The organism is Nocardia sp. NBC_01377, from assembly GCF_045040005.1.
GTDB lineage: Bacteria > Actinomycetota > Actinomycetes > Mycobacteriales > Mycobacteriaceae > Nocardia > Nocardia noduli.
In genome coordinates this window covers 2,588,591-3,049,963 of record NZ_CP109566.1, presented here as the reverse complement: position 1 = coordinate 3,049,963, position 461,373 = coordinate 2,588,591, and the positions used below count along the sequence as shown (strand labels likewise).

Here is a 461,373-nt window from a genome sequence, read left to right as displayed (position 1 = left end):
GGCGACGTCACGGTCCCGGTGCACGTCGTGGTGGCGCTCGATTCGTGCGTGGACGATTCCGCGCGACTGGTACCACCGACGATGTCGCGTGTCTGGACCGATGCCCGCAATGTGGGTGCGGCGCGTGCGGCGGGTTTCGCCTTCGCGGCCTCGGCATTCGGCCACGGCGGGCTCGAGCGGCTCTGGTACGCGACCACCGACGCCGACTCGGCGGTTCCCTCGGACTGGCTGACCGCCCAGTTGTCGCATACCGACGAAGCCGACGTCACGGTCGGCACCGTCGCGGTGCGGTGGCGCGAACGTGACGAGCACGTACGCGCGGAGTACGAGCGCCGCTACCGCCGCCGCGCCGCGGGCGGTCACGGACACGTCCACGGCGCGAATCTCGGATTCCGCGCCGACTGGTACCACCGCGTCGGCGGTTTCCGGCCGATGAGCGACGGGGAAGACGTCGACCTCGTCGCCCGACTGGCGGCGGCGGGCGCGCGGATCGCCCGACCCGAGCAACCCGCCGTCCTGACCTCGGATCGTCTCGGCAACCGCGTTCGTGACGGATTCGCCGGATACCTGAGCGGCCTGACGAGCGCGCCGCCCGACTGCGCGTGAGGAGAACGGTGACCGAAACACCTGTGCACCACGATATTCCCGCCGACGAGGTGTCGCGGTTGCCGCTGCCCGGTTCGGGACGTACCGAAGCACGGTGGCAGGGCTTGATCGACCTCGCCCGGGCCGACGTGGTCAGCGGCCGCTTGGCCGAAGCACATGCCGACGCGTGCGCGATCACCCACGAACTGCATGCCGACCCGCCGCGACCGGGACAGGTGTGGGGCGTGTGGGCGGCTCAACCGCCCACACCGGTACTGCGGGCGACTCCACGTGCCGACATCGCCGTGCTGTCGGGGCGCAAGATGTGGTGCTCGGGGGCCGGGATCTGCACACACGCGCTGGTGACCGCCGATACGGACGCGGGCGCGGCGCTGTTCGCGGTCGATCTGTCCGAACCCGGTGTCACCGTCGTCCCCGGCACCTGGCACGGCGTCGGCATGAGCGGTTCGGCGACGTTCACCGTCGACTTCGACCGGGTCGCCGCGACGCCGGTCGCCGCGCCCGGCGACTACGTGGCCAGACCCGGGTTCTGGCACGGCGCGATCGGTGTCGCCGCCTGCTGGTTCGGCGCGGCCGAAGCGGTCGCCGACAAACTCATGAACGCCCCCGGCGAGGATCCCCTGCGCGAAGCGCACCGCGGTGCCGTCGACGCCGCCCTGTACGCGGCGCGCTGCGCACTGGGCTGTTCGGCCGCGGAGATCGATGCCGCCCCGGATGACATGCGCGCGGCCAGGATTCGCGCCAGGCGCGTGCGCGCGGTCGTCGAGGACGCGGCGACACTGACCATCGACCGGGTCGGACGCGCGCTCGGCGCGGCACCGCTGGGACAGGACCCCGTCCACGCGCGACGGGTCGCCGACCTCACCGTCTATCTCCGGCAGAGCCACGCCGAATACGATCTCGCCGACCTCGGATCCCTGGTCGGTCCTCGATGAGCGGGCGACGCTTCGCCGAATGCGAGATCTCCGATCCGGGCACACCGCTGGACGTGTGGCAGCCGTGGATCCGGCGTCTGCCCACTGTCGACCCCGCCGAATTCGCCACGGCGCCTTTGCAGATCATCGCGCCGCATCCCGACGACGAAGTCCTCGGCGTCGGCGCGCTCGCCGCGTACCTCACCGACGCCGACGTCTCGGTATCGATCATCGCCGTCACCGACGGCGAGGCCTCCCACCCCGGCTCTCCCACCCGCACACCGGCCGATCTGGCCGCGGTGCGCCGACAGGAATCCGAGCGGGCCGCCCGGGTGCTCGGCATCGATGACATCACCTACCTGGGGCTACCGGACGGGCGGGTCGGCGAGAACGAGGACCGGCTCGTCGCCCTGCTGAGCGAGCGGATCACGGTCGGCGCGACCGTGGCCGCACCGCTACGCGACGACGGACATCCCGACCACGAAGCGACCGCGCGCGCGGCCATCACGGCCGCACGCCGGCGTGGCGCCCGCGTCATCGAATATCCGATCTGGATGTGGCACTGGTCATTTCCCGCCGACCCCGCCATCGACTGGCCGCGCGCACGACGACTGGAACTACCGCCGACCACCGCCGCGCGCAAACGCGAAGCCGCCGACCACTTCCGGACCCAGACCGAGCCGCTGTCACCCGATCCGGCCGACCGTGCCGTCCTCCCACCCCATGTACTCGAACGCCTCCTCGGCTTGGACGAGGTCGTACTGCTATGAGTCCCCGCAGCGATCCGGAATTCTTCGACGCCAGATACCGGGCAGATCCCGACCCCTGGAATTTCGACACCGACTGGTACGAGATCCGCAAACGCACCCTCCTGCTGGCGATGCTGCCGCACCCCCACTATCGGGCCGCGCTCGAACCCGGCTGCGCCAACGGACACATCACCACCGAACTCGCCCGACGATGCGACCACGTGACAGCGACCGACATCGCACCGCGCGCCGTGGAATTGACCCGCGCCCGCTGCCGTGAACAACCCAACGTCGACGTCCAGAACTGGGGCCTGGGCCGAATATGGCACTGGGAGAACATCTTCGACCTCGTACTCCTCAGCGAAGTCACCTACTACCTCCCCGCCGACGCGCTCACCCTCGCGATCGAGGACATGGCCGCACACCTCCGACCTCAGACCACCGTCGTCCTGTCCCACTGGCGTCACACCGAGAAGGACCACCATCTCGACGGCGACGAAGCGACCAGGATCGCGCTCGCCGCCTTGCCGCACCGATCCGCGGCGCGATATGTCGATGACGATGTCCGCATCGAAGTGGTCACCACGGTCCCGTGAATCCGCCACGTGAACACCCACGGTGGGCATATCACCGAACAGCCGACCAGACAGGGTGATAGAACCATCTGCGGCAGGTGGGGAGTTCTCGATCCCGATAGCGAACGGTAGGAACCGCGTGGACGATCATGATCTGGCAGCAGCGCTCGCCGGTGAGGCCGGGACATTGCTGTGCGATATTCGCGCGGAAGGTGGCGAGGTCGGCGACCGGCGCGCCAACGCGTTGCTGCTGGAACGGCTGGCTGTGGAGCGCCCCGACGACGCGGTGCTGTCGGAGGAAGCGCCCGACGATCCGATTCGCCTCACCCGGTCGCGGGTGTGGATCGTCGATCCACTCGACGGGACCCGCGAATACGGCGAGCCGCCGAGGCAGGACTGGGCCGTGCACGTCGCCCTCTCGGTCGACGGAGTGGCGGTCGTAGGCGCAGTCGCGCTGCCCGCGGTCGGGCTGGTGTTGCATACCGGCTCGGCTCCCGTGCTTCCGGTGGCCGGGCCGGGACCGATCAGGGTCGCGGTCTCGCGGAGCAGGCAGTCCGAGCAGGTGAAACACCTGGTCGACGCGCTGGGTGCGATCACGGTGCCGATGGGGTCGGCGGGGGCGAAGGCCATGGCCGTCGTGCGTGGTGACGCCGACGTGTACGCCCATTCCGGTGGCCAGTACGAATGGGATTCCTGCGCACCGGTCGCGGTCGCGGCGGCCGCGGGACTGCACGTCTCGCGTCTGGACGGGTCGCCGCTGCGCTACAACCGCCCCGACCCCTACCTGCCGGACCTGCTCATCTGCCGACCCGAGCTGGCCGACGACGTCCTGGCGCACGTGCGGGGCCACTGATCCACGGCGACAAGCCCGCGCGATGTCCGCTCGGACCAGGCCACCGTTGATCCGAATATTCTGGCCGTTGACCCAGTGCCCGGCCGGACCGGCCAGGAACGCGACGACTTCGGCGATATCGGCCGGGGTGCCGAGCCGCTCGAGCGGGACCGCGGCGGCAAGTTGTGCCACGGTCTGCTCATCCTTCCCGTCCAGGAACAGTTCCGTGGCGGTAGGGCCGGGAGCGACGGCGTTGACCGTCACGTCACGGCCGCGCTATTCGCGGGCCAGGATCATGGTGATCGCCTCCACCGCACCCTTGCTGGCGGCGTAGGCGCTGTATTCCGGGAACGAGGTGCCGACGACCGAGGTCGAGAAGTTGATGATCGCCCCGCCCGGGCGCACCCGGCGGGCGGCCTGCTGATCGACGACGAAGGTGCCGCGGATATTGGTGCGATGCAGGTCGTCGAGTGCGGCCAGATGGCCGGTTCCTCGGTAGCGCGGCGTTGCAGGTCGGCGCGTTCGACCTCGCCGCCCGTTTCGCGGCCGCGGCCGCACCCGGACTGCGCGCCGGGGGCCGACTCGGGGCGCTGCCGCGCGCGCTCACCGTGCTGGCGTGGAGTGCGGTGCGCCTCGGCGATCTCGCCGCCGCGGCGCCCGTCGCGGCGGGAGGCCGAGGCACTCGCCCGCGAGACCGGCCAACCGTTCATGCACGGGCTCGCTGTCGCGGTGCGGGCCGAGATCACCGCGCTGCACGGCGCCTACGCGCGGTCGGCGACCCTCGCCGCGGACGCCGAACGAATCGGACTCGCGGCGGGCGCGCGGCCGGTGCCGGCCACCGCCGCTCTGGCGCGTGGACTGGCGGCGCTGGGTGAGGGCCGGTTCGACGACGCCTTCGCCGAATTGCGCCGGATGCACGACCCGGCCGATCCCGCCTACACACCCGCGCTGCGCTCGTACTTCCTCGCCGAACTGACCGAAGCCGCGGTGCGCGGGGGGCAGTCCGACTCCGCGCGGGAGCTGTTGGCCGAGCTGGAACCGACCACGAGGACGACGCCGTCGCCCGCGTTGCACATCGGATTCCGCTACGCGCGTGCCCTGCTCGCCACCGAGGACGCCGAGGGATTGTTCACCGCGGCACTGGCCGCCGACCTCACCGGCTGGCCCGCCGAACGCGCCCGGCTACAGCTGGCCTACGGCGAATGGCTGCGCAGGGTGGTCGAATCCCGCGCCCGGCTGCGCGCCGCCAGGCAGACGTTCGACGCACTCGGCTTCGCCGCCTGGAGCGAACGAGCCCGGCTCGAATTGCGCGGCGCGGGCGAGTCCAGCCCGGACCGAAGCCCCGACGCGGGCGAACGGCTGACTCCGCACGAATTGAGCATCGCGCGACTGGCGGCCCAGTGCCTGACGAACCGGGAGATCGGACAGCGACTGTTCCTGTCGCACCGCACCGTCAGCACCCACCTGCACCGGATCTTCCCCAAACTCGGAGTCACCTCACCGACCGATCTGGCCGCGCTCCTCCCCGACCCGCCGGGCACGCCGCAACGACCTCTCGCGGGCGATGACGGACGGTGACGTCCGCGGGTGACTACGTCATCCGGCGTCACCGCGCGCCCACCGGTGTCGTCGGCCGGTTCGACCCCTGTCCGGCACATCTTCGGCGGGCTGATCCGGCACGATGCCCGATCCGGCACTCGACCTCGACACGCCGGACATGACCGAGCCGTTCATCCGATCGGCCGCGACAGGCGGCGAAGATACGTCATCGCGGCGTCATCCGACGGATTCGTCGGGGTGTCCGCAACAGCGATGCTCGACAGGCATCCGGACCCACCGCCCGGAACCGCAGACGACATCAACCCGGTCCGACGACACGGCCGCGACCACCATTTCCGAGGAGCACGCAATGACCACCGTCCGTTTCCACCTCGTGTCGCCCCTGTCCCCGGCCGAGGTCGTCGAGGTGCTCACCGACTTCGGACCCACCCGCGCCGACACGTGGCCGACGATCGACGCCGACCATTTCGTCGTTCACGACCGCGGCGAGACCTGGGCCGAGGTCACCGAGGGCACCGAGGGCACCGCGGCCGCCTGGGAACGCGCCCGCTACGAATGGGATCCGGCCCGGGGCATCGTCACCGTCACGACCCTGGATTCCAAACTCTTCGGCGCGGGCGGCGGCTGGGTCTTCCTGGCACGCGGCGAATCGGCGGGCACCCGCGTCGACGTCGAACCGACACGCACGCCACGCGCCGTCAAAGGCAAGGTGCTGGCTGCGCTGCTGCCCCTGGCGGGTCCGTCCACCCTGCGTAAATCCTTCGCGGGTCCGCTGCGCGCGGCCTGACACCCGATCGGAACACCCGGACAAGCCACCACCGGTTGGTGGCCCGACGAAACGGAGAAAGCTGTGGCGAAAACGTGGCTCGTCACCGGAACCTCACGAGGGTTCGGCCGTGAGCTCGCCCGAGCCGTCCTCGCGCGCGGTGACAACCTCGTCGCGACCGCGCGGCGACCGAAGGAACTGACCTTCGTCGGTGACAACGTTCGCACGTTCGAACTCGATGTCACCGACGCGAACGCGGCACGCGCCGCCGTCGACTTCACCCTTGCCGAATTCGGCGCCCTCGACGTGGTGGTCAACAACGCTGGGTACGCGAACAGCGCGCCCATCGAGGAGATGGACGACACCGACTTCCGGAATCAGATCGAAACGAATTTCTTCGGCGTGGTCAACCTCACCCGCGCCGCACTGCCCGTGCTGCGACGACAGCGCTCGGGGTGGTTCGTGCAGTTCTCCTCCGTCGGCGGACGTGTCGGCGGCACACCGGGCATGGGCGCCTACCAATCCGCGAAATTCGCCGTGGAGGGCTTCTCGGAGGTGCTGGCCAACGAGGTACGGCCCTTCGGCGTGCGGGTCCTGATCGTCGAGCCTGGAGCCTTTCGCACCGACTGGCAGGGTTCGTCGATGCGGTTACCCGCCGTGGGAGCCGACTACGTGTCCACCGTGGGCGAGATCAACCGCTACCGGCGCGACAACGACGGCACGCAGCCGGGCGATCCCGCTCGCGCGGCGGAGGTGATCATCGATGTCGTCGAATCCGACGATCCCCCACGACGACTTCTCCTCGGCGCCGGCGCCGTCGAGATGGCCCGCGAATCGTCCGTCGAACGCGCGGCGGAGGCCGAGAGGTGGGCGGCCATGAGCCGATCCGCGGACTTTCCCGCCGAACGGTAGCGATCGGTGCCGAACTCGATCTCGCCGTCCGCGGGGCGGCGGCACCCGGTCCGCGCCGGAGCCGAGTTCTGTGGGTCGATGACCTCACGATGTGCAGGAGGTGGTAGACCATTGTTCCCCGAGGACTGGCTCCCGGCCGAAGGCGATGTGCACCTGCGTATCTGGCTGGACGAGATGTGCGCCGACTACACGGCCAGCGTCGAGGCGGCACGACATCTGATCCGCGACTGGTGGCGAAGGCATTGGTGCACAATCGAATTGGTTCGGCCGACCGGCGGCGGCCGTCATCCGTTCCCACGCCTGCCGTACGAGCGACTGTTCCTCGAACCATGAGCGCGTCGCGGACGGTCGCGCGGTGAACACGGTGGCGACGCCCGGGGTGGCTCTCGTGGTCCTGTGCGCGGTCATGGTCGCGGCGACCGCCGTGGTGTACCGGGTGGCTCGACTGGGATCGGTCACGGTGGCCCCCGGCGCCGCGCTGCGCGGGACCGCCCAACTCACCGCGGTGGCGTTGATCCTGGCGGCGGCACTGGCGCATCTGTGGTCCTCGATCGCGGTGCTGGTGGTGATGTTCGGCGCCGCGGTGGCGACCTCGGCGCGCAGGGCGGATGCGGGATGGTCGGCGATATGGCTGACCCTCGCGCTGGGCGCCGGACTCACGGCCGTGCTTCCGGCCATGCTGCTCAGCGGGGTGGTCCCGCTCGAGGGCGTCGCGCTGGTCCCGATCGGAGGAATCGTGCTCGGCGGCACCATGAGCGCGACATCGCTGGCGGCACGAAAGGCACTGGACACGATCGAACAGCGTTGGGGCGAGGTGGAGGCCGCGCTGAGCCTCGGCCTGTCCGAACGCGACGCACGACTGGAGGTCGTCCGCGCCACCGCCGCCGACGCGCTGCTGCCCGGCGTCGATCAGATGCGCACGGTCGGATTGGTCACGTTACCGGGCGCTTTCGTCGGCGTACTCGTCGCGAGCGGTTCCGCCACGCAGGCGGGAGCCGTGCAGATCCTGGTACTCGTGGGCCTGCTGCTCGCCCAGTCCTGCGCTGTCGCCGTCACAATCGAGCTGATCGCCCGCGTCAAGGTACACCGCTCCGCGGCGCATCCCGGCCTCTGACCACGAGCAGCCTCGAGGTAACCGCCGCCCACGCCCGTGTTTGGGGCGCTCGTGCCCGGGTATCGCAGCGCGACACAGTCGAGCCGATCGGGATGAGCATGGCGAACAGGGAACTCGGGGTCACGGTGACCATGGACGAACACGACTGGCTTCTGCTCGAGCAAGCGGCCGACTGCGCCGGAATGACGGTACCGGCCTATATCAGTTGGAACGCCCGCCTCCTGGCCCAACAGGCACGGCCCGGCGCGGGCGCTGCGCGGCGACGCCTGCCCGCACGCGCACGGCGCGCTCGTACGGTGGCCGACGAGACCGAGGAACAAGCATGGGCGCAATCGTTCTCCGAGCGTTTGACCCGCCGCGCGGACCTCTACCGCGGCGAACCGTACCGCTGATTCCGGCTCGAATATCAGCGCCACGTACGCACCAGGTATTGCGCGTGTCACTCCGAAGTTGCCGTCGACGGCACCGTAATGATCTTCACCGAGGCCCGAACCGCTCCGGCCGAAGTCGCCCACACGGTGTCGAACCGCGCCGCCCGGTCCGATCCGTCGGCCGCGCCCCACCCGGCTCCCGACGCGAAACCAATTGCCCCCACGGCACGTCGACCGGTCGGGTGGGCTCCCGAACACGCGAATATCGCGAATGCGCCGCGATTCGGGTATCAGTTACGATGATGCATCATGATTCACAGTCGTACAGCTGGCATTTCAGTTGCCAGGTGTTTACGGTGAATGGTGTTGGTATTCCAGCATTGCTCGATCTCTGGAAAGGAGGGCTTCATGGTCTTCACCCTTCGTGTACCGAGTGCCATTGCCCAAAGGCCCACCTGGTCACGTGTCGTCTCGATCCTCGGAAGCGCGTCCGCGCCGCGGACTCCGTCGACGGCGAACGAATCCGCCCACGTCACGGTCGGTATTCGCGAGACCGCCGCCCACTGAGGTAGCACCGAGGGCAGCGCACGCGATTCGTCCGTGTACCAGCCGAACTCGGGAATTCCGCAGCGCAGACGCCGGGCGAGCCCCGCGACGGTGCGATCACCATCATGTCGACACCGCGCGACCTCATCCCGCCTATCACGACCCCGCTCGAAATATTCGAGCGGGGTTCGCGCATTCCACCAACCCTCGAACCGGGTTCCGCGCGGTCGGCAGCTCCGCGTCGAGACCGATGCCCGCACGGGCAGCATGGGCCCGGCGCGACAATACGGTCGTACTAGGCGAACTCAGCCCACACGTCCGGATCACCCTGCCCACAGAGCCGTCTCGACATCTTCCGGCACATCGTTGCATTCGACGCATCCACGCGTGCCATGCCGATATCGACCGCGACAACGGTGCACCGAATGTCGAAACGATACCGGGACGTCACGATTCGGCATCGATGTCGTTGGCGCACCGCGAGATCGATCCGCGCACGACCGGTTCTCGCTCGCACACTTGCCGGCCACTCGACGTCGACATGCTCGCGTCCGCGGGATCTGTTGCCACATGAAGATTCGCCGCGGTCAGCCCGGTTGTACGAGTCTGGTTTCATAGGCGTAGATCGCCGCCTGTGTGCGATCACGCAGGCGCAATTTGTCCAGGACGCGCCCGACGTGGGTTTTCACGGTCTGCTCGGATATGACCAGTTCCGCGGCGATTTCGGCATTGGAAAGACCGCGGGCGATCAGGGTCAGCACGGTGGTCTCGCGCGCGGTCAGTCGCGCAGGCGGCGCGACCTCCGGTCTGTGGCCGGGCGGGCGACGGGCGATCTCGGCCAAAAGCCTGCGGGTGACCGAGGGCGCGAGCATGGCCTCACCCGGGTCACGACGCGGATCGCTTCGGCCAGAGCGGACGCGGAAGCATCCTCGAGCAGAAATCCACTGGCACCGGCCCGCAACGCCGCATAGACGTATTCGTCGAGATCGAAGGTGGTGAGCATGATGATCTTCGCGGAATTGCCCGAAACGGTCAGCCGCTCGGCCGCCGCCACGCCGTCCAGGACCGGCATGCGCACGTCCATGAGGACGATGTCGGGTCGCAATTCTTCGGCGGCATCGACAGCCGCGGCGCCGTAGACGGCCTGACCGACCACCTCGATTCCCGGTTGGGCGTCGACCAGTACCGCGAGTCCTTCCCGCACCAAACGCTGATCGTCGGCGATCAGCACGCGGATCGTGGTCATCGCGGGTCCGTGACCGGCAGTGTCGCGGCCACCCGGAACTGTCCGCTGGGCGTCGGGCCGTCGGTCATGGTGCCGCCGTGCAACGAAACACGTTCACGCATACCGATCAGTCCCTGACCCGCGCCGGAGTCGATGACCGGCACGCCGTCGTTGTCGACTTCGATGCGCACCTCGTCGTCGGACACCACGACACACACCCGGATCGCGGCGCCGGGAGCGTGCCGGACCGCATTGCTCATCGCCTCCTGCACGATTCGATACGCCGACAGTTCGACACCGGGGGTCAGCGACGCATACCTTCCGCTGACTTCCATGTCGACGCTGGTTCCGGTAGCGCGCACGGAGTCGGCCAATCGGTCCACCTCCGCCAGGGTCGGTTGCGGCAGGACCCCCGTGTCCTCGGAACGCAGTACGCCCAGTATCCGCCTCATCTCACCCAACGCGGTGACGGCGCTTTCGCGAATGGCCACCAGTGTCTGCGGTGTCGTCGCCGGATCACGGAACCGCGCCGCCTCGGCCTGGATCGCGATCACCGACATATGGTGTGCCACCACGTCGTGGAGTTCGCGGGCGATTTTCGCCCGTTCGGCCAGCACTGCCGAATGTGCGCGTTCGTGGCGCAGACTGCGCCGCGGTCAGCCCGTGCACCGCGGCCCCGGCGACCATGACGAGGCCCGCCAGCACACCCAGTTCCAGCACACCCGAAATTCCGTCGGGTGGCCGCATTCCGACCGCCAGCGCCCCGCCTGCGGCGACCGTCGCGGCCCAACATCCCGCCGCGCCCCGCACACCGACCCGCAGCGACACCACACCGAGGACGATCAGGTAGCTGTTGAACATCGCGTCGACCCACAGGCTCCCACTCACCCACACCGAGGACGACACGACGGCGGCTGTCGACGTCGCCCACGCGGCGGGCGACACCCGCAATGCGAGCACCACCGACAATGCCTGTACCAGCGCGGCGCCGAGCGCTTGCCGGTCCGACAGGGCGGTGTCGGAGTCCAAGGTGTGCAACACGATCGCGAAGACCCCCACCGCCGCCGCCAGGGTGGCAGCGACGAGCGCCGCACCGGGTGCCGACGCTGCCACGGCGTAACGTTTCATACGTCCCTGGCCTTCGAACAGCCGGACCGCGCCCACGAATCCGATCACGACGAATCCGCACAGCGCCACGAGGGCACCCCACCCGCCGAGCCACCCGGCCGCGACGGCGGGCGCGTCCGAACCGCTCGCCAATTCGGCGACGACGGCCGCCGGGCCGGAACCCGAAATCCAGCGCCCCGACTCTCCGAACAGCGGACCGATCAGATCCGGCAGGATCGGCACGGCGAGCATGATCGCCACCGCCGCGGCTGAGCTGCGCACGAGCGCGGCGACCGCCACGCCGAGGCAGGCCGACGCGGTGTAGCAGAACGCGATACCGAACAGTGCGGGAAAGACCGCGCCGGTCGGATATCTCGTCGAGTCGAGCAGCGCCCTCCCGAGCAGCACCGCCGCACCGGTGGCCGCGCAACCGACGATCGTGGCGACCGACGCCGCCGCTTTCGCGCCGAGCACAACGAAACGAGCACAACGAAACGACGCGGGGTCGCCGCCAGCACCGCGCGTATCGTTCCCGCCGAATACTCCGTGGTCACCAGCAGTGCGCCCCACCCGCCGATCAGAGCGACGCCCAGCACGGCACCGCTCGACGCACCGCCGAAAACGGTGTCGTCGGGCGGCAGACTCTCGGTCAGCCCGACCAGGACAGCGACCGCGGGAGCGACACAGAACGCGATCACCGGCAGCACGGCCAGCGAACGGACCGAGACCATCTTGGCCACCTCGGACCGGATCTGCGCCCACGACATCACGCCACCTCCCATGTCGGTACTGCCCGTGCGGTGCGACCATCTCGGTGTAGACGTCTTCGAGCGTCGCCCGGACCGTTGCTAATTCGGTGACGACGATGCCGAGTTCGACGGCCCTGGCACCGATAGTCGCCACCGGCAACCCGTGCACCAGCAGTCCGTCGCCGTCACGTTCGACAGTCGCGCCGTCGACGATCAGCGCCGCCGTCAGGCGATCGTCCGCGAGACTGCGAACGCGGACGGTGTGCGGCGAATGCCTGGCGAGGAAATCCGCCATCGGTTCGTCGGCCAGTATTCTGCCCGCCCCGATGACCAGTAGACGATCGGCGCTCGATTGCATTTCGCTCATGACATGACCGGCGACCAATACCGTGCGGCCCTGCGCCGCCATCTCGTGTAGCAACGTGCGCAGCCATCGGATGCCTTCGGTGTCGAGCCCGTTCATCGGCTCGTCCAGGATCAGTATCTCCGGATCCCCCAGCAGCGCCGCCGCGATACCGAGTCGCTGCCGCATACCGAGCGAGAATCCGCCGACCCGACGCCGTGCGACCGATGTCAATCCCACGAGTTCGAGCACTTCGTCGACACGCCGGGCACGGATCGCGTTGCTGTGCGCGAGTATCACCAGGTGCGCCCGCGCGGTGCGCCCGCCGTGCACCGCGCCCGCGTCGAGCAGCGCGCCGACGGTGCGCAGCGGGTGACGCAATTCGCGACAGTGCCGCCCGCCGACGCGTACCGTGCCCGCAGTCGGACGGTCGAGGTCCAGCATCATTCGCATGGTCGTCGATTTGCCGGACCCGTTCGGACCGACAAATCCGGTCACCGTGCCCGGTCCGACCCGGAACGGCACACCGGACACCGCCGGTGTGCCGCCGAAGACTTTCGTGAGATTCGTTGCCTCGATCACCCGGTCAACGCTAGAAAACCGGGAACGCGAGCACATCCCGCGCGGGAGCGGTTTCCTGATGTCCCTCTCAGGTATCACCCGCGCCTGGCGCTCCGGTTGGCTCAGTTCTTCCGGAAATGGGTCAGGAGGTATTCGGCGACCGTTCCCGGACGTTCGGCCTGGAGAAAATGGCCGCACCGGGGTATGAGCACCGATTCCGCGCCGACGCTGTCGGACAGCGCCCGCTGCAAGCCGGGATGCACGCATCCGTCGTCGGCGCCCGCGAGAGCCAGGGTGGGCAGGGCGGCGGGTGGGGCGGTGAGTACCCGGTAGAAATCGCGGGTTTCGGGGCGGTGCGCGCGAAACAGCGCGCGGTAGTACCTGGTGGTGGCCCAGCCGAGGCGACGGTCGGTGAAGACGGCGCGGACCGGGGCGAATTGGGTTTCGGTGAACGCCCATCCCGGCGACCAACGCGACCAGAGCGCGCGCACGAGCGCCGCGTCCGAACGCGCGAGCAGGCGCGGCGACAGCCCGGACTGCGTCAGACCGATATAGGACGACATCACCGCCTGTTTCGGCAGATACGGCAGCGTCGACAGCGCGCCCGCCGTGCCGCCGAACGGCGGAACGGCGAGCAGACTCAGCGAACGCCACTGCGCCGTCCTGGTCTTCGCGAGGTGGATGGCCGCGAACGCGCCCCAGTCGTGGCCGACCAGATGCGCGGGCGCGCCACCGAGGCAACGGTGCCAGATCGCGATGTCCTCGGCCGCGGCGGGTATGTCGTAGCGCGCGCCGCGGTCGTAGCCGCCGAGGGTGTAGCCGCGCAGCCACGGTGCGAGAACCTGGTAGCCGGCCGCCACCAACGGCGGGACGACCTCGTCCCAGCCGTGCGGGGTATCGGGAAATCCGTGCAGCAGGACGACCGGCGTCGCGTCCGGATCGCCGAATCGACGCGCCGTCAGGGTGAGTCCGTCCCGCGACCGCGTCGTTTCGGTGCGCTCGGATGTCATCGGAATCCTCATCGTCACGCACCGTAACGCCCGGCGGCATGTCACGACGGGGGTTTCACGCCTGGCCGGGTGACGCACCGGCAGATCATCGGCCGAAACCGGACCCGGGGACCTCGGTGCGCGCGGTAGCCTGTCTGCAAGCGACTCCAGAAGAAGAGGCACTAACTTATGGGCGCCACAACGATTGCGCGACAATGCACTCTGTGTGAAGCACACTGCGGAATTCTGGTCAGCGTCGAAGACGATCGGGTCACGTGGATCGAAGGTAATCCCGACGATGTGCTGTCCAAGGGCTACATCTGCCCGAAGGCGACGGCGATGGGCGGACTGCACCACGATCCCGATCGATTGCGCACGCCGGTGCGCCGGGTCGGTGACGGATTCGAACCGATCGGGTGGGACGAGGCGTTCCGGGAGATCGGCAAACGTCTGCGCGGCGTGCGCGCCGAACACGGAAACAGCGCCATCGGCATGTACCTCGGCAATCCCGCCGCGCACAGTTCGTCGGTGATCTACGGCGGCCTGCTGCGCATGGTGCTGCTGACCAAGAATTTCTACACCGCCTCCTCCATCGACCAGTTCCCGCAGGAATTCGTGGCGTGGCGGATGTTCGGATCGAATGTGCTGATGCCGGTCACCGATATCGACCGCACCCACCGCCTGGTGGTACTCGGCGCGAATCCCGCGGTGTCGAACGGGTCGATCACGACCATGCCCGGCGCGAAACAGCGCATCAAGGATGTCCGGGGTCGGGGCGGGACCGTGGTGGTCATCGATCCCCGGCGTACCGAGACCGCGCGCCTTGCCGACGAACACGTCGCGGTCACGCCGGGCGGTGACCCCTACCTGCTGCTCGCGATGCTGCACGTGCTCGTCACCGAGAAATTGTGCGACGAGCGCGGGATCGCCGCCATGTGCTCGGGCTGGGGCGATATCAGGGCCCTGGTCGCGGGTTTCACACCGGACCAGGCAGCCCCGCACGCGGGCGTCGACGCCGACACGATCCGACGACTGGCGCGCGACCACGCGGCCGCGCCGTCCGCGGTCATGTACGGCCGGATCGGGGTCTGCCAGACGGTGACCGGCACGCTCACCCACTGGCTCATCAACACCATCAACGCCGTCACCGGAAATCTCGACCGGCCGGGCGGGCAGATGTTCACCACGCCGCCGGTGGACGCGACGCGCTTCGGCAAATACCTGCCGGTCGCGCACGGGGCCTGGACCGATGATTCGGGCACCTTCAAATCGTTCCGGTCGGAGCTGCCGGTGGGGGCGCTCGCCGATCAGATCCTCGGCGACGGCGACACCAAGATCCGCGCGATGATCACCTACGCGGGCAATCCCGTGCTGTCGACACCTCAGCGCGGGCGACTCGCCTCGGCGCTGGACACGCTCGATTTCTATGTGGCCGTCGATATGTATGTCACCGAGACCAGCAGGCACGCCCATATCATCCTGCCGCCGATCTCACCCCTGGAACGCGAAGACCTCGACATCCTGATGCCGGTGTTCAGCGTGCGCAACAATCTGCGCTACAACCGACGGGTCTTCGAACCGCCCGCCGACGGCCTGGAGGACTGGGAGATCATGGCGCGGCTGGTGAGCGAGCTGCTGCCGCTGCCGGCCCGCGCGCTGACCACCCGGTTCGTGAACTCGCTGTTCGACAAGGTGAGTCCGCTGCGCCTGTCGGCGCTGGGGATCGCGGCCGGTCCGTACGGGGTACTGCGACGTGGGCGGTCCGGGCTCACGGTCGCCAAGGTGCGCGAGAGCGCGGGCGGCATCGATCTCGGACCGCTGCTGCCGAGGCTGCGCACGCTCATCGGCACCCGCGATCGCAAGGTGCGCTTGGCACCCGAGGATTTCGTGACCGCCGCGGCGGCGCTCATCGAGGCTGCCGGCGACGAACCGGGCGCGGCCCACATCGCGGACGGATTCGACCTGAGACTGATCGGCCGCCGCCACCTGCGCAGCAACAATTCGTGGCTGCACAACCTTCCGTCCATGATGAAGGGCCGCCCACGCTGCACCGCGCTGATGCATTCCGGCGACGCCGCCGATCGCGGACTCGATGACGGCGCACCGGTGACCGTCACCTCGAAACACGGCGCGATCGTGGTGCCGCTGGAGATCAGCGACGACATCCGGCGCGGCACGGTGGCGATACCGCACGGATGGGGTCACGCCGAACCCGGTGTCGGCTGGTCGGTGGCGGCGGCGCAGCCGGGCGCGAACGTCAATCTGTTGCACGATCCCGCGGCCGTGGACACTTTCTCCGGAAACGCGGCGGTCAACAGCACGTGGGTGGCGGTGAACGCCGCGCCGTCGCAGACCGCCTCCACGGCCGTGACCGCGGTGTCGACGGTCGGGTGATCGTCACACCGTAGCCACGGTCACCCGGTAGCCGACACGGATCTCACGTCCGATATGCGCGCCGCCGAACAGATTCAGCCATCTGCTCGTGCCGCCGCGCGGATCGGGCAGGTAGGCGGCGCGTACCCACTCGACACCGAACGGGTACGCCCCGGATGCGGCGGTGGCGGTGCCCGTCATCAATGACGCCTCGGCCCAGACGCGCGGCTCGTCGGCGTCACCGATGAGCGGTGGCGCGTCGGGCAGGGCGAAACCGAACGAGTCGGCGGGCGCACCCGAGGACTGGAACATGATGCCGGTCACGAACATGCGCACGGTTCCGCTGTACACCAGACAGTCCGGCGTCAACTGGAGAGGCAGGGCGGGCTGCAGTTCGAAACGGAACGCCATGTGCCGACTGTACGACGACCGGCGGCGATTGTCCGGACAAACAGCCCGGACCGATTCCGAATATCGCACGGGGGCAAGGTAACTCGCGATTCACCCCGGCGGGATAGGCGCTCGCGCGTCGGCGCGGAATCGAACTCGTCCGCGCCGCGCGTTCACCGCACCCGTGTTCCGTGGAACTCCAGGATCGCCTGCAACGTCTGCTCCGCGGCCTCCAGCTGGGGGTAGTGCCCGACCTTCGGCAGTTCGACCACGTCCGGGTCCGGGATCAGTTCGCGATACCGCTCGACCATGTGCGCGCCGGACACCGGATCGAGCGATCCGTCGATCAGGCGTAGCGGCACGGTCGTCTCACGCAGCGCGCCCACCCATCGCTCACGAAACTTCCTGCGTTCGGCCATGTACCGGATCAACTTGTGCCCGTTACGTTTTCCGTGCTTGCTGCACCAGAGAATCCAGAACTGGGCGAGTGCCTCGGCGTCGGGTTTGGTCTCCGGACCGAAAACCCCGGCCAGGCTGCGCGCGAAGGTGCGTTCGGAGCCGAGCACACCCACCAGCGGACCGGCCGGGCCCGCGAGCAGTCGTTGCACCGGGCGTGGACGATGTGTCTCCGGGAAGAGTCCGCCGTTGAGCAGGCAGACCGATTCGACGACGAGGGAATCGTCACCGTGGCCGCGGCGGTCGTCGGCGCGAGCGAGCAGTTCCTGCGCCACGGTGTCGCCGTAATCGTGCGCCAGGATGTGGTAGCGACCGATCCCGTGTTCGCGGAGCAACTGTTCGTGCAGGTCGGCCTGATCGGCGATGGTGTAGTCGTAGTTGCGGGGTTTGGCCGACCAGCCGAAGCCGATCATGTCGGCGGCGATCACCCGGGCGAATCGGGTGCACAGGCCCGGCCAGATCGCGTGCCAATCCCAGGACGCGGTCGGGAAACCGTGGATACACAGTAGGACCTCACCGTCGGTTCCGGTGCCGCCGTCACGCCAGAAGATCTGATGGCCGCGATGGGTGAATCGGCGTCCGGTAGCCCGCCAGGATGCGAATTCCTCCATTCTTGCCTCCTTGTATGTACCGACTTCGACTTGGTGTACCGATAAGCATCGCGCGCGCATCCCCGCCGCCACAGCGGTTCGGGCGGACGCGGCGGATGTCGTTCAGTGGATCGAATTCGCCGACGACGCACCCGCCGTTTGCCAGGCGCTGCCGGTCGCCGACTCGCGAAGATCATCGGCTCTGGAAGAATGCGACCGGTGCATGTCGCGATCGAGCTGGTTGCCCTCGTTGCCACGGCGACGGCCCTGGCAGCGCTCGCGCGGCGGTTCGGGATATCCGAACCGCTCGTGCTGACGCTCGCCGGGGTTGCCGCGTCGTATCTGCCGTTCGTCCCCGAGGTTCATCTCGATCCGGAGATAGTACTGCTCGGACTGCTGCCGCCGTTGCTTTATACGGCGGCGATCCGAACCTCGCTCGTCGATTTCCGTGCCGATATGCGCAATATCGCGCTGCTGTCGGTCGGATTGGTGTTGTTCAGCGCCTTCGCGGTCGGCGTCGTCGTGTGGTGGTTGCTTCCGGTGCCGTTCGCGGTCGCCGTCGCACTCGGCGCGGTGGTGGCCCCGCCCGACGCGGTCGCCGCGACGGCGGTGGCGCGACGGATCGGGATGCCGCGGCGGATCGTCACCCTGCTCGAGGGCGAATCGCTGTTCAACGACGCGACGGCGCTGGTGACGCTGCGTACCGCCATCGCGGCCGCGGCGGGCACCTACGAGATGTGGCGCGCCGGGCTCGACTTCCTGGTGGCCGCGGGTGGTGGCGCGGCTGTCGGTGTCGCGGTGGCCTATCTGCTCGCGCTGTTGCGGCGGCGGATCTCCGATCCGGTACTCGACACCACGCTGTCGTTCCTCGCGCCGTTCCTGGCCTATCTGCCCGCCGAGGAGTTGGGCGCGTCCGGTGTCATCGCGGTGGTCGTCTGCGGCATCATCCTCGGGCACAATGCCCCGGTCTGGCAGAGCGCGGCCTCGCGTATCGCCGAACGCACCAACTGGAACACCATCCAGTTCATCCTGGAGAGTTCGGTCTTCCTCATCATCGGCCTACAGGTGCGGGCGATCCTGGAGGGTGCGTGGTCCAGCGGGCTCGATCGCGGCACACTCGTCGTCACGGCGGTCGCGGTGCTGGCGACGGTCGTACTCGCCCGTCCGCTCTGGATATTCCCGTGGGCGCTGCTGTGGCGGGTGACCGGCAGCGACGACACACCGATGACCTATCCGGCGGTGGTGTCGTGGGCCGGGATGCGCGGCGTGGTCACGCTGGCGGCGGTCCTGCTGCTGCCCGAGGACACCCCCCAGCTTCCCGTCCTGAAGATGCTCGCCCTGGTCGTGGTCGCGGGAACGCTACTGCTACAGGGGACTTCGCTGCCGTGGCTGGTGCGATTGCTGAAATTGCGCGGTCCGAGCCGGGCCGAGGACGCGCTACAGAAGGCGAGTCTGCTCCAGCAGGCGGTGTCGGCGGGGCTGGCGGAACTGGATCGGCGGATCACCCCGGAGACACCGGAGGCGGTCGTCCTGTCGTTGCGCGAGCGTGTCACCTGGCAGACCAACGCCGCCTGGGAGCGGCTGGGCCGGTCCGAATCCGAACAGGTGACGCCGACCGCCGAATACCGTCGCCTGCGGTTGGCGATGTTGCGCGTCGAGCGGGAAACCGTACTGCGGGTGCGTGATTCGGGCACCCTCGACTACGAGATCCTGCAACATGTGCTGGCCAGGCTCGATCTGGAGGAATCCATGATCGACCGGTTCGACGAGGCCGAGGAGGAAAACGCCGAGTCGCTCAGCGGGCCGGGCACGACGGAGAACTGCGAGCACCTGCTCGCCGCGCCGATGTTCCTGCGCCAGGACGGACCGGACGAATGCGCCGAATGTCTGGCCGAGGGTCTGGTCTGGGTGCATCTGCGCATGTGCCTGACGTGCGGGCATATAGCCTGCTGCGATTCCTCGCCGGGAAATCACGCGACCGTGCATTACGGCTCCACCGCGCATCCGGTGATGCGCAGCGTGGAGCCCGGCGAAGCATGGCGGTGGTGCTACGTGGACGAACTATTGGGCTGAACGGTTCGTAACCTGTTGTACCGCTTCGGTCGTCGTCCGGTCAGCGGCGCGCGTAGGAATAGATGAGCCTGGCGTATTGCGCGAGGAGTTGCTCCAACGACACGTCCTCGCCGCGCGCGGCGAGTTGCTGGTGGCCGACCAGCATCGCCATGCCCAGCGAGGTAACGACGGCGGTGGTCTCGTCGTCGCCGACGACGCCCTTGATCGCCTTGTGCACGGTGCGGCGACGGGATTCGTCGACTCGCTTGAGCGCCAGACCGACCGACTCGTCGTTGCCCGCCCACGCCCTGATGGCGGCCTCGGCCGCGTGGTGCAGGCCCGAGGCCAGATCCGACATCGCGCGGATATCGTCGTCGGGGTTGCCCTGGTTGAACCGCAGCGTGCGCAGGATCAGCACCTGACGGTTCTCCCAGTGCTCGAGCAGTGCGTCGACGAAACCCTGCCAGCTACCGAAATGGTGGTAGAACGACCCGCTGGTGACGCCGAGTCTGCGGCACAGCACCCCGATATTGAGGCCCTTGAAGCCGAGTTCGGCCAGCACCGCCAGTGCGGTGTCGAAGTACTGCTCCTTGGTGACCACTCGTGACATTCGGGTGCCGTTCTGTGCGTGCGGACGGGGGGCAGAGGCCCGAACAGTACCCCATCGTACTGTCCGCGTATTCACACATAACGAAATCGATGGTGCGCCTCTTCGAGCCGCCGAGTTAGCTGTTACCGAATGAAATACCCAGCGCCAGTGGACAAGAGGAGTCGGTTTGTATAACAGAGCAACTGCTCTGTTATAGTCGTGCCATGCCCCGCCCCCGGATCCACGACCCCGGCGCCGTCCTCGACGCCGCGGAGTCGATCGCCGCGCGATCCGGACCCGCCGCCGTCACGATTCGCGCCGTCGCCCAGGCCACCGGCATGTCCAACGGCGCGCTCTACCACAACTTCGGATCACGGGCGGAAGTGCTGGGCCACACCTGGTTACGCGCCGCGCGACGCTTCCTCGACGTGCAGACGGAACTGGTCGAGCCGGACGATGCCGCCGCGCCTTCCGAGCGGCGACACCCCGCCGATTCGCCCGACGCCGCCGTCGAGGCGATCGTCGCCGCGGCGCTGGCACCGGCGGTGTTCACCGAGCGATTCCCGGATTCGTCCCGCTTGCTGCTCACGGTGTCGCGGGAACAGTTGCTCGACGAGGAACTACCCGAGGCGCTCGCCGCCGAACTCGCCGACGCCGACAAGGCGCTGGTGCGACTACTGGTCCGATTGGCGCGCCGACTGTGGGGGCGCGGTGACCGGCGCGCCGTCGCGGTCGTCACCACCTGCGTGGTCGACCTGCCCACCGCGATCCTGCTGCGTCGCGAACGCCTGGCCGACCCGTTCGCCCTCGAACAGCTCGGCGCCGCCGTGCGTGCCGTACTCGCCGTCGGACCTCCGCCCCGATCCTGAACGACCAGTCCCCCATCGACTTTCGCCCACGACACACAGGAGTGCACATGACCGGCCTCGATTACCACGACAAGATCGCCGTCCTCGACCTCGGCGCCGACGAGAACCGTTTCTCGCCGGATTTCCTCGACGAGGTGAACGCACATCTCGACACCGTCCTCGCCGACGGAGCCACGGGCCTGGTGACGACCGCGAGCGGCAAATTCTACTCGAACGGACTCGACCTGGACTGGCTCGGCGCCAACGCGGACCGCACCGCCTGGTACGTGGGCCGGGTGCAAGCGCTGTTCGCCCGCGTTCTCACCCTGCCGATCCCGACCGCGGCCGCGTTGCCCGGCCACGCGTTCGGCGCGGGCGCGATGCTGGCCATCGCCCACGACAACCGGGTGATGCGCGCCGACCGCGGCTACTTCTGCTTCCCCGAGGTCGACATCCACATCCCGTTCACCCCGGGAATGGCCGCGCTCGTGCAGGCCAAGCTGTCACCGAAGACGGCCGTCGCGTCCATGACGACCGGCCGCCGCTTCGGTGGCGCCGACGCCTCCGCGGTCGACATCGTCGACGCCACGGCCGGTGAGGGCGAGGTCACCACCGCGGCCATCGCGATGCTCGCGCCGTTGGGCGCGAAGGACCAGGCCACACTCGGCGCGATCAAGAACACGATGTTCGCGTCGGCGGTGGCGGCATTGACCGCCGATTCCTAGCCGCGCGAACAACTGCTCGGGCGCGTCATGTCATTCCGGGGAATCTCCCGGTGTCGAGGTGAGGTGGGTGTCGAAGAAGTCGAAGATGCGACGCCAAGCGTCCCTGGTCGCGTCCTCGTCGTGGCCGATTCCCACCACCCGCAGCAGGCGATCACCGGGAAAGACGTTCGCGAATCCGTGCGTCACGCCGGGATAGGTCTTGATGTCGTGGGCGACGCCCTGCGCGGTGAGCACCGCATCGAGGCGGTCCGCTGCCCCGATCAACGACGGATCGAGCGCGGCGTAACTGGCCACCACCGGGCAGGAGCCCTCCAGTAGCTCGCGGTAGTCGCCGTAGAGACCGGGATAGAACGGGGCCGAGACGTCGAAACCGCGCGGCGCGGTCAGCAGCGCGAATCCACCGCCGAGGCAGAAACCGATGACGGCGGTGCGTCCGGTGCACTGCGGATCGGCGACGAGATGGTCGCGGGCGCGCAGGATATCGCGGACCGGTGCGCCGGAGCCGGTGAACATCAGGGCGCGCACGATGGCGCGGATACAGCGAACATGTCCGCGCGAGAACAGATTCGGCGCCACCACGAGATAGCCGTAGTCGGCGAGCATCTCGACGGTGCCGCGGACATCCGCGTTCGGCCCCAGGGCGTCGTGCAGCACGACCACGCCGGGCCAGGGACCGTCACCGGTCGGGCGCGCCACGATCGCTTCGATGGGTCCGTCGGGCGCGTCGAGCACGATGGTGTTCATATCCCCCGAACCTATTGGACTGTCTCAGACGTGTACAGCGCGACATACCGGATTCGGCGCGGCGGAAAATGCTTTGTCCCGGGGCCGGACCGGCCGTAACGTCCTTGGGGTTTGTCCACCGACCGAAAGGATCGATACAGCATGGAACCCGTCACCGAACGCGACATCAGGTCGTCGTTCGTCAACTGCTCGAAGGGGGACGCGAAGCGACTACCGGTGCCGAGGGATCTCGACGATCGTCCCTGGGACGACCTCGATTTCCTCGGCTGGAGCGATCCCTCGCTACCCGGCCGCTGCTATCTGGTCACCCCGAACGACGAGGGACTCGTCGGCGTCGCGTTGCGCTACGAAACAGGCGGCTCGGGCCGCACCCAGATGTGCGCGATCTGCCTGACCAGCCACACCGGCGGCGGTGTGTCGCTGCTCACCGCGGCCAAGGCGGGCGAATCCGGGCGGCGCGGCAATTCGATCGGCACCTACATGTGTACCGATCTGGCCTGTTCGCTCTACGCCCGCGGGATCAAGAAGCCCGCGCTGGGCAACCGCTATCGCGAGGATCTGACGCCGGAGGCCAAGATCGATCGCGTCGTCGTGAATCTGAACGCCTTCCTCACGCGCCTCTACGCCTGAGCCACCCCGCGGCCACGCCGCCCACCCGAACGGAGGTAGATGCCATGTGCCGACACTCAGCGACGGGGCAGAGCCCGCACCCCGGGCCACGAAATTCCCGGGGTGCCACCGGCTCCTCGTCGGTCGAGAAGGCCCGGTCGTACCGGACCCTCTCGTGCGCCGAGGATCACCCGAACGGACTTTCCGCGTACACAAGAGCAATGCGCACCGGTGCCCGGCGACTGCCCGTGCGGGCTCACAAGTGGTCCGCATCGATGATCGCCGGGGCGAACGGGCGTGGGGCCTCCTACGGGACGTTGTGCCCGATGCCGTCCAGGACGCGGTGTTCGTATTCTCCGGTGACCTTGTCACGGTAGGTCTTGCCGTCTCGGGCGGCGCCGTCGAAGTCGCTGGCCAGGGTGATCGCCGGAACGGAGACGGCGGGTCCCGTCGCGAGCAGGCGCTCATAGGCGTCGTATCGAGGTTCACCCGGTGCGAGGGTCAAGCGCCATCGGTAGTTGGAGATGACGACGTCGACGTGGTCCGGATTGTCGAAGGCCGCGGCACCGCGGTCATAGGTGGCATCGTCGAAATTCCACCGAGGCGAGGCACGGTTCCAGATGAGCCTGTTGAAGTCGTGCCGGTTGCGGATGCAGCCGAGGCGGCCCCGTTCGGTGGCGAAATAGTACTGATACCACCAGCCGAGTTCGGCTTCCGGCGACAGTGGTTGCCGCTGCGCCGCCTGCTCGGTGACGATATATCCGCTCACCGCGACGATCGCCTTGCGGCGCTGCGGCCACAATGCCGCGATGATGTCGACAGCTCTTGCGCCCCAATCGAATCCACCGGGCACGGCGCTGTCGATGTGCAATGCGTCCATGAAGTCGACGATGTCGCGGGCGATCGCCGACTGCTGACCGTTGCGGACGGCCAGCGGCGACAGAAAAGTGGTCGGGCCGTAGCCGCGCAGGAACGGGACGAGCACCCTGTAGCCGGCGTCTGCCAGCAGCGGGCCCACCTCGGCGTAGCTGTCCGGGTCGTAGGGCCAGCCGTGCAGCAGGATGACAGGCCGCCCGGTGGCGGGACCGAATTCGGCGTAACCGACGTCGAGCACACCCGCCTCGATCTGCTTGATCGGACCGAGTTGTGCGAAGGGTGGTTGTCATCGTCATCGTGGGTATCCTCGGAAGCTGAGTGTTCGGTGCCCGAGCAGGGTCGGGTCAGCAACTAGGACAAGTCATCGCGACGAAATGTGACATCGCCCCGCGTGGTCTCCTCGGACAGGCGAGGCACGCGGCGGAGGTCGCCGAGCGCGACATCGGCCGCCGCGCTGTCCTCGGTGTCGTGACCGGCCCGGTCGAAGGTGGCGGTGCCACTGCGCAGCCGGTCGGCCCGATCGAGTAGGTAGCGCTGTTCGGGCAGGCTCGTGGTCCGTCGCGCGGCGGCGAGGTAGGTGTCGTAGGCGCCGGTGTTGTCGCCGCTCAACTCCAGTAGGTGCGCGCGGACCGCGTACAGGCGATGATGTCCGGCCATCCGGGCGTCGGCGTCCAAACCGTCCAGCAGTTCCAGACCGGCGTGCGGGCCGTCCGTCATCGCGACGGCCACGGCGTGGTTGAGCGTCACCATCGGGTTCGGCGCGATGCGGCCGAGGATTCCGTAGAGCGTGCGGATCTGCTTCCAGTCGGTGTCCTCGGCGCGCGGCGCCTCGACGTGCAGCGCCGCGATCGCGGCCTGAAGTTGGTAGGGCCCGAGCTCCGAGCGCCGCATGGCGTCGGTAACCAGGTCCACGCCTTCCTCGATCGCCTCGGTGTCCCAGTGGGAGCGATCCTGTTCGGCGAGCGGGATCAGACCGCCGTCGCCGTCGACGCGTGCCTGTCGGCGTGCGTCGGTCATCAGCATCAACGCGAGCAGGCCCGCCACCTCGCCGTCGTCGGGGAGTGCGTGGTGCACCGCGCGGGTGAGCCGAATCGCTTCGGAGGTCAGGTCGTCACGCCGCAGATCGGGGCCGGAACTCGCGGTGTAGCCCTCGTTGAATATCAGGTACAGCACGTGTAGGACGGCGCCCAGCCGTTCGGCGTATTCCTCACCCTCTGGCATCCGGAAGCTCGACCCCGCGGCCCGAATCCGCTGTTTGGCGCGACTGATCCGCGGTCCCATCGTCGCCTCCGGTACGAGGAAGGCCCGCGCTATCTCGGCGGTTCCGAGTCCACCGACCGCGCGCAGGGTGAGCGCGATCCGCGACGCTTCGGTCAACGTCGGATGGCAACACAGGAACAGCAGGGTCAGTGTGTCGTCGCGGTCGCCGGGACCGGTTTCATCGGGCGGTGGGGCGAGAAGCGCATCCGGGCCGTCGCGGACGGCGGCCATCTCCTCGCGTCGGCGACGCGCTTGTTCACTGCGGACGTGATCGACCACTCGGCGGGAGGCGACCGTGACCAGCCAGGCCCGTGGGTCCTCGGGCGTCCCGTCGATCGGCCACTGCTTCACGGCCGCCACCAGCGCTTCCTGGACGGCGTCCTCGCAGGTGTCGAACGTGTCGTAACGACGCAGCAGCACCCCGAGGACCCGCGGTGCCAGCTCGCGCAGCAGGATTCCCAGATCCTCGGGGGCCACCGTCACATCTCCCAGCCCGCGGTGCTCATCAGCGGTCGTATCTCCACCGCGTGCAGTCGCGTCGCCGGATGCGAGGCGGCCAGTTCCACCGCACGCGCGAGGTTCTCGCAGTCGAGCACGTAGCAGCTCGTCGCGTAGGTCGCCCCGACGTACGGTCCGTCGGAGACGAGCACAGCATCGTCGCGGTATCGGACGACCGTGTTCGTCGACGGGTCGGCGAACACGTGTGCGTCGACCAGTTCGCCCGACCTCGCCACCGTGGCGGCGAACTCCTCGTCTTCGGCGGTACGGACGCGGTGCGGCACGGCCTGTGCGTCCGGGTCCGCCGCGCCGACGTAGACGTTCAGCAAGAACTTCACGGCGTGTCCAGATCGGCCCGATCACTGGAGAAGACCACCTGGCGCACCTCTATGCCGAGTCCTTCCACCGCGGCGTCCGGGATCATCCCGGCCAGTTCCAGGGCCCGCTCCCGGCTCTCGCACTCGACCAGGTAATAGCCGCCCAGATACTCCTTGGCCTCCAGGTAGGGGCCGTCGGTCACCGTCCGCGCACCGTTCCTGACGCCGACCACGACGCTGTCGGAGATATCGGCCAACGCGGCGCTGCCGAGCATCTCCCCGGACGCCTTGATCGTGTCCATGAAGGCGCCGTGCCCGCTCATCACCTCTTGGCGCTCGGCGTCTGTGAGCGCGTCCCAGATCAGCGGGTTCATATGCATGATCAGCATGAACTTCATCGTGTCTCTTCCCTTGCCGATGCGGCGCCCCGACGGCCCGCTCACCGATGAGTCGTAGCGGCCGCATCGATCTTGACATCTGCCTCGAATTCGATCGGCGCAAGTTTCGCGGGTTCGTTCCGACCTCGATAGGGGCGACGCTCAGGACGCCCGCATCCCACCGAAGCGGAGAATCACGATGAACGTTCCGAGAATTGGTGTCGGCCTGCCGACTTTCGGCCCGCACGCCGGTCCCGACGCGATCACCCTGGTGGCCCGCGCGGCAGAGCGCTTCGGCTATCACGCCGTGTCGGTCAGCGAACGGCTTCTCATGCCTGTGTCGCCGACCACGGCACTGAAGGATGGTCTGCCCGAATCGCACGTGTGGGATCCGTTGGAGGCCCTGACGTGGGCCGCCGCGCACACCGACCGGATCCGCGTGATGTCTGGAGTCGTGAACTCGATCTTCCAGCCACCGATCGTGCTCGCGCGCAGACTCGCCACCCTCGATCGTCTCTCCCGAGGTCGACTCGACGCCGGTATCGGACAGGGCGGCGGAGGCACGGCCGACTCGTCCTGGATGATCCCGGAGGAATTCGAGGCGGCGGGTGTTCCGCTCGATCGCCGCGGTGCCGGGTTCGTCGAGCACGTCGCGGCGATGCGCGCCTGCTGGCGCAGCGACCCGGTGGAGTTCGACGGCGCGTACTACCGCATTCCGAAGGCCGCGGTCGGCCCCAAACCGTGGGCGGACACGATCCCGCTGTATTTCGGCGCGATGGTCCGCTCGACGATCGAACGGGCGGCGTCCCTCGCGGACGGATTCGTCACCGTCGCGCTGGACTGGGACGAGACCCGCACCAGAGTCGGCTGGTATCGGGATGCGGGAGGTAGCGGAACCGTCGTCGTCAACACCTTCCAGCTCTACCCCGGCGGTGAACCCGACAGCCCGACCATGTTCACCGACGCCGTACTCGCGGACCTCGACCGCGCCGCGAAGATCGGGGCCGACGACATGCACATCACGCTCAACCTGGCCTCCGTTCATCCGGAACGCCAGGTGGAACTGCTGGGTGCACTCGCGGACACGCTCGGTCGGGGAACACAGTGGCCGCCGTCGGACTCCACGCCTGTGACGCGCGCCGGAAAGCCCGCAGGCTGAGGGAGACCTTCGTCGAGCGAACTCCGATGCTATACGGGCCATTTCACGTCGTCGGGGGTCTTGTCGATCCGTATCCCGCGCCAGCTCGGGTGACGGAGGCCGTCGCGGCTCGCTTCCCGGTACTCGATATCGGCGACGATACTCGGGGTCACCCAATGCGCGACGCGGGCAACGGGTTTCGGTGGATCGATATCGAAGGGACTGTCGGATCGAGCGAGCCGGTCCAGGCGCGCTTGCAGGGTGCGGCGATCCGACATCGTCCAACCGGTGCCGACATTGCCGATATGCACGAGTCGCCCGGCATCGTCGTGGGCGCCGAGGACAACCGAGCCGAAGGTCGTCGATAACCGTCCGGAACCGGGCAGCCAGCCCGCCACGATGGCCTCCGTCGTGCGCCGCAGGGCGGTCTTTATCCACGCGGGCGATCGAGTGCCGGGACGGTATACGGAGGTGACGAGTTTGCTGACGATACCTTCCAGGCCGTGTTCACCCGCCGTGGCGAGCATGGTCGCGGCGTCGACATCCGACCAGAACGGCGGGGTACGCACCCGGGGACCGGACAGTCCGAGGGTGTCGAGGTGTTCGCGACGTGCCAGATACGACGATCCCATCACCGGATCTCCGTCGATCTCGAGCACATCGAAGGCCAGGTATTCCACGGGAAACTCGCGCAGCAGATCGGGTTTCGGATCAGCGACGTGCATCCGCCGCTGCAATCGCGCGAACGACGGCGCGCCGGTGCTGCGGTCGGGTGCGACGATCTCGCCGTCGGCCAGCACATCGCGTCCGTCGAGTACCGATCCCAGCGCCGCGACCAGTTCCGGGAAGGATCCGCTGATGTCGCGCCCGTTCCTGCTGTAGAACCGACAGTCTCCCCCGGCGGATCGCATGATCGCCCTGATGCCGTCCCATTTCAGTTCGATCGCCCATCGACCGGGGTCGTCGGGCGGCCGCCCAGCGGTCGCCAGCATCGGAGCCGGCACAGACACCACACTCTCGAGCGTATCTACAGCAAACTTTACTGTCCACATTTTCCGGCTTTGCCACATTCTGCCGCGCTGAATGCAGGGAGAACACATCAGGCCATTTCACACCCGATTATCTGCTCGTATCCGGCGCGCTCGGATACCGGAACATCGAAGGAAGACGGGATCGAATCCCGCAACAGAGGGGGTACTCCGCACTCATATGGTTACCGGTATTGCCTGTGCGGCCCGGCCGAACGCACCCCGGAACGCGATTTCCCGCCCGGGGCGTCTCACATAGGCTGGCCGGGCCATGCTCACTCTTCTCCTGGCCCTCGCGGGCTTCGCCTTCCTCGACTCCCTCGATGTGCTGTTGGTAGGAGTGACGACCGCGGTCGTGGCCGACAGCAGACTGGCGAGACGGTCACCGATACCGGGCGGAGCCAGTTTCCTCGGCGGGGTGTTCGCGGTCACCACGTCCTTCGGGCTGTGCACGGTACTCGGCATCACCTTCCTCACCGATCTCGTGGATTTCGAACTCACACCGACACTGCGGTACTGGGGTGAACTGGTCATCGGCCTGACCCTGATCGGGCTCGCGTGTGTGCGCGTCACGGCGAACGCCGAACCGCCCGCCTGGGCCAAGGAAGTACGGCGACGGCCGTGGGTGCTCGGATTGATGGGCGTGGCGATCGGGCTGGCGCAGGCTCCGACCGCGGTCCCCTACCTGGCCGCACTCGCGATGATCTCGGCCAGACATCCCCCGCTGTGGCCTCTGATCATCGTCGTCTACTGCGCGCTGGCCCTGGTACCGCCGCTGCTGGTACTGCTGCTGTCGGTGCGCCGGTCACCGCGCGCGCGGCGCGTCTATCGCGGCGTCGTCCGGTTCTTCAGTCGTTTCGGTCCGCTGTCGGTCCGCATCCTGTTCGCGCTCTTGGGACTGGGGCTGATCATCGATGTCATTCGGCATGCCGGTCGGCTGTGGTGACGGGACGGTCGCCGCGCGCGTTCGGGAGGCGAAGCCGCCGCAGTGACACGGCGTTGAGGGCGACGATCACGCTCGACCCCGACATCGCCATGGCCGCGATCTCCGGGCGCAAGGCGAGTCCGAACACCGGGTAGAAGACGCCGGCGGCGATCGGCAACGCGAGGGCGTCGCAGCCCGCCGCCCACGCCAGATTCTGGCGCATCTTGCGCACCGTGCCACGCCCGATCCGCAGCGCGGTCGGGACATCGAGCGGATCCGAGCGCATCAGGACCAGATCCGCGGTCTCGATCGCCACATCGGTACCCGCGCCGATGGCGATACCGAGATCCGCCTGCGCGAGCGCGGGCGCGTCGTTGACGCCGTCGCCGACCATGGCGACTTTGCGGCCACGGCGGTCGTATTCGGCGGTGAGCGCCGTGACGTCGATGCCCTCCCGATCGAGCAGACGCCGGTTGCCGACCGCGACGCGGCGACTGTCGACCGTGGCGATCGCACCGTGGCCGGGCACATTCTCGAATGCCGTCGCGGAATACTCCCCCGCGCCGGAACTCTCGGCGTGCCGCACGATGGCCGACGCCGGCGGATGTTCCGATTCGCGTTCCACCGCGGCGACCAGACCCAGCAGATCCGGGATCTCCGCGACGGTCACCACGTCGGTGACATCGGGTTCGCCCTTGGTCAGCGTTCCGGTCTTGTCCAGGACGACGACCTCGATCTTCGCCGACGCCTCCAGGGCGAGCGCGTTCTTGAACAGCACGCCGCGTTTCGCCCCGAGTCCGGTGCCGACCATGATCGCGGTGGGCGTGGCCAGGCCGAGCGCGTCGGGGCAGGTGATCACGACGACGGTGATCGCGAACAGCATGGCCTGGCTGAACGAGGCGCCTGCCAGCAGCCAGACGACCAGCGTCAGTCCGCCGCCGATCAAGGCGACCAGCACCAGCCAGAATGCCGCCCGGTCGACCGTATCGTTGACGGTGGCCCGAAGGCCCCGACGCTCGATCCTATACCCCCAGTGGGTACCGAGTTCGGATGGTGACCGGTAGCGCTCCCCGGACCGTCACGGCGGTCCGGGTCGGCGTGTTCGGAGTCAGAGGCGGATGCCCAAGAGCGCGTCCACCGCGGTGGCGATCGCGCGGGGGGCGTCGTTATCGGGGCCGCCGTATTCGAGCGCCTGCTGGGCCCAGTTGTCCACGGCGGCAAGCGCCTTGGGGGTGTCCAGATCGTCGGCGAGGTGTTGGCGCAGCCGGGCGACGGTGTCGGCGGCCGCGGGCCCGCTGGGTAACGTCGAAGCGCGACACCAGAGGTCGAGGCGGCGCTCGGCGTCGGCGAGCACCTCGTCGGTCCACATCCGGTCCTGCCGGTAGTGGCCCGCGAACAGTCCCAGGCGGATCGCGTCGGGGTCGGTGCCCGCGCGGCGCAGCTTGGAGACGAACACCAGATTGCCCTTGGATTTGGACATCTTCTCGCCGTCGAGCCCGATGAGCCCGGCGTGCACGTAGTGGCGTGCGAAGCGGCGTCCGGTCTCCAGCGCTTCGGCGTGCGCGGCCGAGTATTCGTGATGCGGGTAGATCAGATCGCTGCCGCCGCCCTGGATGTCGAATCCGGTGGAGATCCGGTTCAGGGCGATCGCCGCGCATTCGATATGCCAGCCGGGCCTGCCCGCGCCGAAGGGGGCGGGCCACGACGGCTCGTCCGGGCGGGCCGCGCGCCACAGCAGGGCGTCGATGGTGTCGTGTTTGCCGGGGCGGTCGGGGTCGCCGCCGCGCTCGGCGAACAGTCGTTCCATGGTGGCCCGGTCGTAACCGGACTCGTAGCCGAACTGCTCGTTGGCATCGACGCGGAAGTAGATATCCGGGTATTCGGTGTCGTCGACGATGTACGCGGCGCCCGAGGCGAGCAATTTCTCGACCAGTTCGACGACCTCGTCCACCGATTCGACCGCGCCGATGTACTCGCGCGGCGGGATGACCCGCAGTGCCGACATGTCCTCACGGAACAGATCGATCTCGCGGGCGCCCAGGTCGCGCCAGTCGATGCCGTCGCGGGCGGCGCGTTCGAACAGCGGATCGTCCACGTCGGTCACGTTCTGCACGTAGTGCACATCGTGGCCCGCGTCGCGCCAGAGGCGGTTGACCAGATCGAAGGCGAGGTAGGTGGCCGCGTGCCCGAGGTGCGTGGCGTCGTACGGGGTGATCCCGCAGACGTACATCGTGGCCGTCGGGCCGGGGGTGACCGGGCGAACCTGCCGGTCGGCGGTGTCGTACAACCGCAAGGGCGGACCTGTTCCGGGAACGGACGGGAGGGCGGTATCGGACCAGGACTGCATGATTCGAGGGTAAAGGTGTGGTCGCGGTCATCACCTGCCGCCCCGGCCCGAACGTGCCGACGCACCTGCGGAACGTCGGCGCGGACCTGCGTGAATGCGCCATGTTTCCGGGATGTCAACTGTTGAGGTCCCGAGGAGCCGAAAATTGCGGGACCTGCGGAAATTGTCGACCGACCGGTCCTAAATCTACCCGGCACGACGCGAAACGGATGCCATCAAATTGCCGCAGACCCGGGCCGCTCGCAACCCCTTCGGAGGGTGACCCGCGCCATGCGAAAGTATCGGGTCGGCGGCCGCGCCGATACGCCGGGGTCGCGGCAGCGGACTCCGATACGGATCCGGTCGGCCTCCTGCGCTTCGCGAGCGAACGGGTGCGCCCACTGCTGGACTGAACGGCAGTCCGCGCATGTGTGCACCGACTGCCGCGATTCAGAAAGCGGGCCAGGGTATCGGGCGGGCGCTGTGCGGCAACGGCATCGTGCGGTGTTCGAGCAGATCCTCGGTGCGCGCGACGAGGGCGTCGATCTCGGCGTCGGTGATATGCGGTGCCAGCGCGTCCGCGACCGGGCCGGGCAGGATCTCGGCGAAGGTCTCGATGTCGGCGAGCAATACGCCCGGCACCGTGGCGCCCGCCCATCCCCACAGCACCGTGCGCAGTTTGTCCTCGGCGTGCAGGCAGATACCGTGGTCGACCCCGTAGACTTGGCCGTCGCGTCCCTCGAGCGCGTGACCGCCCTTGCGGTCGGCGTTGTTGATCAGGACGTCGAGCACCGCCATCCGCTGTAGTCGCGGGTCGTCGGCGTGGATGAGCGAGACCTCCTCGCCCGCGCCGTCCAGTGCACGCAGCACTTCGGTGAAACCCTCGGGGACCGAGCCGGGAGCAACCAGGTCGACCAGGTCGAACCGGTCGCCGCGGCCGGTGTGATTGTCCACCGATTCGATCCAGCGCTGCACCATGCCCGGCCCGTACGGGCCGTCACGCAGGATCGTCTCCGGGATGACGTCCCAGCCCAGCGCGTCGGAGACCAGGTAGGAGCCCACCTCGCGACCCGCGAGCGTGCCGTCGGGGAAATCCCACAGCGGGCGCTCGCCGCGCACCGGTTTGTACACCACGCGCAGCGGCCCGGAATCCGCGCCGTCGTCGATATCGCAGACCAGCGTGACGTTACTGGCGACGTTGACCCGTCCGATCACCGTCATCTCCCCGGTACGCAGCCGCGCCCCGTCGACGGCGCCAGCCCGGTCGCTTCGCTCCTGCTCGACGGCCACGCACTACTCCTCTAGCTCGGCCGTGCCGAAGATCTCGCCGCGCTTGTACCCGTTGGTGCGCACACACATGTGTCCCCGCGACGACAGCGGTTCACCGCACAGCGGGCACGGCGGACGTCCGGCCGCGATCACGCGGGTCGAGCGCAGCGCGAATTCCCGTGCCTGGATGGGGGTCAGGAAGACCCGCACCGCGTCCGGTCCTTCTTCGGTGTCGTCGAGCACGACCGATTCGTCGACCTCGGTCTCGGTGATGGCGAGCAGTTCCACCACCACCGCGCCCGCGTCGGCGTCCCAGCCCAGGCCCATGGTGCCGACCCGGAATTCGGCGTCGATCGGCGTGACCAACGGATCGACGTCGCTGACGTCCTCCGCCTGCGGCGGCACGGTAGCGCCGAAACGGCGCGCGACCTCGTCCAGGAGCAGACCCATCCGGTCGGCGAGTACCTTCACCTGCTGCTTCTCCAGCAGCACGCTCACCACCCTCGGCTCCTGCACGGCTTGGAGATAGAACGCGCGATCGCCCGGCTCACCGACGGTCCCGGCGACGAAACGATCGGGGGTGCGAAATACATGGATTTCTCGTGCCATCTGCACCTCCTGATACGTGACCCTGATCGACTACCCACGGCGCCCGGTGTTCCCACACGCCACTCATACGTTGAGAAGCAATCTCATTGCTTCGCATTCCCATTATCCGCACCGGAGTCGCCGCTTATCTCCCCGCCGGGAACCGGGCCGCTCGTCGCGGCCGGTGCCGAACCGCCGTGGCGTTCCGGTGGAGCCAGCGCGCTCAGATCCGACCCGGTGTCGTTGAGCCGCCACACATAGGGGGCGGTCGGCGTGTAGCGGATCACACTGATCGACGCGGGTTCGACCACGATGCGCTGGAATCCGTCGAGATGGATCCCGAAGGCGTCGGCGAGCACGGACTTGATCACGTCACCGTGCGTGCAGGCCACCCACAGCACGTCACGGCCGTGTTTCTCGGCGTAGGCGCGCTCACGTTCGCGGATCGCGGCCACCGCGCGGGACTGCACCTGCGCCAAACCCTCTCCGTTGGGGAACACCGCGCCGGAGGCGTGTTGCTGCACGACCTTCCACAGCGGTTCGGTGAGCAGACCCGCGATCGGCTTGCCGGTCCAGTCGCCATAGTCGACTTCGATGATGCGGTCGTCGTACTCCGGTTCCAGCCCGAACTTCTCGGCGAGCGGTCCGACTGTTCGCTGACAGCGCAACAGCGGTGAGTGCACGATGTACTCGATCGGCAGCCCCGCGAGACGTTCGGCGACAGCCCGTGCCTGCTCGCTGCCTCGCTCGGTCAGTTCGACCCCGGCGCTGCGACCTGCGAGAGTGCGGGCGGTGTTCGATGTGGACACGCCGTGCCGCAGCAGGATCACCGTCATCGGTACAGCCTAATCGGCGCGGCGGGGTGCGGTCGGACCGCCGTGGCGGTACTCACGTCGCCGACACCACCCCGCCCGCGAGCAGACCCATGATGATCAAGCCGAGCACGATTCGGTAAGCGCCGAACCAGTTCAGCGAATACCGCGCTACGAACTTCAGCAGCCATGCCACCGACGCGTAGCCGACCGCGAAGGCCACCAGCGTCGCGACCAGCAACTGCGCGCCACTGGCGTTGAGTCCCTCCCCGGCGGGTTCGAAGGCGTCGGGCAGACTGAACAGACCCGAAGCCGTCACCGCCGGGATCGCGAGCAGGAACGAGAACCGCACCGCCGCTTCGCGTTCGAGCCCGAGGAAGAGGCCCGCCGAGGAGGTCGCGCCGGAGCGGGATACACCCGGTATGAGTGCCAGGCACTGGGCCAGACCCATGACGAGGCCGTCGCGGGTGGTCAACTGCTCGATCGGGCGGTTCTTGCGGCCGTAGTACTCGGCGGCCGCGATCACCAGCGCGAAGGCGATGAGCATGAACGACACCAGCCACAGATTGCGCGCGCCGGTGCGGATCTGATCCTTGAACACGAATCCGATGACGCCGATCGGAATGGTCGCGATGATCACGTACCAGCCGATGCGGTAGTCGAGTTCGCGCTGCGAATCCTCGTCGTTGCGGAAGTCGGCCGCGTAATCGCCGGTGATGACAGGCAATTTCCGCGTCGGCTGCTCCGACAGCGGCACGGTCTGCCCCGACCGTTCCCGCAGCCGCTTGGCGATGGTGCTGAACCAGGCGCGCACGATCCGCGCGATGTCCTTGGCGAAGTACACCAGGACCGCCGCTTCGGTGCCGAGCTGGGTGACGGCGGTGAAGGACGCGCCCGCGTCGTCGCCGAAGAACACCGCCGACACGATGCGCAGATGCGCGGAGGAGGACACCGGGAGAAATTCGGTGAGGCCCTGGACCAGGCCAAGTATCAGCGCCTGTACCCAGGTCATCGACTCGCCCACTGGTCTCCTCCGTTCCGCGCGGTACTCGGCCGCCCTCGCGGCCCGCCTCGCACCTGTTCTACCCGGTGTCCGAAATATCTGTTCCGAGTAAGCAATTGGTCAACCATGTGATCGAGCCGGTGTGAGCACCGGCGCAATCCCGCAGCGACAGTACATGCCGGAGCGCCCTATCCGCCGCCCGGGCGTGTCCTCGGATCCGGCGGCGGCGAATACCCCGCGAATATCGGTCGACGGCCGCGCGACCGTCATCGACGCGCGCACCACCCGATATGGGCCCGTCGCGACGCGCCCACCGTCACCGCGGGCGGTGCCGACTCGGTAAAACCGCTGCTCACACTGTGGCTCGCCGCCGAACCCTGCCGAGAGTCCCGGTTTCCTCGGCCCGCCGCGCGACAGGAGACGGACTTCGGGGTGCGCCGCGCATTACTCTTGGCGCCGTGACGAATGCGCGGACACGGTGATGGAACAGCGGACGGTCGGTTGCAGCGGCCTTCGGGTGTCCCGGATCGGACTGGCGACCCACACCTGGGGTTCGCAGACGGATTCCGACGACGCCGCCGGACAATTGGTCGCGTTCGCGGAAGCGGGCGGCACCCTGGTCGAGACCTCACCCGCCTACTCCGGCGGTATCGCGCAACGAATACTCGCCGATCTGTTCGGCGATGTGATCGGCCGCGACGAATTCGTCCTCAGCGGCAGCGCCGGAGTGGTCGCGCAGATCGACGCGCCCCTGGCGGAGCTGGAGTCGGGGGTGCCGACCCCCGAGACCACGCGACCGACGATCGACGCCTCGCGTCGGACCCTGCTGCGTCAATTGGACCGGACCCTGCTCGAACTCGGCACCGACCACCTCGACATCTGGACCGTCGCCGCCTGGGATCCGCGCACCCCGCTCGACGAGATCGCCGCGACCCTCGACTACGCCGTGCGGTCCGGGCGGGTGCGCTACGCGGGCGTCAGCGGATTCGGCGCGTGGCAGTTGGCGAGCCTGGCGGCGATCGCGCCGGTCGTCGTCGCGCAGACCGCGTACTCGCTGCTGGCCAGGGAGGCGGAGGACGATTTCGTTCCGGCCGCGCGCCACCACGGTGTCGGCGTGATCGCGACCGCGCCGCTGTCGGGCGGCATCCTGACCGGCAAATACCGCAATGGCGTTCCCGCCGATTCGCGCGGCGCGGACGAGGCGACCGCCGCCGAGATCCGGCTCCGGCTCGACGATCGCGCGACCCGGGTGGTCGACGCGCTGGTCACCGCGGCCGACGGTCTCGGCACGTCCCCGCTCGCGGTGGCACTCGCCTGGATCCGGGACCGGGTCGGCATCGCGAGCATGTTCGTCGGCGCCCGCGATATCGGGCAGCTGACCGGGGTGATGGCCGCCGAGACCCTGGAGCTGCCAAGGGCCATCGCGGCGGCACTGGACGACGTGAGCGCACGCGCGGAATGACGCGGATTAGGCTTGCCTACATGAGTGCGAGTCCAGGAGTTCCGTTCGTCCCGGCGCAGGCACCCCGCAGCGCCCGATCCGGCCTGCCGAGGTCGGTCGTCGCGGTACTCGCACTGGTCCTGCTCATCGGTTCCGCGGCCTGTGGCACCGACAGTTCGGCGACTGGTTCCGGGCAGGCCGGTCCGACCACCGCCGTGATCCAGAATCAGGATCCGGTGCCGATCGGACCGGAGCCGACGCCGACCCTGCCCGCGACGGTGCGTTCCTTCGACGGTGGGGAAGTCACCGTCACCTCCTCCGATCGCATCATCGCGGCAGACCGCTACGGCACCCTCGCGCAGACGGTGTGGGCGTTGGGCCTCGGTCCGAAACTCGTCGGCCGTAGCACCGCTGCCGCCTTCCCCGCCGTGGCGCAGGTGCCCAATGTCACCGGCGGCAACGGCTCGCTGAATGTGGAATCCGTGCTGGCGCTGCGGCCGACGGTATTCCTCACCGACACCACCAGTGCGGCGCCCGCTGTCCGCGAACAGTTGAAGACCGCCGGTGTGACGGTGGTCTACTTCGATCCGCAGCGGACCATGGAGGGTGTCGTCCCGCAGATCCAGGCCGTGGCGGGCGCCCTCGGTGTGCCCGCGGCCGGACAGGCGCTGGCTCGGCGCACGACCGACGAGATCGCGGCGGCGAGCGCGGCGGTGCCCGAACAGGACACACCCCCCAACATCGCCTTCCTCTACCTGCGCAGTACCGCCATCACGATGATCGCCGGACCGGGTTCGGGCGCCGATGCCCTGATCGCCGCACTCGGGGCGAACGACGCGGGCACCGCCGCCGGACTGAAGGAGCCGTTCACCGCGATCACCTCCGAGGCGATGATCAGCGCCGCGCCCGACGTCCTGCTCGTCATGTCCGACGGACTCACCTCGGTCGGCGGCATCGACGGACTCGAGAAGGTCCCCGGGATCGCGCAGACCCCGGCCGGCCGCAACAAGAGGGTCATCGATATGGCCGACTCGGTCCTGCTCAGCTTCGGTCCGAATACCGGCCGCGTCGTCGCCGCGCTCAGCGACGCCGTGTACGGCGCCCGCCCCGCATGATCGAAGCCGCTTCAGCGGGACCCGATCGCGGTAGCCGGGTCGGCGAGACCCCGCGGCCCGACGCCGCAGCGGTGTCCACGACCGACCGCGATCCCGAACCCGCGGCAACTCCCCCGAAATCCCGGGGTCGGTCCCGCGTCACGATCGTCTTCGCGGTATCGGTGACCACCCTGGTGCTGCTGGCGCTGGCCTCGGCCGCGATCGGTCAGGTGCCGACGACACCGTTCGAGGTCGCCGGCAGCGTGCTGCACCGTATCGGGCTGGACTGGGGTCCGATGCCCGCCCATCCCGCGGGCGAGGTGACGCTCTGGCAGGTCAGGTTCCCGCGTGTCGTGCTCGCGATGCTGGTCGGCGCGGCCCTGGCCACCGCGGGCGCGCTGCTCCAGGGCGTCTTCGCGAATCCGCTGGCCGAACCGGGAGTGATCGGCGTCTCGGCCGGAGCCGCGGTCGGCGCGGGCACGGTCATCGTGGTCGGCGGCGCGTTCGTCGCGGCCTGGTCGGTGGCGGCGGCGGCCTTCGTCGCCGGATTGATCACCACCGCGCTGGTCTACGCGCTGTCACGCTCGGGCGGACGGACCGAAGTCGTGACCCTGGTCCTCACCGGTGTCGCGATCAACGCGTTCGCGGGCGGGCTGATCGCGTTCCTGTTGTTCGTCGCCACCCCCGCGGCACGCGATCAGATCGTGTTCTGGCAGCTGGGCAGTCTCAACGGCGCCACCTGGCAGGCGGTGGGCGTGGTCACGCCGCTGGCCTTCGCCGGGGTGGCCGCCGCGATCCTCGTCGCACCCAGGCTCGACCTGCTCGCCCTCGGCGAATCGGCCGCCCGTCATCTCGGCGTCGACGTGGAACGGCTGCGCCGCAATGTGATCGTCATCGTCGCGGTGCTGACCACGGCGGGCGTCGCGTTCACCGGGATCATCCTGTTCGTCGGGCTGATCGTGCCGCACGTGGTACGGATGCTCGTCGGACCGGCACATCGGGTGCTCATCCCACTCAGCGCGATACTGGGCGCGGTCGTGCTGCTCGCCGCCGATGTGGCCGCCCGATCCCTGGTCGACAACGCGGATCTGCCGCTGGGCATGCTGACCTCCCTGATCGGCGGTCCGTTCTTCTTCTGGCTGCTGCGCCGGACCAGGGCACGCGCGGGAGGCTGGGCGTGAGCGTGCTCAAAGGGAGCCTCGGCGTATTCGGCCGGGTGCACGAGTTGCCGACGGCACCGGCACCGGGCACGGTGACACTGCGGTCGGCCGGGGTCAGCGTCGATCGGCGCGCGGAATCGCGGACGCGGCGGGTACTCGACACCGTGGATTTCGAGGTGGTCGCCGGGCAGGTGGTGGCGCTCGTCGGGCCCAACGGCGCGGGCAAATCGACGCTACTGGCCGCGCTCGCCGGTGAACTCGCACCCACCGAGGGTGTCGTGGAACTCGACGGGCGAGGGCTCGATCGGTGGACGCCGCTGGATATGGCGCGCCGACGCGCGGTGCTGCCGCAGAGTCACACCGTCGGATTCCCTTTCACCGCCCGCGAAGTCGTCGCGATGGGCCGGGCACCGTGGGCACGCACCGAACGCGACGCGCACGACGACGAACAGATTAGCGCCGCGCTGGCCGCCGCCGATGTCGAACATCTCGCGGCGCGGGCGTTTCCGACGCTGTCCGGTGGTGAGCGGGCCCGTGTCGCGTTGGCGCGCGTACTCGCCCAGGACACCGCGACACTGCTGCTCGACGAACCGACCGCCGCGCTCGATCTCGGCCACCAGGAGTCGGTGCTGCGCCTGGCGTCGGCCAGGGCCGCGGCGGGTGCCGCGGTCGTCGTGGTGTTGCACGATCTCGGTATCGCGGCCGCCTACGCCGACCGCGTCGCCGTCCTCGAATCGGGCCGCGTCGCGGCCGACGGTCCGCCGCGCGAGGTGCTCACCACCGAACTGCTCACCCGCGTCTATCAGCATCCGGTCGAAGTCATCGACCACCCGGTGACGGGCGCTCAGCTCGTCCTTCCGGTACGGCGCTGAGGAATTCCGGGCATCGCCCGGATCACAGCACCTCGGCCGGTCGGCGTGCGCCGGTCTCGACGATCAGACTTCCCTCCAGCGCGTATCGCGCGACCGCGTCGGCGGCCCACAGCGCGAAGAACACCAGCCCGGCCACGGTGGAGACAGCGACGGCCCAGGTGACGGCTCCGCCGCCGAACCAGATGATCTCCAACGCGATTCGCCACGGCCCGCGCAGCCGGAAGCGTGCGTCGCGGGCCGCTCCGAACAGCGCCCACATCATGATGAACAGCAGTGGCGCGACCACTCCGGCGACGATCCGCAGCACCGGCGCGCCGTCCAGGGTGAAACCCCAGACCGCCGCGCCCGCGATCACCCCCAGTTCCAGCAGGAACATCAGGAACAGGGCTGCGCCCTTGGCGATTCGCACGGCAGATCTCCTCAGCGCCAGATCAGTTTGAGCACCGCCGGTGTCAGCAGCATGCGGATCACCGTGGCGTCGAGGATCAGCGCGGCGATCATGCCATAGGCGATGTACTTCATCAGCACGAGGTCGGAGAACCCGAACGCGCCGGTGACCACGATGAGAATCGCTGCGGCAGAAGTGATCACGCCGCCGGTGTGGGCGATGCCGTAGCGGATCGACTCGGGCGGATCGGCCCCGCCCGCTCTGGCCTCCGCGACCCGGGACAGCAGGAACACCTCGTAGTCGGTGGACAGACCGAACACCACGGTGACGATCAGGGCCAGCACCGCGAACATCAGCGGACCCGGCGTGAAGTGGAAGAGTTCCGATCCGTGCCCCTCCACGAAGATCCAGGTGAGCACGCCCAGCGTCGCGACGAGACTCAACGCGCTCATCGCCACGGCCTTGAGCGCCAGGATGATCGACCGGAACGCCGCGTACATCAGCAGCAACGCGGCCAGTGCCAGCAGTGCCACCAGCAACGGCAGCCCCTCGAGCAGTCCGTTGATGCTGTCACGTTCCAACGCGGGCACCCCGGCGACCATCACCTCGACACCGGGTGGTTCCGGTATCGCGCGCAACGCGTCGATCACGCGGTCGGCGTCGCGTTTGTCGCCGAGCCCGGCGTTGAGGACGTTCACGCCGTCCTTGGTCGTGGCACTGGGTTCGAAACGCCCGGTGAGTCCGGGCACCTGGTTGGCCTCGTAGCGGATATCGCTGAGCTGCTGCGGATTCGCGCCGACGATCACCAGCTTCAGCGGTTCGGTGCGGAAACTCGGAAACAGTTCGTCGAATCGTTCCTGGGCGATCCTGGCCGGGTTCTCGGAGGCCAGGTACTTCTCGCTGATACCGCCGAATTCGATATGCCGGAACGGGATCGCGAGCGCGAGCAGCGCCAGCACGATCGGAATCGTCACCGCCCACGGCCGCCGCATCGCCCAGCGAGCGAGCCGGGAGAAGAATCCGGCGTCGATCTGCTCCTCGGTCTTGGTCCGCGAGAATCGCTTCCAGCCGAGGAAATCGATACGGCGGCCGGCGATACCGAGCGCCGCGGGCAGCGCCGTCACCGAGAGCAACGCGGCCAGCAGCACCGAACTGATACCGCCGTAGGGCACCGATCTGAGTACACCGTTGGGGAAGATGAACAGCGCGGCGAGACTGATGGCGATGATCCCGGCGGAGAACATCACGGTGCGTCCCGCTGTCGCCACGGTGCGCGCGGTCGCTTCCTCCACGGTGCGGCCCGCGGCGATCTCCTCGCGGAATCTGGTCACCGTGAACAATCCGTAGTCGATCGCCAGACCGAGACTGACCAGGGTCATGACGGTACTGGCGAAGACGTTCACGTCGATGATCCCGGTCAGCACCCGCATGATGCCCGCGGTGCCGAGGATGGTCATCCCGCCGATCAGCACCGGCAGCAGCGCGCCGACTATGCCGCCGAAGACGAAATACAACAGGATCGCCACCAGTGGCAACGCGATGAGTTCGGCCCGGTGGATATCGTTCTGCATCCCGGTGTTCAGACCGGCCAGGATCGGCTGTAATCCGGCCGTCTGCACGGTGGTGCCGCCCGGGCCCGTGCCGGGACCGCCCGCGCCCAGATCGTCCTTGATCGCCGCGTAGTTCTCGACGGTGGCGGTACCTTCGCCGCGCAGTCCCACGCTCGCGAAGGCGTGCTTGCGCGTGCCGTCGGTGGCATTGGCGGCGAACGGGCTGTCCCAATAGCTGTCGATCTTCAGGATTCGATCCGGATACTCGGCGAGCAATCCGGCCAGCGCGCCGGTGACCGCCGCGCGGACCTCGGGATCGTCGACCGTCGCGCCCTCGGGCGCGGTGTAGAGCAGGATCAGGTCGCTGTCGGTATCGCGGCCGAAGGTGTCGTCGGCGATCTTCGACGCGGCCACCGATTCGCTGCTCTCGTCGAACCAGCCCTCCTGTGTCAACCGTCCGGCCAGGTCACGTCCGTACCAGCCCGACAGCAGCACCGTGAGCACGAAGACGGCCAGCACCAGGTAGCGGTTGCGGTAGACGAAATACCCCCAGCGCAGGGATTTCGAATCCGGTCCCGCCGACGACGAGGACTCCGAACGCGACCGAACCCGCAGATTCACCATCGCTGGGCTATCCGCAGGCCGGGGTGCGGTAGTCGGCCGAGCGCAGGATGCCGCACAGATCGGTCCTCGAGATCTTCCATTTGCCGTCGATCAGCACGAAGTGCACGACGGTGGTGCGGATGACGGTGCCGCTGCCGTCCTTGTCCAAACGCATGGTCGCGGTCAGCGTGCCGTCGCGATTGTCGAACACCGGATCGGTCACGCCGTAGATGGCGCGCGGATTGTCCTGCAACGCCTTGTACATATCGGGGATGGCGTCCTTGAAGACGTTGCCGTCCTCGATCAGATCGGTGCGTTCGCTGTCGGGCAGCGCCGGATCCAGCGCCCGCTTGATCTGCGCGTCGAGTTGCGCCGCCGACGGCAACGGCGGGTGCGCCGCGCTCGACGACGCCGCCACCGACGAGGACAGCGATTGGTTGGCGCGCGAACGCGCGGCGTCGACGGACGCCTCGTCCGAACTGGAGTCGCAGGCCGAGACCACGGCCAGGACACCGGCCACGGCGAGGACGATTCGGGCGAGTCGTGTGGGTCGCATCACTTCCTAGATACCATCTATGACGGATCCGATCCGCCCCAGCAGGGCACGCACGGTCGTGACGTCCCGGTCCGCGACGGATTCGACCGGCGCGGCGTCGGGGATCATATCCCGGACCAGTGCCACGACACTGCGTTCGTCGTCGAGATCGACATCGGTGACCCGCACCGTGGCCACCGCGACCACGTCCTCGGGCCCCGGCACATCGGTGGTGAGATCGGCCCGGTAGATCTCGAGTGTGAGCGTCGACCTGACCGTGCGGAACGCGTAGGGCCTGCCGTCGGCCGTCGTACCGAATCCGTGCGCGTACCGGCCGACGGTGATGTCGTCGACGGCGAATTCCGGATGGTGGTCGGATTTCAACCGTGGCTCCCTCTCGGTGGCGTCGCGTGACGGTGGCTGGTGCTCGGTTCGGACCGGTGGTGGGTCGTTCGGGTGTTCCAACTTTAAGGTAACGCGGGTCACCGACAATCCGTGACCGCCCCGACCCCCGGTCCGCCACGGTGTCGCCCCGACATGGTCAGATGGTGTCGGTTCGGGATGTCACCTCGGTAGTTAGGAGTCGATGGATGCGCCGTCGCTCGGTTCCCTGTGCGCTGGTGGGCGCGGCGGTACTGGCTTTGCTGGCCGGATGCTCCTCCGACGGGGACACACCCGACCTGCCCACCCGCGATCCCGCCGTCGCCGCGGTCGCCCCCGCGACGACGGCGAAACCGGCGGGCCAGGTGGCGGCCCGCACTGGTCCGGTCGGCGCGCTGCTGACCGAATCGGGTACCGGGCAACTCGTCGCACTCGATGCGAACACGCTCTTCGTGCTCGATCCGGCGAATTTCCAGGGTGGCGCCCAGGCGGGCAGACCGCTCGCGCTCCCCGCCCCGGGCACGGCACTGGCGCAGGGTAAACCGGGCGAAGTCCTGATTCCCGCCCGTGACCGCGTCCTGCGCGTGGACCTCGCGACCGGGGTGAGCACCCAGATCACCGTCGACGGCGACGTCAGGTCGGTGGCGTACCGGCCCGACGGCACCCTGGTCGTCGGCACCGCCGACGGGAAGGTCCGCACCCTCGCCGCCACCGGGGAGGTGCTGGGGACCGTGTCGGGTCTGGCCTCGGCCGACGTCCTCGCCCAGACCCCCGACCACCTCACGGTTCTCGACCGACGCCAGACCTCGATCACCGAGATCGACCCGGGCAAGGATCGGCTCGGACTGGCCCTGCGCGCGGGCGACGGCGCCACCGACATGATCGCCGACCACTTCGGCCGGATCATCGTGACCGATACCGCGGGCGGCGAACTCCTGGTCTACACGACCGGACCTCTCGTACTGCGCCAGCGTTTCCCGGTAGGATCGTCGCCTTACGCACTCGCCTACGATCGACGGTCCGAGACCGTGTGGGTGACGTGCACGCAGAGCAACGAAGTCGTCGGATTCGATCTGTCGACGGGTATACCGAAGGAAGTGGGCCGCTTTCCGACCGTGCGCCAACCCGATTCGGTGACCGTCGACGAACGCACCGGTGATCTGTTCGTCGGATCCGCGACCGGTGACGGTCTGCAGCGGATTCCCGCGGACGAGCGGAAGAGAGGGCAGTAGATGGCGCCGAACACCTCCCGCGGGGCACTACCGGCGAGCTGGGAGACCACCAGCGACGATTACGAGTATGTGCCGCTGCGACTACCCAAGGACGTGAACCGGGTCACCGCGTCGATGCGCCTGGCGATCCAGGCCGAATTCGGCGGCTGGGAGCTCTCACGGGTGCGCGCGTACACCGACGGGAGTCGTCGGGTGTTGTTGCGCCGCCGAAAATCGGCGACGCAACCCCAGTCAGAGCCGGGGATGTGACGCGGCCGATGTACACACTGGTGCTTCGCTTGATGTTCCTGGTTCCGCCGGAGCGGATCCATCATCTCGTCTTCGCCGCGATGCGCCTGGCAGCGCGTTTCGCACCCGCACGCTGGGTATTGAACCGGCTGCTGGTGTCCGACGACCCGATCCTGCGCAACACCGCGTTCGGTGTCGACTTCCCCGCACCGCTCGGTCTGGCCGCCGGTTTCGACAAGAACGCCGACGGCGTCGATGTGTGGGGTCCGCTCGGCTGGGGTTTCGCCGAGGTCGGCACCGTCACGGCGCAGGCGCAACCGGGTAATCCGGCGCCTCGGCTGTTCCGGCTGCCCGCCGATCACGCGCTCATCAACCGGATGGGGTTCAACAATCACGGTGCGGCGCGCGCCGCCGGACAACTGCGGGCGCGGACCAGCACGGTGCCGATCGGCGCCAATATCGGCAAGACCAAGATCGTCGAACCCGCCGACGCGGCCGCCGACTACGCGACGAGCGCGGCACTGCTCGGACCGCTCGCCGATTTCGTCGTCGTGAACGTCAGCTCGCCCAATACGCCGGGCCTGCGCGACCTACAGGCCGTCGAATCCCTGCGGCCGGTGCTGCAGGCGGTACTCGACGAGGTCCGGGTTCCCGTCCTGGTCAAGATCGCCCCCGATCTGTCCGACGACGATATCGACGCCGTGGCCGACCTCGCGGTCGAACTCGGGCTCGCGGGCATCGTGGCCACCAACACCACCATCCGTCGCGACGGCCTGCGCACCGACGCCGCCGAGGTCGCCGCGATGGGCGCGGGCGGTCTGTCGGGCGCGCCGGTGGCCGACCGTTCCCTCGAGGTACTGCGCCGTCTCTACCGCCGGGTCGGTGACCGCGTCGTCCTGGTCTCGGTGGGCGGCATCGAAACCCCCGACCAGGCCTTCGAGCGCATCCTCGCCGGGGCCACCCTGTTGCAGGGGTACACCGGTTTCATCTACGGCGGACTCTTCTGGACCCGCAAGGTCCACCGCGGGATCGCCGACCGCCTGCGCGAGCGTGGTTTCTCCTCGATCGCGGAGGCGGTCGGCGCCGAGCACGTGACGCAGGCCTGACTCCCCTACCCGCGCACTCGCGGTGGTTCGATCACCCGTCGCCCGAACCCGGGGCCGCCCGCGCGCCGACGGGGTGACTGCTCGTCCCTCTCGTCGTTCATCCGGCCCAGGATCTGTGTCGCCAGCAGGATCAGCGCCTGTTCCACGGTCAGACCGAGCGCGGCGGCACGAATCTCGGCGGCGGCGTGCAGGGCCGGATCGTGCACCCTGGCCAGATCGCTGAGCATTTCGTCGAGTTCCATGCCTGCCAGCGCCTGGTCCCGGGTGAGCTCACGGTCCGGCAGCCAGCTCAGCCGCCAGACCTCCTCGTCCGATCTTGTTGTCCGGCGCGCCGATTCGGGTGTCACGCCGCTGATCATCATTCGTGTGGTGATGTGTAACTTCATCACTGCCTTCGGGTCTCACAGCAGAGCAGGAACTGCTCGAGGGAATTCGTGGTCGTCCGGCACTGCCCGGTGACCGCGCGAAGGTCATCGGTGCGTGTCGGAATGCCTGGGTGCTGACGGTTTCGCGGAACCGTCCCCGCGGGTGCTCGAGTGCTGTCGCCGGTGGCATACCCACCGGTCACTTCGGCGGCCACGAATGTCCTCGTCGATCCTGATCCCGTGGCACCGGCCCGCCCGCGTCGACGTGCTCGGTGCACCGTGGATCACGGCCCTGTGGATCACGGTGATCACCAGATCCTCCCTGACTGGTGGACGACGTAATCGCCTGACTCCCAGTGTGTCCGGTGCTGCGGCGAGATGCCACCGATTTCCGGGCAGTTGCCGAGGACGTTCAGGGCAATTGCCCCCGCCACGTGGGTGTTTGCCGGAAAAGGTGTGGCCTAGCCCCCTTACGCGGAATATCGTTGGGGCAGGCGCATATCGGCCGAACGCCAGAAAGGCGGATCGCGCGCATGACATCGCAGGACGCCCGAACGGTGATGATTCGCGACATCCTCACGCGCCTGTGCACCTACTACGGCCTCAAACCGGAACGCCTCGGCAGCACCGAGATCGACGTCGGGCCGCTGCTGGAACTGGCCGTGGTCCGCGAGCACGCGCGCAGGACCGGGACATCGCCGGGCGCCTCCATGCTGCCGGTGGTGCGCGACACGGCCAGGATGCTGCCGCCGACCGATCTGCTGATCGCCGACGCCACGCTCTCACTGGGCCATTTCCGCGGGAACCCGCCCGATGGCATCGATCTGGACCAGCTCTACGCCGACCGTCTCGGCACCCGCCGGGAATATCTCGTCCAACAGTGGCGGCCCCTGCACGAGGCATTGCACGCCGAAACCATCCCGGCGACACCGACGGTCAAACGACTGCGGACCACGACCGAGAGCGACACGTTCACCGCACTGGCGACACTGCTGGCGACCGGCTCCGGTCACGTCCCCGGCACCGCCGCGAGCGGTAAAATCCTGGTGTCCCTACCGGATTCGATGCCGCGCGCGGGACAGGTGACCGTGATCGGCGATACCGTCATCGACGACATCTACCGCGTGGACCGCTTTCCCTCGGTCGAGACACCCGCCGAGGCCGACTACATCGGTCATCCCGGCGGCAAGGGACTCAATCGCGCGGTGGCCGCCGCACGGCTCGGACTCGACGTGCACCTGCTCTCGGTACTCGGCGACGACGACAGCGGCCGCGATATCCTCGACTACCTGGCGCGCGAGGGCGTGCGCCGGGATCTGATCAAGATCGCGCGTGGCGGAGCGACGGCAAGGACGGCCGTGATCATGAACGCCAGCGGCGACACCCTGCTCATCGGCTCCCGCGACGAACGCAGCACCCTGGAGTTCTCCGACGTCGACACCGCGGCAACCGTCGCCGTGATGGAAAGTTCCGATGTCGTCCTGCTGACCTTCGAACATCCCAGGGGCATCACCGAACGTGTACTCGCGATGTTGCGCCGGATGCACCCCGCACCGCAGGTGATCCTGTGCCCCACGCCGAGTGTGGCGGTGCCGCAGGATCTCTACCGTTACTTCGACGCCGTCGACTACATCGTCGCGACCCCGACCGAACTCGCCAGGATGCTGCCCGACCAGCCCGCGGCGAGCAGCGCCGACAGCGCGCGCAGACTGCGCGGCCTCGGCGTGCGAGTGGTCTGCGCCATCGAGGAATTCCGGTGCGCGGTCTGGTCGGAAGAGGTCACCCTCGACATCGCGCATTTCCAGGGCGCGCTGAAACAGGCTCCGGGCGCCACCGCGGCCTTCGCCGCGGCCCTGGCCTATCGCATCGCAGTCTCGGACGGTCCGCTCGGGCGCGACGACATCGTCTGGGCGACCGCGGCGATGATCCCGACCCAGAAACTGGGCCCTGCGGCGGCGACCATGCCGGAGAAGAGTCAGGTCGACGCGATCGTCGCACTGGCGGGAGATCGCGGCTGACACCCGCCACCTCCGTGTTCGGGCGGGTCGCGCGACGGGCTCGCCCGAAGGCGACAGCGCCGGAATACCTGGCAGCTAAGCGACTTCCGCCGCGCGAAGCCGGGCGACCATCCGCTCGGTCAACAGCAGCAGCGCGTCCTGCCAGCCGATCTCGAGTACATCCGCGCGATCGGCGATCGCCGCGTGCGCGATCGAATCGTGGACCAGACCGGGGTCGCTGAGGAATTCGTCGAGTTCCATCCCCGCCAGTGCTTCCTCGCGGAGCAGCAGGCGGCCGGGCAGCCAGCTCAGGCACCAGGGACGACGAGCCCGGAGGGGCTGACGGTAGGCGTATTCGGGGGAAAGATCGCTGGTCATCTTCCAGTCGGTCGCGTGCACGGTCATTACTGCTCCGGTATCAGGTCCAGCTGCTCGAGTGGGATTCCGAGTTGTCCGGCGGTGTGGACGGCCCGTAGGAACGTGCCGTTGTCGTACCGGAACGATCGGGTGCTGACGATCTCCGCGAGATCCATCCCCGCGAGGGCCTGCTCACGGGTGAGCAGGCGATCCGGCAGCCAGCTCAGCCGCCACGATTTGAGCCACTTGTCGGCGACGCGATGCGCCCCGTGCTCGGTGATATCGCTGGTCATCGACCAGTCGGTGACGAATATGGTCACGAATTGCTCCTATCGAGCATCCGCAGGTAAGCGATCATTGTCCGAATATCCACGCCGACAGGACTTTCCGGCGGGAGAGCGTTCGAGTTGCCGCGGCCGGGAATCCGGCCGGACGTTCCGCGTCGACGGCACCGGCGAGCGATCGGCTCAGCCTGGGAAGTTCGACTCCGCTTCGCTGCCGGGGCGGTGCTGTCCACGCCGCCGATTACGTCGCTTCACGAGATTCATTCTGATCACCAGACCCTCCCGAGCTGCTGGTGGGCGATGTTCCGCTGATACCAGTGTGGCTGGTTCCGCGGACAATCGCTACTACCTATTTGCCAATTGACATCTCAACTATGTCAATTGGCATGTCAGACTTATGGTGTTCACCGTCAATAGTCTGGATAAACCAGCAAATGCCGCCTATGGTGGGCGCGGACGATGAATGAACGCTTCGCCACGGGGAGGAGTCGATCGACCGATGGCGGCCCAGGACTCGGCGACCGTCGCCGTGCGCAACGTCCTCGCCCGGCTCGGCAAGCACCGAGGTCTCGCGGAGGGCGCCGACCGGCTCCGCACCACGCAGGTCGACATCGCCCCCCTCTTGGAACTACCGGTCGTCGAGGACCGCGCGCGGCGTGACGACCTGCCTCCGAACGAAGTCGTGCTGTCGGTTGTGCGAGAATTCGCCCGGCGACTGGCACCCACCGACCGCCTCATCGCCGACGCGGCGCTGGCCTTGGGCCTGCTTCGTGAAAACCCCCCGGTCGGTATAGATTTCGATCTCCTCTACGCCGCCGATCTCGGCGCACGCCGGGAGTATCTGACGCGACAGTGGCTTCCACTCCACGAAAGTCTGGGCGCCACAGCGATTCCGACCCGGCCGACCGTCCGAACCCTGCGCGCGACACCGGAGCGACGAGCGTTCACCGCCCTGGCCGCATTGCTGGCAGCCGGAATCGAGGTCGAGCCCGAAGATCTTGCTCCGCGCGCCGATTCGGCGTCGACGACCTTGGGAACGGTCACGGTGATCGGCGCCGCCGTGATCGACCACACCTACCGCACCGATCACATTCCCACCGCCGACGGCAGGCCCGCGCTCGGACGGTTCAAGGAACAGATCGGCGGGAAAGGTCTCAACCGGGCCGTCGCCGTGGCGCGTCTGGGTTTCCAGGTCAGGCTGATCGCGGCCGTCGGCGACGATCCCGCGGGCAGGCGTATCCTGCGCTACCTCCGCAAGGAGGGCGTCGATACCGAACTGGTCAAGATCGTGCCCGGTGAATCGACCCCGGTGGCCGCGGTCATCATGGCGGGCAATGGGACCAGCGCCGTCATCGGCAACGTGGACGACGCCGTCCGGATCGATCGGGAAGATCTGAACGCGCCCGCGGCACACCGTGCGATCACCGAGGCCGACGCGGTGCTGATGACCTTCGAACAGCCGATGACGATCATCGAACACACGCTGGAGATCCTGCGTTCGGTCCCGGACGGACCGTGGCTGCTGGTGCAGCCGACACCGTCGATCCCGTTTCCGCAATACCTGTACGAATTCTTCGATCGCATCGACTACCTGATCGGCAGCGAGCAGGAGTTGCGCGGACTGCTGTCGAAATCCCGTACCAAATCCGATGATTCGGGTAACCCACCGGATATTCCCGAGCAGCTGCTCACCCTCGGCGTCGAAACGGTCTGCACCGTACAGGGATTCGAGTGCACGGTGCATTCCACCGACAAGAACGTCATCGACATCCGACGCTTCGCCGCCGCCCAGCTCGACGAATCACTGGGCGCGCGAGCCGCGTTCATGGCGGCCCTCGTGCACCGACTGGTCACCCGGGACCGGCGCGCCGATCGCGAAGCCTTCCGGTGGGCGACCGCCGCCATGGTCGCGACCCAGTCGTTCGGCGACATTCCGGGCGCGATGCCCGACACCGGGCGGATCGATCGCATCGCGCGATCACCGATGGACGACGGCGGCGGCTGAGAGAACCCGGCGACGCGCCGCGCGAATCGGAAACCTCCACCTGCTCAGTCGGTCACAATGTCGTCACAATCTGGCAATATCGTCTCGCCCAACCCATCCGGGAGAAGTCCCGTTCACGATTCGGAGGAGCATTGACCATATCCGGGTGCAGTCTCGAAGATACCGAACACCGGTTGACGCGCAAGGGGCGCGAGCTGGTGATTCGGGTCGCGGAACTGCCCGACCCTCACGACGGCGGGCATATTCTCGTGATCGGCGATATCGCCGACAATTGCCTGGTACGGATACATTCTCGATGCCTCTACGGAGACGCGCTACAGTCCGACGACTGCGACTGCGGGCCCGAACTGGACCTGGCCATGGACCTCATCCAGAACGAGGGTTCCGGCGTGCTCATCTACCTCGAACAGGAAGGTCGCGGCGCCGGGCTGATTCGCAAGGCGATGGGGCTGCACACCAGCGAACAGGCGGGACTCGACACCTACGAGAGCTACGCGCGGCTCGGCATTCCGTTGGATTCCCGACGCTACGACGCCGCCGCCAAGCAACTGTTCGATCTGGGCCTGAGCCAGATCCGTTTGCTCACCAACAATCCCGCCAAGGTGGACGCTCTGCGGGCCTCGGGTGTGCGAGTGTCGGTGGTGCCGTTGGTGACCGAACCCAAGAGCGAACGGGCACGCCGATACCTGCGGGCCAAACGCGACTTCGGGATGCACTGGTTGCCGTGAGGATCTCCGGTCGCTCTACGTACTTCCGCCGCCCGATTCGCGAATAACGGACACCATTTGTCCCATTCTCTGGCTACGATAAGTGAGCCGCGCCACTCGATGACGCGCCGACCCGCGAGACGATGACAAACGCACCGCCACATTCTGTCGTGGTTGCGGGTCCAGCCGGCACACTGCGGGCGCATCGAGATCGGCTCACGACAGAGTTACCGGGACAGGGAAGATGAGCACAACAGAAATCGGTTTCGCACACGAGTCCGGCAAGACGGTGTACACCGTGCCCGAGGCATTCCAGGAGACAGCGAGATTGCGGCCGGATCAGGTCGCGTTGCGCACGGTCGGCGGCACCCTGGAGATCACCTGGAAGCAGTACGCGGAGCGGGTCGAGGCGCTCGCCACGGGGCTCGCCGCCCTCGGCGTCGGGCCCGGTGACACAGTCGGCATCATGCTCACCAACCGGCCCGAATTCAACCTGATCGACACCGCCGCGCTGCACGTGGGCGCGACGCCGTTCTCGATCTACAACACCAGCTCCCCCGAGCAGATCACCCATTTGTTCACCAACGCGGAGAACAAGGTCGTCGTCACCGAGAACGCCTTCCTCGACGTGATCAAGGCCGCCGGGGTGCCCCTCGAGCACATCGTGCTGGTGGACGGGCAGGCCGAGGGGACGGTGTCGCTGGCCGATCTGGAATCGACCCCGGCCCCCGACTTCGACTTCGCCGCGGCCTGGCAGGCGGTGAAGCCGGAGGATCTGGCGACCCTGATCTACACCTCGGGCACCACCGGCCCGTCGAAGGGTGTCGAGATCACCCACCGCAATGTGCTCGCCCAGATCATCGCGCTCGTCAAGGGACCGCTTCCGGTCGGGCCGGACGACCGCGCGATCTCCTATCTGCCCGCGGCCCATGTCGCCGATCGCATCTCCGGGCATTCGATCAGCCTGCTGACCGGCATCCTGATCACCACGGTGCCCGATCCTCGCGAGATCGCCGTCGCGCTGCCCGACGCCCGCCCCACCGTGTTCTTCGGTGTTCCGCGCGTGTGGCAGAAGATCAAGGCCGGTATCGACGGCAAGCTGGCCACCGAGGCGAGCCCGGTCAAGAAGGCGCTCGCGCAATGGGCGGTCGAGACCGGCGTCGCCGCCGCGCGGGCCGACCTGTCGGGCAAGGGCCGCGGCCTCGTGCTGGGAGTGCAGTACAAGATCGCCGACGCGCTGGTGCTGTCCAAGCTGCGGCACGCGCTCGGCCTGCAGAACCTCAAGGTGGCGGCCTCGGGTGCGGCGGCGATCCCGCCGGAGACGCTCGAATACTTCCTCGGACTCGGACTCGCCGTGAGCGAGGTCTGGGGTATGTCGGAGACGACCGGCGTCGGCACCTTCACCGAATTGGACAAGCCGCGCCCGGGTTCGGTCGGCCGCGCGGTCGACGGGCTGGAGATCCGACTCGGCGAGGACGGTGAACTGCTGGTACGCGGCGCGATCGTCACCCCGGGCTACCGCAAGCAGCCGGACAAGACCAAGGAGGCGCTCGACTCCGACGGCTGGCTCGCGACCGGGGACGTGGCGACCATCGACGCGGACGGCTACGTGCGCATCGTCGACCGCAAGAAGGAACTGATCATCAACGAGGCCGGGAAGAACATCTCCCCGACCAATATCGAGAACGCGGTCAAAGCGGGATCGTCGCTGGTCGGCCAAGTGGTCGCGATCGGCGAGGCCAAGCCCTACATCTCGGCGCTCATCGTGCTCGACCCGGATACCGCGGCCATCCGCGCCAAGGAATTCGACGCCCCCGCCGACGATCTGATCGCGCTGGCGAACCGCAAGGAGATCATCGACGAGATCCTCGCGGCGGTCGTCGCCGGGAACAAGAAGTTGTCGCGGGTGGAGCAGATCAAGCGCTTCACGGTGGTCGGCACGCCGTGGGAGCCGGGCGGGGACGAGTTGACCCCGACCATGAAGCTCAAGCGCAATCCGATCGCCGCGAAATACGCCGAGGAGATCGTCTCCCTCTACGCCGATCCGTTGCCCGAGACCGTGATCAACGTCTGAACCGACGACGAGAGCGGTGGCACCGAGCACTCGGTGCCACCGCCCTTCGGTCTACTACTTCTGTTCGTAGGTGGCGACCAGAACCGCGCGCGCCAGGGTGTGGGAGAACAGATTGAAGCCGAGGAATGCGGGCGTGGCCGTCGCCTCGATACCCAGGCTCTCCACGTCGACCGCGTGGACGACGATGAAATACCGGTGCGGGCCGTGTCCGGGCGGCGGGGCGGCGCCGACGTAACCGGCGAAGCCGCCGTCGTTGTTCAGGGTGATCGCCCCGGTCGGCAGCGTGCCGCCCTCCGAACCCGACCCCGCGGCCAGCGAGGTGACATCGACCGGAATGTCGGCGACGGCCCAGTGCCAGAAACCCGAGGCGGTCGGCGCGTCCGGATCGTAGACGGTGACCGCGAAACTCTTGGTCCCCTCGGGGAATCCGGACCAGGACAGCTGCGGCGTGATGTCCTTGCCGCCCGCGCCGAACACTCCGCTGACCTGGTCGTTGCTCAGCGCGCCTCCGTCGGTCACGTTCTCGGAGGTCAAGGTGAAACTCGGGACCTGCGGGAGTGCGTCGTATGGATTGTGGCGGTTGTCGGTCATCTTCTCTCTTCCGGGTTGTCGGTCAGCGGTGATGGTCGGGAGGATTCAGCTGTTGAGCAGGAAAAGTTCGAGGACGCGGGTGCCGAACTCGAGCGCGTCGACCGGGACGCGTTCGTCGACGCCGTGGAACAGCGCGCTGAAATCCAGATCGGGCGGCAGCTGCAACGGCGCGAACCCGAAGCATCGAATTCCCAAGCGGGCGAACGCTTTCGCGTCGGTACCACCGGACAGCATATAGGGCACGGTGCGGCCCTGGGGATCGTTGGCGAGGATCGCGGCGTTCATCGCGTCGACCAGGTGACCGTCGAAAGTCGTTTCGTAGGAATCGAGTTCGGTGATCCACTCGCGTTCGACATCGGGGCCGATCAGTTCGTCCACCTCGCGTTCGAACGCCTCCTGCCGTCCCGGCACCACCCGGCAGTCGACGACCGCCTCCGCGGTCTGCGGGATGACATTGGCCTTGTAACCGGCTTGGAGCATGGTCGGATTCGCGGTATCGCGCAGGGTCGCGCCGATGATGCGTGAGATGGTGCCCAGTTTCGCCAGCTGGCCCTCGATATCGGGGCTGTGCGGATCGAAATCCAGTCCGGTCTCCTCGGCCACCGCGGCCAGGAATTCGGCCACCGAATCCGAAAGCACCAGCGGGAAGGTGTGTTTGCCCAGGCGCGCCACCGCGGCGGCGAGGATGGTCACGGCGTTGTCCTCGTGCAGGAACGAGCCGTGACCGGCACGGGCCTTGGCCCGCAGGCGCATCCAACCCAGCCCCTTCTCGGCGGTTTCCACCAGGTAGAGCCTGCGTTCGGTGCCGTCGGGGCGCGGCACCGTCAACGAGAAACCGCCGACCTCACCGACCGCCTCGGTGATGCCGTCGAACAGATCGGGGCGATTGTCGACCAGCCACTGCGAACCCCATTTGCCGCCGTTCTCCTCGTCGGCGAGGAAGGCGAAGACGATATCGCGCGGCGGCACCGTCCCCTCGATCTTGAACTGACGCGCGATGGCCAGCGTCATGCCGACCATATCCTTCATATCGATCGCGCCGCGTCCCCACACATAACCGTCGCGCACCGCTCCCGAGAACGGATGCACACTCCAGTCCGACGCCTCGGCGGGCACCACATCGAGGTGACCGTGCATCAGCAACGCGCCCCGCTCGGAATCGGCTCCCTTCAGTCGCGCGAACACATTTCCGCGCCCGGGGGCACCCGATTCCACGTATTCGGTGGTGTAGCCGACCTCTTGTAACTGCTCGGCGACCCACTCAGCGCATTCGCGTTCCCCTTTGGTCGTCGCGAGCTCGCCGGTGTTGGAGGTGTCGAATCTGATCAGCGTGCTGACCAACTCGACGACCTCGTCCACCGCGCGCGACCTGCTGCTGATCTGACCTGATCCTTCGCCAGTAACGGACACGCTCCCTTTCCTACCACTGCGGGCGCTCGGACGGCACCACCCCACCCGGCGCAGGCGCGCGCGAGCGGCGCTGGCGTGGCAGTTCTCGCGACCGCGCCTCAACATCACACTGATCGCAAAGCCACGACGGCACGGGTTGCCGAAATCCTCCGATCGGCGCATGGTCGGAGCTATCCGATCGGCGCGAGGAGGTGCCATGCGGCTCGACCAGAACCGGGCGCGCGATCGTTTCGCGGGCGAATCCGTCGCCAGGCTGGCGACGGTCTCACCCGACCTGACACCGCGTATCGTGCCCATCGTCTTCGCGGTGTCCGACGACGTCGTCTACACCGCCGTCGACGCCAAACCCAAGACCACCACGGCATTGCGCCGACTCGCCAATATCGCCGCCAATCCCTCGGTGGCCGTCCTCGCCGACCGCTACGCCGACGACTGGAACCACCTGTGGTGGGTCCGCGCCGACGGTCGCGCGCACCTCGCGGACGAGGCCGAGGCCGAGCGCGCGCTCGTGCTGCTGACCGCCAGGTACCGCCAGTACGTCAGCCGGCCTCCGCCCGGGCCCGTGCTCGCCATCCGGGTCACCCGGTGGACCGGCTGGTCCGCCGTCTGACAGCCGAGGGTGTACCGGCGTAGCTCCTCCGACCAGGTGGCAGCCGACGAATGCCGGGCGATCAAATTCGTTCCTCACCGTCGCGCGCCCCTGAGCTCGGCCACCCGGCACCGCCCCGACCTGCGTCGGGCGATCCGTGCGTCCTGGGCCGTCCTTACCCCACGGATGGCCCGCGCACGGAATCGGCGACGCAGGCTTCGGCGATGGCGGCCACGTGGCGGTGGTCGGTGCCGCAACATCCGCCGACCACCACGAGGTTCGGGTATTCCCGGCGCAGCGCCGCGTACCGCGCGCCGAGTTCGGCCGGATCGCCGGCGTCGAGTTCGGTGGCGTTGTCGAGTTCCTCGTGGCTCTGCCGAGACGCGTTCGCGCGCAGCAGTCCGATCCGGTTCGCCCAGTGTTCCTGTCGCAGAACGGGTTCGAAGTGGTCGGGGTGGGCGCAGTTGATGCCGTAGTGCAGGGGGTAACCGTCTGTGGCCCGCTCGACCGCTTCGATGGCATCGGCCAGCGATTGCCCGGACGGAAGTGTTCCGTCCGTCTCGACGGTGAACCCGACCGCGACGGGTATCGACTCGGCCCGCGCGGCCGACGCCACGCCGATCGCCTCGTCGGAGTAGGTCATGGTGAGCACGGTGACCAGGTCGGCGCCCGCGGCGGCCAGCGCGGCGATCTGTGGACGGTGATAGTCGCGCGCTTGCTCGATCGACATCCGGGCGCCGACGTCGTAGCCGTCGCCGCGCGGCCCCACATTGCCCGATATGACGACCGCGGTCTCCGGTGCGTATTCCGCCCTGATCCCCCGCAGCAGTTCGACCGCGTCGGTGTTGGCCGCCCGCAGCCGGTCGCCGTCGTAGCCGAGCCGTGCGCCCCAATCCGCGGACGCGCGCCAGGTGGGGGTGTCGAGCACGATGCCGATTTCGTTGCGGTGGGCGATCTCGGCGTAGCGGCGGTAGTAGCCGCGCAGGAGGTCGCGGCCGGATTCGGCCGCCAGTAGCGGGAACGCCGCGAAATCGGGCAGATCGATGCCGTCGTGGAAGACGAGTGTCGTCTCCAGGCCACCGTCGGTGAGCAGCAGTCGGCCTGCGGGCAACGGCGAAGTCGAGCGGGAGGCGTTCATCACGGATCCTTGTCCAGGGGTCGTCGGGTGGACGGTCTTGGATGAAACGGGGAACTCGGTACTTCGGTTCGAATCCGCGCGAACGGCCCCCTGTACGATTCCGGGGCGAACGCGCGATCGAGGAGCGAGCATGCTGAGGCAGTTGTACTCGACCGAAGGCCTGCTCGAGGCGCCGGTGGTGGAATCCGATGGCAGCGTGGTCTTCTCGAATGTGACCGCGGGCGGGGTGTATCGGCACCGGGACGGCGACACCGGGGGCGTGATCGAACGCCGACGCGGTATCGGTGGACTGGCCGCCCACGCCGACGGCGGTTTCGTGATGACCGGACGCGATCTCCGCTTCGCCGACGGCGACCGGCAGCACACGCTTCTGTCGATCGACGGGGCCTCGGGATTCAACGACCTGACCGTCGGGGTCGACGGTTCCGTCTACGTGGGCGTTCTGCGCCATCATCCCCAGAGTGGGGAACCCGCTGTGCCGAGTGAGGTCGTGCGGATCGATCCCGCCGGTGTCGTGACCGTGGCGGCGACCGATATCAGGTGGCCCAACGGACTCGGCTTCGCACCGGACGACCGCACCCTCTATGTCAGCGAATACGCCGAGGGCCGGGTGATCGCGGTGCGCGAGGGCCGCACACGGGTCTTCGCCACGGCTCCGCGCGGTGAGTGCGACGGCCTCGCCGTCGACGTGGAGGGCGGGGTGTGGGTGGCGCTGGGTAGTGGCAGCGCTGTCGCGCGCTTCACCGCAGACGGCGCACTCGACACGGCGATCGATGTTCCCGGTGGGTTCGTCTCCTCGGTGGCCTTCGACGGTGACGTCCTCTACATCACGACGGCGGGGAGCCTGTGGAGCACACGGGTGGGTGTTCGGGGACGCCCGATTCCGGCCGCCCGGGTTCCCTTGCCGTAGCCCGCGACCTCGGTCGAAAGTATTGGGCGCGAACGGGAGACGCCGCGAATTCGACAGTCGGACGGGTGTCGATCGGCCCTCGCGACCGCGGTCCCTCGGGTACCGGCGGCCGAATGTGGGTAATGCCGTGGAGTGAGCGATGAGGAGAACACCGTCGACCCGACCGCGCCCACGCCCGAGCACGACCGTTCGCGGGCCGTCGTCGAACAGGTGAAAGGTGTGGTGATGCTGGTGTACGGAATCACCGCCGAGCAGGCCGCCGACCTGCTCGGCACCTGCTCGCAGGACAGCAATATCAGCACCGCGCAGCTGGCCGAACGGATCGCGACCTGCTTGCCGACCCTGTCCGATTCGTCCGCCCTGTGGGACACGCGGGTGCAATTGAACCGGATTCTGCTGGTCCCGAACGCGCACGGGGCGGGCCGCGCGCGCTGAACCCGCGACGCCGCCGCGCTACCGCAGCCGGGGCATCGACGTCCCTACCATGGGACAGATGGACAACGACAGCTCGGAAATCAGCGGTAAGGATCCCGATGGTGCGCCGGAATGCGGTCCGGCGTGCTGCGACCCGGCCGAGACCTCGACTGTTCGCGACGTGGCGCGCTGGATCCTCGCCTCGGCGATGATCTTCGCGGGCCTGAGCCATCTGTTCTGGGCCAGGAAGGATTTTCAGGCCCAGGTACCCGATTGGGTGCCGCTGGACAAGGACGGTGTCGTCATGGCTTCCGGGGGTGTGGAGATCGCGCTCGGCGCGAATCTGGCGCTCGCCGATCGGGACCGTGCCAGGACCGGACAGGTGCTCGCCCTGTTCTTCCTCGCCGTCTTCCCCGGCAATCTCGCGCAATACCTCGGACGACGCGACGCCTTCGGCCTCGACACCGACCGCAAACGCTTGATCCGACTGTTCTTCCAGCCGGTCCTGATCGGATGGGCGCTGTGGTCGACCCGCCCGCCGCGCTCAGGTCGATGACAGGCCGGAACCCACCCCGCGCGACACGGCGGTACCCGACCGTCCGGGCCACCTGACCTCGTCGACGATCGCCGCCGACGCCGCCCGGCCTTCCGGCGCCGCCACCAGCGGGTACACGTGGATCGCCCCTTCGCACACGGTGACCCTGATGTCGGTGCCCGCCTCGGCGGCGCGGCGACGCAGGCGCAGCACATCGGGGTAGAGCAGATCCCTGGTCCCGATATAGACGTGGGTCGGCGGCAGGTCGGCGAGCGGGCCGTTGAGCGGGCTCAGCAACGGCTCGCCGAGGTCGGTGCCGTGCGCCCACGCCCGGCCCGCCTCGATGAGCCCGGTCCGGCTCAGCCACGGATCGTAGATATCGCTCTGCTCGGACATGGTCAGGTCAAGCCACGGCGAGAGGAGTATCAGCCGGTCCGGCCGATGGGATACCGGCAGCGTCTGGACGAAGCCGAGCGCCAGCCCGCCACCGGCCAAATCGCCGATGATCGTCACCGTCGCGTCGGGGTGTTCGGACAGCGCCTGCTCGTAGGCGGCGGCCAGCATCGGATAGGCGTCGCGATAGGAGTACCGGGGCGAGAGACCGTAGATCGGCACCTCCACGGCGACACCCGCGTCGGCCAGACGCGAGATCAGCGTCCAATGCGGGCGCGCGATCTGCCGGTAATAGCCACCGCCGTGGACGTACAGCACCAGCCGCGCCGCCGGGCCCGCCGCGGGCAACACGCTGTAGCAGGCGAATTCACCGACCTGCCGAGCGCGGATCGCGTGGCGGGCGCGGACCTTTCGCGGCGGCATCCCCGATTCCTTCGGCGCCGTGATCTGCGCCCACGCTCGCGGCACGGTCGCCATCTGCGGTTTGGCCACCCGCTGCATGTACAGGCTCGCCATCCTCATCGCGAAACTCATCGGTCGAACCCTTCGTCGTGGCGCGGGTCGCGGGCTCGGGAACCTCGGCGACCGCCCCGGCCGCCGCGACGGCGACAGCCGTGAACCGCGACGCAACCGCGATACCCGGGTATCGATGGATCACACCTCGCGGCCAGGACGAGAGTGAAGCCGAGCTGTATCGGCCGTGTAGGCAATCTTGCCGATCCGAAGGGCAGGATCGCCGAGCCGCCACACATAGCCTGCTCCTGTTCCCGGTTGCACCGTCGAGAGGATCCAGCCCATGTTCCGTCCCCGGCTGTTGCTCAACGCGTTCACCATGAACACCGTCACCCACGTTTCCTACGGAACGTGGTAGTTTCAGCGATTTCGCCGACCACGTGGTGCCCGAACTGCGCGCCCGCGGCCTCGTCCCGCACGAACCGGTTCCGGAGACACTGCGCGACAGACTCACCGGCAAGGGCGATCAACTTCCCGACAGCCATCCGGCACGTCGGTGGCGCGGCGCGTTCCCCCCGACAGCCACGAAGACCGGATGAACGTTCCGCACCTCGGCTCTGCGCCCGCCGGGTGCGGACCGAGCCCGGTTAGACTCCCGGCGTGACCGATCTCGCGGATTTCACCCGGCTGACAGCAGGCGACCACGGGCTGTGTGTGGTCTCGACGTTGCGCGCGGACAACACGATTCAGTCGTCACTGGTCAACGCGGGAGTGCTGTCGCATCCCGACACCTGCGCCGAGGTGATCGGCATGGTCGTGCGTGGCGGCACCCGCAAACTGGACAATCTCCGTCTCCGGCCGCGTATGACGCTCGTGGTCCGGGTGGGGTGGGAATGGGCGGCTGCCGAAGGGCCGGTCTTGATCGTGGGGCCCGATGATTCCGTGCCCGGATTCGACGCCGAGCGGCTGCGGATACTGCTCCGTGACGTGTTCAGCGCGGCGGGCGGCACGCACGAGGATTGGGACGAGTACGACAGGGTGATGGCGGCCGAACGGCGCGCGGTGGTGCTGGTGGTTCCCGACCGCGTCTACGGCAACGGCTGACGGCGGGGCCCGGACTTCGAATCATCGCGAGCAGGACCGGTAGTCCCCGACCCCGACGGTATTAACGTCGGGGCAATGGATCTGCAACTGAACGGCAAGCGAGCCATCGTGACCGGCGGAAGCCGCGGTATCGGCTACGCCATCGCCAGAGCGCTGGCGTCCGAGGGTGTCGATGTGGTGATCGCGGCCCGCGATGCCGAAACCGCGGAGGCCGCCGCCCGCACGCTCTCCGAGGAGACCGGACGGCGTGTGCTCGCCGTCCCCACCGACACCGGCGACGACGACCGCGTCCGGGAACTGGTCGCGCGTACCGTCGCCGAACTCGGCGGAGTCGACATCCTGGTCAACTCGGCCGCCACCCCGTGGAGCGCCGGTGCGCCCACCGACCTGGCGGCGACCAGTGACGAGATCGTCCGTCGCGAGGTCGAGATCAAGGTTCTCGGCTATCTGCGCACCGCCCGCGCCGTCGCTCCCCATCTCGTCGAGCAGGGCTGGGGCCGGATCATCAATATCAGCGGACTCGGTGCGCGCCAAGCCAATTCGATCGCCCAGACCATCCGCAACATCAGCGTTTCCGCGCTGACGAAGAATCTGGCCGACGAACTGGGCCCCTCCGGCGTCAACGTCACCGTCGTCCACCCCGGCGTGACCAGAACCGAACGTCTCACCGCCCGACTGACCACCGAGGCCGCGAACTCCGGCCGCACGGTCAGCGACCTCGAGTCCGACCTCGCGCGCAATACGCTGCGGCGGGTCATCGATGCCGACGAGGTCGCCGACGTGGTCACCTTCCTCGCCTCTCCGCGCAGTATCGCGATCACCGGGGACGCCATCGCGGCGGGTGGGGGTGTGCCCGGGTCTGTGTACTACTGACCGACCTTCGGCAGTCGCATCGACGCCCGAGACAGGACCGGTCGCCGATGCCTGCGGACGACTACTCGACGGCGGTTCCCGCGCCGCGGGTGCCGCCGAGTCGCGTTCCGAGGACGATCCCGTGCCGCTGCCCCGGCGAGTACAGCCGGGTCAGCTCGCGTGGTCGCCGCCTTCTCGCTCGGCCCAATCGTTACTCCAGTCCGCCACCGCGGCGAGCACCGGCGCCAGCCGCATCCCGACCGGCGTCAGGGCGTAGGTGATCTGGACGGGTCGCTGGTCGACCACCACCCTGACCGCGACCCCGGCGTCTTCGAGTTCCCGAAGTCGCTGCGACAGCATCGCATCGGTCAGTCGCGGCACACCCCGTCGGATCTCGGAGAATCGCAGCGGTCCGGCCAACAGCCGCTGAATGATCACGCCGTTCCACCGGCGCCCCAGCAGTTCTATGGCGGCGTGGAACCGAGGGCAGTGTCCGAGATCGCCATCCGGCTCGTCCCGATCCTCACGCGTCACCTCGCTTGTCACACCGCCAGCATAGCTACTACTGTTTTCATAGTGACTATTCATTGCATAGCTGTGTGCGCGGGCGACCGTCCGACCGGAGTCTGACGATGGACATCGGCATCGCAACTCTCGGCGACATCCCCCAGACACCCGAAATCACCCACCCGACCGACGTGCGTCGGGCGACCGAACGCAGGCTGGCGCTCATAGTGCGAGAAGCCGAGACAGCCGAAGCCGCCGACCTGCAACACTTCAGCGTCGGCGAACACCACACTCCGGACTTCGCGGTGTCCTCGCCGGCCGTCGTGCTCTCGGCCATCGCGGCACGTACCCAACACATTCGCCTGACCAGCGGGGTCACCGTGCTCAGCGTCCACGACCCGGTGAGGGTGCTACAGGACTTCGCCACCGTGGACCTGATCAGCGGCGGCCGGGCCGAGATCACCGTCGGACGCAGCGCCTACACCGAGCCCTTCGATCTGTTCGGCTACGATCTGAGCCTCTACGACCAGTTGTTCCGTGAACGGCTCGACCTCCTGTTGCGACTGCGTGACGAACCGGCCCCGCGGTGGCACGGCCGATACCGTGCCCCGCTCTCGGGAATGCTGGTCCCCCCGCTCCCCTATCAGACACGCCTCCCGATCTGGCTCGGTGCCGGATCACCCTCCAGCGCTCATCGGGCAGGCGACCTCGGCCTGCCCATGATCGTCGGATATCTCATCGGCCCGCCCCACCAGCCCGCCGCTCTGGCCGAGATCTACCGAAAGGCCATCGCCCGCGCCGATACCGCCGACCCGCTCGTCGGGATCGCGCTGCACCTGTTGATCACCGACACCGACGACCAGGCGCGTGCGGCCTATCCCCACTATCGAGAATTCCTGCGCCCCAAACGTCCGGGAGGGTCCGGCTACCACGTCACCCCTCAGGCCTACGCCGAAGGACTCGGACCCGACGGAGCCCTCATGATCGGCACCGTCGACACGGTGACACACAAGCTGCGACGACTACACGACGCCACCGGATTCGATCGCCTCCAAGTCCTCACCGACTGGGGTGGACTGCCGGAACAACTCGTCCTCGATTCGATCACCCGCCTCGGCAAGGAAGTCGCACCTCGACTTCGAGCACGACACTGAGACATCGAAGCTGCGACAGGCTCGCGGTCAGGGTATGCGGCACCCGACGTTCGCCGTAATGGTCACCGTGCCGGGGACGGCGGTGATGTGCACCCTGGTCTGGTTGTGCCAGGAGCGGCCTTCGGATCCTTCGAAGCCCACGTAGTAATCCGGCGGTTCGCGGAACCCGCGCTGCACGGTGCGCGCTCCGACCTCGGCGGCGAGTTCACGGGCGGTCTGTTGGAATGCGGGCCATTCGGCGTCGGGCAGGGTGCCTTCGGCCCGGTGTTCGGGCAGTTGGACGAGGACACCGCCCGCTTGCTCGTAGGGCCCGGAACAGGGCCCTTGGCTGCGGTCGCCGTGTCGGCTCCATCGCAGTTCCGGCGCGACGGCAGAGGCCGCTGCGGCGATTCGGTCGACCACGACCTGCAACGCTTGCTCGGACACGGCCAGCCTGGGCAGCGTCGCCAGCTCGGCGGCGGCGGATTCGATCTGCTCCGGGGACGGTGGATCCTCGAAGCCGAGCAGAGTCGCGCACGCGCTCGAGACCGACGCCACCACCGCCACAGCGATCACGCGCCGGGACCGGTACGACATATTCCTCCCACCTCGCGAAGTAGCCCTCGTCGGTCCCCGGTCCTGCCACGTGCACACGCAGACCTCGTTGCCCTCGGCGTCGGCGAGCACCCAGAACGCTCGCGCGGCAGCGTCGCTGATCACCGTGCCACCCGCTTCGAGCGCGTCACGGATCCGGCGATCTGCCTCGTCGTGCGGGACGGAGATGTCGAGGTGGATCCGATTACGCTGCGGCCGTGGCTCATCCATGTGCTGGAACCACACTGCCGGTCCCTGGCCGACCGGATCGATGATGGCGTTCGGGTCCCCGCTTCCCGGATCGTCGACATAGGCCAGTACGGCCTTCCAGAACGGTCGGATGACAGTGACGTCCTCGGTATCGATCGCGATCTCCATGGTCTGCACCACCCGGCCCGCTCCCCCGCGCCGCGCCGCGGCGAGGCGAGGCGAGGCGATGTCGAAGCCGAGGGCGGACACCGATTCTGAGATCCGATGCGCGAGAACGACATCGCGATCGAGGACCCGGCCCGTCGTCCTCGGCCGCAACACCAATTCGACGCGGTCACCGCGCACATCGATACGCAAATGCTCGTCCGCGTCGTCGGCGCAGGCTCGCGCGGCAGCGTCCGCGACGTCGAGCCCGCACCGCAGCGACGGAACGGCGACGATCGCGGCGAGACTTCCCAGCAGGAAACGCCAGCCGAGGGACTCCACGGCGCCGGAAGCGCGGGAACCGGAAAGGTGTTCGTCGACCACGAACACAATCCTGCCGTGTTCCGGCGCACCGCGTCGCGACTCCGAGGCAGACGCATCCTGAAATCCGCCAGGCACACCTGCCGCAGACCTCACCGCTGCCGTGTGAGTAACCGACTCAGTTCAGCGATCCGTCGGCGACCAGGGCTCGCAATCCGCGGCGATCGAGTTTGCCGCTGGGCAAGGTCGGGACGTGATCACCGCTGGTGACGATCCAGCGGGTCGGGACCTTGTAGCCGGACAGCTCCCGTCGGGTGTGCGCGGCGATGCCGTCGAGATCGAGCGAACCGACGACGTCGGGTGAGGGCACGATGACCGCGCATACCTGTTCGTCGCGTTCGGGATGATCGATACCGACGACGAGGCATTGCTGTACGCCGTCGCATTCCTCGACCACGGCCTCCACCTCGCGCGGGGAGACATTGGCCCCGGCGACCTTGATCAGTTCGCTGGTCCGGCCGACATAGAACAGGCGCGGGTCGTCGGGGAGCCGATAGACCCGGTCGCCGGTGTGGTACCAGCCGTCGGCATCGAAGACGTCGTGACGTTCGCGTTTGTTGTAACCGCTCATCACTCCGATCCCGCGAATGAGGAGTTCGCCGGTGGTCCGGTCCGGCACCGGAACACCCTCGGCGTCCACGATCCGGATATCGGTGTGGGCGAAACTACCCGCGGTCTCGGACAGACTGCGATGGACCGGGAACTCGTCGGGCACGTTGTACATGGCGATATCCAGCGGACCGTCGCGCAACAGCGGCGCGGCGCTCAGATCGCGATCGGCGAAACTCGGATGCTCGCGCATGCGCCGGGTGAACGCGGGCCATCCGACGATGCCCTCGCCGCCCTCGCGCTCGATGAGATCCAGTGCCGCACCGGGTTCCGGCCGCGGCATCACCAGCAGCGTCACCGGTTCGTGCAGGGCGCCGGTCGCGGCGAGGACCCCGCCGATCCAGAAGAACGGCATCGAGGACAGGATGCGTGGCGCTGCCGATCCACCGCACAGCCCTCGGATCGCCGCGGGCCAGCCCGCCGTCTGGCGAACCAGGGTGCCGTGGGTGTGCAGCACGCCTTTCGGGTCGGCGGTCGATCCGGAGGTGTGGATCATGATGGCGAGATCGGCCGGGCCGACCTCGTTTTCGACGGCGGCGAGGATCTCCGGTCCCAGCGCGGCGTCTTCGTCGGGCGTCGTGGTGTCGGCCCAGGCGCGGTCGGTATCGCCGAGAAGCGCGATGCGGCGCAGGTAGGGCGCGGCGGACAGCGACAGCGTCGAGGTCGGCGCGGTGGCGAGTCCCGGCAGTGCCGTCTCCAACCGCTCGGCGGTGTCGTTGCCGAGGATCTGTGCGGGGGCGACGAGGAGGCCGATATCGGACAGCCGGATCACCTTGCCGAGTTCTGCCGGGGTGTACAACGTGCTCAGCGGTACCGCCACGGCGCCGATCCGGGAAACGGCGAGCCACCAGACGATCCAGTCGACGTCGTTGGGGAACAGCAGCCCGACCCGGGCCCCTTTACCGATCCCGTCCCGCAACAACTGTCGCGCGGCGAGCCCGGAGCGGTGTCGCGCCTCGGTGTAGGTCAGCCGGTCGGTCGGAGACACCAGATAGGTGTGATCGCCGTGTTCGTCGACCGCACGGGCGAGTAGATGCCCGACGGTCGGTCCGGTGGTCGAGGGCTGCATATCTCCAACTCCGTTCTGCCCGGCCGGTCCGACATTCCGGCATGCGCGCCGAACTGCCCCGTCGTCCACTCACCCGGCAGCGCATACCACCGCGGAGCCGACGACCGACCTTGCACCGACGGTCATCGTAGAGCGCGTCCCACCGACCACGGCACGCGCCTCGGCGGCCCGACTTCGTCCGGTGTCCGCCCGCCGACCCCGATCCACGCCCAGGCCCTTCGAAACGGCCCGGTCGATTCGATCCCGGTTCGCGTCGGGAATGCTTCGCGCCCGCCGCGCTCAGCGGCGACGTAGCCGGCGGAGCTGTCCACGGATATCGAAGCGGCGCGGCGGCGCGGGAGTTTCGTCATCGACGATCTCCAGCACCGACTGTGCCCGCGCCAACCGCTCGTGTAGTTGGTCACGAACCTGCTCGGGCGTGTACGCGCGGCGTCGCCGTTCGGCCTGCACCACGACCACTCCGGTCGCCACTACACCGGCCGCACCCGCCAATCCCACTGCCTTCCACCACCTCATACCGCATAGGCTACGGCCATGACGGGTAAGAGCATCAGTCTCGACCGAGCGCTCGAGGTCACCAGGACCGGCGACATCTGGCTGTTCCGTGGACGTTCGACCGCTGACCGGGTGATTCGCATGACGACGAACAGTCCGGTCAACCACGTCGGCATGTCCGTGGTGATCGATGACCTACCGGCGCTGATCTGGCACGCGGAACTCGGGCGGTCGCTGCCGGATATGTGGTCGGGAACCGAACACCGCGGGGTTCAGTTACACAATCTGCGCGACGCGGTGCTGGTGTGGGCGCAGCGCTACGGTCAGCAGGCCTGGTTGCGTCAATTGAACCAACCCGCGACGCGGGAGATGGAAGACGGTTTGCTGCGCGCCATCGCCCGACTCGACGGCACCCCGTTCCCGTCGACGGCGAGTCTGGCCGGACGCTGGCTGCGCGGCCGCGCGGCACGGCTGCCGCGCCGCCGATCGAACGAGAAGGCCGCGCGCGAACTGGAGAGCGCCTACTGCGCCGAGATCGTCGCCGCCACCTACCAGTCGATGGGACTGCTGCCGGAGAAGCGCAGCCCGAACTGGTATGACCCGGGCCGATTCTGGAGCGGGGACGGACTCGAACTGGCCGAGGGTTACGAACTGGGCGGCGAGATCGCGGTCCGGACTCCGCCCGCGGATCCTTCGAACTGACCGGTGCCGGAAAGGATCGTCGCGAGAACCCGGACGAGTTCGGCTTGCCGATGCGTGCCCGTCTTCTCGAACGCGCGCTGTAGATGCGTGCGGACGGTGTTCACCGAGATCGCCAGTTCGTCGGCGATGGAGCGCAATCCCGCACCGCGCAGCGCCGCGGCCGCCACCCGTGCCTCGGCCGCCGTGAGGCCGTACAACTGCCGCAGTTCGTCCACGCCGCCCGGGATCGGCTCGTCCGGGTCGACGATGACGACCAACGCGGACCGCGCGACCTCGGCCCGAAGCTCTGCGCGGCCGTCGATATCCGCGTCCAGCGGCGATACCAGGAGCGCGTAGGCCCCGGTCCCGCTGCGCCGAGGCACGAGTGTGCGCCCGCCCACGCGTGCACCGCCCTCCCTGATCGCGGCCTCGATCAGGGGACGCAAGCCGACCGCGGTGCCCGACGCTTCGAGATGGCCGCGGCGGCCGATCGCCAGACCGTCGCCCGATTCGAGGATGGACCGGGCCGCCGGATTCGCGTAGCAGATCACCCCCTGCCCGGAAACGATCACCAGGCCGTGCAGATACGCGTGCAGTACGGCCACCGCCCGGTCACGCTCGGTCGCCGCGTTCCCCAGACGGGACTGCACGGTCAGCGCGTGACGCAGATGCGGAAGCAGCAAGCGCATCGTCGCTCTCACGTGCGCGAGGTCCAGATCCCCTCCGCCGTCCGGGTATACCCCCAACCACGAGGTCTCGGACCCGCAGTCGAGCAGGGCGAGCACCCCGTTACCGAGCCGATTCGGTGCCATCCAGTCGCTGAAGAACCTGTGCCGCCGCAGGTATTCGGGGCCGAGCAGGTCCTCACACGTGGTGATCACCCCGGCCGGTTCATGTTCGAGCGCGCCCGCGATCGGATCGATCCGCCAGAACCGGGAGTTGTAGCTGCGGCGCAGTTCGTCCGCGCCGGGCGAGCACACGGTCATCCTTCGGCTACCCGCGCCGGACACGACCACGCCGCCGTGGTAACCACCCAGCACCGTGACGATTTCGTGCATCGCCTGCGGCCAGTCGGCCGGATACAGCGCCGCGCGGTTGATACGCGCGACGATCGCGGAAAACCTCTCGATTGTCATAGTCATAGGAGATGTCCTGCGGCACAGTAGCTCTGGTTGTCGAGCGGGCAGACCGTAGATGCTCGAGAAGTTCCACACACGAGTAGCGCGGTACTCGATCGTACTCTGCCACATGCCATCAACGGATTCGGTGTCCTCATCGATTCGGATGAGGACCCGTGACCGGATGCCTGCTCTACTCGAGAGAGCAACCCACTCGCTACAGCACGACGAAAGGTGCCGGTCGCCGCATCCCCTCCCCCGGTCCGTGATTCCTCGATCGCACTGCGAGACAAGGAGAGAACACCGTGAACGCCCCCGCATACACCGAACTCGACAGGATGGGTAACTCACGCTCGGAGCGGTGGGGAGCCCGTATCACGAACTTCCTGATCCACACCCAGGAAGGCAACGGCACGGCCGAATCGCTGGCCGCCTACCTGAACAATCCCGCCAACGGCGTCTCGTACCACTACACGCTCCGCGGTGGCGTCGTGTGCGATGTCGTCGACACCGATTACGCGTCGTGGTCGGTCCTCGACGCCAACAGTCATACGATCAACCTCTGTTTCGCGGGCAGTCGCGCGTCCTGGTCGCGCAACCAGTGGCTCGCGATCGAGGCGGACCTGCGGATCGCGGCCTGGCTGGCCGTACAGGACGCCGGGAAGTATGGTTTCGCCAGTGATGTGATCGCGCCACCGTATTCGCGCGGGGACGGCATCTCCGACCACAGGTACGTCACCGAATGCCTCGGCATCGGAACCCATACCGATGTCGGGTGGAACTTCCCGTGGGCGGTCTTCGAGAGCCATGTCCGCGAGTTCGCGGGTGGTGTGCCGGTGGCGGGTGATATCGATATCAAGGCCGCGTCCTCACCGTGGCTGGGCAAGCGCCTCGGCACCGGGGAGGAGATGCGGACAGCCGACGGCGTCGGGCGGTTCGTGCAGTTCGAACACGGATACATCTATTGGCATCCGTCGACCGGCGCGCATCCGATCCCGGCATCACTGTTCGACAAGTACGCCGAAACCGGCTGGGAGGCCGGACCGCTGGGCTATCCGATCACAGACCACACCGTGCTCCGCGACACGGCGAACCTCGAATGGGGAGAAGTGCAGGGGTTCCAGAACGGCGCTCTCTACCGACGCAACGGCAAACCGGCCTACCGGGTGCACGGCGAGATCCGTGAACGGTGGAACCGCACCGGATTCGAGAACGGGGCGCTCGGCTGGCCGATCTCCGACGAGATCGCCTACGACACCGCGACTTACCAGGAATTCGACAACGGCCGCATCTACTGGACCCCGAAACCGACACTCGCCCTGCGAACCACCTCGGGTCGCGACGAACCGCTGCGTGACAGCGCCTGAATCCCGGCTACGGCAGTCCGACCTGGACCACGGGGACGCCGAGGATATCGGTGACGATCCCCTCCAACGCGCCGACCACATCGGTGGTCTGTTCGGCGGGAGTACCGAGGGTTTGCGCGGCCACCGAGAATCCGGGTCCGAACGAGGCGGAGGCGACCTCCTGCGGCGGCAGATCGGACCAACCCCATTTGCTGCCCTGAACGCCGGGCAGTTCGGAAGTGCCCCAGTCCTGTACGGTGCCGTCGGCGGCGACCGGCGACGCGGTGGCCATCCAGTCGAGTATCGGCGAATCCGGATCCGCGGTCTGCTTGGCGCGGAGGAAATCGGCGATATCGGCGGTGCTGGTGGTCGAGGTACCCCAGTCGGCGGACTGTTGCGTGTCCTGTAGGCCGTATTCCGCGGCGGTCGCGCCGATGGCCTGCGGATACTTCGTCGCGATGGCATCCGCGGCGGAATCGTCGGAGAAGCGGATCATGCGTTCGGTGTAGGCGCGGTCCTCGGCGGACCCGTCACCGTGGCGCAGGGCGTAATCGGCCAGATAGAGCTTGGCCATCGACAGCGCGCTGCGCGATTCGTGTTCGTTGGCGGTCCCCCATTCCATCCCCATGGGGGTGCGCAGCGATATCGCGCTGCGCGGTGGAACGGATCCCGGTGCCGTACCCGGCTCCGGAGCCGGTTGCGCGGACGCCAGAACCGGCGCCGCGCCGAAAGAAGCGGAAGCGATCAGGATCGCCATCGCCACCGTCCGGTAGCCCATGGTCTTCTCCCTCGATCATGTGTATGTCCAGCGCCGGAACGGTGCTCCGTGGAGCATTCGCGCGGCGGCGCATACATTCGAGGCTACTTCACAGCTAACAGTCGTGTACTCGGAAAAGCTCGACCGCACGGACTACCGGCAACATCCGACCCCGTACGGTGCGGTCCTCACGACGTGGTCGCCGTCGTGAGGACCGTACCCGACTCAGCCCTTGACCAGCTGCGGGGCCGTCGCTTCGGACTCGTCGACCGGTTCGGGCGCTGCGGCGCGGTTCGGGAGCAGCACCGCCGTGACGATCACGACGAGTGCCATTGCGGCGCAGACCAGGAAGGCGAGGCGCATACCGTCGAGGTGCGCGCCGACGGCGTCGACACCGTCCGCGACCAGCGCGGTGCTGCGCGCCGACATCACCGTCACGACCAGGGCCGTACCGAAGGCGGCGGCGACCTGTTGCAGGGTGCCCAGCATCGAACTGCCGTGCGCGTACAGATGCTGCGGGAGCGCACCGAGGCCGAGGGTGAAGACCGGGGTGAAGGTCGCGGCCATCGACACCATCATGACGACGTGCAGGATCAGCAACTGCCAGTACGGCATGGTCATCGAGATCTGGGTGAACCCGGCCAGTGACAGGGCGATTCCGATCGAGCCGGGAATCACCAGCGGACGTCCGCCGAACCGATCGAACAGCCTGCCGACCGACGGTCCGAGCAGGCCCATCACCAAGCCGCCCGGCATGACGAGCAGGCCGGTCTCCAGCGCGCTCAGGCCGCGCAGATTCTGTAGGTACAGCGGCAGCAGGATCATCGATCCGAGCATCGCCATGAACGCGACAGACATCAGGATCAGAGCCTTGGTGTAGGTGCCCGCCAGCAGTACGCGAAGGTCCAGCAGTGGCGTACCCGTGCGCTGCAGGCGCAGCTGCCGGAACACGAACGCGATGATGAGCGCCGCGCCACCGGCGGCGATCAGCACCGGACCGGTGACGTTGCCGGTCTCGAATTTGCTGAGGCCGAACACCAGGCCGCCGAAACCGAACGCCGCCAGGACCACGCTGGCCCAGTCGATGGCTCCCGCCTGCGGTTCACCGACGTTCTCGAGCTGACGCAGACCCGACCAGGTGATGATTCCCGCGATCGGCAGGACGAGGACGAACAGCCAACGCCACGAGCCGACCTGCAGCACCAGGCCCGAGACCACCGGCCCCATCGCGGGCGCCACCGAGATGGCGAGGGTGACGTTGCCCATCACCCGGCCGCGATCCTGTTCGGGCACCACCGTCATCAGGGTGGTCATCAGCAGCGGCATCATCACCGCGGTGCCGCCCGCTTGGATGATCCGCCCGACGAGCAGTACCGCGAACGACGGCGCGACGGCGGACAGCGCGGTCCCCGCCATGAACACCCCCATCGCCACCGCGTACGCCCGTCTGGTGGTGACGCGCTGGAGGAACCAGCCGGTGGTCGGGATGACCGCGGCCATCGTCAGCATGAAGGCGGTGGACACCCACTGCGCCGCGCGCTCGGTGACCTCGAGATCCGCCATCAACCGCGGGATCGCGTTGATCATGATGGTCTCGTTCAGGATCACCACGAACGTCGCGAGCACCAGGATCCGGATGACGGTCGGTGTCCGCCCTCCCGATACGGGAGCGGATGGTTCGGCGGACATCGAATACCTCCGGGTTGGCACATTGACAGAAGGGACGTGGCACCGGGTCCACGGATCGTGTTCCGGCGCCACAGCGATGAAGACGGACCGAGCTACTCGAACTCATCGGGCACGGGTCAGTGTTCCGGGTGGCACCGACAGGAATCACGCGATTTTCCACCTACCGACGGGGCGTGCTACCGGTTCCTTCCTGGTAGTCAGCGGTTTTTGGCGTAAATCGGCATCGGATAGTGACTCTGGTCACGGGCAAGATCTATAATTTAGTGCGCATATGAACGTATCGGCATAGGTTAGCTGAGCGGGATCGACAGCGCGGCGGTGATCACCGCGCGCACCGGGCTGTTGCCCGATCGGCTCAGCAGCACCTCGCGGACCGCTCGGCCGAAGATCAGCGGTTGCCCCGCACCCCACAGCAATCCGCGGAGGGGACGCACCGTTCGCAACTGCCCGCTGCTACCGACCTCCCGCACCATCACTGCCGTTGATCGCGAACTTCGGCGGGCGCCCGGTCATGCGCCCGCCGAAGTTCCCGTCCGCACCGACCGGTATTCGACTACACCGGTCGGTCGATCACGACGACACGCGACGTCCGACCACTCCCCTACCGCCGCACCAAGGCCCGAGCTCGTCTGCTGCGCCACCCCGGGGCCGGCCTCCCCTGCGGCATCCGGGGCCGATCTCCCCTACCGTGGCGGCTACCGCCGGACATGATCATGGTCCTGCCCGCGAGCGGTCTGTGGTCGTCCGGCATCGTCCGGGGCTCCCCCCTGTGCGTCCCGGACCGGCCGACCATTGGGGGCGGCGGGCCGTGACCGGGAACTACTCGACGTGCTCGCTCGACCGACAGGTCATTACCACAAGCTTTCCAGTGCACCTTACAGTAAGTCGCCGCACCACATTGGGCACACCATGTCCGACTTGCCCGCGACCGGGCGTGTCGGGCATGATCTGGGCAGTCGGCAATCGAGTATCGGCGGCCGACCGCGCAGCAGCGAACAAGGACCATGTATCACGCTGCGAGACTGGGCATTTCGAGCGGATCGAGTCGTCCCGACCGCCGCTCGGCGATCACACCCGCTCCGAAACTCCCGCACTGCCGTCGCGGCGCCGGTGGATCACGTCGCGAAGGCATTTCGACGATTTTCGTGGAAAGGCCCGCTGTCGATGATGCCCTACGCACCCGAGCGCCGCGCTTTCGTTCACGCGAACAGCAGACTGGCCGAACATCTGTGCGGCCTGCACGTCACCGACCTCACCGTCGCGCGCGCACGGCGATTACAGAAGATCCACGGCGAACACCATCCCGACGACTGTCTTATCCACCTGGCGGCCGCCGCGATGCTGCTCGAGTACCGCTCCCGTTGACGCAGCGCGCGGTGGCCGGGGACCGCACCGTCCCCGGCAACCGCACGGCGTGCCCACCGATCACCGGTTGGTCTGCGGGATTTCGATACTGATCGTCGGCTGGAGTTCGTTCAGGTAGAACAGCGCGAACCGCCGCAGGAACTCGTCGAACAGCCAGTAGGTCTCCTTCGCCAGCGGAACGATGGGCAGCGCACCCTCGCGCACCGCGATGAACGGTCCCCAGGCCACCTGGAGCAGCGGACTCCACACCGGCTCCCTCGCGATATAGAGCGAGTCGGCGATCTTGTCGCCCAACAGGAACCGCGTGAACGCGCCGAGTACGCCCCTGCTCAGGATGGTGAGGTCGATATTCGCGCCGAGATCGAGCAGGATGTCGGCGAGTTTGATGCCTTCCGGCGTCGCGGCGATGATCGGGTCGAGCACCTGGGTGGCCTGGGAGTTCGCCTCGCCCCACGAGTTCGGGATGTACTCGTCGCGGACGCCGAGCATATGCGCGGCCACCTGCCACGAGTGCAGGAAGCCCTCCGACTCGTTGGCGGGAATCGGCACCTTCCACGCGGTGAGGTGCCGCATGACCGTGGTCGGCAGACTGTGCCAGGTGACCATGATGTCGTTCTGACTGATCGGGATGCCCTCCTCGGCGACCCGGGTCCAGTGCGGCGACTGCGGCAGCAGGTGACGCACGGCCGCGTGCACCAGCCTGGTCTTGACACAGGTGACGACCATTTCCCCGTCGGGCCCATAGGCATTGGCCGTGCCGATGTCGTAGCCGAGTTTGGCGGTCTTGGAGATGCGGTCCTTCATGTCCGCGCCGCCCTTGGAGTAGTAGACCGCGCGCGCCTCCTTGGGGATGACGGTACTCATCATTCCGCTGGCGAGGCCGTACAGCACACCGAGGTAGAGGCCGCGTTTCTCGTTGAACGCGATGGCGGAGCCCAGTTTGCCCTGGTCGGTCCACGACGGTAGTTGGCGGGCGTATTCCATGAAATCCCGCAACTCGGTGGGCAATCCGGCGGGCAGCGGCTGGCCGTTACGGGTCCAGGTCCGCAGGAGATTGTTGATATCGGCGACATTGTGATTGTCGAGCAGGTTGGCGACGACGGGGTCGGCCTCCTCGTCCCACACTCCCATCGGGTCGGCGCCCTGCCCCGCGCCCGCGATCGACCCCTGCGGTGACCACGTCCACGGCTCCGCTCGGGCGGGCGTGACGAGGGCCAGCGCGCCCATCGCGCCGAGCGCGGCCCCGCCGATCTTGAAGGCATTGCGCCTGTTCAATTCGTCCATCGTTCGAACACTCCTCATTGAGCAACATCTCTTCGCACGACAGGGCCCTGACACTCCGCCGTATCACGAGAATTATCAGTAACTTAACAGAGCCTCTGGGACAGCGCGCGGTATCCGAGAAATTTTTCCCGCTCCGTCGTCGAGACGACCGCGCGGCGGCGAAAGGTTGCTGTCGGCGAGATCGAATTGCCTGTTGATCAGCTGTTTCGATCCACAGGCCCGGATGCCCGCGGCAGCGCCAACGATGCCCGAACGCGGCGCATCTCCCGCGTCGCAGCTATCGCACCATTGGAGAATCAGTGATCGCTTATAAGCTCGGACGGTGTCGGCGTACCGGACAGTTGCGCCATCTCACGTTCGATCGCCGCGGCGGGCTCGGACAGTCCCGCCCCGCGAAGGTCCGCGACGCGCCGGATCACCGCGGCGGCACCGTATTCGCGAACGATGTCCGCGAGGCCGATCCGATGTGGCCCGCGACGGGCCGTCGACGTTCCCATCGAACCTCCTGACGCCGTACGCGGTCGCTCACGTGGCCGAGTCCGCACACAGGGGTGACATCCACGCGGCTCACCCTTTTCGCCGGTCGGCTCGAAGTATCGAGCCGGACCCGGTAGCTATATGTTACTCAGAATTCCAGCAATGGAAACGGGTTGCTGGAAACATTCCACCGAGGTCACGCGGTCGGCAACAGGCCGAAAGGAGGGCATAAGCACGGTGCGATGTCTCCGGGATGGACGACGTCACCGAAAGTCGATCCGAGTTCCCCTTCGTCCGGTAAGTTATCAGCTGTTCCAGGCTTGTTCGGGCATAATATCCGCCTGCTCCGCCCGAGTTCGCGGTCCTCGGGCCCGGCACCAGTACGCGAAACGGCACCCCCATGAGCATCGAAGAAGCCCGCCGAATCACGACGGGCACCCAGGTCCACGAGATCATCAACTACTTCGGCAAATGCCTACACTGCGGATATCCCGCCACCGCGTCGATCCACGTCACCACCTACGGCGACGGCACCGAATCGACGCGGGCACTGGCGACATGCGCGTCGCCCTGCGGCTGGACCGGCCCCGCGTCCCCGACCACCATGAGCGGACAGCCCCCGGTGACCAGGAGGCGACGCGATACCGCGTGACCTCGCCTCAACCCAGGGCGCTCCCCGCCGGACACCTCGGTGTGACAGGCAGGCGCATCACGCCCGCCGATGACGGACAGTGTCGGCGGGTGGGAGAATCGCGGCGATTCAGTCCCTACGACACGCGCGGCGCATACCGTGGCAGGCGTGTGCGGCAGTGGTGAGGCGAGATGAGTCGCCCCCGCGTGGTGATCGCCGGACTCGGCGACACCGGGGTCCTGACCGCGATCCGAGCGGCGGCCCATGCCGACGTCGTGGGTATCTCGGACAAACCCGTGCTCGTCAGCGGTCAGGAATTGGGTGTGCGGCTCAGCAGGCCCGAGGACTGGGCCCGCGAATACTGGATTCCGTTCGACAGGTTCCGCGGTCTCGATCGCGTGCACACGATCCACGGCACCCTCACCGGAGTCGACCTCGCCGCGCGAAAGGTGTTCCTGCGCGGTGACGCGGCGGACACGATCGCGCAGCCCTACGACGCGCTGGTCATCGCGACCGGTGTCTCCAACGGGTTCTGGCGCAGGCCGGGTGTGCGGACCGCCGAGCAGATCGGCGCCGAACTCCGGGGCGCCAACGACCGACTACGCGGCGCGTCGTCGGTCCTGGTGATCGGCGGCGGTGCCGCGGCGGTGAGCAGTGCGGCCAACCTGGCGCGCGCCTGGCCGGACAAGCGGGTCGACCTGTACTTTCCGGGCGAGCGGGCGCTGCTCGGGCATCACCCCCGGATCTGGAGCCGGATCCGGCGACGTCTCGATGAATTCGGCGTCGGCGTCCATCCGGGACACCGTGCGCTGATCCCCGACGGTTTCGCCTGCGACGAGATCACCGCCGAACCTGTCGAATGGTCGACCGGCCAACCGGCCACGACCGCCGACGCCGTCGTGTGGGCGACAGGCCGCGTGCGCCCCAACACGAACTGGCTGCCCGCCGAACTGCTCGACGACCACGGTTTCGTCCGCGTCACCCCCGAACTGCGCGTCCCCGACCATCCCGAGGTCTTCGCGATCGGCGACGTCGCCGCCACCGACCCGCTGCGGACCTCCGCGCGCAACAGGGCCGACACCCTGCTCGCGCACAATCTCCGTGCACTCTTCGAGGACCGCGCGCCGCGCGGATATCGCCCGCCGCAACGGAAGTGGGGCTCGGTCCTCGGCCCGCAACCGGACGGACTGGAAGTCTTCACACCCGGCGGCCGGGCCTTCCGATTCCCCGCGTGGTCGATCGACCGGGTGCTGATGCCGTGGATCGTGCGCCGCGGCATCTATCGGGGCGTCCGCCGCAACGACCCGTTCGGCTGACCGGCGGGACACGATTGCGGTCACCGACAGATCTTGTCGGTCCCGCCTGTCATCCTGGGGTCGAGCGGTCGACGACACGGGAGGCGACGGTGGGCGAGGACGCATTCGACACGGGCGAATTCATGCCGGTGTGGATCGCGGCGTCCCCGATCCTGACGGGATTCACCGCCTCTCTCGCCGGCCGAGACGACCTCGGTCGCGAGGACCGCGGAACGTACGGCGACCGCGCCGGGCACTACCTCGCCTGGTTACGCGACACCGGCGGCTACGACGACGCGCTGCACTCCCCGCTCGGGCGGGACCGCGCCGTCGACGCCTACCTCACCACCGCCGTACACGATCACGGAATCGCCGCCCGCACCGTCACCACCGCGTTCACCGTCCTGACCGCGTTCTACCGGTGGCTCGGCCTCGGCACACCCGCGACGCCGCGCGCGATACTCGACCCACTCGCCCCGAACACCCTGTCCCCTATCAACCAGCGGGCGGTGCTGCGGGTCGCCGCCGCGCGCGGGCCGAGAACCTTCGCCATGATCGTCCTCGGACTCGACGTCGGACCACGCAAGACCGAACTCGCCGCCCTCGATCTGACCGGGCTGGATCTGGCCCGCTGGCCCGGCTCCGTGATCCTCACCGATGCCACCGGCGCGACCAGGCGGATGCCGATCCAACCCGGCACCCGCGCCGCGTTGACGGCGTGGCTCAGCGAACGTCGCCGCCTGCTTCACGGCCATCCCGAACAGCGTGCGGTATTCCTCGCCGAACATGCACCCCACCACCGATTGGCCATCCGCACCGTCGATGACGCGATCCGCGCCGTCGGCGTCGACGCCGGGATCGACATCTCGTCCGCCACGCTGCGCGCGACCGCGGAACAACGACTGCGCGGGCAGGGGCTGCCGCTGTCCGTCATCGCCACGCGCCTGGGCCATCACAGGTCCGAGCCGTGGCGCGACCACCCCGCCCCGAGGCCGCGCATCCGGACACAACTCCCCGATCACGAACAACTCGATCTCTTCGGCGATCCCGATCCGTGACCGGTCGGCCGCCGCGGTCAGGACAGGGTGATCGAGTCGCGCAGGATCGCCGGGTCGACGAACGAGTGATCGCGGGGGATCACCGTGTGGTACGGCGCATTTCCGTCGTGATCTTCCGCTGCCTCGGCGAGCCGATCGACCAGTTCGAAGAACAGCGCCTCGACGGGACGGAGACCGTCGATCGTCGCGGTCAGATCGGCGTCGGCGGTGAAACGTGCGCCCTCAGGCCCGATCGTCAGCACCGAGAGCCACCCCTCGCCTCGCGCATCGGGCAGCGTGGCACCGGTTTCCGCCCAGAACACCGCCGTGTCCGGCGCCGGATCGGATTTGAACCGCGCGGTGGCCGCGAGCATGCGCAGTGCCGTGAGCACGAAGGATTCGACGAGCCCGAGGCACATCGAATAGATCTCCAGCGCATCGTCGCGATGGACGACGACACACGTCGTCACACCGCCGTCGCATGCGTCCTCGACGTGATCGGCGAGTCCGTCGCGACAACCTCTGCCGCGATGCCGGAAATACTAGGACTGTCGCAGGGACCGCGCTCGAGAGTCCGGGCTCGGATCCTTCGAGTTCTCGGGCGCGGATGCCGCTGTGCGCGGAATGCACCGAGGCACACCGCGCACCGCGACATCGGATCCGACGGCACCGCTCGACATCCGATACGCCGAAATCCCCGTCGCGCCGGAGCGTGACACCGAGGCGGTCAACCTACCCGTGCCGCCTCGCGAGCCAGGATCCGAGCCCGCTGCTCCTCGAACTTGGCCACATCGCGGGTCAGTTTCTCGACGTACTCGCCGAGTTCGTCGCGGGCGCGTTCGCCGCGCGCGGTGAAGTCGGTGCGTTTGAAGACATTCCAGATCCGCAGTACCGGCAGCAGGACCTCGTCGAGATGCTGACGCAGATCGTAGATTCCGTGTTTGACCATCAGCACACCGTTACGACGCCAGTTGGGCATACCCGTGCCGGGCATGGCGAAGGTCTTCGCGATCCTGGTCACCGATTCCATCGCTTGATCGGGTGCGATGTCGAACGCCGCGCCGGCGACGTTGCGGTAGAACATCATGTGCAGGTTCTCGTCGGCCGCGATGCGCTGCAACATACGCTCCGCGATCGGATCGTCACAGACGGTTCCGGTGCTGCGATGGCTGACCCTGGTCGCCAATTCCTGGAAGGTCACGTAGGCGACCTGGTCGAGCACACCGCCGAAACCGGCGGGCGCGTGTACACCGCGTGTCATGTGCACCATCCGGTCGGTCTCCAACGCGACGGGATCGACCGCGCGGGTGCACACCAGATAGTCGCGCATGGCGATGGCGTGCCGGTTCTCCTCGGCGGTCCAGCGCCCGACCCAGGTGCCCCATGCCCCGTCTCGGGAGAAGTTCTCGGCGATCACCCGGTGATAGGACGGCAGATTGTCCTCGGTGAGCAGATTCGTGATCATCGCGACCTTGGCGACCTCCGACAGTCGCGACTGGTCGGGATCCCAATCCCGCCCACCCATCGCCGCGAAATTCCGGCCTTCGTCCCAGGGGACGTAGTCGTGCGGACACCAGTCCTTCGCCGTGGCCAGATGTCGGTCGATATTCTCCGCGACAACCGGCTCCAATTCCGCGAGGAGGTCGAGTTGCGTCAAGTCCTTTGTCATGCAGCGCCTTTCGATTCGGTGGAGAAAACCACGGAACGTACCGCTGTTCACGCATAACTGACTGTGCGGCCTCGCCGCCCCCACACCATAGACGAACCGCATGGGTTCGGCGCGTACCGTCGACCTGCTGCTTTGTGCCGAGAACCGACCGATCCCGCGATCGACGGACGACAGCTATTCCGAGTGAACAGGCGAGGGCTGTACGAGGACACCGCCGCTGCCACGCGAGGTTTCGGCGGCGATGTTCCGGCGGTGATGGATTCGATTCAGACGCGCACGAGCGCCATATCCCACTGGCCGTGGGGATCTTCCCAGACGGTGACGACCTCGCCGTACTTGATCGGGTTGCTGCCGGGGGCGTCGTCGCGGTCCAGGTCGGCGTCCTCCTCGAGGCGTGCGGCCACCCCCAAGGCGTCATCGAGGGTGCCGTCGGTAGCGATCTTGAGGTAACCGACCCGCCAGTCCCGCGGCGGGGTGCCCAGGTCCCGGCCGAGGACGTACTCGTCGTTCTCGACGATGTAGAAGGAATGACTCCCGTCGATGCTGAGTTCGCTCTCGTACATCGTCAGATCCCGGTGCCGAACCGGGCGCTCGCCACTGAGGACGTCGGAATCCAGCCATTCGTCGAGCTGATCGAGACCGACTTCCCGAACGAAATTGCCCCACGCGTAGAGGGCATATCTGTCTGCTTGGGTCACGACGGAGATAGTACGGTCACCCTGCGACACCCCGGCGGCGGGATCGAGGCACAATGCCACCGTCCCAAGGTGTTTCGCGCATCATCGACATACCCGCGAGACTCCGAAAGCGGCGGACCGGAGATTATCCCGCGACTGACCGCAGGACGCGTCGAGACCCCGCCACTCTCGCCCCAATGGTTCGGGCACTGCGGCCCGGTGACATCTCCGCCGCGGACTCTAAGCATAACCGCACCGTCGCAACATGTTTCACCATGGGTCGGGGCGTATCGAACTCGCGGGCGACGATCACCCGGTCGTGGCAGGCACCTGCACGTGTGGGACCGCCGCCCGGGGGTCGAAGCCTCGGAACGCGAGGCCGATGACGAAACCCGCCGCCTCCTCGAGTTGCCTCGCCCGGTCGAGCCCGCCCAGTACGGCGGGTACGGCGCCCGCATCGCGGATCAGCGTCTCGGTGACGCGCAGCGCGGCCGGATCATCGCCGCAGATCGGCACGATGGCGCGGTCGGCGGTCGGCTCACTCCAGTGCGCGGCGGGGAACAGGTGGAACGCCTTGACGACATGGGCGCCGGGGGCCAGTCCCGCGATGTGCCGTGCGGCCGACGTACCGGTCGGCAGCCGGTGCAGACCGACACCGTGCTCGACCGCGTTGGTCGGGTCGATCACCGTCGTACCGGCCAGTGTCCCAGCGGATTCCGCGTCGCGCAGTACGTCGTCGACGCCGTCGAATGCCACCGCGAGCAGTACCGCGTCCACACCGGCGACAGCGTCGCGCACCGTGGTCGCTCGTACGCCACGACCCAGCTCGGCGGCCAGCGCGCGAGCCTTGTCCGGCGACCGCCCCGCCACCGCGATGTCGTGACCGGCCGCGGCCCAACGCCCGCCCAGCGCCACCGCCATCATTCCCGTTCCCAGAATCCCGATTCGCATCGTGGTCCTCCTGTCGTGTGTCCCGGACCGGGTTTACGGTAGGCGGACCGATTCGCACCGATCGGTGCGAAACAGACGGGTGATCATGGGGCGATGAGCGGATTCGGAAGCGGTGACGACGTGGGCGATCACCGGCAGGAACTGGTCGCCGACTGCCGGTTGCGCGCGGCCACGGACCTGTTCGCGCACACCTGGGATCCGGTGGTGCTCGCCGCGTTGCAGGAGGGCCCACGCCGTCGGGGCGACCTGCGCGCCGGCATCGGCGGAATCAGCGACAAGGCGTTGAGCGAGGCCCTTCGCCGCCTGCTCGGCCACGGCCTGATCGAGCGCCTGGGCTACCGGCAGGCGCCGCCACGTGTCGAATACGCGCTCACCGAACTGGGGGCGAGCCTGGTCGACGGGCCGATGAGGGCGCTGGGCGCGTGGATCGATGACCACGGCGACGCACTCCTCGCCGCCCAGGACGACGCTCCCCGACGATTGCGCGAGTCGGGCAGCAGGGCGTCGGCGTGACATCGCCTCGCCCACTACCCACCGGAGGCTGTGAATTCGCCGGTGTGCCTGAACATTTCGTCACGAGTCTTGCATCGCCACCGGCGCGCCCAGCACCGCGCGTGACCGTCTCAGGGGCGGCGGGCCGGTTCCGACAGTCGTGATCGTCGTCGATTCCCGGACGGTGATAGCCTCGACCGCACCGGTCCCCCGATGTCCATAACTCGCCGATACCGACGCGGGGACGCAGGTAGAGGGTAAAAATTGGCCTGACCCAAACCCTCTGGGAGCCATCGGGAATATGTCAGAGTTGCCCGATTATGACCGATGCGTTCCGTTCGGCTGCAGCTGGGGCCGATTCTCTGATCTCCACCACTACCGGTCGTCGCGGCTTCCTGGCACTCGCCGGAGCCGTCGGCGGCTTGCTGCTCGTTGGCTGCAGCGCCGACGGCAACTCCGCCGTGAACACGACCAGCGGGGGCACCCCCGTCCGGGGCGGCACCCTGAAGTTCGCCTGGCTCGGCGCGCCCGAGTCCATCGACCCCCAGGTCAACAGCAGCTTCGCCGGTGCCAACTTCTCCAACAACATCGTGGACCGACTCCTGTTCCAGGACCGCGACACCGGTGCGCTGAGCCCGTGGCTGGCCACGAAGTGGGAGTACAACGACACCATCACCGAATACACCTTCACCCTGCGTGAGGATGTGACCTTCAGCGACGGAACGAAATTCGACGCGACGTCGGTCAAGAACAATCTCGACCAGTTCTACTTCGGCGACGAGGCGCTGAGTATCAAACCCAACGGCAAGAGCTACCTGGGCCCATACAAGGAAACCCAGGTCGTCAGCGACTACGTCGTCAAGGTGTTGTTCAACGCGCCCAACGCGAGTTTCCTCCAGCTCACCGCCCACAGCGGAACGGGCAATATCAGCTTCCTGGCGGACCGGACCCTGAAATCCTCGGCCAAGGATCGGCTGAATCCGGCCAATGTGATCGGCACCGGGCCCTTCGTCGTCACCGAATACGTACCGAAGGAACGCACCGTCATCGTTCGGCGCGAGGACTACAGGTGGTCCCCGCCCGCACTGAAGCACGACGGACCGGCCTACCTGGACAAGATCGAGTTCATCACGATCCCCGAGGCGAGTGTGCGCGTGGGCGCGCTCCAGTCCGGGGATGTCCCCGCCTCGTTCGACATCCTGCCCACCGACGAGAAGGTTGTCACCGCACAGGGTTTCGAACTCACCTCGCGAACGGTCCCCGGCTTCACGCTGGGCTGGCAGTTCAACCTCAGCCTGGCGCCGACCGACGATATCAATGTCCGGCGGGCGATCGTGGCGGCCACCAATCGGGCCGGATACAAGAAGTCACTGCTCTCGCCGTCGGAGGGCGAAGCCCATTCGGTCCTCACCGATAAAGTCCCCGGCTTCGTCGACTACAGCCAGGGTGCGCTGAAATACGACCCGGAGCGGGCCAAGAAGCTGTTGGAAGACGCGGGGTGGAAACCGGGCGCCGACGGAATCCGCGAGAAGAACGGCGTCAAACTGAAACTCAAAGGCACCGGCAATATCCTGGTGCCCGATGCCCGGGTGACCTACGAGGCGACCCAGGCCGCGTTGAAGGCCATCGGCATCGATGTCGAGATCGTCTTCGACTCGCAGAACATTCCCGCCAAGCAGATCACCGCCGAATTCCACCTGGCGAATATCAATCGGGCCCGCAACGACGTGGCGGTGCTCAACACCCAGTTGAATCCCGATCGGGGCAACGGCTCGGTCATCCCGGAGAACCATCCGGATCGCGCGCGGATCGTGAAGACCTTCAACGCGCTCGACACCGCCATCGGCGCGGCGCAGATCCCGCTGGCCAAGGCCGTGCAGGATCTCATCCACGAAGAGTTCGTACTGGTCAACCCGCAGTTCCAGACCTCGCAGGTCGCCGCGACCAAGGGTGTGGGAAATATCTATCTCGACGGTTCGGGCCGACTGCTGTTCGTCGACTCCTGGGTGAGCGGAAAGTGACGTGCTGCGCTACGTCTCGCTGAAACTCGGCCGCGCGCTGATCGTGGTGTGGGGGGCCTTCACGGCCTCCTTCATCCTGCTCTATCTCCTGCCGACGAGCCCGATCGAATTGCTGTTCCCGCCGGATGAGCGCGCCACCATCGATCCGCAGGCGTTCGCGCAGATGGAGCGCGCCTACGGATTCGACGAGCCGGAGTGGCGGCAGTATCTCGACCGCCTGCTCGCGGCGCTGCGCGGCGATTTCGGGACATCGGTGAGCACCGACCAACCGGTCGTCGACGCGATCGGCGACGCACTGCCCAAAACCGTCGTCCTCGCGGCGGCCGCGCTGGTGGTGGCGGTGTTGTTCGCACTCGCCGTCGCCTGGGTCGCCACCTATCTCAGGTCGGCGTGGCTGCGGAATCTGATCGCGAGCGTCCCGCCACTGCTCGTGTCGTTCCCCAGCTTCCTGCTCGGGCTGATCATCATCAAGATCTTCTCGTTCCAGCTCGGCTGGTTCCCGCCCATCAGCAGTCAGGGCTGGAAGGGTCTGGTACTTCCCGCTGTGGCTCTGGCGATTCCGGTCTCCGGACCGATCGCCCAGCTGCTGCTGCGCAACTTCCACACCGAATACGCGTCGCCCTATGTCCTGACCGCCTACAGCAAGGGCCTGCGCAAAGGCGCCGTGATCAACACCGAGGTGCTGCGCAACGCGAGCCTGCCCGCACTGACCCAGGGCGGCATCATCGTCGGCGAACTGCTCGCGGGCGCGGTGATCACCGAGACGATCTTCTCCCGTGCGGGCATCGGCAGGCTGACCGAACAAGCCGTTCGGGCACAGGACGTTCCGATCGTCCAGGGCATCGTCATGTTCGTCGCGCTCTGCTTCGTGACGGTGAATTTCCTCGTCGACATCTCCTATCCGCTGATCGACCCGCGGCTGCGAGCGGTGCCCGAGAGGGGCGTGACCACGTGACCATCAGTCTCGAGAAACCTACGCGGGCCGACCGGCAACCGGCCGACATCGACGGCGGACCCACCGTCGATGTCTCCGCGCCGGCCCAGCCGCCGCGGCGTCGGTTCGGGGTCCTGCACCCCGTGCTTGCCCAGCCCGGTCTGACGCTGGCCGTCGTCGTGGTGCTCGCCGCCCTGGCCTTCTGTGTCGTACCCGGGGTTCTCACCTGGAACGATCCCTATCTTCCCGACACCGACGTCATCCTCGTCGGGCCCAGTGCCGAGCACCCGTTCGGCACCGACCGGCTCGGTCGTGACATCTACACGCGCACGGTGTACGGGACCGTCATCACGATGTCGGCCACACTGCTCGCGGTGTCCATCGCGTTCTTCATCGGGACGGCGCTCGGGCTGGTCGCGGGCTACGTGCGCGGGATCGTCGATCCGATCGTGATGCGCGTGGTCGACGTGCTGCTCTCGGTGCCGGGCCTGCTGCTGACGATGGTCGTGGTGGCCGCGCTCGGCTACGGCACCACCAATGTCGCTGTCGCGGTCGGCATCTCGTCGGTGGCGAATTTCGCCCGGGTGATGCGGGCCGAAGTCCTCAAGGTGACGCAGGCGGATTTCGTCGAGGCCGCGGCCAGTATCGGCACGCCCCGACTCGCCATTCTGCTGCGTCATGTCCTGCCGAATTCGCTGAGTTCGGTGGTCTCGTTGATCCCCCTGCAATTCGGTTCGGCGATTCTCGCGATCGCGGCACTGGGCTTCCTCGGCTTCGGCGCGCCGCCACCGCAACCCGAATGGGGTCTGCTCGTCGCCGAGGGACGTGACCTGCTTGCCGTCGCGCCGTGGATCTCGCTGTTCCCCGGCGCCGTCATCCTGCTCGCGGTGCTCGCCAGCAACCGGATCAGCCGTGCCTTGCAGCCGGACAGGGAGTCCTGATGTCGCTACTGTCCTTCACCGATGTGGAGATCTGGTACAAACGCCGCGGTGAGCAACCCCACCGCGCGGTCGCGGGTATCTCGCTGACCGTCGAGCCGGGCGAGCTGGTCACCATCGTCGGCGAATCCGGTTCGGGCAAGTCGACATTGATCCGTTCGGCGATCGGCCTGCTGCCCGCCACCTGCCGCATCAGCGGACAGATCCGTCTCGCGAGCGCCGATGTCGCGGGCTGGTCGCACAACAGGTTCGCGCGTTACCGGGGCAGCTACGTCGGCTACATCCCGCAGGATCCCGGTGTCTCGTTGAATCCGGTCAAACCCGTCGGCCGCCAGATCGAGGACGCGCTGCGCAACCGGCTGCGCGGACGCCGGTTGCTGCCCTTCGGCAACGGAGCCCACAATCAGCGCATCCGCTCCGAGGCCTTCCGGTTCCTCGAGTTGGCAGGGCTCGCGGCGCCCGAGGAGATCTACGCCAAGTATCCGCACGAACTCTCGGGTGGGATGAAGCAGCGGGTGCTGATCGCGATCGCGCTGTCCGGTGAGCCGAAACTACTCCTCGCCGACGAGCCGACGAGCGCGCTCGACGTCACGGTGCAGAAGCAGATCCTCGACCACCTGGATTTCCTGCGCGCGGAACTCGGTATCGGAATCCTGCTGGTGACCCACGACCTCGGGGTCGCGCTCGACCGCGCCGATCGCATCGTCGTGATGCGCGACGGGGCCACCGTGGAGGAGGGCACCGGCGGTGAGATCCTGCGCGACGCGCGCCACGACTACACCCGTCGGCTGCTGGACGCGGCCCCCGGACTGCACACCGGACGGCTGACACCGCGCCCGATCGATCTCGACACGGTGCGGCTCGCACGGGCCGCGACCGGTGATCACGTGCGCGGCACCGCCGAGTACGCCATCGAGGTCACCGATATCTCGAAGAGTTTCACCACTTACCGCGGTGGCGTGGAACGGTCGGTCCGGGCCGCCGACGGGGTGTCCTTCCGCGTCGCTTCCGGCACCACCCACGCATTGGTCGGTGAGTCCGGTGCGGGGAAGTCGACCATCGCCCGGATCGTCGGCGGACTGGCCTCGGCCGACAGCGGACAGGTGCGACTGCTCGGGCAGACCGAGCAGTGGAGCCGCAAACGGCTGAGCCGCAGCCTGCAATTCGTCTACCAGAATCCGTATACGTCGTTGAACCCGCGCTTCGACGTGGCCGATCTGGTGACCGAGCCGATCCGGGTGCACCGCAAGGATATCGGGCGGCGTGAGCGGCGCGAAATCGCGCTGCAACTGCTCGACGGAGTGCGGCTGCCGCGCGAACACGCCGAGCGCAAGGCCGGTGAACTCTCCGGCGGGCAGGCCCAGCGGGTCGCGATCGCGCGGGCGCTGTCACTCGAGCCGGAGATCGTCATCCTGGACGAGGCGGTGTCGGCCCTCGACGTCTCCGTCCAAGCCGAGATCCTGCAATTGCTCGCCGACCTCCAGGCGGCCTATTCGCTGACCTACCTGTTCATCACCCACGACCTCGGCGTCGTGAAACTGTTCGCCGACACGGTGTCTGTGCTCAGGGGCGGGCAGGTGGTGGAGTCGGGGACCGCCGAGCAGGTCCTCGGTGATCCGCGGGTGGATTACACCAGGCGCCTGATCGAATCGGTCCCCGGCTCACACCTGACGGTCTGAGCCCGGACGATCACCCTCACGATACGGAGTAGTCGCTGTGACCACACATCTGAACCATCCCGTGACCGCGACGCGCACCGATCGTGTGCCGCCCGCGCTCGATTCCGACGAGCTCGCGGCGGTGATCGAGGAGATCGCCGTCGACGCCGCGCGCAGGCGCGCCGAGGGTGGCGGTCGCCCGGAGCGGGCGCTCGCGCTGGCCAGGGAACATCTGCTCGGCGCGGTGCGCGTACCGAAGGAGGCGGGCGGAGCCGGATACAGCCTGCGCGATTTCTTCGTGCTCGCCATCCGCCTGGCCGAAGCCGATCCCGATGTGCCCCATATCCTTCGCGGACACTGGGGTACGACCGAGGAGGCCTTGCGGACACGCGACACCGACCGCGGCGCCGGGCTGCTGCGATCGATTCTCGACGGCAAGATCTTCGCGGGCGCGCAATCTGAGCTCTCGGGTCAGCCCGGTGTCTACACCTACGACACCACGCTCACCGCCGACGGCGCGAATTTCCGGCTCAACGGCCGGAAGTTCTACAGCACCGGCAGCTCCTACGCCGACTACCTGCGGATTTCGGCGAACAACGAAGCGGGCCAGCAGATCAGCGCGACGGTACCGGCCGATCGCGACGGTGTGATCCACGTCGACGACTGGGACGGCGTCGGTCAGCGCGAGACCGGCAGCGGCACCACGATATTGGACAATGTGGTCGTCCTTCCCGAGGAGATCGGTGAATTCCGCCGCACACCGGTGTCGGGCAAGCCGAGGGCGCCGCAGGCGCATCTGCTGATGCACGCGATCGGCGCGGGCGTGCTGCGCGCGCTGACGGCCGAGACCGCGACGCTGCTGCGCACCCGCACACGGTCGTATTCGTGGGGCAATACCGAACTGGCGCGCGAGGATCCGCAATTGCTCGCCGTCGTCGGGTCGCTGTCGAGCACCACCTTCGTGGTCGAGGCCGCCGTACTCGCGGCCGCCGACGCGCTCGACACGGCGACACTCCATCTCTGGGAGCACGGGGTGGCCGACGACGCACTGGAATTCGCGGCATCGTTCCAGACCTCGCAGGTCAAGGTGGCCGTCGAACAGATCGCGCTGCGGGCTGCCTCGGAGGCGTTCGACGCGGGCGGCGCGTCGTGGACGCGCCAGTCGGTGCATCTGGACCGGCACTGGCGCAATCTGCGGACGCTGTTCTCCCACAATCCCACGGTCTACAAGGCCCGTGTCGTCGGTGATGTCGTCGTCAACGACGCGGATCTCCCGAGCGTCGGATTCTTCTGACGCCCGGGGAATCTCGCCCCCGCGAGGGGTGCCGTCAGCCTCGGACGTACGGCACCCCGAACCGCTCGCGCAGCGTGTTCTCGCCGTATTCGCGACGGAAGATCCCTTTCTTCTGCAACAGCGGGACCACGTGCTCGATGAACAGTTCGAGACCGCCCGGCAGCGTGTCGAATTGGATGACGAAGCCATCGGCCGCGCCGGTCCGGAACCATTCCTCGAGGTCGTCGGCGACCTGTTCGGCGCTGCCGACGAGATTGCGATGGCCTTGGCGGCCGTCGGCGGCGAGTTCGCGGACGGTGCGGTGCCGGTTGCGTTCCAGGTACAGCCTGGCGGCGGTGTCGAAGCCGACCGAACTGTAGGTCCCGCCGGTCGGTTCGAGCAGTTCCAGCGGGAAGGGCCGATCCGGGTCGAGCGCGGCGGGGTCGACACCGACCCATTTGGCGAACTTCTCCAACTGTCCGCCGACCGGTCCGACGATCTCGTCGTGTTCGGCGATGCGGCGGCGCGCTTCTTGCTCGGTCGAGCCGATGACGGGGTTGATCCCCGGCATGATGGCGATGCTGTCGGGTGAGCGACCGTAGCGGGCGACGGCGGCCATGAGTTTCGCGTAGTACTCGCGGGCGGGCTCGATGTAGAGCGCGGAGGTGAACACCGCGTCGGCGAACCGCGCTGCCAGGTCGAGGCCGCCTTCCGAGCCGCCGGCCTGGGTGATCAGCGGACGCCCCTGCGGCGACGGCGGGAGTTGCAGTGGTCCGGCGACCGAGAAGTGTTCTCCCACATAATCGATCGGCTTGATCAGGCTGCGGTCTACCGCGATTCCGGTCGTCGGATCGAGGACGAGCGCGCCCGGCTGCCAGCTGTCCCAGAGCGCGGTCACGACCTCGACCGCTTCCAGCGCGCGCCCGTACCGTGTGTCGCGGTCGGGCAGGTCGCTGAAGCCGTAGTTCAGACCTTCCGGCTTGTTGCGGCTGGTCACGACATTCCAGCCGATCCGTCCGGCGGAGAGGTGATCGAGCGAGGCGAAGGTCCGCGCGATGCCGTACGGGTGGTGGAAGGTGGTCGAGTACGAGCCGACGAGTCCGATCCGGGAGGTCGCCGCGGCCATCGCCGACAGCGTCACGATCGGGTCGAGACCGGAATTCGGGTAGCCGTCCGGATGGAGGAACGAGTTGTCGGCCATGAACGCGGTGTCGAAGAGTCCCGCCTCGGCGATCCTGGCGATGTTCGCGTAGTGGGCCGGATCGAAGAAGGCACGCCGATTGGCCTCGGGTAGCCGCCATGCGGCCGGATGCGCGCCGGAGGCGATCACATTGACATTGAGATGCAGGGTTCGTTCGGACATGGTGATCGACCTCAGTTGACGTATTGCTCGAAGCGGGCGGCACGGACCCGCGGGGATAGCCCGCGGACCTGGAGGAACAGCGCGGCGCGGGCACGCACCTGCGCGATGTTGTCGGTCAGCAGCCCCTGACCTCCGCTGGCGACCAGACCGGCGGCGGTCGCGCGCACCGCGAGCGCGTCCAGTTGGGCGCGCCACTGCGGTTCGGGTCGAGGGGTGATGGCGGCGTGCTCGAGTTCTTCGCGCAGCCGGATGAGCGACGGGTCGCCGGGATGCGCGGTGAGCGCGTCGACCAGGGCGGCCCGTGCCAGTCCGATCGCGCCGATCGACGGCAGCCGCGGTTCCTTGTCGTCCGCGGGCTTGCCGCGATCGTTGGGGTGTACGGAGCCGTCGAGTGCGTTCCACGCCTCGATGTCGACCACCTCGGTGACGTATTCGTCCGGGAGGAGGTAGTCGCGCAGTGTCAGGGTGACGGTGCGTGACCCCTGAACCGCGGCCAAACGCAATGGCACGGCCTCGACTCCGGGTGCGGTCAGGTCTCCGACGCCGAAGACATAGGTGGAGTTCTGTTCGTCGACCGCGCCCAGCCAGGCGGTGTCGACGAAACCCCAGCCCGACAGCCAGCGCACGACACCGTCGATGCGGTACCCGCCGGGCACCTTCCTCGCGATCGTGCTCGGCCGGTGCGGCCACTGGCGGATCTGAGCGAATCCGGCGCCGCCGATCCGTTCGCCCGCGGCGAGTTTCGGCAACAGCGCCAGCGCCTGCGGGGATTTCGATTTCAGTATCTGGCCGACCGGTCCGCCGTGCTGGGTCAGCGCGAGCGCCGTCGACGGATCGGCGCCGAACAACAGGTCGTCGGCGGCGTTCTTCACGGCGGCGGGAATCCGTGTTCCGCCGTGCTCCTGCGGCACCGACCAGGCGAAATAGCCGATCTCGCGCAGCGCGTCGAGATGGGAACGCGGGACTTCGGTGGCGTCGACCTCCACCGCGCGCGGCGCGATGACCGCGCCGACGAGTTCGGCGAAGTCCCGGTAGGCGGGGTGTTCGGTCGGCGCCGTGACCTGATCGACGCTCATGGCGTCTCCTCTCGGAGATCGGTCACGGCGCGGCCGGACCCGATCGTGCTCGTACCGGCCGACGGGTCGCGGCGGCAATCGTACGGGGGCGCGGGACGAACGAGGTCGCGCGCCGTCGGAAACGCGCCGCCTCGGGGTTTTGTCCCGCGTCGAGGTTCAGCCCGGCTGCTCACCCGTCGCCACCGGCCGTTCGGGGTCCGAACTCCACGCCGAGAACGAGCCGGGATAGAGCGCGGCGGTGACCCCTATCCGGGCGAGTGCGAGCACGTCGAGTGTGGCCGCCGTGCCGCCGCCGCAGTAGGCGCCCCAGCGCGCGTGGTCGTCGAGTCCCACCGCCCGGTAGACGGCGCGCAGGTGCTCCGCGCTCGCCAGCAGTCCGTCGGCGTCGAGATTGCGCGCGGCGGGAAGGCTCAGCGCGCCCGGGATGTGGCCGCCGGAGGGATCTCCGGAATAGCTCGCGCCGTCACGGGCGTCGAGCAGGACGCCGGAGCGGGCCAGTTCACCGGCGGCGTCGGTGTCGAGTACCGGCAGTCCGCCGAGTACCACGGTAAAAGAACCCTCGCGCACGGCGGGTGGCGCGGTGCTCAGTTCACCGCCCGCGGCGGTCCAGGCGGCGAGTCCACCGTCGAGGTAGCGCACGTCGGGGACACCCGCCCAGCGCAGTGTCCACCAGGCCCGCGACGCCAGCGCGGGAGCCTCGCGGCTGTAGACCACGACGAGGCTGTCGTGATCGATGCCCCAACGGCGCACCGCGTCCTGGATCTGTTCCTCGGTGGGCAGCGGGAAATTGCCCGTTCCTTCCGAAGGCGGGCCGACGAGTTCGGTGGTGAGGGTTACCGAATGGGCTCCGGGGAGTCCGCCTTTCGATACTTGTTCCCCGGTAGCCGGTTCCCGGCGAATTTCCAGAATCACCACGGGGCGTTCGGAATCCAGACTGCCGCGCAATTGCTCGGCGCTGATGACGACATCGGCGGTGTGCACGGTGTCGGGACTGGTCGGCATGGCTCCCCTTTCGAGTGAACGAGCGCCTCCGGCCCCGACATGTCGTCGGTGCGAGCGCTGCGAGGGATCGAACGCGACGGCAGCACCGAACGGCCGCCGATATCGCGCCTGCAAATGTAGAGCGGCGCGGGCGTTCCGGCACGGTTTATTCTCTCCGCAAATTTAAAGCTCATCGGATCCACGTCATCGACTTACGATCGGAGAAACTGCTCGAAGTTTGGTTGGAGTCATGGTCGATATCATCGAATTGGGCCCGGTGTATGCCGAGGCGACCAGTACCGAGTTCCATCTGGTGAATCGCGCGGGCGGCTGGGGCGCCCGCGACATCGCCGAACGGCTCGCGCACGAGCGCGGACACCGTTACCGCCGCCCGGCCGACGGCGGTGTCACCGAGGCCGAACTGGATCGGCTCGTGGCCGACGCGGACGCGGTGATCCTGTCACCGTCGCTCAACGGTGGTGCGGGCGTGATGCGCCAGCCCACCGACGGGCCGACGGCCGGTCGCACGATCGGCCACCGGATCCTGGACCGGCTCAGCGCGGATCGGCCCGACGTCCACGTGGTGCTGCTGTCGCATTTCCTCACCGGACACGGTGTGAACCACCGAAATCGCCGGATCCACGCACTCGCGTTGCGTGCGTTGGAGGCCCACCTGCGTGCCGGACGCAACCCGTGGACCGTGCTGCGGGCCACCTGGCTCTCCGCCACCCACGACCCGTCCTATCAGATCCGTTTGACCCAGGACCAGTACGCCGACGGTCTGGTCAGCACCGAATCGCTCGCGCGGGCGGTACTGGCGGCCATCGAGAATCCCGAGGTGTCGGCCGGGCGCACCGCCGCGGTGTTCAATCTCAGCATCCCCGGTGCCGCCCCCGCCGACCTCGCGGGCCAATTCGCCGATCTCGTACCCGATTTCGAGGCCCGGTTCGTGCGAGAGCCCGTGGCGGGATGAGCGCCCTACCCGCGGGGCAGCACGAGTGGGAGGCGACATTCGGACGGGACGAGATCGGCCGTCCGGTGCCGCCGCGCTACCACCACCTGATCCTGGTCGACCTGGTCGAGAATCCCGACGCGGACGCCGCGCGACTGCTGGAATCGCGGCTGGCCGAACTGGAGCGGCGTCACACCTACGGTCCGGGCGGTCTGCTGACCACGCTGGGCTGGGGCCCCACCTGGTGGGATCAGTACACCGAGCACACCGCTCTGATCGGCGTCCCGTCGAAGATGTCGCGGTGGGAGGATCCCGTTCTGGAGACGCCACACGCGATCTTCCACCTCGCCACCGACCACCCCGAGATCCTCGAGTCCGCCGGTGATGTTCTGTTCGGCGAGGACGGTGTCGGTCAGCACCTGAAGGTCCGCGAGATCCGCACCGGTTTCGTCGGCGCGGGGCTGGCCAGCGACGCGCTGCCCCATCTCGACATTCCGAGGTCGTCACCCCTGCTGTTCGGTTTCCATTCCGTGCTTCGTGGCAACCAGGCCCCCGAGGAATCGCTCAGGATCCCGTCGGGGCCGCTGGCGGGCGGCACCACCCAGCACGTCAGCCGGATCGAACTCGACGTGGACCGGTGGCACGCCAGGAATCGCGACGAACAGGCCGCGTTGCTCTACGCGCCCACGGTGAGCGCGGCCGAGGCGGAGACGCTCGACGACGACGCGCCCAGTGACTACGCGTCCTACGAACAGACCGTGCGCGAACACGGCATCGTCGGCCACGCGCAGGCGGCGGCCCGCGCGCGGGTCGACAATGTGCCGGTGATCAATCGTCGTGACTTCGCCACCGTCGACGACGGCAAACCGGGGACGCATTTCATCTCGTTGCAGCGTGAGCTGCGCGATTTCAACAACACGCGCGCGATCATGAACGCCGCGGACGGCACCGGATACCACCGCTCGGTCGGCGCGAGGCGACGCAACGGCATCAACGCGTTCTTCGATGTCACGCGCCGGGCGACATTCGGGATTCCGCCGCGCGAATCCCGCGCCTACCCGCACCTTCGGAGCTGAACCCATGACCGGAACCACCGACCTCGCGAGCGCGACGACCCTCCACGAGGACTCGATCGTGGCCTTGCGCGAAATCCTCGACGATCCGTCGCTGCCCGTCGGCACCACCGTCGAAGGCCCCGACGGGCAACGGATCTCGCGACTTCGGGAAGCACTCGACCACCTGGTGACGGTGCGCGCCGGTGCCGCCGTGATCGAATCGGCCGAAGCGGGCGCACATCTGTTGAGGGCGCTGTCCGTCCTGGACACCGATCTCGCCGACGTGCTCGACCGACATGTCGGCGCGGTGCGCGCGTTGTCGGGCGTGGAGGCGGGCCGTGCGCGTAACGCCGTGCTCGGCGATGTGGGACGCGGCGATCTGATCGCCTTCGCCTCCACTGTGCGACAGTGGAATTGGGACGAGGTCGCACCGGATTCGGTCCGGCCGTTGCGGCGTGCGCACGGCGAGATCGTCGTCGACGATTTCCCCGGTCTCTACGACACGGTGCTCGCGTGGCATCCCGGCATCGGCGGGCTGGTCGCGATCTCGACCCATCGCCAGGGGCTGAGCTGGGAACCCGCCGACGGCGATGCCGAATCCGCCCACACCTGGGTTCTCACCCTGGACGCGGTGACCTTCCACGCCGACGATGTGATCCCGCTCGACCACGATCCGCGTCGAGCGTACTGACGCGCGGAATCCGTTTCGACGCAATACCTTCCCGGCGCGACGATCGCGCCGGGAAGGCCCGTGTACGCCCTGGATCGGTGACCGACGACGGTCGCCGGAGACGGAGGATCTGTGAACGTACCGAGTGACGCGCACACGCTGCGCCCCCTGTGGGAGGGCGGACCGCCGGTCACCTTCCTCGGTTACGGCGCGATGGAGTTGCGCGGTGGCGCCGATGTGCACCGTCGTCCCCGGCCGTTGGCCAGGGCTGTCGCCCACGAGGCGCTCACCACCGTGCTCGACGAGGGCATCACCTTCATCGACACCTCGATCGACTACGGGCTCTCCGAGGAGATCATCGGCGAGGCCATCTCCGGCAGACGCGACGAGTACATCCTGGCGACGAAGGCGGGATGCCCGCTGGAGCACCGTCCCGACGCGCCGCCGGGACTGCTCCCCCACGATTACAGCGACGAACATATCCGCCGTGGCGTCGAGCAGAGTCTGACGCGGTTGCGCACCGACCATGTCGATCTGCTCCAGATCCACGGCAGCCCGTCGCCGGAGGTCCTCGAATCGCACGGGACGCTGGAGACGTTGATCCGGTTGCGGGACGAGGGCAAGGTCAGGGCCATCGGCATCTCGTCGGCGCTCCCGCACCTGTCCGCCCACCTGGCGATCAAGGAACTCCAGACCTACCAGCTTCCGTACTCGCCGTTCGAGCGGGCACTGGAATCGTTCCTCGACGTCGCCGGGGAGCGTTCGGCGGGCGTGATCGTCCGCGGCGGGGTCGCGCAGGGGTTGAGCAGGCCCAAGCCGACCGCCTCCGGTTCGGATGTCGAGCCGTCGTCGGTCTCGCTCGAGGATCTCACCGACGGCGATTCCGTTCCGGGCTTGCTGCTGCGCCTGCAACTGAGCAATCCGAATATCAGCACCGTGATCGCCGGCTCGGCGAACCCGGACCATATCCGCGCGAACGCGCGCGCGGTACGCCGTGGGCCGCTGTCGGAGGATGTGCAGGCCGAAGCCTGGCGGCGGATCGCCGCGGCGGGATTCACACCGGATCACTAGGCGTCGGTCCAAGCCTTCGGTCGGGGCGTGAATTACGCTCCGACCGAAAGCAACTCGGCCCGACACCGCGCTCACGTGTGTGCGGGCACGACCGCGCGTGCGTGTACCGGACCGATTCCGAATCGTTCCCGAAATAGTCACCGCAGACCACCGCGTCCTTGGGCAGCCCGGACAGTTGCCAGGCGACCGGGCTGATGCCCAGGTCGAGGACGTTCACATTGAGGATGACGTGCTTGCCGCTCATGACATTCCCTCACGATCCCGCGAAGACCGGCCGGTGACGGCTCAGGTCGGGTTCGACGCGCCGTGGCGTCCTGAGATATTCGCGCAGCGTCGGACGCGCGCCGGGTCTCGTTGTACCCGAATGGATTCCACCATGATCGGCCCGGAGGCGGACGATACCGGATCGCGCGAGCGTGGTCAGCGGGCCCGCGAGAAAGCCACGCAGGTCGAACAGATCCGCCCGGACGAGCACGCCGTGCACCCGGGGATTCGCGGCCGATTCGGTGATCCGCGAACGCAATCCGGGATCGGACCGGTCCAGCCGCACGTGCACGCGTACCGATTCCGGTAGTTCGGCCACCGCCGCCAAATGCTCGGGGGCGACGATCACGATATCGGCGGACGCGACGTCACGCGGGTCGTCGCCGGGTTCGTAGCGCCACCACACCACGGGTTCACCCTGCGGTGTCGTCGGCACGTTGAGCGGACCCGTGGTGGAGAAGAAGCCGGTGTGGTCGGCGTAACGCACCGGGGTCGTGTCGGGGACGCCGGTGCCGCCGGTGCGCAGCGATTCGATCGGCCAGGTCCGCCACAGGGCGCGAGCCGCCGTGACCGCGTCGGCCAGCCGTGGCGCGTCCGACGGCCCCGGCGCCCAGCCGCCGCGGCCGTCCAGGCCGAGCGCGGCGGCGCGATCCTGGCGCAGGGCCAGCCATCCGGCTCTGCCGTGGGTCAGGTGATCGAGCGAGGCGAGCCGCCGGGCGACATTGAAGGGATGATCACGTTGCGGGGACGCCGCGGCGACGATCCCGAGTCCGGTGGTGCGGCGACCGAAGACGGTGGCCACGATCGTCGGGCTCAGCGAAGCGCCCGGTATCCCGTCGGCCCGGTCCGCACCGAGCACGACATAGCCGGCCCCCGCCGCGTCGATCGCTTCCGGCACCCTGTCGAATCCGGCGGCCGCCAACTGTGCCAGCTGCCCGTCCGGGATTTCCACGCCGATGACAACGGCCATTCGTGCCCTCCAGATTCCAGACATTCGGTCGCCGAACGACAGTCGGATAGCGACGATGTGCGGAAGACTCCCGAATACGATCCATTCGCCGTACGAGCGTGTTCGTCGAATCGTACGGGCCGAGGTCGGGCGCACAGGAATGTTTTCCTCTTCACGAATCGAACGAAAACGGTGAGAAAACCTGGACGTTCGCCTCTCGAGCGGGTCGATGGGCGCCGTCCTGGCCGCGTGGCCGAGAGGTTGCCCGACCTGCGAACGGGACAGCGCGCATTTAAGTTCAGCGGTCGACGCAACCCTGGTGAGGCACCTCGGGCTGCGGCATGATCCAGCCATGGGCGCTTCCGCGTACTCCGGATCGGCTGCGGGAATGCCGATCACGGCTCGTCGCACGACCTTCGACGGGGTGACGGTCGCCCCCACCGGTAGGACTTCTGATTCCGACGGCGGCACCAGTCCGCCGCCGGTGACGGAGAAGAACTCCCCGCGGTGCCGGATCGGTCGGACGCCGACGGCCGCGGCGTAGCGTCCGTCGCGTTTGTCGGCCACGATCGCCTCCGGCGACCAGATGTGCCACAGATCCTGCACCACGTCGAGGAATTCCCGTGCCCTGGCATACCTTTCGGTCTTGGGCGGCAGCACGTCGAGTCCGTAGTTCGGCGAGACCAGCGGGTTGTAGCTGGTCACCACATTCCATCCGGCCCGCCCGCGTGAGATCCGATCCAGCGTGGCGATCGAACGCGCCAGGTCGTACGGGTGGTGCCACGTCGAGGAGACCGTGGCCACCACGCCCACATATTCCGTCTCGTGGGCGGCGAGGGTCAGCGCCAGTGCCGGATCGAGCGTGGCACGCTGGGGTTCGGTCTCCCAGCTCGGCGTCAGCGCGGGAACGTCGGCGGTGAAGAGCGCGTCGAAGAGTCCGCGCTCGGCCGTTCGGGCCACGCGCACATAGAAATCCGGATTGGCGGTGCCGAGCGGATCGATGCCGTCACGACGCCAGGTGTTGCGATAGGACCCGAGTCCCGGGCAGTTGACACCCAGATGCAGCGGCGGTTGTCCCGACATGACCTCACCTCACCCCGACAGCAAGTTCCAGACGGCCGCGAGGGCGGCCGTCGCGCGGACCGGATGGTGGCGTCGCCGCGACGCGGGCTCGTTCTTGAGCCACGGAGGCAGCCAGCCCTCGTCCGCGCGATTGAGAGTCACACCGGGCGGGACGATCGCGTCGATCGCGTCGATCGCGGACTCGTCGAGCACGATGTCGGGAACCCCGAGCAGGCTCTCCAGGTGGTCGAAGGTGCGCGGACCGACGATCACGCTGTCCATATCCGGATGATTCAGCACGAACGCGACGGCGAGTTCGGGCAGGCTCAGCCCGGCCTGTCGGGCCAGCTCACCGAGGCGGATCGCGATATCGCGCTTGGTCCGATTGATCGGCAGGTCGGGATCGTGACGGTCGGGCTGGCGGACGGCACGCGCCGACGGCCCGGCCTCGCTCCCCTCGACATGTCTGCCCGACAGCCAGCCGCCCGCGAGGGGACTCCAGGTCAGCACACCGAGCCCGTACTTGCCCGCGATCGGCAGGGTCGCGCGCTCGACACCCCCTGGCGAGAATGGAATACGGGGCCTGCTCGGTCGCGGGGCGGCTGCGTCCGTCCCGGGTCGCCGCCCACTGCGCCTCGACGAGCAGATGCGGTTCGTTGGTCGTGGTCCCGTAGTAGCGGATCTTGCCCTGGCGTACCAGGTCGTCGAGCGCGCCGACGGTCTCGGCGATATCGACCTCGGTGTCGGGTTTGTGCTGCTGATACAGATCGATGTAGTCGATATCGAGTCGGCGCAGCGAGTTCTCGATTTCCTGGAAGATCCATCGGCGCGAGCTGCCGCGGGTATTGACCCTGTCGCCCCACTGGCTGTGGAATTTCGTCGCGACGACGATATTGTCGCGATGACCCTTCAATGCCTTGCCGACAATCGTTTCACTCTCCCCCTGTGAATACGAGTCGGCCTTGTCGACGATATTGATGCCCGCCTCGAATGCCCGGCGGATGATCCGGATCGCTTCGTCGTGATCGCCGGTGGCACGCGAACCGAAGTTCATCGCGCCCAGGGTCAGCGGGCTGACCTTGACTCCGGTCCTGCCGAGCGTGCGGTAACTCAATGCTCCATCCCATCCTTCGTCGGTGCGAGCGCGTCCGGGACTCCGGCACATTCGTGAGAGACGTGCCGCGGCGGACTACCCGAAGCAGGCGGTCAGCGCGGGCCGTCGCGCCGCAGCGACGCCAGGAGGTCGAGTGTGCGGCGCTGCTCTTCGTCGCCGCCACGCACGCTGAGAACGAGATCGGTGGTGCCGACGGCGGCGAACGCGCGGATTCCCTCGGCCACCACCTCTTCCGATCCGAGCAGTGCGGTCTCGTGGACTCCGCTCAGGCCCTGGCGGTCCAGGAGTTCTCGATAGCTCGGCAGGTCGGACACCCCCGCGGTCTGCCGCGCCAACTCCCGGCGGAACGCGTCCGGGTCGGCGGTGACGGCCGTCGACACGACCGCCGCGATCCGCGGCACCCGCCGTCCCGCCGCGGCGGCGGCCGAGAGCCGGGGCGCGATATGGTCGGCGATGATATGCGTTGTGGCCCAGGTGGTTACGGTACCGTCGGCCAGTTCGCCCGCGATACGCAACATGGTCGGCCCCAATGCCGACAGCAGCACCGGCGGCGCGACCGCGCCGGGGACCTCGACCGTGCCCGCGGCCCGCAACGTCTCGCCCCGGTAGTCGACGGTCTCCCCGCGCAGCAGCGGCACGAGCGCCGAGAGGTATTCGCGGATGTGGCGAGCGGGACGTTCGTAGCTCAGCCCGAACATGTTCTCGACGACGTGCGGATGACTCGGGCCGATCCCCAGCGTGAAGCGGCCCGGTCCGAGCGCGGTGACGGTGAGCGCCTGCGAGGCCAGCGCGAGGGGATGTCGCGGAAATGTGTGCGCGACCGCCGTTCCCAGCTCGATATCGGGCACCTCGCGCACCGCGAGCGCCGCGACGGTGATCGCGTCCCAGCCGAAGACCTGGTTCAGGAAAACGCTGTCCAATCCGGCCCGCGCCGCCGCCCGGATCCGGTCGAGTACGTGGTCGATCGGTGGCGTGCCGCCGATGTAGAGACCGATGCGCACCGCAGCCCCCTAAAGGTGAATCTCACATTCACATTCCGATGTCGAGGCTACCAGTAAGGTGAATCGAGGGTTCACGATGTCGAGCGGAAGGGAAGCGGGATGAGGGCTGACGCGCAACGCAACCGAGCGTCGATCACCGATGCCGCGCTCCTCGTCTTCGCCGAGCACGGCGGCGCCGCGTCCATGGAGACCATCGCCCACCGCGCAGGCCTCAGCGTCGGCGCGCTCTACCGCCATTTCCCCGATCGCCGGACCCTGGTAGAACATATCGCCGTCGACGCGTTGCGTGATCTGCTCGCGTTCGCACAGCGCGCCCGCGACGACCCGGACACGACCCGATGGGAGGCCTTGCGCGCGGTAGTCGTGCACTGCGTCGGTCTGCCACTGGCCATGACACGGACCCTGCGCGAGACTCCCGAAGCCGGTCCCGTTGTCGCGGAACTCATCACGCGGACCAACGCGATACTCGAACGGTTGACGCTCGACGCTCAGCGCGAGGGCAGCGTGCGCGGAGATCTCACCGCGGCCGATATCGTGCGGGTACTCGAATTCGCCGTCTGCCGACCGGGCGCGCGGGCCGAGGATCCACTGCTCACCGTGGTGCTGGACGGACTGCGATCCTGAACGGTGACGTCGCGGCGGGATTCCCCCTCACCGCTCGGCGAACCAGCCACCGACGGCCGGTGCGGTGTTGTGCCAGATGTGTTTGGTCTCGCGATATTCGGCCAATCCACTCGGCCCCAACTCACGGCCGTTGCCCGAGCGTCCGAAACCGCCCCATTCCGCACCGGGCGTGTACACCCCGAAGTCGTTGAGCCACACCGTTCCGTGCCGCAGCGCACGCACGGTGTCCTGCCGGCAGTCCGGCGAGACGAACCAGCAGCGCGGCCCGCTCTTCGGTGGTGGTGGCGGCCCAGCGCCCCTCGTCGAACGCCACGCGGGCCGCCGCGACCGCCCGCACCGCGTCCGCGCGATCAGCCTCGCCGACGACGGCGATCACCGTGCCGTCGGCTGGATCGTAGATCTGTCTGGTGCCGCCACCGGCGGGGTGCACCCAGTTTCCGTCTATGTAGAGGCCCGGTGAGCCGAGCGAGGGCTCGTCGTGGAGGAGCATCGCGACCTTCTCTCGTTCGCCGACGGTGCCGAGTTTCGATCAGCCCGACTGTAATACTGGCCGCGCCCGTGGCCCGACGGCTATTTCTGATGTCTGTCCGGTTCGAGCGAGAGGCCGAATGTGTTTCGCGTCAGCGATGGCGGGAAAGCTGGACAAGATCGGCGATTCGCACCCCCGCGCGCCGTACGGAGTGGACACGTGGATTCGATTAGTCTTCGACGGCTGCGCGTCCGGTGAACCTCGGCAAGGAAATCTCGACCGGTATTCGGCTGACGATGGGAATCCCGTGAATCTATGGAACTACATCCGAGGGCGGGGGGAGTTTCTGACGTTCCTGACGTATCAGCACGCGTCCCTGGCGTTCCAGACGGTGCTGGTCGGCACCCTCGTCGCGGTACTCGTCGCGGTCGCGGTGTATCGACTCCCGCTCGTGTCGGCCCTCACACTGACCTCGAGCCGGGTCGCCCTGACGATTCCGTCGCTGGCCCTGCTCGCGTTACTGCTCGTCCCGTTCGGACTCGGCGTCGTTCCGTCGTTCATCATGCTGACGTTCTTCGCCGCGCTGCCCGTCATCGGTAACGCGATCGTCGGATTGCGCTCGGTACCGGAATCGGTCATCGAATCCGCGCGCGGCATCGGGCTCTCGCGTCGGCGCATCCTGCTGACCGTCGAACTGCCGATCGCCTGGCCGGTGATCCTCACCGGCATCAGGGTGTCGACCCAGATGATCGTCGGTGTCGCCGCCATCGTGGCCTATGTGCTCGGCCCAGGTCTCGGCTCGCTGATCTTCAACGGCCTGTCCCGGCTCGGCGGCGCGAACGCGCTGGAGATGGCACTGACGGGCACCATCCTCATCGTCGTCATCGCGTTGGTGTTCGACGCCCTGCTCGTCCTGCTCGGACGCTTCACCATCGCAAAGGGACTGTCATGACCGATGCTGTGACCAGCAGACCCGCCCCGACCGCCCCCGAGCGGAACGTGACGGGCGCTTCCATCCGGCTCGACTCGGTGGTCAAGCGCTACAAGGGTCAGGAAATACCGGCGGTGCGGCGCCTGGACCTCGAGATCGACGCGGGCGAGATCGTCGCGTTCGTCGGTCCGTCCGGTTGCGGCAAGACCACCACCCTCAAGATGATCAACCGGCTGATCGAGCCGACCGAGGGCCGGATCTTCATCGGCGATCGTGACGTCACCAAGGAAGATCCCGACAGACTGCGGCAGTCGATCGGCTACGTCATCCAGTCCGGTGGCCTGTTCCCGCACTGGACGGTCGCCAAGAACGTCGGCGCGATCCCCCGCGTGCTCGGCTGGGACAAGAAGCGGATCGCCGAACGAACCGAATACCTGCTCGATCTCGTCGGTCTCGACCCGGCGATCTTCGCCGACCGACTGCCCAAGGATATGTCCGGCGGACAGCAGCAGCGGGTCGGCGTGGCACGCGCGCTCGCCGCGGACCCGCCCGTGCTGCTCATGGACGAGCCGTTCGGCGCGGTCGATCCGATCACCCGGGTTCGCTTGCAGGACAGTCTGATCGCGATCCAGCACGAACTCGGCAAGACCATCGTGATCGTCACCCACGATTTCGAAGAGGCCACCAAACTCGGCGACAAGGTGCTCATCCTGTCCGAGGGCGGCCACGTCGAGCAGTACGCGCGACCCGAGGAGATTCTGGCCAGCCCGGCCACCCCGTTCGTCGAGGAGTTCGTCGGCTCCGGCGCGAAACTGGCGTACCTGACCGTGTCGAGAGTCCGTGATGTGCCCTTCGACGAGGTGATCACCGCGCGGGTCGGCGAATCCTCCGGGGCGGTGATCGCCCGTGCGAAGGCCGCGGGACAGAGCTGGGTGGTCGTCGTGGACGGGGCCGAGCGGCCGCGGTCGTGGCCGACGCTCGCCGAACTGGCCAGCAAGGCGGAGGTCTCGGATTTCCTCGATCGGCGACTGCCCGTCGTCGCCCAGTCCTCGACCCTCAACGACGCGCTCGACGCCATGCTGGCGACCAGCCAGGGCGCGACCCTGGTCACCGACGGCCGCGGTGCGGTCCTCGGCTCGCTCGGCATCGGCTCGGTGACCGAGGTGATCCGCGACAAACTCGCCGAAGGACACTCCGACGGTGAGGACCCGTCCTACGAGACCTACGTCGACGGCAGCGATCCCACACCGACACCGGTGATCGCCGCCGACGAGGGCCCCGGATCGGCCGGACAGTCATGAACCGGTTGCGCCGCGTCCCGATCGACGTGTGGTTCGAGCCGATCATCATTCTCGTCGTCGGCATCGGCTACATCTTCTGGTACCGATCCCAAGAATTCACCGCGACCGAGCAGGCGTCGCTGGGCTGGGACAACCTCCGCACCACCATCCTCGAACACGTCAGACTGACCGTGGTCGCGACCGTGATCGTGGTCGTCGTCGCGATTCCGCTCGGTATCGCACTCACCCGGCCCGCGTTGAAGCGGTTCGAACCGATCGCCGTCAATATCGCCAATATCGGCCAGGCCGCGCCCGCCGTCGGCCTGCTGGTGCTGTTCACCTTCTGGCTCGGCACCGGTTTCCGCACGGCGATCGTCGGCCTGGTCGTCTACGCGATCCTGCCCATCCTGCAGAACACCATCGTCGGGCTCAGGCAGGTGGACCAGCGCACGATCGAGGCCTCGCGCGGCATCGGCTACTCGGGCGCCAGGACGTTGTTCCAGGTCGAGCTGCCGCTCGCGGTGCCGGTGATCCTCAACGGTGTGCGCACGGCGCTGGTCATCCTGGTCGGCACCGCGACACTGAGCACCTTCATCGGCGCGACGAGCATGGGCACCCTGATCACGACCGGCGTCACGCTCTTCCTGCCGAAACTGCTCATCTCCGGCGCCATCCTCGTCGGACTGCTCGCGCTGATCATCGATTGGCTCGGTCGACTCGTCGAACTGGCCGCGACACCGCGAGGAGTCTCATGAGATCGCGACGAGCCCGAGTTGTCACACTGCTCTGTGCGTTGACCGCGGCGATATCGCTGGCCGGATGCGGACTGGTGAGCTCCTCGGGAACATTCCACGACGCGAGCCTGCCCGGCGGTGACAGACCGCTCGACGGCGCGAAGCTGACCGTCACCTCGAAGAGTTTCACCGAAGGCGTGCTGCTGGGCAAGATCACCGCGACCTACCTGGCCGCGGCCGGGGCCGACATCACCGACCTGACCGGTGCGCCGGGATCGGCTTCGTCCCGGCAGGCCCAGCTCAACGGCGACGCCGACGTGCTGTGGGAATACACCGGCACCGGCTGGGTCAACTACCACAACGAGACCGAGATCATCTCGGACCCGGGCGAACTCTGGCAGCGGGTGCACGACGTCGAGAAACGCGATCACAACCTCGAGTGGCTCCCGCCCGCCAACTTCAACGACACCTACGCCTTCGGCACGTCCACCCCGACCGCCGACCGCCTGAAGGTGAAATCCCTCTCCGATGTCGCCGCGCTCCCCGTCCCGGACCGGACCTTCTGCGTCGACGACGAATTCTTCAGCCGCTCCGACGGTTTCATCCCGATGCTGGAAAAGTACGGCATCCCCTACAACACTGCGAACGGAGTTCCGTCCGGCAACGTGACGCGCATGGACGCGGGCGTCGTCTACACCGCGACCGCCAAGAGCTCCCCGTGCAATTTCGGCATGGTCTACACCACCGACGGCCGGGTCAAGAATCTGAACCTGGTGGTCCTCGACGACGACAAGAAATTCTTCCTGCCCTACAGCGGGACGGCGGTCGTGCGCGGCGAGATCATCGACCGATACCCGCAACTGCGGACCCTGCTCGGGACGATCTCCGAACGTCTCACCGATCAGCTGATGCAGGAACTCAACGGTCGCGTCGACATCGACGGCGAGGATCCCGCGGACGTGGCCTACAACTGGCTGAAGAGCGAAGGACTCATCGAGTAGGACCGCCGGAATCCACGTCCAGCTAACAGTAGGAAATCCGACGATGGAGCCGTTCGACCGGACTCGCCGACCCGAACAGGGCCGACAACGCACCGACAGTGGAAATGTTCCTGTTTCAACCCGCTCGATTGTTCGCCTGCTGGTAACCATGTTACCTTGGTCCGATCCCGTTCCCGGGGACTGCCAGTCATCTCGAAGTGGAGGCGTGTTGCTCACACTCTCGCCGACCATCCGATCGGTTCGAATCATCGGATGCCACACGTCATCGGCCTCGACCGAGCAAACGATCTCCCACGAGAACAATCGGTAGCGGTCATGGAGCGTCACGTATCGGTCGAGTTCGGCATCGAGGGCATGCCCGTGCTGCACTATCGCGCGGAGGAGTCCGCCGCGACGGAATTCGCCGCCGAGATGCGCAGGCTCCGCCCGACCGGCACGGTCAGCGTCGACGATTGCGTGACCGGGGAGATGGAACCCCTGCCCTGTCAGCGGCTCTACCGCCGGTCCTGAATCGGTCGACCGGCCTCGCCGCGAGGTGCCAGGCCGCCGCGTAGAGCGCCACCGCGACCACGCAGCCTCGAACCGCGCCGATCATGCAGGCCCGGACAACGTCGTACCCGCTGTCGTGACCACCGCCGACCGCCGCCACACCGCAGATGATCGCGAACACCACGATCATGAGCAGTGCGAGAGTCCGCCACGTGGGGGTCGGATCGACAGCCTGGATCGCGCGAGCACGCCGGTACCAGCGCACGGCCACCACACCCACGAGCACCATCCCGCCGATCGATGACAGGTATCCGATCACGTTGTAGAGCTTGTGCGGCTCGACGACGCCGACCCGCAACCACGCCCATTGCCGCACCGCAGCGCCATCGGTCTGGGTGAACGCGTCCCATGCCAGATGCGTCGCCGCGCCGACGACGATCGCGACAGCCGCCGTCACCCATTCCACGACCGAGCGAAACCCGCTGTCGAACGCGGGGATTCGTCGACGAAGCCCGGGCGGGGCGAGGGCGAGCAGCGGATTCGCGGTCAGGCGGAAGATCGCGAGCAGGGCGAATCCGAACAGCAGATCCCACCCCGGCAGCGCCGCCGTCGCATGCGTCCGCACGGGCAGCGACAACGGCAGGTAGTAGAGCACGTCCGGTGCCATCGTGCCCGCCACGAGAGCCGGGAAAGGCAGGTGGCGACGGAGCAGGAGCGCGGCCGCCGGGTGGGCGAGGGTGAACGGCACCGGACCGAGACTATCCGGCGGAGAAATCCTCGGTAGGACATCGCCGTGCGGGGCACGACCCCGCCGGCTCCGCCGTCAGACCGACGAGAAATGGGCTTCCGCCACGTCGAGGAAGCGTCGACCTATCGCCGAGTTATCCGATTCGGCCCAGGCCACGGCCATCGGCACAGCGGGCGCACCCGCCACCTCGCGGAACACGACGCCGGGACGAGTCGCCGCCGCCACCCCGCGGGTCACGAATCCGATCCCCGCGCCCGCGGCGACCAGGCCCGCCAGTGTCGTCACCGGCGTGGCTTCCTGCACGATCCTCGGTTCGACACCGGCGGAGCGCAGACACGAGGTCATGGCATCGAACAGGACGGGCCCGACGCTGCGCGGGGCGGCGAGCATCGGCTCTCCCGCCAGATCGGCGAAGCCGATACTCGACAGCCCGGCCAGACGATGTCCCGCCGGAATCGCCAGGACGAACGGTTCGTCGGGCAGTGCGCGAGTTCGCAGATGGGAACGTTCCAGAGGCGGGTGCAGTACACCGAGGTCGATCTCGCCGCGATCCAACGCCGCTTCCACAGCGGGGGAATTGATTTCGAGCAGGTCGAGGGTCACCTGCGGGCAGGTGCGGCGAAATGCCTGGATCGCCCCCGGCAATGCCGTGTAGGACGCGATCACGGTGAACCCGAGCCGCAGTCGCCCGTGCAACCCCCGCTCGGCCCGACGCGCGGCATCGGCAGCTCGCTCCCCCTGTGCGACAGCCGCTTTCGCGGGCTCGATGAACGCCCGTCCGGCCTCGGTCAGCCGGACACCGCGCCGATCGCGATCGAGCAGAACAGCGCCGACATCACGTTCGAGAATTCGGATCCGTTGACTCAGCGCGGGCTGGCTCAGATGCAACTCCAAGGCCGCCCGCCCGAAATGCAGGGTCTGCGCCACCCGGAGGAAGCATTCGATCGACCGAAGATCCACGCTGTGATCGTATTTCACTATCACAGCCTCCGATATACCGATTGAAATGCGATCACAGTCACGCCGACACTGGGCCTATGACCGGAATGAAAGCCCTCAGCCTCTGTCTGGCCGCAGGCGTCGTCGCCGCCTGCGGATCCGGCGATCCCACGACCGGCATCACCCTCGAACGCGTCGTCGCGATCTCCGACGGCGACTACCTCGCGAGCACCTACGCCGACGGAGTCCTCCCGCCCGCCGACGCCGGTCACCGCGACCTGTTGACCGCGACCAGCATTATCGACGGCACGCATATCGCCACGGTCAACATGCGCGGCAGCGCATTTCCGCCCGGCTCCCCCGACTACGACGAATACGCGTCGGTGACGCTATTACGCATGGACCAGGCCACCGGAGCCGTGACCAAGATCGGCGACTACCCACTGCGCGGCGTCCTGCCCGAAGGCGGCGCCTTCGACCCCACAGGCGAATACTTCCTCGCCACCATGTTCCAGGGCCGCGTGCCGCAGGACCCGGGGCCGGGAATCGAGATATTCCGCGTCGGGTCCGACGAGGAGCCGGGTTTGACTCCCGTGCAACGGATCCCGCTGCCCCACGGTGTCCACCACGTCGCCGTCGGCTGACCGACGGGCGCTGTCCGGTGTCGCGTCAGCCGGTCAGCACTCGCGGCAGCCTAATACAGCGAGGACAGGTGCTCCGCGCTGTACGGCAGCACATCCGCCGACCGCCCGCTCAGCGTCTTGCGCGCCCACTCGGCATCGGCGATCAGGGCTCGGCCGACCGCGACCAGATCGAATTCGTCGCGCTCGGCCCGGTCGAGCAATTCCTCGATACCGGTCACTGCGCTTTCCGACGCCCTACCCGCGGGGCCGACGAATTCCTTGTCCAAACCGACGGAACCGACGGTGATCGAGGGCTTTCCGGTCAGCTTCTTGGTCCAGCCCGCCAGATTCAGCTCGCTGCCGTCGAATTCCGGGAGCCAGTAGCGACGAGTCGACGCGTGGAACACGTCCACGCCCGCCTCGGCCAAGGGAGCGAGGATGCGCTCGAGTTCGGCCGGGTTCTCCGCGATCCTGGCGTCGTAGTTCTCGGATTTCCACTGCGAGAGGCGGAAGAAGATCGGGAACTCCGGTGTCACCGTGGCACGCACGGCGGTGACGATTTCCTCGGCGAAGCGGATGCGCGACTCCAGGTCTCCCCCGTATCCGTCGGCGCGCCTGTTGGTGCGCTCCCAGAGGAACTGGTCGATGAGATAGCCGTGCGCACCGTGCAATTCGAGACCATCGAAGCCGAGGCGTTGCGCGGCGGCCGCGGCGTCGACGAAGGCCGCGACGATATCGTCGATATCCTTCGCGCTCAACGCCTCCCCCTTGGGCGCGCCGTCCAGTCCGATACCGGAGGGCCCCACCGGCGGTGCGTCGGCGACCGGCCCCGGGCCCGCTTCCCTGGTCACCCCGACGTGCCACAATTGCGGAATGATCTTCCCGCCCGCCTCGTGCACGCCCGCGACCACACGGGCCCAGCCCGCGAGCGCGTCCTCACCCCAGAAACGCGGGATGCGGTCACTCATCCCGGCCGAAGGATGGCCGACGAAGGTGCCCTCGGTGATGATCAGCCCCACGTCCTCCGCGGCCCGCCGAGCGTAGTACCGCACGACATCGTCGTCGGATACACCACCGGGCGAGAATTTGCGCGTCATCGGCGCCATGACGATCCGGTTGGGCAGTGCGAGATCACCGATACGGAACGGCCTGCCGAGAATCTGCCCGGCCCTGGCGGTATCGATGGTTCTTGTCACGAGTGCCTCCCGGCCCGATAAGTGCGCGACACTCGACCCGGGTCTTGCGCCGTCACGACTGAAGCTGCTCCGAAATGCGACGATGCCGTTGGCACGATCGACGCAGTGGCATCAACCTTCGGATCCCCGCGTTCATTCCCAGAACGGCTGTGGATTCGGCCAGGTGACCGGCGCGGTTCCCTCGAGTATCAGTGATACCTCAGCGGCGGGTCAGTCGGCGGATCGGCCCGAGTCCGAGCGCCGACAAGATCACGGTGGTGACCGGCTTCTTCCGCACCTGCATATGCATCCGCACCTGCTGCGCCACACCTTCGTCACAACCCTGCTCGATGCTGGTGTCGAGCTGCGCGATGTTCAGATTGCGGCTCGCCATGCCGACCCGCGGACGACGGGCTGATGGCGGCCGAGGCGGGCAGTCCCACCGAAGAACGGATGCGTGCGCTCGAGCGTCGCTCGGCGGACTTCGCGATGTGACCTCGCCGGGATGATCGCGTCCTGGGGTTATGGGGTGCCGGATTCGGGCGAGGGCGCGGTGTCCTTGCTGGGGTCCGGCTCGTCCGCTTCCGGTGGCGGGCCGCTGACCGCGTCGATCTGCTCACCGATGTAGCGGATCACCACCGCGATCATCGCGACCACCGGCACCGCCAGGAACGCGCCGGTGATGCCGTAGAGCGAACCGCCCGCGGTCACCGCGAGCAACACGATCACCGCGTGCAGTTCCATGCTGCGGCTTTGCAGGACCGGTTGCAGCACATTGCCTTCCAGCTGCTGCACCGCGATGACGATGCCGAGCACGATCAACGCGGTCGTCAACCCGTTGCCGACCAGGGCGACGAGTACGGCCAGGGCGCCGGCGACGAAAGCGCCGACCATGGGGACGAATCCGCCGATGAAGGTGATCACCGACAGCACCATCGCCAAGGGGACGTCGAGTATGAACAGGCCCGCGCCGATGAACACCGCATCGACCAAGCTGACGACGGCTTGTGTCCGGATGAATCCACCCAGGGTCGCCCAGACCCGTTCGAGCACCGCTTCGACGTGGCGCCCGCTGCGGTTGCCGAGCACCGAAAGCGTCCAGGGCAGCAGCCGTGGACCGTCCTTGAGAAAGAAGAACACCAGCACAAGGACCAGGAAGACGGTGATCAGGACCGAGGTCGCGGTGGTCACACCGGTGAATACCCCGTTGGCGATCTGCGCGCCGCTGGACTGGAGTCGTTGCACGATCGCGTCGACGGCGGAGTCGAGTTGCTCGTCGCGGATGTTCAGCGGTGGTCCCTGGACCCAGTCGCGTACCTGGTTGACGCCGGCGGTGGACTTGTCGGCGAGTTCGGGCGCTTGATCGGCGACCGAGGGCACGATCAGCGCGATCACACCGGACAGCAGCGCGAGGAATCCCAGCAGCGCGAGCGAGGCCGCCGCCGCTGGTGGCAACCCGTGCCTGGTCATCCAGCGGGTAGGCGGCCACAGGATCGTGGTCACCACGATCGCCAGCGCGACGGGCAGGATCACCACCCACAGCCGGGCGGCGACCGAACCCAGTACCCATGCCCCGGCCGCGATCGCCACGATGCACAGCGACCATTTGGCCAACCACAGCAGGCCGCCACCGATCACGTCTCCGCGATCACGCCACGACTTTCCATTCTGTTGCGTCCCAGCGCATTTCTTCACGGTCCCACTCACGCCGTCAGTCTCGCACGCCCCACGGTGAGGAGCGCGCCCTCCATTATCTGCACGATCTCCCATCGAGAAGGGGTCCTTTCCGGTCGGCGGGGCGGTGCCCGCCTGTCTCCAAAGGCCGAAGGGGTAGCGGGCCGGACGAAACATCGACCCGCGGTAGCGAAAGCGGTCCGAAGCCTTCTCGGCTTTCGGACCGCTTCGATGGATAGTTCCCGGTGAGGGCCGTCGGCTGGTCGCTCTCGGCCGGAACAACCGACCGCACCCCGGCGTCACTGCACCTTCGGTGTGATTACCGCAGGGCGCGATTGCGGCCGGTGGCGAGTCGGACCAGGAACAGCAGGATGACCGCGCCGCCCAGGCAGGTGAAGAAGCTGAACCACAGCCCGCCGCCCTCGACGTCGGTGCCGAGCAGTTTCAGCAGGAATCCGCCGAGCAGACCGCCGATGATGCCGACGACGATATTGAGCAGGATGCCCTGCTGGGCATCGGTTTTCATGATCTTGCTGGCGATCCAGCCCGCCAGTCCACCGATGATGATCCACCCGAGAATTCCCAGACCCAGCATTGCCATCTCCTCTGTTCACGAACCGCCGACGCTCACCGTCCGAGCGTGCTTCGCTGCCCGACATACCCCGAATCTCGGGAACAAACCTCCATCGACGAGCAAACCGATCTCCCTGCCGAGCAACGGCGTTCGCCCTGTCGGTCAAGGTCCGATCTCGACACAGGTGGGGCGGTGCCATGTCGTGACGATTGATATCGGGTAGTGCGGGTACTCCATGTCCATTCCACGGGTCCGGAGGGCGGGGCGGATGGATTGCCGAGGATCCAACTGCGAGGGGCGTCTGTGATGACGAAGAAGTATTCGAATGCCCACATTCGTGGTGCCGTGGTGTGGCCGGACCCGAGTCCGTTGAGTCAGTGGTGGGATCAGGTCATGGGGCTGCCGACCCGCGTGGACGAAAGCGGTGAGAATACCGAAGCGGCAGAAGGTCCGCCTTTGGCGGCATGACGGCTGAGGGACTCCCGTCGGGTCTGCCCTGCGATCACCATTCGGCAGGACAGACCCGCGGGGTGCACGAAGCGAGCCGCACGGGCCCGAAGGTCGGCGTAGTCGTATCGTGGCCTGGATGCGACCCGAGTCGAGGTGGTCGCACCCTGAAGTGCCGCATACCCGCACCGCCGCTGTTGTCACATCGAGACCCGAGGGCTGTTCGCCATCGACGCCGAGGCCGAACCCGGCGTGGTCGACTCGCCACTCTTGCGGTCACGACCATCGACGGGGTACCGGCTCCGGCGACGACGAACTCCGCGAAGCCAGGGCCATCGCCCTCTACGACACCCCCGCAGCACTCGTGCGGGCACTGGCGGACACTACCCTCGCCTGATTTTCGCTGCCGCCGGATCCTCCGCCCGGATTCGGCAGCGATTGCGGGCCGTTGTGGTCGGCGGTTTGTCGGCGCTGCGTCGGGGTACGGCCATGGTGGTACCGCGAGCGTGGATCGAACCGATATGCGGCACGAGTATCCGACGAAGAGGACTGGGTGGTTCTCGCCGACGCGTGGGGCAGGCGCATCGCCTTCCAGACCTCGCCGGACTATCAGCCGCCGAAGTTTCCGGATACCACGGGTTCTCAGCAAATCCATTTCGATGTGCGCGTCGACGACATAGAGGTCGCTCAACCCCGCGCCCTCGCGCTGGGAGCCAGCCTGGTCCAAGCCGAGACCGACGGTGCGTTCCGCGTCTACCGCGACCCCGTCGGCCACACGTTCTGTCTGGTCTGGCTCCCCGAATCGTGAGCGGTACCGAGCGCACAGGAGTCGCAGCGAACCGACCGACCGCCGTGCCGCGTCCAGTGTCCGCGTCCATCGCTTACATGGGCCGTCACCGCCCGTGGAAACGGTCTGTGTGCGAGCCTGGCCGCACACGGCCGTAGCACGGGCGTAACCGTGAGAGAGGCTGGGGTCGTTAGGCTTCCGATTGCCCGGCAAGGCGTACCGGGTCTCGCGGATCGCGTGGGCGCCCACTCGATCCGCGCAGCGGCACGGAACGAGCGAGCCGACCGTGCCCCGGGGCGTATCCATCGGCGGACACCGTCCGTTCGATCGCGCGAGACCACGATTCGGTATTCGGCGTCCGGGGGTCTACGATCGTTGTGGTCATCGGGGAAACCGATGCCCGAAACCGCGTGAACGGCGTCGTGGATGCCGCCCACGCCTGCTGTGAAAAACGGTGGGGCCGCCTTTCGGGGGTCGGCCCCATTGTCCAGCATCGAACCGGGTGATACCGGGCAAATCAGAAGCCGATCCGTGCGCGGGGCGCGGGTACCGACCGTCACGAACCGATGACGTCGCGGGCTCGGCCGATGATGAGCGGATCCGCGGCGGTGAAGATCTCGCGGTCCTTGTTCTCGTAGTCGAACAGGCCGAGCACGTGGCGCATGGCATTGAGGCGCGCACGTTTCTTGTCATTGCTCCTGACCACGATCCAGGGGGCGTAGTCGGTATCGGTGTGTTCGAAGTTCTCTTCCTTCGCCGCGGTGTAGTCGTCCCATTTGTCCAGCGAGGCCAGATCCATCGGCGACAGTTTCCACTGCCGGACCGGGTCGACCTGGCGGATCGCGAAGCGGGTGCGCTGTTCCAGCGGCGATACCGAGAACCAGAATTTCACCAGGTCGATGCCGTCCTCGACCAGCATCCGTTCGAACAGCGGCACCTGGGCCAGGAAACGCCGATGCTGTTCGGGAGTGCAGAAACCCATCACCCGCTCCACCCCGGCCCGGTTGTACCAGGACCGATCGAACAGCACGATCTCCCCGGCCGCGGGTAGGTGCTCGACATAGCGCTGGAAATACCACTGCGTCTGCTCACGAGTGGTCGGCTTCTCCAGCGCCACCACCCTGGCACCGCGCGGATTGAGATGTTCGGTGAACCGCTTGATCGTGCCACCTTTGCCCGCGGCGTCGCGACCCTCGAACACCACGACCAAGCGCCGCCCGGTGGCCTTGACCCAGTTCTGCAACTTGAGCAACTCGATCTGCAACAACCGCTTGTCGGCCTCGTAGACGGAGCGTTCCAGGCGCCGGTCGTACGGGTAGCCCTCGCGCCAGGTGTCGACGACGAACTCACCGTCGGCGGTCAGCAGCAGCGGGTCGTCGTCATCGATGTCATCGACGGCGAAGCCGGTGGTATCGGTCAGATCGATCGCCGATTCCAGATCGGCGATCTCACTCAGATCACGCAACACACGCGGGGAGGCAGCGAAGTGGGTCATTCCGCGACGTTAACGACGCAAATCGACCAGCCGGTGAACACCGGGCGCACCCACGTCGACTTGGACGGCCGGCAGCCGAACTCCTCCTGGTCGACCACGGATTCAGAAGCCTCGAAACACTCCGTCGCCGTCGACAGCATCGGCGAATTCGCTGAAGAACATGTTCACGATCGAAATGTTGTTCTCGATCGAATGCAACTCCGCGGCGATGACCCGGATAGCGCGCCGATCATCGTCGTCCAGATCAACGCACAGCAGCGGCAATTCGGCCGAGGCCAAACAGGTCGCATCGGCGACGATGAGCATTCGGTGCGCGAAACCTGCGGGGACCAGATCGAGGACTTGTTCGAGCGTCAGGTCCCGGTAGGCCTGATCCTCGAGGAATTCCACGTAGGCGGCGAAGTCGTCCTCGTTCGGTGTCGTCACCATTCGACACAGTTCATTCCACGCCGCGGGATTCGAATAGTCGGTTCGGACGACCGGAGTGTCGTCGGTCGTGCCCAGCATGTGCAGGTCGCTCACCGGATCGAACTACCCGACGCCCGATCTGCCTGCCTCGTACGGCGACTCGAGTCGATCGACAGGAGCCCCGGAGGTCCCGGCGAACAGTTGAACTGAACCCATGAGTTCAATATACTGATCTCGAACAGACTCTATGTGCCGGCCAACGCAATTGAAATCGTCGGCCGAGAGTCGAGTCCCGGATGTGCCCGGACCTCGGAGGTGGGAAGCGGATGACGATACCGGCCGGTGCGACCTCCTCGCGGGGGCGGATCGACAAGCGGCAGGCGATTCTCGACGCGGCGTTCGTCGTGTTCGCCCGGCGCGGCTACGCACTCGCGGGGGTTCAGGAGATCGCGGAGGAGGCCGGGGTCGCCAAGCCGACCATCTACAACCACCTCAACGACAAGGAAACCCTGTTCCGGCACGCGCTGACGGCCGTCGCCGATTCGGTGTTGGCCGAGAATCTGACGGTGGTGGAGCGGCTGCGGAATCCGGGGCCGGATCTCGATGCGGCACTGCGCGATCTGGCGCTGCGACTGATCCGGGTCTGCTGCGCCGAACGGTCGCGATCGTTGCGGTGGCTCACCTATGCCCAGGTCGCCCAATTCCCCGACCTGATCGATATCGTCGTCGGCCGCACTTCGGACCGCCTCGGCGAGGCGCTGGCCGACCGGCTGGCACGACTGTCACTGTCCGGGCGGCTGCGCCCGTGCGATCCCGCGGTCGCCGCCGAACAATTCCTCGTATTGATCACCGGACCGATGGAAGGACGTTCACGGCTGGGCACCCGCAAGGTCGCCGTCGCCGAGATGCGCGCCGTCGCGGACAGGGCGGTCGATACGTTCCTGCGCGCCTACGGCCCGGCGGAAACCTGAACTTCCCCTGCGTATTACGTCGAACCTCGACGCCGAGAAAAGGATGAACGTGACCGGTCGGACCGACAATCTGCTCGCGACCATCGAAGCCGAACGGGCGATTTTTCGAACATTCCACCATTTCTTCCGCATCGCGGACACCCAGGACAGCGAGCGGTTCAGCGAATGTTTCACTCCCGACGCGCTGATCGAGTATCGAATCATGCCCGGCCCGGTGCAGCGTTTCCACGGACGCGACGAAGAGTCCGATGATCGCCGCGGAGGCGACCGTCGCACCCGCGATGCCGCCGAGTACGCAGCCGACCGCCCCGCCCGTGAGCCCACCTGCCAGCGTCCCGATGGCGGCACCTGCGCCGATCGTGCTGGTGAGCCTGTTCCAGGCGGCCAGTTCCCGGTCGTAGGGGGTCTTCCACGGCGCGCCCTCCTCGAAGGGCAGCGCCACCGGGCGGTAGGAAGCGTGCTCGAGGTCGAACCGCGGCGTGAGCACGGCATTGTTCCCGGCTATCTCCGCGGCGATCGGAAAGACGAAATCATCGACACGGAAAGATAATTCGGCACCCGCGAGCACACTGCCGTCGGCCGACCGGATCGTGAACCTGTCCCCGTCGCTCGCCAGTTTCCCCGAATCGGTTTCGATGTGCACCGATTCCGGGGTGGTGGTGGCCTTGTAGTTCACCGGCGCGACGTCGCCGGTGACGTCCGCGTGGCTGATTCCCGGCAAGGCGCTCAGGCCCGCGGCCAGGAGCGCCACGGCGCCCATTCGTTTGTTCATGGATATCCGGTTTTCTTTCTCTCGTTGGACGAAATGCGTTCGAGTCAGTGCGCGAATTCGGGCGCGATCTTGTCCGCGACGAAGTCGAGGGTTCGTTTGGCGACCTCGATCGGGAGATTGCCCGAGTGGATGGTGAGGCTGACGGTGATGTCGGTGCCGTATGCCGCACCGAGTCGGGACAGTTGCGCGCGGACGTCCTCCACGGTGCCCGCCAGAATGTGGTCGTCGCCGAGTCGTTTGTCGAAATGCAGGAGGGCGCCGACGTTCGCGAGATTCTCGTAGCCGGGGTAGTCGGCGCTGCGCTCGGTCGACCACGCGCGGGTGGCCTCGGCGATCTTGTCGGAGTAGAGCTGCTCGTCGCGCCTGCCGAGGGTCAGTGCCTCGTCCCGGTCGTCGGCGATGAACGCGCCCAGGCTGATCTGCACGTCCTCGGTGCCCTGCGGTCGTCCGCCCGCGACCCAGCCCCTGCGGTAGGCGGCAAGGATCTCGGCGAAACCGTCGGGGCCCGCGATGGCGGGAACCGCCTGGAGGCCGCGGCCGAGGAAACCGGCCGCTTCGGCCGAGGCGGAGCTGGTGGCCGTGGCCACGTACACCCGAGGTCCCGGCCGTTGGAAGGGACGCGGGAGCAGGGTGACCGGCCCGAACCGGTGGAAGGCCCCGTCGACGACGACGTTCTCCTCCGCCCACAGCCGCTCGACGGTTCGCACCCCTTCGTCGAATCGGGCGCGGCTCTCGTCGAGACTCACCCCGAACGCGGCGAATTCACCGGGCAGGAAGGCGCGTCCGAAGCCGACATCGAGCCGCCCGTGGCTGAGGTTGTCGAGCACGGCCAGGCGACCGGCCAGCTGGATCGGATGGGAGAACGCCGGGATGACGGCACCGGTCGCGATCCGGATGGATCGGGTCCGCGCGGCGACCGCGGAGAGGAACGGCACCGGATCCGGGCTGTAACCGCCGTAGGGGAAGAAATAGTGTTCGACGGTCCCCCGAAGAGTTCCTTCGTCCAGGCGACCTCGACCACCGCGCTCGCGCCGATATCGGCGGCCGCGTGGAGTCTCGGACCGTTGGAGAACCGCACGGACACCGTGTCGGGACTCTTCACCACCGATTCCACATAACCCGCGAGCAGGCTGTTCGCCGTCGCCGCCTGCGCGCCGAGTCCGACGATCCCGTCCCAGGTGGTCTTGACCGCCGCGGCGTCGAAAGGTGTTCCGTCACTGAATGTCACGTCGGTGCGCAGCACGAAGGTGAATTCGGTCGCGGTGTCGTTACCGGACCAGGAGCGGGCCAGCCAGGGATGCAGCGATCCGTCGGCGGGATTCTGGTAGACCAGCGAGTCGACCAGGGGGCGAACGAACGGACTCGCGTTCGCGGTGAGATTCTGCGCGGGATCGATGCAGTCGGCGGTATTGGCCGTCGCGATGGTGAGCGTGTCCTTGCCCGACGCGGAATCCGTGCCCGCACAACCCGCGGCGAGGGTGCACAGCAGTGTCGCGGCGAGCATCGCCCGCGCGGCTTCGGTGGATCTCATCGGCGCGCGGACCGCCGGATCGCGGGATCGAGATCGTCGCGGATCACCTGGCAGTCGGCCACCGACAGCGTGCCGTCGGCATTGCGGCGCAGTTCGTCCTCGACCAGGACGCTCGGCAGGAAACGCACCGCCCCTTCGCGATCCACGAGCGAGGTCAACGCGTAGTAACTGACGAGCACGACGTCCTCGGAAGGACCCGGCTCGACCACGAACTGGTCGAACCAGTGCCGATGGGTCGCCTCGGCGTGCGCGGACGCGGTCGCCCTGGTGGCCTCGGCGATGGCCTCGCGTCCTCGCAGCGCGTCCTGGCGCGAGGCGTGCCGCAGCACTCCGTCCTCGGTGAACGTCGCCGCGAAACCCTCCGCGTCGACATCGTCGAGCAATCGGGCCTGCCCGGCCAGGAAACTCTGCACCTGCACATAGGTCTGGACGTCTCGCCCGAGGATGCTCGGGTCATTGGTGATGGTCACTGTGGTCCTCCATGAGATGTGTTCGGCTGCCGCCGGTTTTACGCGAGCGAGCGCTCGGCTTCGGTGAATGCCCGCGCGGCTTCCAATGTCGCGACGCTGTTTCCGCCCAGGGCCGCGCGCACCCGCCGTTCGACGTCCTCGCGATCGGTCGCGCCCAGTCGCGCGCGCAGCCGTTCCAGGTCGAGCTGGACGTGGTGGTGCGAGGTGGCCACCGTCGTGTCACCGTTCTCCTCCAACGTCCACTTCCCGTGGTGGGCGAGGAATCCGTCCGGGACGACGGTCTGTTTGTAGGCCAGTTCGAAGCGATCGGTCACCACGCGGTAGGAGCGGGTGGTGTGCGCCTCGCCCGCGCTGTTCACGGTGTCCATCTCCAGGATCTGCGCGTCGTCGACCGAGGACAGCGCCACGCGCGACACATGTGGCAGCCGCTCGGGCCACAAGTCGGCCCGGTACAGGAAATCGAAGACCGGTTGCGCGGGCGAGGCGATGGCGACGCTGTCGGAGAACGCGAGGGAGACAATGGAACCGTCGCTCCTGCCGACCGCCGTCGCCGCGACCGCCGCGAGTTCGGCGTCGCTGTTCGCGTCGAGGGCGCGCTGTATCCAGGCCACCGAGTCGGGATCGTCACCGACCGCGCTGAACCGGTGGTCGAGGGTCAGCGTCGATGTGCCGTCCCCGGTGGAGTCGACCCGCCACGTCCCCGACATCGAGGCGACGGGCGCGGCCGAGACGAGTTGCCGGAAGGTCACCGTGCGATTCCCGGCGTCGAGCTCACGCCGCGACCGCCACGTCTTGACCGTGTCCTGCGCCGTGGCCCAGATGTCGAGCGATTCGGCGCTGTCCGGTCCTGGTTCGCGCCGCACGTGGATCGTGGGCGGGAAGATGAGCGGCCAACTCTGCGCGTCGGCGATCACCTCGTAGATCTGATCGGCCGACGCCGCGACCTCGACGCTGTGCCGTGTCGTGTATTCGGCGGGGCCGGAACCTGATTCGGACATGACTTCTCCTGGAGCTGGTGATTTCGAGAGTGCGCGTCAGCGCAGGTGCACGCCGCCGTCGACCAGGAGCACGGTCCCCGTCGAGTATCCGGCCCCGGCCAGGCCGAGTACCGCTTCGGCGACATCGCCCGGCAGGCCGATCCGGCGCAGCGGGGCGATGGCGCTCACTTGTTCGCGCGGGCCGGTGAGGGCGGTGGTGAATTCGGTGTCGATGAGTCCGGGAGCCACCGCGTTGACGCGGATGTCGGGTCCGAGCGTTGCGGCGAGCAGCCGGGTGAGATGTTCGATCGCGGCCTTGCTCACCGCGTACGGGATCGAGCTGCCCGCGGGCCTGCTCCCGGCGATGGAGGAGATGTTGACGATCTGTCCGTGCGGCGATTTACGCAGGTGCTCCACGGCGGCCACGGTCAGCCGCCAGGTGCCGAAGACGTTGACCTCGAAGATATCCCGCCAGACTTCCACCGAGGCGGCGGCGAGATCGTCGTGTGGGATCTGCCTGGTCACGCCCGCGTTGTTCACCAGGACGTCGAGTCCACCGAATTCCGCGACGACCCGGTTGATCAGATCGCCCGCTTCGGTCTCGTCGCTGATATCGGCCCGGAAGTAGAGCGCGCCGGGAATATCGGAGGCGACCTTCTCCCCCGCGTCCACCGAATTGGCGGAATTCACCGCGACCCGGTAACCGGCCTGCCCGAATCGTCTGGCGATCTCGGCGCCGATTCCCGACGACGACCCGGTGACCAGGACGACGGGCTGGTCCGCGTGTTCTGCCCTACTGCTCATTTTCCATTCCTTTCACCCGTGGTCGCGAATTCGATCGCGGCCACCGGGCACGAATCACGCACCTCGACCAGGCGGGCGCGCACTGCCGGATCAGCCGAATTCACCTCGGCGTCGACCACGACGACGGTGCCGCTGTCCTCGTCCTGCGCGAAATGCCGCGGCAGCAGCCGGGCACACTGGCCCGAACCGATGCACAGTCCCGGGTCGGCGTCGATGTACACGGCATCGCCTCACCACGTCACCCGCAGGCTGTGCAGCCCGTAGACGGATTTCTCCGGCCCGAAAGTCTGGTCGCCGGTGAGTCGCAACGTCGGGATCCGGTCGAAGAGCCTCGTCAGCGCGATCTCGAGTTCCTTACGCGCCAGTGGCTGCCCCAGGCACTGGTGGATGCCGAAGCCGAACGCGAGATGACGGTTGGGCTCCCTGCGGATATCGAACCGTTGCGGCTCGGCGAAGGTCGAACCGTCCCAATTGGCCGCGGTCACCGAGGCGATGACACCCTCGCCGCGCCGGATCAGCGTGTCGCCGATCCGCACATCCTCCAGTGCCACCCGGGGCACACCGGTGTGCACGATCGACAGGAACCGCAGGAGTTCCTCCACGACCTTTCCGATCAGTTCCGGATCCGAGCGCAGCAGCGCGTGCTGATCAGGATGGCGCGGCAGCGTATAGACACCGAGGCCGATCATGTTCGCGGTCGTCTCGTGCCCGGCGATCAGCAGCAGCAGGGCCGAACTCTTCAGATCCTCTCGGTGCAGTTCACCGGAGGACTCGCGTTCGAGCACCAATCGGGAGAGCACATCGTCGCCGGGATGCGCCAGTTTGCGGTCGGCCAGTTCGCCGAGATATTCGCGCAACTCCACGACCGCGCGCGCACTCTCCTCCAGGGTGAATTCCGAACTGAGCATGCGGCGACCCCGCTCCTGGAAGTACTCGTGGTCGCTGTAGGGCACGCCCAGCAGTTCGGCGATCACCGCGGAAGGAATCGGCAGCGCGAAATTCGAGATGAGATCGGCCGGTTCTCCCGCGGCCAGCAACTGCTCGATGAAACGGTCGACGATCGATTCGATGGCGGGGCGCAGCCCGTCGATCCGTTTGACGATGAATTCCCGGCTCAGCATCCGGCGTAGTCGGTCGTGCTCGGGCGGATCGAGCCGAAGGAACGGAATATGTTTCTGTCCCACGCTGGCGCGCAGCGCGGCGGAGACGAAAGGGAATCCGGGATTGCGGGCGGCGGCGCTGAACCGGTGATCCGACAGCGTCGCCTTCACGTCCTCGTACCGGGTGAGCAACCATGCCTCGGCGCCGTTGTAGAGCGTGACGCGGGCGGCGGGCGCGTTGCCGCGCAGCAGTTCGTATTCCCGCGGTGGCGCGAGGTCGTCGGTGCGGTCGAACGGGAACGCGGGTATCTGGGTCTGCGTGTCTACTGGCACGGCTCGAACCTTCCTTCGTTGAGCGAGGTGGTGGTCACGATGTGCCGAGCCGATCCCACGACAGCGCGGGATCGTGTGACCGCAAACTGTTCTCGGCGAAGGATTTCGCGGCGTCGAGGGTGTCGAGACTGTGCTTTCCCAGGGCGGAGCGGACCAGGCGGGTGGCCGCCTCGATGGTCGCGTCGGCGCCGAGTACCTGCCGCACCCCGGCCGGGTCGAGCGCGATGGTGTGCCGTCCGGTGATCGTGACCGAATCGGCGTGCTGTTCGACCGACCACTGTCCGAGGTGCGCGCGGGCGATCGGCGGCACCGTCAACGGCTTGTACACCACCCGCGCCTGCCTGAGGCAGATGCGGATCGACGGGATCCGGTGCCGGGTTCCGTCGTCACCGAGCACCGTCGTCGACACGGTCTGCACGCCGTCGTCGTCTTCGTCGTAGTCGACTTCGTGGACGTGGGCGATGCCGCCGGGCCACAACTCCAGCCTGCGCAGGAATTCGAAGACGTCGCCGACCGATCCGTGCGTGCGCACCACGTCCTCGAAGGTGTACACCCACGCGCCGGGCCCGCCGGGCAGCGCGGCGGACTCGGCCAGTTCGGTCAGGATCCGGCGCACCACGATTTCGAGGGAAGCTGTTGCGCCCGTGTCGGTTCCGGCCGGTGCTGTGGTCTCGATATCGACCGCGCCCGCGAGATCGTCGCGGTAGCGCACGACGGTGGCCGGACCGTCCGCGCGGAACACCAGGGCCGTGGGCACTTCCGACGTCCGGCGTTCCAGGACGACCGACCGGACGGATCGATCCTGTTCCAGCCACAGTTCGAAGGTCTCGACATCGTCGGTGGCGGCGAGCGCCCTGGTGTGGATCACCGGACCGGCGAACAACGGCCAGGAATGCACATCGGCCAGGATCCGATCCACGGGCCGTGCGACCGATCTCGCGCTCGCGGCGGGGTGGGAGGGCAGTGCGGTCATCGTCGACTCTCTTCTCCTTGTGGACGATTCGTCGTTGTGCGCTGTCCCCCGGCTCGTCCGGGCAGCAGGGTCGCGCTGATCACGGCGCCGACCAGGATCACCGCCGCGACGCCGAACGCGGTGGCGTATCCCTCGGTCACCTCGGCCCCGGTCGGCACACCCGCGTCGTCGGTGCGCGCGGCGGCGACGATGGTCAGGACGGCCAGTCCCACCGAGCCGCCCAATTGCCTGGTGGCGTTGGCGAGGCCCGACACCACCCCGGCGTCCTGCGGGGCGACCCCACCGATCGCCGTGGCCGCGGTCGGTGCGAGTGCGAGACCGATGCCGAGGAACACCACGACTCCCGGCGCGATCACCGCCCAGCCGATGGAGGAATCCGATCCGAGCAGCGTCAACGCGGCGAACGCGGCGGCCGAGAGCCCCGCTCCACCGATGATCACCGGCCGCGCGGGTATGCCCCGCTTCAACAGTTTGGCCGCGGACTGGGCCCCGATCACGGTGGTCACCGCGAACGGGACGAAGACCAGCCCCGCCTCCAGCGCCGAAAGTCCGCGCACCCCTTGCAGATACAGCGAGACGAAATACAGCACCGAGAAGAATCCCGCGCCGAGCAGGAACATGGTGAGATTGGCGACCGCGACGGCACGCTGCCGCACGATCCGCAACGGAAGCAGCGGATGCTCGGCGATCCGCGCCTCGACCACCACGAATGCGAGCAGCAGCACGATGCCGATCACCGCCGCGATCGCCGCGATCGCGTCGAAGCTCGCCGCCTTGCCGAATTCGACCAGGCCGTAGACCAGCGCGATGAAACCCGCCGTCACGGTGAGGCTGCCGAGTATGTCCAGCCCGCCCCGCGGCCGGGTGTCGTCCTTGCGCAGATAGATCAGCGCGAGCACCGCGAGCACCAGCCCCACGGGCACGTTGACCAGCAGAACCCAACGCCAGGACAGGAATTCGGTCAGCAGGCCGCCGAGCACCGCGCCGATCGCGCCACCGACCGCGCCCATCATCGTCCAGGTCGCGATGGCCTGGGTGCGCTTGGGGCCTTCCTCGAAGGTGGCGGTCAGGATGGCCAGGGTCGACGGCGCCAGTACCGCGCCACCGATGCCCTGCACCGTCCGGGCCACCACCAGCCAGACCGCGTTGGTCGCGAGCCCGCCCGCCAGGCTCGCGAGGGTGAAGGCGGCCAGACTGAGAACGAAAACCCTTCTCCGCCCGAACAGATCCGACGCGCGCCCCCCGATCAGCATGAATCCGGCGAAGGTCAGCGTGTAGGCGGTGACCACCCACTGCAGATCCTGTTCGCCGAATCCGAGCGAGGTTCTGATGCCGGGCAGCGCGACGTTGACGATGGACACGTCGAGCACGACGATCAATTGTCCCGTGCAGGCGAGCGCGACCAGGATCCATTCCCTGGTGCGTGCCACGGCGGCCGCGGGTGGTGACACACCGGCGGATTCGGCGGTCGCTTTGTCGATTCTGTTCGTCATATCCGTTTCCCGATCGTGTCGTGGCGCTGCGCCGCGGCGTTCAGGCTCCGGTAGCGGCGCTCAGCCCGTTCTGAAGGTGGGTGAGTAGTTGACGTGGGGTGGTGATGTTCTCGAGTTCGTCGTCGGACAACTTGACGCCGTACCGGCGCGAGATGACCGCGGCGGCCTCGAGCAGGGCGAGCGAGTCGTAGCCCAGGTCGGCGAAATCGGCATCGAGCACGTCGCCCTCCAGATCCACCGACTCGTCCTCACCCGCGGCTTCTCGCAGGATGTCCTTCAATTCCGTGACGCCGACCTGCACGCTCATGATTGGCTCCTCCGCTTGTTCTCCGATCCGGTGATCGGAACAAGCCGAGCCTGACATCAGTCGCTGGACGTTCCCTGGAATCGCGCTGTAGCCGGACGCGCGGGCGAGCGGCGACAGCGGCCGAGGTATCCCGGAACCGGTCGCAGGGCGGCGCGGATACGGTCGGCTGGGCTATCCATACGACCAATGATGGGTGAGAAGCAGTGGATTGGTAAGATGCCACTTTGAAGTGGGTTGCTAACCAGAAGAAAGTTTGCAGTATGTCGACCGAATCTCAGGCCCTGCTCCGTCGCGACTGCCCCGGTCGCGTACTCCTCGATCACATCACCGGCAAATGGGGAATCCTGGTGCTGACCTCACTGACCGAGGGCCCGTTGCGCTTTCATCAACTGCGCGCGGGCATCGAAGGCGTCAGCGACAAGATGCTGACCCAGACCTTGCGCACCTTCGCGAGCGACGGACTCGTCGAGCGCACCGTCCTGCCGACCGCGCCCCCGTCGGTCGTGTACGAACTGACCGAACTCGGCGCCGAGGCCGCCCGGGAACTCGAACCGTTCCTGCGCTGGGTCCGCGCCACCGCGAGTGCGGGCGTCCCCGTCCGGGCGTAGCCCGAAGACCCCCGGCACTCTTCGCTATCCGAGCAGCCCGAGCGGCCGAATCACTGCAAGACCGACACCGAGACCGGCGATGACCACAGGCCCGATGAGGTACACGACCGTGGCCCCCAGCCGGACCAGGATCGACACGAACCCTGGCCGCGATGTTGCGCTGTGCCGTGCCCTGCCCGGACGGGCACGATGCGTCGTCTTCACCGTCATGCGTTTCGCTTACCCGGCGAACGGTCGGTCAACCGCACCCGCTCCCGTTGTCCGGGAATCGTCATCCACCCGACCACGTGCGCCACGCGGAGCACCACTCACAGCAGTCCACGCCGGTGGGCGTAGATCGCGGCCTGGGTGCGGTCGCGGACGCCGAGGCGGTTGAGAATGCTGGAGACGTGGTTCTTCACGGTGCCTTCGCTCAGGTAGAGGGAGCGCGCGATTTCCCGATTGGCCGCACCGGCTGCGACCAGGCGCAGGACATCGGTTTCCCGGTCGGTCAGTTCGATCGGGGGTGCGGTGGTGCGCAGACGGACCAGTGCCGCGAGGCGGGCGGCGACGGTGGCGGAGTACTGGTCGACGCCCGCGTGGGCGAGATGGATGGCCCTGGCGAGTTCGGGCGCGGGCAGATCCTTGAGCAGATAGCCGGACGCTCCCGCGTGCAGGGCTCGGACCAGGTATTCCTCGTCGTCGAAGGTCGTCAGCATCAGCACGGTCGTCTCGTCACTCAGCACGGCGGCGGCTTCGACACCGTCGATACCCGGCATGCGGATATCCATCAGCACCACATCGGGCGCGAGTTCACGCGCGAGTTCTATTGCGGTGGCGCCGTTCTCGGCGGTGGCGACGACCTCGATCCCCGACTGTAGGGCCAGCAGCGCGGCGATTCCTTCTCGGACGAGGCGTTCGTCGTCGGCGATGAGGACGCGCAGGATGGCGGTCACGGTGCCGACACCGTGGCCAGCAGGCGTGTTCCGGTGGACCCGGTGGTGATGCTCAATCGGCCGCCGACCAGATCGAGTCGTTCGCGCATGCCGCGCAGACCGTGTCCCTCGACGGCGTCGGGCCGCAGACCTCGCCCGTTGTCGCTGATGTCGAGGGTGCGTGCGGTCAGGTCGACGTCGACGGTGACCGTGTCCGCGCCGGAGTGGCGGCGCGCGTTGGTCAATGCCTCCTGCGTGACGAGATACAGCGCCAGGCGCACGGATTCGCCGACCCGGTGCTCGTCGCCGGAGAGTCGCAGTGTCACGGTGAAATCGGTGTCGCGCAGTCGGGCGATCAAGGCTCGCAGGGCCGTGGCCAGGGTGAATCCGTCGGTGTCGTCGTGCAGTGCGCCCACCGCGCGGCGCACCTGTTCCAGCGCCTGCCTGGCCGAATCGCGGCCGTCGGTGAGTGCCCGGTCGGCGGTGTCGGGCTCGAGGGTGCGGTAGGCGGCGGCCTTCTCCAATTGGATCGCGGTGACCACGAGATGGTGGCCGACGGTGTCGTGGATATCGCGGGCGAGGCGGGTGCGTTCGGCGACCGTCGCCAACGTGACGGCCTGATCGGCGTATTCCGCCAACCGGGCGTTGGCGTCGGACAATTCGACGAGCAGCGATTCGGCCCGGCGTCGGCCCGCTTCCTCGCGGCCCGCGATCACGGCGAGGGTGAGCGCGAAACCGATACCGACGGCGAACATCAGCAGATCGGGAACGGCTTCGGGATCGCCGCCGAACCCCGGACCCACCGCGACCAGCACAGTGGCGAGAACCACCTCGGCCGCGCCGAGCCCGTAGGCGATGCGATGCCCGAGGGTGAAATACGCGGTCAGCGGGATCAGGACGAACAACAGTTTCGCGTTACCCGCGCAATCGAGCGCGGTGACGAACGCGAACAGCGCCGCGCGGACGGTCAGTGCCGCCACCGCATAACTGGGCGTGACCGGTATGCGCGATTCCACCGATTCGAGTGCGCCCGCCACCGCAAGTCCACAGGTGAAACCCCACAGACCGAGCGCGTCGCACTCTCCCGACGCGGCGACGACGAGCCCGGCGACCAGTACGGACAGGTAGAGGAACCACGCGACCCACGTCAGTGCTCGGGGACGGATCATCCCCCGAGCGTAGAGCCGTATGCGGGCGCGAGGGTATCGCCGAAACGAAGTTCGGCCGAAAGTCATGGGTCGCGCGACACTTCACCACGTGACCAGCGGATTCCTAGCCTCGGGCCTACCTCGAGAAGGGAATCGGCATGGATACCTCACTACTGCGGCTCAGCGCGGCGGCAGGCATCGTCTGCGGCGCGGCCATCGCACTGGCGGGAGCATTGGAATCGGCGATCGGCCACAAGGTCACGCTGACGCAGATACTCAACGGCGGCTCGGTGCCGCTCGGCATCGGCCTGCTCATCGGGCTGTACCTGTGGCAGCGCCACCGACTCGGACGATTCGGCACGGCGGCGTTCGTGGTGCAATTCCTCGGCTTCGGCTATTTCGCCGGTATCGCCTACGCGCGCAATTTCGTGCTGGTCTACCTCGACCGTTCCGTCGTCGACGAACTACTCGAGGGACCGGCGCGGTACGCGTTTCTGGCGACCGCGATTCTGGCGCTGACCGGCACCTGGTTGTTCGGCGCCGCACTGCTGCGTTCGGGCTCGGTGCCGAAAGTGGCTGTCGCACTGTATGTGGTCGGGCTGTCGGCCTTGTGCCTGACGTTCCTGCTGCCCACACCGGTGGTCCGGCTGGGCCATGTGCTCGGCGGCGCGGGGCTGGTGTGGCTCGCCGTCGCGCAATGGCGGCACGCCACCGTGAGCGAGTCCTCCCCCGAACTCCGTCCCGCGTACGGGTGATTGTTCGTCAGGCGTCGCGGGTGCGCTGCCACCACGGATAGGCGATCCAGACGCAAGCGAACAGCACCGCGGACCCGATTCCCGCGATCAGCGCCGGAATCGGGCCCGCGACGAGGTCGAAGATCAAGACCGCGACACCGGTGACCGCGCACCCCAACAGCAGCAATCCCAGCAGGGCGCAGCGGTGCGCGATACGAACGACCTGATCGATCCGGCGCGGGCGGAACAGAATTCGGTGCGCCGGGATCAGGCGTCCGGACGCGGGATATCTCCGCGCCACGCGCCGGTCTCGTTGTGCTGGTCCTCGATGAAGTCCTTGAATCGCTTCATGTCACCGTTCACTCGGTGCTTCAGCACGCCGAGTTTGTCGGCGGCATTCTCCACGAAACCTTCCGGATCGACCTCCATCTGCGCGGTGATCCGGGTGTGGGTGTCATCGAGACGATGGAAGGTGATCACACCCGCGTGGTTCGGGCCGCTGTCGGATTTCCAGGCCACCCGTTCGTCCGGGTGCTGCTCGGTGATCGTCGCGTCGAAAAAATTCTCGGCGGCAACGGTTTCGATGGCATGCTCCTGCCACCGACCGAGGATCAGGCTCGAAGGAATGCGAGCAGATCGGCGTTGATGGTGTCGGCGTGCGTGGTAGGCATACCGTGCGGGAACCCCTGATAGGTCTTCAGCGTCCCGTTCTTCAACAGCGCCGCCGATTTGGGACCGGACGCCACGTAGGGCACGATCTGATCGTCCTCGCTGTGCATCACGAGAACCGGAATCCCGATCTGTTTGAGATCCTCGGTGAAATCGGTCTGCGAGAACGCCACGACTCCGTCGTAGTGCGCCTTCGCGCCGCCCATCATGCCTTGACGCCACCAGTTCGCGATGACGGCCTCCGACGACTCCACGCCCGGCTGGTCGTAGTTGTAGAACGGACCCGACGGCAGCGCCCGGTAGAACTCCGAGCGATTGGCCGCCAACTGGGCCTGGATGTCGTCGAAGACGGATTTCGGTAGACCTTCGGGATTGGCCTCGGTCCGCACCATCAGCGGGGGCACGGCACTGATCAGCGCGGCCTTGGACGCTCTGGTCTCGCCGTGCCGAGCGAGGTAGTGCGCGACTTCACCGCCACCGGTCGAGTGGCCGACGTGCACGGCGTCGCGCAGGTCCAGGTGCTCGACCACGGCGGCGAGGTCGTCGGCGTAGTGGTCCATGTCGTGGCCGTCGGCCGTCTGCGAGGAGCGGCCGTGGCCGCGTCGATCGTGGGCGACGACCCGGTAGCCGTGCGCGAGGAAGAACAACATCTGGTTGTCCCAGTCGTCGGCGGACAGCGGCCAGCCGTGGCTGAAGACGATGGGCTGTCCCTGGCCCCAGTCCTTGTAGAAGATCTCGGTCCCATCCGCGGTCGTGACTGTGCCCATGGTTACCTCTCTTCGACGTGGACCTCACCGATATCGGGAGGTCGGGTGGTCGCTCGGGATACCGGAGGCCGACTACGCCCGGAGCCGCTCGACTCGATCGGTCGCCGTGATCGGACTCCCGGTGTCGGTATGCGTCGTCGCCGGCACGCGCCCACCACCGCAGTCAGCATACTTTCAGCTAATAACGCGTGGATGCTTTCCCCGTACGGAGTCGGCCTTCAGAGGCATTCGATGGGGCGACACCGCGATCCTGCGGTTCCGGAGCGTACAGAAACACCCGAGGCCGTCGGACGCCGTGCGAGAACACGACGGCGGAGACAGATGTGTCAGCGGAAGAAGCCGAGCGCCGCGGCCAGGGCGAAGGCCATGCCGAAGGCGATGAGGACCGCGGCGGCCACGGAGGCCGACATGATGACGACGCCGGTGCTCAGGGTCGTGACGATCAGGCCCGACAGCCAGGCCGTACCCGGTTCGAAGTTAGGAGTTCTGCCAGAAGGGGTTCGTTTCACAGCCATATCGGGAGGACTCCCCGTGCGATTGATTGCGGAGCCGCCACGCTGGGTGGCAGCTATCCGGTTGCTGAACAGTGATGGCCGGCTTTCCGGCGCGGCACCGGCTAGCGGAGGCTGTCTTCTTCAACCGTTCCACTCGGCGATACCGCCGTCTTGCAGGGCGACCCAGTGCTGACTGAACAGCTTCGCGACGATCCCTAGTTGATATTTTTACCAGCATACAAGCTTGGTAGTAGCCATTTCGTGATAGTTAACCAGAACGTTGCTAGAATTGCGCGGGTATCGTGACCGGTCTCATAGGCATCCGATGCCGGACCGTCACCGAGCCCCTCGCCGACGAGTTCCCGTACACCCCGCACCCGACAACGGGCGACGATCGCGGTGATACCCGCGCGTAGACCGGCACCGATGTACGAAGATCACCGGGTACCGCGTCGACGCGGCCGCACCGCAACCGCTCCCAACGAGCGAACTCGTTGCCGGTCGGTCCGCGCGCGCCGCCGCACCCGCACCGACGACCGCCCGGTCATCCTGAAGGAGTTCGCACGTGACGATCCCCGGTCACCCCATCGACATCCTGCTCGTCGAGGACGATCCGGGCGACGAATTGATGACCCGAGAAGCGTTCGAGGACAACAAGATCGGAAATACCCTCCATGTCGTCCGCGACGGACAGGAAGCTCTGGACTACCTGTTCCGCGAAGGTGAGTACGCCGACGCGTCCCGGCCGGATCTGATTCTGCTCGATCTCAACCTGCCCAAATACGACGGCCGCCAAGTCCTGGAGAAAATCCGCGCCGACGACGAGTTGACCGCCATCCCCGTGGTTATCCTGACCACGTCGGCGGCCGAGGAGGACATTCTGCGCAGCTATCGGTTACACGCCAACGCCTACGCCACCAAACCGGTCGACCTCGAACAATTCGTCGCCGCCATCAAGCAGATCGACGACTTCTTCGTCCACGTCGTGCGACTGCCCCGCCGCGGCTGAATCCCGTCAGTCCCGCACTCCCGAGACGGCCTTGGCATTGGCGGCGAAATCGGCGAAGGTGGTGCCGGACTTCTCGCGGTGACTGAGGGCCCGAATGGATACGTCGTGGCCTTCCGCCGCCTTGCGCAACGCCCCGACGGTGGCCTGTTCCCGGGGGATGTGCTGGAACGGGTCGAACGAATACCAGCGCATCGCGTTCTGATGGGTGATCTTGTCGATCTCGTCGTCGGGCACGTCGTAGGTGGCGAACACGCGCTCGAGTTCTTCCGGAGCGCCAGGCCACATCGAATCGCTGTGCGGATAGTCCATCTCCCAGCACATATTGTCCACGCCGATCTCGTGGCGATTCTTGACTCCGATCGGATCGGAGATGAAACAGGTCAGGAAGTGCTCGCGGAACACCTCCGACGGGCGCTTACCCCCGAAATCCTGATGTGTCCAGGTGGAATGCATCTCGAATGTGCGGTCCACACGGTCGAGGAAATATGGAATCCAGCCCGTGCCGCCCTCCGAGAGCGCGATCTTCAAGTCCGGGTAGTCCTTGATCGGTTTGGACCACAGCAGGTCCGCCGCGGCCTGCACGATATTCATCGGCTGCAATGTGATCATCACATCCATCGGTGAATCGGGTGCGGGTATCGACAGTCGCCCCGACGATCCGATATGGACGCTCATCACCGTGTCGGTCTCGACCAGCGCCCGCCACAGCGGCGCCCAGTAGTCATCGTGGAACGACGGATAGCCCAGCGCGGCAGGGTTTTCGGTGAAGGTCAGCGAATGCACACCCTTCTCCGACACGCGCCGCACCTCCGCCGCGCACAGCTCGGCGTCCCAGATCACCGGCAACGCCATCGGAATGAACCGGCCCGGATGCGAACCGCACCACTCGTCGATATGCCAATCGTTGTAGGCGCGCACCAGCGCCAGCGAGAAATCCGAGTCGTCGGTGGCGAACAACCTCGCGGCGAAACCCGGGAAGGACGGGAAGTTCATGGTGGCCAGTACGCCACCGGCGTTCATATCCTTGACCCGCTCGTCGGGATCGAAGCAGCCGGGACGGATCTCGTCGAGTCCCTGCGGCTCGAGCCCGTACTCCTCCTTCGGCCGTCCGGCGACCGCGTTCAGAGCGACATTCGGAATTACCGTATCGCGGAACCGCCAGGTGTCCGACCCGTCGGGATTGTGCACCAACCGGGGAGCCTCGTCGATATATCGCTTCGGCAGGTGATTCAGGAACATGTCGGGCGGCTCGATGATGTGGTCATCGACACTGATCAGAATCATGTCGTTTTTGTCCACAGTGGTTCCTTCCATTGTCACCACGAGGTTGCTATACGCGCGTACAGGTTATCGCAGCGCAGGAAGGGATTATGGCGAATTCGCGGGACCGGTCCGAGAAGATTCCGCCGGCACGACACAGCCCGGCGCCGTGGTCATTCCCAGGGGGTCAGCACCACTTTTCCCCGCGAATGCCCCGACTCGCTGAGCGTGTGCGCGAGTGCGACGTCGTTCAACGGCAACACGCGGTCGAGATGGATGCGCAGGTCCCCGGCGGCGGCGAGTTCCCCGATCCCCACCAGTTCCGCGGGCCGTGGACGCGCGGTGATCTTGCGACAGCGCGGATCGGCGACGGCATCGGATTCCTGGGCCGTGATGTAGCGGCCGTCGGCACGCAGCACTTGAAGCGAACGCTGCCCGTACGCGCCCCCGACGAGATCGAACACGACGTCGACGCCATCGAGCGCGGTCGTGAAATCGGTAGCGGTGTAGTCGATCAACTCGTCGACGCCGAGCCCGCGGAGGAATTCGTGATTGACCGCTCGCGCCGTGCCGATGACGTACGCGCCGCGTTGTCGGGCGAACTGGACGGCGAAATGGCCGACGCCACCCGCGGCGGCATGGACGAGGACGCGCTCGCCCGCTCGAAGGTTCGCGGCTGCCAACCCCTGCCACGCGGTCGACGCGGCCGTGGGGAGGGCCGCGGCACGAATATCGTCCAAGCCGGGCGGGCGCAGGCCGAGACTGTCGGCCCGCGCCACGACGTACTCGCTGTAGGTGCCGGTGCGACTGTGCACCATGCCGAAAACAGCGTCCCCCGTCGCGAATTCGTTCACGCCGAGTCCGACTTTCACCACCGCGCCGGAGAGATCGAACCCGACGGTGAAGGGCGGCGGACCGAGGAAAGTCACACGCCCCGACCGCAATTTGCAGTCGACGGTGTTCACCGACGTCGCGCCCATTCGGACCAGCACCTCGCCCCGGCCGGGTTCCGGGGTCGGGACTTCGATGGTTTCGAGAACGTCCGGACCGCCGAGCCCGCGCTGACCGATCGCCTTCACCGGTCGCCGGTCGCCGGTCGCCGATCCGCGCCCGGGCCGCATCACGTCCGCCGCGAGGTGGGCCGACCATCCGGCGGGGCGGATCCAGCGGGATTCAAGTATCGCTCGAACGCGTCCACCAGTTCCTGGTGCGCGGTCGTGACCCCTATCCCCTGTTCCAGGTTGAGAAATTTCGGCATTCCGGTGAGCAGAAGCAACAGCGCGCCGGGAGCGAGATCGCCGCCGAGCGGACCGAAACCTCGATAATTCGTGGTGAGCGCCTCCAATTGGAGTGTGCGCACCCGCTCGGTCACGGCGGCGATCTCCGCGCGCACCGATTTCCTGTGATTGCCAAGGGCCATGAACTCGGTGGTCAGCGCGCTGGTCGCCTCGTCCCGGCTGTAATTCCAGAGCACTCGCGGCAATTGGTCGGCCGGCACCTCGAGCACCCGCGTCAGATGCGCGATATTGCGCTCGGAGTAGCGGCGGATCGCCGCGAGGAAGATTCCGTCCAGGGTGCGGAAGTAGTACTGCACCAGACTCGGCGTCACGTCGGCCTTCGCCGCCACCGCGCGAAACGTGACCGCGGCATATCCTTCGTCGAGCATCAACCGCTCGACACAGTCGAGCAGGATCTCCCGCGTCTTCGATGTCTCCGCACCGAACCGGCGAGGTGTCACCGTCATACCCACCTCCCGATCGCGCGTCATGAACTGCCGACGGAATACTATGCTATACGACCGCATAGCATCGCGGATCAGGCGATTCACCGGTCGGAGTCGTGGCCCCTCGCGATTCCCGACACCGCAACGGGACAGCGCCGAAGGCATTGCGCACCTTGCTATTCGGCTCGAACGAGGTCTACATGAACCTCGCGTCAACGATTCCCGAATCGGTTGTGTTGCCAAGAGTTTGCGAGTAGGTTTGCACGGGTTCCAGTTTTCAGAGTGGGGTCGAGCCCGGATGGGCGTCGCGCCTCCGCCACGGCTGGGCCGTCGGCGGGTGGTTCGTCGCCTGTCTCGATGACGTGGCCGGCCGGCACCCCGGACTCGACGACCCCGGCGAGCTGGGCGCCGTGCTGGCCACCGTGACCCGGCCCGCGGAAACTCTCACTCCCTGCCCGCTTCCCGACGTTCCCACATTTCTCGACGACTACGGTCCCGCCCTGCGAATGTGGGCCGATTTCGCCGAGAACGGCCCACCGCCGGGCGCGAACAGCGCCTCGGGTTTGGTCTCCTGGAAGTAGCCGGTGCCGATCTGACGACTGGGAATGTGGGAGGCCAGAGCCAGTACCGGCGCGCCGGAACGATGCGCGTCCATCACCCCCTGGATCAGGTGGGTGTTGCCGGGTCCTCAGCTGCCGGCGCAGACCGTGAGGTGACCGGTCAGCTGGGCCTCGGCCGAGGCGGCGAACGCCGCTGCCTCCTCGTGATGGACGTGCACCCACTCGACCCTGCCGTCCCGGCGCACCGCGTCGCTGAACGCGTTGAGACCGTCCCCGACCAAGCCGTACACCCGGCGCACCCCGGCCTGGACGAGTACCTCGAGCAATTCGTCGGCCACCGTACGACTCATCGAATTCCACTCCTTCGACATCCGGTTCCCGCGAGCATCGGACAAGCCGATGCGACGGTGCTGAACGTGCGGTTTCGAGCGGTGCGCGCGAGCGTCGAAGACGAGCGTGCCGATCGGCACACTACGAGTTGTTCACGGGGTCCGGTCGACGGACACACAGGAGGGTGACCAGGCCGTTGTATTCCCGCCGGTGTCAGCGGTCGGCGTCGGTGAACCGGATGACGCCGCGGATATTGCGCCCTTCCAGCATGTCCCGATAGCCGTCGTTGACCTCTTCCAGGCGGTACCGGCGGGTGACCATGTCGTCGAGATTCAATTTGCCCGCCCGATACAGCGCCAGCAGATTCGGGATGTCGTGCTGTGGATTGCCCGCACCGAAAATGGTGCCCTGCAAATTCTTTTGGAACAGGGTCAGCATCGACAGATTCAGCGTGACCTCGGTGTCGAGTATCCCGCCCATCGCGGTGACGACACAGGTGCCTGCCTTCGCCGTCAGCGCCAGGTACAGGTCGATATCGCGTCCCTCCGCCCGGCCGACCGTCACGATGACCTTCTGGGCCATCGCGCCCGCCGTCAGCTCCGGCACCTGCGCGAACGCGGCATCGATATCGGGATAGACGTGGGTGGCGCCGAAATGCCGCGCTTGCTCACGTTTCCACTCGACGGGGTCGATGGCGAAGATGTACCGGGCTCCCGCCAGCACCGCGCCCTGCAACGCCGCCACCCCGACGCCGCCGATTCCGATGATCGCCACATCCTCGCCCGGACGCACGTCGGCCGACCGCGTCGCCGATCCGAATCCGGTCGTGACACCGCAGCTGAGCAGACACGCCACCTCGAACGGGATCTCCGGATCGATCTTGGCCACCGAACTGCGGTGCACCACCAGATACGACGCGAAGGTGCCGAGCAACGACAGTCGACCCCGTCTCCGATCTCGCTGACGACGCCCGCGCCCTGGTGTCCCCCGAGGATCGGGAACGACGCCATCGGAATATCGCCGGTGGCAAGGTGGTGATCGGAATGGCACAGCCCCGCCGCTTCCATCCGGATCTTCACCTCACCGCGACGTGGATCACCGATCTCGATGTCCTCGATCGACCACGGCTGATGGAAATCCCAGATCGCCTCCCGTGCGATCACCGGCGTCGGCGTCGCGCTGGTCATGCCGTCCACCCCGTCCCTGCTGACCGCGGGGTTCCCCGAACCGCGACGCGGATTCGCCGTCGGGGTGTGGGCCGCCGCGGTCGCCAGCGGCGGAGTAGTCGGCATCCTCGGCACGGGACCACTGCTCGCGCACTGGTCGTGGCTCTCGATCCCGGTTGCCATGACCATCGCGGGCGCGGTACTGGCCGTCGCGGGGTGCAACGGTGGCGGAATCGGCGGACGAGTCCAGGCCCGCCATCGACCTGTTGGGCACCCTCTTCGCCGCCACCGCGGTCGGACTGATCGTCGTCGCAGCGACCGAAGTGCCCGAACACGGCTGGCTCGATCCGCGCGTACTCGGCCTGACGGGTGCGGGCATCGGCGCCTGCGCCGGTGTCACGGTCGCGGGGATCGGCATGTTCGGACTCGGGATGCTCACCGTCGACAGCACCTATATCGATCTGTTCCGGCCGCTGATGGTGATCGGACTCGGACTCGCCCTGTCGGCCACACCCGCCACCGCCGCCATCGTCGCCGGTATTCCGGCGCACAAACACGGCGTCGCGGCGGCCGTGAACGACGCCACGCGCGAAGTGGGCGCCGCAGTCGGCATCGCGATCGTCGGCATTGTGCTCGCGGCCGGTTACAGCGACCGCATCGCCGCGCTCACCCCGATGCTTCCCGAAGAGATCCGCGGACCCGTCTCGGATTCGCTGGCCGCCGCACTTCGGGTCACCGACGCCATCGGCCCTTCGGAGGATCCGATCGCCGACCAGGCCAAAGCCGCGTTCGCGCACGGGTCGTAGCAGGCGGCGATCGCGCTCGGGGTGGTCGCGCTGATCACCGCTGCCGTCACCGCCGTATGGACGCCGGGTCGCCGACGGCGCGATACGCCGACGCCACCGCCACCTCCCGAGATATCCGGAGACAGAGGCGAACTCGAATCCAGGATGTAGGCGGAGCCCATCCCGAACACGCTCGACGCTCGGGACGACCGTGCCCGAATCCGATGAGCGGATGACCAAACCGGGGGCGGGGGCAGTGCGAATCCCGAGGGATGCCGGTTCCACCGAGGCATCACGGAGCGAATTCGGACTACCCGAGAGGATCCTCGACAGTGAGCAAACGGCGATCGGCACGGACGGCAACGTTGCACTGGGTGCTGGCGGGAGCACTCGCCGCCGCGGGCCTGGTCTGCGCCCCCGGTATCGCTCACGCGCAGCCGGGGGCGGCCCATGTGGTCTCCGCGGAGAATGTGAACGACAGGCAGCAGAACGTCATGGTCTTCTCGCCTGCCATGAACCGGCCGATCATGGTGCAGGTCATCCGGGCCGCGGATAGGTCGAGACCGCGGCCGACGATGTACCTGCTCAACGGATCCGGGGGCGGCCCGAATCAGAGCGGCTGGGACGCGCAGACCGACGCGGTGAGTTTCCTGCGCGACAAGGACCTCAATGTCGTCACCCCCTACGGCGGCAGCAATTCCTATTACACCGACTGGGTGCGCGAGGACGCCGTCCTCGGCTACAACAAATGGCAGACGTTCATCAACGAGGAATTGCCGCCCGCCATCGAGGAATTCCTCGGCGCGAACAACGACCGGGCGCTGGTCGGCGTCTCGATGAGCGGCACCTCGGTGCTGAATCTGGCGATCGCCAAGCCCGGATTCTGGCGCAGTGTCACCTCCTACAGCGGCTGCGCGCAGACCTCGGATCCCGTCGGCCAGGAGTTCGTCCGCATCACGGTGGAGAACTGGGGCGGTGGGCAGAGTGTCGAGAACATGTGGGGCCCGCGCAACGGGCCGCTGTGGCGCGCGAACGATCCGCTGGTCAACGCGGAACGGTTGCGCGGCACCGAGATCTACCTGAGCACGGGCAGCGGGATCCCCGCCGCTCCGCACGACACTCCCACCGATCCGCGGGTCCAGGACGGTCGGATTCCGCTGCCGGTCCAGATCGCGTTCGGCGGACCGATCGAGGCGGCCATCCGCTACTGCACACTGAACCTGGCCAACCGGCTCGATGAGCTGAACATTCCCGTGACGGTGGACGACAGGCCGGTCGGCACCCATTCCTGGGGTTACTGGGAGGACGACCTGCGACGTTCCTGGCCGTTCCTCGCCCGGTCGGTCCGCAGCCGGGAGAACTGAAGTATCACCGCGTAGGTCGCGGGGCCGAATCGAACGCCGGGTCAGCGGGCACGGGCGATGACGCCGCGTGTTCGACTCCCGTTCGGCAACTCCCACGCGATCGATACCTCGCCGGGTGCGGGCGCCCCGTTCGACGGAATCGGCACCCGCACCACGTCGACGTCGGTTACCTCCGGCACCACGCCGACCAGCACGGTGAGATCGGCGGTGTCGCTGGCGTGCTGGGCCTGCGCTCCGACACCGCCGTGGACCAGCGCCCGCGACTGCGTCCGGAAAACCGGGTCCGCAGGCGCGTCGTAGACGAACCGCGTGCCGAGCACCCCGTGCTCGGTGGTTCCGACGAGCGCGTCCGCGCACCCAGGCATGGCGGCGGCCCGGTAGGTCATCGGCACGATGTAACCGACCGGCTCCGCACCGGCCTCGTCGGTCACGACCATCACTTCGATTCCCACTTCGCCAACCGGGTCGTCGAGTCGGAATCCGCCCGAACGGACGAGCCGCGGACGGTCCCCGCCCAGGTACCACGGCTGCCGCGGCAGCCAGACGGTCAGCAATTCCAGCTTCGACGGGACAAGGGTGGTCTTGTGGACGATCGCCATGTGCCGAAGCGTTCCACATCCACATAGGCCGTCGGCACCCGACCACAGCTGGCCCCGTGACGTCGGGTGATGTCCGAGACGGGAGCACCGAGGCTAGGCTCGAAGGCGACCGCTGTGTCGAACGGTGTGGGAAGGGGAACCCGTGGCCAAGGTGTTTTCGTCCATCGATGATTCGCTACGTGAGTTCATCGCGAAGCAGGCGATGTTCTTCGTAGCGACCGCCCCCTCTGAGGGGGGCCGGGTGAATCTGTCTCCCAAGGGATACCGCGATACCTTCGCCGTTCTCGACGATCATACCGTCGCCTACCTCGATCTGTTCGGCAGCGGCGTGGAAACCATCGCGCACCTGCGCGACAACGGCCGCATCACCATCATGTTCTGTTCGTTCACCCGCAACTCCCGAATCCTGCGCCTGTTCGGCACGGGCCGCGTCGTCCGCCCCGACGACGCGGAGTTCGACACCCTCCGAACCCATTTCGGGACGGAGCACCCCGGCGTTCGGATGGCCATCGTCGTCACGCTGGATCGGATCGCGGACTCGTGCGGATACGCGGTCCCCTACTACGACCTCGTGGGTGAGCGCCCCGTTCTGGATGCTCATCTCGCCGCGGTGCCCGAGGAGAAGCTCGCCGGACGGATCGTCGGCGACAACGGCCACAGCATCGACGGCCTGCCCGCCCTCGACCCCGAACATCCTCTTCCCCTGCGGTGATCATCGCCGTCCAAGGGCGCGAGGCCACGTCGTATCGGCCCCTCTGCGCAAGGCGACCGAGGCTTGTGACTCTCGGGTCATGACAGCGGAGCGAGCACCCGTCGGACGAAATCGCTCGGCCACGTACCTGTTCCGTCGGCTGTCATGTCCCGCAGAACATCTCCGATCTTCGGATCGGCGAACCTCAGGATTCCGACGAGGCCCAGTTCGGCGCACTGGCGCACCAGGGGACGCAGGATCCGTTCGGCTTCGTCTCGTTCCCCCGCGGCGGCCAGGCACGCGATCAAGAGCAGTCGAGCGCGCAGCAGTGCGCGGGGGCGCGTCATTCGCGCGATCCTGTCCACGAGGCGGCGTGCCCGTTCGCACGCCAGCGCGGAGGCCGTGACCGAGTGTCGAGCGAGTAGTCGTCGGATCGCGGAATCCTCGCGGAATTCCGCGGTGATCAGCGCGATGCCGTCGGTGTCGCTCGGCGGCATCGGGTCGGGTACGGGTTCGGTGTCCGCGAGCCCCGCCAGTAGACCGTCGTTGTCGACGCGGGCCCGCAGGCGTGGCAGCGATTGCTCGTCGGCGATCCGTCGGCCCTCGTCCAGATATCGTCGGGCCGTGTCGAGATCCCTGCGCAGCGCCTTGATGCGCGCCCCGGTTCCGTAGCTGGCCGCGATCGCGTCGACCATGGCGCCCTCGGTGCCGAGTACCGCGTACCCCTCGTCGAGCAATTGCTCCGCCGCGTCGATCTCGCCGACGTCGAACAGCAACTCACCCAGCAGCGCGCCCGCTGTTCGCGCGCTGTGCGACCGCGTGCCTCCGGAATTCCTCGCTACCTGGATGGCCTTGCGAAAACTGTTCTGGGCCATGCGGATATCGAGCTCTTTGTTCGCGGCGATCCCGTCGAAGCAGTGCCCGTACATGGCGCTGAACGGGCCGCGGTTGCGACGGTGATACGCCTCGGCCCACTGCTGCAACCGGTGCGCTTCGGGATAGTCGAAACGGTAGATGGCGACGAATGTCGCCATATCGGCCGCGGTGTTGACCACCCACGGATCGAACAGCTCCGGGCGCGCCAGACATTCCGACAGTCGTTCGCTCACACCGTCGACGCGATCACCCGCGACGCGGACGGCGGCGTCGAGTACCGCGGCCTCGACTTCCACCGCGTCGGCATCGTCGACGCCCTGCGCGAGCAGCGCTCGCACCTGCGCCAGCGCGGTATTGACCCCCACTGGATTTCGCAGCAGCAGACCGGCCCATGCGGTGGTCAACTGCAATCGCGGACTCGCGCGGACGGCGGCGGGCGGAAGTTTCGCGATGAGCCCGGGCACTATCGCGAAACGCCCCTGTTCCATCAGCCGGGTCCCGTCGTCTTCGACCAGCTCGACCGCGCGGGCCTCGTCTCCCGCGGCCAGCGCGTGATCGACCGCCTCGCGCAGGTACTGGTGCTCGGCGAACCATCGGGAGGCGGTGCGGTGCAGGTCGGCGACCCATTCGGGGTGTTCGCGGGCCAGGCGCTGACGCAGGAAGTCGGCGAACATGTGGTGGTAGCGCAACCACCCCGGGTCCGAATCCACCCGGCTCAGGAACAGGTCGCGCGCCTCCACCTCGGCGAGCAACGCGGGCCCGTCCGGTGTTTCCGACAGTTCCGCGGCCAGGCCGGGCGACAGCCGCCGGGTCACCGAAGTACGCAGGACGAAGGTCCGCAACCGCGGTTCCAGGCCGTCGAGCACGTTCTCGGCCAGGAAATCACCGATGGTGTTGCTACTGCCGGAGATACTGCCGATCAGCTCGCCCGGATCGTCACAGTCGCGCAGCGACAGCGACGCCAATTGCATTGCCGCGACCCACCCTTCGGTCGATTCGGTCAGGTGGGTGATATCGGTGGAATCCAGTGCGAGCCCGCCCGCGCCCTCGAAGAACAACCGAGCCTCGGCGAGCGTGAAACGCAAGGTGTCGGCGCCGATCTCGACCAATTCGTCGTGGACGCGCATCTTGCTCATCGGCAATCCGGCACGGTTGCGGCTGGTCACGATGAACTGCAGGTGGTGGCAGCCGTGTTCGAGCAGGTAGCCGAGCACCGCGACCGCGGCCGGATCGACCACCCGGTGCCAGTCGTCGATGACGAACGCGACCTGCCTACCCTCGGAATGGACTTCGTTGATCAGCGTGGTCAGCACGTAGGGTTCGGCGTCCTCGCCGTGTATCTCCATCAGGCGAGTCAGTTCGTCGGCGAGGGCGGGCAGCGCCTGCCGCAATGCCTCGACCAGATGGGCGAGCAGCCACGCGGCGTTGTTGTCGTCGCGGTCGATGCTCAACCAGGCGACCGCGACTCCCTGCTCGACCAGTCTGGCGCGCCACTGCGCGGTCAGCGTGCTCTTGCCGAAACCCGCGGGCGCGTGGATCACGATCAGCCTGCGTCGATGTCCGTCATCGAGCATGCCGAACAGCCTGTCGCGCGACACCAGCGGACGGCTCGGCGTCGGCGGACGGAACTTCGTCACCACCGTCGGGCGCGGACGCGGAGTGCTCGGCACCGACGCCTGCCGGGTTTCCACGATCGATGCCACGGTGCGCGGCGGTTCGGAGATCTCGTCCACCGCTCGCGATCGCGAGGGAAGTGCCATCTGATCCACCGCGAGACCGTAGACTTGCTGGATCTCGGCCAGGTGGGTGCCCAGAGCGGCGGCGGACGGGAATCGATCGGCGGGTTCCTCGGACATGGCGCGCTCGATCGCGCGGCATGCCTCGTCGGGTATGTCGTGCTCGCGCAGGTCGGGGATCGGTTCGGAGGTGATGCGCAGGAATTGCGTGACGACCTTCTCCCCCACCCGCCGCTCGAAGGCCGCGTGCCCGGTCATCAGGCAGAACAGGGTGGCGCCGAGACTGTAGACGTCGGAGAGCGCGGTCGGCGCGTGCCCTTTGAGTACTTCGGGCGCGGTGAAGGCGGGCGAACCGGTGATCACGCCGGTACTCGTCACGAAACTGCCGGAGATATGGGCGATTCCGAAATCGGTCAGTTCCGGCTCACCGTATTCGGTGGTCAGGATATTGCCCGGTTTCACGTCACGGTGCAGTACTCCGGCGCGGTGCGCGGCCTCGAGCGCGCCCGCCACCTTCACACCGATCCGCACCGCTTCGCCCCACGGCAACGGTCCGTCGCGTTCGATGCTGTCCTGCAACGACTTCCGCGGATGAAAGGGCATCACGATATAGGGCCTGCCCGCCGTCAGGACACCGCTGAACAGGATGCTGACGATATTCGGGTGCCCGGACAGTTTCCCCATCGCACGCTGTTCACGCAGGAAACGTTCCAGATGCTCGGCCTCCAGATCCGCCGTCAACACCTTGACGGCGACGGTTCGGTCCAGCGCGGGCTGCTCGCAGCGGAACACCACGCCGAACCCGCCGCGCCCGATCTCGGCGGCGTCGTCGAAACCCGCCGCCTTCAGATCGGTGGCTATCCTTGCGGCGAAATCACCTTCGGTGCGTAACTGGCCGTCATCGACCATCGGCGGACCCTAACTCCCGACCCGTAGCCCCGCTCCGGAAGCACGATATCCGGGACGGACGACCGACCCACCTAGCAGCATATTGCCAGCATACGCGGCGAGCACCACCATATCGGCTGATCGGAGCCGAAGTTCGGTCCGGATCCGCGGTCCCGGCAAACCCGCCGCCGCGAGCCTATTTCGCCAGTGACGTCAGCAGGGCACGGGTCTGCGCGCCCTCGTCACCACCGGCGAACACCGCGCCGACGAACTCGGTGGCACCGGCCTCGAAAATCGCCTCGATTCGGGCCGTCACCTCTTTCTCCGAGCCGACGATCGCCAGGTCACCGGGGCCGGATACGCCTTCGCGGTCCATCATCGCCCGGTACGAGGGCAGCGAGCCGTAGGCGGCGAAATTCTCGGCGGCCGTCGCGCGCGCGGTGTCGGCGTCGTCGGTGACCAGGACCGGCAGCGCGCAGACGACGCGGGGCGCGGGGCGCTCGGCCTCCGCCGCCGCGGCGGTGATGGTCGGCGCGATGTGCTCGCGGATGGTGGCCGCGCCGGTCATCCACAGGACGGTGCCGTCGGTCCGACGTCCCGCCAGCCGCAGCATCGCGCTACCGAGCGCCGCGAGCAGTACCGGCACCCGGCCCTCGTTGGCCACCGACAGTTGCAGATTCGCCGTGTAGGTCTCGCCCGTATAGGACACCGGGCGATTCTCCAGCAGCGGGACCAGGATCGACAGGTAGTCCTTCATGTGCCAGGCGGGCCGGTCGAAGTCGTAGCCGAACATGTTCTCGATGACGACCTTGTGGGACAGACCGATCCCCAGATTCAACCGGTTCGGGCCGACCGCGAGCGCCGTGGTCCGCGCCTGTTGGGCCAGTGCTCCGGGATGACGCGGATAGGTGGGTACCACAGCGGTGCCGATCTCGATATCGGGCACCTGACTGCCCGCGACGGCGAGCGCGGTGAGCGCGTCGATGCCGAAGATGTGCGACAGCCACGCGGAATCGAACCCCTCCTCGGCGCCGCGTCGCAGTTGCTCGGTCAAGCGGACCAGGCCGTCGGGCACGGAAGGTGCGTCGAGCATGATTCCGATCCGCACTGCGAACCTCCTCGTATCGGGGCAGTGGACGTGGCGACACGATCTCGCCGACTGTCGAGCCTACGTCGCCGTGCGCACGCGACGGAATGCCCCGGCATCGCGCGGCCGCGACGGTGGCGCGCCTCGAAATTCGGTGGGCACGCGGCGATCCGGGTGGTAGGAATCGGCGTTATGTCATCAGAAACGGGTTTGTTCGCCGGGACCGAACTTGTGTCGCGGATCGAGGCGGCCGAACGAACTCTCATCGAAGAGGGGGCGCGGGCCGCGGCCGCGCGCGAACCTCGCGAGCGGGTCGTCACGCTGCCGATCGGTGGTGGTAGCGCGGTGTGGGCGGGCCCGGGTTCGCCGTTGGACAAGGTGGTCGGTGTCGGTATGGACGGCGACCTCGACGAGCGCGATCTCGTCGCGGTGGAACAGGCATTCGCCGAACGGCGTTCGCCGGTGCAGTTCGAGGTCTCGACGGTGGCCGATCCGGCTGTCGTGACACAACTGACCCGGCGCGGGTATGTGCTGTCGGGGTTCGAGAACGTCCTCGGTCTTCGTCTGGTCCCCGGGCGGACCGCCCACGCTGTGGCCGGAATCGGCATCGAGGCGGTCCCGCCCGCGGATCTCGATACCTGGATGACGGTGGTGGTCGACGGCTTCGCGACCCCCGATACCCAGGGTGTCGCCTCCCACGAGGAATTTCCGCGCGAGGCCATCGAGAGCGCCGAACGCGATATGGCCGCGACCAGCGGTTTCCTCGCCTCGATCGCGAGGATCGACGGTTCGCCCGCCGGTGGCGCCGGACTACGTCTGAGCGACGGTATCGCGCAACTCTGCGGTGCGGCGACCCTGCCCCGATTCCGACGACGCGGCGTGCAGGGCGCGCTGCTCTCCGCACGCCTGGCCCTGGCGAGCGAGGCGGGCTGCGATCTCGCGGTCGTCACCACACAGCCCGGCTCCACCTCGCAGCACAACGCGCAGCGAACCGGTTTCCAACTGCTCTACGCCCGCGCGATCCTCGTCCGCCCCGTGCCCGACTGACCTCGACCGGGACGCCTCGAGGTCGTATCACCCCCGACCAGGTGATGCCCGGTGACCGCGATCGTCGGACGCTGGGACGGTTCCGGCCGAGAGCACCGTCATCCGGTTCCCGACCCGGGTCGCCTCGATCCTCGGTCGGTGGGCGTGTTCCGGTGCCGACGACCTTCCCGCGGTGCACGCTTTACAGGACGCCACGACGCTGACGCCACTCGACAGCGCGGCACAGCCGTCGGGACTGCCTTCCCCGGACCCGACGGTCGGTGCGAACCTGCGGTTCTTCGAGAAGCTCCGGGTGTGGTCGCAGGCGTTCCCGCCCGCATCGCGCGACCGCGAGTTGCAGGACTCGTTCGCGTCGATCGGTCTCGGCGACGTCGGCACGTCCCCCTACGTGTCACCCGACGCCGAGACCGCGTCCGCCCTGTACACGGGTCTCGCCGCCGGGAAGAAGGAACTGGATTCGGTTCTGCTGCACGGAGCGAGCCTGGAGTCGAACGGCTGGAAACTGACCTTCCACGCGTTCGACTACAACCTCGATTTCTTCGAGGTCGGAACCCTCGACGACCCGCGATTCAAGATCGCGGACCCGAACGTGCGGATCCTCGAAAGGGCGGGAGCGGCCAAAGGCGGACTCTGGGGCAATCACGCCTGGCTTCCCGCGCCCGCGGGCGATTTCCGGCCGGTACTGCGCATGTACGAGCCCGCGCCGTCGGTGCTCGATGGAACCTATGTGGTCCCGGCGATCATCAGGAGCTGACCGCGCACCGCGGCCCCACGTCGACCTCCGATTTCGATCCCGATGCTTGACTGGTTCCAGAAAGCGGACGAGACTTCGGGACGTGCCGACCGGCTCGGAGTTCCAGCAGTTGCTGCGAGGAGTTTCGTTACGCGTGACCCGTCCGCGGGTCGCGGTACTGAGCGCGGTGCACGACCACCCGCACGCGGACACGGATTCGATCATCCGTGCCGTTCGGTCCGAACTGCCCGAGGTGTCGCACCAGACGGTCTACGACTCGCTCAGCACCCTCTCCGCCGCCGGACTGGTCCGGCGGATCCAGCCGTCGGGATCGGTGGCCCGCTACGAGTCGCGGGTCGGCGACAATCACCACCACGTCGTCTGCCGAACGTGCGGGGTGATCGCCGATGTCGACTGCGCCCTCGGCGCGGCACCGTGTCTGACCGCTTCCGATGATCACGGTTTCGCGATCAATGAGGCCGAGGTCGTCTACTGGGGTCTGTGTCCGGACTGTGCGCAATCACAGATTTCTCGATCAACCCGGTGATCGCAGCCCCGATCACCCCCTCACGGAAGGAATGTTGTGGCATCAGATAGCCGCCCGACCGAGACTCGCGACGCGAGCGAGAGCGAGAACCCGGCGATCCCGTCCCCGACGTTGAAAACCGACCAGCGCCCGCACACCAACAGCGACTGGTGGCCGGAGCAAATCGATGTCTCGGTGCTGCACGCCCACTCGTCCAAGGCCAACCCGCTCGGCGCGGATTTCGACTACCCGACCGAATTCGCGAAACTCGACGTCGATGAGCTCAAGGCCGATGTCACGGCGGTTCTCACCGATTCGCAGGACTGGTGGCCCGCCGACTACGGCCACTACGGCGGGCTCTTCATCAGAATGAGCTGGCACGCGGCAGGCACCTATCGCATCGCCGACGGCCGTGGCGGCGGCGGACAGGGCGCCCAGCGTTTCGCGCCGCTGAACAGCTGGCCCGATAACGCCAATCTCGACAAGGCCCGCCGACTGCTGTGGCCGGTCAAGCAGAAGCACGGCAACGCGATCTCGTGGGCCGACCTGCTGGTGTTCGCGGGCAATGTGGCACTGGAATCGATGGGGTTCCAGACCTTCGGTTTCGGCTTCGGCCGTGCCGATATCTGGGAGCCGGAAGAAGTCTTCTGGGGGACGGAGGACACCTGGCTCGGCGACGAGCGCTACAGCGGCGACCGGGAACTGTCGGGGCCGCTCGGCGCCGTTCAGATGGGTCTGATCTACGTCAATCCCGAAGGGCCCAACGGCAGGCCGGATCCGGTGGCGGCGGCACGCGATATCCGCGAGACGTTCGGCCGCATGGCGATGAACGACGAGGAGACCGCGGCACTGATCGTCGGCGGTCACAGCTTCGGCAAGACCCACGGCGCGGGTGACGCCGACCTGGTCGGCGCGGAACCGGAGGCCGCCCCGATCGAACAGCAGGGCCTCGGCTGGAAGAGCGCGTTCGGCACCGGTAAGGGCAAGGACGCCATCACCAGCGGACTCGAGGTGGTCTGGACCGCGACGCCGACCAAGTGGGGCAACGGCTTCCTGCAGAACCTCTACGGCTACGAATGGGAGCTGACCGAGAGTCCGGCGGGCGCGGCGCAGTGGAAGCCGAAGGACGGCGCGGGCGCGGGCACCATTCCGGATCCGTTCGACGGTCCCGCGCGGACGCCGACGATGCTGACCACCGATCTCGCGTTGCGCGAGGACCCGATCTACCGCGAGATCACCCGCCGCTGGCTGGACCATCCCGAGGAACTGTCCGAGGCTTTCGCCAAGGCATGGTACAAACTGCTGCACCGCGATCTCGGGCCCGTCAGCCGCTACCTCGGACCGTGGATTCCCGAACCGCAACTGTGGCAGGATCCCGTCCCCGCCGTGGACCACGCGCTGATCGACGAGCGGGATATCGCGGCGCTGAAGGACAAGATCCTCGACTCCGGCCTCTCGGTGACCCAGTTGGTGAAGACCGCGTGGGCGTCGGCGGCGAGTTTCCGCAGCACCGACAAGCGCGGCGGAGCCAACGGCGCGCGGATTCGCCTCGAGCCGCAGCGCAACTGGGAGATCAACGAGCCGGATCGGCTGGCCGAGGTCCTGTCCGTGCTCGAGCGAATCCGGACGGAATTCAACGATTCGGCGTCCGGGGGCAAGAAGGTGTCACTCGCCGACGTGATCGTTCTCGCCGGGTCCGCCGCGGTCGAGAAGGCGGCGAAGGACGCCGGACACGACGTGACGGTGCCGTTCTCGCCCGGACGCACCGATGCCACCCAGGCCGACACCGATGTGGAGTCGTTCGCCGTGCTCGAACCGCGCGCCGACGGGTTCCGCAACTACGTGCGGGTGGGCGAGAAGGCTCCGCTCGAGCGTTTGCTGCTGGATCGGGCGTACATGCTCGATCTGACCGCCCCCGAGTTGACCGTGTTGATCGGTGGTCTGCGCGCCCTCGGGGCCAATTACGGTGGCACCACGCACGGTGTGTTCACCGACCGGACCGGCGTGTTGAGCAACGACTTCTTCGTGAATCTGCTCGATCAGAGCACGCGCTGGAAGGCGTCGGAGTCCGCGGAGAACGTGTACGAGGGTTTCGACGGCTCCTCCGACAAGGTCAAGTGGACGGCTACGGCCAACGACCTGGTCTTCGGATCGCATTCGGTACTGCGCGCGGTGGCCGAGGTGTACGCCCAGCGCGACGGCGCGGCGAAATTCGTGAACGATTTCGTCGCCGCCTGGGTCAAGGTGGTCGACAACGATCGGTTCGATCTCGCCTGATCGGTGTGACGACTCCGGGCCCGTCCCCCGTGGGGGGCGGGCCCGGATCGTTCGCGCCGGGGCGCGGCGTCCAACTTCAGGATCCGTGGAAGAGCCGTTCACACGGCAGGCGCGGCAGCAGGCGCACGTCCCCATCGGACGGGAACCATCCTTCAGCGGTCATGGCATGCCTTCTCTTCGGACCCGAGACACAACTTTCGCGTCGGCTATCCACCGCCGTGAGCACATCGCGCGGGAGTGCCGGTGTTGCTCCCACCACGTTCGACGCGACACTCCCGACCCTGTCGCTCGGCGCTACCGAACGCCCCTCATATGTTAACGCATATTCTGATCGATACAATACATCTACCAAGGCTCATCGCCATTTATGTGACCGACTGATTAACAAATATTTTGCACTGTGCCGCCCGGCGCCCAGGCGACCTCCACCCGCGAATCGGGTAACTGCCGCGAATCGGATCGATTCGAGAGTCCGGGCGGGGTGCGGCAGGATGGGTTCACCATGAACGACAAGGACGATTCCGCCCCGGGCGGCAGGTGGCGGCATATCGCGCGGCTCGCCGCGTGCGTGATCTTCCTGCTCGGAATGTTCTATCTCGTCGCCGTCGCCCGGGTGATCGATATCGATGGCGTGCGGTCCATGGTCGCGGCGACGGGGCCCGCGGCGCCGTTCGTCTACGTACCGGTATCCGCCGTCCTCGGCGCGATCCTGATTCCGGGCCCCATTCTGGCCGCCGGGAGCGGCCTGCTGTTCGGTCCGCTGGTCGGCACATTCGTGACACTGGGCGCGACCGTGGGCACGGCGACTATCTCCAGTTTCCTCGGGCAGCGCGCGGGCCGCGACAGTGCCCGCGCGCTACTGGGCGCCGCGCGTTCCGATCGCGTCGACGCGCAGGTCGAGCGTCACGGCCTGTGGGCCGTCGTCGGGCAGCGTTTCGTCCCCGGCATCCCGGACGCGATGGCCTCCTATGTGTTCGGCGCGTTCGGGATTCCGTTGTGGCAGATGGCGGTGGGCTCGTTCATCGGGTCGGCGCCGCGCGCCTTCGTCTACACCGCGCTCGGCGCATCGATCGGCGACCTGTCCACACCGCTGGCCTACACCGCGATCGCCGTGTGGTGCGCCACCGCGATCATCGGCACCTTCGCCGCACACCGTGGGATCGAGCACTGGCGTCGCCGCGAGGGACACCGGGAATCCGACATCGAGTCGACGCCGGAAGAGACGTCCCGTCCGCTGGTGTGCAGCGAGGGAACCGAGTAGCCGAGGGGAACCACCATGGAAGCCGATCTCGATTCCGATGGCACAGTGGCGACGCAGGACGACCGTCGGACATCTCCACCCACGCCGACGACGCGGCACAGATCCTGCGAACCCTCTCCGATACGCCCGCCGCCGTCTTCGGCTCCAGCATCGGCGCGGTCATCGCCCTGGAACTGCTCACCAGGCACCCGGATCTGGTGCGGCTCGCCGTGGTGCACGAACCTCCCGCCGCGGCACTGCTCTCCGAGCCCGAACGTTCCGAACTCGCGACGGCGCAGTACGAGATCGAACAGGCGCACGCCGCGGACGGTGTGCCCGCCGCCATGGCGCTGTTCGCGCGGCTGGCCGGTCTCGCGGTGGTCGATCGCGAACCCGAGGTCGACCTGCCCGGCCCCAGCCCCTACCGGGCGGCGAATCTCGAGTACTTCCTGACCCACGACGCTCCGGCCCTGCGCATGTATCGTCCCGACACGGCTGCTTTGCGCGCCCGTTCCTCGTCGATCATCCCCGCGGCCGGTGCGACGACGACCGGCGTGATCGCGCTGACCGCACCCGCGCTCGCCGGTCTGTTGGAGGTGAGCATCGCGCGGTTCCCCGGAGGACATACCGGTCCGCGCATGTCCCCCCGCGCGTACGCGGAAGGACTACGCGAACTGTTCCAGGCCTGAACGAATTCGTCGGCGACGCTTCACGACAACGAAGACCCCTGTCCCGCGACGCCTGTCACGTCGTCGCCTTCAACATCTGCTCCGAATCCGCCGGTCGCAAACCATCCGCGCGGTCCGCGAAGTAGCGGCGGGTCTGGTCGTCGGCCGAAATGATCTCAGCGGTGGCGAAACCCGACTCCCCCGCCAGACGCAACATCTCGTCCGGGCCGAAGAAGCTCAGGAACGGGGTCCCCGACGCGCGGGCATTGCGCTCGATGACCTGTCGTATCGCCTGCTCGTCCGGCCCGACCAGTTCGAGCGGTTGCAGGTAGGTCATGTTCACGGTCGATCCGGTGGCGAGTCTCGAAAGCTCGTTCAGGGTAGCGATATTCGCCTCGCGGGTCAGATACATGGCGACCCCGGTGGAGCTCACCACCGCGGGGCGACCCGGATCGAATCCGGCGGCGATCGACCGGTCCCACCACGAGTCGGTCTCGAAATCGACCGGCACCAGCCGCAACCATTCCGGCACGCCGAATCCGAGGTCGGTGAGACGTCGACGTTTCCACGCCTGTGGCTGCGGCCGGTCGATCTCGAAGATCGTCAGCCTGGTCGCGAGATCGGGCCTGCGCTGGGCGAAGGTGTCCAGACCGGCACCGAGCAGAATGTATTGGTCGACGCCGTGTTCGACCTGTTCGGTGAGCAGATCCTCCACGAAACGCGCGCGGGCGACGATTCCCGCGCGGGACGAACTCGTCGCCTTCGGGTCCATATCGGGACGATTTCGCCAGTCGTCGTCGACGTCGGCGAGCCGCAGTCCGATCTCGTCGGAGATCACGTGCGGCTCGGAATCCTCCACCACGTGCAGTGCCCGCCACAGCGCGACTCGGACCGCGGTGCTGTCCGGCTCGGCGGTCGCCATCGTCACCGCTTCCCCGGGGCTTGCAGGGCCCAGAGGCGGCCGTCCGGATCACGGACGGTCATTTCCCTTGTGCCGTAGTGAGTTTCCTCGAAGCCGGTGACCACGTCGACGTCACCGTCGAGGTGGACCTGCTCGGGATCGGTCACTTTCAGCATCAGTTGGGTCCGGGGTTGCTCGGTCCGGGGGATCTCGGCGACGAAGACGTACGGTCGCCCTTCACCGTTGCGGAACTGGCCGGAGTTGTGGCCGGTGTCGAATTCCATCTCGAAGCCGAGCGCTCGGAGAAATCCGGCCGTACGGCCCCAATTATGCGTTTCGAGGAATACCGCCTCGATGCCTTCGGTGGTCATGTCATTCCCTTCCCGGAGTCTGCTGATCGGTGTCGTCGAGGTAGGCACGCAATGCCTGCGCGACCAGTGCCGACAGGGATGAACCTGTCTCGATCGCGCGGAACTTGACCTCTTTGATCAGTCCGATCGGCAGGTACACGTTGAACTGCTTCACATCCTCGTCGCCCACCCACCGATGCTAGCATCCTAGCAAGCTAGTGAGTAGGGCGTTCCCGAACCGGTTCGAGCGCCGACCGGATGTGCGAGGGTGGAGGGCATGACGGTAGAACGGTTCGAGGTCCAGCGGCAGATCGCCGCGTCACCCGCGGAGATCTTCACGCTGCTGTGCTCCCCCGAGGGGCACGTCACGATCGACAGTTCCGGCATGCTGCAATCGGCGGAGGGGAAGCCGGTCAACGGTGTCGGCGAGGAGTTCGTCGTGCACATGGATCGTGAGTCGCTCAACGACTTCCCGATGGGCAAATACGACGTGACGGTCATCATCACCGAATTCGAGCAGGACGCGCATCTGGAATGGACGATCTCCGGCGCGATCCAGCCGCCGATCGAACACCTCTACGGCTACCGGCTCGAGCCCAGCGAGATCGGCACACTGGTCACCTCGTACTACGACTGGAGCAAGATCGCGCCGCGCTACCGGGAAGCGGGCATCTTCCCGATCATTCCGGAATCGGCACTACGCGCGACGCTGGGCATCCTCGCCCGCACAGTCCAGAAATAGGCACTCGGATATCGGAGACTTCGCCCGCGCGACAGGGGATCACCCACCGTCGCGCGGGCGACTGATGTCCATGACGGTCCGGACGGTTCGGTGAACGAGATCACCGCGACGCTGACGCGTCTGCTGCCCATCGCCGCGCTGGTGGTCTCGGGATGGTGGCTGGCACGGCGGAAGATCATCGCGAGCGAGATCTCGAAACCGCTGTGCGACTTGGCGTTCCTGCTGTTGATTCCTGCGTATCTGTTTCCGAAACTCTACGGCAGCGATCTCGGGCAGCTGTTCGACCTCACGGCGATCGGCGCGTACGCCGCCGTGGCGATCACCGGCATGGTGATCGTCGCGGCGCTCTGCCTGCGCCGGACCGAACTCGGCCCCGCCGACACCGCGCTGCGGATGATGGCCGCCTGCCAGGTCAATACCGCCTACTTCGCCATCCCGGTGTTCGCGCAGCTATTCGGTGACGCCACACCGATTTTCCCGATCCTGATCCTGCAGGTGTGCCTGCTGACCGTCGTCGTGCTGACGATTCTCGAATTCGCCCGAACCGACCACGAGACCCATCGGCGTCCGGCGGTGACCGTCACGCGATCCGTCGGTGCGGCGTTGGCCACGCCCGTGGTCGTCGCGTGCGTCGCCGCGATCGTCGCCAATCTCGCCTCGTGGCCGGTGCCCGAATCGGTCCTGTCGGGTCTGTCCTTCGCCGGAGACGCGGCGTCACCGGTCGCGTTGATCGCGCTCGGCCTGCATCTGGGCGGTTCCACGCTGCGCCTGCGGGGCGCGACCCCGGACGAGAACGCCGTCATCGTGTTCAAATGCGCGATTCTGCCGTTGATAGTCTACGGAGTCACCGAATATGTTGTCCACGTCGATGATCCGTGGCCCGCGTACCTCACGGTGCTCGCGGCCATGCCGACACCGCAGAACGTCTTCGTGCTCGCCGGACGATACAACGTGGGCCTCGATTTCGCCGGATCGGTGGTGGTCAAGACCACGGTCGTGGCTTTGGCGCTGCTCCCGGTCTGGACGTTGCTCGTGACGTAGGCCGGTCGTATCGGGGCCGTACCCGATGCCACGTTCCCCTCGAATGACTGCCCGGACTCGCTCGGCGGCACCCGGGTGGTCTGCCCCGCCGATTGCGCCGAACCGTTCGCTCGCCTGGGTTCTCGGGGGAGATTCAGCCGAGGGACGTCAGGACGAAACGTTTTCCCGGGTCGACCATCTTGCGCACCGTCGATCCCTTGGCGTACTCGCCGAGCGCCGTCATATTCCAGCCCTGTGCGCCACGAGTCAGCATGCACATGAACGCACCGGTCATCCGCTCCCCCTCGGACAATTCGAAACGCACCAGTTCCGCGCCGGAATTGTCGTCCACCAAGCGGCAATGGGCGCGGCCGACCTGGTCGAAGGTATGTCCCGCGAACGAGTTGACGGTGAACACCAGGGCGTAGACCTCGGGGCCCAACGCGGTCAGATCGACCGAGATCACCTCGTCGTCACCCTCGCCACGGCCGGTCAGGTTATCGCCGGAATGCCGGATGACGCCGTTGAACGCCTCCTGCCTCATGAACCAGACATTGACCAGCTTCTTGGCCCGGTTGTCGTAGGCGATGACCGAGGCGTCCAGATCGATATTGCGTCCACTGACAGCGGGGTCCCATCCCAACCCCATCCGCACGCGACTCAGCGGCGGCGCACCCTGCTTGGTGAGCGAGACGGTCTCGTTCTTACGCAACGAGACTCGGCCCTTGTCCAGGCTGACCGTCGGCTGACCGAATCGCGGCGCGGTCTCGGGTGATATCCCATCGAACGGCGGGGCTGCGGGCGGTGCACCGAACGCGGGCGGGTGTTGGGGATAGGCGTGACCCGGCGGTTGTCCGGATTGCGACGCCGGATACGGCTGCGCGCCGTACGGCTGAGGCGCGGCGTCCGCATGGGGCGGTTGCGCGGGATACCGCGGCGGCTGCGACGCGGTATACGGCTGCGGCGGCGCGGCGTACGGCTGTTGGCCGGGGAACGGCTGCTGGGGCGGCGCGGCGAAAGGCTGCTCGGGCTGGGGCGTGCCGTACGGCTCGGGCGCAGGGTACGGCTGCGGCGCGGCGCCGACCGGCGCAACGAGCGGCCGGGATCGATCCTGCGCCTGCTGAGCCGGCGGAGCGAACGCCGACGCCTGCCCGGTGGTCACCGCCTGCGGTTCGTCGTCATCGACACTGATACCGAAATCGGTGGCGATACCGGCCAGCCCGTTCGCGTACCCCTGACCGACCGCGCGCACCTTCCACGCGCCCTGACGCCGGTAGATCTCGCAGGTGATCAGCGCGGTCTCGCGGCCCAGATCGGTCGGCGCGAACGTCGCAAGCACCGTCCCGGTCGCCGTATCGGTGACCGTCACCCGCAGCGGGCCCGCCTGACCCCAGTCGGCCGGTCCGGAACCGTCGAGACTCGCGGTCACCACGATCTTGTCGATATCGCCGGGAACCGAGCCCGGCACGACGCGGACGGCGTCGGGCGGCCGCACGGTGACCCCGGGCGCGGTCGGCTGGTTGTAGAAGACGAAGTCGGCGTCCGAGCGCACCTTGCCCGCGGGCGTGAGCAACAGCGCCGCGACATCGACCGGTACCGCCGCGACCACGGCGACCAGGACCTCCGAGGCGGTGATCGGCGCGTTCGCGCCCTTGACCAGCTCCATGACTCCCCTTCCCTCGACACCGTCCACCTTAGGGGTGGCACGCGTCCCGTGATCGCCCGTCGGCATCGCCACAGCGAACATGATGCGCGACCGCGGGCCCACGCGGTGCGGAACGACTCGGAGATCGCATCCTGACAATCCTTGACGGTATTGCACAGCGCGCGGGCGACAGGAGGTAGCGTCGAGTCGCCATACACGCCGGGACCGGCCGGCGAGAAAGAGGATTGAAAATGGTCAAATTCGATCTGGAGCAGGCAGCCTCGGCGATCGCCATCCAGCAGCTCGTTCACGAATGGGCCCATGAGCTCGACGTGAACAACGGGCTCGTCGGGATGGGTGAACTGTTGGTCGAGGATGTCCGCTACAACGTCGGCGGCACAGTTCGACAGAACCGCGACGAGGTGCTGCAGTTCTACAAGGACCGTCACGCCCGGCTCGAGGCCACCGAGGAAGGTGTGCCGTTCCATCGCCACACCCTGCACAACCTGCGGGTCGACTTCGGCGGTGCGGACTCGGCCACGATCGATTTCGGTCTCGCGTACTTCACCACCGCGGGCGTCGCCGCCAAGCAGGAGCAGACCGATACGGCGCTCGTCGCCGACGTGCACATGGAAGCCCGCCGCGACGAAGCGGGTGAATGGCGTATCTCGCTGTTCGACAGCGCCCCCACCTTCCGGCGCGTGTAGATACCCGAATATCTTCGGGTCTCATCGCTCATGATCCTCGACCGAGTAATCCGGTCGAGGATCATCGCGACTCAGCGGATGGTTCCCTTTCCCGGGATCAACGGCAGATCCAGCGCGGTCACCCAGCCAGGCGGCAGATCGTCGACGGCGGGTACCGCGTTGAGGGCGCGCATTCCGGTGGCGAGGCAGCCCGCGACGGCGGGGGTGCGGCCGGAGCCGTCGGTGAATCGGAACGAGGTCTCCTGGGAGATCGACGGGGAGCCGGTATTTCCCGACGTCGGTTCCGAGCAGGTCGCCCCCGATCTGACCTCCGAGATCAGCAAGGTGATCCGGGGGACCATCCAACTGTTCGGCTCGGCCGAGACCCGCGCCGCCATGCCCGGCCTGATGGCCGAGATGCGCGAGGACGCGGGCCTGTACCAGAAACTCTCGGCCCGGCTCGATACCCCGACCCGAGACGAACTGGCCGAGCATCTCTCCGAGAATCGGACAGCGGGCAGACCGGGCCTCGATCCCGACACGGTGCTCGACACCATCGCAGGCGCGGCGCTGTTCGCGCTGTGCGTGCGCGGCATCGATGATCTCGACGGATTCTCGACGTCGCTGGAAGATCTCCTGCTCCACGGCATTCTCGGGATGCGCGCGCGGGCCGAGGATGCCCGGGTCGAGCCCTCCTGATCGGTCTCAGCGGGGTATCGCGGGGGCCAGTCGCGGCACCGGAGGGAGGGGTGAGGCGTCCGGTGCGGCGCGCAGGGCCTGGATCGCGAGCGCCGCGAAACGTCGGGAGGCCGCCACGCGCTCCGGCGGTGCCTCCGCGTCGATGCCCGCGTTGGCCATGAGAACGAGGATCAGGTCGTCGATGACGAAATCCGGACGGAGTCGGCCGGTCGCCTTGGCGCGGCGGGCCGCCTCGGCGACCGCGGCCAGCGCGGCTCTGCGATCCGCGCCGAAGTCGATGGCGTCGGGGTACGCGGACATGAAGGCGGCGGTGAAACCTCCGTTGCGCGCGTGCAGCACGCACAACTCCTCGATCACGAAACAGAAGCCGCGCCACGCGTCCGGGTCTGCGAGTCCCTCGTGGACGATCGCGCGGCAGGTCCGCATCTGGTCCCGGAAAGCCGCCGTGATCAGCGATTCCTTCGTCGGGAAGTGGCGGTACAGGGTCGCGGGGCCGACTCCGGCGCGGCGGGCGACCTCGCGCATGGGCGCGCTCAGCCCGTCGGCGGCGAACACCTCGCGGGCCGCGTCGAGGATGCGTTCACGGTTGACCAGGGCGTCACTGCGGGGGGTGTGAGTCAAATGGTCGGTCATCACTCTCACTTCCGGTAAACGGACGGAAGCGTCCGTTAGCGTCGGTCGACGGTACCGAAACAAGGGAGACGACGGTGCAGGCAGTTGCGATCCGAACATTCGGCGATCCCACCGGGCTCGAGGTCGTGGACCTCCCCGACCCGAGCTCCGAGCGGGGTCAGGCGCTGATCGTCACCGAGGCGATCGGCGTCGGCGGCGTCGACTCGGTGATCCGACGCGGCACCCTCCCCGAATACGGATTTCGGGAGGGACACATCCTCGGCGGCGAGGTGGCGGGCACGGTCGCCGCGGTCGGCACGGACGTCGACACCGCGTGGGTCGGTCAGCGGGTCTGGGGTTTCGCCGGACTCGGCGGCGGTTACGCCGAGCAGGTGGTCGTTCCAGCCGAATCGCTGGTGCCGCTGCCCGCGAACATGTCGGCCGTCGACGCGGTGACGGTCGGAAGTTCTTCGGTCGTGGCCCATTTCGGTCTGCGTCACGCGCGATTCGCCCCCGGCGAGTCGGTGCTGGTGCGCGGCGCGGCGGGCGGGATCGGCATCATGGCGGTCCAGTTCGCGGCGCGCGGTGGCGCGGGCGCGGTGGCAGTCACCACATCCTCGCCCGAACGCGGGGATCGACTGCGCGCGTTGGGCGCGACCGGTGTGCTCGACCGTTCCGGCGATGGCGCCGACGGGGCGGCCGAAGGCTACGACGTCATCATCGATGTCGTGTCGGGCGCCGATCTGCCCTCGTTCTTCGACCGGTTGCGCCCGAACGGCCGCATGATCGCCGTCGGGGTCGTCGCGGGCAACCCGCCCGCCGACTTCGGGATGCGGATGTTCGCGGCATTCCAGCGATCACTGTCCTTCGCGACGTTCAGCGCGAATACGGTGACCGATTCCGACCGCCGCGCCGTGACGGCCGAATCGCTGGCCGCCGCGAGTCGCGGCGACCTGGAATCCGTGGTTCACGAGGTATTACCGCTCGAACAGGCCGCGCTCGCGCACCGGAAGATGGATGCCGGTGAGGTGTTCGGCAGGCTCGTGCTGACGCCATCGGGCCTGGCATCGAAGTGAACGCACCGCTTCGTCTCTTCCAGCACATCGATTCCGTCACGCGCGATACGATCGCCGATCGCTTGCTCGGACATTCGACTACATTGACGACCGACCCACCTTCAGCAGTAAGAGGACCCACGGTGCGCGTATCGCTCGATGTGGTGCACAACGATCTCGACGACTTCCACAACGAGAAAGTCCCGAATCGCTTCCTGCGACTGCGCTCGGACAACAGCACCGTCCACCGAACGGGTTCCGGCACGGCGGGCACCTTCGCGCAGATCATCGAGGCGCTACCCGAATGCAGCCCGTGCTGGGTTCTGTGTCATTTCAGCTATTTCGACACCTCCGGCGATCCCTGTCTGGAACCGCTCATCCTGTCGTGGGCCCCACCCGCCCTCCGAGGCAGGACCGGCGCGCGCCTGGTGCTGGGCGCACAGCGAATCGGCGACTACTTCTCCCCCTCGTTGCCCCAGATCCTGCTGTATCGACGCATGTCGCACGAGGAGGTCGCCCACTTCCTGCGCTCACTGGCGCGGGTCTGACGGGAAGTGGGCCGTTCGGTCGGGAGCGTCGACTACCCCGGATCACATGTTCGGAGACCGCTGCAACGCCCCCGTGCCGACCGGCGCCGGGACGCTGTCGCGATTGGGCGTCATGACCTGCGGTGACCGCACCGGCGCGGCCTCGGCCAGATTTTCGGCCAAGGAGATCGGTGTGGGCACCGACGTCGCCGGAAGGTGGGCGTCGACATATTTCACCAGCTGGCGAATGGTGAACGGTTTGAGCAGGTAATCGTCGGCGCCCGCCGCCATCACCGCCGCGATCATCTCGGGATCACGGCTCGCCGACACGACGACGATGGGCGTCGGCGCGAGCGCCCGTATCGCCTTGCACACGGCAACGCCATCGATATCGGGAAGCACGAGATCGAGCAGCACCAGCCGTGGACGCGACCGCATGAATTCGGTGATGGCCCGTTCACCGGAGCCCGTCACACACGGCCGCAGACTCTGGCCCGCCAGCACGATGCCGATCATTTCCGCGATCGCCCGATCGTCCTCGACGACCAGTACCTCCGCGGGCACCGCCCAATAATCACGCAGGCACACAGGTCTGTGTTGCTTGCGAGCGGCGGAACGCCGCGACCCCGGTGGGTACTGACTCATGCGTAGGTCCTCCCAGACACCAGTCGAAACGCTCCGTCGGATCGCTCCGAACCGCGCTTCCCTCGACCGCGGCGCAGTGTGCAACCGCTATCGAATGAGATCTCGACGCTATGTGTGAACAAACCGGTTCGCAATACCGGTCGGTCTTTTTGTGGAGGTTGATACCGGTCGGTATCGGCCCGCTACCCTCTCGTTACCAATCCGACGCCCAATTCCGGGGTGCGTAACCAAAATGTTGCCAACTAGGTTTCAGTCTTGAATTGTTCCAGGTAAGCGCGATATCGAATGGTTCTCCAGACGATACTTCTCGCGTACCCCACATCAAGAAGCGACCGACATCGTGACGCGCGGCGATGCGCAACGGCTTTCTCCCGGTTGCGACGGCCACCGCAGATCACGGCCGCGCAGCGTTCGCGTCGACCTCCGCGACCGATCCGCGCGACTTCGCACCGATAGATGGCGGCCTTCTCGCGCCGTCGGGTGGCGTGACGTCGCCGCGACGTCATCTTCTAGAGTTACGTGCGCGACTGGCGTCACGTGGAGCTGACCACGAGGAAGCGCAAGACCGGAGTGTCGTCCGCCTGGGTGCTCCCGAATTCGACTTCGGGAAGTGGTGCACGACTATGGCTTTGCGGGACGGCATGAATCCGAATCAGCAGGCGCGCGTCATCGACGGCAGCGGCGATCACCTCAGGGTGTTGGCTGGTTCCGCGTCGATGATCAACTACCTGGATGCGCTCAATGCCTGGCAACTCGTTTCCGATGCGCGACGGGCGGCCGGTAGGGCGGCGGCTGCCTCGTTCAAACATGTTTCCCCTGCGGGCGCGGCGTTGGACGGTCCACTCGACGACACCATGCGCGAGAGCTGGGGGCTGGGCGCCGCGCGGCTGGGATCCCTTGCCGCAGCGTATGTCCGGGCACTTGACGCCGATCCCCGGTCGTCGTACGGGACATGGTCGCGGTATCCGAGGCACGAACCTGGTGGACACGCCGCCATCACAGCATCCGGAGCTTGCCCCTACCGGCGAACCTGCCGCGGCAGCAGCGACTGAACTGGCAGATCGCCCTCGCCGCAGGCACTCTCACCGCGACACAGCACGACGAACTCGCACACCTTCTGCTCGGGTCCGGCGTCGCGATCGAAGCCATCGAAGCCGCAACTCGGAGCCGACGACTCAGCGGCCTCACCATGGCTTCCGACGGCTACCTGCCGTTTCGCGACAGCGTCGACGTCGCGGCCGAACACGGAGTCGCGGTCATCGTCGAACCGGCGGGAGCACTCCACGGCGACACGATCGTCCGCGCATGCCGCGAACACGACATCGCACTCGTCCGCCCAAACCGCCGAATGTTCCATCACTGACCGGAGCCGACGACAGCCGGGTTCCACCACCGCCGAAGCCCCCGCCGCGATCGACCCGTTCAGAAAAGTGGCAACCACCGGACTCACACGCCTCGCCCGGCGTTCACGGCCCGGCATGATCGCGCCGATAGCGTCGGGTCCGTCGATGCACGACGAGATCCACGTCAGGGGTCGCGATGGGCCACCACGAGCCGTCCCGCAGAACCGTCCTCACCGCACTGGCCGCGGCCGCCGCACTCCCGGTCGTCGGACTCCCGCTAGCAGCACCGCCCGCGATGACGGCACGGGATCTGGAGTTGGTCACGGTCGGGGACCGATCGGCGGCGATCACATGGACGACCGGTGCGCCCGACCTGATCGGGCGCAGGCAACCCATCCGAGCCGATACCGAACTCGCCCTCGGGCCCGCCGACTCACGCAGGCCGCTGCCCGTCGTCTACTCCGACCCGACACCCACCGCGTTCCACTACGTCGACATCACCGGGCTCGAACCCGGCAGGCCATATCGACTCGAGGCCCGCTCGCGAGGTGTGCGGGCCACCCCGGGGGCGACACCTCGCTGGTCGTCCGACGAGCAGAAACACGAATTCCGCACCCTCACGTCTCCGCCGGGACGACTCCTGCGGACCATCGCGCTGGCCAACGACCTGCACTTCGGCGAGGAGGTGAGCGGTCAGATCGTCCCCGCGTTACCGACCGGGGTGCGGCAGGAGCCCGGCCTCGCCCCCTATCCGGAGGTGATGCTGGACGCGCTGCTGACCGATGTCCGCGCGCCGGACCGCGACGTCGACCACCTCGTGCTCGCGGGCGACCTGACCAATGACGGCACCCCCAACCAATCCCGCGAGCTCAGGCGCAGGCTCGATGATTGGGGCGAATTCGGCCGAGATCTGTTGGTGTGCCGAGGAAATCACGACCGGCCTCGAATCGGCGCCCAGTGGCAGACCGGCCCACGGCTGCGGGCAACCGGGCATCACGACTGCTGGGGCGCGCATTTCCTCCCTCGACAGCGAATGGTCGAATACGACGTGGGCGGGCTGCGAGTGATCGGGCTCGACACGACCGAACTCGACGGTTCCGGCGGGAAAGTGGACGCCGAGCAGATGGCCGCGCTGCGCTCGGTACTGAGCGCCGAACCGGACCGGCCGACAATGGTTTTCGGTCATCACCCGGTGACGCGAGCCTCGGGCAGGACCAATCCCGGTGGCCCCGGTTTCATCCTCGATCGGGACGACGCGGCCACCCTGCACCGACTCTACGAGCGCGCACCGGGGGTATTCCTGCACCACAGCGGACACACCCATCGCAACAGACGGACGCGCCCGGACTCCCCCGTCCCGGTGGAATTCCTGGAAGTGGCCTCGATCAAGGAATACCCCGCCGGTTACTCGCTGCTACGACTGTACGAGGGCGGCTACATGGTCACTTTCCAGACCACCCGAGCCGAAGCCGCCCGGCGCTGGACTGCCCGTTCCCGCACCCAACTGTTCGGGTTGCAGTCACGCTACAGCCTGGGTTCACTGTCCGACCGGAACCACGTGGTGCACCGGGACCTGTCCGGGATCGAGCCCGCCCGGGTCACGGTAAGCGGCAGCCCGCGACGGAGGTGATGGTCACCACCGAACCGGGATTCGAGAAAACCGACACCTCGGTCCGCTCCCATTCCGAACCTTCGGAACCGTTCCGCGGCGGGCTGCCGCGATCTGACTCGGGGAGGGCGGATCCGCCGGATATCCCAGCGGTGTCGCGCGGCCGCTCGCGGTTCACCCGACGAATACGGCGCCGATCCCCCGGACCGATACTTCACGAAATCTGAACGATTCCCGAAGTCCAAGTTTTTGTTCGGCCCGTCGGCGTTGGGCACACTGCACTGGGATCGCGGGTGCGATTCCAGACAGGGTCGAGCGGGGAGGGAGCGGCGTATGTGTTGTCATCGTCGGCTCCGCGACCGCTCGACGGGCACTCCTCGGACCATGTTCTGTCCGAGTTGCTGTCGTCGCTGAGTCCCTCCCCGTCGCGCCGCTGACGCGCGCTGCCGTTGAACGACAACTCTTTCCGCGCGATTCCCTGCGATCACGTCGTGGTGATGGAGCGGGGCCACATCCATCGCCTCCCACGAAGGAGCACTTCTATGACCTCCACGATCGATTCGGGATTCCAGACCTCCGACCTCCTCTCGACGCTCGGCGCGCGCGAATCGGCTCTGGGCGGTTTCGGTCCGGCGGCCACCGGACTCGCCGCCGACGCGATCCGCCTGCTCGGCGGGGTGCCCGCGACCGAGGCGCTGCCGGTGGCGCAACTCGGGCGCGCCTTCGCCGAGACGCTGGCGGATCCGGCCGAATCGGCGGTGGCGCTTCAGTATTCTGTGGTGCACGGGAAGGTGCCGTTGCGCGCGTGGGTCGCCGAGCACGAGGGCACCACCGCCGACCGCGTCCTGATCACCAACGGCGCGTTGCACGGGCTGAGCCTGTTGTTCGCCGCGCTGCTCGATCCCGGCGATATCGTCGCGGTGGAGAGCCCGTCCTTCCCGCTGGCCTTGCGTCTGCTCGGGCACTACGACGCGTGGGTTGTTCCCGTCCCGGTCTCGGCCGAGGGGCTGGATCTGGATTCGCTCGAGCAGCGACTGCTCGACGGCCTGCGCCTCAAACTGCTGTATCTGATCCCGGATTTCCAGAACCCCACCCGGACGACGTTGTCGGCGGCCGATCGTGCCCGCGCGGTCGGCCTCGCCGAGCAGTACGGATTCGTCGTCATCTCCGACAATCCCTACCGGGACCTGCGATTGTCCCGACAACCAAGGAAACCCCTCCCGAGCTCCGTGGAACCCGGCAGTCAGCCCGCTGCACGGGCTGCCTGCCGCACCCACGACCGGGAAACTACGATCGAAACACCAATCCGAAGCCGCTCAGGCCAGCACTTCACCCCCACGAAAGATTGAGACTAACCTCGAGTTTCGCACCGGGCGGAGAGCCGAACCCGCAGACAGATCGAGTCGACGTCCACCGAGTTCGATGCCCGCGCGCCCGATCGCGACCGCAGGACCCACAATGCGGATTCGCGGCCGCGTGTTCGAGCGACATTTCGCTACCGAACTCGACTCAGCGAAGCTCGCGAAGACCTACGGGGCTCGAAAGTCGTCATCGATGCTTCGTCGTCTGGTGATCGGTTGAGCGGAACCGGAGTTGTCGATAGGGTTGGCACGTCCTTGCCTTGTTCCGTTCTCGATAGCGGACATCATGTTGCGAGCTTCGTCAGCAGAGCGTTGTCGCGGCGCCGACTCGGCGGGCCGAGGCACGTCGATCGACTTCGCAGCTTGGTCGAAAGCCGTTCGCTGTCGCTGCGGAAGTCCCGGTTTGTCAGCGTTGTCCGACGATGAACGGGGCTCCAAGCCTGCGGCCGGGGCCGTCTCGGGCATCGAAGCAGTCATCGGCGGAACGAATTCAGGTCGCTCATGATTGTTGCCCGGAGAGAAGCCCTCGCCTTGGACAGCGATCACTTTTGCCGGGATAAGGACTACGGCTCGAACACCACCGTAGTCGGATTCGCTCAGCCGTACCGAAATATTGTGGCGAGCAGCCAGTTTGGCGACGACGAACAGTCCCAGGCGCGCATCGCTGGACAGTGTGCCGAGACCGAAGCCAGGCGGGTCGGCCAGCAGCCGGTTGCGATCGATGACGTCATCGGCAGTCATACCGATCCCCTGATCGGAGATCTCTATTGCCACTCCCTTGCCGACCAGGGCACCAGAAACCTCGACTCGCGAGTCTGGAGGTGAAAAGGAGGTCGCATTGTCGGTCAGTTCGGCGAGCAAATGGATGAGGTCCGCGACGCTGACGCCGATCATCTGTATCTCCGGCAAACGAAGGACCTGTATGCGGGCGTAGTCGAGGCTTTCCGCGACAGCCCCGCGCACGACATCCATCAGCGGCACCGGATTTCGCCATCGCCTCCCTGGCTGCTCGCCCCCCAGGATGATCAGATTCTCAGCATTACGCCGGGCTCGAGTGGCCAGATGATCCAACTGGAAGAGGATGCCGAGTTTGGCGGGATTCTCCTCTTCCCGCTCGGCCTCGTCGAGAAGCGTCAATTGGCGATGCACCATGACCTGACTACGACGCGCGATATTGATGAAGACCGCGTTCACACCCGCGCGCGTCCTGGCTTCGGCGACCGCGGCATCGATGGCAGCGCTATGGGCGCGATTGAAAGCATCGGCCACCTGACCGATCTCGTCATTTCCGAAGTCGAGCGCGGACACTTCGATATCCTGGTCGATCGCATGTCCGTCGCTCAGATTGCGAATGGTCTCGGGCAGGCCTTCATCGGCAAGTTGAAGAGTTTGTTTGCGCAGCTGATGCATCCGTCCGATCAGCCGGTTGGCCAACAGGAGTGCGACCAAGAACGTGATCAGTGTCAGCACGCCGATCCCGATACCGCCACGCAAAGACTTCGACGCTCGGTCGGCGCCGGCGACCTCGGCCTCGAGGTGGGCATCCAAGATCTGACCACCGGAGACCTTCAACAACAGCGAACGTACCTGACCTGCGACACTGTCCCACTGCGTGGCGCTGAGTGGCAGGGAAGGCGCGGGCGCCTGACTGCGACGGCCGCTGGAGGCCGCAGCGGGAGCCGATCCGCTATCAGCGACACCGGCCTCTTCGGCAGAAACTACGCCGCGCCGGATGACGGCATCCTCCATCGCGACAAGCTCGCGCCATTCCTTACTGTCGGTGACTGCCTTCAACTCCGCTTGGCGCTGCGCATTCAATACTGTTGCCGCGTAGGTGATCTCGCCGCGAGCATCACCGATATATCGGGTGAGCTCGGCCAGTTGGGCGGCAGAAAGCTGTTTGGTCAGCAACGCCGTCGCACCGATGCTCGCCGACCGCGAGATAGCTTCGGCCGCGCGCAGCGGATGCAAACCTCGGTAGATATCGACCGCGATCTTGGAGTCGGGCGCGACCGACGCCACAGCCAAACTACCGAGCACAAAAGTATCGATGACAGTGTTGTACGCCTCGAACGCCTGCTCGGACGTCACCGCGCGCGATTCGATTCCTTGGCGCAACACCGGAAGTTTGCTGTACAACGTGTCGATTCCGGACAGATCGCCTTGAATGTCGGAGCGAACGTCGATCGCGGAGGTCTCGTCCCGTAAGGGTGCCAGCGCACTGTCGGAGTTCTTCCACGTCAAGGGCAAATTATTGGCCGCCACATCGTCACCGGCGAGATACATCATCGACGCACTGCGTTCCAATTGGAACGCCTCCATCAACACGGCCGCGGGCGCGAGCACCGATGAAGAGTACTCTGCCCAGTCTTTATCCTTCTGGCCATCGTCCACCAGGTAGACGGTGGCAACTCCACCGATGCTCAGCAGGGCGATGCTCGGAATGAGAGCGACTGCCAGCAACCTCGCCCGCACTCCGAAGTATCGGCGTCGTGGTCCGGACGCGGACGCGCCAGTCGAAAAATTGCGAATGTTGCTGCTACCAACCACCGACGATCGAGCCTACCTCTGGGCGATTAGGCCCGGTCAGAAACGTTCTGACGAACCGGCAAACGATCCGTCAGCGATAATTGTGAGACAGAATACGTTTTCCTACGTGGACATGACAACTTACTAGAAAGTAGCTACAGAATAATGAACGGTGACTCACAACATTCGTGCGGCGGGTTCGATCCACGTATCCGACGGCGGCAACCAACCAGCCTGAGACCACTTCCCCATCGGCGCGCGGTGTGTCTCCGGCTGCCCGTAGTACACCGCCGCGTCGGTCACCTACATACTCCAAGCTGCGACCGACGCGTATCGAGCTGTTGCACAAGCAAATTCCAGACGCAGGCGTCGCCATGAGATCGGGTACCACGAAATCGTCGCCGTACCGAACTCGGAATCAGTGGGATCGCGAGATTCGCGTACAGACACTCGGCGGGAAGAGGGCAGCCGCGATGGATAGCGCCGCCGTCACCGGAGTTTCCCGCTACGTCGATAAAGGGGATATCGCTGTCGAACCGGCTCAACTCCTGGCCGTCCGAAGTCCGGACCGCCACCATCTCGCCATCGAGCGAACCCGCGAGCAAGATGTCGTTGGTTACCGACACCGCTGCGGAGTAGACCGAGATGTCCAGGCAGAACACGACCCCGCCTTTGTCACCGGCCAGCACCACCTGCGAGCCGTCGGGCAGGGTAGTGAGGATCGGTGGCGCACCGAAGTCGAGGTCGTGTCCGATCGGATCGGCGCATTTGATGTCGCTGAGCCCGGGGATCTCGCACGCAGCGTTCCAGACGTCGTCGGCGCGGGCTCGGAACACCCAACGCCGGCTTCCGGTGTCCATGTCCAGAGCGATGATCGCGGCGGAGGTTTCGGTCACCGCGGGCGAATAGTTCTGCCCGGTGCCGACGAGCACTCTCGACATCATCGGTGACCAGCACGGGCGGCACACAGACTATCCGCGGCGCCGGGCGTTCCGCGGCGGCCGTGATCGCGGGCGCGATATGTTCGCGAATGGATGTTGCCCCGGTCATCCACAACACGGTGCCGTCGGCCAGACGCAACATATGGGTGCCCAGTGCCGCCAGCAGCAGCGAAACTCGGCCCTCATCGGGGATAGACAACCCCAGATTCGCGTTGTAGAGCTCGCCGGAGTACGAGACAGCGCCGCCCTCCAGCAGCGGTACCAGCACCGACAGATATTCCTTCATATGCCGTGCGGGCCGGTCGAAGTCGTATCCGAACATGTTCTCGATGACGATCTTGTGAGACAAGCCGATGCCCAGCGTCATACGGTCTGCCCCGGCCGCTAAGGCCGTCGTCCTGGCCTGCTGAGCCAGCGCTCCGGGATGGCGTGGATACGTCGGCACCACGGCCGTGCCGATCGCGATATCGGGTACCTGACTGCTCGCCACGGCCAGAGCGGTGAGCGCGTCGGCTCCGAACGTGTGCAGCAGCCACGCCGAATCGAAACCCTCTTCGGCGCTCTGTCGTAGTTGATCGGTCAGTTCACATAGACCATCGGGCCCGGAAGGCTCGTCGAGCAGGGTACCGATCCGCACAGCGGACATCCTCATATCGGTATGTTGTCTTCGCCCGCGGGGAATTCCGCGTGGCTGGAGAATTTCTGACCGGCATGCCGCCCAGGCGACGGTCAGCTGTGCGGCGGTCGAGGGCTTTCTCGATTCGCTGCCCCGTGCTTCATCGTCGCGACGGCCAACTGCCCCGGGCCGAACAGTGCCGGAGCGTGGCGGGAGAAGACGGCCCATCCCTCGCCGGACGGCGACATTCCCAGGTACGCGTTTGCCTCGTTGTGGTCTTCACCTATTCGCACCGACGGCTCCCCCTCGGAATCGAGGTTCACAGAGGTGAAATGCGGTGTGGGATTCGAGGCGTCGAAGGACTCGATCAGGTACGAGGAATAGTCGCTGAAATTCGACTGGATGGCCCGCCGGGTATCGACCGGGTCCGCCGTCATGAGCGCGGCGATCAGAACGTGCCCCGGTTCGGCCGCCACGATATTGGCGTGGGTATGGGAGAACGTAGCCCCGACCGGCATGATGTTCGTCGGTGCCGACCACTGGCGCCCGCGATCCCGAGATATCGACAGGTAGAGTTGCCCGTCGATATCGTCGACCCACAATGCGTAGACGGTGCCGACTCGGTCTACGGCTACGCGCTGCTGACCGTACAGCGAATAGCATGTCCGCGATCCCGGTATCGGTTCCTGACGCCAATTCTCGCCGAAATCGTCACTGACCGCGACCATCTGGCGGCACAGATTCGCCGGGTCGAAAGGATAGGTCGGATCGACGAGCCTCGCGGGATCGAATCCGATGAATTCGGGATAGTCGAAGTACACGGTCCCGTCGGGAGCGCTCGCGCCCACTCCGGCCTCGGTCGTGACCGCGGCCGGATTCTCCATTCGTTGCCAGGTCGCGCCGCCGTCGAGCGATCGGTAGACGTAGCGCTGACCACCCACCGGGCGCAGACCGACGCCGAAGAAGTAGGCCGCACTCGGATAGGGGTTTCCGGCGGGCGCCGGACCGGTGACGATCTTGCCCCAGTCGAAGGTGTCACACGCGACGGTCGTTCCGGCCCACGTCGACCCCAGATCGTCGGACCACGAAACCATGCCACCGGAGAGTCCTCCGCACGAGGGCACCAGCATGCTCGTGACGTAGTAGACCCGATCGGTACGGGGATCGACGTGTACGTACCCGTGCGTCCCGGTCGAATTGCCGCCACCGGCAATCGAATTCGGAATCATCAGCGCTGTCCAGCGCTCGCCGTGATCGGTCGAGCGAAGCACACCTCCGACACTGCGGGCGATGAACAGCGACCCGTCACTGGTGACCTGGATCGAGGGCGACATGTCGTCGAAGCCGGTCGCGTACACGCATCCGGCGTCCCAGGACGGTTCGATCGGCGGTTGTCGATCAGCGCCGTTCGTCGTCGCCGACACGCATCGCGAAGTACCGGCTCCTTCTTGTGCCAGCGCCCCCGAGGCGGATAGCGCGGTCAGGCAGACCGCCGATGCCAGCGCGGTGACTCCCGCTCCGATCGTGCGGACCATCCTGGACATCGAGACGGTCCGGCTCGGATTCTCCGTCGCGAGGCGAGCACTCCGATCTCTCACCGGCCTTCTCGCGTCCGCGAACTCCATCCCTGTCCCGTCTTCCTCATCGATGGTTGCGGCGGTGACCGTCATCGGCGGCCATCTCGCGGTACCAGGCGCCCCACCAGCCCCTGGAAGTCACCGGCTGGTCGCGAGCCCGCGAAGGCGGCCCACAGCGAACCGTCCGGCGCCCATCGCGGCATGGTGTATTCCTGCAAGCCGTTGGCCCAGCAACACGGCTCCGGCATCAGCGGTCGGTCCGCAGGCGTGACGGTCGCCGTCTGGAATATCGGTACGGGTGCGACGGCGTCGTCGGTGATCGCGAGGTAGCCGGTCCAGGTTCGTTTGTCGGTCGACCCGTAATAGGACAGGCCGACTCGTCCGCCCCGGGTGACGGTCACGCCGGGCAGCGTCGCCTGAACCACGCCCTCCGGAACGACGGACTCGACGACAGACCAGGATGTTCCGCCGTCGGAAGAGGCCGCCAGTCGCGGAAGATAGGTCTCCGCGTCGACCCACACCACATAGAGACGCCCCAGCGCATCCATCGCGATGGAGTCGCTGTATATCCCGGCGGACAACTCGGGTCCCACCGGATTCAACCTGCCACCGAGATTCTGCTCCCGCCATGCCGGTGAATCGATCGTGTCGAGGAGGGCGGTGAAACCCGTCAGTCGAACCCCGGGAATCGGACGCCGAGTCCATGACGCACCCTCGTCGGTCGACACCGCGACGTCGAGCCGCCCGCAGACGCTGATCGTGAGATAGATGGTTCCGTTGCGCGGATCGACTATACCCCGGCCGTGCACGGTACCGGGTGTGTAGAGCGGGTCGGCGCACACCTCCGGCCCGATGTCGGGGCCGGAGGGGGTGAAATGCCCGCCACCATCGGTCGAGGTATAGCACCGGAAGCCGGAAGTCACCCCGATGGGGACGGTCCAGTTGCAGTAGTAGGTATTGGTGGGATAACCGTTGTCGCGCAATGTGACCGGACGTCCCGAGAACACCCGCGGCCAATCTCCCGGCAGGGGGAGTCCGGGCTCCAGGGTTCCCGCCGTCCACGTACTCCCTCTGTCATCGGTGCTGTAGACCGGGCCTGATCCGAAGCCGGTGTAGAAGTACCGGTCGGTCACCGGATCCAGATACCCGTCGGCCAGCATCGTGGTCGCCCCGGGCGGGAGTTCGCGTCGAGCCCATGACACGCCGTCATCGGTGGACACCGCGAGCCCGGGCGGGCCGGTGGCAACAGAGCGAAAAAGGGCGCCGGCTGAATCAATGGCGAGCCCGGACTCACCGGTCGTCATTCCCGTATCGATGAGACACGGCACGAACGTGCCGTCCATCTCGAGCGGGTCACTCCCGCGGTGGACGACCGTCGCACGAGTGCGATCGCAACCATCCGGCCCCGGCTCGTCGCCGTGGGCAGGCACGACAGACAAGGCGCTGAGCGCCAGCGTCCCCAGAATCAGCGCGCTTCGCCGCAGAACCATGACCGCACCGGTTCGAAAGCGGAGACACGCCATTGTCCATCGGCCTTCGTGAGTGTGACCCGAACGCCGCTCGCGGTCCGCGCCTGGTCGTACTCGTCCGGGATCATGGCGCTCCGGTCGGTGGGGAGTGGGCGAACCGCACTGTGTCGGCCGACATGGTGAACACTCGGCTTCCGTCGGCAACGGTGTCGCGGCGCGAGCCATCCGCGACATTCGTCCCGAAGTTTGTCGTGTCATCAGAACCAGATCTCCAGATCGACCATGACCGGGTAGATCGACATCGCCGAACCCGGGTTGAGCAGCAGTTGTCTGCCGTCTCGATGGTTCCAGATGCAGCCGACTGCCAATGGGATTCGCATGGAATTATGTACGGTATCGGGTACCGTATCTGATGTCGCATAGATCATCAATACTCTGTTCCTGCGAGGTGCCCGGGACGAATCGAGAGCCGCAATGTCGCGAAACAGCCGCTGTCCGGATCCCTGGCGCACCGAATCCCGCCGGGACATCGGGCCCTCACCGCACCGATGATGCTCGCGGCAACGGCGCTTCGGGCCATGCGTCGAGCACAGAGGTTGGTGACTCGACTACGCGTACTCGACGCGACGACTACAGAGTTCACCCCGACTCCGGTCATAACCATTGGTTGTCGCACTGGTTGTTGGACTAACCGTGGCGGGAGTTACAGAGTGCAGGTGTCGACCCGAGCCGGGTCGGCCGGATCAGACCCGCGAACGGCGATCACTCGATGCGTCGCGGCCGATACCGGCAACTGCCGCCGAATCCGTACCTCCACTGACAATCTACTTCGGTAAAGGACTATCGGGCAATGACATTCGGCACAATCGCGAACAGCGCCGACGGGCACGACCCGGTGCCGTCCTCGCGGAGCATGGCAAGGCAGTCCGGCACATCGCTGGAGCCGACTCGTCCGCGGTCGGCGGCGTCGGCCGAACGCTACCGCCGCGAGGGATACTGGCTCCCGCCCCAGCCCCTCCGTGCCCCTTACCGGGAGCTCCAGGCGGGCGGGGACCGGACCGCGTTGATCGACAACAGCAGCGCCTGGTCCTATCGGCAACTGGCCGAAATTGTCACATCGATCAGCGCGCGCCTGAGCATCATCGGGCTGCGACCGGGCGACCCCGTCCTGATCATCGCCCCTCTCACCAACGCCGCGGTAGCGGCCTATCTCGGGGTGCTCTACAGCGGACACGTCGCGGTCCTGCTCGACCGGCGCTGCGGCGTCTCCGACGTCCGCCATGCCCATACCGCGGCGCGACCACCGCTCACCCTGGCAGGCGCCGCCGACGCCGAGCGACTGGCCCTGCGCGATCACGGAACCGTCCTCACCTTCGATGATCTCTCGGCCACCGCGCTCACGACGGCCACCAGCGAACCCGACGACGCGGCACTGCTCGATTTCGACGCGGCGGCCGTGGTGCTGTTCACCTCCGGCACGACCGGAACCCCGAAAGGTGTTGTACACAGCCGCAATACCCTGCGCAGCGGCGCGGCCAACATGGCGAAGGCGCTCGATTTCACCTCCTCCGATATTCCATTCCTGTCCAGCCCACTCGCGGGAATCACCGGTGTGATCCAGTTGGAGATGGCACTACACGCGCACGCGACACTCGTCCTGGAAGACGTGTTCGAACCGGCCGCGTCACTGACACACATTCTCGACCACGACGCGACCATCATCGGCGGAGCGCCGGTCATCATCGAGCAGCTGTTCAAGGAATGCGACAACCGTCAGCTCGATACGCTGCCGCTGCGCTCGATCGCGCTGGGCGGCACCGCGATTCCGCGTCGCCTCACCGACGCCGCGGTGGCGCGCGGCATCGCCCCGATTCGCGTCTACGGCTCCTCGGAGGTGCCGTTCTCGACCTGTAGCCCCGTCCGGCGAGATGCCCCCGCGTCAGGCTCCGACGAAGGCTTTCCGCTCCCCGGAGTCGACATCGCCGTGCGCGACGACAAAGACTACGAACTCCTGGTATCCGGGCCGCACCGATTCCTCGGCTACCTCGACCCCGCACACAACACCGACGCCTTCGACGACGAATGGGTGCGCACCGGCGATCAAGCCGACATCATCGAGGGACGACTCACCATCAAAGGCCGCCTCAAGGAAATCGTGGCCCGTAAAGGCATGAAGATCTCACTGGCGGAGATCGATGAAGCCGCGAACGTCCTGAACGATCTCGGAGAATCCGTCGCCTACGGCGTCCCGGATCCCGAAACCGGTGAGCGGCTCGTCCTCGCCCTACGCTGCGTCTCACCACCTGGACTCGAATTCTCCGAGATCATCGGCCGATTGCTCGATGCCGGGCTCGCGAAGTGGAAACTACCCGAGCAGATCGTCCTCTGGCACGAACCCTTCCCCCGCACCGAATCCGGCAAGATCCAGCGCCGCGAAGTCGCGGCCCGGGCCGCGGACAAAGCCAGCCTGCTGGCACCGCGGCTGGAAGCGCCTAGCAGCCGGTGACCCACCGGCCACGGTCCGCGAGGAAACTGTATTCAAATATCATGCGGAGGCAAGGATGCTCGAGGAAACTGCCGACGGCGCGGTGATCGACCGACTCTTCACCGCCCTGGGCAACGGCGACGTCGACGCGGCGATCGCCTGCCTGAGCACCGACGCGAAAGTGTGGCACGCTTTCGACCGCGTCGCGCACGACCTCGGCACCGTCCGCGCCGGCTGGGAGAAACTCATCGCCGGGACTTCGGAGCGTTCGGTCACCGACGTGCGACGCGCTCCGACACCGACCGGCTTTGTTCAGCAGCACCTGATGACGATGCGAACCCTCGCGGGCACTCGCCTGGCGTGGCCGGTGTGCATCGTCGTCCGCGTCGATGACGGTTTGATCTCGCGCCTCGACGAGTACATCGACCGCGCCGGTCATTTCACGCCGGTGGACGATGAACCGACCACCACTCCCGGCCTCGACCCCGGACCCGAACTGTCGCGGGCATTCGATCGGTGATGTATGACTGCCACGGCTTGACTACCACGTCAGACCTCGGCATTGCCGCGCCGTGGCCTGGTCGAACGCATCAGGGAACCCGACGCCGGGATCGCCCGCACATTTCGCATCACCTCGCACGGCACGCACCTCCTCGATCATGAACGTCGACAACGGATATCGGCCCTGCGCGATGCCCTGCCGGGCTGGGAAGACGACGATCTGGCCCGCTTCGCCACATACCTTCAGCGTTTCAATTCCGGTATCGAGCAACACCGCCGCGCGGACCGTGTGAGCCGAACTCGGAAGTAGGGCGTACCGCCGGCGTCGGAGGTGGTGGGGTCGACCCACCACCTCCGACGCCGTGGTGTCACAGCACGATTACGCCGCTAGCCGACCCGAGTGCCGCATCCCGGCGCCCAATTGGGCACGGGAACGAATCCGTCGCCCTTCAAATCGACCAGGAACACGCAATCCTGGTCCGACGACAGCTGCACGAAGTCGGCCTTGCCTGCGAGCAGACCGCCCCCGTCCCAACTGTGGTCATCGCGCAGAGTCGAGAGGAAACTCGCCTGCGACGCGTCGCACCCGGCCGCCTCGAGCCCATGGATGAACAGGTCGGCAGACAACCACCCGTAGGTCTCGGAGAAGGTGGGCACCCCCGACGGCGACCCGGCGAACTGCTTCAGCGCATTCGAGAGCTTCTGCGTCGCGGGCGTATTCGATTCGACGGGCAGTACCTGACTGACGAAGGTCATACCCTGCGCTGCCTGTACCGCGGGCGGTGACGCCAGCAGATCCGCACCGTATCCGGTCGCCGAGATGATGCTCTTCAGATTGACACCAGCCTGCCTGAGGCCGCCGACGATCGCCAGCGAAGTGTCCGGAGTGATCGGCAGATAGAGTGCGTCTGCTCCGGAGTTCTTGATGCCGAGCACGATCGCCCCGATGTCGGCCGAACCGAACGCCAGCGTGTCGTTCACGTACGCCCGAGGCAGGCCGGCGGCGTCGCTGGACCGCAGAACCTGGTTCATACCGTCCTGCGACGCCTTGTTGTCATAGGCGACCGAGGCGACCTTGGTGACGCCGAGGCGCTTCCAGTATTCACCGGTCGTGGTGTAGGTCTTGCTGAAATCGGGCACCTTCGCCAACGCGGCGAAGAGGTTGTTGTCGCTATCCAGCCACTGAGGCGCGGAATCGAACGCGCCGCCGATCGTCGGAGTGCCCTTCGCCGACGTCGTCACGTACTTCGCCGCGCCGAAGAAGTATGAACTGACCTCGAGCAGGCCGTATACCTTGTCCTGCTGCACCAGCTTCTGAGCACCGGCCAACGCCCCTTGCGGACTCGACTGGTCGTCGGCGGTGACGAGCTCGAACTGCCGATCGGAGCATTTGCCGCCCTCGGCCTTGTACGCCTGCAAGCGGGCGTTGACGCCCGGTTCAGCACCGACGAAACCGGCACTGGCCGGACCGCTCAGGGTCGTCAGCAATCCGACCTTGATCGGACCGCCTCCTCCGCCGGAGCCGCCCGTCGCGGAATCGCCGCCGCCGCATGCTGCGACAGCGAGCATGACGGCGCACAACGTGCCCGCCATCCGAACCGCGTTCTTTCGCAATCCCCTCACCAACCTTCGTTCTCCAATGTGGCTTGAACCACTGGGGGGCCGTATGCCGCATGTCACACTGCCTTAAAACTTCGAAAGTGTCACTAGTATCGAAATATTTCCTCGAGATTCGCCGGTCGACAGCAGCAGATTGCGCCGTCACGCCGCCGAGACTTGACAACCCCAGTGGTTTAGGTCACATTAGCTGTGTCTGTTCGGCGTTCAAGAAATTACTTCGAGGTTCATCACAGTATCTGCTGCCGACTTGGCGGCAGCTGTGGCACGCGGTGGGAACCGTTCTGTGTCAAGACAATTCCTCGGAGCTTTGGAGGTTTGGTGCTCTCGTACGTCCTGGCCGGTCTCGCGCTCGGCTCCATCTACGCGATAGCCGCCGGTTCCCTGGTCATCACTTTCGTCGCCTCAGGAATCTTCAACCTGGCCTTCGCGGCGATGGCCTTCGCGGTAGCGCGCTGTTTCTACTTCCTCGATACCGAGCAAGGCTGGCCGCTACTCCCGGCGGCGCTTGTCTCGCTCGGAGTGTTCGCGCCGGCTCTCGGCGTTATACTCTACGGACTTCTGTTTCGCCACTTGCGACTTCGGTCGACGCTGATCAAGTTGGTCGCGACGATCGGCCTCTCGGTGGCCCTCCCCCCGCTGATCAATCTGATCTTCGGGCAACTCGTGAACGTCACCGCTCCGGGTCTCGCACCACGGCCGCTGCACGTCTTCCACGTCTTCGGCGCCGTGGTCAACGCCGATCAACTCGTCGCCTACCTCGGGCTCGTTCTCGTCCTCGTCGTGGGGGTGGGAGTGCTCCGATTCACCGATGTCGGCCTGAAGGTCCGCGCGCTCGTCGATTCGGAGGCCATGACGTCGCTGAGCGGAATCAGCCCCGGGCGCGTGTCCGTCGGTGTCTGGGCCGCGAGCGGTGTGCTGGCCGGACTGGCGGGAATCCTCGTCGCGCCGACCGCTGGACTGTCGGCGGAATCCATGACCGGTGTCATGGCGACCGCCTTCGCCGCGGTCGTGGCAGCGCGCTTGCGCAGTCTGCCGGTCGCCGTGCTCGTCGCGATCGCCATGGGCGTGGCGACGGGAGTCGTGCAGAAGTTCATCGATCCCGAAAGCTCCTTCGCCGCGAAGGCCATTCCCAGCGTCCCCTTCGCGTTGATGCTGCTGTTCTTGCTCTACCACGCATTCCGTGGCCAGGCGGGCGACGTCCTCGCGGGCGGCGGACTCGATCGCTCGATCGGCACTCAGAGCAACGCCCCCGCGTCCGTGTCGACCAGCGGAAACCGTATTCGTCGGCTCCGCCCCGGGGTCGTCGCGGCCGGCGCCACAATCGTTGTGGTGGCGGCTCTCCCGTTGCTCATGAACGACTACTGGACCGGCTTGGTGACCGCGGGCATCTGCTGCGGCATCGCGCTGTTGTCCTACACCCTCGTCGTCGGTGAGGGTGGGATGGTGTGGCTGTCCCAAATCAGCTTCGCGGGTCTGGGAGCGGTACTCACCGCCGAGTTGGCGACGAACCGCGGGTGGTCTCCCCTGCTCGCCGTTGCCGCCGCCGCACTCATCGTGACCCCGCTCGGAATCCTGATCGGAGTCCTCACGATCCGGCTCGGCGAACTGTACGTCGCACTGGTGACGCTGAGCTTCGGCCTACTCGTCACGACACTGGTCTTCACCCAGGACGACATCTACGCCTACGGCATCGGTATGGATATCGAACGTCCCGAATTCGCGACCGATCCCGACACCTTCGCCTACCTCGCGCTCGGCACGTTCCTGGTCATCGGACTGCTCATCGTCAATCTCCGCCGATCGACCACTGGACTGGCGGTCGGCGCCGTGCGATGGAGCGAGAACGGGGCCAGGACCATCGGTCTCAGCGTGGTACAGACCAAGGTCGTCCTGACCGCGCTCGCCACCTTCGTGGCCGCCGTCGGTGGTGGCTTCCTCGCGATGAACTTCCAGTCGACACTGCCCGACAGCTTCAATCCGTTCCTCGGGCTGGTGTGGCTGGCCGTGCTGGTGAGCATCGGCTCTCGTTCGATCGTCGCCGCTCTGGTCGCGGGCCTGATGTTCTACCTCATGCCCGGTATCTTCGCGACATACCTGCCGTCGGATTTCGCACGCGTTCCCGTCATCCTCTTCGGTCTCGGCGCGATCGCCGTCGCGAAGAATCCGGAAGGGGCGATCGCCCAGATCGGCCACGACCTCGGCGGCCTGATATCGAGACTACGAGCAGGCAACGGCACCGCCGACGCATCGTCGGCACCCGAGACAGATCCGCCACGTGCCAACGAGGTTTCACAGCGGTCTCGGTCCGAGGAGATCAAGGTCGGAGGAGGGGCATGAGCGCCGATTCGAATGTATCGATACCCGCTTTCCAGGGTGAAACGCCTCGTATCGAAGCCCGAGGCATCACAATGCGTTTCGGCGGGCTCGTCGCCTTGGACGATGTGTGTCTGAAGGTCCCGTCGCAATCGATCGTCGGGCTGGTCGGCCCGAACGGGGCGGGCAAGAGCACGCTGTTCGGAGTGCTCTCGGGGTTGTTGCCCCCGACGGCGGGCACCGTGCTGATGGACGGTGTCGAGGTGACGCGAAAGTCGGCGCAGGCACGCGCGGCCCGCGGTATGGCGCGGACCTTCCAGCACCCGGAACTCTTTCTGTCACTGACAGTTCGCGAGCACATAGTGCTGGCGGACCGGGTGCGGCACGCGAAACGCAGGGTCTGGAGCGATCTGTTGACCGGGCGCGGCTTCGGCAGGCCGGACACGGCCGAGAACGACCGAGTCGATGCCCTGGTCGACACACTTGGCCTCGGTCCTATCCAGCATCGGTCCGTGGGTGATCTGCCCCTGGGATCCTGCCGATTGGTCGAGGTCGCCCGAGCACTCGCGGTCGAACCGTCGGTGCTGTTGCTCGACGAGCCCTCCTCCGGTCTCGATATCCGCGAGACCGCCGAACTCGCCGAGGTGATGCAACAGGTCGTCGCCGATCACGGCGTCTCGCTACTGTTCGTCGAGCATGATGTCGAACTCGTCCTGCGGATCTGCGATTCGGTGCACGTCCTGGATTTCGGGGTGAAGATCGCCGAGGGAACACCGGCCGAGATCCGTTCGAACCCCGCGGTCCGAGCGGCCTATCTGGGCGAGGAGATCGAAGAGTCCGCGACATCGCACACGGCGGGAATCGCACAGGAGCAGGGAGCAGTCCATTGAGTACGACTTCACCGCTGTTGCGGGTACGCGACCTCACCGTCCGGTACGGATCGGCGCACGCCCTGTTCGGCCTCTCGTTCGACGTGCCTGCCAACAGCGCGGTCGCCGTGCTCGGCCCGAACGGAGCGGGCAAGAGCACGCTCGCGCGCTCCCTGTCCGGACTCATCCCGATCGCGGACGGCACGGTCGAATTCGACGGCGCCGACATCACCAAATCATCGGCGACCAAGATCCGGCGGGCCGGGATGATTCACCTGCCGGAAGGACGAGGGGTTTTCCCACGGCTGACGGTACAGGAGAATCTGCGGCTGGCTCTGGCCATCGACAAGTCGGATCGGGCCGCGGCCATCGAGCGCGCGTACACCTTCTTCCCCGTCCTGGAAAAACGTCGCAAGCAGGTCGCGGGCACGCTGTCGGGCGGCGAACAGCAGATGCTGTCGCTGGCCCGAGCGCTGATGGTGAATCCGAAAGTCGTGATCGCTGACGAGATGTCGCTGGGACTCGCACCGAAACTCGTCGATACCGTCTTCGACGGACTCGCCGCCGCCCGCGAAGCCGGAGTGGCGGTGATCATGATCGAACAGTTCGCAGGGCGGGCCATCGCCTTCGCCGATCAATGCCTCATCCTGCAGCGAGGCGGCCTGGCCTGGTCCGGCCCTGCCGATCAGGCCGGGGACGAACTCCTGCACCGGTACCTGGGTACGGCGACGGCCGCATAGGAGACCCGTGGAGGGACGGCCATCGTGCCACCGCTCCCCCCTTCCGCGGGGAGCGGTGGCGCTGCGCTGGTCCGCCGATACTCGCGCTCAGTGACCGCGAAAACGCGGCAATCTGTTCTCACGGAACGCCAATATCCCCTCGTGGATATCCGCCGTTGTCATAGTGACCGGCTGCGCCAGGGCTTCCCACTGCAGAGCGTGCTCCAGACCTGTGAACGATTGCGCGAGACCCGCCTTGGTCAGGCGCAGCGCGATCGGCCCGGCCTGGGCGATCTCGGCGGCGACCGTCAGCGTGCGGGTCAGTACGTCCTCGGCCAGCTCGGTGACCAGGCCCCACTCTAGAGCGATATCCGGTCCCACCTCTCTACCTGTGTAGAGCAGGTCGCGTGCGCGGCTCACACCGATCGCCTCGGGAAGCAGCCAGGTCGCCCCCATGCCGCTGTGCGTGCCACGATGAGCGAACGGTGTACTGAATCGTGCGGCGGGCCCGGCGAAGCGGACATCACAGGCCAGGGCCAGACATACGCCTGCCCCGATCGCCGGGCCGTTGACCGCGGCAAGAGTGGGAATCGAGAGGTCACGAGGTCGTAGCCAACTCCGGTAGAACGGCAGCATCCGCCCGCGCAGGCGGTCGATCGTGAGGTCCTCCGGCGACCCTTGGTCGAGCCACGACAGATCCGCACCCGAACAGAACGCACTTCCCTCGCCGGTCACGACGAGTACGCGGACCTCGCCGTCCGCTGCGATATCATCGAGCGCGGCGTCCCAGGCTTCGGTGAGTTCTGTGGTCATCACGTTCCTGACCCCGGGGCGATTCAGCGTCAGTAGGCACACACCGGGTGCCGGTCGCGTGAGGACCACCGGGTCGCGCGACTTCGCCGACATCTCCATCCCTTCCTGGTCGTGAGCAGCAGCGACGTTCAGCGATGCATTCGGAGATGGGACACTTCTACCACGTCAGGAGCTCGGTCACGGAGGCGATGTCCTCACGGTCGGCCGAATCGGCAACGGCGGTCTCGGAGGAAGCGTCCACCAATCGCAGCTCCGGCACCAAAGCCGCGAGACCGGCCAGGATTTCTGCCAATACGTCGCCACGAAGCGAATAGGAGTGGTTGCGCCCCTGCTTGTGTACATCGATGAGACCCGCCTGCGTCAGTATCTTGACGTGGTAGGAAATTGTCGGCTTGGCAACCGGGAGAAGATCTTCGAGCGTGCTGGCCGCGACCTCGATCCCACCGACCATCTGCTGGACGATGTCCCATCGGATCGGATCTCCCAACGCCTTGAAGGCGTCGGCGACCATGGTCACGTCGCGAACCATACCCATCCTCCTCCGCTCCACCGCCGCCTACTCGCCCCTCCGCGGTTCCGGACGGCAACGAAGTGAATCGCTTGCCGCCGTTCACCCGGCGCGAGGACCCTCAGTGACTGTGGATCGCAGTTGAATGTACAGCCCGCTCCCGATTTATTTCGATATATTGGCAAATATGCATGATTTTGTGGTTCGTGCGACACCCACGGTGGGTGTCGCACGAACGCTGGCGCGGCCGCTGTCGTGCGGCGGAACGCTGATCGTCAGGTGATCCGCTCGAAGATCGCCGTCAGCCCCTGACCGCCGCCGATGCACATCGTCTCCAGCGCGTAGCGCTGCTGGCGCCGTTCCAGCTCGCGAAGAACTGTGGCCAGGATGCGGACGCCGGTCGCGCCGACAGGATGACCCAGCGAGATTCCCGAGCCGTTGACGTTGACCCGGTCGAAATCGCTGTCGGCGAGCTTCCATGCCGCGGTGCACGCGAGGACCTGAGCCGCGAAGGCCTCGTTGAGTTCGATCAAGTCGATGTCCTCGAGCCGCAGATCCGCACGCGCCAGGGCCGCCGCGGTGGCGGGCACCGGGCCGATGCCCATGCGCGACGGCTCGACACCGGCGACAGCCCAGGTCACCAGGCGAGCGAGCGGCCGAAGTCCGAGTTGCTCCGCCTTGTCACGCGTGGTGACGATACACGCGGCGGCACCGTCGTTCTGACCACTCGAATTGCCCGCGGTGACCGTGGATTCCGCGTCCGCCTTCAGCAGCACCGGTTTCAGCGCGGCCAAGGATTCGACCGAGACATCGGGGCGCGGATGCTCGTCCCGATCCAGCACGACCTCGCCTTTACGGGTCGACACCGTGATCGGCACGATCTCACCGGCGAATCGACCGGACTCCTGAGCGGCGATCGCACGTCGGTGCGAGATCACCGCGAGCTCGTCCTGCGCTTGCCGACTCACCGAGTACTCCCTGCGCAGGTTCTCCGCGGTCTCGAGCATTCCACCGGGCACAGGGTAATATTTGCCGCCCGCGGTGACTCTGCCGCGACCGATCCGATCGGCGAGCTGGGTCGAATTCCCGCGTAGGCCGAAGCGCAGCCCCAGCGCGTAGTGCTCGGCCTGGCTCATACTCTCCGCGCCGCCCGCGACGACCAGATCACAGATGCCGGTCTGGATTCTCATAGCGGCGTCGATAACCGCTTGGAGGCCCGAACCACATCGGCGATCGAGTTGCAGACCGGGAACCGTCACCGGCAACCCCGCGTCGAGTGCGGCGACCCGCCCGATACCGGGCGCCTCACCGTTCGGATAGCATTGGCCGAACAGGACATCGTCGACATCGGCCCCGTCGATCCCGGTGCGGCGCACCAGTTCGCGCAGCACCGAGCTGGCGAGGTCCGCGGCGGGCACGTCCTTGAACATGCCACCGTAGCGGCCCACCGGGGTCCGCAGTGGCTCACAGATCACCGCATCACGCATGTGTTCACTTCTTTCGTCGGGTCATGGCTCGGTGGCCAGGATCCCCTCGCCATTCATGAATCGGCATTCCATCCGTCGTATCACCCAGTTCCCGTCGCCGGATCGGGCGACGCGAACGTCGTAGACCGCGAGCCGGCGGGGAGCCGAGTCGGCGGGGAAGAAGACCAACTGCATCCGCGCGTCGGCACCGTCGGCACTCGGCGTCACCGTCGATCTCCCGGCCAGGTGCAATCCCTTGGGCGCCGAGGCGAACATCCGCAGAATTCGAGCGCGACCGGCGAACACATGGCCGTAGGTCTCGAATTCGCCGTCCTCGGCGAACAGCGCCGAGGCGCCATCGATATCGTCGACGTCGAGCCGCAGAGCGTACGCCGACAGCAGGTCATCGATAGCTCGACGGTCCTCGGCCGTGAGCGCGGCCTCAGCCACGGCCACGGCTCATCATGCCTGCGAGATTGGCCCGGAACGCGGGCTCGTCGAAGGATCGGGTCTCGGCGGCGAGAATGTCGTCCAGGGCCGTCTCGATCCGCGCGATCAGCGGCTGATTGAGCACCCTGCGGGTCTCCCGCACGGCCTGCGGGGGCAGCGCGATCAGTTTCCTCGCCAGATTGCGCGCCTCGTCGACAGCTTCGCCGGGGCCGACGACACGGTTCGCCAGACCGTAGGACAACGCCTGTTCCGCCGACATCCGACCGCCGAGCAGCAGCCATTCCTTGGCACGTTGCAGGCCCATGTTCAGCGGCCACGTCAGCGCACCGCCGTCACCGGCCACGAGTCCGAGCATCACGTGCGGGTCCGCGAAGTACGCATCCTGCTCCATGACGACCAGATCGGACAGCGAGGCGAGGCTGCAACCGAGTCCGACAGCGGGTCCGTTGACGGCCGAAACGACCGGTACCGGAAAGCTCGTCAGATCGCGCACGAGAGTCGCGGCTTCGGACATGATCCGCGCGCGCAGTTCGAGGTCGCGGGTCATCCGGTCGAGCAGGGGCAGATCCCCACCGGCGGAGAACGCCTTGCCCGCCCCGGTGAGGACGACCGCGCGCAGACCGGGCCGGGCGGCGAGTTCACCCCACACCGCGGAAACCGCGACGTGCAACTCTTCGTTCGCCGCGTTCAACGCGTCGGGCCGGTTCAGGGTGACAAGCGCGACACCATCGTCGTCTTGTTCGATGAGCAGGACATCACCTGCGGGCATGGGCACCTCCTCGTACCGTTGTCAGACTGCCAGAAAATATTGGTCGACGTCAATTACAAAAATTTACTCGGCGTGCGGACGATCGGACCGTGGATCGCCCGAGTCGATACCGAGGGAGTTGGCCCAGAGCAATGTCAATTGCTCGACGGCCTCGTCGAGGTCGTATGAAGCACCGCCGACGAACATCGTTTCGGCGAACCGGGCGACCATCCCACCGAGGGCCATCGCCGCGTAACGTTTGTCGATCCGCGGATCCGCGGATCCGTCCGCTTGCAGGCGAGCGATCGCCGATTCGAGGCGGAGCCCCAGGTAGTCGTCGCGTTTGGTCCGCACCGCTCGCACGTCTCGGTCGTAGCGGCTGACCTCTTCGATCACCCGCATGATCTTGGCCTCTCGACGGTAGGCCAGCAGATACGAGCGGTTCGCCGCGCGGATCCGCTCGACGGCACCGCCCTTGTGATCGCTCTCGTGGGTGATGTCGTCCATCGACACGAGGCGAACCTCGACCTCCTCGGCGATCTGACGGAACAGCGATTCCTTGGAGTCGAAGTAGTGGTAGAACGCACCGTGCGATACCTCGGCCTCGTTCGCGATATCGGTGATCCGGGCTTGCAGGAACCCGTCTCGCTCGAACACGCCTTTACCCGCCTCCAGCAAGCGAGCACGAGTACGACGGCCCTTCGCCGAACGCGGCACGGCATCCATCGAAACTTCTCCTCTCCGGCGTGCGCTCATCCAGAGACCGCCGAACCGCAGCGTAGCGACTGCGCCGCATATCGCCACAACCCGCGACATGTGTCTTCCCGGCGTCGATCACATTCGCGATGCGAGGCGCGGATCGGCGTCGATGAAGGCGGACGCCGAGGACTCACATGAAGCGGCCACCGGTGACCTCGAGCACGGTCCCGGTCATGTACGACGACAGATCGGAGGCCAGGAACAGTGCCACAGACGCGATTTCAGCGGGTTCGCCCGCGCGCTGCATCGGAATACCGGCCAACTTCTCTTCCCAGATCCGCTCCGGCATCGCCTCGGTCATCGCAGTCCGGATCAGCCCGGGTTGAATCGCGTTGACCCGAACGCCGTGGTGGGCCATCTCCTTGGCCGCTGCCTTGGTCATCCCGACGATGCCCGCCTTCGCGGCGGAGTAGTTGGTCTGTCCGGCCATCCCCACCTTGCCCGAGATCGATGACACGTTCACGATCGAGCCGGACTTGGCCTCGCGCATGATCGCCGCGGCCTTGCGGGTTCCGTTCCAGGTTCCCTTCAAATGCACGGAGATCACCTGGTCGAAGTGCTCCTCGGTCATCGTGCGCATCGTCGCGTCTCGCGTGATGCCCGCGTTGTTGATCACGACATCGAGAGACCCGAACGTATCGACGGCCGCCGACAGAAGCGCGTCGACGTCCGCGGACTCGGTGACGTTACAGGCCACGCCGAGTGCTGTTGCAGCGCCGCCGAGCTTCTCGGCGGCGACGGCGGCGAGGTCGCCGTCCAGATCACCGAGGACGACGCGCGCGCCCTCGCTTACGAACAGTTCGGCTATCGCGTAGCCGATTCCCTGCGCCGCACCGGTGATCACCACGGTGCGGTCGGCCAGCAGTGGTCGGGTCATGTCGAACTCCATTCAGAGGAATAACTGTCACTTGGATTTCTGTTCGGCTCGCACGAGTCCACCGCCGATGATCAGCCGTTGAATCTCGCTCGTGCCCTCGTACAGCCGCAGCAGGCGTACCTCGCGGTAGATTCGCTCGACCGGCACGTCACGCATATAGCCGGTACCGCCGTGGATCTGGACCGCGAGATCGGCGACGTTGCCGACCATTTCGGTGCAGAAGAGCTTCGCCACGGACGGGGCGATCCGACGGTCACTGCCGCTGACATATCGGGCGGCGGCATCACGGACGAGAGCGCGCCCCGCCATGACGCCGGTCTGCTGGTCGGCGATCATCGCCTGCACCAACTGGAAGTCGCCGATCGGCGTCCCACCCTGTTCGGCCGACGCCGCGTAGGCGACGGATTCGTCGAGCGCGCGTTGCGCCGATCCGACCGCGAGCGCGGCGATGTGCACCCGTCCGCGCGCGAGTGAGCTCATCGCCGCGCGGTAGCCGACATCTTCGCTTCCTCCGACAAGTGCGGCCGCGGGCATCCGAACCCCGTTGAAGGTGACATCCGCGGTCCAGGCTCCCTCCTGCCCCATCTTCTTGTCCTTCGGGCCGACCTTGAGGCCCGCGCTCTCGGCGGGCACCAGGAATACCGCGATGCCGGGGCCGGAATCATCGGCCGGCCGTGTACGCGCGAACACGACGAACAGGTCGGCCCACGGGGCGTTGGTGATGAACCGCTTCTGACCGTCGATCACCCAGTCGGAACCGTCGCGCACCGCCCTGGTGCGCAGTCCCGCCGGATTCGAGCCCGCGCCCGGTTCGGTCAGCGCGAACGACGCGACCACATCGCCCGAGGCGATCGACTCCAACCATCGTTGCTTCTGCTCGTCGGTACCGTAGTTGACCAGAACCTGGCCCGCGATTCCGTTGTTGGTGCCGAACATCGACCGCAACGCGAGCGAGGTGTAGCCGAATTCCATGGCGAGTTCGACGTCCTGCGTCAGATCGAGGCCGAGCCCACCCCATTCCTGTGGGATCGCGTAGCCGAACAAACCCATCTCGGCGACTTGCTTGCGAATATCGGCAGGCACCGCGTCGGTGTCGAGGATTTCCTGTTCACGAGGAACGACCCGGGTCCGGACGAACTGACGCACCTGCGCCAGGATCGGGGCGAAGTCTTCGGAGCTCACTTCCGACATGGGAATGCCGTCACTTTCTTTGTACGGAGGACGATCTGCGGCCCGGATTCACGGCTCGGGCGAACACGGGTTTCCTTATTGCTCAGCCGGGAAGCGCGTAGTCCTCGAGAAGACGCCGACCCACGATCATGCGTTGTATGTCGGCAGTGCCTTCACCGATGAGCAGCATCGGCGCTTCACGATACAAGCGCTCGATCTCGAACTCTTTGGCGAATCCGTATCCCCCGTGGATACGGAACGAATCTTCGACCACATCGCGGCAGTACTCGGAAGCGAGGTACTTCGCCATGCCGGCCTCGAGATCGTTGCGATTGCCCGAGTCCTTGATACGGGCGGCGCGCACGACCATTTGATGCGCGGCCTCGACCTTCGTACCCATCTCGGCGAGGCGGAACAGAATCGCCTGATGTTCGGCGATCTTCTTTCCGAAGGTCCGACGCTGCTGAGCGTAGGAGATTCCGAGTTCGAAAGCACGCGTGGCGACACCGACCGCGCGGGCGGCGACATTCACCCGCCCGACTTCGACTCCGTCCATCATCTGGTAAAAGCCCTGTCCCGGCACACCCCCGAGAATCTGTTCGGCGCTGATGCGGTGGTCGTCGAACAAGAGCTCCGTGGTGTCGACGCCCTTATAGCCCATTTTCTCGATCTTGCCGGGAACGGTGACGCCCTGCGCGGTCTCTCCGAAACCCGATTCCTTCTCGACCAGAAATGTCGTCAGGTTGCGGTGTGGCTTGTCGTTGCCCTCGGGGGTCCGCACCAGTACGGCGACCAAATTGGCCGAACCGCCGTTGGTCACCCACATCTTCTGCCCGCTGATGCTGTAGCCACCGTCTCGCGGCGTCGCAGTGGTTTTGATGGCACTCACATCGGAACCGAGCTCCGGCTCGGACATCGAGAACGCGCCTCGAACCTCACCGGTCGCCATCCGCGGCAGATAGTGCCGTTTCTGTTCTTCGGTGCCATGCTGCAGCAACAGATACGCGACGATGAAATGGGTATTGATGATGCCGCTCACGCTCATCCAGCCACGCGATATTTCCTCGACCACAAGCGCGTAGGTGAGCAGCGATTCCCCGAGGCCACCGAACTCCTCCGGAATGGTGAGTCCGAATATTCCCAGCTTCTTCATCTGTTCGACGATCTCGGTCGGGTATTCGTCCGCGTGTTCGAGTTCGGTGGCGACCGGCAGGATCTGCTCACCGACGAAGGTCCGCACCGCTTTCAGGATGTCCTGCTGGACATCGGTCAGTCCCTCTGTCGCACAGAGTTTGGGCATTTTTTTCCTCCAGTGCAGCCCGGGTGGCGCTCTACGCGTCCACGGGCGAAACGTTGGCGGCTCCGGCGGACGAACTCTCGTCGCTCAGCCCGCATTCGGCCAGAATTGCCGCGGTGTGCTCGCCCAGGGCGGGTACCGGGTTCAACAGGTCGGGCCATCCGGCTCCGACGAAGGCGGGCAGCAGCGATCGCAGCGGTCCCACCGGTGAGTCGACCTCGCGCCACCGTCCGCGCTCGACGAGCTGCGGATGGTCGACGACGTCGCTGACCCGCTGGAATTCCGAGTTGCCGATGCCCGCGGCGTCGGCACGTGCGCAGATCTCGTCGAGATCCAGTGTCCGGGTCCAGGCGGTGATCGCCGCGTCGAGTTCCGCGCGATGCTCGCACCGCTGGGGGTTGGAGGCGAACTCGGGGGCGGCGGCCAGGTCGGGTCGATCGAGCAGGGCCGAGAGTCGTTGCCATTCAGAATCATTGGTGGTTCCAAGGACTACGGTTCGCCCGTCACGAGTCGGGTAGGCTCCGTAGGGGGATACGACCGGCGAACTCAAGCCGTTGGGCGGGCGTTCGGTGCCGGTGTAGGCCGCGTGCAGTAGCCCGAATCCCAGGAGGTCGGTCACCGAATCGAACAGGCTCACCTGGATCGCGGTACCTCTGCCCGACCTGTTCCGCGCGTTGAGTGCCGCGAGAATCGCCACCGCCGCCTGTAGGCCCGCTCCCACGTCCGCGATCGGAATCCCGGGTTTCGCAGGTGCGTCAGCGGTTCCCGTCATGGCACACGAACCGGCCTCGGCCTGGACCAGCAGGTCGTAGGCCCGCCGATTGTCGAGCGGTCCGCCGGTGCCGTATCCCGAGATGTCGACCGCGACGACCGAGGGCCGCGCGGCCACCACGGTCCCCGCGTCGATGCCGAGACCTCGTGCCACACCGGGTGCGAGATTCTGCACCACGACATCGGCGCGGTCCAGCAGCGCCTCGAGCACGACCTTCTCCCGCGCCGCCTTGAAGTCGACCACGATCGACTCCTTGTTGCGATTCAGCCAGACGAAATGCGTTGCCATCCCGTTCGCCTCGCTGTCGTAGTCACGAGCGAAGTCGCCGGTACGAGGGCGCTCGACCTTGATGACTCGCGCGCCCAGGTCAGCGAGAAGCCGGGTGCAATAGGGAGCCGCGACAGCTTGCTCGAACGAGACGACGACAGTACCGGCCAACGGCGCCGCAGCGCGAGGATCGTCCCCGCTGTCCGCACCCGTGCGCATACAACCTCCCGTGTCCATTCGGCATTGACCACCATGGTGGCAAACTATAATCTCGACGTCAATGTCAAAACTTGGAGGCGGCGGTGACAGATAGCACAGGTGAGGTGCCGGAGTCGGCACCACTACTCGAATCGATGGATTCCGGTGTCCTGACGCTCACCTTGAATCGGCCCGCCCAGCGCAACGCGCTGTCACTCGAGATGCTGGACATGCTCGCGGAAGCCTTGGACAGGGCCGCCGAGAACGACCGCGTCCACGTCGTGGTGCTGACCGGTTCCGGCCGAGGATTCTGCGCGGGCGGCGACATCAAGACATTGGCGCGCGGGGAGAGCATATTCGGCCCCGTCGATGATCGTGACGGCCGAATCGCACGGCAGATCTCGAGCCAACGCACCACCTCGGTGCGCCTGTGGGACTTTCCCAAACCGACAGTCGCGGCACTAAACGGACATGCCGTCGGAGCGGGTATGGCACTCGCCCTCGCCTGCGACCTGCGGTATTCCACCGAATCCGCTGAACTCCGTCCGGGATTTTCGGCGGTGGGACTGGCCGGAGATTTCGGCGCGACCTGGCTGCTGAACAGACTCGTCGGTCGATCGCGCGCCCAGGAGTTGCTGTACTTCGCCGAGCCGATCTCCTCGCGGCGGGGGTTCGATCTCGGCCTGGTGAACGCCGTGTTCGCCGACGGCGACTTCACCACGGGTGTGCGGAAGCGAGTCGAGGCGCTCACCGAACGCTCGCGGCCGGCGCTGGAGGCGATCAAGAGCAACATCGCGGTGGCGAACCGCGCCGATCTCGCCACCGCCGCGGACGCCGAAGTGCACTGGCATGTCCGGCTACTGGAAACCCCGCAACATCGCGCCGCCATCGATCAGATTCTGTCCGGGCGCGGCTGATATCCACGCGATCAGCTGTCCGGCCGCTGTCGTATCGACAGGGAGCGGATCGCACCGAGGAGGTGCCCGGCCGATTCGCTGCCGGGCGCCGGTTTCACGATTCCGCTCGGTGATCGACTAGCAATCGTCGAGGATCTCGCGGAAGAGTCGGATATCGCGCACGGGGTCGTCGCCCACCGGCTGCACCTGGATGACAGTCACCCCGTGCTCTCGGTAGGCGGCGAGCCGATCTTTCAGATAACTCTTGTCACCGATCAACGATGTTCCCTCCAGCAGCGCATCGGGCAACTTCGCCGCCGCTTCTTCACGATGACCGGCCAGGTACAGGTCCTGAACCTCACGCGCTTCCGCTTCGAAACCGTATTTGCGGACAACGGTGTTGTAGAAGTTCTTGTCCCGGGCGCCCATTCCCCCGACGTAGAGCGCCAGGTGATCTCGATCGAGTTCGCGCTTGTGGACGACGTCGGACCCGACGGCCATCGGACCACCCGCAACGATCTCGAGCCGACCGAGTTCAGTCGAGCGTTTTGCCGCTCCTCGTGCCATCGGCTCACCCCATACGGCGTCGGCGCGCTCCGGGATGTACAGGAACGGCACCCAGCCCTCGGCCAACTCCGCTGCCAGCTCGGTGTTGGCCGGGCCGAGCGCGGCCACATACAGCGGGATCCGGGAACGCAGGGGCGCGTCGACGATCTTGAGGGGCTTCCCGAGTCCGGTGCCGCCCTGCAGTGGGATGCGGTAGCGGGCCCCGTCGTGTTGCAGACGTTCCCGGCGCCAGACCTTGCGGCAGATCTCGATCACGTCGCGGGTCCGACCGAGCGGCGCGTCGTAGACGACCCCGTGCCAGCCTTCGACGACCTGGGGGCCGCTGACACCGAGCCCGAGAGAGAATCGACCCTTGGACACCCGATCGAGCCCCGCCGCTGTCATCGCGGTCAGGGCGGGGGTGCGCGAGAAGATGGGCAGAACCTGTGCCATCAACTCGACCCGATCGGTGATCGCGGCGAGGTAGCCTAGCCAACTGATCGCGTCGACTCCGTACGCCTCGGGGACGGCGAGGATATCCACTCCCGCGTCCTCATAAGTGCGTGCGAGCTGCGCTGCCTCGTCGACATCGGTACTCGACGGGAGCATGACTGCCAATCGGAGTGCGGGCACGATGATTTCACCTCGGTTCGAAGTCGCCGCGAACCGGCCTCGGGCCTGCGGCGTGGGAAATTGGACGCCCGCACGATCGGGCGGATGTTCTCTCGGTGCATCAGCGGGCGCTCGGCAGCCGCAGCCGCCGCTTGCCGATGATGTTGCGCATCACTTCCGAACTGCCGCCCGAGATCGTCAACGCACGCGACCACAGCCACGCGTCCTGGAGCCGTTGGGCCGCGCCCGCGGCAGTGGCGGGCAGCGGTTGATGGGCGGTGGCTATCTCGACGCCGAATCGCGCGATGCGGTTGTATGTCTCGCTGTACAAGATTTTCGCGATCGGAGCCTCGGCTTCACCCTCGACGCCCGCGAGCGCCCGGGTTATATGCGAATCCAGGAAGCATTTCGCGGCGGCGAACTGAGATATCAGATCGGTGATCCGCGCTGCGATGTCGGCGCGATCGATCAGTCTGTCCCCGTCCGCACCGACGTTCTCGGCGACCGTGCGGACATCGGTCAGCAGGAGTTCGAGCAGTACGACATTGGCGCCGACCGTGAAACGCTCGAGGTCGAGACCGGACATCGCCACCGACCAGCCCCGCCCGACCTCGCCGACGACCTGCTCCGGCGCGAGTACCACTCCGTCGAGGAAGACGTCGTTGAATTCGTAGGCGCCCCCGATCGTCGGTTTGGGCCGGACCTCGAGGCCCGGCGAGTCCATCGGCACGATGAAGGCGGTGATCCCGGCGTGCCGTTTCGTCTCCGTCGACGTCCGTAGCAGCGCGAGACCGAATTGCGCCCAGTGGCCGTCGGTGGTCCAGGTCTTCTGGCCGGCGAGTACCCAACTGCCGTCTTCGCGCCGGGTGGCACGGGCTGTGATTCCCGCCAGATCACTTCCCGCGCCGGGCTCGCTGAACAATTGGCACCAGATATCTCGCCCCTCGCGAATGAGGGGAAGGTGTTTGCGCTTCTGCTCGTCGGTCCCGAATTCCAGCAGCACGTGGCTCGCCAGTCCGACCTGATCGATCGGCCGCGGCGCACGCGCGCGGATCAATTCCTCGGTCAGCACGAGATCCTGGCGAGGTTCCCAATCCTCGCGACCACCCCACACCGATGGCCAACTGGCGCCGAGCAACCCCTCGTCGTACAGGGTTCTGTACCAATCGCGCAGTGCGCGTTCCTGTTCCGGCGATTCCGGAGCGCGGTGTCCTTCGCGGGCCTCGTGTGGGCGGTGCCGGGCGATCACTTCGCGAACCCGGTGACGGAAGTCGGCCGGATCGCTGCCGTCATCGGTCCGTGCGGTCAGCGCACCGAGGAGGGCGACGACGTCGGTATTCGTGGGATGTTGCGCCGCGTTGACGAGAACCCTGCGCATCGCGTGATGCAGACGCCATTCCCAAGTGAATCCGATGCCGCCCGCGAGTTGGATGCAGTCGTCGAGCGCGGCGGCGCACCGGCGCGCGAGATAACCGTGCGCGAGTTCGACCAGCTGCTCGGCGTGCGGCTCCCCCGCGGCGAGGGATGCCGCCGCACTGCTGGTCAAGGCGTCGGCGGCTTCGATGAGCACCGCGAGATCGGCGAGCCGATGGGCGATCACCTGGAAGGAAGCCAACGGCTGGCCGAAGGCGTCGCGGCCGGTCAGATGTTCGGTGAGCAGTTCGACGCTGCCGGAGAGCGCACCGACACTGTCGGCGCACAGCAGCAGGACCAGAGCGGCGCGCAATCTGCGCGTGTCCTCGGGGGTGAGAGTTTCACCTGCCGCGCCGTCGAGGGTGATGAAGGCCAGTTCTCTCGTGGTGTCGAGCCCGTCCGCCACCTCCTCGACCGTGAGGGTCGAAGCGTTCGGCACCACGAAGAGATCGGACGTGCCCGAGATCAGCAGAACCTCGGGACGGGCGGCCCCGACGACAGAGACCCGGCCCGAGATCGCGTTCGCGCGGGCCAGCGCGGCGGCACTGGTCCCGGCGAGTAACTCACGAACCGGCGCGACATCGTCCGATACCGCGGCGACAGCGGCGGCGGCCACCGCTGTCACGGCCCACGGTGTCCGGCTCAGCGCGCGGCCGCACTCCTTGGCGACCACCGACGCCTCCACTACCCGCCACCCGTCGCCATCACTCGACTCGGGAGTCAACAGGCCGGTGAACCCGAGTTCTCCGAGTTCCTCGAGCCCGGCATTGGATTCGAAGACCTTCCTCGCCGTGGTCTCCAATAGCCGGAGTTCTTCGCGATCGAGAGCTTGCGCGCTACCGCTCATGGGTTTCCGTGGTCCTTCTGTCTGACTTCTGGCTGGTTGACTATCGGCTCAGGACCGACACCGCGGCGACACCGGGTGCCCCGTAGAGCTGGGCCACCCCCACCGAGGGGGTTCCCTCGACCTGTCGCTCCCCGGCGCGGCCCCGCATCTGGGTGACCAGTTCGTAGACCTGCCGCAGGCCCGACGCGCCGACCGGCTCGCCGTTGGCGATCAGACCACCATCGGTATTCACCGGCAATGATCCCCGCAACGAGGTCACTCCCCGCGCGATGAGATCGTTCTGTTCCCCGTCGGCGCACAGGCCGACCTCGGCCATATGGATGACCTCGGCGCCCGCGTCGGTGTCCTGCAACTGGGCGATCCGCACGTCTTCGGGTCCGATACCGGCGATCTCGTAGGCCGCACGCGCCGCGTCGACGGTCGGGGCCGGGATGTTGTCTGTGGACGTCGCCGGAGTGTGTACCTCGTAGGCGCCGAAACGGCGGGTCCGGGTCACCACGCTGCGGAGATAGATCGGAGTGTCGGTGTACTTGTGCGCGATCGACGCGTCGCAGACGACCGCCGCGGCGGCACCTTCGTCCGGGCTGCAGAACATGTACTGGGTGAGCGGATGATTGATCATCCGCGATCCCAGTATCTCCTCGACGCTCAACGGCTTACGCCGGTGCGCGTTGGGATTGAGCACCCCGTTCTGGTAGTTCTTCGCCGCTACCGTGGCGAGTGTCTCGGGAGTGATGCCGTGATCGTGCATGTACCGATTGATCTTCATTCCGAAGAATTTCGTGGTGAGGAACAATCCGAGCTCGCCGTACCAGGCTGGACAGCCGTAGTCGGTGGGGTCGGAGGTGAAGGCGCCGCCCTCGTGCTTGTCGAGGCCGACCACGAGCCCGAGACCGTGCTCACCGAGTTTGATCGTCTGACTGGCGACCGCCAGTGCGCTGCCCGCGGTGGCACAGCCGTTGTAGACATTCGTGAAGGGAATCCCGGTCACGCCGAGCTGGGCGACCACGGCATCGGGCTGGTCGACCTCGAAGCTGCCGCCGACGGCGAATTGGATATCCGGCCAGGTGACCCCCGCGTCGGCGAGGGCCATACGCGCGGCGTACGCGCCCATCTCCAGTGCCGGTTTACCGGGGAAGCGGCCGAAGGGATGCAGGCCGACCCCGATGATCGCGACGTCAGGCATTGGTGACCTCCGTGGTTTCCGCGGCGTCGCCCGCGGGCTCGAATGCGAAAGTGACGACCGTGTCGCCCGATTCCTCCTCGCGGAAGGGAATCACGGTCAGACGTAGGGGCATCCCGATCTCGAGATCCTGCTCGGTGACATTGCTCAGCAGGCTCTCGACCCTGATCTTGCCGCCGATCTCGACCAATCCGACGTACCAGGTGTCGGTGCCGCCGCCGAGCAGATTGCCGGAGAAGGGCGCCTTGGGCCGGAAACCCTGAGACGTCCAGGACCAGAGGATGCCTTCACGTTCCAGCAGTTCTTTTCCGATCGCGGTCCGGCCGCACCGCGGGCAGCTGTCCCGGAATGGGAACGCCACGGTATCGCAATCCGAGCAACGCCCGGCGATGAGCGAAGGGCTCTCGGCAGGCCAGGTGAACAGATCCTCGGCAATGGGTTTCCGGCTCTCCATGAGCGCGCCTTTCTCACCGGTGTGCGCCGTGCGCTCATCCGGGAACTGTCGTCGGAACTGGCGGCGAAGTCCGTGTTCTCGTTCGCCTTGTGCAAGCAGTTATCCAAATTCTACACTGACGTCGAAATCAATGAAAGTGGCACACGAACAGTGGAGGATTCTTGGGTACCGACGGCGTCTACGCCCGCGTGCACGAATCGAGTCTCCGCGACTTCGTCGACCGGTTCCGCGACTGGATGGCGGCAAGCGAATCCGATCTCGCTCCCCTGCTGCCCGCCTGCGCGGACTACGACGCGCGCGTCGAGAAGGCACGGCGACTTCGCGAACTTCTCTACGAGGCGGGTTGGGGTCGCATCGGATGGCCGGAGGAGGCCGGGGGTCACGGTGGCACGATCCTGCACCGCGCCGCGATGTACGACGAACTCTTCCGCGCCGGGTGGGGTGGCCCGACCGTGTTCGAACATCTCGAGATCGTCGCGCCGACCTTGGTCCGCTACGCCGACCCCGAATTCACGCGCGCGGTCCTGCCCACCTTCCTGGACGGCAGCGAGTCGTGGGCGCAAGGGTTTTCGGAGCCGGAAGCGGGGTCGGACCTCGCTTCACTGCGGACACGCGCCGAATTCGACGGTACCGATTGGATAGTGAACGGCGCCAAGATCTGGACCAGCTGGGTGAAGTACGCGCGGTGGTGTCTGGCGCTGGTACGTACCGGCACTCCCGAGGAGCGTCATCGCGGATTGACCATGATGGCGATCGACCTGCGCGCACCCGGCGTCACCGCGCGCCCGATCCGCCAGGCCAACGGCAACGACGAACTGGGCGAGGTGACCTTCGACGGAGTCCGCGTTCCACCGCATCAGATAGTCGGCGAGGTCGGCGGAGGCTGGCGCGCGTCGATGTATCTGCTGGCCCATGAACGAGGCACGCTGTCGTGGGTGCGGCATCTCGGTTTCCGCGAGAACCTGAAGTCCTCGTCGAAATCGATGAGCGAGAACTCTGATCGGCAGGTCGGTGAGGCCGCGCTGCAGTTGCTCGGGGTGCGTTCCACGGCGATCAACCTGCTCGCGCGCGAGGCGAGCGAGCAGGAACTCGGCCCGGATTCGGCGTTCAACAAGCTGCTCACCACACGCACCGAGCAGACCGTATACAACGCCCTGCGCGATATCGACAGCGCACGCGTGGCATTCCCGCACGATTCCGACGAAGACTCGATTCTCCAGCAGGAGTACCTGTTCTCACGGATCGTCACGATCTACGGAGGATCTCAACAAATGCAGTTGATGACCATCGCGCGTCATATCTTGGGACTCGGAAATGCTTGAGACACTCCGGCCACACGAGTACGTCGCCTTTCGGGAAGCGGCGCTGCCGATTTTCGGTCGCCTCGACGACGACGCTGCGGTCGAGGCGTTCGGACTGGACGAATTGCTCGTGCCACATTCCGGCCAGGACGATCCGCGGCCCGTCCTGGCCTTTCTCGAGGCCCAGGGCTATCACGGCGGCCGGACCGATGTCCTCGGCCGGTTCGCGCTGACAGGCCCGCGACCGGCGTGGGGCGGAGTTTCCGACGAACGTCGCGTTGTCGCCGGATTCTCTTTGAGCACAACACGATTCGTTGTTCCTGGAGCAACCGCGCGAACCGATGCGGTCGCCGATATCCCCGGCACCGGACTCGTCCTTGTCACGGATCCGTTCGGCGCGGGCCATCCCGCGGACGAGGCCGATGACTATCTGACGATCATCGATCTCACGACCAACCCCGGCACCGTCCTCGCGCCCGAACCTCTCGCGTCCGAGTTCCGCGCCGATCTCGTGGCGCGCGCCCGGCTCGGCGCGGCCGCCGAGATCCTCGGCGTGTGCGACCGCCTACTCGACGACGCGGTCGCCTACGTGCAAACCCGCCGACAGTTCGGGCAATCCATCGGAAGCTACCAGGCGATCCAGCACATCCTCGCCTGGGCGGCCGCCGACCGTTACCAATTGGCGTGTTTGTTCGATCAGGCGGTGCAGCGCGCCGTCGACGGCGAACTCGATGCCGCACTGGCGCGAGCGGTGAAGGCGATGGCCGGACGCGTCGGGCACACCGTGGTCCAGGCGGTTACCCAGGTGACCGGCGCGATCAGCTTCACGTGGGAATACTCGGTGAACCAACTGCACCGCAGAGTTCTCACCCTCGACTCCGTCGCGGGATCGTCAGCCGATCTGGTCGCGGCCATCGGGCGTGAGCTCCGCACCGGAAACGACAGCACCGAACTGCTCGAACTCATGGATCTGGTGTGAAGGCGTCTCGCTCACGAACGGCGCTGTAGCAGCACCGCCTGCTGGATACCGGCTACGGGGCCGTGCTGGTCGAACAGTGTGCCGATCGTCGCGCCGACCCCGTCGGGTCCGTAGCCCACATCGGCACGGATCCCGATCCACTCCCCCTCCGGTACCCGGTAGAGGTGGATGGTGATGTCGGTATTGAGGAAGGTCCACCGACGGATGTCGGCTTTCGAGCCGACTCCGTTGGCATTGTCGGCCACCGCGAACAGCTTCTGCAGCGGTGACATCTTCTCTCCGTGGACGAGATCGACCGTCGATCGAAGCCAGGACTCGCCCGCGCCCTCGCTGTCGTTGGGCTTCGTCAGCCATCGCCAGTCGAGAGTGCTGACATAGCCGGTGGTGAAGCGCTGGGTCCCGGCCCACGTCGCCGCTTCGACCACGGGACGCAACGGCTCATCGAAGGACCGCTGGATCTCGGTGGTGTCGGTCCGGCGCATACGCCAGGCGGATGCGCGCGCCACCGGACGCAACTCGCCCGTGCGGTCCACCGAACTCATCACCGCCGCAAGCAATTCGATTTTCGACCCGGGACGTTCCACTCGCGCGGAGACCCACACCGGAGCCACTGGAACCGGACCGAGCAATTCGACGACGATCCGGCTCAGGCGCGCATCCGGGCGAGGTTCGCAGTTCTCCAGCGCGCGTACGAGCAGGGCGCAGGGTGGAGCACCGTGCTGCATATCACCCCAGGTACCTCGGGTCAGATCAGCCGATGAAAGATGTTCACCGTGCTCGCCTGTTTCCAGCAGTTCATAGTACGCATCGCCCATCAGTGATACCTCTCGGAATGTAGATCGTTCTGCACCAAGGCATCTCACGTACACCCGGTGGCGGCATCGCCCGATCCGAAGCTAGGACTCTCGCCGGATACTATCAAGAACTCGATTCTAGTTTTCGGTCCCGCCGTCGGCGCTCGTCACTATCAACGTCGCGAAGACCTCGGCCACTCTTCTTGCCTCCGGAAAGGTCCTGTTATAGGAGACGACACCCGTGGTGAGCGAACCGAGCAGCGACCACAGCATCGTCGCGGCATCGGCCGGATTCGGCACACCGAGCGCGGACAGGTCGCGAATGAACATCGCTCGCGCAGAGGCGATCACCTCTCCCAGGACCGGCTGGACGAGTTCGTCGCCGATCGAGTGGAGCAACACGTTGACCCTGAAGAATTCCGGATCGGCTTCGAAGGCGTCGAGAGCCACCCGGATTCGCACCCCCACTCGCGACTCGGCCGGCAGATCGTCCAACGAGGACGAGAATCCACTGCTGGAGAACCAGTCACGGATCACTTCGGCGTAGAGAGCTTCCTTCGACGGAAAGTACCGATACAGGGTTCCCAGTGCGACATCCGCGTCCTGGGCCACGTTCGATACATGGATCTTCTCGTAGGGATTCGCACGCAGAGACTCCTTCGCGCAGTCCACGATCTGCTGTCTACGTCGCCTCTTGAACGCGGGCATCTCGGCGGACATCGCCACGCGCGCGTCAGTGTTGACTACGTGATCGCCCGCAGTGGGCGAGACCGGAGAACCGACGACGAGCCGGACGACCTGGTCCACGAGGTGGTGGGCATCGGCGAATGCGGCGCCGTGGTAGACGGCGGCCATCACGGCCGAGTGCACTATCGCTTGCATGATGATCGCGGCGTCGTGAGGTGTCACCCGGGTCAGATCAGCGAAATCGTCATGAAAATAGTGGTACGTACGTGCACCGACACTCGAGAGTTCGGCCTTCACCACGGCATCGGAACTCGAGAAGAGCGCGACGGCAAGACGAAAGAACTGCTGACTGTCGGCGAAGGCGTCGATCATGGAGTGCGCGCGCATCCTGGCCCGCTCGGGACCGGCGGCCGAGGTCGTCCTCAGGTCGTGCGCGTCCGACCACTCGCGGAGCACGATCGAGTACAGCGCCTCCTTGGACGCGAAGTAGCGATACAGCGTCGCCTTCGCCAGACCTGCCGCACGCGCCACATCATCGATCTTGATCCGGTCGAACTCTCCGACGGCCAGGCATTCGAACGCGGCGTCTACGATCTGCTGACGGCGACCGCGCCGATGGACCAACTCGCCATCGAAACGAGGAACCGCGGTCTTGTCCGGACGCCCCGCACGCACCGAAGCCATCTTCACACCCTCCGTCTCGCAGCCCGGCGATTTGCTCGATGACCGCCCTCGGGCGAACCGAGGAATCCTCGACTTGGACACATGATATCCCTTCGCTCCACCGAACAGGCCAGTCAGGCCTTTCCCAGGTCCACCAGAGGGGCGACACGGCGCTCGGAGAATAAGTGGGGGCGCGCGTAACCGCGCGACGTATGCCCATTACAGTTAGCAATCAGCGACGTATTGAAATGAGAACCTAAGTCTTGTTAGTCTCTGTGAGCGGTATCACCGATTCACTCACTCGCCGGCCGGGCTCACGTCATTGCCCCGCTGCGCGGTCGCGCGATCAAGGAGAACCCCATTGCCCTCCCTCGGAATGCTCATCGATGGCGAGATAGTCAGCGGCAAGGCCACTTTCGCCGTCGACGATCCTTCGACCGGTGAGCCGTTCGCAGAAGCGCCCGAGTGCACGGTCGAACTACTCGATCGCGCGATGCACGCCGCCCAGCAGTCGCTGACCTCGTGGCGGCTCGACGACGATTATCGCCGATCCGCTCTGCGGGCCGCCGCCCGGGCCGTCCAAGCCGACTCCGAGCGCATCGCCGCCCTGCTGACCGCCGAGCAGGGCAAACCACTGGCCGGGGCGCGGCTCGAGTTGCGCGGCGCGGCGTCGTGGTTCAACTATTTCGCGGACCTCGAGGTTCCCCGACAGGTCGTACAGGACGATGCCCGCGGTCACGCCGAGGTCATCCGCAGACCGCTGGGCGTCGTCGCGGCGATCACACCGTGGAATTTCCCCATCGCACTCGCCTCCTGGAAGCTCGCGCCGGCCTTGCGAGCGGGCAACACGGTCGTACTCAAGCCCTCTCCGTACACTCCGCTGTCCACGCTCGCATTCGCCGAGGCGCTCGCGCGGGCACTGCCCCCCGGCGTGCTCAATGTCGTCACGGGCAGCGACCCGCTGGGAGCGATGATGGTCGCGCATCCGGTGCCCCGCAAGATCAGCTTCACCGGGTCGACGCCGACAGGAAAAGCGATCGCGGCGAGCGCGGCGACCGACCTGAAGCGGGTCACGCTCGAGTTGGGAGGGAACGACCCGGCGATTCTGCTCGATGACGTCGACCTCGTGACGGCCGCACCGCGCCTGTTCTGGGGGGCGTTCGACAACAACGGTCAAGTCTGTCTGGCCATCAAGCGTGTCTACGCACCGGAACGGATATACGACGATGTCGTCGATGCCCTCGCCGAATACGCCCGTGGTGTCCGCGTCGGCTCGGGAACAACGCCCGATGTGCAACTCGGCCCGATCTGCAATCTTCCCCAATACGAACGGGTTTCCGCACTGGTCGAGGACGCCCTGAAATACAGTGCGCGGGCCGCGGCTGGAGGCGCGCCGATCGATCGGCCCGGGTACTTCTACGAGCCGACCATCCTGGCCGACATCGAGGACGGCGTCCGAGTCGTCGACGAAGAGCAGTTCGGCCCCGCGCTGCCGATCGTCGCCTATCGGGACATAGACACCGCCATCGCGCGAGCGAACAACTCCCCGTACGGGCTCACAGCGTCGGTATGGTCCGCGGACACCGAGCATGCGCTGCGAGTCGCCGGACAACTCGACTGCGGCCAGGTGTCGATCAACGCACACGGCAGCGGCGTGCGACCCGACATGCCGTTCGGCGGCACCAAGTCGAGCGGGATCGGCGTCGAGAACGGCCCATGGGGACTCGACGAATTCACCCAGTTCCAGGCGGTCACGGTCTCGGCCCGACCGGGCTGAGCACCACGGAGCCGCATCCACGTAACCACGACACCGCAGCCTGAAAAGAAAGATGATCATGGAGTTGTTCCGTACCAGCCATCCGTTCACGACCGATATCGACATCTCGTCGACCGCGTTCTGGGCTCAGCCGTTCGCCGAACGCGAGAAGTCCTTCGCCAGGCTGCGCGCCGAGGCGCCGGTCAGCTGGCATCCGCCCGCCGACTACCACTCACCGCACGACCAGCAGGGTTTCTGGGCGGTGACGAGCGCGGCCGACGTGACCACCGTCAGCACGAACAGCGAAGTGTTCCAATCGAAGTACGGCACCACCATGGACCCCGCGGATCCCGCCGGTGCGGCCGCCAGCTTCTTCCTCGGCATGGACCCGCCGGAACACACCCTCTACCGCGGGCTCGTGAACGCGGCCTTCACCCCGAAGCAGATCAAGGGCATCGAGGCGAGTATCATCTCGAACTCCGAGGCCATCGTCGACGACCTGATCGGCGCGGGCGATATCGATTTCGTGGAGCGCTGCTCGTCGCGCCTGCCGATGGAGACCATCTCCGACATGGTCGGCGTCCCGAAATCCGAACGCAAGCGGGTGGCCCGCGCGGCGGAGAACCTCGTCGGCGGACTCGACGTCGCCGGACTGGAGGGTGAAGCGAAGCTCCTCAAACTCATGGAGGAGGCGGGTTATCTCTTCACCATCGCCAAGGATCTCGCGGTTTTCCGGCGCAAGAACCCCGGCGACGATCTGATGACGAATCTGGTCGAGGCCCGCATCGATGGGCAAGGTCTGACCGACGATCACATCGGCGCCTTCATGCTGCTGATGAGCGTGGCGGGTAACGACACCACCAAGCAGACCACGACCAGGACCATGCTGTCGCTGAGCGAGAATCCCACTCAGCGCGACTGGCTGATCGACAATCTGGACGGTGCGATCGGCCAGGCGGTCGAGGAATTCGTCCGGCACGCGACCCCGGTCCTGCAGTTCGCGCGCACGGCGGCGGTGGACGTCGAACTCGGCGGACAGCAGATCGCCGCGGGCGACAAGGTCGTCATGTTCTACTGCTCCGGCAATCGTGACGAGACAGTCTTCCCCGATCCCAACGTGTTCGACGTGACCAGACCGCGCACCCGCCACGTCGGATTCGGCGGCGGCGGCGTGCACTACTGCCTCGGCCACAACGTCGCCAAGGTCCAGCTGCGCTCGATCATCGGCGAACTGCTCCGCCGTGTCCCGAAGATCGAGTTCGGCGAACCCGTCCAGTTGGTCAGTAACTTCATCAACGGCATCGAATCCCTTCCCGCGCGCATCAGCTGAACCTGTCCCGGCTCTCGCACACCGAATACCAAAGGAACGCCAGTGACCACGTCGCTCTCCGCCGTACTCCGCGACCCCGCGGCACCGTTCTCGATCGAGTCGATCCACCTCGACGACCCCGGTCCACTGGAAGCGCTGGTCCGCATCGTGGCCACCGGCTTCTGCCACACCGACCTGATCGGGCGCAGCGGACTGCTCGGCGAGCAGTTCCTGCCCGTGGTCCTGGGCCATGAAGGCGCGGGCATCGTCGAGAAGGTCGGGCCCGGCGTCACCTCCGTCGAGCCGGGTGACCACGTGGTGCTCAGCTTCGATTCGTGCGGCAATTGCACGGCCTGCCGCGGCGGACGCCCCACGGACTGTGAGGCATTCGAGGCACGCAACCTCGTCGGCCTGACGCCGGATGGCCGTCGCACAGCACACGACGCCGCGGGCGAACCGGTCACCAACCGGTGGTTCGGGCAGTCTTCGTTCGGGCAATACGCGCTGGCGACCGAACGTAATCTGGTGAAGGTTCGCCGCGACGTCCCACTCGAGAAGCTCGGCCCGCTCGGATGCGGCGTACAGACCGGCGCGGGGTCGGTACTGAACGTGATGCGCCTGAGCGCGGGGCAGTCTCTGGCTGTTTTCGGTGCTGGGGCCGTGGGACTCTCGGCGATCATGGCGGCCAAACTCTCCGGCGCGGGCGAAATCGTGGCGGTCGATCTCAACCCGGAACGGCGGGCTCTCGCCCTGGAATTCGGCGCGACGCGTGCGGTGGACGGCGCGACAGACGATGTCGTGACGGCCGTTCGCGGCGATACGAGTGGATTCGACTTCAGTTTCGACACCACGGGCGTCGCCACGGTGATGGCCAACGCCGTCCGGGTCCTGCGCCGCCCCGGCACGTGTGTCCTCGTCGGATCCGGCATGGAAATGCTGACGCTGCACCCCTCCGAACTGACCGGCAAGTCGGTGACTTTCAACTACGAGGGCGGTGCCGTGCCGCAGAACTTCATCCCCCGCCTGATCGAGTTGTGGCAGCAAGGCGTTTTCCCGTTCGATCGGATGATCACCACCTACGATCTGTCCGACATCTCACGTGCCGAGGCCGACGCGGTCGCGGGAGCCGCGGTCAAACCGATCATCGTCATGCCCTGATCGAGTACCGCCCCAACTATGCCTGCCGTGCGAGCGACTGTTCCTGGGGCCGTGACGACGGTTTCGTGGTCCGGCGGCACGGAATGATCGGCGCCCGCACTTCCTGCGACGATACCGATATCCGGACCGCGAACCCTTTCACATAGTGCAACGTCCCCGGCTCTCCTCGGAGAGCCGGGGACGTTGTCGGGTGTAAGGTCCCAGCGACGTCAGGACACCGAGTCGGCCGAGTCGGCCGACTCCGCGCGAGCGTTCACCAGGGCGTCCCTAACCTGGTTGCGACGCATCTTCCCGGTAGCCGTACGCGGCAGAGTTGATTCGAAAACGATCGCGCGCGGCACCTTGGGACCCGCGAGTCCTTCCTTGCAGAAGGCGCGGATCTCCTCGGCGAGCGAATCACTCGCCGTGAAACCGGGATCGAGCTGAACAGCGGCCACGACATTCTGGCCCCACTCCTCGTCGGGCACCCCGACCACCGCGACGTCGGCGACGGCCGGATGCTCCGCGAGCAACTGTTCGACCTCGGCCGGATAGACATTGACGCCGCCGGTGATGATCAGGTCCACCCGCCGATCCTGGATGTAGAGGTAACCGTCCTCGTCCAGATAGCCCAGATCCCCGCAATTGATGAAACCGTCCGAGCTCACACTCTTCGCGGTCTTCTCCGTGTCGTTGTGATAGTCGAATGTGCCACCGAGAGACTTGAAGTGGATCGCCCCGCTGTCGCCGACCGCGGCGACTTCGCCGTTCTCGGCGAGGATGCGGATCGATTCCGGATCCGGCCGACCCACCGTTCCCGGACGTTCGAGCGCTTCCTGCGGACTCACACAACACACGAAACCTTCGGTGGCAGCGAAGGACTCCCACACCACAGGGCCGAAGTACTCGATCGCCCGCGCCTTGAGCGGCGGCGCGAACTTCGCACCCGCGACCAGGATCTGGCGCAGGCTGGACAGATCCAGTCCGGCGCGGAGATCCTCCGGCAGTGCCAGCATGCGATGGATATGCGTCGGCACCGCGTTGATCAGCGTCACCCCGTACTTCGGAATCGAACGCAAGACGTGTTCGGCGTCGAATTTATCGAGGACTACGACCGTGAAACCTCTGTTGAGCGCGTTCCACGTGTTCGCGCCGGGCGCGGCGTGGTAGCCCGGTGAAAACAGCATCGCGACACCGGGATCGCCCTCGACCCCGAATTTGGCGAGGAAGAACGCCGCGCCCGTCGCCAGAACCTCCGGTGAGATTCGCAGCAGTGCACGCCGGACACCCTTGGGCCGCCCCGTCGTGCCCGAGGTGTAATACATGAACGAACCGGCCATGCGCTCGTCAGGCGCATCGACGGCCCCGGAATCACGCAACTCCGGGTACGGCCGCCAACCGTCCACAGCGTCGCCCTCGACAAAACGCCTATCGGCCGATATCGCACCGGTCGATTCGATGTTCCCTGCCAGATCGTCGGAGGCGACCAGCAGCTTCGCACCGGAGTCCTGCAAGATGTATTCGGCTTCCGCGCCGGTCAGATGAGTGCTGATCGGAACCACGAGCACGCCGAGTTGCAGTGCACCCGCGAAGAACTCCCATTGCGCGATGCCGTTGTTCTGCCAGCTGGCGACGGTGTCGCCCTGGCCGATCCCCATCGAGCGCAACTGGTTGGCGATGCTGTTCGCACGCCGCAGCAACTGCCCGAACGACACTGTCTCACCGGTGGTGTCGCTGATCAGCGCCGTCCGCTCGGGGTGATGCCTACCCCAGGCGTAGACACCGTTGTCGCGAAGACTCGGATCATCGTAAATGGGTTCCACCTGTGTCATTTCGCCTGTCCCCGCGCTCCGGATACGGCCTCTCCGGAATCGGGACCCGACACTTCGCCCGTGGCCCCGGGTGATACGACAGCGTTCGCGCCGTAGAACGACTGACCGTTCTCCGCCATCCGACGCAACAGATCAGGTACGGCGAACTTCTCACCGTGGGCACCACGCAGTCGATCCAGTTCGGCGACGACCTCGGCGATGCCGATCTGATCCATGGCGACGAACGGACCTCCGAGATGTGCGGGGAATCCGACGCCGAGGGTAGCCCCCAGATCACCGTCGGCGGGACCGAGAAGCACACCCTCGGCAAACGCACGCGCGCCCTCAGCGAGCTGGGCGTACAGGATGCGGGACTTGACCTCGCCGATGGACGGCTGCTCGGCGAGCGGCGGGATCGCTTCGGACAGACCGGCCCACAGCCGCTTGGACCCGTCGGCTCGGTAGTCGTAGAAGCCCTTGCCGTTCTTCCTGCCCAGGCGGTCGTACTTGCCGACCATATAGGCACCGAGTTCGTAGTCGGTGGCCGCCGCGTTCTCGTCGGCACGGACCTTCGCGATCAGCGGTGCTCGCCCCACGTCGAGTCCGACGGCATCGGCGACGGTCAAGGCTCCCTGAGGCATCCCGAGCATGCGTGCGCCGTTCTCCACGAGCGCGGGAAGCACGCCCTCCTGCACCATGCGCATGCTCTCGGTCAGGAACGACCCGATGAAGCGGCTGGTGAAGAACCCCCAACTGTCGTTGACGACGATCGGGGTCTTGCGCAGGATCTGCGCGAGATCCAGCGCGTGCGCCAAGGTCTCGTCGGAGGTCCCTCGGCCACGGATGATCTCGACCAGCGGCATCCGCTCGGCCGGGGAGAAGAAATGGGTGCCGACGAATTTCTCTGCCCTGCCGGTGAGATCGGCGAGACCCGTGATCGGCAGCGCCGAGGTGTTCGAGGCGAGAACCACCCCCCGCGGCAGATGCTTCTCGATCTCGGCGTACACCTCACGTTTGACGCTCTCGGACTCGAACACCGCCTCGACGACGAAGTCCACGTCACCGAAACCGCTGAAATCGGCGGTCGCCTCGATACGGCCGAGGATCGCATCGCGCTTCTCGGGGGTCGAGCGTCCCTTCTCGACATCGCGATTCAGCCGCTTCTCGGCATAGCTCTTGCCCGCCAGTGCCTTTTCCTCGGTGGAATCCAGCAGCACGACCTGCAAGCCTGCCTTGGCCGCCGCGAGCGCGATACCCGCGCCCATGGTTCCGGCGCCCGCGATTCCGAGCCGCTTGATATCCGCCTTGGGTATCCCCGCCGGACGAGCACTGAGTTTGTCCGCGGACTTCTTGCTCACGAACATCGTCCGGATGATCGCCTTGGATGTGGGGTCCTCGAAAATGCGCTGGAAGTACTTGCCTTCCAACCGCACCGCGGTGTCGAACGGCAGCCTGATACCTTCCCACACCGCCGCGAGAATGGCGGTCTGCGCCGGTGAGTTCCCGAAAGTCTTGGCCCTGGTCACGGTGTTGCCGAGAAAGAAGACGCGGCCGACGTTCGGCGACGTGGTGGGAAGGCCGCCGGGGACCGCGAACCCCTTCTTGTCCCACGGCTGAACCGGATCGCCGTCCTCGAGGAGCCACCGCCGAGCCTCGGCGCGCGCCTCGGCGCGCGGCAGCACCGCGTGAACGATCCCGAGCTCCTTCGCCTTGGCGGCCGGGACGAGAGTTCCCTGAAGCATCAGGGGCACGGCCTTCTCTACGCCGATGAGCCTCGGCAGGCGCTGCGTGCCACCACTGCCGGGGATCAGCCCCACCTGGGACTCCGGCAGTCCGAGCAACACGCCGCGGTCATCGATGGCGACACGATAGTGGCAGGCCAGCGCCAGTTCCAGGCCCGCGCCCGCGGCGACACCGTTGATGACGACGGCGACGGGTTTTCCGAGGGTTTCCAACGTGCGCAGCGCGTTCGACAACGACTGCTGCAGATCCAGTCGTTGCGCGGGGGTCAACGTCGTCGACAGCCGAGCCTTGCCGTTGTCCATTTCCTTGAGATCGCCTCCGGCGACGAACCCGTCCTTGCCGGAGACCAGAAGGATTCCCTTGGCGGTGTCGTCCGCCACCACCCGGGCGATCGCGGCGGCGAGGTCCGCCATGAACCGGCCGCCGACAGCGTTGACGGTCGCACCCTGGTCATCCATCGTCAAAGTGCAGACACCGACCTCGTCGACGTCGTATCCGATGCTATTGGTCATAGTCGTCATTTCTGTGTGCCGTCCTGGTCAGACTCGTTCGATGACTGTCGCGATGCCCATGCCGCCCGCCGCGCACAACGACGCCACACCCGTGGACAGCTCCCGGCGCTCGAGTTCGTCGAGCAGGGTGCCGAGGATCATCGCCCCCGAGGCTCCCAGCGGATGGCCGAGCGCTATCGCTCCACCGTTGACATTGAGGCGATCGTGCTCGACGCCCATTTCGTCCATGAAGACGAGCGGGACGACGGCGAAAGCCTCGTTCAATTCCCACAGGTCGATGTCGGCGACTCCCATGCCCGCCCGCTTCAACGCCCGACGGCAGGTCTCGGGCGGCGCGTCGAGGAACAGCAGCGGATCCGACGCGTAGGTCACCGACGATTTGATCACCGCGCGCGGGCGCAGGCCATTGCGGACGCCGAACTCGTGATTGCCGATCAGCACACCCGCGGCGCCATCGACGACACCGGAACTCGAACCAGCGGTGTGGACATGGTTTATCTCGGTGAGGTGCGGATATCTCTGAATAGCGACGTCGTCGAATCCGAGCTTCTGCCCTTCGAGTGCGAATGCCGCGGGTAGCGCGGCCAACCCCTCCGAAGTCGCGTCGGGACGTAGGTGCTCGTCGCGGTCCAGCACGACCGTGCCGAGGATGTCGGTGATCGGCACGAGCGCGTTGTCGAAGAATCCGCCCGCCTGAGCCTTGGCGGCGCGTTCCTGACTGGCGAGACTGTAGGCGTCGAGGTCGGCTCGGCCGACTCCGCGCAATGTCGCCAGCAGGTCGGCCGCGACACCCTGCATCATGAACGGGTGCGCTGCCGAGAACGCGGGATCGACGCCCCACGCACCGCCGCCACCGGTACCCGGTGGCACCCGGGACATGCTTTCGTAGCCGCCGCCGATGGCGCCGTCCGCCCACCCGGCACGAATCTTGGCAGCCGATACGATGACGGCCTCCATGCCCGAGGCACACGCCCGATTGAGGTGGAGCCCGCCGACCGAGTCCGCGAAACCCGCTGCGATCGGCGCCATTCGCACCGTGGTCGCGCCGGCCTCGGCCGCCGGACTGACCACACCGAGCACCACGTCGTCTATGGCGTCGGCGGCCAGCAGATTCCGCTCCTTCAGTGTCGCGAGAACCTGGGTGATGAGGCTGATCGAGGTGATCTCGTGCAGAGACCCGGTCGATTTGCCCCGTCCGCGGGGCGACCTGGCGTGGTCGTAGATGAAGACTTCGTCCATGAATCTCTCCGTTGTTGTCAGGAATCGGCGCGGACGGAGTAGGGAACGCACACGCGGACCGCTGTGCGACCGGCTCGGCCGACACCTGCCTGAGCGGTCCATCCACTGAGTAGAATTAGACTCTAACTTCAGATATTGAGTAAGTCCACCGTTCACATCGACTCGACCACCACTATCGTGACTACAACGAACCGTCCACACCGGATGGCAATCGAAACGGGGAGCCCATGGCCGGCCGCAATGCGTCGAAGACACCGCCGGAAGCGGCGGCTCTACCCGACTGGCAACTGGCCCGCCGTGGACAAATCGTCACCGCCGCGATCGAACTACTCGTCGAACGGAGCTACGAGCAGATCCACATTCGCGATGTCGCCCAGCGCGCCCAGGTCGCCCTCGGAACGCTGTACCGCTACTTCGAGTCGAAGGAACACGTCTACGCGGTGGCCCTGATCGAATGGGTGCGGCCGATGCGCGAACCGTCACCGCATCCGGGCAAGGACGCGGTGACGCGGCTGCGTTCGAAACTGCATCTGCTGGTCGCGGCGAACAAGAGATATCCACATTTTCTCGCCATGCAGCACTCACTGCACGCGAGTAGCAACCCGCTCGTCCATCAGTTGATCACCGACTATCAGCAGACCGGCTTCGATTGGCTGGTCAGCGAACTCGACATCCTCGACGAGGAACGCGCGCGGGATATCGGGCTGATGCTGTCGTCGATCAACAGCACACTGTTCGGCCGGGTACGACTCGCCTCCGGATCTTACGAGGACATCCGACGGATCGGCGACAAGTTCATCGACCTGATCGCCCCGGAGCTCCACGCCGCCGAGTCGAAACTGTCCACGACGCAGGCCGGGCGACGCCGAGTCAGGAGCCTAGATGCCCAGCTTTTTCGCGATCCCCCCGGAGCGGTAGATGTCACCCGGTGACCGGTTTCCACCGGTGACTGCGGACGACCTCGACCGCTCATTGGACGCGCTGGACGAACTCGTCGAGTCCGGCGCCGAGCTGGCCGCACTGATCGATCGGTGCGCCGAGATCTTCGGGTGCCGCATCGGGGTGTGGCGTGCGTGTGGGCGAGACCGAGTTCGATGTCATCGTCTTCGCCACCGGCTACGACGCCATGACCGGACCACTCAACGCCATCGATATCCGCGGCGACGACGCAGAACTGTTGCGCGACAAGTGGGCTGCCGGACCACGAACCTACCTCGGCATCGCGACAGCGGGTTTCCCGAATCTGTTCCTGCTCACCGGGCCGGGTAGCCCGTCGGTACTGGTCAACATGATCATTTCGATCGAGCAGCACGTCGACTGGGTGACCGACCTCATCGCCCATCTCCGCGACAACGACTACACCCGCGTCGAAGCGGTTGTCGACGCGGAGGACAAATGGGTCGAGCATGTCAACGAGGCGGCGCCGGACGATACCGCGCGATCTGCGACGAGGTCGCCGCGGACGACTATCGGGGCTTCACACTCGCGACCGCGACCGCCGAGGCCGACCCCCGGTCGGCCGTCGATGCCGTCTCGGTTCCCAACTGGAGACAGGAATCGATGATGAACTCCGCTTCTCCGTCCAGCCGTCGTCTACTCGACCCGGAGATCGCGCCCGCGATCGAGGCGTTCCCCCCGTTCGAGCTGAGCCCGCAGACCATCGCCGCCGTGCGGGAACGGCTGCGCACGCGGATGGCCGCGGCACCCGATGGCGCGCAACTCTTTCCGACCATCATCCGAACCGAGCGTCACGTGCTCGGCCTCGACGGCGAACCCGCCGTACGCGTCCTGTACTACGAACCACAAGGGCGCACGAAGCGTCCTCCGGCCCTGGTCTGGCACCACGGCGGCGGTTACGTGATGGGGACCGCGGACGACGACGACCTGACCTGTCGGCGGATCGCCGCCGAGACCGGTGCGATCGTCGTGTCGGTCGACTACCGGCTGGCGCCGGAAACCGCCGCGCCGGGGCCGCTCAACGACAGCTACGCCGTGCTGAAGTGGTTGCACAGCAACGCCGACGAACTCGGAGCAGACCCGACACGCATCGCGGTCGGCGGGCAGAGCGCGGGCGGCGGACTGGCTGCCGCGCCGGCGATCCGCGCGCGCGACGAGGGCGAGTTCCCGTCTCGTTCCAGCTGCTGATCTATCCGATGCTCGATGACCGTACGCCGCTCCCGCGCGAGTCGAGGACGTCACCGGTCTGCCACAGGATTTCATCTGTGTCGGCGCACTCGACCTGTTCGCGGGCGAAACCATCGCCTACGCGAAACGGTTGCTGGAGAATGGTATTCCGACCGAACTGCATGTACACCCCGGTGGACCACACGGCTACAACATGGTCCCCGAAACTCGGCTGACCGTGGCCCACGCACGTGATTTCATCGACGCCCTCGACCGCCACTACCGCGCGACCGCACCGGCCACCGTCTGAAACGAGCGCCGACGGCGCTCGCGCGCTCGTCGCGACCGCGATCGACACTTTCGGCCGTCTGGACATCGTTGTCAACAGCGCGGGAATCTTCACCAACGACGCGTTTCCGGAGATGGACGCCGAGTGGCTGCGTCGGCGATTCGCGGTCCATATCGAGGGCTCGTTCAATATGACCCAGGCCGCGTGGCCGCACATGACCCGGGCCGGGTACGGCCGCGTAGTCCTGACGACGTCGACCAGAGCGCTCGGAGCCTACAACACCATCGCCTACGGCACCGCGAAGGCCGCGGTGCTCGGACTGGGGCGCGGCCTGGCCCAGGTGGGCAGAAAAGCCGGGATCAAGGTGAATATGGTGGCGCCGATGGCGTTCACCCGCATGATGGTCGCCGGAATGATCGATGCCGGGATCGACGTGCCCGATGACATCATCGACCGGGGCCCGACCTGGCGGCACCGCTGGTCGCCCTGCTCTGTCACGAAACCTGCCCGGTCAGCGGCGAGGCGTTCGTCAGCGGATTGCGGCGGGTGTCACGCCTGTTCATCGGCGAAACAGTCGGATACACCCACCCCGGAACAGATCTCACTCCGGAGGTCGTCGGGGTCGAGTGGGACTCGATCGTCGACACCGACGAGTTCCGTCTACTGACCGACACCATGCGGTGGACCGTCATCAACGAGAAAGTACTCGCCGACAATCCGTTGTTCGCGCCGCGCGGTTAGGTGTCGGCCCGCCCGATTCGCACGTCCGTGCGAATCGGGCGGGCCTCACGGCTGTCTCCCAGCCGACACGATGCGACGGGGTTTCTACCGATCCGCGCCACCAGCGATGCGCCATGCACGAGGCGGCCGAACTGATCGCACTGCCCAGCCGCCACATTTCAGAAGACCGTCGCTCCGCCGTCTATCGAGATTCGCGAGGCGGTGATGAACGTGGACTCGTCCGAGGCCAGGAACGCGACGACATTCGAGACTTCCTCCGGTTCGGCCACGAACTGGTTGAGGAAGGTCATCCCCATCCCCGCCAGCCGGGGATTCGCCGCGAAGGTCTCCTCGAGACGTTGCTGCATACTGCCCGATCCCATCGGCGTGTTCACTCCGCCCGGGTGAATGGTGTTGACCCGGATGTTGTGGTTGCCCAATTCGGCCGCGAACGCGCGCGCCATGCCGACGAGCGCGTGCTTGCTGGTGGTGTAGTGCACCATGAATGGCTGCATCTTCACCCCCGCCGCCGAACTGGTCAGGATGACCGACCCGCCGCCGCGCGCGATCAGGTGGTCCGCACCCGCCATCACCGTATTCCACACACCGGTCACATTGATGTCGAGGACATCGGCGAAGCTCTTCGGGGTGATCTCGTTCCAAGTCTCCGGGACACAGATCCCGGCGTTGGCCACGATCACGTCGAGACCACCGAACTGTGAAACACCCTCCTCGACAACCGATTTCAATGCGTCGAGATCACGCACGTCGCCCTGGGCGAGGTGCGCCTTTCCACCTTCGGCTTCCACCAGACGACGTGTCTGCTCGAGGTCGCCCGGTGTGGCCGAGTCGTAGGGCACCGCGCCGGGCAACGGACCCGCCAGGTCGATTCCGATGATCCGAGCGCCTTCGCGCGCCAACCGGACCGCGTGTGTGCGTCCCTGTCCGCGTGCCACGCCGGTGATGAACGCGACCTTGTCGTCGAGTCGTCCCATTCCTATTCTTCGCCTTCTCTTCGTTCGATATCGGTCTTTCGGTCCGGTCGGCCGAGATTGCGCGCGAGCAACTGCGCCAGATGGATCCCGTCCTTCGACGCGAGATCCACAGCCTGTGTGCGACAGGAGAATCCGTCGGCGAGAAACACGTCGTCGGGTTCCGCCGAATTCAACGCGGGCAGCAGTTGGTGGGCTGCCACAGCCGTCGAGACCTCGTAGTGTCCGATCTCGACCCCGAAGTTGCCTGCCAGGCCGCAGCAGCCGCCCAGTCGCACCAGTTCCGCGCCCGCGTCGGTGAGTAACCGTTCGTCCGCCTCCCAGCCCATCACCGCGTGGTGATGGCAGTGCGGTTGCGCGATCACCCGGATACCTTCGAGCGACGGCGTTTTCCACGACGCGTCGCGTGCCAGCAGTTCCGCGAGGGTATAGGTCGAGGAAGCGAGCTTTCGGCTCTCGTCGGTGTCGAGGATTTCGACGACGTCGCTACGCAGCACACCGGTACACGAGGGTTCGAGTCCGACGACGGGAATCCCCTCGGTCAGGGCAGGCCCGAGTTGCTCCACCGTTCGCCCGAGGATCCGGCGCGCGGCGTCGAGTTGACCGGTGGTGATCCAGGTGAGTCCGCAACAGGTCTCGCGTTCGGTGATCCGCGGCCGATATCCGGCCGCTTCGAGCACACGGACCGCGTCGATCGCCACCTGCGGCGCGAAATGGTTGGTGAAACTGTCCACGAACAGTACGACCGGTCGCCCTTCGGTGCGGCGCTCACCCGCGGTCGCGGCGAACCATCGCCGGAATGTCTGATCGGCGAAGGTCGGCAGCGACCGGCGAGGATCGACTCCCGCGAGGCGCAGTCCCAGACCGCGCAGCGCCGGAACTCCCATCGCCCAGTTGACGAGTCGCGGTGTTCTGGAGGCGAGTCGGGACCAGCGGGGAAGCCACCCCAACGCGTAATGGGACCGTGGACGTAGCCGCCGACGATACGATTGATGCAGGACCTCGGATTTGTAGGCGGCCATGTCGACGCCGGTCGGGCAGTCCGAGGCGCATCCCTTGCACGACAGGCACAGATCGAGCGCGTCGTGCACCGCCTCGGACCGCCAACCATCGGCCAGCTCGCCGTCGATCATCTCCTGCAGCACTCGGGCGCGCCCGCGCGTGGAATCCTTCTCGTTGCGCGTAGCCAGGTACGACGGACACATGACACCACCCGACGCGGTCGAATCCGCCCTGCACTTCCCGACTCCGGTACACCGGTGCACCGCCTGGCCGAAGTCACCGTCGTCACCGTGATAGGCCAGCGCGAGTGGTTGGCGTATCGCACGGGCGGTCACGACGCGGATACCGGCATCCAGCGGATCCGGATCGACCAGGACACCGGGATTCAACAGACCGTCCGGGTCGAATGCGGCCTTCACGGCGGCGAACAGGCCGATCGCCTCGGGCGAGTACATCCGCGGCAGCAGTTCGCTTCGCGCACGCCCGTCACCATGTTCGCCGGACAGGGAGCCCCCGTAGCTCACCACGAGATCAGCGGCGGCGGTGAGGAATTCGCGGAACCGTCGGGTTCCGTCGGTGGCGGTGAGGGGGAAGTCGAGCCGTACATGCACGCAGCCGTCGCCGAGGTGGCCGTAGGGCATCGCGGTAAGACCGTGTTCATCGACCAGTTCGTCGAAGGACCGAAGGTAGTCTCCGATGCGTGCCGGTGGCACGGCGGCATCCTCCCAGCCCGCGTGCGCCGGGAGACCCGACGGAGCCCGGCCTGCCAAGCCAGCCCCGTCCTCGCGAATCCGCCACAGCGACGCGGCCAGCCGCGGGTCCTCGACCACCCTCGTGTCGATCGCCTCGCATTTCGCGACCAGCCCCGCGGCGCGATCGTGGACGGATTCCCTGGTCTCGCCGGATAATTCGACGAACAGCCAGGCACGACCACCGGGTAGCGGCGGCACCGATCCCGGGCCCCGCTTACTGGTGACGATATCGACGATCCTGGCGTCGATGCCCTCGCACGCGGTAGGAGTGAAGGCCAGAATCGCCGGAACAGCGTCACCGGCGGCGCCGAAGTCTTCGTATCCGAGTACGACGAGCAGACGATAGTCCGGTTCGGCGACAAGTCGCACGGTCGCCTCGGTCACGATCGCCAGCGTCCCCTCGCTGCCGACGAGAAGTCCTCCGACGTCGAAACCTCGCTCGGGCAGCAGATTGTCGACCGCGTATCCCGACACCTGCCGCCCGAATGTCGCGAACTCCGTCCGCGCCACGGCGAGATGCGCGCCGATCACCCGTTGCAGTTCGTCTGTCACCCGAGGGGCTCCGGTGACCTTCGGCTTGCCGACGACCCGGGTGGTCGCGGTGATCTGTTCCCCGCGCATCGTCAGTGCGCTCAGCTTCTCGATATTGTCCACCGTGCGGCCGTATCCGAGGGTGCGCGAGCCGCAGGCGTTGTTGCCGATCATGCCGCCGATCGTGCACCTGGTGTGGGTCGACGGATCGGGGCCGAAACGGAGTCCCGCACCCTGTGCCACCGCCTGTAGCGTCGCGTGCACTGTGCCGGGTTGCACTGTCGCACTGCGTGTTTCGCCATCGAGATGGAGCACCCTGTTCATATGCCTGCTGAAGTCGATGATCACCCCCGGACCGACCGCGTTTCCCGCAACCGACGTCCCGGCTCCCCGTGCCGTGACCGGAACCGCGAGCGTTCGGCAGACCTCCAGAGTCGCCGCGACCTCCTCGGCATCATGTGGGCGCACGATCGCCCGCGGAGCGACGCGGTACAGCGAGGCGTCGCTGCTGTACGCCGAGCGGTCGGCCGAGGAAGTGAGGACGTCGCGAACCCCGGCACGGGCCAGACCTCTCGCCAGGTCCATTGTTCCGACCGCGTCGCGCGAGGCCGACGCCGCGCCGACGTGGGCTGTGGTCTCGGCGAGCTCCGGGGTCACCATATGCTCGCCGCCCGCGTGTCGGCTCGCCCGTCGACTCGCCGGATCATGCCATATCGATCGAGATCTTGAACTGTCCGGCCTGTGGCGCGACGGCCGCACGGAACGCAGCCTCGACATCGCCGACGGGGAACACATGGCTCACGTACACATCACGGAGTTCGGGATTCTTCGCGAGATAGATACCCGCGTCCTCGAGCACACGCTGACGCTCGATCGTCGCTCCCGAGCGCAACGTGAGATTCTTGCGCAACAGCGTCATCATCTCGATGGGATACACCTGATCGTCGGGGATACCGAAGTAGTAGATCTCACCGCCGAACGCGACCGCGTCCAGGCAGTTCTTCATGGTGGTCACCTGGTGACCGACCGCCTCCACGACCACCTCGGGACGGTCACCAGCGCCCAGCGACGCCGCCCACAGGTTCGCGCTAGCGGTAACCACCTCGTCGACGCCGAAGATCGTGCCCACGTCGCCGCGATCGACGCGGTCCACGCCGACCACATGCCTGGCGCCGCGGCTCTTGAGCACATGGCTGAACAACAGGCCGATGGGCCCCTGACCGACCACGGCGACCGTCTTGCCGGTCACGTCATCGAGCTGATCCACGGCATACAGCACGCACGCGAGCGGCTGTAGCATCACCGCGGTGGAAGGCGCGAGTTCGGTATCGAATCCGGCGAGCCCGGCGCCGTCGCTCACGATGACTTCGGCGATGGCATCGAACCCCGATGCCCAGCCGACGACGAGATCACCTTTCGTGTGCTCGGCATGGTTCGAGGCGATGACCTCACCGACCACCTCGTGCATGGGAAACCCCGGAGCGCTGGTGACCCATTTGCCCTGGTTCTTGGGATGGGGGAAGGGCGCGCCCTTGAAGTTGGGCAGGTCGCTTCCGCAAATGGCCCCCGCCTTCGTCGCGAGCAGCACCTGCCCCGGCGCGAGATCGGCAGCGTCCGGAGCCGGAACCTCGATGGTTTCGAATCTACCTGGCGCGCTGAGCATCTGAGCCCACATAACTATCCTCTCTCACACTGTAGTGACGCCGGGCGGGCCGCTCCCCGGCTGGACGGCACACCGCGCGATCAACTCATCACCGGCCCGGTGAGCTCGGCCTTCGCCAGCGCGTCGGTCCACAACACCGGTTGGGCAAGCATGCGGCGATACCGCGTGACCAACTTCGCCTGGTTGAAGCCGACCGCGGCGACAAGGTGCTCACCACGCCGGTACAGCGCGACGAAGCGTTGCTCCTCCGCGGAACCGTGCGCGATCACGGCTTCCTCGAACCCGAAGGTCGAGCCGACCACCTGAAGTTTGTTCTCGTACTGATCCGACCAGACCCACGGCACCGTGGAGAACGGCTCGGCCGTCCCGTGCCCGTGCTCGGCCAACAGACGCAAGGCGGCGTGTCGGCCCTGTCGAATCGCGTTGTCCCAGTGCTCGACCCGCCGAAACTCACCGAACCGGTGATTGGGCCACCGGGCCACGTCACCGGCGGCGACCACCCGAGGTCCGGCCAGCAGCGTCGCATCGCATTCCACACCGTCTCCCACGGTGACTCCGCTGCCCTCCAACCATTCGACGCACGGAGTCACGCCGAGTCCGAGCACGACCACATCCGCGGGAAGTACTGTGCCGTCGGCGAGTTCGACGCGCTCGACGCGATCCGAACCACGCACGGCCGCCACGGCCGTTCCGGTCCGAACATCGACGCCTCGACGTCGATGTTCGGCGATGACGGCCTCGCCCACTTCGGCGCCGAGTACTCGCTCGAAGGGCGCCTCCTGGGTTTCCAGCAGAGTCACCCGCAGCCCACGTTCCACGCACGCCGCGGCTACCTCGGCCCCGATGAATCCGCCGCCCACGATCACCACGTGCGAGGGGCGGCGGTCGAGATCCGTGCGCAGCCCCACCGCGTCGTCGAGTGACCGGACCATGTGCACACCGGTCAGTTCCGCACCGGCCAGCGTCCTCGGCGCGGCGCCCGTCGCGATGACGACGCCGCCGGGAAAGTCATGGACGGCGCCATCACGCAGGCGAAGCCGAGGCCCCGACGGATCCGACGTGTCCAGGCCGACGACCTCGGTGCCCACATTCCAGGTGACCCGATCGTCGTCGACGAGTTCCAGGTCGCATCGCTGCACCTCCCAGACGCCTTTGAGCACCTCTTTGGACAGCGGCGGCCGATCGTAGGGCAGGTGTGGTTCGGCCCCGAACACCGTGACGCGGGTGACCGCACCGGACTCCACCAGAGTCTGTACGGCGGTCAGCCCGGCCAGCGACGCTCCGACGACCGCGATGGCCGCCACGGTGTCAGCGGTCTCGGCGGGGGCGGTCACCGACGGATGCTGTCGAACAGCGACGCGGGCGCGGACACCATCATCGTGTCGATCTGCGCGTCGGCGACGCCGCGCGCGCGCAGTCCGGGCACGACGACGTCGGAGATGTGCGTGGGCACCCAGGTCGGGAATCGTTTGAGCGCCGCGCCGGGCGGGCTCCAATCGGAGTACAGCACCGCGTCGTGGGACAGACCGATACGGTCGGCGTATCCCTCGCCGCACAGAGTCGCCACGGTGTCCAGGCGCTCCTCCAGCGTGGCGGTCCCGGGCATGTACAGTCCGAATCGATCGAATCCGGCCATCGAGCCCGCGTCCATCAAACCGCGGAGGTAGTCGAGGTCGGACGTGTCACCGCTGTGGCCGATCACGACCTTGGTCAGATCCGCACCGTACTCGGACAAGATCTTCTGGATGCTCGGCCCCAGCTGATCCGCGGGATGGGTGTGCACGGTGATCGGCGCGCCGGTCTGCGCCGAAGCGGAGGCCGCGGCACGCAGTATCCGCTCGTTGTTGGGGGTGATGCCCGCGAGATCGGTGGCCACCTTGATCGACTGGGCCTTGACTCCGGAGTCACCGACCCCGACCGTGATGTCACGGACGAACATCCGCGTCAGCATGTCCTTCTCCACCGGATCCGACGGGCGGTGCGACACGTTGTACGGCAGGAAATCGAAGGTGTAGATCCCCGACGACACGATGATGTTCATGTCGACGCGGTCGTTGACCTCCTTCACGAATTCCATGTCGCGGCCGTGGAAGAACGCGGTGCAGTCGAGGATCGTGGTGATCCCACGCTCACGCACTTCCTGGAGTGCGGCGGCGACCTTGTCCACGACCTCTTCTCGCGGAAGGCTCCACGCCAGTTCGGGATAGAACTTCTCGAACTCCGCGGAGATCATGATGAGGTGTTCGTGGATCAGAGTGGGCCCCAACTGATCCAGTGGTACCGGACCGCGAACGGTGTCAACGGTGGACATCTTCTTCCTTTCGCCACGGCGTGCCGATACGTGTCATGGCTGGTGTCGGATTCGGTAGGTGGTTTGCGGATCAGGACTCGAGCCGCAGCGCCCGTTTGGGGCACACGCGAATCGCCGAGTCGACCGCGCCGCGTTCGACGTCGCTGATCTCGTCTTTGAGCAACTGCAATTCGTCGTCGTCATCGATCTCGAAGACGGTCGGAGCCTCGATCGCGCAGACGCCGTTGCCGTCGCAGAGACCCCAGTCGACAATCACCTTCATGGAATTTTCCTCGTCATTTCGCTTGATGGGGGGATGTGGCGTCGCCGCTCGCTGCCGCGGTGGCCGTGCGGAACTGCTCGTTCCACCGTTCGATACGACGTCCGTCCGCGGCGAGACCCGCACGCAGGTAACCGCCATCGCTGCCGAGCGTGACCAGCCGCGCGCCGGCTTTCAGCAGTGCCTCCGCGTGATCGGGCCCCATACCGGCGACTCCGACGAAGATTCCGTTCGCCTCTGCGGCCGCGACGACCTTGGCGATGGCTTCGGAAACGATCTCGTTCGCCGGATCAGTGCCGTTGAGGCCGACACCGAGCGCGAGCCCGAGATCCATCGGTCCGACGAACAGTCCGTCGACCCCGGGTGTCGCGGCGATCTCCGCCACGTTCTCCAGCCCCTCCGCGGTCTCGATCATAACCAGGCATGTCACCGACGCGGCGGCCGCCTCGACTCCGTAGAAGTTGCGAATGGGACCGAACGAGCGGGTTCCGTGCGGTGGATACCGGACCGCCGCGGCGGCGGACCGCGCCTGCTGCGCGGTGGAGACCATCGGCACAACCACACCGATCGCGCCCAGATCCAGGGCGCGGGTGATCAAACTCGACTCGTTCGTCGCCACTCGCACCAGCGACGCGCCACCGCCCAGCTCCACCGCTTGGATCATCGGAAGCAGGTTGCTCGCGTCGATGCCACCGTGCTGCATATCCAGCAACACCCAATCGAGCGGTCCGCGACCCAGCGCTTCGGCCGCGAGCTGCGACGGCCCAGCGACCCAGATGCCGTAGGACGGGCGACCTTCCGAGAAAGCGCGCTGGATGACATTCACTGGCATGACCCCGATCTGGGTTCTCGATGAAACCGTCATTTGCTGGCACGACCACACCCGATCGCGATCCGACGTGCTTCCCAGTGTGTGACCGCAACCACGGAGAACGCCAATACCTCTAGCCATGCCAATCGGTTATCAGCACTGTGCCCTTCGCTCGCCGGGCGATCACGCACCACCGGCCGCCCATAACCGACAGTTATGAGCCCGGTTCTTGGACAGATTTGTCGTATACGCCACATAGTGAGCGGTACGCCGACGTACCCGCGGCGGATGTCTGACGGTAGGAGCCACAGATGAATATCGATGAAGCGATGCGGGCCGACGGTATATCCTCCGAGACGACATTTCCCGGAACCGTATTCGCGATTCGCTGCCTGTGCGGCTTGGAAATCGCCGCGGCGAATAGCCGGATCCTCGTCCATGATGTGAATCGGCACCTCGATACGGAACATCCACGGGTGGCCGGGCACTACGACGACGACGACATCCTGGCTCTCGCCTACCTGCGACCGGCAATCGCGACCAAAGACGATGACAAGGAGCGGCGAGTTGAACACAGCCGTCGATGAGTTCGTGTACGACCCGTTCTCGCCGGAGGTGATGAGTAATCCCCTCCCCTATTATGAGGTCCTGCGCGAACACTTTCCCGTGTACTACGCGGAACGGTATGACACGTTCTTCCTGTCGCGGTTCCAGGACGCGCTGGACTTCCTTTCCCAGCCCACCAACGTGTTCGTGACCAACGAGGGTTCGGTATTCAACAAGTCTGTCCTTCTACAGCACAACAGCGGTCCGACCTTCGATCCCCCCCATGATCCGATAATGGGATCGCATCTGAACTACGGCGCCCCGACCTACGAGTTCATCCGGCAGGCGCACGGCAAGCAACTCCGCCCGGGCCACGTCAAGAAGCTCGAACCATTCATTCGCACGCTGGTGCGCGAAAAACTCGACGAACTCGTTCCGCGCGGGCGTTTCGACCTCGTACACGAGTTCGGCGGCGTGATCTCGGCTTCGACGATATGCCATCTGTTCCATATCCCGGTCGAGAACGCCTCCGAGGTCTTGGACAATATCAATGCCATGACGCGCACCGATAGCGACGGATTCGTCGAGGCGCGCGAATTCCAGATGCGGCAACTGGAATTCGTGCGTCCCCTGGTCGCCGCGCGCCGGGCCGAGGGGGCGGACGGCAGCTGGCCGCTCGTCGACGGGATGATCGATCTTCGTGTGGCGGGCCGGGAACTCACCGACATGGAGATCGCCATCAATCTGATGTGCGTCATGGTCGGAGGAACCGAGACACTGCCCAAGGTCGCTGCGCATGGACTGCTCGAGCTGGCGCGCCATCCCGATCAGCTCGCCGAGGTCCGGTCCGATCTCGCGAACAACTGCGCGGTCGCCGCAGAGGAGATGAATCGGTTCTGCGGTCCCGCCCAATGGTTCGGGCGCACCGCTCGTGAAGAGACGACAGTCGCGGGTCAGATCGTCAAACCCGGTCAGCGCGTCGTCTACCTGACTCAGTCCGCCAACCGCGATCCTCGCGAATTCGATAATCCCGACGACTTCCGATGGAATCGGCATATCCCACGGACTCTGGCATTCGGATATGGCCAGCACTTCTGCGTCGGTGTGCACCTGGCCCGCCTCGAGGAGAGAATCATCCTCCAGGAATTCCTCTCACGGGTCGATGACTACGAGATCGACGTCACGGAAGCCACCCGCGCACCCGCGACCTTCCAATGGGGATACAGCCATATGCCGGTCGTCGTGAAGAGCAGTTCTTGATCAGAGGACCGTCGGCCCTCACATCACCGCCATCCGCACCAGAGGAGTAGCCAGCGTGGGCATCGTCCAGGTCAGTTCCGAAACAGCCTTTCAGAACGACGCCGAAGAGATCTACGATTTCGTAACCGATCCACGAAACTGGGTCAAGGTCTATCCCGGCACCGAGATCATCGAAGGTGTCGACGAACTGCCCCTGAAAGTGGGCGATATCTGGCACGAGGCCGGTAACAGTCCGCAACGCTACTCCTGGCGGCTCATCACCGCGGAGCGGCCGTGGCGCTGGGTCTTTCAGTCCCACGGACCACTCGCGCACAATCGAGAGGACGGCAGCGGGGGCTACGCCGGCATCATGACCATCTCGTATTCGTTTCTGTCTCCCGGTGTGGGCATCACACTGTTCCACCGAAGCATGACTGTCGAAGTCCCCAAAGGCGCCGAATTGCCACCCGGTTTGATCCGCAACTTCGAACCGAAGTACATCGACCAATACCATGCGGCGGTCGGGAAGGCGCTCAACAGCTGACCTCCAGCACCACCGCAGGTCTCGACAATATTGATCCGGTGGGCTCGGCACGATGGAAAACAGCATCGGCCGCGCCCACATCCCACTCCCCGCCCGGTGCGCGTCACCCCTCGACCGCGACACCGGTCAGGAGCCGAACGGTGAGGAACGAAGGCGAGATGTCTGTAGCCTCGACCACAACTCCCCCACAGCAACGTCGCCGTATCGTACGGCTGCATCCGGACGCGCGAAGGAAGCAGATCGTCCGCGAAGCCACGCGGCTGATCAGCGAAGCGGGGTTCAACGGGGTCTCGCTCGCGCATGTCGCACAGGCCTGCGGTATCCGCAAACCATCGGTTTTGTACTACTTTCCATCGATGTTCCACCTGCTGGAGGCCGTACTCCAGCAGGTGGAGGTCACCGACTTCATCGACGTGCGCGACACGACCACTCCCGCCGACCCGACTACCGCTCGGGAGTACTTCACCCGACTACTCGACCATCACATGAGCCGACGCGAGATCACCGGGCTGTATGTGATCGTGGGTGCCGAGGCGATCTCGGCGCGCCATCCAGCACACGGCTATTTCACCGAACGCACCCGCAGGGTCAGAGATGAGTTGCGCCGCCTCCTTTTGTGGAAGCAGGACCCCGACGCTGCCGCGGTCGAGCTTCTCGCGTTCTGGCAAGGGCTCGAGATCGAGTCGCTCCGCACGCCCGAACTCGACGTCCTAGCCGTGCGGAACCAGTTCTGTGACCGGTTCTTCGCATGATCGCGAATGTTCGTTCAGCGCGAGCGGGCTCACGTCGCCGCGTTCGTCACCGCGAGCGAACTCCACGCGTTGACCGTCGCACGGACGAGATCCCGGATCTCGGGACGCGACTCGTCCTCCGCGCGCCAGACAACGCAGTACTCGGCGGGCGCGTCGCCTTCGAACGGGACGAAGGTGACCCCCGGATGGGGATACCAGCGGGCCACCGACTCGGTGAACGGACACACCCCGAAGCCACTGGCGACACCGACCAGTGTCTCATCGATAGTGGTGACGATCCGAGCCGGAGCGCGTGGCTTTTCCGCACCGGCGATGCTGAAGCTCGTGCCGGCGTTGGGAACCGTGAACGAGATCTCGCCGACCAGGTCCTGCGGATACAGGATTTCCCGCGACGCGAGCCGATGGCCCGTGGGCAAGGCGATCACGGTGGATTCCAGGCCGAGCCTGTGGAATTTCAGCCGCCGGAGCCGCTTTCCCAGCGGCAGCCAGATGAGACCGATATCGGACTCACCGCTCTCGACGCCGGCCCCCTTCTTCGACCAATCGGCACGACGCAATTCGAGATGGATCTCCGGATACAGCGTCGAGAAAGATTCGATGATCATTCTCAGCATCTCCTGCCCGGGGGCAAGCCAGAACCCCAATGTCAGGGTGCGCGCGGAGCTGGTCGCGCGCCGTACCGCGTGACGGGCTTCCTGATCGAGCTCGATGATCTGCTGGGCGAAGTCCACCAGTGCCTCACCCGCCGCGGTCAAGGCGACGCCGTCACGGCGGCGGACGAAAAGCTGGGCGTCCAATTCGCGTTCCAGACTCGCTATCTGTTTACTGAGCGCGGGCTGGGTGATGAACAAGCTCTCCGCCGCACGGGTGAAGTGCAACTCGCGGGCCGCGACGACGAAATAGCGCAAATCCCTGGAGTTCACCGGGGGACCTCCTGGATCTGTTATGCGAGCAGAGCTCGACGTGGCACCGCCTGGAGAGTGGCTATCGAATGCCTCGAAGACTCCGGGCCCCAAGCGGATGCCTGCGGCCCGGAGCTACACACGATCGCTGGAAAACGATTCTACTCAACCGCGCGGTGACGCTGCCTCTGGATCACCGGTCAGAAGCCTGGTCAGCGTCGATCCGCTGATCCGCCATTCGCCCGCTTCCTTCCGGTACTGCTCGTGGTAGTGGCCGTACCCGTGGATATCGGATCCGCCGGACAGACGCAGGATGTCCGCCATGGCCCACACCCCCGTCGCGGTGGTCGCTGTTGTCAGGGTGATCTCCGGCGTATGACACTGGTGCACCGTCTGGATATCACCGAGCTGGGCGAGGAGGAACTCCATGAACGCGTCCGCCCCCGTCACCACCGGCCCACCCGATCCGGTGGTGTCCACCACGACATCGTCGGTGAAGACCTGACGCATACCCGCCCAGTCTTTGGTATCCATGGTCCGGCAATACCGGGCTTTGAGCTGCTTGATCGCTTCGACGTCGTCCATCAGATGCCCATGCCGACGAGTTCGGTGTCGTGATCCATGCCTGCCTCCGTCACGGTGATTCCTGTCCGGCCGACGGAGCGGCCGCACAGTGCGATGATTTCGCCGGAGTCGGTCGTCGGACCTGAACGGGTACACCGGATACCCTGTCCCGGTCCGACGACCGACATCGGACTCCGACGCTTCAGATCTGCGCTGCGGCCTTGTGCTTGGTGACCGGCTCGGCCAATCGCTGCTCATCGACGATCTGCTGCATACGGGCGATGGTCGCGTCCAGACCTTCACCCGACCGCTGGCCCGGCGTGAAGGTCGCCGGCAGCTTCTGCATGCCGTTGATGATGCCCACCGACGGGTAGTGGATGGCGCCCTCTTCTCGGCAGACGAAGTCGGGCATGCGGTCGAGCACTTGGATCAGCATCCGCTTGAACAGATTTCGTGCCACATTCGAACCGATGCATCGGTGCACGCCGAGTCCGAAACTCGCGTGACGGTTGCCGCTCCGATTCAGATCGATCTCGTTCGGGTTGGGGAAGATGTCCGGATTCCGGTTCGCCATGGCCCAGGACAGCCAGAGCCGCTCACCTTCCTTCAACTCGACCCCGTCGATCTCGGCATCCTTCGCGACAGTCCGCCCGTTCCCCTGTGCGGGGGTATAGAAACGCAGGAACTCCTCGGTGGCCGAGTCCAGCATGGTGTCCAGATTCTCGTGCAGCCGCTTTCGTTCGTCGGGATGCTGTGACAGCCACTCCCAGGCATGCGCCGACAGGGCCGTCGTCGTATCGAATCCGCCGCCGATGAGCAACTGGCACGACCCGTAGACGTCGATATGCGGAACCGGCTCACCGTCTATCGACAGGGTATTGAGCGCGTGGATGAGTCCCGGTCGCGGTTCTTCGCGGATCTTCACGATCCATTCGGCCAGATGAGCGTCGGCCTCCTGCATCCGCCTGACCACATCCATCATCTCGGGGGAGGTCGGATCGGTATAGACAGACGCGTGCACCGGCTCGCAGAAGATCTTCCAGTCCGCCAACGGCATGCCGAGCAGGCCCATCGTCACCACCGCGGGCACGATGTTCGCCAGATCATCGACGAAGTCGATTCGACCCGTCTCGATCACCTCGTCGAGGCAGGCGCGGGTGAGCTCATCGATCACCGGCACCCATCGAGCGACTGCCGCCGGCGACAGGTAGGCGTTGATCTGTTTGCGGAAATCCTGTTGCTCAGGCGGATCCATCTCGATGAATCCGCTGCGGTTCCGCTGCATGCTGTAGTTGGGGATCAGGATGCCTTGATAGCCCTTCCGCTCCGACTTTCCGTCGAAATCACTCGACAGGAGTTCCGGATTGCGGGCGACGGCGAAGACCTGCGGCATATCGTTGGCCACCCAGTAGCCCCCGTAGGAGTCCGACCACGCGATCGGGCACTTACCGTGCAACTCCTCTGTGCGTTCGACGAAAGAGTCACGAAAATCTGTGGTGTGACGCTCGAAATCGATAGGGCAGCCCTTGGTGCCCGGTGCGCTGTCTGTGGTCATACTTTGGTTCCTCAGCCGATCACAGTTCGGATATCGCGCGCTCGGGGCACGACCTGATCGCGTCGCGGACACGGTCGACCTCATCCGAGGGGATTTCCCCTTCGATCGCGGTGGCGTGGCCGTCGACCTCATCGAGGATGAAAACGTCGGGCGCGGTCATCCAGCACAGCGTGTGTCCCTGACACAGGTCGGGATCCACTCGAACCTTCATATTGTCCGTCTTTCTTGACTCGAACTGTGGGACTGGCTTACGGGTGGTAGGCGTGTGACTTGAGATACGAGCCACCATCGACACGCAACTGCAAACCGGTCACATAACGAGACTCGTCCGACGCCAGATACACCACGGCATTACTGATATCGACCGCATCCACCCACGGAATCGGCATCGCCTGCTGCACCGGGAAAGCCACCACCGCGTCCTCCCGGGTCGGATTCTCCAGATCCGGACGGAACGAACGATACATCGCATCCGACTGCAACATCGCGGTATCCACATTGGTCGGATGCACCACATTGGCCCGAATCGACTTCGGCGACAACGCCCGCGCCAACTCGTGCATATACGCCGAAAGCCCCTGCTTGGCAACAATATAACCCGAACCACCCGGATCCGAACCAGGATTGGCGACCTGCTCGTTGGGCATGAACGCCGCCGCCGAACCCGTCGCGATCACCGACCCACCCTCCTTCAGATAAGGCAGAGCCGCATGCACCGCGTTCAACACACCGATCAAATTCACATCCACCACATCGATCCACGCCTGAACATGATCCGGCGAAAGCATCGGCGCGATACCCGCCTGCGCCACCACCACATCCAAACGACCCCCCAACTCGGCCACCCCCGACTTCAACGCCTCCTTCAACTCCGAACCCTGACGCACATCCGCCTGAAAAGTCACGATCCGCCGACCGGTCTTCTCCACCAAACGCGCCGTCTCCTCCAGATCCTCCGGACGCGACAACGCATACGTATTGGACTCGATATCACGACACAGATCGACCGCGATAATATCGGCGCCCTCCTCCGCCAACCGCACCGCATGACTACGACCCTGCCCACGAGCCGCACCCGTAATGAAGGCAACCTTGCCCTCAACTCTTCCCTGACCCATTACGAAATCCTTCCGATCGATACTGTCAACCCACGACATGCGGGTAAGCGATGGTCTTCAACTCCAAGAACTCCTCGAGCCCTTCGGTCCCCCACTCACGGCCCAGCCCACTCTGCTTGTAGCCGCCGAACGGCGCGGAGACGTGGAACGACCGACCACCGTTAACATCGACGGTGCCGCTACGCAAACGCCGCGCGATCCTCATCGCACGCTCATGATCCGGACTGAATACCCCCGCGGCCAGCCCGTAGATCGTGGAGTCGGCGATTCGGACGGCGTCGTCCTCGTCCTTGTAGGACAAAATCGTGAGCAGTGGCCCGAACACTTCTTCCTGTGCCACCGGAGACATCGGGTCCACGTCGGTGACCAGGGTGGGCTCCACCCAGTAGCCCTTCTCGTACTTGTCCCCGGCCTTGCCGCCCAGCACCACGCGCCCGGTCTGCTTCGCGATGTCGTAATAGCGCAGGACCGATTCGTGCTGGCGCTTGTTGATCAGCGGCCCCATGATGTTGCCCGGATCGGTCGGATCGCCCCAGGGGATGTGCTTCATCGCCTCGGTCATGATGTCGACCAGTTCGGTGTGACGCGTCTCCGGCACGAGAAGCCGGGTGTAGGTAGTGCAGCCCTGCCCGGCATGGAATCCGATCATCATCGCGAAAAGCTGTGCGAGAGAACCGAAGTCCGCGTCATCGAGCAGGATCGCGGGAGCCTTGCCGCCCAGTTCCAGCGTCACGCGTTTCACCGTCGAGGCCGCCGCGGCCATCACCTTCTGGCCGGTGGCGGTGGAACCCGTCAGAGTGATCGCGTCCACCGCGGGATGGGAGGTGAGCAATCCGGCCACCTCGTTGTCGGAGGTCGACACGACGTTCAAGACACCGGCCGGGATATCGGTGTGATTTGCCACGATCTCGCCCAGGACCAGCGCGCTGTACGGCGTGTCCGGCGCGGGCTTCAGCACGACCGTGCATCCGGCGGCCAGCGCCGCGGCGACCTTACAGATATTCAGGTAGAGCGGCGCGTTCCACGGGGTGATGACACCGACGACACCCGCCGCCTCGCGGCGGACGATGCGCTGGGAGGGCGGCTGCTCGCCCGGGAAAAGCGGCACCTCGCGTTCCCACTCGAAGGTCTCGAGCAGGTCGATGTAGTGACTGATGAATTCGACGCATTCGTTGAGCTGAATGCTGTAGGTCGTCAGAACGGGCGCGCCGACCTCCGCCACGATCATCGGCCGCAGTGATTCGGCCGACTTGCGCAGACCCTCCTGGAACTGGATCAGGCACTGACGACGGAAAGCGTGGTCTTGCGACCAGGATGTCGTGTCGAACGCGCGACGCGCGGCCAGGATGGCCTGCTCCATCTGGTCCGCGCCCGCGTCCGGCACGGTGCCGATGATCTCTTCGTTCGCGGGGTTGATGTTCTCGAATACCCGGTTGCCCGTGGCGGTCGTGAAATTCCCGTCGATGAACAAGAGATGTTTCGGTTCTGTCATTGATGTCCCTGATCTGTGAAGGTGCCGAGTGGGTCTGCCGACGCGGGTGTCGAAGGCGAAATACCGAGTGCCGCTACAGGTCTCTCATCGAACCCGAACGGCGTCCGCGGGTGGACGCGACCCGGAGGTGAGCAGCGGTCGAATCGCACCGAGGTCGGCGCCGACGGAGTCCGCGACCTCGCGGACCACCGCGGCGTCCTTGTCCAAGAACTCGCGGACGCTGTGCAGGAAACCTTCCGGCGATCCCGCGCGCGCGATCCCCTCGAGCGCGGCGCTGTGGGCGCTCCCCTGTCGCAGACAGGTCAGCATGGTCTCGATATCGAGACCGCCGACCGCTCCGAAACGTGTCGCCGAGACGATGACCTCGATGTTGGAGAGGAATATCGAGTTGTTGACGAGTTTCATCAGCTGACCACTGCCCAGCGGCCCCACGTGGATCAGTGGTTCGCCGTAGGCGCCGAGGAATCGACGAGCCGCGGACACCGCGGCGTCGTCCCCGCCGAGGAAGATCGTGACCGCACCGCGGGCGATGTCATCGGGTCCGCCGCTGACCGGCGCGTCGACGACCCGGACCCCCCGGCGCTCGGCGACCCGCGCCAAATCCTTTGCCGTGTCGGGACTTCCGGTGGTGTGCACGATGAGCACGGAGCCATCGGGCATGCCGTCGACGAGCCCGGCGTCGAGGCATATCTCCCGCACTTCCGAATCCTTGTGCACGCAGACGATCACCGCCTCGACGCCGTCGACGGCCTCGGTCACCGTCGACACCGCGACCGCGCGGGCGATACCGCCCACCGCCTCTCGGGTCGAGTCGGACCTGGCGAGGACGCGCACCGACTCGCCCGCGGCACTGAGTCGGCGGACCATGGGCAAGCCCATCCGGCCTGCCCCGACGAATGCGACGGACACGGCGTGCTCCTCTCTGAGTGGGTGTCGGAACCGGGGTCTATCCGGGCGGTATCAGCTCAGCTGACGCGCGGGAAGTTGAAGATCCGGCGGGCGTTGCCCTCCACGATCAGCCGCGCCTCGTCGTCGGGGACCTCCGCGAGGGACTCCTCGAGCATCTTGCGGGTGTGCGGCCAGTTGCAGTCCGAATGCGGGTAATCGCTCTCGAAGAGGATCTGCTCGACACCGATGCGATCACGCGCTTCGAGACCGGTGTCGTCGGAGACGAAGCAGCCGAAGATGTGATCCTTGAAGAGCTCGGAGGGCACCTGTTCCTTGTCGACGTCGCACCAGAACTTGTGGCGTGACCACGAGTAGTCGGTGCGTTCGAGCAGATACGGGATCCACCCGATGCCGCCCTCGGAGAGCACGAACTTCGCGTTCGGGAACTTGTAGAACACCTTGGACATGAGCAGATCGACGGTTGCCATCATCGAATTCAGGCCGAACAGCGCGATCTGGATGAACATGTCGCCGTCCGGCGCCAGGCCCAGCGGACTGCCACCGGATCCGAAATGCACCGAGAGCGGCATGTCCGCTTCCGACGCTGCCGCGATCACCGGATCCCAGTGATCGGTGTGGTACGAAGGCAGCCCGAGCTTGTGCGGTGCCTCGAGGAAGGTCACCGACCGCGCGCCCTTGGCTGCCGTGCGTTCGATCTCCTTGACCGATGCCGCGACATCCCAGAACGGGACCATCACCAACGGGATCTGGCGCTCGGGGTTGTAGGCGCACCATTCGTCCAGGATGAAGTCGTTGTAGGCGGTGATGGAGGCCGCGGCGAGGTCCTTGTCCTTGCCCTGCCAGAAGGTGCTGCCCGCGAAGCCGCCCATGTTCGGGAAGCACATCTGCGCCCAGACGCCTTCTTCGTCCATGTCCTTGATGCGTTCGGCGATGTCGTGGCAGCCGGGCCGCATGTCGTTGTAGCTGCGCGGATCCAGACCGAACTCACGCGGATGCTTGCCCGCCACGGCGTTGAGCGCGAAATTTCCCGCGGGTTCGCCCTCGTATATCCAGGTGTCGTTGCCATCGGGCATAGTTTCGATCCGCGGCGCGACATCCTTGTACTTGGCGGGCATCCGATCGAGCCACACTCGAGGATGCTCGATGACATGGTCGTCTACGGAGATGATTTGGGCGTCTTTCGGTAACACGGTGTTCGTCCTTCCCAGCGATCGGATCAGTCGGAGTTGGTTGTCGGCGGACGGTGGCGGTGTGAACGCGTCAGGTGACCGCGCCGGCGACTTTGAGGTCGATGATCTTCTCGTCGCCGAGACCGAGCTGCTTCAAGATCTCGTCGGTGTGCTCGGCGAACTGCGGGGCGCGTCCCGGTGTGGCGGGGGTCTCGTCGAACTGCACCGGCGAGGTCACCAGTTCACGGCTCTGCCCGTCCACGTCCAGAACCGTCGCCACGTACCCGTTGGCACGCAACATGACGTCGTTACCGACCTCGAGCGCGTTCTGAACCGCCCCCCACTGGCCTTCCAGAGTCTCGAATCGCTTGGTCCAGAACGCGAGAGTCTGCTGCCCCAGTGCCTGCGCCACCGCCTCCGACGCACTCTCCCAGTTGGTCATCAGCGCCTCCGCGTCCGCGAAACGCGGATCGGCGATCAGATCCTCACGATCGATATGCCTGCAGAAATCCGGCCAATACCGTCCGGGCTGCAACATGCACAGATTGACATGACGACCGTCGGAGGTCTCGTAGAGCCCGACCAGCGGATTACCCGGAATCGCGGGGCCGTTCACCGGATCCGCGCCCTCGGCGATGGGGCCACCGTTGAGGGCGATGTCGACCGACAACGCGTTCGCCCACGCGCCACTGGCCAACAGCGAGACATCGACAATGGAGGGCTCACCGGTCTGGGCCCGCGCGAACAGCGCCGCGGCGATACCACCGGCGATATTCATGCCCCCCAGAGTGTCGCCCCACGCGGGCCCCGGCTGCGCGACGACGCCACCCAGACTCGCCGGGGTCGCGCCCACGGCACTACCGCCACGGGACCAGAAGGTCGGCGAGTCGTAACCGCCCTTGTCGGCCTCGGGACCACGCACACCCAGAGCGGTACCCCTGACATAGATGATGTCGGGGTTGATCGCCCGAATGTCATCGACATCGATACCGAGTCTCTTACGCGCGTCGGCCAGGAAGTTGGTCACGAACACATCGCTCCTGCGAACGATCTCGTAGAGAACCTCACGCGCCTCGGGCTTCTCCAACGCCAAACCGATACCACGCTTGCTCCGGTTGGGGTGCTCCATGAGCGGTGCGAACCCACCGATCGCGTCCGTACCGCCGAGATTGCGCAGACCGCGCTGGGCGTCACCGTGTACGGCGTGCTCCACCTTGATCACATCGGCACCCCAGTCGGCCAGTACCGCCCCCGCCACGGGCACATAGGTGAACTGGGCGACCTCGACCACCCGCACCCCACTCATCGGCCTCGATGGCATCTTCGAACTCCCTCACTCACACGACTCTGTTCAGACACTGAGACCTGAATCACTTGTACGGTACCTATATTCGATCGGTTACACAAGGAAATCAAGAAAATGAACCGCTATTCACCTCTTGCGGTGTCGGCTTTCGTCGCCGACCCGCCGCGCGGTGAGCCCATGCGGCGCAGCGCCTCGTCGGCCGCGTCCCACACGGCTCCACGGGAGACCGCAAGGCCGTCCACCAGTTCCGCCAAGATTCCGACGTCTTTGCGAAGCAGGGGCCCGGCCGTGGCCGCCATCTCGCCCCATTCCCCCCCGCGCGGCCCGAGCAGGGACATCGCGAAACTCGCCCCGGTGCCACGCGCGATGACTTCACCGAGCCGCCGCGGATCCACGCCCATCGACACCGCGATATCGAGAATCCCCGCCGAGGCTTCCAATTGCGCGGCGAGCAACACGTTGTTGAGGAGTTTGGCGACCTCACCCGAGCCCACCTCACCCATATGCACGACAGGGTCACCGTAGGCCCGGAACACCGGTTCACAGCGCTCGACGGCCAGCCGGTCGCCGCCGACCATCACCAGGAGAGTCCCGGCCTCGGCCGCCGGCGCGCCGCCGCTGACCGGAGCGTCGATCACGGCGATCCCGCTCTCGGCAGCGATTCGACTCATCTTCGTACAGGTATCCGGATGTACCGTGCTGTGGATGGCGACAACACCTCCCGGCGCCATTCCGGCGAACACTCCGTCCGTCCCGGTCAGCACCGACTCGACGCCCGCATCGTCCACGACACATACGCACACGAGGTCGCTCGCTCGCGCCAATTCCGCGGGGGTGGCCGCGAGGACGGCGGTCGTATCCACGTAGGGCTCCAGACTCTGCTGCCGCCGGGCCCAGAGGGTGGTCGGATATCCGGCGTCGATGATTCGCCGGGCCATCGGGGCACCCTGACTGCCCAGGCCGATGAAGCCCACCCGAAGCGCCCGGACCTTTGCTGCGCCAGGCGCAAATTCGCCCGCTGAAGCCGCGGCCATGAATCTCCTCTCGCGGGCCGACCAGTCATCGTCGACCTGTGTCCCTGTTCACAATACATATGACTGAATCAGCAGACAAATAGATCTGACATATCTATATCAGATTGAATGACAGTTCAGCGTTATGAATTTGCGTGGGCTGAGGAGTGAACTCTCGTGGCCGAGGACTTACCTCATTCGGACACGACAGGAACGGAAGAGGCGGAACCACGCCGTGGTTCCGCCTCTTCCGTTCGGTTCTACGAGGGCGACGCTGCGGCCTCGCCGAATCGAATATCAGCCTCCGTTGACGTGCCGCGGGCGCGCGCTGAAGGTGTCGAACACGAATTCGAGGAATTCCTCGGTATCCGTCGGCCAACCGTCCTCGTCGGTGGTGGTCTTGGCGACGGTGGTCACGAGAATGAAAGAGGTCACCACGGCGAAATACAAGCGCCCCAACGCGATCGGCGATCCCGGCCGCAGCGTGCCGTCCGCCTGGCCCGTCTCGATCACTTCCGAGATGTATTCCAGAACTCGCTGCTGGTAGTGATTCCACGCCGCGGGAATGTCGGTGCCACGCGATCGGGCCATCCGTGAGATCTCCGCTGACAACGCTCCCCACGCAGGATGGTTCAGCGCGTGCTCAATCTGGATCTGAGCGAGGCCGACAAGTCGCTCATCGGCGGGAGCATCCTCGGGAACCAGCTTCTGGATCGACTCGATCGCAATACTTCTGCGCATCAGAACCTGCTCGTACAGGTCGTCTTTGCTGTCGAAGAACGTGTAGATCGACCCCACCGAGAATTCGCACTGGGAGGCGACGTCTTTCAGACCGGTGTTGTGGTAGCCATGCTCGGCGAAGAGTTCCTCCGCCGTATCGAGGATCTGCTCGCGCGACATCTCGATGCGCTGTTGCCGACGTATCTCGCGCGGGCTCGCGGCGGTCGACGGCGACCGGCCATTGCTGTTTCGCTCACCTTCGATCCGATTGTCCGCTCTGGACGCGACCTCATCATGTTCGGTGATCGTCTGGTGCTCGCCGGTGTCGGCTTTCGCCTTCGCCATCATCGTTCCAGCCTCCTCTCTACCGCCAAAGCATCTGCTCGCTCAATCGAGCGAATCACTGCAAACTGATCTGAACGGCCGCTGAACATGATGAACACAGCATACGTTCTACCAACCTTCTCATAGCCATACCAGCTGACGCCTCGTATCGCACGCCGACACCGGCGCTCCCGCGGCGGATGCCGCCGGTCATCGGTCGGCCCTCAGGAGCATCACACCGCTCGGGGTGAGTCCACCGCTGCTGACAACGCCAACCCGGGCGTCGCTGACCTGACGGTCTCCCGCCTCGCCCCGCAACTGGGCGACCGCCTCGTGGATCAGGCCCATGCCGTGTGTGCGCCCGTGTGAGAGCTGTCCACCATGGGTGTTGAGTGGGAGAAGGCCGTCACGGGCGATATTGTGGCCGCCGTCGAGGAAATCCTTTGCCTCGCCGATTCCGCAGAACCCTAGCGCTTCGATCCAGGACACACAGTTGAAGGTGAACCCGTCGTACAACTGCGCGATGTCGACGTCGGAAGGGCGCAGGTCCGTGCGGGTCCACAGATGCGCTGCGGGCCCGAGCACCTGTGGTTCGTGAGTGGATGTGCTCTGGTCCCAGTCGATCTTCTCCAGCAGCTGCGTACCCACCGCCTCGACTCGAACCGGAGGCTTCGCCAGGTCCCCCGCAGTGTCCGCCGCCGAAACCACCACCGCGATCGAGGCGTCGCACGGAACGTCACAGTCGTAGAGGCCGAACGGCGTCGTGATGGTACGAGCCGAGAGGTAGTCCTCCATCGTCATCGGCTTGCGGTACACGGCGGTGGGATTGAGTGCCGCGTTGGCGCGCTGATTGAGCGCGATCCAGCCGAGCGTCTCACGAGTGGTGCCGTATTTGTGGAAGTGACGATGCGCGGTCTGGGCCAGCGTATGCGCCGCGGACACCGCGCCGAACGGCAGCGACCATCCCATGAGTCCAGCGACCCGGCCGCCGCTCGGGACCGGCAACCGTCCCTGGCGCTGAAGTTCCTCGTGTGTCGACTGCCATACCGTGCGGAAGCAGAGGACGTGTCGGGCCAATCCGGTCGCGACCGCCATCATCGCCGCGATCACCGAACCACCGGGGCCGAAGGTCTCGCCTCCGCCGTTGTACCAGGTGGGGCGGATTCGCAATGCCGACTCGAGTGCGGTGACACCGCCCTCGCTGTGACCGGTCTCCACACCGCCGGCGGGGTAGGTCGACAGCCCGTCGATGTCGTCGAAGGTCAGACCGGCGTCCGCGACCGCGCGCTCACAGGCCTCGATGGTGAGCGCGAGCGGATCGCGCATCAACCGGCGACCGATCTCCGAGGCACCGATACCGCTGATGACCGCCTTGTCCTCGAATTTGTCCGTGGTGACCATCGGACGGACATGCCTGGCGTATTCGGCGGGAGCGATCTCGTCGTCGGGCAGATCACGCCGTTCGGTATCGGACTCACTCGGCCGGAACAGCGGCAGCCAGACGTCCTCGTGTCGCTCGAAGAGCACTTCGACCGGCATTCCGAGTTCGATAGCCCCACGGTCACAGTCGACCAGCAGCGTGGTGAGCCGCACCCGCGGATCCTCGTCCAGCGCGACCTCGGCGACGACGTAGGGAGGACGCAGCCCGGGAAGTTCGAACCGCTCGTTCACGGTGTACCCGAACAGGATTCCCTTGCCCGAGACGACGCGCCGATCGGTCCGCGCAGAACGACATGCCGGACAAATCGGTTTCGGCGGGTGGATCAGCGAGTCGCAGGACAAGCACGACTGGACACGCAGCTGACCGTCTTCGCCCGATGTCCAATAGAACTCGGTCTCGGGTAGCACCAAGGGCAGCACCCGGCCAGGAGTCTCTGTCATCGCCCGCTCCTCCCCCCGTCGTTTCCGGCGGTCACAGTAGCCTCCGTACCAGTTTTCCGGTATCGGTCCGTGGCAGTTCGGCGCTGAAGACGACTTCGTCGGGTGTCTTCGATGACCGCAGCCGTGACCGCACCCAGTCGGTGACCTCGTGATCGTTCAGCTGTTCCCCCGGACGCAGCACGACATGAGCGACGATGCGCTGCCCCCACTCGTCGTCCGGCGCGCCGACGACACCCGCGTCCAGCACCGCGGGATGCGCGACGATGGCTTCCTCGATCTCGGCGGGCGCGATGTTCTCACCACCCCGGATGATCGTGTCGTCCATGCGGCCTTCGATGAAGACATAGCCACCGTCATCGATGTACGCCTGGTCCCGCGTGTGGAACCATCCGTCACCGGAGGAGATGTCGGCCTTGCCGTAGTACTCACCCGAGACCTGCGGCCCCTTGACGCACAGTTCCCCACGCACATTGGGCGGGCACTCGTTTCCCGCCTCGTCGAGGACCGCGATGCTCACGCCGGGAACCGGCCTGCCCACCGATCCGAGCCGGGCACGGATCTCGGGGAGATCGGATTCGATGGCTGCCCGGTGGTCGTCCGGTCCGAGCAGCGCGATGGTCGACGCTGTTTCGGTAAGACCGTAGGCGTTGACGAATCCGGTGTCGGGGAATGCTTCCAGCGCCCGGGTCATCACGCTCATCGGCATGCGGGCACCGCCGTAGGAGATGGACAGCAGCGGCGGCGCTTTCTGGTCGTGCTCGCGTAAGTAGTCGCAGATGCGCGCCAGCATGGTCGGCACGACCATCGCGTGGGTGACGTCTTCCGCATCGGCCATATCCAGCCACGCCTCGGCGTCGAACCGGTCGAGATAGACCAGTCGACGCCCGGCGTACAGATTCGACAGCAGATTCGCGACGGCGGCGATGTGGTAGGGGGGAACGCTGACGAGGCCGGCTTGTTCCACGCCACCCGAACCGAATTCGACCGTCTCGAGGATGTAGGAAACCAGGTGGCGATGGCGCAGCACCGCGGCCTTGGGTTCGGAGGTGGTGCCGCTGGTGTACAGCAGGACGGCGATCCGCTCGGGATCGACCGGGTTCTCCTCGAGCGGAGTGACGTCGGCCGCGATGTCCAGCCATTCGCCCGCGCTGAGCACTCGCCCCCGCGTGTGGATACGCTCGGGAGTGTCGGTCACCACCAGGGGGTTGTCGAAGCGATCGATCAACGCGCCCAGTTTGTCGTCGGACAATCGGTAGTTCAGCGGGACGAAGGGAATGCCCGCCCGCGCCGCGGCGAAGAGCGCGACCGGAAACGCGACACCGTTCACTCCGACGAAGAGGATCGCGTCACTGCCCGCGTCGACGGCCACCTGCGCGCCGCCAGCCGACATCGTCGCGATTTCCTGATAGGTGGCACGACGGATCCGGGTGGAGCTTTCCACGATCGCGGTCTCGTCAGGCCACGTCGACGCGGCCATGGCCAACAGCATTTCGAGATTCACTTCAACGACCTTCGTGATATCGGTAGGGGGCGAGCCGGTAGCGGCGGTCAGTCCGACGCCGGTAGCGGCTTGGGGTTCTTGAGCTGCAGCAACGCGCCGTTCACCGCGAGCGGGCCGTCACCGGCGCTGACGCACAGGACCTCCACCGACGCCGCCTCGTCCTCGTAGCGCTTGCCCATCACCACCGGCGATCCGCTCACAGGGGAGTCGATCTCCGGGAGAGTCTCGCCTTCCCGCGCCATCGGCTCCCCGCCGCAGGTGATCTCGACATCGACGTCGCTCACCCGGATGACGAGAACATGCACACCGGATACGCGACTGCGTAGCCGTTCTCCGACCTTGTATTCGGCCATTCGACTTACACCACTCTTTCGTCCTGCGCGGCACGTCCTCGTGTCGGCATGCGTTCTTCGATGAACCACGTGTCGGGTAGGCGCGGTGCCCCGAGAGCGCTACCGCACGGCGTCGCGGACCTCGGCGTCCGCTTACCGCCCGGTTCCGACCGACGAGGAGAGGCATTTCGCGTTCACTCCCCGGACAGACGGTTCAACCTGGCATTACAATGATATGAGCGCCTGTTCAATTTTTTAAACTCTAACACGCCACCACTTGGTCTCGGCGACGAACCGGAGATCGGATCGGTGACACCCACCGCTGAAGCGCCCACGAGGAGCTGGTCCGATACCGGGCGGGGCTCAGCCGACTTTGGGTGGGCGCGGCAACTTCAGGTTCTGCTGCGCGACGATGTTGCGGGCGATGTCGGTGGTTCCGCCGTAGATCGCGGTGCCCTGCGCGTAGCGGTGCCCCCACTCGAAGATCCCGTCTTCGACGCAGCCCCGCGCGCCGCGGGGCAGAACGGCTTCGGGGCCGATCGCATCGAGCAACTCGGCGCTACGCTGGATGAGCCGCTCGGAGGCGATGATTCGGCCCATCGATCCGGGTGCGCCGCGCATGAGTTCGAGATCGATCGCTATCTCCGAGAGCAGGGCGCGGACGAGGGGATCGTCGAACGGCCTGTTTCCGTCCGGCCCGGATGTCTCGGCCCACTTCGTGGCATGCCAGAGCAGGGTCCGCAACGTCTTTGCGTACACCATCCCATTGCTCAATTCGTCGAGCCCGTCGACCTCGTCGTCTCCGTGCTCGGTCTGCAATGCCGATGCGATGACCTGCCAGCCCTTGTTCTCCGGACCGAGTCGGTAGTCGTCGTCGACGAACACATCGTCGTAGAAGACCGCATTGGTTCGTTCACCGCCCACGGTATGGATGGCCCGAATCTCCACGCCGGGCCGGTCGAGGGGCACGAGGAAGACGGTGATGCCGCGGTGCTTGGGGGCGTCGGGATCGGTCCTGGTCACCAGGATGGTGTACTGACAGTTGTGGGCGCCGGTCGTGAACATCTTGGCGCCGTTGATGATCCAACCGGATTCCGAGCGCGTGGCGCGGGTGCGGACACCGGCCAGGTCCGAGCCGCCGTCGGGCTCGGTATAACCCAAGCACATGCGGATGTCGCCCGAGGCGACCCCGGGTAGCACTTTGCTCTTCAACGATTCCGATCCGGCCGCCTCCACGACGGCGAGCACGAGGTGCGTGGTGCCGAGGGTGATGTCGGGGACGCCTCGCCGGTCCATCTCGAGTTGCAGGATTCGATTCGATACGACGTCCAGTCCCGCACCGCCGCGTTCGCGGCTCCACGTGGGCATTATCCACCCGCGCTCGCCGAGGGCCTTGTGCAAGGTGTCGCTGTACCCCGATCCGGTCCGGCGCTCTTCCTCGTAGACCGCCTCGGTGGCGTGAGAGTCGAAGAACTCATCGAGCGAGTCCCAGAATGCGAGTTGTTCGCGCGTGAGATCGAGCTTGCCGAAATCCATCGTCCTTCTTCCTGAGTTCCTGAGGTTCCCTACAGCGCCCGCGCGAGGGGAAGCGCGTCGCCGACCGCGCGCACATCGTCGGCGAGACGCCCCGCGACCAGCGGCCAGCCCTTGGCACGGCGGAAATGCAGTGTCATATCGGATTCGGTGGTGAAGCCGAATCCGCCCTGAACGTGGATGCCGACCGTCGACGCCTCGACCGCGGCGCGCACAGAGGACACGTACGCGGCGGGGAGCAACTCCGGCGCGGCCTCGGGCTCGTACTCGGCGAACCACGCGGCCTTGCGATTGATGTTCCGGCTCGACTCGATGAGGATCGCCGCGTCGACGAGCGAATGCGAGATCGCCTGGAAGGTTCCGATCAACTGCCCGAAAGCTTTGCGCGAGTTCGCGAAGTCCACCGCGAGACGGATGGCCGCATCACCCGAGCCGACCAGCGCGGCGCCGGTGAGAAGTTTCCACAGTCCGACCGCCCTGCGGTACGCGAGCACCGCTCCGTGGCCGGAGGCGAGCACCTGCCGATCCGACCGCGCTGCCAGATCCCACCACGCGAGCGGGGACTCGCCGATATTCGGCTCGGGACGCACGTGTTCCGGCGCGGGTATCAGGACCAACTCGTCACCCTCCAGCACCAGCGCGATATCCGCGACAGCACCGGCAGGCACGAGCTGGCTCCCGGCCTCGTGAGCGGGCCGAAGTGCGATCGTCGCGATTCGAGTGCCGTCGATGATCGACCGCAGCGGATTGTCCGGCCCGTCCGCGACCGACTCGGCGATCAACCGCGCGGCGGCGATCGATTCGACGAGAGGAATCGGGGCCAGGTGCGCGCCGTACTGTTCGGCCACCAGGACCAGATCGATCGCCGTGGCGCCGTCACCACCGTGAGACTCGGCAACGGCCATCGAGACCACTCCGATTTCCAACGCCCGGTTCCATACCACGCGGTCGAATCCAACCTCGGCGGCCCGAACGACCTCACTGGGCGACACCGCGCCGAAGAAGTCGGCGAACGCCTCACTCACAGCCCTCTGCCCGTCGTCCAACGTGTAATCGTTGCGACGTAGCGTGTGTTCGAGGCCGTCCGCCATGACGAGTCACCCATTTCAGCATCGTTACGAAATAATGAACCATCATTCAAGCAGATGGTTTTGCGATTTAAAAGGATGAACGTGAAACCGTCTCCAGATGCCGAGCACGGATCGACATCACGCTCAGTCTCTCATTGTATTGTTCATCATACTGAACTATCGTTCACTCATACCTGATGGGCAAGGACGCACTCAGCGAATCGAGGAACTATGAACGAGGCAGTCATCGTCAGCGCAGTCCGCACTCCCATCGCGACAGCGCGAAAAGGAACGCTGAAGGACACCCCCGCCGAGGTACTCGCGACTCACATCCTGTCCGAGGCGATCCGCCGCGCCGGCATCCCCGGGGAAGCCGTCGACGACGTCATATTCGCTGAATCACTGTATGGCGGAGGCGATCTGGCCCGATACGCGGCAGTCTCGCTCGGTCTCACACGGGTACCGGGCCAGGCCGTGAACCGCCATTGCGCAGGCAGCTTGACCGCGGTCGCCAACGCCGCGGGCTCCCTCCGATCCGGCATGGATCGCGTCGTCGTCGCCGGAGGCGTCCACTCCTTCTCGACCAGCCCCGCGCTGACGTGGCGCGTTCCCGGCACCGACGAGACCGAGAAGCGGATTCCGCCGACTTTCCCGTACACGGCCGACGCGACCGACGACACCAGTCTCTCGGTCGGTTGGAATCTCGCGGTCAAGTACGGGCTGAGTCGCGAGCAGCTCGACGAGTGGGCGGTTCGCTCGCACGCCCGGGCGATCTCTGCGATCGACGCCGGTGTCTTCGATGACGAGATCGCCCCGTTGAAGGTCGCCCGACCCGACGGCACCGTCGTCGAATTCGCCGTCGACGAACACCCGCGTCGCGACACCACCCTCGAGAGGGTTGCCGGCCTGAAGCCCGTCCACCCCGAGATCGAGGGCTTCTCGATCACCGCGGCCAACGCGAGCGGCATGAACGACGCGTCCGCCGCTCTCACGCTGACCTCCTCGGACTACGCCCGCGACAACGACCTCACCGTCCTCGGCACCATCCGCTCCTGGGCCTCGATCGGCGTCGATCCGAAGTACACCGGCGACGGCGGTCTCGCGGCCATCGCCCCGGCACTGGACCGCGCCGGTCTCTCGCTCGCGGATGTCACCCTGTGGGAGATCAACGAGGCGTTCGCTTCGGTTCCCGTCGCGGCGTGCCAGGAGCTCGGGATCGATGAGCAGATCGTCAACATCTACGGCAGCGGGTGCAGTCTCGGACACCCGATCGCGGCCAGCGGCGCACGCATGCTGACCACGCTGGCGCACGAATTGCGCCGCCGCGGCGGCGGCATCGGAGTGGCGACGATGTGCGCGGGCGGCGGACAGGGCGGCGCGGTCGTCATCGAGGTCTGATCCGACGCGCCCGACGACCACCGACTATCGAAAGAGTACTGATGGAACTGAAGAACACCTCCGCCCTCGTCTGCGGCGGAGCGGGCGGCTTCGGCGAGGCGACGGTTCGCCGGCTCGTCGCGGCCGGCGCGCATGTCGTCATCGCCGACCTCGCGGAGGAGAAGGGCAAAGCGCTCGAGTCCGAATTGGGCAGTCGCGCACGCTTTCTGGCTACCGACGTGACCAGCGAGAGCAGTGTCCAGGCCGCGGTGGACGCCGCGGTCGAGACCGCGCCGCTGCGATCCTGCGTCATCGTGCACGGCGGCCCGGCGGCCGCCAAGCGAATCGTCAACCGCAAGGGCGAGCCGTACTCGCTGGAGACCTTCCGTCGCACCGTCGATGTGTTCCTCTCCGGAACGTTCAATGTGCTCAGCAAGGCCGCGGCGGCGATGAGCACGAGCGAACCCACGAACGACGACCAGCGGGGCGTCATCGTCTCGACGGCCAGCATCGCGGGCTTCGAGGGTCAGGTCGGTCAAAGTGATTACTCGGCCGCGAAGGGCGGTGTCATCGGCCTCACCCTGACCGCAGCGCGCGATCTGGCCCCGGTCGGGGTCCGCGTGATGTGCATCGCTCCGGGTACCTTCTACACCCCGGCGTACCAGATGGACGAGGAAGAAGCTCAGAAGCGCTGGGGTCCGACAGTTCCCAATCCGAAGCGAATGGGCCACGCCGACGAGTACGCCGCGCTCGCTCAGCACGTCATCGAGAACGACTATCTGAACGGCACGGTTATCCGCATCGACGGCGCGCTGCGCTTCAACATCTGATCCACACACCACAGGAACGAGCTCCGCACTCATGGGTCTGCCCATCACACGAACCGACCGGCGATACGGCACGGTAGGTGCCCTCATTCTGCGCTCGGGCATCGGCGCGACGATGATCGCACACGGCGTCAAGCACGGCCGCAGCATCGACGGCACCGCCGGATGGTTCGGGTCGATCGGTTTCCGGCATCCACGAGTACAGGCGCAGGCGAGTGCCGTGGTCGAGGTCGGAGCCGGTGCGGCGCTGATCCTCGGAGCCGGTACATCGCTGGCCGCCGCCGCCGTCGTCGCGACGATGGCGGTCGCGGCGCGTTCGGTCCACCTGGCGAACGGATTCTTCATCACCGCGGAGGGTTACGAGTACGTCGGGAATCTGGCCGCCGCCGCCACTGTCCTGGCCGAACTCGGTCCGGGCCGGTGGAGCATCGACCACAAGCTCGGAATCGACCGTGCCCTGGCGGGCAGAACCGGCGTCGCCATCGCGGTCGGCGTGGGTCTTGCCGCCGCTACGGCGCAGCTGGCCGCCTTCTACCGCCCCGGCATTCCCGACGAAACGCCGCTCGTCGCGGTGAACGGAGTCGGCGACGACCGTGGGTGACACACTCCGCGATCGACTACTCACCGAATTGGAGGGATTGCAAAGGGGTTCCAATCCCTTTGTCCCGCAGCGTCTTTCAGGCGGCGCGAAATTCCGGTCCACCCAGGAGCGAGGCGCGAGTTACCGCAGGTACGGGCAACTGTTCGCACGGGTGCAGCAGGCCGACCCGGACGACCCGCTCATCGAGGAGATCGCGGACGAGGTGCTACCGGGGTGGCGCCGAGCCGAACAGTCGGCGAGCGATGATCCGGGCGGCAGGCCACAGGATCTATCGACCGAATGAGGCGGGCTGTTGCGCGCCCGAGCGATAGAACAACACCTACCGCGATCACTCGGGTGCGCAACAGTCCGTCCTGACCTCTCCGATGATGCGGTCACGGCACGTGCGGATTCGATGATTCGGCGATCGACGTCGGCATCACGGGGGCAACCCCGACCGCACAGGCGCGGAGCTCAGCTGCGCGCACGGGACAAATGAATCAAAATGTAGACAATTGAATGATCGTTCGGATACGTTCATGTTGCTATCCGGCGGCAGATCCAGACCTGCCGCCCGCGTGGAACAACGGAGTCGATACCTTCTGAACTCACGTCGGACCGTGCGGAATCACCAACGAATCAGGAGTCGAACCATGACCGCGGCGGCCTCATCTACCCAACGACCTGTTTCGGTGGCCGACGAGGTGCGGGCCGCGCGACGGGTTTTCGATTCGGGAAAGACCCGCGCGCTGTCCTGGCGCGTCGAACAACTGCGCGCTCTGGAAACAATGCTCACCGAGCGTTCGGGAGAACTCGAACAGGCGCTGCTCCATGATCTCGGCCGTAAACCCATCGATGGCTACATAGCCGATATCTACTCGGTCCGGACCGAATCCGCGTACGTCCGAAAGAACCTCGGGAAATGGACCCGGGATCGCCGGGTACGGACGCCGTTGTCGATGGGCCCCGGGCGCGCTCGGGTACATCGCCAGCCGCTCGGGACAGTGTTGATCATCGCGCCCTGGAACTATCCTCTGCACTTGGCCCTCATGCCGTTGATCGGCGCCCTCGCGGCGGGCAACACGGTGGTGTTGAAACCCAGCGAATTGACACCTCGATGCTCCGCGGCGCTGGCGGACCTGCTGCCCCGCTATCTCGACGCCGACGCCGTGCGAGTCGTGGAGGGCGGTGTCGAGGAGACGACCGCGTTGCTGAACGAGAAATTCGACCACATCTTCTTCACGGGCAACGAGACCGTCGGCAAAATCGTCATGGCGGCCGCGGCGAAGACGCTCACTCCGGTCACCTTGGAACTGGGCGGCAAGTCACCGGTGTGGGTCGATGACACCTTCCCCATCGAGAAGGCCGCCGACTGGATCGCCTGGGGAAAGTGCACGAACAACGGCCAGACCTGTGTCGCACCGGACTACGTCCTCACCACACCCGACGTCGCGCCCCGGCTCGTCGACGCGTTGCGCGACTCGATCCGTCGCCTCTACGGCGACGACCCGAAATCGAATCCCGACTACAGCAGAATCGTCAACGAACGCCACACCGCGCGCCTGATCGGACTTCTCGAATCGGGGACCGTGGCGCTGGGCGGCGCGCATGATCTCGGTGACAAATACATCGAGCCGACCGTCCTCGTGGATGTCGCCGCCGACTCACCGGTCATGCGCGAGGAGATCTTCGGACCGATACTCCCGATCGTCACGGTCGAGAATCTCGACGAAGCGGTGGCGACCATCCGCGCCGGTAGCCATCCCTTGGCGGCCTACGCGTTCACCACCTCGGAGGCGGTGCAGGCCACACTGGTCCGAGAGACATCGTCCGGTTCGCTGACGATCAACGCGCTCATGCTCCAACTGGGCATACCCGACCTCCCCTTCGGCGGGGTCGGCGCCAGCGGAATGGGCTCATATCACGGCGAACACAGCGTTCGCGTATTCAGTCACGAGCGTTCGATCTTTCGACGCGGCAACTTCTCCGACTTCCTGCTGCGCATCGCGCGACCGCCTTTCACCGAACGCAGCGAGAAGCAGCTGCGGCGTTAGGGGCGCGAAGCGGTCTCCAGTCGGCGAAGCACGAGACGAACGGCGAGCGACGCCCGGTCGCCCTCGCTCCGGAAGGCATGTGGAATGAATGAAATCTTCGTGGGCGGACCCTATTTCGATGATCTCGAGCACGGCGCGATCTTCGATTCGGCACCGGCGGTAACCCTCACCAGCGGCCTGGCCGCGATACACCAGGCGATTGTCGGCGACCGTCTGCGTCTGCCCCTGGACGCACCGACCTCCGAGAAGGTCACCGGCGTGTCCACCTCGGTCGCGCACCCCGGCCTGGTGTGGGATATCGCGATCGGCCAGTCGACGGCGGCGACCCACCACGTGAAGGCGAACCTCTTCTATCGCGGCCTGCGATTTCACCGATTTCCCGTGCTCGGGGACACGCTGACTACGCGGACCGAGGTGGTAGGGCTGCGGGACAACAGTCGACGGCCCGGGCGTGCGCCGACAGGTCTCGCCGCGCTGCGCGTCACCTCCGTCGACCAGCACGATCGCACCGTCCTGGACTTCCACCGATGCGCCATGCTGCCGGTGAACCCCGAGGCGGCACTGGACCGACCGGTGCACTCCGACGATCTGTCCACGATCGGGACGACCGCGACCGCGCCACCGACGCCGACGGCAGACTGGAAACTCGACGCGTTCCGTACGCGGCTGCCCGGCCCGCACTTCACACCGGGGTTGGTCGGCTCGATCTTCCACAGCAGCGGCGACGTCGTCTCCAACGCACCGGAACTCGCACGGCTCACACTCAATCTCGCCGCCGTACACCACGACGAACGCGTAGGCGCCGAGGGCAGATTGGTCTACGGTGGCCACACCATCGGCATCGCACTGGGCCAGGCGACACGCGCACTGCCGAATCTGGTGACGGTGCTGAGCTGGGAATCCTGCGACCACACGGGCCCCGTCCACGAGGGCGACACTCTGACCAGCGCAGTCGAGGTGGAAGGCGCCGAGCCGCACGGATCGGGCACCGCGCTGCGGTTGCGTTCGATCGTGCGCGCCCACAACGCGACCGCGGCGGACCGCCCGGTTCTGGACTGGCGATTCACAGGATTGATGGCATGACACACGACAAGTCGAACCGCCCCCTGGCCGGTCTGAGAATCATCGAGGTATCGAGTTTCGTCGCCTCGCCGCTGTGCGGGCTCACGCTGTCGCAACTCGGCGCCGACGTCATTCGCGTCGATCCGATCGGTGGCGGCGCGGACAAGAACCGATGGCCGGTGACCGACTCCGGGGACAGTATCTACTGGACCGGTCTCAATCGCGGCAAACGTTCGATCACCTGCGATATGCGACACCCCGAAGGGCAGAAGCTGGTACAACGGCTGATCACCGAATCCGGTACGGGCGGGGGCATTCTCGTGACCAATATGGGTGGTCGCGACTGGCTGAGCCACCCGGTGCTGAGCGAACTGCGCTCCGATGTCATCACCCTCGAGATCACCGGCACCCGCGACGGACGAGCAGCGGTGGACTACACGGTCAACGCCGCGACCGGGTTCCCCTCGATCACCGGTCCGGTCCGGGATACCGACCCCGTCAACCATGTCCTGCCCGCATGGGACGTGTCCTGCGGCTTGTACGCCGCGCTGGCGATCGTCGCCGCGGTCCGGCACCGTGACACGACCGGGCTCGGAACCGAGATCACGCTACCGTTGGCCGATGTGGCGCTGGCGATCTCAGGGTCTCTCGGGTATCTCACCGAGGTCCAGGTCAACGGATCAGGACGCGAATCCACCGGCAACGCCGTGTATGGAACCTATGGCTGCGATTTCGTCACCGAGGACTCGCAACGGTTCATGGTCGTCGCGCTGACCCCCCGCCATATGCGTGATCTGGTGCGACTGACCGGACAGGGTGCGGTGGTGGACGCACTCGAAGCCGGTCTGGGTGCCGACTTCTCGAAAGACGCGGACCGCTATCGCCACCGCGCCGTCCTGAACGCGCTATTCGGCAGCTGGTTCGCCGAACGCACCGGCGCCGAAGTCGCCGCCGCGTTGGAGAACAGTTCGGTGCTGTTCGAACGGTATCGGACCTTCGAAGAAGTCGTCGGCAGCGGAGAACTCGAGGCCAACCCACTGTTCGCTCCCCTCGAACAGCCCGGCATCGGCACGTACCGTGCCGCCGGACTTCCCGCCAGGTTCGACGGAAGCCATCTGTCTGCCGACGCGGCGCCCGCGCTGGGAGCCGACGGCGCGGAAGTCGTCCGGAGCCTGCTCGGGTACTCACAGCACGATATCGATGAGCTGATCGAAAGCGGTTGTCTGGGAACGTCGGAGGACGAGCGGCTGTCCCGCTCCCCCGCGGGCCATCCGTAGCCGGTTCACCTCGGCCCCGTTCATCCACGCACACCGAACAGGAGTAACGATGCCTTCCGCACTCGTCATCGACGAACTCGTCGCATTCTTCGCAGGGGTGGTCTCGTGACCGGCGTTTTCGGCTCGCTCGACGAGCTTCGCGCCGCGCTCGGTACGAAAATCGGCCCCAGCCCGTGGCTTTCGGTGAGCCAGCGACGCATCAACGAATTCGCCGATGTGACCGAAGACCACCAGTGGCCGCATGTCGACATCGAACGCGCGGCCGCGAGCCATTTCGGCGGCACCATCGCGCACGGATTCCTCACCTTGTCGCTGATCCCACGATTCAACGCACAGCTGTGCCGCACCGATTTCGGAAGCGCACGCGTCAACTACGGACTGAACAAAGTGCGATTCCCCACCACGGTTCCAGCCGAGGGCAGACTCCGCGCGTACGCCGAATTCCTCTCGCTGGAGCCGAGCTCCACGGGGCACCTGCTCACAACCCGCTTCTCTGTCGAATTGGAGAACGCGTCGAAGCCCGCGTGTGTCGCCGAGATGCTCACCCTGCTGGTGCCGTGATTCCCCGCTGACCGAAAAGACAGTAGAACGATTCGGCGATGCGGTCGGTGATATGCCGACCGCATCGCCGATATGCTACGACTGTGCCCGGGGGCTCACTGTCCGTTCAATCGCGTCAATTCCGCGCCGATTCGCGTGTTGCCGCTGGCGCTGATTCCGAACAGCGTCCTGGTCTCGCTCGACATCGCTTCGATGGTCTTCGGCGGCAGGGTCATCGACCAATTCATCTGCTGTCGCAGAAAGTCCACCGAGTAGTAGGCGAACAGCATCGCGCGCTGCTCGTCGGCGGTGACATTCGACCCGGAGGTATGCCACACCCGGCCGTCCATCGCGATCATCGAACCGGCCGCCGCCGAGTATGCCTGCATCCTGTCCGCCGCGTCGGCGGGCAGGTCGGCCTTTCGACTGAAGTGATGACTGCCGGGCAGAAAGCGAGTGGCGCCGTTCGCTTCGTGTACGTCGTCGAGGCACCAGATGATGTTGATCGCCCAGGGCTGCACCCACGGCTCGGGGACCACCAGAGCCTGATCGGAATGTATGCGCATCGCCCCGGATCCGGGCAGGGCGATGTTCGCCGTGAAGTTGGAAACCAGCTCGGGGGTATCGAGGACACTTCGAACGAGCGCCAAGGCCGCCGGGTGTTCGAGGAGATCGATGAAGTACCGATCGACAGCGGGCAGGTTGTACACCCGAACATTTCGATCATTGGGGTCGAGATGCGAGGCCGACACACCCGCCGCGGCCTGCGCCTCGGCCGCCTTCCAGAGCAAGTCCTTGCCCAGAGCGACCTGATCGGCCGTCAGCACATCGGGCACCACACACCAACCGTGTTCCCGCAGTGATGTCTCGGCTTCGGCCAGCGCGTCGGCTGCCTGTGTCTGCGGGCCGACTGTCGTCTCTCCCATGAAATTGTTCTCCCTCTGAAGTGTTTGCTACGGGGACGGTGTACGTGCCGAAAGTCAGCCGCCCGGCTCGGAATTCCGCCCGACCGGGGACCTGGATGCGGCGACACCGCACCTCGGCGAAGTCACGAACGTGAGAGCAGTGACATTCGCACCCGTTCCTCTGCCGTTCGAATGCCGCGGGCGTCGGGCACGACAGGACGCCCCTTCATTCTGTGTCGGAAGCCACATCGGCTCCAATACCCTTTGTCATCCCGATCGGTTATGGACGCGAAGGCGACCGCGACACCCCGCACGACACCCGCCCTGGTTCGGCACGTCCACGCAACTCGACCGAGCGCCGGGTTGCGCCCCCAGGCGGACTCCCTCAGAGACGACCGGGCACCTTCGTCGGTGCAGACCGACCCTTATACACCGAGACCCGCCGCGCCCCCGGGACGTCGGATTCCGACCGCACCGGCAAGAACACGATGCTGCGACGAACAAAAAGCATGTCACCACCTGATTCCGCCGGCGGCAGGATCTCGTCGTGGTAGAAGCCCGTACGAATTTCCTGCTGCCCCCGGGCGACGAAAATCCACGACGAGGATGCCAGCACCCGATCCGCCCCACGGCTCAGATCCGGGATACCGGTGAGATGCGTCCCCTCCGGCGAATTCGCGGCGAATTCGGTCAGGGCGGCGCGACCCTCGACGAGGTCCCGCTCCGGGATCTCGAGACAGCCGTCCGCGACGAACAGTTCGCTCCACTCCTCGGCGCGGCGCTGGTCGATCAAACGCCCGTAGCGTGCCAGCAATCCGTGCACAGCGACCGAGTCGATCTCCATGCGATCCTCCCTCCGACCCAGCCCGCGATGAGGCAGGCCCGATCAATAGTCATCCTGTACGTTCATTTCCCGGTGAGGTCGCTGCCTTGTCGGCGGCACCGTGCAGCAGGTCCAGTGGCGCGTGGTTGGCCCAGCCGTAGTCGGGCCAGTTGAACCAGCCGGCCGATGCTTTGGTGCCGCCGTCGGGATGCAGCGTCGACCCGGTGATGTAGGACGAGAGCGCCGAAGCCAGGAACACCACGCTGTTCGAGATATCGGTGACGTCGCCGACCCTGCCCATCGGGACCGCGACCCGCACCCCGACGGGGTCTTCGAACGCGTTGTCGGGGTGGCTGATGCGTTCCAGGTTGGGCGTGGGCACGTAGTCGGGTGCGATGTTGTTGACCCGGATCCGGTCGGGAGCGAGTTCCACCGCCATGGTGCGGGCGAATTGCTCCACCGCGGCCTTGGCCGCGGTGTACACCGCGAAACCGGGTGCGGCCCGGTGCGCTTCGATGGTGGTGAGGTTGATGATGCTGCCGCCGCGTCCGCCCGCGCGCATGCGCGGTATCGCCAGTGAACAGGTGTGCAGCACATGGGTGAGGTTGGTGCGTATCACCGCGTCCCAGCCCTTGGCGTTGGTCTCGCTGAAGGGCGCGCGGAAGGTGCCGCCGACCACGTTGACCACGATGTCCAGGCGTCCCCATCGAGTGTCGGTGGCGTCGAAGAGCGCGGCGAGGACATCGGGATTCCTCGCGTCACCGACTCGTGTGAGGATGTCGAGGCCGCGTTCGGTCGCGACCCGGACCAGCGCCTCGGTGGCGTCGGGGTCGGTGTCGAGTACCGCGACTCGCACACCGTTGGCGGCGAGGTCGGTGACAATCGCCCGACCGAGCCCGCCCGCGCCACCGGTCACGACAGCGACCGTGCCGTCCAGTCCCGCGCGCTGTTCGAACCAGCCGTTCACGTGACCGACGCGAGATAGGTGGTGCCGAAGCCCTCGATGAAATCCAATGTCTCCCGGTACTCGCGGGTCCGGTTCGAGATCACGATCCAGTCCACTCCGGCTTCGCCCAGTTCGGCCAATGCCGCGGTATGGCGCTCCACGTCGACCGTCGGTTCGGTGATGGACTCGTCGCTGTAGGAATAGACCACATCGATATGGTCGGTCCGCCCGGCCTCTTGCGCATGGGCTCTGATCTCGGTGATCTTGCGCGCCAACTCCGGCACCGACCCCAGCGACGGCGTGCGCGCGGTGGTGGCCAACTCGGCGCCGCCGCTCATCGGGATCCAGCCCTGTGCCCGCTCGGCCACCCGGCGACGACTCAGCGCGGAATTGCCGCCGATCCACAACGGAATCGGCTGCTGGGGTGGTCGCGGTCGCGCGATGACGTCGCGCGCGCTGAAGTGACGGCCGGTATAGCTGAACGGCTCACCGCTCCAATGCCGCGGCAGCACATCCAGGGCCTCGTCGAACAAGATGTTGCGTTCCTCGAAATCGACGCCGAGGGCATGGAACTCGCTCTTCTGATAACCCGTACCCAACCCGACGGTTACCCGCCCACCTGACAGGATGTCCAGCGAGGCGGCGGTTTTCGCCAGCAGCATCGGATTGCGATACGGCGCCACCGTCAGATACGTGATCAACCGCAACCGCTCGGTCGCCGCCGCTACGAACGCCAACCCGATGAATGGATCCAGCGTCTGATGACCCCCCGCGGCCAGCCAGCGGGCGCCCGGCGCCGGATGCTCGCTCAACGAGAAGCCGTCGAACCCGTTCCGCTCGGTCGCCGCGGCGATCTCCGGCAACGGACCCGCGTCGAGCAGATCGCCCTCGTACCCGGCCGTCTCCGGATAGTGATATATGAATCGCATCGACTCCCTAACGTCCCGTCCGGCTCACCGCGATGCGCTGATCACTGTGCCGCAATCGACTTCTTCATGCCTTCGAGACCTACCAGAACCGGGAATCCGGCTTCTGTGATGGCGTGGCCGTGGCCCAATGAATGGATATCGAAGACGGACTGCACCGCCGTCGTGAACCCCTGGACGTCGAGCGTCTGATTCACCGCCCGTTTCGCCATTCTCAACGCGAACGGATGTTTGCTCGCGATCTCGCTCGCGAGCTGCCGCGTCGCCGCGTCCAACTCCGCGAGCGGAACAACCCGATTGACCATGCCGACCCGCAATGCCTCCTCCGCGGTCACCGGTCGGCCGGTGAACAGGATCTCTTTGGCCAGGCGTGCGCCGAGTTCCCAGGTATGTCCGTGGTATTCGACGCCGCCGATACCCATGGCGACGACCGGGTCCGAGAACTTGGCGTTGTCCGCGGCAACGATCAGATCACACGGCCATGCCAGCAGCAGACCGCCCGCGATACAGGCTCCCTGCACCGCCGCGATCGAGGGTTTCGGAATGTTGCGCCACTTCAGGGAGTAACCGACGTATCGGCGAGCCTCGAACTCATACACTTCGGCGACGGTCCACTTGTCCGACCGAGCGCGTCCGGAAGAGGCGGCGAGGTCGTGACCGGAGGAGAAGTGCTTGCCATTGGCCCGCAACACGATCACCCGCACGTCCGGATCGTCGGCCGCCGCGGTCCAGAGACTGTCGAGCCGATCCAACAACTCGGGGTTCTGGGCGTTGGCGACGTCCGGACGATCGAGGCTGATCGTGGCGATTCCCTCTGACACCTCATAGGTGACCAGTTGGTCGGACATCGTTCTCCAATCTATCGAGAAGACGCGGATTCGAACGTCTTCAGGGAAAGCGCCGGACCCGGCACCGTCGGGCGAGCCCACGTCAGCCGCCTCCGGCCCGGGTCATCGCTCTCGTTCATTCCGTGGGCCATCACGATCTGCTCCGGACTCAGTGGTCCTCCGACTCGACCCCGCGGCGGGTTCGCGCGGCCTACTCGATCGATTTCTCGCGCTCGCGCCTATGGACTTGCGAGAAAATAGCTGTACCTTAAGTACGGTACCGCCAACAGTATCAGCTCTCATTTCTGATCCGATAACTTGTCCCCATATGTTGAACATCTCATCCCAGGAGGTAGCCATGCCCTCGCGCGAGCTTTCTTTCCCGGTGTTCGATGCCGACAGTCACTCCCGCGAGCTCGGGAGGCGTTGACCGAGTCTCCGTCCGTTCACCGCGAGGGCGTCGCCGGTTACGGCCGAGTCAGCAACCGTACCGAGATCGCGATTCGGAATGAATCGATACTCGAAGCGGCTTGATTCCACCCGCGGGCTCACCACGGATTCCGCACCGCACGGACAGTCGGCACGGCCGACCAGCGACCGCTCCACGAACACGTTCACCTGAGCGGCTCTCGCGACAAAAGACCTACCCAGCGCTGTTGCAACGCTTTTCGCGACGACAGCCACCCTATGAGGAAAGCGACGATGACGTCCACCACCACATCCCCGACCATCCCCTCGCCAGCGCCCGGACCGGCGGCGGCCCCGTGGTACACCCGGCTCTGGGCGCGCCAACTCGACCGATATCCGGACAACCGGGAACGACGGACGTATCTGGGGATCGTCCTGCTCATCACCATCATGCTGTATTACCTGACCTACGTGCAGGGCACCGTCGCGGCTCAGATCATGCGCGAGTTCGGATTGACTTTCACCCAGTACGTCTATGTGGGAGTGGTCGGCGCACTGGTCGGCGCGGTCGCCGCGTTCGGAACGGGGCTCGCCGATCGGTGGGGACGGTCGAACGTCGTCCTGGGTTCGATGCTGATCACCGTTCTCCTGATCGCCTTCGGCCTGCCGAACGCGGGCAGCAAGACCGGCTACTACGTCATATTCGCGCTGGTGAGCGTGGCCGAAGGCGTCGCGCTCGTGGCGAGCCCGGCACTGGTCCGCGACTTCTCGCCACAACTCGGGCGTGCGAAGGCCATGGGTTTCTGGGTTTTGGGACCCGTACTGGGCAGCATCGCCGCGACACAGGTATCCAGCCGCACCCTGGGTAGCCACCCGGAATGGCGCTGGCAGTTCTACGTCGCGGGCGCCGCGGGCCTCGTCGTGTGGGCGGTGGCGGTGATCGGGCTTCGTGAACTGTCCCCGAGGCTGCGTGACCAGCTCATGGTTACCGTGAAGGACCGTACGCTCATCGAAGCCAAGGCCGCGGGGATCGACCCCGAGGAAGCGGTGCACGGGCATTGGCGTCAGATGCTGCGCCCGGACATCGTCTTGTCTTCGGTCGCAGTCGGCCTGTACCTGCTGTTCTATGCCGTGGCCGCCGGATTCCTCGTGGTGTACCTGGTTACCGTGTTCGGGCAGACAGAAGCCCAGGCGAACGCGGTGGTGAACTGGTACTGGATCCCGATGGCCATCGCGCTCATCGTCTCGGGGGTCCTGTCGGACCGGATCCGGGTACGCAAACCCTTCATCGTCTTCGGCACGCTCGTGAGTGTGGTCGGCCTGTTCTTCTTCGCGCAGGCCGCCACAGATCCCGAAGCAACGATCGGTTCGATAAAGTTGTATCTGGCGATCGCCGGCCTCGGTCAGGGTCTGATGAACGCGACCTGGATGGCGGGGTTCACCGAAACCGTCGAAAAGCGCAATCCCGCTGCCACCGCGACCGGTCTGGCGGTCTGGGGATCTACGACCCGCCTCATCTTCACTGCCGCTCTGGCCATCTTCCCGTTCGCCGTGTCCGCCACCACGACTCTGGTCGAGGACGGACCGCGAATGCAGGAGATCTCGACAACGTACGCCGGCCAGCTCGCGGTGCTTCAGACCGTGGATCCCGCGACATTGGCGGCAATGGGCGCCAATCCGAACGATGTCGGAGCGCAGGCGAAGGCACTCGCCGCTCTGAGCGGTAAATCGGAGGCCGACATCACCAAGGTGATCACCCTCAACGCCACCTACTCCGAGCAGCTCATCACCGCCTCGGCCATCGACCAGGCCGTTCTCACCAAGATGTTCATCGATCCCACGAACTCGCAGGCGGCTGCCGAAGCCGTCCAGCAGCTCGCCGGCAAACTCGGCATCACGCCAGACCAAGCCGGGGCGCGACTGCAGGCGTTGGCCTCTGTGCCCGTGCCCGACCTCGTCTTCCTCCAGGCCAACGGCCCGGTCGTCCAGCAGGCCGGAGCGCGGCTCCAGTCGATATCGCAGATCCCCGCGGCCGACCTGGCCTTCATGACCGACCGCGGCGCCGCGGTACAACAAGCCAGCGTCGACAACCCGAAACAGTGGCGGAACTGGTGGTGGACCTGCCTCATCGGGCAACTCCTGTTCTTGCCGAGTCTGTTTCTGCTGACAGGGCGCTGGAGCCCGAAGCGAGCTCGTGAGGACCAGCTCGAACACGACCGCTTGGTGCAGTCGGAACTCTCGCGACTGCACGCTCGCGCGTAGCAACCACTCGACATCGCGAAGGCCGAAGGTCGGGATCAGCGGGATCGCTCCCGATGATCCCGGCGGTGTCGGCCATCACGTGTCGTCTCCGCAGCCACAGCGCGGACACTTGCGAACCCATCCCCCGAACCGACCGGGTCGAACACGCACTGCCCCTTGGCCTCGCGAAGACGTGGGCACGTAAGGCCAACTACAGTATTATTTACGGCCGAACAACGAGATCCGAGTTCGAGGGATGCGATTTGGCGGATCGACTCGCGCAGTAGGGTGCGCGAGCAGCCACAGCCCCGGGCCGACGAACGTTCCGATCACCCGGTCGAATATCCACCAATGCCAACCGAAGGGATTTCAGTGGCTAGCGACAGTGTCGCAACCGACACACCGAAGCGTCCGCGTCGCCGACGAGGGTCGATCAATGCGGACGACATACTCGATGCGGCATTCTCGCTCGCGGCCGAAACGTCGCTGGACAGCCTGACGATGCCATCGCTGGCGGCGCACCTGAAAGTCGGAGTGACCAGTATCTACTGGTACTTCCGCAGCAAGGAATATCTGCTGGACGCGATGACCGATCGCGCCCTGGAACGGTACAGCATCGGAATCCCCTTCATCTCCGCTGCGAGCTGGGACCGGTCGCTACGCGAGCATGCACGCACGATGAGGCGGCTCTTTCGCGAAGATCCCGTGTTGTGCGACTTGGTCATCATGCGCACCACCACCTACGGTGCGAGTAGCAACCAGGTGGTGATGGAGCGATTCGAAGCGGTCCTGACGACACTGATCGAAGTCGGATTTCGGCCGAAGGACGCGCTCGACATCTACTTCTCACTCGCTATGCACACCCGCGGACTCGCGATGCTGGAACGTCGACAGGACATGGACCGGGAAGCCGGTATCCAGACTCCCGAGATGGTCGACAGGGACAAACTACCGACACTGACCAAGCTTATGAAACAGGGTCATACGATTGGCTTCGTCGAAGAGGATACCTTCGAATACGGCTTGGACTGCTTCATCGAACATGCGCAGAAGACTCTGCAAAAAACGCAGCAGGCAGCGATCACGCGCCGCGAACGGCGAAAAAAGTAGCTTTCGCGTCCACGGGAATCCATGCCGCGTCGAGCAATTGATGATCGGCGTTACCGTAGCGGCGGCCGAGATCTCGACTCGGCCGAGCTGAGTGGAACCGCGTCTCGCACTCGGTTTGCGTTGTCCGGCAAGGGCTTCCGATCCGAGCGTAGAGTCCGCTCGGCTGTCGCGCTCACGACCGGCGATACGACAGCATATGCCAGGTATTTGCCAAAATGCCGCGAGGAGCCTCGGTGGCGGCCGAGTTCGATGACAGCTTCGTGATGGCCGAGTCCATGCCGAGCACCTTCCCCGCATCGCAATCGCGGAATCCCGCTTCACTGCAATAAAAGTGGGGGTCTCCGCCACATCGGCGCTTCGGTCGACACGGAGATCGTCGCTCCTGGTCAAGAAGATACTGTAAATATTATCGTATCATGATCTACAATAGCTGAGCTTCGGTACCTGTACTGCACGGTTCGAGATACCCGACCGCAGCGCTACCGGGCAACCCGGCGCCGACCTCGCACCGACAAGCGCGCCCGGATGAGCGATCCTCGCTCGATGACCGATAGGTCGAATCGTCCTCGAAGAAGAATTCCTCTGCGCTACAGAGGAATTGACCGATTAGAAGGCATACATGAGTAGCAATCCGCCGATCCCCACGAAGCCCGACGACGTGACCGCGAGTTGGTTGTCAGCTGTCCTCACCGACACCGCAGCCGATGTGATCGTCGACGAGGTTCAGGTCACCGCGGTCGGCACCGGTCAGACGGGCGCCACATATCGCGTGCAGGCACGCTATGGGAACCAGCAGCCGGGATTGCCTGACAGCTTCATCATCAAATTGCCCCACCAGGATCTGTCCGTCCGCGAGCGGGTGTCACCGAGCTACAGATCCGAGCATTCGTTCTACACCGATGTCGCCGACACGGTACGCGCGCCGGTACCGCAGTGCTACCACTGTGAGATCGACGAGACCGGCGCGGACTTCGTCCTCCTGCTCGAAGATCTCGCCCCCGCGGTGCAAGGTGACCAACTGGCGGGCTGCGACCTCGCGCAGGCCAATTTGGCGGTCGAGGCGCTCGCCGGACTCCACGGTCCGCGCTGGTGCGATCCGACATGGCTACAGTTTTCCGGCGCCACCATGCCGAAGCCGGATGCGGCATTCGCCAAAGGTATGGGCGACATCGCGAAAATGGCCGCGGACACGACTCTGGAAAAACTAGGTTCCGCAATGACCGTCGACGCCAGGGAGACGCTTCGCGAGACCAGCACTCTGGTGGCCGACTGGCTGATGCTCGAACCGGACCGGTACTGCCTTCTGCACGGTGACTATCGACTCGACAATCTGTTGTTCGATCCCGAGAACACCAGGGTCACCGTCGTCGACTGGCAAACCCTCACGGTAGGCCTACCGGCCCGCGACCTGGCCTATTTCATCGCCACCGGGCTTCACCCACAAACCCGGGCCGAAACAGAACAAGACCTCGTCCGTCGCTACCATCGCACGCTGGTCACCTATGGCATCGATGACTACAGCGAATCCGACTGTTGGCGCGACTATCGGCTCGGCCTTCCGCAAATTCCCTTGATCGCCAGTTTCGGCACCGCATTCTCCGCGTCGACCGACCGAGGCGACGGGATGATGGTCGCCATGCTCGAACGAGGCTGCCAGGCGATTCGCGAGTTGGGAACCTTGGAGCTGATACGAGAGCTCTCGTGACAGACGAACTCTCCCGCGACTGACAACCCATGTCGCGGACGGGTCTACCTGACAGACTTCCCATCAGCTCATCGGTGTGATCACTGCGGCGTTGTCTTGAACTATCAGATACTTAATTGAATAGATAGTCAGAATGTTGAACGTTCGCTCACGCAGTCGCCGGACGACCGGTACCGTGGGCCGCGAACCGCCAATGACGGCACATCGCGGTTCACGAACCCAGGCTCACATCCGCTGTATGGCACACCCCGACCTCGCATCCCGACGCGGACGTGGCCCTATCGATACGGGTGGGGCCTCCCACAGATAGTCGATACGGGTGGGGCCTCCCACAGATAGTCAGTCAGTGACAGAACATCGATTGTTTGGAAGTGGTTTCGAATATGAGTGAACACGTCGCGGTGGTTGTCGGAGGAGCATCGGGGCTGGGCCGAGCCACCGCTCGGGCGATGCATGCGCAGGGTTACCGCGTGACGGTGGCCGACCGCGATATCGAGGGCGCGACTGCCGTCGCAGCGGAATTCGGCGGAACCGCCACGGCAGTCGACGTGACCGACGAAGCACAGGTCGAAGCCTTGTTCTCCGACGTTCTGGCGCGCCACGGCGCCCTGCACGCGGTGGTCAATACAGCGGGCACGAGCGGACTGTCTCCGATCGTCGAGCACGACGTCGCCCACTGGCGCAAGATCGTCGATATCAACCTGGTCGGTGCTTTCATCGTGCTGAAACACGCCGGACGAGCGCTCGCCGACGGGGGCGTCCTGGTATCGATCACCTCGCTGAATGCCCGACAGGCGGGTGCCGGACTGTCCGCGTACTGCTCCGCCAAGGCAGGGCTGTCGATGCTCACGCAGGTCGCCGCCCTCGAGCTGGCTCCGAGGCGAATCCGGGTGAACGCGATAGCCCCGGGTCTGGTCATCACCCCGCTGAACGAAGCCATCGGGAAGATTCCGGGAATCACCGAGGACTACGTGGAGAATACGCCGCTCGGCCGTCCGGGTACGCCAGAGGAGATTGCCGCGGCAGCGATGTATCTGTGTTCCGAGCAGGCCGCCTGGATTACCGGCGAAGTTCTCGACATCAACGGTGGCGCACACCTGCAGCGCCACCCGAACCTGCAGAAGCATCTGTCAGCGCGCTGATGCGGGGCCGCGACTATCCGCGAAAGCCGTGAGAGCCGAATCGACGGCACCGAATGCCGCTGCTCTACCGCCGTCGCGCCCGAAAACCTGCCGCCGACACGGCGGCCCTGCGCCGGACCTACGGCTGAACGGACTACGACGACAGCGCCTGCGACGCGACGAGGTCGCGACGATCTGGGCGGAGGCGCTCGAAATCTTCGACCGATGCGATCGCTCGCAACCTGACATACGCGCCGATCCAGAATACTTTACAATGTTCAAATATATCGCGAGATGCGTCGCGCAGTGGTACCGAATGCGAAATCCACTGCTGCGCGACGTGGTCGGCGCGGAAGGCGCATTCGAACGAGGCGGCGCGGCCGTCCTGAGCCGATCGTCACGGATGCGTTCGACGCCGGACCCGCGGATGTGCGGCGGCTAGCACGCTATAGCCTTAGAAGTTCAATGTCCGGGGCCTGCCACGCGGCCACGAGACCCGACTGCTGGAGGCTGCTGACGGATGGGACGTCCGAAGGTTCCCCTGGTAGATCGCGATGAAGTGATCACCACGGCGTTGGGCATCATCGACGACGAGGGACTCGCAGCGCTCAGTCTTCGCAGGCTGGGCACCGAACTGGGAGTAACCGGCGCGGCGTTGTACCACCATTTCGCCGACAAGGAGGAGATCCTGCGCGGCGTGGCCGAACTCGTGCTGTCGCGAGAGGTCATCCCGAAGATCAGCGGTGCTACCTGGGAGGAGTACGTACTCCAGTCGGTGACGCGCTACCGCACAGCTCTGCTCGCCCACCCCAATGCGGCACCGCTCATGCAACCGCACGGGCAACAGGCGTTCGACAACCTCCCCCGCGAATACATCGTGACCCTGATGCTCGAAGCCGGGGTGCCCAGGCAGTTGTGCTATCCGATCATCGACAGCATGGAGATGATGGCCTTCGGCTCGGCGATGATGAACCCACGTCGCATGCCGTTACGCGAACGTCTCGCATTGCACGGCCGAAGCGAGCAACCCAACCTGCTGAAAGTCGTCAGGGCCACTCCGAAAGCGGCCGAGCGGCTGTTCCAACTCGAACTCGAGGCGCTCATGCTCGGATGGAAGACCCTGATCGCGAACAGTTGACGATCAGAGTCCAGCGACTCCACGACCGGCTTCCCGCACCGGGGGGCACTTCCGCCGCCACCCGAAACCAGCCGTCGACCGGCCGACCGGCATCGTCGACGTAGCCGCCGCACGGCGTCTTCGATGACCACGGACTCCGACCGATCGATATCGGAGGCCGAACTCCGCCCTCTCTGCGCGCCCGCTTACCGCCCGTCCTGTCCTCAGCCCGCACGCACCACACCTCCTAGGTCAGATCGACGGTTCGGCGGTGCCGGGTGGCACGAGTCGTCGGCTCGGTGCCGCCGAGCACTGTCCCGCTCCCGACACCCAGAGGTCCCCGGTACCGCACCGGGCAGAGCGACTAGACCGTCATCTCGACCATGATCATCACCAAAACATAAGGCCGCCAACAGATCCCGAGACGTTGCACGAATAAACTAGACAACGTTTAATTTAATCCCTATCGTGGGTCGTACTAACCATTTCGAGTTTCCGGAGGTACCGTTCATGTCGAGGAAGTTGGACTTCCCGGTCTTCGATGCCGACAATCACATGTACGAGACGACCGACGCGTTCACCAAGTACCTGCCGGACAGCCATGCCGGACTGGTGAAGTACGTCCAGGTCGCGGGCCGCACGAAGATCGCCCTGCGCAACACCATCAGCGAGTACATCCCCAACCCGACCTTCAACAAGGTCGCTCCGCCCGGAGCGCAGGAGGTCGAATTCAAGCTCAAGAATCCGTCCTCGCGCACCAAGGCGCCGAAAGAGGGCGACAAGGTCCTCACCGATCCGCCGCGTTACATCGACGCGCCGCCCGCCTTCTTCAATCCGCTGGACCGGCTCGAGTTGATGAACGAACTCAGCATCGACCGCGCGATCATGTGGCCGACGTTGGCGAGCCTGCTCGAAGAACGTCTGGCCGATGACCCCGAGGCGACGCACGTCGTCGTCACCGCGCTCAACGAGTGGATGCACGAGCACTGGTCCTACAACGTCGATGACCGCATCTTCGCCACCCCGGTGATCACCCTGCCGATCGTCGACGAGGCGATCCGCGAACTCGATCGCGTCGTGGAACGCGGCGCGCGGGTCATCCTCATCCGTCCCGCGCCGGTACCGGATCTCAAAGGCGGGCGTCGATCCTTCGCGCTGCCGGAATACGACCCGTTCTGGAAGCGCGTCGAGGAATCCGGCGTCCTCGTCGGAATGCACGCCTCCGACGACGGTTTCCAGCGCTACATCAACGATTGGGAAGGCAACAAGGGCGAATACCTGCCCTTCGGCGGCCACAACTCCGGTTTCTACGAAACCCTGCATGCCGAGTCCCGCACCATCAAGGATGTCGTGGCCTCGATCGTGGGTCACGGTCTGGCGACGCGGTTCCCGAAGCTGCGTTTCGTGCCGGTGGAGAACGGTAGCTCGTGGGTTCGCCCGCTGGTCGAGACCCTGGAGAAGGTCTACGACCGGGCGCCGCAGGCCTTCGACGAGGACCCCGTCGTCGCGCTCAAGCGGTCGATCTTCATCCACCCGTTCCACGAGGAAGACCCGGTCGGCCTCGTCGATATCGTCGGTGCCGACAATGTCGTCTTCGGCTCGGACTACCCGCACCCCGAGGGCATGTTCGACCCGGTGACCTGGGTCGACGAACTCGAGGATCTGGATCTCGAGGACCGCAAGAAGATCATGGGCGGCACTCTGTCCAAGCTGATCGGCATCGATCCGAACGTAGGCGCCCTGCCGGACACGAGTGGAGTCGCCGCCCGCGGTTGATCCGCGGCGACCTCTGCCACTTCCTGCCATCGGCCGTGCGTTCTGCCCGATTTCGGGCCGAACGCACGGCCGAGCGCTTTCAGTGACTACTCCGCATTCCTGGACCGCGCGCATTCCTTTCGCGAAACCGGCGACACGCGGGATGGAGGTCTGAAGGCCGCGGTAGTCATCGGCGGGCGTGCCGGTAACATCGAAGCAACGCGTTGGTAGAACTGTCTTGCGCCAGGCCGACTTCCGAAGGGTGTCGCTCGGCCGGTTGCCCGGAAGGCTCCGATGGGCCCGCAACTCCAGATGACGGGTGCGGTGGCTTGCTCCTACGGACCCGGTCGAATCCGACCCGCCCGACCAGCGTGGGGATATTCCATACAGACGGACGAGCGCGCCAGAATTCCCCGGCGTGACAGCACCACGGGTAATCCGTGACGCCGAGCTATCGTGTCGGCCGTCGCGCGGGCGGCCACCGGGGCGTAGTGCCACCTCCATCCGCAGCGGTAGTCGGCCAGCGCCGCCGCCGCCTGCAGGAAATCCGGCTGTTCCAATTGCCTGACATCGTAGGTAACGCCGTGCATCGCAAGCGAACTCGCGATGTGGGAGTAGCGACTCGCGTCGCAGACGACGTGGACCAGCCCCTGCGGGCCGACATAGCGGCCCGCCCATTCCAAAATGGAACGACGCTCCGTCGCTACTCCGCGCACGAGTGCGACCAGTTCCGCCATCGCAGTTGATCCAATCCGTCGAAACGCCGACATCGCTTGCCGCCGTCCGGGGCAGCACGAGCCGAGTTGCCGATCGGTGCTGCTCGTCGACCGACATCCACGACTTCGAGGTCCACCGGCTGTCCGACACCATCCGGAAGGGCCGGATGTACCCCGACCGCACGGGTTCGTGATCGAACCACTCCAGAACTAAGATACCGTATCAACAACGGTATCTGCCACCATCAAGTGGCGCGAAACGAGCAGGAGATGACCGAGGATGACAACCGAATCCGACACGATGCAGTGGTCCGTGGCCGAGATGCTGACACTGTTCGACGTCTCCCGGACCGATGGGCACGGATTCGTCGGGGCGACCGGCCTCGTGGGTGACGACGACCGCCAAGTGGTCGAGGGAACCCAGGTGCTGGCGCAGGCGATCGTGGCCGCCGCCAAGCGGTTCGAGGGCAAATCCGTGCGTTCGGCGCACGCGGTGTTCGTCCGCGCGGTGATGGTCGGCGCACCCGTCGAATTCGACCTCGATGTCGTACACGAAGGCCGATCGACGGCCACCGTGATAGTCACCGCGAAGCAGGGTGGCAAACGCTGCGTGACAGTGACCATCCTCGCCGATGTCCCCTCCGACGACGTGATCCGCCACCACGCGCCACGCCCCGACGTGGGCTCGCCCGCCGACGCGAACGTCGCATCGATGCCGATGACCGGACGTGAGCTACGACTGGTCGGCGTGCAGGATGTCGACAGTCCCGACGAGGTCGGACCGCCGGAGCTGCATGCCTGGCTGCATTACGACCCGATTCCCACGCGTGACGATCTCGCCAAGGCGCTTCTGGCTCATTTCACCGGGCACCTGGCGATTTCGACGACCATGCGCGCCCACGCGGGCATCGGCACCTCACAGGCCCATCACACCGTTTCCACCGCGCCGATGACGGTGACCGTGAGCTTCCACGAGCCCGTCACCTGGGATGGTTGGCTGCTCTACACGCACGAGAGCACCCAGGTCGGCGCGGGCATGTCCTATGTCCGCGGCACCGTACACACCGAAAAAGGCGAACTCATCGCGTCGTTCACCCAGGAAGGGCTCATTCGCCCGCTGCGCCGAACCGACGCCACCATCGAAGTTCGTTCGCGCTTGTAGTCTCGGCGATGAAGCGCTCACGAAAGGCGTGCCGGATGATCATCTTCCGCGATAGGTCGGCGCATTCCTCACGGACTTCGCGATGACCCTGTTCGCCGCGCGTGGACCGCTCGGCCCGGAGCCAGCGGGCCGACTCTCCGTCGATATACCCGACGATGTCGTGTTGATCGAGCCCCATCCTCGTCGAGTTCAGGCGATCCACCAAGGGCGCAAGGTAATCGACACCGAGCGGGTGTTGCTGGTGCATCGCAGGAACCGGCCGCTCACCTACGCGTTTCCCGCCGACGAGGTAGCCGGCATCGCCGGTGAGCCCCTTCCCGAAGCTCCGGATCATCTGGTCGTGCCGTGGGACGCGGTGGACACGTGGCTCGAGGAAGGCCGCCGACTCGTCCACTACCCGCCCAACCCCTATCACCGCGTCGACTGCCGGCCGACGACGCGACACCTGCGCGTCGAGATCGCGGGCAGCCGACTCGTAGATACCAGAGAGACGATCATCCTCTTCGAGACGGCTCTCGAACCCCGCCTCTACGTCGCACCGCACCTTGTCCGGACCGACCTGTTGCGCCGGACAGAGACGACGAGCTATTGCAGTTACAAGGGCGTGGCCACCTACTGGGCGGCGATCATCGATGACACCACGGTGGAGGACGTGGCCTGGAGCTATGACGATCCACCGCCGGAGAGTTCCCCGATCGAGGGGTACTTCAGCTTCGACCCGTCCAGGGTCGATATGCACGCCGAACTGCCTTCCTCTACCGGTGATCGGAGTACTCGCCACCGAGTACCGCCGTCGAGTTCATGAAATAGACGTCCGCGAAGATCTCCCGTACCTTGCGGCGCTGCAATTTACCGGTATCGGTGCGAGGGAAATCGGGCAGGAATCCGAAACGGTCCGGCCGTTTTGTCGCAGCGAGGACATCGTCGCAGTACTTCGCCGTCGTCGTCGTCGACCACGAGGACGGAACTGCCCGGCAGCGACTTTCCCATGGTTCCGGGCCTTTCGATCCATTCCTGGGGTCCGACCCGGGATACCCACCCTTCGTTGCAACCGAAGTACTCCCAGATGATCGGCCCGAGCCAGTCGAGCATCTTCTGTTTGATGAGGATCGGACAGGGCGCTCCGCCGTGGATCAGCAGTCCCGAACTGGAGAGGTCGTACGCCGCGCAGACATCGTCGGGCAGGCGCAGAAGACGGTGGAAATGTGTCGGAACCATATGAATGCTCGTCACACGGTAACGATCCACATCGCCGAGAAAGCGCTCCGCATCGAAACTGGACTCGATGACCAGTGTGTGCCCGAAGTGCAGGAAGCCCTGTCGCGAAAGCGCCCGGGGCAGCGTGATGGAGAGGCGAGCATACGAGGTGCACTCCCCTGCCCACCTCCACACCGTATGCGCGGAAGGCAGGCATCAGGTACCGCGTGATGACCTTCTCCGGCCGCATCGGCGGGAGGTACCACCTGACGCCTTTCGGTCATCCGGTGATCCCGGAGGTATACCCGATGAGGCTGCCCGCCGTTCGATTGTCCGGGGGCGACATCGGCTGGTCCGCCCAGACCGTCGTAGGATTGCCAGCCTCGGACCGCACCGCCGCACACGAAGCGTGATGTTCTCACCGCCGCGGATGATGAAGTCCGCCTTGCGATCGGTGATGGTCAGGTAGCCGTCGTCATCGAGTACGCCGACATCCCCCGTGTGGTACCAACCCTCGTCGTCGAAGACCGATTCCGTCAGCGCGGCATCGGTATAGCCGAGAAAGAGATCGGGGCCCCGGCTGAGGATCTCACCGTCTTCGGCCAGCTCGATCTCTGTTCCAGGCAGTGGCGCGCCATCGGTGTAGAGCCGCTTCGACTCCGGCGCGGTGGACAGCGACGAGGTGATCGAAGGATGTTCGGTACTGCCGTACGCGCGATACACCGTGATGCCGAGCCCAGCCAATCGATCGGCGACGGCCACCGGGACCGCCGCGCCGCCCAACGGCGCGTATTTCAGGTGGCGCAGATGATCCTCGGTGAAGTCGGGATGCTCGAGCAGACTCGTCAGGTAGTACGGCACACCGCCGCCGACGGCGAGCCCGCCATCGATGATCAACGCCAGGACCCGGCCCGGATTCCAGGCGTCGAGCAGATTGATGGGCAACCCGCGTAGTACCGGATTCAGCAGGGCGCTCAGCATTCCGATGAAATGGCCCACTGGCGCGGCGATGATCTGCGCTCCGATGTCGAGCGGATAGGTCGCGGCGAGCTGTCGCGTCTCGAAACCGAGCGTATGGTGGCTGTGCACAACACCTTTGGGGTTCCGCGTGGTACCGGAGGTGAAGGCGATCAATGCGGGTTCTCGGGGGCGACTGCGACGATGCCCGCCAGCGGGTCATCGGCGAGCAGGTCCTCGAAATCGCGGCCGACCACACCCACGATCGGAATTCCGGCGCACAGGTCGGCGTGGTATTCCAGATTCCCGAACCCCTCGGCGGTGATGAAGACCTTCGGCTCGACCGTGCCGAGAATGTAGCCCAGCTCTTTCCGTCCGTAGATGTGCACGACAGGAACAACTGTCGCACCCAGGATGGCGGTCGCCCAGAATACCGCGGCCGCTTCCATCCAATTGGGCAACTGAAAGGCCACGACATCGCCGGGACCGACTTTCCTGGCACGCAATCCGGCGGCGAGCCGACGCGCGACATTCTCGACGTCACCGTAGGTTCCCGACCACGGCCGCACGGTCGAATGAACCCGGAATTCGGCATCGGGGTTGGCTGCCAGTCCACGAACCAGCATGTCGCCGAGGGTGTCAGGAGTCCGCCAGCCCTCCGCCTCGTAGTATTCGGTCAGCTCGCGTGAAATCTCTCGCATCGTCGGTGCTCCTGTTGCGGATAGATCTGGGCGAAATCGAACGCCCGCGGTGCTACCGAATATGTGGTGGTCGAATCCCCGGAGATGGGCTGTCCGCGGACCGCTCGTCGGGTACCGGCAACGGCCTCGACCGCGTCTCGGACGAGGCCGTCACGGATGGACGCTTCGGCGGTATATGGACTCCTACCGTTCGAAGAATCCCCTGACCCGGGGTACGACGCTGCGTGCGCACGCGATCCGCCACCCGAATGCCGACACCGCGATACCGTATCAGCTACGGTATCGACAAATAGTAGCCGTGGCGAGGAGCCTCGCTCTTCCGGATGACATTCGATCCGCCCACCCGACGGTGCCGATGAGCGGGCCGCACGACCAGGAGACCGATCCTATGACTGTCGACGTACTGATCAAGGGCGGAACAATCATCGATGGTTCCGGCACGAATCCCGGCTACACCGGCGATGTCGCTGTTTCGGAAGGGCGAATCATCGAGATCGGCGGGCGGATCAGCTCCGCCGCGACGCACGTCATCGACGCCGACGGCGCTCTCGTGGTCCCGGGTTTCATAGATTTCCACACCCATTACGACGGCCAGTTCATCTGGGATGACCAGCTCGACCCGTCTTTCTCCCACGGCGTCACAACGGTGGTCGCGGGAAACTGCGGAGTCGGGTTCGCCCCCGCGGACGAAAAGCACCGCGGCCGCCTGATCGAACTGATGGAGGGCGTCGAGGACATTCCCGGCATCGTGCTCGACGAGGGTTTGGATTGGAGTTGGCGAAGCTTTCCCGAGTACCTGGATCGCATCGATGGCAAGGCATTCACAATGGACGTGGGAGTCCAACTCGCGCACGCGCCTCTGCGAGTGTTCGTCATGGGTGAGCGCGGATTGCACCACGAAAACGCGACGGCCGAGGATATCTCGGAGATGGCAAGCCTGGTCGAGCAAGCGATGCTCGCCGGAGCTCTCGGCGTATCGGCCGGGCGAGTGCTAGAGCACAAATCGGTGGCCGGGGCCCACGTTCCCGGAACGTTCGCCGAGCAGGAAGAACTCGTCGCCATCGCCGCGGCCATGGGACGCCACGGCACCGGAACCTTCCAGATCATTCCGCTCGGCGCTGTCGGTTCGGCACAGGATCGCGGGGCGTCGGTGCGGTCACGTCGTGAGGAGCACCGGCGGATAGAAGACCTGGCTCGCGCCTCGGGACGGCCGGTCACCTACCTGCTCCAACAGTTTCCCAGTGACCCGACCGACTGGAAAGCCATGCTGTCCTACACGGCCGAATCGACCGCGGCCGGGTTGCGGATCCGGCCGCAGACCTCTGCTCGCGGAATTGGAATGCTGTCGATGCTCGACGGCCACCATATCTTCCGATTCCGGCCCTCCTATCTGGAAATCGCTCATCTGCCGCGTGCACAGCGCGCTGCCGCGATGCGTGAGACCGACCGCAGGGCCGCCATCCTCGCCGAGGAGGACAGTGCGGCGGCGATGGCGAAGGACCCGACAGGAAGCGAACTCGTCCGCACCACGCGCGGTCGGGTCGGCTCCACTTTCAGGCTCGATATGCCGCTGGACTACGAGCCAGGACCAGACAAGCGTCTGGACGCGATCGCTCGCGCCCAGGGCGTCACGCCGCAAGAAGTTCTCTACGACCATCTCTCGGCCGCGCAGGGCGAGGGCATCACGGCCAGCTTTTTCCTCAACTATGGCGACAACAGCCTGGACGCGGTCTACGAGATGATGCGAAACCCGCTGGTCGCCAACGGCCTCGGCGACGGTGGAGCACATATGCGAATGATGTGCGACGCATCGATGCCCACCTTCACGTTGTCGTTCTGGGGTCGTGACCGCAGCCGTGGACCGCGCATCCCCTTGGAGTCGCTCGTGCACAAACTCACTCGCGACGGCGCACGACTCTACGGACTCACCGACCGCGGCCTGGTCGCCGAGGGGATGCGCGCGGACCTGAATGTGATCGACTTCCAGAGTCTCGGCTTGGAGACCCCGGTGATGACGCACGACCTGCCGAGCGGCGGTGGTCGGATTCTGCAGGGCGCGCGAGGCTATCTCGCTACCCTCGTCGATGGTGTCGTCACCCGCCGTCATGACGCCGCGACCGGCGCGAAGCCCGGTCGCTTGATTCGCGCGACAGCGGTGCGCGGATGACACCGGTGATCGAATACGTTCCAGGTAGTTCCGCGGGTCCCGGAATTCGGGTCATAACCATCGGTTGTCGCGGTGGTTGTTGGACTAACCGTGGCAGGGGTCACACAGTGAAGTGACCGGCTCGCTGCCGGGGCCGGTCGACGTGGGCCGGACGTGAGGTGCGAGCCGCAGTCTCCCTCACCGAACGCGGGGCCGACGCGCGAGGCGGAACAAGTCGGGCTCAACTTTGCGCAGGAGAGGAACAACCACCGTGAACTTGGCGGTCGACGATTTCGTCTATGACCCGTTCGGCAAGGAGGAGATGCGTAATCCCTTGCCGTTCTACGAGATCCTGCGCGAGCACCACCCCGTCTACTACATCGAGGCCTACGACACGTTCGTGCTGTCGCGGTTTCAGGACGTGTGGGACTTTCTGACCGTCGGCGACAACGCCTTCGTCACGAACGAAGGCAGCGTCATCAACCGCGCCGATCTACTGAAGCACAACGACGGCGCGACTTCCGACCCTCCCACCGCTCCGTTTCTGGGCACGCACCTGGCGTTCGGCGCCCCCGTGTACGAGCAGGTCCGGCAGGCGCACACCAGGCAATTGCGGCCCGGATCTGTGCGCAAACTCGAGCCGTTCGTCCGCAGCCTGGTGCGCGGGCGGCTGGACCAGCTTCTGCCCAAGGGCAGATTCGACCTGGTCCACGAATTCGGCGGCATCATCTCCGTCTCGACCATCTGTCACTTGTTCCACATCCCCGCCGACCAGGCAGGTGAGCTCCTCGACACCATCAACGCGGTCACCGCGACCGACGAGGAAGGTCATGGCTTCGCCAGGGACCCCCGGTTACAGAAAAAGATGCTGGAGTTCATCCGTCCCCTCGTCACCGCGCGTCGAGAGGACGGGCCCGACGGAAGCTGGAATCTGGTCGACGGCATGATCGATCTTCGCGTCGAGGGCCGTGAACTGTCCGATCTCGAGATCGCCGCAAACCTGACCTGTGTGCTCGTCGGAGGCACGGAGACCTTGCCCAAGGTGATCGGCCACGGACTGTGGGAACTCGCGCGCGACCCCGAGCAGCTCGCGGAAGTTCGTGACAACCTCGAGGTCAACGCGGCCGCGGCGGTGGAGGAGATGTTGCGCTACTGCGGCCCGGCCCAGTGGTTCGGGCGCACCGCCCGGGTCGAGGTCGAAGTCGCGGGCCGAGTGGTCGAGCCGGGACAGCGCGTGATCTATCTGGCGCAGGCGGCGAACCGGGATCCCCGCGAGTTCCACGATGCCGATCGGTTCATCTGGAATCGCGAGATCCCGCGGACCCTCGCATTCGGTCGCGGCCAGCACTTCTGTGTCGGTGTGCACCTGGCTCGCCTGGAAGCGCGGGTGATCGTCGAGGAGTTCCTGTCCGCGGTCGCCGAGTACGAAGTCGACGCCACCGAGGCCGTCCGTAGTCCGTCCAGTTTTCAGTGGGGCTACAGCCATCTACCCGTCGTGATCAATGGAGTCGCAGAGTGACCGCACAGTTCGATTACACGGGTAAGCGTGTCGTGGTCACCGGCAGTTCGTCGGGCATCGGCGCCGCGACAGCCCGAGCGCTGGCAACGGCCGGAGCGGAAGTGCACGGCGCTTCACGAACGGGCGACGCGACGGGCCTGGCCTCGTTCACTCCACTCGATCTCGCCGACCCCGCGTCCATCGAGGCGGCAGCCTCGGCGATCGGCGACCCGGTGCACGCGTTGTTCAACTGCGCCGGTGCGACACCGATGGTCGCCCCGCTGGACATCTTGAAGGTCAACTTCCTCGGCACCCGGCTGCTCACCGAACACATTCTCGCGCAGATGCCGCACGGCGGCGCAGTCGTCAACGTGTCCTCCGATGGCGGATACGCTTGGCGCAAGCGACAAAGCATCATCGTCGAGTTTCTCGCGGCGCGCACCTTCGACGCCGGCCTCGCGTGGTACGAGGCGCACAAGGACGAATCGGGGCACCCCTACGGCTTCGCCAAAGAGGCATTGAACGTGTGGACGATGCAGCAGTCGGCCACCCTGATCGGTCGAGGCATCCGGATCAATGTGTGCAGTCCGGGAGCCGTTCAGACGCCGATGCTCGAAGCCATCGAGGCCGTCTTCCCCTCCGAGATGATCGACGCCGTCACCGTACCGATCGGGCGGCGGTCCACCCCGGAAGAGCAGGCCGGTCCCCTGCTGTTCCTGAACAGTCCGGCGGCCTCGTACGTCAACGGAATCGACCTGCAAGTCGACGGCGGCTTCTGGGCCGGCCGGACCTTGGCGGGCGCGTTCCATTGACGCCCAGCTGGGCCGCACCTCACGGCGCGATCCACTCGGCCGGAACAAGAACACCCGCGCTCATCCAACCGGTAGGCACAAAGGAGTCGAAAGTATGAAGACCAACGGCGGCGTCATTCTCGCCAGGTCATTGCACGCGCTGGGAGTCTCCGAGGCGTTCGTCCTGCACGGAGGCCACCTGGACTCGTTCCTGATCGCGTGCAAAGACGTGTCGATCCGTCTGACCGACACCCGGCACGAAGCCACCGCCGGCCATGCCGCGGCCGCCTACGCTCGGGCGACCGGTCAGCTGGGCGTATGCGCTATCACCGCGGGCCCGGGGTTCACCAACGCCCTCACCGCGATGGCCGACGCCCATCTCGACGCCATCCCGACCTTGTTCATCGCCAGCTCCACGCCGCTGCGCGAGGTGGAGACCAACGCGTTGCAGGGTGGCCTCGATCAGGTCGCGATGGCACAGACCACGACGAAGTGGGCCCACCGGGTCACCCACGTGGAACGGATCCCCGATCTCGTGGACAAGGCCGTCCGCACCGCTCTGAGCGGTCGTCCGGGACCGGTTTACCTGGAAGTACCCATCGACGTGATGTTCGCGCCGTGGGAGGAGGAGATCGCGCTCCCGACCAAGCCCGTGGCGACCACCAGACCCGCACCGACGCCTGAAGCCGTCGACCGTATCCTGGAGATCCTCTCCACCGCACAACGTCCCGTGATCGTGGTCGGCGGCGGCGCACTGTTCTCCCCGCGCGCCTCCGACGAACTGAAATCGTTCGCTGAACAGACCGGTATCCCGGTCATCTACACCGCGAAGGCCAACGGCGTCCTTCCCGCCGACCACCCCTACAACCTCGGCCATGTCGGCACCCTCGCCGCGGCGGCGGCCGGAGCGAAACAGCCGCCGGACGTCGTCGTCCAGATCGGTTCACGCGCCGGAATGTCACTGGGCGGGCGCAGCGGTTCGATGATTCCCCACGATTCCATCCTCATCCAGATCGATGTCGACGGAGTCGAATTGGGACGGTTGAAGACTCCGGAGATCGCCGTTGTCGCCGATACCGGCGAAGCGATCGCCGCGCTCAGCCGCGGGCTCACCTCGTGGCCGGTCAAAGCGCCGACGAGCTGGGTGGAACTGCTGCGCAAACTCCGTGCCGGAATGGGTGGCATGTTCCACGACGTACCCGCGATCACCGAAGGCGGTTTCATTCACCCGCATGCCGCCGCCGCCGCGGTGGTGGAGGCGCTTTCACCGGACACGGCGATCGCCTACGACGGCGGTGAGACCCCCGCCTGGTTCGTCCCCCTGGGCCATTCGCCGGGCCCCGGCCTGTTCGCGGGCAACGGATATCTCGGCACTCTCGGAATCGGGCCGGGCTACGCCATCGGCATGGCCATCGCTCGCCCCGGCAAACCCGTCGCCGTCATCACAGGTGACGGCGCGGCAGGTTTCAACTTGGCGGAGTTCGACACCATGGCGCGTCATCGCCTGCCGATCACCACGATCATCTTCAACAACGCGTCGTGGGGAATCTCCCGGCACGGACAGGAATTGGTCTTCGGCAAGGGCAACACCGCGGTCGTGGACCTGGAGCGCACCGCATACCACGTCGCGGCTCAGGGGCTGGGTTGCCGAGGCGTCGAGGTGACACGACCCGAGCAGATCGGCCCGGCGATTCGTGAGGCCCAGGAGAGCGGAGTGCCGACCTGTATCAACATCATGATCGACGGCGATGTCATCCATCCGGCCATCGTGAGGATGGTCGGATACAGCGAGGACACCAACGAGATTCCGATCCCCTACTACGAGAACATTCCGATTCGTTGAGATAGGAAGACGACGCCGGTCTACTTCGTCGCCCGCGGATTCGCTACCCGCCGCACAGAACCGCCGCGGGTGGCATTCGATCGACGGCCGATGAACCGGAGTTCCGGGACATCGACCACGAGCGGTCCGGGAGTCACCGGCCTTGCGATCGCGCACCTACGACTCCCTGTTGCGGTTCACGGGCGGTCGCCGTCGAGGAGCAATTCCATGAGAACACCTACTCGTACCCGCGTCGAAGACGTCGTCGACTTCTTCGCCAAATGCCCGCGATGCGGCTATCCGGCTACCGCGACTCGCACTGTGCGCGAATTCGATTCGGGCACTACCGAATCCGAACTACTGGCCAGTTGCGGACTGCCTTGTGGATGGCAGCAGAAACTGGAGAAGCTGTCGGCGCGTCCACCTACCGACACCCCCTCCGCCGGAATACCCGGCCGCCCAGCCAACTGGAGTCCGCGCGCGAGATGATTCCGATGCGGCGGTAGTACATCTCTCGAAATAGAGAGTCGCCCGCACTCCGACAGCTCCGCGGCCTCGGATGTTTTGGGCACGAGAATTTTATGGCACGCCATACTGTAATGGAAACTATATATAATCGGAGGCGACGATGCCCGAAGAACACACGGACGGCACAGTTATCGACGAACTCTTCACGGCTCTGGAGAAGGGCGACGTGGACGCGGCGATCGCATGCCTCACCGAGGACGCCACGGTGTGGCACGCGTTCGATCGGGTCGCGCACGACACCCGCAGCATCCGCGAGGACTGGGATCAACTGATCGCCGGGTCCTCCACGCGCCGGGTCACCGACGTACGTCGCTCAGCCACCACAGAGGGTTTCGTCCAGCAACACCTGATGACCATCCACACACGAACCGGGGCGCAATTGGCCTGGCCCGTCTGCATCGTCGTACGAGTGCGGGACGGCCGAGTCGCCCGCCTCGACGAATATATCGACCGTGCGGGGCATTTCACCCCGACGGAGGACGACGCGACCACCCCCGGCCTGAAGCCGATCGAAACTTCCCGAGCAACCGAACAGTGATGGCTCGACCGCCCCGGAGGTAGACCGATGTCCACCAGTCATATCGATTCCCACGGCCCGGTTGCGACCCGAGATCTCGATGCCGCGGACCGAGATCTCGCCGAATACGGCGTGTGCGTCGTGCTCGACGCCCTGGAAGCGGACTTCCTCGACGAGGTCCGGACCGCTCTGTACCGCGCCGCCGAGAGCGACGATCGCCGAGGCCGCCGACTCGAATACGCCTACGGCCGAGACGACCATATCAACCAGCGAATCTGGAACCTGCCCAGTCGCGATCCGGTCTTCTGCGATCTGGCCGAACACCCGCTCGCGCTGCGGTTCGTCGAGGCGTCATTGGGCTGGCCCGCACTGCTGTCGAGCATGTCGGCCAATATCACGGCGGCACAGGGTGCCAGCATGCAACTGCACGCCGACCAGGGCTACATCCCGGGACCGTGGACACGGCCGCACGGCATCAACATCGCCTGGTGCGTCGATGATTTCACCCGCACCAACGGCGCCACCGTCTACGTGCCGAGCAGCCATCTGAAGAATCGCAACCAGCGGCGGGACGACGAGATAGGCGAGTTGGCACCCGTCGAAGCCCCGGCCGGGTCGATGATCGCCATGGACGGCAGGCTATGGCACACCAACGGCGTCAATACCGACGGCGTTCGCCGCGCGGGCATCTTCACCTGGTACACGCTGCCGATCTATATGCCCCAGGAGAACTGGTTCCTGTCGGCGAGTCCGTCCATTCGCCAATTCGGCTCGGAGACATTGCAAACGTTGCTCGGCTTCCGCCCCCAGGTCCTCGGTCGGATCAACGGACAGGATCGTCTCGAGAAGACCCCCGCAACCGAATGATGCGATCCGCTGTGTCAGCGGGTATGAACAGCCACCGTGGGAACTCGGCCACACCGCGCCGGTAATCGGCCGGATACGCGACCGGCCGCGAAAATCTTCTCGGAATACGGCCCGGATATGGACCACGCACCGGTGACACCGATGCGCCGTCCACATTCGGGTTCGTTCGGTCGCGGCGAGCTACCGCCTCCGCGCCGACAACGAGTCGGGGCGCGATCGCGGTAGATCGAGCGCCCGCGCTCCCACGTCAGCCGATCTGCAGCGCTTGGCCACCGTCGACGGTGATCTCGGCACCTGTCATGAAAGATGCCTGCGCGGATACCAGGAATGCCACCGCATCGGCGATCTCCGACGGCTGCGCCAGCCGTTGCCACGGCGACGACGCCGCGAGGCGCTGCTGCACCTGCTCGGTGAGCATCGGGGTCGCCACCGGGCCGGGGAATATCGCGTTCACCCGGATTCGATCAGGCGCGAGTTCGGCGGCTGCGACCTGCGTCAAGCCGCGCAATGCCCACTTGGACGCGCCGTAGGCCGCGTGGTTCGGAAAAGGTCGAAGCGCACCCGTACTGCAAGTGTTGACGATGACCGGGTCGGAAGCAGCCCTCAGATGCGGCAATGCCGTACGCATGCCCTGGAAGGCGCCGAGGCAGTTGATACGCCACAGGCGTTCGAAATCTTCGGTGGTCTCGGTCCCGAGAGGACAACGGTGCAGTACACCGGCGTTGTTGACCAACACGTCGAGACCACCGAATCGGTCGACCACGGCAGCTACCGTCTCTGCCCACTGCGATTCCGAAGTCACGTCCAACGAGAACGGGGCGATATCGGCGTCCCCGGACTCCGCGACGGCCGCCTCGAGCACATCGACCCGTAGGTCGCACGCCGCCACCGCGAATCCGTCGGCCCTCAGCCGCTCGACGATCGCCCAACCCTGCCCTCCTGCCGCGCCCGAGACAAGAGCCACCCGTCGGGCCGTCATCGTGCTCCGCCCGTCACACCGGTAGCCGGATGTTCACGAACCTCAACCTGTTGCTTCTGAACTGAACTGATCAAAACCATTACCTCCTGGCATTGGGATACACCCACCTCGGACTACTTCACGACACGGACGCGGAGCGCCGCGTTGTCCACTTCACACCAGCCTGGACCGATACCGTATGCAGTACGATACTTCGTACCGTACGCAGCTGAGATTCGACGGAGGAGCGTGAGCAGCCGATGGTAGGAACCGACAGCCCCGGTGCCACCGCACAAGTGGCACGTACGGCTCCGGCCCATCGACATCGCGGGCACCCGACACGCGTATCGCTCGCATCACGACCCCCTGTAGTTCGAATCACGTCCAGCACAGAGGCGTTCTCGGATCCCCTGCTCGCCGTAACCGAAGGACCATAGACATATGCCACGCACCCGCGAAACACCTGCTCGCGCGATCCGGAAACGTATCCTCGCAGCGCTGATCGGCAAGCGGGCAACCTTGATCGCCGCCATCCGCACCGGGGGGCGGTGAACCTCCCGCCGAATCCCGTGCGGGTCGCCCCGTGTCCGAGTAGCGTTCCGCCCGCCGGTGGCGGGCAATGGCAGCGAAGTTTTCGTCGTACGAGCAGGGGCACTCTCCGGTCCTTATCTGCGGCCTCGTCGCGTACGTCGGCTCCGATCGCTGAGTTCAGACGGATTCGACCCAGCGTCCAAGACCCTGGAGCACGATCTCCACGTAGCAGTCGACGACGTCCTGCTTGGTGAGATCCGGCCGTGACAGCCACCAATGGCCGAGGCGCTCGCCCACCCCGGAGATCGCGTGCCCCGATGCCTCGAGCAACTTCTCGGGCGCGCTGGGCGCCGCCGCCTAGTTCGATTATAGGTACCCGTCGTAATCCAGCTGGAGCACTGCACCCTGGTCGATTCGAGCGCTGCGCGAGATACTCACTGTGACTTGTCGAATCGGTATTCGTCCGACAGCTCGGCGAGCAATTCCCAGGTCTGCCGACGATCGGTCTCATCGGCCCCGACGATGTGCGCGGCGAAATCGGTCACCCCGAGCTCGGCGAATCCGGCAAGCCGGTCGCGCACCCTGGCGGCGGAACCGACCACCGACAGCTCGGCCACACCGCGAACACCTTCACGATCGAGCACCCGACTGTAGGACGGATGCTTGTCGTTGCCGCCCAAGCGCGCCTGGATGACTTCCCTGGCGCCGTCGGGATCGTCGGTCACCGTCACCGGCAGCGCGGCGACGACCCGGAAGGCGCCCTCCCTGCCCGCGGCCCGAATCGCGCCTCGCACCAAGCCACCGATTGTGGCCTCCGCCACCGACCAGGTCACAAGGCCGTCCGCCAGTTCCGTCGCGAGTCCGATCATGGCCGGATTCACCGCGCCTAGCAAAATCTCGGTCGGTTGGGTCACCGACCCCGCCGAACGACGTGCCTCGGCGCCGGACAGAATTGCCCGCAATTGCTCCAGATATGTTCGCGCGGTCTTCAGCGGGGGCCGCCAAATCTCCCCGAACAGGTCACGAGTGATGCTCTCGTGCGAAGTCCCGAGTCCGAGCACGAAACGACCGCCCACCGCCTCCTGAACGGTGCGTATCTGTTGGGCCAGGGCAAACGGCGAGCGCAACGGCATCGGCACGACAGCGGTGCCCAACTCGATCCCTCCGACCGCTTGACCGGCGATGGCCAGCGCGGTCAAGGTGTCCTGGCCGCCGAGCATCGGCGCCCAGTACCCATCGATCCCAGCGTCGGCGGCTCGACGCACCTCCGCGACCACAGCTTCCACCGATCCGACATTCGTCGTCGCGGAATGAATGGCGATTCGCATATGAATCCCGGCTCCTTTCGGTCCGATGCTCCTCCGGCGATTCGTGACGGGGCAGCAAGTGTCAGTTGCGGCGCCGCTCGAGCGACACACCGCCCATCGATCACGAGTCGTCAGCAGCGCGTATCCGGCAGACCCACCGGAGTAGTCCCGGCCGAACTCGCTATCAGCGCTGTGCCGCAATCGATTTCTTCATCGCCTCCAGATCGACCACCACCGGATACCCACATTCGGTGAGGGCATTGCCGTGCCCGAGCGAGTGGATATCGAACACGGACTGCACCGCGGTGGTGAATCCCTGGACGTCGAGGGTCTGATTGACAGCTCGTTTGGCCATCCGCAACGCGAACGGATGCTTGTCCGCGATCTGGCTCGCGAGCTCCCGGGTAGCCGAGTCCAGATCCGCGAGCGGAACGACTCGATTGACCATTCCGACATGCAACGCTTCCGCCGCGGTGATCGCACGACCGGTGAACAGGATCTCCTTGGCAAGCCGCGCGCCGAGTTCCCAGGTGTGGCCGTGGTATTCGACGCCACCGATACCCAATGTCGCGACCGGGTCCGAGAACTTGGCGTTGTCCGCAGCCACGATCAGATCACAGGGCCATGCCAACAGGAGACCACCCGCGATACAGACACCCTGCACCGCCGCGATCGACGGTTTCGGAATGTTGCGCCATTTCAGGGAATAGCCGACGAATGCCCGGGCCTCCCTCTCGTAGAGCGTGGCTACCGTCCACTTCGCCGACCGACCTTCGGCGGATTTCATCTCATGGCCGGATGAGAAGTGTTTTCCGTTGGCTCGCAATACGATAACCCGCACGTCCGGGTCGTCGGCGGCAGCGGTCCACAGCGCATCGAGCCGGTCCAGAAGTTCGAAGTTCTGCGCATTGGCGACCTCGGGACGGTCGAGGCTGATAGTCGCGATCCCGTCGGACACCTCGTAGGTGACAAGTTCGTCGGACATCATTCTCCAATCTGTTGTGAGACGCGTATCGACGTCTGCGGGGCGCACCAGGTGCGGAGGGTGTTCAGGCCCCGGATCGCATCGAGGATCACCGCGGGCGTGCCGGTGGGCCCTGCCGCATATCCCGAAGTCGTGGGACGACCGCGCCGCGCGTGGTGCGGCCGACCGTACGTGCGACGAACTCGGCGCCGTCACCGCGCCCTCGACGACCCACGCTCTTCCCGCCGGTGGCACACCGCATGCTCATCCGACTCCCGGCGGTCGATGCCGTCAGCCATGACGAGCCACCCATGTCCCTGCTGTTACGAAATTATGAACTATAATTCAAGCAGATTTACTGTCGATTGAACAGATGAACGGCCAATAATTCGAGCCACCGGTCATCCTCACCCCGGCCGACGCAGCCAAAGCACACCACCTGCGCGGCCGTCCCGTGGATCAACGGCTTCCAAGACTGCTTCGCCACCGGCGACATCCGCTCGATCGCAAGCTCCTACCACCCCAACCTCGGCGGTATGACAGCGGTCGCCGAACATCTCGCGCACTTGGGCAGCTGACAACCGACCCGCTGGGACGACAACTCACGAGCTCGAACCGGTGCCCGAAGACGATCCTGCTCGCGGTCACGAACACCGCGCCGTAGAGCGTGGCCAGACCGAAGCCATGGGTGACGGCGACGTTCACCATGTCTTCGGCGGGTTCGCCGAATGCCGGACCGGGCGCGGCGTTCACGAGCGAGGCGGGGTCGTCACCGTCGACAACCCGTGTCGCGAGGTAGGCGAGTTGGTTCTCGGGCACCCGAGGCAGGGCTTCGCGCAAGCTGCGAGCGACGCCGGTCGCCAGTAGCGATCCCATGACAGCGGTATTGATCGCCAGAAAAGTCAGGCACGCGGTCATGTCGATACCCGAGGCCGCACCCGAACGCGACTCGGGTACCGACGCGGTGGTCGTGTTCGTGACGGGTGTGTTGGTCAGCCCCAGTCCGGCCCCCGCGACGAGCGAACCGGGAAGGATACTCACCCAGTTCGGGTCACTCACCGAGCAGCCGAGGTAGAGCAGCAGCAGCCCCAGGCTGATGATCCCCAATCCGATCGGAATCATGGTGGGCGCACCGAAACGCAGTGCGAGCCGCTCCGCGATCGGCGGCAGGACAAAGGTGGGCAAGGTGTAACCCAGCAGCACGGTCGAGGCAACGGCGGCGACGTAGCCGAGACCGCGTTCCAGGTAGATCGGCAGGTAGATGATGAGGGGCCAGAAACTGAAGTTCATCCCTACCGCTCCCAGCAGTGCGCCACTGAAGGATCGGATGCGAAACAGCGGCAGCGGGAACATCGGCTCACCGGTCCGCAGCTCGATCAGGATGAAGGCGGTGAATGCCGCTACGGCAACGCCGAGCGCCGCGAGTCCGAGCGGACTGGTCAACCTACCGAGGGCGCCTGGGTGATGGAGAAAACGAGCGCGAGCAGCGCAACGCCGAGCGTCGTCATCCCGGGTAGGTCGAGCTTGCCCGGTGCGGGGTCATGGGATTCACGCACCCCGACAATGATCAACACCAGCGTGACCGCGGCGATGAGTACGTGCACGAGAAATACCCGGCGCCACCCTACGACGGCGACCACTCCCCCGCCGATGATCGGCCCGAACCCCAGCCCGACCCCACAGCCCGAACGCCCGAGCACGTTCACGGCTGCCTCGAAACCGCCGAGACAGAATGGCCAGACCACAGATCATCATCGACCCGCCCGCCGCGCCCTGACCGAACCTGCCGACGATCAGCATCCCCACGCCCGTGGCGAGACCGCACAACAGCGACGTGATACCGAAACCGGCTACGGCTGCGATGAACACGCGCCGACGACCGTGGCGGTCGGCGAGCACACCGGCCGCCACCAAGACGACGACGCTGGCGATCGTGTAGGCGTTCATGATCCACTGCAGGTCGGTGGACTACCGCCAAGAAGGTCGCCGACGAGCGGGAGAATCACGGGGACGCTGGATATCTCCAGCCCGAACATCAAGGCCGACAGGAAGATCGCGATGATCGCGACATCACCGCGACGCGCGGCATCGTTCGTCATGAACCAATCGTCGTCTCACGAACCGATGATGCGAACCGGCAATCAACGGCAACTCAGGCACTTTTGGTCCCTCACCGCGTTCATCCGCGTTCGTCTCACCATCGGCACGGGAAAACTCTTTCACGAATTTCTGGACAACACCCCGCAGATCCTCGAAGCACACCACCTCACCGGCGAGGACTGCTTTCTGCTCGAGGTCGTGGCGCGATCCATGCCCGACCTCGAGTCACTGGCCGAAAAACTGGTCACCTTCGGACACGTCACGACAAACCTCGTATTCAGCAGCCCTGCCGACAGGCGCGCGTTACCACCCAGCGCCTGAAGAATCGGTGCCCCGAACTACTCGAGCCACGCGCCGGGCGGCCGCAGCCTGAGCCCCGGCACGACCGGTCGGCCGTGAACAACGCTTCGCAATACCCAGACCCGCGCCGATGAACAGCACACCGCCGAGCATGAACCACGGATTCCACAGCACCAGACTCCACCGAGTTCGGGTGCGGCCCGACCTCGCGACAGCCACCGCCCGCATCCGCGGCCAGCGCGATCTCGACCAGGACACCGCGGGCCAGCAACGCCAGCCCGGCAAGCCCGATCATCCACGCCATGACCCGGCGTCGCCGACGCGGCATACTCACGGCCGCTGCCACACCGACGAAAACGGCACCGGCCAGAAGCGCGACAGCCACCCCCCACAAACCAGCGGCAACGAACATCGGCGGACGACGAGCCGCCAGATCCGAGCCCGCTGACGACGCCAGCCCCACAGCCCCACCCGAAGCCCAGAACAAGTGCACCGCCGCGAACACGCAGCTCCACACGACCGCGGCTACTACCCCCAATCCCTCTGAACCAACCTCATCCCACGCAGCTCAGGTTCCGGAGTTCCCAGCTCCTTGACGAAACCGTAGGGACTCCCGGGGGGGCGGCAGAGCGCCAGGGGCCGGGTCCCAGGTGACGAGGTGGCCGACAGCCGAGGCGCTCGGACGGTACTCCATGCGGTTCCTCTTGTTCCAATGCTCTTTGTCATGCCGAATTGCCATAACTAAAGAGGGGGACTCTCGGTGGACCAACACCGCCGACCCGATAGAATGAACACCAATGTGGACATTTGAATTGCAGTTCGGATAGGTTCGTGGTTGCGGTTCCGGGGTCAGGCCCAGCCGGGCCGCGCGAAGCAGCGGACCATGAAATCCGTTGGGTGGCTACATCATGCCGCTTGCTCGCGATGCCGCCGTCGACCTGGCGCGGGCCACCGAAGGCCGATCGGCGCGAACTGCGCACGGACGGCGCCCGGCAGCGACCATCACGAACATGGGCCCAGAAGGAAGCGAAATATGACCGCGAACAGCGAACTCTCCGAATCACGCAGAGGTGATGAAGCCGACTCCGAGTACAGCACCACACTCGATGAGCTTCTCGCGCGGGTGCGTCGCCTCGAGGACGAGGCCGCGATCAATCGGCTGATCATGACCTACGGTCCCGCCGCGGACGCGGGTCTGACCTCTTTCGCGGGTGGGCTGTGGCTCGAGGACGGCCTCTACGACTGGGATGCCGACGGGCAGCCGTACCAGGGCAGCGCCGAGGTCGACACCATGCTGCAGGCCGACCTGCACCAGAGCCTGATCGCCGCGGGCGTCGCGCATTTCGCCGGACCACTGCTCATCGACCTCCAGGGCGATGAGGCGACCGTACTCAACTACTCGCTCATCATGCGACGCGAGGAGGACCGCTCCTTCCTGTGGCGGGTCAGCGCGGTCCGCTGGGAAGTCGCCCGAACCGATAACGGATGGCGGGTACGCAGGCGCACCAATCGACTTCTCGACGCGACCGGGGGCGGACTCCGCTTGTTCCGGGACTCGCTGACCGAACTGTTCGAGGACGTCACACAGTGAGCACCGGGAGACTGGCAGGCAAAGTCGCGATCATCACCGGCGCCAGCACCGGCCTGGGGCCGGTCATGGCCGAGAACTTCGTCCGCGAAGGCGCGCGGGTGCTGCTCGCCGCGCGCCGGGAGGAACTCGTCCAGCAGGCCGCGAAGGAAGCGGGTGACGGTGCCATCGCCATGCGCGTCGACGTCACGAGCGAATCCGATGTCGCGGCGATGGTCGCACGCGCGATCGACGAGTTCGGGCACGTGGACATCCTCTGCAACAACGCCGCCACACCGGGAACCGACCTGTGGATCTGGGAGCAGACGCTCGAGAACTGGAACGCCACCATCGCGGTCGACGTCACCGCGGCGATGCTGTGCACGCGCGAGGTCATCAAACAGTCCATGCTGGCACGTCGCTCGGGCGTGATCCTCAACTTCTCCTCCACCGCCGCCTACAACGGCATGGAACGCAAAACGCACTACGTCACGGCGAAAGCGTCGCTGCGCGCGTTCACCAAGACCGTCGCGCTGGAGGCGGGACAGCACGGCATTCGCTGCAACTGCATCGTCCCGGGCAGCATCGACACCGAACTGTGGCAGAACTGGGTGAAGAGAATCGCCGACGAACAGGGGGTCGATGTCGAAACCCATCGCGCCAACCTGCTGCGATCGGTGCCGCTGCGCGATATCTCCTCCACCCAGGACGTCGCCAACCTCGCACTGTTCCTGGCCAGCGACGAAAGCCGGACGATCACGGGCCAGTCGATCCCCGTCGACGCCGGCGGGTACATGCAAGGATGACGAAACGATGACAGTGAAACTCTCAATCGTCACCCCGGTACTGTCGTTGACCAAGGGCGCCTACGGCCCCTGGGAGGTCACCGGAACCCTCGAGGATGTCGCACAGGTAGCCGAGACCGCCGACCGTCTCGGCTACCACCACCTCACCTGCAGTGAGCACATCGCGCTCCCCGCCGAGGCCCTGGACCGGCGCGGCGCGCGCTACTGGGATCCACTCGCGACGTTCGGCTACCTCGCAGCACGGACAAGGCAGATCCGTTTCGCGACACACGTTCTGGTGCTCGGCTACCACCACCCGCTCGAAATCGCCAAGCGCTACGGCACATTGGATGTGGTCAGCGACGGACGACTGATCCTCGGCGTCGGCGTCGGCACACTCAAAGAGGAATTCGACCTGATCGGCGCGCCCTTCGCCGACCGCGGACCGCGTGGTGACGACGCGATGCGCGCCCTGCGCGCATCGCTGTCCCAACCGAAACCGGCCTACCACGGCGAGTTCTACGACTTCGAGGACCTCGTGGTCGATCCATGTGCCGTGCAGGACCGAGTCCCGATCTGGACGGGCGGGCGCACACTCCGCTCGTTGCGACGGGCCGTGGAGTTGGCCGACGGCTGGACCCCTTTCGCCGTCGAACCGGAGCAGGCAAAGCAGTGGTTGGACAGGGTCGAACTCCCGGCGGACTTCGAGGTGGTGCTTCCTCCTGTCGAACCCCTCGATCCGATCAACGAACCCGGTCGCACCCAAGACACTCTCGCCGCCACCGCAGCGGCGGGGGCCACCATCGTGTCCGTCGGACAACCACACGAGACCCTCGAGCAGTACCTCGACTATCTCGAGGCTCTCGCCACCGTCCACGCCGCACTGGGTTCGACGTAACCATGGACAACGACCGATCGAACCGGCCTCCTTCGATGAACGAGGCCGGTTCATCCGGAGGGGCTTTCGAAGCTCTGACAAGCGACAATCGGCTCGGCATCACCCACTCGACAGGAATGAATAGCTATTCAAAACTATGACGTGATGTTACTGTCGAATGAACGGTGCGTAACGTCGATATAGGCACGTTCGTACGCCCGGGGCGGGGCGAGCCCCCAGCGGCAGGCCTCTTCATCGGGATGCCAGGAACAGAGGACGACATCAGTGACGAAGCACCCCCTTCCCGAGATCGGCTACTACGCCCTGGCCGGCGGCACCGCCGATCCCCGTGTTCTCATCGATGAGGCGGCCAGGGCCGAGCACTTGGGCATCGGTAGCGCCTTCATCTCCGAACGTCTCGGTGTCAAGGAGGCCGCCACCATAGCGGGCGCGATCGGGGCGGTGTCCTCCCAACTGGGTATCGCCACCGGGGTGACCAACTTCAATCTCCGCCACCCACTGGTCACCACGGCGCACGCGAGCACCATGCAAGCACTGACCCGGGGTCGTTACACGCTCGGAATCGGGCGCGGCGTCGCCGGCTCCTTGGGAGCCATGGGGTTGGGAGTCGCGACCACCGCGGAACTCGAGGATTTCGCCGGAATAGTCACGGCACTGATGAGCGGCGACCCACTCGTCGGACACGACGGCCCCGCGGGATCCTGGCCCTATCTGCAGGTCCGACCTCGGCCGGAATACTCTCTCCCCCTGTTGATGACGGCATTCGGTCCACGTTCACTGCGCCTGGCCGCGCGGTCGTTCGACGCGGTGGTTTTGCACACGTTCTTCAGCGACGAGACCACCCGACGATGCGTCCGGACAGTCCGCGAGGAATGCGAACGTATCGGTCGCGATCCTTCCGAGGTCAGAATCTGGTCGTGTTACGCGACCATCGATTCCGGTCTGCCGGAGGACGTCGTCCTGCAGAAGACCGTCGGTCGGCTATCCAGCTACCTGCAGGGATACGGCGATCTCATGGTCTCGACCAATCAATGGGATCCCTCGGTACTGCAGCGTTTCCGCGCCGACGAGGTCGTCACATCGATTCGCGGAGCCATCGATACGCTCGCAACGCCCGACCAACTTCGCCATATCGCGGAGATCTTTCCCCCCGAGTGGTTGGAAGCGGCCGCCGTCGGTTCCGCCGGTCACTGTGCCGCACTGGTCGACCGGCAGTTCGATCTCGGCGTCGACGGGGTGATCATGCACGGGAGCAACCCCGACGAACTCGCACCGATCATCGACGCATACCGCGAAATACGCAGACCGTCATTGCATCGAAACCTTCTCAACAACCCGGGCGCGCCACGGGAATCGGAACCATCCGTCGCAGCGGTGCCTTAAGGATCATCGTGTTGATCCGTTCGACGACTACCCGGTACACCAGCCTTCCCAGCCTCTCGGCCAGACCGGAGCAGGGAATCCGAACCACTACGACCGATTCTGGTTCAACGGCTTTAGCGACGATCTCATGTTCGGAATCGCGTTGTGCCACCACCCGAACAAGCAGATCACCGACGGCGCGTTCTCTGTCCTCCAGGACGGCAGACTTCGCTGCACTGCAGCGGTCGAATGAACTCGGATCCCGTCGACGTCAGCGGCGGCCCGCTCCGCATCGAGATCGTCGAACCGATGAAAGTGAACCGCGTCGTCGTCGACTCTCCCGACCACGGGATTCGTGCCGAGCTGACATACACCGCGACCACGGATGCCTTCGAAGAAACACATCAGACATCGTTCTCCGATAATCGGCAGCTGATGGACCTGACCCGTGCGACCCAATGGGGAATATGGACCGGTTTCATCGAGATCGACGGCAGGACAACCGCTCTCGGTGACGGCGTGTACGCGACGAAGGACCGCTCCTTGGGTGCTCGCCTGTCCCCCGGCGCCAAAGACGCCGCATCCATGAGACCTTCGAGCACCCTGTTCCTCTGGTCACCGATCCATTTCGAGTCGGAGTGCTTCCACTTCCTGACCTTCGAACGTGAGGACGGTACCCCGTGGGTCCATGACGCCGCCGTCGTGCCCAAACCGGCGGGCCCTCCGGCACGCATCGCTCACATCGACCACCAGATCACGTGGCTACCCGGTCATCGACGCGCACGAACCGCGGTCCTGACACCGCGGACCCCGGACCACGACAGCATGGGCTCGATCACCCTCGATCCCGGTCGGACGGGCCAGCGCGGGTGGCGGACTGGCCGCCGCGGTCGCGATCCTCGCTCGCGACAAAGGCGTCGTCCCCGTGTCGTTCCAACTGCTGATCTATCCGATGCTCGACGACCGCGCCGCGGGCCCGGCCACACCGTACGCGCACACCGGCGAATTCGTCTGGACCACCTCCGACAACGTCTACGGCTGGACGTCGTATCTCGGGCATGCGCCGGGAGTTGACGACGTCTCGCCGTACGCAGCCCCGGCCCGGGTCGAAGACGTTGCCGGCCTACCGCTTGCGTTCATCTGTGTGGGCACCCTCGACCTCTTCGTCGGTGAGGACATCACCTACGCGACACGACTGCTGGAGAAGGGGATTCCGACCGAACTGCACGCGCACCCCGGCTGCCCCCACGGCCACAACATGGTGCCCGGATCTCGACTGAGCATCATCCATGGCCGCGACTTCCTCGGCGCCCTCACCCGCCACTTCGGTGCGACCGTACCGGCTGCCGTCCGATAGGACATCACCGGGTGAGCATGCCGAGGTGCACCAGGATAGAGTCCAGCGGCGGGATTCCATCGATACAGCGTCAGGTTGCCGCGACGAACGAATTCCACGCGTTCACGATCGCCCGGACCAGATCCCGGATCTCCGAACGCGACTCGTCCTCCTCGCGCCAGACCACACAATAGTCGGCAGGCTCGATACCTTCGAGTGGGACGAAAACGACCCCCGGATGGGTATACCAGCGAGCTACCGAATCGGTGAAAGCGATGATGCCCAAGCCACTCGCGATGCCGACGAGTGTCTCATCGATCGTCGTGACCACGCGCAACCGATCACGCCCACGATCCCTTACCGGCAGATTGAACACCGTGCCCGCGGTCGGCACCATGAACACAGTCTCTTCGGCCAAGTCGTCTGAATTCAGAGTTCTCCGTGACGCGAGACGGTGGCCGGCGGGCAATGCGATCACCATGGTTTCGAGCCCGAGCCGGTGGAATCGCAATCGCCGCAACCGCTTGTCCTGCGGTAGCCAGATCAAACCGACGTCGGATTCACCGCCCTCTACTCCGGCACCTTTCTTCGACCAATCGGCGCGGCGCAACTCCACATGGATCTCAGGATGCCGCGCAGAGAATGATTCGATGATCTTCCCGAGAAAGTCCTGCCCGGGGGCGAGGTAGAATCCCAACGTGACTGTGCGGGTAGAGGTCGTCGCTCGCCGAACCGCGTGACGAGCTTCCTGGTCGAGTTCGATGATTTGACGGGCGTATTCGACCAACGCTTCACCCGCCGCAGTCAGCGTGACACCATCACGTCGGCGAACGAATAACCGAGCATCCAACTCACGTTCCAGGCTCGCGATTTGCTTGCTCAGAGCCGGCTGTGTAATGAAGAGACTCTCCGCCGCGCGAGTGAAGTGCAGTTCTTCCGCTGCGGCGAGAAAGTAACGCAAGTCCCTGGAGTTCACCGTACGACCTCCCGGGATTCGATGGACCTTGCCGAACTCCACCTCAGTGTATTCGTCGGCGAATACCGAGTAGATCGCGCCACTGACATCGGCCCGCAGCACAAGACAATGGGGCGTCCTCCAGCGCCTACATCCCGGATTGCGGTAGTTTCCGAGGTCAAGGCGACTCCGGGGGTATGACAGTGGTGGACCGTCTCGAGAGCGCTGGGTTGTGGCAGGAGAATCTCATGAATTCGTCGGCCCCGGTACCGCTTTCTCGTCCGGTCCGGTGGTGTCGATACTGATTCCTATCAGTTTGGTGTCCAAATACTCGTCGATGCCCGCTGCGGCGCCCTCACGCCCGAGGCCACTCTCTTTGACGCCGCCGAACGGAGCCGCGGCCGAGGTCGGATTGATGTCGTTGATACCGACCATTCCGAAGCGCAATTTCTCGCTCACGCGCATCGCGCGGGAAAGGTCTCGGGTGTAGACATACGAGGCCAGACCGTAATCGGTGTCGTTGGCCATGCGGATGACTTCGTTCTCATCGTCGAAAACGGTCACACCGGCGATCGGTCCGAAGGTTTCCTCACGGTAGATATCCATCTCGGGCGTAATACCGGAGAGCACCGTCGGAGCGAAGAAGTAGCCGCCGTCGAAACCTGCACCGGTCAGACGGCCACCACCCGTGAGAACTTGCGCGCCGTGCTCGCGCGCGTTGTCCACCTGTCGTTGCATACGCTCGACCGAGGACTCGTCGATCAAGGGCCCGACGCCGCTCGCGGCATCGAGACCGTTACCCGGACGCAGTTTGTCGGTCCGCGCGACCAGCGTCTCCAAGAAACGGTCGGCGATCGAACGATGGACATAGATCCGGTTGGGGCTGATGCACGCCTGGCCGGTATTGAGGAACTTCACCAATGTCGCGCCCTTGGCCGCGTGCACCGGGTCGGCGTCGGGGAACACGATGAACGGCGCGTGTCCGCCGAGTTCCAGGGAAACTCGCTTGATGGTCGACGCGGCCTCGCGGGCCAGTAGCTTGCCGACCTCGGTCGAGCCGGTGAAGGTGATCTTGCGAACGGCCTTGCTGGCAAGAACCGCTTCGCTGAACATACGCGGGTTTCGAGTGGTTATCAGATTGACGACCCCCGCAGGCACACCGGCATCCTCGAAGATCTGGAACATCACGATCGCGGTCAGCGGGGTTTGGCTGGCAGGCTTCAAGACCACCGACGCCCCCGCCGCGAGCGCCGGCGCCACTTTACGAGTAATCATCGAAACCGGATAGTTCCACGGTGTGATCGCAGCGACCACACCGACAGGCTGCCGCAGAACGACGAACCGCTGATCCGGGCGAGCCGAAGGAATGGTCGAACCGTAGACGCGTTTGGCCTCTTCGGCGAACCAGATCAGGAAGTCGGCACCGTATGCGACCTCCGTACGTGCCGCCCTCAGCGGTTTACCCTGCTCCATGGTCATCAGGACCGCCAATTCCTCGGCGCGCTCCAGCATGATTCGGTGCGCGTTCACGAGAACCTTCGAGCGCTCGTACGCGGTCTGGCCGGACCAGTCGTCGAATGCCGATTCGGCTGCTCCGATAGCCGTGGCGACATCCACCGCCTGCCCCGCCGCCACCTCCGAGATTATCCCTCCCGTAGCAGGATTGGCGACATCGAAAGTCTCGCCAGCGGGTGCCGGTCCCCACTTTCCGTTGATATACAGCGACTCTCGGGTCGCCCGTGGGTCATCGAACAACGGTAGCGTCATACCTGCCTCCATGGCGGCGATCTCGATGCGGACACCCGAGGCAAAGCCAAAGGTCATTACCGACGACCGCGGCGACAAACTCATCGCGGCGCCATCCCACACTCGGTCGAGGCCGAGAATCCGAGTGTTGGTCAAGGGCTCGGAAGCGCGCGACACTACCAACGAACCCTTCTTCGATATCTGCTAGCGGAGGCACCGATGGCTTCAGATCTTCGCTGTGGCTTTGTTCTTCGTGACAGGTTCGGCAAGGCGCTGCTCGTCGACGATGACCTGTAGGCGTGCGATCGTCGCTTCCAGGCCATCGCCCATTCGCTTGCCAGGAGTGAAGGTCGCGGGCAGCTTCTGCATACCGTTGATGAAGCCGATCGACGGATAATGAATCGCGCCCGCTTCGTCGCAGACGAAGTCCGGTATACGGTCGAGCACTTGGGTCAGCATCCGCTTGAACAGATTTCGTGCGAGATTCGACCCGATGCACCGGTGTACACCGAGACCGAAACTCGCATGGCGGTTACCTGTGCGGTCGAGGTCGATCTCGTCGGGATTCGGGAAGATATCCGGATTCCGGTTCGCCATGGACCACGACAACCAGAGCCGATCGCCTTCCTTCAATTCGACACCGTCGATCACGGCGTCCATCGCGACCGTCCGACCGTCACCCTGCGCGGGAGTGTAGAAACGCAAGAACTCCTCGGTCGCCGAATCCAGCATCGTATCCAGGTTGCGGCGCAGTTCCTCGCGTTGGTCGGGATGTTGCGAGAGCCACTCCAGTGAATGAGCGGTCAACGCCGTGGTCGTATCGAATCCGCCACCGATCAGCAGCTTGCACGATCCCAGAACATCCGCGTGGGGAACCATCTCTTCACCGTCGATCGAGAGCGTGTTCAGCGCATGGATCAGTCCCGGTCGCGGTTCCTCTCGAATCTTCTCGATCCAACTGCTCAGATGTTTGTCGGACTCGGCGAGGCGCCTGACCACATCGAAGATCTCCGGCGATGTCGGATCCGTATACACCGACGCGTGAACGGGCTCGCAGTAGACGTCCCAGTCCGCCAGAGGCATCCCGAGCAGACCCATCGTCAGCACGGCAGGCACGATATTGGCGAGGTCGTCGATAAAATCGATCCGGCCCGATTCGATGACCTCATCGAGGCACGCCCGGGTGAGTTCATCGATCACGGGCACCCAACGCGCGACCGCGGCAGGGGACAGATGCGGGTTCAACTGTTTGCGAAAGTCCTGCTGTTCCGGCGGATCCATCTCGATGAATCCACTTCGCCCCCTCGTGCCGGGCTGGCCTGGAATCTGAATTCCCTGATAGCCCTTCCGCTCTCCCTTCGCGTCGTAGTCACTCGACAGGAGGCCGGGCTGGCGGGCGACCTCGAAGACCTGCGGCATATCGTTGGCCACCCAGTAGCCGCCGTAGGAGTCCGACCATGCGATCGGGCACTTGCTGTGCAATTCTTTGGTCCGCTCGTCTACCGAGTCACGAAAACCCTTGCTGTGACGCTCGAAAACGATGGGGCAACCTTTGGTCCCCAGCGCGCTCGGAACGTTGTTTTCAGTCATAGATGATTCCTCGGTCGATCACAGTTCGATAATTGCGCGCTCGGGGCACGACAGGATTGCCTGGCAGATGGTCTCGATCTGGTCTGCCGGAACCGCGCCTTCGGTAAGCCAGCAGCTACGGGTGGTAGGCGTGTGACTTGAGATACGAGCCACCATCGACACGCAACTGCAAACCGGTCACATAACGAGACTCGTCCGACGCCAGATACACCACGGCATTACTGATATCGACCGCATCCACCCACGGAATCGGCATCGCCTGCTGCACCGGGAAAGCCACCACCGCGTCCTCCCGGGTCGGATTCTCCAGATCCGGACGGAACGAACGATACATCGCATCCGACTGCAACATCGCGGTATCCACATTGGTCGGATGCACCACATTGGCCCGAATCGACTTCGGCGACAACGCCCGCGCCAACTCGTGCATATACGCCGAAAGCCCCTGCTTGGCAACAATATAACCCGAACCACCCGGATCCGAACCAGGATTGGCGACCTGCTCGTTGGGCATGAACGCCGCCGCCGAACCCGTCGCGATCACCGACCCACCCTCCTTCAGATAAGGCAGAGCCGCATGCACCGCGTTCAACACACCGATCAAATTCACATCCACCACATCGATCCACGCCTGAACATGATCCGGCGAAAGCATCGGCGCGATACCCGCCTGCGCCACCACCACATCCAAACGACCCCCCAACTCGGCCACCCCCGACTTCAACGCCTCCTTCAACTCCGAACCCTGACGCACATCCGCCTGAAAAGTCACGATCCGCCGACCGGTCTTCTCCACCAAACGCGCCGTCTCCTCCAGATCCTCCGGACGCGACAACGCATACGTATTGGACTCGATATCACGACACAGATCGACCGCGATAATATCGGCGCCCTCCTCCGCCAACCGCACCGCATGACTACGACCCTGCCCACGAGCCGCACCCGTAATGAAGGCAACCTTGCCCTCAACTCTTCCCTGACCCATTACGAAATCCTTCCGATCGATACTGTCAACCCACGACATGCGGGTAAGCGATGGTCTTCAACTCCAAGAACTGTCAGGTCGTCTCGGATCCGGTGAGCACACCCACCGACTCACCGCCAGCGGCGAACCGACGGACCATCGGCGAGCCCGTACGCCCTGCCCCGACGAATCCGACGGACATCGCGCGCCCCTCTCTGTGATGGTGGTGAACACTCGGGTGGAGATGCAGTGCGGCGACGGGGTCCGACTCCGACGAGTCGGCCCGCGTTCGGGACTCAGTTGGCGCGCGGGAAATCGAAGAGCCGGCGCGCATTGCCGTCCACAATCAGCCGCGCCTCGTCGTCGAGTACGTCGACCAGCGACGCCTCGAACACTTTGCGGGTGTGCGGCCAGGGGTTTCGAAATCGCCGCGTCCAAAAGGCGAAGGTCTGCAGGGCGGGCGCCTCCGCGATGGCTTCGGATGCTTTTCCGAGTTGGTCATGCTGCGGATGCTGCGGTGGGGATGCTCGATGATCGGTTCGAACCCGCCGTTGGCCTCCGTCACGAGCTTGCGTAGGCCATGCTGGGCCGCGCCACGCACCGTGTGGCCCACGTTGATCACATCGGCCCCCGGTCGGCGAGTGCCGCGCCGGGCACGGGCACACACGTGATCTGAGCGGCCTCGACCACCCACACCCCGCTCATCGACGTGCACAGCATCTCGAACTCCCTTACCGACTACCGCACAACCCCAAACCCAGTCTTGAGATCTGCATCACCTTTACGGTATCGCTATTCGATTCAACACACAAGACAGTCAATGAAATGAACCATAATTCATAGAGTTGAGGGTGGGCGACCCCATCGAGGCGTGGGCGACCCGCGCGCCGCAGCGCCACACCCTTCGCTCGACTCGACACGGAGCCCGCGACTGTTGGATGTCGAGTCGCTTCGCATCCGCCGCCCCCGAGCCCCACGTCGATACATGGTTCCATTCGAGACACATCAACATGAACCTATGACCAGATATGGGTATGGTATATATAGCAATCTGAATGATGGTTCATTTTCCATGGATGAGGCGATTCGTCCGGTAGTCCCACGTCAAGCGAGGTCTGCGTGACCACAACGCACATAACGCCCGAGATGCGCGGGATAGTCGGCCGCGAATACGGACGATCGGTGAGTTTCCCGATCTCGGCATCAGACATCCGGAGGTGGGCCATGGCGGTCTATTACCCCGAACCACCGCCGGCCCAGTTCTGGGACGACCATCTCGAACGCGACGGTCTCGCAGTGCCGGAAGATTTCAACCCCTTCGCCTGGATGTCGAAGGAGGGCCCCTCCGACACCGATGCCGAGCAAGACCCAAACCAGCCGTTCGTCGACTTCGGCATACGGGCGCCCGAGCTGAAGCACCAGGTCAATGGCGGATTGGAAGTGACATATGGCGTGCCGATGCGCGTAGGCGATGTCATTACATCTACCACGAACATCGCGGCATTCTCTGAACGGACAGGCCGACTCGGACTGATGCTGTTCACGACCTTTGCAGTGGTCTGGACCAACCAGAACGGGCTCGTGGTCAAAAGCATGCGGAAAACGCTGATCCGATACTGAACACGAGGGACTGTTTCTTGACCGACAACGCTCTGTCGCAGATAGCACCGGGACAAAGGCTGCCCGAATTCGTCCGCCAATCGGGCCTGGCTACCTGGAACCGCTACGCGGCGGTCAACTACGAGTTCGTGGACATCCATATGGACGACGAAGCGGGACGAGCCGCGGGCTTCGAATCCGCGTTCGGCATGGGCAATCTGCTGTGGTCGTACCTGCATTGCCTACTACGGCAGTGGATGAACGGCAGAGGACGAATCCTGAGGCTGAGCTGCCAATTCCGGCAACCGGCGACGAAGAGCGTCACCGCCGTCGCCAGCGCCACCGTCACGGCGGTCCGGACCGCCGAGGGTGGCCGCGAGGTAGATCTGGATGTCTGGATCAAGGACCAGGACGGCAACAGACTTGCTCCCGGCACCGCGACGGTTCTCCTCTACGACTGAGCCGACACGCGAACCGTGCTCTCCGAGCCTGCCGACTCGAGAGGCTGTCACAGCGAAGGCGACGCCACCGACATCGCAGTGCGAACACAGCGGCTCATGCGTCGACCTCGGAATAGTCTGCGCCGGCCAGTAGAAGGTCGACAAGATCACGCACGTACGTGTCCGACTCGGTTGCCATCTGACCGCGAAGCTCCGGCAGGGTCGTCACCAACCGCATCATCATCCCGCCCATCAACGCATCGATGAACGCGGTGGGGTCCCGGATCTCGGTGAGTCTTCCACGCGTGATGACCGATTGGATCCAGTCCCGCAGATACGCCCTGTGCGGCTTCAGAACGTTGTGATAGTAGATGTCGCGAATCTCAGGAATCGACGCCGAGTCGACAACGAGTCGGAAGGTGATGATGCCGTCCGGTTCGGACCACCAGGCCAGCGTATCTTTCGCAAGGGTTATCAACCGCTCCCTGAGATCGGGATACTGTTCGAAGTCGATCCTGGCGACCGGCACCGTAAGGGCGGCGAGCAGGAGCGCGGCACGGGATTCGAAACGTCGATAGAGTGCGTCTTTGCTGACTCCGGCGTGCAACGCTACGGCCCGGAAGTTGAATCCTGACCAGCCCCGTTCTCCGTAGACACTGCGTGCGGATTCGATGATCCGGCGGTCGACATCGGCGTCCCTGGGACGACCCGGCCGGAGGGTCGCCGCGGTCAACTGCCCGCTGCTTCGTCATCCATTGACACACGGCGAGGCTGGTTCAGAGCGAGCGGAATCGGATCCGGCGAACTCGCACCGGGAACACCCACGAGATGGAGCAGCATGCCGGCTCCCCCACTCAATCGCAGTAGTGCCTCCTCGAGACTGCGGGTGTTCGTGACATCACAGAACACGTGAGTCGGTTCCGCTGGTATCTCGGCCGACAGGGTTCCCACCGGTCCGCTGGTCATCTCACGCACAGTCACAAACACACTCCTCGGTCACGTGATCGGCGTCACTTCGACTACCCAGAGAGTAATACCGACCATCATGGTCGGCAAGTCCCGCATCTCAGATTTCCGACCCGCGACGCCTGGGTGATCGGACCGCATCGGGCAGGCGACGTCCGCCCGATCAGCGAATGGAAGAACCGTCAATTCGGTCATCTCGTCCCGGCGGCGGACAAAGGTGAGGGTTCGTCAGAGTCCGACCTCGTCGAGAGCGACGGCGAGAATGCGAATAATCGAGGACTGCGGGGGCTGTCGTGCTGGATGCGGCAGCCTCGCGCCCTCGATAGGGTGACGCGTTCGACCACGCGGCCAGGACATCGCGTACAGCGCGTGCCCGTCCCGACGACGGCACGGCAGGAAGGATCGGATACCAGGACGCGGTCGAGCGGCTTCATCGTCCTGCTTTCGGCCGGTGGCCGACGGTGCTGCGCGCACGTCGGTATCGCCGAATCAACGCATTGGTCGCACTATCGTGTGTGAGATCGTCTTCCGAGTCGATCTCCGCGAAATTCTTTGTGGCGAGCACTTTCCCGAGCTCGACGCCCCATCGGTCGAACGAGTTCACTTCCCAGATCCAGCCCTGCGCAACACCAGCCGCCTGACATCGCACGCCGCCCGCACATCCCGCGCGGTCAGCGACCGAGCCACCTCGGCGGCAGAGAATCCGAGCTGCGCGAAATCGCGCAGCTCGATTCCACCCTCATCGGACAACTGCTTCAGCGGATCGCTCACGGAATTCCCTACGGCTCCTCGCGCAGTCAGCACACGAATACAGGTGTCGATTGCACGCAATCATGCACAGGTGTGGCGTCAACTGTCACTATTTCGCGCGTTCGACGTACGATTCGGGAAAGTCGGCCCAGAACCCACCGGAGGATGCCGTTGCTCGCCAGCACTCGCCGCCGCGAGATACTGCACCGCCTCATCACCGACGGCTACGTGGAAGCGAAGACCCTCGCCGACGAGATGGGCGTCGACACCTCGACCATCCGACGCGACCTCGACGCACTCGCGCGTTCCGGCCAGGCACAACGCACCCACGGTGGCGCCCGTGCGACCCCCGGAGTCACCGCGAAACTGCCCTACGCCATGAAGGAGAACGAACGGCTGGACGCGAAATCCGCGATCGCGAAGACCGCGGTCGACTTCATCGGCGACGGCGACACCGTCATCCTCGACAGCGGCTCGACCACCTACGAGATCGCGGTGGCACTGCGCCGCCGGACCGGGCTGACCGTGATCACCAACGACTTGCGCATCGCCAAATATGTAGCGGGGCTGCCCGAGACCCGGCTGCTGGTCACCGGCGGCGAACTCCTGGGCTCGGTGTTCACCCTCGTCGGCGAACACGCCATCGCCTTCCTCGGCGACTACACCGCGAACTGGGCGTTCCTGGGCGCCGACGCTATCGACCCCGTGGCCGGAATCACCAATATGAACACCCTCGAAGTCCCGCTCAAACGCGCCATGATCACCGCCGCGGCCGCCACCATCGTCGTCGCCGACAGCTCCAAACTCGGCCGCCGCGCACTCGCCAGAATCGCCGGAACCGAGGAAGTCGACCACATAATCACCGACGACGAACTCGACACGACACTCACCGACAGATTCGGCGAGCGACTGATCCGCGTATCACCACACGCCACGCCGCCACCGGCGACGCGAGAGCACTGATACTTCGGGCTCGCGGCGGCTCTTGCGAACGTCGATTTCCGCTCCCCGATCAGGGCAGGTACTCCGGACGATCTGTGGCACCCGCCGCACCACCTCGGAGCCGCGGAATGTCCCCCGCGTAGTAACCCGTCGGCGGACTGAAAATATCATTTTCACGGGCTACGCTCCCGAACACGTCAGCGCGCGGACCGCACCTGTTTCGGTGCACTGACACCGGCCCGACCGTACGATCGGCGTAGGCAAAGTAGCCTGAACGCCAGTACGACCAATCGCGGGATCAACCCTGGCCCTGGGATTCGCGGAGATCGCCGGGCATTCCACCGCGGCTGCCGATCCGCGGCAACCGGCGCCGGTACCACCCGCCACCCGTCGATCGAGTCCGGCATCGGCGTCGATGAAATGGACTTTCATTCCAGGCACTGATCGCGAATCCTGACCGCGGCATCACTTCGGCTCACTACGCCAGCCATAAGACGGGCTTCTGTGGCGATTCACGTTGTGCACCACAGCGTCACCCGCTTCCACGGCCTCAACGGGCTCAACGGGCTCAACGGGCTCAACGGGCTCATGAAGCACCCCCTACACCACCATCGAAATGGCCGTATGCGTCACTGCACCACTGTTGCTCGGCATCCGTTCCTGTCGCCGCGACACTCTCACTGGCGGACGGAATACAACTACTACTGTTGCAACATTCCAACACCACTACGCGAACGCCCGAAACGAGCTCGTCGAGCATCAGACAGGTTCGAACGACGAGATCCGCCACTGGTCGTCGAGGCGCGTCAACGTGACCCGCACACTGCTCGCGGTCATCGCCGGGTCGGGTTTGTCGGCGCTCGTCGTCGTCTGGTTGATGAATACCAAGACGACGGCCGAGTCCGGCCGCAACTCACGGACCGCCGAGCGTACGACGACCGCAGTCGTCTTGACGGACTTCTCCTTGGCCGCGGGTGCGACGATCTGCTGGGTGAACTGGCTGTAATAGGCGAGGAAATCGCCCGTCAAATACGTTTTGGCGGAGGCGAAGTCACGGTCGATGGTATCGGGTGCATAGGACAGCAGAGCGACCGTGCCGGTGGCAGCCGCATCGACGGCGGACCGCGCGGCCGTCTCGTCGACCCGACTGTCCTGCCGATACTGCGTGAACCACACCGATGCCGCCGATACCGTGGCGGCGATCAGCACTGCCACCAGGATCGCCATCCTCAGTTCACGACGCACGAAGCGGGTCGTCCGCACGATCTCGCGCGCCGCGCGACTCCGGGTAGGCGGGGATTTCGGACTATCGGATTTTACGGCGACCGGGCTTTTTTCGTTGTCGGCATGCTGCACCGCGTGGTCTTCGACGGTAGAGGTGTTCACGCTACGAACTCGACTTTCGACATCTTGATACGGTCTCCGTCCCGCGCCACCGTCACACTCAGACGCCAGGTACGCGGTTCCTGTTGTGCTCCGGCAGAATTGGTGACCTGGGAGCTTGCGGCCACGAGGACGACGGCCGAGTCGCCGGTCATCGACTCCACCGCCGCCTCGTTCACCGTGCCCTGTGTGCTCACCTGCGATTGCCGAACAACGGTGGTGAAATCCTGTGCGCGATTCTGGAAGTCCTGGCGGAAGGTCCCTGTCGAGTTGTCGAGCACGCGTTGGACATCTCGATCGGCATTGTTGAAGTCGAGCGAGGTGAGCGCGACCACGCCTTGGCGAGCGGCGGCCAGAAACTCCGCGGTTTGCCTGTCCTTGTCGGCTACGTCGTGATGGCGCCAGACAGTGTAACCGGTGAGGGCGAAGGCTCCCGCGATAGCGACGACGGCCACTACCGCTACCTCTCTGCGGCCCGGTCGGCGCGCCGCGAAGCCGCGCCGACCGGATGACCGGCGACCAGCGTGCGAGATATCATCGGGATCGAGGTCGTTGGACGTCGAACCCGCGGAGGGTCCGCCGTCGACGACTTCGGCGGCATCAGAAGCGTTCGTGGGCGGGACCGTTCGAGCGTCGACAGACCGGGGAGTATCCACGGCCGGGGACGGCACGGCCGCGCGCGCATCGGCTTGTCGCCGCAGTCGGGCCGCCTTGACACGGGCGCGAGCCGCTTCGGAAGCCGCTTCGGCTGCGGCGACCTCTGCCTCGGCTTCTTCCACTTCCAGTTGCAGCCGCCGGGCCGATGGTTCGGATGTCTGGTCGCAATCGCTTGCGGTAGCGACTTCGTCACTACTTTCGGGATGTTTCATTCTGTCCGGTTCCTCGGAGGATATCGATCGCGTGCAGATGTGGTGGGCGGAGTCGGAATAGCCGCGCCGGCCGAATCATTCGTGTCCTGTCAGTGCGGCAGCATGTCCGTCCACGGCTTGCCCGCAGGCGTCGCGAGGTCACCCTGCTGGTAGAGCCTGCCGTCCGACCCCAGGTAGCTGCCGGTCTGCGGGTCGTATCGGGCGGTGCCGATCGTCGGGGTGGAGCCGACAGCCGGTCCGGTGGCAGCGGGCGCCACTGGTGCGCCGCCGTCGGGATTCGGGAACGGGCGGGAATCCGAGGGCACTCCCTGGCTTTCGAGGCCCGGATCGGCGGGGTACGGTCCGATCAGCGGTTGCTCGGTGGCCAGAGGTACGAATTGTTCTTCGCTATTGCATAATTCCGCCGTCGCCGCTCTTTTGCCCGGATTGTTCTGGCAAGGGATATTGCGTGAGCCGCGGACCGCGATCTGCGAATCCTGGGGCAGTTTGCAGTACAGGTCGTCGGGTGTGTCTATGGTCGTGGTGTCGGCGGGCGAGCGCCACGCCGTCGGTGGCAGGAACCCGACAGTACAAGCCGGCGGGTTCGAGATGCCGCCGAGCCTGAAGTCGCCGAGACCGAGTCCGGAGGCGTTGTTGATGGGCTGAACGGCTTGGATTATGGAGATTCCGGGTGGCAACAACACCAGTAGCTGCTCGAGACCCGCGTTGTAGGTCACCGCCAATTGACCGACCGTGGTGAGGTTCGCAAGAAGAACGGGCAATGTCAGTTCCACCGATTCCAACAGCCGCGAGGTCTGCTGGGCGAAGCCGGGCCCGGTCTGCAACAGGCTGCGTACCTGGGGATCGTCGGCCACGATCTGCCCGGTGACACCAGCCAGGCTGCGTGTCCAGACCTGGATGGCGTCGAGGGTTCGCACCTGCGAATCCAGCAGCGGTTGCGAGTCCTCGAACAAGATCCTGGAGGTGTCGCCGACCTCGTCGAGCCGTGCCGCCAGAGTCTCGGCCGATGACATCAAGGAGTTCAGGTCATAGCCCGCGCCGTTGACACCCTTGAACATCTCATCAAGAACTTCGTGCAGTTTGTCCTTCGGGATGGTGCCGATCATGGCGCTGAGTTTGTCCAGCATGGGGCCGACCGGCTGGGGTATCGACGTGTCGGTCGCCGCGATGATCGAGCCGTCTCGCAGATAGGGTGGTTTGTCGGTGCGAGGTCGAAGGTCGACATATTGCTCGCCGACCGCGGATACGCTGCGCACCCGGGCTTCCAGATCAGCGGGGATCTGACGGGAGTCGTCGATCTCGAGTCTCGCGCGGACACCGTCGTCGGTCAGTTCGACAGCGGTGACCTTGCCTACCTCGACGCCGCCGTAGGTGACGTTGCCGAACCGATACAACCCGCCGCTGGCGGGCAGATCGACGTAGACACTGATCGTTCCGACTCCGACCAGCCTCGGCAGGTGCATATAGACGGTGGCCATGGTCACGAGCCCGATCACCGACAGAACCGAGAAGATGACCAACTGGAATCGTACGAAGCGAGACAGCAGCATCAGCGACCTCCGTTGACCGGTGGGGAAGGCGACGGTTCGATCCCGACGCCGAGCGGGTTGCGGGTCTGGCGTGCGTAGCCCGGATCACCGATCGCCGCCTGCACGACCGCGGTGGGATCTGCCCACGGCGTGCCGAGCAGTATTTCCCGCCGCATTCGCGGCACTGTCAGGTCGACTGTGGCGAACAGGTTGATGTAGTCGCCCTGCACGGCTCGGTCGATCGTCTTCTGGTCGTAGGGAAACGTCGTGGCGTAGGCGAGGGCCATGTCGAGTTTGGGCCCGACGTCGGCCACGGCCTTCAGCGTCGGCTCCAGGTTGCGCAGATTGGTCAGCAGGTCGTCCTTGACCTCGTCCACGGCCGAGGTGGCGGTATCGCTGAATGCTCGCAACCGGTCCAGCGCGGCGGTGAGATTCGGCCGTTGTTGCAGAAGGACATCCAACGCCGACGGCAAACGTCGGAGTGCGTCGGTCGTGACATCGCGCTGGTCAGCGAAGATGGCAGATAGTTGGTCCAGCGCTCGAAGCGAGCCGATGACGCGATCGCGTTGCGCGTCCAGGGTGCCGATGAAGGTGTCGAGCCGGGTGATCAGCGTGGCGACTTGCTCTTGCCGACCGTCGAACGCGTCGTTCAGATTGGCGATGATGTCGCCGAGTTGTCCCAGCCCGCCGCCGTTGACCACTACCGACAGCGAGGCCAGGGTCTGCTCTGTGGAGGGGTAGGTGAAGGAGTCGTTGAGCGGGATCCGCGCCCCGGATTCGAGTCGGCCGGCCGGGGCGGCCCCGGCCGGGGTGTTCAGCGCGAGGTGGCTGGAGCCGAGCAGACTGGTCTGTCCGACCGTCGCCACGACATTTGCGGGGACCGGGGCGTCGCCGCGGATCGAGACGTCGACCTCGGCGTGCCATCCCGCCACTCTGATCGCCGCGACGCTGCCGACCACGACATCGTCGACCAATACCGGCGAGTTCGATACGAGCGTACCGACATTGGCCATCTCGACGGTGACCGTCGTCGCGTCACCGTCGCGGCCATCGGCTCCCGGCAACGGCAACGACTCGACGCCCTGCCAGCCGCATCCCGCCGCGCTCATCGTCGCGCAGAGGCTGAGGAGGAAGGTACTGCGACGCCACGACATGCTCGATCGCTTGCCGCTCATGCTGGGCGCCTTCCGGGGAACAAGATGTCGAGCAGGCTCTGCGGTGTCGGGGGCGTCACGCCGTGGGTGTTCACGGCCGGTGGAATGAGACGGGATTCGGTGTAGATCAGGTTCTCCGGCGGCGCCGCCGGGCCCGTGATCGGATCGAGGGGAAAGGGCAGGTAGTTGAAGCTCATCAGTCCGAGAACCGGTCCCAGATACTCCCGGCATTTGCGAGCGCCTTCCTCCGCGGTGGCGTTGCCGACCGCCGCGATGGCCGAACACACGAATTGCACCGGATTCGTGAACTGGTTCAATGCGAACGCGCCCGCCTCGGTGCCGGTATCCGGCCGATAGATGTTGTAGAAATTCGCGATACTGGTCGGGAAAATGTGCAGCACCTGTTCCAGGTCCTTGCGATGGTCCACCAGGTTCTGGGTGACGTTCGCCAGCCGCTGGACCTGCTCACTCACCTTGTCTCTGTTCGCGGCGACGAACCGCTGAACTTCGCCGACCGCGACAGACAGATTCGTCAGAGCGGCATCGAGATCGGATCTGCTCTCGTTGAGGACGCTGGTCAATGTGGCAAGACGGTTCTGGAATTGGACGATCTGCTCTTTGCTGTCACGCAATGTGGTCACGAACTGTTGGAGATTTCGGATGGTTTCGACCAGATCGCCGCTGCCGTCGGCCAATATCCGCCCGACTCCGGACAACTGAGCCAAGGTCTGGCGCAGTTTGTCGCCGTTGCCCTCGAGCGCGTTCGCGGCACTCTCGACGACCCTGCCCGCCGAACTGGAGACCAGAGTGCTATCCGGCCCCAACTCGGTGGCCAGGCGCGTCAGCTGGGTCTTGACCTCATCCCATTCGACGGGCACCGCCGTTCGCTCCAGCGGGATCACAGCACCGTCGTTCAAGGTCGGCCCGGTCGAGCGATAGGACGGCGTCAACTGTACGTAGCGGGAGTCGACCAGGCTCTGTGCCACGATCACCGCCTTGGCATCGGCCGGTATCCGAATGTCCCGATCTACTTCGAGAGTGATTTCCGTTGTCGCACCGCGTGGTTCGATGGCGGCGATGGAACCGACTCGCACACCCGCCACTCTGACGTCGTCACCGTCGTAGATGGCGGTGGCGGAGGCGAAGACCGCGCGGATGGTGTACGGACCGAAGACGGCGTTCCAGCCGACCACGGTCCCCGCGGCAACCGCGGTCACCACCAGCACCGCTGCGATGATCGGTAGTATCCGATGTCGTTTCATCGCGGCGGCTCCGACTGCGGTGTCGAGGTGGATGGCGTCGGCTGCAACCCGAACGCCGCATCCACGAAGGGTTGGATCATTGCACCGGGTAGGAGATTCGCGACGTAGGCGTTGTAATACGGTCCGCTGGACACCGACTCCCCCTGGGTGAGGGCGAACTTGGCCAGTCCGGGCAACGCGGCCCCGATGTTGTCGCGGTTGTTCTCCAGCATCTCCACCACGGAATTCAGTCGGTCCAGCGTCGGCGCCAATTCCGCTTCGTTGTCGGCCACCAGGCCTGACAGCTGTTCGGCCACCACGGCGGTGTTTGCCAGTAGATCCACGATCGCCTGACGGCGTTCGTTCAAGACCTCCAGCAGAGAATCAGCGCCCAGAATCAACGCATTGAGCTGCGTACTGCGTTCGGACAGGACCCCGGTGACCTCGGCGGTCGAGCTCAGCAGGCTCCGCAGCGATTCGTCACGGCTGTTGATCGAACGCGACAGGTCGGTCAGACCCTGGAAGGCCGGGCCGAGCTGGGGCGCTATCTGATCGAGAGTTGCCGCGAGCATGTCCAGCGACTCGTTGAGCACTTCGGTATCTGTCTCACCGACATTCGTCGCCAGTTCGCCGACCGCATCGGTCAAGGAGTAGGGCGAGGATGTCCGTGAGACCGGGATGACACTGCGCGGCCGTAGCGCGCCCCCGCCGTCCGAGACAAGCGTCAACACTCTCTTCCCGAGCAGGGACCCGGTCTTGATGTGGGCGGAGGTGTTCTCACCGAGTTCGACACCATCGTCGACGCTGAAGACGACGTGAGCGTCACCCCCTTTCAGCGACACCTCGGCGACTCTTCCGACCTTGACGCCGGAGACGATGACATCGTCGCCCACCCCGAGCCCGCCTGCCTCGGCGAAGACCGCCTCGTATCGGATGGTGGTGGCCCAGTCGATGATTTTTTGGCTCTGGACTCCGATGAGGATGACGCAGCTGATCAGAACCATTCCGATCAGTCCGTGTCGCGCCAGATGCGTACCGCGATATTGCAGCATGACTACGGGGTGCACCTTCCTGTTGTCTGCTCGACCACGGGCAGCACGACCACCTCGCCGTCGAGTCCGCTCACCCGGACCGCGATGGAACAGATGTAGTACTGGACGAAATTGCCGTAGGCGCCGGTGCGCACGAGTTTGCGGTAGTTGTCCGGTGCCCGTTGCAGCGCTCTGTCCAGCAGGTCCTTGTCCTGATCGAGCAATGGCGCCAATCTGGACAACTCGTCGACGGTCCCGGCCAGCGGCGGCCGCGCCTGGGTGAGTAGATCGGCGATCGTCGCGGTGCCCTGGGCGAGGGACCCGATCGCCGCGGCGATCGGGTCGCGCTCGTGTGCGAGCTGAGTGACCAATTGTTCGAGGCGGTCGATCGAGCCCGAGAACTGGGCACCGTCCTCGGCGAGAGTGGTCATGACCGTATTCAGGTGATCGATCAGCCGCTCCACCACGTCGCTGTTGCTCGCCAGCGTCGCGGTGAAGGAGGAGGTCTTGGACAGCAGGGAGTTGAGCGTGCCCTGTTTGCCCTGCAAGATCTCCAACAGCGACCAGGTCAACCCGTTGACATCATGCGCGTTGAGGCCTCTGATAACCGGTTTCAAGCCGCCGAGCAGTAGATCCAGATCCAGCGCGCTCGCCGTCCGCTCCACCGGTATCTCCGTTCCGGCGGCAAGGATTTCGGTGGATCCCGGGCCTTCGATCAGTTCCAGATATCGGTCGCCGACAAGATTCAGGTAGCGGACCGACACTTTGGTGCCGCCGGTCAGCGCGACCGTGCGATCGGCATCGAACTCGACACGAACCCGATGATCGTCGCGCAACGACACCTCGTGGACTCTGCCGACTTCGACACCGGCGACCCGCACGGTGTCACCTGTACGCAACCCCGACGAGTCGGTGAAGATCGCGGAGTACTCGGCGGTGTCGCCGCTGCGGTACTGCCCGAACACCAATACCAGGAAGCCGGACGCCACCACCATCACGACGGCGAACACACCGAACTTCAGCAACGGTGCGTCACGGCGCTTCATCGCGGCCCACCGTTCGGGGTGGCCGGGGTCTGTCCGGCGGTCGGTACTGTCGGCACCCCGAACAACGCTTCAGGCAACGTATCGATGTTCAGCTTCACGGTCGGGTTTCCCTCCTCGAAGGGGTTGTGCCCGGTGTCGGCTACCACGAAGGGAGGACGCGTCTCATACGGCACCGGCAGCATCGAGCACTGCGGACCGCCGGTGGCGGCGACCTTCGGCAGACTCTTCGGGTATCGATACGGCTCGACGCCCCACAGAAAGTTGACGTTCAGGCCCAACCCGGGCACCGGGGGTGTCGGCGCCTCGGCCAGCCACGCGAAACCGTTCAGTGCGCATGTCAGGCCTTCGCGGTACTCGTTGGTCAGCGACGTCGTCGGAACCAGCAGATCCAAAGTGGTCGCCAGACTCGACCTGTTGGCCGTGAGTACGCGGTTTCCGGTGTCGGCCAAACCGATCAGACCGACCAGCAGAGCGTCGAGATTCTGTTTTTCCTCCACCACGGTCCGGCTGATCGCCGCGGCATTGCCCACGGTGTCGATGAGAGGTTGCGCGGAGTCGGCGTAGGTTTGCAGCACGGGCTGTGCGAGCTCCAGGTCGTTGTTCAGCGCGGGCAGCCCCGGTTCCAGTTTCGCCAGGAATTCCTCCAGGTCGCTGAGCATCTGCCCTACCTTCTCGCCATGTCCATTGGTGGCGGCGGCGATGGCACCGAGGGTCTCGTTGAGCTTCTCGGGCTCGATCTGCGCGAGCACAGATGTCAATTGCTGGAAGACTGTGTTGATTTCGACTGTGACATGGTCTGTTCGAACAACTTGCCCGGCCGACAGATGGCGCGTATCGGGCTTGTCCGGCGCGATGAACTGGACGTACTTCGCACCGAATACAGTGGTCGAGGCGATGTCCACCGACACATTGGCCGGGATCCTCGCCAGCTTGTCCTCATCGATGGCGAGTTCGATTTCGGCCAATCCGTCGGATCGTTCGTTGACAGTCTTGACCTTGCCGACGGTGACACCACGCATCTTGACGTCGGCGTCGGGGTTCATGACCAGCCCGGCCCGCTGCGAGAGCACGGTTACCGGAACGGTGTCGGTGAACCCCCCACGGAACATGATCACGGCCGTCACAACAATCACGACACCGGTCGCGAGGGACAGCAGTCCGGCCACGGGGCGCGTCACATTGGATGTCATCTGGTTCGCCTATCCGGAAAGGTCGAAATTACCGTTGGCGCCGTAGACCGCCAGCGAGACCAGCAATGTCACCGACACGACCGCGACCAGTGAGGTCCGCACCGCGTTGCCGACGGCGATGCCGACACCGGACGGGCCTCCACTGGCGAAGAATCCGTAATAGGTGTGTATGAGCAAGATCGTCAACGCCATCAGGATGGCCTGCACGAACGACCACACCAGGTCGATCGGATTCAGGAAGGTCGAGAAGTAGTGGTCGTACAACCCCGGTGACTGCCCGAGCAACACCACGGTGGTGAACCGGCTAGCGATGAACGAGGCCACCACCGCGAGCGCGTACAGCGGGGTGATGGCGATCATGCCCGCGACGATTCTCGTGCCGACCAGGTAGGCGATCGGCTCGATCGCGAGCGATTCCAGTGCGTCGATCTCCTCGTTGATGCGCATCGCGCCGAGTTGGGCGGTCGCGCCCGCACCGAAGGTCGCCGCCAACCCGATCCCGGCGACAACCGGTGCCGAGATCCGGACGTTGATGAACGCAGACAGGAAGCCGGTCAGCGCTTCGATGCCGATATTTCCGAGCGAGCTGTACCCCTGCACCGCCAATGTACCGCCGGTGGCCAGCGTCAAGAATCCGACGATGACGACCGTGCCGCCGAAGACTGCCAAAGCACCGCTACCCATGCTGATCTCGGCGATCAGGCGGATAGTCTCACGTCGATAGCGCCATGCTGCGGAAGGCGCGGACGCCAACGCCTTGAAGTAGAAGAGTGCGTGATCGCCGATGCCGCTCAGGCCCATTACGGGTTTGCGAATCCGAAGAACCACGCGTGGATATCGTGCTGTCAATGTCATCGGTTCGCCCTACCTGGCCGTCAACTGGATGCCGATCGCCGTGACGACGACATTGATCACGAACAGCGCCATGAACGCGTACACGACGGTCTCGTTGACCGCGTTTCCGACAGCCTTCGCACCACCCGTCACGATCAGCCCTCGATAGCAGGCCACCAGACCCGCGACGAGACCGAACAGCAGTGCCTTCACCGAGGAGATGACTACTTCGTCGAGCCCTGTCAGCAGGGTGATGCCCGATGCGAACGCACCCGGATTGACATCCTGAACGAAGACCGAGAAGACGTAGCCTCCGCCGATCCCGATCAGGCACACAAGACTGTTCAGCAGCAGCGCGACGAGCCCGGAGGCCAGTACGCGCGGTGTTACCAGTCGCTGCACCGGATCGATACCCAGGACCTGCATCGCATCGATCTCTTCGCGAATCGTGCGCGAGCCCAGGTCGGCACACATCGCCGTCGCACCGGCGCCCGCGACTATCAGCACGGTCACCATCGGTCCGATCTGGGTCACTGTCCCGAAGGCCGCGCCGGCCCCGCTGAGGTCCGCCGCGCCGAGTTCGCGCAGCAGGATGTTGAGCGTGAAGCTGACCAGCACTGTGAACGGGATGGCCACCAACAGCGTCGGTACCAGCGAGACGCGCACGATGAACCAGGACTGCTCCAGGAACTCTCGGGTCTGAAAGGGTCTCCGGAAGGCGAAGCGCACAGTATCCGCGGACATGGCGAACAGCCCGCCTACCGCCTGCAACGGGCCGGTTGCCGAACGAGAGACCCACGCGAGCCGTCCCGAATATCGTTGTGTCATCAAAACCTTGATCTCTTGGCCATCGTCTGTGGTCCGACTCGGATCGTCGATTTATCGTCGAAAGACGGTTGGCATACCAGCGGATGCCGAACATCGAAGCGCGGTCTCGTGGTCATCGTCACCTCGATGCGGATACACCGAGATGGATTGCGTGGCACGTGACCGAAGTAGCCGTTATCGGAACAGCGAATGCGATGGCGCAGCTGGGTAACCGCCCGGTAGTCGCCGTGACTCCGACAGCTGTGGCCGGGCGAATCCGGCGACACCTCGTGCTCCCATATTCAGGCTCCTATGCCTTTCGTTCTCAGCGGCGGCTGCTCTTAGTCACTCGGAGGCCACAGCAGCCCTTCCTCTTCGACGGCGGATCCGGCGAACAGCTGACAGGCACTTCGACTGCGAGACCCAGCGCCTATGTCCGGGGCGACCACAAGTCGAGACTGCAAAGCGCACAGGTGGTCGACTACTGGGCGAAGCGATCTCTCGCTGTGACCGAACTCGAGGCACCGGAACGCATGAGACCTGTGCCACACCAGCCGCAGGAGAGCCTAGCGTCACGCGCCGCAAGTTTCAATACATTGTGTAACGATTCCTTCGGCGGCCGAAATGTCCACCCAACGGCGGGATCAACGGATCAGCGCGATTCGATTCCGCGCAGAAGTGAATCGATGACGTGACCTGCCGGATCGTGGGTAGTGCCGGTCAGTACCCGAAAGAGCACCACACCGAAAAGAGTCTCGGCGATCATGTCCAACCGCACATCCGAGCGGATCTGGCCGAGTTGGACCGCGGTCGCAATCCGTTGCGTCAACGCCTGCCGCAGCGGCCCGGTGATCAGCGTGTAGAGGCGATCAGCATCAACGGCACTCTCCGCGGACGCGAGAGCCCAGCCGCGCACCATTGCGGCAACGCGCGGATTTCTGACCAACTGGATCTGACCGTCCCACCAGGTGGCCAGATCAGCTGCGATGTCACCGGTATCCGGCAGCGGAAGAATCTCGGTATTCAACACCCCGGCAGTGACCGCCTCGGCGACGATCGCCGCCTTCGATGACCACCGCCGGTAGACCGTGGGGCGTCCGACCCCGGCACGGCCCGCGATACCTTCGATAGTCAAATTGTCGTAGCCACTCTCGGCGAGCAGATCACGCGTGGCATCGAGTATGGCCCGATGTGCCCGGTCGCTTCGAGGTCTCCCACCTCGATTGCTCGTCATGTACCGCACGCTAGCAGGTCTGTCGCGACGCAATTCCGCACCGAGGAACGGTAGACCCGAGACCATGGACCGGCGTCCCCGCAGAGGCGAGGGGATGAATCATCGTCGCCCGGATTCCTCCGGACCGGCACCGCCCGATGTCCTCTATTCCATGCCGAAACATACAGATGATCAACGCAATACGCCGCCACCCGTGACGACGTGATGCCACCACGGCGCATCGTGTTCGATTCCGGTGACCACGTGCCGTTCTCGTGTCGTCTGCGGTCACTTCATAGGCATCGGCTTGCCGGTAGCGACGGTGGGTGATGCCGCCGGTGCTCGCGATTCCCCCACCCATCTTCCGAGGTCGAACTGCGTCCCGTCGGCGACCGTCTGCCCCCACTGACACCCGTGTTCCGGCGATTGCGCTCGTGGTCGTAGGCCAACAAACCTACTACTACTCGGCAGATGCCAGCAGCGGTCGTCAGGTCGATCGACGTCACCCGCGCTACACGACGTCACCGATGGTCGACCGTGTTGGGGTGAACGTAAAGTCGGCGCGCCGTACGCCGCCGGCTCATGTCATTGGCCAGGTACGCACATACGGTATCGAGGAGTTCGGGGTGGTCCTCGAGCGGATCCAGCATGTTCGCGATCCGGCGCGTGGCCGAATCGTCGCGCGTGATCTGGTATTCGATGTCGAGATCGGGTAAGTAGTACACACCAGGAGCACGCCCACCGGCCTCGACGAAAGCAAGCAGTTCGTGGGCCTGGGCGGCCGATTCGGGTATCCGGTCCAGCTCGCTTTACTACCACGGCAGCAGTGAACTGGACCCCCGCTGCCTCCGCAGAGTCTATCCAATGTTGCTGCGCATAAGGCGATTTCGACGTCGCGCCGCAGGCAATGACGAGGGTGCCGCCTCCGACACCGAGCAGACCCAACGTACGCGAATCGAATACTCGACCGACCTCCGCGTGTAGTCTGCCGAGTTTGCGCTGGGCGGCGATACTCGGGTCCGCGATGTACTCGTCGGGATGGTCCGGAATAGATAGCGCCACGACCTGATACGAATCGGCAATCAGCACGCCGACCTGGCGGACCAATGCCGAACCACCGCGGCCGCTGATCAATGCCGCAGCCAGCGTTTGCGCCGAATGGAACTCCTGCGCTACCAGGAGATGCTCGGTGGTGTAGGTATCGATGGCATGAGTAGAGATCGCGTTCAGCGGCTCTAGCATGAGATCCCCCACGATCCACACTTCATCCATATCACCTGCCTCCGCAGAGGTCGCGACCAGACCGAACGCGGTACGCACCCCCTGGCAGCAGGCACGCAGAATCGCACTCGACGGCACTCCGGCGCGAGCCCATTGCGTGGCTGTGTCGCGGATCGTGTCGAATCGCGTTGGCCCGGGTACAACGCGCTTGTCGAGCATTTCGGTGACGAGTGCCAGACAACTATGGGCGATCTGTGTGACCTCCCCGTGCGATAGCGTGTACAGGTTCGCGGATCGAGTTTCAACGCAACCGACCATATCTATGGCGACTCGCTCGATATCGAGTAGCGGCGCCGACGCGGCACGCCCTCCGATCCGAGATGCGGATTCTGTCGAACCAACGAAGGCATCCAGTGCTGAAAGATCATGATGTGTTGGTCTCGAACTTTGCCGGGCGCAACATTCACGCCCGAATCGTTTGAATAACCATGGATGTGTCGACAGCTGACCATTGCACTGCACACATCATTCGCGTGAGCCGCACTCGCCTGCACGTCTGCGGCGCGCGGATTCGCGGCGGTGCCGATATTGCAGCTTCCCGCACTGCTTCCGATGCCACGCGATCTACGTGATCCCGGATGGCCGTCCGAGCAGTGGAAGCAACCGCGCTCGCGCTCGCACTCCGAAGTGTTGACGTCGCGGACCGCGCGTGGACGTATCCCCCGAAATCATGCGGGTGAACTCTTCGCCAAACATGGATGATCGAGCCTACTTCTGGGCATTTCCGCCCTGTTCAGGACCGTTCCGATGAGTCGGAACACAGCCCGCCATTTGTCTCTCGTGAGCCGAAGTACATCATACTGAAGCCATATCACAGCATAGAGATATTGACGTCAAGATTTTGAACATATACTCATTATTCGCGAGTTGGATTGGCGGGTCGCACACCTCACCTTGCCGGTCGGAGCAGCATGCGCGCGACGCGCGCATGCTGCTCCCCGGTGTGATCCTTCAACCGCACGCCATCGCCTGTACCGCACTGACGTGGTGCAACTCAGCACGGTCCCCCTGCGTGTCGGGCCGAGTTGAGTCCATCGGCTCGGGTCGGCCGGCCTGGTCATATGGCCGCGCCGGTGACGACCACCGCATCCAGCAACGTCCGCTCTTCATCGTCGGCGCTGGCTCGATTTGTCGAGTGGGGCTCTGCCGCGTTCTCGCCCCGAGGGTTGGGGGACGCGTGCTGAGGCTAGGGCATTCTCGACGGAAAAGCGTAAAGATGCCACATGTGCGAAGTCCCCCGCTTGCGGCTGCGCTGGACGCGGAACCCTACCCCGCTCGGCGGGGGTTCGGTCACGCTTCCACTCTGGGCGCCCTGGGCTTTTCGGCGGTGTTGTTCCGGTGGATGGTGACGCCTGCGGCGGCCGCGACGCAGAGTGCGGCGAGGACGATACATACGGCGGCGTAGAGCAGGTTGCCGGTGGGTGTGCCGTCGCTTGTCCTGCCCGCTGTCGCATCGAAGTAGTCGGGGAGCGCGCCGATCCACAGCACCAGCATGGTGACGAGGTAGATGCTGCCGAAGGTGGCGACGAATCGATTCGGGATCTCGATGCCGTCGGGGGCATCGCGTCGGGCGAGGAGCCACTGCTGTGTCAGTACCGGGATGGCGATGGCTGCGAACACGGCCAGTTCGAGGGACAAGACGAACGCTTGCGCGGTGGTGTTCGGGTCGTCGCCGCCGAAGATCTGAGACGGCATGCTGAAGATGGTGACACCGACCGGAACCAGTATCCCGGCGAGAACGGTGCGCAGGACGAGTTGCGCGCGCCCCGGGCGGGGTCCGCGCTGGACTCGACGGGTCACCAGCGTGCGGACGAGAAAGACCACGACCGCGGGCCCGACCGTGGCGAACATGAAGACGCTGGTCATAGGGACCGAACTGAGCATCGGATGATTGGTCTTGTTGTCGGTGTTCCATGCCCACCAGCGCAGTTGGGGTCCGAGCTGATCGAAGATCTCGTAGAGCACGTGGTGCACGAATCCGACACAGACCGCGCCGATCAGGATTCCTCGTCGGCGCTGGAATACGCCCAGGCTGCGTACGATCTCGTAGGCCAGCGTGGTGAGTGCTGGGTACAGCGCCACGATGTAGAGCGGCAGTCGGTCGAAGAGAAACTGGACGGTGAAGACGTTGTGCGCGAATATGACGCCCACGGTGTCTTCGAGATGGAAGATATTCGGAAAATATTCCGGTATCTCGATCACCAGGGAGTAGATGATCGGCGCGAACCACAGCGCCAGGTTCGTCGGGTCGCCGTCGCGGCGCAGTCTACGGAAGGCGTGGACCAATGCCAGGACCGCGCCGAGGACCATCATCCACTCGATAATCGGCAGGGTCCAGTTCGACAGCCCGAAGGGATTGCGGAAATCGACCACCGCGGCCGCGTCGTGGCAGCTGAACCCGCCCAGTGATCGCGCTATGGAGTCGAAGATGGGATTACACTGCTCAGCCACGGTTGCCGTCTTTCCCTGCGAGTTCCGATGTGTACCAATGCCATACGTCGTCACCGGCTCGATAGCGGGCAAGCCATCGATCGGCGAACTCGGGCAGGGGCGAGTTCGCGGGCTTGTGGAAGGGTGTCTGGCTCAACAGAACGTTGACCACCGCGATGATCTTCTCTCTGCGCCTGATGCCGGCGTACGACGGTGGCGTGGCGTCCGGATCCGGGGGGTCCAGACGCAACCAGCGACGCACGGCCCGTCGCATGCGTACCGTTCGCATCATGGCCCCGGCATCGACGCCGCGCTCGTCCTCGGGGACACTGTCGTTCACTCCGTCGGCGATGATCGTTATCACTTCGCCGAGATGTCTCACGACGGAGGGCAATACTCGCACGCGGTACCACGGCTTGCCGACGACGGCGTCGTAGATGATCAATGCCGAGCTGCGGTGTTCGACTTCTTCCACGAAGTGCCACAGGAACAGTGATGCGACGCGATCGTCGCCGCCCCTGAACAGCAGGGCCTCGTTGTCGAGCATCATTTTCATCGAGGGCGTGAAGGTCGCCTCGAGGTCGGCGATGTAGGCGAGCCGGTATGCCAGCGGGGTGGTCGCGGTCAGCTTGTCGTAGTGGTTGATCGCGGCGTCGAGAGTTTCCTGCAGGCCCGGATAGCGCCTGTTCAGTGCCTGCAAGTGCCTGCGGTGGGAGCGTGCGTGCTGGGCTTCCTGACGGAGAAACGCGTCGGCTTCCGCGGCGACGGCGGTATCGGAGATCAGCGGCAGGGCCTCCTGCACTGCCGCGACGATCATCTTCTCGAAGCAGACCGCGATGATCGAGGTGGCGTTCATCGAGAACGAGAACGCGGGATTCCCGGGGTTCCAGATGAACGGGACGTCGTCATCGAAGTCGAATTGTGCACGGCGGATCTCGAGATCGGTCACTATCACACCTTCGTATATCAAGACACACAATGTCATTTCGTGTATCTTGTACAGTGATAGTCGACCAGGGGCGGAGTGTCAACCATCACATGGGACGTAAGGGATGGGGCGGTCTGCCGCCCGACGATGACGACGACGCGCGCAAACGCATCCTCGATGCGGCGTTGCGCTGCATCGAGATTCACGGTCCAGCCGCAACGACGCTGTCCGGTGTCGCGGAAGAACTCGCGATCACACGTCGGACCGTGTACCGCTATTTCGCGAGCACGCAGGAGTTGTTCGCGGCAGCCGCCGAGGTGGCGTTGATCGGTTTCATGGCCCAGATCGAAGCCACCATGCGAATCACCGACGTGGCCGACCAGATCACCGAGATGGTGGCGCTCATCATCGAGCGTCTACCCGACGAGCCGCTGCTGGCATTGGTCCTGGCCAACGACCCCGCTGACTACTTCGGCAGGCGGATACTGCGTCGCGACGTGATCGTATACACCCGCAAGGTTTTGGAGACTTCCGAAATCGACTGGACCGCAGACGGATACGATCGGCAACGACTCGACGAACTGGCCGAGTTCCTGCTTCGAACAATCCATTCCATGGTCGTAGCCCCCGCGGAGCCGCCGAAGCGCGGTACCGATCTACGCACCTATCTGAGCCGATGGATCGGTCCCGCGCTGCGGGCCGGCGACAACAGCACCCGCAAACACGGCTGATCGCGCAGCCGCTCGGCGCAGCGTGGGCGTCGGCTCGGATACGGGGCGGAATCACCGGTGAACATGGTCGAGGGCAGCACCCCCGGCCGACGCTTGTTCTTCCCCGACCGCCGACGACTCGGAAGCGATGATCGCCCCCCGCACGGACAACACCTGGTGCGAGGGCCTCACCGAGGACCGCCAGGGATGGCGACGTGCATGCCGTCCCTGGCGCACGCACCCCGCAGGACTACTCCGAGCTGCGCCGAACCCGTTCAGGCAGTCCGGCGTGGGGCCTCACGCATCGACCATGTCGGTGACGGTCGCCCATTCGTCGAGCACGGCGATCCGCGCGGCCAGTGCCTTGCGCATGCTGTCGGCACCGGCGACACCCAGGGCGAGGCGTCGCGGCGGATTATCACTGGCCACGGCTGTCCGGATGCCGGCGGCGACGCGTTCTACGCCGGAGAACGCCGATGCGGGCAATGCCTGGATCGCCTGCTGCACAACGCGAACCGTCTGGTCGTAGTCGGTGTGCGTTGCCGCGGCGGTGCCGAGATTGCCCAGGAAAGGGGTCGCGGTGAGTCCCGGTCGAACGAGAGTCACACCGATGCCGAGCGGAGCCACCTCGGCCACCAGCGCGTCCGACAGCCCCTCGACGGCATACTTCGTAGCGGCCAGCAGGCCGACACCGGGGTCTGCGGTCTGGCCGTAGGATCCGCCCAGATCTCCGAGAGCCTCGATGTGTCGAGCTACCGCTGCCACCGCCTCTCCCGCTTCGAGTGCCTGATGCACGAGTTCACGCCCGATTCCCGAGGAAGCGCCGGTGATGAACCAGACAGGCGAGATGTTGTCTTCATTTGTCATGTTGTGACTTGCTCACCCATGCCGGCGATCCGGACATCGCCGACTTTCGGATCGCCGAAGCGGAGCGGTACTTACTGCGGGCCGGTGTGCGCTATCCCCTCACAACGATCGTCACCGCCGAAACCGCGCAGCTCACCGCTGGATCCGCCGGTGTGCCCGGCACTCTGGGCGCGGTTCTCGCCGCGGTGACCGAGACGGCATTGCGCGGAGACTGGATGCGAATCAAGGCATGCTGCAATCCACCGTGCCACTTCGGTTTCATCGATCGCACGCGCAACCGCGCGGCACGCTACTGCAGTCCCGGATGCGGATCACAGGTATCCATGCGCGCCCTTCGGCAACGCCGCAAGCAAGCCCGCTCCTGAACAACGTCGTCGTTCATCGCCGAGCCGACCCCGATCGCGATGCTCGACCAGCGAGCAGGTCCGCCGAATACCTGGTAGGCCGAAGTCCTGGCCCGATCGTCACAGCGGCAATCCTCGCTCCACGAGATCGACCGCGCTCAACAGGTCCGACAGCGTCTTCTCATCACGAGGGTCTTCGACAGCTTGCGCCAAATTGAACATGATGCCACCGATCACTCCGACGAAGACCCGTAGTTCCAGATCGTCGGTGCCGTGTCCGGTGTAGTCGGCGAAGAACTGCGCCGCATCCGAGATCGCCCGCTCCGAATACAACTGGTAGGCAAGGCGTAACGCGGGCTCGGATCGTATCAACCGCATACGCTCGGGATCGCTCGCCCACTCATCGGCAAGGCTGAGATGATAGCCCTCGGTGATGAGCCGACGAAGCAGCTCGAAATGTCCCAAATCAGCGGGAAGGGCCTCCAGCACCGCAGCTCGCGCGGAATCGAGGTCATCGCTGATGACGACCTGCTCCTTGGTCTGGAAGTAGCGGAAAAACGTGGTGTGCGAAACCTCGGCCGCGCGTGCGATCTGTTCCACCGTCGTGCGGCCATAGCCGTGCTCGGCGAACAGACGCATGGCAGCCGATCGGATAGCAGCGCGGGTGCGCACCTTGTGCCGCTCTCGTAAACTGACGTTTTCCGAGCTGCGCTTCCCGGCGGCCGGTGACACCATCGAGCCTCCTCGCTCTCACCATCGGCGATATCCGCCGCATCGCGCTGCGACTATTGCCGACACGTTAGTTACTAACATATGGCACTGACTAACAAATAGCCAGCCTCAGCGCACCCGCACTCCGGTGCGCCTTCCGGCGAGCGACGACAGACGCGAACTCGGCGCTCGGGCGGGCGATGTGCCCGAACTCACCGCAATGGGTCTGCGTCACCATCCGCACTGCTCAAAGCCCGAATCCACGTTGTGCGATCAACGACCTTCTCCCAGGATGCGCTGCACATCAGCGACGATATTCACTAATATCTGGTACTCACTAACAGTAGTTCTTCGATACCAGAAACTTCTCTCTTCAACGCGAAAGGCACATGATGGCGTCGTTGTTGTTCCGGCTCGGCCGGTTCTCATTCGGGAAGAAGTGGTGGGTGATCAGCGCGTGGCTCGTCACCCTGATCGCGGCGGCGAGCCTCATGAGCGCCCTGCAACCCCAGTTCGCCAAGGATTTCAGCCTTCCCGGAACCGACTCGGGCACCGCGACCGAACAGGTCGAGCAGTATTTCCCCGCCGTCATGGCACAACAGTCGCGGGCCTCGACCAGCGTCTTGGTCGCAGCCGATGACGGGCTTGCCTCACACCGCGACCAGCTCGACAGACTCGTCTCCGACCTGCGAGCACTGCCGGAGCTGACTGATCCGGGCACGGTCGTCGATCCACTGGCACTGGCGCAGGCCCGGCCCGAACTGTCCACCTCGGTCCTTGGTGACAACGGAAAGGTGGGCCTGATCCAGATCCGGCAGAACACCGAGATCATGGACCTGACCACCGATCAGAAGGACGCACTGACCTCGATCCTCGACCGCAATCGCGGCAACGGGCTGCAGGTCGAGGCCACCGGATCGCTCATGCAGGTCAGCGAAGCAGGCGGAAAGGCGGAAGCGATCGGATTCGTCGTCGCCTTCGTCATCATGATCATCGCCTTCGGCGCGCTGGTCGCCTCGTTCATCCCGCTCGTCACCGGCCTGGTCGGCGTGGGCCTGACCATCATGCTGCTGAACCTCAGCGCCGAGGTGATCTCGATCAACGAGAGCGCCACCGGCATCGTCACGATGCTCGGCATCGCCCTGTCCATCGACTACGCACTGTTCATCGTCTCGCGTTACCGCAGTGAGCTCACCCGCGGCGGCACCCCCGAAGACGCCATAGGACGTGCGGTTGGTACCGCGGGATCCGCGGTAGTGTTCGCCGGACTCACCGTGGCGATCGCGGTCGCCGCACTGATGGTCGTCGGGATTCCGCTCATCACCCAGATGGGTCTGGGCGCTGCCGTCGCCGTCGTCATCGCGGTCCTCGGAGCATTGACCTTGATCCCGGCTCTTCTGGGCGCGGCCGGACGGTTCGCGTTCGCGCCCCGCATCCCCTGGATCAAACACGCCGAACCGTCGGAAACCGCGGAAACCAACGGAGTTCGCTTCGGCCGCACCGTGGTTCGCCGACCATTGCCGTTCATCATCATAGGCCTGCTCGCCCTGGCCGTCGCCGCCATCCCCGCCACGAAACTCGAACTCGGCCTCTCACTGACCAGCGAGGACGAAGTCCCCGCGCAGACATTGCTGCAGCGCGGATTCGGCGAAGGCATCAACGGACCACTGCTGGTCGTCCTGCACGCGGAGGAAGGTCGAACCGTCGACGCGGCCGCCGACGAAACCGTCGCGGGCATCAAGACTCTCGCCAACGTCGCCAACACCGCACAGCTCACCTGGACCGGTGACGGAACCACTCGACCCGACATCGACGCGCGCGCAGCTCTGATCAGCGTCACCCCGAACAGTGGACCCGCCGCGCAGGCTACCCACGACCTCATGGAACAGATCCGAGACCTCGCACCAGCGGCCGAGCGAGCCGGAGCCGAACTACACGTCGGCGGTCAGACCGCGATCACCTCGGATCTGTCCGCCAAACTGAGCAGCGCGCTCATCCCCTACCTGATCGTCGTCATCGGACTTGCTTTTCTGATCATGGTTCTGGTGTTCCGATCGCTATGGGTGCCCCTGATCGGAACCGTCGGATTCGTCTTCTCCATCCTGGCCACCTTCGGGGTCACCGTCGCCATATTCCAAGAAGGCGACTTCGGACTGATCAGCCACACCCAACCGATCATCTCGTTCCTACCGATCTTCCTCATCGGGGTCGTATTCGGCCTGGCCATGGACTATCAGGTCTTCCTGGTGACCCGCATGCGCGAAGAGTTCGTGCACGGCATGAACACCAAGGACGCGATCATTACCGGCTACCGTCACGGCGCACGCGTAGTCACCTCCGCCGCGATCATCATGATCAGCGTATTCGCCGCATTCATGCTCTCCCCCGACACCACAGCCAAGATGATCGGCTTCGCACTCGCCGCCGCAGTACTGTTCGACGCCTTCGTCATCCGCATGCTGGTGGTTCCCGCCATCCTCTCGCTGCTCGGCGACCGCGCCTGGCACCTGCCGAAGTGGCTGGACCGATGGGTACCCGATGTCGATATCGAAGGCGGCGCGGTACGCAACCGCGGCATCGCGATCACGGAACAGACCGATCGCGTTCCGGCAGCCGCCGGTATGGGCTCGCAGCGGTGAGCGCGCAAAGAATCCCTCTCGCTCGATGACCCTTCGCCCGCCTTGCCTGCCGCAGCCGCGGCGTGCGCTACCTCGGCGGCGACCGCCGAGGTAGCGCACGCCTGGTCGCCGGATCGGACCGCGTCGTAGAGATCCGGATGTTGCCCTCCGCTGGCCCGCGACCACGAACGGGTGACGAGCTGACACAATGTCCACTTTGCTGAACAGGTCTCGATAGCCCCAAAAACACTGAAAACAATGACCTTTCACGCCTTAGTCTCGATCCACCGACGAGAGTGCGGGGGGTTCAGGCCGTCGAGTGCGTGGCGGCGGCGGCATGCCACAACTGCTGCCATGCGGTGGCCCAGGGCCAGTGGGCGGGCAGGTGTAGGACGGGTTGACAGCGTTGCGGTCGGGCGAAACGAGCGGGGACGGCGATGATCTTGCGGCGCAGTGTGGTTGCGCGTGCCCTGCCCAGTTGTGGGTCGGCGAGTGCCCCGGCGGCGCGTAGTAGGTTGTGGGTGATCCCGGCGCAGAGCACTGCTGCACGTGATGTCCCAGTCGGTCGGATGGTCCGGTGCTACTTCCCTGGACCGCACACCTATACTACGGTGACCGGGCCTTGCTCGAGCGCCGGTACGAGAGTATGCGGCGACTCGTCGTCGGGATGGAAGAGCGCGCTCGCGTCAAGGGTCGAGGCCGCTATCTCCTCGACACTTGATTCCATTTCGGTGGGTGGCTCACAAGCGTGCTTCCTGGTTGTCCCAGATCGAACTGGGCGCAACGACAATCTGGGAGACGCGGGAAGGCTACGACAACGCGGGCAACGGTAAGGAATCACACAACCCCTACGCCCTCGGTTGCGTCGCCGACTGGTTGACCGAGGAACTGGCGGGAATGTCTTCTGACAGTCCGGGCTATCGTCACATACGATTCGCACCCGTTGTGGCCCAACAACTCTCCACGCCGAGAGTACGCTCGACACACATTTCGGATCCGCACGCAGCGCACGGAAGCGCGACGGGGACCGGATACTTCTCGAAGTGACGGTGCCACCGGGGGCGACAGCGAAGGTCGTGGGGCCCTGGGCCGACGAATCGACTACCACCGCCGCGATAATCGGCTCGGCTCGGGGAACCAGGTCTTCGAGACTGCCTCCTCGGAATTGTTCGCCTGAATGAGGAAGCACCCCGACACGGACAACCTCCGAGCCCGATTGTCACGTGACGATGCGTGCACCCATCCTGACACCTTTGCCTCGGACGCGCCTCGGGATTGCCCGCCGCTGCCAGCCCACACTGCTGGCGCGCCGGGCAGTGACATGCCGGCAAATGCCCGACCAGCCGCACCAGACCTCGAATCAGGCCGTCGAACCGTGTGCGACGCCGGGCCGCGGCGTCAAGCCCGCTCGAACTCCGAGTGCGGCAGCTTCTCCCCTGGTGGAAACATCCAGCTTCTTGAGCACACCCGCAACGTGGAATTTGACCGTGCTCTCGGCGACACCCAGTTCGTCGGCGATCACTTTGTTGCGTTTCCCCATGGCGACCAATACCAGCACTTCCCGCTGTCTGGGATTCAGTCTGGCCAGCAACGTCTGGTCGGGCGCGGCAACGGGGGGTTCGAGCGGCAGCCGGACGACCACTCGACATCCCCAGCCTGGAACGGATTCCAGTTCCGCTTCCGCGTGCAATGCCTGGACTCGCCCTTGAAGACTGCGGCGTAGCGCCTCGATCTCCACATCGCCCGCGCCCTGGTCCCTCACATCGACGGTCAATACCTGCGCATCCGAGGCCCAAGCAATCCGCAGCCGTGAATCGCCCCGACCTACCAGCCCCAGCACCGCTGTCTTCGTGATCGCCCGTGCGCCGGAGGCGACCTCCCCTGGAATCGAGGGACTGTCGGCCCGTGGCGGAACATACTCCACGTCGAGTTCACGATCCCTCAGCAGCGACACGATCTCTTCACGTAACCGCGTGAACGCGGCGGCGGGCCGCTCTTCGCCCAACACGCGGTCGATTGCCCGGGTGGACCGAATCGCGACCAGCGCTACGGACGCGGCATCGGCGGCGATACTACGGGCCCGCCGGTCATCCAGTCGCGGCGATCGCAACGTGGCCAAGATGCCTGCCACGGTCGCCTCGTGCGTGGCGGTCAACTCGTCGATCGTACGGGCCCGCGCACTCGATGCCGCGCGGGACTCGGCCAGATAGTCCGGGCCCGCCTGCGCTACCTGCTGACGGATCGAAGTAGCGACCATACCGAAGACAGCGGCCAGCCCACTCGGATCGGGAATATCGATCTCGGCACGCGGAAAGAGCACGAGCAGCGTATCGGTGACATCACGAACCAGCCACACCCAACGCTCGCCACCAGCCAATCGAACAGACCTGACCGCGTGATGCCCCAGCGGGACAGTCAGTTTCAGCTCTTCCAGTGCCTCGATCGTCACTTGTCCGACAACCTCGGCCTGCCCAGCCACTTTGCGAGGGCGACCCGTGCATTCCCGTGTGAAGATCACCAATGCCGTGTGCGGCCACGACTCGGCGAGGTATCGCGACATACGCCGCGCTATATCGCTGAGCGGTCCGGAAATCACATCGCACAACCCGCGCAGCCGCGCCACTTCTACCTCGGTCCAAGACGCTGAGTCGCTCACCACCCGGAGTGTAGGCCGACAGAGATAGAGGCATCAGCGACCCTACCTAGCCAGAAGGGTAGGTTTCGCTATCCACCGGACCAGGGGCAACCCCCCACTTTCCGCGTTAGCTTCGACCTCGGCCCTGCAAACGCTTGCACCGGCTGGATCACACGCCCAATCGAAGGAAACGGACACATGCCACAACAGGTACGCGGGGTCATAGCCAGGTCGAAAGGATCGTCGGTGGAGCTCACCGACATCCTCATTCCCGATCCCGGGCCCGGCGAGGTGGTCGTGGCAGTCGCAGCATGTGGCGTGTGTCATACCGACCTCACCTACCGCGAGGGGGGCATCAATGACGAGTTCCCATTCTTGCTCGGCCACGAAGCGGCGGGCACCGTGGAACAGGTCGGTGAAGGTGTCGAGTCCGTGGCCCCCGGCGACTTCGTCATCTTGAATTGGCGGGCGACATGCGGACACTGCCGCGCCTGCAAGCGTGGTCGCCCGCAATACTGCTTCGACACCTTCAACGCCACGCAGAAGATGACCTTGCTGGACGGCACCGAACTCACCCCCGCGCTTGGCATCGGCGCCTTCGCGGACAAGACTCTTGTCCACGCCGGACAGTGCACGAAGGTGGATCCCGGCGCAGATCCGGCCGTGGTGGGCTTGCTGGGTTGCGGCGTCATGGCCGGACTGGGCGCCGCGATGAATACCGGCGGCGTAGGTCGCGGGGATTCCGTCGCGGTGATCGGCTGCGGCGGGGTGGGAAACGCCGCCGTCGTCGGTTCACGGCTCGCAGGCGCGTCCACCATCATCGCCGTGGACCGCGACAAGAAGAAACTCGAATGGGCCTACGAACTGGGCGCGACTCACACTGTCGACGCGACCGAAACCGACGCGGTCGCCGCTATCCAGGAGCTCACCAACGGTTTCGGCGCCGACGTGGTCATCGATGCCGTCGGCCGCCCGGAGACCTGGGAACAAGCCTTCTACGCCCGCGACCTGGCAGGCACCGTCGTTCTGGTCGGAGTTCCCACACCTGATATGCGCCTCGATATGCCGCTGATCGACTTCTTCTCCCGCGGTGGGTCATTGAAGTCATCCTGGTACGGCGATTGCCTACCCGAGCGGGATTTCCCGATGCTGGTCGACCTCTACCAACAGGGCCGACTGCCACTGGAGAAGTTCGTCACCGAGAGAATCGGCCTCGATTGCGTCGAGGAAGCGTTCCACACCATGCACGCGGGTGAAGTCCTGCGTTCGGTTGTCGTCTTGTGAGCGGCACACTACGCATCGATCGCGTCGTCACTTCCGGGGTCTTCGAACTCGACGGCGGAACCTGGGAGGTCGACAACAACGTGTGGGTCCTCGGCGACGACGACCAAGTGGTCGTCATCGACGCCGCGCACGACTCGAAGCCGATCATCGAAGCCGTCGCCGGGCGCGATGTCGTCGCCGTCGTGTGCACTCACGGACACAATGACCACGTCACCCACGCACCCGAACTCGCCGAGGATCTCTACGCTCCGGTCCTGCTGCACCCCGGCGACGAGAAGCTCTGGGAAATGAGCCATCCCGGTTCTCGCTACTGGCATCTGAGCCACCAACAGCGCATCGCGCTCGCCGGGACCGAGGTGCATATCATCCATACACCAGGCCATTCACCCGGGTCGATCTGCCTCTATGTTCCCGAGGCCGAGACGTTGTTCTCCGGTGACACGCTCTTTTCCGGAGGCCCCGGCGCCACCGGCCGTTCATTCTCGGACTTTCCCACGATCATCGATTCCGTGCGGGAGCGAATTCTCACCCTCCCCGAAGATACCCGAGTGTTCCCCGGCCATGGGGACAACACCACCGTCGCCACCGAAGCACCACACCTGTCAGATTGGATCGCGCGAGGCTTCTGACAGCACATAGCCGACGTCACCGCCGCCTCCCTCGCATACTCGTGCCAGGGAGGCGGCGGTCATGTTTCCCGGTTTACCGACACATCGCGCGGGGCTCCGACACGGCGATGCCATCGACGGATGTCACCCGGGGCCGGATGCGCCGAAACCGCTGTACGCGATGATCTTCGAATGCTGACGGCGAAATTCGGGGCTCCTCGCCGACAGTTCTACCCGGGCGGGCGCTACCCCCTGTGCTCGATCGAACAGCGCGTCACCGTCATACACGGCTGATTTCACGCACACTCACTGTCCTCGTCCGCACGGAAACGCTGAGACCCGCCAATGCCGCGATGATCAAACAGCCCGCCGCGTACCAGACATTGCCGATGGGTGTGTCGTCGCTGGTGATGCCGTCGACCGCTCCGAAATAGTCCGGCAGGGCAGACACCCACAGGACCGCGAGCACTACCAGATAGATAGGGGCGAAGACTCGGACGAACTCGTTGGTCGGAATTCCCTCGGCACTGTTGCGGTGACGCGACCATTGCTGCACGAGTACCGGCACGGAGATCGCGGCGAAAATGACCAACTCGATCCAGAACACGATCGCTTGCGCGGTGGTGTTCGGCGTGTCGCCGCGGCCGACCACCGAAGACGGGGTACTGAGAATGCCGATGCCGACCGGTACCAGGACCCCGGCGACGACCGAGCGCCATCCGAGACTCACACCGCTCAACCGTGCCGGGCTCGCCGATTCAGCCAGCTTCTCGGATTTCCGACCCACCAGTCCCATCACCAGCAGGGTAGCCGCGAAGGGACCGAGCGTGGCGAAGATGACCATGCTCGTCATGGGTACCGAGGCCGCCAATGGATGGTTGGTCGCGTTGTCGGTGTTCCAAGCCCACCAGCGCAACTGAGGACCGAGCTGATCGAATACCTCGTAGAAGCAATGGTGGACGAATCCGACACAGATCGCGCCGACGACGATGCCCCGATCCCGGAACACCCCGAGGCTGCGTACGATTTCGAAAGCCACTGTGATCACCGCGGGATAGAGAGCGATGATGTACAGCGGCAATCGTTCGAACATGAACTGAACCGTGAACGCGTTGTGCGCGAACACGATTCCCAGATCTTCTTCGATTCCGAAACTGTCCGGGAAGTACAGCGGAATCTCGATGACGAACAGATAGACCACCGTCGCGATCCAGAGTGCCAGGTTGACGGGGTCACCGTGGCGGCGCAGTCGTCGGATGGAGTACCACAACGCCAGCACTGCGCCTGCGACCATCATCAACTCCACTACCGGCAGAGTCCAGTTCGACAATCCGAACGGGTTGCGTAGATGGATGATCGCAGGGGCGTCCTGGCAGGTGAAGTCGCCCAGTTTTCGTGCGATTTCATCGAAGGTGGGATTGCACTGACCGGCCAACGGATATCTCAACTAGCGATCTGGGCAGAGTACCAGCGTGTGACGTCTTCGCCCTTATCCCATCGCTCGAACCAGCAGTCGGCGAACTTCGGCAGCACCGCGTGTGCCGGATTGTGAAAAGGTGTCTGGCTCATCAGGACCCTGGCAGCGGCCACGAATTTCTCTCGCCACGACACGGTCGCGAAACCCGGGGGCGCGATCGAGGACGGCTTCTTGGTGCCGAACGGAAGCCTGTCCCACAGCGAGGGCTCGGCCTCACCGACCGCCAGCCGAGTACGCGCATCGATCTTGCGATCCGATTCCGGCACGTGCTCGTTGACGCCGTCGGCGATGATCCCCATCACCTCGATGAGGTGTTTGACGACCGAGGGGATCGACTTCATACGAAACCAGGTGTCCCCGTAGGCTTCGTTGTAGATCACCATCGCCGAACTGCGATGCTCGACTTCTTCGACGAAGTGCCACAGGAACAACGACGCCACGCGATCGTCGCCGGGACGGAAGAGCGTGTCCTCGTTGTCGAGCATCAGCTTCATACTCGGCGTGAAGGTCGCCTCGAGGTTGGCGATGTAGGCCAGCCGGTATTTCAAGGAAGTGTTCGCGGCGAGAGAGTCGTAACTCGCGATCGCCTTGTCCAGTGTCTGCGCGAGACCGGGGTAGCGCTTGCACAGGGCACCGACGTGCTTGCGGTGCGAACTCGAATGCTGGGCCTCCTGGCGCAGGAACGCCAACGCCTCCGCGGCCACATCCGGATCTCCGAGAAGAGGTTTGGCTTCCTGCACCGCGGCTACGATCATCTGCTCGAAGCAGATCGCGATAAAAGATGTGGCATTCATCGAGAACGAGAAGGACGGATTGCCCGGATTCCATTCCCACGGGACGTCCTCGGTGAAGTCGAACTTCGGACGGCGAACTTCGAGGTCGGTCATGCTGTTCCTCCAGTGACACTGATTACACGCAATGCTCACAAGTGTGACATTGATGTAATGTAAGCTGGGTCGCAGAAGGAGTCAAGACTGCATGGGCCGTAAAGGGTGGGCGGGCTCACCGCCGCGAGATGATGACGAGGCGCGCAAACGCATCGTCGACGCCACGCTGCGCGTCATCGATCGACGCGGGGCCGGGGACACAACCGTGGCCGATATCGCCGAGACCCTCGGCATCACCCGCCGGACCATCTACCGATACTTCGCCAGCACCGAGGAGCTGTTCACCACTGTCGCCGAAATCGCGCTGGAGAGTTTCAACACGCAGATCGAGGCCATGACCGCGGATCTGGATGTCGCGGATCAACTGGTCGAAGTGGTGGCATACATCATCGAGCGACTGCCACACGAACCCCAACTGACCCTGCTGCTCGCCAACGACCGTTCCAACATGTTCAGCCGAACGATGCTCAAACCCGTGTGGATCGCACGGGGACGCACCGTGCTGCACAGCACCCATATCAAGTGGGCGGACCTCGGCTACGACGATCGGACCGTCGATGAACTCCTCGAATTCCTCCTTCGAATGATCCAGTCGATGGTTGTCGCGCCGATCGATCCCCCGCGGTCGAGTGCCGAGCTACGCGCATACCTGCACCGCTGGGTAGGTCCGGCGCTGCGCTAGCATCCGCGCCAGGAAGTTGAAGGAGATCGAAAAGGCTTGTTGCGATCGATCGAGCACTCAGGGCTCGTCGGCGCGTACCACGCGACACCGAAGGGGTGTCGACGTTCTACACGATCATTCAGGAGTGTGCCGATGACCGGATCGCCAGTACCTCAGCAAGACACCGCAATCCAGTCCGCTGCGACGATTCTGCTGGATGGCGCGGAATCCCTCGTCCAGGTCGGCTCCGAGGAGACCGTACTCGAGGCCGCCCGGCGTGCCGGATTGAATCCCCCGTACTCCTGCGAGTCGGGCATCTGCGGCACCTGCATGGCACGTCTCAGCGAAGGACGCGTCGAGATGCGCACAAACGAGGTGCTGAGCGACGACGATGTGGCCGAAGGCTACATACTCACCTGCCAGTCGCTCCCGCAGACCCCGGCGGTCACGGTCGAGTACGAGTGATCCGCCGATCAATCCCGGTCCGCGGCGCAGACCTCTGCGACCGGGATTGGACATCGACGTCGCGATTCCGCACCAGCGGCCGCAAATCGTCGCGGCAGCCGCTCGAACTCGGCCGAGAGAAACGATGACGCCCAGTTCGCGCAGCGTCGTCCGCGAGGCGGCGGGAACGGGCACGACCGGTGGTGACTCGTCGGCGCGGGCGAGGTCGACGTGTCGGGAGAGCGGCATCTCTGCACGCTGGGCCGCCAATCCTCCAGCCGTACTACCAATCCGGGGCTCGTACGCACCGTACGAGCCCTGACGTCGAGTTCGGCGAAGTCGGCGATTTCGCGTCCGCCCGTTCGACATCTGCTGCGCGCGACGCCGAAACTGCAAGGCAAGCAAGCTCGCGATCAGCCACTCGACGATCGCATATTTCCTTCGGGGAGACCACCGCCTGCTCGTCGAACAATTCACACGCATCCCGGGTGAGCTTCAACTCGGCCTCCAGTTGGACAATCCGTCGATGCTCAGAGGCCAATTCGTCGGCCTCAGCGCTCAGCAAGCCTTCGCGGACTCCCGCATCGACTAGCTTCTGAGCCTTCCACTTGACCAGTGTGGCCGCGGAAATTCCTGTCTCAGAAGTAATCTCGGCAACAGGCTCCCCAGAATGCAGTCTCGCACACACCTGCCTGCGCACAGACTGCGGATACGATTTCGGCACCATGACCTCTCCTGACGGTCGGTTTGCCTCAACTCTCATAAGAGTGGTCTCCTCCCTCAGGGGCCAGTCACCCGGACCGAACCGACGGGGGTCAGGTCGGGATCCGGTTCCTCGCGAAGGCGAGGGCCACGGCGATCCCCTCAGCGGCGAGAGTCGCCACCGCCGAGAAGGTCGTTTCGAAAGCGTTGGAGTCGAACACATAGGGCGCGGTGTACTGGTAGCCCATCTCGAGTGTCTCCCGCGCACCGGAATTGAACAACGCCCCGATCCGCATCGTCGTGCAGGACATGACCTTGACACGGGCGTCGGACCCGGCGGCGAGTTCGATGTATTGACGGCCGGTCAGTGGCGCGGCCGTGGGCAAGTGCCAGATGCTGCCCCGCGCGGCCGGATCGGCGCCGAGGATTGTCAAAGCGTTTCCGATGTCGGGCGTAAAGGTGAGAGAGTGAGGCTTGTCCGCGTCGTAGAGCCAGGTTCCGTCTTTGCCTACCGCGATCTTGTCGAGGGCGAAGGTGTTGAACACGCTGGTCGTCGCGCCGGGACCGTAGAAGTCCGCGCTTCGGCCCACCGTGTAGACGAGTCCGCGCTCGGCGGCAGCGGTGGCCAGGGCCCGCAACGCGTCGGCGCGAACGCGACCTTTCTTACCGGCGGGGTTTATGGGTGTCTGCTCGGTCATCGAGCCCTCTACCCGACCGTAGGCGTACACGTTGTCGAAATAGACGAGGTGGATGTCGTGTGTCAACGCGGCTTCGATCGCATTGGCCACGATGACCGGCCACTGCTCCGCCCAGATGCGGGCGGAGTACGGTAGCCCGGCGGTCAGGTAGGCGGTGTGCGCTCCAGCGACCGCACGCGAAACATCCTCGGCGACAAGGAGGTCCGCGGTGATCGACCGAGCTCCCTCGACGGTGGAGGGGCGGCGTCCTACCGAGGCGGCATTCTCACCGCGATTCAGCAGGGCGCGCAGCGTTTCTCGTCCGATGACCCCGTTGCCTCCGAGGACGACGTGGGTTGGCCTGGTGGTCATGTTCGGTCTCGTTTCGTGTCGGCGGGAAACAGATCGTGCGTGGCGTCTTGCTGAGCGAGGCGGCGAAGACCGGCGAAGAGCGGATCGCCGAGAACCGAACCCACGACCATGAGTTCAGCAATCCGGTCCGGCGTTTGCCGCGTGGTCAGCGCACGCAGGTCCGCCGCGGCCGCGGCCGATGCGGCGGTCGCGTAGGCGGTGAGATAGGTGTCGGGAGCGTCGAACCCGATCGCGCGGAGCCCGTCGAGAGCGCGTGCCGCGGCATTGATTCCAGGGTTGTCGGCGCTGATGGCCCAGCCCTGCGAATGGGCGATCTGCGTTACGCGGTCTCGTGATTCAGCGCTGGGAGTGGACTCACTGGTACGTGGAGTGCTCATCGCGTGCTGCGCGACCGCGAACGTCTCCGCAAGAGAAGAGTCCCCCGCATCCAACGTCTCGATCACGGCCTTTGTCGCCGCGATCGACAAACCGCCGGTCTCCAACAGTGCACGGATCAGGCGGACCCGTTGGACATGAGCATCGCTGTATTCGGCCTGATTGGGGGCCGATCGCTCCCCCTCTGGTACCAACCTTTCCCGTTGGTAGTACTTCACCGCAGAGAGCGGGACTCCTGCCTGCCTCGCCAATTCGGATACTCGCACTATTGGATAGTATCACTATCCAATAGCCGTATGCCGCATGCCGCATGCTCACTACCGGTAGGTCACCAGCGCGACGCCCGGAGCCGAGACGATCTGGATATCCGCGTCGTCGGCGACCCGGATGTGCAGGAAGCCACCCTCGATCGAGATCCGCGCGTCCTGCACCGTGCGCGCGGGCTGTCCCTCGCGATCGAGCAGCGTGTAGCCCTCGGCCAGTTCGACGCGGGCGGCATCGCGCCATGCCTGGTTCATCTTCGATCCTTCCGTCGAGGTCGCGGCCGGGAAATCCAGTTCCGGCCCGGCGATGTGGTTGAAGTAGTTCGACAGCACGTTCAGGGCGATATGGCCGGTGATATCGCCGATCTCGGCGTCGGAGACGCCCCCGGCGCGAGCGGCGGCGAGTGCGGCGTCATCGATCCGGCCTCGGGTCCGCAGGATGTCGCGCGCCAACCGCAGGACCGCGTCGGAGTGCGGCTCATCGGAGCGGGCGTCGCGGGTATCGGCGATCTCACGCTCGCCGAACCCCATGCGACCGGCGCGCATGGTGTGCGCGGCGACGCAGTAGTCGCAACCGTTCTCGGCGGCGATCAGCAGGGCCAGCTGTTCACGCAGCCGCGCGCCGAGCACGCCCGCCGTCAGCGCGTCGCGCAGATCGAGGTAGCCGCGCAGTGCGGCGGGGCTGTTCGCCAGGGCGGCATAGAGATTCGGGACTCGCTCATGGGAGGTGCATGCGATCGCGGCGTTGGCCGGACATCGGCACACGGACTCGACGCTGCGCTACATCCACCTGTCGGGCCGGGATCTCGCCGACAAACTCGCCCGCGGCATGCAGCACATCCACGCCTCACGCGTCGCGGCCCTGACCGGCGCCGATCATGTGGTGGTGCCCCGGTGACCGTCACCGCGACTACCGAGGAACCGGGCAGCCATCGACGTCGGCAGTCACCGATCTATGCAGACCGATACGACACGACAGCGGCGCTACGGGCCCGGGAGAAGGAAGCGATCACCGAACTCGGGCTCGACAATCTGCGTCGGCTGGCTCGCCATGATCCCACCGCGCGGGGATGGCGGCAGGTCCGACGGTTGGTGCGCCCGCTCGACGATGCTGCTGCCGCGCTGCGGGTGCCGGTGACATCGCACCGGCGCAGGGCGACGCTCGACGCCACCGCGGTGGTGTTGCTGCACTGCGCGCAGACCGGCCGCGTTTTCTGGTCGTGGACCGAGCAGCAGTGGGCCGGGCTCATCGGCGCGGACTCCCGCGAGTTCCGCGCGGCGGTGCCGGGCTGGGCCGACGACGCGGTGCGTCCCTATCTGGCCGCGCACGCATTCCTGCTCGGCGGCTTCACCGCGTTCTACCGACTCGGCAGTTTCAGCCGACTTACCTTGGCCTGGAACATCTTCGGCCGCGAGCGGGTCATCATGACCGCGAAGTCGAACTGGTCGTTGTCGACACATTCGCCGGTCTGCCGCTTGTGATGGTGGGTCCCCACGGCCGGAGGTCCCGACAGTTGGCACTCCGACGCGCAGAAACTCGCCCGATCTGTCGAGAGTTCTCGACAGTAGCGCGACAAGGTGGTGCCGGGCGTCGGCCGGCTCGGGTGACACCGCGCCACATGAGGTCGATCGCCTGCGGACCGACTGTGAATATGTGTTCATTCCATTGCCTGTCTTGTGTGATCAATCGAATGAAGTTACGGTGAAAGTGATTCAGAACTCAACCTGATCATGATCGTGCCGTTGTCAGTAGGGAGTTCGCGGATGCCGTCTAGGCCGATGAGCGGGGTGCGGGTGGTCGAGGTTGCCCAGTTCACGTATGTGCCTGTGTCGGGCGCGGTGCTCGCCGATTGGGGAGCTGATGTGATCGAGGTGGAACACGCGGTGCGTGGTGATGCCCAGCGTGGTCTCCGAAATCTCGGTGGTATGGAGGCCGACGGTGGGTTCGCGCCGATCATGGAGCATCCCAACCGCAGTAAACGTGGTATCGGTTTGGCGTTGGAGAAGCCGGAAGCTCTCGAGATTCTTTACGACATCGTGCGGGCGTGTGATGTCTTCGTGACCAATTTCTTGTCCGACGCGCGTCGGAAACTCGGGATCGATGTCGAGGATATTCGGGCGGTCAATCCCGATATCATCTATGTCCGGGGAACTGCTCTGGGGGCCCGTGGACCCGAGGCGGACAAGGGCGGCTACGACTCACCGAGCTTCCCGTCTTGTTGAACTCCGGCCACTGTCGGGTCGACGCTCTCGGAGTGGCTGGCACATCCGATCGGCGGCCCGATCCTGCGGTCCCGTCTATCACCCTCACCGGCGGCCCCGCGGTCTGCGCCTGGCCGAGGAGCGAGTCTCAACCTGGGGTGAAGACCACGTTGTTTCCGATATCGACCAAGGACGCTCGGCCGACTTTCGGTATCGTGGACGAGCAGGGCGAGATCGACCAGACCGCGGCGCGCTCTGCTATCCCGGACGGCATCAGCTCGTTCTTCCTATTCCGGCACCCGACCGTCGCGGGTGAGGTCGCGACGATGAACGCGATTCAATCTTGGGTGATCGAGTATGCTCCTCTCGGCATCCCGGTGCTGTTCGACTGCGAAGGTTCCCACGGCCCCTCGCTGGCTGGCGCGATGACGTTCCCACAGTCGATCGGGCTGGGCAACAGTCGGAATTGGGATTTGATCGGCCGGGTTTTCGGCGTCATTCGGAAGGAGCTTCGCGTAGCGGGTTTCTCGGTGGCGCTCGCGCCGGTGCTCGATCTGGCGGAGTCGGTCTCTGAGATCCTCGAGAGCTGGTACGAAGGGCAGGAGACCGGTAATGCGATCATGGGCATCCTGTTCGGCGACGTCAATCCGTCCGGGCGGCTGCCTGTCACGATCGCGCGCAACGCCGGGCAGCTTGGGATCTTCTACAACCGCAAACCCGCGGCGCGTCCGGGCTACGTGTTCGACGACAACTCGCCGCTACCCGTTGGGCTTCGGCCTGGGTTACACGGACTTCGGCTACGGCGACCCGGAGCTCGACCGCACCGAGATCAGCCGCGACGGCACGGTCACCCTGTCGGTGACGATCGCGAATACCGGAGCGCGGACAAGAAGGTCGTTGCGCTGTACGTGCATCCCGAGGTCAGCAGTGTCGTACACCCGGTTCTTCGACGCGTCGGTTTCGAGCACATCGAACTCGAGGCCTGCAAGAGCGCGATCGTGACCAGTCCCGGACTCCGGCCGGGACTTCCCGCAGGGGTGGGAACGCGATTACCGCGGCGCAGCCCTCGCGTACATCCCCTCGAGGTCACCGAGGACGCCAGAACACTGCTCGGAGACGGACCAGTGACCTTACCGTCCCGGTGCGCAGCCTCACGACACCCCGAGTCACAACCCACGGGCCGGCCTACGCCGACCCCGAACCGAGAGGAAACACCCATGAGTGATCGACTGAAAGGCCGGACTGCGCTGGTGACCGGTAGCGGCAACGGCATCGGAAAGGAACTCGCCATCCGACTCGCCGCCGAAGGGGCGAACGTGGTCGTGAACGATCTGGGCACGAGCGTCGGCGGCGAGGGGCGCAGCTCCGAGGCCGCTGACGGCACCGTCGCCGCGATCGTCGAGGCGGGAGGAGTCGCCGTACCGAGCTACGATTCGATCGCCGAGCCCGAGGGAGCCGCCAACGCCGTCCAGGTAGCCGTCGACAACTTCGGTGCCTGCGATATCGTCGTGGCCAACGCCGGTGCCCTTGTCGCCGGTGCGATGGCCGGGCTTCAGGCGGACGACGAGTCGTGGCAGAAGCTGCTCAACCTGTATATCGGGCAGAAGTTCTGGCTGGCTCGTGCGGCTGTCCCGGGGATGGTCGAGCGCGGTTGGGGACGAATGTTGTTCGCCACGTCGGAGATCGCGCGTGGAACTCAGGCCAACCCGCTGGGCGCTATCGCGATGAACGGCGGGATCGGTCTGTGTCACGACCTCGCGCATCAGTACAGAGGCACCGGACTGACCTTCAATTGCTATGCCCCCGCAGCAGGCACCCGCACGTTCGACCTCTACAAAGATCAAATGGACGAGGCTCTCCGCGCACAGGGCGTGCCGGAGGACCAGTTCGGACAGTTCTACCTGCCCCCGGCGGACCTCATCGCACCGATGCTCACCTGGCTGTGCACGGATGCTGCCGCCGATGTCACCGGACAGGTATTCGCGGTCAAGGGATCGGAAGTCACACGCTGGACCGACGTGACGGACGGTCCGGTCATCCTCAAAGACAACGACCTGCGCAGCCTCTGGACGCTGGACGAACTCGACCGGGCCGTGCCGGATGGATTGTTCTCGCCCGAGGTCTGATCATTCGGCGACCGGGAGCCGGGGACCCGGCCGCTCCCGGTCGCCGTCCGAGTGATAGACGAGCGATCCGTCAGAGATGCAGCCCGAAAATCCGGTCTATGACGGGTGCGAATCGTATGTGACGATAGCCCCGCCTCGAGGTGGCCTATTCGCATGCACAAATCCTGAGAAGTGCGCCGATCTCGAGTGGGAGTGGGCCGGTGCTGATGGCGCAGAAGGGCACCGAACGCCCAGCTGCCCGACATGCGTGGGCGTCGCCCCTGGATCAAGACCATCGCGACAAGGCCGACGCTGATTGGTGCTCGTGGTCTTGCGGTGGTGACGGCTCCGGTGATTGCGCGGGCGATGGCGTCGGGGCTGGCGGCAAGTCGTGGGGAGCCGCAGCCGCACGGGGTTCATCGACATCGTCACCACCGCGATGGCAGCCGCACCGACCGAAAGCCCCTACACGCTTGCCACAGGTAGGCCGTCAGCTCGGGTGTCCGGGCCAGGTGTTGGGCTGTGGCCCCGGCCTATTCCCGATGAGGTGCCGGCAATCAGGACCGTAGTAGTGGCCACTGCGCGGTCATGCTTCGCCGTCAGTGGTGATGTCGAAAGCGTTGAGGAAGTTGCAGACCAGTTGGTAGAAGCCGACGGTGAGCACGAAGTCGGCGAGCTCGGTGACGGTGAACAGTTCCAGGGCTTCGGTGCGGGTCGTTTCGCCGAGGGTGTGGTCGTTGAGCAGCTCGTCGGTCCAGCGCAATACGGCGGCCTCGTCGGCGCTGATGCCCTCACCCGATCCTGTCGCGGACGCGGCGATCGCTTCTTCGCTGAGTCCGATCGCGCGGGCGAATCGTTCGTGATGGTGCAGTTCGTAGGCGGCTTCATAGACGTGGCCCACGCGCAGGATCGCCAGTTCGCGTAGCGCGAAGGGCACCGAGTTGGTTTGCAGCATGGCATCGGCCATGCTCAGAAAGCTCACGCCCATGCCGTGGGAGTGGGCGACCATGCGGTAGATGTTGGCGGTGTGTGTGGCCAGTGCCTGCTGCAGTTGTTCGGGCAGCGTGGCGGGGTCGGGGTAGGCGATCGTAGTCATGGTCGGTCCCTAAGTTTGTAGGTGTCTGGGGTTGGTGCCCTGGATGCCCAGAGCGGTGGGGTGTAGCTGATGGTTGCTTGCCGTTGGTTTGGCTTCAAAGGACTGGCTGCCCCACCGCGCTGGACACTCCGACCGCTGATTGAGAGCTTGTTGCGGGTCGTCGCTGTTTAGGGATCTGTCGGCGGGGTTGTCCACGGGCGTAACCGTTTTCGAGTCAGGAGCACGCGGGTGACTACTCGCCCTCAGATGTGGGTCGGGATCGACGTCGGCAAGCAAGCGCATCACGCGTGCGCGGTCGACGAGACCGGCAAGACGGTGTTCAGCCAGAAATTCGGCAACGACCAAGCCTCGATCGAGACGTTGATCGCCCGCGCCGGCCAGGCCGCGCAACAGGTGCGGTGGGCGATCGATCTGACCAGTCCGATGGCGTTGCTGCTGATCACGGTCTTGTTGGCCGCTGATCAAGCGGTGACGTATGTGCCGGGCCGGGTGGTCAATACGATGGCCCACGGATTCCGCGGCGAAGGGAAAACCGACGCCAAGGACGCGAAGGTGATCGCCGAGACCGCCCGCATGCGCCGCGATCTGGGGCAGGTCACGATGCCCGACGAGCTGGTGGTCGGGTTGACCCAGCTGACCAGCTACCGCACCGACCTCATGAGCGACTGGGTCGCCGGGATCAACCGATTGCGGGCTCTGCTCGGGTCGATCTTCCCGACGTTGGAGGCAGCGTTCGATTTCTCGAACCGGACCCCGTTGATACTGGTCGCCGGAATGTGCACGCCTGCGGAGATTTGCGCCGCCGGAATCGACGGTGTCACAACATATTTGACCGACAACGGGGCATGGAAGCCCGGCATCGTCAAGGCCGCGGCCGCTGCGGTCGATGCCGCCGGGCGCCAAAGCCTGGCCCTGCCGGGCGAGGCCGATACCGCGATGCTGGTCAAACGTATCGCCCGAAAGCTGCTGGACCTCGATCGCGAGATCAAGGACACCGACAAGCTCATCACCGCACGTTTCCGGGAACACCCGTGGGCGCACATCATCGAGTCGCTGCCCGGGATGGGACCGGGTTTGGGTGCTGAGTTCCTCGTTGGCACCGGTGGTGACCTGGCCAATTTCGCCAGCGCCGGACGTTTGGCGTCCTACGCCGGTTTGGTCCCGGTCCCGCGCGATTCCGGTCGAGTTTCGGGCAACCTGCACCGTCCGAAGCGCTACAACCGGCGCATGCGGCGTGTCTTCTACATGGCCGCCCTGTCGAGCTTGCGCTACGAGAACGGGCCGTCGCGGCGGTTCTACGACCGAAAACGCGGTGAACGGCAGATACATACCCAGGCCCTTCTAGCTCTGGCCCGGCGGCTGGTCGATGTGTTGTGGGCGTTGCTGCGTGACGGTCGTGAATTCAGCGTCGGCAACCCGGCTCCGGTGGCCGCTGCGGCTTGACACGGTCATTGAGAGTCCTTCGGTACTCACTGCAGTTTGTCGATGTCGCCGCGGATGGGTTCGCTGCCGTCCCAGGTGGCGGCGACCTCGCGGATGTAGCGGAAGAACAGGCCCTTTGGCCCACTGATGTCGGAGATCTCGATGATGTGGCCGAAGGTCTTCTCGGTGTCGAGGTAGGCGAAACGGCCCTGCTCGCCCCCGATCGAGCCTTCGTGGCCGACTACGTAGCCCGATTCCAGGGCCTTGTCGTAGAGACCTTGGAAGTCTTCGCTCCAGTAGGCGATGTGCTGCAGGCCTTCGCGACCGGAGTCCAGGAATTCCCGGTACAGCGACGGCGCGTCGTTGCGGGGCTGGATCAGTTCGATCTGCACGTCGCCGGAATTGGCGAGGGCGACACTCATTTTCATCGGCGACGGTGTGCCGCGGTGGGTGAAGTAGTCGGTTTCGACGTCGTGGACGTAGAACCACGGGCCGACGCCGTGGGCGATCCACCGCCGCATTTCAGCGTTGATATCGCGGACGACGTAGCCCATTTGGGCGATGCTGCCGAAGATCCGGCTCATGGAATCGGTACTTTCTGTGCGTGTTTCGGGCGCGCCATCCTGGCGCGGTCTGCTCTGCGGGACTGCGCTGTCGGGCGTGGCTGGGTTGGTCCGTCGGGCCGGCTAGGTGCGGCCGAGTGCGCGGTCGAGCAGGTGGGAGTCGTGGGCGTTGACCAGCAGCAGGTCCGGCTCGGCGGTATTCCACAGCTCGGTGAGCCGTCGATGGTTGGCCTTGACCTGTTTCCAGTCGTAGGCGGTGACTCGTTCCATCGCGGTGATCGCACGCGGGGCCGAATTGCTGCCGTCGAGCTGGCCGTGGTGATAGAAGGAGTCACCCACGTGCAGCAGCCAGCGATCGCCGGCGTCGACCGCCACGGCGGCGTGGCCGCGACTGTGGCCGGGCAGATTGATCAACACGATGCCCGAGGCGATATCGGTGAGTTCTTCGGCGCCGGCGAAACCGCGCCAGGATTCACCGGCGACCGGGGTGTGTTCGACCAGGGTTGGGTTGTGCGAGCGTTGGGCTGCGACGTAGCGCTCCCGCTCCATGAAGGTGCGGGGATGCTGCGCGGCGAAGGACTCCGCGCTGGTGAGATGCACCTGAGCCCAGGGGAAGTCGGCCAACCCCCCGGCGTGATCGGCATCGAAATGGGTCAGCACGATATGGCGCACATCGTGCGGGTCGAATCCGAGGCGCCGGATCTGCATGATCGCGGCTTCGGAAGGGTCGAAGACGGGCCGGACATAGTGGCGGCCCGGTCCGAACCGCTCGGCAGGAGAGAGCGAGTCGTGCAGCCCCAGCCCGGAATCCACGAGGACCAACCCTCCGGGGGTTTCTACCAGCAGTACGTGGCAGACCAGCCCTGCGGGGGTGAAGTGCGGGTGCATGGTGCCGCAGTTGAGGTGATGGACTCTCATCCGCCCAGTGCCGCTTTCATCTCGTCCATGACGGCCGGGTCGCCGCTGAGCAGAGCGGGGTCGATCACCTGGATGGGGTTGGTGCCGTCCCAGTTGGCGGCGGCGAGTTCGATGAAGTCGAACACGAATTTCTTGGTGCCGCCGAAGTCGGAGATCTCGACGACGGTGCCGGGGTGGTGTTCGGTCTCGAGGTAGGCGAATCCGCCTGTAGCGCCGCCGATCTCGCCTTTCTGCCCGACAGTGAACCCGGCAGCCAGGGCACGGTCGTAGAGGTCCTGGTAGTTCTCGTTCCAGCAGGCGAAGTGCTGCATGCCCTCATGGTCGGCGTCGAGGAAGTCCTTGTCCATCGAGGGTTCGTCGTTGACCGGGCTGATGAGCTCGATCTGGATGTCGCCGCTGTTGGCGACCGCGACATCCATGACCATTCCCGACGGTTCGCCACGGTAGGTGAAGCTCCCCGACTGCAGGCCCTTGAGGTAGAACCAGGGCCCGATTCCACTGTCGACAAAGCCGCGCATGGAAGCTTCGATATCGCGCACGACATAGCCGATCTGGCGGATCGTGCCGAACATATTGGCCCGTTGCGCCGGGGCGGGCGCCGACCCGGGATGGGTGGCGGCGAGGCGGCCGATGCTGACGATCGTTCCGCCGATGGCGGTGGCGGCGGGCAGGGCGGCGAACAGGTCGCCGCCCACGTGGTCGAGGGTGATGTCCACGCCGGTGCCGCCGACGATCAGCACGCTGTTGCCGACGGTGAAACCCGCCCGTGTCACCAGCGCGTCGTGTTCGGTGGTCAACCCGACGGGCAACGTTGCTGCCTCCTCGAAGCTCAGACCGTCCGGAATGGGCACGAGCAACCGCGGATCACACAGAGCGTAGTCGGCGAACGCGGCGACGGTGATGCCCATAACGCGCGTCCCGGCACGCAGGTGCGGAGCCAGCGGGCTCGAAGTCTCCACGATGCCGGCGACCTCCATCCCGGCGGTGAATTCCCCGGACTGCTGGGACTTGGCGGTATAGCTGCCGTCGAGGGCATACAGGTCGGCGTGGTTTATTCCGGCGGCCATGACCTGGATGCGGATCGCTCCGAGATGGCTCAGGGAGTCGATGTCGCGCAGCTGCCAAGTCTTGCCGGCGCCGCCGATGAGTGCACGCATGTGCGGGGTTCCTAATCAGTTCTGGGAGTAAGCCGTCCGGCAAACTCCTTGGTGGTAGCCGGCTGGTAGGTGAGCACTCGTGGTTCCTGGACATCGAGTCCTGATGAAAGACAGTGCCCCTGCCGGTGGGTCGGGAGAGTTGATCGCTGCTGGGATGTCGTGCCTGCCGCTTCGGCGGCGTGAGCATTGCTTGATTAGGTCGCTGATAGTTCTCCTGCGGGCTGCCGAAGAGGTGGTGATCGATATCGAGTACGGGAGAATCGTTGAGGTTGTTCGTTGGTGATGACTGGGCCGAGGCGCATCACGATGTGGAGGTGATGGACAATTCGGGCCGCCGCCTGGCCAAGGCCCGGCTGCCCGAGGGCGTGGCCGGGATGGCGAAGCTGCACGCGATCATCGGCGACCTGGTAGGCGAGGATGCCGATGAGGTCGAGGTGCTGATCGGGATCGAGACCGATCGCGGCCCGTGGGTGAGTGCCTTGGTCGCCGCCGGATACGCGGTGCTGGCGGTGAATCCGTTGCAAGCGGCGAGGTTTCGTGACCGGCTCGGGGTGTCGAGGGCGAAAAGCGACGCCGCCGACGCGCACGTGCTGGCGGACATGGTCCGCACCCACGCCCACGAGCTGCGCCCGGTCGCCGGTGACTCCGACCGCGCCGAGGCGGTCGAAGTCGTGGCCCGAACCCACAAGAGCATGATCTGGGAACGAACCCGCCACACCCAGCGGCTGCGACACACCCTGCGCGACTACTTCCCCGCAGCGCTGGATGCGTTCGACGACCTCGACGCCGCCGACACCCTGGAACTGCTGGGCAAAGCACCCACCCCGGCCCGGGCCGCCCGGCTGACGATCGCCCAGATCAGTGCCGCGATGAAACGAGCACGCCGCAAGAACATCGCCGACAAGGCCCCGATCATCCAGGCCGCGCTGCGCGCCGATCACCTCGGACAACCCGAGATCGTCACACAAGCCTATGCCGCCTCTGTTCATTCGCTGCTGGCTGTCCCGGGCGTGCTGAACACCCAGATCAAGACCCTCGCCGAGCAGGTCGATGCCCATTTTGGGCAGCACCCGGCCGCTGAGATCATCCTGTCCCAGCCGGGACTGGGGACAATCCTCGGCGCCCGGGTGCTCGCAGAATTCGGTGACGACCCGACCCGCTACGCCAGCGCCAAGGCCCGCAAGAACTACGCGGGCACCTCCCCGATCACCCGCGCGTCGGGCAAGAAGAAAGTCGCCCTGGCGCGGTTCGTGCACAACGACCGCCTGATCGACGCCCTCACCGCCCAGGCCCAGACCGCGATGATGCGTTCCCCGGACGCCCGCGCCTACTACGACAAGCAGCGAGCCCGCGGCGTCAACCACTACCCCGCCCTGCGTCAACTCGCCAACCGACTCGTGGGAATCCTGCACGGCTGCCTCAAAACCGGAACCCCCTACAACGAGGCCACAGCCTGGCCGCTGTCGGCTCAGAAGGCTGCTGCTTGACATTCAACCCTCCTGGGATGTCTTTCACAGCATTGGGAAATGTCGTCCGGCTCGCGCGGCGGGCGGCCTGTGGGCTACCGACTCGGCCGACTCGGGTCTTCAGTGGGCGATGGCGCCGTGGGTGAAGGTCGGTGAGGTGCCGGGGTTGGTCCAGGCCGTGGTCAGCTCGCTCGAGGGGAAGAACTGTAGGAAGCGGGAGTCCTTTTGGCTTCGGTCGGCCAGCGTCTTCTCCAGCACGATCGAGTTGTACTGGTCGACGGTGGTTTCGATCGTGTTGGCGTTGAGCACGAGTTCTTGGCCCCACTCCTTGGCCCAGCGGGCCAGCCCGGGCATCCGCGAGTGTTCAGGGGTCAGGCATTCGGTGGCGATGACGTTTTCGCTGCTGACCCACACGCCGGTGGAGGTGTTGAGCACCAGGCTCTGGTTACCGAAGACGTGGCCGGGGGTCTTGACCACCGCGACACCGGGACCTAGCACAACCGACCCGTTGATCGGCAGGAACGCATCGGGAGGCACGTCACGGTAGGCGTCGGGCTGGTACCACGGTCGCTGCGTCGGGTGCAGCTCGGCCATCGCGGCGAGTTCGTCGCGCTGCACGATGACCTTGGCCCGGGGAAACACCGCCCGCGGACGTTCACCGAGATCGGCCTGGTGGGTGGTGGTGCCGACCCAGCGACGCAGATCCTGAGTGTGCAGGTGATCGAACATCAGGTAGTCGACCTCGGCGGGAGTGATCCCCAATCGCGCCAGGTGACCTTGCACGGTTCCATGTTCGGTGACCATCAGGTTCGACACCACCGCGGGCGTGCGCCCGGCGAGCTTGTCGAAATACGGGGTGTAGCGGCCGAGCTCGACGTCGCTGGGTTCGAACAGCAGCACCCGCGGGGTGCCATCGCTTTCACGCCAGCGGATCACCAGCATCCGGTTGGTGATCGCCAGGAACGGCGCGATCGCCCGCGACGCACGAAACAGCCCGAACCGCGTCGGATATGGCAGCGTCACCAGGTCACAGGTGACGACGCTGTCGGGTGTGCCCGTTTCGATGAACTCCTTGCGGAACTCGCCGGCCTGCGTGCGGATGGTGGCCAGGCGCGCTCCCGGCCCGCCGTCGATCAGAGACTGGTCGCCGAGGGTGTCGACCGGTGAGCCGATGCTCGCCAGGCCCAGCACGTCACCTTGTTGCCAGGGCATTTGCATCGGTTTCACCTCGAGTCAGTAATTCCACAGCGTGGGATTACTGACAAGTAAAACCCACGATGTGGAAATATGCAAGGGTGGAATCCGTGAACCCAGCAGCCGCGCCGTCAGCAGCCTTGAACCGCCCCGCTCCGGCCCGCCGTGGTCGGCCGCCGAAAGCTCAGAAACAGCTCTCCCGCGCCGCGGTCCGCGCGGCGGCGCTGGCGGTGATCGATGCCGAAGGCATAGACGCGCTGAGCATGCGAACAGTCAGCAGGTCACTCAGCGTCGATGCCAAGAGTCTCTACCACTACGTGCAGGACAAGGACGACCTTCTCGACGCGGTTGCGGAGTACCTGCTCGAGCAGCTGATCCCCCCGGCGGAAACCGACTCACTGGAAGACGACCTCCGTGCCTGGGCGCACGAGTTCCGCAGGATCACCCTTGCCCATCCCCAGGCCGCGACACTGGTGTTGACCCGGCAGCTCTCCTCGACCGCTGGGTTGTCACCGGTTGAAGGAGCTCTGTCGGTGCTGCGACGCACAGGCTGCGGCCCTGAAGTGGCGGTACACCTGATGCGCACCCTGCTGGCCACGCTCATAGGCACCCTGCTGCGCGAGGTCTCAGCCGGACCCACCTTCGGGACTGCTGAACCCGCCGAGATTGCTAGGAGGCAGAGCATGCTCGAGTTATCGGGGCTGCCACAGGTCGCCATGGCCGCCCCTTACCTCGCCCGCTTCGACCGTGACCGCGAGTTCGACTTCACCATCGACCTACTCGTCGGCCTGTTCACCGCACGACTCGCTGACAATGAAGCACCCGGGCCAGCCGGTCGATGAGAAGGCCAGTGCCGCAGGGTGTCGTCGTTGCAGACAGCGCTGTAGGTTTGGGTCGTGTCGAGGGCGTTGGCATTGAGGCAGCCTCGAACTCAGCTCGGCGGAGCCGGGTGCGGTGACGCCGCCTGCGCTGACCCGAATGTCTTAATCGGCTGGTGCTGGGGACCCGCGCCGCAGTCGCGGCGCCGCAGTGTCCGCCACAGCTGCTGTCTCGGGTCCAACGGTGCATCGAGCTCGGCGAGATAGAGCCGCAGCCAGACGAACGCCTCCGCGCTGGCCGGAAGCCATTGGCTCGTTTGCGTTCCCTTGCGGATCACCTGGACAAGCTGCTCACCCCAGTCCAGGTCCGCCATCCGCAGCATTCGCTGCTGGTTCGGCAACCAATTCAGTTTGGTGGCACCGCTATTCAGGACCTATGGTGTCGAGATCTGGGTTCCCGAACTCGGCGGACGATACGGCGCCTTCAACCCTTCCCATAACATGCTGATGAGCATGCTCGGCGGGATGAGCGAGTCCGAGCGTCAACATGTGCAGAAGCGCACCCGGGCAGGCATGGACGCCCAGGTGCTCAACGAAGGCCGTTACCAAGGCGGTAGAGCCCCATACGGGTACATCACGGGGATGGACCACCCCATCCCAATCCCAGCCGGGCATCAGCAGGATTGAAACTGCGTATCTTGATCCTCGACGAGCCCGCGGCAGAGGTCGTGCGACGGATCTTCCGTGTGTACCTGCAAGATCGGGGAGCCCGCGCGATTGCGGCCGGATTGAACCGCGATGGCATCCCATGTCCCTCGGCGCATCATCCCGGCCAGAACTCTCACCGTTCCGGCGACGGCTGGTGACGGCGCTCACTGAATTTCCCCGCTGAGGCTCACCGAAATTCCCCATTTGTCCGTGTGGCTCCGCCGTGAAGGGCGGGCCTCCTCCAATGCTGATGGTTACCACACCTGACCAGCGCTTTCGATCGGAGGAGGCCCGCTTTTCCATGTTGACACGTGAGGAAGATGTGGAAATCAGTGCCCTACGCGCCCGAGGCTGGACGATCTCCCAGATCGCCCGCCATACCGGTCGTGACCGTAAGACGATTCGAGCTTATCTGGCCGGGGAACGCACCCCAGGGATACGGAAACGGCATCTACCGGACCCGTTCGAACCGTTCCTCGACTACGTGAGCGCCCGCCTGACCGAGGACCCGCACTTGTGGGCGCAGACGTTGATGGACGAGCTCGAGCCCCTCGGTTTCCCGTTGTCGTATCAGTCGCTGACACGCAACATCCGCGCCCGCGAACTGCGGCCGGTCTGCCAGGCCTGTCGGACCGCGACCGAACGCCCCAACGCGGTCATCCCGCATCCACCGGGTGGTGAAACCCAATGGGACTGGGTCGATCTGCCGAATCCGCCCGCCTCCTGGGGGTGGGGCGCCAACGCGCACCTGCTGGTCGGGTCACTGGCCCACTCGGGCCGCTGGCGCGGCTATCTCGCACCATCGACCGACCAGCCACACCTGATCGAAGGGCTCGACCGCGTCGCTCGCGGTCTGGGCGGGGTGACAGGGTCGTGGCGGTTCGACCGCATGTCCACGGTCTGCCATCCCTCCAGCGGTCAGCTCACCGCATCGTTCGCCGCGGTCGCGAAATATTACGCCGTGGTTCCGGTGATCTGCCCGCCCCGGAGCGGGAACCGCAAAGGCGTGGTCGAGAAAGCTAATCACACTGCCGCGCAACGCTGGTGGCGCACACTCGCCGACGAAACAACCGTCGAGCAAGCCCAAACAGGGCTGGACAAGTTCTGTTCGCTGCGCGGTGACACCCGGCTTCGGCCGACCGCCGACGGACGCGCCAGCGTCGCGACCGTCGCCGCCAGGGAACCGTTGCGACCGTTACCCGCCGAACCCTATCCGGCGATCCTCGCCGAACCTCGGGTCGCCTCGCGGCAGGCGATGATCTCCTGGCGCGGCAACCGCTACTCGGTGCCACCGGAACTGGCGTCGGCGACCGTTGTCGTCGCACAACCGCTGCGCGGCAACCACATCGACATCGCCACCACCGGCGGCATCGTGATCGCCCGCCATCAACGCGCCGCCGACGGCCTGGGCGCCACGGTCCGCGACCACGGCCACGTCGTCGCACTCGACGCCACCGCGATGGCCGCGGCCAACACCAGCCGACCCCACCGCCGCAAGCAACGCATCCCACCCGGCGCCACTGCCAGAGCCGCCGCCGCGGCGTTACGAGCCACCGCCGACCCCTCGAACGCCGCGACGGCTGCCGCCGATGCCACCCTCACCGATCTGGCCGCCTACGAGCGCGCCGCCACCGCCAGGAGCCGCAAATGAGCGCCCCCGCGCCGAAGAAGACAGCCCGCCGCACCACCAAAGCCGTCGGCGCCGACGAGACCGCGACCCGCTACCAACAACTGCGATCACATCTGGCCACTCTGAAGCTGCATGCCGCCGCCGAAGCACTGCCCTCGGTCCTGGACGACGCCACCACACAGAACCTTTCGGCCACAGCGACACTGGAGAAGCTGTTACGGATCGAGGTCGATGACACCGAAGCCCGGCGCCTGGCCGGACGGCTGCGGTTCGCGAACCTACCCACCCCGGCCTCGCTATCCAATTTCGACGTCGACGCCGCCTCCGGCATCGACCGACCACTACTCGACGAACTCGACACCTGCCGCTACCTCGAAACCGCCACCAACGTTCTACTCATCGGCACCCCCGGCACCGGAAAAACACACCTGGCGACCGGCCTCGCCCGCGCGGCCGCGCACGCCGGCTACCGCACCTACTTCACCACCGCCGCCGACCTCGCCGCCCGCTGCCACCGCGCAGCGATCGAGGGCCGCTGGGCCACCACCATGCGCTTCTACGCCGGCCCCGCCCTGCTCGTCATCGACGAACTCGGCTACCTACCCCTCCCCGCCGAAGCCGCCTCCGCGTTGTTTCAGGTTGTCTCGCAACGATATTTGAAAACCTCGATCGCGATCACCACCAACCGCGGCGTCGGCTCCTGGGGCGAAATCCTCGGCGACAACACCGTCGCCGCCGCCCTACTCGACCGACTCCTACACCGGTCCATGGTCATCAACCTCGACGGCGACTCCTACCGACTCCGCGACCACCAAGCCACCGCCGACCACCTCCGCCGAGCCACCACCGGCAACCGCCAACCCCTATAATCGACACCGCTCACGGGCGAGGAATTTCGGCGAGCACAGGTGGGGAATTTCGGCGAGCGCCGTCACTGGCAGGCATCGACGGTGCGGGCGATCCTGGAGAATCCCCGCTACACCGGCTATGCCGTGTTCGGGCGGTGGAGCAAGCACGAGGAACTACTCGATCCCGACGATGTTGCCGCCGGTCATGTGGTGCGGTTCAAGAGAGCAAATCAAGACCGGATCGTGCGTTCACGGCGACCTGCGCATCCGGCGATCGTGTCGGTCGAGACCTTCACCCAGGCATACCTGACGCGCCGCCGGAAAGCCGCTGGTGGTCACCAGGGACAAGCCCGGTTGGAACGCACCAGGGCAACGACATCCAGTAATCGGTGGTACCCGCTACGAGGATGTATCCGGTGCGAGCTGTGCAACAGGAAGATGGAAGCGACCGCCAGGGCCAGCCAGATCTACTACCGGTGCCGTGTCCGCACCTTGGTTCCGGGAAGTCCGGTGCTTGATACGCACCCGATCACGGTCAACCTGCGCCAGACAGCACTGCTCGGCCCTCTGAACCAGTGGATCGGCACTCTCTTCGATCCGGAACATCGTGCCGTCACCATCGCCCAGCTGATCGACGCACAGGAAACCGTCGACCACGAACAGCAGCGACGGGCCGCCAAGCAACGGCTTGCTGACGCTGAAACCAAACTGCGCAGGCACCAGGCAGCCATCGAGGCAGGTATCGAACCCGCCGCACTCGTCGATGCCATCAACAGCGCGCAGATGGATCGGACGATCGCTCGGGCCGAACTCGACACCATCACGACGCTACAACCGATCGAGATCAGCGAACTGGAACGCATGATCGATGGCCTGGGAGATATTTCGGAAGTGCTATCGGCAGGAAGTCCGGCCGATCAAACTGCTCTCTACCAGGCATTACAAGTGGAAATCCGGTACAACCCTGAACGCAAACGGGCTACCGTCAGCGTTCAGGGATCGGTGGTTAACGTGTGCGTCCGGAGGGGGACTCGGCCATTACGCACACGCCCTCCGGCGACAGAAGCTGCTGATGTTGGACTGAGGTCGCACCCGTCTACGGTCCGCGCCGACACCAGCACTATCCGACCTTCCTCATCCACATCCTCGACAACCAGCGGACTCAAACCTGAAAAGACAACTCCGACAGATACATTCACCACACACACCGACACGTCCTGCCGTCAGAACACGCTGAGCGACCACCGGAAGTGAGCCAAAGCCGATGAATCCACAGTCCCACGGCCGCACCCACTTCAACGCGGGGCGCGCCCGGCGCCGACGAGAGATGCCCGGCAATGGTGTCTCCGTATGGGCACGGTGGCGCACCGGCGCCTTGACCGTTCGCTCTCGATGCGAGCTGAAGTGCTCGTCGATGGTGCTGAAGTCTGTCGCGATCTCCCCGCAGGAACATTTCGGGGTGGCGTCCGGACAGATCGGTGAACTTCGGACGGTACTGCCGGAGAAGTCCGTCATCCGAGAGCGGCGACCTCAGGTGACTGCCTCTGGAGAGACCCGGACAGATCGGTCAGGAGTCACCGCGGGCGACAACTACCACCTGCTCGGCGACGGACTCCTATCCAGCGGATATTCGGCCAGCCGGATCACCTTGCGTAGTGTTCGCGAGGTGGCGCCCCCATCTCGTCACGCAACCCGTTCTCGGTCAGCTCGATCCGGTGGTCGGGGTCGATGAGTTCCGGGGTGTTCGGATCGTGATCGTGATCGACCGGCAGGCCGACAGCAACTCGTTCTCCTTGCCTGATCTCGCTTTCGCTGTCGGACGGGTCCTCTCCGGTGTAGGTGGTGTCGTCGAAGTTGCCGGTCATGTAGTCGTAGACGTGGGCCATCTCGTGGTAGAGGACCGCCGCGGGTGGGCCGTCGTGAATGGAATCCACACGCGGTGAGTAGTCGATCGTATTGGCACCATTCCTACCGTCGTGCGCGAAGCTGTTGTCGTTGGCCGGGTACTCGAAGATCCTGAGGCCTTCCCTGTCGACGCCGAGAAATCCCGAATTGTCGTGCGCGCTCTGCATCTCGGCCAGCATTTGCCTGCCGCTCGGCGAGGACCGCAGCATGTCCAGATCGGCCTCGACCCTGGCCACGAACTCCGGCGATCCTTCGACCCTGATGAACCGGGCGTCGTCGGAGATCTGCACCGTCACGGTGTGCTCGGTGGCCCCGTCCGAGCGGTCGCCGGATTCTTCGTAGGAGGTGTCGGCTCCGGTGCCGCCGTAGGTCGAGTCCGCGCCCGCCCCGGCATAGGAGGTGTCGTTTCCGGCCCCGCCGTAGAGCACGTCGTTGTCGCGACCACCGGAGACGATGTCATTGCCCGCGCCCGCGATGACGGTATCGTTGCCGGTCGCGCCCTCGAGGTAGTCCTGGCCCGACCCGCCCAGTATCCGATCGTCACCGCCGAGCCCGTATACGGTGTCGTTGCCCGCGCCACCGCTGAGCAGGTCGTCACCGCCCTGTCCGTCGATGTAATCGCGCCCGATCCCGGCCAGGACCGAGTCCCGGCCATCGCCGGTTTCGATCTCGTCGTCTCCCCTTCCGCCGAGAACACGGTCGGCTCCGGCGCCGGTCTTGATCGAGTCGATACCCCGGCCGCCCAGAACCGTGAAGTTCACCGTGGTTCCCTCGGGAACTCTGACGGTGTCCGCGCCGTCGCCGGTCCGAATCACGATCTCCTGGCCCTCGGGTACGAGATAGGTCGCCCCGTTGACGGTGACCAGTTGTCCGTCGCCGAACAGATTGTCGCTGATCGTGACCTCGTCGTCGCCCGCGCCGGTGTTGACATAGGTCTTGTCGCCAACCGTGATGATCCCGACGCTGTCGGCGTCCTCGGGCAGCGTGAACGGGTCGTTCCCCCCTTCGGTGATCGACGCGAACGCCGTGCTGATCGCCCGCCATTGCGTGGTGGCCTCGACCAGATACTGTGTGTCGCCGCCCAGACTGCCATCGAGGCCCGTGCGGATCTCCGTGGCGCGGGTGACAGCGGCGCCGACCGACTCGACCTCGGCGTCGTTTCGTGGCTCGAACCTGATCACCCCCGACGGGCTGTCCGAATGCGGGATATGCGAGACAGTGCCCCACGACTGGTCGAGTTGCCGCTGCGCGAGGCGTACGGATGCGGCGATGAGCTCTACCGCCGAGGACACTTTCGCCGCGATGTCGCACGCGGCATCCAACTCCGACACCACGCGGCCGCGGTGTGCGTGGTACGACTCGGCGGACTCACCTTCCCACTCGGCGACGATATTCCTGGATTCGGTGAGCAGCCGATCAGCGGTCGTCTGCAGCCGTTTGGCGAGCCTCGCCCACTCCCGGGCCGCGGCGTCGAGCGATGCGGCGTCGTGCCACAGCTTCCACCTGCCCTCTGCCATTCCGATCCCCTATGTCATCGAGGTGTGGGCGACGGTCCTGGCACTGGTGACGGCGTCGGCGGCGGTCCCGGTGACGGTATCGGCGGCGGTCCCGGCGTCGGCGCGGGCCGAGGGCCGGTCCCCGGTGAGATACCCGCGAGAAAGGTTCTCGCTGACGCCTCGTCGGTGTCGGAGAAGGCGAACGCGGCCAGCATCAGCGCTTCGGCGTCGGCGCCGAGCACCGCCGCCAACGACTCGATCGCGTCGTGAGCGGCCTCGACACAAGGTCCGTGCGCGGTCGCGGCGTCGCGGCCACCGTCGGTGTTTCCCGCGTCGCCCGCCGCGACGGTCAGACCACCCGCCGAATCGACGACCGCTCTGGTCAGGTCGAGGGCGAAGTCGACACACCGGTCAGCGAGGGTCACCAAATCCTCTGGAAGTACCGTGATACGCGAAGCCATCCGATTACCCCTTGTCGAACCCCTTAGATCGGGAGAGTATCGAAAACACCCGTGCCGCAAGCCCATCCGCGAACAGCGGGGTCGTGTGGCAAGGTTCACACCCGATCCCCGCTGCCGCGGCACGGTCCAGCGACGCCCGCGCCGCGCCCACCAGGTATCAGGACGCACGGGCACGGGCGTTGCGGAGTGTCGTCGCAGGTAGAGACCGACCGGTCCTGCTGACCGCCGCTGCGTCCCAGAGGTTTCCAGGGAATCGCCGATCCCGGCGCCGCCACCGAATCCACGCCGCAGCTCGGGGGACAATCCGTCAAGTGCACTGTCGAGATGGTCCACGGCGATGCTGTCGGCCCGGCGGGCATTCCGGATAGTCCGGTCGGGTACGGATGCCCGCTCACCCCAGAGTTTTCCACCCAAGCGATGGTGCTGCGATCGCCTCGTCCAGGAGCATGGCCCCCCATATCGAGGCACCGCTCAGGTGGCTATGTCGGGGTCGAGGATGAACAGGTGGAGGTCGGTGCGGTTGATTCCGCCCATTTTGGCGTTGAGTCGGTAGAGGTGGCCTTCGACGGTGCGGACCGAGATCACCAACTGGTCGGCGATGGCGCGGTTGGACAGGCCGCGGGCTGCGAGGGTGGCGATCTCTCGTTCGCGGTTGGTCATCGGCAACGGTTGTACCGCTGCGCGCAATGCGGGGGTGCGGATCCCTCCGCATTCCCGGGCGAGGTTCAGGGAGACGATCGAGGACCGGGACACCGTCGGCCCACCCAAGTCGATAGCGGGCCCGTCCGAGGAACCGATCGCGGCGGGTGTCCCACACCGCCAACTCGGGCGCATCCTCAGGGAAATGCGCAGCGAGACCGGACTATCCATTCTGATCGCTTCCAAGGCGGTCGGAATGGGGTCGGGTTCGCTACAGCGCCTGGAAAGTGGGCAGGCATCCAAGATCGACGACGCGAAACCCTCTCTGTCAGGCTGTGGTGAGACACTCGGATGTCCCCGAGTTCACTGTTTGAGGGCATGACTGGAGCAGCAATCCCGTGAGTAGCCCGAAGCCCGCACCCGCTGGTAGGCCAGTCGATCCGGCGCCGAAGCCGACGCGGCGGACCTTCACCGCGGAGTTCCGCGACAAGATCATCGACGAGTACCGCGACGCCCCACACGGGGAGAAGTCCGCGGTTTTGCGCCGCGAGGGTCTCTACCAATCCCAGATCGCCGAGTGGACCCAGGCCCGCGACACGAGGCAATCCGGCGGTGCCACCAAGCGTGCCGTTCGACCCTCGGGCGATGCGGCCGCGCGCCGGGAGAACGAACGTTTGACGCGTGAGAATGACCGCCTGGCAAAGCAGTTGAAGCAGACGGAGGCCGCGCTCGAGATCATGGGAAAACTTCACGTGCTTTTGGAATCCATCTCCGAGAGCACGGGCACACCGCCGCGACCGACCAAGCCATGACCGACGCCTACGACGACCTGCGGGCCGTCGAGGTGCCCATCCGCCGGGCCTGCACGCTGATCGGGTGGTCACGAGCCACCCATTACCGGCATCAGCGGCCACCGATCCAAGGACCCGAACCCGCTCGGGCGGTGCCAGACAACGGTCAGGCACTCACCGCCGCCGAACGCGCCCATGTGCTCACGGTGATCAACTCACCGCCCTACGCGGACCTGGCGATATGCCAGATCTGGGCTCGTGAACTCGATGAAGGCAACTATTGGTGCTCGATGTCGAGCATGTATCGCATCGCCGCCGCCGCGGGTCAGAACCGGGAACGGCGACGACAGGCCACCCATGCGGCGAGGGTGAAACCCGAACTCCTCGCCGACGGCCCGTCGCAGGTGTGGACCTGGGATATCACCAAGCTACGCGGCCCTGCCAAGGGTGTCTGGTTCCACCTGTATGTACTCATCGACATCTACTCCCGCTACACCCCGTCCTGGATTGTGTCTCGTCACGAAAGCGCTGAACTGGCACAGGAATTCATCGACGAGGCCATCGCCCGCAACGGTGATGTCCCGCACACCGTCCACGCCGACCGCGGCCCGTCGATGACCTCGGGGCTGGTGTCGGAACTGCTCACCGATCTCGGTGTCACCCGATCTCATTCCCGGCCACGGACATCGAACGACAACCCTTTCAGCGAGGCGCAATTCAAGACCCTCAAATACCTTCATGATTTCCCGAAATCCTTTGCCTCACTGAAAGACGCGCGCCTGTTCCTGGAAGGATTCTTCAACGAATACAACCACATCCACCGCCACTCCGGCATCGGCTGGCACACCCCCGCATCAGTCCACTTCGGCACCGCCGACACCATCGACGACGCCCGTCAGATCACCCTTACCGCCGCCTACCACGCCAACCCGGCCCGGTTCGGTCACCGACCCACCCCACCGAAAATGCCAGCCATCTTCTACATCAACGAACCCGCACCCGAACCCCAAATCAACTGATCAGCACTGTCTCATTTGACTTGACAAATTCCGAAACTGGCCAAGTTGTGTCGCCTCTATCAGAGGATGGACCGACTGGACGAGCTGAAACCCCTTGCCGCACAGCGCAGAGAGCAAAGCTGGTGAGACGAGAGAACCGACCTGCTGGCCCCCAGTTTCAAGGTATACCTGGGTCTGGAAGCCGCAGCGGAACAGCTGACCGTCTACCGGCCGGACATAGTGTCGAGTCTCTTCCAGACCAACGAGTACGCAGAAGTGCTGGATCGAATCTACTTCCGCGACGACTCGGCCGACGAGCGCAACCATCGAATGGATGTACGACGCAAACGTCTGAATCTGATCAACCGCACGATGTCTCCCCTGCGAGTCGACCTCATCCTGAACGAAGGCGTGCTCCGTAGGGTAGTCGGTGGGACGAGGTCGATGAGTCGCCAGCTGAAGCACCCGGCAGACATGCCGTCGAACGTGTCGATACGAGTGTTGCCGGACCACGCGGGCTACCCCATCGGCAAGGCTGTCGACGCGTTCACCCTCTTGGACTTCGGTCCTGACAGCGCAGGGAGAGCACAAGAGCCGCCCGTCGTCTACGTCGAGAGCTTCGCGGGCAACATGCACCTCGAAACTCCGCGCAGCGTCCGCGCGTACCGAGACGCGTTTCGGGTGATCCAACGAGTAGCGTTGGAGCCGGTCGAGAGTAGACGCCTTCTGAGGCGTGTAGCGAAGGAGTATGTGCCGTGAGCATGGACCTGTCCGGGGCACGCTGGTTCAAGAGCAGCCACAGTGGGGGCAACGACAACTGCGTGGAAGTCGCGTTCCTCGACGGCGGCAAAGTCGGCGTTCGCGACTCCAAGAATCCGGGCGACGGCGCACTGCTGTTCACGCCATCCGAGTGGTCCGCCTTTGTTGCGGGCGTCGGTAACGGCGAATTCGATCGCCCGTAGCACCGAATCCACGAACATACCGAATCGGCTCTCGGCATCGAACTGAGGGCCGATTCGTTCTACTGGTGACCCTGTCGTCGGTGCTGAGTGTGTTGCGTCAGCGACTTCGCAGACCGGTCCCTGGCAGCCGGTCCCTTCGACGCGGTACTCGATTGCCACGGAACATGTCTGCGCGAAGACGTCCCGGTGGGCATACCGCGTCGCCGGTGCCGTTCGCGGTGACCATCATCGATGTGGCGGGCGCGCGGCGCGGATGATCACCTCCAGGGATCGGCTCGCTCCCACAGCGACGGCATGTGCAGGGCTGTTCCGTCTCGATCGGCCAGCTCACCGAGAACTCGCATGCTGACGTCCAGATCGTCCCCGGCGTAGGGCAGCGCCCGCAACGGCAGGCTCAGCGGCCGGAAGAAGTCGTCCCAGTGGATCAGCACTACGCGACGCGCCCCGACGGCACGGACGGTTTCGTTCCAGTATTCGGTGATGTAGCGCTCGGGGCGCAGGCCGAGCTGACCGACGCCCAGGTAGACCACCTCGGCCCGGTGCCCGGCCAGCGCGCCGGGCACGAATCCGGCGCTGCCCTGGACGATCAGGCGTTTCCCGGTGGGCCGGTGGTGCACCAATGTCGACCACGCTTCGCCGCATCGATACGCCGAGGCCCGTACCGGCGCGACGACCGGGCCGGTGATCTCCCCCGGATAGCGGTCCGGCGGGCAGTGCCCGGACTCGACGAGGGTCACCTCGTAGTTCCCGAAGGTCATCACCGCACCGGCGGTGGCCAGGACGATCCGGTCCTCGGGCAGGCCCGCGCCACGCCCCACATTCGCCGCCGAGCCGCCGCCGACGAGCACCGCGCCCGTGCGTTCGGCCACGGCGGGTGAATCCATCACATGATCGAAGTGGGTGTGCACCGGAATCACCGCGTCCAGGGCACGCACTCCCGCACGCGCGAGGCACGCCTCGATCCGATCGGATGCCGGGGCGATCCGCCCCAGACCGACAGCTGCCAACGGAGGGCGGGAGAAGAAGCCGTCGGTGAGCAGCGAACTCTCCCCGTCTTGAACGAGGATCGTCGTCACCCCCAGCCAGGTCACCGTGACCCCCGCCCCCTCGCGTGCCGCGGGCACGTCGAATCGCGCGGTGTAGTCACGCAGGTCCGGACGGCCCGGCTTGAGACGCATACCGCCACGATATCGGGCGGTGCCACGGTCCCGGGCCGACTTCGGCGCGGTTGACCACGCCGGGGCTCCAGGACGGTGTCGCGGGTAGAGGTCCACGCCCCTTGTCGGACCGTACTGTGGCGCCCCCGCGCCCGAGGGCGGGTCAGTAGGTGGCGTCGCCGACGATTCCGGCGCGTTCCATCTTCCGGACCGCGGGCCAGTAGTCCTGGACCGCGTAGTGCTGGGTCGACCGGTTGTCCCAGATGGCGAAGCTGTTCTTCGTCCACCGCCACCGCACCTGGAATTCGGGTACGGCGGCCTGGCGCATCAGATAGTGCAGCAGCTCGGCGGCCCCCGGCGCGTAATCGGCGCCGAAGCGCACATTCTCCGAGGTGTGGTAGTTGACCAGGTGGGTGGTGAACGAGTTCACGAACAGGATCTGCTCCCCGGTTTCGGGGTGGGTGCGCACCACCGGATGTTCGGCGTCGGGGAACCGTCCGGCGAGTTCGTGTCGCTGCTCGATCGGCATGGCCGCACCGAAACTGGCCTCGATACTGTGCCGGGCACGCAGTCCCCGGATGCGCTGTTCGATCTCCCGCGGCAACCGCCGGTAGGCCTCGACCATGTTCACCCAGATGGTGTCACCACCGACGGGAGGGGTTTCGACGCAACGCAATACGCAGCCCATGGGCGGGTTCGGGCGCCAGGTGGCATCACAGTGGTAGGCGTTCTCGAAATGCTCCGGGGGACTGTCGAGATCCTTGTAGATCCGGATCAGGCCGGGGTGGTCGGGATCGCTCGGTGCCACCGGATGATCCTCCAGCGGCCCGAATCGCCGTGCGAGCGCGACATGGTCGGCGCGGCTGATGTCCTGATCACGCACGAACAACACCTTGTGCTCGAGCAACAGGGCGCGCAACTCGGCGAACAACGCGTCGTCGTTGGCGGCCCTGGCGAAGTCCACATCGGTGAGTTCCGCACCGATCGTGCACGTCAGCGGCGTGACACCGATCGAGCCGCACGGCACGGATTGCGGGGCGACAACTGTCATCGAGATCCTCCGGAAGGTCGGATGTTTCGGGGCAGGCGTCAGACGACGAAGACCGAGGAGCCGATGCCGCGCCCCGATTCCAGCTCACGATGGGCGTGGACCGCGTCGGGGAGTTCGTAGCGCTGGTTGATCGCGATGCGGATGCGCCCGGAAGTGACGTGTGCGAACAGTTCGCCCGCGAGCTCGGCCCGTTCGGCGGGATCGGCGATGTAGTCGGCCAGAGCCGGGCGGGTCACGAACAGCGAGCCACCGACCGCCAGCCGCATGGCGTCGATGGGCGGAACGGGGCCCGACGCGGTACCGAAACACACCAGCAGGCCACGACGGGACAGCGCGCGCAGCGAGGCGTCGTAGGTGCTCGCGCCGATGCTGTCGTAGACCACCGGCACACCCGCGCCGTCGGTGAGTTCCCGAACCCGGGCAGCGATGTCCTCGCGTGTGTGGATCACGACGTGGTCGCATCCGTTCGCCACGGCGATCTCGGCCTTCTCCTCGGTCGACACCGTGCCGATCACCGAGATTCCGAGCAGCTTCGCCCACTGGGTGAAGATCGATCCCACGCCGCCCGCGGCGGCGTGCAGCAGCACGGTGTCACCGGCGCGCAGAGGATGGATGCGGCGCAACAGATAAGCGGCGGTCAGCCCGCGCATCGTCATCGCCGCCGCCGTATCGGCGGCGATGGACCCGGGCAGGGCGATCAGATGTTCGGCGGGCAGCACGCGCTCGGTGCTGTAGGCCCCCAGCGGACTCCCGGTGTAGGTCACGCGATCGCCCACACCGAAGCCGTGCACGTCCGGGCCAACGGCTTCGATCCGACCGGCCGCTTCGACACCCATGCCCGCGGGCAGTGCCGCGGGATACAGTCCGCTGCGGAAATAGGTGTCCGCGAAGTTCAGCCCGACCGCTTCGTGCCGGATACGCACTTCTCCCCGGCCCGGCGCGCCGACATCGACTGTTTCCCAACGCAATACTTCCGGACCGCCGGTCTCGTAGAAGCGAACCGCGCCTGCCACCTCGAACCTCCTCTGCGAGTGCCCCTCGCGCTCTCTGGTTCCACGGTAGGCAGGACCATCCGCACCCGCTTATCCTGTCGGGACAGGAATATATTCATTTCGGGACATCCCGGGAGGTCCGGTGAAACCGCTGGCCCACTACGCGGCGCTGCACGGATATGTGGATCTCGCCCGCTCGGTGGGCCTGGATCCGCTCGCACAGCTGCGCGGCGCGGGCCTGGATCCGGTGGCGATGAGCGTGCAGGACCGCTGGATCCCCGCCGCGGCGATCGCCGACCTGCTCACCCGATCCGCGAGGGATTCCGGCCGTGCGGATTTCGGGCTCCGGCTGGCCGAACGCCGCCGCTTCGGCAACCTGGGCCCGCTCGGCCTCGTCGTCCGCGAGGAACCCGACGTCCGCAGCGCCCTGCGCGTCATCTCCCGGCACGGGAACATGTTCAACGAAGCTTTGCGCGTCGGGCTTACCGAACACGACGGTATCGCCGTCGTCCACGTCAGGCTCGACCTCGGCGGACCGGGAGACACCAGGCAGGCCGTCGAATTGTCCGTCGGCGTCCTGCACACCCTGTTGCGCGGGTTCGCCGGGCCGGGATGGCAACCGCTGGAAGTCCGCTTCGCCCACCCGCCTCCCGGCGATCCGCGAACCCATCTGCGCGTGTTCGGTTCTCACGTCCGCTTCGGCCAGGACTTCGACGGCATCCTCACCTACACCACCGATCTCGATCGGCCCAACGACATGTCCGATCCGCGACTGCGCGCCTACACCCACGAACTGCTGTCCGCTTCCACCTATCGCGCCCGGCCCGCCACCACCGTCGAACGTGTACGGGAACTCGTCGAACTGCTCCTGCCCACCGGGGGCTGCTCGATCGGGCAGGTCGCCCGCAGCCTCGGCGTCGATCGCCGCACGATCCACCGCCACCTCGCCGCCGAGGGGGAAACCTTCACCTCGCTACTGGATGCCACCCGCGCCGAACTGGCCCGGCACATGATCACCGATCGGCGCCGGACCATCACCGAGATCGCCGAATCGCTCGGCTTCTCCTCACCGGGGAATTTCTCGCGCTGGTTCCGTCACCACCACGGCTGCACCCCCACCCGATGGCGGAACCAGCCGGAGCCGACAGTCGCCTCGGACAGGATCTCGACTATCGGCATCCGAGTTCCTACACCGCCGCCGCGGCCCACATGACGACGATGTGCACCGCGAAACCGCACTCGACCGCCGACCTGTCGCGGAGTCTGGACCGGTCGCGGCCCTGAACCGGCACCCGGCCACGAGCAATGTGTCGATTCCACCTGAAAATGTCACCTGGTGTCCGACCTGGTTTCCCTTTTCTCGGGCAAGCTGGTCGGACACCCATTTCCGTCGGGTTGCCCACGGGGGCGATCAGCAAAGGCGCGCCGACATGAACGACATCGATGACCCCAGCGCGGGCGCCGAAGACCCGACCGCTCCCCGGCTCGGGATGATCGCACAGGCCGAAGGCGCGATCATCCTGCTCTACGGTCTCGATGAGCCCGCCGCCGCGGCGATCCTGCGGGCCCGCGCCCATTACTGCGGTATCGACCTCGCCGAGTTGGCTGCCCGGGTGGTCGCCGAACTGCCCGATCCGCGCCATCCCGAGGAAGCCGCGCGCGTCCGCGCTCGCCTGGACCGGCTGCTTCTGCTCGACACCACGCACTCGGCCCTGGATCCGAATCTCAACTGAACCTAGGCATACGTCGGTGGGTCCGGGACGTTCGCGCGGTCGATAGCGGATGATCGACACCCGTGCCCCCGCCGCCGAACCGGCGCAGCAGGCCGCGCCACATCCCCAGACGCAGCAGGCCCCCGCTCCGGCCCCCGTGCAGGAAGCTCCACCGACTCTCACCGCCCCGGGCTTCGAGCCCCGAGCCGGTTACTGAGAAGCGGGAATCATGTTCGCAACCAAGCTGTCTCACCGCTTCGCCGTGTTCGCGCTGGCCGCCGTCGCGTTCGCACCCGGCACACCGACCGCCTCGGCCGAATCCGCACCGGGCAGCACGCTCGTCGTGCTGGGCGATTCGTTCGCCGCCAACGGTTTCCGCTGGGAGAGCGACGCGAAGGAGTGCCTGCGCGGCCCCGCGTCCTGGCCGACGCAACTCAGCAAACTCATGGATATCGCGGGCACCCCGGACTTCCGGGACGAGTCCTGCTCCGGCGCCGCGATCGAGACCGATTCGGGCTACTCCCTCACCCCAGGAGGCGATCAACGCCGACAAGGCGGGTGGATTCGGCCCGCGCACGCGGGTCGTCGCCTTGCAGTTCGGACTCAACGACGCCTGGGGCACCGAACACTCCACCACGCTGTGGACTTCGCTGCTGCCGTGCGTGTTCAACCTCGAGCAGGGGTGTGGCCCGAACGCCGCCGCCGAAGGCAGGGTCACCGACTACCGCGGGGTGTCCGGTGGGGAATACGCGGCGCGGATCCGCGCGGTGGTGACCTATGTGCGCTACTACGCTCCGGACGCCGAGGTGGTGTTGGTCGGGTATCCCGAACTCTTCCCCGCCGGACAGGATTTCGCGTGCGTCAACATTCTCGGGGCGAGCAACTTCATCCAGCCGAGGGCCGAAGGGCTGATCGAGTACCTGGACCGCGTGGACACGGCCCAGCGCGAGGCGGCCCGAATTCTCGGCATCGAGTTGTTCGACACCAGGGCGGTCACCACCGGACACGGACTGTGCTCGAACGATCCGTGGCTCAACGGCGCCTTCGATCCGCGGGCCGATCCGGTCGGCATCCCGTTCCATCCATCGGTGCCCGCGCTCAAACCCGTCGTGCCGGATCCGGGACATCCGCTCCAACTGGTGCACCACGACGATGTCGCGGTCGCGATCACCCTGGCTGCCGTGGCGTCCGCGCCGCCGGGGGCCTACAACATCGCAGGCGACGGCGTGGTCACCATTTCGCAGATCGTGTCGGCGCTCGGCGGGCGACCGGTCCGGGTGCCCGCCGCGGCCGCCACGATGGTCTCGAGGGCGATCGCCCAGCTTCCGTTCGTGCCGCCGGTTCTGGAATGGCTGCACCTCGCACGCACCTCGGTCGTGATGGACACCACCAAAGCCAAGCGACGCCTCGGCTGGCACCCGTTCCGCACCTCCAGGCAGACATTGGACGCCCTCGCCGCCTCACATACCGCGCCGCACAAGCCAACGCGGGCAGAGGAATTCGATTGACCGAAGCGCCAGGACGCCCGCGCCGAGCACGCTGTCGGCAAACGTCGAGAACGCGTACGCCGGTGGCCGACCCAGCTGCGTCGACCGGTCGACGCCGAGGACCGTGCGCCGAGCGCTCCGCTCTCCTCGCCGTCGACTGCACCGAGGAACCAGCGATCGGCGACCTACGCTGGGCGATGATCGAATTCGGGCGAATCGGGCTCCTGAGGCAGGCGCAACCTGTGTACACTCCGCAAAAGTGAAGTAGTTGCATTTCATTTTTCGATTGGTGAGGTTCCATGAAGCGTCGTACCTCGGATGTCTCCCTCCTCCGGGCGGCGGGTGTTCTCGTCGCCGGGGCGTACCTGTTCGGTGCCGCGGCCTGCGATGACAACACCGCGGATCAGCAGCCCGGCCCCGGCAGCAGCACCGTCGCCCCGGCAACGACTCCGGCGCCTGCCGCCGCGCCCGCACCGCCCGGCAATGCCGCACCGGTCCCCGCCGACGTGAACGCGCCCGGCCCGCAGCCCGCCGCCACCACCGAAGCGCCCGCCCCGCAGCCGATCGCCCCGGAACCGGTTGCCCCACAACCAGTTGTCCCGCAGCCGGTCGCGCCGAAACCCGCACCGGAACCGAAGCCCGCGCCGCCGACCCTGGACGCGCCCGGCTTCGAACCACGCGCGGGCTACTGAGGACGGGCGCCACCATGGGATCGGCAGCCGACGGTGTCGGCCGAGGATTGCGCGGACTGTGCGCTGTCGCCCTCGCGATCACCGCCTCGACGGTGGGAGCCACCGCGGCGCAGGCGGATTCGCCGACCGAGGGCAAGAAGGTCGTCGTCCTGGGCGATTCCTACACCGCGAACGGATGGGATCCGCTGACTCTCGGAGACGTCTGCGTACGCGGCGCCACGGCGTGGCCCGCACAACTGGGCCGCCTGATCGGGCCGCACGGTTCCGACGAGGTGGCCGATCCGTCCTGTTCGGGGGCGACCATCGACAGCGGTCCCGGATACACCCTGGCCATGCAGGTCCTACAGGCCGACCACGACGGCGCCTTCGGCCCCGCGACCGAGCTGGTGACCATACAGCTGGGCCTCGACGACCACTGGGGCGAGACCGACCAGACGCTCTGGTACGCGTTGCAGCAGTGCGTATTCGATCTGATCCGCGGCTGCGATCTCGACGCGGTGGAACAGGGACGCATTCCCGACATCCGCGGGGTGACCGGTGTCGTGTACGCCGAAAGAATCCGTGCCGCAGTCACATACATCCGGTACTACGCACCCGCCGCGCGTGTCGTGATCGTCGGATACCCGGAGATCCTGCCTGCGGGGCAGAGCACGGCCTGCGTCGGCATCCTCGGCGTGGCGCCGTTCATCCAGCCACGAGGACGGGCCATCGTCGAATACTTCGACCGCATGGACCTGGCCCAGCGCGAAGGCGCCCAACTGCTGGGACTGGATTTCTTCGACGCGCGCGCGTTGACCGCCGGGCACGGTTTGTGTTCGGCCGAGCCGTGGATCAACGGGGTGTTCGATCCGCATACCGATGTCGTCGGGCTGCCGCTGCACCCGTCATCGCGTGGTGACGCGGTCGTCGCGACCGCCCTGTACGACAGGTACCTTCGATGACCCGCCCACCGAAGACTCTGCCCGTCCCGGTAGCCGCCGACGCCCCCGACCGACGACATTCCCCGTTGCCATCGCTGACCGGCGCGCGCTGGTGGGCGGCGTTCGCGGTATTCGTGTTGCACGCCCTGGTATTCCTGCCGGTGTACCCGTTCCAGAAGTCCGAACTGTTCCGCCGGATCCATCAGTGGATGCCGATGCAGCTCGGGGCCGCGGGAGTCACCTTCTTCTTCGTGCTGTCCGGCTTCATCATCTACTGGTCGTTCCGGCCCGGCATGTCGATACGGCTGTTCTATCGGCGGCGGGTGCTGAAGATCTATCCGACCCACCTGGTGGCGGCTGCCGCATTCGTGCTCGCGGCCGGTGTGCCGTTGCATCGGCTCGTGGTGTGGCTGCCGAATGTGCTGCTCGTCCACGCCTGGGTGCCGAAGTGGAGTACCGTCGGCGGACTGAACGTGCCGTCCTGGTCGCTGGCCTCGGAACTGTTGTTCTACCTGACCTTTCCGCTGCTGCTGCCGGTGGTGCGGCGTATCCCAACGCGCAAGCTGCTGCTCGCGGCCGCCGTGCTGGTGATCGTCGTGCTGGCCTTGCACGCGGCCTACTACCTGTGGGTGCCGGGCCCGAAAGGGATCGCGAACGCCTTCGCGCCCCGGCTGGTTCCGGGCGACACCTCACCGTATTTCGAATTGCACGCCTCCCAAGCCTGGTTCGCGCAGCCCGATATCCCGGTGGCACAGTCGTATTGGCTCGGCTACACCTTTCCGCTCTCACGGTTGCCCGAGTTCTATCTCGGCGTGTTGACCGCACGGATGGTGTTGGAAGGGCGGTGGCGCAATACCCGTCTCGCACCACCGATGCTGGCCCTGGTCCTCACCTACGCCGCGACCTGGCTGGTGCCGGTCGATTTCAAGATGTCCGCTCTGCTGCTCGCACCCATGGCGGCGGTGGTGGCCACCCTCGCCGCGCGAGACCTGCACGGCATTCGCGGACTGAACACGCATCCGCGAATGGTGTGGCTGGGCGATATCTCCTACGCCTTCTACCTGATCCAGTTCCCGATCATGGTGCTCGTCACCCGATTCCTCATCGGCGGCAGACAGTTCGGCATCCTCGGCTGGACCGGATTCGCCCTACTCGTCCTGGTGCTGTCCACCGCGGCGGCGGCGGCGCTGTATCACTGGGTCGACGTACCGGTGATGAACCGCTTCGCCGGACGCACGGCGCCACGCACGGAGGCCCCGCCGATACCGTAGCCCGCCGATGTCGGCGATCACGGTGCCGCGAGGGCGGCTTCGGCTTCGATCCACGCCGAGAACATCCGCGCGGTCATGTCGATGGCCTCGTCGCGGTCGGTGCGCGCCACTTCCACCGCCGAGGCGCGCAGGACGGCGGCGAAGCTGGTGTTGAGGATGACGAAGGTCATGACGTCGAATTTGTGGTCGTCGCCGGGGCCGAGTATCTGGATCAGCGCCACTTTCACCAGGAGATGCAGCCGCGGCTCGAATTCCGGCAGACCGCTGCTGTAGAACTGCACCCCCGCGACCAGCGCGCGCACCAGACGCGCGTTGGCGACCAATTCGTCGGAGATGACCTGGAGGATGTCGGTGAACAGCGTGTGGATCGAGCGGTCGGCGACGGCGAAGACCTGTTCGGTGAGCCGACGCTCGATATTCTTCAGCAAACGCTCGAGCAGTTCGTCGACGATGACGGCACGATCGGCGAAATACCGATAGAGGGTGCCGACGCTGAGCTGAGCTTCGGCGGCTATTCGATTCGTCGAGGTGTTCGTGATGCCCCGCTCTCCGAACAACCGGGCGGCGGTGTCGAGTATGTGTTCTCTTGTCGCCTTCGCCCGTTCCTGTGTCGGACGACGACGTTGCCCGGCGACCTTGGAACCCATCGCACTCCCTGAAGGTATTCGCTGACAGAAGAACCCGTTGCCCCGGCGCGGCGACCGTGACTATTCGTGACCATCGGGCACTCGGATCGGTCGCCGATCTCGCCATGCCGCGATCGCCCGGCCGATCTCGGTCGCGGGCGCTTCGTCGTAGAGCCATTCGCGGGCGATCCGATGCCAATTGTTTCCCGCGCCGAGTTGTCCGATCGTGGCGAAGGTGAACAGATCCGCGCGACGGGAGAACACGTGTTCCGGTGGCAACGATTGTTGCCGCATCCGCTGGAACAGCGCGGCCCTCGGATCGACGGCGAGTACCACCGCCGTGGTAGCGAGTTCCGTTGTGACAGTAAGATACTCGTCCACCAGATGCCACCCGGCGGCCGCGCGGACGTAGTCGAGGCATTCCGACGCGCCGACCCCGGAGTCCGGGTCGATGATGCCGCGCCCCACCCAGGCTCGGTAGAGATCGTCGGCGCGTCCCTCCGCGGCGGCGCGCAGACATGCGCGCTCGAATTCGACGTGGGCCGGATCCATGTGGTTGTAGAGGCCGAAATCGACGAATGCCAGTCTCCCGTCGGCGGCGAGGAGGATATTGCCGGGGTGGGGATCGCCGCAGAACTCGTGATCGATGAACAGGGAGGTGAGATAGAAACGGTAGATCAGCTCGGCGATCCGATCCCGTTCCGCGCTCGGCAGTTCACGTAGGTGTCCGAAAGGATGGCCGTCGACGAATTCGGTCACCAGGACCCGGCGGGTGCAGTACTGCGGCACACTGTCGGGAATCGTGATGAAGGGGTGGCCGCGATAGCGAGTGGCGATTCGATGCTGGGTGAGTGCCTCGGCCGGATAGTCCAGTTCGCGATCGATATTGCGGGCGATCTCGGCGAGCACGGCGTCGTCGGCGGCGCTGGGGAGCATCGATCGCCACAGGCTGCTCAGCAATTCGAGATTGCGCAGGTCCGCCGCGATGGCGTCAACGATTCCGGGGTACTGGACCTTGACCGCGACCGCACGCCCGTCGTGCAACCGAGCCCGATACACCTGCCCCACCGACGCCGCCGCGATCGGTGTCTCGTCCACCTCGGCGAATATCCGCGCCAGCGGGCCCAATTCTTCTTCCATCACCGCGCGCATGGTGGCGAACGGGGCAGCGGGCGCGCGATCGCGCAGCTCGGCGAGTTTCGTGCGGAACAGTTCCCGGTGCGACTCCGGCACCAGGTCGAGGTCGAGCACCGAGAGCATCTGGCCGAACTTCATGGCCGCGCCCTTCATGCCGCCGAGCACCGTGACCAGTTGCTGCGCGGTCCGCAGGGTCGACCGCTCGGCGAGGATCTGTCGAGCCTCCTCGGTGGCCGTGATCGCCGACAGCCGAATTCCGACGCCGCGCACGGCCTCCCCCGCGGCCAACAACCCCAGCCTTCCGCCGCGCCGGATGCGTCCCGTGGGTATTCCGTCAGCCACTGTTCCACCTCCGGTCCGTACTATCGCAGAACCCCGTGCGCGCGGGTCACGAGTTCGTACATATTTCCGACCAGTAGGTCCGATGATCGGTCGGTCGCACCCGTTCCCGTGCTGCCCGTGCGAACCTCAACGAGGCTCGCACGACGTCCCGGCCCTCGCGATCATGGCCGAACGCAGGTACCACAGGCCGGTGGAACTGCTGGGATCGAGACCGGTCAGCTCGCCGACACGCCGCAGCCGGTAGTCCACGGTATTCGGGTGCAAATGCAACAACTTCGCGGTCGCCTGGCGACGCAATCCGGTGCCGATGTGGGCACGCAGCGTCTCGAGAAGTTCCGGGTGGTCATCGAGTACCGCCAACTGTCCGGCGAGCCGGTCACGCGCCTCGCCGGGCCGGGTGAGTTGATACTGCAACGCCAGCTCCTCGAACCGGTAGACCCCCGGCGCCCGTCCCAGCTGATCCGCGGTGTCGAGGAGTTCGTGCGCGTGACCGACCGCGACAGGCACATCGGCGGCATCGGCGACGACGGTGGCCACGCGAAGCGGAACCTGCGCCGCCGTGGAGAGTTTTTCGACGAGCTCATCGGTCAGCGTGTCGGTGTCACCCGCGGCACACGGCACCAGGATCGTGCCGCCGTCGACGGACAGCAGCGACAGCGGCGCGGCCCGGGTGTGCAGGGCGAGCGCCGCTTGCACCCGGCGCAGCTTGCGCCTGGCCACGACCTGACCGTTCAGATCGGGATTCTCCTCGTCCGGATGCGAAGGCATCGAGACCGCGAGGACGTGGTACCGCTCGGCGACCAGGGCGCCGAATGTCGTCGCCATGGTGGATGTGGGCCTGCCCCTGAGCAGAGCCGAGGTCAACGTGTGCACGCCGACCTGGTGTTCGATGGCCAGGGCGCGGTATTCACGCACATACGACTTGCCCACGGTCGCGGTCACGACCCGCAGCAATTCCAGGACGGCTCCGGTCACCGCGCGCACCTCGTCGCTGGTGGTCGAGCGACGTTGCGCGAACATCAGATCCATACCGGCCCGGAAACCTTCGTGGACACCGTGCAGCACCGTGTCGATGCCGATGCCGTCTCCCGCCCACGAGGCCAGTACCGCCTGTAGGCGATCGATGTCCTCGATCGTCAGGGTGCCTTGCAGTCGGCTGATCGACCAGTCCAAACAGATCTTGACCACGAGGGTGATCTCGCGGTGCGGATCGACCGCCAACGAGTTCCGCAATTCCGGCGCTCGCGCCGAGACGTGATCCACGATCGTGCGCGTCCACACGTCGCGGCGGTAGGGCCGCACCGGCTCCCGGTAATCCTTGGACGCGCGCCGACACGTTCCCGTCCGCGCCTGATTCTCGGCGATCACCGACGACCTCCTGTCTCCCGGCGGAGCTGCCGACCGTCGGGAGCGACGAGGTTGATCGAATCCCGATGACCGACTGCTCTTTCCGGGTCATGCAGAACAGTAAGCCGAGTGATAGCTCGACTACTACTCCGCTTTGGCGATCATCGTTCGACGCGAACGAAATGCTTCTACCAGCGCAAATAGTGGGTGATCCGCGCTCGCGGCACGGTACCGGAGCAAGAAGATAGATGAGTGCTCACTTTTCACGCGGCCCGGAGCGACCGCAATCGCCGAGGATGCTTCGTCGAGTCGTTCGACACCACACGAGGAACCCGGAGCAGCACGCGCAATCGTTCGTATCCGAAGCGGCACATGATCGACCGTGCCTTCTCCGACTGCGGGATTCCCTGCCTTCCCAGGCTGACAGGCACAGCACACGATCGCAAACACGTTCTGCGACAACCCCTCCGGCAGCCGTCTGCGGCGCAGGCACGCACGTCACCCCGGAGCCGGTCGGGTGACCTGCGCGTCGAGTGGTTCGGTCTGATCGGTTCAGCAGGTGGAGAAGTATTGCTTCAGCGTGCTCGGCACGCCATCGGCCTGCGCCGCGGCCCAGCACCGATCGTGCGGGAAGATCACATAGGTGGTCCAGTGGGAGTCCACCCGGCGCACCAAGCGCTGGCTGTCGCCGGGCAGATCCCAGGCGATGACCGCCCAGGAACCGTCGCATTCGCGCACCGTCGCGACCGCACTGCTGTGGGGTTCGCCGAGCCCGAGATCGTTTTCGATGGTCTGCGGATCGCACTCAGTGGTCGGAGCGGGGTCCTGGAAACGCAGCGAGCCGGTGACGGATTGTCCCCCGGTCGCAAGGAAAAGGGTGTGCATACCCTCCGGTACCGGGTTGGTTCCGGGCGGCGGTTTCATCCCGAAGTGAAAGCAGCCCACCGGAACCGCGAAGGAGATCTTCCCCTCGGCGTCGGTCGTGCCCGACCACTGCCCCACCTCCGCGGAGCCCTCCGGCAGATCGCGGGTGGCGGGATCGCACGGTGCGTGGCGGGCCAGAGTCACCGCCACGTTCGGCACCGCGACACCCTGCACGGTGACGGTGCGCAGTACCACTGTGCCGGACGCGGAACCAGGAGCCGGATCGGCGGTGGTGGCCGGTGTTTCCGCAGGTGCCCGGGTATCCGTCGCGGCCGATGGCTCCGATGTGGCCGGGACCACCGTCGCCGAGGGGGACGCGATACTCGAACGCGGCGCCGACGTCGGTGAGCCGACAGTCGATGAACCGGATGCCGAGGCACCCGGTTGTGGTGAATTCGTGTCTTCGCCAACGCAAGCCGTGACAACAGTCATCGTGCAGGCGATGAGTGCGGCCTGTAGGAATCGTCGTGTTCGCATGGTTTCCACCCCGTGTGTCGTAACCCCTCCGATACGACATATATCGCCTGCTATCGGCGGGTATTACCGAGGTGTAAGCCCCCTGCCTCGAGGGCTTGCGCAGGTCGGCCGAGCGCCTATCGGACCGCAGTGCCGAGTGCCGCGGACAGGCTGACCGATTGGCTCGAGAAGAAGGCCCGGGAAATGGACGCTTTGGGCGCGACCAGATCGAAGGCGTGGAACGCGCCCGGGACGACCTCGAGGGAACAGTCCACGCCCGCAGCGCGCAGCCTTTCGGCGTACCCGAGACTTTCACCGTGGAACAGATCGCAGGTGCCGACTCCGATCCAGGCCGGTGCGACGCCGATCAGGTCCTGGCGACGTGCGGGTACCGCCAGTTCACGGTCGGCGTCGCGGAGGTAGCAGTCCCATGCCCAGCGATTGCTTCGGTCGCTCCACAGCCGATAGTGATCGGCGACCTCCGGGCGTGGGACCGTGCGGTCGTCGAGCATGGGGTAGAGCAGCAGTTGCAGTGCCGGGACCACCGGCCCGTGGTCACGTGCGTAGAGCGCGAGGGCGGCGGCGAGTCCACCGCCCGCGCTGGCACCGCCGATCGCCAGGCGCGTGGAATCCACCTCGCTACGGTCGGCCAACCACTGCAATGCGTCGAAGCAGTCGTGCAGTGGTTGCGGATAGGGATGTTCGGGGGCGAGTCGATAGTCGACCGCGGCGACGACGATCCCGAGGGTGTCGGCGAAACGCCGACACAGCGCATCGTCTTGTTGCGCGCGGCCGATGACGTATCCCCCGCCGTGAATCCACAGCAGCGCGGGAGTCGGACCGGTTGCCTGTGCCGGACGGTGAACCCTGACCTGCACATTGTTGTCGAGTTCCACGATCTCGATGTCGCGGTCACGGCCGTTGCCTGCCGCATTGTGCAATCGGCGAATGATCGGCAGGGTTCTCGGCGATACCGGCTGCCGAGGCACGAAACGTGCCCGGCGGCGCAACTCGGGATGGATTCGGTCACCCGTCATGATCGAACAGCCTCTCTGCCGCCTTCCGGGCGGCATGTTCTCGGAGTCGTTTCATCCGCGCGTTCCATGGACAACGCTGCGGGAGAATCTATTCGAACTCGGTCATGGACTTGCCGACGTCGCCGAGAGTAGCCGGTTTACCGTAGTCGGCGGTGAATTTGTAGTTGTCGACTCCGCAGCGGTACAGCTCGGTGCCGGTTCCGAGATCGACCGGTTTCCAGCCGTCGGATGTCGCCTGTTCGACGTTGAAACATTTGACGGGATTTTCCCTGTTGGAGATATCCACCGGAGCGTGCAGACCACCCGCGGTCCACGAGGTATTCGACAGCGCCGCCTCGTACACGCAGCGTCGTGTGAGGTTGTCACCGCAACTCGCCGCGGACTTCGCGAACAGCAACCAGGCCGACATCGCACGCAATTGCGGGAAGGTGATCTCGCTCTTCCCCGGAAGGTACTGGGCGAACATCGCTTCGATCCGACGCAGAGCCGGCACGGAATCGGCCTTCTCGAAAGGCGCCACACCGCCGAGGTCCACCAGGTTGTTCTGGAACGAAGCGGAGCCTCCCACGGCTTTCGCGAAGGACGGCGTGTAGTTGTTGTTGGTCGCGTCGATCCAGTCCGGTCGGTAGCCGATCTGGGTGAGCGCTTCTTCGAGTTTCGGCAGTTGCGAGGGCTGACCGTTGAAGATCAAGCCGCGAACCTGCTTTTCCTTGATGGCGTGCGCGTACGGCGTCCAGTCCGAGACGCCCGCGACCGGATAGCGGTCGTGGTAGACGATCGTCGCGCCGAGCCCTTCGAGCGTTTCCGACGATTTGTCCGCCAAAACCTTGGTCACCGGAGAATCCGCGTCGACCATACCGATGCGGCCGATCGAATCCGGGTATCCCTCGGTGATCAGCCAGCGACGGAATCCGGTCTGGATGTCATGGAGCGGCAAAGCCGACGGCGAGGCGCTGACTTCGAGATCCGCTGCGATACTTCCGGTTTGGGCCACCTGCGCAGGGTAGCTGGGAAGCAGGCACGAGAGTCGGTCCTTGACGCCGAGGGAGTCCAGTCCGGTGCCGCCGCCGACGAGTGCGAAGTCATCGCGGCAGGCTTCACGCATCCGTTGACGCACTTCCGTGAGATTCGCGTCGCGGACCTTCACCTCGAGTTCGCGGCCCGCGATACCACCGTGGTCGTTGCACCACGACGTGAAAACCTTCGCCGCGTCGACGAATTCGGGGTTCTTGGTGAACCCGACGTCACTGAAGACGCCCACGGCGATCTTATCGGCGGTCACGCCCTGCGCCGAAGCCTTGGTGGGCGCGCCCTTCCCGCACACCGAACCGAGGTCGGCGAACTCACCGGACACCGCCGGTACCGCGGATTGCGGCGAGCCCGGTTGCGCCTGTTCGATATCGGTAGCGTCGCGGCCGCAGCCCGAGATCAGTACGAGTGCGGTGGCCGATAGAATGGCCAGTCTACGATACGATTTCACGATAAATGATGCTCCTGGAGTACGACGGGCGGTATGCCCGGAGAATATCGGCGACCCGAAGGTCTTATTGTTCGGTAATCGGGGCGAGTCGAACCATCGCCCTCGGGGGCCGCGGGCGGAGATATCGACGCGACGGTGCGGTCGCAGACGACACGCGACCATTCGCGCACGACGATTCCACCGTCGGAATTTCACTCCTTTGTGTATTCGCAGAATCGGCGTTACCGAACCGTTCGGCCAGGGTCGGTCAGAATCGGTGGCGGACGTTCTCGACGCTCGAATCGTCGACAGTCGTCGCCCACGAGGCGAGTAGCGTCAGCGCGTCGTGGGACGGCGATCCGGATTCCGCGGAGAAGGCCAGCATCGCCAACTCGGGCTGGGTCTCGAGTCGGAGGATCTCGTAGGTGAGATCGACCCGCCCGATCACGGCGTGATTGATCCGCATCAGACCACCCTTGTGCACGTAGACATCTCGGGAAGCCCAGAGTTGACGGAACCGGTCGCTGCGGGTCGCCAGTTCGCCGATCAGATCGGACAGATCCTTGTCGTAGGGATCGCGTGCCACGGCATTGCGCAACGACCCGACGGCCTCGGCGGCCAAGTCCTCCCAGTCCACCCAGAACTCGCGGGCCCTCGGATCGAGAAAGATGAACCGGGCGTGGTTGGCGAGCCCATCGGGGGAATCGAACAGTGGCGCGCACAGCGCACGACCCAACGCGTTCGCCGCGACCATCTGCATCCGGCTGTCGCTCACCGTCACCGGCAATCCGACCAAGCCGTCGATGATCGCGCGGACACTGGGCCGCAGCGCGGCGGGTCGCGAATTATATGGCGCGCGATCCGTGTCGGATTCCGCGACTCTGGCGAGAGCGAACAAATACATCCGCTCGTCCTGTTCCATTCGCAGGGCGCGCGCCAGGGCATTCAACACCCGACCGGACACGCCACGGAGATTTCCCCGTTCGACGCGGGTGTAATAGTCCACCGAAACACCGGCCAGCGCCGCGACTTCCTCGCGTCGCAAACCAGGAACCCGCCGAACACCGCCGTCCGTGGCAAGTCCGACTTGCTCGGGCGCTATTCGCGCACGTCGCGAGGACAGGAATTCGCGAACCTCACTGCGATGGTCCATTCATGGACAATACAAATTCCGCTCGCGATCAACCAGGCCCTGTCATTGCCCCTCACCGCGAGGGAACCCTCGCGCCGGAGGGGGCGGGCGAACAGACCTTCGCCACGTCGGCGACGGCCACGGCGTACGGCCCTACGTCTCGGGGCAGAACGTCGGGCCGATTGCCCCTGCGAACGATCCGGCGCACGCGAACTCGAACGATCAGCAACGAATCCGTTGATACGGTCATGGCTGGGGCTGTGACGAGCGGCAAACGTGATTCCGCACTCACATACCGACGAGTAACCTGGTTTCTGGAGCCGTTGAAACGCCATGATCCGTGGTGGTGGACCCCGGTTCTACGGTGCGCGATATCTGTCGGCGGATTTCTGGGGAGTTCCTCGGCATCGAAGCGAGCAGCGGGCTGATCGCCCGGATCATCACGCGGATGCGCGACGATGGCGTCACCCGCTACACGCCCTCGGTCGACGCCGAGACCAGGTGGGTCACCCGAGCCCGCGCGATGCAGTCGACCCGGATCTGGTCCACCGGCGGATGCGACAGCTATTTCATCGAAAAGGACGGAACCAACACTCTCGTCTACCCCGGCGGCGCGATCACCGCGCTCCTGGAACGGCGACGACTCATGCTGCGCGACTGGGAACGCCGCACCGACGACGACGAGCGTCGTACCGGATTTCGCGGGTCCGTCCTCCGAGCAGTGCACGCGATCGTCGGATCATTCGACACCCTTTCGCAGGACTCGATGTGAAATTCCGCATCGAGGGATTAGCTGACCATCAACAACGAACTCGGTGGTTACGACCTGCGTCTCGGGAAGGTCCCGCACCTTCGGCAGCTGTGGTTCGGCGGTGGCAGGCACCTGTGCCTGGGCGCCGCGCTGACCACGTCCAGCTCACCCGCGTCCTGGAAGCCCTTCTCGCGGTGCGGGAACCGTGGATCGTGTCCGATCGCCGATACCGGCGCAATGTCTTCGTGCCGATGTACGAACGACTCACGATCCACCGGGAACGCGCCGTGCGCACCCGCAACGCGCTGATCGGTGTTCTCGCACCACGGGGGGTGACCACCCACCGCCGCGGTCCGCCGATAGTGCTTGCCGCTGGGCATCACTCAGCACATCGAGCCGGAGTCATGTGCCGTCGATCAACGAGATCTGTGCGAATTGTCGACGGACGGGCCAGAACGTTGTGCTCGGTCCCCATCGGAGACGAGAGGGTGTCGACGCACCGGGGTGGGCTGTCGCAGACTACCGAACGAACCGGAGCCGATACTCCGGTTGGTGATCGTGAAATCGGTCTTCGTCGCGGCACGCCGTCGATGCGGTGCGCCGATGGATCGTGTGGTCACGGGTAGTGCCGAGTACAGGATCAGAAAGGGGCCCTCATCGGCGAGGGCAGCAGAAATATGACATCGAAGTCATTGCGTCGCGCACTGGGCGCCGGACTGGCGGTCTCGGCGTCGATGGTGCTCGCCGTGGCGGTGCCCTCAGCGGCTGCGCGCACCCGCGACTGCTCAATCCCGGGCCGGGAACCGATCCGCTGCAACTGCTTCCGATCACCGCCCACGAGGGCGGGTTCTCCCCCGACGGCTTCACCTACTGAACTTCCGGTGTCGCACCGGGTCTGGTGAACGCGGTCGACCTGACCGACCCTTCGCATCCGCGTGTGGTCTGGCAGGGCATGCCGGGTCTGGCGATGCACGGCATGGGAATAAGCGACGACGGCAACCGCGTATATCTGTCCGACAACATGGGCGGACTTGTGGTGCTCGACTCGAGCGCTGTGCAGCGGCGCGACCCGAATCCGCCGGTGCCGGTGCTGGCGCGGATGACGTGGAACGACGGCTGGGCGACCCAGCACAGTATCCCGATCACCTACGACGGACACCCCTACCTGTTCACTGAACGTTTCCGAGTAGTGGTCTGACGGATCGGTTGCTGCGGCGGTGCTGAAAGATGTTGGGGTGGAACGCGAAACGCGGAACCTCTGGCGTATGAAGGAGGTCCGACTAAAGATCAACTTCACAGAGGTTCCGCGCGTCATGAGTGTCGCATACATCGCCATCCTGCCGTTGCCCGAGTCCACCGTCGCCCACGTCGCGGGCTTGCTGGCCGCGCGCCGCCAGGCCTTGGGGACCCGCTGGAGGGCGTTGACCTGCCTCGAACAGGCAGTGCTGGGGTTGCGGTGGTTCACCGACGGCACCCGTGTCGAGCAGCTCGCCCTGGACAACGCGATCGGCCGCACCACCGCCTACGACAGCCTCCACGAGGTGATCGATACTCTCGCCGCCCAGGCCCCGGCCTTGCACAACGTGCTGCTGGCTGCGAAAGTCGCTGGGCACCAGCACATCAGCGTGGACGGTACGCTCATCCACACCGACCGGGTCGGCCAAGCCGGCCCCACCACCGCCAAAGCCACCTCGGTGCCACGCCGGGTCAAAGTCGACCTCTGGTGGTCGGGAAAACACGGCCGCCACGGACTGGACCGGTGAAAACCTGCCCGTGCTGGGCGATCTCGGATACTTGGGCGAGGCCCGGACGAACCTCGGAGGTCCACATCGGCCACCCGTCCGGGGCGGTAACGACTGACACGCCGCTACTCGGAAAGGCTCAGTGACATCTCCGCACAGAGTCTGCGGCGACCACAGGTCGGGGCTGACACGCGCGCATGCGATGTCGTCGCCTGTTCCCGACCTTCGCGAACGGGCGAGTGCTTCGGACACTGCCCGGATGGGTCACGGTGTTCTGTTCACGGATGCATTCGCGCGCCTTCGAGCGTCTTGTCCACGACGTTGCGCGGTCCGTACACGGCGATGCCGACGAGGTCCATGGCGTCGGTGCCGACCGCCCGCACCGCGGCCCGGTTGTCCCGGTCGTTTCCGGTGGTGAACAGAGCAGAGGTGAACACCGCCGTCAGCAGTCCCCCCGTCAGGGCCTTGCCGTGCGCACTGCGCAGAACTTCCTCACTGCCCTCGAAGACGAGTACCGGCTGCCGGAACATCGGAAGGTAGACCGTCGCGTCCGCGTCCTCGTACGGCTCCCCGATCACCTCCGGTTGTGCCGTGCCCAGGCCACTGACCAGAAACGCTGTCACATTCAGCCGCTGCCAGGTCTGTAGGTCCGCGCGCAGCAGTACCGCGAGCTTGGTATCGAATCGCACGTTCTCCATGCCCACGACTCTGCCGCCATCATGCCCGCCGAGGCTTGTACGATCCTGGCATGGTTGTCGGCGGCACGGTCGAGCGGGTCAAGGCCTGGCAGCCGCGGGTTCCCGGCATTGTCGAGGTCTTCCATGCCCGGTTCGTCGGGCACGTCTACCCGATGCACGCCCACAATTCCTGGACGCTGCTTATCGTCGACGACGGGGCGGTCCGCTACGACCTCGACCGTCACGAACACGGGGTGCTCGGCTCGACGGTGTCGCTGCTGCCGCCGCATGTTCCGCACAACGGACAGGCCGCGACCGCGCACGGGTTCCGCAAACGGGTTCTGTACCTCGACGATGCCTATTTCTCCGAGGCGATGATCGGTTGCGCCGTCGACACCCCGACCTTCACCGACCCGCTTCTGCACCGTCGCGTCCGGCAGCTGCATACGACACTCACCCACGTCGGCGAGGAGCTGGACGCCAGTAGTCGCCTCGCTCTCATACATGACCGACTCCGCGATCTGCTACACGGCACCGACCCGGCGCCTGCGCGCGCTGATCCCCGGTTGGCTCACGGCCTGCGCGACCTGCTCGATTCCCGCACGCCCGAGGGCATTTCCCTGACCGAGGCCGCGGCCGTCCTGCACGCCGATCCCACCCACCTGATACGCGCGTTCAGCCGCGAGTTCGGGATGCCACCGCACCGGTATCTGATCTCCCGACGGGTCGATCTCGCCCGCCCGCTCCTGCTTGGCGGCATGCCCGCGCGAGACGTGGCCGCCACCACCGGTTTTCACGACCAGCCGCACCTGATCCGACATTTCAAACGCATTCTGGGCATGACACCCGGGCAGTACGCACGCGGCGCGGACGGCTTTCGCGTCCGGACGGATCGGTAACGCGCCGAGCGCCCACCGAACATGTGCTCATCGATGTGTCATCGCGTCAGGGTGTTGCGCAGATCGGTGAGGGTGGCGCGGCGCTCGTAGGCGATCCAGGCGAAGATCGCGGCCAGGACCAGCGGGAATATCGCCATCGCGGGCTTGTCGGCGATAAAGGCCTGGGTCGCGGCGGCGAGCACGGTCAGAACGGACAGACCCGCCGCGGCCAAGGCGCTCAGTTTGGGCACCATCAGGCCGATTCCTCCGGCGACCTCGACGACTCCGATGAAGATCAGCAGCCCGATGGGGATGGTGAGGTTCTCGGGGGCGTTGTCGGTCAGGGCGTTGGGCATGACGAGCTTCGGTCCGCCGGAGGCGATGATGAAGAACAGGCCGAGTAGGATCTGCAGGGTCCACAGCACGCGGTTGCGGATCTTGCCGGGACGGCCGGTGGTGTCGGAGAGGGCGGCAGCGGGGTTGGCGGTGGTCATGTCCGGTCCTTCTGGTCGGTGCGCCGGGTTGGTAGCGCGTCAACCGATAAGACGGAGCACCGCCGCAGGAATCATCGCTGTCGCGAGAAAAGTCATTGGACAGGGTCGAACGGCTTTTCGCGACGGTGCCGCCGTCGCCGAACCCCTTCCGCTCGAGTCACCGACTCCGGGGCAGACCGAGCCCGTCGTCGACAATCTGTGCAACGCCCACCCGCTCATCGGCCTGTGGTGCTTCATCAGCCAATCGGCGTAGTCCTCACTCGACCAGCATCCGGGAGATGATCACCTGGATCGAGACACGTTCGCCCCGGACGATACGAAAATATCGAATACCCGTTTTCCGTAGCGGGCCTTCGACATTCGCCTTTACCAACCAGAGGGGCGGGCTACTCGGCCCGGTCCACGACTTCGACAACACTCCGGCAGCGGACGGGCCTCCAACGGCCGAACACGATCGCCGATGCCAGCGGGGAACGCCCGCGCCGACCTCCCGGTATGCGGACCGTTCCGCATACCGGGCGCCGTTTTCGGTCGGCGGGCCTACGAGCAGGCGGAATTCACCCTGCCGAGAGCGCCGTAGACCGCACCCGCGGACTCCGGTCCACTGGAATTCTCGAGGGCGCTGGCCAGCCCTTCGATTGCGGCCTGCGCCTCCGGCGAACTGACCTGGCTCTCCTGACCGCGCAACTGGGCGACGTAGGCCGCGAGACCGGCCGCGGCCTGATCAGCCGGCGCCGACTGCAACGGCGCGAGCGTGCTGATCGTCGCGGAACCGATCTGGCTCAGCACGGCGCAGTCGCTCGCGGGAAGGTCGACAAACTCCAGCGGCGCCGCGGCGGCGGTGTTCCAACCGGCGCCGATCGCGGTGGCCAGGGCGAACCCCACGGCGACAGCAGCAGAACGAATCTTCATTGACAGCTCCCAATTACGGACTGGAATCGGATGGAGAAGAGCGGCTGCAAGCATCGCTCGGCCGCGACTCGGGGCGCGGATACGCCCTGTCGCGGGGACCCACTCCCCCGGTTGGAATGGGCCGCGACCGGACCTGTGATCCGGACCGCGTCAGAATACAGTTCGCTCGCAACGAGAACCCCGTTTTCGCAATCGGAAACGAAACTCCTCATCCGGCCGGCCATCGCCGAAATCCGCCGAGTGCCGTCTTCGCGAGTTGCCGACCGGACTCCACGGCCACAGTCGCGACGTAGCGCAGCCCGGTGTCGCGCTCGCCGACCACCCCATCAGCTCGGCGAACTTCGACGAACCCGCACGATCATCGGTTTCGGACGTCGATTCGCAGCCACGTCAGCGGCAGTTCGGTCGAAGCTCGAATGTCTCCCGTTCGCGCGAAATATGCCCAGGTTCGGCGCATCGCACGGCCGAGTCGGTCGATGCGGTGCCAGGGCGTGGTCCCGAGGAACGCGGCCCCCTGCCATGCCTGCCTACCGAGCACGAGGGGTAGTTCGACGCTGTGGGTCGCGCCGAGCGGGGAATTGTCGGGCCGCCAGGCCAGGCGGTAGGTGTGGACGCGCGCGCCGACGTCGACGAGTCGGTTCGCGAAGGCGGTGATGGGTCGGGCGAACAGTTGTTCGGTCAGGTCCACGGCATGTTGTCCGGATGGGGTGGAGGTGAATGCCGAGGCGTCGTCGGCATTCCACCCGCACAGCACGTCAAGGCCGGTGACATTGTCGGCGAAGGCCGACCCCGACCGCGGCAGGGAGGCGGTGCCGTGGCTGGGATAGAACGGGGGGATCGTCTCACCGGATCGTGCCAGTTCGGCGGCGGTCGCGGCGGCGGCGAGAAGCGCGGGGAGCGAGGCGGTGCGTGGGTCGTCGTCGAGCAACCGGAGCAAGCACGTGCCGATGGTTTCGGCGGCGTCGCGCGGGCGTGCGGCGTAGGGGGTGGGTCTGCTCTGGAGGACGGCCCGGGTGAACAGTCCTCGGGCAGTGGGGATTTCCATGAGCAATCGGATCGACAGGGCCCCGGCGGATTGACCGAATACCGTGACGTTGTCGGGATCGCCGCCGTAGTCGGCGATATGAGCCCGCACCCAACGCAGGGCCTCGATCTGGTCGAGCAGTCCGAGATTGCCCTCGCTGACCCCGTCCAGGCACAGGAATCCGAATACGCCGAGGCGATAGTTCACGCTCACGACGACCACGTCGTTCTCCACGGACAGCGCGCTGCCGTCGTAGCAGTCCAGCAGCCCCGCACCGAGGCGGAAGGAGCCGCCGTGGACGAACACCATCACCGGACGACGGCCCTCGCCACGAGCCGGGGTGGCGATCACCAGGTTCAGACAGTCCTCGCCCCTGGGCAGGGTCGCGGGCGCACCCATCGGTGTAGCCGAGCGCGAGATGGGCTGCGGGCAGATCTGCCCCGCGCAGGTGGGATCGGGGCCGTCGACCATACGCGGGCGTTGGAACCGGCCCGCGTTCGCGTATCGGATCGGGGCGGTCCGGACGACCCCACCGGGTGTGGGTGTGATCCGTTGTGTATCAGCATGTTTCGAGACACCGCTCATGCGCTGACATGGGCGGCGGCGAGCATCGCACCGATCTCGGCGGCGAGGGTTTCGGCGAGCGCGGGGTCGTCGAAACCGGCGGCGGCCCAGCAGCGGATCCCGTCGGCCACCAGCATCTGCGCGATGCGCGCGGCACGCACGACGTCGACCTCGGCGGGGATACGGCCGTCGCGGTGGGCTCGACGGAAGGGTTCGAGGAACAGGTACGCGATATCGGCCTGGGTCGCCCCCTCGGCGAGGGCGCGGCGTTCGATCCGGTAGGTCTCCAGGACCGTTTCGAAGATCAGTTCCGGCGGGTATTGGCGGGCGCGCTGTTCGAGGGTGCCCACGACCGCGGCGATCACGTCGGTCAGCGTGTAATCGCCCGAGACCACGCCTTCGGCGGCCAGGTGCGCGTCTCGCATCGTGAACACCTCTACCTCGAGCAGCACGTCCTCGCGACGTGAGAAGTACACGTAGAACAAGGCTTTCGACACTCCGGCGGCTTTACAGATGTCGGTGACGGTGGTGTCGGCGAACCCCTTCGTGCGCCACAGCGCCATCGCCGCCTGCATGATCGCTTCCCGGCTGGCGTGCGAACGCGCCCGGACCGGCGTCGCTCTTTTCTGACTACCGTCATCTTTCGATCCGCGTGAAACTGTCGCCATAGCAGTAACTCTACCGTGTCACAATTATTGACCGTAGTCAGAAAAATTGGGATGCTCCTCGCCATGACCCAGCGCGCGGCACGGCCGCCCGCAGCGGCCTCGTCATCCATCGATCCGGCAGGAGCCAACAACATGCAGCTACTCACCGAAGACGAGGAGCGATCCGGGGCCACGAATCTGCGAGCCCAACAGGTAATCCTGTGGTCGACCCCCGTGGTCGCGCTGGTGCTGTCGGTGCTGTTCGTGGCGTTTCCCGGCTTCTTCCCGCCCATGTCGCCGAATATGACCGCGACGGAAGTGGCGCGGTTCTACGACGAGAACACCCCGCTGATCCGGTTCAGCATGGTCGGATTCAACCTGTGCGGGGTCATGATCGTCCCGTTCTTCGTGCTGATCATGGGCCAGATGCTGCGCATGCGAGGGCAGAGTCAGATCTTCGCCTTCTCCTACCTCACCTCGATCGTGGCCGGGGTGACCCTGTTCGCACTGTCGAACATCTTCTTCGCCGTGGCCGCGTTCCGCCCCGACCGCGGACCGGAACTGATCCAGGTGCTCAACGATCTGGCGTGGATCATCTTCATCGCGCCGATCGGCATGCTGGTCGCCCAGTTCGTATTACTCGCTCTCGCAGTATATTTCGACGACCAGCCACATCCGATCTTCCCGAAGTGGGTGGCGCCCTACTCGGTGCTCACCGCGCTGGCGATGGCCCCGTCGGCCGGTGCCGCGGTCTTTCGCGACGGCCCGCTCGCCTGGGACGGTTTCGTGTCGTTCTGGCTGCGCAACGGCGCTTTCGCCCTGTTCGTCGCGGTGATGTTCTTCCTCGTGCGCTCGGCGCTCGATCGCCAGGCCCGGCAGGAGGTGAACCCGTCATGACTTCCGTGACCACCTCGGCACCGGACCGTTCGCCCGCAGACGGCGTCGGCCCGAACAGCCCAGTGCGACTGGATGTCTGGATCACCTACTGGCTCTTCGCCGCCTTCTACACCGCACTGTCGGTCGGCGTGGTGTTCTTCGGCAGGGCCACACCGCCACCACGCCCCGACGTGACCGACATCCAGGTCGCGCAGTGGTTCGACAAACACCAGTGGAGCATCCAGGCCGGATTCGGCGTGCTGCTGGTCGTCGCGGGCGGGGCCGCGGTCTCCAACGGCATCATCGGCTACTTCATGAAACGCATGTCATCGGGATCGCTGCTGGCCTACGCCTATATCGCCGGAATGGGAGTCGGCGCCATCCCCGGATTCCATCTCCTGCTCGTGTGCTGGCTCACCGCCACGTTCCGCCCCGACCGCGACCCCGCCATCCAGCACATGCTCTACGACCTGGGCATGCTCTCGTACAACGGCTCGCTGGGCTGTTTCACCGCCGCCTACACGGTCCTGGCGATCGCCATCCTCTACGACCGCAACCACATCTTCCCCAAATGGTTCGCCTACATCTCCCTCTGGCAGATCGTCACCGAAGTCCTCGCCACCCAGATGTGGGTCTTCCACTCGGGAGCGTTCGCCTGGAACGGGATGATCACCTTCTACGTCGCCGTGGTCGTCTTCGGGCTGTGGATCGTGTGCCTGCTCCCGATCCTGCGCAACGCCACCAAGGCCGAAACCGCGCACACCCCGCCCCTCTACCCCACCGAGGTCACCCGATGACCCTGTCCGCACCCGACACGCGCCCCGCCCAAACCCGGCGCTCGCGCCACCTACCCGGCGACATCGACATGTGGGTGATGATCCTGGGTGACCTGTTCTTCTTCGGCGCCTACTTCGTCGTCTACATGGTCTTCCGCGCCCGATCCGCCGACGAGTTCTCCGCCGCCCAACAACATCTCGACATCGGCATCGGCGTCGCCAACACCGTCGTCCTGCTCACCAGCTCGATGTTCGTCGCCCTCGCCGTCATCGCCGTGCGGGAGCGAGCGATCCGCAGCGCACGACGGCTCGTCCTCGCCGCGGCGGCGTGCGGACTGATCTTCACCCTGGTCAAGATCTTCGAATGGCACCGTGAGATCAGCAACGGCCACACCGTCTCCGAAGAATTCTTCAGCTTCTACTTCGTCCTGACCGGCGTGCACCTCGCACACCTGCTGCTCGGCATGCTCATCCTCGGCATCGTCGTCCGGGAACTACGCGACACCGCCGAACAACGCATCGGCATCGTCGAACAAGGCGCCCTGTTCTGGCACATGATCGACCTGCTCTGGGTCGTCATCTTCGCCATCATCTACCTCATGAGGTGATCCGAATGACCACCGCGACCACCACCGAACTCCGCCGCGACAAACGCGTCATCGTCTGCGCCTGGATCGCACTGACCGCGTCGACACTCGTCGCCTGGCGCCTCACCCCCGGCCACACCGACGCCAGCGGCCTCGACACCGGCCTGATCACCGGTGTCGTCATCCTCGGACTGATCAAATGCCGCCTGATCATCCGCTACTTCATGGAAATCCGACACGCGCCACTCTGGCTCCGAATCACCACCGACGCCTGGCTGGCCGTCATCTGGATCGCCCTGCTCGCCATCTACCTCTACTGACCGACCGGTCACGCCGGAACCTGGCGTCATACGGGCCGTTGAGCAGAGGCCCCGCGCAAGGCGGTGACTCGGACCGCGCCCCCGGAGTCACCGTCCACGGATGTCCTTTCGGTTTGCCGTCACCTCGGGTAGATTGCGGTCTACTACTTGCAAATCGCAATCACCTTGGAAAGGGTCGTGGATGCCGGACACCACCTGCCACATGTCCATCTCGCTCGACGGATTCGTCGCCGGGCCGGACCAGGGGCGCGAACACCCGCTCGGAAAGCGCGGAATAGAGCTGCACGGCTGGCATATCGGCGACGGGCGCGCCACCGAGAACGACGAGACCGCCGCGGGCTGGCTCATGCGACCGCGCGGCGCCTACGTCATGGGCCGCAACATGTTCGGGCCGATCCGCGGCGAGTGGGAGGACGACTGGCGTGGCTGGTGGGGAGACGAGCCGCCTTACCACGCACCGGTGTTCGTGCTGACCCATCACGCCCACCAGCCGATCGAGATGAAAGGCGGGACGACCTTCCACTTCGTTACCGACGGCTTCGACTCCGCCTACGCGCAGGCCCGTGAGACGGCGGGCGGGGACGGTGTGGACATCGCGGGCGGCGCCTCCACCGTTCGCCAGGCGCTCGTCGCCGGGGTCATCGACGAACTCACGCTCGACCTCGCCCCCGTCCTGCTCGGGTCCGGCGAGCGGATCTTCGACGGCCTCGAATCCTTCGGGTTCGAGCCCGTCGAGGTGCTGCATTCGCCGCTGGCCACGCACATCCGGTATCGCCGGACGAGCTGAGCCGGAGCGGGACCTGTCAGGTCGGGCGCGCGGTCCGCGCATCGTCGTCGTATCGCGCCCGGATCCGAAGCAGCACAACGACAGCCAGGAAGATGGCCGGCACCAGGGCGAGCATGGCCAGCGCGAGCGGTTCGCCACCATAGGCCGTCGAGCCGACCAGGTCGGAGGTGACGCCGACGAAGAACGGTCCGAGCGCGCCGCCGAGTGTGACGAGGAAGGTGAGCAGGGCGAATCCCATACCTCGACGGTCGGCGGGTACGACATCGGCGGACGCCGCCGTGAGATTCGGTATGGCACCCGCGAACCCGACGCAGGCGACGGCGATCATCGCGACGCGCACGGCGACACCGGACAGCAGGACCGCACCGGTGAGAGTGAGGGCGCCGAGCAGCAGGAATCCGGTGGCGACGGTGATGCGCCAGCCGGGGCGGATACCGTGGAATCGGTCGCCGAGCCGACTGCCGACGACGATTCCGATCACGATTCCGGGGCCGCCGACCGCGCCCGCGAGCCCGGAAGCAGCGTCGTAGTCGAGATTCTCGGTGCGTTCGAGGAAGGTGGGCAGCCAGTAGAAGACACCCGCGATACCGAGCGACAGCAGGGCCTGCCCGACGATGATGCCGGTCAGTGTGCGCACCCGCAGCAGGGATCGCGCTTCACCGAGCAGGGATTTACCACGCGCGGAAGGGATTTCGTCGGTCTGCCGGGCTTCCGGGCCCGCGCGTAGGCGATCGAGACGATCCCCCAGCCCGCGCAACGGTTCTCGGACGGTGAGCACCAGTGCGGCGACCAGCAGACCGGGCACCGCGGCGACGAAGAACACCGCGCGCCAGCCCAGCACCTCGGCGAGCGCGCCACCGAGGATAACGCCGGTGGGCAGCCCCAGGTAGTATCCGGCGCGTTCGAATCCGTATGCCTTGCCACGACTTCGGGCCGGATAGCAGTCGGCCAGCAGGCTCGACGCGGGCGGGTTGTAGAGCTGCCCGGCGGCGCCGATGAGAATGCGGACCAGGAAGAACATCACGAAGGATGTCGCCAGGCCGCTGAGTATCGAACAGCACGACCACACCAGCACGACTACCGCGATCGTGACCACACGAGGCGCTCGGTCGGCCAGACGTCCGGCGGGCAGCAGCAGAAGCGCGCCCGCGATACCGGCCGCGGTCGGGATCGCACCCGCGGCGGTATCGCTGAAACCGAAATGGTCCTGGATGGCGGGCAGCGCACCGGCGATCAGATTGATCTCGACTCTGTCGATGAACGCGACAAGGGCGATGGCCACGGCGGGCCACCACCCCAGCGGCGCGGCCTTGGACAGGTCGACGGCCCGGGCGGGACGCTTGGGATACACCGTCGTCTCGACGATGCCGGAGGTGGTGGCGCTACTGCCCGAGGGCTCCGGAGCCTGGTGCGAGGTGTCGGTCATGGAAGCCGCTTCTGTCGGAGATCGTCGGCTCACCTCTCGATATCCGGCAGACCGCAGGCTCGGAGGCGGCGAAATCCCGATGCCTGGGACGCGCCGGGATCCACCGTGTGATGCGGCCGCTGCTACGTGGAGGGAGTCATGGACCCGAAGAAGATTTCGAGGATCTCGTTGTCGGCGTACGCGAGTTCCGTCGTTGCCGCGTCGGTTCGGTCGAACCAGCGCAGTCGTTGACCTTCGGTGAGGATGACGTCATCGATGCCGAAGTCGACGGTGGCGATATAGGTGTGTTCGATGCCGAAGTCCAGGTCGCGAGTGCTCAGGTGGCGAACCTGGCGTGGGTCGAGTTGGATGCCGATTTCCTCATCGATTTCGCGGACGATGGTTTGCAGCGGTGTTTCGCCGTCTTCGATCATCCCGCCCAGCAGCGCCCACATATTCGGGAAAGGGATCTCCGGCTTATCGTCGCGCAAGTACAGCAGTACCTGGTTGTCGGGGTTGACGAGGATGATCTGTGTGCCTTCCGTTTTCGCCATGCGGTGGGTTTCCTTTCGGTTCAGCGTTGGTAGGCGGTGGCGATTTTGCGGACCGCGGCGGCGGTGTCGTCGATGTCGGTTCTGCTCATCGCAGGGTAGAGCGGCAGGCTGGGGATGAGGTTCGACACGGCCGTAGCAATAGGTGCTGTGTCGGCGGTCATCGTGTATTCGCGCTGATAGATGGGCTGCATTTTTCGAAGGTTGACGACGGCTCAGCGACCGGTGCGGACGATCTGCCCGGCTCAGCGGTGCCGGGCAGAGCCTGCGGCGCAGCCGTCGGTTCGTGGCGGTGCTCTCTAATAGGCTCGTCGGGGTTTGCTGCGGATGAGTCCGCTGGGAAGCAGCAGGGCACACGCGACGCCGACGGCTTTGTAGCCGACTCCGAAACGGTCGAGGTCGGCCGCGATGACCACTGATGCACCCGATTGCGCGGCGGCGCCGACGATCAGCGCTGTGGGCATGTAGGTGTCGTGGTCGATATTCACGATGCGTACCAACGTGTAGCCGTGCTCTCGGCCAGACCTTCGATGACAGTTCTATCTGCAAGGATCTGCCCTGTCCTCGCCAGGTGAATGAGCCCTATTGCTCTATCGGACATCGGGTTTCACACTCCGTTCGGGCACACCCTCGTCGGCACTTGGTCAATTCGGAGCGGCGCGGCGTATTCGTAAGCGGGTAGATGGATTCGTCCGCCCGTCGGTCGGTGCCGAGCACCTGATGATCGACGGTATGACTGTGGGCGTAGGAGATCAGCGACGCTGGGAGCCCATGATCGGCAGTTCCGTGGTGATCTCGCTGGGGTTGAGTGCGAGCAGGACAGCTCGGATGGATGCGACGAGCGCGAGCCCCGAAGGTCGGTAGGGCTGTGCGCGGATCTGATCCATCCGCGGTAGAACACGCCCCGGTCGGCCGGAGACGGCAACGCGATCGATTGCCCGTCGTTGGTGATCGTTACCCGGCCGCGCCACAGCGGAGTTTGCTGCTGTGCCACGGTGTGGGAGATATCGGAGCGGGTCAGAAATGTCCATGTGCTGCTGCGAGGGTGGCAGATGATCGGACCCGGCCTGTGGTTGTGGCGGTCGAGGTCGATCTTGACGCGCTGGCCGATCTCGGACGGCAGTCTCACGGCCCACATCAACTCCGCGCGCATGCTGATCCGCCCGGTCGACGGATCGACCGTCGCGGGAAGGTGACACACGTGCCGGTAATACAGACAGCGCGACATCGGGGTATCGCCGACGGTGCCGATAGCCTCCTGCGCTACCGGCACTCGGAGGCGAACCGCATTCATTCGCGCGTTCAACTCGGCGACATCCGGACGAACTTGCCGTGAGCGCTCAGCGGCCGTCATCGACGCTCCGTGACGGCGAAGAGGTGGAGCAGACCGGCGAGCGTTCGGTCGGACTCACCTCGAACCTGGTCGGGTTCTGCGCGCTCGACGTCCTTGTACGCAGTGCCTACTCTCCAGATCGATCGAGCGGAATCGGTCGGAAGCAATTTGCCTTTCGAAGCTTCGGAGCTGCAACGGCTTCCAGCTGATCGAATAGCAGATTCTCGTCGGGTCGGGGGTGGTTCTGTTCTGGTCTGCCGGTGCACTGCGGTGGGCCTCCCTGTGTCAGTTCGGTTGGTAGGCACCGGCCGCCGGGGAGTCGTTGCACACGATCTCGACCCGACGGCGGGGCTGCATCGAGCGTCGCGTCCGCGGGGTGTGTCGAAACAGTGCGCAACCGCGATCAGAGGTTGTAAAAACTGGTAATCGGCTGCTGCGGGAACCCCGGGCCGGGGACCGGGGTCGTAGGCTGGAATAGATGGTGGAGATCGAGTGGACCCCGCTTGCTGTTCGTGCTCTGCGCGAGGCACTTCGACGTAGCTCACTCGAATTCGCGAAGATGGTCGGCGTCACCAATCGGACGTTGATCCTGTGGGAATCGGGGAAAACATCCAGGCCACATGCCTCCAGCAAACGCCTGCTGCACGAGGTGCTGGAGAACGCGCCCGCCGAGGCGCAACAGCGCTTCTGATCGGCCGTGGGCTCGGCGATGCCGACAACCGAATCTTCCCGGGCCGGAGAAGGTGGTGGCGAAAGTGACTTCCTGCTGGCGAACGCCGATGAGTCGGGCGCATTGTTGGCGTGGGCGGAGGCGAGCAACGTGGGCCCGCTGACGCTCGAGGATCTGCGGGACAACCTCCGACGGGTCACCCACCAGTACCTCAAATCCCCCACCCTGCCGCTGTTCCGCCGTGTCGTGGAGACCCGCGATCGCGCGATCGAGCTCCTTCAAGGACGTCAACGCCCCCACCAGAGCACCGCCTTGTACGCCATCGCAGGGTGGTCGATGACATTGCTCGGGTGGATCACCACGGATCTGGGCCGCCCCGACATCGCCGGTCGACACCTGCGCACCGCTTGGGCCTTGGCCGAGAACACCGACGACAACGAATTACGGGGCTGGGTTCGCGCCGCGCAGAACACGGTGGCGGCCTGCCAAGGCAACTACACCGCCGCCGCTGAGGCCGCGGCGGCAGGTCTAGCCTATGCCGATCAGGGATCGGCCGGTCTCCTGCTGGCCAGCGCCCGAGCGATCGACCCGGCCCAGATCGGGCGCGCCTCGGAATCGGCAGCGGCACTGCACACGGCGGGCCAGATCGCCGATCGCATGGTCGATGAACCACCCTCGGATCAGTACGCGGGACCGCTGTCGTGCTCGATCGAACGTGCGGGCGGATACTGGGCAGACGCCGCGCTGGTAAACGGACAGGCCCAACAATGTGTCGAGTTCGCCGCCGAAGCCCTCGCCCGATTCCGTGCCAATCCACCCGCGCTGCGCAACCTCGGCTCGGAGCGAATGGTGCAGACCCAACAGATCAAGGGATACGTCGCGCTCGGAGACTTCGACGTGGCCGTCACCGCGTTGCGCGAGGTGGTTGCGGCCACCCCCGGCAGAGCATCGTGTGGGTCCGCTGATTCAGCGTGTCGAGGAGATCGCCCACCTCGCCAACGACAGTGGTACCTCCGCGTCGGAGGCCATCGAATTGCGCGAAATCGCCACTGAATTCAAGCAATTCGCCGACGTCGGAACCTTGGCGACTCTCGCGACGGAAACGAACGGAGACTGATCGCCATGGCGACAGAGACGACATGGGACCACTGGTGGTGGCGACCCGGCTGGAAAGTCGGGCGCTCGTTCTACACCTGGCATGTGACCTTCGGCCCCGACTCCGAGGTCGGAGATCTCGTGCAACGATTCGCCCCGGTACTCACCGAACTCCCCACCATGGCGGCGGTCGAACGCTCAGGACTGCACATCACCCTTCAAGGCATCGGCTTCACCGACGAAGTATCAGCAACCGACATCGACCGGATCGTTACCGCCGCTGGCACACGTCTGTCTCGACGCGAACCGTTCGACGCGGTGATCGGGCCGCCTGTCGTCGACGAGGAAACCATCGGAATGCCGATCACGGACGCGGGCGGGTTCGGGCAGGTCCGTGACGATCTGCAACACGCGATCGGTGATGTCTGGGGCGAACACAACGTTCCCGAACGTAGCGGTCGGTTCCAGCCTCACCTGAGCCTGGCGTACTCCACTGGAGTTGCGTCGATACCCGAACTCACCGACCTTCTCGCGCGAAACGAATTGAGCGACATACAGATTACCGATCGGATATCGGCGGTTTCGCTGATCGAACTCAACCGCGACCGACGTCGATATGACTGGCGCGAAGTCGAACGGATCCCACTCGCAGACACCGAATTCGCGGACCGGCAGAGCACCGGCGGCGCGGAGCCGGATCTGTGAGCGCGACCTCCAGATACCGTGTCAGAAGCCGGTGAGGGCCATATCGCACATCCACCAGCCGTCGCCGAGGTCGACCGGTTCGACACACGGGTCCCCGTAGAGATCGACACCCTTCGGTGAGCCTTCGGGGCTGTAGAGGTACCCGCCGCCACCGTCCGGAATGCCGATCCACTGCGGGAAGAAGTGAATCGATCGCTCCGACGGCTCGCGGTCGAAATCGGCGCGCGGGCTGGACACCGATCCACTCGAGGTCAAGAACTGGAGCGGCAGTGGCAGTTTCGCGCCGTACAGGTCGTTACCGGGGTCGACGGTGAGCGCCAGTTCGAGGAACGGTCGGTGTATGAGGAAATACGACCTCGGCGCGATCTGCCACAAAGGGTTGACCAGCATCGCGAGCACGGTGAACACCGACACCGTCGTGGCGGCCACCCTCGGGCGCAATTGCAGGATGAGCCCTGCGATCACCATGACGAATCCGACCGAGTAGATGACGAACATGACCGGGATCACCAGCAGATCGAAAATCCACAGCGTGGGTCGCGACCAGTTGTACAAGAATCCCACGGTCCAGAACAGCAGGCCGACGGCCAGCAGCGAAGCTTTCACGGCGATGATCGTGCTCGTGGGCGGTGGCCCGCACCATGGCGACGAGCCGATCACCACGAGGTCTCTACGAGCACTGCACGATCTCCGCGTGTTCGAGCGGGTTCTACCGATCGGAGCCGAGTACATCTCGGGTTGCGAGCGTCGGGGGCGAAATCCCGGTCAGCTCCGAGCAACTGTCGTGCGAACGACGGTGTGCGCAGTCATCATATTCGGGACGGTGCGCGCGACGTGCGCCACGGGAGGGAATGGTGCCGGCGTGCATTTGCGGGCAGGAACGAACTTCGCCGGGTATATCGTCGTTCGACTGCTCGGCACCGGCGGTATGGGATCGGTGTATCTGGCTCGGCATCCGCGTCTGGAACGGCTCGTCGCGTTGAAGGTCCTCGCCGATACCTTCACCACCGACCCGAAGGTCCGTGGCGCGTTCGATCGCGAGGCCGCGCTGGCGGCACGACTGGATCACCCGAACATCGTCGCCGTCTACGACCGCAGCGGACCCGACGACCCGGCCCTGTGGCTGACGATGCGCTATGTCGCCGGAGGCGACGCCAACACCCTGTTGGCCGCCGCCCCGGCGGGATTGCCACCCGAGTTGGCGGTACGCCTGATCGGGGATGCCGCCCACGCCCTCGACTTCGCACACGCGAAAGGTGTGGTCCATCGCGATGTGAAACCGGCCAACCTGGTGATCGATGACGACCCCCGCCACGGGCAACGCGCGTTGCTGACCGACTTCGGCATCGCCCGCACACTCGACGACACCGTCACCCTGTCCTCGGTCGCGGCCAGTTTCGCCTACGCCGCACCGGAGCGCTTCACCGCGACCGTGGACCATCGTTCCGATATCTATTCGCTGGGTTGCACCCTCTACCACCTGCTCACCGGTCGCCATCCGTATCCACGCACCGATCAGGCCGCCGTGATCGCCGCGCACCTGACGGCCCCGCCGCCCGCGCCACGGGATATCCGTCCGGAACTGCCCGCCGGACTCGACGCCGTCATCGCCACCGCGATGGCCAAGAGTCCCGACGATCGCTACGGCACCTGCGCCGCGCTCGCCGAGGCTGCTCGGTCCGCTCTGGATCCCGCTACGACGGTGCGGAACCCGGCGCGGGCGCCATCGTCCACAGGACCCGACGGGCGTCGTCGGTTGCGCCGTCGCGTAGCACTCGGATTCCTGATCGTCGCCGGGGGGACCGGTGCCGGGATAGCACTGCTGCAACCCTCGTCGGGGGGCACCACACCGCCCCCGAGGACGACGACGAGGTCGACCTCGACCCCGACGAAGGCGCCCACAGCGTCCCGGACCGACTCCACGGTCCCGAAGACGAGCACGAGTGCCCCGAGGGCGGGCACGCCGGTTCCCACCGCACCGCCGCTCGGTCCGGGGGCGACTCCACGGTCGGTGGTCGGTTCACCATCCGTCGGACGTTCCGCCCCTCGATCGACCCAACGCTGATGGAGATGCCGGGTCGGTCTGAAGGCAGACGCGGCTGTCGAGCACCTACTCGACCCAACGGCGCTGCCGAATTCCCCCGACGCCCACGGTCAGCACATCCGGGTTAATCGGGAAGGCAGTCGCCGATGTATAGCGGTCTCGATCCCCCGGCCACCGCCGAGGATCTCGCCGAAACCGCGCGCATGATCGAAACCCTCGGACGCTCGGCCCTCACCCGCGTGGTCGACGTCAGGGATTTGGTCGCTCTCGAAGGCGTTGTGGCCGAAGGTGTCACGAGGTTCGGTCGCCTCGATGTACTGGTGGCCAACGCGGGTGTGCTCAGCTGGGGACGCCTGTGGGAAATGAGCGAAGAACACTGGGACACCGTCGTCGGCGTCGATCTCAGCGGCACGTGGCGCACCATCCGAGCCGCCGTCCCCGCGATGATCGAAGCGGACAACGGCGGATCGATCGTCATCGTGAGCTCATCGGCCGGGCTGAAGGCCACACCGGGCAACGGCCACTACTCGGCGTCCAAACACGGACTGGTCGCACTGACGAACACTTTGGCGTTGGAAGCGGGCGAGTTCGGCATCCGCGTGAACTCCATCCATCCGTACTCGGTCGATACGCCCATGGTCGAACCGAACGCCATGATGGAACTGTTCGGCAACCACCCGTCCTTCCTGCACAGCTTTCCGCCCGCACCGCTGCGGGCCGCCGCGAACGGGCACACCGGGTTCATGTCACCCGAACAGGTCTCGGATGTCGTCGCATGGCTGGCCGGACCCGGTTCGGCGTCGATCACGGGCAGCCAGATAGCGGTCGACGCCGGGGCCATGAAGTACTGAAGCGACGGACTGGTCCAGCTTCGCGAAGTACGTTACGATTCGAAACACAAGTCCGGACAGATGTCCAGACAGACTGGTTCGATATCGACGACAGTGGTCGATGATCGGCGTTCGTCTACGGCTGACGTGGCTCCGCGCGACGCGGTGCGAACCGCCCGCAAGGAGAAAAGCTGTGAAAATCACCGCGGCAGTGTCGCGCGGCGGCGACGCCCCTTTGGCGATCGAGATGCTCACCCTGCGTGCGCCCACCGCCGACGAGGTTCTCGTTCGAGTGGTCGCGTCCGGCATCTGCCACACCGATTCGACAACCCGAGAGGCTTTTCCGGCGGGGTTGCCCATCATGCTCGGTCACGAGGGCGCGGAATAGTGGAAGCCGTCGGTTCGCAGGTCACCGGGGTTTCGGTCGGCGACCACGTACTGATGACCTATCAGAGCTGCGGGGAATGCGCGGAATGTTCGTGCGACCTGCCCGGATACTGCACCCATTGGGCGACACTCAACGCGGGCCGATTCGGCCCCGACTCACCGCTGCGGGCGGGTGAGGAACCGGTCACCGGCGGCTTCTTCGGACAATCCAGCTTCGCGTCCCGTGTGCTTGCCACAACGCGCAATATCGTCGTCATCGATCCGGATGTCGACCTGGTGTCGGCCGCTCCGTTCGGCTGCGCGGTCCAGACCAGGGCGGGTGCGGTCACCCAGGTACTGGCCCCGGACGCTTCGTCCGTGCTGGCGGTCTTCGGCGTCGGCGGTGTCGGCATGTCGGCAGTCATGGCAGCCCGAGCAATCGGAGCGGGGACCGTCGTCGCGGTCGACCTGTCCCCCGACCGACTGAAACTTGCCTCCGAACTCGGCGCCGACGTGATCATCGACGGCGGCGACACCGATGTCGCCGCACAGATCGCCGCCCTCGGCAACGGCGGAGCGACCCACGCTCTCGACACCACCGGCGCGGCACCCGTCATCGCGACCGCGATCGACTCCCTCACCGCGCGAGGCGTTCTCGCGATGGTCGGCCTCGGCCCCTCCACCGTTCCCATCGAGGTCGCCAAACTGATCGGCCGCGGCAAAACGATACGCGGCAGCATCGAAGGCGACGTGAATCCGCACACCTACCTACCGCAATTGGTGCGGTGGCACAGGGACGGACAATTGCCGATCGAACAACTGATCCGCGCCTACCCCCTCGACCGCATCAACGACGCGATCGCCGACGCCGCCTCCGGCGCCGTCGTGAAACCGGTCATCACCTTCGTATGACTCGGACAGGTACGGCGCCGACTCCACCCACGCGGTCACCCTAGCGGTAGGCGACTTGCCAGTGCTTGATGCCGCTGATCCATCCGGAACGCAACCGCTGCGGTTCCGACTCCTGCCGCAATCGGGCATGGCATCGCCGCAAATCGGGCATGGCATCGACGATGGCGCCGAGCATCAACTCGATCTCGAGTCGAGCCAGGTTGGCGCCCACGCAGAAGTGCGTCCCGGTTCCCCCGAAACCCAGATGCGGATTCGGGTCACGCAGAATGTCGAAGGTGAACGGGTCTTCGAAAGCGTCTTCATCGAAATTGGCTGAACCGTAGAACAATCCGAGTCGCTGCCCGGCGCGGATGTGCTGTCCGCCGAGTTCGGTATCCGCAGTCGCGGTCCGTTGGAACACCGTTACGGGGGTGGACCATCGCACGACCTCGTCGACCGCGGTCCGGGGGCGCTGCTCGCGGAACAGCGCCCACTGATCGGGGTGGTCCACGAAAGCTTTCATTCCATGGGTGATCGCGTTACGCGTGGTCTCGTTTCCCGCGACCACCAGCAGCATCACGAAGAAACCGAATTCGTCGCTGGTCAACGCCTCGCCGTTCACATCCGCGCTGACGAGTGTGCTGACGATATCGTCGAGTGGATTGTCGCGGCGCTGCTCGGCCATGCCCATCGCGTATCCGAGCATCTCCATCGACGCGACCGCCGGATCACCGAACTCCGGGTCGTCGGAATGATTGAGCAAATCGTTCGACCACTCGAAAAGCTTGTGCCGGTCATCCTGCGGGACCCCCAACAGCTCCGCGATCGCCTGCAACGGCAGTTCGCAGGCGACCTGTTCCACGAAATCTCCCCCGTCCGCCTTCCGGGCGTCGTGCACGATGCGGGCAGAGCGCTCCGCCAGCGCGGCACGCAAGCCCTCCACCGCGCGCGGCGTGAATCCCTTGGAGACGATGCGCCGAATCTTGGTGTGTTTCGGCGGGTCCATATTGAGCAACAGCGCGCTCTTCATGGCCTCGGCTATATCCGCCGGTGGTGCCGGACGGAAGACGGATGACGGCGCCACTGCGATGGGAGGAGTACAACTGCGGATTCTTGGAGATCTCTCTGATCTCCTCGTGTCGGCTGACCACCCAATACCCATCGTCACCGAACGGGTCGGCCTGCTCTTTCGTCTGAGCGTTCCACCACACCGGCGCGGTGCGCCGAATCTCGGCGAACTCCTCGACCGGGCGCCGAGCTTCCCACAGGCAGGGATCGGTGAAGTCGAATTCCGCCGGCAAATCGATGGTCATATGTCTCCTCTTCGGTCAGCCGACTCCGGCGATCGGGGCCTTCCTCATGGCGCCGAATCGCGTGGTCGATTCCGCAGTGACCGAGACTACGCGGGCAACGATTCACTGTCCAGACATATGCCTAGACAGGTGTATGCCCGATGACGATCCCCGATAGTTCGATGCCCGACCAGCAGACACAGCGGTTCACCGCATCGTGACGAAACCTTCGAGATGGATCAGTGATGACGGCCACGCGAACAGCGTGTGCGAGCAGACCTTCGGACAGCGTCGGCCTGCCCGGTCCGGGGACAGCGGCCCGACCCCTGACGACCGGCGAGGAGTGATCGTGCGGCTCACCGGCACGGGAAAAGAACGTGTCGCCGATACGCTCCGAGACCGCGGCGCCGAGTTCCACGCACGCACTCGCGACGGGCCGCTGGCCGACCTGCGCGAGTTCATCCGCCTTCTACGCCAACTCACCGCGGCCGACATCGAGCAATAACGATCGCCGCACCGGGGGAGGAACGACCGTGGCGGCCTATGACCCTCCGCCGGAACGGAACCGGCCCCCGGCGTGTGGTGCGCCGGGGGCCGAAAACGTGATCACGTCACCGATGGTGGTGACCGGCGTCGCCCGAGCTCGGCCCGATCACATCGCTCGGGGGACATAGCCGACCAGAGCTTCGCTGATACGTCGCGCCGCGACGCACGGTTCCTGAGGTGCGTCGGGCTTCAGATTCCGCGTGACGAACGCGACGAGGCCGCCCTGCACCGGAATGCCGATGTAGCACCCGATCTTGTTGGTGTCCTGCGCCGCACGATATTGGTAGGCTTCCCGACCGCCGACCGACAGCGAACTGAAGTCCACGTAACGCCCGCTCTGCTTGAATTCCTCCAGCGTCTGCCAGGTCGACACGATCGTGAATTCCGATTTGCCCGTGAGGGATTGCCATCGGCAGTTGTTGTCGCTCACCCCGCCGGAGTTGCTGAGCACCTGTCGACTGTCCGGACGGAATCCCAGTTCGGTGATATCGGCGTCGGATATCTGACAGGGATTCCACACCGCAACGCCGCACACGGTCGCACCGCCGCAGTTATCGGTGCCACCGGGCACCGGAGCGGGATTGCCCGTGGTGCCGCACGAGGTCGCGCCGCAGGTATCGGTTCCGGCGGGGTTGCCGGGCTGTTCCCCGCCGGTCTGTCCGGTGTCTTCTCCACCCTCACCGCCCGGATCTCCCCGCGTCTCACCGGGATTGTTCGACGACGCGGTACCGGTCGGTGACGGCGTCTTCGAGACACTGCTCGCCGTCGCCGTCGCCGTCGCCGTCGCGGTTCCGGGGTGTGTCGGGTCGGAATTCTGTTGGTCGACCGAGCACGCCGTCACGATCAGTACCGGCACCACGACGCCGAGCACCAGTCCGATACTCACGCGCCATCGGCGCCCCCCGCTCGACATCTGCATGATCTGCACAGGTCCCCCCTATACAAAGCCCGCGTCGTGGCTGAAACAGACAGACGCGCAATCGGCTTGGCTGATTTCGGATGATTGCCGGCTCCCCGCGAGGGGGCCACGAACACTCACGTTCACTGTCGCGCGGCACCCCGGAGGCGTTACACGACACCGGCTCGGCTTTTCCCGCAGCCCGGCCGGGCGCACGAACCGAGCGGGACCGATCGCCGTCGACGGCTTGCGACCGCGTAGGGCACGCCGGTCACCCACCGCCCCGCGCGGGGCCGATGCCACGGCCACCGAGTGTGAAAGTGCACCATGGTGTGGCAGGTTGGTACGCGTGGCGTACAACGCACGCGGATCTCGGGGAGTGGAGTGCAGTTACAGATAGGGGCGAATTTCGCCGGATACGTGATCGAACGGTGCCTCGGCACCGGCGGTATGGGATCGGTGTATCTGGCTCGGCATCCGCGCCTGGAACGGTCGGTCGCGCTGAAACTGATGACCGACGGGTACAACGCCGATCCGAAAGTGCGTGCGGCCTTCGATCGTGAAGTGAGCGTGGCGGCCCGGCTCGACCATCCGAATATCGTCGCCGTCTACGACCGCAGCGGTCCCGAGGACGACGCGCTGTGGCTGACCATGCGCTACATCGCGGGCGGCGACGCGGGCGAACTGCTGGAAGCCTCGCCGCGCGGGCTCGCGCCCGAACACGCGGTTCGGATCGTCGGAGATGCCGCCGAAGCATTGGATTTCGCGCACGACCAGGGTGTGGTGCACCGCGACGTGAAACCGGCCAACCTGATGGTCGAATACGGGCCACGCGATGAGATTCGCGCGCTGCTCACCGATTTCGGCATCGCCCGCACCCGCGACGACACCGTCACCATGTCGTCGATCTCGGCGAGTTTCGCCTACGCCGCGCCGGAACGTTTCTCCAATCTCGCCGATCACCGTTCCGATATCTATTCGCTGGGTTGCACCCTCTACCACCTGCTCACCGGAACCTACCCCTTTCCGCGCGACGATCAGGCCGCCGTCATCGCCGCGCATCTCACCGCGCGGCCGCCGTCCCCGCGTGAGTTACGTCCTGAGCTTCCGGTCGAATTCGACGCCGTCATCGCCACGGCCCTGGCCAAGAAACCCCACCGCCGCTATCCCTCCTGTGGCGCGCTCGCCGAAGCCGCGCGCGACGCGCTCTCCTCGGTCGCGATTCCGCAGCTCGTGTCCGTGCCGGATGTGGCCCGGGAGGTCGATTCGGCGGCGGTGTCGAGGAAGCGGACCCGACCGTTGCCGACACCCGCAGACTACGACGGCGATCGAGGCGACGAGAGGCCGGAATCCTTACTTCGACCGAAATCGTTAGGTGCCGAGGATATTCCGCGCGAGGCACACGCGCGGGTCGAGAAATTCGCACCGCCCGTGGCACTCCGACGGGAATCCGCGCCGACCGATCGCGGCGAATCTCCCGCTGTGCCGTCTCTGCCAGCATCGGCATCGGGCGAGCGTGTCGCGCCCGAGGCCGAGTCGGCCTCGGGCGACAGACCGTTGCCGGAAGCCGCGTCACCGCACGAATCCGGCCCGAATCCGGTCGCGCCGCCGACGAACGCCCTCACCGCGAACGATCGCGGTGTCGAGCCGGTCGGCGCTCGCCGACTCGACACCACTTTGCCGGATCCAGATCTGCCGAATGCCGAATTGTCGAATGCCGACCTGCCAGATCCCCACCTGCCGGGTCCTCACCAGCTGAGTCCCCACCAACCGAATCCTGACCAGCTGGATCCCCACCAGCCGGATTCCGACCAGTCCGAGCCGGGTGATTCGAATCCGCCGGTGCTCGCCGCGGATTCGTTGAATCGTGACGCGGTAAGACCCCCGCCCCCGACTCGCTCGACCGATTCGCCCACACCCGCCCGACGTCGAGTATTGATAGCCACGGTTGTCGGGGCGATCGTGTGCGCCGGCGGTATCGCTGTCGCCACGGCTCTGATGGGCGCTTCCGACGACATTCCCGCCACCCCGTCGCCGGTTCCTGCGGTTCCCGCCGGTCTTCCCGGTCGTTCCGCGACACCCACCGCCGAACCGGTTGTCGTGCAACCCGGTCCGACCCGAACCACGCGACCGCCCACCGCATCAGCCCCGGCCGAATCGTCCGCACTCGACGTCGTCGAGCTGCCCGCCCCGCCACCGGACGGGGCGACTCCGATCCAGCCGCCCGCGCCCGTTCCGCTGTCCCCGCCCACCGAGGACGCCGCCGCCGAAGTGGGACAGCCCGGATCGAACACCGCGACGCCACCACCGACCTCCGACCAACGACCCGTGACCAGCACCACGGTCCCACCGACACCGACCGAACCCACCACCACACCGACGATTCCACCGTCGACGACACCCCCGACCACCGGTGCGCCCACATCGACCACGGCGACCGAAGCTCCGATCAGTACGACTGTCCCGGGCTGATCCAGCGGACCGATCCTCGGATCACCGTCGTCACTCGATCCGAAACCCCGTTCGCGGATCATCGGCTTCTCGCCCCGGGACGAAGGCCTTCAGATCCATTCCGGAGCAGAACGTCCCTCCCGCGCCGGTCAGGATTCCGATCACCGGATCCGAGCGGCCAGGCGGTCCGCGAAGGCGGGCCCGGGGCGTTGCGGATGGGTATCGGGGCGACGAAGATGATCGCTCGTAGCGGTCCCGAACAGAAGGGCAGCGCCGACGTGACGGGTGCTGACCGGGTGGACAATGGGCAGATGCATCCGCACGGAACAGGCTCGGGAGAGGGGCTGAGCAGAGCCGAACTGCTCGCCGCGATATCGCTCGCGATCGACCTCGGTCTGGGGCAGCCGATGGAGCATATGCTCCGCTCGTCCTTGATCGCGACACGGATCGCCGAACGGATGGGGCTCGACGGGCAACAGCGGGCGACGGTGTACTACGCCAACCTGGTCGGATGGATCGGTTGTCACGCCGATTCCCACGAACTCGCCACGCTCTTCGGCGACGACATCGCCTTCCGGGCCGACACCTACACGGTGGACATGACCGGCATGCCGTTCCTGCGGCTGATGCTGAGTCATGTCGGACGTGGACTACCGGGCTGGGAGCGCGGCATCCGAGCCACGGCCTTCCTGGTCACGGCTCGCACCCGGGTCGCCACGTTGATCCAGTCGCATTGCAGTTCCGCCGGGGTTCTCTCCGATCGGATGGGTCTGGACGAGCAGGTCGCGAAGGCGCTGTCCTACGTCTTCGAACGCTGGGACGGCCGCGGGTTGCCCGACGGTTCTCGCGGAGACGATATCCCGGTCGAGGTCCACATCGCCCATGTCGCCGACGTCGTCGAGGTCCATCTGCGCACGGGCGGGCTCGAGCACGCGAAGGATGTCGTCCGGTCGCGGGGCGGCAGTCAGTTCAGCCCGGCGGTGGTGACGGTATTCGATCGCGACGCGGCGGGGATCGTGGAGGGATTGCTCGACATCGATGTCTGGACCGCGGCGTTGGCCCAAGCGCCGGATCGCGACCGCACCCTGACGGCCGAGGAGAGCGACGAACTGCTCGAGGCCATGGCCGATTTCGTGGATCTCAAATCGCCTTTCACTCTGGGACATTCGCGCGGCGTCGCGGATCTGGTGGCCGGGGCGGCCCGACACCTGGGCCTGCCGCCCACCGACATCACGAATCTGTACCGGGCCGGGCTGGTGCACAGCCTCGGCAAAATGGGAGTGTCCAACCGGATCTGGGAGAAGAAGGAGCCGCTCACCACGGCCGAACGGGAACGGGTACGGATGTATCCGGATCTCACCGGCCGGATTCTGAGGCGAGTCGGCGGCATGGAGTCGGTCGTGCATCTGGCGATGAAGCACCGGGAACGGATCGACGGGTCCGGCTTTCCCCGGGGAATCACCGGCGCGGAGTTGACCACGCCGGATCGGTTGCTCGCCGCGGCGGAGGCCTATCAGCGACTGCTCGAACCGCGCCCCGACCGACCACCGCTCGATCCGCGCGGCGCCGCCGATCGGTTACGGGAACAGGCGCGCGCCGGACGTTTCGACGCCGAGTCGGTCGCGGCCGTCCTCGCGGTGGCCGATCCGGGGACCTCTCGGCGGACGCCGTGGCCCGCCGGGCTGACCGACCGCGAGGTCGAGATCCTGCGGCTCGTCGCGCAGGGCCGATCGAACAGGGAGATCGCGGCCGAATTGTTCATCGCCGAGAAGACGGTGCGCAACCACGTCGAACGGGTCTACACCAAACTGGGCGTCAACAACCGCACGCAGGCCGGACTGGCCGCGATCGACCGGGGCCTGGTGGGGTCCCGGTCGTCGCGGCCGTGAGTCGACGACGGCTCTCAGCGCCGGTTCGTGCCGGGCCGGGTCCGCCGGTCCAGGACCCATATCGTGGACAGCGTCAGGCCGACGGCGAACACGGCGAGAACGATGAGACCGGCTCCCGCTCCCCCGCGGAAGGTGGCGTCGTAGGCGGACATGGCGGGCAGCGTGGTGGTGTATCGCTCGAGATCCAGCTCGCGGCCGAGCGCTTCGAAGGCGTAGCGGTTGGACAGCCCCAGACTCATCAGGCGTCCCGGCAGGGCCATCTCGTCGACGGGGACGATGGCGCCACCGAACAGCACCTGGGGGAAGCAGAGCATCGGCAGGGCGAGGGCGGCCTGCGCGGCGTTGGAGACCGCCGCCGAGGCGAGCAATCCGAGAGCCAGTGCCGAGATCGCCTCGATCACGATCGTCACGAACAGGAACGCGAACACCTCCCATCCGACGTCGGGGAGCCGACCGAGCGCCCGCAGCACACCGAGGAGCAGCGCGCTCACACCGGCCAGCACCGGAAGCAGCGCCGTCACCTTGGACGCGACGTAGGCGCCAACGCCGAGTCCGGCCAGGCGCTCCCGCCGGAAGACCGACATCTCCCCGACGATCTGGAGCAGGCCGTAGGTCAGGCCGAAGAAGAAGCCCGCGAAGGCGATCCAGAACACGATCTGGGCCGGGCCGACGTCGGCATCGCCGCGCGGTGGGAACGCGTCGCGCTCGAACAGCGTCGCCATCATCGCGGTGACCAGCACCGGCGAGCCGAGCAGGACCACCAGGGTCAACCGGTTGCGAAGGAGAACATCGACATTACGTCGTGTCAGTAGCCACCATTGGCGGAGCGGGCCCGTGCGCTCGAGATTCGAAGGTGGGGCCGCGACCGAGGGTAGCGCCGGGCCCGGTGTGGTGTTTCCGCCGCTGTCGGCGAATCGCTGCGCCCAGATCTGCGGGGTGTCCTCACGAGCCAACCGCTCGTACACCTCGGCGATGTCCTCGACATCGAAGTGTCGCCGCGCCTCGGTCGGGCTGCCGGTGAAGGCCAGGTGGCCGTCACGCGCCAGGAAGACCACCCGGTCACACTTGTCGATTCCGGTCGGCTCGTGCGTCGTGAGAACGACGGTGACCCCGCGCAGGGTGAGTCGGCGCAGCAGGCGCATCACGTCGGCCGCGGTCGACGGATCGAGCCCGGAGGTGGGCTCGTCGAGGAAGAACAGGCGCGGCCTGGTCAGCAACTCCACGGCGATACTGGCCCGCTTACGCTGGCCGCCGGAGAGCGCGCGGACCGGGACCTCGGCCCGATCGGCGAGATCGAGGTCGCGCATGGTCTCCTCGACCACCCGATCGGCCTCGGCGTCGGATGTGCCCGCGGGCAGCCGCAGTCGCGCCGCGTAGCGCAACGTGCGACGCAGGGGCATCTCGAGGTGGATGATGTCCTCCTGCGGCACGTAGCCGATCCGGGAATCGGCGCCGCGCCGGGCCCCGCGCACGACGCCGTCGTGGCGAACCTCCCCGCCGGACGGTGGTTCCAATCCCGCGAGAATCGCCAGCAATGTGCTCTTTCCCGCGCCACTGCCGCCTGCGATGGCGACCAACTCCCCAGGCTCGACCGACAGCGACAGTTCCTGGAGAATCCGCCGCCCCCCGATACGTCGGCTGACGTCGACCGCGTCGACCCGTCCGCCGTTCGACACTCCGGGCGCGTGATCGGAAGTGCCCGTGCCGAACCTCTCGACAATCGGTGGTTCCGGGGCCGACTCGGTCGTGGCCGGTGATCTCCGTAATTCCTGGACTCGCTTCGTCATGCCCTGATCATCGGCCCGAACCCGGGGTGCTCACATGGGGCGTTTGCCTCAAATCACGGCTGTCAACCCCTTGATCTCGACGCGGCATCGGGCCGATCGAAGGGCCGCCCGACGGCAACCACTGTTCGCCCGACGATCACCGATCCCGTTGCGGGGCAGACCATCTCATGGGGTGCCGTGCATGGTGTCGGTCCCCTCTGCCAGGATGCGACCGTGATCTCGAGCGAACCTGGGAGATGTGGATGACGGACCGAACCTTGCGCGCCATCGGCGAACTCCTGGACGCGACGCGACCGCCGGGTTCGTTCGCTGCGCGCCACACCGCGTCGGCCGAGAACCTGGCACTCGAAGTAGAGGGCGTGGGGGCGGTGCGGTGGCCCGTGCCACCGGACCAGGCGCGGAGACTGTGCGAGATCGCCCGACCGGCCCGGTACGGTCGGCGCGAACAGACTCTGCTCGACCCGACTGTGCGTGACACCTGGGAGATTCCCCGCGATCGGGTCACGATCGATCGCGAGCGCTGGCATGCGACGGTCACCCCGGTGCTGGACGCGATACGCGAAGATCTCGGAATTCCGCCGGGCCGTGCGCTGTCGGCGGAGTTCCACTCGATGCTGATCTACGAGACCGGCCAGTTTTTCCGACGGCACCAGGATTCGGAGAAAGCCGACGGCATGATCGGCACCCTGGTGGTGACGCTTCCGTCCACCTTCACCGGCGGTGACCTGGTGATCGAACATCGCGGTCAGCGGGTGATCGACACCGGCTCGCCCGACGAACTCACCTTCGTCGCCTTCTACCCCGACTGCGAACACGAGGTACTCCCGGTCATCGCGGGCCACCGGATCTCCCTGACCTTCAACCTGGTGGTCGTGGCACACGCTTCGAACACCGACTCGTCGAATCCCACGGTCGCGGGCCTGGCCGAGCAACTGCGCGAGCATTTCGCCACGCCGGTCCCGGTCCCGTCGTGGATGCGCGGCGACGGACCCGAGAGCCGTCCGCCGCGACTACTCGTCCACCTGCTGGACCACCGGTATTCACAGCGGGGTCTCGGCTGGGATCAGCTGAAGGGAGTCGATTCCGCCCGCGCGGCGGCACTGGTCACGGCCGCGGCCGAGGCCGACTGCGCGATCGCATTGGCGCTGGCCGATATCCGGGAGAGCTACCCCTGCGACGAGTTCGAGGACGAGGACTGGATGTGCGGCATGCGCAGGCGCTGGGCACGCGTCGACGGCACTTGGAAAGTCGTCGGCCAGGACTGGGACGCGATCGAGGGTGAAGACGAACCTTTCGAGGAGGCGCCCGGCGAATCCCCCACCGCCGCAGACCATCCCGAGCTGTTCGGGTCGTTGGGCCAGGAACAGATGTCGTGGTCGTACACGACCCTGACTTGGTGGATCGACCGTAGTGGGGATCCGGCGGTGCAGACAGCCCTGTCGATCACCGATGACGAACTGTGTCCCGGCGGAGGCGAACCCGTGGTGCACCCGTACGCCTTCGAATCCAAAGGCTTCATGGGCAACGAGGGCAACACGATGGACCGCTGGTACCGGCGCGCGGCGATCGTGGTGTGGGCACGGCAACAGCCCATCGAACTCCCCGCGATGTCCACGGCGGATTCCGGGGCGCACTGACGCAGGTTCCATCCTTGTCGAACAGGTGTCGAAATTGTCAGCCCGAGCTTTTCCGTCCACCTGACGCATCCCCGATGACGTCGCGTCGCTGCCGGCACGGCGGCGCGAGGCGGGCCATAGTGGTCGGATGGGTAACCGGGCCTCCATCGCTGCCGCGTTCGAACCTCTGCTGCGCGCCACCTTGGGCCCGCACCCCGCGGTGGGATTCGAATTCTGGGATGGCAGCGCGATCGAACCGGATGGTGAAAGCCCCGGGACGATGCGCGTGCGATCCGAGGACGCGTTGCGCCATCTGGTCTGGGCGCCCGGTGAACTCGGCCTGGCGCGTGCCTTCGTCTCCGGTGCGGTGGATCTCGACGGCGACATATTCACGATGCTTCGCGCACTCCAGTCGACCGCGCCGAACGACGCCCGCCTCGGTCTCGGTGCGGCCTGGCAGGCCATCGGGGCGGCGCGGCAACTCGGGGTGCTCGGTCGCAAGCCGGAACCGCCGCCGGAGGAGGCGCGACCGCGGCGCGGGCCCTTGCACACCAAACGTCGCGATGCGGCGGCGATCAGTCATCACTACGACGTCGGCAACGATTTCTACCGACTGGTGCTCGGACCGAGCATGACCTACTCCTGTGCGCGGTTCGTCCCCGACGGTGACGGATCGTTGGAGGACGCCCAGCGCGCCAAGCACGATCTGATCTGCCGCAAATTGGGCTTGGCCGAGCAGTCGGGCATGCGCCTGCTTGACGTGGGATGCGGCTGGGGTTCCATGGCGATGCACGCGGCGACGACCTACGGGGCGCGGGTTGTCGGCGTCACCATCAGCGGCGCTCAGGTCGAACTCGCCCGCCGACGAGTCGCCGACGCCGGACTGTCGGGCAGCGTCGAGATCAGGCTCGCCGACTATCGCGACCTGCGCGGCGAGGAGTTCGACGCCATCTCCTCGATCGGCATGTTCGAACACGTCGGCACCGAACGCGCCGCCGCGTACTTCGACACCGTGCGCGCCCTGCTGCGCCCGTGCGGACGGCTGCTCAACCACGCCATCTCCTCGCCGGGCGGTTCGGTCATGAAGAACCGTTCCTTCATCGGGCGCTACGTCTTTCCCGACGGCGAACTCGTCGACGTGGGCGAAGTCGTGCTGGCCATGGAACGTGCCGGATTCGAGGTTCGTGATGTCGAAGCCCTGCGCGAGCACTACGCGCTCACCCTCCGCCATTGGGTGGGCAATCTGGAAAAGGCTTGGGAACAAGCGGTTTCACTGACCGGCGAAGGGCGAGCACGAATCTGGCGGCTGTATATGGCCGCCTCGGCGCTTGGCTTCGAGGACGGCGGACTGGGGATTCACCAGGTGCTCGGCGTGGTCCCGGAAGCGACCGGGAACGCCGATATGCCCGCGACCCGGCGCGCCTGGGGATAGCCCCGGATCGGCAGCCTGCGGGCGGTCACCTACGGATTCACACCAGTTCGGGCACCCGCAGGTGAGCGAAACCCAGCCTGAACTCGGCCACCTCGAGAACCTCGGCCCCCAGAGCACGGGCCAGTTCGGGCCTCATCCGCGCGGTCGGTTCACGACTGCTCTCCAGTTCCTCGATACTCGACCAGACACTCGAACCGACCGCTCGACCGGTGGCCCGGTCGATGAACAGGCTGGCGCTGCGGAATCCTTCGAGTTTCTCGAGTTGCGGCAGCGATCCGGTCTTGAACGTGTCGATCATCCGGTCGATCCCGGCCGGATCGGTCCGCATCCAGATGCATCGGGTACACGCGCGTTCACCGGCCAGGTGATCGCGATGCATGGCCGCGACTTCCCATTCCTCGATCTTCTGGGTCTGCCCGTGCAATGCCTTGGCCAGACCGTCACGCAACGGCGCGACGCGCGACTCGCTGGCATGCAGCGCGTCCTCGGACTCCCACGCGGACGTGGCGATGCAACGCCCCGCCGCCCTGTCGACCATCAGCGACATGCCGACCCACCCGTCGATATCGGACAGATTCGGCATCAGCTCCTTGCGGAGGTACGCGATTCCACTGTCGACCGACGACGGCTCGGCCGCGATCGTGCTCGAACGTGCGTACATTGGCCACCTCCTACTTCAGGAAGGGCAGCGCCCCCGGTGGACGCCACCGGACATATCCACTGTCCTCCACCGCGCGCATCCGCACAATGCGGCCTCCGGGGCGCTCACCGGTTCCGTTCACGGCCGACATTGCGCGCGGTCCCCCGATGGGCGGGGACGGTCGCGGGATCCTCCGGCCAGGCGTGTTTGGGATAGCGCCCGCGCAGGTCGGCGCGGACCTGAGACCAGCCGGATCGCCAGAAAGACGCCAGATCCGCGGTCACCGCGACCGGGCGCTGCGCCGGAGAGAGCAGATGCAGCACGATCGGGACACGGCCGTCACCCAGCCGAGGCGCCTCCGCCCAACCGAACACCTCCTGGACCTTCACCGCCAGCACCGGCGGATCGAGCGAATAGTCGACGCGGGGACGGCTGCCGGAGGGGACCTCGAGACGTTCGGGTGCGAGCTCGTCCATCCTGGCGGCCTCCGGCCACGGCAGGAGCCTGCGTAGCGCCTGCCCGGTGTCGATACGTTCGAGATCGGCGCGGCGACGGGCGGTGGCCAGTTCCGGGCCGAGCCAGACCTCGGCGGCGGCCAGTAGCGACTCGTCGTCCACCGCGGGCCACGGAGCGCCGAGGGTGCGATGCAGGAAATCGAGGCGTTGCCGCAGGGCTGTCGCGTCGGCACTCCAGGACAGCAGGCCCGGGCCGGAGGACCGCAGCCCGCGCAGTACCGCCGCGGCGAGCATCCGGCGGTCCGGGGCGGGAACGGGCTTCTGCGACAGGACGATCGCGCCCAGTCGCTCCACCCGCCGGGCCACGACCTCGCCGTCGATCCAATCGATCTCCTCGACGCTGCTCAGCAGGGTCGAGGCCGCACGCCGAGCCAGCGACTCGTCGGCCACCGCGGCCAACCGCACCACCCCCTCCGCGCGCCCCGGATCGCGGGTCGCGACACCGACCGCCAGCCATTCCGCGTCACCGACGCCTGCGCCGGGCAGCACGGTCACCGCCGTGCCGCCCGCCATGAGATAGCTCGCCGACCCTGCGGCACGCCGCCGCGCCAACCGCTCCGGATAGGCCAGCGCCACCACATAGGCCGGATCGTCTTTCCCGTCCCGGCCGTCGACCAACCGGGCCAGCCGATCGACCTCCCGCCGCCAGTGCGCAGGTCGCTCCCGCCGCAACACCCGCAAACCGGTCACCAGATCGATGCCGGAGATGTAGCTGTCGTCGTCGAGGACTGTCACCACCTCCGCGGCCGCCCGCGCGCCCACCACCTCCGCCCCGTCGAGCAGGGCGCGCGCCAACCGCGGATGCAGCCCGATCCGCGCGATCCGCCGACCTCGATCGGTCACCGCACCGTCACCGTCAACCACGCCCAGGGCGCGCAGCACCTCCCGCCCGGCGTTCAGTCCCCCCGGCGGCGGAGCGTCCCACCAGCGCAGGCCGTGACCGTCGGCCGTGCCCCAGCAGGCCAGCTCCAGGGTCAACCGGGTCAGATCCGCCGTCCGGATCTCCGGCTCCGGATAGGCGGGCAATGTCGCGTGCTCGTATTCCGGCCAGCACCGCCACACCCATCCCGGCCCCTCACGACCGGCCCGTCCGGCGCGCTGCTCGGCCGCCGCCGCCGAAACCCGCACCGTCGCGAGCCCGGACAGTCCACGGGCCCGATCGATTCGCGGCACCCTGGCCAGCCCGGAATCCACGACCGCTCGCACGCCCGGCACCGTCAGACTCGACTCCGCGACCGCCGTGGACAGCACCACCCGCCGCCGGGTGCCCGATCGTAGGGCCGCGTCCTGCCCCGTCGCGGACAATCGTCCGTGCAGGGCAACGACATCCACGTCGGACAGATCGGCCAGCAGCGTCGAGGTCCGGCGGATCTCGGCCGCTCCCGGCAGGAAGACCAGCACGTCTCCCTCGGTGTCGGCGAGCGCGATCCGGGTGGTGCGCGCGACCTGCGCTTCGATCCGTTCCCTCGGCAGTGCCGCGACATAGGCCGTCCGAACGGGATAGGTGCGACCGTGCGCCTGTAATACGGGTGCCGGGTCCTCCCCACCCAATAGCGTCGAAAGCCGTTCGGCGGCAACGGTCGCCGAGGTGGCCAGCACTCGCAGGTCCGGTCGCAGGCCCGCCCGCGCGTCGAGTAGCAATGCCAACAGCAGATCCGCGTCGAGATGCCGCTCGTGGCATTCGTCGAGCAGCACCACGTCGACCCCCGCGAGTTCGGGATCGTCCTGCAACCGCCGCACCAGCAACCCGGAGGTCACGACCTCGATCCGGGTCCGCCGCCCGACCCGACGATCCCCACGCACGGAATAGCCGACGGATTCGCCCACCCGCTCCCCCAGCAGCGCCGCCATGCGCCCGGCCGCCGCCCGCGCCGCCAGCCGTCGCGGCTCGGCCACGACCACCCGCCCCGCGACGGCCGCGGCCAGCGCCAACGGCACCAGGGTCGTCTTCCCGGTTCCCGGCGGCGCGACCAACACGGCCGTCCCGTGCTCGGCCAAGGTCGCGACGACACGGTCGAGCACGCCGCGGATCGGCAGATCGGGAAGTTCGGGCAGGTCCATAACCGACCAGTCTGAAGCCTCGCCTCGCACACGCTTCGGCGCGGGCCGTCCGGGCGCGCCCTGACGGCCACCGATCAGGTACGAGGCCGAGTACCGAAAGGGGTGACGCGTTTGCGGATCACGCGGCGAAGAACTCGAGTCGCTGGGCGTCCACGATCTCGCTGTAGTGCGAGGCGTCGCCCTGGATCACCCGACTCGGGGAACCGTTGACGTCCACCGGGATATCACCGGCGAGGGTGATGCGGTGCAACTCGCGTTCCTGGTCGCCGAAATCCGCGATTCCATAGTGTTGGGTGGCGCGATTGTCCCAGATCGCGACGTCGCCGAGACGCCAGTTCCAGCGGAACGTGTTCTCCAATCTGATGATTCGCGCCTGCAACAGCTGGTACAGGCTGTGGAACTCGGTGGCGCTCAGGCCGCGGAAACTCTTCGCGAAATGACCGAGCAGCAAAGAGCGCTCACCGGTTTCCGGGTGCACCCGCACAACGGGATGCACCGTCTCGTATTCGGTGCTGGTGAACTCCTGATACTGGGCAGGTTTGCCGCCCTCGCCCGCCTCGGCGAGGTCGGTCCGACCGGCGTAGTCGTACAGATTGCTGTGTGTCGCCCACAGTTCTTCGGTCAACGCGCGCAACGTTTTCGGCAGTTGCTCGTAGGCCGCGACGGTCGATGCCCAGGTGGTGGCTCCGCCGTACCCGGGGAGGGTGACGGCTCGCAGGATCGAGGCCTTGGGAACGCGGTCGACGAAGGTGACGTCGGTGTGCCACGTGTTCGCCGCGCGATCGATCGTCAGCAACCGGGTGCCGAGCGAGGTGAGAGTCGGGTGGGGTTCGGTCGGCGTGCCAAGCGACTCCGCGAACGCGTACTGCGAATCGTCGTCGAGCTGGTGCTGATCGTCGAAGACGACCACCTTGTTGATCGCCAGGGCGAGCCGGATCGCTTCGACCTGCTCGGCGGGAAGATCGCCGCCGAGCCGTACTCCGCCGAGCCGCGCGCCGATGTGCTCACCGAGTTTCTCGATGGTGATTCCGGCCTGGCGAAAGAATTTCGCGGCGTCGGCTTCCCGGTCCGCCCGAATCTCGATCTGCGCGAGTGTCATTGTCTGTGCTCCTTTTCCGTCGTCGGTCGTGGAACGGCGACCGTTTGTCGAAGGCGCCCCCGAAGTCCTGGAGGCCGACCTCACTCGCCGAGCAGGAAATTGCCGATGTACTCCCGGACGCTGTCGCTGCTGGGCGGGTGGAAACTTCCCGCGCGAACGTCGCGGTACAGCCGCTCCAACTCGTTGCGACGGTGGATCGAACCGCCACCGCCGATCTCGAGCGCGATATCCACGACGGTCCGCGCGGTACGGGTGCCGTTCTCCTTCACGGCGAACAACGCCAGCAGCAGACGGTCACCGAGATCGTCACCGCGAGCCAGCACCTCGGTGATGTGATCGAGGTGTGCCGTCGCCGCCTCCAAGGCCAATTCGGCCTCGGCGGCGTGGTACTGCACGAACGGTTTGCCTGCGACGGGGCGGCCGCCGAGGCTCAACACGTTGCGGGTCCGCGCCGACTCGAGCGCGACATCGACTGCGCGGCGGCCGATTCCGAGGTACACGTTGACCAGCGCCGGGATCGCCCACGGGAGGATCGACGAGATGAACGGACCGGGGTTCGCGCCGCGCTCGTAGCTGTCGACCACATACTCCTGCGCGACGAACACGTCGGTCAGCACCGTGTCGTGGCTGGCGGTCGCCCGCACCCCGAGGGTGTCCCAGGTCTCCACGGTGCGGACACCCTCGCTGTGCCGAGGCACGAAGGCGTGGATGATGCGTGGCCGCTCCGGATCGCTGTCGTCGCGAGCGTGGATGCCCAGCCAGTCCCACGCGGGCGAGAGCGAGGTGAAGATCTTGTGCCCGTTGACGACATAGCCTCCGTCGACCGGCACCGCGCCGGTGGTGGAATCATCGATGGCCAGGTCGTTTCCGCGCTCACCGTGTCCGGCCGCGATGACCTTGCCCGCGGCGACCTCGTGGGCGAGCCAGTCCAGCGACGTGTCGCCCGCGGCGATCCGGTCGGCCAGCGGACCGGTCCAGTACAGGTGCATGTTCACACCGAGCGCGGTCGCGGGCGCCCAGTACGCGAGTGCCCGCTGGGCACGGTTGAATTCCGTGAGCGTCCACCCGAGCCCACCGTGACTGACCGGAATCGCCGCGCGCAGGTAGCCGATCTCCCGTAGTTCATCGAGATCCTCTGTGAAGAAACGATTGTCGCGATCGTATTCCGGCGCCCGCTGATGGAAACGGTGTAGCAACGCCTCGGGCAGGACGCCGGGCGTCAGCACCTCCGAAATCGGTGAATCGACGGGCTCCACGGCGAGATCTGTCATGGTGCAACTACTTTCGACGAGTGGACGGTCGCCTTACGGCACCCTTGCGCGAGTGACGCGGCAGAGTCGACGGTAGGAGGCGGCGATGTCGGGCGGAAGCAAATAAGTCAGGAAGAGTCCAACGGTGTCGCACCGAGCCGCATCCGCATTGTCCACCAACACATCCCGGTCCCGATGCCACCGCGCTCGACCTGAAGGGAAGTCACCGAACGCGCCGGGGGCTTTGTACTCGTCGAGCGGTACCGGGTGTTCGGCGCGCAGAGGTGAGAGCCCGGGCAGGCTGCCGGGAGCACATCCGATCACGCTTCGCGGCGCCCGTGATGCCGAAGGCCGTGCCCACACGATCTGTGGGCCTGATCGATCACCCGTGCTCTGGCGCTGTCCCCGACGGCTCGGTCGATTCGCGGAAAGTGGCGATCGAGGCGCCGTTGACTCGCGCCCACGTCGTCAGAGCTTCGATCGGCTCCCGAAGCGTGTCCCCGAGCGCGGTCAAGCTGTACTCGACGCGTGGCGGCGCCTCCGCATACACCCGCCGCTCCACGAGGCCGTGCTCCTGTAGCCGACGCAACGTCTGGGTCAGCACCTTGCGTGAGACCCCACCGATCAACTCGACGAGATCGCCGTGCCGCCGCGGGCCTTGGCTCAACGCGAACAGTGTCACCACAGCCCATTTGCCGACGATGATCTCGATGGCCGACCTGGCGGGGCAGTCGGCGAGGAAGACGGTTCCGGGTCGAAGGCTCACGGTGCGAAGGGTACCTTTCGGTACCTGACGGCTCCCTAGCGTCGACGGCATGCAATGCACCGCGCTGCCCGTCATCCAGTGGAGGCTCGCAATGTTCGTCACCTACCTCGTCGTCGCCGTGCTCATGTCCGTAGTGCTCGTGGTCTCGGCAGGCGCGAAGTTCACCCGGCCCCCGCGGATGGTCGAGCAGATGTCGACTCTCGAATTGCCGTTCACCATGCTGCCGTTCCTGGGCGTCGCTCAGATCGCCGGAGCGGCGGGTCTCATCATCGGAGTGTGGTGGGGACCGCTGGGCGTCGTTGCCGCGGCGTGCCTGACGCTCTACTTCATCGGCGCGGTCGCCGCGTACGCGCGCGTCGGAGATATCGCGGGCACTCTCCCGGCGGCAGCCCTCGCGGTCGTGGCCGCTGTTCTGATCGGCGTGCGCGTCGGCCCGCTCTGACCCACCCGTGTGCGAGCGGCGTCAAATCCGTGCGGGTCGGGCGCCGCGCCGCCGTGGCCGCATCTGGTAGAGGCGATACCAGGCCAGCGCGAGGAAGATCGCCGTCAGACCGGCGACGACTCCCATGTCGAGCAGCCAGGTGCCGAGGGTGTGTTTCCACAGCGGGTCGGGGCCGCCGTCGTGTGGTGAGAGAGTGTCGAGGTCGAGGCTGGCGGCGCCGGCGCCGTAGCCCCAGCGCGACGGCGACAGGTAGGACAGCTGGTGCAGAACGGGTGTGCCGGGCAGCCGCACCAAACCGCCGGTGAGCACGAGTTGTGCCATGGACAGCACGATCAGCAGTGGCAATGTCTTTTCCGAGGTGTTCACCGAGACCGACACCAACAAGCCCAGCGCCAGCGACGCGATGCCGAGTAGCGCCATCGCCAAGATCAATTCCAGCTCGACGGAGGTGAATATCCCCGTGGGCGGGAAGCTCTCACCGATGGTGCCGATCACGAACAACACCGCTGTCTGAAGGATGGTGATCACCCCCAGGACCAGTACTTTCGACATCAGATAGACACCGGCCGAGAGGCCTGCCGCGCGTTCTCTGCTGTAGATCGTCTGTTCCTTGACGATCTCGCGAATCGAGTTGCCGGTACCGACGAAGCACGCACCGAACATCAAGATCATGAGCTTGGTCGCGGCGTCGGTGTTGGATCCCGGTGCCCCGGTGAACCCCTCGCCGGAGGGCACCGCGGCGATCAGACCGCCCAGCAGCAGCGGCATCACACCGAGCAACGCCAAATAGCTGCGGTCCGAGGCGATCACGGCCAGGTAGCGTCTGCACAGGGTGCTGAGCTGGCTGAGCTTGGACTGCGACGCGGGCGGCGGCGGAGCCGGCGGGCGCTGCACTTCCGCCGATTCGGCGTCGTCGGGCAGCGCGTCCGCGATGTAGCTCTCGAAGCGCGGGGAGTCCCGGAACTCGGCGGCCCAGTCGCGGTCCTCCTCCCGATCGAATGCTTGGAACACCTCGGCCCAGCTGCGCTGCCCGAATTCCCGCAATCCTTCCTCGGGCGGTCCGTAATAGGCCAGCTTGCCGCCGGGCACCAGGACCAGGAGGCGGTCGCAGGTATCGAGATTCGCCACGCTGTGCGTCACGACGATGACGGTGCGCCCGTCGTGCGCCAGTTCGGACAGCATTTCCATGACCGTCTTGTCCAGGCCGGGGTCGAGACCGGAGGTCGGTTCGTCGAGGAACAACAGGGACGGTTTGGTCAGCAACTCGAGTGCGACGCTCACGCGTTTGCGTTGCCCGCCGGAGAGCCGGTCGATGCGGGTGTCGGCGTGCCGAGTCAGTCCGAGTTCATCGAGGACTTCGTCGACTCGCTGTTCGCGTTCCTCGCTGCGGGTGTCGCCGGGGAAACGCAGCTCGGCGGCGTAGAGCAGGGCACGTCGGGTCTGAAGCTGGTTGTGCAGGATGTCTTCCTGCGGAACCAAGCCGATCCGGTGCCTCAGCTCTTCGTAATCGGTGTACAGGTCGCGTCCGTCATAGCGGACGGTCCCCTCGGTCGCGGGCCGCAGCCCGGTGACCGCGCCCAACAACGTCGACTTGCCCGCGCCGCTGGGCCCGATAACCCCGACGAGTGAGCGCTGCGAAATGGGGAAGCTCACCTCGTCGAGGAGCACTTTGCCCTCGGGTGTCCGCACGATGAGGTTCTGCACCGAGACAGAGATATCACCGGTGTCGACGGACTCGCGCAGTTCGTTGCCGACGAGTCGGTAGGTGGTGTGTCCCATGCCGATCAAGTCGGATTCGGTCAGGTCCGCGACATCGACGCGGTGGCCGTTGACGTAGGTGCCGTTGTGGCTGTCGAGGTCGACGACTCGATATCCGCCTTCGCCGACCACCCGCAGTTCGGCATGGTGGCGCGAGACCATGAGGTCGGGCACGACGATGTCGTTGTCGGCGGCGCGCCCGATGCGAAGCGTGTCCGAGATGATCCGTACCACCGCGCTCGGATGGGCGGTCTGAGGCGACGACCGCGACACTCGCCGGGGCAGCCCCGGCTCGAACTTGGTGATCGTGGCGTCGTCGTCGAGCGCGTAGCCGGGATTCGGGACGACCATCGTGTCCCCGCCGGGATCAACCTCGGCCTCGGGCTCGGAGCCTGCTGAGGTTTCCAGCGAGCAGGACAACTCGGCGCCATCTTGGGCGTGACCGAGTTGGAAGGTCTCGTCGTGGTCGATCACCATCCGCTCGACGCGGTGCCCATCGAAAAAGGTGCCGTTGAGGCTGTGCGCGTCCTCGATTTCCCAACCGTGCGATCCCTGCTCCAGCACGGCGTGCACGGTCGAAACGCGCGGATCGGAGACGACGATATCGGCGGTCGGATCGCGGCCGACGTTATATGCGCCCCCGGCACGCAGTCGATAGACGCGTTCTCGCGTCTGCACTACAAGAACCGGCGATTCTGATAAATCCGCGAGAGACTGCCCATCCGCCATATCGAAAGTATACGACCGCGCCGAAGTTATCGCGGCGATAATCGTCCGCAACCCTCCCTCGAGCGTCCGCTTCACCGTTTCAGAATTCGGAGATATCCTTCTTACCAGCGGAGATCAGACCGATTTACGGCGAGGTGGACCTTATTCGATCGCAGCCGCAAAACCTCCACGCTGCCGAGCAGGTTTATCAATGATTCAATCTGTTTCGAGAATCCGAAGGAACCGGATGCCGAATCGAATCCGAATATTTCCCAATCTGTTTCATCCACCGATATTTCGTTATGTCGAATATTCCACGCCTGATCGAGGCCGATCCGGGTGATTCAGGTACCCGCGAGTTTGACCACCGGATCGGGGCCCAGATCGGTGATATACACGTCGCCCGCCGAGTCGACCGCAACGCCCTGCGGATTCTTCAGGCCGGTGATCGGCAACGGGGTCGGCGTCGACGCGCCCACCGACAACATCACCACCCATTTGTTGCCCCAGTCGACGATGTACACATCTCCCGCCGCGCCGACCGCCAAGCCCTGGGGATCTTTGAGCCCGGTGATCGGCAACATGGTCGGCGCCAATGCTCCCGCCGCCAACATCCGCACCTGCTCGGTACCCAATTCGGTGATGTACACGTTGTCCGCCGCGTCGACCGCCACCCCGTCGGGGCCTTGGAGCCCCGTCAACGGCAGCGTCGTCGGCGTCGACGCGCCCGCCGCCAACCGCACCACCCGATCGTTACCCCGGTCGGCGACGTAGACGTCTCCGACCCCGTCGACCGCCACACCACGGGGATCCTTCAAGCCCGTGAACGGCAGCAGGCTCGGTGTCGACGCGCCGGCCGCCAATTTCAGCACCCGATCGTTGCTCGTGTCGGTGACGTAGATGTTGCCCGCGGTGTCGACCGCCACATTCTGGGGATTCTTCAGGCCGGTGAACGGCAGCGGGGTCGGCGTCGACGCGCCTGGGGCCAATTTCAGCACCTGATCGTTGCCCATGTCCGCGACATATACGTTGCCCGCCGCGTCGACCGCTACGCCGGTGGGCAGGCTGACGCCGGGAAACGGCAGCGCGGTCTGTGACGAGAAGCCCGAGGCGACGGATGCGGGCGAGTCACCATCGCCGCCCGATTCCCGTTGGAGACCGAGGACGACAGCCACGGCGATCGCCACCGCGACCACGGTCGCGGCGGCGATCAGACCGACGGCTCTGCGCGACAACGAGATTCGCCGCTGTCGACGCGCAGCCACGCCCCCCGTGGTGTCGGCCGCGAAATCGCCCACCGCGGCGCGGGCCGCCGCGGTCAACTCGCCAACGGTCTGGTAGCGATCGTCGGGATTCTTGGCCATTCCTTTGGCGATGACGTCATCGAACGCCGTCGGCACCTCGGGCGTCGTACTGCTGGGACGCGGCGGCGGGGTGTGCAGGTGATGGGCGATCACACCCTGCATCCCCAATTCGCTCACGAACGGCGGCCGACCGGTCAGGCATTCGTGCAGCACACACGCCAACGCGTACACGTCCACTCGGGCATCGGGGCTGACCGCCGCGCCGATCTCCTCCGGCGCCATGTAGGCGACCGTGCCGATCGTCTCGCCGGTCGCGGTCAGCGTGCGGTCGTCGGCGGCGTGGGCGATCCCGAAGTCGATCAGGGAGGCGAACTCATCGTCCCCGAGCAGGATATTGGTCGGTTTGACATCGCGATGGACCAGCCCGGCGTCGTGAGCCGCCTGTAGCGCGCCTGCCACCTGTGCGACGATCGCCACCGACCGCTGCGGCGACAGGGCACCTTCTTTCGTGAGCACCTTGCGCAGGTCGGTGCCCTCGATCAGGCGCATATTCAGATAGAGCCGACCGTCGATGTCGCCGAAGTCGTGGATGGGGATCACATGCGGCTCGGTCAACTGCGCCACCGCCCGGCACTCCCGGCGGAACCGCTCGCGCAACTGCTCGTCATCGGCGAAGCGCTCGGGTAACAGCTTGAGCGCCACGACCCGATTGGTCAGCGAATCGTGCGCCCGCCACACCTGGCCCATGCCGCCTTGACCCAGCAGCGACAACAACCGATAGCGACCGAACGCAACCGCTCGCCCCGACGCCCAGGTGGTGTCGCCACCTTTTGGTATGTCATCCATTGTGCCGTCCCGTAACCACTCGTCTGGCTAACGGCCGTACTCGCCGACATTCCAACCCGCGTCCGCGAGTAGACAGCCTCACACTAGTCGATCCAGCCAGGCCGGATACTCGATAGCCGGATGTTGTCTTCTGACTCCTCGAGCCCCGGCGGGTCCCGCTCCACATCCAGTTAGCAGTTGGCTACCGCCCGGGTCGGCGCCGAGGTGCCCCGGCACGAACCGATTGTTGTCGTGCCCGACGACCCACATGGGCCACAACTGCTCGACAGCGCCCGTCATCTATTCGGTCGCCGGACGTTGTCCCTTGTCCTAGTGTGCTGGCGGTGCCGACGCTGATCCTGTCCCCCCGATTCACCGACGACTCCATCCTCATGCGGGCGGCAGCCGGACGTGCGGGCTGGCAGATCCGGCGTCCGACCGGATGGCGTATTCCGCCGGACATGGTGACGGGACCCGCCGCGATCTACGGCGAAGTGCTGTTCGCCGAAGCCGTGGCCGGACAACTCGGCCTCGCACTTCTCGATGTGCCCGAGGACTGGCTGCCCGGACTACCCCCACAGTTCCTGCGTCGCGAACTACGCGTATCGACGCTGGCTGCGGCGCGAGATCATCCGGGCCCCGTCTTCGTCAAACCCGCCGACGGACGGAAGGGCTTCGCCGGCCGGTTGTACCGGGCGGGTGCCGGACTCCCGTCCGAAGCCGCGTGCCCGGACGATACGGCGGTGTTCATGGCGGAGCCGGTCACCTGGCAGGTCGAGATCCGCTGCTTCGTCCTGCACGGTCGCGTCCTGACATGTTCGCCCTATCTGCGCGACGGGCACGACACCGGCGGCGATTCGTCGATGACCGTCGAGGAGCGATCCGACGCCGAGACCTGCGTCGAGCAACTGCTTTCCGTCGCACCCGCCCCACCGGCCGTGGTCATCGATGTCGGACTGATAGAGGGGCGCGGATGGGCGGTCGTCGAAGCCAACAGCGCATTCGGGGCGGGCGTGTACGGATGCGACCCGGAACGTGTTCTCGAGGTACTCGCCCGCGCCTGCGTGCCACGCCACGAACTCGGCGAGTCCGACGCTCCGTGGGCGTTGCCGCCGGTCCGACTCGAATGATCCCTCGTCCACGCAGACGTCAACGGCCCGAGATAGCCTCGGGCCGTTATAGTTCGAGTATTCGTATCGGGCTGCCTGCACGAGTGCTGAGGGCATCCTTGATGACGAGTTCTGGTCGGATCTTCGTGCAGATCGCTACTTGACCGAGGCCGCCAACCGATCGGCATACGGGGCGGTGAACTTTCCGACGAGGGGAAGCTCCGCACGGACACCACCGGTCTTGTCGGTCTGGACCATCGCCATGATCCAGACCACGACCGCCAACACCGCCAGAGCCAGACCGGCGAGGCTGAAGATGATCCCCACCGCTCCCAGCAGCGAGCCGAGAATACTCAGCACGATATCGAGCACCGAGACCGCACCGAAGAAGACGATCGACTGCGAGGCATGGAATTTCACATCGGGATCGTTCTTGCCCACGAACAGGAACACGACCCGGTGACCCACCCCAGTGCGTAGGACAGGACCGCGCTGGTCTTCTTGTCCGAGCCGACGGACCGCGGGTGGTTGGTGGGGTTCTGAGAAGTTGTCATGCGGTAAGTAGATGCCGCGCACGCCACCTACCGATCCCAGGTTTTTCGCACAAGCCCACAGATCGCGGGCCGACCGGGATCCTGGACGTGGTTCTCTCGACGAGATGCCACCGCTTCAGAGCTCCTGAGCTCACAGCCTGGAGCAACGTCGGTTTCGACGCCGAGACCAGGGCCGGACTGCACGTCACCGTCGACAACGAGGCCGGTGATCCGTGTGTGATCGCCCCTCGACGGGTGAGGTCGATCTGCGCTGAGTCGCGGTGAACCGCGAGGGCGCGCGGCGGCTGGTCATCGTGCCGCCGTCGAGCGAATCCGCGCGCGGTGACCGGGGGCGATCTGCACGAGTTCCGCGTCTTGCAGAGCAGTGACAGGAAAGGTCTGGTCCGAGCCCTCGATCCAGGAATCGATATCGAGTTCGGTCGGGCCACCGATCCGGAAGCCGTGGTACCGCTCTGTGATCACGTGCTCGTCGAGGTTGTGGCCGAACCGGGCCCGGCTGGACGCACTTTCGAAGCAACGCCCGTTCCAGCCACGCCCACTGCGCATCGACTCGACAGCTACCCGAATCGACCATGCTCCGTGCGCGCCAGTCTGTTTCGGGCATGAAGGGAGAGATCCGACGCACCGCGACGGTTCGTCACGGCGACGCTCCGGCCATATCCGCTCCGAGCGTGCGCGAGGGTTGCGGAATCGCCTTCAGCGGGCCGTTAGAATTCTATAAGTGTTGCGCGACAAGCTATTTAACGCATCAGGCCCAGACACCACACAGAACAACGGGGGGATCATGACCGCCATTCTCATCACATTACGCAAAGCGGCCGTCGCCATGGCAGCGATCGCGGCGGCGTTCTTCGTCGTCACCGCAGGCGCGGGAGCGGCGAACGCCAGCGGGGTCTACGAGGAGATCAGGTTCGCGCCCGGTACCGACCACGGCACCGTCGGCGGCTACATCAACCATGGATACAGCGACATCTGGACGCTCGACGCCCGCGCCGGGCAACTGATGACCATCGAGGTCATCTCGCACTACACCTCCGCGTCCGGCACCGCCCTGGTCCTGCTCACCGCACCCGACGGTCGGCTATACCCCACGGACACCCCCGTGAGCCAGTTCCAACTCCCGGCCACGGGCACCTATCACCTGACCATCACGACGAAGCAGACTGACGCCTCGTACACGATGAACGTCCGAATCGTCTGAGCCCGCGAGACCACGACCGCGAGACTGCGTCGAGGCCCGATGCCTCGACGCGGTTGCGCGTCTAGCGATTCACGATGCGAAGTCCGGGCACAAGTTCGTCGTCGCCGCGCTGACGAACAGCGTGCCCTGGTCGAACCGGTAATCCCGCTCCACCGCGGAGATCTCGTCGAGAACCGACACTCCCGCGCGCAGGTGGCCGCAGGTCGCGTAACCCGCGATGATCATCTCGTCGGCCGACTTTCCGGGCAGGGCGGCGTTGTTCAGGCTGATCTCGTCGAAGAACGCGGCTTCGGCGGTGCCGGTGTCGGCCGTCGCGGCTGCACCGCCGACCACGACAGTTCCGAGCGCGACGAGTGTCGCGGCACAGGCAACTGTGAAGGTGCGGAGGCGGATTCGGTCGATCACCATGATGTCATCTCTCGGGTTCAGGCGCCGTTGGCGGCGTAGCACCAACGATCCCGCAGCCGACAGCGGCAGAAAACCCACCCCAGGGCTGGGCCGGGCCACCCTCGAATCTCGCCCCGCCGATCCCCCACGGCAGGCGGTCCCGCCGGAAGCGGGTTTCGCCGTCGCCCTCCGACTTTGCCAGGAGCAAAGCCGGATCGCCGTCGAATGCTCGCGGATACCAGGGCGCAGTCGAAGTCCACGCCCTGGTATCGCGATACCGCATCACTCACCGTGGGTGAGCGGTCACCGACTCACCTCGCGAGCAACAACCGCAGTCGCGCGAGACCTACACGCGGACGGGGCGCCGAGCGACGTTCTCGGCGATGGCCGCACCGATCTGCTCGATCAGCGGCGCCGGAATGTCATGCCCCATCTCACGCAGCGGCCGATAGAGCGAATCGGCGATCGCGGCATGGGTGGCCTCGCCGCCGGCGATCTTGATCAGCGAGTCCTCACCACCGTGGATAACCATTGCGGGCAACCGCAACTGCCGAAGCTTCGCGGTGCGGTCCGGAGCGATCAGCGCCGCGGTCACCTGACGCTGGCTGCCCTCGGGATGCTGGGCGCGGTCGTAGGCCTGGGTCGCCAGCGCACGACGGGCTTCGCGGTCGGCGTAGGTCTTCGACCCGATCAGCGTGTACAGGTCGGTGATCTGCTCGATCGCTGCCTCACGATCGTCGGGCAGTTTCTTCATCAACTCCTCGAGCACGTCGCCTTCGGCCATACCGATGCTGATGTGCGGGGTGCTCATGATCGAACACAGCGACAGCACCCGCTGGGAGTACTCGATCGCGAGCAACTGTGCGACCATTCCACCCATCGACGCACCCACGACGTGGGCCGCCTCGATATCGAGATAATCGAGCAACTCGACGGTGTCACGTGCGATCGCCCGCAGGTAGTACTGGCTCGGCGTGGCCTTCCACTCGGTCAATCCGCTGTCGCGGTTGTCGGGACGGATCACCCGGTAGCCGCGCGCGACGAGATCATCGACCAACTCCTGGGGCCAGTGGATCAACTGCGAGCTCAGCCCCATGATCAGCAGCAGCGGCTGCCCGTTCCGATCCCCTTCGTCGCGGTAACACATACGAACATCGGACAACTCAGCGAATTGGTCACGCTCATCGAACATGAAACCTCCCGAAGTTGTGGACGATTGTGAACATGCAGCAAACAAGGCAGTTCGAGGTGAGATTGCCATGAGAGGAAGTTCATTTGCCCAGATCAACCGACATCGGATCGCCCGTGCTGCATCAGTCAGCAATACTATGGCAACTTGCGATCGATGTACACGATTCGAGCGCTCCCCGTGCGCGACGACCAGATGTCGGGCGAGTCTGCGGCGATCCCCTGAAAGTGTGACCGAAGTGGCGACGGCAGGCGAGGATGCCGCCGCCGAGGGCCGGGCCCGCGCCCACCTCGTCAGCATCGGTCGTGCAGGGTCTCGCCCCGAAGAATCGGTAGGTCCGAATCACATTGTTGGACACCATCAGTGGTCGAATCCCAAGAGCACGGATACGTGCCGGGGCTCGATTTTTGCGACCCACACGTCTTGGCCACGAGGGGCCGCGTGCAGTTGCCCGCTGACCGGGTACGGCTTGACGCCGGACGTCGGCGGACCGACCCCGACGACGCATAGCCGAGGAACTGTTCGCTGTGCCACCACGCTGAGATTCGGCGTCGGCACGACTGCCGTATACGTGGCTCACGCGTACGTGAAGTGACCCGAGTTTCTCAGTGCGAGGAGATATCTCGTGCCAGCAGGATCGATCGGACGGGCGGTCGGAGCACGGAAGAGACGATCGCCGGAGGGTCGATCCAGGCCGGTCGAGACGAGCGGGGTTGTCGACGGGCGGCTCCCAACGCAACAGGGCGAGGCGGTTCGTCCCCGAAGCGTCTGCACTCCGGGCCGCCTTACGAGCGATCGGCGAATCGGTCGAGGGCATTACGAAGGAATTCACGCTTGGCCGGACTGGCGCGATGGCCGGATTCATCGCAGACGAACAGTTGCGCGCCCGGCCATGCACGGGCCAATTCGTAGGCGGTGGTGACAGGGCAGCTCAGGTCCAGGCGCCCGTGGACCAGAACCCCGGGGATACTCGCCAGTGCAGCAGCGTTGCCGATCAGTTCCCCGTCCTCGAGCCAGGCGTGGTTGCCGTAGTAGTGCGCGCAGATCCGCACCATCGCGGACAGGGCGTCATCGACCGGACCGCTGAACGCACCGGGCCTCGCCCCCGGTTCCAGCGACAAGACGGTGTCTTCCCACCGCGCCCACGCCGCCGTCGCACCGATCCGCACCTGCGAATCGGGGCGGGCGAGCAGCCGGTCGTAGCGGGCCACGACCTCGTCGGCGCCGCCCGCCGCGGCGACGAATCGTCGGTATTCCTCGGGAAAGAATCGCCCGACGCCGCCGTAGAGCCAGTCGATCTCGCTGGGGCGCGCGGTGGAGATCGAGGACAGCACGATCTCCGACACCCGATGTGGGAACCGCAACGCATAGGCCAGAGCCAGAGTGACGCCCCACGAACCACCCCGCAGCAGCCAACGGTCGATGCCGAGGTGCTCGCGCAACAACTCGAGGTCGGCGACCAGGTGGGCAGTGGTGTTGTGAGCCATACTCGTGGCCAGGTCTGCGGCATGGGGAGTGCTGCGCCCGCACCCGCGCTGGTCGACGAGCACAACCCGATATCGACCGTGCGGGTCCTCCCCCGCGCGCATGCGTTCGTTGCAGCCCTGACCGGGGCCGCCGTGCAGCACCACCATCGGTTTGCCGTCCGGGTTTCCGCAGCTTTCCCAATAGATCCGGTTCCCGTCACCGACCTCGAGCAGGCCACTCGCATGCGGTTCGGTCACCGCCGAACCTCCTGTGTCGTCGCGTCGGCGGCTGTTTCGGCGTCGAGCCAGGCACAAGGGTCACGAGTTCGTTTGCCGTGGTGGTCTTCCCGGCACCGAACGCCCCGTTTCAACCAGATGATCACCGTCTCGACCCTATCCGATTCGAATCCACCGACCGGTGGTCGAGGCGACCTCGAGGACGGTCTCGGCTCGGTCGGCGAAACTCGCTTGCCTCGTAGACCGCTGGAGATGAGGATGCATTCGATGGACGAGAGCCTGGGTATCCGCCTTGCCGAAGCGGCGGACTTCGATTCCCTGCAAGCGATCTTCGTGCGCGCGTCGTTGTCGAACGCGGGTGATCGCGACGTACTGCTGGCCAATCCCGACGCGCTGGTACTGACACCGGACCGGATCGCGCAACGGCGCACCGTGGTGGCGGTGACCGACACCGGCACGATCGCCGGATTCGCGAGCAGCGGCGCGATCACCGACGACAGCGTGGAACTGGACGATCTGTTCGTCGATCCTTCGATGATGCGCCGGGGTATAGGACGCCGTCTGGTCGACGCGATCGCAGCCGATGCGCGCCGCCGCGGACTGACCGAAATCGTCGTGACGGCGAATCCCCACGCGGACGCCTTCTATCGCAGCGCCGGTTTCGTCGAACTACATCAGGTCAGCACCGAGTTCGGCAGCGGCGCGCGCATGTCGCTCGCCGTCACTCGTCGACGGCCCGCCTAGAACCCGTACAGCTCCCGACCTCGGGTCCGCCGCCATGTTCACCGAATCGATGCGCGTGCCCGGAGACCCACCTGCGTGCCCGAAATCATCTGATGGAACGCCGACCTCGAACCCTATGCAGCCTCGCTGATTTCGCGCACCGTCACCGAGGCCGCGGCCATCTAGACGTAACCGCCCTCCCTCGCCGTACGCAGCCCGCCTCCCGAGCGGGTAGCTCTCACACCACGCCTACCCACCGCGAGCACACAGCGCCCTATTCGCCCGATTTTCGACCGATGCTTCCGTCACTCCGATTCGCCACGGAAATGAAACTTGTTCCGAAATGGTCGGATCCCACGGAACCGAGCGAGGGAGCGGAATGTCGCAGCCGTCGGTTTGACAGCGAAAAGACATCAATTAGAATTCTGGACATCGAGTGATGAGCAGCTTGTCGACCCACCGACTGAATGGTATGGTTCGACTCGTCTGGCGATGCTGCACAATATCTTCCGAATATGGAGTTTATGTGAATCTCGATGATGCTCTGCGCGAGGGCATGTCCATGGACGGAGCTCTCGGTATAGCAATCGTCGATTATGAGAGCGGCTTCACCCTGGCCAAACAGGGCGGTAGCTCGTTACTCGATCTGGATGTCGCGGGTCCCGCGCTCGCCGAGGTGGTGCGAGCCAAACTGCGCGCGATCGAAACTCTGCAACTCGACGACGATATCGAAGATATTCTGGTCACGCTCGGCGCGCACTATCACATCATCATGCCGACGGAAGCCCGAGGCCACGGCGGGTCCTTCACGGCGGGTCAGCGCCAGACGTTGTTCCTCTACCTCGTGTTGGATCGATCGCGCGGCAACCTGGCACTCGCCCGCAGACACTTGCGCGGGATCGAACGGCGGGTGCGGTCATGAGTGAGCAACCTCGACGAAAAGAGATCCGACTCACCGATCCCGAGGCTGTCGGGCGATTGCTGACCGAGGTGTGCACATCGGTCGACGACGCCGATTATGTCTTCATCACCAGCCGCGACGGATTGGTGGTCGCGTCCGGCAATTCGGTGGACACCAGCAAGGAGGACGAGGTCGCGCTTCGCGGCTCGGTCCTTGCCGCCGCCGCGGCCGGAATAGGCGACCACTTCGCCGCGATGACCTCACACGGCCGTTCCCAGTCGGTGCTGTTCGAAGCCGATCGCGGCAGCGTGGGCGTCTTCCCGTTGACCAGCACGCTGGTATTGGTGGTCGGCGGCGCGGAGTCGGTGAGCCTCGGACGATTGACCGCGGCGGCCCGCAAGATAATCGCAACATTGCATTCGCCCGAGAACTGATCGCATCAACCTGCTCTTTCGGATTCACCCGATAGCAGGATCCGAATATTTACCTCTTGCACCGATTGGTATACCGATAGATGCCGCAGGTATCGGGCAATAGGAATCGATAGTGAGGAACCCCATGTCCGACATGGATACGGCCCTGAAAGAGATGATGACAATCGACGGGGCGATAGGAGCCGCCGTCGTCGATTACGAGAGCGGAATGGCTCTCGGGACCCTGGGTAACTCCAAGGCGCTGGATCTCGAAGTCGCCGCGGCGGGGAACACCGAAGTGGTGCGCGCCAAACAACGCACCCTCGCCCAACTCGGCCTACAGGAAAGCATCGAGGACATTCTGATCTCGCTGTCGAGCCAGTACCACCTCATCCGCCCGATGTCGGGCGCGGGCGCCCAGGGACTGTTCCTCTATCTCGCCCTGGACCGCGGGCGCGCGAATCTCGCGCTGGCCCGCCACAACCTCAAGCGGATCGAAGACGAGCTGCGGATGTAACGCCCGGACCGGGCAGGGTCCGATGATCGAAACCCCTACCGGTCAAGGACTTTCGGGTCTTCTCCTTTTATGCCATCACCTGCGGCACACCCTCCGATCCCCCGTTCAGGACAACGTGGACGTCGAGGCAGCGGGCATCGATGAAGCACGTACGCGCTGATGTGCGCGTCGGGCGCTGACGGCCAGCATGACGATCACCGCGCTCGCGGCCAGGGTCATCAACCCGGCGGCGGAGGTGACCGCGACCACGTGGGCCGTCACCGGACTCTGGCTCGTGACCCGGTAGCGCAGCATCAGCGCGCTGGCCGCGAGAGGTCCGACCGCGGCCAAGACCGGAATCAAGGACAGCAAAGCCAGGGTTACCACCGTATGTGGCGCCAGTTCACGTTCGCGCGATTCTCGACGATGTCGTCCGCGTCCGGCGTAGTGCACGGCTCCAGCCATCCCGCACCTCCTACGAACAGCACATTGCGTGGCAGGTTGTTCAGTGACGCGAATGACGACTCTATTCTTCAACTGGACATGCGCACAGTAGTGTCGTTCAATCGACACCCACCAGCAATCGAGAAGTTACGTCACGATTGTCCGTGAAATGGATTGCAGGACAGCCGATTGCGCTACAGCCACCCACACCGGCGGCCACTGTCATCCGCAACGGGTGAGGCGGGCCGGCGGGCGGCGGGGTCATGGTTGTCCGATGGTCGAGTCATCGAACCTCGGTCCGATGGAGCTGGTGGTCCTCACCTTCCCCGCGACATCGGTGGAGCACGGCGCACGCGCGGCATTGTCCGCCGTCGTCGACCGGGGATATGTCACCGTGCTGGATCTGGTCTACCTCGCCAAGGACGCCAACGGCTACCTCAGACAGATCGAAGTGGGTGAACCGCTCGAGGAGATCGGCTTGCCCGGGCTGGACGTGGTGGTCCACGGACTACTCAGTGACCACGACCTCGCGGTGGTCGCGGGGGCGATGCCGGTGGCGAGTTCAGCGCTGGTGGTGGTCTACGAGCAGCCCTGGGTACCGGCACTCGCGGAGGAAGTCATCCTTGTCGGCGGGGAGGTCACACTCCATCTGCGGATCCGATCCGCAGGTCACGGACACCGGTTCGACCACACGCGTGGACCGTCGATGATCTGGGGTACCCGGGCCGACACACCGGGCCTTCTTCCTCTCTGCACACCCGTCGCCCCCGTCGCGGCGAGCGGCCGCGGTGTGACCGTTCCCGTGGTCACACGCGATATCGAGCAATGCGGAGCAGCTCGGATGAGCCACGCACAGGCGGACATACCGAACGAGGAATTCATCGAAGCCAGGCGGGAGGGCTCCGGGGTCGGGCACTGAAGTGCTGCTGTGTGCGAGCTGATGGGAATCGCCGCGCCCCGAAACAGCCGCCGAATCCGGCGAGGCCGATCATCGCACCGTCGCGCGCCACGCTGCGCCCGGGGCGGCGTCCATGCTCGACAAGCGGAATGACCTCGCCCCGCGCCGACAACCGGTTCGCTGCGAGGTCGAGCGGTCGGCGCGGCGTCGTATGGATGGACCGGCCGCGGGCAACCGAACGCACTCCTAGGACGTCCTGTTCGCTGCCGAGTCGACTACCTCCCGCAATACCTCGACCATCCGCGTCACCCCCGGCTCCTCGATCGGGAAATGCCCACACCCCTCGAGCAGAACGACCCGGGTCGGCGCACCGACCCTGTCCGGAAACCGAATACTCAGCTCCGGAGGAGTCCATCGGTCCGCCGCCGGATGCACAAGCGTCACGGGCGTCGCGGTGAATTCCTCCGGCACGAAGTGGCGATACGAGAGAAAGCTGCCGAGAAGTCCCAGCGGCACCCGGACTCCACCGCCCCGCGGATCGGTCGCACACATCCGCGACAGTTCCGGATCGAGACTCATATTCCGCATATCCACCAGCCATCGAATCGGCACCCGCACATTCCCCAGTATTGGCGCGACCGCCGCCAGCACCTTCGGCCCCCACCCACCGGTGAACGACCACCGCGCGGACGCACGCCGAGCAGCCGGATCGGCGGGATCCGACAGACACGTCGCCATCACCTGTGCGACCCGCCCCGTCCGCGCCGCGACCTCGTACGCCACCATCCCGCCCATACTCGCCCCGAACAACACCAGCGGCCGATCGTCGGATTCGGTCTCGGCGCACACGAATTCACACAGCATATCCACCCAGTCCGCGTACCGCACCGCCCCCGGATCCGCCTCGACGGTGTCTCCGTACAACGGTAGATCGATGGCCATCACCTCCATCCCCTCCCGCATCCCCACCCCCGCCGCCACCCACAGCAGCCCCGCGTGCCCTCCGAGCCCGTGCACACCCAGCACCCGCACCGGGGCACTCGAATCACGCGCACGCGCCACGTGCACTCGCCGACCTCGCCACTCCCACCAGGTGGGCTCCGGAGCGATCAGCGGATCCGCAAGATACTTCCGAGGCAAGAATTTCGCGTAGCCAAGATATTCCATTCCCCAAGCGTCGGCCTCGCCGACGACGGCGACAACTCGCATCGACCCGCGCCGTATACCGACGAATCAACCTCCTGAACTGCGGATTTTCCGTACGCGTGATGAGCCGCCCCGTTCTACCCACCTTTGTCGGAAACGGACGCCGATTCTGACGATTCACCATCCGCGATCGTGAGTACGAGCATCGATAGGCGATTCGGGATCTAACGCATGACGCCGGTATGACCGGTGGAGTAACGGCCGGGCTGGGGCCAGATCGTGAGGCCGTGCGGTCCGCCGCCGATGGGTATGCGGGCCAACAGGTTCCAGTTGACGATGTCGATGGCGTAGACCTCGCCGTGGTGGCGGCCCGACACCCAGAAGACGCGCCCGTCGGCGGAGAGATTGCCCATATCGGGACTGCCGCCGCCCGGGATCCGCCACGTGTACACGATACTGTTGGCGGCGAAATCCCAGACCGAGATACTGCCTTCGTCACGGTTGGTGATGAGCATCTGCTTGGAGTCGCGGGTCACATACAGTCCGTGCGTGCCTTTGCCGGTCGGGACGAAGCCGGTGTATTCGAAACTCGACGCGTCGACGGTGTAGATACCATCGGCCATCATGTCCGCGATGTAGAAGGTATGCCCGTCGGGCGCGAGTTTCACATCCTGCGGCATACCGGACCGGCCACCGGGCAGGTCGATCAACTTCACGACCGTACGTTGCGCGACGTCGAAAACCAGCATCCGGCCCATGAATTCACAGCTGGCCAAGGCGAAGCGACCATCGGCGGTGAAATCCATATGATCGACGCCCGCGCAGTCCGGCACCGCCATCGAGTACATCTTCTCCCACGAGACCGGGTCGTAGAAGTCGAGGGACCTGTCGGCTTCGGCGACAACGAGCGCGAACCGGCCGTCCGGCGTGTAGTACATGTTGTAGGGGTCGCGCACGGGGAACGGTTCACCCGGTTTACCTGTCCGTGGATCGATCGGCAGCAGACTTCCCCCGCCGATCGGCAGGTCGTTGGTGACATAGAGCGTCTGCATGTCATAGGACGGCACGACATGCTGCGGTTCGACACCGCCCGCCGGGAAAGTATCGATCACCGCGAAGGTGGCCGGATCTATGACCGACACCGAATGAGATCGACTGTTGGGCACATAGACCCGTGGCAGATGGTCGGCCACCGACGGGCTCAACTCCCGGTTCGCCGCGTACACGTCGGTCGGCGACAACGGCGCGGGCATGCCCGGCAACAGGTTCGGCAGGGGCGGCGGTTCCTCGGCCGCCGCAACGGTCGCCGGAACCGGTGCGGGCACCGTCACCGGCGTCGTCGGAACCGCTGCTTCTCGCCCGGTAGAACCGCATCCGGTGACCGACGCGACGCCTGCAACGAGAGCGAAGACTACGAATAGCACACCCGGCCATAGCTTCCGACGCGGATCGATGGGGTAATCCTTCGGCACACGCGTAACAAGCACGCGGTCAGCGTATGCGCCACGGGGCACGACCGCATCAGCGCCGAACCCGGCAGCGATTCGGCCCTGATCGGGCTACCGCACGATGAGGGGACGGTCGACTCACCCAATCGAGAACGACGCTGCTGACACGTACGCTCCCGCCACTGGCACCATCCATACGCCCTTCGGGATTCGCTGCCGGACAGAAGCCGATCACTCTTCACTCGCGAAGGACAACAAAGCAGCCCTGGGACCGTCGATTCATCATGCTCGATGCGAGATAGCGCTGCCGCTGCTCACACGAGCCGGTCAGCGCCTCGTCAGGATCACCCGGCGGGCAGCGAATGCTCGGTCCGTTCAACCCTGTTGCCAGACCACGCCCGATACCTTGATGTGGGCGATGCCGGAGGCGCCGGATTCGTAGTCGACGCGGGCGTATCCGGTTCGGTTCTGCTCGAGTTGGATACACAGGTGCGTGCCGGAGGGAACCTCATCCCACGGTAGCGGGGATCCGTCGCCGACGCGGTCGCGGCAGTCCTGATAGGACGGCTTCTGCTTGCCGAAGGCAGTCAAGGAGTTTCCGGGGCCCGGGGACACCCCCGACTCGGACACCCCGAGGTCGGAATCGAAGGAGAATTCCAGCACCCAACTGCCGGGGGTTGTCATTCGGACTCCGAGTTTCAGGAAAGCGAACTGCAGATCGACCGAACCCGAACTGAATTGTCGTGGTTGCGCGCCCACCGAGGAGGATGTGACCGGTACGCGCGTCGATGTCACAGGTGTCGATGTCGGGGACGGGTTCACGATGACAGCAGACGGTGCGCTCGACGTCGACTCCGCGACAGGATTCGGGGAATCGTGCGATCCCGCCGTGCCCTGCACGAACGCGATGAGGATCGAGACGGGGATCCCGACGATGGCGGCGATGCCGCCGATCCTTGCCCACCGTTCACCGACCGATAGGCCACCACCCGGAGGGTCGGGCGGCGCGCCACCGACGGGTGGCTGCGCGGAGCCTCCCGCTGGGTCAGGACCAGTTGATGTCATTTCTCCCCCTTCGCCGCCCGCACCGTCGAACACTTCAGGTACACCATCGACTACGCCCGCCGCCTTCGCGCCGTATCCTTCCCGTCGACCGGCTCGGGCCGAACGGAACTGCCCTGAACACGGCATGCATGATCCCGTAGCGCACCGTGGGAACTACACGCGGCTCACCGTCACGGGAATCATAGTGTCCGCAAGCGGCTTTCGTCAGCTGTCGATCGGCGCACACCCGCAGATGCCCGACGGACCGACCGGATCGATGGACTCGGCATGTACCGCGCTCGGATAGCGCCGCACAGGCTCGACATCTGCCGAATCCGAGATGCGGTGAGGCAACCACAGTGCCCAGCCGCCGGACTCCCGGAAACCGGCGCACCAAAGGAGCCTTCGACCATCTCGGTGTCGAAACCTTTTCTACTGCAGTAGAAATGATCGTCGCGGTGTTCACTGCGTACGCAACCAGGGCAGTCTCCATGAAGTCGAAAACTCGACCTTGCTCACCCTCGATCAACGGAACTAACCTCGGTTCACCATGGTCAATCTGCTCGGCATCAACAATCTGACACTGTCCACACCCGATCTCGACCGGCTCGTGACCTACTACACCGAATTACTGGGAGCACGAGTCGCGTTCGAGCGAGCGGCAACCTCGACCGATCCCCGCATCGCGGTCCTCGATGTCGGCGGAGCCGACCACCTGATGATCGTCGAAACCACCACCGTCTCACCCGCTGGCCTCGACCCTCTGGGCAGAGCGGGATGGGGACTGCGGGTGGGAACGTATGAGCAACTGTGCGAGATACGCGAGCGAATCCTGAATACGGGCCGGTCAGCGGGGCAGGTCGAGACGCTGCCGACGCAATGGACGATGACCGCGCACGACCCCGATGGACGTCCCGTGGATATACGAGCCCATCGCTGATCGTCGCGCACGACAACCCTCCAGATCCGCACCACGATCCGGGCCGCAAGGATCACGTACGGTATTGCCCCTGATCAGGGGATTGGTCGCCTCCGGGCTGTAGGCAATCCTCGATGTCACGTCGGTACTGTGCCGGGATCACCCTCGGTTCTCCTCGTCCGGTCGATCCGGGCCTACCGCAGGCTCCGGGCTCGGACCGCCCTGCCAGCCAGTCCAGCGCCGGAGGAGCAGGTTCACCATCGGGCCGAGCAGCAGCAGAAGCAGCCACGTGTAGGTCAGGCCGGGGATTGTGGCGGCGAGCACGAACGCGATCGTGATCAGTGCGCTCGGTGTCACCGCGGCGGCGACGGTCGCGACGGTGTAGCCGGTGGCGTCGCGACCGATCTCGGGATCACCGTGAATGGTGAGGGCCAGCACGGCGAGACAGACCGAACTGGCCAGGATGGTGCCGATGTAGAACAGGGCGGTGAACTTGTCGTCGCTGTAGGCGCCGACCATCTCCGTCGGGAACGGCAGCACCACGATCGTCAACAGCCACAGCAGATTCCACGTCGTGAGCCGCCGGTTGTAGGCCACCACGTTCTCGAACATCCGATGGTGGGTGAGCCAGTACTGCGCGATCACGGCGAAACTGAGCAGGAAACCGAAGACCTGCGGCCGGTGTTCGGTGATCACCTCCACCGACGGGCGGTGCGCGTCCACTGACTCGGAGACGATGTCGACCAACGGCAGGATCAGCAGCGTGATGGCGACGGCGACCACCGCGTCGGTGAACATCACCAGGCGGTCCGGGTCTCGGGATGTGCTCATACCCTCATCCAACCGCCGGATCCGTGCCCCGGCACCACCGACGGTCCGAACAGGGGGTCGATGACCGGTCCGAGGTGAGACTGCTCGCGCATATGCCGCCGCTGCCACGGCCGACGGCTCTCACCGCGATCTCCCTTCTGAGCTCGGCCGTCAGCGGCAGCGTCCAACTTCGCACTCGTCGGCATTGCCCTGGCAAGAAAGGGAAGCATGCTCTCGATCAACCGGATCGCCCGCAGCATCGGCAGCGCACTCGCCTACTTCCTGCTCGCGGCAACCCCCGAAAGGCGCAGTGCCCCGGCCACAATGGCTATATCACTGCGGCACTATGGGCACTGCCTCCCTCGTCGCCAGCGCACTCGTGCTCGCCACCAACCGATCTCCGCGTCCACCAAGTCAGGCGTCGATAACGTCGTGCTCCGCAGCAGTTACTCAACCGCGTGGCAGAAAGCCGAGATGCCGCATTCCGTCGGATTTTCGCGTTTGCCGCGGGACCCCGACACCGATGACGCCATCAAACGACCGGTCCGGCCACCGAGTAGACGATGGTGATCAACGGCACCACCGCGAGCGCCAGGGCCGCAGAATAGCCAACGGCGTTCCAGGTCCAGTGTCCGCTGGTGATCAGTTTGACCTGCCGGTCGAGGAAGTCGAGCAGGTTGACCGGCGGGGTCTCGGCGCGCATCAACGCCAGGCAGGTGATCGTGCGGCACTTGTCGCACTTGTTGGTTTCAGGATCCGGCATCTCGGCGACGTGGATGGGGATGGGGGTCTGGTTCGTCGGCATGAGCAAACTCCTCCTTGATCGCGTTCGATGACCTTCTAGGGGAAGCAGCGCTCGAATCCCCCCGGGCACCGACGTTTCGACGAATTGTCCTGCCGAGGGGGATGTTCCCGCCCGCCGCCCTATAACTGCGGTGACCGTGCGCACGACTCGCGCCGGAACTACCCGACGGCGAACGGTGTGTACGTGGAGGAGGAAGCGATGGGCTCGTCACACAGTGGGGCGATACCACCGGAGAGACAGTCCCACCAACCCGACGTAAGAGACGTGATCGACGTCGGTGACCGCAAGGACCGAGCCGAGGGGCGTATCCCCTGGCACGACGAGATCAGGACAATCGCCTCGATGAACCCAGTATCGTTCGTCCAGGCCATGCTGGACACCGACGGCCCGTCGGACACCGCGAACAGTGCGATCGAGGATGTCATCGGCGAGGCCACCGACAAACTGGACGAAGCCGCCGCGGAGCGGAAAATACATCAACTGCTGGTCGAATGCGGGGCTCGAGGCCCCGAATGGGAACTGGTCGTCGACCGCATCGCGCGATACGCGAACGCAGTACTCGACGCTTGGCTACGAACCGGCGCGATATACGGCGAGCTGGGAAAGCGCCGCATCCGCGTCGAGGCGTCGGAGCGTCAGCGTATTCGCCTCGCCTTCAACAAGGACCTCCGCGACGAAATTCTCGCCACCACCGTCGTCAACGCCCTGGAGGCACTTCAGAAGGACATCCGCCACGGGACCGGCTGGGATCCCGGTAAGGGAGCGAAACTGACGACCTACTTCCTGCGCGGCTGTCTCTTCCACTTCAAAACCGCGTTCGAATGCCACCTCCGGTCCGAGCGCGCGAACCTCCAGAACCACGCCGGCCCTTCTGATCTCGACCCACTGAACGAACTCCACTACGACTCCCTCTGCGACACCGGTCTCGGAGCCGACCCGGCCGACCTTGTCAGCGAGCAGGATTCGATCAGACGACATCTCGCCCCGCTGAACGAGCAAGAACGTCAGATCGTCTATTGGCACACCGCCGGATACACACATGCCGAGATTGCGCAGCTTCTCGACACGACGGCCAAGGCCATCGAACGAAAGTGGGCCCGGCTCCGGGCCAAGCACCAGTGGATCGCCAACCTCTCCTCGAGGAGATCATGATGAACACCCGACACGACAGCACCGAGCCCGACCGGATCACCCGGATGCGTGCGCTGATCGAGCGGTCCTCTCTGGGAGAAGAAGGCGCTCGCAGACTCGCCCACCGGACCTCCCACGAGCAAGTCGACCGCATCGGTCAGCGACTCCAGTCCGCTGGCCCGCCCGACAGCAGCGCCGCGCTCCGAGAACCCCCTTCAACCCCGGCGAGTCCGGCCCCGCGCACCGCACGCCGCGCGGTAGATGTCCTGGAATTGCCGACAGTTCAACGGATCCTTGTTCCCGGCGACCGCGAGAAGACCTGGGCGCTGGTCACGAGGATGCAGGAATTTTTGAGCGCATACCCGGTAGGGCGTTTTGGCGCGTCGGGCTCGGCGATGGTCTTGGATGCCGTGGCCGCGATATCGGAGGCGTTGATCGAGGATCGAGACGCGCGTTCGGCCCTGCGCCTGATGCAGGCCGCCTGCCCGCATCTGCAACTGCTGGGCCGGCACGATCAGCGCGGATTCCGGGTTCGGCGTGCCTGGGCCGCGGCTCGGTCCGAACTCGGCCACTACCGAACGGCCGAACAACTGCTGCGTCGACTCGGAGAGGACGAACAGCGGGTCATGAACTTCGCCGAACCGTGGACCGAGATACATCTGCAGTGGACGTTCGTCCGCCGCGGTGATCTGCCGCAAGCCGCAGCGGGATTCCGGACACTGAGCACCAGACTTGCCCAACCACACGATATCGACATCGCGACACTGGGACATCTCGAATGCAGGTGGAACTGGGTGCGGGGGCAACAGGGACTCGTTGAGGAATCGGCGAAGGGCTACAGCAGAGTGATCGAGGGCCGGTCCGCTGTTCTGGGACCCGACGACCCCGAAACCCTCGATGCGAAGCAGTCGTTGGGTGCGATGTTCCAACTCAACGGCGAACTCGCGCATGCCATCTCCATCCTGGAGAGCCTGCTGGAGGACCGCAAGCGCGTACTGGGAGAAGCGCATCCCGACACGCTGGAGACCTCGAAGTACCTTTGTCTGGCTCGCTTTCGGACAGAGCCGCGCAACGACCGCGCCCTCGCCCGGACGATCGAGAACCTTCAGGACATCCTCCGCGCCCAGACCGAAAGCCACGGCGCCGGTCATCCGTTGACACTCGATACCGCCACGCGACTCCGCCAAGTCCAAACAGCCCCTGATGAGGCGAGCTCGGCCCCGCCCGAAACCGAACAAAGCCAAGTCCCCGTCTCCCCCGCCGGGGCGTAACCGTACCTCGATCACTTCGACATCCGCATTTCGGACGTCGAGGTGATCCTCTTCCTTCCGACGCCGACCGACTCTCGACAACGACAGCGAGGTAAGCAATGAAACTTGGAATGCTGACGGCCGCTCTGGGCCAGATGACTCTGGAACAGATCGCGTCATGGGCCCCCGACGCGGGCTATCAGACACTGGAGATAGCGGCCTGGCCGGTCGGCAGCGAGCACATCCACCAAGCCGCCCACCTGGACGTCGTCGGATTCGGCGGCGCCGACGCCGCCCGCGTCACCGACCTGATGGGCCGCCACGGGTTGAGCATCTCCGCGGTGACCTACTGCGACAACAACCTGCACCACGACCACGCCGAACGCGCCCGGATCCACCAGCACCTACGCGCCTGCATCGACGCGGCAGCAACCCTCGGTGTCCACCATGTCACCACCTTCATCGGCCGCGACGTCACACGGCCGGTCGCCGACAACCTCGAACTAGCCGAACAGCACCTGCCACCACTGATCCGGTACGCGGCCGAACGTGGTGTGAAACTGCTGGCCGAGAACTGCCCGATGGAGGGCTGGCACCCCGACGGATATCCGGGCAACCTCGCCTACTCCCCCGAATTGTGGGACTGGATGGCCGAACTCGGCTTCGGCCTTGCCTACGACCCGTCCCATCTTCCCTGGCTCGGCATCGACCCCATCGACGCCCTCGAACACGCCCTCCAAGCCGGAATCGTCGGCCACGTCCAGGCCAAGGACATCCAGATCGACCAGCGCGCCCGCACCCGCTACGGCATCTTCGGCAAAACAGTCACACGCACCTCGACCACCGATGTCGGATGGTGGCGGTACCGAGTCCCCGGCCGCGGCCAACTCGACTGGAACCGGATCATCGACACCCTCTACACGGCCGGATACGAAGGCGACGTCGCAGTCGAGCACGAAGACCCCGTCTGGGGCGGCACCCTCGACAAGACCCTCCAAGGCATGCACATCGCCGCGGATACCCTGCGCCCTCTCATCGTTACAGCTCGTCGGGTCCCGTTGGTCGACGAGTGAGTCGGAGTCCAGGAACACGAGCAGACGCGCCAGGCCCGGCAGAAGCCTCGCAATTCCAGGGCTGCAGCGGCATGTGGAGGAACACTCATATTTTGCCCTCGAGATCGGTGGAACCCGCTGATGCCGATCACCTTACGAGTCGTAAGGCTCAGCAAGGCCGCACATCTCGGCGTTGCGAACCTGTCCACGCCGAAACATCTTGTCGTCATGGGTGTCTCGTGGAGAATCTGCTCACGATCCACCCCCGACGGAGAGGCTCCACCACAGTGCGGGGTCCCCGTTGGACGAACCGGGTGGGTCAGGAAAATGCCTTGCGCTCGCGGCTCGACCCGTGCTCGGGTTGCGGTCATGACAGACACCGCCGATAACGCCGATCTGATCGATGACAATCGACGTCACTGGGACGAACGGGTTCCGATCCATGCGGCGGGCTCGTTCTACGACCTCGATGGTTTCCGTGCCGGGAACGAGTGCCTCGACCGGTTCCAACTCGACGAAGTCGGCGATGTCACCGATCTCGACCTGGCCCACCTGCAATGCCACATCGGTCTGGACACCTTGTCCTGGGCACGCCGCGGTGCGCGCGTCAGCGGCCTCGATTTCTCCGCAGCAGCCACCGCCACCGCCACCTCTCTCGCCGAGGAGATATGCCTCGCAGGCCGGGCACGTTTCGTCACCGCGGATATCTACGATGCCCCAGCGGTACTCGACGCACACGCATTCGATCTCGTCTATACCGGGATCGGCGCCCTGATGTGGCTGCCCGACATCGACCGCTGGGCACACACCGTCGCGAAACTACTCCGACCGGGTGGTCGGCTCTACGTGGCCGAATTCCATCCGATCACAGACACTCTCGACGACAGCACCGGGCTGACGGTGGTCAGCGACTACTTCGACCGTCGGCCGAACACCTACCACTCACCCGGCTCCTACGCAGACCCGCAAGCACCGACCGCCCACAACACCGCCACCGAATGGCACCACACTCTCGGCGACGTCATCAGCGCCATAGCCGCGGCAGGATTGCGCATCACGTTCCTCCACGAACACCACACCATTCCGTTCCGGCGTTACGAGGCACTCGTCACCGACGGAACCCACTTCCGCTACCCCGACCGAACTGCACGTATGCCGCTGATGTACTCCCTTTCCGCTACAGCCGACTGAGCCACAACGAGGTCTCGGCAGAAGCGGCGCGGAAAAACACCGTCTGAAAGGCAGATAGCCGAAGTATGTATTTCGCTTCGCCACTGCGATCCTGCTCGAGAACGCGTTCATTGTCGTCGGCAGAGGAGTGCACCTCTGGGGCCACCGGGTGGCGTCGTCCCACCGAGTCAGGTTCACTCCGGTCAGGTTCGCGCCACTCGGATTCGCCCGTAGAGAGCCGCGCCGGACAGATCGACCTCGGAAAAGTCCGCGGTGGTAGCGACCTGCCCGACCCGCCACCGGGTCCCGCCGCCGCTTGGAATGCTCTCCCCCCGGGGGTGTCTCGGCCGCCCTTCGCGTGACACATCGACAAGGTAGCCGATCATCGCGACCGTAGGTGCCGTGTCCGAGTCCCTCTCGCGGGCATGGAGCCCTATCTCGCCGAGCGCAGGCACGAAAGACCGAAGAACGCACCCGAATTGGGGGCTCTCGAGTGGTTGCCTCGGCGAAGCCTGTCCCGTTATCTGGTAGCAGGAGAGAAGGTCAGCGCCCGGTAACCCCGCCGGGTCTATCTGACCAGATCACCGCCCCGGCCTCCTCACGGCCTGTATCGCGACGACGGGAACACCGAGACGTTCCCAGACGGAGACTCCCCCATGACTGTCCTCGGCGACCGACGTCTGCTCACTCCCGCGCCTCTGCGCAGAATTCAGGTCGGTGATCTGACGATCACCTACGTACCCGACGGATCCACACCATTGGATGCTCGAAAGTGGTTCCCCGACAGCACCGAAGGGTTCTGGACCGACAACAGCGACTACCTCGTCGACGGGTCTCTCACCGCCAGCGTCGGCGGACTGTTCATCCAGCACAACGACCGGGCGATGCTGATCGACGCGGGATTCGGTCAGCCGTTCGGATTGACCGAAGTAGAAACCGCATTCGGTGTCCTTCGAGGCGGCGCGATGCCGGCCAATCTCACTGCCCTGGGAGTCGATCCGACCAGCATCGACACGGTCGCGATCACCCACCTGCATGCCGACCACATCGGCCTGCTCTGGCAAACCCCAGCCGGAATGAGCACACCACCATTGATCGACGCGAAAGTCGTTGTGTCTGCGTCTGACTGGGACCGCCACGATCTCGCCCACGAGCAAGGCACATTGGCCGCGATGCTCGAACCGTTCGCCGATCAGGTCGTCACCGTCGACGCGGGCGATGAAATCTTCCCGGGTGTGCGGGCACGCTCGCTGCCCGGACATACCCTCGGCCACCTCGGCTACGACATCGTCTCCCGCGGTGAACGCTTGATCGTCCTCGGCGACGCCATGCACTCCGACCTGCAGATCACCCACCCCGAACTGGCCTGCGCCGTCGACCACGACCGCGCACAAGCCGTCGAGACCAGACACCGGCTCATCGAAGAACTCCGGCAGCCCGCGACGCTGGGCTTCGGAGGTCACTTCGCCGACCGTCAGTTCGGCACCGTCGCCGACGAGGACGGCGTCGCACGATGGATTCCGGTCACGCACTGACTTCATCGCCGTCGAACAGGCCTGCGGCAGTCTTGGGGCTCGACACTGCGGGGAGGCCGAATCGATCGGGGGATTGTGATTCGAATGCGTTGGGGTAGAGGTCGTTCGATCATCGCCGCTGTCGCGTTCGTCCTGCTGCCCGGCTGCACGAACACCGTGGCCGGGCAGACGGTAGTCGCCGTTCGTGACGCCGACCAGATCATCGTGTTCAACCCGTCGAGATCGGGCTCGTCAATTCCGTCGTACCCGCTGACGAACTTCTCCACGCCGCCCAGGACCTGGACGGCCGGATCATCCGCCACGCGCCGACGGCGGTGGCAGCTTGCCTGCGCGCGGTCACCCGCGGCATCGATCTGCCGATCCACGAGGGTCTCGCGGTCGAGGCGGCGTGTTTCGCCGCCACGGTGCATACCGAGGGCGTACGCACAGTCCTGCGACGATTCCTCGCGCGCGAAACAATCCCCGCCCTGTCCGACGAATACCGTGCCGACGCGTCGAGGTGTTCAAAAGGCCACAACCGTCGGGACGCAGCGATATCCAGATCCCGGTGCCGACACTCTGGGTCGGCATCCTGCGGATCCTGGGTGCGGCGCCGGAATTCGACCCGCACTCACGTGAGGATGCTGGAGTCCGGCTTCCTCGGCCCCACTTCCTCGAGTTCCGCGATCATGTCCCCCGCCTGAGCGTCACGCCGGATGATCTCGCCCAGTCGCGCCGCTGCCGCCGAGTACTGCGGATTCGCCAACAGACGCTGCACCGCCGCGGCGATCTTGGCCGGAGACGCGTTGCGAGACAACGTCGTTCCGGCGCCGCGCAGGCTGATTCGGATCGCGTTGTCGGCCTGGTCCCGGCCGTGCGGGAGCGCCAGCACCGGGACACCCGCGGCGAGTGCCCGGACGGCGGTGCCGTGACCGGCGTGCGTGATGACCGCGCTCGCGTGCGAGAGAACCTGTGAATGTGGCGCCACCGCAACGACTTCGACGTTGTCGGGGGCCTTCAGAGCAGTGGGATCGATGGCGGGTCCCGTGGTGACGTACCCGCGAACCGGCAGCTCCGCGAGTGCGTCGATAGCCCGTTGCAGGCAACTCGCCTGATCCTGAAATGTCGACGACAGGGCCACCAAGACCAGTGGCCCGTCCCCTGCGGGCGGCGACCAGGTATCGGTCGTCGCCCATGCCGGATCATCGAGGACGGCGCCGACATACCGGACGTGCGCGGGCATCCGCGCGGGAAAGTCGAACTCCGCCGAGGTAAGGACGAGATGCTTCCTGGCCGAGTGCACCTGATCGAAGAATTCCTCGACCGGCGGCAGCCCGTACGAGCTCCGCAGCGAGTTCAATTCCGGCACACCCTTGTTCCACTGCCGGAGCACCATCGTCCGGAGGGCCAGATCGCGCAGCCTGGTGATCGGTCCATTCGCGGGACGCAGGCCGAGGCCCGAGGGCGGCATTCCCGGTACCGGGAGCAGGTACGTGTTCGGAAAGGCACGTCGAACGGCACGCCGCGCGCCTGCGCCGCCACCATCGCACCGATGGCGAAGAACGAGCAGACCGCGAGGTCGGGATTCACCGCGTCCAAGGCCTCGGTCATATCCTGCGCGTATCCCGGTGCGGGACCGGCGAACTGCTGATCGAGGAGCATGCGGAACAACTCGAACGGATTGGCGCACTCCCAATCCCGGTAGCGAACGTCCTCGGGCCGACACGAGGCGCTGTTGGGGGCCGCGCGCCAAGCCCGATAGGTGGCCCCCGTGGCGTGCACGTCCGATGCCATCGACTCGTCGGCGAGCACCGTCACACGATGTCCGCGCTCGACGAGGCGGCGCACCATGCCGAGTTCGGGAGGGACGGTGCCGCCCCCGTCGACGAGAGCGAACAGGTATGTGCGAGAGTTCATTTCGGGGTTCCCCTCAGTACGCCTACCACCAGGTCGGCCATGGTCTTCTCGGTCTCGGCGCGGTCGCGTCCGAGGTCTCGTCGGAGCAGCTTCCACACGTATACGTCGGTCGCCGCATGCAGTGCGTCGAGTACGTGCTCGCGCTCCGGTGACTCCGTGGGCAGGCGGTCGCCGAACATCGCCGCCAGCCACTTCCGGTGTCCGGCCCGCGCCACATCCATCTGGGCGGCCAACTCGGGGAAACGGTCCCCCGACATCGCCCAGCGCACGTTGGCATCGCCGATGCGCTCGTACTCGGTGACCAGGGCGGCGAGCGCGCCACCGATGTCACCCGGGGATGCGGCGTTGCGCGCGTTGTCGGTCTGTGTCGCCAGCGCCTCAGCGACCCCGAGCACCACTCCCGCTTTGGACTCGAAGTGGTTGAGCACCGTCTGATGTGACACCCCGGACGCCTTGGCGACGGCCGCGAGGGTCACATCCTCGAATGCCTTCTCGAGGAAGAGTTCCTGTGCGGCAGCGAGGATTCGAGCTCGGGTGGCTATGGCGTTCTCCGCCCGGCCGGATTGGTTGTAAGCACGTGTCGTTTTCATTTGACTGCCACTCAATCATCTACTTGAGTGGCAGTCAAGCGAAATTTGACCGGCCTGACCTCCCATCGGCGAGTCGGAGCAGAACCGCCGCAGACCAGAGTCGAGAACGAGCGGGGCCACAGCGTCGCCGAATCGCCCGCGAACAGCGGTCGTTCGTTTGTTCGGTGCCGGGCTGTAGCGCTCGGGGACGTCCCCTCGTCCGGAGCGCTACAGCGCGTCCGCTACCCGAGGCCTCGGTGGCGGGTGAATGTCACGCGCGCACGCGGACCGGGACGGTGGCCCAGCCCGCGACGCTGGTTTCGCGCGTTCTGGTCAGTCCCGCGCGGTCCACCTCGAATTCGGGCATGAAGTCGAGCAGGGCGTCGAGGGCGATGCGCCCTTCGAGTCGGGCCAGCGCGGCACCGAGGCAGCTGTGGATTCCGTAGCCGAGGCCGAGGTTGTGTCCGCCGAAGCGTCGGGTGATGTCGAAGCGGTCGGCCCCGTCGAAGGCACGTTCGTCGCGGTTCGCCGAGGCGAGCAGCATGAGCACGGCGCTGCCGCGTGGAATTTTCTGATCGTGGATGTCGACGTCGCGCAGGGTGTAGCGCATGTCGTATTGCACCAGGCCTTCGTAGCGAAGCAATTCCTCGAAGGCGCCGGGGATTTTCGTGCGGTCGGCGCGCAGGGCCTGCCACTGGTCCTGATGTTCGGCGAAGATCACCGCGGCGCTGGCGATCACCTTCGCGACGGTCTCGGCGCCCGCACCGGCGAGCAGCGACGCGAAACCGAGTATTTCGCGATCGCTGAGCATGGTGGTCGTGCCGTCCTCGCGTTCGACTTCCACCTGGGTCAGTCGCGAGATCATGTCGTCCTGCGGGCTGGCCCGACGTTCGAGGATGAGCTGATGATAGAACCTGGTCGCGGCGGCGATCGCCTCACGCGATTCCGCTGTCGGCGCTGCGGTGCCGTCGGATCGCTCCATCGGGCCGCGTGCCATTGCCGCAGTTGTTGTCTGCGCTCGGGCGGAACACCGAGCATGGTGGTGATGACCTCGATCGGGAACGCTGTCGCTCCAAAGAACGACTGCTGTCCGCGTTCGGCAGCTACGAGCTGGCAAAGATCCAATCGGATCTCGAAGCCGCGACAGAGGGCTTGACGGGGGCGGCGCGCTTGGACGCGGTACTCGCCTTCATCGTGCGGTTCCAATCCCAGGGCACGTACTCGCTGAGTCGGTTGGTCGAGGTCGACTACGTCCTCGACGAGGTCGCTCGGGTGCTGCCGATCATGCGTCGATTTATCGAGAAACTTCTCGACGGTGACGACGCACCTGTGGTCGCCGCGACCATTGTGCGAGTCGCGGTTTCACCCTATTTGATCGAGGGCGACGACAAGGTGAGTTTCCTCGATCAGTTGCGGCACGCGGCAGGCATAACGCCTGACTCCGGACCATGAGTCTTGCCGAGGACTCGACCACGAGGCGGTTCTGCGCCGGGCCGCTGCTCGCCACGCGCGATGGGGCCGATCCCGGGTAAGCGCCGGACGGGTCAGGGTCCCGCCGTGGCCGAGGATCGACATCCGAGTCAGCGACGGGGACAGCACCGATGCACCGTTGTCGCCGGTAGGCGTGTGCTCACCGTCATTTCAGCAGCGTTGCCTCGGACGAATGCGGCAACGAACGTCGCTCCCGGATATCGCGGGACCGCCCGGAGTGAGCCGGATTACCGGCGCATTCTGACAGCCGCTCGCTTATGCTCGCCGGCATGCCATGCTGCCAGACGACGTCCGACGGCCGAACCCGGTGAAAGCCGTTGTGTACGACCGCTACGGTGGGCCGGAGGTGCTGTCGACGGCCGAGATTCCGATACCGTCACCGGGACATGAGCAGGTACTCGTCAAGGTTCACGCCACCTCGATCAACCTTTCGGACTGGGAATGTCTCCAGGGGACACCGCTGTATTCGCGCATCGGAGGACTGCGGACGCCCGCGCGGCAAGTTCTCGGATCCGACATCGCCGGAACCGTGGAAGCCGTCGGCTCCGGTGTCACCCGGTTTCAGCCCGGCGATGAGGTCTACGGCGACAATCTCGGCCTCAAAGGAGGTTTCGCCGAATACGCCGTAGCTCCCGAATCCGTGCTTGCGCTCAAGCCGGACTCGCTGACATTCGCGCAGGCATCGACATTGCCACAAGCCGCCGCGATCGCGCTACAGGGCATTGCCGGCGCCGGTGCGAGCACATCGATTCTGATCAACGGTGCCGGTGGCGGGTCGGGATCGTTCGCGATCCAACTCGCCAAACGCGCCGGTGCCCACGTGACCGCGGTGGACAATGCCTCCAAACTGGAATTCATGCGCACGCTCGGCGCGGACGAGGTGATCGACTACCGCGCACGGGATTACACCCGCTCCGGGCCCTACGACATCGTGCTCGATCTCGTCGCGCACCGTTCGGTGTTCGCCTATCGCAGGGCCCTCGTTCGCGGCGGCCGGTACCGCAGCGTCGGAGGCACAACCCGCGCACTACTGCGAATTGCCACGGTCGGCGCACTCACCGGAGTGGTCACCGGCCGCCGTATCGGTGTGCTCGCGGTCAAGCTGGGACCCACGCACTTCACCCCGCTCGCCGAACAGCACACCGCCGGGCGACTCGACATCCACATCGACCGCCGCTTCACACTCGAAGACGCGCCCGAGGCATTGGCCTACGTCGGCGAGGGACACGCTCTCGGCAAAGTGGTGGTGGTGAACGCTCCCCCACGGCGCGGTTGACCACGTGGCCGTTCTCGCGGACTTTCAACACCGGCACATCTGCGGCGACGAAGGCGTAGGGCCCGCATCGAGTGGGCGGGCGCGGAATGCTTCGACCGCGCCGCCGAGGTCGGCGGACATGATCGAGACCTGGGACTTGGAAGGTTTTGTCGCACCATGTGATTCGACCAGCTTCTCCATCCGGCGGGTCGAGACACCGAGTGGACAGCAGATCGCCACCGAGGTCAGCGCTCGTCGGGCGATCCTGGTAGCAGTGCCGCTGGACGACGGTATCCGCCCGACCGAGCAATCGCTCCGCTGACCGAATATCAGTCCGCACGTGCGGGTTTCACCGACCGATCGCGGCCGGGCAACCGGCTGAACCGATAGCGGGAAACTGCCACTCACACACCCTTGCGCTATACGTATACATCTACATATAGTTAGCGTGACAGTGACGCGACCAACTACAGTTGCGTCGAGACCGGATGCCGCGGACAGACCCGACGTCGGCGCTCGTACGAAATGCCGTCATATGCATTCGTCGACGGGATGAGCGCCGCGCCCCGAGTGGGCGCGCGCCGGATCGCGGCATCCGACCGAAGTACTCGGAAAGGACTCTTCCCCAACCATGTTCGCTCGCCTGGGGCGCCTGGTCGTCCACCATCCCTGGAAAGTGATCGGCCTGTGGGTCGTCGCCATCATCGCCGTCGTGGCCGCCGCCCCGACCCTGACCTCCACCACCGACCAATCCGCCTTCCTGCCCTCGCATTACGAATCCATTCGCGCGCTCGAGTTGCAGGAGAAGGCATTTCCGCAGGAATCCGCCGCGGCCGCGCTGGTGGTCTTCGTCCGCGAGGACGGCGCGCAACTGAGCGAGGCCGACACCGCGAAGGTCGCCGCGGTGAGCGCGGCACTCGATGAGGCGAAGGTCGAGGGCGTCACCGGCATCCATCCGACCCCGCCCTCGGACAACCGCCTGGTCCAGATCGTGGCCGTGCAGATGGTCAAACAGACCAGCGCCTCCGACACCACCCGCAGCGACGCGGTGAAGGAACTCCGCGAGAAGTTGCAGGACCAGGTCGGTGACGGCGATCTGAAGGCCGGTATCACCGGCCAGGCAGCGCAGACCCTGGACCAGACCGAATCGGGCGAGAAGGGGCTGGCGATCGTCGCCGTCGCCACCATCCTGCTGATCCTGGTTCTGCTGCTGGTCATCTTCCGCAGTCCGGTGATCGCGCTGCTACCCATCATCGTCATCGGCGCGGTGTCGAGCACCGTGAACAGCCTGATCGCCGTGGTGGCCAAGGCATTCGACCTCGAGATCGACACCTCGGTGAATTCCATTCTGCTGGTGGTGCTGTTCGGCGTCGGCACCGACTACATCCTGTTCCTGATGTTCCGGTACCGGGAATTGCTGCGTGGCGGTGAGGATCCCAAGTCCGCCATGATCGGCGCCGTCGCCAAGGTCGGCGAGGCCATCACCTCCGCGGCGGCCGCGGTGATCATCGCGTTCATGGCGCTGGTGCTGTCGAGTCTGGGCATGTTCCGTGCGCTGGGGCCGGCACTGGCCATCGCTGTCGCGGTCGCGCTGATCGCGGGTCTCACGCTGGTCCCGGCGATCGTGTCGCTGCTGGGCACCAAGGTGTTCTGGCCGTCGAAGGCATGGCGGGCCGAGCCGAAGGGCGCCCGCTTCGCCGCCGTCGGCGCGGCAATGGGACGGCGACCGGCCGCTTTCGCGGCGATCTCCGGCGGACTACTCGTGGTCCTCGGCATCTTCGCGCTCGGGTTCAATCCGACCTTCGACCTGACCTCCGGCTCGACCTCGGACGCTTCCGAATCCGTCGTCTACAACCGCGAACTGCTGAAAGGCCTGCCCGCGGGCGCCACCCAGCCCTCGGATGTGCTGCTGCGATCCGAGAACGGCGCGCTGACGGCCGATCAACTCGCCACCTACCGGGCCGCGCTCGGACAGGTCGACGGCGTCGGCCAGGTGGGACAGCCGCAACTGTCCACCGACGGCACCATCGCGAATTTCCAGGTGACCCTCAGCGACGCACCGGAATCCGATGCCGCGCTGGACACCGTCGCGGGTCCGCTACGCGACGTCGCGCACGCCTCGGCTCCGCAGGGCACCACCGCGGTGGTGGGCGGTATCACGTCGATATTCGTCGACTTCAAGGACGCCATGAATCGCGACTACTCCATCGTCTTCCCCGTGGCGGCCGTCCTGATCATGATCGTGCTCGGTCTGCTGCTGCGCAGCCTGGTCGCGCCCTGGTACCTGATGGTCTCGGTGTTCCTCGGATTCGCCGCGACGCTCGGCGCGACGGTGCTGGTTTTCCAGCACATCCAAGGCGATTCGGGCCTCATCTTCACCCTGCCGCTGATCATGTACCTGTTCGTGGTGGCGCTCGGCACCGACTACAACATCCTCATGGTCGCCCGGCTTCGTGAGGAGGCGCGCGAGGGCAACAGTCCACGCGAGTCGGCGGCGCTCGCGGTCCGGCACACCGGACCGACGGTGGCGGCGGCGGGCGTCATCCTCGCGGGCACCTTCGCCTCGATGATGCTGGCGGGCAACAGCACCCTGGCCCAGATGGGTTTCGCGATCTCGGTCGGCATCGCCATCGCCGCGTTCGTCATGGCGATGTTCTTCACCCCGGCGATCACCGCCCTGATCGGTGCGCGCGCGTGGTGGCCGGGGCATGGTGACCGGAGGAACTCGGGTCCGCGCGGTGAATCCCGGCATGTGGGAACGCCGCCCGTCGATACGGTGGATCAGGCGGGTGACACCGCCGTCCGGCGCGGATAGGGCACAACACCGGAGGGTGCGTTCCCGATCGGGGACGCACCCTCCGTCGCTTCCAGCTCATCGATGCGGGCGAGGCACTTCGGAGCCGAGCACAGTGAGTTGTCATCCGATGGCACTGTGTCGCGTCATCGGTTCCCGTTCGGGTGGAACCGATCTCGTGCGTTCGTGATCACCGTGTCGTTTGCCCGGAATCCGCGATCCCGGCGAGGACGCGGCGCAAGCCGTAGGAGAACTGTTCGGCCGGGCTCAGGTCGACGGCTTCGGTCATGCGCGAAACCCGGGGATACGCACCGCTTTCGATGACCTTGCGCATGTAAGGGGCGACCGCGGCGCGCCACTGTTCCTCGGTCTGACCGGTGCGCCGTTGAGTCTGCTTCTCCGCGAGTTCACGCATGACCGCGCCGCGCACGAAGTCCCTGATCAGTCCGACGGCTGAAGCCGCGTCGGCGATATCGGAGGTGAGCGGGGCAGCCGCGGTGAGGGCGTGTTCCAGTCCGCGCAGCCAGTTCGGGCCGAGCAGTGGCCGGGTGGCCAGCAGCGGGGCGAGCCAGGTGTGGCGAAGCCACAGCGCGCGCTCGTGGTGGGCGTACGCGTCGAGGTCGGCGCGCCAGTCTCCGGTCAGCGGCGCGTGGTCGTCGTGCACCGCGTCGGCCATGAGATCGAGTAGGTCGTCGCGGCTGTCCACGTAGCGGTAGAGCGTGGTCGTGCCGGTCGACAACTCGGCCGCGACGCGGCGCATCGACAGCGCGTCGAGTCCCTCGGCGTCGGCGATGACGACCGAGGCGTCCACGATGCGTTCCACGCTCAGCGCCTGCCTTTTCGGCTGGTACGGCTCACGTTCCCAGATAAGCGGCATGTTGCAGAGTCTACCTAATCGGGTACAGTGTTCCCATGCATGGGAACACTGTACCCACAGATGTATTGATCGCCGGCGGCGGATCGGTCGGGCTGATGCTCGCGGTGCTACTGCGCCACCACGGCATCGAGCCCCTGATCGTCGAGGAGAAGCCGGAGCTCTCGCCCCACCCCCGCGCCACCGGCATCGGGTCACGGTCGGTGGAGATCCTGCGCGAGGTCGGCCTGGATCACGCCGTCAACGAGGCCGCGGTCGACTTGCGGGCAGGCAAGATCCGAGGACGCACGCTCGCCGAGGCCGACTTCACCGACACGCAGTGGAAGACGGAAAACGCGGGCGAGCTCACCTACACACCGGCCCGGATCCGCGGCACCTGCGCACAGAACCGGCTCGACCGCGTACTGATCACCGAGGCCGGACACGTGGAGTTCGGCGTCGCGCTCGACTCGTTCGAACAGGACTCCGACGGCGTCACGGCGACCCTGTCGGACGGGCGTGCCGTGCGGGCGCGCTACCTGGTGGCGGCCGACGGGGTGCGCAGCCGGATTCGACAGATCCTCGGCACCGGCCTCACCGGCCCCGGCGTGATCGGGCACGAGACCGCCAGCATTCTGTTCGACGCCGATCTGCGTCCGCGCACGCCGTTCGCCATGTGCAATATCGAACATCCGGACGCGACCGGGCTGCTGGTGACCGTCGACGGCGCACGCGAGTGGGTGTTCCTCACCCGTCTCGACACCGAGCCGACTCCCGAACTCATCCGCACCGCGGTCGGCGACCCGTCGATCGAGGTGGAGATCCGCAGTGTGATGCGGTTCCGAGGACGCGGCCAGGTGGCCGATCGGCTCTCCGTCGGGCGGGTCTTCCTGGTGGGCGACGCGGCGCACGCGATCCCCCCACTGGGCGCGTTCGGATTGAACACCGGCATCGCCGACGCGCACAATCTGGCATGGAAGCTCGCGCACGTGCTGCGTGGCGACGCCGAGCCCGAACTGCTCGAGACCTATCACGCCGAACGCCATCCGGTGGCCCTCATGACGATGGAACAGGCGCACCTGCGGTTCAACGATCCCTCCCTGCACTGGGGCAAGGACATGGCAGAGGCACGCAGGGCAGCGGGGGCGATCAACGCGCCGGTGGTGCACATGGGCTACCGGTACGGCGGCGCGGAGCTCCCCTCCACCGAGGACGTCACCCTCGACCTCGACGGATCGCCGGGGTCGCGCCTGCCGCACATGTGGGTGAGCGACGGTGTCTCGACGCTGGATCTCGTCGGATCACAGTGGTGTGTACTCACGGCCGATCCCGTTGTGAGAACCGATATTCCGGTACATGTCGTGGATGGTTGGCCGTACGGGACGGTGCTGGTCCGCCCCGACGGTTTCGTGAGCCGTTCGTACGGTTAGCACACCCGGCGCCGACACAGCCCACGCGGTTGGTCGATACAGTCGCGCGATGATCGACGTATCGGCGATCCGATGATGCCCACTGCGTTCGAGGACATGGAACTCGACGGCGACAAGTCGAGTGTGCCCGCGAAGGCCGCGCATGTACTTCGCTGGATGTGTTCCAGGAGGTCCGGAGAGTGATTCCCGAACGGGCGTGCCCGACTACTGATGTCGAGCGGCGTGAGCATTTCGAGCGCGCGTTGGCCGAAGCCCAGCGTGGCAGGGTTCCGACCGGACTCGTTCTTGCCCTCGAAGTCGTGGAGGCGCTGCAAAGCATCAAGGCTGCCGGGCCGAATGCACCGAAAGAGCTGCTGGCACAGGCCCGGTCGCTGTTCGATGACCAGTTGAGCGGCGAACTTCAGGGCGCCTTCCGAGAACGGATGCGTCACCGCCGCGAAGCAGGCGGAATCCGGCCAGATTCAGGATCCCGCTAGAGATTGATCTCGACGAGCCATATGGATGGGAGCGGACAACCTCGATCACGTCGGCGGTTAGTCCAGGGTGTGGTCGGTCCGCCTCGTATGGAGGGTGGCTCGGCGTGCGGCGGCGCGGGCGCTGCGACGTTCACGGCTGTCCGCGGTGCGGCGACTGTTCGATTCCCTCGGCGCCCGAATCGCTTCCGGGGTCTCGGATCGGTCTGGCCCACGGAGACGATCCAGCACCCAGTACACGGGGGTGGCGACCGCTTCCCACAGGAACCACGCGAGTACCAACAGGAGGAAGCCTGCGGCGACGAGCAGCCGTGGGTCGATCCCGAACGCGAACTCTCCCAGAATCTTCAGGCCGAACATACCGATTTCCCCCCGAGACGGGCGCGGTCGCGCCGCGCCGATGACAACCAGGGGATGTTACAGCCATCTCGCCCGGACGGCCCGCCGTGGTAGGCGGGCACGTTTCGCGACGGCACGGCGATCGAGTAGCACCTGCCGACATCAAAGAATCGGCCGTGATGTTCCGCCCGGCCGAATGCGGACAGGGTCTGCCGTCCCTACATCGGTGCCTGGAAACCGCCGATCTTCTGTTCGAGCAGTTCGGCCAGCCGTAACAGGGTGCGGTCCTCGAACATCGGACCGATCAGCTGCACCCCCACCGGCAGCCCTTCGGGAGACCGGCCCGCGGGGATGGCGGTGGCGGGTAGGCCGGGCATGGTCGCCAGACCGGCCAAGGCGAGCTGGTCGAAGTACGGGTGCTCGACGCCGTCGATGTCGATGTGTCGGCTCTCCAGAGCGCCGTTGTGGTCGTGCGGGAAGGCGGGAGTGGGCGTGATGGGGCACACCACGACATCGAACTCGGCGAAGAGCTGCCGCCAGCCGTGGCGGTGGAGTTCGCGACGGTTGTTCGCCTCGACCCAGTCGCGGTGGCTGAGCACCATGCCGCGCAGCCGTGCCGCATCCAGGCTCCGGTCGTCCGTGCTCAGGGCGGCGGCGCGGGTGCGTAGCTGTTCGTACACGTCGACGGAAATACCCGCGGCGGCGTGCGACAGCACCAGCAGCATGTAGAGCGTCGCCGCTTCGGTCTGATCGGGCAGCAGCGGACTGCGCCGTTCGACGCGGGCGCCCTCGTCGACGAGCGCCTCGGCCACCCGGTTCACGCCCGCCCGCACCGCCGATCCGGTCGGAATGAGCGGATGGTCCTCGATGATCAGGACACGGAAGTCCGACAATCGCTCGTGGCGCGCGGGCGGCAGGTCGAGGTGGTAGGCGACGCCGCGGGTCAGCAAGTCCGGTCCGGCCATCACGTCGAGCAGCAGCGTGAGGTCGCGGGCGGTGCGCGCCATCGGTCCGACGACAGCGAGGTCGAGGTCGGTCGGCAAGCCCGGTGCGGGCGGCGCGACCATGCCGCGGGTCGGCGCCAGACCGAGTGTCGGCTTGTGCGCGTAGACGCCGCAGAAATGCGCGGGGGTGCGCAGTGAACCGGCGAGGTCGGAGCCGATGGACAGCGCGCCGAACCCGGAGGCAAGGGCCGCCGCCGAACCGCCGGACGACCCACCCGACGTGCGAGTGTGGTCCCACGGATTGTTGGTGGTGCCGTAGATCTCGTTGAAGCTCTGGATATCTCGCAGCATCAACGGCACATTGGTCTTACCGAGGATCACCGCACCGGCGGCCTTCAGCCTCGACACCTGTACCGCGTCCTCGGTCGGCACGTGGTCCGCGTGTTGCGGCATGCCCCAGGTCGTAGGCAGCCCGGCCATGTTGTAGGACTCCTTGACCGTCACCGGAATACCGAGCAGCGGCTGATCCTCACCGCGGGCGAGCGCTTGGTCGGCACGACGGGCGGCGTCCCGCGCACGGTCGAAGTCCGGTACACAGATCGCGTTGATCACCTTGTCGTCGCGCTCGATGCGGGCGATCGCCTCGTCGGTCAGTTCCAGCGAGGTCACCTCACCGGCACGCAAAGCCGCCGAAAGCTCCTCGGCCGATCGAAGATTCCACTCCATGAATTCGACGCTACTAGCGTGCCGCGGAGGCCATGAAATGTGGCTTCGCACAACGGGAAAGTCGAGCAGTCCACCTGCATCGGTGAAGTCACGCACTCGTTCTGCCATCGAAGGCCGCTGACGGAGCCATGCACACGACACCGGCCGACACGCATGGATCGGGCATGTGCGGATGGCCTGCTCGTCACACCTCGACGAGGTCATCGCTATCGTGAACGACAAGGCTGGCACCCGGTCGCGACCGGACCCACCTGGCAGAGTCGACTCGCGAAGCGGAAAGAACGGCGTCGGATCATGGCAGAAGACCTGACCGTGACCCGAGCGCTGGTGATACCCGCGCCCGAGTTGCGCGAGCGGTTCTCCCGGTCGTCCGGTCCCGGCGGACAGCACGTCAACACCACCGACAGCCGGGTAGAGCTGTCGTTCGACCTCGCCAACTCCCCCTCGGTGCCGGAACTGCTGCGCACCCGGATGCTCGAGCGCCTGGGCACCCGCCTGGTCAACGGGGTACTCACGATCGCCGCATCCGAGCACCGCGCACAACTACAGAACCGCGCGGCCGCCCGCGAACGCCTGGCCTCGCTACTGCGTGACGCCGCTGCCGCCCCGCCACCTGTCCGCCGCGCCACCAAGCCCTCGCGCGGCGCGAAGGAACGACGCATCTCAGCGAAGAAGCGGCGCGGCGTCACCAAACGCAACCGCCGCATCTCCCCCGACGACTGACCCGACAGAAGTGCCCTCCACCGCCGGCCGACGACGGGCCGGAACCCTTCGCCGCTGCGGGCCAGCAGCGACGAATTGTCGATCAGTGTGACGCGGGTGGGATGCTCTGCTCGTACTGAAAGACGTTGTGGGGGTCGTACTTCGCCTTGATCCCACGCAGCCGCTCGAAGTGCGGGCTCCCCCAGTAGGCGGTCGCCCACCCCTGCATTCCGACGTTCGGCACGTTGACGTAGGCGCCGTCCACGTAGGGCCGCAGCGCCTGACTGAACTCGGCGGTCCATGCCTGGGCCTGTGCGGTCAGCGGGTCGCCGACGCCCGGCTGTGTGGAACGAGTCCCCCAGGCCGCGCCGATCTCGCCGTAGAAGAGCGCGTCGCGGTGCGCGAACGCGGTGCCGCCGGGGGGCTCCCGCCCGATCGCCCCACCGAAGGCATCGACGAAGTAGTTGCTCTCCTCGGTCGGAGCGTTTCGCATGAAGTCGCCGATGATGTCGATCGCCTCCTTCGGGAACGTCGCTTTGACGAACTGCGAGAAGAACTTCCAGTTCGCGGGCTCTTGGTCGAGCGGGGCCTGGGCTGCCGCGAAGAAGTCGCCCCAGTTACCGACCCGCACCGTGACATCGGGCGTGCCGGCCGACAGGATGGGAGCCAGCATCTCCGTGGCCTGGGCCGCTGTCCCGTCCGCGAGCCACGCGGACAGCAGGATCTGGGACTTGCGGATCTCGAGTTCGGATCCCAGACGGCTGTCGGCGGACGGCACCGTACGCTGCCACGCATCGAAGACCCCGTACAGGTCCCCGAGTTCGTCCCATGTCGCCTGCACATAGGCGAGATGCTCGAGCGGATGCACTTTGTAGGTGAGTTGTGTGACGATCCCGAAGTTGCCGTTTCCCGCCCCGCGAAGTGCCCAGAGCAGGTCCGAGTTGTGCTGCGAGTCCGCGTTGATCACCTCGGCGCAGTCGTGACCCGACGCGACGACGACCTCGGCCGCCAGCAGGCTGTCACAGGCCATGCCGAGCCAGCGGTTGAGGGGCCCGAGGCCACCGCCGAGCGTCGCGCCACACAGGCTCACGCTGCCCTCGCTCCCGGTGGTGACCGCGAAATTCTGCTTCGCGAGCGTCGTCACCGCTTCCAGTTGGGTCAGTCCGGCGCCGACCGTCGCGGTATGGGCGTCAGGGTCGATCTGCACCGATTTCAGCTGGCTGACGTCGATCACGAGGCCGTTGTCGATGTTCGACCAGCCTTCGAGGGCGTGGCGGCCGCTCCGCACCCGCAGCGCGATGTCGTGCTGCCGCGCCCACGTCAGGGCGTTCACCACGTCCTGGGTTTCCTGCGCGAAGACGATGGCCAGCGGGTAGTGAGAAAAGAGCTGGTCCCAGCCGAGTCGCGCATCGGTGTACGACGCGTCATCCGGGCGGACGATGTGGCCGGTGAGCGTCGCGGGCGGGCATCCCGGGCTGCTACTCGGGTTGTCCGCGGGCATAATGCCCGGGGCGCTCGCGTCCGCGACATCCGGCGTGTCCGCGGCCGCGAGGCCCGACACAACGACGGCTCCGGCGCCGGCAGCCGCCGACGCCCGCAACAGGTCACGGCGAGAAAGATCGCTCAAGGTCCAGATCCTCTCGATCGGGCTACGCCGGTACCCGGCCGCCGAGGGACTCTTTACCCTCCAGCCGCCGGGTGATCCTTGGTTGTCGACTCCCGCACGATAACGGGGTGACGTGGCGGCGCGTCCCGACACGCCAATCGAGGACGATGACGAGACCCGAACGAGGTTCACGGCGGTGTCGGCGTCGACCGCTGCCCGCGTCCACCGGTTCCGGCTCGGCGACCGGTGCGGCGGACGCGCGAGGCAGGAGCAGCAGGGCAGCCACCGCGGCGCAGCCGACGATCACGGCGGCGACGGCGAACGCCGTGTTGTAGCCGGTGACCGTGGCCCTCGCCACGCCGCTGGCATCGACCCTGATGGTCGACCGACTCGCCACCGAATGGAGCAGCTTCGCACGCACTTTCGCGAAGGAATTCGACTGCCGAATCGACTTCGCGCATGTCGACGACGTCGACGCGGCTTACATCCTGGACACCTGCGCCGAGGGCGGCCCGGTATTCCTCACCGCCACCGACATGGCCGATCCGTCCGACCCGCGCCTGCACAGCATCGAACTCGTCGACCCGATGCCCGCCTACCCGTGGTCGCTCATCTGGCGGGCCGACGAGGCGGACAAGCGGATACTCGCGGCGATCCGCACCCTGCGCACACTCAGCGACACGCACCTGCACGGCTACTCCCCCGGGCTCCGACGACGTCCACCTGAACCAGCTGCTGCTACCGGTATAGATCTGCGACCATGCGCCGACCGTTGAGCCTCCATGATCACCCGGGTGTCGGCTGTGCGAGGGTGTCCGCGGCGGGACCGGCGACGATGGCGGGTGCTCGACCGATGAGGGAGTCGTCGGTGAGGGCTTCGACCATGAACAGGGCGAAGTCGACGCGGCGGGTCAGGTTCGAGGCCAGGGCCGGGTCGCCGACATGGTCGCGCCAGATCGGAAGTCCTTGGCTCGGGCCTTCTTCCAGGTCGCTGCCGCGTACCACGGTCCAGCGGGTGTCACTGGCGAAGATCAGATCACACGCGCGCACCTGGTCGTTCAGGTCGGCGACGCGAACGATCCTGGCGAGCGATCCGAACACCGCGACGAACGCGCGGAGTCTGCGGGTGTAGCGATCCTGCCCGTCGAGGGTGATGTGCCAGCCGCACGAGAACACGAGCCGAGCGTCTCGGCGGGCGTGGTCGAGTACCGCTCGCGCGGTCCCCGAGGAATAGTCGCGCATTCCCCACGGGACGAGCACGGTCAGCACGCCGTCGCAGCCCTCGACCGCGTCGGCGATCACGGCCGGGTCGTCGGTCTGGCCGGGCACGATCCTGATCCGGTCGGCGAATCGGTCGAGTTTGGCGACACTGCGTTCCCGGCAGACGCCCACGACGTCGTAGCCACGGGTGAGGGCGTGTTCGATCATGTACTGCCCGAGGCTCCGACGATGCAGACCCGCATCGGTCGGGTGTTTTCGCTGTGAGTGTTCCGGTCCGCTGTCATGGCTCCCACTTCTCCGATCTCCCTTACGTCATAAGGGAGCCTTACGAGATAAGCTAGCCTCAATCTTTCGTGGGGCTGACGTGCTGGCCTGAGCGGGTTCGGATTGGTATTTCGATCGTAGTTTCCCGATTGTGGGTGCGGCAGTCAGCCCGCGCAGCGGGCTGACTGCCGGGTTCCACGGACCTCGGGAGGGTTGGTTTCCTTGGTTGTCGGGACGGTGGAATGGCTGGTCATCCTGGTTGCAGGCGTGCCGCGGCGGTGGTGAGTAGTTCGGTGAAGGGTGCGTGGCGGGCGAGGTGGAGTCGGGTTCTGCGGGCGTGACGGGCGATGCGTCCGGCGGCGGAGAACACGCGTAGCCGTAGGGTTTTGGGTTCCCAGCGGCGTGCGTGGTGGTCGTGGAGGGCAAGGGTTTGCATCCATGTGGTCAGGTCAAGGGCGAGCGCGATGAGTGCGAGCCAGATGCGGTTGGCGTCGAAGGAGTGGAACGGCAGATTCCGTAGTCCGGTGTCCTTGGCGGCGCGTATGCGGTCCTCGCAGCGGGCGCGGCGGCGGTGGCGCAGTTCCAGATCGGGGAGTTGACCTCGGCGGGTATTGGTCACGAACGCGGTCAACCTGAGTCCGTCACGGTCGGTGAACCGCAGTTGGGCACCGGGATGGGGGCGTTCCTTCCGCACGATCAGCCGCATGCCCGGTGGCCATCCGGACAGGTCGGTGAGGCCGGTGACTTCCACGACCCAGGCGCCGGGCCGGACCTGGCCGTCGGCATCGTAGGCCGGGGTCCAGTCACGGTCGGTGAGGTGGGTGTCCATGGCTTCGACGATGTCGTCGGTGAGGGTGAACCCGATCGAGTATTGCAGTCGGCGGCGGTGGCAGTAGTCGAGGAACTCATGGGTTCCACCACCGGAATCGGTGCGCACCAATACCTTCCGTCCGACCCGCCATGAAGGCTGCCATGGCATTTGGGCGAGGGCGTCGGACAGGACTCGCTTGTGGTCTGCGGCGGTATTGGAACCGGCGTTGCCCGGGCGCAGCATTACCGCGGCGGGTTCCCCGGTCCCGTCCGGGCCGTGGTCGATGAACGACCACAGTGAATGGAACCCGAAGCCACGTTTGAATGTCGGTGCCGCACCCTGCTTCTCCGAGTGCGAGTCGGTCAGGGTGGCATCGAGATCGATGATCAACGGAGTATCGATGCCGATCCGGTGATCGGGGGCGTCGGATCCGGCCAGGGTCCAGGCTCGGGCGCGAGCGTCGGCACGGGCCGAAGCGATAGCAGCCAACACTTTCGGCGCCTCGGCCGCCAGAGTGGAGATCGTGCGCGACACGGTCGGGTCCGAGGCCACCGAACCGAACACCCCCGGTTCGGCCCTCAACAACGCCAGATCCGCGGCGCAATCACCACCGATCGCGAGGCAGACCGCCAGATCGAGCACGATCTTGCCGGGATCGTGGATAGTCATCGACTTGCGCCACGGCCTCAACTTTTCCGATAAACCGCCGGTCAACCCGATCTTCTCGGCAGTGCGCAGCAGTAGCGTCGCACCTGCGTGTGACACCACGCCCGAACCTTCACCATCGATACCCAGCCGCGGATACGGCGATATAGACTCACTCACCAGAAAGGTGCTCCAGACCCTCGAGAAATTCAACTGTCGCAAGTCGAATTATCGCAGGTCAGAGCACCTTTCGCCATTCCTGCCGCAGGTCAGAAGCTATTTCCATGACTGGGCGAGGCTAGACTTACAAGGTAAGGCCGTCAAGAGGCGGCGTTCGAAGGTTGCGAAGGGTGGCATGACGGAAGAATCGAACGGCGATGTCGGACACAGGATTCCACTCAGCAGGCAGCGGGTCGTGCTGACCGCGGTCGCGGTCGCCGACGAGGTGGGCGTCGAGGCATTGACCATGCGCAAGGTCGCCGATCGTCTCGGAGTCGAGGCGATGTCGCTGTACCACCACCTCAGCGGTAAGTCCGCGATGCTGGACGGCATGGTCGACGCGGTCTTCGCCGAGATCGACCTGCCCGATCCGAACGCGGGCTGGCGAGCGGGGCTGCGACAACGCGCGGAGTCGGTCCGTGCCGCGCTGCTACGGCATCCATGGGCCGTCGGCTTGGTGGAATCGCGAGCCCACCCCGGTCCCGCCACACTGCGCCACCACGATTCGGCGATCGGCGTCCTGCGCGAGGCCGGTTTCTCCATGCCCATGACCGCTCACGCGGTGTCGGTTCTCGACAGCTACATCTACGGCTTCGTCCTGCAAGAGATCAACTTGCCGTTCAACAGCTCCGGGGACATCGAAACCGTGGCCAACGACATCCGCAACGCGATGCCCGTCGACGAATACCCGCACCTGTCCGCGTTCATCACCGAACACGCACTCCAGCCCGGATACGCCTACGCCGACGAATTCACCTACGGACTCGACCTGATCCTCGACGGCCTCACCGCCCGGATGACCCACCTCGCGAGCCCCGACAGCCGATGAGCCGCCAACCGGGAGACATGGAATCGCCGGAGAACAATTTCTATCGGCACCTCGTCGACCAGTACCGGCATCAGACCAGCACGGGTCAGCGCGCCCGACCGGCGCACGACCACCGCGATACTGCACAGACCCGAAACCTGCGAGTTCTCCGGACGGACAGCCGGTCCACTTCTGGAACGCGTCTCGACGGACACTGCGCCTGCCGGTTTCCAGACCCCGGCCACCGCCTACGGTCCCGACTTCGTTCTCGAAGTGGCCGGCGTCCAGCGGATCGAGACGCCGTGCAGCGTGGTCGCCCTATCCCGATCAGTGCTGTCGGGGGCCGTCCGGTCGGACGCGGCGCACATCGTCATGGGCGCCACTGCGGATCGTTGTCGTCGCGGGTGCGGATGGGCGCGACTTGGCTGTGACGAGCGGACGGACCGCCCTCCGGGTAACCGCTCCCGATGTCGACACCGGACCGAGCGCGGCGGGAGTGGGGATTCGATACTGCATGGCGCGGTAGAGATTTCCCGACAGCGCCCACGTGGACACGATCATCGCGAACGTGCCCGTCGATCCGTCGGGGTTCTCGAATCTCGAGGACGGATGGACGTAGCAGCCGTACAGGCGCTCTTGGATGTCGTATGTCCCGGATCCCTGTTCCGCCCCCACACCGGATTGGTGTGCGGCGCGGTATGCCAATTGATGTATTCGATCGGGCCGTAACCGACGCGGACGAATGCCTGGTACGCGCCCGCGTCGAATCCGGACAGTACCCAGTGGTTCTGGATACGCCGCAGGCAGATTTCCCCCAATCTCGTTCCAGGGGGCAGGATCTCGTCGGCATCGCCCTTGCCCCACTGCCAGGAGCCGTCGCGGTACTGCCAGGCGTCCCAGGAGTACGGATCCTCGATCGCCGTGGCGGTTTCGGCGACGCGCCACATCGAGGCGTTCTTGTCGCGGGCCAGTCCGCCTGTGCCGATGATGTAGATATAGCCCTCACCTCCGCGTTCCCAGGTGACCATCGTGCGGCGACCGCCGGAGTATCCGGTGGACCAGCGTGGTGATCCGTCGGGCAATTGGTGCGTGCCCAGCGCGATATACCAATGCTGGCCCAAATCGTCGGAGTACCACATTTCGCACCGGATCTCGTTGCCGAGGCCGTTGGCCACCATGCCCCAGAGATAGATGCGGTCGCCCACGCTGATGGCGTCGGTGGGCAGGATCGTGGTGAACTCGCCGTTGTTGTGCGGGTAACTCCAGAGCTGCTTTCTGTTGCCGGGCGAGGACACGAACCCGATCGGCATACCGACCGGGGTGTCGTTCGCGATGGTGAGGACCGGCGAGCGCCAATCCGCTCCGCTACCGACGGCCGGAATGGTCCCGTCGAACGTGTCACCCCAGAGGTAGCCGATCCGGCCGTCGGGCATCCGGAACGGGATAGCGAGGTCGCTGCCACCGATCCGGCCGATTGGCGAGGGATTCAGATTCTTGATTTTGGGCATGGTTCGGCCCCTTTCATATCCATGATGAAATCGCCGGGTTCGCTGGGAACCCGAGCGCTGAAATTCGGCAATTCGATTCCGCGCCGCTACCGGCCCGTGCCCTCACCGACCGTTCCGACGTGCCGATAAGAGTTCACGGCGCAAGAAAACAGCGGCTGACATGACGGTTCATCCGAGCTGCGAGCCGAGCGGCGATGACGCGATTTCGCCGATCACTCCCGAAAGCCTCGGCGCGCGCAGAATCAGTGACAGAAGGAAGAATCCCCGTCATTCGCCGGCCTGCGGGAAGCGTTCACCGCCTCGTAGGTCGAGTTCCCACCGTCCGACACGCGAGGACCACAAAATGGTTCCCCCGCATCCCCCGCACCGCCGAAGCACTCCCCCGAGGCCACCGAACAGCTCTCCACCCGAATTTCGAATACCGCCTTGTCCAGGCATATCGTCCCCCTGAAAGTATTGTGATTCGTCCATCCGTTGGGCCCCGACGCCGAAGGATCTCGACCTCCCCCACCCCGCGTATCTTCAGCACAACCGAAGCGTTACAGCGATATTCGAAAATGGTGATTCGTGAGCTTCGCCGACCAGGCATAGTTCCAGGATCGAGGACATCGCGCCGTCGGGGCTCGAACCGATGCGAACTGCCGCCGGTCCGCCGGATCTCAGAACCACTCTCGCCAGCGGGCGATCACTGGGAGTGTCACGATCGACGCCATGGGCGACCGAAGCGGGACACGACCTCGTCGACGAACTCCTGGATGGCGGCCTGCCCGTCGAAAGGCTCTGACCGCCGCCTGCGGGTCTGGTGCTCGTCGACCCGACGCCGGAAGCGGCTCCGATCTATGACGATCGGACCAAAACCGCCACGAAGACCGACCGCATCCTCGCAGTACAGCAGCGACTCGCGCTCTGCCCACCGCTGATGCAGGCCCTGACCCGCTCACACGGACGCCTGCTCTCCACCGATACCTACGCCGCCATGCTGGCCGAGGACTTCACCCCCGCGGCCCGCGCCCGAACCCGACACGAGATCACCGCCGTCGCCACGGCGATCGACGAATTCCGCCGCCGCCCATCACAACTGCCGAACCCCGTCACCGTGCTGTCCGTGACCAGGGCCGCGCGCCACCACGCCCGCAATCTCGACGTCATCCGCGAATATCACCGCCGCTACGCCGAGCAGATCGGGGCGAGATTCAACGAATGCGATTCCGAGCACATCGTGCCCGCCGAACAACCCGCCCATATCGCCGCGGCCATTCATCGACTGGTGAACTCCGCGTAGCCGGTTATCGTCCCCGACCGTCGGTGACGACGACCGGCCACGGACCCAAACACCAACCGATGCCTCGAAACACCGGATCAGGGTGGATGTATCGCCGTCGCGGGTGGGGCCGTAGGTACTTCCGGCAGCCGCCTCGTTCGACAAGGTGTCTGTTCGGCGACTAGCGCGCGAGGCCATCGCGGACGATGACCAGCAACCGGTCGGCCTGTGGAGGGTCCGCCGCCGCGCGTCCGATTCCGTTGGCCGAAGCGAGCAGGTCGGCCACATCGAGGTCGGCCTTGATCGCGCCCGCTTGCTGCGCCCGGCGCAGCAGATCGGCCGCAGCGGTGTGCATCGTCTCGTGCCATTCCCGGTACAGCGCGGAACGCTGCCCGGCCTCGTCATCCGGAATGGCAAGGGGCAGTCGTCCTGTCGTGGAGACATGCGCGATGAACGCGCGCAGCCAGACAAACAACGCATCGGCAGGCGAAAGATCCTCGAGCAAGGTCCGGCCCAACTCCCCCAACCCGGTGACCTCCTCGGCGTAGACAGCGATGACCATGTCGCGGCGAGTAGGGAAATGGCGGTACATCGTCGCATTCCCGACCCCGGCGCGGCGGGCGATCTCGTCCAGGGGTGCGGTCACGCCGAGTTCGTCGAATACTTCCCTCGCGGCCGACAGGACCAGCTCGTAGTTGCGGCGCGCATCGGCGCGCCGTGGTCGGTCGGCCATCGTTCTCCTTGCTAAGTGGGGTACCCCCCGGTTAGTCTAACGACCACTAAACGGGGAGGTCCCCGATTATGAGAGAGGTCGTCGAATGCTGGACATCACCGCGGCGGATCGAATCGCGATACACGAGACGATCGCGCTGCACGGACATGTGGCCGACGACCGCGACTGGGATCGGTGGGACGAGCTGTACACCGACGATCTGGTACTGGACCTGGAAGACTTCGGGTTCGGCACGATCTACGGCATCGCGGCGCTGCGGAAAATGGCCCGCGACAACCAGGATGACCCGTCCCAGCCGCTCGGGCATCACGTCACCAACATCGTTCTGACCGCACACGTTAGCGACCGGGTGCGGGCGCGCTCCAAGGGGCTGGCGGTCAATGCGGACGGGACGAGCGGGACTGTCGTCTACGAGGACACGCTCCGTCGGGAACCACAGGGTTGGCGTATCTGCCACCGGAGGATCCTCGCGCGCCGCGCACCCGTGCAGCCCTGATCGAATACTCACACCGAATACGCTGGTGCGAACAGCATCCGCTCATCGGCAACAGAGGATCGCTCGGCTGCTGTCG

At 65.9% G+C, this 461,373-nt stretch carries 452 protein-coding genes, 27 pseudogenes and 1 riboswitch (1 of these 480 running past the window's edge); of the genes and pseudogenes, 220 read left to right on the top strand and 259 right to left on the bottom strand.

Going from position 1 to position 461,373, the window contains the following annotated elements; genetic code table 11:
* The 5 genes from OG225_RS14210 to OG225_RS14190 all read left to right on the top strand — a co-directional run.
* Positions 1-606, top strand: partial view of a glycosyltransferase gene (locus tag OG225_RS14210; RefSeq protein WP_405182093.1) — the 3' portion only. Its footprint begins 141 nt before the window's first position; 606 of the gene's 747 nt are visible here — the last part of the coding sequence; its start codon lies beyond the left edge, outside the window; its stop codon occupies positions 604-606.
* An 8-nt stretch (positions 607-614) separates the two neighbouring features.
* Positions 615-1,541, top strand: coding sequence for an acyl-CoA dehydrogenase family protein (locus OG225_RS14205; RefSeq protein WP_405182092.1), 927 nt, complete (start codon positions 615-617; stop codon positions 1,539-1,541).
* A complete protein-coding gene (locus OG225_RS14200) occupies positions 1,538-2,290 on the top strand; it encodes a PIG-L deacetylase family protein (RefSeq protein WP_405182091.1) in 753 nt (250 codons plus the stop codon). Before OG225_RS14205 ends, OG225_RS14200 begins: the two co-directional genes overlap by 4 nt.
* Entirely contained in the window at positions 2,287-2,865 is a 579-nt protein-coding gene (locus OG225_RS14195) for a class I SAM-dependent methyltransferase (protein ID WP_405182090.1), read from the top strand. Before OG225_RS14200 ends, OG225_RS14195 begins: the two co-directional genes overlap by 4 nt.
* Before the next feature lie 118 nt (positions 2,866-2,983).
* A complete protein-coding gene (locus tag OG225_RS14190; RefSeq protein ID WP_405182089.1) occupies positions 2,984-3,697 on the top strand; it encodes an inositol monophosphatase family protein in 714 nt (237 codons plus the stop codon).
* 48 nt (positions 3,698-3,745) lie between these two features.
* On the opposite strand, the pseudogene OG225_RS14185 reads toward OG225_RS14190, so the two are convergent.
* Both OG225_RS14185 and OG225_RS14180 read right to left on the bottom strand, forming a co-directional pair.
* Positions 3,746-3,940, bottom strand: a pseudogene (locus tag OG225_RS14185) (SDR family oxidoreductase); the annotation flags it as partial.
* Positions 3,941-3,952: 12 nt separating this feature from the next.
* Entirely contained in the window at positions 3,953-4,234 is a 282-nt protein-coding gene (locus OG225_RS14180; RefSeq protein WP_405182088.1) for an SDR family oxidoreductase, read from the bottom strand.
* Between the two features lie 150 nt (positions 4,235-4,384).
* Here OG225_RS14180 and OG225_RS14175 point away from each other — a divergent pair, with 150 nt between their 5' ends.
* From OG225_RS14175 to OG225_RS14150, 6 genes are all read left to right on the top strand, one after another.
* The gene (locus OG225_RS14175; RefSeq protein WP_405182087.1) at positions 4,385-5,254 is read left to right on the top strand and encodes a LuxR C-terminal-related transcriptional regulator; all 870 of its coding nucleotides are present in this window, start codon (positions 4,385-4,387) and stop codon (positions 5,252-5,254) included.
* 331 nt (positions 5,255-5,585) lie between these two features.
* Positions 5,586-6,023, top strand: coding sequence for a hypothetical protein (locus OG225_RS14170; protein ID WP_405182086.1), 438 nt, complete (start codon positions 5,586-5,588; stop codon positions 6,021-6,023).
* A 63-nt stretch (positions 6,024-6,086) separates the two neighbouring features.
* Positions 6,087-6,914, top strand: a complete 828-nt coding sequence (locus OG225_RS14165; protein WP_405182085.1) for an SDR family NAD(P)-dependent oxidoreductase — start codon at positions 6,087-6,089, stop codon at positions 6,912-6,914.
* A 78-nt stretch (positions 6,915-6,992) separates the two neighbouring features.
* A complete protein-coding gene (locus OG225_RS14160; RefSeq protein WP_405182084.1) occupies positions 6,993-7,247 on the top strand; it encodes a hypothetical protein in 255 nt (84 codons plus the stop codon).
* A gap of 22 nt (positions 7,248-7,269) precedes the next feature.
* Entirely contained in the window at positions 7,270-8,028 is a 759-nt protein-coding gene (locus tag OG225_RS14155; protein ID WP_405182083.1) for an ABC transporter permease, read from the top strand.
* Between the two features lie 92 nt (positions 8,029-8,120).
* Positions 8,121-8,420 carry a hypothetical protein gene (locus OG225_RS14150; protein WP_405182082.1) on the top strand — a complete coding sequence of 100 codons (300 nt, stop codon included), beginning with the start codon at positions 8,121-8,123 and terminating at the stop codon, positions 8,418-8,420.
* A 1,112-nt stretch (positions 8,421-9,532) separates the two neighbouring features.
* Here OG225_RS14150 and OG225_RS14145 read toward each other — a convergent pair.
* The 4 genes and pseudogenes from OG225_RS14145 to OG225_RS14130 all read right to left on the bottom strand — a co-directional run bounded on the left by OG225_RS14145 (position 9,533) and on the right by OG225_RS14130 (position 13,940).
* A pseudogene (locus OG225_RS14145) lies at positions 9,533-10,191 on the bottom strand (response regulator).
* The gene (locus OG225_RS14140) at positions 10,188-10,724 is read right to left on the bottom strand and encodes a sensor histidine kinase (protein WP_405182081.1); all 537 of its coding nucleotides are present in this window, start codon (positions 10,722-10,724) and stop codon (positions 10,188-10,190) included. Before OG225_RS14140 ends, OG225_RS14145 begins: the two are co-directional and overlap by 4 nt.
* Positions 10,687-12,951: an ATP-binding cassette domain-containing protein gene (locus OG225_RS14135; RefSeq protein ID WP_405182080.1), complete on the bottom strand. Its 2,265-nt coding sequence runs from the start codon at positions 12,949-12,951 to the stop codon at positions 10,687-10,689. The genes OG225_RS14140 and OG225_RS14135 overlap by 38 nt, the downstream gene beginning before the upstream one ends.
* A 101-nt stretch (positions 12,952-13,052) precedes the next feature.
* Positions 13,053-13,940, bottom strand: coding sequence for an alpha/beta fold hydrolase (locus tag OG225_RS14130; protein WP_405182079.1), 888 nt, complete (start codon positions 13,938-13,940; stop codon positions 13,053-13,055).
* A 168-nt stretch (positions 13,941-14,108) separates the two neighbouring features.
* Between OG225_RS14130 and OG225_RS14125 the strand changes: the two genes are divergently transcribed.
* Positions 14,109-16,313, top strand: a complete 2,205-nt coding sequence (locus OG225_RS14125) for a molybdopterin-dependent oxidoreductase (protein WP_405182078.1) — start codon at positions 14,109-14,111, stop codon at positions 16,311-16,313.
* Between the two features lie 3 nt (positions 16,314-16,316).
* Here OG225_RS14125 and OG225_RS14120 read toward each other — a convergent pair whose 3' ends face one another.
* The gene (locus tag OG225_RS14120) at positions 16,317-16,703 is read right to left on the bottom strand and encodes a hypothetical protein (protein WP_405182077.1); all 387 of its coding nucleotides are present in this window, start codon (positions 16,701-16,703) and stop codon (positions 16,317-16,319) included.
* A gap of 152 nt (positions 16,704-16,855) precedes the next feature.
* Positions 16,856-17,749: an alpha/beta fold hydrolase gene (locus OG225_RS14115; protein ID WP_405182076.1), complete on the bottom strand. Its 894-nt coding sequence runs from the start codon at positions 17,747-17,749 to the stop codon at positions 16,856-16,858.
* 189 nt (positions 17,750-17,938) lie between these two features.
* Here OG225_RS14115 and OG225_RS14110 point away from each other — a divergent pair, with 189 nt between their 5' ends.
* Positions 17,939-19,801: a Na+/H+ antiporter gene (locus OG225_RS14110; protein WP_405182075.1), complete on the top strand. Its 1,863-nt coding sequence runs from the start codon at positions 17,939-17,941 to the stop codon at positions 19,799-19,801.
* Between the two features lie 40 nt (positions 19,802-19,841).
* Here OG225_RS14110 and OG225_RS14105 read toward each other — a convergent pair whose 3' ends face one another.
* Complete coding sequence (locus OG225_RS14105) at positions 19,842-20,390, bottom strand: TetR/AcrR family transcriptional regulator (RefSeq protein WP_405182074.1); 549 nt, start codon at positions 20,388-20,390, stop codon at positions 19,842-19,844.
* Positions 20,391-20,593: 203 nt separating this feature from the next.
* Here OG225_RS14105 and OG225_RS14100 point away from each other — a divergent pair, with 203 nt between their 5' ends.
* Positions 20,594-21,238, top strand: coding sequence for a TetR/AcrR family transcriptional regulator (locus OG225_RS14100; protein WP_405182073.1), 645 nt, complete (start codon positions 20,594-20,596; stop codon positions 21,236-21,238).
* A gap of 47 nt (positions 21,239-21,285) precedes the next feature.
* Positions 21,286-21,942: an enoyl-CoA hydratase-related protein gene (locus tag OG225_RS14095; RefSeq protein WP_405182072.1), complete on the top strand. Its 657-nt coding sequence runs from the start codon at positions 21,286-21,288 to the stop codon at positions 21,940-21,942.
* Between the two features lie 30 nt (positions 21,943-21,972).
* Here the strand turns inward: OG225_RS14095 and OG225_RS14090 are convergent, their stop codons facing one another.
* Positions 21,973-22,686 (bottom strand): dienelactone hydrolase family protein, encoded by a 714-nt coding sequence (locus OG225_RS14090; RefSeq protein WP_405182071.1) that lies wholly within the window; start codon positions 22,684-22,686, stop codon positions 21,973-21,975.
* 141 nt (positions 22,687-22,827) lie between these two features.
* Here OG225_RS14090 and OG225_RS14085 point away from each other — a divergent pair, with 141 nt between their 5' ends.
* Positions 22,828-23,316 (top strand): FBP domain-containing protein, encoded by a 489-nt coding sequence (locus OG225_RS14085; protein WP_216911352.1) that lies wholly within the window; start codon positions 22,828-22,830, stop codon positions 23,314-23,316.
* A gap of 286 nt (positions 23,317-23,602) precedes the next feature.
* Here OG225_RS14085 and OG225_RS14080 read toward each other — a convergent pair.
* The 4 genes and pseudogenes from OG225_RS14080 to OG225_RS14065 all read right to left on the bottom strand — a co-directional run.
* A pseudogene (locus OG225_RS14080) lies at positions 23,603-24,451 on the bottom strand (alpha/beta fold hydrolase); the annotation flags it as partial.
* A gap of 71 nt (positions 24,452-24,522) precedes the next feature.
* Entirely contained in the window at positions 24,523-25,914 is a 1,392-nt protein-coding gene (locus OG225_RS14075) for an RNA polymerase sigma factor (RefSeq protein ID WP_405182070.1), read from the bottom strand.
* Positions 25,911-26,267, bottom strand: coding sequence for a YciI family protein (locus OG225_RS14070; RefSeq protein ID WP_405182069.1), 357 nt, complete (start codon positions 26,265-26,267; stop codon positions 25,911-25,913). Before OG225_RS14070 ends, OG225_RS14075 begins: the two co-directional genes overlap by 4 nt.
* Positions 26,264-26,635: a YciI family protein gene (locus tag OG225_RS14065; RefSeq protein WP_405182068.1), complete on the bottom strand. Its 372-nt coding sequence runs from the start codon at positions 26,633-26,635 to the stop codon at positions 26,264-26,266. The genes OG225_RS14070 and OG225_RS14065 overlap by 4 nt, the downstream gene beginning before the upstream one ends.
* A 187-nt stretch (positions 26,636-26,822) precedes the next feature.
* On the opposite strand from OG225_RS14065, the gene OG225_RS14060 reads away from it, so the two are divergent.
* On the top strand, positions 26,823-27,782 hold the full coding sequence (locus OG225_RS14060) for a TIGR03619 family F420-dependent LLM class oxidoreductase (RefSeq protein ID WP_405182067.1): 960 nt from the start codon (positions 26,823-26,825) through the stop codon (positions 27,780-27,782).
* A gap of 29 nt (positions 27,783-27,811) precedes the next feature.
* On the opposite strand, the gene OG225_RS14055 is transcribed toward OG225_RS14060, so the two are convergent.
* Entirely contained in the window at positions 27,812-28,753 is a 942-nt protein-coding gene (locus tag OG225_RS14055; RefSeq protein WP_405183265.1) for an ATP-dependent DNA ligase, read from the bottom strand.
* Positions 28,754-29,060: 307 nt separating this feature from the next.
* On the opposite strand from OG225_RS14055, the gene OG225_RS14050 reads away from it, so the two are divergent.
* Entirely contained in the window at positions 29,061-29,735 is a 675-nt protein-coding gene (locus OG225_RS14050) for a GAP family protein (protein WP_405182066.1), read from the top strand.
* Here the strand turns inward: OG225_RS14050 and OG225_RS14045 are convergent.
* The 6 genes and pseudogenes from OG225_RS14045 to OG225_RS14020 all read right to left on the bottom strand — a co-directional run.
* A pseudogene (locus OG225_RS14045) lies at positions 29,707-30,732 on the bottom strand (HAD-IC family P-type ATPase); the annotation flags it as partial. The gene OG225_RS14050 and the pseudogene OG225_RS14045 overlap by 29 nt on opposite strands.
* Positions 30,733-30,822: 90 nt before the next feature.
* A complete protein-coding gene (mshC, locus tag OG225_RS14040; RefSeq protein WP_405182065.1) occupies positions 30,823-32,061 on the bottom strand; it encodes a cysteine--1-D-myo-inosityl 2-amino-2-deoxy-alpha-D-glucopyranoside ligase in 1,239 nt (412 codons plus the stop codon).
* Between the two features lie 429 nt (positions 32,062-32,490).
* Positions 32,491-33,330 (bottom strand): SCO1664 family protein, encoded by an 840-nt coding sequence (locus OG225_RS14035; protein ID WP_405182064.1) that lies wholly within the window; start codon positions 33,328-33,330, stop codon positions 32,491-32,493.
* 3 nt (positions 33,331-33,333) lie between these two features.
* Entirely contained in the window at positions 33,334-33,918 is a 585-nt protein-coding gene (locus tag OG225_RS14030) for a DUF3090 domain-containing protein (protein ID WP_109525945.1), read from the bottom strand.
* An 83-nt stretch (positions 33,919-34,001) separates the two neighbouring features.
* Complete coding sequence (locus tag OG225_RS14025) at positions 34,002-34,733, bottom strand: histidine phosphatase family protein (protein WP_405182063.1); 732 nt, start codon at positions 34,731-34,733, stop codon at positions 34,002-34,004.
* A 52-nt stretch (positions 34,734-34,785) separates the two neighbouring features.
* Positions 34,786-35,721 (bottom strand): undecaprenyl-diphosphate phosphatase, encoded by a 936-nt coding sequence (locus OG225_RS14020; RefSeq protein ID WP_405183264.1) that lies wholly within the window; start codon positions 35,719-35,721, stop codon positions 34,786-34,788.
* 472 nt (positions 35,722-36,193) lie between these two features.
* On the opposite strand from OG225_RS14020, the gene OG225_RS14015 reads away from it, so the two are divergent.
* The 4 genes from OG225_RS14015 to OG225_RS14000 all read left to right on the top strand — a co-directional run bounded on the left by OG225_RS14015 (position 36,194) and on the right by OG225_RS14000 (position 40,279).
* A complete protein-coding gene (locus tag OG225_RS14015) occupies positions 36,194-37,174 on the top strand; it encodes an aldo/keto reductase (RefSeq protein WP_405182062.1) in 981 nt (326 codons plus the stop codon).
* Positions 37,175-37,194: 20 nt separating this feature from the next.
* Positions 37,195-38,268 (top strand): hemin ABC transporter substrate-binding protein, encoded by a 1,074-nt coding sequence (locus OG225_RS14010; protein ID WP_405182061.1) that lies wholly within the window; start codon positions 37,195-37,197, stop codon positions 38,266-38,268.
* Positions 38,269-38,339: 71 nt separating this feature from the next.
* A complete protein-coding gene (locus OG225_RS14005) occupies positions 38,340-39,428 on the top strand; it encodes a FecCD family ABC transporter permease (RefSeq protein ID WP_405182060.1) in 1,089 nt (362 codons plus the stop codon).
* Complete coding sequence (locus tag OG225_RS14000; RefSeq protein WP_405182059.1) at positions 39,425-40,279, top strand: heme ABC transporter ATP-binding protein; 855 nt, start codon at positions 39,425-39,427, stop codon at positions 40,277-40,279. Before OG225_RS14005 ends, OG225_RS14000 begins: the two co-directional genes overlap by 4 nt.
* A 22-nt stretch (positions 40,280-40,301) precedes the next feature.
* Here OG225_RS14000 and OG225_RS13995 read toward each other — a convergent pair whose 3' ends face one another.
* Genes OG225_RS13995 through OG225_RS13980 form a run of 4 tightly spaced genes read right to left on the bottom strand, consistent with a single transcriptional unit; the run spans position 40,302 to position 43,739 of the window.
* Positions 40,302-40,688, bottom strand: coding sequence for a YrdB family protein (locus OG225_RS13995; protein WP_216911364.1), 387 nt, complete (start codon positions 40,686-40,688; stop codon positions 40,302-40,304).
* A gap of 11 nt (positions 40,689-40,699) precedes the next feature.
* Complete coding sequence (locus OG225_RS13990; RefSeq protein WP_405182058.1) at positions 40,700-42,841, bottom strand: MMPL family transporter; 2,142 nt, start codon at positions 42,839-42,841, stop codon at positions 40,700-40,702.
* A gap of 7 nt (positions 42,842-42,848) precedes the next feature.
* Complete coding sequence (locus OG225_RS13985) at positions 42,849-43,376, bottom strand: hypothetical protein (RefSeq protein ID WP_109525938.1); 528 nt, start codon at positions 43,374-43,376, stop codon at positions 42,849-42,851.
* Between the two features lie 6 nt (positions 43,377-43,382).
* A complete protein-coding gene (locus OG225_RS13980; RefSeq protein ID WP_216911367.1) occupies positions 43,383-43,739 on the bottom strand; it encodes a hypothetical protein in 357 nt (118 codons plus the stop codon).
* 206 nt (positions 43,740-43,945) lie between these two features.
* Here OG225_RS13980 and OG225_RS13975 point away from each other — a divergent pair, with 206 nt between their 5' ends.
* The 3 genes from OG225_RS13975 to OG225_RS13965 are packed head-to-tail and all read left to right on the top strand — an operon-like array spanning position 43,946 to position 46,302.
* Complete coding sequence (locus OG225_RS13975; RefSeq protein ID WP_405182057.1) at positions 43,946-44,968, top strand: hypothetical protein; 1,023 nt, start codon at positions 43,946-43,948, stop codon at positions 44,966-44,968.
* Positions 44,969-45,217, top strand: a complete 249-nt coding sequence (locus tag OG225_RS13970; RefSeq protein ID WP_109525935.1) for a DUF5703 family protein — start codon at positions 44,969-44,971, stop codon at positions 45,215-45,217. It abuts the gene before it with no gap.
* An 8-nt stretch (positions 45,218-45,225) separates the two neighbouring features.
* On the top strand, positions 45,226-46,302 hold the full coding sequence (locus OG225_RS13965; protein WP_405182056.1) for a quinone-dependent dihydroorotate dehydrogenase: 1,077 nt from the start codon (positions 45,226-45,228) through the stop codon (positions 46,300-46,302).
* 5 nt (positions 46,303-46,307) lie between these two features.
* Here OG225_RS13965 and OG225_RS13960 read toward each other — a convergent pair whose 3' ends face one another.
* Positions 46,308-46,649 carry a hypothetical protein gene (locus tag OG225_RS13960; protein ID WP_216911370.1) on the bottom strand — a complete coding sequence of 114 codons (342 nt, stop codon included), beginning with the start codon at positions 46,647-46,649 and terminating at the stop codon, positions 46,308-46,310.
* A 551-nt stretch (positions 46,650-47,200) separates the two neighbouring features.
* Here OG225_RS13960 and OG225_RS13955 point away from each other — a divergent pair.
* On the top strand, positions 47,201-48,685 hold the full coding sequence (locus tag OG225_RS13955; RefSeq protein WP_405182055.1) for a PfkB family carbohydrate kinase: 1,485 nt from the start codon (positions 47,201-47,203) through the stop codon (positions 48,683-48,685).
* A gap of 75 nt (positions 48,686-48,760) precedes the next feature.
* Here the strand turns inward: OG225_RS13955 and OG225_RS13950 are convergent, their stop codons facing one another.
* Positions 48,761-49,069 carry a hypothetical protein gene (locus OG225_RS13950; RefSeq protein ID WP_405182054.1) on the bottom strand — a complete coding sequence of 103 codons (309 nt, stop codon included), beginning with the start codon at positions 49,067-49,069 and terminating at the stop codon, positions 48,761-48,763.
* On the bottom strand, positions 49,069-49,341 hold the full coding sequence (locus OG225_RS13945) for a hypothetical protein (protein WP_405182053.1): 273 nt from the start codon (positions 49,339-49,341) through the stop codon (positions 49,069-49,071). The genes OG225_RS13950 and OG225_RS13945 overlap by 1 nt, the downstream gene beginning before the upstream one ends.
* Before the next feature lie 463 nt (positions 49,342-49,804).
* On the opposite strand from OG225_RS13945, the gene OG225_RS13940 reads away from it, so the two are divergent.
* The 3 genes from OG225_RS13940 to OG225_RS13930 all read left to right on the top strand — a co-directional run bounded on the left by OG225_RS13940 (position 49,805) and on the right by OG225_RS13930 (position 54,091).
* The gene (locus OG225_RS13940; protein WP_405182052.1) at positions 49,805-51,310 is read left to right on the top strand and encodes a PfkB family carbohydrate kinase; all 1,506 of its coding nucleotides are present in this window, start codon (positions 49,805-49,807) and stop codon (positions 51,308-51,310) included.
* 131 nt (positions 51,311-51,441) lie between these two features.
* Positions 51,442-52,038, top strand: coding sequence for a GTP cyclohydrolase II (locus tag OG225_RS13935; RefSeq protein WP_405182051.1), 597 nt, complete (start codon positions 51,442-51,444; stop codon positions 52,036-52,038).
* 223 nt (positions 52,039-52,261) lie between these two features.
* Complete coding sequence (locus OG225_RS13930) at positions 52,262-54,091, top strand: AMP-dependent synthetase/ligase (RefSeq protein ID WP_405182050.1); 1,830 nt, start codon at positions 52,262-52,264, stop codon at positions 54,089-54,091.
* Between the two features lie 54 nt (positions 54,092-54,145).
* Here the strand turns inward: OG225_RS13930 and OG225_RS13925 are convergent, their stop codons facing one another.
* Positions 54,146-54,682: a YbhB/YbcL family Raf kinase inhibitor-like protein gene (locus OG225_RS13925; RefSeq protein ID WP_216911375.1), complete on the bottom strand. Its 537-nt coding sequence runs from the start codon at positions 54,680-54,682 to the stop codon at positions 54,146-54,148.
* Positions 54,683-54,727: 45 nt separating this feature from the next.
* Complete coding sequence (locus OG225_RS13920) at positions 54,728-56,092, bottom strand: M20/M25/M40 family metallo-hydrolase (protein WP_405182049.1); 1,365 nt, start codon at positions 56,090-56,092, stop codon at positions 54,728-54,730.
* A 196-nt stretch (positions 56,093-56,288) separates the two neighbouring features.
* Here OG225_RS13920 and OG225_RS13915 point away from each other — a divergent pair, with 196 nt between their 5' ends.
* The gene (locus OG225_RS13915) at positions 56,289-56,702 is read left to right on the top strand and encodes a TIGR03668 family PPOX class F420-dependent oxidoreductase (RefSeq protein WP_405182048.1); all 414 of its coding nucleotides are present in this window, start codon (positions 56,289-56,291) and stop codon (positions 56,700-56,702) included.
* Between the two features lie 154 nt (positions 56,703-56,856).
* On the opposite strand, the gene OG225_RS13910 is transcribed toward OG225_RS13915, so the two are convergent.
* The gene (locus OG225_RS13910; protein ID WP_405182047.1) at positions 56,857-57,819 is read right to left on the bottom strand and encodes a homocysteine S-methyltransferase family protein; all 963 of its coding nucleotides are present in this window, start codon (positions 57,817-57,819) and stop codon (positions 56,857-56,859) included.
* Positions 57,820-57,949: 130 nt separating this feature from the next.
* Between OG225_RS13910 and OG225_RS13905 the strand changes: the two genes are divergently transcribed.
* The 3 genes from OG225_RS13905 (at position 57,950) to OG225_RS13895 (ending at position 59,699) form a co-directional block, all read left to right on the top strand.
* Positions 57,950-58,729, top strand: a complete 780-nt coding sequence (locus OG225_RS13905; RefSeq protein ID WP_405182046.1) for an SMP-30/gluconolactonase/LRE family protein — start codon at positions 57,950-57,952, stop codon at positions 58,727-58,729.
* 132 nt (positions 58,730-58,861) lie between these two features.
* On the top strand, positions 58,862-59,164 hold the full coding sequence (locus OG225_RS13900) for an ANTAR domain-containing protein (protein ID WP_405182045.1): 303 nt from the start codon (positions 58,862-58,864) through the stop codon (positions 59,162-59,164).
* Positions 59,165-59,222: 58 nt separating this feature from the next.
* Positions 59,223-59,699, top strand: a complete 477-nt coding sequence (locus OG225_RS13895; protein WP_405182044.1) for a hypothetical protein — start codon at positions 59,223-59,225, stop codon at positions 59,697-59,699.
* On the opposite strand, the gene OG225_RS13890 is transcribed toward OG225_RS13895, so the two are convergent.
* Positions 59,688-60,605: an alpha/beta hydrolase gene (locus tag OG225_RS13890; protein WP_405182043.1), complete on the bottom strand. Its 918-nt coding sequence runs from the start codon at positions 60,603-60,605 to the stop codon at positions 59,688-59,690. The two genes, OG225_RS13895 and OG225_RS13890, sit on opposite strands and share 12 nt — an antisense overlap.
* Positions 60,606-60,725: 120 nt before the next feature.
* Positions 60,726-60,917 (bottom strand): hypothetical protein, encoded by a 192-nt coding sequence (locus OG225_RS13885; protein ID WP_405182042.1) that lies wholly within the window; start codon positions 60,915-60,917, stop codon positions 60,726-60,728.
* A 267-nt stretch (positions 60,918-61,184) separates the two neighbouring features.
* Here OG225_RS13885 and OG225_RS13880 point away from each other — a divergent pair, with 267 nt between their 5' ends.
* Positions 61,185-61,628, top strand: a complete 444-nt coding sequence (locus OG225_RS13880) for a pyridoxamine 5'-phosphate oxidase (RefSeq protein ID WP_405182041.1) — start codon at positions 61,185-61,187, stop codon at positions 61,626-61,628.
* A gap of 75 nt (positions 61,629-61,703) precedes the next feature.
* The gene (locus OG225_RS13875) at positions 61,704-62,501 is read left to right on the top strand and encodes an SDR family NAD(P)-dependent oxidoreductase (protein WP_405182040.1); all 798 of its coding nucleotides are present in this window, start codon (positions 61,704-61,706) and stop codon (positions 62,499-62,501) included.
* Positions 62,502-62,651: 150 nt separating this feature from the next.
* Here the strand turns inward: OG225_RS13875 and OG225_RS13870 are convergent, their stop codons facing one another.
* On the bottom strand, positions 62,652-63,026 hold the full coding sequence (locus OG225_RS13870) for a winged helix-turn-helix transcriptional regulator (RefSeq protein ID WP_405182039.1): 375 nt from the start codon (positions 63,024-63,026) through the stop codon (positions 62,652-62,654).
* 86 nt (positions 63,027-63,112) lie between these two features.
* Between OG225_RS13870 and OG225_RS13865 the strand changes: the two genes are divergently transcribed.
* The gene (locus tag OG225_RS13865) at positions 63,113-64,141 is read left to right on the top strand and encodes an LLM class flavin-dependent oxidoreductase (RefSeq protein WP_405182038.1); all 1,029 of its coding nucleotides are present in this window, start codon (positions 63,113-63,115) and stop codon (positions 64,139-64,141) included.
* 27 nt (positions 64,142-64,168) lie between these two features.
* Here the strand turns inward: OG225_RS13865 and OG225_RS13860 are convergent, their stop codons facing one another.
* The 3 genes from OG225_RS13860 to OG225_RS13850 all read right to left on the bottom strand — a co-directional run bounded on the left by OG225_RS13860 (position 64,169) and on the right by OG225_RS13850 (position 67,643).
* Positions 64,169-65,452, bottom strand: a complete 1,284-nt coding sequence (locus tag OG225_RS13860) for an LppA family lipoprotein (RefSeq protein WP_405182037.1) — start codon at positions 65,450-65,452, stop codon at positions 64,169-64,171.
* 115 nt (positions 65,453-65,567) lie between these two features.
* Positions 65,568-67,127: a class I adenylate-forming enzyme family protein gene (locus OG225_RS13855; RefSeq protein ID WP_405182036.1), complete on the bottom strand. Its 1,560-nt coding sequence runs from the start codon at positions 67,125-67,127 to the stop codon at positions 65,568-65,570.
* Between the two features lie 279 nt (positions 67,128-67,406).
* Positions 67,407-67,643 carry a hypothetical protein gene (locus OG225_RS13850; protein ID WP_405182035.1) on the bottom strand — a complete coding sequence of 79 codons (237 nt, stop codon included), beginning with the start codon at positions 67,641-67,643 and terminating at the stop codon, positions 67,407-67,409.
* Between the two features lie 18 nt (positions 67,644-67,661).
* Between OG225_RS13850 and OG225_RS13845 the strand changes: the two genes are divergently transcribed.
* Entirely contained in the window at positions 67,662-68,324 is a 663-nt protein-coding gene (locus OG225_RS13845) for a hypothetical protein (protein WP_405182034.1), read from the top strand.
* Here the strand turns inward: OG225_RS13845 and OG225_RS13840 are convergent.
* Positions 68,267-69,439 (bottom strand): helix-turn-helix transcriptional regulator, encoded by a 1,173-nt coding sequence (locus OG225_RS13840; RefSeq protein ID WP_405182033.1) that lies wholly within the window; start codon positions 69,437-69,439, stop codon positions 68,267-68,269. The genes OG225_RS13845 and OG225_RS13840 overlap by 58 nt on opposite strands.
* Positions 69,440-69,726: 287 nt before the next feature.
* Here OG225_RS13840 and OG225_RS13835 point away from each other — a divergent pair, with 287 nt between their 5' ends.
* Positions 69,727-70,788, top strand: coding sequence for an N-acetylmuramoyl-L-alanine amidase (locus OG225_RS13835; protein ID WP_405182032.1), 1,062 nt, complete (start codon positions 69,727-69,729; stop codon positions 70,786-70,788).
* A gap of 7 nt (positions 70,789-70,795) precedes the next feature.
* Here OG225_RS13835 and OG225_RS13830 read toward each other — a convergent pair whose 3' ends face one another.
* The 3 genes from OG225_RS13830 to OG225_RS13820 form a co-directional block, all read right to left on the bottom strand.
* Positions 70,796-71,545, bottom strand: coding sequence for a hypothetical protein (locus tag OG225_RS13830; RefSeq protein WP_405182031.1), 750 nt, complete (start codon positions 71,543-71,545; stop codon positions 70,796-70,798).
* A gap of 204 nt (positions 71,546-71,749) precedes the next feature.
* Positions 71,750-73,213: an MDR family MFS transporter gene (locus OG225_RS13825; RefSeq protein WP_405182030.1), complete on the bottom strand. Its 1,464-nt coding sequence runs from the start codon at positions 73,211-73,213 to the stop codon at positions 71,750-71,752.
* A gap of 290 nt (positions 73,214-73,503) precedes the next feature.
* A complete protein-coding gene (locus OG225_RS13820; RefSeq protein WP_405182029.1) occupies positions 73,504-73,686 on the bottom strand; it encodes a hypothetical protein in 183 nt (60 codons plus the stop codon).
* A 691-nt stretch (positions 73,687-74,377) separates the two neighbouring features.
* On the opposite strand from OG225_RS13820, the gene OG225_RS13815 reads away from it, so the two are divergent.
* The gene (locus OG225_RS13815; protein WP_405182028.1) at positions 74,378-74,578 is read left to right on the top strand and encodes a hypothetical protein; all 201 of its coding nucleotides are present in this window, start codon (positions 74,378-74,380) and stop codon (positions 74,576-74,578) included.
* A 60-nt stretch (positions 74,579-74,638) separates the two neighbouring features.
* On the opposite strand, the gene OG225_RS13810 is transcribed toward OG225_RS13815, so the two are convergent.
* Together OG225_RS13810 and OG225_RS13805 are read right to left on the bottom strand one after the other, a co-directional pair.
* On the bottom strand, positions 74,639-75,862 hold the full coding sequence (locus tag OG225_RS13810; RefSeq protein ID WP_405182027.1) for an oxygenase MpaB family protein: 1,224 nt from the start codon (positions 75,860-75,862) through the stop codon (positions 74,639-74,641).
* Positions 75,863-76,158: 296 nt separating this feature from the next.
* On the bottom strand, positions 76,159-76,359 hold the full coding sequence (locus tag OG225_RS13805) for a hypothetical protein (RefSeq protein ID WP_216911394.1): 201 nt from the start codon (positions 76,357-76,359) through the stop codon (positions 76,159-76,161).
* Between the two features lie 380 nt (positions 76,360-76,739).
* Here OG225_RS13805 and OG225_RS13800 point away from each other — a divergent pair, with 380 nt between their 5' ends.
* The 3 genes from OG225_RS13800 to OG225_RS13790 all read left to right on the top strand — a co-directional run bounded on the left by OG225_RS13800 (position 76,740) and on the right by OG225_RS13790 (position 79,323).
* Positions 76,740-76,991 (top strand): hypothetical protein, encoded by a 252-nt coding sequence (locus OG225_RS13800; RefSeq protein ID WP_405182026.1) that lies wholly within the window; start codon positions 76,740-76,742, stop codon positions 76,989-76,991.
* Positions 76,992-77,161: 170 nt separating this feature from the next.
* The gene (locus OG225_RS13795) at positions 77,162-78,286 is read left to right on the top strand and encodes an FAD-dependent oxidoreductase (RefSeq protein WP_405182025.1); all 1,125 of its coding nucleotides are present in this window, start codon (positions 77,162-77,164) and stop codon (positions 78,284-78,286) included.
* Between the two features lie 89 nt (positions 78,287-78,375).
* On the top strand, positions 78,376-79,323 hold the full coding sequence (locus tag OG225_RS13790; RefSeq protein WP_405182024.1) for a tyrosine-type recombinase/integrase: 948 nt from the start codon (positions 78,376-78,378) through the stop codon (positions 79,321-79,323).
* Positions 79,324-79,340: 17 nt separating this feature from the next.
* Here the strand turns inward: OG225_RS13790 and OG225_RS13785 are convergent, their stop codons facing one another.
* The 4 genes from OG225_RS13785 to OG225_RS13770 form a co-directional block, all read right to left on the bottom strand.
* Complete coding sequence (locus tag OG225_RS13785; RefSeq protein ID WP_405182023.1) at positions 79,341-79,772, bottom strand: hypothetical protein; 432 nt, start codon at positions 79,770-79,772, stop codon at positions 79,341-79,343.
* A 257-nt stretch (positions 79,773-80,029) separates the two neighbouring features.
* On the bottom strand, positions 80,030-80,971 hold the full coding sequence (locus OG225_RS13780; protein WP_405182022.1) for an acyl-ACP desaturase: 942 nt from the start codon (positions 80,969-80,971) through the stop codon (positions 80,030-80,032).
* A gap of 266 nt (positions 80,972-81,237) precedes the next feature.
* A complete protein-coding gene (locus OG225_RS13775) occupies positions 81,238-81,669 on the bottom strand; it encodes a hypothetical protein (RefSeq protein WP_405182021.1) in 432 nt (143 codons plus the stop codon).
* Between the two features lie 288 nt (positions 81,670-81,957).
* Positions 81,958-82,599 (bottom strand): NADPH-dependent F420 reductase, encoded by a 642-nt coding sequence (locus OG225_RS13770; protein WP_405182020.1) that lies wholly within the window; start codon positions 82,597-82,599, stop codon positions 81,958-81,960.
* A 93-nt stretch (positions 82,600-82,692) separates the two neighbouring features.
* On the opposite strand from OG225_RS13770, the gene OG225_RS13765 reads away from it, so the two are divergent.
* From OG225_RS13765 to OG225_RS13740, 6 genes are all read left to right on the top strand, one after another.
* The gene (locus OG225_RS13765) at positions 82,693-83,112 is read left to right on the top strand and encodes a winged helix-turn-helix transcriptional regulator (protein ID WP_405182019.1); all 420 of its coding nucleotides are present in this window, start codon (positions 82,693-82,695) and stop codon (positions 83,110-83,112) included.
* Positions 83,113-83,411: 299 nt separating this feature from the next.
* Positions 83,412-85,112, top strand: coding sequence for an ABC transporter substrate-binding protein (locus OG225_RS13760; protein ID WP_405182018.1), 1,701 nt, complete (start codon positions 83,412-83,414; stop codon positions 85,110-85,112).
* A 1-nt stretch (position 85,113) separates the two neighbouring features.
* Entirely contained in the window at positions 85,114-86,067 is a 954-nt protein-coding gene (locus tag OG225_RS13755) for an ABC transporter permease (RefSeq protein WP_405182017.1), read from the top strand.
* Positions 86,064-86,987, top strand: a complete 924-nt coding sequence (locus tag OG225_RS13750) for an ABC transporter permease (protein ID WP_405182016.1) — start codon at positions 86,064-86,066, stop codon at positions 86,985-86,987. Before OG225_RS13755 ends, OG225_RS13750 begins: the two co-directional genes overlap by 4 nt.
* Positions 86,987-88,663 (top strand): ATP-binding cassette domain-containing protein, encoded by a 1,677-nt coding sequence (locus tag OG225_RS13745; protein WP_405182015.1) that lies wholly within the window; start codon positions 86,987-86,989, stop codon positions 88,661-88,663. The genes OG225_RS13750 and OG225_RS13745 overlap by 1 nt, the downstream gene beginning before the upstream one ends.
* A gap of 37 nt (positions 88,664-88,700) precedes the next feature.
* On the top strand, positions 88,701-89,936 hold the full coding sequence (locus tag OG225_RS13740) for an acyl-CoA dehydrogenase (RefSeq protein WP_405182014.1): 1,236 nt from the start codon (positions 88,701-88,703) through the stop codon (positions 89,934-89,936).
* Between the two features lie 34 nt (positions 89,937-89,970).
* On the opposite strand, the gene OG225_RS13735 is transcribed toward OG225_RS13740, so the two are convergent.
* The 3 genes from OG225_RS13735 to OG225_RS13725 all read right to left on the bottom strand — a co-directional run bounded on the left by OG225_RS13735 (position 89,971) and on the right by OG225_RS13725 (position 93,356).
* Positions 89,971-91,278 carry an NtaA/DmoA family FMN-dependent monooxygenase gene (locus tag OG225_RS13735; RefSeq protein WP_405182013.1) on the bottom strand — a complete coding sequence of 436 codons (1,308 nt, stop codon included), beginning with the start codon at positions 91,276-91,278 and terminating at the stop codon, positions 89,971-89,973.
* Positions 91,279-91,289: 11 nt separating this feature from the next.
* The gene (locus OG225_RS13730; RefSeq protein ID WP_405182012.1) at positions 91,290-92,354 is read right to left on the bottom strand and encodes an acyl-CoA dehydrogenase family protein; all 1,065 of its coding nucleotides are present in this window, start codon (positions 92,352-92,354) and stop codon (positions 91,290-91,292) included.
* Positions 92,355-92,510: 156 nt separating this feature from the next.
* Positions 92,511-93,356 (bottom strand): sulfurtransferase, encoded by an 846-nt coding sequence (locus OG225_RS13725; RefSeq protein ID WP_405182011.1) that lies wholly within the window; start codon positions 93,354-93,356, stop codon positions 92,511-92,513.
* A 229-nt stretch (positions 93,357-93,585) separates the two neighbouring features.
* Between OG225_RS13725 and OG225_RS13720 the strand changes: the two genes are divergently transcribed.
* From OG225_RS13720 to OG225_RS13705, 4 genes are all read left to right on the top strand, one after another.
* Positions 93,586-94,308, top strand: coding sequence for an NAD(P)H-binding protein (locus OG225_RS13720; protein WP_405182010.1), 723 nt, complete (start codon positions 93,586-93,588; stop codon positions 94,306-94,308).
* On the top strand, positions 94,305-95,363 hold the full coding sequence (locus OG225_RS13715) for a hypothetical protein (protein ID WP_405182009.1): 1,059 nt from the start codon (positions 94,305-94,307) through the stop codon (positions 95,361-95,363). The genes OG225_RS13720 and OG225_RS13715 overlap by 4 nt, the downstream gene beginning before the upstream one ends.
* Before the next feature lie 4 nt (positions 95,364-95,367).
* On the top strand, positions 95,368-96,033 hold the full coding sequence (locus tag OG225_RS13710) for a hypothetical protein (protein ID WP_405182008.1): 666 nt from the start codon (positions 95,368-95,370) through the stop codon (positions 96,031-96,033).
* 111 nt (positions 96,034-96,144) lie between these two features.
* The gene (locus tag OG225_RS13705; protein ID WP_405182007.1) at positions 96,145-97,083 is read left to right on the top strand and encodes an aldo/keto reductase; all 939 of its coding nucleotides are present in this window, start codon (positions 96,145-96,147) and stop codon (positions 97,081-97,083) included.
* Here OG225_RS13705 and OG225_RS13700 read toward each other — a convergent pair.
* From OG225_RS13700 to OG225_RS13685, 4 genes and pseudogenes are all read right to left on the bottom strand, one after another.
* A complete protein-coding gene (locus OG225_RS13700) occupies positions 97,067-97,327 on the bottom strand; it encodes a hypothetical protein (RefSeq protein WP_405182006.1) in 261 nt (86 codons plus the stop codon). The two genes, OG225_RS13705 and OG225_RS13700, sit on opposite strands and share 17 nt — an antisense overlap.
* A gap of 9 nt (positions 97,328-97,336) precedes the next feature.
* The gene (locus tag OG225_RS13695; protein WP_405182005.1) at positions 97,337-99,379 is read right to left on the bottom strand and encodes an LLM class flavin-dependent oxidoreductase; all 2,043 of its coding nucleotides are present in this window, start codon (positions 99,377-99,379) and stop codon (positions 97,337-97,339) included.
* A 9-nt stretch (positions 99,380-99,388) separates the two neighbouring features.
* Positions 99,389-100,412, bottom strand: a pseudogene (locus tag OG225_RS13690) (aldo/keto reductase).
* Positions 100,413-100,564: 152 nt separating this feature from the next.
* A complete protein-coding gene (locus OG225_RS13685) occupies positions 100,565-101,473 on the bottom strand; it encodes a TIGR03564 family F420-dependent LLM class oxidoreductase (RefSeq protein WP_405182004.1) in 909 nt (302 codons plus the stop codon).
* Positions 101,474-101,572: 99 nt separating this feature from the next.
* Here OG225_RS13685 and OG225_RS13680 point away from each other — a divergent pair, with 99 nt between their 5' ends.
* Complete coding sequence (locus OG225_RS13680) at positions 101,573-102,097, top strand: TetR/AcrR family transcriptional regulator (protein WP_405182003.1); 525 nt, start codon at positions 101,573-101,575, stop codon at positions 102,095-102,097.
* Positions 102,098-102,124: 27 nt separating this feature from the next.
* On the opposite strand, the pseudogene OG225_RS13675 reads toward OG225_RS13680, so the two are convergent.
* Together OG225_RS13675 and OG225_RS13670 are read right to left on the bottom strand one after the other, a co-directional pair.
* Positions 102,125-102,319 (bottom strand): annotated as a pseudogene (locus OG225_RS13675) (aldehyde dehydrogenase family protein); the annotation flags it as partial.
* Between the two features lie 25 nt (positions 102,320-102,344).
* Positions 102,345-102,587, bottom strand: a pseudogene (locus tag OG225_RS13670) (aldehyde dehydrogenase family protein); the annotation flags it as partial.
* Between the two features lie 286 nt (positions 102,588-102,873).
* On the opposite strand from OG225_RS13670, the gene OG225_RS13665 reads away from it, so the two are divergent.
* The 5 genes from OG225_RS13665 (at position 102,874) to OG225_RS13645 (ending at position 107,022) form a co-directional block, all read left to right on the top strand.
* The gene (locus OG225_RS13665; protein WP_405182002.1) at positions 102,874-103,518 is read left to right on the top strand and encodes an ABC transporter permease; all 645 of its coding nucleotides are present in this window, start codon (positions 102,874-102,876) and stop codon (positions 103,516-103,518) included.
* The gene (locus OG225_RS13660; protein WP_405182001.1) at positions 103,515-104,798 is read left to right on the top strand and encodes an ATP-binding cassette domain-containing protein; all 1,284 of its coding nucleotides are present in this window, start codon (positions 103,515-103,517) and stop codon (positions 104,796-104,798) included. Before OG225_RS13665 ends, OG225_RS13660 begins: the two co-directional genes overlap by 4 nt.
* Positions 104,795-105,532, top strand: a complete 738-nt coding sequence (locus OG225_RS13655) for an ABC transporter permease (RefSeq protein WP_405182000.1) — start codon at positions 104,795-104,797, stop codon at positions 105,530-105,532. Before OG225_RS13660 ends, OG225_RS13655 begins: the two co-directional genes overlap by 4 nt.
* Positions 105,529-106,512 carry a glycine betaine ABC transporter substrate-binding protein gene (locus OG225_RS13650; protein ID WP_405181999.1) on the top strand — a complete coding sequence of 328 codons (984 nt, stop codon included), beginning with the start codon at positions 105,529-105,531 and terminating at the stop codon, positions 106,510-106,512. The genes OG225_RS13655 and OG225_RS13650 overlap by 4 nt, the downstream gene beginning before the upstream one ends.
* A 252-nt stretch (positions 106,513-106,764) precedes the next feature.
* Positions 106,765-107,022, top strand: coding sequence for a hypothetical protein (locus OG225_RS13645; protein WP_405181998.1), 258 nt, complete (start codon positions 106,765-106,767; stop codon positions 107,020-107,022).
* Here the strand turns inward: OG225_RS13645 and OG225_RS13640 are convergent.
* Together OG225_RS13640 and OG225_RS13635 are read right to left on the bottom strand one after the other, a co-directional pair.
* A complete protein-coding gene (locus OG225_RS13640; RefSeq protein ID WP_405181997.1) occupies positions 106,952-107,749 on the bottom strand; it encodes a DUF4184 family protein in 798 nt (265 codons plus the stop codon). The genes OG225_RS13645 and OG225_RS13640 overlap by 71 nt on opposite strands.
* A gap of 75 nt (positions 107,750-107,824) precedes the next feature.
* Positions 107,825-108,709 (bottom strand): LysR family transcriptional regulator, encoded by an 885-nt coding sequence (locus OG225_RS13635; protein ID WP_405181996.1) that lies wholly within the window; start codon positions 108,707-108,709, stop codon positions 107,825-107,827.
* Between the two features lie 77 nt (positions 108,710-108,786).
* Here OG225_RS13635 and OG225_RS13630 point away from each other — a divergent pair, with 77 nt between their 5' ends.
* Positions 108,787-109,332 (top strand): hypothetical protein, encoded by a 546-nt coding sequence (locus OG225_RS13630; RefSeq protein ID WP_405181995.1) that lies wholly within the window; start codon positions 108,787-108,789, stop codon positions 109,330-109,332.
* A 50-nt stretch (positions 109,333-109,382) separates the two neighbouring features.
* Here OG225_RS13630 and OG225_RS13625 read toward each other — a convergent pair whose 3' ends face one another.
* The gene (locus OG225_RS13625; protein ID WP_405181994.1) at positions 109,383-110,507 is read right to left on the bottom strand and encodes an NADH:flavin oxidoreductase; all 1,125 of its coding nucleotides are present in this window, start codon (positions 110,505-110,507) and stop codon (positions 109,383-109,385) included.
* On the opposite strand from OG225_RS13625, the gene OG225_RS13620 reads away from it, so the two are divergent.
* A complete protein-coding gene (locus OG225_RS13620) occupies positions 110,416-110,904 on the top strand; it encodes a site-specific integrase (protein ID WP_405181993.1) in 489 nt (162 codons plus the stop codon). The genes OG225_RS13625 and OG225_RS13620 overlap by 92 nt on opposite strands.
* Positions 110,905-111,008: 104 nt before the next feature.
* On the opposite strand, the gene OG225_RS13615 is transcribed toward OG225_RS13620, so the two are convergent.
* Entirely contained in the window at positions 111,009-112,256 is a 1,248-nt protein-coding gene (locus tag OG225_RS13615) for an AI-2E family transporter (protein WP_405181992.1), read from the bottom strand.
* A 223-nt stretch (positions 112,257-112,479) separates the two neighbouring features.
* Positions 112,480-112,755, bottom strand: coding sequence for a GlsB/YeaQ/YmgE family stress response membrane protein (locus OG225_RS13610; RefSeq protein WP_405181991.1), 276 nt, complete (start codon positions 112,753-112,755; stop codon positions 112,480-112,482).
* A 285-nt stretch (positions 112,756-113,040) separates the two neighbouring features.
* Here OG225_RS13610 and OG225_RS13605 point away from each other — a divergent pair, with 285 nt between their 5' ends.
* Positions 113,041-113,202 (top strand): hypothetical protein, encoded by a 162-nt coding sequence (locus OG225_RS13605; protein ID WP_405181990.1) that lies wholly within the window; start codon positions 113,041-113,043, stop codon positions 113,200-113,202.
* Positions 113,203-113,629: 427 nt separating this feature from the next.
* Positions 113,630-113,989, top strand: a complete 360-nt coding sequence (locus tag OG225_RS13600) for a VOC family protein (protein WP_405181989.1) — start codon at positions 113,630-113,632, stop codon at positions 113,987-113,989.
* Between the two features lie 535 nt (positions 113,990-114,524).
* On the opposite strand, the gene ppk2 is transcribed toward OG225_RS13600, so the two are convergent.
* Both ppk2 and OG225_RS13590 read right to left on the bottom strand, forming a co-directional pair.
* Positions 114,525-115,463 (bottom strand): polyphosphate kinase 2, encoded by a 939-nt coding sequence (ppk2, locus tag OG225_RS13595; RefSeq protein ID WP_405181988.1) that lies wholly within the window; start codon positions 115,461-115,463, stop codon positions 114,525-114,527.
* A gap of 102 nt (positions 115,464-115,565) precedes the next feature.
* Complete coding sequence (locus tag OG225_RS13590) at positions 115,566-115,985, bottom strand: DUF6924 domain-containing protein (RefSeq protein WP_405181987.1); 420 nt, start codon at positions 115,983-115,985, stop codon at positions 115,566-115,568.
* Positions 115,986-116,197: 212 nt separating this feature from the next.
* Here OG225_RS13590 and OG225_RS13585 point away from each other — a divergent pair, with 212 nt between their 5' ends.
* Together OG225_RS13585 and OG225_RS13580 are read left to right on the top strand one after the other, a co-directional pair.
* On the top strand, positions 116,198-116,842 hold the full coding sequence (locus tag OG225_RS13585; RefSeq protein ID WP_405181986.1) for a TetR/AcrR family transcriptional regulator: 645 nt from the start codon (positions 116,198-116,200) through the stop codon (positions 116,840-116,842).
* A gap of 49 nt (positions 116,843-116,891) precedes the next feature.
* The gene (locus OG225_RS13580; RefSeq protein WP_405181985.1) at positions 116,892-117,392 is read left to right on the top strand and encodes a nuclear transport factor 2 family protein; all 501 of its coding nucleotides are present in this window, start codon (positions 116,892-116,894) and stop codon (positions 117,390-117,392) included.
* A gap of 266 nt (positions 117,393-117,658) precedes the next feature.
* Here OG225_RS13580 and OG225_RS13575 read toward each other — a convergent pair whose 3' ends face one another.
* From OG225_RS13575 to OG225_RS13530, 10 genes and pseudogenes are all read right to left on the bottom strand, one after another.
* On the bottom strand, positions 117,659-118,549 hold the full coding sequence (locus tag OG225_RS13575) for an LLM class flavin-dependent oxidoreductase (RefSeq protein WP_405181984.1): 891 nt from the start codon (positions 118,547-118,549) through the stop codon (positions 117,659-117,661).
* A gap of 137 nt (positions 118,550-118,686) precedes the next feature.
* Positions 118,687-119,118 (bottom strand): annotated as a pseudogene (locus OG225_RS13570) (ABC transporter substrate-binding protein); the annotation flags it as partial.
* Positions 119,119-119,141: 23 nt separating this feature from the next.
* Complete coding sequence (locus tag OG225_RS13565; RefSeq protein ID WP_405181983.1) at positions 119,142-119,615, bottom strand: nuclear transport factor 2 family protein; 474 nt, start codon at positions 119,613-119,615, stop codon at positions 119,142-119,144.
* Between the two features lie 38 nt (positions 119,616-119,653).
* A complete protein-coding gene (locus tag OG225_RS13560; protein ID WP_405181982.1) occupies positions 119,654-120,613 on the bottom strand; it encodes an SRPBCC family protein in 960 nt (319 codons plus the stop codon).
* A 36-nt stretch (positions 120,614-120,649) separates the two neighbouring features.
* Positions 120,650-121,396, bottom strand: coding sequence for an SDR family NAD(P)-dependent oxidoreductase (locus OG225_RS13555; protein ID WP_405181981.1), 747 nt, complete (start codon positions 121,394-121,396; stop codon positions 120,650-120,652).
* Positions 121,393-121,617 (bottom strand): ferredoxin, encoded by a 225-nt coding sequence (locus tag OG225_RS13550; protein ID WP_109525841.1) that lies wholly within the window; start codon positions 121,615-121,617, stop codon positions 121,393-121,395. The genes OG225_RS13555 and OG225_RS13550 overlap by 4 nt, the downstream gene beginning before the upstream one ends.
* 9 nt (positions 121,618-121,626) lie before the next feature.
* A complete protein-coding gene (locus tag OG225_RS13545; RefSeq protein WP_405181980.1) occupies positions 121,627-122,829 on the bottom strand; it encodes a cytochrome P450 in 1,203 nt (400 codons plus the stop codon).
* A 34-nt stretch (positions 122,830-122,863) separates the two neighbouring features.
* Positions 122,864-123,802, bottom strand: a complete 939-nt coding sequence (locus tag OG225_RS13540) for a hypothetical protein (RefSeq protein WP_405181979.1) — start codon at positions 123,800-123,802, stop codon at positions 122,864-122,866.
* Positions 123,799-125,295, bottom strand: coding sequence for an MFS transporter (locus tag OG225_RS13535; protein ID WP_405181978.1), 1,497 nt, complete (start codon positions 125,293-125,295; stop codon positions 123,799-123,801). The genes OG225_RS13540 and OG225_RS13535 overlap by 4 nt, the downstream gene beginning before the upstream one ends.
* Before the next feature lie 40 nt (positions 125,296-125,335).
* Positions 125,336-125,602, bottom strand: a complete 267-nt coding sequence (locus OG225_RS13530) for an acyl carrier protein (RefSeq protein WP_405181977.1) — start codon at positions 125,600-125,602, stop codon at positions 125,336-125,338.
* Positions 125,603-125,862: 260 nt separating this feature from the next.
* On the opposite strand from OG225_RS13530, the gene OG225_RS13525 reads away from it, so the two are divergent.
* Positions 125,863-126,210, top strand: coding sequence for a helix-turn-helix domain-containing protein (locus OG225_RS13525; RefSeq protein WP_216906028.1), 348 nt, complete (start codon positions 125,863-125,865; stop codon positions 126,208-126,210).
* Positions 126,211-126,518: 308 nt separating this feature from the next.
* Here OG225_RS13525 and OG225_RS13520 read toward each other — a convergent pair whose 3' ends face one another.
* Both OG225_RS13520 and OG225_RS13515 read right to left on the bottom strand, forming a co-directional pair.
* A complete protein-coding gene (locus OG225_RS13520) occupies positions 126,519-127,145 on the bottom strand; it encodes a response regulator (protein ID WP_405181976.1) in 627 nt (208 codons plus the stop codon).
* The gene (locus tag OG225_RS13515; protein ID WP_405181975.1) at positions 127,142-128,293 is read right to left on the bottom strand and encodes a sensor histidine kinase; all 1,152 of its coding nucleotides are present in this window, start codon (positions 128,291-128,293) and stop codon (positions 127,142-127,144) included. The genes OG225_RS13520 and OG225_RS13515 overlap by 4 nt, the downstream gene beginning before the upstream one ends.
* Before the next feature lie 137 nt (positions 128,294-128,430).
* Here OG225_RS13515 and OG225_RS13510 point away from each other — a divergent pair, with 137 nt between their 5' ends.
* Positions 128,431-129,027 (top strand): hypothetical protein, encoded by a 597-nt coding sequence (locus OG225_RS13510; protein ID WP_216906022.1) that lies wholly within the window; start codon positions 128,431-128,433, stop codon positions 129,025-129,027.
* 7 nt (positions 129,028-129,034) lie between these two features.
* On the opposite strand, the gene OG225_RS13505 is transcribed toward OG225_RS13510, so the two are convergent.
* The 4 genes and pseudogenes from OG225_RS13505 to OG225_RS13490 form a co-directional block, all read right to left on the bottom strand.
* Positions 129,035-129,307 (bottom strand): DUF6328 family protein, encoded by a 273-nt coding sequence (locus tag OG225_RS13505; protein ID WP_405181974.1) that lies wholly within the window; start codon positions 129,305-129,307, stop codon positions 129,035-129,037.
* Positions 129,274-129,564 (bottom strand): annotated as a pseudogene (locus OG225_RS13500) (cyclase); the annotation flags it as partial. The gene OG225_RS13505 and the pseudogene OG225_RS13500, both read right to left, overlap by 34 nt.
* A 53-nt stretch (positions 129,565-129,617) precedes the next feature.
* Entirely contained in the window at positions 129,618-130,442 is an 825-nt protein-coding gene (locus OG225_RS13495; protein ID WP_405181973.1) for an alpha/beta fold hydrolase, read from the bottom strand.
* Between the two features lie 326 nt (positions 130,443-130,768).
* Positions 130,769-130,957 carry a hypothetical protein gene (locus OG225_RS13490; protein ID WP_405181972.1) on the bottom strand — a complete coding sequence of 63 codons (189 nt, stop codon included), beginning with the start codon at positions 130,955-130,957 and terminating at the stop codon, positions 130,769-130,771.
* Between the two features lie 544 nt (positions 130,958-131,501).
* On the opposite strand from OG225_RS13490, the gene OG225_RS13485 reads away from it, so the two are divergent.
* Positions 131,502-131,945: a response regulator gene (locus tag OG225_RS13485; protein ID WP_405181971.1), complete on the top strand. Its 444-nt coding sequence runs from the start codon at positions 131,502-131,504 to the stop codon at positions 131,943-131,945.
* Between the two features lie 6 nt (positions 131,946-131,951).
* Here OG225_RS13485 and OG225_RS13480 read toward each other — a convergent pair whose 3' ends face one another.
* From OG225_RS13480 to OG225_RS13470, 3 genes are all read right to left on the bottom strand, one after another.
* Complete coding sequence (locus OG225_RS13480; RefSeq protein ID WP_405181970.1) at positions 131,952-133,244, bottom strand: amidohydrolase family protein; 1,293 nt, start codon at positions 133,242-133,244, stop codon at positions 131,952-131,954.
* A gap of 134 nt (positions 133,245-133,378) precedes the next feature.
* Positions 133,379-134,284, bottom strand: a complete 906-nt coding sequence (locus OG225_RS13475) for an NADP-dependent oxidoreductase (protein ID WP_405181969.1) — start codon at positions 134,282-134,284, stop codon at positions 133,379-133,381.
* A gap of 41 nt (positions 134,285-134,325) precedes the next feature.
* On the bottom strand, positions 134,326-134,949 hold the full coding sequence (locus tag OG225_RS13470; protein WP_405183263.1) for a TetR/AcrR family transcriptional regulator: 624 nt from the start codon (positions 134,947-134,949) through the stop codon (positions 134,326-134,328).
* 341 nt (positions 134,950-135,290) lie between these two features.
* Between OG225_RS13470 and OG225_RS13465 the strand changes: the two genes are divergently transcribed.
* Positions 135,291-135,509: a hypothetical protein gene (locus OG225_RS13465; protein WP_405183542.1), complete on the top strand. Its 219-nt coding sequence runs from the start codon at positions 135,291-135,293 to the stop codon at positions 135,507-135,509.
* Here the strand turns inward: OG225_RS13465 and OG225_RS13460 are convergent.
* Positions 135,473-135,838, bottom strand: a pseudogene (locus tag OG225_RS13460) (thiamine pyrophosphate-binding protein); the annotation flags it as partial. The gene OG225_RS13465 and the pseudogene OG225_RS13460 sit on opposite strands and share 37 nt — an antisense overlap.
* A 193-nt stretch (positions 135,839-136,031) precedes the next feature.
* Positions 136,032-137,005 (bottom strand): annotated as a pseudogene (locus OG225_RS13455) (zinc-binding dehydrogenase).
* Between OG225_RS13455 and OG225_RS13450 the strand changes: the two are divergent.
* The 3 genes and pseudogenes from OG225_RS13450 to OG225_RS13440 form a co-directional block, all read left to right on the top strand.
* Positions 137,004-137,135, top strand: a pseudogene (locus OG225_RS13450) (hypothetical protein); the annotation flags it as partial. The pseudogenes OG225_RS13455 and OG225_RS13450 sit on opposite strands and share 2 nt — an antisense overlap.
* Positions 137,136-137,208: 73 nt before the next feature.
* Positions 137,209-137,790, top strand: coding sequence for a hypothetical protein (locus tag OG225_RS13445; RefSeq protein ID WP_405181968.1), 582 nt, complete (start codon positions 137,209-137,211; stop codon positions 137,788-137,790).
* 311 nt (positions 137,791-138,101) lie between these two features.
* Positions 138,102-139,133, top strand: coding sequence for an alpha/beta hydrolase (locus OG225_RS13440; RefSeq protein ID WP_405181967.1), 1,032 nt, complete (start codon positions 138,102-138,104; stop codon positions 139,131-139,133).
* A gap of 41 nt (positions 139,134-139,174) precedes the next feature.
* Here OG225_RS13440 and OG225_RS13435 read toward each other — a convergent pair whose 3' ends face one another.
* Positions 139,175-139,732: a maltokinase N-terminal cap-like domain-containing protein gene (locus OG225_RS13435; RefSeq protein ID WP_405181966.1), complete on the bottom strand. Its 558-nt coding sequence runs from the start codon at positions 139,730-139,732 to the stop codon at positions 139,175-139,177.
* A gap of 142 nt (positions 139,733-139,874) precedes the next feature.
* On the opposite strand from OG225_RS13435, the gene OG225_RS13430 reads away from it, so the two are divergent.
* On the top strand, positions 139,875-140,444 hold the full coding sequence (locus OG225_RS13430; protein WP_405181965.1) for a pyridoxamine 5'-phosphate oxidase family protein: 570 nt from the start codon (positions 139,875-139,877) through the stop codon (positions 140,442-140,444).
* Positions 140,445-140,521: 77 nt separating this feature from the next.
* Here OG225_RS13430 and OG225_RS13425 read toward each other — a convergent pair whose 3' ends face one another.
* Positions 140,522-143,944 carry a protein kinase domain-containing protein gene (locus tag OG225_RS13425; RefSeq protein WP_405181964.1) on the bottom strand — a complete coding sequence of 1,141 codons (3,423 nt, stop codon included), beginning with the start codon at positions 143,942-143,944 and terminating at the stop codon, positions 140,522-140,524.
* A 175-nt stretch (positions 143,945-144,119) separates the two neighbouring features.
* Entirely contained in the window at positions 144,120-145,031 is a 912-nt protein-coding gene (locus tag OG225_RS13420; RefSeq protein ID WP_405181963.1) for a TIGR03564 family F420-dependent LLM class oxidoreductase, read from the bottom strand.
* Between the two features lie 171 nt (positions 145,032-145,202).
* On the opposite strand from OG225_RS13420, the gene OG225_RS13415 reads away from it, so the two are divergent.
* The 6 genes and pseudogenes from OG225_RS13415 (at position 145,203) to OG225_RS13390 (ending at position 151,522) form a co-directional block, all read left to right on the top strand.
* Positions 145,203-146,057 carry a GNAT family N-acetyltransferase gene (locus OG225_RS13415; RefSeq protein ID WP_405181962.1) on the top strand — a complete coding sequence of 285 codons (855 nt, stop codon included), beginning with the start codon at positions 145,203-145,205 and terminating at the stop codon, positions 146,055-146,057.
* 82 nt (positions 146,058-146,139) lie between these two features.
* A pseudogene (locus tag OG225_RS13410) lies at positions 146,140-146,811 on the top strand (DUF1254 domain-containing protein); the annotation flags it as partial.
* An 82-nt stretch (positions 146,812-146,893) separates the two neighbouring features.
* Positions 146,894-147,337: a Fur family transcriptional regulator gene (locus tag OG225_RS13405; RefSeq protein ID WP_405181961.1), complete on the top strand. Its 444-nt coding sequence runs from the start codon at positions 146,894-146,896 to the stop codon at positions 147,335-147,337.
* A gap of 36 nt (positions 147,338-147,373) precedes the next feature.
* A complete protein-coding gene (katG, locus tag OG225_RS13400; protein ID WP_405181960.1) occupies positions 147,374-149,593 on the top strand; it encodes a catalase/peroxidase HPI in 2,220 nt (739 codons plus the stop codon).
* A gap of 502 nt (positions 149,594-150,095) precedes the next feature.
* Positions 150,096-150,854 (top strand): TVP38/TMEM64 family protein, encoded by a 759-nt coding sequence (locus tag OG225_RS13395; protein ID WP_405181959.1) that lies wholly within the window; start codon positions 150,096-150,098, stop codon positions 150,852-150,854.
* Complete coding sequence (locus OG225_RS13390; RefSeq protein ID WP_405181958.1) at positions 150,833-151,522, top strand: alpha/beta fold hydrolase; 690 nt, start codon at positions 150,833-150,835, stop codon at positions 151,520-151,522. Before OG225_RS13395 ends, OG225_RS13390 begins: the two co-directional genes overlap by 22 nt.
* Positions 151,523-151,577: 55 nt before the next feature.
* Here OG225_RS13390 and OG225_RS13385 read toward each other — a convergent pair whose 3' ends face one another.
* Genes OG225_RS13385 through OG225_RS13375 form a run of 3 tightly spaced genes read right to left on the bottom strand, consistent with a single transcriptional unit; the run spans position 151,578 to position 152,942 of the window.
* Complete coding sequence (locus OG225_RS13385; RefSeq protein ID WP_405181957.1) at positions 151,578-152,423, bottom strand: class I SAM-dependent methyltransferase; 846 nt, start codon at positions 152,421-152,423, stop codon at positions 151,578-151,580.
* Between the two features lie 2 nt (positions 152,424-152,425).
* Positions 152,426-152,773: a VOC family protein gene (locus tag OG225_RS13380; RefSeq protein WP_405181956.1), complete on the bottom strand. Its 348-nt coding sequence runs from the start codon at positions 152,771-152,773 to the stop codon at positions 152,426-152,428.
* A 1-nt stretch (position 152,774) separates the two neighbouring features.
* Positions 152,775-152,942 (bottom strand): CopG family transcriptional regulator, encoded by a 168-nt coding sequence (locus tag OG225_RS13375; RefSeq protein ID WP_405181955.1) that lies wholly within the window; start codon positions 152,940-152,942, stop codon positions 152,775-152,777.
* Positions 152,943-153,029: 87 nt separating this feature from the next.
* On the opposite strand from OG225_RS13375, the gene OG225_RS13370 reads away from it, so the two are divergent.
* Together OG225_RS13370 and OG225_RS13365 are read left to right on the top strand one after the other, a co-directional pair.
* Positions 153,030-153,494 carry a polyketide cyclase gene (locus tag OG225_RS13370; RefSeq protein ID WP_405181954.1) on the top strand — a complete coding sequence of 155 codons (465 nt, stop codon included), beginning with the start codon at positions 153,030-153,032 and terminating at the stop codon, positions 153,492-153,494.
* Positions 153,495-153,584: 90 nt separating this feature from the next.
* Positions 153,585-154,535, top strand: a complete 951-nt coding sequence (locus OG225_RS13365; protein WP_405181953.1) for an AEC family transporter — start codon at positions 153,585-153,587, stop codon at positions 154,533-154,535.
* A gap of 133 nt (positions 154,536-154,668) precedes the next feature.
* Here OG225_RS13365 and OG225_RS13360 read toward each other — a convergent pair whose 3' ends face one another.
* Positions 154,669-156,180, bottom strand: coding sequence for a TerD family protein (locus OG225_RS13360; RefSeq protein WP_405181952.1), 1,512 nt, complete (start codon positions 156,178-156,180; stop codon positions 154,669-154,671).
* A 230-nt stretch (positions 156,181-156,410) separates the two neighbouring features.
* Here OG225_RS13360 and OG225_RS13355 point away from each other — a divergent pair, with 230 nt between their 5' ends.
* Positions 156,411-156,866: a nuclear transport factor 2 family protein gene (locus OG225_RS13355; RefSeq protein ID WP_405181951.1), complete on the top strand. Its 456-nt coding sequence runs from the start codon at positions 156,411-156,413 to the stop codon at positions 156,864-156,866.
* A 71-nt stretch (positions 156,867-156,937) separates the two neighbouring features.
* Here OG225_RS13355 and OG225_RS13350 read toward each other — a convergent pair.
* Positions 156,938-157,129, bottom strand: a pseudogene (locus tag OG225_RS13350) (dihydrodipicolinate reductase); the annotation flags it as partial.
* Here OG225_RS13350 and OG225_RS13345 point away from each other — a divergent pair.
* Positions 157,044-157,544 carry a TetR-like C-terminal domain-containing protein gene (locus tag OG225_RS13345; protein WP_405181950.1) on the top strand — a complete coding sequence of 167 codons (501 nt, stop codon included), beginning with the start codon at positions 157,044-157,046 and terminating at the stop codon, positions 157,542-157,544. The pseudogene OG225_RS13350 and the gene OG225_RS13345 overlap by 86 nt on opposite strands.
* Before the next feature lie 6 nt (positions 157,545-157,550).
* Here the strand turns inward: OG225_RS13345 and OG225_RS13340 are convergent, their stop codons facing one another.
* A complete protein-coding gene (locus tag OG225_RS13340; protein ID WP_405181949.1) occupies positions 157,551-158,177 on the bottom strand; it encodes a TetR/AcrR family transcriptional regulator in 627 nt (208 codons plus the stop codon).
* A 74-nt stretch (positions 158,178-158,251) separates the two neighbouring features.
* On the opposite strand from OG225_RS13340, the gene OG225_RS13335 reads away from it, so the two are divergent.
* Positions 158,252-159,232: a zinc-binding dehydrogenase gene (locus OG225_RS13335; protein ID WP_405181948.1), complete on the top strand. Its 981-nt coding sequence runs from the start codon at positions 158,252-158,254 to the stop codon at positions 159,230-159,232.
* A gap of 122 nt (positions 159,233-159,354) precedes the next feature.
* Positions 159,355-159,759: a hypothetical protein gene (locus OG225_RS13330; protein WP_405181947.1), complete on the top strand. Its 405-nt coding sequence runs from the start codon at positions 159,355-159,357 to the stop codon at positions 159,757-159,759.
* Between the two features lie 42 nt (positions 159,760-159,801).
* Here OG225_RS13330 and OG225_RS13325 read toward each other — a convergent pair whose 3' ends face one another.
* On the bottom strand, positions 159,802-160,302 hold the full coding sequence (locus OG225_RS13325) for a response regulator (RefSeq protein WP_405181946.1): 501 nt from the start codon (positions 160,300-160,302) through the stop codon (positions 159,802-159,804).
* A 594-nt stretch (positions 160,303-160,896) separates the two neighbouring features.
* A riboswitch (ZMP/ZTP riboswitch) is annotated at positions 160,897-160,977 on the top strand.
* Here OG225_RS13325 and OG225_RS13320 point away from each other — a divergent pair.
* The 4 genes and pseudogenes from OG225_RS13320 to OG225_RS13305 all read left to right on the top strand — a co-directional run.
* Positions 160,959-161,435, top strand: a pseudogene (locus OG225_RS13320) (hypothetical protein); the annotation flags it as partial. It overlaps the preceding riboswitch by 19 nt.
* Complete coding sequence (locus OG225_RS13315; RefSeq protein ID WP_405181945.1) at positions 161,396-161,746, top strand: hypothetical protein; 351 nt, start codon at positions 161,396-161,398, stop codon at positions 161,744-161,746. The pseudogene OG225_RS13320 and the gene OG225_RS13315, both read left to right, overlap by 40 nt.
* A gap of 176 nt (positions 161,747-161,922) precedes the next feature.
* Positions 161,923-163,356: a metallophosphoesterase family protein gene (locus OG225_RS13310; protein ID WP_405181944.1), complete on the top strand. Its 1,434-nt coding sequence runs from the start codon at positions 161,923-161,925 to the stop codon at positions 163,354-163,356.
* 521 nt (positions 163,357-163,877) lie between these two features.
* A complete protein-coding gene (locus OG225_RS13305) occupies positions 163,878-164,684 on the top strand; it encodes an aminotransferase class I/II-fold pyridoxal phosphate-dependent enzyme (protein ID WP_405181943.1) in 807 nt (268 codons plus the stop codon).
* 180 nt (positions 164,685-164,864) lie between these two features.
* Here the strand turns inward: OG225_RS13305 and OG225_RS13300 are convergent, their stop codons facing one another.
* From OG225_RS13300 to OG225_RS13275, 6 genes are all read right to left on the bottom strand, one after another.
* The gene (locus OG225_RS13300; RefSeq protein ID WP_405181942.1) at positions 164,865-167,159 is read right to left on the bottom strand and encodes a nitrate- and nitrite sensing domain-containing protein; all 2,295 of its coding nucleotides are present in this window, start codon (positions 167,157-167,159) and stop codon (positions 164,865-164,867) included.
* A gap of 365 nt (positions 167,160-167,524) precedes the next feature.
* The gene (locus tag OG225_RS13295) at positions 167,525-167,917 is read right to left on the bottom strand and encodes a hypothetical protein (protein WP_405181941.1); all 393 of its coding nucleotides are present in this window, start codon (positions 167,915-167,917) and stop codon (positions 167,525-167,527) included.
* Positions 167,901-168,812, bottom strand: coding sequence for a TIGR03564 family F420-dependent LLM class oxidoreductase (locus OG225_RS13290; protein WP_405183262.1), 912 nt, complete (start codon positions 168,810-168,812; stop codon positions 167,901-167,903). Before OG225_RS13290 ends, OG225_RS13295 begins: the two co-directional genes overlap by 17 nt.
* Before the next feature lie 83 nt (positions 168,813-168,895).
* Complete coding sequence (locus OG225_RS13285; RefSeq protein WP_405181940.1) at positions 168,896-170,317, bottom strand: sialidase family protein; 1,422 nt, start codon at positions 170,315-170,317, stop codon at positions 168,896-168,898.
* A gap of 131 nt (positions 170,318-170,448) precedes the next feature.
* Complete coding sequence (locus OG225_RS13280) at positions 170,449-171,561, bottom strand: sialidase family protein (RefSeq protein WP_405181939.1); 1,113 nt, start codon at positions 171,559-171,561, stop codon at positions 170,449-170,451.
* 524 nt (positions 171,562-172,085) lie between these two features.
* On the bottom strand, positions 172,086-172,208 hold the full coding sequence (locus OG225_RS13275) for a hypothetical protein (RefSeq protein WP_405181938.1): 123 nt from the start codon (positions 172,206-172,208) through the stop codon (positions 172,086-172,088).
* Positions 172,209-172,678: 470 nt separating this feature from the next.
* Here OG225_RS13275 and OG225_RS13270 point away from each other — a divergent pair, with 470 nt between their 5' ends.
* Together OG225_RS13270 and OG225_RS13265 are read left to right on the top strand one after the other, a co-directional pair.
* Positions 172,679-174,334, top strand: coding sequence for a class I adenylate-forming enzyme family protein (locus OG225_RS13270; RefSeq protein ID WP_405181937.1), 1,656 nt, complete (start codon positions 172,679-172,681; stop codon positions 174,332-174,334).
* Positions 174,335-174,389: 55 nt separating this feature from the next.
* Positions 174,390-174,833 carry a nuclear transport factor 2 family protein gene (locus OG225_RS13265; protein ID WP_405181936.1) on the top strand — a complete coding sequence of 148 codons (444 nt, stop codon included), beginning with the start codon at positions 174,390-174,392 and terminating at the stop codon, positions 174,831-174,833.
* A gap of 21 nt (positions 174,834-174,854) precedes the next feature.
* On the opposite strand, the gene OG225_RS13260 is transcribed toward OG225_RS13265, so the two are convergent.
* Both OG225_RS13260 and OG225_RS13255 read right to left on the bottom strand, forming a co-directional pair.
* Complete coding sequence (locus tag OG225_RS13260; RefSeq protein ID WP_405181935.1) at positions 174,855-175,088, bottom strand: hypothetical protein; 234 nt, start codon at positions 175,086-175,088, stop codon at positions 174,855-174,857.
* A 113-nt stretch (positions 175,089-175,201) separates the two neighbouring features.
* The gene (locus tag OG225_RS13255) at positions 175,202-176,437 is read right to left on the bottom strand and encodes an ABC transporter substrate-binding protein (RefSeq protein WP_405181934.1); all 1,236 of its coding nucleotides are present in this window, start codon (positions 176,435-176,437) and stop codon (positions 175,202-175,204) included.
* Positions 176,438-176,752: 315 nt separating this feature from the next.
* Between OG225_RS13255 and OG225_RS13250 the strand changes: the two genes are divergently transcribed.
* Genes OG225_RS13250 through OG225_RS13240 form a run of 3 tightly spaced genes read left to right on the top strand, consistent with a single transcriptional unit; the run spans position 176,753 to position 180,356 of the window.
* Complete coding sequence (locus OG225_RS13250; RefSeq protein WP_405181933.1) at positions 176,753-178,771, top strand: ABC transporter permease; 2,019 nt, start codon at positions 176,753-176,755, stop codon at positions 178,769-178,771.
* Entirely contained in the window at positions 178,768-179,637 is an 870-nt protein-coding gene (locus OG225_RS13245; RefSeq protein ID WP_405181932.1) for an ABC transporter ATP-binding protein, read from the top strand. The genes OG225_RS13250 and OG225_RS13245 overlap by 4 nt, the downstream gene beginning before the upstream one ends.
* Positions 179,634-180,356, top strand: coding sequence for an ABC transporter ATP-binding protein (locus tag OG225_RS13240; protein ID WP_405181931.1), 723 nt, complete (start codon positions 179,634-179,636; stop codon positions 180,354-180,356). Before OG225_RS13245 ends, OG225_RS13240 begins: the two co-directional genes overlap by 4 nt.
* An 87-nt stretch (positions 180,357-180,443) precedes the next feature.
* Here the strand turns inward: OG225_RS13240 and OG225_RS13235 are convergent, their stop codons facing one another.
* The 10 genes from OG225_RS13235 to OG225_RS13190 form a co-directional block, all read right to left on the bottom strand.
* On the bottom strand, positions 180,444-181,241 hold the full coding sequence (locus OG225_RS13235; RefSeq protein WP_405181930.1) for an enoyl-CoA hydratase/isomerase family protein: 798 nt from the start codon (positions 181,239-181,241) through the stop codon (positions 180,444-180,446).
* Between the two features lie 64 nt (positions 181,242-181,305).
* Positions 181,306-181,677 carry an ArsR/SmtB family transcription factor gene (locus tag OG225_RS13230; protein WP_405181929.1) on the bottom strand — a complete coding sequence of 124 codons (372 nt, stop codon included), beginning with the start codon at positions 181,675-181,677 and terminating at the stop codon, positions 181,306-181,308.
* A gap of 254 nt (positions 181,678-181,931) precedes the next feature.
* Complete coding sequence (locus tag OG225_RS13225) at positions 181,932-183,143, bottom strand: acetyl-CoA C-acetyltransferase (protein WP_405181928.1); 1,212 nt, start codon at positions 183,141-183,143, stop codon at positions 181,932-181,934.
* A gap of 21 nt (positions 183,144-183,164) precedes the next feature.
* Entirely contained in the window at positions 183,165-183,572 is a 408-nt protein-coding gene (locus tag OG225_RS13220) for a nuclear transport factor 2 family protein (RefSeq protein ID WP_405181927.1), read from the bottom strand.
* Positions 183,565-184,341, bottom strand: a complete 777-nt coding sequence (locus OG225_RS13215; RefSeq protein WP_405181926.1) for an enoyl-CoA hydratase/isomerase family protein — start codon at positions 184,339-184,341, stop codon at positions 183,565-183,567. Before OG225_RS13215 ends, OG225_RS13220 begins: the two co-directional genes overlap by 8 nt.
* A gap of 63 nt (positions 184,342-184,404) precedes the next feature.
* On the bottom strand, positions 184,405-185,046 hold the full coding sequence (locus OG225_RS13210; RefSeq protein WP_216913185.1) for a TetR/AcrR family transcriptional regulator: 642 nt from the start codon (positions 185,044-185,046) through the stop codon (positions 184,405-184,407).
* Between the two features lie 163 nt (positions 185,047-185,209).
* Positions 185,210-185,956, bottom strand: coding sequence for a 3-oxoacyl-ACP reductase FabG (gene fabG, locus OG225_RS13205; RefSeq protein ID WP_216913187.1), 747 nt, complete (start codon positions 185,954-185,956; stop codon positions 185,210-185,212).
* A 27-nt stretch (positions 185,957-185,983) separates the two neighbouring features.
* Complete coding sequence (locus OG225_RS13200) at positions 185,984-187,147, bottom strand: acyl-CoA dehydrogenase family protein (RefSeq protein WP_405181925.1); 1,164 nt, start codon at positions 187,145-187,147, stop codon at positions 185,984-185,986.
* An 82-nt stretch (positions 187,148-187,229) separates the two neighbouring features.
* Positions 187,230-188,426, bottom strand: coding sequence for an acyl-CoA dehydrogenase family protein (locus tag OG225_RS13195; RefSeq protein ID WP_405181924.1), 1,197 nt, complete (start codon positions 188,424-188,426; stop codon positions 187,230-187,232).
* A gap of 31 nt (positions 188,427-188,457) precedes the next feature.
* Positions 188,458-189,681: a CaiB/BaiF CoA transferase family protein gene (locus tag OG225_RS13190; protein WP_405181923.1), complete on the bottom strand. Its 1,224-nt coding sequence runs from the start codon at positions 189,679-189,681 to the stop codon at positions 188,458-188,460.
* An 83-nt stretch (positions 189,682-189,764) separates the two neighbouring features.
* Between OG225_RS13190 and OG225_RS13185 the strand changes: the two genes are divergently transcribed.
* Entirely contained in the window at positions 189,765-190,577 is an 813-nt protein-coding gene (locus tag OG225_RS13185) for an enoyl-CoA hydratase-related protein (RefSeq protein ID WP_405181922.1), read from the top strand.
* Between the two features lie 117 nt (positions 190,578-190,694).
* Here OG225_RS13185 and OG225_RS13180 read toward each other — a convergent pair whose 3' ends face one another.
* From OG225_RS13180 to OG225_RS13165, 4 genes are all read right to left on the bottom strand, one after another.
* Positions 190,695-191,711 carry an LLM class F420-dependent oxidoreductase gene (locus OG225_RS13180; protein ID WP_405183261.1) on the bottom strand — a complete coding sequence of 339 codons (1,017 nt, stop codon included), beginning with the start codon at positions 191,709-191,711 and terminating at the stop codon, positions 190,695-190,697.
* 124 nt (positions 191,712-191,835) lie between these two features.
* Positions 191,836-193,974: an acyl-CoA dehydrogenase family protein gene (locus OG225_RS13175; protein WP_405181921.1), complete on the bottom strand. Its 2,139-nt coding sequence runs from the start codon at positions 193,972-193,974 to the stop codon at positions 191,836-191,838.
* A gap of 40 nt (positions 193,975-194,014) precedes the next feature.
* Entirely contained in the window at positions 194,015-195,160 is a 1,146-nt protein-coding gene (locus OG225_RS13170; RefSeq protein WP_405181920.1) for a thiolase family protein, read from the bottom strand.
* Positions 195,153-195,611 carry a Zn-ribbon domain-containing OB-fold protein gene (locus tag OG225_RS13165; protein WP_405181919.1) on the bottom strand — a complete coding sequence of 153 codons (459 nt, stop codon included), beginning with the start codon at positions 195,609-195,611 and terminating at the stop codon, positions 195,153-195,155. The genes OG225_RS13170 and OG225_RS13165 overlap by 8 nt, the downstream gene beginning before the upstream one ends.
* A 161-nt stretch (positions 195,612-195,772) precedes the next feature.
* Here OG225_RS13165 and OG225_RS13160 point away from each other — a divergent pair, with 161 nt between their 5' ends.
* A complete protein-coding gene (locus OG225_RS13160) occupies positions 195,773-196,933 on the top strand; it encodes an acyl-CoA dehydrogenase family protein (RefSeq protein ID WP_405181918.1) in 1,161 nt (386 codons plus the stop codon).
* Positions 196,926-197,891: an acyl-CoA dehydrogenase family protein gene (locus OG225_RS13155; RefSeq protein ID WP_405181917.1), complete on the top strand. Its 966-nt coding sequence runs from the start codon at positions 196,926-196,928 to the stop codon at positions 197,889-197,891. Before OG225_RS13160 ends, OG225_RS13155 begins: the two co-directional genes overlap by 8 nt.
* Positions 197,892-197,902: 11 nt before the next feature.
* Here OG225_RS13155 and OG225_RS13150 read toward each other — a convergent pair whose 3' ends face one another.
* Both OG225_RS13150 and OG225_RS13145 read right to left on the bottom strand, forming a co-directional pair.
* A complete protein-coding gene (locus tag OG225_RS13150) occupies positions 197,903-198,706 on the bottom strand; it encodes a thioesterase family protein (protein WP_405181916.1) in 804 nt (267 codons plus the stop codon).
* 117 nt (positions 198,707-198,823) lie between these two features.
* Positions 198,824-200,056, bottom strand: coding sequence for a TetR/AcrR family transcriptional regulator (locus tag OG225_RS13145; protein WP_405181915.1), 1,233 nt, complete (start codon positions 200,054-200,056; stop codon positions 198,824-198,826).
* 340 nt (positions 200,057-200,396) lie between these two features.
* Between OG225_RS13145 and OG225_RS13140 the strand changes: the two genes are divergently transcribed.
* Genes OG225_RS13140 through OG225_RS13130 form a run of 3 tightly spaced genes read left to right on the top strand, consistent with a single transcriptional unit; the run spans position 200,397 to position 204,258 of the window.
* The gene (locus OG225_RS13140) at positions 200,397-201,812 is read left to right on the top strand and encodes an aldehyde dehydrogenase family protein (protein ID WP_405181914.1); all 1,416 of its coding nucleotides are present in this window, start codon (positions 200,397-200,399) and stop codon (positions 201,810-201,812) included.
* Positions 201,813-201,870: 58 nt separating this feature from the next.
* On the top strand, positions 201,871-203,121 hold the full coding sequence (locus tag OG225_RS13135) for a cytochrome P450 (RefSeq protein WP_405181913.1): 1,251 nt from the start codon (positions 201,871-201,873) through the stop codon (positions 203,119-203,121).
* 42 nt (positions 203,122-203,163) lie between these two features.
* Positions 203,164-204,258 carry an NAD(P)-dependent alcohol dehydrogenase gene (locus tag OG225_RS13130; RefSeq protein ID WP_405181912.1) on the top strand — a complete coding sequence of 365 codons (1,095 nt, stop codon included), beginning with the start codon at positions 203,164-203,166 and terminating at the stop codon, positions 204,256-204,258.
* A gap of 209 nt (positions 204,259-204,467) precedes the next feature.
* Here OG225_RS13130 and OG225_RS13125 read toward each other — a convergent pair whose 3' ends face one another.
* The 3 genes from OG225_RS13125 to OG225_RS13115 are packed head-to-tail and all read right to left on the bottom strand — an operon-like array spanning position 204,468 to position 209,542.
* Positions 204,468-206,060, bottom strand: a complete 1,593-nt coding sequence (locus OG225_RS13125; RefSeq protein WP_405181911.1) for an AMP-binding protein — start codon at positions 206,058-206,060, stop codon at positions 204,468-204,470.
* A 5-nt stretch (positions 206,061-206,065) separates the two neighbouring features.
* Complete coding sequence (locus OG225_RS13120; RefSeq protein ID WP_405181910.1) at positions 206,066-208,303, bottom strand: 3-hydroxyacyl-CoA dehydrogenase NAD-binding domain-containing protein; 2,238 nt, start codon at positions 208,301-208,303, stop codon at positions 206,066-206,068.
* A 27-nt stretch (positions 208,304-208,330) separates the two neighbouring features.
* Positions 208,331-209,542, bottom strand: a complete 1,212-nt coding sequence (locus OG225_RS13115) for an acetyl-CoA C-acetyltransferase (RefSeq protein ID WP_405181909.1) — start codon at positions 209,540-209,542, stop codon at positions 208,331-208,333.
* A gap of 227 nt (positions 209,543-209,769) precedes the next feature.
* On the opposite strand from OG225_RS13115, the gene OG225_RS13110 reads away from it, so the two are divergent.
* From OG225_RS13110 to OG225_RS13085, 6 genes and pseudogenes are all read left to right on the top strand, one after another.
* Positions 209,770-210,474, top strand: coding sequence for a TetR/AcrR family transcriptional regulator (locus OG225_RS13110; RefSeq protein ID WP_405181908.1), 705 nt, complete (start codon positions 209,770-209,772; stop codon positions 210,472-210,474).
* A 143-nt stretch (positions 210,475-210,617) separates the two neighbouring features.
* Positions 210,618-211,106 (top strand): hypothetical protein, encoded by a 489-nt coding sequence (locus tag OG225_RS13105; RefSeq protein ID WP_405181907.1) that lies wholly within the window; start codon positions 210,618-210,620, stop codon positions 211,104-211,106.
* Positions 211,103-211,687: an alpha/beta hydrolase gene (locus OG225_RS13100; RefSeq protein WP_405181906.1), complete on the top strand. Its 585-nt coding sequence runs from the start codon at positions 211,103-211,105 to the stop codon at positions 211,685-211,687. The genes OG225_RS13105 and OG225_RS13100 overlap by 4 nt, the downstream gene beginning before the upstream one ends.
* A 58-nt stretch (positions 211,688-211,745) precedes the next feature.
* Positions 211,746-211,817 (top strand): annotated as a pseudogene (locus OG225_RS13095) (hypothetical protein); the annotation flags it as partial.
* A complete protein-coding gene (locus OG225_RS13090; protein WP_405183541.1) occupies positions 211,818-211,976 on the top strand; it encodes a hypothetical protein in 159 nt (52 codons plus the stop codon).
* Positions 211,918-212,310: pseudogene (locus OG225_RS13085) on the top strand (SDR family NAD(P)-dependent oxidoreductase); the annotation flags it as partial. The gene OG225_RS13090 and the pseudogene OG225_RS13085, both read left to right, overlap by 59 nt.
* Here the strand turns inward: OG225_RS13085 and OG225_RS13080 are convergent.
* Positions 212,244-212,453, bottom strand: a complete 210-nt coding sequence (locus OG225_RS13080) for a hypothetical protein (protein ID WP_405183540.1) — start codon at positions 212,451-212,453, stop codon at positions 212,244-212,246. The pseudogene OG225_RS13085 and the gene OG225_RS13080 sit on opposite strands and share 67 nt — an antisense overlap.
* Positions 212,454-212,501: 48 nt before the next feature.
* Here OG225_RS13080 and OG225_RS13075 point away from each other — a divergent pair, with 48 nt between their 5' ends.
* Positions 212,502-212,696 (top strand): hypothetical protein, encoded by a 195-nt coding sequence (locus tag OG225_RS13075; protein WP_405183539.1) that lies wholly within the window; start codon positions 212,502-212,504, stop codon positions 212,694-212,696.
* Between the two features lie 158 nt (positions 212,697-212,854).
* Here OG225_RS13075 and OG225_RS13070 read toward each other — a convergent pair whose 3' ends face one another.
* The 7 genes from OG225_RS13070 to OG225_RS13040 form a co-directional block, all read right to left on the bottom strand.
* On the bottom strand, positions 212,855-213,670 hold the full coding sequence (locus OG225_RS13070; protein ID WP_405181905.1) for a mycofactocin-coupled SDR family oxidoreductase: 816 nt from the start codon (positions 213,668-213,670) through the stop codon (positions 212,855-212,857).
* Between the two features lie 2 nt (positions 213,671-213,672).
* Entirely contained in the window at positions 213,673-216,537 is a 2,865-nt protein-coding gene (locus OG225_RS13065) for an FAD-binding and (Fe-S)-binding domain-containing protein (protein ID WP_405183260.1), read from the bottom strand.
* A 118-nt stretch (positions 216,538-216,655) separates the two neighbouring features.
* Positions 216,656-217,627, bottom strand: a complete 972-nt coding sequence (locus OG225_RS13060) for a zinc-binding dehydrogenase (RefSeq protein ID WP_405181904.1) — start codon at positions 217,625-217,627, stop codon at positions 216,656-216,658.
* Between the two features lie 68 nt (positions 217,628-217,695).
* Positions 217,696-218,949 carry an NAD(P)/FAD-dependent oxidoreductase gene (locus OG225_RS13055; protein WP_405181903.1) on the bottom strand — a complete coding sequence of 418 codons (1,254 nt, stop codon included), beginning with the start codon at positions 218,947-218,949 and terminating at the stop codon, positions 217,696-217,698.
* Positions 218,946-219,926, bottom strand: a complete 981-nt coding sequence (locus OG225_RS13050; protein ID WP_405181902.1) for a phosphotriesterase — start codon at positions 219,924-219,926, stop codon at positions 218,946-218,948. Before OG225_RS13050 ends, OG225_RS13055 begins: the two co-directional genes overlap by 4 nt.
* A gap of 70 nt (positions 219,927-219,996) precedes the next feature.
* Complete coding sequence (locus OG225_RS13045; RefSeq protein ID WP_216913231.1) at positions 219,997-220,188, bottom strand: ferredoxin; 192 nt, start codon at positions 220,186-220,188, stop codon at positions 219,997-219,999.
* A 13-nt stretch (positions 220,189-220,201) separates the two neighbouring features.
* On the bottom strand, positions 220,202-221,017 hold the full coding sequence (locus tag OG225_RS13040) for an HpcH/HpaI aldolase/citrate lyase family protein (RefSeq protein WP_405181901.1): 816 nt from the start codon (positions 221,015-221,017) through the stop codon (positions 220,202-220,204).
* A 290-nt stretch (positions 221,018-221,307) separates the two neighbouring features.
* Here OG225_RS13040 and OG225_RS13035 point away from each other — a divergent pair, with 290 nt between their 5' ends.
* The 4 genes from OG225_RS13035 to OG225_RS13020 all read left to right on the top strand — a co-directional run bounded on the left by OG225_RS13035 (position 221,308) and on the right by OG225_RS13020 (position 224,077).
* On the top strand, positions 221,308-221,583 hold the full coding sequence (locus OG225_RS13035) for a hypothetical protein (RefSeq protein WP_216913233.1): 276 nt from the start codon (positions 221,308-221,310) through the stop codon (positions 221,581-221,583).
* The gene (locus tag OG225_RS13030; RefSeq protein ID WP_405181900.1) at positions 221,564-222,802 is read left to right on the top strand and encodes a cytochrome P450; all 1,239 of its coding nucleotides are present in this window, start codon (positions 221,564-221,566) and stop codon (positions 222,800-222,802) included. Before OG225_RS13035 ends, OG225_RS13030 begins: the two co-directional genes overlap by 20 nt.
* A gap of 55 nt (positions 222,803-222,857) precedes the next feature.
* A complete protein-coding gene (locus OG225_RS13025) occupies positions 222,858-223,325 on the top strand; it encodes an SRPBCC family protein (protein WP_405181899.1) in 468 nt (155 codons plus the stop codon).
* 158 nt (positions 223,326-223,483) lie between these two features.
* Positions 223,484-224,077, top strand: a complete 594-nt coding sequence (locus OG225_RS13020) for a TetR/AcrR family transcriptional regulator (RefSeq protein WP_405181898.1) — start codon at positions 223,484-223,486, stop codon at positions 224,075-224,077.
* 29 nt (positions 224,078-224,106) lie between these two features.
* On the opposite strand, the gene OG225_RS13015 is transcribed toward OG225_RS13020, so the two are convergent.
* The 16 genes from OG225_RS13015 to OG225_RS12940 all read right to left on the bottom strand — a co-directional run bounded on the left by OG225_RS13015 (position 224,107) and on the right by OG225_RS12940 (position 241,487).
* Complete coding sequence (locus OG225_RS13015; protein WP_405181897.1) at positions 224,107-225,000, bottom strand: LysR family transcriptional regulator; 894 nt, start codon at positions 224,998-225,000, stop codon at positions 224,107-224,109.
* A gap of 144 nt (positions 225,001-225,144) precedes the next feature.
* Positions 225,145-225,564 carry a nuclear transport factor 2 family protein gene (locus OG225_RS13010; protein WP_405181896.1) on the bottom strand — a complete coding sequence of 140 codons (420 nt, stop codon included), beginning with the start codon at positions 225,562-225,564 and terminating at the stop codon, positions 225,145-225,147.
* A 181-nt stretch (positions 225,565-225,745) separates the two neighbouring features.
* Positions 225,746-227,098 carry a cytochrome P450 gene (locus OG225_RS13005; RefSeq protein ID WP_405181895.1) on the bottom strand — a complete coding sequence of 451 codons (1,353 nt, stop codon included), beginning with the start codon at positions 227,096-227,098 and terminating at the stop codon, positions 225,746-225,748.
* 19 nt (positions 227,099-227,117) lie between these two features.
* Positions 227,118-227,309: a ferredoxin gene (locus tag OG225_RS13000; protein WP_216911033.1), complete on the bottom strand. Its 192-nt coding sequence runs from the start codon at positions 227,307-227,309 to the stop codon at positions 227,118-227,120.
* 37 nt (positions 227,310-227,346) lie between these two features.
* The gene (locus tag OG225_RS12995) at positions 227,347-228,216 is read right to left on the bottom strand and encodes a mycofactocin-coupled SDR family oxidoreductase (RefSeq protein WP_405181847.1); all 870 of its coding nucleotides are present in this window, start codon (positions 228,214-228,216) and stop codon (positions 227,347-227,349) included.
* Between the two features lie 25 nt (positions 228,217-228,241).
* Positions 228,242-229,708, bottom strand: coding sequence for an aldehyde dehydrogenase family protein (locus OG225_RS12990; RefSeq protein ID WP_405181894.1), 1,467 nt, complete (start codon positions 229,706-229,708; stop codon positions 228,242-228,244).
* A gap of 84 nt (positions 229,709-229,792) precedes the next feature.
* Positions 229,793-230,617 carry an NAD(P)-dependent oxidoreductase gene (locus OG225_RS12985; protein ID WP_405181893.1) on the bottom strand — a complete coding sequence of 275 codons (825 nt, stop codon included), beginning with the start codon at positions 230,615-230,617 and terminating at the stop codon, positions 229,793-229,795.
* Between the two features lie 56 nt (positions 230,618-230,673).
* On the bottom strand, positions 230,674-231,807 hold the full coding sequence (locus tag OG225_RS12980) for an amidohydrolase family protein (RefSeq protein ID WP_308165302.1): 1,134 nt from the start codon (positions 231,805-231,807) through the stop codon (positions 230,674-230,676).
* 70 nt (positions 231,808-231,877) lie between these two features.
* Positions 231,878-233,107, bottom strand: coding sequence for a CaiB/BaiF CoA transferase family protein (locus OG225_RS12975; RefSeq protein ID WP_405181892.1), 1,230 nt, complete (start codon positions 233,105-233,107; stop codon positions 231,878-231,880).
* Between the two features lie 107 nt (positions 233,108-233,214).
* Entirely contained in the window at positions 233,215-234,126 is a 912-nt protein-coding gene (locus tag OG225_RS12970) for an NAD(P)-dependent oxidoreductase (RefSeq protein ID WP_405181891.1), read from the bottom strand.
* A gap of 276 nt (positions 234,127-234,402) precedes the next feature.
* Complete coding sequence (locus tag OG225_RS12965; protein ID WP_216911039.1) at positions 234,403-235,173, bottom strand: TetR/AcrR family transcriptional regulator; 771 nt, start codon at positions 235,171-235,173, stop codon at positions 234,403-234,405.
* A gap of 186 nt (positions 235,174-235,359) precedes the next feature.
* Entirely contained in the window at positions 235,360-237,030 is a 1,671-nt protein-coding gene (locus OG225_RS12960) for a thiolase C-terminal domain-containing protein (protein ID WP_405181890.1), read from the bottom strand.
* 31 nt (positions 237,031-237,061) lie between these two features.
* Entirely contained in the window at positions 237,062-238,531 is a 1,470-nt protein-coding gene (locus OG225_RS12955) for a class I adenylate-forming enzyme family protein (protein WP_405181889.1), read from the bottom strand.
* 47 nt (positions 238,532-238,578) lie between these two features.
* On the bottom strand, positions 238,579-238,884 hold the full coding sequence (locus OG225_RS12950; protein ID WP_405181888.1) for a hypothetical protein: 306 nt from the start codon (positions 238,882-238,884) through the stop codon (positions 238,579-238,581).
* A gap of 342 nt (positions 238,885-239,226) precedes the next feature.
* Positions 239,227-240,399: an acyl-CoA dehydrogenase family protein gene (locus tag OG225_RS12945; RefSeq protein WP_405181887.1), complete on the bottom strand. Its 1,173-nt coding sequence runs from the start codon at positions 240,397-240,399 to the stop codon at positions 239,227-239,229.
* A gap of 29 nt (positions 240,400-240,428) precedes the next feature.
* Complete coding sequence (locus tag OG225_RS12940; RefSeq protein ID WP_405181886.1) at positions 240,429-241,487, bottom strand: acyl-CoA dehydrogenase family protein; 1,059 nt, start codon at positions 241,485-241,487, stop codon at positions 240,429-240,431.
* A gap of 210 nt (positions 241,488-241,697) precedes the next feature.
* Here OG225_RS12940 and OG225_RS12935 point away from each other — a divergent pair, with 210 nt between their 5' ends.
* The 8 genes from OG225_RS12935 to OG225_RS12900 all read left to right on the top strand — a co-directional run bounded on the left by OG225_RS12935 (position 241,698) and on the right by OG225_RS12900 (position 249,204).
* Entirely contained in the window at positions 241,698-242,864 is a 1,167-nt protein-coding gene (locus OG225_RS12935) for a thiolase family protein (protein WP_405181885.1), read from the top strand.
* Positions 242,865-242,905: 41 nt separating this feature from the next.
* Positions 242,906-243,673, top strand: a complete 768-nt coding sequence (locus tag OG225_RS12930) for an SDR family NAD(P)-dependent oxidoreductase (protein ID WP_405181884.1) — start codon at positions 242,906-242,908, stop codon at positions 243,671-243,673.
* Between the two features lie 31 nt (positions 243,674-243,704).
* Positions 243,705-244,271 (top strand): DoxX family protein, encoded by a 567-nt coding sequence (locus OG225_RS12925; protein WP_405181883.1) that lies wholly within the window; start codon positions 243,705-243,707, stop codon positions 244,269-244,271.
* Entirely contained in the window at positions 244,264-244,554 is a 291-nt protein-coding gene (locus tag OG225_RS12920; RefSeq protein ID WP_216911047.1) for a hypothetical protein, read from the top strand. Before OG225_RS12925 ends, OG225_RS12920 begins: the two co-directional genes overlap by 8 nt.
* A 235-nt stretch (positions 244,555-244,789) precedes the next feature.
* Complete coding sequence (locus OG225_RS12915; protein ID WP_405181882.1) at positions 244,790-246,304, top strand: aldehyde dehydrogenase family protein; 1,515 nt, start codon at positions 244,790-244,792, stop codon at positions 246,302-246,304.
* Between the two features lie 84 nt (positions 246,305-246,388).
* The gene (locus tag OG225_RS12910) at positions 246,389-247,387 is read left to right on the top strand and encodes a MaoC family dehydratase (protein ID WP_405181881.1); all 999 of its coding nucleotides are present in this window, start codon (positions 246,389-246,391) and stop codon (positions 247,385-247,387) included.
* Entirely contained in the window at positions 247,384-248,643 is a 1,260-nt protein-coding gene (locus tag OG225_RS12905) for a CoA transferase (protein WP_405181880.1), read from the top strand. The genes OG225_RS12910 and OG225_RS12905 overlap by 4 nt, the downstream gene beginning before the upstream one ends.
* A gap of 105 nt (positions 248,644-248,748) precedes the next feature.
* Entirely contained in the window at positions 248,749-249,204 is a 456-nt protein-coding gene (locus OG225_RS12900) for a MaoC family dehydratase (RefSeq protein WP_216911051.1), read from the top strand.
* 95 nt (positions 249,205-249,299) lie between these two features.
* Here OG225_RS12900 and OG225_RS12895 read toward each other — a convergent pair whose 3' ends face one another.
* The 5 genes from OG225_RS12895 to OG225_RS12875 all read right to left on the bottom strand — a co-directional run bounded on the left by OG225_RS12895 (position 249,300) and on the right by OG225_RS12875 (position 253,631).
* Complete coding sequence (locus OG225_RS12895; RefSeq protein WP_405181879.1) at positions 249,300-250,109, bottom strand: phytanoyl-CoA dioxygenase family protein; 810 nt, start codon at positions 250,107-250,109, stop codon at positions 249,300-249,302.
* Positions 250,110-250,473: 364 nt separating this feature from the next.
* The gene (locus OG225_RS12890) at positions 250,474-250,932 is read right to left on the bottom strand and encodes a nuclear transport factor 2 family protein (protein WP_405181878.1); all 459 of its coding nucleotides are present in this window, start codon (positions 250,930-250,932) and stop codon (positions 250,474-250,476) included.
* A gap of 49 nt (positions 250,933-250,981) precedes the next feature.
* Positions 250,982-251,878: an SDR family NAD(P)-dependent oxidoreductase gene (locus OG225_RS12885; protein ID WP_405181877.1), complete on the bottom strand. Its 897-nt coding sequence runs from the start codon at positions 251,876-251,878 to the stop codon at positions 250,982-250,984.
* On the bottom strand, positions 251,875-252,786 hold the full coding sequence (locus OG225_RS12880; RefSeq protein WP_405181876.1) for an LLM class F420-dependent oxidoreductase: 912 nt from the start codon (positions 252,784-252,786) through the stop codon (positions 251,875-251,877). Before OG225_RS12880 ends, OG225_RS12885 begins: the two co-directional genes overlap by 4 nt.
* Before the next feature lie 41 nt (positions 252,787-252,827).
* Complete coding sequence (locus tag OG225_RS12875) at positions 252,828-253,631, bottom strand: enoyl-CoA hydratase (RefSeq protein WP_405181875.1); 804 nt, start codon at positions 253,629-253,631, stop codon at positions 252,828-252,830.
* A gap of 681 nt (positions 253,632-254,312) precedes the next feature.
* Between OG225_RS12875 and OG225_RS12870 the strand changes: the two genes are divergently transcribed.
* From OG225_RS12870 to OG225_RS12845, 6 genes are all read left to right on the top strand, one after another.
* Complete coding sequence (locus tag OG225_RS12870) at positions 254,313-256,280, top strand: MFS transporter (RefSeq protein WP_405181874.1); 1,968 nt, start codon at positions 254,313-254,315, stop codon at positions 256,278-256,280.
* Positions 256,281-256,610: 330 nt separating this feature from the next.
* Positions 256,611-257,369 carry a TetR/AcrR family transcriptional regulator gene (locus OG225_RS12865; RefSeq protein ID WP_405181873.1) on the top strand — a complete coding sequence of 253 codons (759 nt, stop codon included), beginning with the start codon at positions 256,611-256,613 and terminating at the stop codon, positions 257,367-257,369.
* Positions 257,370-257,988: 619 nt separating this feature from the next.
* Complete coding sequence (locus OG225_RS12860; protein ID WP_405181872.1) at positions 257,989-259,074, top strand: phosphotransferase family protein; 1,086 nt, start codon at positions 257,989-257,991, stop codon at positions 259,072-259,074.
* Between the two features lie 383 nt (positions 259,075-259,457).
* On the top strand, positions 259,458-260,216 hold the full coding sequence (locus tag OG225_RS12855; protein ID WP_405181871.1) for an SDR family NAD(P)-dependent oxidoreductase: 759 nt from the start codon (positions 259,458-259,460) through the stop codon (positions 260,214-260,216).
* A 499-nt stretch (positions 260,217-260,715) separates the two neighbouring features.
* Positions 260,716-261,333 carry a TetR/AcrR family transcriptional regulator gene (locus OG225_RS12850; RefSeq protein WP_216911062.1) on the top strand — a complete coding sequence of 206 codons (618 nt, stop codon included), beginning with the start codon at positions 260,716-260,718 and terminating at the stop codon, positions 261,331-261,333.
* Positions 261,334-261,780: 447 nt separating this feature from the next.
* Positions 261,781-263,088: an amidohydrolase family protein gene (locus OG225_RS12845; protein ID WP_405181870.1), complete on the top strand. Its 1,308-nt coding sequence runs from the start codon at positions 261,781-261,783 to the stop codon at positions 263,086-263,088.
* A 314-nt stretch (positions 263,089-263,402) separates the two neighbouring features.
* Here the strand turns inward: OG225_RS12845 and OG225_RS12840 are convergent, their stop codons facing one another.
* Positions 263,403-263,804, bottom strand: coding sequence for a hypothetical protein (locus OG225_RS12840; protein WP_405181869.1), 402 nt, complete (start codon positions 263,802-263,804; stop codon positions 263,403-263,405).
* A 259-nt stretch (positions 263,805-264,063) separates the two neighbouring features.
* Between OG225_RS12840 and OG225_RS12835 the strand changes: the two genes are divergently transcribed.
* Both OG225_RS12835 and OG225_RS12830 read left to right on the top strand, forming a co-directional pair.
* Positions 264,064-264,945 carry an acyl-CoA thioesterase gene (locus OG225_RS12835; RefSeq protein ID WP_405181868.1) on the top strand — a complete coding sequence of 294 codons (882 nt, stop codon included), beginning with the start codon at positions 264,064-264,066 and terminating at the stop codon, positions 264,943-264,945.
* Positions 264,946-265,027: 82 nt separating this feature from the next.
* Positions 265,028-265,750 carry a DUF427 domain-containing protein gene (locus OG225_RS12830; RefSeq protein WP_405181867.1) on the top strand — a complete coding sequence of 241 codons (723 nt, stop codon included), beginning with the start codon at positions 265,028-265,030 and terminating at the stop codon, positions 265,748-265,750.
* 44 nt (positions 265,751-265,794) lie between these two features.
* Here OG225_RS12830 and OG225_RS12825 read toward each other — a convergent pair whose 3' ends face one another.
* Positions 265,795-266,337 (bottom strand): AMP-binding protein, encoded by a 543-nt coding sequence (locus tag OG225_RS12825; RefSeq protein ID WP_405181866.1) that lies wholly within the window; start codon positions 266,335-266,337, stop codon positions 265,795-265,797.
* Between the two features lie 213 nt (positions 266,338-266,550).
* Positions 266,551-267,800: pseudogene (locus tag OG225_RS12820) on the bottom strand (AMP-binding protein); the annotation flags it as partial.
* Between the two features lie 388 nt (positions 267,801-268,188).
* Between OG225_RS12820 and OG225_RS12815 the strand changes: the two are divergent.
* From OG225_RS12815 to OG225_RS12785, 7 genes are all read left to right on the top strand, one after another.
* A complete protein-coding gene (locus OG225_RS12815) occupies positions 268,189-269,967 on the top strand; it encodes an amidohydrolase family protein (protein ID WP_405181865.1) in 1,779 nt (592 codons plus the stop codon).
* Positions 269,968-270,217: 250 nt separating this feature from the next.
* Positions 270,218-271,465, top strand: a complete 1,248-nt coding sequence (locus OG225_RS12810) for a cytochrome P450 (protein WP_405181864.1) — start codon at positions 270,218-270,220, stop codon at positions 271,463-271,465.
* A complete protein-coding gene (locus tag OG225_RS12805; RefSeq protein ID WP_405181863.1) occupies positions 271,462-272,256 on the top strand; it encodes a coniferyl-alcohol dehydrogenase in 795 nt (264 codons plus the stop codon). Before OG225_RS12810 ends, OG225_RS12805 begins: the two co-directional genes overlap by 4 nt.
* Before the next feature lie 94 nt (positions 272,257-272,350).
* Positions 272,351-274,078 carry a thiamine pyrophosphate-binding protein gene (locus OG225_RS12800; protein WP_405181862.1) on the top strand — a complete coding sequence of 576 codons (1,728 nt, stop codon included), beginning with the start codon at positions 272,351-272,353 and terminating at the stop codon, positions 274,076-274,078.
* Positions 274,079-274,285: 207 nt separating this feature from the next.
* On the top strand, positions 274,286-274,546 hold the full coding sequence (locus OG225_RS12795; protein ID WP_405181861.1) for a hypothetical protein: 261 nt from the start codon (positions 274,286-274,288) through the stop codon (positions 274,544-274,546).
* Between the two features lie 139 nt (positions 274,547-274,685).
* Positions 274,686-275,123 (top strand): nuclear transport factor 2 family protein, encoded by a 438-nt coding sequence (locus OG225_RS12790; protein ID WP_405181860.1) that lies wholly within the window; start codon positions 274,686-274,688, stop codon positions 275,121-275,123.
* A 27-nt stretch (positions 275,124-275,150) separates the two neighbouring features.
* Positions 275,151-275,969 carry a phytanoyl-CoA dioxygenase family protein gene (locus tag OG225_RS12785; protein ID WP_405181859.1) on the top strand — a complete coding sequence of 273 codons (819 nt, stop codon included), beginning with the start codon at positions 275,151-275,153 and terminating at the stop codon, positions 275,967-275,969.
* Between the two features lie 247 nt (positions 275,970-276,216).
* Here OG225_RS12785 and OG225_RS12780 read toward each other — a convergent pair whose 3' ends face one another.
* The 7 genes from OG225_RS12780 to OG225_RS12750 form a co-directional block, all read right to left on the bottom strand.
* Positions 276,217-276,948, bottom strand: a complete 732-nt coding sequence (locus OG225_RS12780) for an SDR family NAD(P)-dependent oxidoreductase (RefSeq protein WP_405181858.1) — start codon at positions 276,946-276,948, stop codon at positions 276,217-276,219.
* A gap of 687 nt (positions 276,949-277,635) precedes the next feature.
* Entirely contained in the window at positions 277,636-277,788 is a 153-nt protein-coding gene (locus tag OG225_RS12775) for a hypothetical protein (protein ID WP_405181857.1), read from the bottom strand.
* A 104-nt stretch (positions 277,789-277,892) separates the two neighbouring features.
* Positions 277,893-278,786, bottom strand: coding sequence for an LLM class flavin-dependent oxidoreductase (locus OG225_RS12770; protein ID WP_405181856.1), 894 nt, complete (start codon positions 278,784-278,786; stop codon positions 277,893-277,895).
* A 163-nt stretch (positions 278,787-278,949) separates the two neighbouring features.
* A complete protein-coding gene (locus OG225_RS12765) occupies positions 278,950-279,750 on the bottom strand; it encodes an enoyl-CoA hydratase (protein WP_405183259.1) in 801 nt (266 codons plus the stop codon).
* A gap of 438 nt (positions 279,751-280,188) precedes the next feature.
* Positions 280,189-281,172 carry an MFS transporter gene (locus OG225_RS12760; protein ID WP_405181855.1) on the bottom strand — a complete coding sequence of 328 codons (984 nt, stop codon included), beginning with the start codon at positions 281,170-281,172 and terminating at the stop codon, positions 280,189-280,191.
* Positions 281,169-281,369 (bottom strand): hypothetical protein, encoded by a 201-nt coding sequence (locus tag OG225_RS12755; protein ID WP_405183538.1) that lies wholly within the window; start codon positions 281,367-281,369, stop codon positions 281,169-281,171. Before OG225_RS12755 ends, OG225_RS12760 begins: the two co-directional genes overlap by 4 nt.
* Positions 281,278-281,676: an MFS transporter gene (locus OG225_RS12750; protein WP_405181854.1), complete on the bottom strand. Its 399-nt coding sequence runs from the start codon at positions 281,674-281,676 to the stop codon at positions 281,278-281,280. The genes OG225_RS12755 and OG225_RS12750 overlap by 92 nt, the downstream gene beginning before the upstream one ends.
* 111 nt (positions 281,677-281,787) lie before the next feature.
* Between OG225_RS12750 and OG225_RS12745 the strand changes: the two genes are divergently transcribed.
* Positions 281,788-282,150: an Lrp/AsnC ligand binding domain-containing protein gene (locus OG225_RS12745; RefSeq protein WP_405181853.1), complete on the top strand. Its 363-nt coding sequence runs from the start codon at positions 281,788-281,790 to the stop codon at positions 282,148-282,150.
* Here OG225_RS12745 and OG225_RS12740 read toward each other — a convergent pair.
* Positions 282,107-282,592 carry a hypothetical protein gene (locus OG225_RS12740; protein ID WP_405183258.1) on the bottom strand — a complete coding sequence of 162 codons (486 nt, stop codon included), beginning with the start codon at positions 282,590-282,592 and terminating at the stop codon, positions 282,107-282,109. The genes OG225_RS12745 and OG225_RS12740 overlap by 44 nt on opposite strands.
* 570 nt (positions 282,593-283,162) lie before the next feature.
* Between OG225_RS12740 and OG225_RS12735 the strand changes: the two genes are divergently transcribed.
* The 5 genes from OG225_RS12735 to OG225_RS12715 all read left to right on the top strand — a co-directional run bounded on the left by OG225_RS12735 (position 283,163) and on the right by OG225_RS12715 (position 288,098).
* The gene (locus OG225_RS12735; protein WP_405181852.1) at positions 283,163-283,720 is read left to right on the top strand and encodes a nuclear transport factor 2 family protein; all 558 of its coding nucleotides are present in this window, start codon (positions 283,163-283,165) and stop codon (positions 283,718-283,720) included.
* On the top strand, positions 283,717-284,502 hold the full coding sequence (locus tag OG225_RS12730; protein ID WP_405181851.1) for an SDR family NAD(P)-dependent oxidoreductase: 786 nt from the start codon (positions 283,717-283,719) through the stop codon (positions 284,500-284,502). The genes OG225_RS12735 and OG225_RS12730 overlap by 4 nt, the downstream gene beginning before the upstream one ends.
* A 7-nt stretch (positions 284,503-284,509) precedes the next feature.
* On the top strand, positions 284,510-285,379 hold the full coding sequence (locus OG225_RS12725) for a TIGR03619 family F420-dependent LLM class oxidoreductase (protein WP_405181850.1): 870 nt from the start codon (positions 284,510-284,512) through the stop codon (positions 285,377-285,379).
* A 264-nt stretch (positions 285,380-285,643) separates the two neighbouring features.
* A complete protein-coding gene (locus OG225_RS12720) occupies positions 285,644-286,762 on the top strand; it encodes a TIGR03857 family LLM class F420-dependent oxidoreductase (protein ID WP_405181849.1) in 1,119 nt (372 codons plus the stop codon).
* 823 nt (positions 286,763-287,585) lie between these two features.
* A complete protein-coding gene (locus OG225_RS12715) occupies positions 287,586-288,098 on the top strand; it encodes an alpha/beta hydrolase fold domain-containing protein (protein WP_405183257.1) in 513 nt (170 codons plus the stop codon).
* 70 nt (positions 288,099-288,168) lie between these two features.
* On the opposite strand, the gene OG225_RS12710 is transcribed toward OG225_RS12715, so the two are convergent.
* From OG225_RS12710 to OG225_RS12695, 4 genes are all read right to left on the bottom strand, one after another.
* Positions 288,169-289,155 (bottom strand): LysR family transcriptional regulator, encoded by a 987-nt coding sequence (locus OG225_RS12710; RefSeq protein WP_405181848.1) that lies wholly within the window; start codon positions 289,153-289,155, stop codon positions 288,169-288,171.
* A gap of 123 nt (positions 289,156-289,278) precedes the next feature.
* Positions 289,279-290,799: an NAD-dependent succinate-semialdehyde dehydrogenase gene (locus tag OG225_RS12705; protein WP_405183256.1), complete on the bottom strand. Its 1,521-nt coding sequence runs from the start codon at positions 290,797-290,799 to the stop codon at positions 289,279-289,281.
* A gap of 204 nt (positions 290,800-291,003) precedes the next feature.
* Entirely contained in the window at positions 291,004-292,368 is a 1,365-nt protein-coding gene (locus tag OG225_RS12700; protein ID WP_216911087.1) for a cytochrome P450, read from the bottom strand.
* A 115-nt stretch (positions 292,369-292,483) separates the two neighbouring features.
* The gene (locus OG225_RS12695) at positions 292,484-293,353 is read right to left on the bottom strand and encodes a mycofactocin-coupled SDR family oxidoreductase (protein WP_405181847.1); all 870 of its coding nucleotides are present in this window, start codon (positions 293,351-293,353) and stop codon (positions 292,484-292,486) included.
* Positions 293,354-294,478: 1,125 nt separating this feature from the next.
* Between OG225_RS12695 and OG225_RS12690 the strand changes: the two genes are divergently transcribed.
* Positions 294,479-294,952, top strand: a complete 474-nt coding sequence (locus OG225_RS12690) for a MaoC family dehydratase N-terminal domain-containing protein (protein ID WP_405183255.1) — start codon at positions 294,479-294,481, stop codon at positions 294,950-294,952.
* Positions 294,953-294,969: 17 nt separating this feature from the next.
* On the top strand, positions 294,970-295,392 hold the full coding sequence (locus tag OG225_RS12685; RefSeq protein WP_405181846.1) for a hypothetical protein: 423 nt from the start codon (positions 294,970-294,972) through the stop codon (positions 295,390-295,392).
* A 94-nt stretch (positions 295,393-295,486) separates the two neighbouring features.
* Here the strand turns inward: OG225_RS12685 and OG225_RS12680 are convergent, their stop codons facing one another.
* The 3 genes from OG225_RS12680 to OG225_RS12670 all read right to left on the bottom strand — a co-directional run bounded on the left by OG225_RS12680 (position 295,487) and on the right by OG225_RS12670 (position 297,108).
* The gene (locus OG225_RS12680; protein WP_405181845.1) at positions 295,487-296,104 is read right to left on the bottom strand and encodes a TetR/AcrR family transcriptional regulator; all 618 of its coding nucleotides are present in this window, start codon (positions 296,102-296,104) and stop codon (positions 295,487-295,489) included.
* Between the two features lie 663 nt (positions 296,105-296,767).
* Positions 296,768-296,902, bottom strand: coding sequence for a hypothetical protein (locus tag OG225_RS12675; protein WP_405183254.1), 135 nt, complete (start codon positions 296,900-296,902; stop codon positions 296,768-296,770).
* Between the two features lie 35 nt (positions 296,903-296,937).
* The gene (locus OG225_RS12670; protein ID WP_405181844.1) at positions 296,938-297,108 is read right to left on the bottom strand and encodes a hypothetical protein; all 171 of its coding nucleotides are present in this window, start codon (positions 297,106-297,108) and stop codon (positions 296,938-296,940) included.
* A gap of 150 nt (positions 297,109-297,258) precedes the next feature.
* On the opposite strand from OG225_RS12670, the gene OG225_RS12665 reads away from it, so the two are divergent.
* Positions 297,259-298,050, top strand: a complete 792-nt coding sequence (locus OG225_RS12665) for a DeoR/GlpR family DNA-binding transcription regulator (protein ID WP_405181843.1) — start codon at positions 297,259-297,261, stop codon at positions 298,048-298,050.
* Positions 298,051-298,788: 738 nt separating this feature from the next.
* Here OG225_RS12665 and OG225_RS12660 read toward each other — a convergent pair.
* The 14 genes from OG225_RS12660 to OG225_RS12595 form a co-directional block, all read right to left on the bottom strand.
* Entirely contained in the window at positions 298,789-299,385 is a 597-nt protein-coding gene (locus tag OG225_RS12660) for a twin-arginine translocation pathway signal (RefSeq protein WP_405183253.1), read from the bottom strand.
* Positions 299,386-299,411: 26 nt separating this feature from the next.
* Positions 299,412-299,867, bottom strand: coding sequence for a hypothetical protein (locus OG225_RS12655; RefSeq protein ID WP_254189846.1), 456 nt, complete (start codon positions 299,865-299,867; stop codon positions 299,412-299,414).
* Positions 299,868-300,370: 503 nt separating this feature from the next.
* Positions 300,371-301,828 (bottom strand): MCE family protein, encoded by a 1,458-nt coding sequence (locus tag OG225_RS12650; protein ID WP_405183252.1) that lies wholly within the window; start codon positions 301,826-301,828, stop codon positions 300,371-300,373.
* A 2-nt stretch (positions 301,829-301,830) separates the two neighbouring features.
* The gene (locus OG225_RS12645; RefSeq protein WP_405181842.1) at positions 301,831-302,985 is read right to left on the bottom strand and encodes an MCE family protein; all 1,155 of its coding nucleotides are present in this window, start codon (positions 302,983-302,985) and stop codon (positions 301,831-301,833) included.
* Positions 302,982-304,190, bottom strand: coding sequence for an MCE family protein (locus OG225_RS12640; RefSeq protein ID WP_405181841.1), 1,209 nt, complete (start codon positions 304,188-304,190; stop codon positions 302,982-302,984). The genes OG225_RS12645 and OG225_RS12640 overlap by 4 nt, the downstream gene beginning before the upstream one ends.
* A 32-nt stretch (positions 304,191-304,222) precedes the next feature.
* Positions 304,223-305,257, bottom strand: coding sequence for an MCE family protein (locus OG225_RS12635; protein WP_405181840.1), 1,035 nt, complete (start codon positions 305,255-305,257; stop codon positions 304,223-304,225).
* 2 nt (positions 305,258-305,259) lie between these two features.
* Positions 305,260-306,282 (bottom strand): MCE family protein, encoded by a 1,023-nt coding sequence (locus OG225_RS12630; protein WP_405181839.1) that lies wholly within the window; start codon positions 306,280-306,282, stop codon positions 305,260-305,262.
* Positions 306,279-307,472, bottom strand: coding sequence for an MCE family protein (locus OG225_RS12625; protein ID WP_405181838.1), 1,194 nt, complete (start codon positions 307,470-307,472; stop codon positions 306,279-306,281). The genes OG225_RS12630 and OG225_RS12625 overlap by 4 nt, the downstream gene beginning before the upstream one ends.
* Before the next feature lie 9 nt (positions 307,473-307,481).
* Complete coding sequence (locus OG225_RS12620) at positions 307,482-308,327, bottom strand: ABC transporter permease (RefSeq protein WP_216911095.1); 846 nt, start codon at positions 308,325-308,327, stop codon at positions 307,482-307,484.
* Between the two features lie 9 nt (positions 308,328-308,336).
* The gene (locus OG225_RS12615) at positions 308,337-309,134 is read right to left on the bottom strand and encodes an ABC transporter permease (protein ID WP_216911096.1); all 798 of its coding nucleotides are present in this window, start codon (positions 309,132-309,134) and stop codon (positions 308,337-308,339) included.
* Between the two features lie 631 nt (positions 309,135-309,765).
* Complete coding sequence (locus tag OG225_RS12610; RefSeq protein ID WP_216911097.1) at positions 309,766-310,347, bottom strand: TetR/AcrR family transcriptional regulator; 582 nt, start codon at positions 310,345-310,347, stop codon at positions 309,766-309,768.
* Positions 310,348-310,847: 500 nt separating this feature from the next.
* On the bottom strand, positions 310,848-310,910 hold the full coding sequence (locus OG225_RS12605; RefSeq protein WP_405183251.1) for a helix-turn-helix domain-containing protein: 63 nt from the start codon (positions 310,908-310,910) through the stop codon (positions 310,848-310,850).
* Between the two features lie 1,987 nt (positions 310,911-312,897).
* Positions 312,898-314,058: a hypothetical protein gene (locus OG225_RS12600; protein ID WP_405181837.1), complete on the bottom strand. Its 1,161-nt coding sequence runs from the start codon at positions 314,056-314,058 to the stop codon at positions 312,898-312,900.
* Entirely contained in the window at positions 314,051-314,986 is a 936-nt protein-coding gene (locus OG225_RS12595; RefSeq protein ID WP_405181836.1) for a metal-dependent hydrolase, read from the bottom strand. The genes OG225_RS12600 and OG225_RS12595 overlap by 8 nt, the downstream gene beginning before the upstream one ends.
* A gap of 89 nt (positions 314,987-315,075) precedes the next feature.
* On the opposite strand from OG225_RS12595, the gene OG225_RS12590 reads away from it, so the two are divergent.
* Positions 315,076-315,696 carry a TetR/AcrR family transcriptional regulator gene (locus tag OG225_RS12590; protein WP_405181835.1) on the top strand — a complete coding sequence of 207 codons (621 nt, stop codon included), beginning with the start codon at positions 315,076-315,078 and terminating at the stop codon, positions 315,694-315,696.
* A 276-nt stretch (positions 315,697-315,972) separates the two neighbouring features.
* Here the strand turns inward: OG225_RS12590 and OG225_RS12585 are convergent, their stop codons facing one another.
* Positions 315,973-316,542 carry an SDR family NAD(P)-dependent oxidoreductase gene (locus OG225_RS12585; protein ID WP_405181834.1) on the bottom strand — a complete coding sequence of 190 codons (570 nt, stop codon included), beginning with the start codon at positions 316,540-316,542 and terminating at the stop codon, positions 315,973-315,975.
* Between the two features lie 8 nt (positions 316,543-316,550).
* Between OG225_RS12585 and OG225_RS12580 the strand changes: the two genes are divergently transcribed.
* Positions 316,551-316,907, top strand: a complete 357-nt coding sequence (locus OG225_RS12580) for a CGNR zinc finger domain-containing protein (RefSeq protein ID WP_405181833.1) — start codon at positions 316,551-316,553, stop codon at positions 316,905-316,907.
* A 99-nt stretch (positions 316,908-317,006) separates the two neighbouring features.
* Here OG225_RS12580 and OG225_RS12575 read toward each other — a convergent pair whose 3' ends face one another.
* Complete coding sequence (locus OG225_RS12575) at positions 317,007-317,621, bottom strand: TetR family transcriptional regulator (protein ID WP_405181832.1); 615 nt, start codon at positions 317,619-317,621, stop codon at positions 317,007-317,009.
* 368 nt (positions 317,622-317,989) lie between these two features.
* On the opposite strand from OG225_RS12575, the gene OG225_RS12570 reads away from it, so the two are divergent.
* Entirely contained in the window at positions 317,990-320,236 is a 2,247-nt protein-coding gene (locus OG225_RS12570) for an MMPL family transporter (RefSeq protein ID WP_405183250.1), read from the top strand.
* A 286-nt stretch (positions 320,237-320,522) separates the two neighbouring features.
* On the opposite strand, the pseudogene OG225_RS12565 reads toward OG225_RS12570, so the two are convergent.
* Positions 320,523-320,774: pseudogene (locus OG225_RS12565) on the bottom strand (IS1380 family transposase); the annotation flags it as partial.
* Between the two features lie 176 nt (positions 320,775-320,950).
* Here OG225_RS12565 and OG225_RS12560 point away from each other — a divergent pair.
* On the top strand, positions 320,951-321,262 hold the full coding sequence (locus OG225_RS12560; protein ID WP_405181831.1) for a hypothetical protein: 312 nt from the start codon (positions 320,951-320,953) through the stop codon (positions 321,260-321,262).
* On the top strand, positions 321,148-321,396 hold the full coding sequence (locus OG225_RS12555; RefSeq protein ID WP_405183249.1) for an alpha-L-rhamnosidase C-terminal domain-containing protein: 249 nt from the start codon (positions 321,148-321,150) through the stop codon (positions 321,394-321,396). Before OG225_RS12560 ends, OG225_RS12555 begins: the two co-directional genes overlap by 115 nt.
* Before the next feature lie 179 nt (positions 321,397-321,575).
* On the opposite strand, the gene OG225_RS12550 is transcribed toward OG225_RS12555, so the two are convergent.
* Entirely contained in the window at positions 321,576-322,775 is a 1,200-nt protein-coding gene (locus OG225_RS12550; protein ID WP_405183248.1) for a LuxR C-terminal-related transcriptional regulator, read from the bottom strand.
* Between the two features lie 273 nt (positions 322,776-323,048).
* Here OG225_RS12550 and OG225_RS12545 point away from each other — a divergent pair, with 273 nt between their 5' ends.
* Both OG225_RS12545 and OG225_RS12540 read left to right on the top strand, forming a co-directional pair.
* A complete protein-coding gene (locus OG225_RS12545; protein WP_405181830.1) occupies positions 323,049-324,134 on the top strand; it encodes an S-(hydroxymethyl)mycothiol dehydrogenase in 1,086 nt (361 codons plus the stop codon).
* Positions 324,131-324,763 (top strand): MBL fold metallo-hydrolase, encoded by a 633-nt coding sequence (locus tag OG225_RS12540; protein ID WP_405181829.1) that lies wholly within the window; start codon positions 324,131-324,133, stop codon positions 324,761-324,763. The genes OG225_RS12545 and OG225_RS12540 overlap by 4 nt, the downstream gene beginning before the upstream one ends.
* A gap of 259 nt (positions 324,764-325,022) precedes the next feature.
* Here OG225_RS12540 and OG225_RS12535 read toward each other — a convergent pair whose 3' ends face one another.
* Together OG225_RS12535 and OG225_RS12530 are read right to left on the bottom strand one after the other, a co-directional pair.
* On the bottom strand, positions 325,023-326,189 hold the full coding sequence (locus OG225_RS12535) for a hypothetical protein (protein ID WP_405181828.1): 1,167 nt from the start codon (positions 326,187-326,189) through the stop codon (positions 325,023-325,025).
* Positions 326,186-327,106 (bottom strand): metal-dependent hydrolase, encoded by a 921-nt coding sequence (locus tag OG225_RS12530; protein ID WP_405181827.1) that lies wholly within the window; start codon positions 327,104-327,106, stop codon positions 326,186-326,188. The genes OG225_RS12535 and OG225_RS12530 overlap by 4 nt, the downstream gene beginning before the upstream one ends.
* A gap of 91 nt (positions 327,107-327,197) precedes the next feature.
* On the opposite strand from OG225_RS12530, the gene OG225_RS12525 reads away from it, so the two are divergent.
* Positions 327,198-327,788: a TetR/AcrR family transcriptional regulator gene (locus tag OG225_RS12525; protein ID WP_405181826.1), complete on the top strand. Its 591-nt coding sequence runs from the start codon at positions 327,198-327,200 to the stop codon at positions 327,786-327,788.
* 132 nt (positions 327,789-327,920) lie between these two features.
* Positions 327,921-328,232 (top strand): 2Fe-2S iron-sulfur cluster-binding protein, encoded by a 312-nt coding sequence (locus tag OG225_RS12520; RefSeq protein WP_216917757.1) that lies wholly within the window; start codon positions 327,921-327,923, stop codon positions 328,230-328,232.
* A gap of 262 nt (positions 328,233-328,494) precedes the next feature.
* Here the strand turns inward: OG225_RS12520 and OG225_RS12515 are convergent, their stop codons facing one another.
* From OG225_RS12515 to OG225_RS12500, 4 genes are all read right to left on the bottom strand, one after another.
* Positions 328,495-328,938 (bottom strand): transposase, encoded by a 444-nt coding sequence (locus OG225_RS12515; RefSeq protein WP_405181825.1) that lies wholly within the window; start codon positions 328,936-328,938, stop codon positions 328,495-328,497.
* 88 nt (positions 328,939-329,026) lie between these two features.
* On the bottom strand, positions 329,027-329,962 hold the full coding sequence (locus OG225_RS12510; RefSeq protein WP_405181824.1) for an NAD-dependent epimerase/dehydratase family protein: 936 nt from the start codon (positions 329,960-329,962) through the stop codon (positions 329,027-329,029).
* Entirely contained in the window at positions 329,959-330,603 is a 645-nt protein-coding gene (locus OG225_RS12505) for a MerR family transcriptional regulator (protein WP_405181823.1), read from the bottom strand. The genes OG225_RS12510 and OG225_RS12505 overlap by 4 nt, the downstream gene beginning before the upstream one ends.
* A gap of 51 nt (positions 330,604-330,654) precedes the next feature.
* Complete coding sequence (locus OG225_RS12500) at positions 330,655-331,365, bottom strand: carboxymuconolactone decarboxylase family protein (protein WP_405181822.1); 711 nt, start codon at positions 331,363-331,365, stop codon at positions 330,655-330,657.
* Between OG225_RS12500 and OG225_RS12495 the strand changes: the two genes are divergently transcribed.
* The 4 genes and pseudogenes from OG225_RS12495 to OG225_RS12480 all read left to right on the top strand — a co-directional run bounded on the left by OG225_RS12495 (position 331,346) and on the right by OG225_RS12480 (position 334,928).
* Entirely contained in the window at positions 331,346-331,498 is a 153-nt protein-coding gene (locus tag OG225_RS12495) for a hypothetical protein (RefSeq protein ID WP_405181821.1), read from the top strand. The two genes, OG225_RS12500 and OG225_RS12495, sit on opposite strands and share 20 nt — an antisense overlap.
* Entirely contained in the window at positions 331,495-332,082 is a 588-nt protein-coding gene (locus tag OG225_RS12490) for a hypothetical protein (RefSeq protein WP_405181820.1), read from the top strand. The genes OG225_RS12495 and OG225_RS12490 overlap by 4 nt, the downstream gene beginning before the upstream one ends.
* Positions 332,083-332,379: 297 nt before the next feature.
* Positions 332,380-332,811, top strand: a pseudogene (locus OG225_RS12485) (CoA transferase); the annotation flags it as partial.
* A gap of 317 nt (positions 332,812-333,128) precedes the next feature.
* Positions 333,129-334,928 (top strand): SDR family NAD(P)-dependent oxidoreductase, encoded by a 1,800-nt coding sequence (locus OG225_RS12480; RefSeq protein ID WP_405183247.1) that lies wholly within the window; start codon positions 333,129-333,131, stop codon positions 334,926-334,928.
* Positions 334,929-335,493: 565 nt separating this feature from the next.
* On the opposite strand, the gene OG225_RS12475 is transcribed toward OG225_RS12480, so the two are convergent.
* Positions 335,494-336,003 carry a carboxymuconolactone decarboxylase family protein gene (locus tag OG225_RS12475; protein ID WP_405181819.1) on the bottom strand — a complete coding sequence of 170 codons (510 nt, stop codon included), beginning with the start codon at positions 336,001-336,003 and terminating at the stop codon, positions 335,494-335,496.
* Positions 336,004-336,231: 228 nt separating this feature from the next.
* Here OG225_RS12475 and OG225_RS12470 point away from each other — a divergent pair, with 228 nt between their 5' ends.
* A complete protein-coding gene (locus OG225_RS12470; protein ID WP_405179552.1) occupies positions 336,232-337,446 on the top strand; it encodes an IS110 family transposase in 1,215 nt (404 codons plus the stop codon).
* Positions 337,447-337,472: 26 nt separating this feature from the next.
* Here the strand turns inward: OG225_RS12470 and OG225_RS12465 are convergent, their stop codons facing one another.
* The 3 genes from OG225_RS12465 to OG225_RS12455 all read right to left on the bottom strand — a co-directional run bounded on the left by OG225_RS12465 (position 337,473) and on the right by OG225_RS12455 (position 340,063).
* Positions 337,473-338,009 carry a VOC family protein gene (locus OG225_RS12465; RefSeq protein WP_405181818.1) on the bottom strand — a complete coding sequence of 179 codons (537 nt, stop codon included), beginning with the start codon at positions 338,007-338,009 and terminating at the stop codon, positions 337,473-337,475.
* A gap of 102 nt (positions 338,010-338,111) precedes the next feature.
* Positions 338,112-338,906, bottom strand: coding sequence for an MBL fold metallo-hydrolase (locus OG225_RS12460; RefSeq protein ID WP_405181817.1), 795 nt, complete (start codon positions 338,904-338,906; stop codon positions 338,112-338,114).
* A complete protein-coding gene (locus OG225_RS12455; RefSeq protein WP_405181816.1) occupies positions 338,903-340,063 on the bottom strand; it encodes a VOC family protein in 1,161 nt (386 codons plus the stop codon). Before OG225_RS12455 ends, OG225_RS12460 begins: the two co-directional genes overlap by 4 nt.
* Before the next feature lie 263 nt (positions 340,064-340,326).
* Between OG225_RS12455 and OG225_RS12450 the strand changes: the two genes are divergently transcribed.
* A complete protein-coding gene (locus tag OG225_RS12450) occupies positions 340,327-341,550 on the top strand; it encodes an IS110 family transposase (RefSeq protein WP_405176899.1) in 1,224 nt (407 codons plus the stop codon).
* A gap of 99 nt (positions 341,551-341,649) precedes the next feature.
* On the opposite strand, the gene OG225_RS12445 is transcribed toward OG225_RS12450, so the two are convergent.
* On the bottom strand, positions 341,650-342,747 hold the full coding sequence (locus tag OG225_RS12445) for a hypothetical protein (protein WP_254189349.1): 1,098 nt from the start codon (positions 342,745-342,747) through the stop codon (positions 341,650-341,652).
* An 86-nt stretch (positions 342,748-342,833) separates the two neighbouring features.
* Here OG225_RS12445 and OG225_RS12440 point away from each other — a divergent pair, with 86 nt between their 5' ends.
* Positions 342,834-343,565, top strand: a complete 732-nt coding sequence (locus tag OG225_RS12440; RefSeq protein WP_405181815.1) for a TetR/AcrR family transcriptional regulator — start codon at positions 342,834-342,836, stop codon at positions 343,563-343,565.
* Positions 343,566-343,654: 89 nt separating this feature from the next.
* Here the strand turns inward: OG225_RS12440 and OG225_RS12435 are convergent, their stop codons facing one another.
* On the bottom strand, positions 343,655-343,942 hold the full coding sequence (locus OG225_RS12435; RefSeq protein ID WP_405181814.1) for a hypothetical protein: 288 nt from the start codon (positions 343,940-343,942) through the stop codon (positions 343,655-343,657).
* 327 nt (positions 343,943-344,269) lie between these two features.
* On the opposite strand from OG225_RS12435, the gene OG225_RS12430 reads away from it, so the two are divergent.
* The 4 genes from OG225_RS12430 (at position 344,270) to OG225_RS12415 (ending at position 347,981) form a co-directional block, all read left to right on the top strand.
* Positions 344,270-344,407, top strand: a complete 138-nt coding sequence (locus OG225_RS12430) for a hypothetical protein (protein WP_405183246.1) — start codon at positions 344,270-344,272, stop codon at positions 344,405-344,407.
* Positions 344,408-344,550: 143 nt separating this feature from the next.
* Positions 344,551-345,900, top strand: coding sequence for a Mu transposase domain-containing protein (locus OG225_RS12425; protein WP_331758426.1), 1,350 nt, complete (start codon positions 344,551-344,553; stop codon positions 345,898-345,900).
* Positions 345,897-346,748, top strand: a complete 852-nt coding sequence (gene istB, locus OG225_RS12420) for an IS21-like element helper ATPase IstB (RefSeq protein WP_331758428.1) — start codon at positions 345,897-345,899, stop codon at positions 346,746-346,748. Before OG225_RS12425 ends, istB begins: the two co-directional genes overlap by 4 nt.
* Positions 346,749-346,787: 39 nt before the next feature.
* On the top strand, positions 346,788-347,981 hold the full coding sequence (locus OG225_RS12415; protein ID WP_405181813.1) for a recombinase family protein: 1,194 nt from the start codon (positions 346,788-346,790) through the stop codon (positions 347,979-347,981).
* A gap of 389 nt (positions 347,982-348,370) precedes the next feature.
* Here OG225_RS12415 and OG225_RS12410 read toward each other — a convergent pair whose 3' ends face one another.
* From OG225_RS12410 to OG225_RS12400, 3 genes are all read right to left on the bottom strand, one after another.
* Positions 348,371-350,149 carry a M91 family zinc metallopeptidase gene (locus OG225_RS12410; protein WP_405181812.1) on the bottom strand — a complete coding sequence of 593 codons (1,779 nt, stop codon included), beginning with the start codon at positions 350,147-350,149 and terminating at the stop codon, positions 348,371-348,373.
* Between the two features lie 14 nt (positions 350,150-350,163).
* A complete protein-coding gene (locus OG225_RS12405) occupies positions 350,164-350,589 on the bottom strand; it encodes a hypothetical protein (RefSeq protein WP_405181811.1) in 426 nt (141 codons plus the stop codon).
* A gap of 471 nt (positions 350,590-351,060) precedes the next feature.
* Complete coding sequence (locus tag OG225_RS12400) at positions 351,061-351,249, bottom strand: helix-turn-helix transcriptional regulator (protein ID WP_405181810.1); 189 nt, start codon at positions 351,247-351,249, stop codon at positions 351,061-351,063.
* Positions 351,250-351,626: 377 nt separating this feature from the next.
* On the opposite strand from OG225_RS12400, the gene OG225_RS12395 reads away from it, so the two are divergent.
* The 4 genes from OG225_RS12395 to OG225_RS12380 all read left to right on the top strand — a co-directional run bounded on the left by OG225_RS12395 (position 351,627) and on the right by OG225_RS12380 (position 353,979).
* Positions 351,627-352,040 (top strand): transposase, encoded by a 414-nt coding sequence (locus OG225_RS12395; protein WP_405176967.1) that lies wholly within the window; start codon positions 351,627-351,629, stop codon positions 352,038-352,040.
* Positions 352,037-353,038: an IS3 family transposase gene (locus tag OG225_RS12390; RefSeq protein ID WP_405176985.1), complete on the top strand. Its 1,002-nt coding sequence runs from the start codon at positions 352,037-352,039 to the stop codon at positions 353,036-353,038. Before OG225_RS12395 ends, OG225_RS12390 begins: the two co-directional genes overlap by 4 nt.
* Before the next feature lie 141 nt (positions 353,039-353,179).
* Entirely contained in the window at positions 353,180-353,776 is a 597-nt protein-coding gene (locus tag OG225_RS12385; RefSeq protein ID WP_405183245.1) for a DUF5753 domain-containing protein, read from the top strand.
* The gene (locus OG225_RS12380; RefSeq protein WP_405181809.1) at positions 353,773-353,979 is read left to right on the top strand and encodes a DUF397 domain-containing protein; all 207 of its coding nucleotides are present in this window, start codon (positions 353,773-353,775) and stop codon (positions 353,977-353,979) included. The genes OG225_RS12385 and OG225_RS12380 overlap by 4 nt, the downstream gene beginning before the upstream one ends.
* A 257-nt stretch (positions 353,980-354,236) precedes the next feature.
* On the opposite strand, the gene OG225_RS12375 is transcribed toward OG225_RS12380, so the two are convergent.
* The 3 genes from OG225_RS12375 to OG225_RS12365 all read right to left on the bottom strand — a co-directional run bounded on the left by OG225_RS12375 (position 354,237) and on the right by OG225_RS12365 (position 357,200).
* Positions 354,237-355,157, bottom strand: coding sequence for an MBL fold metallo-hydrolase (locus OG225_RS12375; RefSeq protein ID WP_405181808.1), 921 nt, complete (start codon positions 355,155-355,157; stop codon positions 354,237-354,239).
* 142 nt (positions 355,158-355,299) lie between these two features.
* Positions 355,300-356,187, bottom strand: coding sequence for a TauD/TfdA dioxygenase family protein (locus OG225_RS12370; RefSeq protein ID WP_405181807.1), 888 nt, complete (start codon positions 356,185-356,187; stop codon positions 355,300-355,302).
* A gap of 38 nt (positions 356,188-356,225) precedes the next feature.
* Entirely contained in the window at positions 356,226-357,200 is a 975-nt protein-coding gene (locus OG225_RS12365) for a quinone oxidoreductase family protein (protein ID WP_405181806.1), read from the bottom strand.
* A 121-nt stretch (positions 357,201-357,321) separates the two neighbouring features.
* Between OG225_RS12365 and OG225_RS12360 the strand changes: the two genes are divergently transcribed.
* The 3 genes from OG225_RS12360 to OG225_RS12350 all read left to right on the top strand — a co-directional run bounded on the left by OG225_RS12360 (position 357,322) and on the right by OG225_RS12350 (position 359,108).
* A complete protein-coding gene (locus OG225_RS12360) occupies positions 357,322-358,392 on the top strand; it encodes an AraC family transcriptional regulator (protein ID WP_405181805.1) in 1,071 nt (356 codons plus the stop codon).
* Between the two features lie 217 nt (positions 358,393-358,609).
* Entirely contained in the window at positions 358,610-358,912 is a 303-nt protein-coding gene (locus tag OG225_RS12355) for an ANTAR domain-containing protein (RefSeq protein WP_405181804.1), read from the top strand.
* A gap of 49 nt (positions 358,913-358,961) precedes the next feature.
* Positions 358,962-359,108, top strand: a complete 147-nt coding sequence (locus OG225_RS12350) for a hypothetical protein (RefSeq protein ID WP_405181803.1) — start codon at positions 358,962-358,964, stop codon at positions 359,106-359,108.
* 32 nt (positions 359,109-359,140) lie between these two features.
* Here the strand turns inward: OG225_RS12350 and OG225_RS12345 are convergent, their stop codons facing one another.
* Complete coding sequence (locus OG225_RS12345) at positions 359,141-359,338, bottom strand: hypothetical protein (protein WP_405181802.1); 198 nt, start codon at positions 359,336-359,338, stop codon at positions 359,141-359,143.
* A 143-nt stretch (positions 359,339-359,481) separates the two neighbouring features.
* On the opposite strand from OG225_RS12345, the gene OG225_RS12340 reads away from it, so the two are divergent.
* The 4 genes from OG225_RS12340 to OG225_RS12325 all read left to right on the top strand — a co-directional run bounded on the left by OG225_RS12340 (position 359,482) and on the right by OG225_RS12325 (position 363,261).
* The gene (locus OG225_RS12340; RefSeq protein WP_405181801.1) at positions 359,482-360,399 is read left to right on the top strand and encodes a hypothetical protein; all 918 of its coding nucleotides are present in this window, start codon (positions 359,482-359,484) and stop codon (positions 360,397-360,399) included.
* Between the two features lie 278 nt (positions 360,400-360,677).
* A complete protein-coding gene (locus tag OG225_RS12335; RefSeq protein WP_405181800.1) occupies positions 360,678-361,070 on the top strand; it encodes a hypothetical protein in 393 nt (130 codons plus the stop codon).
* Positions 361,071-361,084: 14 nt separating this feature from the next.
* The gene (locus tag OG225_RS12330) at positions 361,085-362,011 is read left to right on the top strand and encodes an SGNH/GDSL hydrolase family protein (protein ID WP_405181799.1); all 927 of its coding nucleotides are present in this window, start codon (positions 361,085-361,087) and stop codon (positions 362,009-362,011) included.
* Positions 362,008-363,261, top strand: coding sequence for an acyltransferase family protein (locus OG225_RS12325; protein WP_405181798.1), 1,254 nt, complete (start codon positions 362,008-362,010; stop codon positions 363,259-363,261). The genes OG225_RS12330 and OG225_RS12325 overlap by 4 nt, the downstream gene beginning before the upstream one ends.
* A gap of 17 nt (positions 363,262-363,278) precedes the next feature.
* Here OG225_RS12325 and OG225_RS12320 read toward each other — a convergent pair whose 3' ends face one another.
* The 7 genes from OG225_RS12320 to OG225_RS12290 all read right to left on the bottom strand — a co-directional run bounded on the left by OG225_RS12320 (position 363,279) and on the right by OG225_RS12290 (position 371,742).
* A complete protein-coding gene (locus tag OG225_RS12320; RefSeq protein WP_405181797.1) occupies positions 363,279-363,908 on the bottom strand; it encodes a TetR/AcrR family transcriptional regulator in 630 nt (209 codons plus the stop codon).
* A gap of 60 nt (positions 363,909-363,968) precedes the next feature.
* Positions 363,969-365,366 carry an ABC1 kinase family protein gene (locus tag OG225_RS12315; RefSeq protein ID WP_405181796.1) on the bottom strand — a complete coding sequence of 466 codons (1,398 nt, stop codon included), beginning with the start codon at positions 365,364-365,366 and terminating at the stop codon, positions 363,969-363,971.
* A 126-nt stretch (positions 365,367-365,492) separates the two neighbouring features.
* Positions 365,493-366,734: a PucR family transcriptional regulator gene (locus OG225_RS12310; RefSeq protein ID WP_405181795.1), complete on the bottom strand. Its 1,242-nt coding sequence runs from the start codon at positions 366,732-366,734 to the stop codon at positions 365,493-365,495.
* A gap of 531 nt (positions 366,735-367,265) precedes the next feature.
* On the bottom strand, positions 367,266-367,832 hold the full coding sequence (locus tag OG225_RS12305) for a hypothetical protein (protein WP_405181794.1): 567 nt from the start codon (positions 367,830-367,832) through the stop codon (positions 367,266-367,268).
* 398 nt (positions 367,833-368,230) lie between these two features.
* On the bottom strand, positions 368,231-369,130 hold the full coding sequence (locus tag OG225_RS12300; RefSeq protein ID WP_405181793.1) for an alpha/beta hydrolase: 900 nt from the start codon (positions 369,128-369,130) through the stop codon (positions 368,231-368,233).
* 88 nt (positions 369,131-369,218) lie between these two features.
* Positions 369,219-370,610 carry an ABC transporter substrate-binding protein gene (locus tag OG225_RS12295; RefSeq protein WP_405181792.1) on the bottom strand — a complete coding sequence of 464 codons (1,392 nt, stop codon included), beginning with the start codon at positions 370,608-370,610 and terminating at the stop codon, positions 369,219-369,221.
* A gap of 247 nt (positions 370,611-370,857) precedes the next feature.
* Positions 370,858-371,742, bottom strand: coding sequence for a helix-turn-helix domain-containing protein (locus OG225_RS12290; RefSeq protein WP_405181791.1), 885 nt, complete (start codon positions 371,740-371,742; stop codon positions 370,858-370,860).
* Positions 371,743-372,067: 325 nt separating this feature from the next.
* On the opposite strand from OG225_RS12290, the gene OG225_RS12285 reads away from it, so the two are divergent.
* From OG225_RS12285 to OG225_RS12275, 3 genes and pseudogenes are all read left to right on the top strand, one after another.
* Positions 372,068-372,493 carry a hypothetical protein gene (locus OG225_RS12285; RefSeq protein WP_405181790.1) on the top strand — a complete coding sequence of 142 codons (426 nt, stop codon included), beginning with the start codon at positions 372,068-372,070 and terminating at the stop codon, positions 372,491-372,493.
* Positions 372,494-373,229: 736 nt separating this feature from the next.
* Positions 373,230-373,646: pseudogene (locus tag OG225_RS12280) on the top strand (hypothetical protein); the annotation flags it as partial.
* Between the two features lie 91 nt (positions 373,647-373,737).
* Positions 373,738-374,223, top strand: a pseudogene (locus tag OG225_RS12275) (IS5/IS1182 family transposase); the annotation flags it as partial.
* Positions 374,224-374,492: 269 nt separating this feature from the next.
* On the opposite strand, the gene OG225_RS12270 reads toward OG225_RS12275, so the two are convergent.
* Positions 374,493-374,912 (bottom strand): DUF2000 family protein, encoded by a 420-nt coding sequence (locus OG225_RS12270; protein ID WP_405181789.1) that lies wholly within the window; start codon positions 374,910-374,912, stop codon positions 374,493-374,495.
* Positions 374,913-374,962: 50 nt separating this feature from the next.
* On the opposite strand from OG225_RS12270, the gene OG225_RS12265 reads away from it, so the two are divergent.
* On the top strand, positions 374,963-375,790 hold the full coding sequence (locus OG225_RS12265) for an AraC family transcriptional regulator (protein ID WP_405181788.1): 828 nt from the start codon (positions 374,963-374,965) through the stop codon (positions 375,788-375,790).
* Between the two features lie 38 nt (positions 375,791-375,828).
* Here the strand turns inward: OG225_RS12265 and OG225_RS12260 are convergent, their stop codons facing one another.
* From OG225_RS12260 to OG225_RS12245, 4 genes are all read right to left on the bottom strand, one after another.
* Positions 375,829-376,263, bottom strand: coding sequence for a DoxX family protein (locus OG225_RS12260; RefSeq protein WP_405181787.1), 435 nt, complete (start codon positions 376,261-376,263; stop codon positions 375,829-375,831).
* Positions 376,264-376,803: 540 nt separating this feature from the next.
* On the bottom strand, positions 376,804-377,175 hold the full coding sequence (locus OG225_RS12255) for a hypothetical protein (protein ID WP_405181786.1): 372 nt from the start codon (positions 377,173-377,175) through the stop codon (positions 376,804-376,806).
* Positions 377,176-377,533: 358 nt separating this feature from the next.
* Positions 377,534-378,784 carry a carboxylesterase family protein gene (locus OG225_RS12250; protein ID WP_405181785.1) on the bottom strand — a complete coding sequence of 417 codons (1,251 nt, stop codon included), beginning with the start codon at positions 378,782-378,784 and terminating at the stop codon, positions 377,534-377,536.
* Complete coding sequence (locus OG225_RS12245) at positions 378,781-379,338, bottom strand: TetR/AcrR family transcriptional regulator (protein WP_405181784.1); 558 nt, start codon at positions 379,336-379,338, stop codon at positions 378,781-378,783. The genes OG225_RS12250 and OG225_RS12245 overlap by 4 nt, the downstream gene beginning before the upstream one ends.
* Positions 379,339-379,563: 225 nt before the next feature.
* On the opposite strand from OG225_RS12245, the gene OG225_RS12240 reads away from it, so the two are divergent.
* From OG225_RS12240 to OG225_RS12220, 5 genes are all read left to right on the top strand, one after another.
* Positions 379,564-380,307 (top strand): hypothetical protein, encoded by a 744-nt coding sequence (locus OG225_RS12240; RefSeq protein ID WP_405183244.1) that lies wholly within the window; start codon positions 379,564-379,566, stop codon positions 380,305-380,307.
* Positions 380,304-381,083 (top strand): hypothetical protein, encoded by a 780-nt coding sequence (locus OG225_RS12235; protein WP_405181783.1) that lies wholly within the window; start codon positions 380,304-380,306, stop codon positions 381,081-381,083. Before OG225_RS12240 ends, OG225_RS12235 begins: the two co-directional genes overlap by 4 nt.
* Positions 381,080-381,670 carry a cytochrome c oxidase subunit 3 gene (locus tag OG225_RS12230; RefSeq protein WP_405181782.1) on the top strand — a complete coding sequence of 197 codons (591 nt, stop codon included), beginning with the start codon at positions 381,080-381,082 and terminating at the stop codon, positions 381,668-381,670. The genes OG225_RS12235 and OG225_RS12230 overlap by 4 nt, the downstream gene beginning before the upstream one ends.
* A 5-nt stretch (positions 381,671-381,675) precedes the next feature.
* Complete coding sequence (locus OG225_RS12225) at positions 381,676-381,969, top strand: cytochrome C oxidase subunit IV family protein (protein ID WP_405181781.1); 294 nt, start codon at positions 381,676-381,678, stop codon at positions 381,967-381,969.
* 181 nt (positions 381,970-382,150) lie between these two features.
* Positions 382,151-382,756 (top strand): dihydrofolate reductase family protein, encoded by a 606-nt coding sequence (locus OG225_RS12220; protein ID WP_405181780.1) that lies wholly within the window; start codon positions 382,151-382,153, stop codon positions 382,754-382,756.
* Between the two features lie 16 nt (positions 382,757-382,772).
* Here OG225_RS12220 and OG225_RS12215 read toward each other — a convergent pair whose 3' ends face one another.
* From OG225_RS12215 to OG225_RS12195, 5 genes are all read right to left on the bottom strand, one after another.
* Positions 382,773-384,182, bottom strand: a complete 1,410-nt coding sequence (locus OG225_RS12215; RefSeq protein WP_405181779.1) for an MFS transporter — start codon at positions 384,180-384,182, stop codon at positions 382,773-382,775.
* A 122-nt stretch (positions 384,183-384,304) separates the two neighbouring features.
* Complete coding sequence (locus OG225_RS12210) at positions 384,305-384,715, bottom strand: NUDIX hydrolase (protein WP_405181778.1); 411 nt, start codon at positions 384,713-384,715, stop codon at positions 384,305-384,307.
* A 20-nt stretch (positions 384,716-384,735) separates the two neighbouring features.
* Positions 384,736-384,906 (bottom strand): hypothetical protein, encoded by a 171-nt coding sequence (locus tag OG225_RS12205; RefSeq protein ID WP_405181777.1) that lies wholly within the window; start codon positions 384,904-384,906, stop codon positions 384,736-384,738.
* A 105-nt stretch (positions 384,907-385,011) separates the two neighbouring features.
* On the bottom strand, positions 385,012-385,200 hold the full coding sequence (locus OG225_RS12200) for a hypothetical protein (protein ID WP_405181776.1): 189 nt from the start codon (positions 385,198-385,200) through the stop codon (positions 385,012-385,014).
* 264 nt (positions 385,201-385,464) lie between these two features.
* Positions 385,465-385,599: a hypothetical protein gene (locus OG225_RS12195; RefSeq protein ID WP_405181775.1), complete on the bottom strand. Its 135-nt coding sequence runs from the start codon at positions 385,597-385,599 to the stop codon at positions 385,465-385,467.
* Positions 385,600-385,764: 165 nt separating this feature from the next.
* Here OG225_RS12195 and OG225_RS12190 point away from each other — a divergent pair, with 165 nt between their 5' ends.
* The 4 genes from OG225_RS12190 (at position 385,765) to OG225_RS12175 (ending at position 388,515) form a co-directional block, all read left to right on the top strand.
* Positions 385,765-385,908, top strand: a complete 144-nt coding sequence (locus OG225_RS12190; protein ID WP_405181774.1) for a hypothetical protein — start codon at positions 385,765-385,767, stop codon at positions 385,906-385,908.
* Positions 385,909-386,523: 615 nt separating this feature from the next.
* A complete protein-coding gene (locus tag OG225_RS12185; protein ID WP_405181773.1) occupies positions 386,524-386,736 on the top strand; it encodes a helix-turn-helix domain-containing protein in 213 nt (70 codons plus the stop codon).
* 18 nt (positions 386,737-386,754) lie between these two features.
* On the top strand, positions 386,755-387,768 hold the full coding sequence (locus OG225_RS12180) for a hypothetical protein (protein WP_405181772.1): 1,014 nt from the start codon (positions 386,755-386,757) through the stop codon (positions 387,766-387,768).
* A gap of 69 nt (positions 387,769-387,837) precedes the next feature.
* Entirely contained in the window at positions 387,838-388,515 is a 678-nt protein-coding gene (locus OG225_RS12175) for a 2'-5' RNA ligase family protein (RefSeq protein ID WP_405181771.1), read from the top strand.
* A 21-nt stretch (positions 388,516-388,536) separates the two neighbouring features.
* On the opposite strand, the gene OG225_RS12170 is transcribed toward OG225_RS12175, so the two are convergent.
* A complete protein-coding gene (locus tag OG225_RS12170) occupies positions 388,537-389,121 on the bottom strand; it encodes a hypothetical protein (RefSeq protein WP_405181770.1) in 585 nt (194 codons plus the stop codon).
* Between the two features lie 256 nt (positions 389,122-389,377).
* Here OG225_RS12170 and OG225_RS12165 point away from each other — a divergent pair, with 256 nt between their 5' ends.
* The 4 genes and pseudogenes from OG225_RS12165 (at position 389,378) to OG225_RS12150 (ending at position 392,667) form a co-directional block, all read left to right on the top strand.
* Complete coding sequence (locus tag OG225_RS12165; protein WP_405181769.1) at positions 389,378-390,580, top strand: serine/threonine-protein kinase; 1,203 nt, start codon at positions 389,378-389,380, stop codon at positions 390,578-390,580.
* A gap of 146 nt (positions 390,581-390,726) precedes the next feature.
* A pseudogene (locus OG225_RS12160) lies at positions 390,727-391,410 on the top strand (SDR family oxidoreductase); the annotation flags it as partial.
* Positions 391,411-391,510: 100 nt separating this feature from the next.
* A pseudogene (locus OG225_RS12155) lies at positions 391,511-391,857 on the top strand (alcohol dehydrogenase catalytic domain-containing protein); the annotation flags it as partial.
* Entirely contained in the window at positions 391,831-392,667 is an 837-nt protein-coding gene (locus tag OG225_RS12150) for a zinc-binding dehydrogenase (RefSeq protein WP_405183243.1), read from the top strand. The pseudogene OG225_RS12155 and the gene OG225_RS12150, both read left to right, overlap by 27 nt.
* 40 nt (positions 392,668-392,707) lie before the next feature.
* Here OG225_RS12150 and OG225_RS12145 read toward each other — a convergent pair.
* A pseudogene (locus tag OG225_RS12145) lies at positions 392,708-393,959 on the bottom strand (cytochrome P450).
* Positions 393,960-394,287: 328 nt separating this feature from the next.
* Here OG225_RS12145 and OG225_RS12140 point away from each other — a divergent pair.
* The gene (locus tag OG225_RS12140; RefSeq protein ID WP_405181768.1) at positions 394,288-394,443 is read left to right on the top strand and encodes a hypothetical protein; all 156 of its coding nucleotides are present in this window, start codon (positions 394,288-394,290) and stop codon (positions 394,441-394,443) included.
* Between the two features lie 147 nt (positions 394,444-394,590).
* On the opposite strand, the gene OG225_RS12135 is transcribed toward OG225_RS12140, so the two are convergent.
* Positions 394,591-395,370, bottom strand: a complete 780-nt coding sequence (locus OG225_RS12135; RefSeq protein ID WP_405181767.1) for a DUF3558 family protein — start codon at positions 395,368-395,370, stop codon at positions 394,591-394,593.
* A 396-nt stretch (positions 395,371-395,766) separates the two neighbouring features.
* Here OG225_RS12135 and OG225_RS12130 point away from each other — a divergent pair, with 396 nt between their 5' ends.
* Positions 395,767-397,854, top strand: coding sequence for a protein kinase domain-containing protein (locus OG225_RS12130; protein WP_405181766.1), 2,088 nt, complete (start codon positions 395,767-395,769; stop codon positions 397,852-397,854).
* A gap of 17 nt (positions 397,855-397,871) precedes the next feature.
* On the opposite strand, the pseudogene OG225_RS12125 reads toward OG225_RS12130, so the two are convergent.
* Positions 397,872-398,010: pseudogene (locus OG225_RS12125) on the bottom strand (enoyl-CoA hydratase); the annotation flags it as partial.
* 134 nt (positions 398,011-398,144) lie between these two features.
* On the opposite strand from OG225_RS12125, the gene OG225_RS12120 reads away from it, so the two are divergent.
* The gene (locus OG225_RS12120; RefSeq protein ID WP_405183242.1) at positions 398,145-399,722 is read left to right on the top strand and encodes an HD domain-containing phosphohydrolase; all 1,578 of its coding nucleotides are present in this window, start codon (positions 398,145-398,147) and stop codon (positions 399,720-399,722) included.
* Positions 399,723-399,736: 14 nt separating this feature from the next.
* On the opposite strand, the gene OG225_RS12115 is transcribed toward OG225_RS12120, so the two are convergent.
* A complete protein-coding gene (locus tag OG225_RS12115) occupies positions 399,737-401,509 on the bottom strand; it encodes an ATP-binding cassette domain-containing protein (RefSeq protein ID WP_405181765.1) in 1,773 nt (590 codons plus the stop codon).
* Between the two features lie 242 nt (positions 401,510-401,751).
* Here OG225_RS12115 and OG225_RS12110 point away from each other — a divergent pair, with 242 nt between their 5' ends.
* Together OG225_RS12110 and OG225_RS12105 are read left to right on the top strand one after the other, a co-directional pair.
* Positions 401,752-403,146, top strand: a complete 1,395-nt coding sequence (locus tag OG225_RS12110; protein ID WP_405181764.1) for a 2OG-Fe(II) oxygenase — start codon at positions 401,752-401,754, stop codon at positions 403,144-403,146.
* 127 nt (positions 403,147-403,273) lie between these two features.
* Positions 403,274-404,557: a class I SAM-dependent methyltransferase gene (locus tag OG225_RS12105; protein WP_405181763.1), complete on the top strand. Its 1,284-nt coding sequence runs from the start codon at positions 403,274-403,276 to the stop codon at positions 404,555-404,557.
* Between the two features lie 37 nt (positions 404,558-404,594).
* Here the strand turns inward: OG225_RS12105 and OG225_RS12100 are convergent, their stop codons facing one another.
* From OG225_RS12100 to OG225_RS12080, 5 genes are all read right to left on the bottom strand, one after another.
* Positions 404,595-405,218 (bottom strand): hypothetical protein, encoded by a 624-nt coding sequence (locus tag OG225_RS12100; RefSeq protein WP_405181762.1) that lies wholly within the window; start codon positions 405,216-405,218, stop codon positions 404,595-404,597.
* A 104-nt stretch (positions 405,219-405,322) separates the two neighbouring features.
* Positions 405,323-407,773 carry an ATP-dependent helicase HrpB gene (hrpB, locus tag OG225_RS12095; RefSeq protein ID WP_405181761.1) on the bottom strand — a complete coding sequence of 817 codons (2,451 nt, stop codon included), beginning with the start codon at positions 407,771-407,773 and terminating at the stop codon, positions 405,323-405,325.
* Between the two features lie 118 nt (positions 407,774-407,891).
* Positions 407,892-408,872, bottom strand: coding sequence for a TauD/TfdA dioxygenase family protein (locus OG225_RS12090; protein ID WP_405181760.1), 981 nt, complete (start codon positions 408,870-408,872; stop codon positions 407,892-407,894).
* 80 nt (positions 408,873-408,952) lie between these two features.
* Positions 408,953-410,143, bottom strand: a complete 1,191-nt coding sequence (locus OG225_RS12085; protein ID WP_405181759.1) for an acyl-CoA dehydrogenase family protein — start codon at positions 410,141-410,143, stop codon at positions 408,953-408,955.
* Between the two features lie 361 nt (positions 410,144-410,504).
* Entirely contained in the window at positions 410,505-410,888 is a 384-nt protein-coding gene (locus OG225_RS12080; RefSeq protein WP_405181758.1) for a winged helix-turn-helix transcriptional regulator, read from the bottom strand.
* 49 nt (positions 410,889-410,937) lie between these two features.
* On the opposite strand from OG225_RS12080, the gene OG225_RS12075 reads away from it, so the two are divergent.
* On the top strand, positions 410,938-411,330 hold the full coding sequence (locus OG225_RS12075) for a DoxX family protein (RefSeq protein ID WP_405181757.1): 393 nt from the start codon (positions 410,938-410,940) through the stop codon (positions 411,328-411,330).
* Between the two features lie 21 nt (positions 411,331-411,351).
* Here OG225_RS12075 and OG225_RS12070 read toward each other — a convergent pair whose 3' ends face one another.
* Together OG225_RS12070 and OG225_RS12065 are read right to left on the bottom strand one after the other, a co-directional pair.
* Complete coding sequence (locus tag OG225_RS12070) at positions 411,352-413,766, bottom strand: FHA domain-containing protein (RefSeq protein WP_405181756.1); 2,415 nt, start codon at positions 413,764-413,766, stop codon at positions 411,352-411,354.
* Between the two features lie 374 nt (positions 413,767-414,140).
* Positions 414,141-415,946, bottom strand: a complete 1,806-nt coding sequence (locus OG225_RS12065; protein WP_405181755.1) for a serine/threonine-protein kinase PknD — start codon at positions 415,944-415,946, stop codon at positions 414,141-414,143.
* A 323-nt stretch (positions 415,947-416,269) separates the two neighbouring features.
* On the opposite strand from OG225_RS12065, the gene OG225_RS12060 reads away from it, so the two are divergent.
* A complete protein-coding gene (locus OG225_RS12060; RefSeq protein WP_405181754.1) occupies positions 416,270-417,055 on the top strand; it encodes an ATP-grasp domain-containing protein in 786 nt (261 codons plus the stop codon).
* Between the two features lie 135 nt (positions 417,056-417,190).
* On the opposite strand, the gene OG225_RS12055 is transcribed toward OG225_RS12060, so the two are convergent.
* A complete protein-coding gene (locus OG225_RS12055) occupies positions 417,191-417,487 on the bottom strand; it encodes a hypothetical protein (RefSeq protein ID WP_405181753.1) in 297 nt (98 codons plus the stop codon).
* Between the two features lie 389 nt (positions 417,488-417,876).
* Positions 417,877-418,050, bottom strand: coding sequence for a hypothetical protein (locus tag OG225_RS12050; protein WP_405181752.1), 174 nt, complete (start codon positions 418,048-418,050; stop codon positions 417,877-417,879).
* A gap of 322 nt (positions 418,051-418,372) precedes the next feature.
* On the opposite strand from OG225_RS12050, the gene OG225_RS12045 reads away from it, so the two are divergent.
* Entirely contained in the window at positions 418,373-418,789 is a 417-nt protein-coding gene (locus OG225_RS12045) for a hypothetical protein (protein ID WP_405181751.1), read from the top strand.
* Between the two features lie 69 nt (positions 418,790-418,858).
* Here the strand turns inward: OG225_RS12045 and OG225_RS12040 are convergent, their stop codons facing one another.
* From OG225_RS12040 to pip, 3 genes are all read right to left on the bottom strand, one after another.
* A complete protein-coding gene (locus OG225_RS12040) occupies positions 418,859-419,197 on the bottom strand; it encodes a DUF732 domain-containing protein (RefSeq protein WP_405181750.1) in 339 nt (112 codons plus the stop codon).
* Positions 419,198-419,522: 325 nt separating this feature from the next.
* Positions 419,523-420,368, bottom strand: coding sequence for an alpha/beta fold hydrolase (locus OG225_RS12035; protein ID WP_405181749.1), 846 nt, complete (start codon positions 420,366-420,368; stop codon positions 419,523-419,525).
* A gap of 782 nt (positions 420,369-421,150) precedes the next feature.
* A complete protein-coding gene (gene pip, locus OG225_RS12030) occupies positions 421,151-422,089 on the bottom strand; it encodes a prolyl aminopeptidase (RefSeq protein WP_405181748.1) in 939 nt (312 codons plus the stop codon).
* A 246-nt stretch (positions 422,090-422,335) separates the two neighbouring features.
* Between pip and OG225_RS12025 the strand changes: the two genes are divergently transcribed.
* The 4 genes from OG225_RS12025 (at position 422,336) to OG225_RS12010 (ending at position 424,622) form a co-directional block, all read left to right on the top strand.
* Complete coding sequence (locus OG225_RS12025; protein WP_405181747.1) at positions 422,336-422,812, top strand: GNAT family N-acetyltransferase; 477 nt, start codon at positions 422,336-422,338, stop codon at positions 422,810-422,812.
* Positions 422,813-423,317: 505 nt separating this feature from the next.
* Entirely contained in the window at positions 423,318-423,713 is a 396-nt protein-coding gene (locus OG225_RS12020; RefSeq protein ID WP_405181746.1) for a hypothetical protein, read from the top strand.
* The gene (locus OG225_RS12015) at positions 423,710-424,126 is read left to right on the top strand and encodes a roadblock/LC7 domain-containing protein (protein ID WP_405181745.1); all 417 of its coding nucleotides are present in this window, start codon (positions 423,710-423,712) and stop codon (positions 424,124-424,126) included. The genes OG225_RS12020 and OG225_RS12015 overlap by 4 nt, the downstream gene beginning before the upstream one ends.
* A 124-nt stretch (positions 424,127-424,250) precedes the next feature.
* Positions 424,251-424,622 carry a hypothetical protein gene (locus tag OG225_RS12010; protein WP_109529428.1) on the top strand — a complete coding sequence of 124 codons (372 nt, stop codon included), beginning with the start codon at positions 424,251-424,253 and terminating at the stop codon, positions 424,620-424,622.
* A 105-nt stretch (positions 424,623-424,727) separates the two neighbouring features.
* Here OG225_RS12010 and OG225_RS12005 read toward each other — a convergent pair whose 3' ends face one another.
* Positions 424,728-425,066, bottom strand: a complete 339-nt coding sequence (locus OG225_RS12005; protein ID WP_405181744.1) for a hypothetical protein — start codon at positions 425,064-425,066, stop codon at positions 424,728-424,730.
* Between the two features lie 253 nt (positions 425,067-425,319).
* On the opposite strand from OG225_RS12005, the gene OG225_RS12000 reads away from it, so the two are divergent.
* Positions 425,320-425,964: a DUF6325 family protein gene (locus OG225_RS12000; RefSeq protein ID WP_405181743.1), complete on the top strand. Its 645-nt coding sequence runs from the start codon at positions 425,320-425,322 to the stop codon at positions 425,962-425,964.
* Positions 425,965-426,189: 225 nt separating this feature from the next.
* On the opposite strand, the gene OG225_RS11995 is transcribed toward OG225_RS12000, so the two are convergent.
* The 3 genes from OG225_RS11995 to OG225_RS11985 form a co-directional block, all read right to left on the bottom strand.
* On the bottom strand, positions 426,190-427,110 hold the full coding sequence (locus OG225_RS11995; RefSeq protein WP_405183241.1) for an alpha/beta hydrolase: 921 nt from the start codon (positions 427,108-427,110) through the stop codon (positions 426,190-426,192).
* A 203-nt stretch (positions 427,111-427,313) separates the two neighbouring features.
* Entirely contained in the window at positions 427,314-428,420 is a 1,107-nt protein-coding gene (locus OG225_RS11990) for a hypothetical protein (protein ID WP_405181742.1), read from the bottom strand.
* 492 nt (positions 428,421-428,912) lie between these two features.
* Positions 428,913-429,221, bottom strand: a complete 309-nt coding sequence (locus OG225_RS11985; protein WP_405181741.1) for a hypothetical protein — start codon at positions 429,219-429,221, stop codon at positions 428,913-428,915.
* 910 nt (positions 429,222-430,131) lie between these two features.
* Between OG225_RS11985 and OG225_RS11980 the strand changes: the two genes are divergently transcribed.
* On the top strand, positions 430,132-430,521 hold the full coding sequence (locus OG225_RS11980; RefSeq protein ID WP_405181740.1) for a VOC family protein: 390 nt from the start codon (positions 430,132-430,134) through the stop codon (positions 430,519-430,521).
* Positions 430,522-430,659: 138 nt separating this feature from the next.
* Here the strand turns inward: OG225_RS11980 and OG225_RS11975 are convergent, their stop codons facing one another.
* Together OG225_RS11975 and OG225_RS11970 are read right to left on the bottom strand one after the other, a co-directional pair.
* Positions 430,660-431,331 carry a TMEM175 family protein gene (locus OG225_RS11975; protein ID WP_405181739.1) on the bottom strand — a complete coding sequence of 224 codons (672 nt, stop codon included), beginning with the start codon at positions 431,329-431,331 and terminating at the stop codon, positions 430,660-430,662.
* A gap of 511 nt (positions 431,332-431,842) precedes the next feature.
* The gene (locus OG225_RS11970; protein WP_405181738.1) at positions 431,843-432,115 is read right to left on the bottom strand and encodes a hypothetical protein; all 273 of its coding nucleotides are present in this window, start codon (positions 432,113-432,115) and stop codon (positions 431,843-431,845) included.
* Positions 432,116-432,457: 342 nt separating this feature from the next.
* Here OG225_RS11970 and OG225_RS11965 point away from each other — a divergent pair, with 342 nt between their 5' ends.
* The 6 genes from OG225_RS11965 to OG225_RS11940 all read left to right on the top strand — a co-directional run bounded on the left by OG225_RS11965 (position 432,458) and on the right by OG225_RS11940 (position 438,936).
* Positions 432,458-433,267 carry an ECF-type sigma factor gene (locus OG225_RS11965; RefSeq protein WP_405181737.1) on the top strand — a complete coding sequence of 270 codons (810 nt, stop codon included), beginning with the start codon at positions 432,458-432,460 and terminating at the stop codon, positions 433,265-433,267.
* The gene (locus OG225_RS11960; RefSeq protein WP_405181736.1) at positions 433,264-434,517 is read left to right on the top strand and encodes a hypothetical protein; all 1,254 of its coding nucleotides are present in this window, start codon (positions 433,264-433,266) and stop codon (positions 434,515-434,517) included. Before OG225_RS11965 ends, OG225_RS11960 begins: the two co-directional genes overlap by 4 nt.
* Before the next feature lie 98 nt (positions 434,518-434,615).
* Positions 434,616-435,569: a sugar phosphate isomerase/epimerase family protein gene (locus tag OG225_RS11955; protein ID WP_405181735.1), complete on the top strand. Its 954-nt coding sequence runs from the start codon at positions 434,616-434,618 to the stop codon at positions 435,567-435,569.
* A 348-nt stretch (positions 435,570-435,917) separates the two neighbouring features.
* Positions 435,918-436,739 carry a class I SAM-dependent methyltransferase gene (locus tag OG225_RS11950; RefSeq protein ID WP_405181734.1) on the top strand — a complete coding sequence of 274 codons (822 nt, stop codon included), beginning with the start codon at positions 435,918-435,920 and terminating at the stop codon, positions 436,737-436,739.
* Between the two features lie 635 nt (positions 436,740-437,374).
* Positions 437,375-438,253, top strand: coding sequence for an MBL fold metallo-hydrolase (locus OG225_RS11945; RefSeq protein WP_405181733.1), 879 nt, complete (start codon positions 437,375-437,377; stop codon positions 438,251-438,253).
* 221 nt (positions 438,254-438,474) lie between these two features.
* On the top strand, positions 438,475-438,936 hold the full coding sequence (locus OG225_RS11940) for an enoyl-CoA hydratase-related protein (protein WP_405183240.1): 462 nt from the start codon (positions 438,475-438,477) through the stop codon (positions 438,934-438,936).
* Here the strand turns inward: OG225_RS11940 and OG225_RS11935 are convergent.
* From OG225_RS11935 to OG225_RS11920, 4 genes are all read right to left on the bottom strand, one after another.
* Positions 438,864-439,628: a glycosyltransferase gene (locus OG225_RS11935; protein ID WP_405181732.1), complete on the bottom strand. Its 765-nt coding sequence runs from the start codon at positions 439,626-439,628 to the stop codon at positions 438,864-438,866. The genes OG225_RS11940 and OG225_RS11935 overlap by 73 nt on opposite strands.
* Positions 439,589-440,149, bottom strand: a complete 561-nt coding sequence (locus OG225_RS11930; protein WP_405181731.1) for a hypothetical protein — start codon at positions 440,147-440,149, stop codon at positions 439,589-439,591. Before OG225_RS11930 ends, OG225_RS11935 begins: the two co-directional genes overlap by 40 nt.
* The gene (locus OG225_RS11925) at positions 440,146-440,739 is read right to left on the bottom strand and encodes a TetR/AcrR family transcriptional regulator (RefSeq protein WP_405181730.1); all 594 of its coding nucleotides are present in this window, start codon (positions 440,737-440,739) and stop codon (positions 440,146-440,148) included. Before OG225_RS11925 ends, OG225_RS11930 begins: the two co-directional genes overlap by 4 nt.
* 250 nt (positions 440,740-440,989) lie before the next feature.
* Positions 440,990-441,715: a cytochrome P450 gene (locus OG225_RS11920; protein ID WP_405181729.1), complete on the bottom strand. Its 726-nt coding sequence runs from the start codon at positions 441,713-441,715 to the stop codon at positions 440,990-440,992.
* On the opposite strand from OG225_RS11920, the gene OG225_RS11915 reads away from it, so the two are divergent.
* Positions 441,709-442,170, top strand: a complete 462-nt coding sequence (locus OG225_RS11915; RefSeq protein ID WP_405181728.1) for a hypothetical protein — start codon at positions 441,709-441,711, stop codon at positions 442,168-442,170. The two genes, OG225_RS11920 and OG225_RS11915, sit on opposite strands and share 7 nt — an antisense overlap.
* Positions 442,171-442,516: 346 nt before the next feature.
* Complete coding sequence (locus tag OG225_RS11910) at positions 442,517-443,485, top strand: NAD(P)-dependent alcohol dehydrogenase (protein ID WP_405181727.1); 969 nt, start codon at positions 442,517-442,519, stop codon at positions 443,483-443,485.
* On the opposite strand, the pseudogene OG225_RS11905 reads toward OG225_RS11910, so the two are convergent.
* A pseudogene (locus OG225_RS11905) lies at positions 443,484-443,725 on the bottom strand (transposase); the annotation flags it as partial. The gene OG225_RS11910 and the pseudogene OG225_RS11905 sit on opposite strands and share 2 nt — an antisense overlap.
* 370 nt (positions 443,726-444,095) lie before the next feature.
* Between OG225_RS11905 and OG225_RS11900 the strand changes: the two are divergent.
* Entirely contained in the window at positions 444,096-446,279 is a 2,184-nt protein-coding gene (locus tag OG225_RS11900; protein WP_405181726.1) for an MMPL family transporter, read from the top strand.
* 169 nt (positions 446,280-446,448) lie between these two features.
* Here the strand turns inward: OG225_RS11900 and OG225_RS11895 are convergent, their stop codons facing one another.
* A complete protein-coding gene (locus tag OG225_RS11895; protein ID WP_405181725.1) occupies positions 446,449-447,135 on the bottom strand; it encodes a TetR/AcrR family transcriptional regulator in 687 nt (228 codons plus the stop codon).
* Between the two features lie 35 nt (positions 447,136-447,170).
* Between OG225_RS11895 and OG225_RS11890 the strand changes: the two genes are divergently transcribed.
* Together OG225_RS11890 and OG225_RS11885 are read left to right on the top strand one after the other, a co-directional pair.
* Complete coding sequence (locus OG225_RS11890) at positions 447,171-448,541, top strand: FAD-dependent monooxygenase (protein ID WP_405181724.1); 1,371 nt, start codon at positions 447,171-447,173, stop codon at positions 448,539-448,541.
* Between the two features lie 179 nt (positions 448,542-448,720).
* The gene (locus tag OG225_RS11885; protein ID WP_405181723.1) at positions 448,721-449,017 is read left to right on the top strand and encodes a hypothetical protein; all 297 of its coding nucleotides are present in this window, start codon (positions 448,721-448,723) and stop codon (positions 449,015-449,017) included.
* 57 nt (positions 449,018-449,074) lie between these two features.
* Here OG225_RS11885 and OG225_RS11880 read toward each other — a convergent pair whose 3' ends face one another.
* Together OG225_RS11880 and OG225_RS11875 are read right to left on the bottom strand one after the other, a co-directional pair.
* Positions 449,075-449,374, bottom strand: coding sequence for a hypothetical protein (locus OG225_RS11880; RefSeq protein ID WP_405181722.1), 300 nt, complete (start codon positions 449,372-449,374; stop codon positions 449,075-449,077).
* Positions 449,375-449,571: 197 nt separating this feature from the next.
* Positions 449,572-451,023: an amidase gene (locus OG225_RS11875; protein ID WP_405181721.1), complete on the bottom strand. Its 1,452-nt coding sequence runs from the start codon at positions 451,021-451,023 to the stop codon at positions 449,572-449,574.
* Positions 451,024-451,317: 294 nt separating this feature from the next.
* Between OG225_RS11875 and arfB the strand changes: the two genes are divergently transcribed.
* On the top strand, positions 451,318-451,746 hold the full coding sequence (gene arfB, locus OG225_RS11870; protein WP_405181720.1) for an alternative ribosome rescue aminoacyl-tRNA hydrolase ArfB: 429 nt from the start codon (positions 451,318-451,320) through the stop codon (positions 451,744-451,746).
* Positions 451,747-451,828: 82 nt separating this feature from the next.
* On the opposite strand, the gene OG225_RS11865 is transcribed toward arfB, so the two are convergent.
* Positions 451,829-453,286 (bottom strand): FAD-binding oxidoreductase, encoded by a 1,458-nt coding sequence (locus OG225_RS11865; protein WP_405181719.1) that lies wholly within the window; start codon positions 453,284-453,286, stop codon positions 451,829-451,831.
* An 88-nt stretch (positions 453,287-453,374) separates the two neighbouring features.
* Positions 453,375-453,689, bottom strand: coding sequence for a hypothetical protein (locus tag OG225_RS11860; protein ID WP_405181718.1), 315 nt, complete (start codon positions 453,687-453,689; stop codon positions 453,375-453,377).
* On the opposite strand from OG225_RS11860, the gene OG225_RS11855 reads away from it, so the two are divergent.
* A complete protein-coding gene (locus tag OG225_RS11855) occupies positions 453,676-454,107 on the top strand; it encodes a hypothetical protein (RefSeq protein WP_405181717.1) in 432 nt (143 codons plus the stop codon). The two genes, OG225_RS11860 and OG225_RS11855, sit on opposite strands and share 14 nt — an antisense overlap.
* A gap of 10 nt (positions 454,108-454,117) precedes the next feature.
* Here OG225_RS11855 and OG225_RS11850 read toward each other — a convergent pair whose 3' ends face one another.
* The gene (locus OG225_RS11850) at positions 454,118-454,759 is read right to left on the bottom strand and encodes an NAD(P)H-binding protein (protein ID WP_405181716.1); all 642 of its coding nucleotides are present in this window, start codon (positions 454,757-454,759) and stop codon (positions 454,118-454,120) included.
* A 307-nt stretch (positions 454,760-455,066) separates the two neighbouring features.
* On the bottom strand, positions 455,067-456,452 hold the full coding sequence (locus tag OG225_RS11845; protein ID WP_405181495.1) for an IS1380 family transposase: 1,386 nt from the start codon (positions 456,450-456,452) through the stop codon (positions 455,067-455,069).
* Positions 456,453-456,627: 175 nt separating this feature from the next.
* Here OG225_RS11845 and OG225_RS11840 point away from each other — a divergent pair, with 175 nt between their 5' ends.
* Positions 456,628-457,320, top strand: a complete 693-nt coding sequence (locus OG225_RS11840; RefSeq protein ID WP_405181715.1) for a TetR/AcrR family transcriptional regulator — start codon at positions 456,628-456,630, stop codon at positions 457,318-457,320.
* Between the two features lie 536 nt (positions 457,321-457,856).
* Here OG225_RS11840 and OG225_RS11835 read toward each other — a convergent pair.
* On the bottom strand, positions 457,857-458,807 hold the full coding sequence (locus OG225_RS11835) for a DUF4185 domain-containing protein (RefSeq protein ID WP_405181714.1): 951 nt from the start codon (positions 458,805-458,807) through the stop codon (positions 457,857-457,859).
* An 802-nt stretch (positions 458,808-459,609) separates the two neighbouring features.
* Here OG225_RS11835 and OG225_RS11830 point away from each other — a divergent pair.
* Positions 459,610-460,089 (top strand): hypothetical protein, encoded by a 480-nt coding sequence (locus OG225_RS11830; RefSeq protein WP_405181713.1) that lies wholly within the window; start codon positions 459,610-459,612, stop codon positions 460,087-460,089.
* Between the two features lie 160 nt (positions 460,090-460,249).
* On the opposite strand, the gene OG225_RS11825 is transcribed toward OG225_RS11830, so the two are convergent.
* Positions 460,250-460,801, bottom strand: coding sequence for a TetR/AcrR family transcriptional regulator (locus OG225_RS11825; RefSeq protein WP_405181712.1), 552 nt, complete (start codon positions 460,799-460,801; stop codon positions 460,250-460,252).
* An 85-nt stretch (positions 460,802-460,886) separates the two neighbouring features.
* On the opposite strand from OG225_RS11825, the gene OG225_RS11820 reads away from it, so the two are divergent.
* Positions 460,887-461,297, top strand: coding sequence for a nuclear transport factor 2 family protein (locus OG225_RS11820; RefSeq protein WP_405181711.1), 411 nt, complete (start codon positions 460,887-460,889; stop codon positions 461,295-461,297).
* Positions 461,298-461,373: the final 76 nt, after the last annotated feature.

Coding starts and splice junctions, on each gene's coding strand:
- OG225_RS12185 (WP_405181773.1), top strand. CDS start 386,524: ATGGTGGAGATCGAGTGGACCCCGCTTGCTGTTCGTGCTCTGCGCGAG.
- OG225_RS12065 (WP_405181755.1), bottom strand. CDS start 415,946: ATGGATGACATACCAAAAGGTGGCGACACCACCTGGGCGTCGGGGCGA.
- OG225_RS11995 (WP_405183241.1), bottom strand. CDS start 427,110: ATGGAATATCTTGGCTACGCGAAATTCTTGCCTCGGAAGTATCTTGCG.
- OG225_RS13770 (WP_405182020.1), bottom strand. CDS start 82,599: ATGCGAATCGGGATTCTGGGAACGGGAATGATGGCGGTGGCGCTGGGC.
- OG225_RS12180 (WP_405181772.1), top strand. CDS start 386,755: ATGCCGACAACCGAATCTTCCCGGGCCGGAGAAGGTGGTGGCGAAAGT.
- OG225_RS12090 (WP_405181760.1), bottom strand. CDS start 408,872: ATGACACTCGCGCAGATCGAGATTCGGGCGGACCGGGAAGCCGACGCC.
- OG225_RS13360 (WP_405181952.1), bottom strand. CDS start 156,180: ATGGAGCTGGTCAAGGGCGCGAACGCGCCGATCACCGCCTCGGAGGTC.
- OG225_RS13950 (WP_405182054.1), bottom strand. CDS start 49,069: ATGACCGTGCACGCGACCGACTGGAAGATGACCAGCGATCTTTCCCCC.
- OG225_RS12925 (WP_405181883.1), top strand. CDS start 243,705: ATGGGTCTGCCCATCACACGAACCGACCGGCGATACGGCACGGTAGGT.
- OG225_RS13730 (WP_405182012.1), bottom strand. CDS start 92,354: ATGAGCGTCGATCAGGTCACGGCGCCGACCGAACACCCCGCCTACCGG.
- OG225_RS13235 (WP_405181930.1), bottom strand. CDS start 181,241: ATGTCGGCGAAGTCGCGCGACCCGGTGGTCCTCACGCGACCGGCACCC.
- OG225_RS14095 (WP_405182072.1), top strand. CDS start 21,286: ATGACCGGCCTCGATTACCACGACAAGATCGCCGTCCTCGACCTCGGC.
- OG225_RS12010 (WP_109529428.1), top strand. CDS start 424,251: ATGTCCGACATGGATACGGCCCTGAAAGAGATGATGACAATCGACGGG.
- OG225_RS14115 (WP_405182076.1), bottom strand. CDS start 17,749: ATGGAGGAATTCGCATCCTGGCGGGCTACCGGACGCCGATTCACCCAT.
- OG225_RS12870 (WP_405181874.1), top strand. CDS start 254,313: ATGACGTCCACCACCACATCCCCGACCATCCCCTCGCCAGCGCCCGGA.
- OG225_RS12370 (WP_405181807.1), bottom strand. CDS start 356,187: ATGACAGTTGTCGCCCCGCAATCCGTGCCGTGCGGCTCGATCGGTGTC.
- OG225_RS12990 (WP_405181894.1), bottom strand. CDS start 229,708: ATGACAGAACCGAAACATCTCTTGTTCATCGACGGGAATTTCACGACC.
- OG225_RS13855 (WP_405182036.1), bottom strand. CDS start 67,127: ATGCAGCCCTCGACCACCGGACCGACCGTCGGGCATCTACTCGCCCGT.
- OG225_RS12770 (WP_405181856.1), bottom strand. CDS start 278,786: ATGCGAATCGCCATTCATTCCGCGACGACGAATGTCGGATCGGTGGAA.
- OG225_RS12890 (WP_405181878.1), bottom strand. CDS start 250,932: ATGGAGATCGACTCGGTCGCTGTGCACGGATTGCTGGCACGCTACGGG.
- OG225_RS12100 (WP_405181762.1), bottom strand. CDS start 405,218: ATGTACGCACGTTCGAGCACGATCGCGGCCGAGCCGTCGTCGGTCGAC.
- OG225_RS12865 (WP_405181873.1), top strand. CDS start 256,611: ATGCCAACCGAAGGGATTTCAGTGGCTAGCGACAGTGTCGCAACCGAC.
- OG225_RS13540 (WP_405181979.1), bottom strand. CDS start 123,802: ATGACCGCACTGCCCTCCCACCCCGCCGCGAGCGCGAGATCGGTCGCA.
- OG225_RS13040 (WP_405181901.1), bottom strand. CDS start 221,017: ATGCCAGTGAATGTCATCCAGCGCGCTTTCTCGGAAGGTCGCCCGTCC.
- OG225_RS12765 (WP_405183259.1), bottom strand. CDS start 279,750: ATGTCCGACGAACTTGTCACCTACGAGGTGTCCGACGGGATCGCGACT.
- hrpB (WP_405181761.1), bottom strand. CDS start 407,773: ATGGACCTGCCCGAACTTCCCGATCTGCCGATCCGCGGCGTGCTCGAC.
- OG225_RS13820 (WP_405182029.1), bottom strand. CDS start 73,686: ATGGTGCGGGAGGTCGGTAGCAGCGGGCAGTTGCGAACGGTGCGTCCC.
- OG225_RS11880 (WP_405181722.1), bottom strand. CDS start 449,374: ATGTTCGGCCTGAAGATTCTGGGAGAGTTCGCGTTCGGGATCGACCCA.
- OG225_RS12895 (WP_405181879.1), bottom strand. CDS start 250,109: ATGGGAGAGACGACAGTCGGCCCGCAGACACAGGCAGCCGACGCGCTG.
- OG225_RS14105 (WP_405182074.1), bottom strand. CDS start 20,390: ATGTCACGAGTGGTCACCAAGGAGCAGTACTTCGACACCGCACTGGCG.
- OG225_RS12225 (WP_405181781.1), top strand. CDS start 381,676: ATGACCACCGCGACCACCACCGAACTCCGCCGCGACAAACGCGTCATC.
- OG225_RS13825 (WP_405182030.1), bottom strand. CDS start 73,213: ATGTCCGCCGAACCATCCGCTCCCGTATCGGGAGGGCGGACACCGACC.
- OG225_RS14090 (WP_405182071.1), bottom strand. CDS start 22,686: ATGAACACCATCGTGCTCGACGCGCCCGACGGACCCATCGAAGCGATC.
- OG225_RS12465 (WP_405181818.1), bottom strand. CDS start 338,009: ATGAGCCGGATCTTCGGCAGCATCGCCCAAATGGGCTACGTCGTCCGC.
- OG225_RS13310 (WP_405181944.1), top strand. CDS start 161,923: ATGGGCCACCACGAGCCGTCCCGCAGAACCGTCCTCACCGCACTGGCC.
- OG225_RS12625 (WP_405181838.1), bottom strand. CDS start 307,472: ATGACATCCAATGTGACGCGCCCCGTGGCCGGACTGCTGTCCCTCGCG.
- OG225_RS11975 (WP_405181739.1), bottom strand. CDS start 431,331: ATGAGCACATCCCGAGACCCGGACCGCCTGGTGATGTTCACCGACGCG.
- OG225_RS12040 (WP_405181750.1), bottom strand. CDS start 419,197: ATGGTGATCGACCGAATCCGCCTCCGCACCTTCACAGTTGCCTGTGCC.
- OG225_RS12000 (WP_405181743.1), top strand. CDS start 425,320: ATGGTCGAGTCATCGAACCTCGGTCCGATGGAGCTGGTGGTCCTCACC.
- OG225_RS12615 (WP_216911096.1), bottom strand. CDS start 309,134: ATGACACAACGATATTCGGGACGGCTCGCGTGGGTCTCTCGTTCGGCA.
- OG225_RS13370 (WP_405181954.1), top strand. CDS start 153,030: ATGACGGTAGAACGGTTCGAGGTCCAGCGGCAGATCGCCGCGTCACCC.
- OG225_RS13135 (WP_405181913.1), top strand. CDS start 201,871: ATGGAGTTGTTCCGTACCAGCCATCCGTTCACGACCGATATCGACATC.
- OG225_RS13215 (WP_405181926.1), bottom strand. CDS start 184,341: ATGCCCGCAGGTGATGTCCTGCTCATCGAACAAGACGACGATGGTGTC.
- OG225_RS13180 (WP_405183261.1), bottom strand. CDS start 191,711: ATGCTCCCGTCGAGTACCGATGTCGACGAGGCAGCGCAGCTCGCACGC.
- OG225_RS13650 (WP_405181999.1), top strand. CDS start 105,529: ATGAGATCGCGACGAGCCCGAGTTGTCACACTGCTCTGTGCGTTGACC.
- OG225_RS12350 (WP_405181803.1), top strand. CDS start 358,962: ATGATCGACACCCGTGCCCCCGCCGCCGAACCGGCGCAGCAGGCCGCG.
- OG225_RS13425 (WP_405181964.1), bottom strand. CDS start 143,944: ATGGTCGATGACGGCCAGTTACGCACCGAAGGTGATTTCGCCGCAAGG.
- OG225_RS13120 (WP_405181910.1), bottom strand. CDS start 208,303: ATGACCAATAGCATCGGATACGACGTCGACGAGGTCGGTGTCTGCACT.
- OG225_RS13065 (WP_405183260.1), bottom strand. CDS start 216,537: ATGGACCTGGCGAGAGGTCTGGCCCGTGCCGGGGTTCGCGACGTCCTC.
- OG225_RS13815 (WP_405182028.1), top strand. CDS start 74,378: ATGATGCCCTACGCACCCGAGCGCCGCGCTTTCGTTCACGCGAACAGC.
- OG225_RS12375 (WP_405181808.1), bottom strand. CDS start 355,157: ATGCGTCTCAAGCCGGGCCGTCCGGACCTGCGTGACTACACCGCGCGA.
- OG225_RS13355 (WP_405181951.1), top strand. CDS start 156,411: ATGGTCAAATTCGATCTGGAGCAGGCAGCCTCGGCGATCGCCATCCAG.
- OG225_RS12075 (WP_405181757.1), top strand. CDS start 410,938: ATGCAATGCACCGCGCTGCCCGTCATCCAGTGGAGGCTCGCAATGTTC.
- OG225_RS12015 (WP_405181745.1), top strand. CDS start 423,710: ATGAGTGAGCAACCTCGACGAAAAGAGATCCGACTCACCGATCCCGAG.
- OG225_RS12530 (WP_405181827.1), bottom strand. CDS start 327,106: ATGACCGACCTCGAAGTTCGCCGTCCGAAGTTCGACTTCACCGAGGAC.
- OG225_RS12835 (WP_405181868.1), top strand. CDS start 264,064: ATGACAACCGAATCCGACACGATGCAGTGGTCCGTGGCCGAGATGCTG.
- OG225_RS11850 (WP_405181716.1), bottom strand. CDS start 454,759: ATGATCGAACACGCCCTCACCCGTGGCTACGACGTCGTGGGCGTCTGC.
- OG225_RS11895 (WP_405181725.1), bottom strand. CDS start 447,135: ATGCCGCTTATCTGGGAACGTGAGCCGTACCAGCCGAAAAGGCAGGCG.
- OG225_RS13210 (WP_216913185.1), bottom strand. CDS start 185,046: ATGGATGCCGTGCCGCGTTCGGCGAAGGGCCGTCGTACTCGTGCTCGC.
- OG225_RS13620 (WP_405181993.1), top strand. CDS start 110,416: ATGACGATCCGGTTGGGCAGTGCGAGATCACCGATACGGAACGGCCTG.
- OG225_RS13925 (WP_216911375.1), bottom strand. CDS start 54,682: ATGACCGACAACCGCCACAATCCATACGACGCACTCCCGCAGGTCCCG.
- OG225_RS12935 (WP_405181885.1), top strand. CDS start 241,698: ATGAACGAGGCAGTCATCGTCAGCGCAGTCCGCACTCCCATCGCGACA.
- OG225_RS12105 (WP_405181763.1), top strand. CDS start 403,274: ATGGGTAACCGGGCCTCCATCGCTGCCGCGTTCGAACCTCTGCTGCGC.
- OG225_RS13535 (WP_405181978.1), bottom strand. CDS start 125,295: ATGACGAACAGAATCGACAAAGCGACCGCCGAATCCGCCGGTGTGTCA.
- OG225_RS14050 (WP_405182066.1), top strand. CDS start 29,061: ATGCTCACTCTTCTCCTGGCCCTCGCGGGCTTCGCCTTCCTCGACTCC.
- OG225_RS12795 (WP_405181861.1), top strand. CDS start 274,286: ATGAGAACACCTACTCGTACCCGCGTCGAAGACGTCGTCGACTTCTTC.
- OG225_RS12190 (WP_405181774.1), top strand. CDS start 385,765: ATGATCGGACCCGGCCTGTGGTTGTGGCGGTCGAGGTCGATCTTGACG.
- OG225_RS12455 (WP_405181816.1), bottom strand. CDS start 340,063: ATGCGTGCACTCATCGGCGGCGCCGGCAAGACTTGGCAGCTGCGCGAC.
- OG225_RS12110 (WP_405181764.1), top strand. CDS start 401,752: ATGACGGACCGAACCTTGCGCGCCATCGGCGAACTCCTGGACGCGACG.
- OG225_RS13525 (WP_216906028.1), top strand. CDS start 125,863: ATGTCGACCGAATCTCAGGCCCTGCTCCGTCGCGACTGCCCCGGTCGC.
- OG225_RS13965 (WP_405182056.1), top strand. CDS start 45,226: ATGTACACACTGGTGCTTCGCTTGATGTTCCTGGTTCCGCCGGAGCGG.
- OG225_RS13385 (WP_405181957.1), bottom strand. CDS start 152,423: ATGGCGACCGCCGAGCCGGACAGCACCGCGGTCCGAGTCGCGCTGTGG.
- OG225_RS12270 (WP_405181789.1), bottom strand. CDS start 374,912: ATGGAGAACGTGCGATTCGATACCAAGCTCGCGGTACTGCTGCGCGCG.
- OG225_RS13190 (WP_405181923.1), bottom strand. CDS start 189,681: ATGCGCACGGGTGCGGACAGCGGGGACGATCCTCGCGCTGCGGCGCCG.
- OG225_RS12610 (WP_216911097.1), bottom strand. CDS start 310,347: ATGACGAGCAATCGAGGTGGGAGACCTCGAAGCGACCGGGCACATCGG.
- OG225_RS12515 (WP_405181825.1), bottom strand. CDS start 328,938: ATGGTGCCGAAATCGTATCCGCAGTCTGTGCGCAGGCAGGTGTGTGCG.
- OG225_RS13200 (WP_405181925.1), bottom strand. CDS start 187,147: ATGTCGGAAGTGAGCTCCGAAGACTTCGCCCCGATCCTGGCGCAGGTG.
- OG225_RS14010 (WP_405182061.1), top strand. CDS start 37,195: ATGAGTGCGAGTCCAGGAGTTCCGTTCGTCCCGGCGCAGGCACCCCGC.
- OG225_RS13850 (WP_405182035.1), bottom strand. CDS start 67,643: ATGAGGTGGTGGAAGGCAGTGGGATTGGCGGGTGCGGCCGGTGTAGTG.
- OG225_RS12005 (WP_405181744.1), bottom strand. CDS start 425,066: ATGGCTGGAGCCGTGCACTACGCCGGACGCGGACGACATCGTCGAGAA.
- OG225_RS12390 (WP_405176985.1), top strand. CDS start 352,037: ATGACCGACGCCTACGACGACCTGCGGGCCGTCGAGGTGCCCATCCGC.
- OG225_RS12975 (WP_405181892.1), bottom strand. CDS start 233,107: ATGCCATCGAGGCCGATGAGTGGGGTGCGGGTGGTCGAGGTCGCCCAG.
- OG225_RS12695 (WP_405181847.1), bottom strand. CDS start 293,353: ATGGGTCAGGGAAGAGTTGAGGGCAAGGTTGCCTTCATTACGGGTGCG.
- OG225_RS12840 (WP_405181869.1), bottom strand. CDS start 263,804: ATGGCGGAACTGGTCGCACTCGTGCGCGGAGTAGCGACGGAGCGTCGT.
- OG225_RS12915 (WP_405181882.1), top strand. CDS start 244,790: ATGTTGCTATCCGGCGGCAGATCCAGACCTGCCGCCCGCGTGGAACAA.
- OG225_RS12590 (WP_405181835.1), top strand. CDS start 315,076: ATGGGACGTAAGGGATGGGGCGGTCTGCCGCCCGACGATGACGACGAC.
- OG225_RS13510 (WP_216906022.1), top strand. CDS start 128,431: ATGGATACCTCACTACTGCGGCTCAGCGCGGCGGCAGGCATCGTCTGC.
- OG225_RS14175 (WP_405182087.1), top strand. CDS start 4,385: ATGCACGGGCTCGCTGTCGCGGTGCGGGCCGAGATCACCGCGCTGCAC.
- OG225_RS13225 (WP_405181928.1), bottom strand. CDS start 183,143: ATGCGTGATGCGGTGATCTGTGAGCCACTGCGGACCCCGGTGGGCCGC.
- OG225_RS12700 (WP_216911087.1), bottom strand. CDS start 292,368: ATGACTGAAAACAACGTTCCGAGCGCGCTGGGGACCAAAGGTTGCCCC.
- OG225_RS13070 (WP_405181905.1), bottom strand. CDS start 213,670: ATGGGACGACTCGACGACAAGGTCGCGTTCATCACCGGCGTGGCACGC.
- OG225_RS12210 (WP_405181778.1), bottom strand. CDS start 384,715: ATGGCGAAAACGGAAGGCACACAGATCATCCTCGTCAACCCCGACAAC.
- OG225_RS13305 (WP_405181943.1), top strand. CDS start 163,878: ATGACCTCCACGATCGATTCGGGATTCCAGACCTCCGACCTCCTCTCG.
- OG225_RS11955 (WP_405181735.1), top strand. CDS start 434,616: ATGAAACTTGGAATGCTGACGGCCGCTCTGGGCCAGATGACTCTGGAA.
- OG225_RS13110 (WP_405181908.1), top strand. CDS start 209,770: ATGGCCGGCCGCAATGCGTCGAAGACACCGCCGGAAGCGGCGGCTCTA.
- OG225_RS13530 (WP_405181977.1), bottom strand. CDS start 125,602: ATGAGCGTGCAGGTCGGCGTCACGGAATTGAAGGACATCCTGCGAGAA.
- OG225_RS12235 (WP_405181783.1), top strand. CDS start 380,304: ATGACTTCCGTGACCACCTCGGCACCGGACCGTTCGCCCGCAGACGGC.
- OG225_RS13865 (WP_405182038.1), top strand. CDS start 63,113: ATGGACATCGGCATCGCAACTCTCGGCGACATCCCCCAGACACCCGAA.
- OG225_RS12250 (WP_405181785.1), bottom strand. CDS start 378,784: ATGAGCGGTGTCTCGAAACATGCTGATACACAACGGATCACACCCACA.
- OG225_RS14065 (WP_405182068.1), bottom strand. CDS start 26,635: ATGCTGATCATGCATATGAACCCGCTGATCTGGGACGCGCTCACAGAC.
- OG225_RS13435 (WP_405181966.1), bottom strand. CDS start 139,732: ATGGCGATCGTCCACAAGACCACCCTTGTCCCGTCGAAGCTGGAATTG.
- OG225_RS12815 (WP_405181865.1), top strand. CDS start 268,189: ATGACTGTCGACGTACTGATCAAGGGCGGAACAATCATCGATGGTTCC.
- OG225_RS12260 (WP_405181787.1), bottom strand. CDS start 376,263: ATGACCACCGCCAACCCCGCTGCCGCCCTCTCCGACACCACCGGCCGT.
- OG225_RS13895 (WP_405182044.1), top strand. CDS start 59,223: ATGGACAACGACAGCTCGGAAATCAGCGGTAAGGATCCCGATGGTGCG.
- OG225_RS12345 (WP_405181802.1), bottom strand. CDS start 359,338: ATGAGTTTGCTGAGTTGCGTCGGCCAGGACGCGGGGCCGCGCAGGCAC.
- OG225_RS11875 (WP_405181721.1), bottom strand. CDS start 451,023: ATGGAGTGGAATCTTCGATCGGCCGAGGAGCTTTCGGCGGCTTTGCGT.
- OG225_RS12545 (WP_405181830.1), top strand. CDS start 323,049: ATGCCACAACAGGTACGCGGGGTCATAGCCAGGTCGAAAGGATCGTCG.
- OG225_RS12520 (WP_216917757.1), top strand. CDS start 327,921: ATGACCGGATCGCCAGTACCTCAGCAAGACACCGCAATCCAGTCCGCT.
- OG225_RS14200 (WP_405182091.1), top strand. CDS start 1,538: ATGAGCGGGCGACGCTTCGCCGAATGCGAGATCTCCGATCCGGGCACA.
- OG225_RS13810 (WP_405182027.1), bottom strand. CDS start 75,862: ATGGACGAATTGAACAGGCGCAATGCCTTCAAGATCGGCGGGGCCGCG.
- OG225_RS13010 (WP_405181896.1), bottom strand. CDS start 225,564: ATGGACGACGTCGAAGCGATCAAGCAGCTCAAAGCCCGGTATTGCCGG.
- OG225_RS13720 (WP_405182010.1), top strand. CDS start 93,586: ATGGTCGATATCATCGAATTGGGCCCGGTGTATGCCGAGGCGACCAGT.
- OG225_RS13470 (WP_405183263.1), bottom strand. CDS start 134,949: ATGACGGTGACACCTCGCCGGTTCGGTGCGGAGACATCGAAGACGCGG.
- OG225_RS11980 (WP_405181740.1), top strand. CDS start 430,132: ATGGTCAATCTGCTCGGCATCAACAATCTGACACTGTCCACACCCGAT.
- OG225_RS12425 (WP_331758426.1), top strand. CDS start 344,551: ATGTTGACACGTGAGGAAGATGTGGAAATCAGTGCCCTACGCGCCCGA.
- istB (WP_331758428.1), top strand. CDS start 345,897: ATGAGCGCCCCCGCGCCGAAGAAGACAGCCCGCCGCACCACCAAAGCC.
- OG225_RS13285 (WP_405181940.1), bottom strand. CDS start 170,317: ATGGTCCGCACGATCGGAGCGGGAGTCACCGCGCTGGCATCGGCGGTC.
- OG225_RS11950 (WP_405181734.1), top strand. CDS start 435,918: ATGACAGACACCGCCGATAACGCCGATCTGATCGATGACAATCGACGT.
- OG225_RS12025 (WP_405181747.1), top strand. CDS start 422,336: ATGGACGAGAGCCTGGGTATCCGCCTTGCCGAAGCGGCGGACTTCGAT.
- OG225_RS12620 (WP_216911095.1), bottom strand. CDS start 308,327: ATGACATTGACAGCACGATATCCACGCGTGGTTCTTCGGATTCGCAAA.
- OG225_RS12970 (WP_405181891.1), bottom strand. CDS start 234,126: ATGGCCGCGGCTTCAGCGGGCGAATTTGCGCCTGGCGCAGCAAAGGTC.
- OG225_RS11965 (WP_405181737.1), top strand. CDS start 432,458: ATGAACCCAGTATCGTTCGTCCAGGCCATGCTGGACACCGACGGCCCG.
- OG225_RS12635 (WP_405181840.1), bottom strand. CDS start 305,257: ATGCTGCAATATCGCGGTACGCATCTGGCGCGACACGGACTGATCGGA.
- OG225_RS13710 (WP_405182008.1), top strand. CDS start 95,368: ATGACCGGAACCACCGACCTCGCGAGCGCGACGACCCTCCACGAGGAC.
- OG225_RS12410 (WP_405181812.1), bottom strand. CDS start 350,149: ATGGCAGAGGGCAGGTGGAAGCTGTGGCACGACGCCGCATCGCTCGAC.
- OG225_RS13245 (WP_405181932.1), top strand. CDS start 178,768: ATGAGCGCCGATTCGAATGTATCGATACCCGCTTTCCAGGGTGAAACG.
- OG225_RS13560 (WP_405181982.1), bottom strand. CDS start 120,613: ATGTCCGAATCAGGTTCCGGCCCCGCCGAATACACGACACGGCACAGC.
- OG225_RS12855 (WP_405181871.1), top strand. CDS start 259,458: ATGAGTGAACACGTCGCGGTGGTTGTCGGAGGAGCATCGGGGCTGGGC.
- OG225_RS13765 (WP_405182019.1), top strand. CDS start 82,693: ATGAGCGGATTCGGAAGCGGTGACGACGTGGGCGATCACCGGCAGGAA.
- OG225_RS11945 (WP_405181733.1), top strand. CDS start 437,375: ATGACTGTCCTCGGCGACCGACGTCTGCTCACTCCCGCGCCTCTGCGC.
- OG225_RS12950 (WP_405181888.1), bottom strand. CDS start 238,884: ATGGCCGAATACAAGGTCGGAGAACGGCTACGCAGTCGCGTATCCGGT.
- OG225_RS13150 (WP_405181916.1), bottom strand. CDS start 198,706: ATGGGCGATGCGTACTATGAACTGCTGGAAACAGGCGAGCACGGTGAA.
- OG225_RS13940 (WP_405182052.1), top strand. CDS start 49,805: ATGGCGGCCCAGGACTCGGCGACCGTCGCCGTGCGCAACGTCCTCGCC.
- OG225_RS12705 (WP_405183256.1), bottom strand. CDS start 290,799: ATGACGCTACCGTTGTTCGATGACCCACGGGCGACCCGAGAGTCGCTG.
- OG225_RS12230 (WP_405181782.1), top strand. CDS start 381,080: ATGACCCTGTCCGCACCCGACACGCGCCCCGCCCAAACCCGGCGCTCG.
- OG225_RS12150 (WP_405183243.1), top strand. CDS start 391,831: ATGACCTATCAGAGCTGCGGGGAATGCGCGGAATGTTCGTGCGACCTG.
- OG225_RS13035 (WP_216913233.1), top strand. CDS start 221,308: ATGAATATCGATGAAGCGATGCGGGCCGACGGTATATCCTCCGAGACG.
- OG225_RS12875 (WP_405181875.1), bottom strand. CDS start 253,631: ATGTCCGACCAACTGGTCACCTATGAGGTGTCAGAGGGAATCGCCACG.
- OG225_RS13490 (WP_405181972.1), bottom strand. CDS start 130,957: ATGGCTGTGAAACGAACCCCTTCTGGCAGAACTCCTAACTTCGAACCG.
- OG225_RS12525 (WP_405181826.1), top strand. CDS start 327,198: ATGGGCCGTAAAGGGTGGGCGGGCTCACCGCCGCGAGATGATGACGAG.
- OG225_RS12995 (WP_405181847.1), bottom strand. CDS start 228,216: ATGGGTCAGGGAAGAGTTGAGGGCAAGGTTGCCTTCATTACGGGTGCG.
- OG225_RS13290 (WP_405183262.1), bottom strand. CDS start 168,812: ATGTCCGCTGTGCGGATCGGTACCCTGCTCGACGAGCCTTCCGGGCCC.
- OG225_RS14170 (WP_405182086.1), top strand. CDS start 5,586: ATGACCACCGTCCGTTTCCACCTCGTGTCGCCCCTGTCCCCGGCCGAG.
- OG225_RS13905 (WP_405182046.1), top strand. CDS start 57,950: ATGCTGAGGCAGTTGTACTCGACCGAAGGCCTGCTCGAGGCGCCGGTG.
- OG225_RS13230 (WP_405181929.1), bottom strand. CDS start 181,677: ATGGTTCGCGACGTGACCATGGTCGCCGACGCCTTCAAGGCGTTGGGA.
- OG225_RS14015 (WP_405182062.1), top strand. CDS start 36,194: ATGGAACAGCGGACGGTCGGTTGCAGCGGCCTTCGGGTGTCCCGGATC.
- OG225_RS14125 (WP_405182078.1), top strand. CDS start 14,109: ATGGGCGCCACAACGATTGCGCGACAATGCACTCTGTGTGAAGCACAC.
- OG225_RS12325 (WP_405181798.1), top strand. CDS start 362,008: ATGACCCGCCCACCGAAGACTCTGCCCGTCCCGGTAGCCGCCGACGCC.
- OG225_RS12245 (WP_405181784.1), bottom strand. CDS start 379,338: ATGCAGGCGGCGATGGCGCTGTGGCGCACGAAGGGGTTCGCCGACACC.
- OG225_RS14030 (WP_109525945.1), bottom strand. CDS start 33,918: ATGGCACGAGAAATCCATGTATTTCGCACCCCCGATCGTTTCGTCGCC.
- OG225_RS11925 (WP_405181730.1), bottom strand. CDS start 440,739: ATGAAAACGACACGTGCTTACAACCAATCCGGCCGGGCGGAGAACGCC.
- OG225_RS13800 (WP_405182026.1), top strand. CDS start 76,740: ATGAGCATCGAAGAAGCCCGCCGAATCACGACGGGCACCCAGGTCCAC.
- OG225_RS11890 (WP_405181724.1), top strand. CDS start 447,171: ATGCATGGGAACACTGTACCCACAGATGTATTGATCGCCGGCGGCGGA.
- OG225_RS12115 (WP_405181765.1), bottom strand. CDS start 401,509: ATGACGAAGCGAGTCCAGGAATTACGGAGATCACCGGCCACGACCGAG.
- OG225_RS13170 (WP_405181920.1), bottom strand. CDS start 195,160: ATGCCTGACGTCGCGATCATCGGGGTCGGCCTGCATCCCTTCGGCCGC.
- OG225_RS14120 (WP_405182077.1), bottom strand. CDS start 16,703: ATGGCGTTCCGTTTCGAACTGCAGCCCGCCCTGCCTCTCCAGTTGACG.
- OG225_RS12630 (WP_405181839.1), bottom strand. CDS start 306,282: ATGAAGCGCCGTGACGCACCGTTGCTGAAGTTCGGTGTGTTCGCCGTC.
- OG225_RS12690 (WP_405183255.1), top strand. CDS start 294,479: ATGCGCGGGATAGTCGGCCGCGAATACGGACGATCGGTGAGTTTCCCG.
- OG225_RS12445 (WP_254189349.1), bottom strand. CDS start 342,747: ATGCAAATGCCCTGGCAACAAGGTGACGTGCTGGGCCTGGCGAGCATC.
- OG225_RS13000 (WP_216911033.1), bottom strand. CDS start 227,309: ATGAAGGTTCGAGTGGATCCCGACCTGTGTCAGGGACACACGCTGTGC.
- OG225_RS12175 (WP_405181771.1), top strand. CDS start 387,838: ATGGCGACAGAGACGACATGGGACCACTGGTGGTGGCGACCCGGCTGG.
- OG225_RS14150 (WP_405182082.1), top strand. CDS start 8,121: ATGAGCATGGCGAACAGGGAACTCGGGGTCACGGTGACCATGGACGAA.
- OG225_RS11930 (WP_405181731.1), bottom strand. CDS start 440,149: ATGAACTCTCGCACATACCTGTTCGCTCTCGTCGACGGGGGCGGCACC.
- OG225_RS11920 (WP_405181729.1), bottom strand. CDS start 441,715: ATGGCACGCGGCCCGATGGAGCGATCCGACGGCACCGCAGCGCCGACA.
- OG225_RS13615 (WP_405181992.1), bottom strand. CDS start 112,256: ATGGGAGATCGTGCAGATAATGGAGGGCGCGCTCCTCACCGTGGGGCG.
- OG225_RS13060 (WP_405181904.1), bottom strand. CDS start 217,627: ATGTGGGCTCAGATGCTCAGCGCGCCAGGTAGATTCGAAACCATCGAG.
- OG225_RS12910 (WP_405181881.1), top strand. CDS start 246,389: ATGAATGAAATCTTCGTGGGCGGACCCTATTTCGATGATCTCGAGCAC.
- OG225_RS12045 (WP_405181751.1), top strand. CDS start 418,373: ATGACCGCCATTCTCATCACATTACGCAAAGCGGCCGTCGCCATGGCA.
- OG225_RS13515 (WP_405181975.1), bottom strand. CDS start 128,293: ATGATCCGTCCCCGAGCACTGACGTGGGTCGCGTGGTTCCTCTACCTG.
- OG225_RS14195 (WP_405182090.1), top strand. CDS start 2,287: ATGAGTCCCCGCAGCGATCCGGAATTCTTCGACGCCAGATACCGGGCA.
- arfB (WP_405181720.1), top strand. CDS start 451,318: ATGGCAGAAGACCTGACCGTGACCCGAGCGCTGGTGATACCCGCGCCC.
- OG225_RS13910 (WP_405182047.1), bottom strand. CDS start 57,819: ATGAACGCCTCCCGCTCGACTTCGCCGTTGCCCGCAGGCCGACTGCTG.
- OG225_RS11840 (WP_405181715.1), top strand. CDS start 456,628: ATGACGGAAGAATCGAACGGCGATGTCGGACACAGGATTCCACTCAGC.
- OG225_RS12120 (WP_405183242.1), top strand. CDS start 398,145: ATGCATCCGCACGGAACAGGCTCGGGAGAGGGGCTGAGCAGAGCCGAA.
- OG225_RS13875 (WP_405182040.1), top strand. CDS start 61,704: ATGGATCTGCAACTGAACGGCAAGCGAGCCATCGTGACCGGCGGAAGC.
- OG225_RS13175 (WP_405181921.1), bottom strand. CDS start 193,974: ATGAGCGGTAGCGCGCAAGCTCTCGATCGCGAAGAACTCCGGCTATTG.
- OG225_RS14025 (WP_405182063.1), bottom strand. CDS start 34,733: ATGACGGTGATCCTGCTGCGGCACGGCGTGTCCACATCGAACACCGCC.
- OG225_RS12035 (WP_405181749.1), bottom strand. CDS start 420,368: ATGTTCGATGAGCGTGACCAATTCGCTGAGTTGTCCGATGTTCGTATG.
- OG225_RS13270 (WP_405181937.1), top strand. CDS start 172,679: ATGACATTCGGCACAATCGCGAACAGCGCCGACGGGCACGACCCGGTG.
- OG225_RS12750 (WP_405181854.1), bottom strand. CDS start 281,676: ATGAACGCCTACACGATCGCCAGCGTCGTCGTCTTGGTGGCGGCCGGT.
- OG225_RS13395 (WP_405181959.1), top strand. CDS start 150,096: ATGAACGACAAGGACGATTCCGCCCCGGGCGGCAGGTGGCGGCATATC.
- OG225_RS13145 (WP_405181915.1), bottom strand. CDS start 200,056: ATGGCTTCGGTGCGTGCGGGGCGTCCGGACAAGACCGCGGTTCCTCGT.
- OG225_RS14130 (WP_405182079.1), bottom strand. CDS start 13,940: ATGACATCCGAGCGCACCGAAACGACGCGGTCGCGGGACGGACTCACC.
- OG225_RS13655 (WP_405182000.1), top strand. CDS start 104,795: ATGAACCGGTTGCGCCGCGTCCCGATCGACGTGTGGTTCGAGCCGATC.
- OG225_RS13990 (WP_405182058.1), bottom strand. CDS start 42,841: ATGGTGAATCTGCGGGTTCGGTCGCGTTCGGAGTCCTCGTCGTCGGCG.
- OG225_RS12215 (WP_405181779.1), bottom strand. CDS start 384,182: ATGACCGACACCTCGCACCAGGCTCCGGAGCCCTCGGGCAGTAGCGCC.
- OG225_RS13555 (WP_405181981.1), bottom strand. CDS start 121,396: ATGAGCAGTAGGGCAGAACACGCGGACCAGCCCGTCGTCCTGGTCACC.
- OG225_RS13380 (WP_405181956.1), bottom strand. CDS start 152,773: ATGACCACCGAAGGCATCGAGGCGGTATTCCTCGAAACGCATAATTGG.
- OG225_RS11935 (WP_405181732.1), bottom strand. CDS start 439,628: ATGGTGCTCCGGCAGTGGAACAAGGGTGTGCCGGAATTGAACTCGCTG.
- OG225_RS12860 (WP_405181872.1), top strand. CDS start 257,989: ATGAGTAGCAATCCGCCGATCCCCACGAAGCCCGACGACGTGACCGCG.
- OG225_RS13115 (WP_405181909.1), bottom strand. CDS start 209,542: ATGGACGAAGTCTTCATCTACGACCACGCCAGGTCGCCCCGCGGACGG.
- OG225_RS11825 (WP_405181712.1), bottom strand. CDS start 460,801: ATGGCCGACCGACCACGGCGCGCCGATGCGCGCCGCAACTACGAGCTG.
- OG225_RS13930 (WP_405182050.1), top strand. CDS start 52,262: ATGAGCACAACAGAAATCGGTTTCGCACACGAGTCCGGCAAGACGGTG.
- OG225_RS12355 (WP_405181804.1), top strand. CDS start 358,610: ATGAACGACATCGATGACCCCAGCGCGGGCGCCGAAGACCCGACCGCT.
- OG225_RS12570 (WP_405183250.1), top strand. CDS start 317,990: ATGGCGTCGTTGTTGTTCCGGCTCGGCCGGTTCTCATTCGGGAAGAAG.
- OG225_RS12930 (WP_405181884.1), top strand. CDS start 242,906: ATGGAACTGAAGAACACCTCCGCCCTCGTCTGCGGCGGAGCGGGCGGC.
- OG225_RS11985 (WP_405181741.1), bottom strand. CDS start 429,221: ATGACAACCCCCGGCAGTTGGGTGCTGGAATTCTCCTTCGATTCCGAC.
- OG225_RS13955 (WP_405182055.1), top strand. CDS start 47,201: ATGACATCGCAGGACGCCCGAACGGTGATGATTCGCGACATCCTCACG.
- OG225_RS13155 (WP_405181917.1), top strand. CDS start 196,926: ATGCTTGAGACACTCCGGCCACACGAGTACGTCGCCTTTCGGGAAGCG.
- OG225_RS13840 (WP_405182033.1), bottom strand. CDS start 69,439: ATGACAATCGAGAGGTTTTCCGCGATCGTCGCGCGTATCAACCGCGCG.
- OG225_RS13630 (WP_405181995.1), top strand. CDS start 108,787: ATGACCGGAATGAAAGCCCTCAGCCTCTGTCTGGCCGCAGGCGTCGTC.
- OG225_RS13985 (WP_109525938.1), bottom strand. CDS start 43,376: ATGCGACCCACACGACTCGCCCGAATCGTCCTCGCCGTGGCCGGTGTC.
- OG225_RS12475 (WP_405181819.1), bottom strand. CDS start 336,003: ATGACTACGATCGCCTACCCCGACCCCGCCACGCTGCCCGAACAACTG.
- OG225_RS13680 (WP_405182003.1), top strand. CDS start 101,573: ATGAGGGCTGACGCGCAACGCAACCGAGCGTCGATCACCGATGCCGCG.
- OG225_RS13795 (WP_405182025.1), top strand. CDS start 77,162: ATGAGTCGCCCCCGCGTGGTGATCGCCGGACTCGGCGACACCGGGGTC.
- OG225_RS13100 (WP_405181906.1), top strand. CDS start 211,103: ATGATGAACTCCGCTTCTCCGTCCAGCCGTCGTCTACTCGACCCGGAG.
- OG225_RS13415 (WP_405181962.1), top strand. CDS start 145,203: ATGTCATCAGAAACGGGTTTGTTCGCCGGGACCGAACTTGTGTCGCGG.
- OG225_RS13805 (WP_216911394.1), bottom strand. CDS start 76,359: ATGGGAACGTCGACGGCCCGTCGCGGGCCACATCGGATCGGCCTCGCG.
- OG225_RS13760 (WP_405182018.1), top strand. CDS start 83,412: ATGACCGATGCGTTCCGTTCGGCTGCAGCTGGGGCCGATTCTCTGATC.
- OG225_RS13970 (WP_109525935.1), top strand. CDS start 44,969: ATGGCGCCGAACACCTCCCGCGGGGCACTACCGGCGAGCTGGGAGACC.
- OG225_RS12550 (WP_405183248.1), bottom strand. CDS start 322,775: ATGTCGCGATACCTCGCCGAGTCGTGGCCGCACACGGCATTGGTGATC.
- OG225_RS14160 (WP_405182084.1), top strand. CDS start 6,993: ATGACCTCACGATGTGCAGGAGGTGGTAGACCATTGTTCCCCGAGGAC.
- OG225_RS13780 (WP_405182022.1), bottom strand. CDS start 80,971: ATGACAAAGGACTTGACGCAACTCGACCTCCTCGCGGAATTGGAGCCG.
- OG225_RS14085 (WP_216911352.1), top strand. CDS start 22,828: ATGGAACCCGTCACCGAACGCGACATCAGGTCGTCGTTCGTCAACTGC.
- OG225_RS13495 (WP_405181973.1), bottom strand. CDS start 130,442: ATGGGCACAGTCACGACCGCGGATGGGACCGAGATCTTCTACAAGGAC.
- OG225_RS12510 (WP_405181824.1), bottom strand. CDS start 329,962: ATGACCACCAGGCCAACCCACGTCGTCCTCGGAGGCAACGGGGTCATC.
- OG225_RS13605 (WP_405181990.1), top strand. CDS start 113,041: ATGACGAAGAAGTATTCGAATGCCCACATTCGTGGTGCCGTGGTGTGG.
- OG225_RS13845 (WP_405182034.1), top strand. CDS start 67,662: ATGACGGGTAAGAGCATCAGTCTCGACCGAGCGCTCGAGGTCACCAGG.
- ppk2 (WP_405181988.1), bottom strand. CDS start 115,463: ATGACCCACTTCGCTGCCTCCCCGCGTGTGTTGCGTGATCTGAGTGAG.
- OG225_RS12960 (WP_405181890.1), bottom strand. CDS start 237,030: ATGACAGAGACTCCTGGCCGGGTGCTGCCCTTGGTGCTACCCGAGACC.
- OG225_RS13890 (WP_405182043.1), bottom strand. CDS start 60,605: ATGAGTTTCGCGATGAGGATGGCGAGCCTGTACATGCAGCGGGTGGCC.
- OG225_RS13165 (WP_405181919.1), bottom strand. CDS start 195,611: ATGGAGAGCCGGAAACCCATTGCCGAGGATCTGTTCACCTGGCCTGCC.
- OG225_RS12400 (WP_405181810.1), bottom strand. CDS start 351,249: ATGACCAACCGCGAACGAGAGATCGCCACCCTCGCAGCCCGCGGCCTG.
- OG225_RS13275 (WP_405181938.1), bottom strand. CDS start 172,208: ATGCGAATCCCATTGGCAGTCGGCTGCATCTGGAACCATCGAGACGGC.
- OG225_RS12480 (WP_405183247.1), top strand. CDS start 333,129: ATGAACGCGATTCAATCTTGGGTGATCGAGTATGCTCCTCTCGGCATC.
- OG225_RS13340 (WP_405181949.1), bottom strand. CDS start 158,177: ATGACCGACCATTTGACTCACACCCCCCGCAGTGACGCCCTGGTCAAC.
- OG225_RS13610 (WP_405181991.1), bottom strand. CDS start 112,755: ATGCTGGGTCTGGGAATTCTCGGGTGGATCATCATCGGTGGACTGGCG.
- OG225_RS13045 (WP_216913231.1), bottom strand. CDS start 220,188: ATGAAGGTGATTGTCGACTGGGGTCTCTGCGACGGCAACGGCGTCTGC.
- OG225_RS13585 (WP_405181986.1), top strand. CDS start 116,198: ATGACGATACCGGCCGGTGCGACCTCCTCGCGGGGGCGGATCGACAAG.
- OG225_RS12205 (WP_405181777.1), bottom strand. CDS start 384,906: ATGCAGCCCATCTATCAGCGCGAATACACGATGACCGCCGACACAGCA.
- OG225_RS12790 (WP_405181860.1), top strand. CDS start 274,686: ATGCCCGAAGAACACACGGACGGCACAGTTATCGACGAACTCTTCACG.
- OG225_RS13005 (WP_405181895.1), bottom strand. CDS start 227,098: ATGACCACAGACAGCGCACCGGGCACCAAGGGCTGCCCTATCGATTTC.
- OG225_RS13735 (WP_405182013.1), bottom strand. CDS start 91,278: ATGTCCGAACGAACCCTGCATCTCAATGTCAATGTGATCGCCTCCGGC.
- OG225_RS12255 (WP_405181786.1), bottom strand. CDS start 377,175: ATGAAGATTCGTTCTGCTGCTGTCGCCGTGGGGTTCGCCCTGGCCACC.
- OG225_RS11900 (WP_405181726.1), top strand. CDS start 444,096: ATGTTCGCTCGCCTGGGGCGCCTGGTCGTCCACCATCCCTGGAAAGTG.
- fabG (WP_216913187.1), bottom strand. CDS start 185,956: ATGACCCGACCACTGCTGGCCGACCGCACCGTGGTGATCACCGGTGCG.
- OG225_RS13715 (WP_405182009.1), top strand. CDS start 94,305: ATGAGCGCCCTACCCGCGGGGCAGCACGAGTGGGAGGCGACATTCGGA.
- OG225_RS12575 (WP_405181832.1), bottom strand. CDS start 317,621: ATGGTGTCACCGGCCGCCGGGAAGCGCAGCTCGGAAAACGTCAGTTTA.
- OG225_RS12905 (WP_405181880.1), top strand. CDS start 247,384: ATGACACACGACAAGTCGAACCGCCCCCTGGCCGGTCTGAGAATCATC.
- OG225_RS11970 (WP_405181738.1), bottom strand. CDS start 432,115: ATGCCGACGAACCAGACCCCCATCCCCATCCACGTCGCCGAGATGCCG.
- OG225_RS12735 (WP_405181852.1), top strand. CDS start 283,163: ATGACCGCGAACAGCGAACTCTCCGAATCACGCAGAGGTGATGAAGCC.
- OG225_RS12195 (WP_405181775.1), bottom strand. CDS start 385,599: ATGGATCAGATCCGCGCACAGCCCTACCGACCTTCGGGGCTCGCGCTC.
- OG225_RS12965 (WP_216911039.1), bottom strand. CDS start 235,173: ATGATGGCGAAGGCGAAAGCCGACACCGGCGAGCACCAGACGATCACC.
- OG225_RS12830 (WP_405181867.1), top strand. CDS start 265,028: ATGACCCTGTTCGCCGCGCGTGGACCGCTCGGCCCGGAGCCAGCGGGC.
- OG225_RS12300 (WP_405181793.1), bottom strand. CDS start 369,130: ATGACGGGTGACCGAATCCATCCCGAGTTGCGCCGCCGGGCACGTTTC.
- OG225_RS14020 (WP_405183264.1), bottom strand. CDS start 35,721: ATGACCTGGGTACAGGCGCTGATACTTGGCCTGGTCCAGGGCCTCACC.
- OG225_RS12785 (WP_405181859.1), top strand. CDS start 275,151: ATGTCCACCAGTCATATCGATTCCCACGGCCCGGTTGCGACCCGAGAT.
- OG225_RS13915 (WP_405182048.1), top strand. CDS start 56,289: ATGCGGCTCGACCAGAACCGGGCGCGCGATCGTTTCGCGGGCGAATCC.
- OG225_RS11820 (WP_405181711.1), top strand. CDS start 460,887: ATGCTGGACATCACCGCGGCGGATCGAATCGCGATACACGAGACGATC.
- OG225_RS13725 (WP_405182011.1), bottom strand. CDS start 93,356: ATGCCGACCAGTCCCGACACCGTGCACACCGCCGATGTCGTCATCAGC.
- OG225_RS12330 (WP_405181799.1), top strand. CDS start 361,085: ATGGGATCGGCAGCCGACGGTGTCGGCCGAGGATTGCGCGGACTGTGC.
- OG225_RS14055 (WP_405183265.1), bottom strand. CDS start 28,753: ATGCTGGCGACCGCTGGGCGGCCGCCCGACGACCCCGGTCGATGGGCG.
- OG225_RS14060 (WP_405182067.1), top strand. CDS start 26,823: ATGAACGTTCCGAGAATTGGTGTCGGCCTGCCGACTTTCGGCCCGCAC.
- OG225_RS12780 (WP_405181858.1), bottom strand. CDS start 276,948: ATGACGGCCCGACGGGTGGCTCTTGTCTCGGGCGCGGCAGGAGGGCAG.
- OG225_RS12745 (WP_405181853.1), top strand. CDS start 281,788: ATGATCGCGACATCACCGCGACGCGCGGCATCGTTCGTCATGAACCAA.
- OG225_RS12800 (WP_405181862.1), top strand. CDS start 272,351: ATGAAGACCAACGGCGGCGTCATTCTCGCCAGGTCATTGCACGCGCTG.
- OG225_RS12265 (WP_405181788.1), top strand. CDS start 374,963: ATGGTTGTCGGCGGCACGGTCGAGCGGGTCAAGGCCTGGCAGCCGCGG.
- OG225_RS12335 (WP_405181800.1), top strand. CDS start 360,678: ATGAAGCGTCGTACCTCGGATGTCTCCCTCCTCCGGGCGGCGGGTGTT.
- OG225_RS13975 (WP_405182057.1), top strand. CDS start 43,946: ATGCGCCGTCGCTCGGTTCCCTGTGCGCTGGTGGGCGCGGCGGTACTG.
- OG225_RS13660 (WP_405182001.1), top strand. CDS start 103,515: ATGACCGATGCTGTGACCAGCAGACCCGCCCCGACCGCCCCCGAGCGG.
- OG225_RS11835 (WP_405181714.1), bottom strand. CDS start 458,807: ATGCCCAAAATCAAGAATCTGAATCCCTCGCCAATCGGCCGGATCGGT.
- OG225_RS12850 (WP_216911062.1), top strand. CDS start 260,716: ATGGGACGTCCGAAGGTTCCCCTGGTAGATCGCGATGAAGTGATCACC.
- mshC (WP_405182065.1), bottom strand. CDS start 32,061: ATGCAGTCCTGGTCCGATACCGCCCTCCCGTCCGTTCCCGGAACAGGT.
- OG225_RS13195 (WP_405181924.1), bottom strand. CDS start 188,426: ATGCCCAAACTCTGTGCGACAGAGGGACTGACCGATGTCCAGCAGGAC.
- OG225_RS13645 (WP_405181998.1), top strand. CDS start 106,765: ATGCCACACGTCATCGGCCTCGACCGAGCAAACGATCTCCCACGAGAA.
- OG225_RS12880 (WP_405181876.1), bottom strand. CDS start 252,786: ATGCGATTCATATATCACTATCCGGAGACGGCCGGGTACGAGGGCGAT.
- OG225_RS11960 (WP_405181736.1), top strand. CDS start 433,264: ATGATGAACACCCGACACGACAGCACCGAGCCCGACCGGATCACCCGG.
- OG225_RS13020 (WP_405181898.1), top strand. CDS start 223,484: ATGTCTGTAGCCTCGACCACAACTCCCCCACAGCAACGTCGCCGTATC.
- OG225_RS12645 (WP_405181842.1), bottom strand. CDS start 302,985: ATGAGCGGCAAGCGATCGAGCATGTCGTGGCGTCGCAGTACCTTCCTC.
- OG225_RS14100 (WP_405182073.1), top strand. CDS start 20,594: ATGCCCCGCCCCCGGATCCACGACCCCGGCGCCGTCCTCGACGCCGCG.
- OG225_RS12240 (WP_405183244.1), top strand. CDS start 379,564: ATGCAGCTACTCACCGAAGACGAGGAGCGATCCGGGGCCACGAATCTG.
- OG225_RS12085 (WP_405181759.1), bottom strand. CDS start 410,143: ATGACAGATCTCGCCGTGGAGCCCGTCGATTCACCGATTTCGGAGGTG.
- OG225_RS13265 (WP_405181936.1), top strand. CDS start 174,390: ATGCTCGAGGAAACTGCCGACGGCGCGGTGATCGACCGACTCTTCACC.
- OG225_RS12940 (WP_405181886.1), bottom strand. CDS start 241,487: ATGGCGGACGGCCTCGAACACACGCTACGTCGCAACGATTACACGTTG.
- OG225_RS12220 (WP_405181780.1), top strand. CDS start 382,151: ATGCCGGACACCACCTGCCACATGTCCATCTCGCTCGACGGATTCGTC.
- OG225_RS12320 (WP_405181797.1), bottom strand. CDS start 363,908: ATGGGTTCCAAGGTCGCCGGGCAACGTCGTCGTCCGACACAGGAACGG.
- OG225_RS13830 (WP_405182031.1), bottom strand. CDS start 71,545: ATGGGCTACCGGACGGTGGCGATGGCGATCCTGATCGCTTCCGCTTCT.
- OG225_RS12585 (WP_405181834.1), bottom strand. CDS start 316,542: ATGACAAATGAAGACAACATCTCGCCTGTCTGGTTCATCACCGGCGCT.
- OG225_RS12460 (WP_405181817.1), bottom strand. CDS start 338,906: ATGAGAGTCCATCACCTCAACTGCGGCACCATGCACCCGCACTTCACC.
- OG225_RS12405 (WP_405181811.1), bottom strand. CDS start 350,589: ATGGCTTCGCGTATCACGGTACTTCCAGAGGATTTGGTGACCCTCGCT.
- OG225_RS12945 (WP_405181887.1), bottom strand. CDS start 240,399: ATGGATTTCGGCAAGCTCGATCTCACGCGCGAACAACTCGCATTCTGG.
- OG225_RS14110 (WP_405182075.1), top strand. CDS start 17,939: ATGCGACCGGTGCATGTCGCGATCGAGCTGGTTGCCCTCGTTGCCACG.
- OG225_RS13700 (WP_405182006.1), bottom strand. CDS start 97,327: ATGAGCGGCAAGCACGTCATCCTCAATGTGAACGTCCTCGACCTGGGC.
- OG225_RS12290 (WP_405181791.1), bottom strand. CDS start 371,742: ATGGACCATCGCAGTGAGGTTCGCGAATTCCTGTCCTCGCGACGTGCG.
- OG225_RS13050 (WP_405181902.1), bottom strand. CDS start 219,926: ATGTCCACCGTTGACACCGTTCGCGGTCCGGTACCACTGGATCAGTTG.
- OG225_RS13695 (WP_405182005.1), bottom strand. CDS start 99,379: ATGTCGGGACAACCGCCGCTGCATCTGGGTGTCAACTGCCCGGGACTC.
- OG225_RS13745 (WP_405182015.1), top strand. CDS start 86,987: ATGTCGCTACTGTCCTTCACCGATGTGGAGATCTGGTACAAACGCCGC.
- OG225_RS12725 (WP_405181850.1), top strand. CDS start 284,510: ATGACAGTGAAACTCTCAATCGTCACCCCGGTACTGTCGTTGACCAAG.